At 42.4% G+C, this 461,373-nt stretch carries 426 protein-coding genes, 2 tRNA genes, 3 pseudogenes and 2 CRISPR repeat arrays (1 of these 433 only partly in view); of the genes and pseudogenes, 233 read left to right on the top strand and 198 right to left on the bottom strand.

Features of this window, described 5'->3' with window-relative positions:
- From acnD to L2096_RS02130, 4 genes are all read left to right on the top strand, one after another.
- Window positions 1-2,244 carry the 3' portion of a Fe/S-dependent 2-methylisocitrate dehydratase AcnD gene (gene acnD, locus L2096_RS02145; RefSeq protein WP_250364791.1) on the top strand. 390 nt of this gene lie to the left of the window's left edge, so the window shows 2,244 of its 2,634 coding nt (coding positions 391-2,634); its start codon lies off the left edge, out of view; its stop codon occupies window positions 2,242-2,244.
- Window positions 2,245-2,388: 144 nt separating this feature from the next.
- Entirely contained in the window at window positions 2,389-2,988 is a 600-nt protein-coding gene (locus L2096_RS02140) for a hypothetical protein (protein WP_250364790.1), read from the top strand.
- Window positions 2,985-4,049 (top strand): DUF262 domain-containing protein, encoded by a 1,065-nt coding sequence (locus tag L2096_RS02135; RefSeq protein ID WP_250364789.1) that lies wholly within the window; start codon window positions 2,985-2,987, stop codon window positions 4,047-4,049. Before L2096_RS02140 ends, L2096_RS02135 begins: the two co-directional genes overlap by 4 nt.
- A 343-nt stretch (window positions 4,050-4,392) precedes the next feature.
- Complete coding sequence (locus L2096_RS02130; protein ID WP_004939665.1) at window positions 4,393-4,536, top strand: zinc ribbon-containing protein; 144 nt, start codon at window positions 4,393-4,395, stop codon at window positions 4,534-4,536.
- Window positions 4,537-4,867: 331 nt separating this feature from the next.
- Here the strand turns inward: L2096_RS02130 and L2096_RS02125 are convergent, their stop codons facing one another.
- Entirely contained in the window at window positions 4,868-5,035 is a 168-nt protein-coding gene (locus L2096_RS02125) for a hypothetical protein (RefSeq protein WP_250364788.1), read from the bottom strand.
- A gap of 363 nt (window positions 5,036-5,398) precedes the next feature.
- Here L2096_RS02125 and L2096_RS02120 point away from each other — a divergent pair, with 363 nt between their 5' ends.
- Both L2096_RS02120 and L2096_RS02115 read left to right on the top strand, forming a co-directional pair.
- Window positions 5,399-6,277: an alpha/beta fold hydrolase gene (locus L2096_RS02120; RefSeq protein ID WP_025095028.1), complete on the top strand. Its 879-nt coding sequence runs from the start codon at window positions 5,399-5,401 to the stop codon at window positions 6,275-6,277.
- 202 nt (window positions 6,278-6,479) lie between these two features.
- Window positions 6,480-7,367 carry a DMT family transporter gene (locus tag L2096_RS02115; RefSeq protein ID WP_250364787.1) on the top strand — a complete coding sequence of 296 codons (888 nt, stop codon included), beginning with the start codon at window positions 6,480-6,482 and terminating at the stop codon, window positions 7,365-7,367.
- Window positions 7,368-7,442: 75 nt separating this feature from the next.
- Here L2096_RS02115 and L2096_RS02110 read toward each other — a convergent pair whose 3' ends face one another.
- Complete coding sequence (locus tag L2096_RS02110) at window positions 7,443-8,138, bottom strand: tetratricopeptide repeat protein (protein ID WP_250364786.1); 696 nt, start codon at window positions 8,136-8,138, stop codon at window positions 7,443-7,445.
- Between the two features lie 181 nt (window positions 8,139-8,319).
- The gene (locus tag L2096_RS02105; RefSeq protein ID WP_004939646.1) at window positions 8,320-8,958 is read right to left on the bottom strand and encodes a LysE family translocator; all 639 of its coding nucleotides are present in this window, start codon (window positions 8,956-8,958) and stop codon (window positions 8,320-8,322) included.
- 89 nt (window positions 8,959-9,047) lie between these two features.
- On the opposite strand from L2096_RS02105, the gene L2096_RS02100 reads away from it, so the two are divergent.
- The 9 genes from L2096_RS02100 (at window position 9,048) to L2096_RS02060 (ending at window position 17,233) form a co-directional block, all read left to right on the top strand.
- A complete protein-coding gene (locus L2096_RS02100) occupies window positions 9,048-9,971 on the top strand; it encodes a LysR family transcriptional regulator (RefSeq protein ID WP_250364785.1) in 924 nt (307 codons plus the stop codon).
- An 82-nt stretch (window positions 9,972-10,053) separates the two neighbouring features.
- Window positions 10,054-10,677: a TetR/AcrR family transcriptional regulator gene (locus L2096_RS02095; RefSeq protein ID WP_004939640.1), complete on the top strand. Its 624-nt coding sequence runs from the start codon at window positions 10,054-10,056 to the stop codon at window positions 10,675-10,677.
- Window positions 10,678-10,680: 3 nt separating this feature from the next.
- Window positions 10,681-11,370 (top strand): type 1 glutamine amidotransferase domain-containing protein, encoded by a 690-nt coding sequence (locus tag L2096_RS02090; RefSeq protein WP_055415493.1) that lies wholly within the window; start codon window positions 10,681-10,683, stop codon window positions 11,368-11,370.
- A 64-nt stretch (window positions 11,371-11,434) separates the two neighbouring features.
- Window positions 11,435-12,415, top strand: coding sequence for a zinc-binding dehydrogenase (locus L2096_RS02085; protein WP_004948832.1), 981 nt, complete (start codon window positions 11,435-11,437; stop codon window positions 12,413-12,415).
- Window positions 12,416-12,695: 280 nt separating this feature from the next.
- Entirely contained in the window at window positions 12,696-13,376 is a 681-nt protein-coding gene (locus tag L2096_RS02080) for a paraquat-inducible protein A (RefSeq protein ID WP_004939629.1), read from the top strand.
- Window positions 13,373-14,131 (top strand): paraquat-inducible protein A, encoded by a 759-nt coding sequence (locus L2096_RS02075; protein ID WP_250364784.1) that lies wholly within the window; start codon window positions 13,373-13,375, stop codon window positions 14,129-14,131. Before L2096_RS02080 ends, L2096_RS02075 begins: the two co-directional genes overlap by 4 nt.
- Before the next feature lie 36 nt (window positions 14,132-14,167).
- Entirely contained in the window at window positions 14,168-15,823 is a 1,656-nt protein-coding gene (locus L2096_RS02070; protein WP_162179346.1) for a PqiB family protein, read from the top strand.
- On the top strand, window positions 15,813-16,544 hold the full coding sequence (locus L2096_RS02065; protein ID WP_151796226.1) for a PqiC family protein: 732 nt from the start codon (window positions 15,813-15,815) through the stop codon (window positions 16,542-16,544). Before L2096_RS02070 ends, L2096_RS02065 begins: the two co-directional genes overlap by 11 nt.
- Window positions 16,545-16,786: 242 nt before the next feature.
- Window positions 16,787-17,233 carry a PaaI family thioesterase gene (locus tag L2096_RS02060; RefSeq protein ID WP_004939612.1) on the top strand — a complete coding sequence of 149 codons (447 nt, stop codon included), beginning with the start codon at window positions 16,787-16,789 and terminating at the stop codon, window positions 17,231-17,233.
- 142 nt (window positions 17,234-17,375) lie between these two features.
- Here the strand turns inward: L2096_RS02060 and L2096_RS02055 are convergent, their stop codons facing one another.
- The gene (locus L2096_RS02055; protein WP_004939609.1) at window positions 17,376-17,627 is read right to left on the bottom strand and encodes a hypothetical protein; all 252 of its coding nucleotides are present in this window, start codon (window positions 17,625-17,627) and stop codon (window positions 17,376-17,378) included.
- 144 nt (window positions 17,628-17,771) lie between these two features.
- On the opposite strand from L2096_RS02055, the gene L2096_RS02050 reads away from it, so the two are divergent.
- Window positions 17,772-18,383, top strand: a complete 612-nt coding sequence (locus L2096_RS02050; RefSeq protein WP_004939604.1) for a LexA family protein — start codon at window positions 17,772-17,774, stop codon at window positions 18,381-18,383.
- Window positions 18,384-18,387: 4 nt separating this feature from the next.
- A complete protein-coding gene (locus L2096_RS02045; protein WP_119690819.1) occupies window positions 18,388-19,680 on the top strand; it encodes a Y-family DNA polymerase in 1,293 nt (430 codons plus the stop codon).
- A 424-nt stretch (window positions 19,681-20,104) separates the two neighbouring features.
- Here L2096_RS02045 and L2096_RS02040 read toward each other — a convergent pair whose 3' ends face one another.
- Entirely contained in the window at window positions 20,105-20,278 is a 174-nt protein-coding gene (locus L2096_RS02040; protein ID WP_250364783.1) for a hypothetical protein, read from the bottom strand.
- A 48-nt stretch (window positions 20,279-20,326) separates the two neighbouring features.
- On the opposite strand from L2096_RS02040, the gene prpF reads away from it, so the two are divergent.
- A complete protein-coding gene (gene prpF / locus L2096_RS02035; protein ID WP_250364782.1) occupies window positions 20,327-21,508 on the top strand; it encodes a 2-methylaconitate cis-trans isomerase PrpF in 1,182 nt (393 codons plus the stop codon).
- A 17-nt stretch (window positions 21,509-21,525) separates the two neighbouring features.
- On the opposite strand, the gene L2096_RS02030 is transcribed toward prpF, so the two are convergent.
- The 6 genes from L2096_RS02030 to tssH are packed head-to-tail and all read right to left on the bottom strand — an operon-like array spanning window position 21,526 to window position 29,059.
- Window positions 21,526-22,488 (bottom strand): M15 family metallopeptidase, encoded by a 963-nt coding sequence (locus L2096_RS02030; RefSeq protein WP_250364781.1) that lies wholly within the window; start codon window positions 22,486-22,488, stop codon window positions 21,526-21,528.
- Window positions 22,489-22,497: 9 nt separating this feature from the next.
- Window positions 22,498-23,067 carry a hypothetical protein gene (locus L2096_RS02025; RefSeq protein WP_250364780.1) on the bottom strand — a complete coding sequence of 190 codons (570 nt, stop codon included), beginning with the start codon at window positions 23,065-23,067 and terminating at the stop codon, window positions 22,498-22,500.
- Between the two features lie 11 nt (window positions 23,068-23,078).
- Entirely contained in the window at window positions 23,079-23,882 is an 804-nt protein-coding gene (gene icmH, locus L2096_RS02020; protein WP_004939586.1) for a type IVB secretion system protein IcmH/DotU, read from the bottom strand.
- Window positions 23,883-23,893: 11 nt separating this feature from the next.
- Window positions 23,894-25,261, bottom strand: coding sequence for a type VI secretion system baseplate subunit TssK (gene tssK, locus L2096_RS02015; protein WP_048765789.1), 1,368 nt, complete (start codon window positions 25,259-25,261; stop codon window positions 23,894-23,896).
- Between the two features lie 16 nt (window positions 25,262-25,277).
- Window positions 25,278-26,378 carry a type VI secretion system protein TssA gene (gene tssA, locus L2096_RS02010; RefSeq protein ID WP_250364779.1) on the bottom strand — a complete coding sequence of 367 codons (1,101 nt, stop codon included), beginning with the start codon at window positions 26,376-26,378 and terminating at the stop codon, window positions 25,278-25,280.
- 17 nt (window positions 26,379-26,395) lie between these two features.
- Window positions 26,396-29,059: a type VI secretion system ATPase TssH gene (gene tssH / locus L2096_RS02005; protein ID WP_430383909.1), complete on the bottom strand. Its 2,664-nt coding sequence runs from the start codon at window positions 29,057-29,059 to the stop codon at window positions 26,396-26,398.
- Between the two features lie 389 nt (window positions 29,060-29,448).
- On the opposite strand from tssH, the gene L2096_RS02000 reads away from it, so the two are divergent.
- From L2096_RS02000 to L2096_RS01910, 19 genes are all read left to right on the top strand, one after another.
- Window positions 29,449-30,096 (top strand): hypothetical protein, encoded by a 648-nt coding sequence (locus L2096_RS02000; RefSeq protein WP_004939578.1) that lies wholly within the window; start codon window positions 29,449-29,451, stop codon window positions 30,094-30,096.
- A 21-nt stretch (window positions 30,097-30,117) separates the two neighbouring features.
- Window positions 30,118-30,621 (top strand): type VI secretion system contractile sheath small subunit, encoded by a 504-nt coding sequence (gene tssB, locus L2096_RS01995; protein ID WP_004939573.1) that lies wholly within the window; start codon window positions 30,118-30,120, stop codon window positions 30,619-30,621.
- Window positions 30,614-32,098 (top strand): type VI secretion system contractile sheath large subunit, encoded by a 1,485-nt coding sequence (gene tssC / locus L2096_RS01990; RefSeq protein WP_004939570.1) that lies wholly within the window; start codon window positions 30,614-30,616, stop codon window positions 32,096-32,098. The genes tssB and tssC overlap by 8 nt, the downstream gene beginning before the upstream one ends.
- Before the next feature lie 45 nt (window positions 32,099-32,143).
- Window positions 32,144-32,647: an Hcp family type VI secretion system effector gene (locus L2096_RS01985; RefSeq protein WP_004939568.1), complete on the top strand. Its 504-nt coding sequence runs from the start codon at window positions 32,144-32,146 to the stop codon at window positions 32,645-32,647.
- A gap of 69 nt (window positions 32,648-32,716) precedes the next feature.
- Window positions 32,717-33,190, top strand: coding sequence for a type VI secretion system baseplate subunit TssE (tssE, locus tag L2096_RS01980; RefSeq protein WP_250364777.1), 474 nt, complete (start codon window positions 32,717-32,719; stop codon window positions 33,188-33,190).
- Between the two features lie 11 nt (window positions 33,191-33,201).
- The gene (tssF, locus tag L2096_RS01975) at window positions 33,202-35,013 is read left to right on the top strand and encodes a type VI secretion system baseplate subunit TssF (RefSeq protein WP_250364776.1); all 1,812 of its coding nucleotides are present in this window, start codon (window positions 33,202-33,204) and stop codon (window positions 35,011-35,013) included.
- The gene (gene tssG, locus L2096_RS01970; RefSeq protein ID WP_250364775.1) at window positions 34,977-35,975 is read left to right on the top strand and encodes a type VI secretion system baseplate subunit TssG; all 999 of its coding nucleotides are present in this window, start codon (window positions 34,977-34,979) and stop codon (window positions 35,973-35,975) included. The genes tssF and tssG overlap by 37 nt, the downstream gene beginning before the upstream one ends.
- Window positions 35,972-37,369, top strand: a complete 1,398-nt coding sequence (locus L2096_RS01965) for a hypothetical protein (RefSeq protein WP_250364774.1) — start codon at window positions 35,972-35,974, stop codon at window positions 37,367-37,369. The genes tssG and L2096_RS01965 overlap by 4 nt, the downstream gene beginning before the upstream one ends.
- 39 nt (window positions 37,370-37,408) lie before the next feature.
- On the top strand, window positions 37,409-41,230 hold the full coding sequence (gene tssM / locus L2096_RS01960) for a type VI secretion system membrane subunit TssM (RefSeq protein WP_250364773.1): 3,822 nt from the start codon (window positions 37,409-37,411) through the stop codon (window positions 41,228-41,230).
- Window positions 41,231-41,264: 34 nt separating this feature from the next.
- Window positions 41,265-42,224, top strand: a complete 960-nt coding sequence (gene tagF / locus L2096_RS01955; RefSeq protein ID WP_250364772.1) for a type VI secretion system-associated protein TagF — start codon at window positions 41,265-41,267, stop codon at window positions 42,222-42,224.
- A gap of 2 nt (window positions 42,225-42,226) precedes the next feature.
- Complete coding sequence (locus L2096_RS01950) at window positions 42,227-42,991, top strand: OmpA family protein (protein ID WP_250364771.1); 765 nt, start codon at window positions 42,227-42,229, stop codon at window positions 42,989-42,991.
- A 23-nt stretch (window positions 42,992-43,014) separates the two neighbouring features.
- Window positions 43,015-43,281 carry a PAAR domain-containing protein gene (locus tag L2096_RS01945; protein ID WP_004939535.1) on the top strand — a complete coding sequence of 89 codons (267 nt, stop codon included), beginning with the start codon at window positions 43,015-43,017 and terminating at the stop codon, window positions 43,279-43,281.
- Window positions 43,282-43,418: 137 nt separating this feature from the next.
- The gene (locus L2096_RS01940; RefSeq protein WP_171063767.1) at window positions 43,419-44,693 is read left to right on the top strand and encodes a Glu/Leu/Phe/Val family dehydrogenase; all 1,275 of its coding nucleotides are present in this window, start codon (window positions 43,419-43,421) and stop codon (window positions 44,691-44,693) included.
- A 225-nt stretch (window positions 44,694-44,918) separates the two neighbouring features.
- Complete coding sequence (locus L2096_RS01935; protein ID WP_076031998.1) at window positions 44,919-45,896, top strand: AraC family transcriptional regulator; 978 nt, start codon at window positions 44,919-44,921, stop codon at window positions 45,894-45,896.
- Between the two features lie 258 nt (window positions 45,897-46,154).
- Complete coding sequence (locus L2096_RS01930; RefSeq protein WP_250364770.1) at window positions 46,155-47,402, top strand: dienelactone hydrolase family protein; 1,248 nt, start codon at window positions 46,155-46,157, stop codon at window positions 47,400-47,402.
- Between the two features lie 18 nt (window positions 47,403-47,420).
- Window positions 47,421-48,212, top strand: coding sequence for an SDR family oxidoreductase (locus L2096_RS01925; RefSeq protein WP_004939520.1), 792 nt, complete (start codon window positions 47,421-47,423; stop codon window positions 48,210-48,212).
- Window positions 48,213-48,260: 48 nt separating this feature from the next.
- A complete protein-coding gene (locus L2096_RS01920; protein WP_250364769.1) occupies window positions 48,261-49,499 on the top strand; it encodes a styrene monooxygenase/indole monooxygenase family protein in 1,239 nt (412 codons plus the stop codon).
- Window positions 49,500-49,522: 23 nt separating this feature from the next.
- Window positions 49,523-50,053 (top strand): flavin reductase family protein, encoded by a 531-nt coding sequence (locus tag L2096_RS01915; protein ID WP_004948786.1) that lies wholly within the window; start codon window positions 49,523-49,525, stop codon window positions 50,051-50,053.
- Between the two features lie 48 nt (window positions 50,054-50,101).
- Complete coding sequence (locus tag L2096_RS01910; protein WP_250364768.1) at window positions 50,102-51,049, top strand: SphA family protein; 948 nt, start codon at window positions 50,102-50,104, stop codon at window positions 51,047-51,049.
- Window positions 51,050-51,136: 87 nt separating this feature from the next.
- Here L2096_RS01910 and L2096_RS01905 read toward each other — a convergent pair whose 3' ends face one another.
- The 4 genes from L2096_RS01905 to antA form a co-directional block, all read right to left on the bottom strand.
- Window positions 51,137-52,195, bottom strand: coding sequence for an AraC family transcriptional regulator (locus L2096_RS01905; RefSeq protein WP_250364767.1), 1,059 nt, complete (start codon window positions 52,193-52,195; stop codon window positions 51,137-51,139).
- 459 nt (window positions 52,196-52,654) lie between these two features.
- On the bottom strand, window positions 52,655-53,686 hold the full coding sequence (gene antC, locus L2096_RS01900; RefSeq protein ID WP_250364766.1) for an anthranilate 1,2-dioxygenase electron transfer component AntC: 1,032 nt from the start codon (window positions 53,684-53,686) through the stop codon (window positions 52,655-52,657).
- 10 nt (window positions 53,687-53,696) lie between these two features.
- Entirely contained in the window at window positions 53,697-54,188 is a 492-nt protein-coding gene (gene antB / locus L2096_RS01895; RefSeq protein ID WP_250364765.1) for an anthranilate 1,2-dioxygenase small subunit, read from the bottom strand.
- Window positions 54,189-54,190: 2 nt separating this feature from the next.
- On the bottom strand, window positions 54,191-55,606 hold the full coding sequence (gene antA / locus L2096_RS01890) for an anthranilate 1,2-dioxygenase large subunit (protein ID WP_076032004.1): 1,416 nt from the start codon (window positions 55,604-55,606) through the stop codon (window positions 54,191-54,193).
- A 328-nt stretch (window positions 55,607-55,934) separates the two neighbouring features.
- Between antA and L2096_RS01885 the strand changes: the two genes are divergently transcribed.
- From L2096_RS01885 to epmA, 3 genes are all read left to right on the top strand, one after another.
- Window positions 55,935-56,219: a hypothetical protein gene (locus L2096_RS01885; RefSeq protein ID WP_502801281.1), complete on the top strand. Its 285-nt coding sequence runs from the start codon at window positions 55,935-55,937 to the stop codon at window positions 56,217-56,219.
- Between the two features lie 108 nt (window positions 56,220-56,327).
- Window positions 56,328-57,395, top strand: coding sequence for a 4-phosphoerythronate dehydrogenase (locus L2096_RS01880; protein WP_250364763.1), 1,068 nt, complete (start codon window positions 56,328-56,330; stop codon window positions 57,393-57,395).
- A complete protein-coding gene (gene epmA, locus L2096_RS01875; RefSeq protein WP_250364762.1) occupies window positions 57,392-58,381 on the top strand; it encodes an EF-P lysine aminoacylase EpmA in 990 nt (329 codons plus the stop codon). The genes L2096_RS01880 and epmA overlap by 4 nt, the downstream gene beginning before the upstream one ends.
- A gap of 37 nt (window positions 58,382-58,418) precedes the next feature.
- Here epmA and L2096_RS01870 read toward each other — a convergent pair whose 3' ends face one another.
- Both L2096_RS01870 and radA read right to left on the bottom strand, forming a co-directional pair.
- Entirely contained in the window at window positions 58,419-59,417 is a 999-nt protein-coding gene (locus L2096_RS01870; protein WP_004939497.1) for a Tim44 domain-containing protein, read from the bottom strand.
- A 144-nt stretch (window positions 59,418-59,561) separates the two neighbouring features.
- On the bottom strand, window positions 59,562-60,941 hold the full coding sequence (gene radA, locus L2096_RS01865; RefSeq protein ID WP_250364761.1) for a DNA repair protein RadA: 1,380 nt from the start codon (window positions 60,939-60,941) through the stop codon (window positions 59,562-59,564).
- Window positions 60,942-61,222: 281 nt separating this feature from the next.
- Here radA and L2096_RS01860 point away from each other — a divergent pair, with 281 nt between their 5' ends.
- From L2096_RS01860 to L2096_RS01840, 5 genes are all read left to right on the top strand, one after another.
- Window positions 61,223-62,635 carry an amino acid permease gene (locus L2096_RS01860; protein WP_250364760.1) on the top strand — a complete coding sequence of 471 codons (1,413 nt, stop codon included), beginning with the start codon at window positions 61,223-61,225 and terminating at the stop codon, window positions 62,633-62,635.
- Window positions 62,636-62,758: 123 nt separating this feature from the next.
- Window positions 62,759-62,977 (top strand): LPS translocon maturation chaperone LptM, encoded by a 219-nt coding sequence (gene lptM, locus L2096_RS01855; protein WP_004948757.1) that lies wholly within the window; start codon window positions 62,759-62,761, stop codon window positions 62,975-62,977.
- Between the two features lie 23 nt (window positions 62,978-63,000).
- Window positions 63,001-64,251 carry a diaminopimelate decarboxylase gene (lysA, locus tag L2096_RS01850; RefSeq protein ID WP_119689937.1) on the top strand — a complete coding sequence of 417 codons (1,251 nt, stop codon included), beginning with the start codon at window positions 63,001-63,003 and terminating at the stop codon, window positions 64,249-64,251.
- 3 nt (window positions 64,252-64,254) lie between these two features.
- Window positions 64,255-65,100: a diaminopimelate epimerase gene (dapF, locus tag L2096_RS01845; protein WP_004948754.1), complete on the top strand. Its 846-nt coding sequence runs from the start codon at window positions 64,255-64,257 to the stop codon at window positions 65,098-65,100.
- Between the two features lie 97 nt (window positions 65,101-65,197).
- A complete protein-coding gene (locus L2096_RS01840; protein WP_151764042.1) occupies window positions 65,198-65,806 on the top strand; it encodes an alpha/beta fold hydrolase in 609 nt (202 codons plus the stop codon).
- Here L2096_RS01840 and L2096_RS01835 read toward each other — a convergent pair.
- Window positions 65,803-66,429: a LysE family translocator gene (locus L2096_RS01835; RefSeq protein ID WP_250364759.1), complete on the bottom strand. Its 627-nt coding sequence runs from the start codon at window positions 66,427-66,429 to the stop codon at window positions 65,803-65,805. The genes L2096_RS01840 and L2096_RS01835 overlap by 4 nt on opposite strands.
- Window positions 66,430-66,605: 176 nt before the next feature.
- Between L2096_RS01835 and L2096_RS01830 the strand changes: the two genes are divergently transcribed.
- The 4 genes from L2096_RS01830 (at window position 66,606) to gyrA (ending at window position 72,736) form a co-directional block, all read left to right on the top strand.
- A complete protein-coding gene (locus L2096_RS01830; protein ID WP_162893946.1) occupies window positions 66,606-67,505 on the top strand; it encodes a tyrosine recombinase XerC in 900 nt (299 codons plus the stop codon).
- Window positions 67,506-67,920: 415 nt separating this feature from the next.
- The gene (locus tag L2096_RS01825) at window positions 67,921-68,670 is read left to right on the top strand and encodes an electron transfer flavoprotein subunit beta/FixA family protein (RefSeq protein WP_004939466.1); all 750 of its coding nucleotides are present in this window, start codon (window positions 67,921-67,923) and stop codon (window positions 68,668-68,670) included.
- A gap of 17 nt (window positions 68,671-68,687) precedes the next feature.
- Window positions 68,688-69,623, top strand: coding sequence for an FAD-binding protein (locus tag L2096_RS01820; RefSeq protein ID WP_004939462.1), 936 nt, complete (start codon window positions 68,688-68,690; stop codon window positions 69,621-69,623).
- A gap of 368 nt (window positions 69,624-69,991) precedes the next feature.
- Window positions 69,992-72,736: a DNA gyrase subunit A gene (gene gyrA / locus L2096_RS01815; RefSeq protein WP_151746878.1), complete on the top strand. Its 2,745-nt coding sequence runs from the start codon at window positions 69,992-69,994 to the stop codon at window positions 72,734-72,736.
- 42 nt (window positions 72,737-72,778) lie between these two features.
- On the opposite strand, the gene L2096_RS01810 is transcribed toward gyrA, so the two are convergent.
- From L2096_RS01810 to L2096_RS01795, 4 genes are read right to left on the bottom strand one after another with little or no spacing between them, the layout of a single operon-like run.
- The gene (locus L2096_RS01810) at window positions 72,779-73,885 is read right to left on the bottom strand and encodes an ABC transporter permease (protein ID WP_111811600.1); all 1,107 of its coding nucleotides are present in this window, start codon (window positions 73,883-73,885) and stop codon (window positions 72,779-72,781) included.
- Window positions 73,882-75,012, bottom strand: coding sequence for an ABC transporter permease (locus L2096_RS01805; protein WP_250364758.1), 1,131 nt, complete (start codon window positions 75,010-75,012; stop codon window positions 73,882-73,884). Before L2096_RS01805 ends, L2096_RS01810 begins: the two co-directional genes overlap by 4 nt.
- Window position 75,013: 1 nt before the next feature.
- Window positions 75,014-76,102: an HlyD family secretion protein gene (locus L2096_RS01800; RefSeq protein WP_025095000.1), complete on the bottom strand. Its 1,089-nt coding sequence runs from the start codon at window positions 76,100-76,102 to the stop codon at window positions 75,014-75,016.
- A gap of 13 nt (window positions 76,103-76,115) precedes the next feature.
- Window positions 76,116-77,540: a TolC family protein gene (locus L2096_RS01795; protein ID WP_081406517.1), complete on the bottom strand. Its 1,425-nt coding sequence runs from the start codon at window positions 77,538-77,540 to the stop codon at window positions 76,116-76,118.
- A 371-nt stretch (window positions 77,541-77,911) separates the two neighbouring features.
- Between L2096_RS01795 and serC the strand changes: the two genes are divergently transcribed.
- The gene (gene serC / locus L2096_RS01790) at window positions 77,912-78,991 is read left to right on the top strand and encodes a 3-phosphoserine/phosphohydroxythreonine transaminase (protein ID WP_151839705.1); all 1,080 of its coding nucleotides are present in this window, start codon (window positions 77,912-77,914) and stop codon (window positions 78,989-78,991) included.
- 56 nt (window positions 78,992-79,047) lie between these two features.
- On the opposite strand, the gene L2096_RS01785 is transcribed toward serC, so the two are convergent.
- Both L2096_RS01785 and L2096_RS01780 read right to left on the bottom strand, forming a co-directional pair.
- Window positions 79,048-79,194 carry a hypothetical protein gene (locus L2096_RS01785; protein WP_004939440.1) on the bottom strand — a complete coding sequence of 49 codons (147 nt, stop codon included), beginning with the start codon at window positions 79,192-79,194 and terminating at the stop codon, window positions 79,048-79,050.
- A 38-nt stretch (window positions 79,195-79,232) separates the two neighbouring features.
- Window positions 79,233-80,171: a hypothetical protein gene (locus L2096_RS01780; RefSeq protein WP_004948725.1), complete on the bottom strand. Its 939-nt coding sequence runs from the start codon at window positions 80,169-80,171 to the stop codon at window positions 79,233-79,235.
- Window positions 80,172-80,392: 221 nt separating this feature from the next.
- Between L2096_RS01780 and L2096_RS01775 the strand changes: the two genes are divergently transcribed.
- The 5 genes from L2096_RS01775 (at window position 80,393) to L2096_RS01755 (ending at window position 86,534) form a co-directional block, all read left to right on the top strand.
- Window positions 80,393-80,860: a YaiI/YqxD family protein gene (locus tag L2096_RS01775; RefSeq protein ID WP_004939433.1), complete on the top strand. Its 468-nt coding sequence runs from the start codon at window positions 80,393-80,395 to the stop codon at window positions 80,858-80,860.
- Window positions 80,861-80,868: 8 nt separating this feature from the next.
- Window positions 80,869-81,774, top strand: coding sequence for a DMT family transporter (locus L2096_RS01770; protein ID WP_004939432.1), 906 nt, complete (start codon window positions 80,869-80,871; stop codon window positions 81,772-81,774).
- A 341-nt stretch (window positions 81,775-82,115) separates the two neighbouring features.
- On the top strand, window positions 82,116-83,351 hold the full coding sequence (locus L2096_RS01765) for a lipoprotein-releasing ABC transporter permease subunit (protein WP_004939428.1): 1,236 nt from the start codon (window positions 82,116-82,118) through the stop codon (window positions 83,349-83,351).
- On the top strand, window positions 83,344-84,030 hold the full coding sequence (lolD, locus tag L2096_RS01760) for a lipoprotein-releasing ABC transporter ATP-binding protein LolD (protein WP_004939423.1): 687 nt from the start codon (window positions 83,344-83,346) through the stop codon (window positions 84,028-84,030). The genes L2096_RS01765 and lolD overlap by 8 nt, the downstream gene beginning before the upstream one ends.
- Before the next feature lie 77 nt (window positions 84,031-84,107).
- Window positions 84,108-86,534 carry a DNA internalization-related competence protein ComEC/Rec2 gene (locus L2096_RS01755; protein ID WP_250364757.1) on the top strand — a complete coding sequence of 809 codons (2,427 nt, stop codon included), beginning with the start codon at window positions 84,108-84,110 and terminating at the stop codon, window positions 86,532-86,534.
- Here the strand turns inward: L2096_RS01755 and L2096_RS01750 are convergent.
- Window positions 86,467-87,483, bottom strand: a complete 1,017-nt coding sequence (locus L2096_RS01750; RefSeq protein WP_216197641.1) for a lysophospholipid acyltransferase family protein — start codon at window positions 87,481-87,483, stop codon at window positions 86,467-86,469. The two genes, L2096_RS01755 and L2096_RS01750, sit on opposite strands and share 68 nt — an antisense overlap.
- Window positions 87,484-87,616: 133 nt before the next feature.
- Here L2096_RS01750 and sppA point away from each other — a divergent pair, with 133 nt between their 5' ends.
- Window positions 87,617-88,633, top strand: coding sequence for a signal peptide peptidase SppA (gene sppA, locus L2096_RS01745; RefSeq protein WP_250364756.1), 1,017 nt, complete (start codon window positions 87,617-87,619; stop codon window positions 88,631-88,633).
- 14 nt (window positions 88,634-88,647) lie between these two features.
- The gene (locus tag L2096_RS01740) at window positions 88,648-89,451 is read left to right on the top strand and encodes an alpha/beta fold hydrolase (RefSeq protein WP_004939412.1); all 804 of its coding nucleotides are present in this window, start codon (window positions 88,648-88,650) and stop codon (window positions 89,449-89,451) included.
- 59 nt (window positions 89,452-89,510) lie between these two features.
- Here the strand turns inward: L2096_RS01740 and purN are convergent, their stop codons facing one another.
- Both purN and purM read right to left on the bottom strand, forming a co-directional pair.
- Window positions 89,511-90,143 (bottom strand): phosphoribosylglycinamide formyltransferase, encoded by a 633-nt coding sequence (purN, locus tag L2096_RS01735; protein WP_048765810.1) that lies wholly within the window; start codon window positions 90,141-90,143, stop codon window positions 89,511-89,513.
- Entirely contained in the window at window positions 90,140-91,210 is a 1,071-nt protein-coding gene (gene purM, locus L2096_RS01730) for a phosphoribosylformylglycinamidine cyclo-ligase (RefSeq protein ID WP_151794499.1), read from the bottom strand. Before purM ends, purN begins: the two co-directional genes overlap by 4 nt.
- A gap of 134 nt (window positions 91,211-91,344) precedes the next feature.
- Between purM and cxpE the strand changes: the two genes are divergently transcribed.
- From cxpE to L2096_RS01710, 4 genes are all read left to right on the top strand, one after another.
- Window positions 91,345-92,535, top strand: a complete 1,191-nt coding sequence (gene cxpE, locus L2096_RS01725) for a chloramphenicol efflux transporter CxpE (RefSeq protein ID WP_004948710.1) — start codon at window positions 91,345-91,347, stop codon at window positions 92,533-92,535.
- Between the two features lie 20 nt (window positions 92,536-92,555).
- A complete protein-coding gene (hda, locus tag L2096_RS01720; protein WP_004939397.1) occupies window positions 92,556-93,263 on the top strand; it encodes a DnaA regulatory inactivator Hda in 708 nt (235 codons plus the stop codon).
- A gap of 114 nt (window positions 93,264-93,377) precedes the next feature.
- On the top strand, window positions 93,378-95,195 hold the full coding sequence (rbtA, locus tag L2096_RS01715; RefSeq protein ID WP_216197645.1) for a rhombotarget A: 1,818 nt from the start codon (window positions 93,378-93,380) through the stop codon (window positions 95,193-95,195).
- Between the two features lie 14 nt (window positions 95,196-95,209).
- The gene (locus L2096_RS01710; protein WP_250364755.1) at window positions 95,210-97,618 is read left to right on the top strand and encodes a CSLREA domain-containing protein; all 2,409 of its coding nucleotides are present in this window, start codon (window positions 95,210-95,212) and stop codon (window positions 97,616-97,618) included.
- A gap of 57 nt (window positions 97,619-97,675) precedes the next feature.
- On the opposite strand, the gene L2096_RS01705 is transcribed toward L2096_RS01710, so the two are convergent.
- The 5 genes from L2096_RS01705 to L2096_RS01685 all read right to left on the bottom strand — a co-directional run bounded on the left by L2096_RS01705 (window position 97,676) and on the right by L2096_RS01685 (window position 100,955).
- A complete protein-coding gene (locus tag L2096_RS01705) occupies window positions 97,676-98,077 on the bottom strand; it encodes a DUF3106 domain-containing protein (protein WP_004939388.1) in 402 nt (133 codons plus the stop codon).
- Complete coding sequence (locus tag L2096_RS01700) at window positions 98,067-98,387, bottom strand: hypothetical protein (protein ID WP_004939385.1); 321 nt, start codon at window positions 98,385-98,387, stop codon at window positions 98,067-98,069. Before L2096_RS01700 ends, L2096_RS01705 begins: the two co-directional genes overlap by 11 nt.
- Window positions 98,374-98,991 carry an RNA polymerase sigma factor gene (locus tag L2096_RS01695; RefSeq protein ID WP_048765816.1) on the bottom strand — a complete coding sequence of 206 codons (618 nt, stop codon included), beginning with the start codon at window positions 98,989-98,991 and terminating at the stop codon, window positions 98,374-98,376. The genes L2096_RS01700 and L2096_RS01695 overlap by 14 nt, the downstream gene beginning before the upstream one ends.
- Window positions 98,992-99,154: 163 nt before the next feature.
- The gene (locus L2096_RS01690) at window positions 99,155-99,931 is read right to left on the bottom strand and encodes a TrmH family RNA methyltransferase (protein ID WP_250364754.1); all 777 of its coding nucleotides are present in this window, start codon (window positions 99,929-99,931) and stop codon (window positions 99,155-99,157) included.
- Between the two features lie 49 nt (window positions 99,932-99,980).
- Window positions 99,981-100,955 (bottom strand): class 1 fructose-bisphosphatase, encoded by a 975-nt coding sequence (locus tag L2096_RS01685; protein WP_151815051.1) that lies wholly within the window; start codon window positions 100,953-100,955, stop codon window positions 99,981-99,983.
- A 178-nt stretch (window positions 100,956-101,133) separates the two neighbouring features.
- On the opposite strand from L2096_RS01685, the gene L2096_RS01680 reads away from it, so the two are divergent.
- A complete protein-coding gene (locus L2096_RS01680) occupies window positions 101,134-101,325 on the top strand; it encodes an NF038105 family protein (RefSeq protein WP_004939372.1) in 192 nt (63 codons plus the stop codon).
- 57 nt (window positions 101,326-101,382) lie between these two features.
- Here the strand turns inward: L2096_RS01680 and pal are convergent, their stop codons facing one another.
- The 10 genes from pal to L2096_RS01630 form a co-directional block, all read right to left on the bottom strand.
- A complete protein-coding gene (gene pal / locus L2096_RS01675) occupies window positions 101,383-101,952 on the bottom strand; it encodes a peptidoglycan-associated lipoprotein Pal (protein WP_004939367.1) in 570 nt (189 codons plus the stop codon).
- Between the two features lie 30 nt (window positions 101,953-101,982).
- A complete protein-coding gene (gene tolB, locus L2096_RS01670; RefSeq protein WP_004939365.1) occupies window positions 101,983-103,266 on the bottom strand; it encodes a Tol-Pal system beta propeller repeat protein TolB in 1,284 nt (427 codons plus the stop codon).
- A gap of 93 nt (window positions 103,267-103,359) precedes the next feature.
- Window positions 103,360-104,706, bottom strand: a complete 1,347-nt coding sequence (gene tolA / locus L2096_RS01665; protein WP_250364753.1) for a cell envelope integrity protein TolA — start codon at window positions 104,704-104,706, stop codon at window positions 103,360-103,362.
- A 3-nt stretch (window positions 104,707-104,709) separates the two neighbouring features.
- Entirely contained in the window at window positions 104,710-105,156 is a 447-nt protein-coding gene (tolR, locus tag L2096_RS01660) for a protein TolR (protein ID WP_004939356.1), read from the bottom strand.
- Window positions 105,156-105,854, bottom strand: a complete 699-nt coding sequence (tolQ, locus tag L2096_RS01655) for a protein TolQ (RefSeq protein WP_004939353.1) — start codon at window positions 105,852-105,854, stop codon at window positions 105,156-105,158. The genes tolR and tolQ overlap by 1 nt, the downstream gene beginning before the upstream one ends.
- A 26-nt stretch (window positions 105,855-105,880) precedes the next feature.
- Window positions 105,881-106,288: a tol-pal system-associated acyl-CoA thioesterase gene (gene ybgC, locus L2096_RS01650; protein WP_004939350.1), complete on the bottom strand. Its 408-nt coding sequence runs from the start codon at window positions 106,286-106,288 to the stop codon at window positions 105,881-105,883.
- 284 nt (window positions 106,289-106,572) lie between these two features.
- Window positions 106,573-107,931, bottom strand: a complete 1,359-nt coding sequence (locus L2096_RS01645; RefSeq protein WP_250364752.1) for an amidohydrolase — start codon at window positions 107,929-107,931, stop codon at window positions 106,573-106,575.
- A 218-nt stretch (window positions 107,932-108,149) separates the two neighbouring features.
- On the bottom strand, window positions 108,150-109,154 hold the full coding sequence (gene ruvB / locus L2096_RS01640) for a Holliday junction branch migration DNA helicase RuvB (protein WP_004939345.1): 1,005 nt from the start codon (window positions 109,152-109,154) through the stop codon (window positions 108,150-108,152).
- A gap of 7 nt (window positions 109,155-109,161) precedes the next feature.
- Window positions 109,162-109,767: a Holliday junction branch migration protein RuvA gene (ruvA, locus tag L2096_RS01635; RefSeq protein ID WP_076032031.1), complete on the bottom strand. Its 606-nt coding sequence runs from the start codon at window positions 109,765-109,767 to the stop codon at window positions 109,162-109,164.
- Between the two features lie 110 nt (window positions 109,768-109,877).
- Window positions 109,878-111,212, bottom strand: coding sequence for a deoxyguanosinetriphosphate triphosphohydrolase (locus L2096_RS01630; protein WP_076032032.1), 1,335 nt, complete (start codon window positions 111,210-111,212; stop codon window positions 109,878-109,880).
- A 254-nt stretch (window positions 111,213-111,466) separates the two neighbouring features.
- Between L2096_RS01630 and purL the strand changes: the two genes are divergently transcribed.
- Together purL and L2096_RS16035 are read left to right on the top strand one after the other, a co-directional pair.
- On the top strand, window positions 111,467-115,303 hold the full coding sequence (purL, locus tag L2096_RS01625) for a phosphoribosylformylglycinamidine synthase (protein ID WP_227264720.1): 3,837 nt from the start codon (window positions 111,467-111,469) through the stop codon (window positions 115,301-115,303).
- A gap of 121 nt (window positions 115,304-115,424) precedes the next feature.
- Window positions 115,425-115,544 carry a KGW motif small protein gene (locus tag L2096_RS16035; protein ID WP_004939335.1) on the top strand — a complete coding sequence of 40 codons (120 nt, stop codon included), beginning with the start codon at window positions 115,425-115,427 and terminating at the stop codon, window positions 115,542-115,544.
- Here the strand turns inward: L2096_RS16035 and L2096_RS01620 are convergent.
- Complete coding sequence (locus L2096_RS01620; RefSeq protein WP_151815468.1) at window positions 115,531-116,724, bottom strand: YbfB/YjiJ family MFS transporter; 1,194 nt, start codon at window positions 116,722-116,724, stop codon at window positions 115,531-115,533. The two genes, L2096_RS16035 and L2096_RS01620, sit on opposite strands and share 14 nt — an antisense overlap.
- Window positions 116,725-116,846: 122 nt before the next feature.
- Here L2096_RS01620 and L2096_RS01615 point away from each other — a divergent pair.
- Window positions 116,847-116,924: pseudogene (locus tag L2096_RS01615) on the top strand (NGG1p interacting factor NIF3); the annotation flags it as partial.
- 928 nt (window positions 116,925-117,852) lie between these two features.
- Complete coding sequence (locus tag L2096_RS01610) at window positions 117,853-118,185, top strand: YqfO family protein (RefSeq protein ID WP_151815469.1); 333 nt, start codon at window positions 117,853-117,855, stop codon at window positions 118,183-118,185.
- On the opposite strand, the gene L2096_RS01605 is transcribed toward L2096_RS01610, so the two are convergent.
- The gene (locus L2096_RS01605) at window positions 118,169-118,951 is read right to left on the bottom strand and encodes a nitroreductase family protein (protein ID WP_025094977.1); all 783 of its coding nucleotides are present in this window, start codon (window positions 118,949-118,951) and stop codon (window positions 118,169-118,171) included. The two genes, L2096_RS01610 and L2096_RS01605, sit on opposite strands and share 17 nt — an antisense overlap.
- Before the next feature lie 116 nt (window positions 118,952-119,067).
- Window positions 119,068-119,868: an enoyl-CoA hydratase-related protein gene (locus L2096_RS01600; protein ID WP_151791789.1), complete on the bottom strand. Its 801-nt coding sequence runs from the start codon at window positions 119,866-119,868 to the stop codon at window positions 119,068-119,070.
- Window positions 119,869-119,968: 100 nt separating this feature from the next.
- Here L2096_RS01600 and L2096_RS01595 point away from each other — a divergent pair, with 100 nt between their 5' ends.
- A complete protein-coding gene (locus tag L2096_RS01595) occupies window positions 119,969-120,532 on the top strand; it encodes a nicotinate-nicotinamide nucleotide adenylyltransferase (protein ID WP_151815470.1) in 564 nt (187 codons plus the stop codon).
- Between the two features lie 46 nt (window positions 120,533-120,578).
- Here L2096_RS01595 and L2096_RS01590 read toward each other — a convergent pair whose 3' ends face one another.
- The 5 genes from L2096_RS01590 to dapD form a co-directional block, all read right to left on the bottom strand.
- Window positions 120,579-121,043 carry a peroxiredoxin gene (locus tag L2096_RS01590; RefSeq protein WP_076032037.1) on the bottom strand — a complete coding sequence of 155 codons (465 nt, stop codon included), beginning with the start codon at window positions 121,041-121,043 and terminating at the stop codon, window positions 120,579-120,581.
- Window positions 121,044-121,103: 60 nt separating this feature from the next.
- Complete coding sequence (locus L2096_RS01585; RefSeq protein WP_151808278.1) at window positions 121,104-121,514, bottom strand: hypothetical protein; 411 nt, start codon at window positions 121,512-121,514, stop codon at window positions 121,104-121,106.
- Window positions 121,515-121,527: 13 nt separating this feature from the next.
- Window positions 121,528-122,199 carry a 7-cyano-7-deazaguanine synthase QueC gene (gene queC, locus L2096_RS01580; protein ID WP_004939302.1) on the bottom strand — a complete coding sequence of 224 codons (672 nt, stop codon included), beginning with the start codon at window positions 122,197-122,199 and terminating at the stop codon, window positions 121,528-121,530.
- A 24-nt stretch (window positions 122,200-122,223) separates the two neighbouring features.
- Window positions 122,224-122,934, bottom strand: coding sequence for a 7-carboxy-7-deazaguanine synthase QueE (gene queE / locus L2096_RS01575; RefSeq protein WP_004948660.1), 711 nt, complete (start codon window positions 122,932-122,934; stop codon window positions 122,224-122,226).
- A 112-nt stretch (window positions 122,935-123,046) separates the two neighbouring features.
- Window positions 123,047-123,868, bottom strand: coding sequence for a 2,3,4,5-tetrahydropyridine-2,6-dicarboxylate N-succinyltransferase (dapD, locus tag L2096_RS01570; RefSeq protein WP_004939296.1), 822 nt, complete (start codon window positions 123,866-123,868; stop codon window positions 123,047-123,049).
- A 302-nt stretch (window positions 123,869-124,170) separates the two neighbouring features.
- Between dapD and carO the strand changes: the two genes are divergently transcribed.
- Complete coding sequence (carO, locus tag L2096_RS01565; RefSeq protein WP_025094973.1) at window positions 124,171-124,902, top strand: ornithine uptake porin CarO; 732 nt, start codon at window positions 124,171-124,173, stop codon at window positions 124,900-124,902.
- 57 nt (window positions 124,903-124,959) lie between these two features.
- On the opposite strand, the gene L2096_RS01560 is transcribed toward carO, so the two are convergent.
- The 6 genes from L2096_RS01560 to L2096_RS01535 form a co-directional block, all read right to left on the bottom strand.
- Complete coding sequence (locus L2096_RS01560) at window positions 124,960-125,883, bottom strand: CysB family HTH-type transcriptional regulator (RefSeq protein ID WP_004948656.1); 924 nt, start codon at window positions 125,881-125,883, stop codon at window positions 124,960-124,962.
- Between the two features lie 52 nt (window positions 125,884-125,935).
- Window positions 125,936-126,997 (bottom strand): sulfate/molybdate ABC transporter ATP-binding protein, encoded by a 1,062-nt coding sequence (locus tag L2096_RS01555; RefSeq protein WP_004939291.1) that lies wholly within the window; start codon window positions 126,995-126,997, stop codon window positions 125,936-125,938.
- A gap of 10 nt (window positions 126,998-127,007) precedes the next feature.
- Window positions 127,008-127,898 carry a sulfate ABC transporter permease subunit CysW gene (gene cysW / locus L2096_RS01550; RefSeq protein WP_250364751.1) on the bottom strand — a complete coding sequence of 297 codons (891 nt, stop codon included), beginning with the start codon at window positions 127,896-127,898 and terminating at the stop codon, window positions 127,008-127,010.
- Window positions 127,895-128,728: a sulfate ABC transporter permease subunit CysT gene (cysT, locus tag L2096_RS01545; RefSeq protein ID WP_004939286.1), complete on the bottom strand. Its 834-nt coding sequence runs from the start codon at window positions 128,726-128,728 to the stop codon at window positions 127,895-127,897. The genes cysW and cysT overlap by 4 nt, the downstream gene beginning before the upstream one ends.
- A gap of 74 nt (window positions 128,729-128,802) precedes the next feature.
- Window positions 128,803-129,408 (bottom strand): alpha/beta hydrolase, encoded by a 606-nt coding sequence (locus L2096_RS01540; protein ID WP_055414515.1) that lies wholly within the window; start codon window positions 129,406-129,408, stop codon window positions 128,803-128,805.
- A gap of 22 nt (window positions 129,409-129,430) precedes the next feature.
- Window positions 129,431-130,432 (bottom strand): sulfate ABC transporter substrate-binding protein, encoded by a 1,002-nt coding sequence (locus tag L2096_RS01535; protein ID WP_004948643.1) that lies wholly within the window; start codon window positions 130,430-130,432, stop codon window positions 129,431-129,433.
- A 172-nt stretch (window positions 130,433-130,604) separates the two neighbouring features.
- Between L2096_RS01535 and pabC the strand changes: the two genes are divergently transcribed.
- The 3 genes from pabC to tmk are packed head-to-tail and all read left to right on the top strand — an operon-like array spanning window position 130,605 to window position 133,101.
- Window positions 130,605-131,417, top strand: a complete 813-nt coding sequence (gene pabC, locus L2096_RS01530; RefSeq protein WP_250364750.1) for an aminodeoxychorismate lyase — start codon at window positions 130,605-130,607, stop codon at window positions 131,415-131,417.
- A 1-nt stretch (window position 131,418) separates the two neighbouring features.
- On the top strand, window positions 131,419-132,483 hold the full coding sequence (mltG, locus tag L2096_RS01525; RefSeq protein WP_004948639.1) for an endolytic transglycosylase MltG: 1,065 nt from the start codon (window positions 131,419-131,421) through the stop codon (window positions 132,481-132,483).
- A 9-nt stretch (window positions 132,484-132,492) separates the two neighbouring features.
- Window positions 132,493-133,101, top strand: a complete 609-nt coding sequence (gene tmk / locus L2096_RS01520; RefSeq protein ID WP_004939272.1) for a dTMP kinase — start codon at window positions 132,493-132,495, stop codon at window positions 133,099-133,101.
- A gap of 21 nt (window positions 133,102-133,122) precedes the next feature.
- On the opposite strand, the gene nadB is transcribed toward tmk, so the two are convergent.
- Complete coding sequence (gene nadB / locus L2096_RS01515; protein WP_119025927.1) at window positions 133,123-134,763, bottom strand: L-aspartate oxidase; 1,641 nt, start codon at window positions 134,761-134,763, stop codon at window positions 133,123-133,125.
- A 223-nt stretch (window positions 134,764-134,986) separates the two neighbouring features.
- Here nadB and L2096_RS01510 point away from each other — a divergent pair, with 223 nt between their 5' ends.
- Entirely contained in the window at window positions 134,987-136,369 is a 1,383-nt protein-coding gene (locus tag L2096_RS01510; protein WP_151815474.1) for a Do family serine endopeptidase, read from the top strand.
- A gap of 83 nt (window positions 136,370-136,452) precedes the next feature.
- Here L2096_RS01510 and L2096_RS01505 read toward each other — a convergent pair whose 3' ends face one another.
- Window positions 136,453-137,859 carry a glutamine synthetase family protein gene (locus tag L2096_RS01505; protein ID WP_502801280.1) on the bottom strand — a complete coding sequence of 469 codons (1,407 nt, stop codon included), beginning with the start codon at window positions 137,857-137,859 and terminating at the stop codon, window positions 136,453-136,455.
- A 124-nt stretch (window positions 137,860-137,983) separates the two neighbouring features.
- On the opposite strand from L2096_RS01505, the gene L2096_RS01500 reads away from it, so the two are divergent.
- From L2096_RS01500 to L2096_RS01455, 10 genes are all read left to right on the top strand, one after another.
- Window positions 137,984-138,448, top strand: a complete 465-nt coding sequence (locus L2096_RS01500) for an acyl-CoA thioesterase (protein WP_004939260.1) — start codon at window positions 137,984-137,986, stop codon at window positions 138,446-138,448.
- Window positions 138,449-138,710: 262 nt separating this feature from the next.
- The gene (gene lepA, locus L2096_RS01495) at window positions 138,711-140,528 is read left to right on the top strand and encodes a translation elongation factor 4 (RefSeq protein WP_004939257.1); all 1,818 of its coding nucleotides are present in this window, start codon (window positions 138,711-138,713) and stop codon (window positions 140,526-140,528) included.
- A 16-nt stretch (window positions 140,529-140,544) separates the two neighbouring features.
- Entirely contained in the window at window positions 140,545-141,372 is an 828-nt protein-coding gene (gene lepB / locus L2096_RS01490) for a signal peptidase I (RefSeq protein WP_250364748.1), read from the top strand.
- A 24-nt stretch (window positions 141,373-141,396) separates the two neighbouring features.
- Window positions 141,397-141,771, top strand: a complete 375-nt coding sequence (locus tag L2096_RS01485; protein WP_004948629.1) for a DUF4845 domain-containing protein — start codon at window positions 141,397-141,399, stop codon at window positions 141,769-141,771.
- Window positions 141,743-142,435 carry a ribonuclease III gene (gene rnc, locus L2096_RS01480; protein ID WP_004939248.1) on the top strand — a complete coding sequence of 231 codons (693 nt, stop codon included), beginning with the start codon at window positions 141,743-141,745 and terminating at the stop codon, window positions 142,433-142,435. The genes L2096_RS01485 and rnc overlap by 29 nt, the downstream gene beginning before the upstream one ends.
- Window positions 142,436-142,446: 11 nt before the next feature.
- Window positions 142,447-143,475: a GTPase Era gene (era, locus tag L2096_RS01475; RefSeq protein ID WP_171063765.1), complete on the top strand. Its 1,029-nt coding sequence runs from the start codon at window positions 142,447-142,449 to the stop codon at window positions 143,473-143,475.
- A gap of 15 nt (window positions 143,476-143,490) precedes the next feature.
- Window positions 143,491-143,685 (top strand): NF038104 family lipoprotein, encoded by a 195-nt coding sequence (locus tag L2096_RS01470; RefSeq protein ID WP_004939242.1) that lies wholly within the window; start codon window positions 143,491-143,493, stop codon window positions 143,683-143,685.
- Between the two features lie 11 nt (window positions 143,686-143,696).
- Entirely contained in the window at window positions 143,697-144,407 is a 711-nt protein-coding gene (gene recO / locus L2096_RS01465; RefSeq protein WP_250364747.1) for a DNA repair protein RecO, read from the top strand.
- Window positions 144,408-144,420: 13 nt separating this feature from the next.
- Window positions 144,421-145,146, top strand: a complete 726-nt coding sequence (gene pdxJ, locus L2096_RS01460) for a pyridoxine 5'-phosphate synthase (protein WP_048764761.1) — start codon at window positions 144,421-144,423, stop codon at window positions 145,144-145,146.
- A 10-nt stretch (window positions 145,147-145,156) separates the two neighbouring features.
- Window positions 145,157-145,813, top strand: a complete 657-nt coding sequence (locus tag L2096_RS01455; RefSeq protein WP_004939234.1) for a MiaE family protein — start codon at window positions 145,157-145,159, stop codon at window positions 145,811-145,813.
- Between the two features lie 89 nt (window positions 145,814-145,902).
- Here L2096_RS01455 and L2096_RS01450 read toward each other — a convergent pair.
- Window positions 145,903-145,978: transfer RNA gene (locus tag L2096_RS01450), tRNA-Asn, on the bottom strand.
- A gap of 236 nt (window positions 145,979-146,214) precedes the next feature.
- Here L2096_RS01450 and L2096_RS01445 point away from each other — a divergent pair.
- Window positions 146,215-146,640 (top strand): hypothetical protein, encoded by a 426-nt coding sequence (locus tag L2096_RS01445; RefSeq protein ID WP_004939231.1) that lies wholly within the window; start codon window positions 146,215-146,217, stop codon window positions 146,638-146,640.
- 165 nt (window positions 146,641-146,805) lie between these two features.
- On the opposite strand, the gene L2096_RS01440 is transcribed toward L2096_RS01445, so the two are convergent.
- A complete protein-coding gene (locus tag L2096_RS01440) occupies window positions 146,806-148,038 on the bottom strand; it encodes a pyridoxal phosphate-dependent aminotransferase (RefSeq protein ID WP_004939227.1) in 1,233 nt (410 codons plus the stop codon).
- A 210-nt stretch (window positions 148,039-148,248) separates the two neighbouring features.
- Here L2096_RS01440 and L2096_RS01435 point away from each other — a divergent pair, with 210 nt between their 5' ends.
- Entirely contained in the window at window positions 148,249-148,431 is a 183-nt protein-coding gene (locus tag L2096_RS01435) for a hypothetical protein (protein WP_004939225.1), read from the top strand.
- Window positions 148,432-148,500: 69 nt separating this feature from the next.
- On the opposite strand, the gene L2096_RS01430 is transcribed toward L2096_RS01435, so the two are convergent.
- Together L2096_RS01430 and L2096_RS01425 are read right to left on the bottom strand one after the other, a co-directional pair.
- Window positions 148,501-149,928, bottom strand: a complete 1,428-nt coding sequence (locus L2096_RS01430; RefSeq protein ID WP_119689912.1) for a sensor domain-containing diguanylate cyclase — start codon at window positions 149,926-149,928, stop codon at window positions 148,501-148,503.
- Between the two features lie 130 nt (window positions 149,929-150,058).
- The gene (locus L2096_RS01425) at window positions 150,059-150,874 is read right to left on the bottom strand and encodes an A1S_2505 family phage non-structural protein (protein WP_250364816.1); all 816 of its coding nucleotides are present in this window, start codon (window positions 150,872-150,874) and stop codon (window positions 150,059-150,061) included.
- A 216-nt stretch (window positions 150,875-151,090) separates the two neighbouring features.
- Here L2096_RS01425 and L2096_RS01420 point away from each other — a divergent pair, with 216 nt between their 5' ends.
- From L2096_RS01420 to L2096_RS01375, 10 genes are all read left to right on the top strand, one after another.
- On the top strand, window positions 151,091-151,783 hold the full coding sequence (locus L2096_RS01420) for an SDR family NAD(P)-dependent oxidoreductase (protein ID WP_250364746.1): 693 nt from the start codon (window positions 151,091-151,093) through the stop codon (window positions 151,781-151,783).
- 74 nt (window positions 151,784-151,857) lie between these two features.
- Window positions 151,858-153,879, top strand: coding sequence for an excinuclease ABC subunit UvrB (uvrB, locus tag L2096_RS01415; protein WP_151794519.1), 2,022 nt, complete (start codon window positions 151,858-151,860; stop codon window positions 153,877-153,879).
- 119 nt (window positions 153,880-153,998) lie between these two features.
- Window positions 153,999-154,589 carry a lipocalin family protein gene (locus L2096_RS01410; RefSeq protein ID WP_119689911.1) on the top strand — a complete coding sequence of 197 codons (591 nt, stop codon included), beginning with the start codon at window positions 153,999-154,001 and terminating at the stop codon, window positions 154,587-154,589.
- Window positions 154,590-154,702: 113 nt separating this feature from the next.
- Window positions 154,703-155,635: an EamA family transporter RarD gene (gene rarD / locus L2096_RS01405; RefSeq protein WP_250364745.1), complete on the top strand. Its 933-nt coding sequence runs from the start codon at window positions 154,703-154,705 to the stop codon at window positions 155,633-155,635.
- 247 nt (window positions 155,636-155,882) lie between these two features.
- A complete protein-coding gene (locus tag L2096_RS01400) occupies window positions 155,883-157,340 on the top strand; it encodes a glyceraldehyde-3-phosphate dehydrogenase (protein WP_004939208.1) in 1,458 nt (485 codons plus the stop codon).
- Window positions 157,341-157,491: 151 nt separating this feature from the next.
- Entirely contained in the window at window positions 157,492-158,220 is a 729-nt protein-coding gene (locus tag L2096_RS01395; RefSeq protein WP_004948606.1) for a hypothetical protein, read from the top strand.
- Window positions 158,221-158,229: 9 nt separating this feature from the next.
- The gene (locus tag L2096_RS01390; protein ID WP_151745997.1) at window positions 158,230-158,910 is read left to right on the top strand and encodes a hypothetical protein; all 681 of its coding nucleotides are present in this window, start codon (window positions 158,230-158,232) and stop codon (window positions 158,908-158,910) included.
- 148 nt (window positions 158,911-159,058) lie between these two features.
- Complete coding sequence (gene cgtA / locus L2096_RS01385; RefSeq protein WP_004939203.1) at window positions 159,059-160,261, top strand: Obg family GTPase CgtA; 1,203 nt, start codon at window positions 159,059-159,061, stop codon at window positions 160,259-160,261.
- 18 nt (window positions 160,262-160,279) lie between these two features.
- Window positions 160,280-161,413, top strand: a complete 1,134-nt coding sequence (gene proB, locus L2096_RS01380) for a glutamate 5-kinase (protein WP_004939200.1) — start codon at window positions 160,280-160,282, stop codon at window positions 161,411-161,413.
- Between the two features lie 180 nt (window positions 161,414-161,593).
- Window positions 161,594-162,445, top strand: a complete 852-nt coding sequence (locus tag L2096_RS01375) for a transporter substrate-binding domain-containing protein (RefSeq protein WP_250364744.1) — start codon at window positions 161,594-161,596, stop codon at window positions 162,443-162,445.
- Between the two features lie 122 nt (window positions 162,446-162,567).
- Here L2096_RS01375 and L2096_RS01370 read toward each other — a convergent pair whose 3' ends face one another.
- Both L2096_RS01370 and L2096_RS01365 read right to left on the bottom strand, forming a co-directional pair.
- Entirely contained in the window at window positions 162,568-163,221 is a 654-nt protein-coding gene (locus tag L2096_RS01370) for an HAD family hydrolase (RefSeq protein ID WP_076032054.1), read from the bottom strand.
- Window positions 163,188-164,399: a DUF1615 domain-containing protein gene (locus L2096_RS01365; RefSeq protein WP_004939195.1), complete on the bottom strand. Its 1,212-nt coding sequence runs from the start codon at window positions 164,397-164,399 to the stop codon at window positions 163,188-163,190. Before L2096_RS01365 ends, L2096_RS01370 begins: the two co-directional genes overlap by 34 nt.
- 81 nt (window positions 164,400-164,480) lie before the next feature.
- On the opposite strand from L2096_RS01365, the gene dusB reads away from it, so the two are divergent.
- Window positions 164,481-165,506, top strand: coding sequence for a tRNA dihydrouridine synthase DusB (gene dusB / locus L2096_RS01360; protein WP_250364743.1), 1,026 nt, complete (start codon window positions 164,481-164,483; stop codon window positions 165,504-165,506).
- A gap of 274 nt (window positions 165,507-165,780) precedes the next feature.
- On the top strand, window positions 165,781-166,341 hold the full coding sequence (locus tag L2096_RS01355) for a TetR/AcrR family transcriptional regulator (RefSeq protein ID WP_250364742.1): 561 nt from the start codon (window positions 165,781-165,783) through the stop codon (window positions 166,339-166,341).
- Here L2096_RS01355 and L2096_RS01350 read toward each other — a convergent pair.
- Together L2096_RS01350 and L2096_RS01345 are read right to left on the bottom strand one after the other, a co-directional pair.
- Entirely contained in the window at window positions 166,325-167,395 is a 1,071-nt protein-coding gene (locus L2096_RS01350; protein ID WP_151796276.1) for an iron-containing redox enzyme family protein, read from the bottom strand. The genes L2096_RS01355 and L2096_RS01350 overlap by 17 nt on opposite strands.
- A 229-nt stretch (window positions 167,396-167,624) precedes the next feature.
- The gene (locus L2096_RS01345; RefSeq protein WP_250364741.1) at window positions 167,625-168,665 is read right to left on the bottom strand and encodes an NAD(P)H-dependent flavin oxidoreductase; all 1,041 of its coding nucleotides are present in this window, start codon (window positions 168,663-168,665) and stop codon (window positions 167,625-167,627) included.
- 360 nt (window positions 168,666-169,025) lie between these two features.
- Between L2096_RS01345 and L2096_RS01340 the strand changes: the two genes are divergently transcribed.
- The 7 genes from L2096_RS01340 (at window position 169,026) to L2096_RS01310 (ending at window position 176,485) form a co-directional block, all read left to right on the top strand.
- Window positions 169,026-169,259 (top strand): hypothetical protein, encoded by a 234-nt coding sequence (locus L2096_RS01340; RefSeq protein ID WP_004939183.1) that lies wholly within the window; start codon window positions 169,026-169,028, stop codon window positions 169,257-169,259.
- A 258-nt stretch (window positions 169,260-169,517) separates the two neighbouring features.
- Window positions 169,518-170,384: a formyltetrahydrofolate deformylase gene (gene purU, locus L2096_RS01335; RefSeq protein WP_004939180.1), complete on the top strand. Its 867-nt coding sequence runs from the start codon at window positions 169,518-169,520 to the stop codon at window positions 170,382-170,384.
- Entirely contained in the window at window positions 170,381-171,274 is an 894-nt protein-coding gene (gene folD, locus L2096_RS01330; RefSeq protein ID WP_212515724.1) for a bifunctional methylenetetrahydrofolate dehydrogenase/methenyltetrahydrofolate cyclohydrolase FolD, read from the top strand. Before purU ends, folD begins: the two co-directional genes overlap by 4 nt.
- A 41-nt stretch (window positions 171,275-171,315) precedes the next feature.
- Window positions 171,316-172,554 carry an FAD-dependent oxidoreductase gene (locus tag L2096_RS01325; RefSeq protein WP_250364740.1) on the top strand — a complete coding sequence of 413 codons (1,239 nt, stop codon included), beginning with the start codon at window positions 171,316-171,318 and terminating at the stop codon, window positions 172,552-172,554.
- A gap of 12 nt (window positions 172,555-172,566) precedes the next feature.
- Window positions 172,567-172,893, top strand: a complete 327-nt coding sequence (locus L2096_RS01320; protein ID WP_004939172.1) for a sarcosine oxidase subunit delta — start codon at window positions 172,567-172,569, stop codon at window positions 172,891-172,893.
- Entirely contained in the window at window positions 172,890-175,811 is a 2,922-nt protein-coding gene (locus L2096_RS01315; RefSeq protein WP_250364739.1) for an FAD-dependent oxidoreductase, read from the top strand. Before L2096_RS01320 ends, L2096_RS01315 begins: the two co-directional genes overlap by 4 nt.
- 2 nt (window positions 175,812-175,813) lie before the next feature.
- Complete coding sequence (locus tag L2096_RS01310) at window positions 175,814-176,485, top strand: sarcosine oxidase subunit gamma (RefSeq protein ID WP_250364738.1); 672 nt, start codon at window positions 175,814-175,816, stop codon at window positions 176,483-176,485.
- Window positions 176,486-176,610: 125 nt separating this feature from the next.
- On the opposite strand, the gene L2096_RS01305 is transcribed toward L2096_RS01310, so the two are convergent.
- On the bottom strand, window positions 176,611-176,904 hold the full coding sequence (locus L2096_RS01305) for a DUF1330 domain-containing protein (RefSeq protein ID WP_025094941.1): 294 nt from the start codon (window positions 176,902-176,904) through the stop codon (window positions 176,611-176,613).
- A 16-nt stretch (window positions 176,905-176,920) separates the two neighbouring features.
- Complete coding sequence (locus tag L2096_RS01300; RefSeq protein ID WP_228128002.1) at window positions 176,921-177,595, bottom strand: GntR family transcriptional regulator; 675 nt, start codon at window positions 177,593-177,595, stop codon at window positions 176,921-176,923.
- Window positions 177,596-177,746: 151 nt separating this feature from the next.
- Between L2096_RS01300 and L2096_RS01295 the strand changes: the two genes are divergently transcribed.
- From L2096_RS01295 to L2096_RS01255, 9 genes are all read left to right on the top strand, one after another.
- The gene (locus tag L2096_RS01295; RefSeq protein ID WP_004939161.1) at window positions 177,747-178,349 is read left to right on the top strand and encodes an amino acid synthesis family protein; all 603 of its coding nucleotides are present in this window, start codon (window positions 177,747-177,749) and stop codon (window positions 178,347-178,349) included.
- Window positions 178,318-179,109: a (E)-2-((N-methylformamido)methylene)succinate hydrolase gene (tgnD, locus tag L2096_RS01290; protein WP_004939158.1), complete on the top strand. Its 792-nt coding sequence runs from the start codon at window positions 178,318-178,320 to the stop codon at window positions 179,107-179,109. Before L2096_RS01295 ends, tgnD begins: the two co-directional genes overlap by 32 nt.
- A gap of 29 nt (window positions 179,110-179,138) precedes the next feature.
- Window positions 179,139-180,071, top strand: a complete 933-nt coding sequence (gene tgnA, locus L2096_RS01285) for a flavin-dependent trigonelline monooxygenase reductase component (protein ID WP_250364737.1) — start codon at window positions 179,139-179,141, stop codon at window positions 180,069-180,071.
- Window positions 180,072-180,073: 2 nt separating this feature from the next.
- The gene (gene tgnB, locus L2096_RS01280; protein ID WP_004939152.1) at window positions 180,074-181,156 is read left to right on the top strand and encodes a flavin-dependent trigonelline monooxygenase oxygenase component; all 1,083 of its coding nucleotides are present in this window, start codon (window positions 180,074-180,076) and stop codon (window positions 181,154-181,156) included.
- The gene (gene tgnC, locus L2096_RS01275) at window positions 181,131-182,597 is read left to right on the top strand and encodes a (Z)-2-((N-methylformamido)methylene)-5-hydroxybutyrolactone dehydrogenase (RefSeq protein WP_111811698.1); all 1,467 of its coding nucleotides are present in this window, start codon (window positions 181,131-181,133) and stop codon (window positions 182,595-182,597) included. The genes tgnB and tgnC overlap by 26 nt, the downstream gene beginning before the upstream one ends.
- A 366-nt stretch (window positions 182,598-182,963) precedes the next feature.
- Window positions 182,964-184,367 carry a purine-cytosine permease family protein gene (locus tag L2096_RS01270; RefSeq protein WP_025094937.1) on the top strand — a complete coding sequence of 468 codons (1,404 nt, stop codon included), beginning with the start codon at window positions 182,964-182,966 and terminating at the stop codon, window positions 184,365-184,367.
- A gap of 26 nt (window positions 184,368-184,393) precedes the next feature.
- Entirely contained in the window at window positions 184,394-185,557 is a 1,164-nt protein-coding gene (locus tag L2096_RS01265) for a TonB-dependent receptor (protein WP_250364736.1), read from the top strand.
- A gap of 151 nt (window positions 185,558-185,708) precedes the next feature.
- On the top strand, window positions 185,709-187,160 hold the full coding sequence (locus tag L2096_RS01260; protein ID WP_250364735.1) for an NAD-dependent succinate-semialdehyde dehydrogenase: 1,452 nt from the start codon (window positions 185,709-185,711) through the stop codon (window positions 187,158-187,160).
- On the top strand, window positions 187,160-187,552 hold the full coding sequence (locus tag L2096_RS01255; RefSeq protein ID WP_076032116.1) for a carboxymuconolactone decarboxylase family protein: 393 nt from the start codon (window positions 187,160-187,162) through the stop codon (window positions 187,550-187,552). The genes L2096_RS01260 and L2096_RS01255 overlap by 1 nt, the downstream gene beginning before the upstream one ends.
- A gap of 57 nt (window positions 187,553-187,609) precedes the next feature.
- On the opposite strand, the gene L2096_RS01250 is transcribed toward L2096_RS01255, so the two are convergent.
- Both L2096_RS01250 and L2096_RS01245 read right to left on the bottom strand, forming a co-directional pair.
- Window positions 187,610-188,920, bottom strand: coding sequence for an ammonium transporter (locus L2096_RS01250; protein WP_250364734.1), 1,311 nt, complete (start codon window positions 188,918-188,920; stop codon window positions 187,610-187,612).
- Window positions 188,921-189,102: 182 nt separating this feature from the next.
- Window positions 189,103-189,969, bottom strand: a complete 867-nt coding sequence (locus L2096_RS01245) for a LysR family transcriptional regulator (RefSeq protein ID WP_250364733.1) — start codon at window positions 189,967-189,969, stop codon at window positions 189,103-189,105.
- Window positions 189,970-190,067: 98 nt separating this feature from the next.
- On the opposite strand from L2096_RS01245, the gene L2096_RS01240 reads away from it, so the two are divergent.
- Window positions 190,068-191,219, top strand: a complete 1,152-nt coding sequence (locus tag L2096_RS01240) for an MFS transporter (RefSeq protein ID WP_250364732.1) — start codon at window positions 190,068-190,070, stop codon at window positions 191,217-191,219.
- Window positions 191,220-191,317: 98 nt separating this feature from the next.
- Here the strand turns inward: L2096_RS01240 and L2096_RS01235 are convergent, their stop codons facing one another.
- A complete protein-coding gene (locus L2096_RS01235) occupies window positions 191,318-191,914 on the bottom strand; it encodes a helix-turn-helix domain-containing protein (protein ID WP_004939122.1) in 597 nt (198 codons plus the stop codon).
- A 292-nt stretch (window positions 191,915-192,206) separates the two neighbouring features.
- On the opposite strand from L2096_RS01235, the gene glnT reads away from it, so the two are divergent.
- The 10 genes from glnT (at window position 192,207) to L2096_RS01185 (ending at window position 204,321) form a co-directional block, all read left to right on the top strand.
- Window positions 192,207-193,598 (top strand): type III glutamate--ammonia ligase, encoded by a 1,392-nt coding sequence (glnT, locus tag L2096_RS01230; RefSeq protein ID WP_004939119.1) that lies wholly within the window; start codon window positions 192,207-192,209, stop codon window positions 193,596-193,598.
- A gap of 47 nt (window positions 193,599-193,645) precedes the next feature.
- Complete coding sequence (locus L2096_RS01225; RefSeq protein ID WP_151796286.1) at window positions 193,646-194,569, top strand: class II glutamine amidotransferase; 924 nt, start codon at window positions 193,646-193,648, stop codon at window positions 194,567-194,569.
- A gap of 31 nt (window positions 194,570-194,600) precedes the next feature.
- On the top strand, window positions 194,601-195,329 hold the full coding sequence (locus L2096_RS01220) for a GltB/FmdC/FwdC-like GXGXG domain-containing protein (protein WP_004948533.1): 729 nt from the start codon (window positions 194,601-194,603) through the stop codon (window positions 195,327-195,329).
- A gap of 27 nt (window positions 195,330-195,356) precedes the next feature.
- The gene (locus tag L2096_RS01215) at window positions 195,357-196,691 is read left to right on the top strand and encodes an FMN-binding glutamate synthase family protein (protein WP_004939108.1); all 1,335 of its coding nucleotides are present in this window, start codon (window positions 195,357-195,359) and stop codon (window positions 196,689-196,691) included.
- 152 nt (window positions 196,692-196,843) lie between these two features.
- Window positions 196,844-197,773, top strand: coding sequence for a LysR family transcriptional regulator (locus tag L2096_RS01210; RefSeq protein ID WP_025094928.1), 930 nt, complete (start codon window positions 196,844-196,846; stop codon window positions 197,771-197,773).
- A gap of 379 nt (window positions 197,774-198,152) precedes the next feature.
- Entirely contained in the window at window positions 198,153-199,379 is a 1,227-nt protein-coding gene (locus tag L2096_RS01205; RefSeq protein ID WP_004939104.1) for an NRAMP family divalent metal transporter, read from the top strand.
- Window positions 199,380-199,390: 11 nt separating this feature from the next.
- Window positions 199,391-200,155, top strand: coding sequence for a LamB/YcsF family protein (locus L2096_RS01200; protein WP_250364731.1), 765 nt, complete (start codon window positions 199,391-199,393; stop codon window positions 200,153-200,155).
- Window positions 200,156-200,968 (top strand): putative hydro-lyase, encoded by an 813-nt coding sequence (locus tag L2096_RS01195; RefSeq protein WP_250364730.1) that lies wholly within the window; start codon window positions 200,156-200,158, stop codon window positions 200,966-200,968.
- Window positions 200,969-200,987: 19 nt separating this feature from the next.
- On the top strand, window positions 200,988-202,577 hold the full coding sequence (locus L2096_RS01190; RefSeq protein ID WP_250364729.1) for a 5-oxoprolinase subunit B/C family protein: 1,590 nt from the start codon (window positions 200,988-200,990) through the stop codon (window positions 202,575-202,577).
- Window positions 202,578-202,584: 7 nt separating this feature from the next.
- On the top strand, window positions 202,585-204,321 hold the full coding sequence (locus L2096_RS01185; RefSeq protein ID WP_250364728.1) for an acetyl/propionyl/methylcrotonyl-CoA carboxylase subunit alpha: 1,737 nt from the start codon (window positions 202,585-202,587) through the stop codon (window positions 204,319-204,321).
- A 77-nt stretch (window positions 204,322-204,398) separates the two neighbouring features.
- Here L2096_RS01185 and L2096_RS01180 read toward each other — a convergent pair whose 3' ends face one another.
- The 5 genes from L2096_RS01180 to L2096_RS01160 form a co-directional block, all read right to left on the bottom strand.
- Window positions 204,399-205,577 (bottom strand): thiolase family protein, encoded by a 1,179-nt coding sequence (locus L2096_RS01180; RefSeq protein WP_250364727.1) that lies wholly within the window; start codon window positions 205,575-205,577, stop codon window positions 204,399-204,401.
- A 55-nt stretch (window positions 205,578-205,632) separates the two neighbouring features.
- Entirely contained in the window at window positions 205,633-207,042 is a 1,410-nt protein-coding gene (locus tag L2096_RS01175) for a short-chain fatty acid transporter (protein ID WP_055415232.1), read from the bottom strand.
- 118 nt (window positions 207,043-207,160) lie between these two features.
- The gene (locus L2096_RS01170) at window positions 207,161-207,802 is read right to left on the bottom strand and encodes a 3-oxoacid CoA-transferase subunit B (RefSeq protein ID WP_119026389.1); all 642 of its coding nucleotides are present in this window, start codon (window positions 207,800-207,802) and stop codon (window positions 207,161-207,163) included.
- A gap of 2 nt (window positions 207,803-207,804) precedes the next feature.
- Window positions 207,805-208,509, bottom strand: coding sequence for a CoA transferase subunit A (locus tag L2096_RS01165; RefSeq protein ID WP_088459234.1), 705 nt, complete (start codon window positions 208,507-208,509; stop codon window positions 207,805-207,807).
- A 183-nt stretch (window positions 208,510-208,692) separates the two neighbouring features.
- Entirely contained in the window at window positions 208,693-209,595 is a 903-nt protein-coding gene (locus L2096_RS01160) for a LysR family transcriptional regulator (protein WP_025094920.1), read from the bottom strand.
- 484 nt (window positions 209,596-210,079) lie between these two features.
- Here L2096_RS01160 and L2096_RS01155 point away from each other — a divergent pair, with 484 nt between their 5' ends.
- Together L2096_RS01155 and L2096_RS01150 are read left to right on the top strand one after the other, a co-directional pair.
- Window positions 210,080-211,495 carry a GntP family permease gene (locus tag L2096_RS01155; RefSeq protein ID WP_004939072.1) on the top strand — a complete coding sequence of 472 codons (1,416 nt, stop codon included), beginning with the start codon at window positions 210,080-210,082 and terminating at the stop codon, window positions 211,493-211,495.
- A 75-nt stretch (window positions 211,496-211,570) separates the two neighbouring features.
- Entirely contained in the window at window positions 211,571-212,356 is a 786-nt protein-coding gene (locus L2096_RS01150) for a 3-hydroxybutyrate dehydrogenase (RefSeq protein ID WP_025094919.1), read from the top strand.
- A gap of 41 nt (window positions 212,357-212,397) precedes the next feature.
- Here the strand turns inward: L2096_RS01150 and L2096_RS01145 are convergent, their stop codons facing one another.
- The 7 genes from L2096_RS01145 to L2096_RS01120 all read right to left on the bottom strand — a co-directional run bounded on the left by L2096_RS01145 (window position 212,398) and on the right by L2096_RS01120 (window position 218,560).
- Complete coding sequence (locus L2096_RS01145) at window positions 212,398-213,468, bottom strand: dipeptidase (protein WP_250364726.1); 1,071 nt, start codon at window positions 213,466-213,468, stop codon at window positions 212,398-212,400.
- Window positions 213,465-214,622: a pyrroloquinoline quinone biosynthesis protein PqqE gene (gene pqqE / locus L2096_RS01140; RefSeq protein WP_250364725.1), complete on the bottom strand. Its 1,158-nt coding sequence runs from the start codon at window positions 214,620-214,622 to the stop codon at window positions 213,465-213,467. The genes L2096_RS01145 and pqqE overlap by 4 nt, the downstream gene beginning before the upstream one ends.
- Window positions 214,619-214,894 (bottom strand): pyrroloquinoline quinone biosynthesis peptide chaperone PqqD, encoded by a 276-nt coding sequence (pqqD, locus tag L2096_RS01135; protein ID WP_004948497.1) that lies wholly within the window; start codon window positions 214,892-214,894, stop codon window positions 214,619-214,621. The genes pqqE and pqqD overlap by 4 nt, the downstream gene beginning before the upstream one ends.
- Window positions 214,891-215,658 carry a pyrroloquinoline-quinone synthase PqqC gene (pqqC, locus tag L2096_RS01130; RefSeq protein ID WP_250364724.1) on the bottom strand — a complete coding sequence of 256 codons (768 nt, stop codon included), beginning with the start codon at window positions 215,656-215,658 and terminating at the stop codon, window positions 214,891-214,893. The genes pqqD and pqqC overlap by 4 nt, the downstream gene beginning before the upstream one ends.
- Window positions 215,648-216,562, bottom strand: coding sequence for a pyrroloquinoline quinone biosynthesis protein PqqB (gene pqqB / locus L2096_RS01125; RefSeq protein WP_004948490.1), 915 nt, complete (start codon window positions 216,560-216,562; stop codon window positions 215,648-215,650). Before pqqB ends, pqqC begins: the two co-directional genes overlap by 11 nt.
- 72 nt (window positions 216,563-216,634) lie before the next feature.
- Window positions 216,635-216,706, bottom strand: coding sequence for a pyrroloquinoline quinone precursor peptide PqqA (pqqA, locus tag L2096_RS16090; protein ID WP_011182532.1), 72 nt, complete (start codon window positions 216,704-216,706; stop codon window positions 216,635-216,637).
- A 237-nt stretch (window positions 216,707-216,943) separates the two neighbouring features.
- On the bottom strand, window positions 216,944-218,560 hold the full coding sequence (locus tag L2096_RS01120) for a purine-cytosine permease family protein (RefSeq protein WP_111811730.1): 1,617 nt from the start codon (window positions 218,558-218,560) through the stop codon (window positions 216,944-216,946).
- A gap of 189 nt (window positions 218,561-218,749) precedes the next feature.
- Between L2096_RS01120 and L2096_RS01115 the strand changes: the two genes are divergently transcribed.
- Window positions 218,750-222,208 (top strand): hybrid sensor histidine kinase/response regulator, encoded by a 3,459-nt coding sequence (locus L2096_RS01115; RefSeq protein WP_250364723.1) that lies wholly within the window; start codon window positions 218,750-218,752, stop codon window positions 222,206-222,208.
- Window positions 222,205-223,167: a response regulator transcription factor gene (locus tag L2096_RS01110; protein ID WP_250364722.1), complete on the top strand. Its 963-nt coding sequence runs from the start codon at window positions 222,205-222,207 to the stop codon at window positions 223,165-223,167. The genes L2096_RS01115 and L2096_RS01110 overlap by 4 nt, the downstream gene beginning before the upstream one ends.
- An 18-nt stretch (window positions 223,168-223,185) precedes the next feature.
- Window positions 223,186-228,068: a CRISPR direct-repeat array (repeat unit 28 nt; unit sequence TTTCTAAATCATCTATGCGATGACGAAC).
- Window positions 228,069-228,165: 97 nt separating this feature from the next.
- Here the strand turns inward: L2096_RS01110 and cas1f are convergent.
- The 5 genes from cas1f to L2096_RS01085 are packed head-to-tail and all read right to left on the bottom strand — an operon-like array spanning window position 228,166 to window position 232,883.
- On the bottom strand, window positions 228,166-229,119 hold the full coding sequence (gene cas1f / locus L2096_RS01105; RefSeq protein ID WP_250364721.1) for a type I-F CRISPR-associated endonuclease Cas1f: 954 nt from the start codon (window positions 229,117-229,119) through the stop codon (window positions 228,166-228,168).
- Between the two features lie 11 nt (window positions 229,120-229,130).
- Entirely contained in the window at window positions 229,131-229,742 is a 612-nt protein-coding gene (locus tag L2096_RS01100; RefSeq protein ID WP_250364720.1) for a type I-F CRISPR-associated endoribonuclease Cas6/Csy4, read from the bottom strand.
- Between the two features lie 2 nt (window positions 229,743-229,744).
- Window positions 229,745-230,806, bottom strand: a complete 1,062-nt coding sequence (csy3, locus tag L2096_RS01095; RefSeq protein WP_250364719.1) for a type I-F CRISPR-associated protein Csy3 — start codon at window positions 230,804-230,806, stop codon at window positions 229,745-229,747.
- Between the two features lie 29 nt (window positions 230,807-230,835).
- On the bottom strand, window positions 230,836-231,720 hold the full coding sequence (gene csy2 / locus L2096_RS01090; protein ID WP_250364718.1) for a type I-F CRISPR-associated protein Csy2: 885 nt from the start codon (window positions 231,718-231,720) through the stop codon (window positions 230,836-230,838).
- Window positions 231,717-232,883 carry a hypothetical protein gene (locus tag L2096_RS01085; protein ID WP_250364717.1) on the bottom strand — a complete coding sequence of 389 codons (1,167 nt, stop codon included), beginning with the start codon at window positions 232,881-232,883 and terminating at the stop codon, window positions 231,717-231,719. The genes csy2 and L2096_RS01085 overlap by 4 nt, the downstream gene beginning before the upstream one ends.
- A 1,068-nt stretch (window positions 232,884-233,951) precedes the next feature.
- Between L2096_RS01085 and cas3f the strand changes: the two genes are divergently transcribed.
- A complete protein-coding gene (cas3f, locus tag L2096_RS01080) occupies window positions 233,952-237,188 on the top strand; it encodes a type I-F CRISPR-associated helicase Cas3f (RefSeq protein ID WP_250364716.1) in 3,237 nt (1,078 codons plus the stop codon).
- 49 nt (window positions 237,189-237,237) lie between these two features.
- On the opposite strand, the gene L2096_RS01075 is transcribed toward cas3f, so the two are convergent.
- Both L2096_RS01075 and L2096_RS01070 read right to left on the bottom strand, forming a co-directional pair.
- Window positions 237,238-237,927, bottom strand: coding sequence for a pirin family protein (locus L2096_RS01075; RefSeq protein ID WP_208476609.1), 690 nt, complete (start codon window positions 237,925-237,927; stop codon window positions 237,238-237,240).
- A 205-nt stretch (window positions 237,928-238,132) separates the two neighbouring features.
- Window positions 238,133-239,470 carry a L,D-transpeptidase family protein gene (locus L2096_RS01070; protein ID WP_004939040.1) on the bottom strand — a complete coding sequence of 446 codons (1,338 nt, stop codon included), beginning with the start codon at window positions 239,468-239,470 and terminating at the stop codon, window positions 238,133-238,135.
- Between the two features lie 202 nt (window positions 239,471-239,672).
- Here L2096_RS01070 and hemE point away from each other — a divergent pair, with 202 nt between their 5' ends.
- On the top strand, window positions 239,673-240,746 hold the full coding sequence (gene hemE, locus L2096_RS01065) for a uroporphyrinogen decarboxylase (protein WP_250364715.1): 1,074 nt from the start codon (window positions 239,673-239,675) through the stop codon (window positions 240,744-240,746).
- Between the two features lie 7 nt (window positions 240,747-240,753).
- On the top strand, window positions 240,754-241,575 hold the full coding sequence (locus L2096_RS01060; RefSeq protein WP_250364714.1) for a DUF817 domain-containing protein: 822 nt from the start codon (window positions 240,754-240,756) through the stop codon (window positions 241,573-241,575).
- A gap of 42 nt (window positions 241,576-241,617) precedes the next feature.
- Here L2096_RS01060 and L2096_RS01055 read toward each other — a convergent pair whose 3' ends face one another.
- The gene (locus L2096_RS01055; RefSeq protein WP_004939027.1) at window positions 241,618-242,169 is read right to left on the bottom strand and encodes a VTT domain-containing protein; all 552 of its coding nucleotides are present in this window, start codon (window positions 242,167-242,169) and stop codon (window positions 241,618-241,620) included.
- Window positions 242,170-242,270: 101 nt separating this feature from the next.
- Complete coding sequence (gene folE / locus L2096_RS01050) at window positions 242,271-242,819, bottom strand: GTP cyclohydrolase I FolE (protein ID WP_206541105.1); 549 nt, start codon at window positions 242,817-242,819, stop codon at window positions 242,271-242,273.
- 401 nt (window positions 242,820-243,220) lie between these two features.
- On the opposite strand from folE, the gene xdhA reads away from it, so the two are divergent.
- The 3 genes from xdhA to xdhC are packed head-to-tail and all read left to right on the top strand — an operon-like array spanning window position 243,221 to window position 248,098.
- On the top strand, window positions 243,221-244,720 hold the full coding sequence (xdhA, locus tag L2096_RS01045) for a xanthine dehydrogenase small subunit (protein WP_250364713.1): 1,500 nt from the start codon (window positions 243,221-243,223) through the stop codon (window positions 244,718-244,720).
- 3 nt (window positions 244,721-244,723) lie between these two features.
- On the top strand, window positions 244,724-247,102 hold the full coding sequence (gene xdhB / locus L2096_RS01040) for a xanthine dehydrogenase molybdopterin binding subunit (protein ID WP_250364712.1): 2,379 nt from the start codon (window positions 244,724-244,726) through the stop codon (window positions 247,100-247,102).
- Window positions 247,103-247,105: 3 nt separating this feature from the next.
- The gene (gene xdhC, locus L2096_RS01035; RefSeq protein ID WP_250364711.1) at window positions 247,106-248,098 is read left to right on the top strand and encodes a xanthine dehydrogenase accessory protein XdhC; all 993 of its coding nucleotides are present in this window, start codon (window positions 247,106-247,108) and stop codon (window positions 248,096-248,098) included.
- A 10-nt stretch (window positions 248,099-248,108) separates the two neighbouring features.
- On the opposite strand, the gene L2096_RS01030 is transcribed toward xdhC, so the two are convergent.
- The 5 genes from L2096_RS01030 to L2096_RS01010 all read right to left on the bottom strand — a co-directional run bounded on the left by L2096_RS01030 (window position 248,109) and on the right by L2096_RS01010 (window position 251,638).
- Window positions 248,109-248,813, bottom strand: a complete 705-nt coding sequence (locus tag L2096_RS01030) for a Smr/MutS family protein (protein WP_250364710.1) — start codon at window positions 248,811-248,813, stop codon at window positions 248,109-248,111.
- 10 nt (window positions 248,814-248,823) lie between these two features.
- Window positions 248,824-249,630 carry an indole-3-glycerol phosphate synthase TrpC gene (gene trpC / locus L2096_RS01025; RefSeq protein WP_004948437.1) on the bottom strand — a complete coding sequence of 269 codons (807 nt, stop codon included), beginning with the start codon at window positions 249,628-249,630 and terminating at the stop codon, window positions 248,824-248,826.
- 11 nt (window positions 249,631-249,641) lie between these two features.
- Window positions 249,642-250,691 carry an anthranilate phosphoribosyltransferase gene (gene trpD, locus L2096_RS01020; RefSeq protein ID WP_004938992.1) on the bottom strand — a complete coding sequence of 350 codons (1,050 nt, stop codon included), beginning with the start codon at window positions 250,689-250,691 and terminating at the stop codon, window positions 249,642-249,644.
- Window positions 250,692-251,276 carry an anthranilate synthase component II gene (locus tag L2096_RS01015; protein ID WP_004938990.1) on the bottom strand — a complete coding sequence of 195 codons (585 nt, stop codon included), beginning with the start codon at window positions 251,274-251,276 and terminating at the stop codon, window positions 250,692-250,694.
- A 110-nt stretch (window positions 251,277-251,386) separates the two neighbouring features.
- Entirely contained in the window at window positions 251,387-251,638 is a 252-nt protein-coding gene (locus tag L2096_RS01010) for a hypothetical protein (RefSeq protein ID WP_040054004.1), read from the bottom strand.
- A 127-nt stretch (window positions 251,639-251,765) separates the two neighbouring features.
- Between L2096_RS01010 and L2096_RS01005 the strand changes: the two are divergent.
- Together L2096_RS01005 and L2096_RS01000 are read left to right on the top strand one after the other, a co-directional pair.
- Window positions 251,766-251,974: pseudogene (locus L2096_RS01005) on the top strand (hypothetical protein); the annotation flags it as partial.
- 138 nt (window positions 251,975-252,112) lie between these two features.
- A complete protein-coding gene (locus tag L2096_RS01000; protein WP_250364709.1) occupies window positions 252,113-252,748 on the top strand; it encodes a hypothetical protein in 636 nt (211 codons plus the stop codon).
- Between the two features lie 235 nt (window positions 252,749-252,983).
- Here the strand turns inward: L2096_RS01000 and yddG are convergent, their stop codons facing one another.
- Complete coding sequence (yddG, locus tag L2096_RS00995) at window positions 252,984-253,871, bottom strand: aromatic amino acid DMT transporter YddG (RefSeq protein ID WP_250364815.1); 888 nt, start codon at window positions 253,869-253,871, stop codon at window positions 252,984-252,986.
- Window positions 253,872-254,215: 344 nt separating this feature from the next.
- Here yddG and glnA point away from each other — a divergent pair, with 344 nt between their 5' ends.
- On the top strand, window positions 254,216-255,631 hold the full coding sequence (gene glnA, locus L2096_RS00990) for a type I glutamate--ammonia ligase (RefSeq protein ID WP_171063732.1): 1,416 nt from the start codon (window positions 254,216-254,218) through the stop codon (window positions 255,629-255,631).
- Window positions 255,632-255,722: 91 nt separating this feature from the next.
- On the opposite strand, the gene L2096_RS00985 is transcribed toward glnA, so the two are convergent.
- On the bottom strand, window positions 255,723-255,932 hold the full coding sequence (locus tag L2096_RS00985; protein ID WP_250364708.1) for a hypothetical protein: 210 nt from the start codon (window positions 255,930-255,932) through the stop codon (window positions 255,723-255,725).
- Between the two features lie 176 nt (window positions 255,933-256,108).
- On the opposite strand from L2096_RS00985, the gene L2096_RS00980 reads away from it, so the two are divergent.
- Window positions 256,109-256,606 (top strand): chorismate--pyruvate lyase family protein, encoded by a 498-nt coding sequence (locus L2096_RS00980; RefSeq protein WP_025094455.1) that lies wholly within the window; start codon window positions 256,109-256,111, stop codon window positions 256,604-256,606.
- Window positions 256,607-256,614: 8 nt separating this feature from the next.
- On the top strand, window positions 256,615-257,499 hold the full coding sequence (gene ubiA, locus L2096_RS00975) for a 4-hydroxybenzoate octaprenyltransferase (protein ID WP_151765284.1): 885 nt from the start codon (window positions 256,615-256,617) through the stop codon (window positions 257,497-257,499).
- A 421-nt stretch (window positions 257,500-257,920) separates the two neighbouring features.
- Here ubiA and L2096_RS00970 read toward each other — a convergent pair whose 3' ends face one another.
- The 12 genes from L2096_RS00970 to L2096_RS00915 form a co-directional block, all read right to left on the bottom strand.
- On the bottom strand, window positions 257,921-258,124 hold the full coding sequence (locus L2096_RS00970) for a hypothetical protein (RefSeq protein ID WP_004938963.1): 204 nt from the start codon (window positions 258,122-258,124) through the stop codon (window positions 257,921-257,923).
- 280 nt (window positions 258,125-258,404) lie between these two features.
- A complete protein-coding gene (gloB, locus tag L2096_RS00965) occupies window positions 258,405-259,136 on the bottom strand; it encodes a hydroxyacylglutathione hydrolase (protein ID WP_048764088.1) in 732 nt (243 codons plus the stop codon).
- 125 nt (window positions 259,137-259,261) lie between these two features.
- Window positions 259,262-259,957 (bottom strand): methionine ABC transporter permease, encoded by a 696-nt coding sequence (locus L2096_RS00960; protein ID WP_004938958.1) that lies wholly within the window; start codon window positions 259,955-259,957, stop codon window positions 259,262-259,264.
- The gene (locus L2096_RS00955; RefSeq protein ID WP_004938956.1) at window positions 259,954-260,979 is read right to left on the bottom strand and encodes a methionine ABC transporter ATP-binding protein; all 1,026 of its coding nucleotides are present in this window, start codon (window positions 260,977-260,979) and stop codon (window positions 259,954-259,956) included. Before L2096_RS00955 ends, L2096_RS00960 begins: the two co-directional genes overlap by 4 nt.
- Window positions 260,980-261,052: 73 nt before the next feature.
- Window positions 261,053-261,919 (bottom strand): MetQ/NlpA family ABC transporter substrate-binding protein, encoded by an 867-nt coding sequence (locus tag L2096_RS00950; RefSeq protein WP_004938954.1) that lies wholly within the window; start codon window positions 261,917-261,919, stop codon window positions 261,053-261,055.
- A 270-nt stretch (window positions 261,920-262,189) separates the two neighbouring features.
- Window positions 262,190-263,473, bottom strand: coding sequence for a phosphoribosylamine--glycine ligase (gene purD, locus L2096_RS00945; protein ID WP_076032142.1), 1,284 nt, complete (start codon window positions 263,471-263,473; stop codon window positions 262,190-262,192).
- Window positions 263,474-263,607: 134 nt separating this feature from the next.
- On the bottom strand, window positions 263,608-265,182 hold the full coding sequence (purH, locus tag L2096_RS00940) for a bifunctional phosphoribosylaminoimidazolecarboxamide formyltransferase/IMP cyclohydrolase (protein ID WP_004948285.1): 1,575 nt from the start codon (window positions 265,180-265,182) through the stop codon (window positions 263,608-263,610).
- A gap of 81 nt (window positions 265,183-265,263) precedes the next feature.
- Window positions 265,264-265,533, bottom strand: coding sequence for a DNA-binding transcriptional regulator Fis (gene fis, locus L2096_RS00935; RefSeq protein ID WP_001086304.1), 270 nt, complete (start codon window positions 265,531-265,533; stop codon window positions 265,264-265,266).
- A gap of 682 nt (window positions 265,534-266,215) precedes the next feature.
- Window positions 266,216-266,737 (bottom strand): MJ0042-type zinc finger domain-containing protein, encoded by a 522-nt coding sequence (locus L2096_RS00930; RefSeq protein WP_076032143.1) that lies wholly within the window; start codon window positions 266,735-266,737, stop codon window positions 266,216-266,218.
- A gap of 24 nt (window positions 266,738-266,761) precedes the next feature.
- On the bottom strand, window positions 266,762-267,667 hold the full coding sequence (gene prmA, locus L2096_RS00925) for a 50S ribosomal protein L11 methyltransferase (protein ID WP_004938938.1): 906 nt from the start codon (window positions 267,665-267,667) through the stop codon (window positions 266,762-266,764).
- Window positions 267,668-267,772: 105 nt separating this feature from the next.
- Window positions 267,773-268,663 (bottom strand): bile acid:sodium symporter family protein, encoded by an 891-nt coding sequence (locus L2096_RS00920; RefSeq protein WP_250364707.1) that lies wholly within the window; start codon window positions 268,661-268,663, stop codon window positions 267,773-267,775.
- 136 nt (window positions 268,664-268,799) lie between these two features.
- Complete coding sequence (locus L2096_RS00915) at window positions 268,800-269,027, bottom strand: hypothetical protein (RefSeq protein ID WP_004938933.1); 228 nt, start codon at window positions 269,025-269,027, stop codon at window positions 268,800-268,802.
- Window positions 269,028-269,262: 235 nt separating this feature from the next.
- Here L2096_RS00915 and mnmG point away from each other — a divergent pair, with 235 nt between their 5' ends.
- Entirely contained in the window at window positions 269,263-271,143 is a 1,881-nt protein-coding gene (mnmG, locus tag L2096_RS00910) for a tRNA uridine-5-carboxymethylaminomethyl(34) synthesis enzyme MnmG (protein WP_076032144.1), read from the top strand.
- A gap of 377 nt (window positions 271,144-271,520) precedes the next feature.
- Here the strand turns inward: mnmG and L2096_RS00905 are convergent, their stop codons facing one another.
- Window positions 271,521-272,519 (bottom strand): helix-turn-helix transcriptional regulator, encoded by a 999-nt coding sequence (locus L2096_RS00905; protein ID WP_004938928.1) that lies wholly within the window; start codon window positions 272,517-272,519, stop codon window positions 271,521-271,523.
- A gap of 223 nt (window positions 272,520-272,742) precedes the next feature.
- On the opposite strand from L2096_RS00905, the gene L2096_RS00900 reads away from it, so the two are divergent.
- Genes L2096_RS00900 through L2096_RS00885 form a run of 4 tightly spaced genes read left to right on the top strand, consistent with a single transcriptional unit; the run spans window position 272,743 to window position 276,442 of the window.
- Window positions 272,743-274,293, top strand: coding sequence for a circularly permuted type 2 ATP-grasp protein (locus L2096_RS00900; protein WP_250364706.1), 1,551 nt, complete (start codon window positions 272,743-272,745; stop codon window positions 274,291-274,293).
- 20 nt (window positions 274,294-274,313) lie between these two features.
- Window positions 274,314-274,916: an alpha-E domain-containing protein gene (locus L2096_RS00895; RefSeq protein WP_025094465.1), complete on the top strand. Its 603-nt coding sequence runs from the start codon at window positions 274,314-274,316 to the stop codon at window positions 274,914-274,916.
- Complete coding sequence (locus tag L2096_RS00890; protein WP_250364705.1) at window positions 274,913-275,692, top strand: transglutaminase family protein; 780 nt, start codon at window positions 274,913-274,915, stop codon at window positions 275,690-275,692. The genes L2096_RS00895 and L2096_RS00890 overlap by 4 nt, the downstream gene beginning before the upstream one ends.
- Before the next feature lie 15 nt (window positions 275,693-275,707).
- Window positions 275,708-276,442: a proteasome-type protease gene (locus L2096_RS00885; protein WP_004938914.1), complete on the top strand. Its 735-nt coding sequence runs from the start codon at window positions 275,708-275,710 to the stop codon at window positions 276,440-276,442.
- A gap of 39 nt (window positions 276,443-276,481) precedes the next feature.
- Here L2096_RS00885 and alr read toward each other — a convergent pair whose 3' ends face one another.
- The 13 genes from alr to ppsA form a co-directional block, all read right to left on the bottom strand.
- Window positions 276,482-277,555 (bottom strand): alanine racemase, encoded by a 1,074-nt coding sequence (gene alr, locus L2096_RS00880; protein WP_250364704.1) that lies wholly within the window; start codon window positions 277,553-277,555, stop codon window positions 276,482-276,484.
- Window positions 277,556-277,581: 26 nt separating this feature from the next.
- On the bottom strand, window positions 277,582-279,027 hold the full coding sequence (gene dnaB, locus L2096_RS00875) for a replicative DNA helicase (protein WP_004938909.1): 1,446 nt from the start codon (window positions 279,025-279,027) through the stop codon (window positions 277,582-277,584).
- A 266-nt stretch (window positions 279,028-279,293) separates the two neighbouring features.
- Window positions 279,294-279,593 carry a TM2 domain-containing protein gene (locus tag L2096_RS00870; protein WP_004938907.1) on the bottom strand — a complete coding sequence of 100 codons (300 nt, stop codon included), beginning with the start codon at window positions 279,591-279,593 and terminating at the stop codon, window positions 279,294-279,296.
- Window positions 279,594-279,687: 94 nt separating this feature from the next.
- Window positions 279,688-280,134, bottom strand: coding sequence for a 50S ribosomal protein L9 (rplI, locus tag L2096_RS00865; protein WP_004938905.1), 447 nt, complete (start codon window positions 280,132-280,134; stop codon window positions 279,688-279,690).
- An 8-nt stretch (window positions 280,135-280,142) separates the two neighbouring features.
- A complete protein-coding gene (gene rpsR, locus L2096_RS00860; RefSeq protein WP_004928375.1) occupies window positions 280,143-280,370 on the bottom strand; it encodes a 30S ribosomal protein S18 in 228 nt (75 codons plus the stop codon).
- 11 nt (window positions 280,371-280,381) lie between these two features.
- On the bottom strand, window positions 280,382-280,768 hold the full coding sequence (rpsF, locus tag L2096_RS00855) for a 30S ribosomal protein S6 (RefSeq protein WP_004938902.1): 387 nt from the start codon (window positions 280,766-280,768) through the stop codon (window positions 280,382-280,384).
- A gap of 185 nt (window positions 280,769-280,953) precedes the next feature.
- A complete protein-coding gene (cyoE, locus tag L2096_RS00850) occupies window positions 280,954-281,832 on the bottom strand; it encodes a heme o synthase (RefSeq protein ID WP_151745947.1) in 879 nt (292 codons plus the stop codon).
- A gap of 10 nt (window positions 281,833-281,842) precedes the next feature.
- Window positions 281,843-282,169, bottom strand: a complete 327-nt coding sequence (locus tag L2096_RS00845) for a cytochrome o ubiquinol oxidase subunit IV (RefSeq protein ID WP_004938898.1) — start codon at window positions 282,167-282,169, stop codon at window positions 281,843-281,845.
- A complete protein-coding gene (gene cyoC, locus L2096_RS00840) occupies window positions 282,169-282,789 on the bottom strand; it encodes a cytochrome o ubiquinol oxidase subunit III (protein ID WP_004938897.1) in 621 nt (206 codons plus the stop codon). Before cyoC ends, L2096_RS00845 begins: the two co-directional genes overlap by 1 nt.
- Before the next feature lie 4 nt (window positions 282,790-282,793).
- Window positions 282,794-284,785 carry a cytochrome o ubiquinol oxidase subunit I gene (gene cyoB / locus L2096_RS00835; RefSeq protein ID WP_004938895.1) on the bottom strand — a complete coding sequence of 664 codons (1,992 nt, stop codon included), beginning with the start codon at window positions 284,783-284,785 and terminating at the stop codon, window positions 282,794-282,796.
- A gap of 3 nt (window positions 284,786-284,788) precedes the next feature.
- The gene (cyoA, locus tag L2096_RS00830) at window positions 284,789-285,841 is read right to left on the bottom strand and encodes a ubiquinol oxidase subunit II (protein ID WP_004938892.1); all 1,053 of its coding nucleotides are present in this window, start codon (window positions 285,839-285,841) and stop codon (window positions 284,789-284,791) included.
- Window positions 285,842-286,137: 296 nt separating this feature from the next.
- Complete coding sequence (locus tag L2096_RS00825; RefSeq protein ID WP_004938891.1) at window positions 286,138-286,905, bottom strand: RDD family protein; 768 nt, start codon at window positions 286,903-286,905, stop codon at window positions 286,138-286,140.
- 64 nt (window positions 286,906-286,969) lie between these two features.
- Window positions 286,970-289,399, bottom strand: coding sequence for a phosphoenolpyruvate synthase (gene ppsA, locus L2096_RS00820; RefSeq protein WP_004938888.1), 2,430 nt, complete (start codon window positions 289,397-289,399; stop codon window positions 286,970-286,972).
- 104 nt (window positions 289,400-289,503) lie between these two features.
- Here ppsA and ppsR point away from each other — a divergent pair, with 104 nt between their 5' ends.
- Window positions 289,504-290,340 carry a posphoenolpyruvate synthetase regulatory kinase/phosphorylase PpsR gene (ppsR, locus tag L2096_RS00815; protein WP_004938884.1) on the top strand — a complete coding sequence of 279 codons (837 nt, stop codon included), beginning with the start codon at window positions 289,504-289,506 and terminating at the stop codon, window positions 290,338-290,340.
- A 213-nt stretch (window positions 290,341-290,553) separates the two neighbouring features.
- Window positions 290,554-291,996 (top strand): putative bifunctional diguanylate cyclase/phosphodiesterase, encoded by a 1,443-nt coding sequence (locus L2096_RS00810; protein WP_250364703.1) that lies wholly within the window; start codon window positions 290,554-290,556, stop codon window positions 291,994-291,996.
- Between the two features lie 46 nt (window positions 291,997-292,042).
- Here the strand turns inward: L2096_RS00810 and L2096_RS00805 are convergent, their stop codons facing one another.
- Window positions 292,043-293,044, bottom strand: a complete 1,002-nt coding sequence (locus tag L2096_RS00805) for an LLM class flavin-dependent oxidoreductase (RefSeq protein WP_025094470.1) — start codon at window positions 293,042-293,044, stop codon at window positions 292,043-292,045.
- Between the two features lie 150 nt (window positions 293,045-293,194).
- Window positions 293,195-293,641: a glycine zipper domain-containing protein gene (locus tag L2096_RS00800; protein WP_004938874.1), complete on the bottom strand. Its 447-nt coding sequence runs from the start codon at window positions 293,639-293,641 to the stop codon at window positions 293,195-293,197.
- Window positions 293,642-294,157: 516 nt separating this feature from the next.
- On the opposite strand from L2096_RS00800, the gene prfA reads away from it, so the two are divergent.
- Both prfA and prmC read left to right on the top strand, forming a co-directional pair.
- Window positions 294,158-295,246: a peptide chain release factor 1 gene (gene prfA / locus L2096_RS00795; protein ID WP_004938871.1), complete on the top strand. Its 1,089-nt coding sequence runs from the start codon at window positions 294,158-294,160 to the stop codon at window positions 295,244-295,246.
- A complete protein-coding gene (gene prmC / locus L2096_RS00790) occupies window positions 295,246-296,064 on the top strand; it encodes a peptide chain release factor N(5)-glutamine methyltransferase (protein ID WP_250364702.1) in 819 nt (272 codons plus the stop codon). The genes prfA and prmC overlap by 1 nt, the downstream gene beginning before the upstream one ends.
- Here prmC and L2096_RS00785 read toward each other — a convergent pair.
- A complete protein-coding gene (locus L2096_RS00785) occupies window positions 296,049-297,062 on the bottom strand; it encodes an AraC family transcriptional regulator (protein WP_171496964.1) in 1,014 nt (337 codons plus the stop codon). The genes prmC and L2096_RS00785 overlap by 16 nt on opposite strands.
- Window positions 297,063-297,228: 166 nt before the next feature.
- Between L2096_RS00785 and L2096_RS00780 the strand changes: the two genes are divergently transcribed.
- On the top strand, window positions 297,229-297,999 hold the full coding sequence (locus tag L2096_RS00780) for a 3-hydroxyacyl-CoA dehydrogenase (RefSeq protein ID WP_151840640.1): 771 nt from the start codon (window positions 297,229-297,231) through the stop codon (window positions 297,997-297,999).
- Between the two features lie 147 nt (window positions 298,000-298,146).
- Window positions 298,147-299,793, top strand: a complete 1,647-nt coding sequence (locus L2096_RS00775; protein ID WP_250364701.1) for an AMP-binding protein — start codon at window positions 298,147-298,149, stop codon at window positions 299,791-299,793.
- A gap of 47 nt (window positions 299,794-299,840) precedes the next feature.
- Here L2096_RS00775 and L2096_RS00770 read toward each other — a convergent pair whose 3' ends face one another.
- Both L2096_RS00770 and mprF read right to left on the bottom strand, forming a co-directional pair.
- The gene (locus L2096_RS00770) at window positions 299,841-300,422 is read right to left on the bottom strand and encodes a flavin reductase family protein (protein ID WP_004938858.1); all 582 of its coding nucleotides are present in this window, start codon (window positions 300,420-300,422) and stop codon (window positions 299,841-299,843) included.
- Between the two features lie 30 nt (window positions 300,423-300,452).
- Window positions 300,453-303,023, bottom strand: coding sequence for a bifunctional lysylphosphatidylglycerol flippase/synthetase MprF (mprF, locus tag L2096_RS00765; RefSeq protein WP_250364700.1), 2,571 nt, complete (start codon window positions 303,021-303,023; stop codon window positions 300,453-300,455).
- 174 nt (window positions 303,024-303,197) lie between these two features.
- On the opposite strand from mprF, the gene L2096_RS00760 reads away from it, so the two are divergent.
- The gene (locus L2096_RS00760) at window positions 303,198-304,898 is read left to right on the top strand and encodes an Hsp70 family protein (protein ID WP_250364699.1); all 1,701 of its coding nucleotides are present in this window, start codon (window positions 303,198-303,200) and stop codon (window positions 304,896-304,898) included.
- Window positions 304,899-305,008: 110 nt separating this feature from the next.
- On the opposite strand, the gene L2096_RS00755 is transcribed toward L2096_RS00760, so the two are convergent.
- Complete coding sequence (locus L2096_RS00755) at window positions 305,009-306,994, bottom strand: MFS transporter (RefSeq protein WP_250364698.1); 1,986 nt, start codon at window positions 306,992-306,994, stop codon at window positions 305,009-305,011.
- 120 nt (window positions 306,995-307,114) lie between these two features.
- Window positions 307,115-307,502: a CRISPR direct-repeat array (repeat unit 28 nt; unit sequence TTTCTAAGCTACCTGTGCGGTAGTGAAG).
- 276 nt (window positions 307,503-307,778) lie between these two features.
- Between L2096_RS00755 and L2096_RS00750 the strand changes: the two genes are divergently transcribed.
- Genes L2096_RS00750 through L2096_RS00735 form a run of 4 tightly spaced genes read left to right on the top strand, consistent with a single transcriptional unit; the run spans window position 307,779 to window position 310,681 of the window.
- Window positions 307,779-308,519: a HesA/MoeB/ThiF family protein gene (locus L2096_RS00750; RefSeq protein WP_250364814.1), complete on the top strand. Its 741-nt coding sequence runs from the start codon at window positions 307,779-307,781 to the stop codon at window positions 308,517-308,519.
- A 46-nt stretch (window positions 308,520-308,565) separates the two neighbouring features.
- Window positions 308,566-309,864 (top strand): ABC1 kinase family protein, encoded by a 1,299-nt coding sequence (locus L2096_RS00745; protein WP_151745940.1) that lies wholly within the window; start codon window positions 308,566-308,568, stop codon window positions 309,862-309,864.
- Window positions 309,865-309,882: 18 nt separating this feature from the next.
- Window positions 309,883-310,263 carry a dihydroneopterin aldolase gene (gene folB / locus L2096_RS00740; protein ID WP_004938848.1) on the top strand — a complete coding sequence of 127 codons (381 nt, stop codon included), beginning with the start codon at window positions 309,883-309,885 and terminating at the stop codon, window positions 310,261-310,263.
- Window positions 310,220-310,681: a 2-amino-4-hydroxy-6-hydroxymethyldihydropteridine diphosphokinase gene (locus L2096_RS00735; RefSeq protein ID WP_250364697.1), complete on the top strand. Its 462-nt coding sequence runs from the start codon at window positions 310,220-310,222 to the stop codon at window positions 310,679-310,681. Before folB ends, L2096_RS00735 begins: the two co-directional genes overlap by 44 nt.
- Before the next feature lie 138 nt (window positions 310,682-310,819).
- Here L2096_RS00735 and coq7 read toward each other — a convergent pair whose 3' ends face one another.
- Both coq7 and L2096_RS00725 read right to left on the bottom strand, forming a co-directional pair.
- The gene (gene coq7 / locus L2096_RS00730) at window positions 310,820-311,455 is read right to left on the bottom strand and encodes a 2-polyprenyl-3-methyl-6-methoxy-1,4-benzoquinone monooxygenase (protein WP_250364696.1); all 636 of its coding nucleotides are present in this window, start codon (window positions 311,453-311,455) and stop codon (window positions 310,820-310,822) included.
- Between the two features lie 4 nt (window positions 311,456-311,459).
- Window positions 311,460-312,782: an MFS transporter gene (locus tag L2096_RS00725; RefSeq protein ID WP_004938840.1), complete on the bottom strand. Its 1,323-nt coding sequence runs from the start codon at window positions 312,780-312,782 to the stop codon at window positions 311,460-311,462.
- A 169-nt stretch (window positions 312,783-312,951) separates the two neighbouring features.
- Between L2096_RS00725 and L2096_RS00720 the strand changes: the two genes are divergently transcribed.
- Both L2096_RS00720 and L2096_RS00715 read left to right on the top strand, forming a co-directional pair.
- Window positions 312,952-315,633: an autotransporter assembly complex protein TamA gene (locus tag L2096_RS00720; RefSeq protein ID WP_250364695.1), complete on the top strand. Its 2,682-nt coding sequence runs from the start codon at window positions 312,952-312,954 to the stop codon at window positions 315,631-315,633.
- 24 nt (window positions 315,634-315,657) lie between these two features.
- The gene (locus L2096_RS00715) at window positions 315,658-320,154 is read left to right on the top strand and encodes a translocation/assembly module TamB domain-containing protein (RefSeq protein ID WP_250364694.1); all 4,497 of its coding nucleotides are present in this window, start codon (window positions 315,658-315,660) and stop codon (window positions 320,152-320,154) included.
- Window positions 320,155-320,209: 55 nt separating this feature from the next.
- Here L2096_RS00715 and L2096_RS00710 read toward each other — a convergent pair whose 3' ends face one another.
- Together L2096_RS00710 and L2096_RS00705 are read right to left on the bottom strand one after the other, a co-directional pair.
- Window positions 320,210-320,422: a heavy-metal-associated domain-containing protein gene (locus L2096_RS00710; RefSeq protein WP_025095475.1), complete on the bottom strand. Its 213-nt coding sequence runs from the start codon at window positions 320,420-320,422 to the stop codon at window positions 320,210-320,212.
- A 7-nt stretch (window positions 320,423-320,429) separates the two neighbouring features.
- Window positions 320,430-322,823 (bottom strand): heavy metal translocating P-type ATPase, encoded by a 2,394-nt coding sequence (locus L2096_RS00705; protein WP_250364693.1) that lies wholly within the window; start codon window positions 322,821-322,823, stop codon window positions 320,430-320,432.
- Window positions 322,824-322,888: 65 nt separating this feature from the next.
- Between L2096_RS00705 and L2096_RS00700 the strand changes: the two genes are divergently transcribed.
- The 4 genes from L2096_RS00700 to L2096_RS00685 all read left to right on the top strand — a co-directional run bounded on the left by L2096_RS00700 (window position 322,889) and on the right by L2096_RS00685 (window position 329,180).
- Window positions 322,889-323,275: a metal-sensitive transcriptional regulator gene (locus L2096_RS00700; protein WP_151808341.1), complete on the top strand. Its 387-nt coding sequence runs from the start codon at window positions 322,889-322,891 to the stop codon at window positions 323,273-323,275.
- Window positions 323,276-323,367: 92 nt separating this feature from the next.
- Window positions 323,368-323,727: a hypothetical protein gene (locus L2096_RS00695; protein WP_004938825.1), complete on the top strand. Its 360-nt coding sequence runs from the start codon at window positions 323,368-323,370 to the stop codon at window positions 323,725-323,727.
- Window positions 323,728-324,306: 579 nt separating this feature from the next.
- The gene (locus tag L2096_RS00690; RefSeq protein ID WP_076032164.1) at window positions 324,307-326,946 is read left to right on the top strand and encodes a bifunctional aconitate hydratase 2/2-methylisocitrate dehydratase; all 2,640 of its coding nucleotides are present in this window, start codon (window positions 324,307-324,309) and stop codon (window positions 326,944-326,946) included.
- 71 nt (window positions 326,947-327,017) lie between these two features.
- Window positions 327,018-329,180, top strand: a complete 2,163-nt coding sequence (locus L2096_RS00685) for an AAA family ATPase (RefSeq protein WP_250364692.1) — start codon at window positions 327,018-327,020, stop codon at window positions 329,178-329,180.
- Between the two features lie 142 nt (window positions 329,181-329,322).
- On the opposite strand, the gene L2096_RS00680 is transcribed toward L2096_RS00685, so the two are convergent.
- On the bottom strand, window positions 329,323-329,808 hold the full coding sequence (locus tag L2096_RS00680) for an Lrp/AsnC family transcriptional regulator (protein ID WP_151868182.1): 486 nt from the start codon (window positions 329,806-329,808) through the stop codon (window positions 329,323-329,325).
- Window positions 329,809-330,081: 273 nt separating this feature from the next.
- Entirely contained in the window at window positions 330,082-331,011 is a 930-nt protein-coding gene (gene rbsK / locus L2096_RS00675) for a ribokinase (RefSeq protein WP_004938810.1), read from the bottom strand.
- Window positions 331,012-331,277: 266 nt separating this feature from the next.
- Here rbsK and L2096_RS00670 point away from each other — a divergent pair, with 266 nt between their 5' ends.
- From L2096_RS00670 to L2096_RS00655, 4 genes are all read left to right on the top strand, one after another.
- A complete protein-coding gene (locus L2096_RS00670) occupies window positions 331,278-331,625 on the top strand; it encodes a hypothetical protein (protein ID WP_004938807.1) in 348 nt (115 codons plus the stop codon).
- Between the two features lie 673 nt (window positions 331,626-332,298).
- The gene (locus L2096_RS00665; protein WP_004938801.1) at window positions 332,299-333,549 is read left to right on the top strand and encodes a NupC/NupG family nucleoside CNT transporter; all 1,251 of its coding nucleotides are present in this window, start codon (window positions 332,299-332,301) and stop codon (window positions 333,547-333,549) included.
- Window positions 333,550-333,673: 124 nt separating this feature from the next.
- Complete coding sequence (locus L2096_RS00660) at window positions 333,674-334,525, top strand: 2OG-Fe(II) oxygenase family protein (RefSeq protein ID WP_151868183.1); 852 nt, start codon at window positions 333,674-333,676, stop codon at window positions 334,523-334,525.
- Window positions 334,526-334,599: 74 nt separating this feature from the next.
- Window positions 334,600-335,547: a nucleoside hydrolase gene (locus L2096_RS00655; protein ID WP_055414807.1), complete on the top strand. Its 948-nt coding sequence runs from the start codon at window positions 334,600-334,602 to the stop codon at window positions 335,545-335,547.
- A gap of 31 nt (window positions 335,548-335,578) precedes the next feature.
- On the opposite strand, the gene L2096_RS00650 is transcribed toward L2096_RS00655, so the two are convergent.
- Window positions 335,579-336,784 (bottom strand): MFS transporter, encoded by a 1,206-nt coding sequence (locus L2096_RS00650; protein ID WP_004938790.1) that lies wholly within the window; start codon window positions 336,782-336,784, stop codon window positions 335,579-335,581.
- 423 nt (window positions 336,785-337,207) lie between these two features.
- Here L2096_RS00650 and L2096_RS00645 point away from each other — a divergent pair, with 423 nt between their 5' ends.
- Window positions 337,208-338,128: a LysR family transcriptional regulator gene (locus tag L2096_RS00645; RefSeq protein WP_004938788.1), complete on the top strand. Its 921-nt coding sequence runs from the start codon at window positions 337,208-337,210 to the stop codon at window positions 338,126-338,128.
- Window positions 338,129-338,243: 115 nt separating this feature from the next.
- Here the strand turns inward: L2096_RS00645 and L2096_RS00640 are convergent, their stop codons facing one another.
- A complete protein-coding gene (locus tag L2096_RS00640; protein ID WP_004948191.1) occupies window positions 338,244-338,696 on the bottom strand; it encodes a DUF441 domain-containing protein in 453 nt (150 codons plus the stop codon).
- Between the two features lie 203 nt (window positions 338,697-338,899).
- Between L2096_RS00640 and L2096_RS00635 the strand changes: the two genes are divergently transcribed.
- Window positions 338,900-339,604 carry a pseudouridine synthase gene (locus tag L2096_RS00635; RefSeq protein WP_004938780.1) on the top strand — a complete coding sequence of 235 codons (705 nt, stop codon included), beginning with the start codon at window positions 338,900-338,902 and terminating at the stop codon, window positions 339,602-339,604.
- Here L2096_RS00635 and L2096_RS00630 read toward each other — a convergent pair.
- The 3 genes from L2096_RS00630 to L2096_RS00620 all read right to left on the bottom strand — a co-directional run bounded on the left by L2096_RS00630 (window position 339,597) and on the right by L2096_RS00620 (window position 341,491).
- Entirely contained in the window at window positions 339,597-340,040 is a 444-nt protein-coding gene (locus L2096_RS00630; RefSeq protein WP_004938777.1) for a GNAT family N-acetyltransferase, read from the bottom strand. The two genes, L2096_RS00635 and L2096_RS00630, sit on opposite strands and share 8 nt — an antisense overlap.
- Window positions 340,041-340,133: 93 nt before the next feature.
- Window positions 340,134-340,463, bottom strand: coding sequence for a type II toxin-antitoxin system RelB/DinJ family antitoxin (locus L2096_RS00625; RefSeq protein ID WP_025095482.1), 330 nt, complete (start codon window positions 340,461-340,463; stop codon window positions 340,134-340,136).
- Window positions 340,464-340,537: 74 nt separating this feature from the next.
- Window positions 340,538-341,491 (bottom strand): pseudouridine synthase, encoded by a 954-nt coding sequence (locus tag L2096_RS00620; protein ID WP_104124053.1) that lies wholly within the window; start codon window positions 341,489-341,491, stop codon window positions 340,538-340,540.
- A gap of 121 nt (window positions 341,492-341,612) precedes the next feature.
- Between L2096_RS00620 and tsaE the strand changes: the two genes are divergently transcribed.
- The 4 genes from tsaE (at window position 341,613) to hfq (ending at window position 345,607) form a co-directional block, all read left to right on the top strand.
- The gene (gene tsaE / locus L2096_RS00615) at window positions 341,613-342,080 is read left to right on the top strand and encodes a tRNA (adenosine(37)-N6)-threonylcarbamoyltransferase complex ATPase subunit type 1 TsaE (protein WP_076033545.1); all 468 of its coding nucleotides are present in this window, start codon (window positions 341,613-341,615) and stop codon (window positions 342,078-342,080) included.
- Window position 342,081: 1 nt separating this feature from the next.
- Window positions 342,082-344,046: a DNA mismatch repair endonuclease MutL gene (mutL, locus tag L2096_RS00610; protein WP_250364691.1), complete on the top strand. Its 1,965-nt coding sequence runs from the start codon at window positions 342,082-342,084 to the stop codon at window positions 344,044-344,046.
- A gap of 6 nt (window positions 344,047-344,052) precedes the next feature.
- The gene (miaA, locus tag L2096_RS00605; RefSeq protein WP_250364690.1) at window positions 344,053-344,997 is read left to right on the top strand and encodes a tRNA (adenosine(37)-N6)-dimethylallyltransferase MiaA; all 945 of its coding nucleotides are present in this window, start codon (window positions 344,053-344,055) and stop codon (window positions 344,995-344,997) included.
- Window positions 344,998-345,088: 91 nt separating this feature from the next.
- Window positions 345,089-345,607 carry an RNA chaperone Hfq gene (gene hfq / locus L2096_RS00600; protein WP_004948171.1) on the top strand — a complete coding sequence of 173 codons (519 nt, stop codon included), beginning with the start codon at window positions 345,089-345,091 and terminating at the stop codon, window positions 345,605-345,607.
- A gap of 96 nt (window positions 345,608-345,703) precedes the next feature.
- Here the strand turns inward: hfq and L2096_RS00595 are convergent, their stop codons facing one another.
- Both L2096_RS00595 and L2096_RS00590 read right to left on the bottom strand, forming a co-directional pair.
- Window positions 345,704-347,044 carry a peptidylprolyl isomerase gene (locus L2096_RS00595; RefSeq protein ID WP_250364689.1) on the bottom strand — a complete coding sequence of 447 codons (1,341 nt, stop codon included), beginning with the start codon at window positions 347,042-347,044 and terminating at the stop codon, window positions 345,704-345,706.
- Entirely contained in the window at window positions 347,044-349,488 is a 2,445-nt protein-coding gene (locus L2096_RS00590; RefSeq protein WP_076032171.1) for an LPS-assembly protein LptD, read from the bottom strand. Before L2096_RS00590 ends, L2096_RS00595 begins: the two co-directional genes overlap by 1 nt.
- Before the next feature lie 120 nt (window positions 349,489-349,608).
- On the opposite strand from L2096_RS00590, the gene L2096_RS00585 reads away from it, so the two are divergent.
- The 25 genes from L2096_RS00585 (at window position 349,609) to L2096_RS00465 (ending at window position 369,909) form a co-directional block, all read left to right on the top strand.
- Complete coding sequence (locus tag L2096_RS00585) at window positions 349,609-350,625, top strand: aminoglycoside phosphotransferase family protein (RefSeq protein WP_004948165.1); 1,017 nt, start codon at window positions 349,609-349,611, stop codon at window positions 350,623-350,625.
- Window positions 350,622-351,326 carry an N-acetylmuramate alpha-1-phosphate uridylyltransferase MurU gene (gene murU, locus L2096_RS00580; RefSeq protein ID WP_076032172.1) on the top strand — a complete coding sequence of 235 codons (705 nt, stop codon included), beginning with the start codon at window positions 350,622-350,624 and terminating at the stop codon, window positions 351,324-351,326. The genes L2096_RS00585 and murU overlap by 4 nt, the downstream gene beginning before the upstream one ends.
- A 69-nt stretch (window positions 351,327-351,395) precedes the next feature.
- Complete coding sequence (rsmG, locus tag L2096_RS00575; RefSeq protein ID WP_151745926.1) at window positions 351,396-352,034, top strand: 16S rRNA (guanine(527)-N(7))-methyltransferase RsmG; 639 nt, start codon at window positions 351,396-351,398, stop codon at window positions 352,032-352,034.
- Window positions 352,035-352,047: 13 nt separating this feature from the next.
- Entirely contained in the window at window positions 352,048-352,830 is a 783-nt protein-coding gene (locus L2096_RS00570; protein WP_025095488.1) for a ParA family protein, read from the top strand.
- The gene (locus L2096_RS00565; RefSeq protein WP_004938745.1) at window positions 352,827-353,717 is read left to right on the top strand and encodes a ParB/RepB/Spo0J family partition protein; all 891 of its coding nucleotides are present in this window, start codon (window positions 352,827-352,829) and stop codon (window positions 353,715-353,717) included. The genes L2096_RS00570 and L2096_RS00565 overlap by 4 nt, the downstream gene beginning before the upstream one ends.
- A gap of 321 nt (window positions 353,718-354,038) precedes the next feature.
- The gene (gene msbA / locus L2096_RS00560) at window positions 354,039-355,763 is read left to right on the top strand and encodes a lipid A export permease/ATP-binding protein MsbA (protein ID WP_004938741.1); all 1,725 of its coding nucleotides are present in this window, start codon (window positions 354,039-354,041) and stop codon (window positions 355,761-355,763) included.
- Between the two features lie 6 nt (window positions 355,764-355,769).
- Window positions 355,770-356,777, top strand: a complete 1,008-nt coding sequence (gene lpxK / locus L2096_RS00555; protein ID WP_250364688.1) for a tetraacyldisaccharide 4'-kinase — start codon at window positions 355,770-355,772, stop codon at window positions 356,775-356,777.
- A gap of 9 nt (window positions 356,778-356,786) precedes the next feature.
- On the top strand, window positions 356,787-357,548 hold the full coding sequence (gene kdsB / locus L2096_RS00550; protein ID WP_025095489.1) for a 3-deoxy-manno-octulosonate cytidylyltransferase: 762 nt from the start codon (window positions 356,787-356,789) through the stop codon (window positions 357,546-357,548).
- Between the two features lie 14 nt (window positions 357,549-357,562).
- Entirely contained in the window at window positions 357,563-358,549 is a 987-nt protein-coding gene (locus L2096_RS00545; RefSeq protein ID WP_250364687.1) for a DNA polymerase III delta subunit-related protein, read from the top strand.
- 2 nt (window positions 358,550-358,551) lie between these two features.
- Complete coding sequence (locus L2096_RS00540; RefSeq protein WP_250364686.1) at window positions 358,552-358,896, top strand: PilZ domain-containing protein; 345 nt, start codon at window positions 358,552-358,554, stop codon at window positions 358,894-358,896.
- A gap of 15 nt (window positions 358,897-358,911) precedes the next feature.
- Window positions 358,912-359,685 carry a TatD family hydrolase gene (locus L2096_RS00535; RefSeq protein ID WP_250364685.1) on the top strand — a complete coding sequence of 258 codons (774 nt, stop codon included), beginning with the start codon at window positions 358,912-358,914 and terminating at the stop codon, window positions 359,683-359,685.
- 38 nt (window positions 359,686-359,723) lie between these two features.
- The gene (locus tag L2096_RS00530) at window positions 359,724-360,335 is read left to right on the top strand and encodes a TetR/AcrR family transcriptional regulator (RefSeq protein WP_004938726.1); all 612 of its coding nucleotides are present in this window, start codon (window positions 359,724-359,726) and stop codon (window positions 360,333-360,335) included.
- Window positions 360,336-360,344: 9 nt separating this feature from the next.
- The gene (gene gspH / locus L2096_RS00525; RefSeq protein WP_111811845.1) at window positions 360,345-360,890 is read left to right on the top strand and encodes a type II secretion system minor pseudopilin GspH; all 546 of its coding nucleotides are present in this window, start codon (window positions 360,345-360,347) and stop codon (window positions 360,888-360,890) included.
- Window positions 360,880-361,266: a type II secretion system minor pseudopilin GspI gene (gene gspI / locus L2096_RS00520; RefSeq protein WP_250364684.1), complete on the top strand. Its 387-nt coding sequence runs from the start codon at window positions 360,880-360,882 to the stop codon at window positions 361,264-361,266. The genes gspH and gspI overlap by 11 nt, the downstream gene beginning before the upstream one ends.
- Window positions 361,263-361,886 carry a type II secretion system minor pseudopilin GspJ gene (gene gspJ / locus L2096_RS00515; protein ID WP_235471456.1) on the top strand — a complete coding sequence of 208 codons (624 nt, stop codon included), beginning with the start codon at window positions 361,263-361,265 and terminating at the stop codon, window positions 361,884-361,886. Before gspI ends, gspJ begins: the two co-directional genes overlap by 4 nt.
- 16 nt (window positions 361,887-361,902) lie before the next feature.
- A complete protein-coding gene (gspK, locus tag L2096_RS00510) occupies window positions 361,903-362,871 on the top strand; it encodes a type II secretion system minor pseudopilin GspK (RefSeq protein WP_076032179.1) in 969 nt (322 codons plus the stop codon).
- A 164-nt stretch (window positions 362,872-363,035) separates the two neighbouring features.
- Window positions 363,036-363,632, top strand: coding sequence for a 6-pyruvoyl trahydropterin synthase family protein (locus tag L2096_RS00505; RefSeq protein WP_025095495.1), 597 nt, complete (start codon window positions 363,036-363,038; stop codon window positions 363,630-363,632).
- 54 nt (window positions 363,633-363,686) lie between these two features.
- Window positions 363,687-364,400: a uracil-DNA glycosylase gene (gene ung, locus L2096_RS00500; protein WP_004938711.1), complete on the top strand. Its 714-nt coding sequence runs from the start codon at window positions 363,687-363,689 to the stop codon at window positions 364,398-364,400.
- Window positions 364,397-365,521: an enoyl-CoA hydratase/isomerase family protein gene (locus tag L2096_RS00495; protein WP_004948124.1), complete on the top strand. Its 1,125-nt coding sequence runs from the start codon at window positions 364,397-364,399 to the stop codon at window positions 365,519-365,521. The genes ung and L2096_RS00495 overlap by 4 nt, the downstream gene beginning before the upstream one ends.
- Window positions 365,522-365,526: 5 nt before the next feature.
- Entirely contained in the window at window positions 365,527-366,039 is a 513-nt protein-coding gene (tadA, locus tag L2096_RS00490) for a tRNA adenosine(34) deaminase TadA (RefSeq protein WP_004938709.1), read from the top strand.
- A gap of 100 nt (window positions 366,040-366,139) precedes the next feature.
- Complete coding sequence (locus tag L2096_RS00485; protein ID WP_076032181.1) at window positions 366,140-366,574, top strand: SRPBCC family protein; 435 nt, start codon at window positions 366,140-366,142, stop codon at window positions 366,572-366,574.
- 10 nt (window positions 366,575-366,584) lie between these two features.
- Window positions 366,585-367,265 (top strand): (d)CMP kinase, encoded by a 681-nt coding sequence (gene cmk / locus L2096_RS00480; RefSeq protein ID WP_025095498.1) that lies wholly within the window; start codon window positions 366,585-366,587, stop codon window positions 367,263-367,265.
- Between the two features lie 113 nt (window positions 367,266-367,378).
- Entirely contained in the window at window positions 367,379-369,052 is a 1,674-nt protein-coding gene (gene rpsA / locus L2096_RS00475; RefSeq protein WP_004938702.1) for a 30S ribosomal protein S1, read from the top strand.
- A 157-nt stretch (window positions 369,053-369,209) separates the two neighbouring features.
- A complete protein-coding gene (locus L2096_RS00470; RefSeq protein ID WP_004938699.1) occupies window positions 369,210-369,515 on the top strand; it encodes an integration host factor subunit beta in 306 nt (101 codons plus the stop codon).
- Window positions 369,516-369,543: 28 nt separating this feature from the next.
- On the top strand, window positions 369,544-369,909 hold the full coding sequence (locus tag L2096_RS00465) for a lipopolysaccharide assembly protein LapA domain-containing protein (RefSeq protein WP_004938696.1): 366 nt from the start codon (window positions 369,544-369,546) through the stop codon (window positions 369,907-369,909).
- 73 nt (window positions 369,910-369,982) lie between these two features.
- Here L2096_RS00465 and L2096_RS00460 read toward each other — a convergent pair whose 3' ends face one another.
- A complete protein-coding gene (locus L2096_RS00460) occupies window positions 369,983-370,309 on the bottom strand; it encodes an AzlD domain-containing protein (RefSeq protein WP_025095499.1) in 327 nt (108 codons plus the stop codon).
- Complete coding sequence (locus L2096_RS00455) at window positions 370,306-370,962, bottom strand: AzlC family ABC transporter permease (protein ID WP_151745919.1); 657 nt, start codon at window positions 370,960-370,962, stop codon at window positions 370,306-370,308. The genes L2096_RS00460 and L2096_RS00455 overlap by 4 nt, the downstream gene beginning before the upstream one ends.
- An 88-nt stretch (window positions 370,963-371,050) precedes the next feature.
- Here L2096_RS00455 and L2096_RS00450 point away from each other — a divergent pair, with 88 nt between their 5' ends.
- Window positions 371,051-371,599, top strand: a complete 549-nt coding sequence (locus L2096_RS00450; protein ID WP_004948111.1) for a helix-turn-helix domain-containing protein — start codon at window positions 371,051-371,053, stop codon at window positions 371,597-371,599.
- Window positions 371,600-371,711: 112 nt separating this feature from the next.
- Window positions 371,712-372,395, top strand: coding sequence for an orotidine-5'-phosphate decarboxylase (gene pyrF / locus L2096_RS00445; protein WP_025095502.1), 684 nt, complete (start codon window positions 371,712-371,714; stop codon window positions 372,393-372,395).
- Here pyrF and L2096_RS00440 read toward each other — a convergent pair.
- Window positions 372,392-373,300 carry a LysO family transporter gene (locus L2096_RS00440; protein WP_250364683.1) on the bottom strand — a complete coding sequence of 303 codons (909 nt, stop codon included), beginning with the start codon at window positions 373,298-373,300 and terminating at the stop codon, window positions 372,392-372,394. The two genes, pyrF and L2096_RS00440, sit on opposite strands and share 4 nt — an antisense overlap.
- A gap of 46 nt (window positions 373,301-373,346) precedes the next feature.
- Complete coding sequence (locus L2096_RS00435) at window positions 373,347-374,858, bottom strand: flavin-containing monooxygenase (RefSeq protein WP_025095504.1); 1,512 nt, start codon at window positions 374,856-374,858, stop codon at window positions 373,347-373,349.
- 153 nt (window positions 374,859-375,011) lie between these two features.
- Here L2096_RS00435 and L2096_RS00430 point away from each other — a divergent pair, with 153 nt between their 5' ends.
- The 4 genes from L2096_RS00430 to L2096_RS00415 all read left to right on the top strand — a co-directional run bounded on the left by L2096_RS00430 (window position 375,012) and on the right by L2096_RS00415 (window position 380,555).
- On the top strand, window positions 375,012-376,022 hold the full coding sequence (locus L2096_RS00430; RefSeq protein WP_004938675.1) for an AraC family transcriptional regulator: 1,011 nt from the start codon (window positions 375,012-375,014) through the stop codon (window positions 376,020-376,022).
- Between the two features lie 88 nt (window positions 376,023-376,110).
- Entirely contained in the window at window positions 376,111-377,253 is a 1,143-nt protein-coding gene (gene zapE, locus L2096_RS00425; RefSeq protein ID WP_250364682.1) for a cell division protein ZapE, read from the top strand.
- Between the two features lie 346 nt (window positions 377,254-377,599).
- Window positions 377,600-379,762 carry a malate synthase G gene (locus tag L2096_RS00420; protein ID WP_250364681.1) on the top strand — a complete coding sequence of 721 codons (2,163 nt, stop codon included), beginning with the start codon at window positions 377,600-377,602 and terminating at the stop codon, window positions 379,760-379,762.
- Window positions 379,763-379,895: 133 nt separating this feature from the next.
- Window positions 379,896-380,555 (top strand): SOS response-associated peptidase, encoded by a 660-nt coding sequence (locus L2096_RS00415; RefSeq protein ID WP_151745913.1) that lies wholly within the window; start codon window positions 379,896-379,898, stop codon window positions 380,553-380,555.
- Here L2096_RS00415 and L2096_RS00410 read toward each other — a convergent pair.
- Window positions 380,552-381,016, bottom strand: a complete 465-nt coding sequence (locus tag L2096_RS00410; RefSeq protein ID WP_004938667.1) for a MarR family winged helix-turn-helix transcriptional regulator — start codon at window positions 381,014-381,016, stop codon at window positions 380,552-380,554. The genes L2096_RS00415 and L2096_RS00410 overlap by 4 nt on opposite strands.
- 754 nt (window positions 381,017-381,770) lie before the next feature.
- Between L2096_RS00410 and L2096_RS00405 the strand changes: the two genes are divergently transcribed.
- Window positions 381,771-383,300, top strand: coding sequence for a TerC family protein (locus L2096_RS00405; protein ID WP_104125149.1), 1,530 nt, complete (start codon window positions 381,771-381,773; stop codon window positions 383,298-383,300).
- Window positions 383,301-383,353: 53 nt separating this feature from the next.
- Here the strand turns inward: L2096_RS00405 and L2096_RS00400 are convergent, their stop codons facing one another.
- The 6 genes from L2096_RS00400 to L2096_RS00375 all read right to left on the bottom strand — a co-directional run bounded on the left by L2096_RS00400 (window position 383,354) and on the right by L2096_RS00375 (window position 389,913).
- The gene (locus L2096_RS00400; protein ID WP_004938664.1) at window positions 383,354-384,445 is read right to left on the bottom strand and encodes a 3-deoxy-7-phosphoheptulonate synthase; all 1,092 of its coding nucleotides are present in this window, start codon (window positions 384,443-384,445) and stop codon (window positions 383,354-383,356) included.
- A 122-nt stretch (window positions 384,446-384,567) separates the two neighbouring features.
- Window positions 384,568-385,443: a sulfite exporter TauE/SafE family protein gene (locus L2096_RS00395; protein WP_039910083.1), complete on the bottom strand. Its 876-nt coding sequence runs from the start codon at window positions 385,441-385,443 to the stop codon at window positions 384,568-384,570.
- 104 nt (window positions 385,444-385,547) lie between these two features.
- Complete coding sequence (locus L2096_RS00390) at window positions 385,548-385,832, bottom strand: hypothetical protein (protein ID WP_004938660.1); 285 nt, start codon at window positions 385,830-385,832, stop codon at window positions 385,548-385,550.
- Entirely contained in the window at window positions 385,829-387,391 is a 1,563-nt protein-coding gene (locus L2096_RS00385) for a PepSY-associated TM helix domain-containing protein (protein WP_250364680.1), read from the bottom strand. Before L2096_RS00385 ends, L2096_RS00390 begins: the two co-directional genes overlap by 4 nt.
- Window positions 387,392-387,394: 3 nt before the next feature.
- On the bottom strand, window positions 387,395-387,688 hold the full coding sequence (locus tag L2096_RS00380) for a hypothetical protein (RefSeq protein WP_119025796.1): 294 nt from the start codon (window positions 387,686-387,688) through the stop codon (window positions 387,395-387,397).
- 62 nt (window positions 387,689-387,750) lie between these two features.
- On the bottom strand, window positions 387,751-389,913 hold the full coding sequence (locus L2096_RS00375; RefSeq protein WP_250364679.1) for a TonB-dependent siderophore receptor: 2,163 nt from the start codon (window positions 389,911-389,913) through the stop codon (window positions 387,751-387,753).
- Window positions 389,914-390,145: 232 nt separating this feature from the next.
- Between L2096_RS00375 and lpxB the strand changes: the two genes are divergently transcribed.
- Window positions 390,146-391,321: a lipid-A-disaccharide synthase gene (lpxB, locus tag L2096_RS00370; protein WP_250364678.1), complete on the top strand. Its 1,176-nt coding sequence runs from the start codon at window positions 390,146-390,148 to the stop codon at window positions 391,319-391,321.
- A gap of 30 nt (window positions 391,322-391,351) precedes the next feature.
- Here lpxB and L2096_RS00365 read toward each other — a convergent pair whose 3' ends face one another.
- Complete coding sequence (locus L2096_RS00365) at window positions 391,352-392,221, bottom strand: DUF2797 domain-containing protein (protein ID WP_004938639.1); 870 nt, start codon at window positions 392,219-392,221, stop codon at window positions 391,352-391,354.
- 33 nt (window positions 392,222-392,254) lie between these two features.
- Here L2096_RS00365 and L2096_RS00360 point away from each other — a divergent pair, with 33 nt between their 5' ends.
- A complete protein-coding gene (locus tag L2096_RS00360; protein WP_250364677.1) occupies window positions 392,255-392,716 on the top strand; it encodes a DUF6231 family protein in 462 nt (153 codons plus the stop codon).
- Window positions 392,717-392,819: 103 nt separating this feature from the next.
- Window positions 392,820-393,446, top strand: coding sequence for a YidB family protein (locus L2096_RS00355; RefSeq protein ID WP_227264793.1), 627 nt, complete (start codon window positions 392,820-392,822; stop codon window positions 393,444-393,446).
- Window positions 393,447-393,485: 39 nt separating this feature from the next.
- Here L2096_RS00355 and L2096_RS00350 read toward each other — a convergent pair whose 3' ends face one another.
- From L2096_RS00350 to L2096_RS00340, 3 genes are all read right to left on the bottom strand, one after another.
- On the bottom strand, window positions 393,486-394,577 hold the full coding sequence (locus L2096_RS00350) for a porin (RefSeq protein ID WP_004938633.1): 1,092 nt from the start codon (window positions 394,575-394,577) through the stop codon (window positions 393,486-393,488).
- 241 nt (window positions 394,578-394,818) lie between these two features.
- Entirely contained in the window at window positions 394,819-395,232 is a 414-nt protein-coding gene (locus L2096_RS00345; RefSeq protein ID WP_025094803.1) for an HIT family protein, read from the bottom strand.
- Window positions 395,233-395,263: 31 nt separating this feature from the next.
- Window positions 395,264-395,533, bottom strand: a complete 270-nt coding sequence (locus L2096_RS00340; protein ID WP_004938629.1) for a YARHG domain-containing protein — start codon at window positions 395,531-395,533, stop codon at window positions 395,264-395,266.
- A 333-nt stretch (window positions 395,534-395,866) separates the two neighbouring features.
- Between L2096_RS00340 and L2096_RS00335 the strand changes: the two genes are divergently transcribed.
- On the top strand, window positions 395,867-396,412 hold the full coding sequence (locus tag L2096_RS00335) for a hotdog fold domain-containing protein (RefSeq protein ID WP_250364676.1): 546 nt from the start codon (window positions 395,867-395,869) through the stop codon (window positions 396,410-396,412).
- A gap of 54 nt (window positions 396,413-396,466) precedes the next feature.
- Here the strand turns inward: L2096_RS00335 and L2096_RS00330 are convergent, their stop codons facing one another.
- Both L2096_RS00330 and L2096_RS00325 read right to left on the bottom strand, forming a co-directional pair.
- A complete protein-coding gene (locus L2096_RS00330) occupies window positions 396,467-397,339 on the bottom strand; it encodes an NAD(P)-dependent oxidoreductase (protein WP_025094801.1) in 873 nt (290 codons plus the stop codon).
- Window positions 397,340-397,343: 4 nt separating this feature from the next.
- Entirely contained in the window at window positions 397,344-398,441 is a 1,098-nt protein-coding gene (locus L2096_RS00325; protein WP_228301589.1) for an alpha/beta fold hydrolase, read from the bottom strand.
- A 139-nt stretch (window positions 398,442-398,580) separates the two neighbouring features.
- Here L2096_RS00325 and L2096_RS00320 point away from each other — a divergent pair, with 139 nt between their 5' ends.
- From L2096_RS00320 to L2096_RS00285, 8 genes are all read left to right on the top strand, one after another.
- Window positions 398,581-399,771, top strand: coding sequence for an O-succinylhomoserine sulfhydrylase (locus tag L2096_RS00320; RefSeq protein WP_004948053.1), 1,191 nt, complete (start codon window positions 398,581-398,583; stop codon window positions 399,769-399,771).
- A gap of 44 nt (window positions 399,772-399,815) precedes the next feature.
- Window positions 399,816-400,145 (top strand): YbaB/EbfC family nucleoid-associated protein, encoded by a 330-nt coding sequence (locus L2096_RS00315; RefSeq protein ID WP_004938624.1) that lies wholly within the window; start codon window positions 399,816-399,818, stop codon window positions 400,143-400,145.
- A gap of 13 nt (window positions 400,146-400,158) precedes the next feature.
- Window positions 400,159-400,755: a recombination mediator RecR gene (gene recR / locus L2096_RS00310; protein ID WP_004938623.1), complete on the top strand. Its 597-nt coding sequence runs from the start codon at window positions 400,159-400,161 to the stop codon at window positions 400,753-400,755.
- A gap of 218 nt (window positions 400,756-400,973) precedes the next feature.
- Window positions 400,974-402,116 carry a ribonuclease D gene (locus tag L2096_RS00305; RefSeq protein WP_151764308.1) on the top strand — a complete coding sequence of 381 codons (1,143 nt, stop codon included), beginning with the start codon at window positions 400,974-400,976 and terminating at the stop codon, window positions 402,114-402,116.
- Window positions 402,117-402,206: 90 nt separating this feature from the next.
- Entirely contained in the window at window positions 402,207-402,512 is a 306-nt protein-coding gene (locus L2096_RS00300) for a YcgL domain-containing protein (RefSeq protein ID WP_004938621.1), read from the top strand.
- Entirely contained in the window at window positions 402,505-402,891 is a 387-nt protein-coding gene (locus L2096_RS00295) for a hypothetical protein (protein WP_025094797.1), read from the top strand. The genes L2096_RS00300 and L2096_RS00295 overlap by 8 nt, the downstream gene beginning before the upstream one ends.
- An 18-nt stretch (window positions 402,892-402,909) precedes the next feature.
- Entirely contained in the window at window positions 402,910-403,761 is an 852-nt protein-coding gene (locus L2096_RS00290) for an AAA family ATPase (protein WP_004938619.1), read from the top strand.
- A gap of 12 nt (window positions 403,762-403,773) precedes the next feature.
- Window positions 403,774-404,961, top strand: a complete 1,188-nt coding sequence (locus L2096_RS00285) for a vWA domain-containing protein (protein WP_250364675.1) — start codon at window positions 403,774-403,776, stop codon at window positions 404,959-404,961.
- A gap of 103 nt (window positions 404,962-405,064) precedes the next feature.
- On the opposite strand, the gene L2096_RS00280 is transcribed toward L2096_RS00285, so the two are convergent.
- The 3 genes from L2096_RS00280 to L2096_RS00270 form a co-directional block, all read right to left on the bottom strand.
- Window positions 405,065-405,496 carry a CBS domain-containing protein gene (locus L2096_RS00280; protein WP_004938616.1) on the bottom strand — a complete coding sequence of 144 codons (432 nt, stop codon included), beginning with the start codon at window positions 405,494-405,496 and terminating at the stop codon, window positions 405,065-405,067.
- 131 nt (window positions 405,497-405,627) lie between these two features.
- Window positions 405,628-406,002 carry a DUF2750 domain-containing protein gene (locus L2096_RS00275; RefSeq protein WP_250364674.1) on the bottom strand — a complete coding sequence of 125 codons (375 nt, stop codon included), beginning with the start codon at window positions 406,000-406,002 and terminating at the stop codon, window positions 405,628-405,630.
- 126 nt (window positions 406,003-406,128) lie between these two features.
- The gene (locus L2096_RS00270; protein ID WP_004938612.1) at window positions 406,129-406,362 is read right to left on the bottom strand and encodes an SEL1-like repeat protein; all 234 of its coding nucleotides are present in this window, start codon (window positions 406,360-406,362) and stop codon (window positions 406,129-406,131) included.
- 223 nt (window positions 406,363-406,585) lie between these two features.
- Between L2096_RS00270 and L2096_RS00265 the strand changes: the two genes are divergently transcribed.
- Both L2096_RS00265 and L2096_RS00260 read left to right on the top strand, forming a co-directional pair.
- A complete protein-coding gene (locus L2096_RS00265) occupies window positions 406,586-406,945 on the top strand; it encodes a hypothetical protein (RefSeq protein ID WP_250364673.1) in 360 nt (119 codons plus the stop codon).
- 85 nt (window positions 406,946-407,030) lie between these two features.
- Complete coding sequence (locus tag L2096_RS00260) at window positions 407,031-407,357, top strand: hypothetical protein (RefSeq protein ID WP_004938607.1); 327 nt, start codon at window positions 407,031-407,033, stop codon at window positions 407,355-407,357.
- A gap of 9 nt (window positions 407,358-407,366) precedes the next feature.
- On the opposite strand, the gene L2096_RS00255 is transcribed toward L2096_RS00260, so the two are convergent.
- On the bottom strand, window positions 407,367-408,878 hold the full coding sequence (locus L2096_RS00255; RefSeq protein ID WP_250364672.1) for a M16 family metallopeptidase: 1,512 nt from the start codon (window positions 408,876-408,878) through the stop codon (window positions 407,367-407,369).
- Window positions 408,879-408,881: 3 nt separating this feature from the next.
- A complete protein-coding gene (locus tag L2096_RS00250; protein ID WP_250364813.1) occupies window positions 408,882-410,225 on the bottom strand; it encodes a M16 family metallopeptidase in 1,344 nt (447 codons plus the stop codon).
- A gap of 231 nt (window positions 410,226-410,456) precedes the next feature.
- Here L2096_RS00250 and ftsY point away from each other — a divergent pair, with 231 nt between their 5' ends.
- The 4 genes from ftsY (at window position 410,457) to L2096_RS00230 (ending at window position 413,788) form a co-directional block, all read left to right on the top strand.
- Entirely contained in the window at window positions 410,457-411,578 is a 1,122-nt protein-coding gene (gene ftsY / locus L2096_RS00245; protein WP_004938599.1) for a signal recognition particle-docking protein FtsY, read from the top strand.
- A 194-nt stretch (window positions 411,579-411,772) separates the two neighbouring features.
- Window positions 411,773-412,369, top strand: a complete 597-nt coding sequence (locus L2096_RS00240) for a nitroreductase family protein (RefSeq protein WP_004948029.1) — start codon at window positions 411,773-411,775, stop codon at window positions 412,367-412,369.
- 163 nt (window positions 412,370-412,532) lie between these two features.
- Window positions 412,533-413,171 carry a DUF2057 family protein gene (locus L2096_RS00235; protein WP_250364671.1) on the top strand — a complete coding sequence of 213 codons (639 nt, stop codon included), beginning with the start codon at window positions 412,533-412,535 and terminating at the stop codon, window positions 413,169-413,171.
- An 80-nt stretch (window positions 413,172-413,251) separates the two neighbouring features.
- A complete protein-coding gene (locus tag L2096_RS00230) occupies window positions 413,252-413,788 on the top strand; it encodes a GNAT family N-acetyltransferase (protein ID WP_250364670.1) in 537 nt (178 codons plus the stop codon).
- A 38-nt stretch (window positions 413,789-413,826) separates the two neighbouring features.
- Here the strand turns inward: L2096_RS00230 and L2096_RS00225 are convergent, their stop codons facing one another.
- From L2096_RS00225 to ahcY, 10 genes are all read right to left on the bottom strand, one after another.
- Complete coding sequence (locus L2096_RS00225) at window positions 413,827-414,123, bottom strand: cyd operon YbgE family protein (RefSeq protein WP_119689606.1); 297 nt, start codon at window positions 414,121-414,123, stop codon at window positions 413,827-413,829.
- Window positions 414,124-414,126: 3 nt separating this feature from the next.
- Complete coding sequence (cydX, locus tag L2096_RS00220; protein WP_004938584.1) at window positions 414,127-414,228, bottom strand: cytochrome bd-I oxidase subunit CydX; 102 nt, start codon at window positions 414,226-414,228, stop codon at window positions 414,127-414,129.
- 14 nt (window positions 414,229-414,242) lie between these two features.
- Window positions 414,243-415,388 carry a cytochrome d ubiquinol oxidase subunit II gene (gene cydB, locus L2096_RS00215; protein WP_119689605.1) on the bottom strand — a complete coding sequence of 382 codons (1,146 nt, stop codon included), beginning with the start codon at window positions 415,386-415,388 and terminating at the stop codon, window positions 414,243-414,245.
- Complete coding sequence (locus tag L2096_RS00210; protein WP_218261816.1) at window positions 415,385-416,971, bottom strand: cytochrome ubiquinol oxidase subunit I; 1,587 nt, start codon at window positions 416,969-416,971, stop codon at window positions 415,385-415,387. Before L2096_RS00210 ends, cydB begins: the two co-directional genes overlap by 4 nt.
- Window positions 416,971-417,159, bottom strand: coding sequence for a cytochrome oxidase putative small subunit CydP (gene cydP / locus L2096_RS00205; protein WP_025094787.1), 189 nt, complete (start codon window positions 417,157-417,159; stop codon window positions 416,971-416,973). Before cydP ends, L2096_RS00210 begins: the two co-directional genes overlap by 1 nt.
- A 447-nt stretch (window positions 417,160-417,606) precedes the next feature.
- Entirely contained in the window at window positions 417,607-418,848 is a 1,242-nt protein-coding gene (locus L2096_RS00200) for a multifunctional CCA addition/repair protein (protein WP_004938575.1), read from the bottom strand.
- An 87-nt stretch (window positions 418,849-418,935) separates the two neighbouring features.
- Entirely contained in the window at window positions 418,936-421,206 is a 2,271-nt protein-coding gene (locus L2096_RS00195; protein WP_250364669.1) for an NADP-dependent malic enzyme, read from the bottom strand.
- A 270-nt stretch (window positions 421,207-421,476) separates the two neighbouring features.
- Window positions 421,477-422,196, bottom strand: coding sequence for a 16S rRNA (uracil(1498)-N(3))-methyltransferase (locus L2096_RS00190; RefSeq protein ID WP_004938569.1), 720 nt, complete (start codon window positions 422,194-422,196; stop codon window positions 421,477-421,479).
- 20 nt (window positions 422,197-422,216) lie between these two features.
- Window positions 422,217-423,053, bottom strand: a complete 837-nt coding sequence (gene metF, locus L2096_RS00185) for a methylenetetrahydrofolate reductase [NAD(P)H] (protein WP_250364668.1) — start codon at window positions 423,051-423,053, stop codon at window positions 422,217-422,219.
- 73 nt (window positions 423,054-423,126) lie between these two features.
- Window positions 423,127-424,509, bottom strand: a complete 1,383-nt coding sequence (gene ahcY / locus L2096_RS00180; protein ID WP_004948005.1) for an adenosylhomocysteinase — start codon at window positions 424,507-424,509, stop codon at window positions 423,127-423,129.
- Window positions 424,510-424,742: 233 nt separating this feature from the next.
- Here ahcY and L2096_RS00175 point away from each other — a divergent pair, with 233 nt between their 5' ends.
- Window positions 424,743-425,285 carry a cysteine peptidase family C39 domain-containing protein gene (locus L2096_RS00175; protein WP_250364667.1) on the top strand — a complete coding sequence of 181 codons (543 nt, stop codon included), beginning with the start codon at window positions 424,743-424,745 and terminating at the stop codon, window positions 425,283-425,285.
- Window positions 425,286-425,345: 60 nt separating this feature from the next.
- Here the strand turns inward: L2096_RS00175 and proP are convergent, their stop codons facing one another.
- On the bottom strand, window positions 425,346-426,827 hold the full coding sequence (proP, locus tag L2096_RS00170) for a glycine betaine/L-proline transporter ProP (RefSeq protein ID WP_004948001.1): 1,482 nt from the start codon (window positions 426,825-426,827) through the stop codon (window positions 425,346-425,348).
- A 508-nt stretch (window positions 426,828-427,335) separates the two neighbouring features.
- Between proP and L2096_RS00165 the strand changes: the two genes are divergently transcribed.
- Window positions 427,336-428,388, top strand: coding sequence for a GGDEF domain-containing protein (locus tag L2096_RS00165; RefSeq protein ID WP_104125271.1), 1,053 nt, complete (start codon window positions 427,336-427,338; stop codon window positions 428,386-428,388).
- On the opposite strand, the gene L2096_RS00160 is transcribed toward L2096_RS00165, so the two are convergent.
- The 3 genes from L2096_RS00160 to lipA form a co-directional block, all read right to left on the bottom strand.
- Window positions 428,385-428,777, bottom strand: coding sequence for a carboxymuconolactone decarboxylase family protein (locus L2096_RS00160; protein WP_151746926.1), 393 nt, complete (start codon window positions 428,775-428,777; stop codon window positions 428,385-428,387). The genes L2096_RS00165 and L2096_RS00160 overlap by 4 nt on opposite strands.
- A gap of 65 nt (window positions 428,778-428,842) precedes the next feature.
- Window positions 428,843-431,341, bottom strand: coding sequence for an acyl-CoA dehydrogenase (locus L2096_RS00155; protein WP_250364666.1), 2,499 nt, complete (start codon window positions 431,339-431,341; stop codon window positions 428,843-428,845).
- A 327-nt stretch (window positions 431,342-431,668) separates the two neighbouring features.
- Window positions 431,669-432,682 (bottom strand): lipoyl synthase, encoded by a 1,014-nt coding sequence (lipA, locus tag L2096_RS00150; RefSeq protein WP_004947995.1) that lies wholly within the window; start codon window positions 432,680-432,682, stop codon window positions 431,669-431,671.
- Window positions 432,683-432,881: 199 nt separating this feature from the next.
- On the opposite strand from lipA, the gene sthA reads away from it, so the two are divergent.
- Window positions 432,882-434,297, top strand: coding sequence for a Si-specific NAD(P)(+) transhydrogenase (gene sthA / locus L2096_RS00145; RefSeq protein WP_250364665.1), 1,416 nt, complete (start codon window positions 432,882-432,884; stop codon window positions 434,295-434,297).
- Between the two features lie 130 nt (window positions 434,298-434,427).
- On the opposite strand, the gene L2096_RS00140 is transcribed toward sthA, so the two are convergent.
- The 3 genes from L2096_RS00140 to map all read right to left on the bottom strand — a co-directional run bounded on the left by L2096_RS00140 (window position 434,428) and on the right by map (window position 437,787).
- A complete protein-coding gene (locus L2096_RS00140) occupies window positions 434,428-435,384 on the bottom strand; it encodes a TauD/TfdA dioxygenase family protein (RefSeq protein WP_250364664.1) in 957 nt (318 codons plus the stop codon).
- Window positions 435,385-435,633: 249 nt separating this feature from the next.
- The gene (locus tag L2096_RS00135) at window positions 435,634-436,758 is read right to left on the bottom strand and encodes an OmpW/AlkL family protein (protein WP_004938535.1); all 1,125 of its coding nucleotides are present in this window, start codon (window positions 436,756-436,758) and stop codon (window positions 435,634-435,636) included.
- 204 nt (window positions 436,759-436,962) lie between these two features.
- A complete protein-coding gene (gene map / locus L2096_RS00130; protein WP_250364663.1) occupies window positions 436,963-437,787 on the bottom strand; it encodes a type I methionyl aminopeptidase in 825 nt (274 codons plus the stop codon).
- Between the two features lie 208 nt (window positions 437,788-437,995).
- On the opposite strand from map, the gene rpsB reads away from it, so the two are divergent.
- The 3 genes from rpsB to L2096_RS00115 all read left to right on the top strand — a co-directional run bounded on the left by rpsB (window position 437,996) and on the right by L2096_RS00115 (window position 440,293).
- Window positions 437,996-438,745 carry a 30S ribosomal protein S2 gene (rpsB, locus tag L2096_RS00125; RefSeq protein WP_004938527.1) on the top strand — a complete coding sequence of 250 codons (750 nt, stop codon included), beginning with the start codon at window positions 437,996-437,998 and terminating at the stop codon, window positions 438,743-438,745.
- Window positions 438,746-438,883: 138 nt separating this feature from the next.
- On the top strand, window positions 438,884-439,759 hold the full coding sequence (tsf, locus tag L2096_RS00120; protein WP_004938524.1) for a translation elongation factor Ts: 876 nt from the start codon (window positions 438,884-438,886) through the stop codon (window positions 439,757-439,759).
- A gap of 69 nt (window positions 439,760-439,828) precedes the next feature.
- Window positions 439,829-440,293: a DUF3465 domain-containing protein gene (locus L2096_RS00115; protein ID WP_076032263.1), complete on the top strand. Its 465-nt coding sequence runs from the start codon at window positions 439,829-439,831 to the stop codon at window positions 440,291-440,293.
- Between the two features lie 30 nt (window positions 440,294-440,323).
- Here L2096_RS00115 and L2096_RS00110 read toward each other — a convergent pair whose 3' ends face one another.
- From L2096_RS00110 to L2096_RS00075, 8 genes are all read right to left on the bottom strand, one after another.
- Window positions 440,324-440,794 (bottom strand): Mpo1 family 2-hydroxy fatty acid dioxygenase, encoded by a 471-nt coding sequence (locus L2096_RS00110; RefSeq protein WP_250364662.1) that lies wholly within the window; start codon window positions 440,792-440,794, stop codon window positions 440,324-440,326.
- Between the two features lie 468 nt (window positions 440,795-441,262).
- The gene (locus L2096_RS00105) at window positions 441,263-441,877 is read right to left on the bottom strand and encodes a septal ring lytic transglycosylase RlpA family protein (protein ID WP_025094776.1); all 615 of its coding nucleotides are present in this window, start codon (window positions 441,875-441,877) and stop codon (window positions 441,263-441,265) included.
- Between the two features lie 281 nt (window positions 441,878-442,158).
- On the bottom strand, window positions 442,159-443,160 hold the full coding sequence (gene mltB, locus L2096_RS00100; protein ID WP_502801279.1) for a lytic murein transglycosylase B: 1,002 nt from the start codon (window positions 443,158-443,160) through the stop codon (window positions 442,159-442,161).
- 38 nt (window positions 443,161-443,198) lie between these two features.
- On the bottom strand, window positions 443,199-444,341 hold the full coding sequence (rodA, locus tag L2096_RS00095; protein ID WP_004938509.1) for a rod shape-determining protein RodA: 1,143 nt from the start codon (window positions 444,339-444,341) through the stop codon (window positions 443,199-443,201).
- Between the two features lie 123 nt (window positions 444,342-444,464).
- Window positions 444,465-445,118 (bottom strand): hypothetical protein, encoded by a 654-nt coding sequence (locus tag L2096_RS00090; protein ID WP_004947971.1) that lies wholly within the window; start codon window positions 445,116-445,118, stop codon window positions 444,465-444,467.
- A 22-nt stretch (window positions 445,119-445,140) separates the two neighbouring features.
- Window positions 445,141-445,956 carry an NADPH-dependent 7-cyano-7-deazaguanine reductase QueF gene (gene queF / locus L2096_RS00085; protein ID WP_151753638.1) on the bottom strand — a complete coding sequence of 272 codons (816 nt, stop codon included), beginning with the start codon at window positions 445,954-445,956 and terminating at the stop codon, window positions 445,141-445,143.
- Window positions 445,953-446,726 (bottom strand): ABC transporter permease, encoded by a 774-nt coding sequence (locus L2096_RS00080; RefSeq protein ID WP_004947963.1) that lies wholly within the window; start codon window positions 446,724-446,726, stop codon window positions 445,953-445,955. The genes queF and L2096_RS00080 overlap by 4 nt, the downstream gene beginning before the upstream one ends.
- Window positions 446,723-447,667, bottom strand: coding sequence for an ABC transporter ATP-binding protein (locus L2096_RS00075; protein ID WP_004938498.1), 945 nt, complete (start codon window positions 447,665-447,667; stop codon window positions 446,723-446,725). Before L2096_RS00075 ends, L2096_RS00080 begins: the two co-directional genes overlap by 4 nt.
- A gap of 703 nt (window positions 447,668-448,370) precedes the next feature.
- On the opposite strand from L2096_RS00075, the gene L2096_RS00070 reads away from it, so the two are divergent.
- Entirely contained in the window at window positions 448,371-448,853 is a 483-nt protein-coding gene (locus L2096_RS00070) for a pyridoxamine 5'-phosphate oxidase family protein (RefSeq protein WP_004947957.1), read from the top strand.
- 44 nt (window positions 448,854-448,897) lie between these two features.
- Here L2096_RS00070 and L2096_RS00065 read toward each other — a convergent pair whose 3' ends face one another.
- Together L2096_RS00065 and L2096_RS00060 are read right to left on the bottom strand one after the other, a co-directional pair.
- Window positions 448,898-449,365, bottom strand: a complete 468-nt coding sequence (locus tag L2096_RS00065; protein ID WP_250364661.1) for a BLUF domain-containing protein — start codon at window positions 449,363-449,365, stop codon at window positions 448,898-448,900.
- A 33-nt stretch (window positions 449,366-449,398) separates the two neighbouring features.
- On the bottom strand, window positions 449,399-449,851 hold the full coding sequence (locus L2096_RS00060) for a BLUF domain-containing protein (RefSeq protein WP_004938485.1): 453 nt from the start codon (window positions 449,849-449,851) through the stop codon (window positions 449,399-449,401).
- Window positions 449,852-451,013: 1,162 nt separating this feature from the next.
- On the opposite strand from L2096_RS00060, the pseudogene L2096_RS00055 reads away from it, so the two are divergent.
- Window positions 451,014-451,883 (top strand): annotated as a pseudogene (locus L2096_RS00055) (IS982 family transposase).
- 71 nt (window positions 451,884-451,954) lie between these two features.
- Here L2096_RS00055 and L2096_RS00050 read toward each other — a convergent pair.
- From L2096_RS00050 to L2096_RS00030, 5 genes are all read right to left on the bottom strand, one after another.
- Window positions 451,955-452,512, bottom strand: coding sequence for a cytochrome b (locus tag L2096_RS00050; protein ID WP_119025988.1), 558 nt, complete (start codon window positions 452,510-452,512; stop codon window positions 451,955-451,957).
- Between the two features lie 226 nt (window positions 452,513-452,738).
- Window positions 452,739-453,386: an SOS response-associated peptidase gene (locus L2096_RS00045; RefSeq protein ID WP_250364660.1), complete on the bottom strand. Its 648-nt coding sequence runs from the start codon at window positions 453,384-453,386 to the stop codon at window positions 452,739-452,741.
- Between the two features lies 1 nt (window position 453,387).
- Window positions 453,388-453,702: a hypothetical protein gene (locus tag L2096_RS00040; protein WP_213069569.1), complete on the bottom strand. Its 315-nt coding sequence runs from the start codon at window positions 453,700-453,702 to the stop codon at window positions 453,388-453,390.
- 361 nt (window positions 453,703-454,063) lie between these two features.
- Window positions 454,064-454,140 (bottom strand) — tRNA-Arg (locus tag L2096_RS00035).
- A gap of 533 nt (window positions 454,141-454,673) precedes the next feature.
- Entirely contained in the window at window positions 454,674-455,366 is a 693-nt protein-coding gene (locus L2096_RS00030) for an exonuclease domain-containing protein (protein WP_025094770.1), read from the bottom strand.
- A gap of 177 nt (window positions 455,367-455,543) precedes the next feature.
- Here L2096_RS00030 and L2096_RS00025 point away from each other — a divergent pair, with 177 nt between their 5' ends.
- From L2096_RS00025 to L2096_RS00005, 5 genes are all read left to right on the top strand, one after another.
- Window positions 455,544-456,767, top strand: coding sequence for an alpha/beta hydrolase (locus L2096_RS00025; RefSeq protein ID WP_250364659.1), 1,224 nt, complete (start codon window positions 455,544-455,546; stop codon window positions 456,765-456,767).
- 155 nt (window positions 456,768-456,922) lie between these two features.
- Window positions 456,923-458,176: a serine hydroxymethyltransferase gene (glyA, locus tag L2096_RS00020; protein ID WP_004938470.1), complete on the top strand. Its 1,254-nt coding sequence runs from the start codon at window positions 456,923-456,925 to the stop codon at window positions 458,174-458,176.
- Window positions 458,177-458,338: 162 nt separating this feature from the next.
- Window positions 458,339-459,130, top strand: a complete 792-nt coding sequence (locus tag L2096_RS00015) for a tellurium resistance protein (RefSeq protein WP_250364658.1) — start codon at window positions 458,339-458,341, stop codon at window positions 459,128-459,130.
- 32 nt (window positions 459,131-459,162) lie between these two features.
- Window positions 459,163-460,269: a toxic anion resistance protein gene (locus L2096_RS00010; protein ID WP_250364811.1), complete on the top strand. Its 1,107-nt coding sequence runs from the start codon at window positions 459,163-459,165 to the stop codon at window positions 460,267-460,269.
- A gap of 25 nt (window positions 460,270-460,294) precedes the next feature.
- Window positions 460,295-461,206 carry a hypothetical protein gene (locus L2096_RS00005; protein ID WP_104125264.1) on the top strand — a complete coding sequence of 304 codons (912 nt, stop codon included), beginning with the start codon at window positions 460,295-460,297 and terminating at the stop codon, window positions 461,204-461,206.
- Window positions 461,207-461,373 lie beyond the last annotated feature (167 nt).

Genomic DNA, 461,373 nt, shown 5'->3' with positions numbered 1-461,373 from the left:
TATGGCGGATTCGATCCTGATGCCTTTGAGAAAAATCGCGCGATTGAAGACCGTCGTAACGAAGACCGTTTTCATTTTATCGAATGGACCAAAACGGCATTTAAAAATGTCGATGTCATTCCTGCCGGAAACGGCATCATGCACCAGATCAATCTGGAAAAAATGTCGCCAGTGGTTCAGGCACGTGATGGTGTAGCTTATCCAGATACCTGTGTCGGCACCGATTCACATACTCCACATACCGATGCATTGGGTGTTATTTCGATAGGTGTCGGTGGCTTGGAAGCAGAAAACGTGATGCTGGGCCGTGCTTCTTGGATGCGTTTGCCCGATATTATTGGCGTCGAGCTGGTCGGGCAGCGTCAGGCCGGCATTACCGCGACCGATATCGTACTGGCACTCACTGAATTTTTACGAAAAGAACGCGTGGTTGGGGCATATCTGGAGTTTTTTGGCGAAGGAGCCGACAGCATGTCGGTGGGTGACCGTGCCACCATTTCAAACATGACACCAGAATATGGCGCCACCGCAGCCATGTTTTATATCGATCAGAACACCATTGACTATTTGCGCCTGACAGGCCGTGAAGATGCACAAGTGGCATTGGTTGAGCAATATGCAAAAGAAATCGGTCTTTGGGCATCTGAAATGACTCAAGCCGAGTACCCGCGCGTACTGCGTTTTGATTTATCTACTGTTACACGCAACATTGCAGGCCCATCTAATCCGCATGCCCGTGTTTCAACCGCCGACTTGGCAGCAAAAGGCATTGCAGGCAACTTAGATGCAGCCAAAGCACAAGAAGCAGAAGGCTTGATGCCAGATGGCGCCGTCATCATTGCGGCGATTACCTCTTGTACCAATACTTCAAACCCACGTAATACCGTGGCCGCAGGGTTACTCGCACGTAAGGCCAACGAGTTAGGTTTAGTTCGTAAGCCTTGGGTAAAATCTTCTTTTGCACCGGGGTCAAAAGCGGCAGCGCTTTATCTAGAAGAAGCGGGCGTACTCAAAGACTTAGAACAACTCGGTTTTGGTATTGTGGCTTATGCCTGTACCACGTGTAATGGGATGTCTGGCGCGCTTGATCCGGCCATTCAGCAAGAAATTATCGACCGTGATTTGTATGCAACGGCTGTACTTTCGGGCAACCGTAACTTCGACGGACGTATTCATCCATATGCAAAGCAGGCCTTTTTGGCATCTCCACCGCTCGTGGTGGCGTATGCGATTGCCGGCACCATTCGTTTTGATATCGAAAAAGATGCACTCGGCACCGACCAAAACGGCAACGCCATTTACCTTAAAGACATCTGGCCATCCGATGCCGAAATAGATGCACTGGTCAAAGAAGCGGTGAAGCCTGAACAGTTCCGTAAAGTGTATATTCCTATGTTTGATCTGGGTGAGGTTGAACAAGCCGAAAGCCCACTATACAACTGGCGCCCACAAAGTACCTATATTCGCCGTCCGCCATATTGGGAAGGCGCGCTGGCTGCACCACGCACTTTGACCAATATGCGTCCGCTGGCAATCTTGGGCGATAACATCACCACCGACCATTTATCGCCTTCAAATGCGATCATGATGGATTCGGCAGCAGGTGAATACTTGCATAAAATGGGCGTACCAGAAGAAGACTTCAACTCATACGCAACGCACCGTGGTGACCACTTGACTGCACAACGTGCTACTTTTGCTAACCCGAAATTGTTTAATGAAATGGTGGTACGCTCCGACGGTACCATTAAGCAAGGTTCAAAAGCGCGTGTCGAGCCGGAAGGCGAAGTGATGCGGATGTGGGAAGCCATTGAAACCTACATGAACCGTAAGCAACCGTTAATCATTGTTGCGGGTGCAGATTATGGTCAGGGGTCTAGCCGTGACTGGGCTGCAAAAGGTGTACGCCTTGCCGGTGTAGAAGCGATTGTAGCCGAAGGCTTTGAGCGTATTCACCGCACTAACCTTGTAGGTATGGGCGTGTTACCGCTTGAGTTTAAAGCAGGTGTGAACCGTAAAACCTTAAAACTTGATGGTACAGAGCTATATAGCGTGATTGGGAATATTGCACCGCGTTCGACGTTAACTCTGGTGATTGAGCGTGCTACAGCGGATGGTAAGGAAGAGATTCTGGAAGTGCCTGTAACGTGCCGTTTAGATACCGAAGAAGAAGTATCTGTATATGAAGCGGGCGGTGTATTACAGCGTTTTGCGCAAGACTTTTTAGAAGGGCAGATAGTATAATCTGATTTATAGTGTTTTTTTGATAATTTCTACCTCAGAAGCTAGCATAGTTTTATATGTTAGCTTTTTATTTTAAATGTTATAATAATCTACAGAATTCATAAATTATAATCAATTTAACTGATACGTTTCGGAGGAAATTCATTGAATGACTACAAGAGTGAGTTAAAAGAACAGATTTCACAAGGACGTAAGCGACATGAAATAATTAGAAATTTTTATATTCTTAGGCCAAGTTGTACTTTCACTCATAAATATGATTATGCAGAAAAAATAATGGAAGAAGTAGCCAAATATTTTTCAGTACCTCTAAGTTGTATTTTAGTTTGTGGCTCTGCACAATTAGGTTTTAGTTTATCAAAAAATACAATTTTTTTGCCAGGAGGATCTGATCTGGATCTAGCTATCATTGATTCAAATCTGTATATTAAATATTTTGATGAAATTTTGAATGTGACTAATAACTATAATAAAACAAATTTATTTGTATCAGATGAAATTAAAGTAAATTACTTGAATTTCGTTGGTAAAGGAGTTATTAATCCAAAATATATGCCAAATTGTAGTTTAAAAAGAGAGCTTAAAAATTTTTTTAGTAGTGTTTCTTCTAAATATAGAGATTATTATGCATCTGTAAGTGTTTGTTTTTATCTTTCTGAATATTCTTTTCAAAGAAAACAGCAGTCTGCACTTAGTACATGGATTAGCAATTATCAACAAAATCTTTTCGGAAGTGAAAAATGATTCCTTATCAAATTCGATCTGTTCAATTAATTAACTTAGTGCGTGATATTAAAAATGGAACTCTAATTCCTAATGCTTATTTTCAAAGAAATTTAGTTTGGCGTGATATACATAAGAAAGAACTTATAAAAACTATATTATTAGGCTATCCATTTCCTCTTATATTTATTTCTCAAGGCGGAATTGATGTAGAAAAAATGACAGCAACATCTTGTATTGTTGATGGTCAACAACGTTGTGATGCTATTGAGTCTTTTATAGATGGTGACTATAAAGTAGATGGTAGATTCTTTAGTGAATTTACTGAAGCAGAAAAAACAACATTTTTTAAATATGAAATACCAGTATGCGAGATTGATATTCTAAATACTGATACTCAAGTTTTAGACATGTTTAAAAGAATCAATAGAACATCTAATTCTTTAACTAATATTGAAAAAATGGCTTCTGAGTTCGGGGCAACATATTTTATGTTAGTTGCTAGATTATTAGCAGATCAAATTGAAATTAAAGAAGATATTTCAGAAGATGATTTAACAATTGATCCTAATATTCCATCCGATTTTATTGAATGGGCAAAATCCATAAAAATTAAATATGTTAATAAGTTATTAACAGATGAGCGAATTTTTAGTAAAAGAGATGTTTCAAGGAAAGTTAATATTCAATATACATTAAACTTGATGAGCACGTATATTGATGGTTTTTATAATAGAAATGATAAAATTGAGGATAATTTAAATACTTATGCTGATGAATTTGAGATAAAGGACATGTTAATTAATAATTTTGAGTTGACTTCTGAGGTTTTTTTAGGATTAAATCTTAATGATAAATCCCCTTGGTATAATAAAGCTAATTTCTTTTCTATTTTTATATATATTAGTAATCTGATTTCAAAAGATATAGAGATAAACTCAAAAATATTAAAGTCTAAATTAGAGAATTTTGATTTTTCACCAGAATATAAAATAGCAGCTAAAGAAGGGGTGAATAATTTAAAAGAGCGTCAACTACGCGATAGATTGATTCGAGATCAACTTAATGATCTGATCAGTTAAATAAAACATTAGTTATAGTTTAAGTTAACAAAAAAGCCCAACATCCTGTTGGGCTTTTTTCGTATTTGGTTGCTAGATATGACTCCTGTCGTATCTCACGATCCTGATGCTTAAACTTATTGTTGTTGTTTTATGTTTTGGAACGTCCTGTTCCTGTATGACTTTATGATAGAACTAGAGCAGCAGGCTGCCAATCCGCAAAATCCTTAAAATAATGTACGTCAAAACGTACACAATTGCACTTCGCTATTAAATCATGACCGTTTGTCAGAAAGGTCAATATATAATCAAAAGTATCACGCTATAGTATATATACCATTTCTAAAATATATGGAGAACAAAAATGGTTACAGCTGGCGAAAAACCTGGAACAGGCTTCTATTTTTGTGTCCAATGCGGACATCGCGTTTACTTAGAAATTGGTACAGATCGACTACCTCCGTGTACCAAATGCCTTGGCAAGCAATTTAGCAGTAAGCTTGCCTAAGCCGCATAATACAAAACAGCTATCCGCTATTTTGAAAAATCCCTGTCAACCGACGGGATTTTTTATTGATAAAACTCAGCCATCATTCAAATAAGCAAAAAAAAAGCCCAACATCCTGTTGGGCTTTTTTCGTATTTCGTTACTAGGTATAACTCCTGTCGTACCTCACGTCCTGATGCTTAAACTTATTGTTGTTGTTTTATGTTTTGGAACGTCCTGTTCCTGTATGACTTTAGAATAGACCTTTACCATTGGGCTGCCAATCCGCAAAATCCTTAAAATTTTGTACGCCAAAGCCTACAAAATTTTATTTCACCATTGGGCTTTTAGCTTAGAAGAATCGTTTAGTACGTTTGGGTTTGGTCGAGGCAATACTTTTACTGGTTTGCACAATTACTCTTATGCCGCCTTCAACAAATTCGTATTTAGACAGCTTGAAATGTAGGTTTTCATTTAAAAAAGTCCACATTGCCATGATAGAAGGAAGTTGTATGGTCATTTCAGTTTTCATGAGTGTACTGTTCTTATTTATGATATTGCCAATGTAGCATTGCTCAAAATATTTCAATAGTACAAAGCTGTTATACAAATAATGCACTCGCGCAACAAAACGTTGATTTTTCTTTTTATTTGTAATTTTATTTTAACTTAAGATATCAGGAGCATAGTGCTAAGGTGACGTTTTTTAAATAGTAACATCGGTATAAAATTTAATCTATTATCGGTACTGTTCTCCCGCACTCACCGAACGTGAACAAAGACTCACGTACTGTATAAAATCTACACATTAAACCCTCACCAGAAATGATCATTCAGCTTTAGATTGATAAACCAATGCATGCTCTTTACTTAAGGAAATCATATGTCACTTTACGAAAATCAATACAATATAAGCGCTGAAAACACTGCAAATAAAACCAACAAAGCAAAATTATATGTCAAAGACTGGGGCCAAGGAGAGCCTGTGGTACTGATTCATGGTTGGCCGTTGTCTTCAGACAGTTGGGACTGGATCGCGATTAAACTGGTCGAAGCTGGCTTTCGTGTGGTGAGTTATGACCGTCGTGGTTTTGGTCGTTCAGAGCAAACATGGTCGGGTTATGACTACGATACTTTTGCAGATGATTTACGCGGTGTAATTGAAGACAAACAGCTCACCAATGTCACTTTGGTGGGGTTCTCTATGGGAGGTGGCGAAATTGCACGTTACTTGAGTCGTCATCAAGCCAAAGATATTAAACAGGTGGCTTTGATTTCATCGGTCGTGCCGTTTTTATTAAAAACCGATAATCATCCTGAAGGTGTAGACGGCTCAGTCTTTCAAGGCATGATTGAAGGCATCTTAGATGAACGTCCAAAGTTTTTTAATCACTTTTTTAAAGATTTTTATGGTGTAGGTTTTCTAAGCCATGCGGTTAGTGATGAATTTATTAAATGGAATACTCAAGTGGCGATGCAAGCCAGTTTAAAAGCCACAGTCGATTGTGTAAGAGCCTTTGCTTATACAGATTTCAGACCCGATCTGGCTGCTTTTACCGTGCCAGTGCTGGTGATTCATGGCACAGCAGATAAAACCGTTCCGATTGGGATTACCGCACATGCGGTACAAAAAGCGTTGCCGAATGCCAAACTCATCGAGTATGTAGATGAGCCACATGGTGTGTTGGCAACGCAACAAGAACGCGTAGCGCAAGATTTACTCGATTTCTTGGGTGTACAGCATTCAGTCGACCGTTTTTAAGTAGGCAGTGTGAGCTTTTTTACTCATGCTATAAAACATCGAAAAAAACCTGCTCCTTAAAGCAGGTTTTTTTTATGAGGGCGATCAACTTCAGCAAAACAAACGTTATTTTAAAATTCGACTTAAAACGCTTAAACCATGCTCGAAACTTTGACCACAATCCAGTACATTACAGTGTTTTTTTGAATTGCATATGGGGCCTATGGCGATTGTCTGGATTTTATTTACGTTGATGGCGGCATTTATGCAGGCGTGGCGTAATGCATTTCAAAAGCAGCTCAGTGGCAGTGTCGATATCTATGGCACCACCTTGGCCCGATTTTTATTTTCGCCAGTATTTGCATTGAGTTATCTTGCTTTTTTATATCATCAGCAGCCTATCACTGCGCATGTCAGCTTTTCTCCAAAATTTTGGCTGTGTATTGTGATTGCTGGAGTGAGCCAGATTTATGCCACCGCCTTAATGGTTAAATTGTTTCAGCAAAAAAATTATGCCATTGGGGTGGGGCTTGCCAAAAGTGAAGCGATTTTGGCCGCTTTGGTGGGGGTATTGTTTCTACAAGAGCATCTAACCGCATGGGGCTGGGTGGGCGTATCGATTGGTGCAGTTGCGGTATTTCTACTCAGTAAAGGTCGGCAGCAGAGTGAATTGTCGTTAAAAACCCTCATGATTGGTTTGGGAAGTGGCCTGTGTTTTGCCATTACATCACTATTGGTACGTGAAGCCAGTTTAGAGCTCGACATGCTGCCATTTTTACATCGCGCTGCGTGGGTGCTATGTAGTCTGATCAGTTTTCAATGCATCATCATGCTGTTGTATCTGGGAATCTTTAGCCGACAAACGCTTTATCATATGTGGCAACGAATTGGACTAACCTTTAAGGTCAGCGTTTGCAGTTTTTTGGCGTCTTTGGGTTGGTTTAGTGCCATGAGCATGCAAACCGTTGCCATTGTTAAAACGTTAGGACAGGTCGAGATTTTATTTAGTCTGTTAATTTCAGCTTTCTTTTTTAAAGAAAAACTCGCCAGAACAGACCATATGGGTTTGTGGCTGGTGATTGTGGCCGCAATTATGGTGATTTGGGCTTAGCCGTAAATAAAACTTTGATCACTCCATTGCGTTTATTGCAAGGTATGCTCATTCCGATCATATATTACAGGATGTTTATTTGAGTCCTTGTAATACCTGCTTGGCATCTGAGTCGCCTGCATCGGCAGCGCGTTGTAGCCACTTTTTGGCAAGGGGCAGATTTTTTGCTGTGCCTTCTGCATTTAAATACATCATGCCTAAATTATACTGTGCATCTTTTTCACCGTTTTCGGCTGCTTGTGTGTACCAGTGCAATGCTTGTGTATCATTTTTCTGGACGCCTTTACCGTTAGAATACATTTGCCCCAAGCTATATTGTGCAGGCGGGTAGTGCTGCTGTGCAGATTGACTCATCCAGTTAAAGGCTTCTTGTGCATTTTGTGGGGTTCCTCGCCCTTCGCGATACATATGAGCGACTACATACTGCGCTTTGGCATGGCCAGACTTGGCTGCCCGTTTAAAATAATCGAGTGCGCGTGCTTCATCTTTTTTCACTCCCTGACCGACCAAATACAACATGCCAAGACTGTACTTGGCGCCTACGCTACCATTTTCATCGGCGCGAGTGAGCCACTTGAGTGCTTCGGCATTATTAAGCTGAACACCTTGTTCACCACTTAAATGCATCATACCGTAATGATACTGCGCGGTGGCTTTGCCAGCCTCCGCCTCTTTACGAATATCACTGGCGCTCGGTTCAGACCATGCTGCTACGCTAAGCGTAAAGGCGGCAATCAAAATAATAATTTTTCGGTGGACATAATTGCGCATATCAAAACATCTTCTTGTATTTATTTTGATAAAACTTTAACCAAAATTTGAATGAATCTGCAACAGATGACTGTGAAATGGTTGGTCGCATGGTTTGTAATGCGCCAAGGAATAAAAAAGAGAGATGGGTTGTCTCTCTTTAAATGTTTTATCGTTATGCTGATTAAGCGCGCGGTTAAATCTATACGCTGGTCATGATCAGTTTGATGGCCATACCCATTAGCACCACACCAATGCCGCGTTCTACCACGGTTTCACGTTTTAAAAATGCCTGACGGATGCTGGCACGTGAAAACAGTAAGCTAACCAAAATAAACCATAAGGCGGTCACCACACACATCCAAACACCATAAAAAATCTGGATATTGGTAGGGGTATTCGGGCTAACCAAGGTCGTAAAAATAGCCAAAAAGAAAATGGTGGCTTTGGGGTTGAGTGCATTGGTCATAAATCCGGTACTGATGGCCTGCCATTTACTCATTTTTGTATGCGCAGATGCAGGCTGCTCCAGATCAATCACACCGCTAGATTTACTGGTAATCAGTTTCCAGCCCAGATAGCACAGGTACAATGCACCCGCAGATTTAAACAGCAGCATGAGCCACTCATTTTTTTGGATAAAAAATCCAACCCCAACCAAGGTATAAAGTACATGCACCGAAATTCCCATGCCAATACCAATTGCGGTCAGGCAGCCAATAAGGTGGCCATAGCGTAAACTTTGACGCACACTGATCGCAAAATCGGGGCCGGGTAAAATCACCGCCAGCAGGTGAACAATCGCTAAACTTAAAAATTCAGGCCAATAGTGTGTCAGCATCGGAAAGGTCCCAAAAATTTGTTAAGTCTTAGTGTAAAAAAACATGTAGATGATGATAATCTAGTAAAAATTCAAATTATTTTTGCTTCATGAGCACAAATCAAAGTATTCATTATTTGCAGGAAATGGCCATTTTTGTGAAAGTGGTCGAAACGGGAAGTTTTTCTGAAACAGCCCGTCAGATGGGCGCTACACCGTCTGCGATTAGCCGTGCAATTTCTCGTCTGGAAAAAGTATTGGGCACGCGTTTGCTTCAGCGCACAACGCGCAAGTTACGTTTAAGTGAAAGTGGCCAGCAGATTTATGTCAATTGTCTCGACATGGTCAATGCTGCGCAGGCCGTAATGGAAAGTTCAGGGCAGTTTCATAGTGAGCCGCAAGGTACAGTACGTATGAGTGTACCCAAAGCGGTGGGGCATTTTATGCTGCATCCGTATATGCCAGAGTTTTTTCAGCGTTATCCAAAAATTGATGTCCAGATGCTGCTCGAAGATCGTTATGTCGATTTTATCGATGACGGTGTCGATCTAGCCATTCGTATCACCGATCACCCGCCGGGTGGGTTAATGGGGCGGCGCTTGATCGAAATTAATCATCTGCTCTGCGCCACGCCGCAATATTTAGCCGAGCACGGCACTCCCGGACAGCCTCAAGATTTAAAACAGCACTCGTGTATTTATTTGGGTGAACAGCCCAGCGATTCGAAATGGAAATTCCAGCAAGGGTCGAAAACCATCACGGTACAGGTGAGCGGACGTTACTCGGCCAATCATACAGGTATTCGTTTAGATGCTGCACTTAAGCATATTGGCATTGCCAGCTTGCCGTATTTTGTGGCACGACATGCCTTGCAAGACGGTCGGCTGATTCAGGTATTGCCAGACTGGTATTTTAAAACCTATTACAGTGGTGATGCATGGTTACTGTATCCACCCACACGACATTTGCCGCCAAAGCTTAGTGTATTTATTCAATTTTTGGCAGAAAAACTTGCTTTAGAACCAACACTTTAAATGACTCATTGAGTATCTGGCTTTACATAAAAGAAATCTGACGTATAATCATAGACGACTGGTCTATTTTATTGTGAAGGTCATGACAACACATCAAGCGCAAAAATCTGAAGCGAAACGGCAACATATCCTCGATACCGGATTTAGTTTGGTCTTACGTAAAGGATTTGTTGGCGTGGGTTTGCAAGAAATTTTAAAAACTAGCGGTGTTCCAAAGGGTTCTTTTTACCATTACTTCGATTCGAAGGAAGTCTTTGGTTGTGCTTTACTCAAGAACTACATATCCGATTATCAAATACGTTTAAATCAGTTGTGGGCCAGCGAGCAGTCTGCGCGGGACAAATTACTCACGTATTTTCAATGCTGGATTGAAGATCCTTCTACCCAAGACAGTTGGGCCGAATCTTGCCTGATTGTAAAAATGGCCGCAGAAGTTGCAGATTTATCTGAAGACATGCGACTGATTATGGATGAAGGTGTGAAGCGTTTGACCGCGCGTATGGCGGACTTGATTGTGCAAGGGCAAAAAGAGGGCTCGATTGCTTCTGTACAACCGGCACAGAGTCTTGCACAGGTCATTTATCAGATGTTTTTGGGTGCAGCATTGCTCAGCAAACTGCACAAAGAAAAGACCCCTCTTTATCAGGCGCTTGATGCCAGCAAAGCCCTTTTAACGGGATGTCAGCATAACCAACAGGAAAAATAATCAATGAAAATTTTAATCATTCTTACCTCACATAGTCAGCTTGGTTCTACAGGCAAAAAAACCGGTTTTTGGCTAGAAGAATTTACCTCGCCGTATTATGTATTTAAAGATGCAGGTGCCGAGCTGGTACTGGCATCTCCTAAAGGTGGACAACCACCGCTAGATCCAAAAAGTGACGATCCGGATGCTCAAACCGACTCAACCCGTCGTTTTAAAGAAGATCCAGATGCACAGCAACAGCTTGCCAATACCATTCCGCTGGCGCAAATCAATCCAGATGATTTCGATGCTGTATTTTACTCGGGTGGTCATGGCCCGCTATGGGATTTGACCAACGATCCGCATTCGATTCGTCTGATCGAGCAGGTCACTCAAGATCAAAAACCATTGGGTTTGGTATGCCATGCGCCGGCAGTGCTTAAAAATGTAAAAACGCCAGAAGGCGGCTCGTTTGTAAAAGGTAAGCATGTAACTGGTTTTTCAAACAGTGAAGAAGAGGGGGTACAACTGACTGATGTTGTACCATTTTTGATTGAAGATGAATTTAAGGCCCAAGGCGCACATTATGAAAAAGGTGCAGATTGGCAGTCCTTTACCGTAAAAGAAGGCTTATTGGTGACGGGTCAAAATCCGGCCAGTTCTGAAGCTGTGGCAGAGCATTTGCTCAAACTATTGAGTCAGCGTAGCGCCTAAGTGCGCTGCCGATACGGCCACGTTTCATCCTTCTTTAATTCTTGTTTAAACTTAGGAAATTTATATGCAAAGCGTACTTCATAAAACCTTTGGTGAACCTGTCGATGTACTGGAGCTGGGAGAGGCGCCTGTGCCTGAGCCAAAAGCGGGACAGGTACGTATCAAAACAATTCTCACCCCAATTCATAACCACGATGTCTGGACAGTACGCGGGCGCTATGGTTATAAGCCTGAACTTCCTGCAATTGGAGGCAGTGAGGCGGTCGGATTGATTGATGCGTTGGGTGAGGGCGTTGAGCATCTTCAAGTTGGACAACGTGTGTCGGTGGCCTCTGTACATAACACATGGGCAGAGTACTTTCTTGCACCAGCGGCAGGTGTGGTGCCATTGCCAGACGAAATTGATGACCAAACCGCGGCACAGTTGATTGGCATGCCGATCAGCGCGCTGATGTTACTCGATTTTATTGGCATTCAGCCAGGTCAATGGATGATTCAAAACACTGCCAACGGCGCAGTAGGTAAAACAGTGGCCATGATTGCCAAATCTCGTGGTATTGGTGTGATCAATCTGGTGCGTCGTCAAAGTGCGGTCGATGAAATGACGGCGCTCGGAATTGAGCATGTGGTTGCTACCGAACAAGATGACTGGAAAGCACAGGTTAAAACCCTGCTCGGTGAGCATACGTTGGTAGCAGGTGTCGATTCGATTGGTGGGCAGGCCAGTGCTGAAGTGCTGAGCTTATTAGGCGATGACAGTACCTTGGTGTCCTTTGGTAGCATGACTGGCGAACCGATGCAGCTACCTTCGGGTGATTTGATTTTTAAGCAGGCTGTGGTGAAAGGGTTTTGGGCCAGTGTCGTGAGCAAGAACATGGAGCCAGCACACAAACGTGAGCTACTGAGCGAACTAATTCAACTGGCGGCAAGTAAACAATTGCAACTTCCGGTCGAGGCGATTTTAAGCTTTGATCAGGTCGATGAAGCGGCACGACTTTCAACCCAAAGTGGCCGCAAAGGCAAGGTGTTGTTTAAACCTAACTAGGCCATCACTGTATATAAGTACAAGCACATGTCAGAAGAGTTCTGGCATGTGCTTTTTTGTGCCTTAAAAATAGAGGAAAATATAAAAGCCAAACATTAAGTAAGCTGTTATGCGACATCGTTTATGTTTTTTGTTCGAATGGTGTGCCAAGTCTTTGATCATCGGTTAAGATGGACAAGAAAAAGAAATATAAGTTTGTACAAGACGTCAGTCATCTACATATCAAAGCGACAACTTTTATTTCATAGCGCCTTTAATTTTATACTGGGTCACGTGCTCCATGAGTCGAGATGTTTCAGAGCAGTCATCAGCCTTACCATCAAGCCCGACAATTTTTATAGAGGGACAATCCTTTACGCCTTCAGAATTGGCAGGGTGTGAAGAATGCGATGCTATTTACCGCAAGGTCACGTTGGCTGCGGGTGAACGTGCTTACTGCAACTGTTGTGGTGCCGAATTATATCGACGAAGCAAGTCGCTCAGCACTTTGCTAGCGCTAGTGCTCACAGCGCTGATTGTATTTGCGATTGCCAATAGTTTTCCGATTGTAAAGGTCGAATTGCAGGGGAATTCCTCTCAGACTACGCTCATTGGTGCCGCGATGGCGATGTTTCATATTGATCGGGCATTTGTGGGGGTGCTCATTCTGATCACGACCTTTATTGTTCCTTTGCTGGATTTATTGTTACTCACTTACGTTCTGGCTTCGGTGAGTATATTTAAAACGCGTCCTTCTTATTTGTTGGTGGCGCTCAGAGCCCTGTTTCTTTTTCGAGAATGGGGCATGATTGAGGTATTCCTGATTGGTGTACTGGTGACACTGGTCAAGCTGATCGCAATGGTGGTGGTCATTCCGGGTATTGCACTTTGGGCATTTGCACTGTTGAGTGTGTTACTGGTTTATATTGCATCGTTTAAGATCAATGATCTGTGGGATGAAATTGACAGGAGGGTGCCATGAGTACTCAACATGAGTCACAGCAACAGCATGTGGTCAGTCCTGTTTCCGATGTGCATCCACCTCGAGCGCATGAACTTTCGCTCGTGCGTTGTCATTGTTGCGGGCTACTCAATCATGTCGACATCTCGCATACCGATGAGAGCATACCTAAGTGCGTCCGATGCCACAGTGCATTGCATGCGCGAAAACCCAGTAGTTTAAACCGGACTTTTGCACTGGCCGTGGCAGCAAGTATTTTGTACATACCCGCCAACGTATTGCCCATGACCATTACCAATTCATTATTGGGCAGTCAGCAAGACACCATCATGAGTGGGGTGATTTACTTCTGGAAAAGTGGTGATTATCTGGTGGCGACGGTCATTTTTATGGCCAGTATTTTTATTCCGCTGCTTAAACTGTTTATTCTATTTTTCCTGCTGATTGCAGTCCGCATGCAATCTTCATTACGCTGGCGTTTTTCGCCTGAGCATTGTTCGATTTTATACCGGATTGTTGAGTTTATTGGCCGTTGGTCCATGATTGATGTTTTTGTGGTGGCCTTACTCACCGCGCTGATTCAGATTCAATCACTGGCCACGATCTTGGCTGGACCGGGTGCTGTTGCATTTGGCGCCGTGGTAGTCCTGACCATGTTTGCATCCTTGAGTTTCGACCCCCGAATGATCTGGGATAACTATTATTCCGGACAGTCCAAACAGCAGTCCCAGACAGCTCAAGGCACAGCGACCACGATGATGGAGCAGCACCATTGAATTACATTTTCCCTTTAATGACCTTTAAAAAGAACGATAAGCATGTCTGAGCATACTCCAAACAGTGAACATCCCGTTCCAGATCCGAATCATACTTCGCGTGGCTTGCCTGAACCACAAAAGAGAAAAGGCAAGTGGCGGCCGGCACTGATCTGGCTCATTCCGCTTGTGGCGTTATTGATCGCGCTCTCGCTGGCGGTTAAGGCTATTTTAAACACCGGGCCCACAATCGATGTATCGTTCCGTACGGCCGAAGGCTTGGTGGCAGGCAAAACCACTGTGCGTTATAAACAGGTCGATATCGGACTGGTGCGTCAAATTGATTTAGCTGACGACGGCTCTCATGTCATTGCCAAAATTGAGCTACGCAAAGACGCCAGCCAGTTTGCCTCAAAAGATTCGCGTTTCTGGGTGGTGCGTCCACGAATTGGAACCAGTGGTGTATCGGGCATTGATACCTTATTGTCGGGTGCATACATCGAGGTCGATGGCGGCAAGTCCAAAGAGAAGCAAGAAGAATTTACCGGGCTTGAAGTGCCGCCTGTGGTGGCATCGGATGTACCCGGCAAAGTCTATTTTCTTAAAGCGCGTGATTTGGGTTCGCTGGATATTGGCTCACCGATTTATTATCGACGCATCAATGTCGGACAGATTACAGCGTATAAACTCTCGCAAGATGGCAAGAGCGTCGAGTTACAAACCTTTGTTCGCTCACCTTACGATAAATTTGTCACCACCGATGCGCGCTTTTGGCAAGCCAGCGGCGTTGATGTCACGCTCAATGCATCAGGCTTTAATTTAGACACCCAGTCGCTGGCCAGTATTGTGGCGGGCGGGATTGCCTTTGGTTATCCTGAATCATCTAATGCGGGGGTTGCGGCCAATCACAGTCGTTTTATTCTGGCAGATTCACGCACAGAAGCGCTTAAAGAACCAGACGGCCGACCAAAACAGATCATTATGTACTTTAATCATTCTATTCGTGGTCTAACTGCAGGCGCACCGATTGACTTTATGGGCTTAGAAATTGGGAATGTGAAATCGATTAATGTTGAATTCAACGCCAATTATACGCAGCTTCGTATGCGGGTTGAGGCGCTGATTTATCCGTCGCGTCTGGCCAACGGTAAAGAGCTCGATCCAGATGGTGATATTTTCAGATCATTTATCCAGCAAGGCTGGCGTGCTCAAATGCGCACAGGTAATTTGCTAACGGGCCAAAACTATATTGCCTTTGATAAGTTCCCGAAAGCCAAACCAGCAAATCTGATCATTCGACCAAATGGTGTTGTGGAAGTTCCGACCACGCCAACAGAACTCAGCGGCTTACAGGCTCAGGTTTCACAAATTGCCGACAAGCTCACCAAATTCCCACTGGTTGAAATTGGTCAAGATGTCCGCAAAACGCTGAAAAACATGAATACCGCTATTGAATCGACCGACAAGCTGGTTAAACAGTTAGATGGAAAGGTTGCACCAGATTTGCAAGCCACACTCACTGAAGTACGTAAAACTGTGAAATCAAGCGAATCAATTTTGTCGAGTGATGCACCAATGCAGCAAGATGTTCGCCGTGCGTTACAGCAAATGACGCGCGCCGCAGCATCCTTGCAATTGATGGCGGATTATATTGAACAACATCCAGAATCTTTGATTCGCGGCAAATTACCAGAGGATGATGATGATAAATAAGATTACACACCCAGTGTCACTGGGTCGTCGACTACTGGGATGTGTCACATTTGTGGCTTTACCGTGGCTTCTCAGTGCCTGTAGCAGTTCGCCAACACCGAACTATTATACGCTTTCACCTCAGGTAACGCCTTTGGCCAGCTCGAATGTTCGAGTCATTGAGGTGCTTCCTGTAGCGTTGCCCGACCGCCTCAACCGTATTCCGTTGGTCTTGCAGCAACCTTCGGGCGAATCCAAGGTACTCGATAATGATCGCTGGACCTCTACCTTTAGCTCTGAACTGCGTGATAGTCTGTCGGCTGGATTACAACGTAAGCTGGGCGCCGTCGATCGCTACAGCAGCGGTATGACTGGCGGGCAGGTCTCGTATCGTATTGCAACGGACTTTTCTCATTTCGATATCATCAGTGCGGGTAATGGTGAAAAGATGAAATCGAATACTCGTATGATTGATGTGGCGGTGGCCTGGATTATCAAACGACAAGAACCGATCAATGTACCTGTGAAAACCGCAGCGGCGGGAAGTGCGGAAATTGCCGATCGTCAAATGAGTTGTCGTGTGACCTTTCAGCAGCCAGTGGCATCTGGTGCAGGTGATATTCAGGCAACTGTGCGTGCTTCTAGTGTGGCAATGGAACGTGTGATTGATGCTGTGGCGCAGTCCGTAGTCGCCACCGAAGCCAAAATACGCCCTAACATTCAGGGCGTACGTTGTTCGTAAAACTTCAGCATCATTAAAAAAGCCTCACGCGTTGAGGCTTTTTTTATCGAGATGATCAAATCGCCTTAAAAAACTCGCTAGTCAAGAATTCTAGGGTTTTATAGATTGACTCTGTTGTGATACCGCTGTACGTTTTGTTTAGTTCTTTTTTGGAACTTAAAATTAGGTTTTATATTGATACGGCTGAAAAAATAAATAGATTCGGTTAACTACATGATGAAAGAATTTGCGAGGAAAATAACATGAACCCACATCAAATGACGGGGCTTGAAATGATGCAAGCATTTCAAAAAGGCTTGGTTCCAGCTCCTGGAATTTCAAAAACCATGGGAATGGGTGAGTTGGTCGAAGCCGAGTTTGGCCGAATTGTCATGCGTGCATTAGCTGATGAGCGTCATACCAATCCTTTAGGTGGCGTACATGGCGGATTTGCCGCAACTGTTTTGGATTCTGTCACTGGATGTTCAGCGCATTCGGTTCTGGCTGCTGGAGAAGGCTATGGGACCACCGATCTGGCCATAAAAATGTGCCGTCCAGTACCGTTTAATACGCCGCTCATAGCAGAAGGGAAAGTAATTAATATCGGGAAAAACCTGATTATTTCTGAAGGCTATTTGCGTGATGAAGAAGGAAAACTCTATGCGCATGCCACCGCAACCAATATGATTTTGCGTGCCAAATCAGCCTGAAAACAGCATTAAAATAATATTTAGATGCGTGACATCAATTTATTTTTTAAAAATGAAATAGAAAATTAGACTTTATCTCATCATCCGGTTCGCAAGTGTCGAACAGCAGAACCGGATTATTTGAGCATTTAAAGCTTGAACATTAACAGGCATGGCTAAAATGTGGTGCCAATAACTGTAGTCCACGGGTAATGTCGTGCAAAGACGAGCCATTCATCCAGAAGGATTTCTTTAATATCAAGGTTGTCATAATACTGTCGGCCTGATCTTCATCATTTAGGTTACATACAAGGCCGTAGCGATTTTCTAAAATCTTATTATTTTCAATAAACTGAATATAGTAAGCATGTAAATCCTGTGCATAGCCGAATACTGCATCACGTTGTTTTTTCATTGTTACGCTCCACCAGATATTGTTGATAATTTGATCTGCTCATGGCTATTGTTATGCAAAAGTAAAACGTCGTCAACTTGAATTTGTAACGAATTCAAGATAGATTAATAAAATACGATGAATGGTCAAGCGAGGAGGAGAATGATGGCTGAACAACATAAAAATGAGCACGGCGGTGCACGGGCCAATGCGGGTCGAAAGGCAAAATTTCAGGAACCCACTAAGGTGATTCGTGTGCCTGAGTCGCAAGTGGCATTTATCAAACAATGGCTGCTCGATAATTTAAAAACCAATAACCTGGTCGATTTTAAAACTTCGATCAAGGCACAGGCGATTCAGCCCAATACCGCCAAAATCTATCAGATTCCACTTGCCACTGAGCGTGTTGCGGCAGGTTTTCCGTCGCCAGCACAAGATCATGTCGAACAGGGACTCGATTTAAACGAATATCTGATTCGTAACGAAAGTGCGACGTTTATTGTGAAGGCCAATTCGCTTTCCATGCTCGATGCAGGTATTGATATCGACGATCCACTGATTGTTGACCGTAGCCTTCCTGCAAAATCGGGCGATATTGTGATCGCCATGGTCGACAATGAATTTACGGTCAAACGCTTGATGATCGATCATCATTTTCAGCCTCCAAAAATCTGGCTAAAAGCCGAAAATCCTGACTTTCAAGATATTTATATCGATGAAGGCCAAGAATTGGTGATTTGGGGTGTAGTGACTTACAACCTTAAACGAATGCGATAAGTCCATGAAACAGCGTATTTTTGCGCTCGTCGACGTCAATAATTGTTACGTCAGTTGTGAGCGAGTATTCGACCCCAAATTACATCAACGTCCAGTGGTCGTTTTGTCTAATAACGATGGCTGTGTCGTGTCACGCTCTAAAGAAGCCAAGGCATTGGGCATTAAAATGGCAGTTCCGCTTTTTCAGATTCAGCATTTGATTCGTCGGCATCACGTGGCTGTGCTTTCGAGCAACTATGCACTGTATGCCGAAATGTCCAGACGCTTTATGAATATTCTGGCTAACTTTGTCGGGCCGAACGATCAGGAAATCTATTCCATTGATGAATGTTTTTTGGAGCTGACCGACCATCAACACAGAGAAAACCTCAGTCAATATGCACGCCAGATTTTAAAAACCGTACAGACATGGTTAGGACTACCGTGCTGTATTGGTATTGGTTACTCAAAAACTCAAGCCAAAATGGCCAATCACCTCGCCAAAACCCATGCTGCATTTGATGGTGTCTGTAACATGGTCGATGAAGATCCCTGTGTGATTGAAGATTTGCTGGCACACACCGATGTAGGGGAGGTGTGGGGCGTCGGGCGCAAGCTACAAAAGCGTCTTGAACAAATGCAGATTTGCAGCGTGATGGATTTGGTTGAAGCTGATGATAAGCGACTCGGTCAACATTTTTCAGTGATGCTTGAAAATACAGTCCGTGAGCTTCGAGGGATATCTTGTATTGAACTTGAACATCAAGTGCCCGATAAGCAGCATATTATTAGTAGCCGTAGCTTTGGACAACCTGTTAAGGATTTGCAAAATCTGAGTGAAGCCTTAACGCAGTTTACCCAGCGGGCTGTAGAGCGGCTTTATGCACAGCGCCTGTTATGTAAATCGATCGGTGTTAGTATCCGTACCAACCGCTTTCAAGACGCTGAGTATTTTCATCCCTATACGATTGTCCATTTGAGAGATTACACCGACAATCTGCTGGAAATTAATAAAGCGGTTCAATATGGATTAAAGTGTATCTTTAAAGTAGGGCACAGCTACAAAAAAGCCGGTATTACGCTACTAGATGTAATTCCTCGGCAGCAATATGTACCAGATCTGTTTTTCGATGCACAGAGCACCATTAAAAATCAAAAATTACTGGATATATTGATTCAAATAAACAAAGAGCATGGCAAAGATCGAATTGTTTTGGCTCCTTTGACGAATAAGCAGCCTCGACCTTGGAAAATGAATCAGGCACATAAATCGCCCAGTTATCTTACTCAGTGGGCGGATGTGCTGAGGGTGCAATGATTAAATTTTAAGTATTGGTTTTGGTAAAAATAACCTTGTTTTTTGATTATAATGAAAGAATAAAAGTATATTTTTTCTTTAAATTGAAAAAATTGTCACTAATTTGGCTTTAAATGAAAAAAAATTTAAAAAATGAAATAAAAAAGTGATTTTAAGGGAAACAATCCCACCCTGATTTTCCTACACTATATCTCAAGGGTGTGATAGGGATCGAAAAGAGTAGCATGCACCAAAACGTATAACGTTAGTGTGTACTCACCCAAAAGGTCTCGATTCGGCTTAGGACGCTATAGATCAAGAGTTTATAGGCAAAAGGTTACAGCTTACAAAGCTTTAATTGTTGAAGTTAAACATATTGTTTTCCCTAAACACCCTCAAAATTTTAAAAGAATATAAAACATTATAAAAATCTAACATTCAGCATTTATATACTCTCTTCATCTTCATCTTCATCTTCATCTTCATCTTCATCTTCATCTTCATCTTCATCTTCATCTTCATCTTCATCTTGACGCAAAATAGAACAAATCAGCCCAAATTGATTTTGAACTTTAGTCGCGCAGATCTGATCAGTCACAACCACTGCCAGAAAAATCATTTAAACTCTAAGCATCGAATAAAAATGCGAAATGGATAAAGCAACATCATGAAATTTCCTCCTCAACAAAAAATTGCAGCAACTTATATGCGTGGTGGTACCAGTAAAGGTGTATTTTTTAATTTAAATGATTTGCCTGTTGAAGCTCAGGTTGCAGGAGCCGCTCGCGACCAGCTTTTGCTGCGTGTGATTGGAAGTCCCGATCCCTATGGCAAGCAAATTGACGGCATGGGCGGTGCAACATCAAGTACCAGTAAAACGGTCATTCTCGCCAAAAGTCAACAACCCGAGCATGATGTTGATTATTTGTTTGGACAGGTTTCGATTGACCAACCGTTTATCGACTGGAGCGGTAATTGCGGCAATTTAACCGCAGCAGTGGGTGCCTTTGCGATTCGTCAGGGATTGATTGACTCAGAGCGAGTTCCAGACAACGGGCACTGCACAGTACGCATCTGGCAAAAAAATATTCAAAAAACCATTATTGCCCACGTGCCGATCACACACGGTACGGTACAAGAAACTGGCGATTTTGAACTCGACGGAGTTACTTTTCCCGCCGCAGAAGTTCAGATCGAATTTTTAGATCCTGCCGAAGACGGGGAGGATGGCGGGGCAATGTTTCCAACGGGTCAAGTTGTCGATGATCTAGAAGTGCCTGGAGTTGGAACGTTTAAAGCCACATTCATCAATGCAGGCATTCCGACCATCTTTTTAAATGCAGCAGAACTGGGCTATACAGGTACCGAATTACAAGATCAGATTAATAATGATGTCGCTGCGCTGGCGCGTTTTGAAACCATTCGTGCCCATGGAGCAGTCAAAATGGGGCTTATCAAAGACATTTCAGAAGCAGCATCACGCCAGCACACACCGAAAATTGCGTTTGTTGCGCCGCCGCAGTCCTATCAGGCATCGAGCGGAAAAACGGTTGAGCTATCCGATATCGATTTACTGGTGCGCGCATTATCGATGGGTAAATTGCACCATGCCATGATGGGAACCGCCGCAGTCGCCATTGGTACTGCCGCTGCCGTACCGGGAACGTTGGTACACACAGCTGCTGGTGCCATACCACGTGAAGCGGTTCGATTTGGTCATCCATCGGGTACCTTACGTGTTGGTGCAGAAGCAGTACAAGACACCAGCGGACAATGGCAAGTGAAAAAAGCAATTATGAGTCGTAGCGCCCGTGTTCTGATGGAGGGTTTTGTTTATGTGCCTCAGTAATATGTATCAGGCTTAAACTAACTGTTGCTGTCTGACGCACTGAGTTGGCCTTCGGCAATCAGCTGTTCGGCCATCTCTTTCGTTTTTTTCAAGCCGGGCATTCGATATTCGGTATGCCCGTAATCTTGAATCGATTTCCAGCGGCCTCCCCACGTTAAGCCTACCGACTCTGCAACTTCACCATAAAGCTGATAGCCACGCATGGCCCACGGATCACGCTCCGAAATCACGACTTTGCCGTTACGTTTAAATGCCACATCGGCGGCTAGGCCAAATTGATGATAGCTTTGATAGCCCCGGGCACGCGTGGTATTGGGGTTGCCAGACAAGAAGTTCTGTCGCTCAGGGCTACGGTATCCTTCGAGTAATACCAATTCATAGCCATGGCGCTCTTTCATGATTTTAAACACCATCAACAAACGTTGTTTGTAACGTGGATTCATCTTGTCCCATTTACGATCAACAAACTGGGTATCCATAATCAGACTATGGTGCCCAATGGCTTCGGCCTCCGCTGTGATACTCGGTTCTGCAGGCCGGCTACTGGCATATTGCTGTTCGAGCTGATTGGCCTCAACAATTGCAGCTTCAATCAAGGATTGATCGACTTCAGGTGGAGGCGTGAGCATTTCACCATTTAAGAGCGTATAGATTTGTGGATCGACTTCTTTTAGATATTCGGCCTCAATTTTGCTCGAGCTGACTGGTCGTGTAAAAGCAAACACCAGCACACTACTAAACAATAGTAATCCTGCAATTAAAATCCACCATTGCTGCAAATGCCATTGCGACTGTAATTGCTGCGATGACGATGCTGCATGCATGCGCTGTACCATCGTTTTAGCATGCTGGATTTTATGTTTACTTTGGGGGAGAAGTGTCTGAAGCCATTGTTTCGCTTTAAAGCGCAGCTCATACGACATAAACAGTGTCAATGTCACTGCCACTGCAATAAAACCCAAAATAATCAGAATGATCATAGATGAGACTTAACTCGCCTCTGCAGGTTTTGCTGGCGCAGCAGTTGAAGGCTCGGCTGTAGAATCTGTTGTGGGCTTAGCAGCTGGTACGGCAGCATCATGATTAGTTTTAGGCTCTGCTGTATTGGCTTTTTTGGGTGTCGTTTGAGCCGCAGGTTTAGGAGATGTTGCTGTTTTCGGTGTCGCATGTAGCGATTGATCAAATGGCGAAACACGTTGAACCGGCGGGGCTGCGGGAGTATGCGAAAAAAGTTTGCTGAGCTCACTGTCTTTCGGCTGTGCGATTTCAGTATCGGCTTCATCGCCCGTTGTCGTGGTTACATGCGCGGTTTCTGAACGTGCAGGTGTTTCCACATCCTGACGTAAGCTAGGTGGATTCGGCGTAATTGGAACCACAACCTCGTCGGCTTGTGAATGTGCCGAAGATAAACCCATAGAAGGTTGTAAAACCAGAAAAAATCCCATTAAAGTGACGCCAACGCCGGTCATGAACCCCACAAGACCAAACATAAAAGGTGAAGCTGATTTTTTTTTAGATGTTTGTAATATACGTAATGAAGTCGGTTTTTCTTGTGCCATATCCGTGCCTTTTAAGGTAAGTAAATGGTGATATGTGCTTCTTCAGCAGGCGCGGAAACCACATTCTGATAAGGTGCAAGTGAGCTATTGGCCTGATGCCCCAACATATATTTGAGTCCGCCGAAACTCAAAAGTGCAAAAATCAGTAAAATAATTAAAATCCAAAAAAATGGCAGCTCACCATGAATCATATTTCGAATTTGATCGGGAATAGCCGCAAAAGGTGAGAAGGCTGCCTTTTTACCCTTTAAGTAGTCAATTTCATCTCCAACCCGTGCCACTAAATGATTCAGACTTTCAATCGATTCAATCCGATATTTGCCCTGAAATCCGAGCAATAAACAATAATGAAAGACTTCTAAAGACGCGAGACGCGCTTTGCCTTTACTGCGCAGTTGTTCCAGTATTTCAAAAAATTGATAGCCAGCAAGCTGTGAACCAAAGAGGCTTAATTGTAATGGACTGATCAGCCATGCATTTTGCAAGTGAAAGAAACTTGGATCTTGCTGAGTCACAATCGTTTCATCTATCAGCGCACAAAAAGCATATTTAGCATCGTGGATATCATCGGCTGAAAAATGCAGCTTTTTAGCTTGCTGTTCAAAGCGATTGAGTAAGTCGACAATTTTCTGGCGGAATTCTTGCACATCCGATGGGATATACTGATTTCGAATGAGGAAAACAATATAAAATCCATCATGTAACAAATCGACCAGATTGACACTTTGCTGCTGACTGTATTGATTGGGTGCTGAAAAATCACCGCCGATTTTGCCATCGTCAAATAGTGAAGGGGCACCAGTAGGTTGGCTCATCCAGATTCTCCTTAGGCGTTCATCACAGCAATCAATTCAATGCTAATATCTTGAAAACCCGATGGAACGTATAAACAGATCGATTCGGATTCCAGCATGCGTTGATACAGATCGTGATGTGGTTCAATTTCGAAATAACTTACCCCAGAGCGCACGGGAATAGCGGTCGGCACCTGCATCAGATGATGCAATGGTATGGCAGGTAGGGCTGCCACCACGCGTTGCTCGACATCTACTGTACTGCCCACTTTAAAGCGTAACGGCACGATCTGAACCAGTTCGTGGGTTTGCATCATGCTGCTCGACACTGCAATATACAGCCGTGTATCTCGGGTGATTTTGTCTGATTCAAGACTACCCAACCAGTAAGAAGGACGAATTTCCTTAAGCGCAATACTGATATATCGACTCGAAATAATCGTATCGAGCAAATCGCGTAAAATGACATCCAGCTCTTGAAAACTATGCTGTAATTGATGATGGCGATATGAAGGCAACTGATCGACTTCGTACGCGGTTGAAAACGTCAGTAAAGACCCTGTTAGGCGTAACAACTCAAAGAAAAGCCGCTCTGGATGAATTTGAGGATACTGCAAAAAATGGCTTAATGTGGCATGTGCTGTATTCAGTGCATTGACCAACCAGAACGAGACAATATCGCCAGAGCGAAATTCGATGAGTTTCTGTTCGTTTTCGCGATTGTTGGTCTGAATCGTTTTAATTTTGGCGCGAATGACATTCAGCGTACGTTTTAAATTAGAGGTTAAGGCCTCTGAAGCTTCGATATGGAGTAGCGGTGCAATAAACTTCTGATCCAGTTCGAAAGCGCCAGAGCTATGACGTTTGATGCGTCCAATCGGGAGGTATAAAAAACCCTCTAACTGGCTAATTGGATCTGCGACTGGATCGAGTAAGCGTAATACGGCACGACGTCGCAGTAAGGTGATGTCGGCAGGTTGAGCATCGGTAAACAAGTCATGGGTATGTGCAAGATGCGATGCATAACGCCCCGAATGCTGCTGTTCTTGATCATGACTCATGTTCTTTTTATTGGGCTGAACCACAGGTAGCGTCAGATAAATTGTCATCTCACCACGGAAATTCAGATCATCAAGTAACAAAGGTTCCGGCAATAAATCTGTACTCGGTGCGTGATAAATCTCGCCGTCTTGCCAAATCATTTCAATGTTTTCGAGTGCCAGCACGTGAGTACCGAGTTGTAACTCGTCAAAACGCAGTTGCCGAATACCATATGCAAATGGAATGGTTGACCGAATGGTTTGATTCAGGCGCTGCTCATGATAGCTGTCCTGAATTTGAAAATGCTGTGGACGTAAAAACAATCCTTCGCCCCAGAGGATTTTTTCTGCTTTAAACATATGTTTTTACCCACATTTATTCATATTCATTTTGGGTTTGAACACCCAATGCATCATGTATTTGTTGAAGCGGATGTTCATCCTTAATCACTTGGGCCAGCCATTCGTGTAGCGGCATCTGACTCCATTTAATGGTTTTTTGCAGCATATAACTGACAGGGCTATGCGGTTCATTGGTTTGAAAATAGTCCGAAATTTGCTGTAGTACGCGAATGGCCTGTTCGCGGTTTTCAATATGGCTTTGAGCAACTGGCTGAAACTGTGAGGATACAGGCTGTGCTACAGGGTGGTTAGTTTGCTCTAAAGCGACAAAATCATTGTGGTTTTGATCAGATATGGAGGAGGTTTGGCTTGGCGCAGTATCAAACGTATCGGCCTTATAAATTTTGCGCAGAGTCACATCAATTCCCTCCAGACTCGAATCAATTGCAGCATAGCTTGGCGCATCAAGCCCCATATGTGCATCAAGTACCTGTTTTAAGGTATGCCATTGCTCAAGAATTTCTTTAAATGACTGATAGTTTTGATATTGAAAACTTTTTGAAGTGTTAAACAGGGCTTGCTCAAATACTTCAAGTTCATTTGGTGCATCTGAATCGGAGTATTCATCGCTTTGCTTTCTACGAATATTCTGATGGTAAAGAAAACTTTCGTATTGCAGCAATGCATAATGAGGTGCTGTATTGATCAGAGGTACTTTTTTTACAAGCATTGGAAGCTGATTAATTAATCCCTGTAATAGCCCCAAACGCTGGTCTAAATCCTGATCTTCAATCACCGGATGAATCGAATCCCAGTAACGATCGAGGAGCAGATGACTCAGCTCTACGCCTTTGGCAATACCTTCAAATCCAGCCAGATTTGCCCAGCCTTCAATGAGCCAAGTGAGTAAACGAATATCTTTGGTGTGCTGTTGCAATAAATCTGTCGATGTCTCAATGACCAATTCCCAGTTGGCCTGTTTGGGTGCGGTAACCCAATCTCCCTGATCAAGCAGCAGATCATCTTGTGTTCTGGCCTGCTTGATCCGATGAAATTCATTAGAGAATGAATAATCCTCTCCACATGGCGAGTGTTCAGTAATTGGATTTAGCAATTCTGACAAATTTAGTTGCATAACATTACTCTATAGACTCACGCTTCAGACACTTTAGTCGTTTTGACGACACGTTTTTTACTCGATTTTTTTTCAACAGGATCAAGCTGGTAGACGATTTCATCGTCTTGGGTATCTATTACAATTCGTTTTGGTAGGTTTTGATCGGCCAACGCCATCAAAATATGGGTGGCAAGTGCTGGTAATACACTTGCATTTAAAATGTGATCAACATTACGCGCACCACTATCGACTTCGGTACAACGCATCAAAATGAGTTCAACCACATCATCTGAATACTCCACCTCTGTACTGTACTGGGCCGTCAAACGGTCAACAATTTTATCGAGTTTATGGCGAATAATCTGAATCAGTAACTCATCGTGCAATGGAAAATAGGGCACAATTCGCATACGTCCTAAAAATGCCGGTTTAAAGTGCTGATATAAACTTGGTTTAAGTTGTTCAATCAATTCAATCGCGCTTGGCCATTCCTCGACTGGACGGTTAATACACGTTTTCATGATGCTGCTTGAACCCGCATTTGAGGTCAGAATGAGGGTGGTATTTTTAAAGTCGATTAACCGGCCTTCACCATCCTCAAGCATGCCTTTATCAAACACCTGATAAAACAGCTCTTGAACATCGCTATGGGCTTTTTCAATTTCATCGAGTAATACCACGCTGTACGGATGACGACGCACAGCTTCGGTTAACACGCCACCTTGACCGTAACCGACATAGCCTGGAGGCGCACCTTTTAGAGATGAAACGGTATGTGCTTCTTGGTATTCAGACATATTGATGGTAATCAGGTGTTGTTCACCACCATAAAGCTCATTTGCAAGTGCAAGTGCAGTTTCTGTTTTACCGACACCACTTGGTCCTACCAGTAAAAATACGCCTTGTGGCTTATTGGGATCTTCCAAACGAGCTTTAGAGGTTTTAATTCCCTGCACGAGCTGTTCAAGCGCATAATCTTGTCCCATTACGCGCTGTTCTAATTTATCTTTGAGCGTCAGGATATGTTGAATTTCGTCATGCACCATATTACCTACTGGAATACCGGTCCAGTCGGAAATAATCTGGTTAATCATCTGTGCAGTTACACGTTCAAACACCAATGGCTCATTGCCCTGAAGCTGTTGTAAGCTATTACGCAATGGCAAAAGCTGAGCTGAATAATCCTCTAAATTTTCACTATTTTTTTGAATATCCTGAATTTTTTTAACCAGTTCAAGCTCTTGCTGCCAGCGTGCATGTACGGCTTGGATCTGATGATTTACAGCTTGAATATCCTGATTCAAGCTGTTTAAACGCTGCTCATGTGCCGCAGAGTGGCGATGCTCATGCGTTAATAAATCGTGTTCAAGTTGAAGATTATGCAGCTCGGCCTGTAGCTGATCGAGCATCACCGGCTGTGCATTTTGTGTCAGTGCGACACGCGCTGCGGCGGTATCGAGCACACTGATGGCTTTGTCTGGGAGCTGACGACCGCTGATGTAGCGATGCGAGGCCTGTACGGCTGTCACAATCGCCTCATCGTCGATATGTAAATTAAAATGCTGCTGCATGACTGGAATCATGGCGCGCAGCATGTCAACCGCAACTTCTTCAGACGGTTCTTCAACTTTAATGACCTGAAAGCGACGGCTGAGCGCAGCATCTTTTTCAAAATATTGTTTGTATTCTGCCCACGTGGTTGCTGCGATTGTTCGAAGCTCACCCCGCGCAAGGGCAGGCTTTAAAAGGTTGGCAGCATCATTTTGCCCGGCTTGTCCGCCTGCACCAATCAGGGTATGTGCCTCGTCAATGAACAAAATAATAGGATGCGTCGAAGATTGAACTTCTTGAATCACTTGTTTTAAACGATTTTCAAATTCACCTTTTACACTTGCGCCTGCTTGTAGCAGCCCCATATCCAAGGTATGCAAGTGTACATTGAGTAGGGCACTCGGTACCTGACCCTGTGCAATCTTGAGTGCAAGCCCTTCAACCACCGCGGTTTTTCCCACGCCAGGTTCACCAGTTAAAATCGGATTGTTCTGACGTCTACGCATCAAAATATCCAGCATTAAGCGAATTTCGTTTTCACGGCCAATTACAGGATCAATTGCACCATTTTTAGCTTTATCGGTTAGATTGATGGTGTATAAATCGAGTGCTGGCGTTTTTTGTTTGGTATCTGACGCTTTTGCAGGTGCAGGATTAACGTCTTCGTGATGAATATTTTCTGGGCTGTGTTCACACTCTTCGAGAAACTTATGTTTGAGTAATTCAACTGGAATATCCTCAAAACGTTCCGATGCACGAATCGCAATTTGATAAAGATCGGCTGCTGTTAATAGCGCGACCAATAAATGGCCACTTCGAATAATCGGGGTTTGATCTGCTGATGCAACTAACCAAGCCTGTTCCAATAATCGAACAATTGATTTTGAGAAAATTGGCGTGCGATTATTTCCCTTAGGCAGGGTGTTAAGTGATTGATTTAAATCATTTGAAAGTTCATCTAAATTAATTTTGTATTTATTTAGTAAAATTTTTAAATCGTTATTGCTGCTTTGATTTAAAAGCTCTAAAAACAGGTGTTCGATTTCAATTTCAAAGTTTTGTAACAAAATACATGAGTTTGCTGATTTTTCTAATGCTGTCCGAGAGTTACTCGATAATTTGGTAATTAGAATTTTTAAATTGCTCATCATAAATCTCAGGTCGTTTTATTAATATTTACTAGAATCTTGAATAAGAAAATTCACATCTTCTAAAAAATAAAACACCATTTTTTATGTATAATTTATTGATTTTAAATAAATTATACTTTTTTAGGTGCGTTTTGCTTTTTTATTCTACCGAAAAAAAACATTAATGGGTAGATGAAGTTGATTGTATTAAACTCTCTTGTATTGATTATTGATTGCGTGTTAAATAAAGTTTTAAAATAAATAGACAGATTAGTCTTGACGAGCTTGGTGTGTTTTTTGATAGAATCCGCACGTTCGAATTTTATAAAAATTGATGAGCAGATTTGTGATTGACAAAAAATTGTAATGTCTTTCCCTAAAAAATTTAAATGATTAAGAGGCATATTTTGAGAAAAAGTATTGTATTTTCAGTGATTTTAGTTGGCTTAACATTTTTAAATTCTGCTCATGCAAACGATGAAAATATTAAGCTGAAAAAGAGCTGTATACGTGATTATCCGCAGGCTGCAGGGCAAACAGATCAAGCCCTACTTTCACTTTATGCACAAGTATGTGATAAAAAAAATGCCGATCGTAAAAATGATTTATTGGCTCAGGCTGCGATGCGTTTTCATCAGATTGGACAAAATATGAATGCGCTGTATTTGGTCAATCAACTCAAGCAGCAGAATGTTCGCGGAAATCTCCTCACAGACGTCACTTTCTTATCGAGCGTTGCGATTGCCAATACAAGCTTAAAAGAGATGCGTAACACTGAAATGCGTTTTCTCACTGAAGATACGACTTATCCACCCGCGAAAGAACTTGCTGACGCGATTAAAAGTGCTGTTCCTGCGCCAGATACCTCAAACCTCAAACCCATCACCGATGAATCACTCAGAAATAAAGCACGTGCCCAACGTGTAGCTGCAACGTCCAGCACGAAGCGTTCTACAAAAAGTACGCCTAAACCAAAAGCGTCAAGCCCGGCTCCAGCCAAAGCCGCCGCTCCCGCATCGAAATCAAGTGCAAGTCCATTTGATTCTTTAAAGTAATTTGACACAGGAAAATTGACCATGGCGAAAAGAGAAAGCGTACAAAAGAAGCTTCAACGAATTCGACCACCACGTGTACAACTCACCTATGACGTTGAGATTGGTGATGGCAAAGAAGCAAAAGAGTTGCCATTTGTGGTAGGCGTAATGGGAGATTTTTCTGCGGCGTCAGAAGTTGAAAAAACCAAATTAAAAGATAAAAAATTTATTAACGTTGATTTAGACAATATTGACGATGTGATGCAATCCATGGCACCTCGTGCCGCGTTTGATGTAGGGAATACCTTAACTGAACAAGGCGGACGAATGCATGTGGATTTAACCTTTAATTCGATGGATGACTTTCGCCCAGAGCATGTGGCTCAACAAGTTGAGCCATTACGTAAGCTGGTCGAAGCACGTGAACGTCTGACCGATTTGCGTAATAAAATTTCGAATAATGAGCGACTTGAAGATTTACTCGATGAAGTGCTGAAAAATACTGATCAAGTGCGTAAATTAAGCAATGAGGTGGATCATGAGTAATTCACAACTGGCCAATACAGCGGCAGCAGTCGAGACTCAAAGTACACCTTTGCTCGATTCAATTGTCGAGCAAAGCCGCATTGCTCGTAATGATGAAGAGCATACACGTGCCAAAAGCCTCATTGGTGAATTGGCCAAAGAGGTGATGGCAGGTACCATTACCGTCTCTGAAAACATGACCTTGTCAATTGACAAACGAATTGCAGAGATTGATGCCTTGATTTCCCAGCAGCTTAGCGAAATTATGCATCATGAAAAGTTTCAAAAAATTGAATCGACTTGGCGTGGACTCTACTATTTCTGCCAAGAAACACCGTCAAATCCATTAATCAAAATCCGCATGCTCAATACCACAAAAAAAGAGCTGATCAAGGATTTTCAGGGTGCAACCGATTTCGATCAAAGTACCTTGTTTAAAAAGATTTATGAAGAAGAATATGGCTCTTTTGGGGGTGCACCTTATTCGGCGTTGATTGGTGATTTCGAGTTTGACCGCACGCCATCGGACATGTATCTGCTTGAGCAAATTTCACATGTAGCTGCTGCGGCTCATGCGCCGTTTATCTCGGCTGCCGATCCAAATATGTTTGGATTGGAGTCTTATACAGATATTGATCGTCCTCGTGATGTATCGAAAATTTTTGAAACGGCCGAATATGTACAATGGCGTTCGTTTCGAGACAGTGAAGACGCGCGCTATGTAGCGTTGACGATGCCACGTGTTTTGGGTCGTCTGCCGTATCATCCGAAAGAAGGTACAGCCACTGAAGGCTTTAACTTCGCAGAGGATGTGACAGGTCAAGATCACCACGATTATTTGTGGATGAATGCGGCTTATGCCTTTGGTACTCGACTCACCAATGCGTTTGATTTACACGGCTGGTGTGCCGCGATTCGTGGTGTTGAAGGCGGCGGATTGGTCGAAGGCCTGCCTGTACACACCTTTAAAACGCATGACGGCGAGGTGGCATTTAAATGCCCAACTGAAATTGCGATTACAGACCGTCGTGAAAAAGAGCTGAGCGATTTAGGCTTTATTCCGTTAGTACACTGTAAAAATACCGATTACGCTGCATTTTTTGGTGCGCAATCGACGCAAAAACCGAAAAAGTACGACAGTGATACTGCAAATGCCAATTCCGCATTGTCGAGTCAAATTCAATACATCATGGCCGTATCGCGTATTGCACATTACTTAAAAGCAATGATGCGCGATAAAGTCGGAAGTTTTGCTTCAGCAGGGAACGTAGAAGCCTTCTTGAATGAATGGCTGTCTCAGTATGTATTGCTTGATGATGGAGCTTCACAAGAAGCAAAAGCGCAATACCCACTTCGTGAGGCATCTGTAAAGGTTGTAGAAGATCCGGCACAACCGGGACACTACAAATCGGTGGTCTTTTTAAGACCCCACTTCCAGCTGGATGAGTTGTCAGTTTCTTTAAGACTAGTCACGGAACTTCCGCAGTCCTCAAATTAGAGAACAGCTCATAATAACTTTAAATTACAATAGGATAATTTTGAAATGAAAGATATATACGTTCAATTTCGTGGTAAATACAAGGTGGACGGCGAGTCACGTGATGCTGAGCACAAAGACTGGCTAGAAGTCAATTCATGGGCTCATAACATTCGTCAGCCAAAATCAGCAACTTCAAGTAGCGTCGGTGGTCATACAGCAGAACGTGTTGAACACTCAGACATGCTCTTTGTAAAAGATTTGGATGCAACAAGTCCAAAACTTTGGGAAGCATGTTCAGCGGGTTACACCTTCGACGAAGTACAGATCGACTTTTACCGTGCTAATGGCGACAAACGAATCAAGTACCTGCAGATTAAATTGAAGCATGTCTTGGTATCAAGCGTGACACCAACTGTAAATGAAGAAGGTGTACCGACTGAAACGTTTGGTCTTAAGTACGCAGCAGTAGAGTGGACTTACAACCAGCAAGACATCAATGGTACAGCGAAGGGTGCCGTTACCAAGAAATGGTCGTTGTCTAACAACACCGCGTCTTACGCAGCATAATCCATTAACTTCGAGCTGGATAGAGAACAATTTCGATTGTTCTCTATCTGGTTTTTCATGTTTGAGAAAATGAATCTAGATCACTTATATCCATTTGGATTTCGTTCGACACTGTTTGATCGACTTGCCTCTGAACAAGAAGACTTAAGCGGTTTGTCCGTACAACAATTGCGCGAATCTGTGGCACGTGATTTAGAAGATTTGCTCAACAGCCGCATTGCAAAAATGGACCATGTCATGGATCACTATCCATTGGCTCAAAAATCTATTTTGCAGTTTGGCATTATCGACTTTGTCGGTTTATCGACAGCCAATCCTATGGATCGGGAAAAAATCTGTCAATCGATCGAACAATCGATTGCCGCACATGAGCCTCGCTTAAAGCAGGTCAAGGTCGAGATGTTGCTTGATGGTCATAATATGGGCGCATTGTGTTTGAGTATTCAGGCCTATCTGAATATCCACCCATTATATGAACCAGTGGTATTTGATGCCTTGCTGAAACCAACCACACAACAATATGTAATTTCTGCTCAAAGCTAAGTGGAGCTGCTGTGATAGAAGAACTTTTACCCTATTATGAAAAACAGCTTCAAGAGTTTGGTCAGCAATCGCGTGAGTTTGCGCAGAAATATCCTAAAATTGCACAGCGTCTCGCGCTCAATCAAGAACAGATTGATGATCCGCATATCGAGCGCTTGATTCAGGCCTTTTCTTTAATTGCGGCGCGTATTGATAAAAAAATTACAGACAGCCACGACATTTTTACCCGCTCATTATTTGAGGTGATGTTTCCGCAATATTTGCGACACTTTCCAGCCTGTAGTGTGGTGAGTTTTGATGATCCTCAGAAACTCAAACAATTGACCGAGCCACATCTTATTCCGGCACAAACACGTTTGAAATCGCGCAGCTTTCGAGGCGTGCAGTGCGAATTTAACACCACCTATGATGTACGCTTATTGCCCATTCAACTGGCACGGGTTGAATTTAAAACATTAGACAGTGCTCGTGCACACTTGAGCCAAAATGCCAGTTTTAACTTTCATTTTGATCTTTTAAATCCGGCGCAGACATGGCTGCTTGATGAACAATTACCGATTTATCTGGACAGTATTTCTAATTTTCCGCTGCAAGTACTCGATCAGTTATTTAAAACAGAGACCCAGTTTTCGATTACTGTAAACCGCCAGACGCATAGTATTCCCAATCCATTTCAGATCATGGGCTTTGAAGAGGAGCAGGCCTTACTGCCGATTGATCACCATACCCATCATGCCTATCGGTTGTTGATGGAATATTTTTGCTTCCCAGAAAAATTCAATTATTTAAAGCTTAATCTTTCTATACTCAAGTCGTTCTTGTCGGGCCAGTCTGATTTTGAGCTATCAGTTCATCTTAAACTCAACTTGAATGATACAGCGAGCGTTCGTAATTACTCTGAACTTGACACTGAAAACTTCAAACTCTTTACCACACCGATTATCAATCTTTTTGAAAAACAGGCCGAACCACAAAAGATCAATCATCAGCAACTTGAATATTCATTGTTGACCGATGCTCATTATCCTGATGCCTATCAGGTGTATGCTATTCAAAATATGCAGATGATTCGCGAGAAAAGTAATCAGGAACAGATCACCACACCTGTTTTACCTTTTTTCGCCATGAGTCATTATCACCCTCAGACGGTTAAGTTTTTTTATGCATTGAATCAGCAAAAAATAAGCAGTTCGAGCCGGATGCAGACCCGATTTACAATTGTTTCAAAACAGCTGGAACCATTTAATACGTCTTCAGACTACGTGAGTACGCAATTGTTGTGTTCAAACTGGGACCTTCCACACGAGGTCTTGGGACAAACACACACCACGCTCAATCTAAACAACAGTACGCTGGCACGCCGTGCAACGGTTTTAAAACGACCTACCATGCCGTATCAGTTTGAACAAAATAAAAATGAGCAGTGGCGAATTATTTCGCATTTATCACTCAATACGCTGGCACTCATGAAAGGCGATAGCCTGTCGCATCTAAAGGAACTTTTAGCGCTCTACAATTTGCCACATTCTAAAGAAAATACATTACTGATTCATGCCATCAAACAAATCCAGTTTGAATTAACGCACAAGCTGGTCGAGGCCAAACCTTTTCCTATGTTTGTGCGAGGGATCAAAGCCAACGTTTATCTTGATCCTGCAGTTTTTCGTGGGCACAGCGTATATATTTTCAGTCAGTTGCTCAGTCATATCTTCAATTTAAAAGTTCAAATGAACAGTTTTGTCGATGTGGTGATTTGGGACAGTCAACGTCAACAGGAGTTATACCAATGCGTTCAGAACGTTGGTGGCAAAGCACTTCTGTAACAGAAAACCTGTTTCAGACACCTAAAAAATTCGAATTTATTCAGGCCATCCGTTTACTACGACATGTACCATTTCGCCTTAATCAGCGTCGCTGGGCATCGCATTTTTATTTTGGTACATCGTTAGAATTAGGTTTTCCTGCCACTGAAATTGAGCATCTGGCACAAGAAAATGATCGTATCGAACTGGTCAATCTGATTGTCGGCTTAACTGGAACGCAAGGCGCATTACCTTATACCTATACCAACAAAGTCAAGCGCAGTGCACGGCCTCAACGTAAAGAAACCCAAGCCTTTTTAGGCCTGTTTAACCACACTTTGTCTGCCCAGTATGTAGATGCCAGTCTGGTACATCATTTACCGCTTCGCTATGAAATTGAAGAAGAAAATCATTATTTAAAGATTTTGCATGCACTGAATGGCTATATTGCCGAGCAGCATCATCAGCCAGAGTTAGACGAATACTTCGCAGAATTTGCAGGCTTAATGCAGGGGCAAAATCATACGGCTTATGCACTCAGTACCATGCTACGTTGTATTTTTAAACAGCAAGTAAAAGTTCAAGAGTTTATTCGGGAAAAGTTTGCCTTAAACGATGCACAGAAAACTTCTTTAGGCGGACAAAACCCGAGCTTGTTGGGCGTGAATACCTTCTGTGGTGATCAAGTAGAGCAGATGGATGGCAAAATTGAGATCCAGATTGGTCCACTGCAACGTCAGGATTACTTGCGTTTTTTGCCGTCTGGTGAGCATAGCCAGCGATTAAAACAAATTTTACAAACATGGAGTAACCCGACGCTATTGGTCGATGTACGTCTGATTTTAAAACATGAAGATGTACAACCATTTCAATTGAGTTCAGTGCATGAGCAGGGGCTAGGACAAGGTGCTTTTTTGATGTCGGCAGCATCTGGGCAAGATCGTGATGACACCTGCTATGCCTTGATCGGGGTGGTTGCATGATTAAAAAAATAATATGGGTGTTGCTGGGTGTTTTGCTACTGGTTATCAGTGTAGAGATTCTTTACTGGAAGGACAGTCAGTTTGATCCAAGCAGTACCGATTTATGGCTGTATCTGTTTGTACTGCCTCTTGTATTGGGGCTTTTGATCTTAAGTCCATGGCTTCTTTATCGCGCCTATCGTGCATATCAAAATCGTCAGCAGCAAGCTTCAATGCAGCCGCAACATGCTCAGGAAATACCTGCTCAAGCCGTGCAGGCAGAAGTGCCCGAGTGGCTTAAGCTGAATGTTTTTGCCGCATCTGCCTATGCCGAAAGTGGTGAAAACACGGATATTCTTGAGGCGATTGTGGCTTATCAAAGTCCAAGTTTAGATAGTGAGCTGACCAATTCTTATGGTTTGCCTATTTTGTCATATCGCATTGCAGATTTGGTTTTGGCTGACGATGAATCGGAGCTTGCGCTTCGTCAGCAGCGAATTTATAGCTTGATTCAGCATCAACTCGAACAGCATCAATCGGTGTTTGAGTCGATTGCCGCGCATTTAAATCGTTCTGCATTATTTTATGACACACAGGAAAGTTATGACTATCGTGTTCATCCAGGTTGGAAAAATGAGCAAGCCGATACACGTGAGCTTGAATCCGCAATGTTCACGCCACCTGTACAGCAGCTCGATCGTTTAACGCTACAACTATTTTTGCCTGAAGACTTGTTACACATTTGGCAGGATGAGCATGCCAATTCGCTGATCTATGCACAGCTTACGCAGTACGGTTTAAATCCAGAGCAGCTCATGATTGAGTATCAATTTGTGAGTTCAGTTTCGGCTTATTCTAAATGGAACAGTTTACTTCGAGAAATTACAAGTAAACCAAATGAAGTGTATTGGGTGGCAGCAGTCGATTCGGAAATTGATCAGGATGTAATAGACGAGCGCTTCTGGCAAAAAGAAAATCACGTACCGGCCGAGTTTATCAGTAGCTGTTGTATAGCAGCAGAGACCGTGGTGATTGAAGGCTTAGAACCTATCAAGCATCTGAATGTCTGTAAAGCTGCTGCGCACGCTGCACTCTGTGATTTAAATCTGGAAACACATGCGCAGTATGAGGCGGAAGATCCTTTTGTGTATGTGCTTGAGCCAGCAACACAATTCAATTTGAGCAAAAAACTCGATCATTTTTTTCAACAAACTTCAATCGAGGCGCATCACTATCTCTATCCGTGCGCGCTCAGTGCCGATACTCAGCAGGTGGCAAAAATCTATGCCACGATGCTAGCGATGCAAGCAACTCTCCCGCCGCTTAATGTGGTGGTGAGTACAACAGATCACACATTAACGGTCATTCAAAATCCAGTGGCTGAGGTTGAAACCAAGGATGAGGCTGCTGCATGACCTTAACTTTTTTAATTTTAAATTTGAAATGAGAACACGATGTATACAATTTTAGGCTACTTGTGGCAGTACATCACTAATCCAAAAGCGATCATCGCACTGTCGTTGCTGGTGGCGCTAATTTCATCGTATTCATATATTCCCCAGACCATTTTCTGGATTTTGCTGGCTCTGTACGTGTTGATGTTGCTTGCATATGGCATCTACTGGTTAATTCAGCGTCGCCGACATGCCAAACAAGGAGAAGAACTGGCACAGGCGATTGAAAAAGAAATTGAAACAGAAACGCATTCACATAACAATAAAGACGAACTGCATTTGATGCAGCAACAAATGAAAGAGTCGGTTCAACTGATTCGTAAGTCTCGCCTTGGAGATAAGAAGGGCAACGCGGCATTGTATGAGCTACCGTGGTACATGGTGATCGGGAATCCTGCTGCGGGAAAAAGTTCTGCAATTTATAATTCTGGCTTAAAGTTTCCTTTTGAAGAGAACCATCAGAAAATGGTCTCTGCGGGACTCAGTGGAACGAGAAACTGCGACTGGTTTTTTTCGACTGACGGTATTTTACTGGATACCGCGGGGCGCTACTCGGTGTACTCAGAAGATCACTCTGAGTGGTTGGGCTTTTTAAGCCTATTGAAAAAAAATCGCCCGAAGGCACCTGTGAATGGACTAATTGTGATTGTGAGTATTGCAGAGCTCATTAGTCAAAGTCCTGAAAGTTCGCTCAAGCTTGCGAAAAACTTACGTGCGCGTATACAAGATCTGACCGAAAAACTTGAAGTAATTGTTCCGGTTTATCTGGTCTTTTCAAAGATGGATTTAATTGCAGGGTTCACCGAATTTTTCGATTGCTACGAGGCGCAAGAATACAATCAGGCTTGGGGCGCTACACTGCCGTATGAGCAAAACTCATCGCAAAATGCTGTGGATCTTTTTGATCATCATTACAATGTTTTGTATGAAGGGCTAAAAGGGGTCAGTACGACACATCTAAGCCGGCGTCATGCGCAAAATATTTCACCGAGCGTCATGACCTTCCCACTCGAGTTTAAAACACTTAAACCCGCATTAAGAAGCTTTGTTTCAACCCTATTTGAAGATAATCCGTACCAGTTCCAACCTGTATTTCGCGGCTTTTATTTTACCAGTGCGTTACAAGAGGGTGTGGTCGAAAGCCCGATGACCGAGCAGATTGCTCAAGAATTTCGCTTATCGGCCATTGAACATCCCGAACAGCCACACGCAACTCAATCGCAGATTCAAAATCACGGTTATTTCTTAAAAGGATTATTTTCCGATGTGATTTTGCGTGATAAAGAACTGGTCAAACAGCACATCAATCCAGCCAAAAAACGTCAGCGCCACGTTGCCTTTATTGGTTCGTTAGTGGGGGTTGCGTTAATTTTGGGGGTATGGGTCTGGTCATATCGCAATAATCAGCAATTGATTCAAGATGTGCAGGCTGATTTAAACAAAGTGGTGCAACTAGAAAAAACTTCCGGTCAGCAACTTTCAACCCAACTGGATGCACTGTTGATTTTACAAGAACGGTTGCAACAGCTTGATGAGTTTGATCAGCATCGCCCGCTCAAGTTTAGTTTTGGTTTGTATCAAGGTAATCGCTTGCGTGAGCAACTGCGTGCCGAGTATCTCAATGGTGTTCGCCAAATTGTATTGATACCTACGCAGCAAAATATTGCGCAGTATTTGCAACGTGTAAAAGGCAATGAAGAGTCGCTTAAAGGCAATCATTCAAATGTCGAGATCAAACAAGTCGCAAAAACACAGCAGTATCTCGAGCCATCAGACAGCAATCCGCAAGATGCCTATAATGCACTCAAAGCGTATCTGATGATGAGTAATCCGCAGTACCGCGAATCGAGCCATTTAAATGATCAGGTGACACGTTTCTGGCGCTCTTGGCTAGATGCCAATAAAGGTCAGATGCCGCGCGGTGAAATGATCCAAAAAGCTGAACAAATTTTATCTTACGCACTGACACTGACCACCGATTCAAATTTCCCGGTGTTACAAGCCGATAGCCAACTGGTCGATCAAACACGTCAGGTCTTATTGGCCGTAATTCGGGGAATGCCTGCGCGTGATCGTGTGTATAACGAAATTAAAATGCGTGCTGCTGTGCGTTATCCTGCATTAACTGTCTCGCAGATTGTGGGTGAAAACAGTAAAGGAATTATCCTAGGCAGTTATGCGCTCCCGGGAATGTTCACTCATAAGGCATGGACTGACTATATCGAAACCGCTATTGATGAAGTCGCCAATAAACCTACAGACACCAAAGACTGGGTGCTCAATAGTCGCCAATCGGATGACCTGACCTTTTCGGGAAGCCCAGAGCAGATTCGCAAACAATTGGTGGCGTTATATAAACAAGACTATATCGCAGAATGGCGTAAGTTTTTAAATGGTGTGCATTATGCCAAAGCCACTCAATTTAGCCAGCAAGTGAAAAATATTGATGTTTTAGGTGAACCGCAAAATTCACCGATTCGTACCTTTCTTGATCGGGTTGCAATAGAAACCAACTGGGATAACCCAGTGGTTCAGGCCGAACTGGCTGCACCGCAAAAAGGTTTTATTGCATGGTTTAAACGCAAAGTGCTTAATCGTGATGATGATAAGCTCAAGCAACAAGCCATGAGCAAAGCCCAAGGGCAGATCTCACAGCAGTATCAGATGTTTTATCAACTGGTGCGCAAACGCGATGATCAGCAAAACAAATCACTGTTAGATGAATATCTTGAAAATCTCGCGCAAGTGCGTAGTAAATTCAACGAGCTGAAAAATGCGGGTGAGATTGGCCCAAGTGCAATCACTTTGGTCAAACAAACCATCAACGATCAAACTTCGGTGTTTAATGTGACACAGAAATTGATTGATGAAAAAATCTCGGTCGGCGCAAATGAGCTGGATCAGCAGATGTTGCAACGGTTTTTAGTGACGCCGCTGACGCAGTCTTTTGACAGTCTGATTGTACCTGCACAAGACGAAATTAATAAATTATGGACCATGCAGGCCTATCAGCCATTTAGTACCAATTTAAGTCAGAAATATCCGTTTAATTCATCGGCTACCTTGCAGGCCACCAATGCTGAAATCGGGCAAATTTTTGGTGAAAGTGGCAGCATTGCGCGCTTTGTTAAAGAAAATCTGGATCCGCTGGTGATTCGACGTGGCTATACACTGACCTCAAAAACATGGAAAGACTTGGGCATTAGCTTAAATCCTCAGTTTGTGATGAATTTCCAGCGTTATGTTGCGCCGATTAATGGCATGGCAACAGGCGAATTAAATCAAACGCCTGCTGCTGCACCAGCGGCAGCTCAGTCTAACTTCCAATTTTATCCATTACCGAATAGCCAGTTCAGCTCGTATACGATTGATATCGATGGCCAGCGTATGACCTACGAGAACGGTATTCAACAGTGGGTCAATTTTGTTTGGCCAAATCAAGGTGCAATACCGGGTGCTCGTATTACAGCAGTCGATTTACAAGGAAAAACCCATACCATTTTTGATGAGCCGGGTGAGTATGGCATTAATCGACTGATCGACCGTGCACAGCGCAAAGAGCAAAATGGTAGTTTTGAGATGACGTGGAAAAGTAAAACCGATCCAAATCTGATGGTCAAAGTGAATTTCAGACTCATCAGCGGTAATCACTCTGGCAATATTGGCTCAAGCCGTGGTTATACGGGCTTACAACTGGTCGATAAAGTCACCACCACCAAGGCGGTTCGTGTAGTGGCTGCTCAGCAAGCACCCACTGTACCTTCAACCAACAATACACCAGCTGCTGGGGCACAGGCACCAGCGACGGGAGCACGCCCATAATGAGAAACAACCAGTCTGACATAGGGAGGAATGTATGCAGCACGTAAATACCACTCCCTTGTATTTTGGTAAAAGTCCAGCACGTGGCGACTTTCTAAAAAGTAAAGGACAGCCCTCACTGCTCCAATTGATTGATCAATGGATCACGGAGGCACTGGAAAATGCAATGCAATCGCCTGAATTCAAAGCTCGCTATGCCGATTTTCCAGCGCTGGACTTTTTTATTGCCAACCCACAGGAAAAGATGTTTCTGGCTGCCAATCTGATTACCAGTCAGGACAGTTCTGGACGTGCTTTTCCAATGGTGCTGGGTCAATTGATGGATGTTGAGCAGCCTTATCAGAATATCTTGTTTGCGCCGTATCGCTACAAAATGCTGCTGGTCGATTTGTATCAAAAAAACAAGGTGATCAAAACCATACGTGAGCCGGGCATGTTGCTGGACAAACTCAATCAACTGCCAGCACAGGCACAGGTTTTTACTGCTGAGGAGTATGCAGGATTTTATGAAAACCACACCATGCATTCATTTGCACAACTGATGAAAATGAATGTATATCAGCTGGCACAAAGCATGATTGGTTTGGGTTTGTTGCTGCAACCGATTTTAAAAAATGGAACCAAGCAGCTAAATAAGGTGTTGGTTCTGCCGCTCAATAATCCGATGTATTGCTATGAAATTGCCGCTTTTTGGGTCAGTTTAATTGGGCGTTTTCTAAAGCAAGACAACACCGAAGTGTTAATTGGATTGTTGCATCGTGAGCAGCCGGTACTTTTGTTTGGGTTTCAAGGTGCCGACATACTGGCACTAAGTGATCTGTTTGTGCAAAACATGCAAAGTTCACATTGGGTTTCGCTGGTTGAAGCCCAGTGGATTGACCGCTACCTTGAACAAAATGCGGGACTGGCCACCTTGGAGCAATCGCTGTGTCAGCGGCAATTGAGCCTGTCACAAGGCTTGAAGCTCTTTAGACAAACATTTTTAGATGAATAATCATGAAAAAATATAACTTACGCAGCCTGAAATTTGGATTATTGCTCAGTACGCTTGTCGCAGCTTCACCTGTCTTTGCAGAGCCGATTGTGGTTGAAGGCGTGGTGTCTAACGCCGCCTCAAAACAAGCCATTTTGCAAAAAATGCAGGCTGTTTATGGAGCTGATCAGGTGATCGATAAAATTCAGGTTCGTCCGGTCAATGCACCAAATGGCTGGAGCGATTCAGTCACTCAAGTGATCAGTCCCGATCTGAAAAAAGTCAAGCAGGGCAAACTCACTGTGCGCGGCACTCAAGTTGAATTGACGGGTAAAATGACCAATCCAAATGACATCCAACCCACTATTCAGCAGTATCAAAATTTGGTCCAGCCACCGTATCGATTCAACTCACAATTAACGGTAAATCAGGCTGAACAAAAAATTGTCGATGATGCGTTAAAAAATCGGATTATCGAATTTGAATCAGGAAGTGCAATTTTAACGGCTTCTGGTCAGCAAATCTTAGACGAAATGGCAGCAGCACTGAAAAAAGTGGGCGGTAAAAAAGTCAAGATTATCGGGCACACCGATAGCTCAGGCGATGCCGGTAAAAATCTGGTTTTAAGTCAAGAACGAGCGGGCGCAGTAAAAAACTATCTACTTACGAAAGGTTTATCCAGTGATAATTTAAGCACTGAAGGTTTAGGTTCAAGCAAACCGGTGGCAGATAATACGACAGCTGAAGGACGACGCAAAAACCGACGCATCGAGTTTGAGGTGCAATAAGAACAACACATACAGGAGGATTTATGGCACTACCATATATTACCATTGGCTCACCAACTACAGGCGGCGGTAAAGTGATCACCGCCAACGCAGGTTTTTTAATTGAGGGAAAGGCGGTTGCATGTGTCGGTGATAAAGCCACTTGCCCTAAACATAAAACAGTTGCGACCATTGTGGCTGGAGACAATCATATGCTGATGATGGGTAAAGCGATTGCCCAACATAATTCAGCGCTGTCTTGTGGATGTAAATGCATTGCCAATCAATCCTTAACCGTGGGAAATAACTAAAAATTAAATTTTCCAGCCCTTGCTTTTTAAATTAGAAGAATCATATTAACAATGAATGATGCTATTTTTTGTGAACTTAAAAATAGCATCGAAGTATTGGGTTACCGATTAAAAAATACAAAATAAAGGATAATGAAATTATGTCGCTTTCTTATGAAAATGAAAATAACGGTGCATGGCAAACCTATCTGGCTCAAGTAGACCGTGTGACGCCATATCTTGAAGACGCTTTGGTGCCCTATATTCATACATTGAAGCGCCCTAAACGCGCTCTGATTGTCGATGTGCCGATTGTTATGGATGATGGTTCCATTCAGCATTTTGAAGGTTATCGTGTACAACACAATTTATCGCGAGGGCCAGGCAAAGGCGGTATTCGTTATCATCCGGATGTTGAGCTCAATGAAGTCATGGCTTTGGCCGCTTGGATGACTATCAAAACCGCAGTATTGAATTTACCGTATGGTGGCGCCAAAGGCGGGATTCGGGTTGATCCTAAAAAACTGTCTAGCCGAGAGCTGGAACGCCTAACCCGACGTTTTACCAGTGAAATCAGCCCAATTATTGGGCCTCAAAATGATATTCCTGCGCCCGATGTAGGCACAAATGCCGATATTATGGGCTGGATGATGGATACCTATTCAAGCATCAAAGGACATACCGTCACAGGTGTTGTTACAGGCAAACCAGTTCATCTGGGTGGCTCGCTTGGGCGCGTAAGGGCTACGGGCCGCGGCGTATTTGTGACAGGGCTAGAGGTCGCCAAGAAAATTAATCTGCCAATCGAAAACAGTCGGGTCGCTGTACAAGGCTTTGGTAATGTAGGCAGCGAAGCAGCATATCTGTTTCATAAATCCAATGCACAGGTGGTATGTGTACAAGACCATACGGGCACCATCTATAACGAAAACGGACTCGACATCAAACAGCTACAAGAGCATGTGCTTAAAACCTCAGGCGTGGCTGGATTTCCTGGCTCAGAAAAAATCGACGATGACGCTTTTTGGCACATCGATATGGATATTTTGGTTCCAGCCGCATTAGAAGGGCAGATCACGGCAGAGCGTGCCCAGACCTTAAAAGCCAAGCTGGTACTTGAAGGCGCGAACGGACCGACTTATCCAGATGCAGATGATGTACTGGTGCAGCGCAATATTATTGTGGTGCCGGATGTACTTTGTAACGCTGGTGGTGTAACGGTCAGTTATTTCGAGTGGGTGCAGGATATGTCGAGTTACTTCTGGACAGAAGCCGAAATTAATGAGCGGCTCGACAAGCTGATGATTCAAGCCGTAGCAGATATCTGGCAAAAAGCGCAAGATAAGGTCTGTACTATGCGTACCGCCGCTTATATCTTAGCCTGTGAACGCATTTTAAAAGCACGTAAAGAGCGAGGAATTTTCCCCGGTTAAGCTGTTCAGTGGAGGCAGTGATTTATACTGCCTTCACTGTTTTGAGTGAAGTTCCAAATATCGATTTTTTGGGTTTTTTGTACACAGATTTGGAGTATACTCAAATTGAACTTGCCCAGTTTAGGGCAAGCAACCAGATGATGGATAATCTGGAACTGTATGCCATCTAAAACCATGGCACATAAATTGCTGTAAAACAATAAAGGTTAGCTAGGTGAAAAGGATATGCTGTCACTCAGCCAAGAGATGGATCTTAATCATTCTTCACACAAGGCGGAATTTGCCCATCATTTGATGTCGACCATTTGTGGCGAACATCGTCTCGACACCACGTGTAAAGATACGCTGAATTTTCATTATGAAGGGATGCGTTTGCCGTACCGTAAAATGGCGCTTGGTAAAATTAGCTATGGGGCCAATGTTGCAATCAATACCTCACAACTGCGTGCTTATAGCATCAGTTTACCTTTTGAAGGCAAGCAAACGTTAAATGTGCGCGGTGAAACCTATTTTTCAAATCGAGATAGCGGCTTAATTGTGTCTAATGCAGAACTGCAAGATTTGATGATCGATAAAAATTGTAAAAAATTTCAGGTGGTGATTCCAGAACAAAGCCTGAATTCCGTGCTGTCCGAACTGGTCAAACAGCCAATCGATAAGCCAGTATTGTTTAATCCCGATATGCATCTTGGAAACAACCCATATATTGCAGCGTGGTGGAAAAATATTGAAACATTTTTACAGCTTAAGTCGCAGTATGCGGGTTATGGTCTGCAACTTTGGTCTGAAGATTATGAAAACTTTTTGATTAAATCGTTGTTACTGTCACAGGAAAACAATTATAGCGAGCGGTTGCGGCAGCAATCCTATTTACAAGAACCCGATTATATTCGACGTGTTCGTCACTATCTGGTTGAACATGCGCATGAAGCGATTTCTACTGATGAATTACACCATTTAGCAGGCGTATCAAAATCGAAACTCTATGAAGAATTTCAACATTATTATGGTATGAGTCCGCTGGTGTATTTGCGCAAATATCGCCTGCAACAGGTCCGAAAAATTCTGACGGCTTCTGCGCATAAAAAAGTCTCGATTTCAAAACTGGCGTATGATTGGGGATTCAATCATTTGGGACGCTTTTCACAAGAATATCGTGATGAATTCGGTGAAAGCCCGAGCGAGACGCGAAGTAAACTTTAAAACAGATTCATTTAATTGATTTTACAAGCCCAGATTTTCTGGGTTTTTTATTGAAAATAAAGTCATGGTCTTATTTTTTATATTAGTTAATTCAACAGCGTAATTCGTATCTTTATAACGATTTCTAATGATCTGTTCGGTTTTCATTGACCAATGCATTCTCTCGCACTGGATGGATAGTACTCGCAATTTTTGGACAGACGACAACCCGTATTCAGCGACATGATAACTCCAATCACAGGGTCTGGAGTGAATCCGATGTCAGGTCAATACATTGAAGTAAAAACAGCAAAAGGACAATCATTTGCGGCCTACTTGGCCGTTGCAGAGGGTGGTAAAGGTCCGGGCATTGTACTTTGCCAAGAAATTTTCGGCTTGAATGCAGCCATGCGTGCCAAAGCTGACTTTTTGGCAGAAGAAGGATATACCGTTTTGGTACCAGATTTATTCTGGCGTACAGCACCACGAATTGAACTGGCATATACCGAACAAGATTTTGCAAAAGCCTTTGAGTTATACCAAGCCTATGATGAAAACTTGGGAATTGATGACATCCGCGATAGCTTGGCAACGCTTTCAACACTTGAGAGTTGTGATGCCACAGCAGGGCTCGGGGTCGTTGGCTATTGCCTGGGTGGAAAGCTCGCGTACTTAGCCGCTTGCCGATTACCTGAAGTGGCATGTGCTGTGGGCTATTACGGTGTCGGCATTGATCACGCCTTAGACGAGCTGAATAACTTAACAGGTCGATTGGTGCTTCATATTGCCGAGCTTGATAAATTTACTCCACCTGAAGCACGTCAAGCTATCTTAGATGCCACGGCTCAGCATCCACGTGCACAAGCCTATGTGTATGAAGGCGTGGATCATGCCTTTGCGCGCCCAAATAGTGAGCATTATCACAAACCATCGGCACGCTTTGCGCATGAACGTAGCGTGACTGCACTGCATCAGACCATTGGACCGGTTTACGATCTGGTGGCTTTATGGGAAGAGCATATTCGGCATGAGTTTGATACTCGGGATGTGCCTGCCACCATGGCGACAATGGTCAAAGAACCTTATGTCAATCATATTCCGACACTTACTGGTGGTGTAGGTCAGCGCCAACTTGCACGCTTTTATCAACATCATTTTGTTCACCAAAATCCAAAAGATATGAAAATCACCTCAATCTCACGCACGGTGGGATCGACGCAGGTGGTCGATGAATTCATCATGAGTTTTACCCACGACAGTGAAATTGACTGGTTACTGCCTGGTGTTGCGCCAACCGGAAAATATGTCGAGATTCCAATGCTGGGTGTGATCCAGTTCCGTGGTCCAAAGCTATGTCATGAACATATTTATTGGGATCAAGCATCTGTACTGGTACAGATCGGATTGCTTGATCCGACGGGTCTACCTGTTGCGGGCGTTGAAACGGCCCAGAAGCTGCTCGACGAAGAACTGCCGTCCAATACGCTGATGCCGTCATGGGCCTCAAGCGAGCATAAGCCAGTTTAAGCAGCACAGGAGAATGCTATGAAAATTGAAATGACAGACAAAATTGCCGTGGTGAGTGGTGGAGCCACCTTGATTGGTCGTGCCGTGGTGCAGGCACTGGTTGATGCTGGTGCCAAAGTTGCAATTCTCGATATCGATGCCAATGGTCAAGAGATCGCCAACAGCATGCACGGTCAGGCTGTTTTTATTCAGACCGACATTACCAGTGATACAGGGCTGCAACGTGCGCTTCAACAGATTCATCGTCAGTTAGGACGTGTCGACTTTTTGGTTAATCTGGCCTGTACCTACCTAGACGATGGCTTTAAGTCGACTCGTGGTGATTGGTTGCATGCACTGGATATCAACTTGGTGTCGGCGGTCGAGTTGACTCGCACGCTATATCCCGATCTGCAACACAACCGCGGAGCGATTGTAAATTTTAGCTCGATTTCGGCCAAGATTGCGCAAACGGGTCGCTGGCTGTATCCAGTCAGCAAAGCGGCAATGCGCCAACTGACCCAGTCCATGGCCATGGATTTTGCTGCCGATGGCATTCGGGTCAATTCGGTTTCACCGGGCTGGACATGGTCAAGAGTCATTGCCGAAGTCAGTGGCAATGACCGCAAAAAAGCCGATGCAGTGGCTGCCGATTATCATGTTTTGGGTCGCTTGGGCGAACCTGAAGAAGTTGCAAATGTTGTTGTTTTTTTACTCTCTCCAGCGGCGCGTTTTGTCACTGGTGCCGATTATGCCGTCGATGGCGGATATTCGGTTATGGGACCTGAAGGGAATCAACCGGCTATTCCACGTTTAGCCGATGAAGCGTAATCGCACACGCGTTAATTTACGAAAGACATAGAAAATGGGAGAACCATAATGCGTAATGTAGCAATTGTTGGTGCGGGTCAATCTGGCTTGCAACTCGGATTAAGTTTACTAGAAACTGGATATACCGTCACAATTGTGACCAACCGGACAGCAGATGAGATTCGTCAGGGGAAGGTCATGTCCAGTCAGTGTATGTTTCATACGGCCTTACAAACAGAACGTGATGTTGGCCTGAACTTTTGGGAAGAACAGTGCCCCGCAGTAGAAGGGATTGGCTTTACACTGGTTAACCCTGAAACTGGCGATGCTGCATTTAGCTGGAGTGCACGTTTGGAGCGCTATGCTCAGTCTGTAGATCAGCGTGTCAAGATGCCGTACTGGATAGAAGAATTTGAGCGCCGTGGTGGCAAACTCATCATTCAGGATGTTGGAATTGATGAGCTTGAGCAACTGACGGCCGAGTATGAGCTGGTGCTTTTGGCAGCGGGTAAGGGCGAAGTGGTCAAGCAGTTTGAACGTGACGCTCAGCGTAGCACCTTCGATAAGCCACAGCGTGCCTTGGCACTCACTTATGTCAAGGGAATGAAACCGATCTCACCTTATTCACGTGTAACATTTAACGTGATTCCGGGTGTTGGAGAATACTTTTGCTTTCCAGCGCTCACTGTGAATGGACCATGTGAAATCATGGTGTTTGAAGGTATTCCTGAAGCGCCAATGGATTGCTGGCAAGATGCCAAAACGCCTGAACAACATCTTCAAATGAGTAAGGACATCTTAAACACTTATTTACCTTGGGAAGCCGAGCGCTGTAGCGAGATTGAACTGACCGATGCAGGAGGATACTTGTCTGGACGTTTTGCACCTTCGGTACGTAAACCGATTCTAACCTTGCCATCTGGACGAAAAGTATTTGGTATGGCCGATGCACTGGTGGTCAATGATCCAATCACGGGTCAAGGATCGAATAACGCCGCCAAATGTAGCAAGATTTACTTCGATGCGATTTTGGCCCGTGATTCTCAAGAATTTAGTTCGGAGTGGATGCAACAAACTTTCGAAAGCTACTGGAACTACGCCGAAACCGTGGTGGCATGGACCAATAGCTTACTGGTACCGCCTGAGCCGCAAATGATTGACGTATTGGCGGCAGCGAGCCAAAACCAAGCGATTGCTTCGACCATTGCCAATAATTTTGACGATCCGCGCCAGTTTGCACCGTGGTGGTTCGATCAAAGTGCAGCGCAACGTTTTATTCAGTCGAAACAGTGTCAGAAAGTGGCGTAATACAAAGGGAATTGGTGAACGATATGAATACATCCATGCAACAAGGCTTAAAAGCAATTGACCCTGAAAACCCAAGAGAAATACGTAATTTGCTGGGACAGTTTGCCACAGGCGTGACCGTTATCACCACACGTGGACAAGATGGTCGAAAAATTGGAATGACCGCAAACTCGTTTTCGTCATTGTCGCTTGATCCGCCTCTGATCTTATGGAGTTTGTCAAAAACTGCGCCGAGCCTGCCAGATTTCACACAGGCAGCGTATTTTGCCATTCACATGCTGGCCCAAGAACACCATGTATTGTCTGGACATTTTGCCCGCGGTGCAGAAGATAAATTTGTCGGGATTGCACATCGTGAATGCGAGTATGGCGTACCGCTTCTTGATGATGTTTTGGCAACATTGGTCTGCAAAAATGTCAATCAATACGAAGGTGGCGATCATCTGATTTTTATTGGTCAGATTGAGCATTACCAGCAACGCATGGGTGAACCTTTGGTTTTTCATGCGGGACAATACCGGATTGCAGCAGCACATCCTGAACTTAGTGTTTAAACAACAAATCACGATCATCCAGATCGTGATTTTTTTTGGGGATTTAAAATGAAAAACAATGTGATTAAAAAGGGATTTCTAGCAGGGACAGTGGTTCTAGCGTCGGTTTCGACTTATGCCTACGACTTACCGACTGTCAACTTGGGTTTAACCAGCTTTATGGATGGTGGATTACCCGCAGGCCCGGGCTGGTATTCTCAAACTTACCTACAAAACTATGATGCTTCCAAACTCGTCGACAATAATGGCAATACACTTGGCTTACCTAAAACCGACTTAAGTTATCAGGCGATTATTGAGCAAGTCAGTTATATGTCGAATATACGTGTAGGACAGCATGCCGGGTTGGGTTTAAATTTTTTACTGCCATTTGTCAGTAAAATGGACATGGATGATGGCTTAAATAATGCGGCCATTAAAGCCCAAGGTGGATTTGGCGATTTAATGATTGGCCCGTTTATACAGTTCGATCCAGTGATGGGAGCTGCGGGGCCAAAATTTGTACAGCGTATCGAGTTTCAGGTGAATTTGCCAACGGGTGAATATGATCGAAATAAAGATATTAATCCGGGTAATAATGCGGTATCGCTTGATCCGTATTGGGCAGCCACCTACTGGCTAAATCCGAAATGGACAGCATCGACGCGTATTCATTACCTATATAATTTTAAAAATAATGAGCCAGGCTATGCGTTTGGTGCAGCAGATGACATACAAGCAGGGCAAGCCATACACGCCAACTTTGCAACCGACTATGCGGTAACGCCGCAGCTACGTCTGGGAATCAATGGATACTGGTTGAAGCAAGTGACCGACACAGAAGTCGATGGCGAGAAAGTCAAAGGTAGACGTGAACAAGTTTGGGCTATAGGCCCGGGGGCAATGTACAGTTTTTCCAAAAATGATCATTTGGTTGCCAATGCTTATTTCGAACAAGACGCGAAAAACCGTCCAGAAGGCACACGCGTTTCGTTCCGTTACATCCATCATTTTTAAAGCCATTAAGCGAAGTACTTGTGACCTATTTAATTTCGGTTAGATAGGTTGAAACTGTAGTATTCAAATACTATGGCTGAACACAGTTTAAGAAAAGTTACGTAAATACATTTCTGGATGTTCAAGGCTACCGCGTCGTGTTGAAGATGGTAACTCTCCATAACGACGTTTATATTCTTGAGAAAAACGTCCTAAATGGCTAAAGCCCCATTTAAAAGCCACATCGGTGACTGACGCTTGTTCGTTTTGCATCAGCTCAAGATGTGCCTGCTCAAAACGTAATTCTTTTAGGTAGGCCATAGGCGTTGTATTTAAAAAGCTTTTAAAGCCTGCAAATAAGGTACGCACACTTACACCAGCATGCTCGGCAAGCTGTTCGATACTCAGTGCCATATGCAGGTTTTCTCGCATATAAGCCTCGGTTCGCTTAATAAAATACGGAGAAACGACCTTCTCTTTGGCCTGATTCAAATGCTCAAGCAAGGTATTTGATTGACCGTATAAAAGGGCATTGAGCAGATTGGATTCAAATTGTTTAAACACCATAGGATGATGCAGTGGATGATTTTCACATGCCAGTGCTTCCATTAAGGTGGTCATCAGTTGTAAAAAATATCCGCCACTATGCGTTGAGAAATCCAGTTTGGTTTCAAAAATAGGCGTATGACGTGTGCTTTCAGGCAAATGCTGTCTGCAATGTTGTATTAAATCATCTTTGTCAATTTTTAAAATAAGCTGAGGAGAATGCGCATGCCAACGCATTTTCAAGGCTTGATCTGGTGATATGACTGAAGCAACTTGTGGATAGGAAATAAACTTTTGCTGGTCTACTTCAATTTCAGCATATCCTTGAGTAGGAATTTGGATAAGATAGAATTTTTCAAGATGATCGGGTTCAATATAAACATCGGTGCCGTATTCAAGACGGCTGATTGATAAACGGCCAGTTTTAAGATGGTGCATCGACGACTGAAATTCGCTCTTTTGTTGCACAATTTTGAGTAAGTGCGGTTTAAAAATCTGACCGACACTTTTGCAGGTTTCCCCAATATCCTGATGCTGAAAAATCAAGTTTTGCGATGAAAAAATCGAGCACTGTTGCAAGTGACGTCCATTCAGTTCTATATGGGAATTGGCCTGACTCATAACATATTCCTTTTGGGCTAACGTATTGAATTGAGCAGCATGACGACAAAACAGCAGCTCGACGAAATCAACACGACTTAAAATATTTAAGTGGCTTATCTGAATAAAGAATCAAGCAAAAAGTAGACCAGATCAGGAATTTTATCTACATGATCGTAGCAATCTGTATGTGATGAAGCTGAACATACAATAGGTCAGTCATGTAAGAATTTTGTTGAAAAACTGAGTGAAAACGGCCTGTAAGGGTTTACTTTTTCTAAACGCTTTATTCGATCTTAATCCTTAAGATCTGTATTCTTTTATAGCAAATTCATTTGGTCGTATCAATGTATTTACGTGAATTGCGACAGGTAGCACCTATATAAAAAATAAAGAATCTGCATGGTTGAACATGCAGATTCTTTGTCGTTCTTTTAGCATAAATAAAAGATTGAGCTGATTGAAATAAGCAGCCTCAGCTTAGCTACGTGCCGTATTGCTTTGCAGAAATTTTTCGCTATAAACATGGCACTGATCAATCGCATGCGTATCAAGCCAAGACTTAACTGCTTCAATCATTGGAGGAGGGCCACACAGATACATGTCAAAACTTCTCTCATCTAGCTGTTCTTTATTCAAGTGTTCATGAATGAAACCTGATTTACCAGTCCAGCTTTCAGATGCTTTGGTCACAATCGGGTGATAACTGAAGTCCTTAATACGCTCACCGTAGGCCATCAGACGCTGCTGCTCGCACAAGTCAGCTTCGGTATTGACGCCGTAATAGAGGTGAACAGGAGGCGGATTGGGTTGATCGGCAATATTATCGAGCATACCTAAAAATGCGGATAGGCCCGTTCCACCTGCAATAAACACCAGTGGACGCTCAACCTCGCGCAAATAAAAACTTCCCAGAGGCGCTTCCATCATTATAGTTTGACCAACCTGACAGCGCTCACGCAAATAGTTACTCATCACGCCATCTGGTAAAAGCCGAATCAGAAACTGTAGCTGATTCTGTGCGTTTGGTCGGTTGGCAAATGAGTAAGAGCGCCAATCCTCGGTTTGAGGAATGTGAAGCCGTGCATATTGACCAGGCAAGAAATCGAGTTGCTTGGTATGTTCACTTGCATCGAGATGTAAAATCGCCGTCGTTTCCGAAACCAGTTCAACGCCAGTAACTGTGGTGGCAATTTTTAAGGTTTCACCTGCATTACAAATGCTTGAGTGATGATCAAAATAAAACGCTGCATTAGATTTAACGCGTGTCTGGCAGGCAAGCATTTTTCGCTCTGCCAGATCACGTTCACTTAATGCGTCTTCATCGACATATTCTTGTTCATAAATCCCTGTTTCGCATTTTCCCTGACAGGTTCCACATACACCTTCACGACAATCTAGCGGCAAATTAATTCCCTGACGAACAGCAGCATCAAGCAGCAATTCGTCGGGTTGAACAGAAATAAAAAAGGTTTTGCCGTCGGCAAAGTTGAGTGCAACAGAATGACTCATATCGGCCTCCCTAAACGTGATAGAAATCCAGTACGGAATCTATTTTGTCGTTAAGTAAAATGCTGTGCTGACGGCGAATGCGAAAACTGTCTTCGGTTGGACGAAGCACGTAAGTTGCTCTGCCGTAGAAACAGCCTTCCAGTCCTTGACGGTTATACAGGGTACGCCAGCTTACTTTCGCCTCGACAAGGCCATCGTCACGTGTTTGCACCTGCACATTGTGAATATTATGCTGGGTACGAGGCAACGGGGTAGCAGAAGCTGCCTTGCCTGTACGGATACGAAATACCCGGTCTTCAAGACCAGAGCGGTCTGCGTAGTAAATATAAGAGAGTCCCTGATTTGGATCTTCTACATATGTGTGGTCATCAATCCACTGCGGAATATGATATTCACTGTCTTCATCGTAGAGTTCAAGGTAAGCATCCCAATCATAGTTGTCGCAGAGTTCCGCTTTTTTGTAGAGGAACTGGGAAACTGCATGGTGAAGTTCTAAAGACATGATTACACCTCATCCGTTACAGACTGATTGTCATAGGTTAGGTCATGCATCTTGAGTGCTTTATTGTTCAGTCCGTCAAGTAACAAGCGCTGCCAGTGACCATGTTGATTGACATAGAGTCCTTCGTGCGTAAATTCACGGCCTGTGATCACAGGCTCGATGCCTAGGTCTAGAGCATTTTGTGTTGGGCCATAGGTCCACTTATGATAGCCACGCGAGATATCACTCCAGCGTTCGATACGTCCCTGAAAACCTTTTTGCTGTTCACGGAATTCAACCAGATCATCGGGTGTACCTAAGCCCGATACATTAAAGAAATCTTCAAACTGGCGAATACGATTACGGCGTGCTTCAGCAGATTCGCCTTTCACTCCGATACACTGACTAATCACTTCGGTTTTATTCCACGCGACCGGACGAACAATTCGAAGTTGTGAACTGATTTGATCCATAAAAAACAGGCTTGGATACAAGTTGAGGTTACGCAAACGGTGCATCGCCCATTCGGCATGTTTGGCACCAAACTTTTCGACCATATAAGGCATAACGGTGTCGTAGCCGGGACGCACAGTAGGATTTGGCATATCACTGAACAATACGCTGTGTCCGTGTTTGAAACTAAACCAGCCATCATCGGTTTCTGCATCGCCTGCACCGAGTTTGCTGTAGTCGAGTGTATCGAGCTCTCCACCTTTGGCAGCATTCACTTGCTGACGATGCTGTACGGTCGAAACATAGTTGTAATGTACGGTACTGACATGATAGCCATCGAGGCCATTTTCATTTTGAAGTTTCCAGTTGCCAGCAAAGGTATAAGCCGATTTACCTTGCAATACTTCAAGTTCGCCTGTAGGCGATTGATCGACCATCAAATCGAGAAAAATTTTGGCATCGCCTAAAAAGTCTTCTAAAGAATCGGTGGCTTGAGTATCTAAACTGACAAAGACAAATCCACGATAACTGGCGATACGTCCTTGCTTTAGACCACGACTGGACTTGTCGAAGTCATCGCAGTATTCACCCGGTGCCTTCACCTTAACCAGACGACCGTCCGACTTGTAACACCATGCATGGAACGGGCAGGTAAATACCGACTGATTACCTTTGGCAACGCGTGTAAGCGTTGCACCGCGATGCTCGCAAGCATTGACCATGGCATGGAGTTCGCCTTTGCCATCACGGCTAATAATCATCGGTTGGCGTCCAATTTGAACGGTCAGGAAATCGTTGTTGTTTGGAATTTCACTTTCGTGGCAGGCATAAATCCAGACCTTTTCAAAAATGAGTTCCATTTCTAACTCAAACAGTTCCGGCTCGGTAAACATATCGCGAGCAATCCGATAGACACCATCATTTGGGCGAAAATCGATACAACCTTGTACAAAATTTTGCCATTCGGCGAGGTTACGTGCAGTCATGGGCTCATCCTCTATCCAATCAATGCGTTTTGTTGATTGAACCGCGATTTACTGCCGCACTCTATCCAGATTTTCCGGATCTTTATCCACTTTATGCAATTTATTGGTGGCTTAATCGGTCTGTTCGTTTTTCAAGATGAAGATGAGGTAAATGAAATAGACGACGATGTTGTCTGTTTGCAGCGACTGGTTACAGTATGTTGTTGAGACTGGTCAGCATGCACGTCTTGGATCACTATAGAGAATACAGCGTGGAATATAACGTGCAGGAGCAACCCCAATGATTCACATTCGTTCATTCAGATCTGGTGCATATGCACTTGGAAGCATGATACTACTTGCATTGAGTAGTATTTCATTTGCCAGTTCAAATGAAGCATGGAAACAGCACGATCAAGCCATGAAAACAGCCTGTGTTAAGGCCAGTCAGCTTAAAAAGGTTAAACTGGTGAGTAATATCATGCTGTTTGATGATCGTGCGGGATATTCGGCCGTGCTGATGCAGGGAACTTTTCCTCAGGCGCATATGAAAAATAAAACTGGTCAGGAACTCTGCCTATGGAATAAAACCACCAAAAAAGCGTATGTATCGGAATTTAATCGCACCAGCTAAGATGATGCCGACTCAATATTCTTCTTAAGAGCAGACCAGACTTTTTTCACGTGGTCACCGTACACGTGACGCGGTATCATAGCAGCGTTGACATGACGGGACGATATTATGAAGATTGTCGCAGATGAAAATCTTGCGTTTACAGATTATTTTTTTTCATCATTTGGAGAAATTCAGCATCGGGCAGGGCGCTTGCTCACTGCCGAAGATGTGCATGATGCACAGGCATTGATTGTTCGCTCCGTCACTAAAGTCAACGCCGCGCTTATTCAAGACAGTCAGTTACAGTTTGTTGGCAGCGCCACCATTGGGACAGATCATCTGGATACCGTAGCGCTTGATCGTCAGAATGTTACATGGCGCAATGCACCCGGCTGTAATGCGCAAGCAGTGGCTGAATATGTTATTACTGCGCTCTATCAGCTTGATAACACTGTACTCGATCAAGGTAAAAGCTTCCATTTAGGAATCGTGGGCTTAGGAAACGTAGGGCGCCGACTGGCATCGATGGCGCAGAAAATTGGCTGGACAGTGATGGGATATGATCCCTTTGTGCAACTCGACGGCATTCAAAACGTCAGTTTTGAGCAGTTGATTCAGCATAGTCACGCTATCTCTATTCATGTACCTTTAACCACGTCTGGAGCATATCCGACACAGCATCTGTTTAATCATGATGTATTTGCTCACATGCCACCAGATAGCATATTGATCAATAGTGCGCGGGGGCCGGTTGTTGAAGAAGCAGCATTAATTGCTGATCTTAAACGTACACAGCGCAAAGTTGTACTCGATGTGTTTGAGCATGAGCCTGAAATCTCAGAAGAGCTGCTTGATTTGGTGACATTGGTCACGCCTCATATTGCAGGCTATAGTCTAGAAGGCAAAGCCCGTGGTACACAAATGGTTTATGAGGCGTTTTGCAAGGTATTTGGCTTTGAAGCGACCAAGCGATTTGAAACCCAACTGCCTCAAGGCGATGCCTATTTCACAGAAAACACGCTGACTGATGCATTAAAAGCCCATCTTCATCAGATCTACGATATCCAGCGTGATGATCAAAATTTAAGGGCGTGTCTAAAGGCGGGGCGGGTAGACCAGCAAGCCTTTGACCGACTTCGAAAAGAATATCCACTACGCCGTGAATGGGCTGCACACGGAGGCCCTGTGGCATGAGTCAACGCTTTGAAAGTCAGACGGCTTTGCCTACTTGTTCAATTGAGGCACTTAAAGCACGCGCACAGCTCTACCGTACTATTCGAGAGTTTTTTGCCCAGCGTAATGTCATGGAAGTTGAAACGCCGATCGTATCTCAGGCAGGAGTTACTGATGTTCATTTGGCATCTGTGCAGGTGCAACGCCATATCGAAGGTCGTATGCAGCAACAGTATTTACAAACCTCACCTGAGTTTGCCATGAAACGCCTGCTGGCTGCGGGTAGTGGCCCGATTTATCAAATCTGTAAGGTTTTTCGAGACGACGAGCATGGTCGCAAACACAACAGTGAGTTTACTATGCTGGAGTGGTATCGCCCCGGTCTAGATTTACGCGAGTTGATGCATGAAACGGCGGCGCTATTAAACGTGTGTTTAGCGCATCGTTTTGATGAAATTCGCCCACTGGTTTTGAGCTACAAACATGCATTTCAAGATCGTTTAGATATTAATCCTTTACAGGCAACGCTGGCACAATTAAAACAGACTGCACAACGTGTAGGATTGACGCTAGATTTAGGCGATGATCGTTTAGCCTACATGGATTTATTATTTTCACATTTTGTCGAGCCAAGTTTGGGCTTCGATACACCAATTTTCCTCATCGATTTTCCACCTGAAATGGCTTCTTTGGCCAAAGTACGTCTAGATGAAGACGGCGAAGAAGTTGCCGCACGCTTTGAAGTGTATATCGAGGGTTTGGAACTGGCTAACGCCTACGATGAATTGCTTGATGCATCGGTGCTCCGCGCACGTTTTGAAGCAGATAACCAAGAGCGAGACAAATTAGGCTTACAGGTGATGCCACTCGATGAGAACTTACTGGCAGCCTTAGCACATATGCCAGAATGCTCAGGCATTGCTTTGGGTATTGACCGTTTGTTAATGGTGGCCACTCAGAAGCTCAACATAGAACAGGTGATTGCTTTCCCTGCATCTAGAGCGTAAAAAAAAGCCGCGTTATGCGGCTTTTTTTATTTATATATTATTGTTCTTGCTGAATACCCGCGACTTTCCAGTCTTCTGTTGAACCCGCAGGCTTAACAAAATGCCAGATCTCGGTAAACGGTTGTGGAAGACTGTTAAGATCTTCACTCACAGTACCTGTGAAGCGTACACTCACCACATATTGACCGTTTTCGGTCGCAGAATCGACGACCATTGCATTTAGGTTGCTAAACTCAGCAACGTCTTGGTCCTGATTGGCCAAAATGTCGTTGTACATCGATGCATACAATTCAGGCGTCAAGTAACGACGAATTTCTTCAACATTATTTGCAGAATTGACAGACTGAATATGGTTAAAACGTTGACGTGCAATACGCAAGAACGCTGCTGGTTCAGTACCATCCGGTAACTGACTACCGCTTTGTGTATAAGCACCACCAAACGGCGCTGCACTTGGTGCAGCTGAACCACCAACAGACTGACCAAAAATATTGGTGTTGTCACCGCCAGCTGCAGCGCGTGGAGCAGCAGGCGTAGAGCTGTTGTTAAACGGTGAAGAACCGCTGTTGTTTGGTGCGTAAGGATTATTATTACCTGCTAATTTTTTTTTAGCACCGAAACGACGGAAAATAAAGAAAGCAATTGCAGCGATCAGCACAATCCAGATCCAGCCTGGTAGGCCGCCTTTTTTCTCTTCTTGCTGCTGTTGCTGAGCCTGAGTCGCTTGCTGTTCTGGCGATGTTGTATGTTTGTCATCAGCCATTGCATTGGCGGCAAGCGCACCCACCGCAGCACCCGCTACACCTGCAGCAACCACTGTCCCCACACCTGGGCCAGAACGTTGAGGTGTTCCCGCTGGCGCAGTTTGAGGCGCTGGCGTAACCTGACGAGGCTGTTGGTAAGATTGAGTCGGTGCCGCAGAGCGAGACATGCCGTGGCTTTTACCACCGCCCGCACGCTTTGCTTCTGCAAGAGGAGCAACAACTAAAGCAGCCATCATGATGCCTGTAATCAGGCCACGCTGTCTTACTTTCATTTAAAATTCCTGTATAAAAAAATAAAAACAAAATAAAAAGAATCTAAGACTACATATATGCAGGCTTTTGAGGCGAATTTCAACACAAAAAAGATGTTTTTTATGTCGAAACATATTTGCGTCAAAAGATGCTCCAATTTTATCTTATTCGGATAGCTCCATCGCAGTTTGCAAGGCCTCGTGCAAACGTGATACCGCAATTACCTGTACGCCCTCAATTGCCTTTTGCGGAGCATTACCTTTAGGCAAAATGACATGAGTAAATCCATGTTTGACGGCTTCCTTTAAACGTTCCTGACCATTTGGAACCGGGCGGATTTCACCTGATAACCCGACCTCACCAAAAACGGCCAGTTGTTGTGGTAACGCCTTGGCTCTTAAGCTAGATGCACAGGCCAGCAACACAGCCAGATCCGAGCCTGTTTCGGTAATTTTTAATCCGCCGACCACATTCACATACACATCTTGCCCAGAGGTTTGCACACCGCCATGCCGATGCATCACTGCGAGCAGCATGTTTAAGCGGTTCTGCTCGAGGCCGAGTGCCACACGCCGCGGCTGACCTTGTGCATCATCGACCAGTGCCTGAACTTCCACCAAGAGGGGGCGCGTGCCTTCGCGACTAATCATCACAATCGACCCGGGAATCGCTTCATTATAACGGCTTAAAAAAATGGCAGAGGGATTGGCCACTTCTCGTAAGCCCTTATCGGTCATCCCAAAAACGCCAAGCTCATTTACCGCGCCAAATCGATTTTTTACCGCACGAATCATGCGATAACGTGAATCGGATTGGCCTTCAAAATACAGCACACAATCGACCATATGCTCAAGCACACGTGGGCCTGCCAGTGCGCCTTCTTTAGTGACATGACCCACAATAAATAATGCGGTTCCGCTGTTTTTGGCAAAGCGAGTGAGAAGAGCAGCCGACTCGCGAATTTGTGAAACCCCGCCCGGTGCCGATTGCAGTGTTTCGGTATATAAGGTTTGAATCGAATCTAAAATGGCCACCACTGGGCGCTCTTGTGCCAAAATCTCACAAATTCTCTCGACACAGGTTTCTGCCATGACTTTGAGCTGATCGGTAGGTAGATCTAAGCGTTGTGCCCGCAGTGCCACTTGCGACAGCGATTCTTCGCCAGTCACATAAAGTGCAGTACTGCTTTTGCTGGCCATGTGTGTTGCCGTTTGCAGCAAAATTGTGGATTTTCCGATCCCTGGGTCACCGCCAATTAAAACCACCGAACCCGTAACCAAACCGCCACCAAGTACCCGATCAAATTCACTAATACCGGTAGCAACACGCGGTACATTCGAAACCGAAATTTTATTGAGCGTGGTAACAGTAGAGATTTCTCCTGCATACCCACCGAGTTTGGGTTTGGCGCGATGATTAGTATTAGTTTCAAGCCGAACTTCAGTCAAACTGTTCCATTCTCCACACTCAGAACATTGTCCAGCCCATTTAGGGTGATCGGCTCCACATTGCTCACAGCGATAAACGGTTTTGACTTTGCTCATATTTGGTGCATATTTAGATGGCGTTGATGACGAAATGTAGCAATAGCGTGCCTGAAATACAAATTTTTAGCTTAACATCGCCTAATTTAAATTTGGCACGTAAACTGCTAACTCAGGGAACGATAAGAGCCTTTCAATATCACATGGAGAAATTGTGTTCAAACACTACACTTACGCATGTTTACTTCCAAGAATATTGAATAAATGCCGAAATAATCTTTTTTATTTTGAACATTTTGAGCTAATTTTTAAATACAAAATTTGAGAGTTGAAAAAAAACAATGTCAAATGAAATGCACGATCAACCTTCTGGAGAAGGTGAGCTTTCGAGAAGCTTATCCAATCGACATTTGCAACTGATTGCAATTGGCGGTGCAATTGGAACAGGTTTATTTATGGGCTCTGGTAAAACCATTAGTCTTGCCGGCCCATCGATCTTATTTATTTATCTGATCATTGGAGTGATGGTCTTTTTCGTCATGCGTGCGCTAGGCGAATTGTTGCTTTCCAATCTTCAATATAAGTCTTTTATCGACTTTACCACTGATTTGATTGGCCCTTGGGCCGGATATTTTGTAGGTTGGACCTACTGGTTGTGCTGGATTACCATCGGTATCGCCGACTTATCTGCGATTATTTATTATTTGCAGTTTTTTAATAATGGTCTTCCTTTTACACCAACCGAAGGCGCCATGATCAGTATTGCGGCGATTATTTTCATCATGGGGTTGAACCTCATGACCGTAAAACTGTTTGGTGAGCTTGAGTTCTGGTTTGCCATGATCAAAATTACCGCGATTGTGGTCCTGATTTTGGTCGGATTCTGGATGATCTTCACGGGCTTTACCTCGACCAGTGGTGAAGTGGCATCATTTACACATTTGTGGGCCAATGGTGGCTTCTTCCCAACGGGTATGCACGGTTTCTTGGCAGGCTTCCAGATTGCGATCTTTGCCTTTGTTGGGGTAGAGCTCGTGGGCACCACTGCGGCTGAAACCAAAAATCCGGAACGTAATTTGCCTAAGGCAGTCAATTCCATCCCGATTCGAATCATTATTTTCTATGTACTGGCACTCCTGATTGTGATGTCGGTGACACCATGGAATAAGATTGATCCAAACATCAGCCCGTTTGTAAATCTGTTTAGTCAGGCAGGCATTGCAGCAGCGGCAATTATCATGAACTTGGTGGTCTTGTCTTCGGTGATGTCATCGATGAACAGCGGTGTATTCTCTACCAGTCGCATGCTATTTGGTTTGTCTAAAGAACGTCAGGCACCTCAACCTTTTGGTACGCTCAATAAAGGTCGTGTTCCTGCAAATGCATTGTATTTTTCAACGGTGTGTTTGTTGCTCGGTGCAGCGCTGCAATATTTTGTACCCAATACCGTTGAAGCTTTTACACTGGCGACTACGCTATCGACCATTTTGTTTATTTGTGTGTGGCTGATGATTATCTGGAGCTACATGGTCTATTACAAAACCCGTCCAGAGTTACACGCCAAATCTATTTTCAAATTACCTGGCGGTTTGTTTACCTGCTGGGTGGTGATCATTTTCTTTATTGGAATGATTTATGTGCTGTCATTAGAGCCAGACACCATGAAAGCCTTGATGGTCAGCCCAATCTGGCTGGTTATTTTGGTGATTGGTTACTTTGGTTTTTACAAGCCTCGATTGAAATCCAAGAAATAATTAAAAAAACGCCAGTCAATGACTGGCGTTTTTTTTCGCTTCCTTTTAAGCTTGGTGCTTTTGTACTTTGGTCCTGTGCTGGATCACGGTATAATTATTCAAATTTTTTGAGTAGGTGATCAGATGCGCCGTTTCATTTGCTACACAAGTTTACTCACCATGAGTCTGGCTATGCTGGGCTGTGGTCAAACGGGTGCATTACATTTGCCATCCGATCCAAATTACGACAAACGTGCAAAATATTTGCTGTATTCACAGCCTCAGTCTGACAAAACCTCGAAAGACAAAACTTCGACTCCTGATCATTCAGCGTCTTCTCAGCCAGTTCCTTCTTCACCTTAAGCTTTAAAAATAAGGATGCATTCATGAGTTTCTCCCGCATTAATGGGATATTGCATGCCGAGCAATGTTCACTTCAGCAGCTCGCGCAACAATTTGGTACGCCACTTTATGTTTATTCAAAGACAGCCTTTGAAAAACATTATCAAGATCTGGATCGTGCCTTTGATTTTATTGATCATCAAATCTGTTTTGCGGTGAAATCAAACTCTAATTTGGCGGTATTGAATGTTTTGGCAAAACTGGGTTCAGGTTTTGATATTGTAACCGGTGGCGAACTCGCACGTGTATTGGCTGCGGGCGGTGATCCAAGCAAAATCGTATTTTCTGGTTTGGGTAAATCTGAGGCCGATATTCAAAAAGCACTTGAGGTCGGCATTGCGTGTTTTAATGTCGAGTCTTATGCCGAGCTCGACCGTATTCAAAAGGTTGCAGCGGGCCTCAACTTACGTGCACCCATTTCATTGCGCGTTAATCCCGATGTCGATGCCAAGACACATCCTTATATTTCAACCGGTTTAAAAGAAAACAAATTTGGTATTCCAAGTGATACCGTATTTGAAACGTATCAATATGCAGCCTCGTTGTCTCATTTAGATGTAGTTGGAATCGATTGTCATATTGGTTCACAGTTGACCGAAACCAAACCGTTTGTAGATGCTTTAGATCGCGTGATTGTGATGATCGAGCAGCTTAAATCGCTGGGAATTGAGATCAAGCACATCGATATCGGTGGTGGTTTGGGAGTCTGTTACAAAGACGAGACACCGCCAACCGCTGCAGAGTACGCTGCTGCACTCAAGCCTGCGCTACAAAAACTTGGGCTTAAAGTATATATGGAACCAGGTCGTAGCATTAGTGCCAATGCGGGTGTGTTATTGACCAAAGTTGATTTGCTCAAGCCAACCAATCACCGTAACTTTGCCATTATTGATGCAGCCATGAATGACTTGATTCGTCCGTCATTGTATGAAGCATGGATGGATATTCAGTCTGTTTCAGCATCATCGGATGCTGAAGAAAAAACTTGGGATATCGTTGGGGCAATTTGCGAAACAGGTGATTTTCTGGGTAAAGACCGAAGCCTTGCACTTAAAGAAAATGACGTGCTGGCGGTGATGGGTGCAGGCGCTTATGGCTTTGTGATGAGTTCAAACTACAACACCCGTGGCCGTGCCGCAGAAGTAATGGTGGCAGGTAATGCCGCACATTTGATTCGTGAGCGTGAAACCATCGAGTCGTTGTGGGAAAAAGAACGTTTGCTGCCAGAGGGTTAAGACATGTTACTTGAATTTACCAAAATGCATGGTCTGGGCAATGACTTTGTTGTGCTCGATTTAATTAGCCAACGTGCTTACTTAGACACCACCACCATCCAGCGTATGGCAGATCGTCATTTTGGTATTGGCTTTGATCAATTATTGATTGTCGAGCCACCGGATGATCCGCAAACCGATTTTAAATATCGCATTTTCAATGCAGATGGTTCGGAAGTGGAGCAGTGCGGAAATGGTGTGCGTTGTTTTGCCCGCTTTGTACATGAGCGACAACTCACCAAAAAAACCAAAATCAGAGTGCAAACCAAAGCGGGAATTGTTGAACCAGAACTTGGCCCTAATGGCTGGGTACGCGTCAATATGGGTTATCCTAAGTTTCATCCACAGGATATTCCATTTCTGACCGAAGAACTGGATGCCTTGTATACGCTTCCATTAGCCAATGAGCAAAGCTTAAAAATTGATGTCGTCAATATGGGAAATCCGCATGCGGTGACCATTGTGCCGGATATCTTGACAGCTGATGTTGCAGGCATGGGGCCACAAGTCGAAGCGCATGTGCAATTTCCACAGCGTGTCAATGCGGGTTTTATGCAGATTTTGGATGAAAAGCATGTGCGTTTGCGTGTGTTTGAGCGCGGTGTGGGCGAAACGCTCGCTTGCGGTACGGGTGCATGTGCGGCAGCCGTAAGTGGTATGCGTCGTGGTTTACTGGCAAATTCGGTAGAAGTCGAGCTGGCGGGTGGAAAACTTCAAATCGAGTGGCAAGAGGGTGATGTGGTCTGGATGACGGGGCCAACAGCCACAGTCTATGAAGGACGCCTTGATTTACGTTACTTTCAAACCTGATCTATAAAATACCAAGAAAGCACGCTTAGACTGGGCGTGCTTTTTTTATGCTGAAATATGGCATATTTTAAATTTAATCGATTGAATAACTGAAAAAATGACCACACAATTAATTTTTTTACCCGGTGCATCGGGCAGTACACAATTTTGGCAGCCTTTAATTCACTATTTAGGATCAAACGATACAAGCATAATAATTGCTTATCCGGGATTTGGCTGTGAACCGGCTCAAGACACGATCACTGATTTTGATACGCTAACTGAGTATGTGCTGGCGCAAATTGATACGCCGTCTATTATTATTGCTCAATCGATGGGAGGAATTTTCGCGGTTCAGGCCGCACTCGAAAAAGCGGAAATGGTCAAAGGATTGGTGTTGATTGCCACTTCGGGTGGTCTGGATTTGAGTGGTTTTGATGTTGAAGACTGGCGAAGTGCTTATCAGGAACATTATTTAAATTATCCAGACTGGTTTGTTCATACACGAGTCAATCATGAGCATCGTTTACATGACATTCAGCAACCCGTACTTCTGATCTGGGGAGATCAAGATCGTATCAGTCCGGTATCCGTCGGGGTACATTTACAGCACTTGCTGCCCGCTGCGAACCTACTTGTGGTACCAGAAGGTGATCATGCTCTGGCCGAGCAGCAAGCGAGTAAGATTGCTCCGCCGATTTTACAATTTATCAAGCAGTTGGATTAGCGTTTACTCAAAACGAGTTTGAGGGCAAATATCAGGAAGATACTGCCCGTAACACGATCTAAACCGCGCACAAATTTGGGTTGTTTTAAAAAGCGAGAAATAGGTTGCATTGCCCAAATCAACAGCATTGACCAGATGGTACCGATCAAAACATGCAACATCACCAGCCCCATAATCCATGAAAATGCAGCGGCTTCTGCGGGAATAAACTGAGGCAAAAAAGAAAGATAGAAAACCCCAATTTTGGGATTAAGTAAGTTGCCCAGAAAACCTTTAAAAAATGCATTCTTATGTAGTGCAAAACTAGGGGGAATGTTTGAAGTCACTTGCCCCAGATGATGGCGAGGTTTGAAGAGCATATTTAGCCCAAGCCAAGCTAAATAAGCCGCACCAACCCATTTCAATACACTAAAAGCCATTGCCGAAGCCATGAATAAAGCGCCTAATCCACAGGCAACTACGAGCCCCCACATGATACAGCCTGTACTAATCCCAAGCGCAGCATGAAAGGCGCTGGATTTTCCTTCTAGTGTTGCGGTACGAATAATCAATGTCGTATCCAACCCCGGCGTAATTGTAAGTATGCTAATGGCAACTAAATAAGAAACCAGCAGAGTCGTCATGGCAACAAAGTTTCTCTCACAGTGATCAATGAATTGTATACTAAGTTGCGTTGATCGATGAGTTGTTAGTGGTCGTTTTTAAGCGGTTTTATATTCGGCAGTTTCAGTCATCACCAAAGTTAAATTGATTAAAATTAAGGAAGACACGTTTGGCGTTTGAAAAGCAGTTACTGGGCATGTGGCTCAAGGAAAAACAACTTCAGAACCATTCTGAGCATACACTGCGTGCTTACCATCGTGATTTAACTCATTTCTTAGCGTTTTGCACAGAGAAAAAACTCAGTCTTGGCAATATCGAAGCGGCGGATTTAAGAGAATATCTTGCACATCGTGTTGAACATGATCATTTAAGTTCAGCGAGTTTACAGCGTCATCTCACCTCGATTCGCCAGTTTATGAAATGGGCGCAGCAGTCGAACCATTTAAGCCATAATCCTGTCGATGATTTTAAACTCAAACGCAAATCGCGACCGTTGCCGGGCTTGGTCGATATCGAAACTGTGCTGCAGATTTTAGATCAACCGGCACCAAGTGATGCGGTTGATCAGCAGCTATGGCTTAGAGATAAAGCCATGCTTGAATTGCTCTATTCAAGCGGCTTGCGTCTGGCCGAGTTGCAAGGACTTGAGCTCCGTGATCTCGATTTTCAACGTCAATTATTACGTGTGACCGGTAAAGGCAATAAAACACGCGTCGTCCCGTTTGGTCAAAAGGCAAAGGACAGTATCATGGCATGGCTGAAGGTATATCAGCTTTGGAAGGGGCACTTCGAGCCGCATGATCCACTTTTTGTGTCGCAAAAAGGGGGCGTGCTTTCACCGCGACAAATCGAAAATCGGGTGAAGTTTCAGGCCATTCGTGCAGGCGTCAATGTCGATTTACATCCCCATTTACTTCGGCATTGCTTTGCCAGTCATATGCTCTCGGCCAGTCGGGACTTGCGCTCGGTTCAAGAAATGCTGGGCCATTCTAACTTAAGTACCACTCAAATTTATACGCATGTCGATTTTGATCATTTGGCGCAGGTGTATGACCAGGCGCATCCTCGTGCGCAGAAGCCAGATAAATCGCGATAACTTGAAGAAAAATGACAATCCAAAATATGACTTCCGAGTCGCTTTAACACTCGCTTACTCGAATGACATCTTTGATCTAGGCAGTCAATCAATTTCAAAATGATGAAGAAGTGAGCTTTTTTACATAAATTAACCAAACTATCAGGCACGCTGATGAAACAAATCAAATAAAAACATAATATAAATCAATAAGTAAAAAATAATTAAAAATACTGTAAATTCAATAACAAAACATTTAGATTAGAAAAAATGAACTGTGGATTCCACAGTTTTATTGCAGATTTATCTTGGCGGCTGTAATTGTGACTTGACCGAAATGCCAAACACATAGCAAGATAAAGCACCTAAAAAATTTATATTGAAGCGTTACTATAATGCTTCTGAACATTTACTTGCTGAAACAGCCGAGGATTACATGAAGGCTCTTGTTGCTGTAAAACGTGTGGTTGATGCCAACGTTAAAGTTCGCGTTAAGCCGGACAATACTGGGGTTGACCTAACCAACGTAAAAATGTCAATTAACCCATTCTGTGAAATCGCAGTGGAAGAAGCGGTTCGTTTAAAAGAAAAGGGAACTGTATCTGAAATTATTGTGGTTTCAATTGGCCCGAAAGAAGCGCAAGAACAAATCCGTTCTTCAATGGCTTTGGGTGCAGACCGTGGTATCTTGGTTGAAACATCTGATGATATTGGCGCACTTGAAGTGGCTAAAATTCTTAAAGGTGTGGTAGACGCTGAAAAGCCAGAACTGATCTTATTGGGCAAACAAGCCATTGATGATGATTCAAACCAAGTGGGTCAGATGCTCGGTGCACTTTTGAATGCAGGTCAGGGTACCTTTGCATCAGAAGTGAAAGTAGACGCGGGTAAAGTTCAAGTTACACGCGAGATCGACGGTGGTTTGCAAACCGTTGAACTGACGCTACCTGCGATTGTGACTGCCGACCTTCGTTTGAATGAGCCACGTTATGCGGCGCTTCCAAACATTATGAAAGCACGTAAAAAACCGCTTGAAACCAAATCTCCAGCAGATTATGGCGTAACAGCGACCACTAAACTCAAAACCGTTAAAGTTGAAGCACCAGCAGAGCGTAAAGCAGGTGTTCAAGTGAAATCGGTAGATGAGCTTGTTGAAAAGTTAAAAAATGAAGCGAAAGTGATCTAATACGGAAGGATAAAATCATGAGTATTTTAGTTATCGCTGAGCACGACAATAAGACACTTAACGGTGCAACTTTGAATGTTGTGGCTGCAGCACAAAAAATCGGTGGTGATATTGCTGTATTGGTTGCAGGCGCTGGTGCTCAGGCTGTTGCAGACGCGGCAGCAAAAATTGCGGGTGTCAGCAAAGTTCTTCTTGCAGACAATGCCGTGTACGAACACCAATTGGCTGAAAACGTTGCACAGCTTGTGGCTGATGTAGCGAAATCAGGTTATAAGCATGTTTTGGCAGCATCAACGACTTCAGGTAAAAACATTCTGCCACGCGCAGCGGCTTTACTTGATGTCAGCATGATCTCCGACATTATTGCAGTTGAATCTGAAAATACGTTTAAGCGTCCAATCTACGCTGGTAATGCGATTGCAACAGTTCAATCTGAAGAATCAATTATCGTGGCGACCGTTCGTGGTACTGCATTTGATGCAGTGGCAAGCGAAGGTGGCTCTGCTGCAATCGAAGCAGTCGGTGAGGCAGCCAATGCAGGCGTTTCAACTTTTGTAAACGAAGAAATTGTGAAACTGGATCGTCCAGAGTTGACTGCAGCACGTATCGTGGTGTCAGGTGGCCGTGGTGTGGGTTCAGGTGAGAACTATCACAAGGTACTCGATCCATTGGCAGATAAACTAGGCGCGGCGCAAGGTGCTTCTCGTGCGGCTGTAGATGCCGGTTTTGTACCAAACGATTACCAAGTAGGTCAAACGGGTAAAATCGTAGCACCAGATCTTTATCTTGCTGTTGGTCTGTCAGGTGCGATTCAGCATTTGGCGGGTATGAAAGATTCTAAAGTCATTGTTGCAATCAACAAGGATGAAGAAGCGCCAATCAACAGTGTTGCTGACTACTGGTTAGTCGGTGACTTGAACACTGTTGTACCAGAATTGGTATCTAAGCTCTAATCAGCGCTTTGATTGGATCTGAAAACCTCAGCATTTGCTGGGGTTTTTTATTTGATCAATCCTGCCAAACTTAACGTGAGTTGTTTTAGAAAAAGCGTGACCATTTACTAAAAAAGTCATGTAAAAAACCAGACTGAGAATACGGTTGTCTATTTTTAAATCAGTATAAAATTAAATCTGTAAATAATCTGTAAATTATATAAATATAAAAGCCAGATCACGGCGAGATCGTACATTCAGAAGCAGAATTATGCTATCATTTGCCGCTGTATTTTTTATTTTTAGTTCAGCTTTTTTGAGCTGAATTTTATTGCAAGATCAAGACATATTGCAGCAAGTTTAGCGCTTGCTGTCTACAAGGAGTATGCATGAGCGTATCGGAAATCCGACCGATTGCCATTGAGGACGAACTCAAGCATTCATATCTAGATTATGCGATGAGCGTAATTGTATCGCGTGCATTGCCAGATGTACGTGATGGCCTTAAGCCAGTGCATCGTCGTGTGCTTTATGCCATGCACGAGCTCGGCAATGACTATAACAAAGCCTATAAAAAGTCAGCACGTGTTGTGGGTGATGTGATCGGTAAGTACCACCCGCACGGTGATACTGCTGTATACGACACAATCGTGCGTATGGCACAAGATTTTAGTCTACGTTATCTGTTGGTCGATGGTCAGGGTAACTTTGGCTCTGTGGACGGCGACAGTGCAGCAGCGATGCGTTATACGGAAGTGCGTATGACCAAGCTGACACATGAGCTTCTGGCAGATCTTGAAAAAGACACCGTGGACTGGGTGGATAACTACGACGGTTCAGAGCGTATTCCAGATGTGTTGCCAACGCGCATTCCAAACCTGCTCATCAATGGAGCAGCAGGGATTGCCGTCGGTATGGCGACCAATATGGCACCGCACCATCTAAATGAAGTGATTCATGCCTGTCTAGCTTATGCAGACAACCCGAATATCTCCATTGAAGGCTTGATGGAACATATCACCGGTCCAGACTTTCCGACAGGTGGTATCATCTATGGAAAATCAGGCATCGTCGATGCTTACCGAACAGGTAAGGGGCGTTTGCATATTCGCGGTAAATATCATTTTGAGGAAGATGAAAAAACCGGACGTACCACCATTGTCTTTACGGAAATTCCGTATCAGGTCAATAAGGCACGTGTGATTGAGCGTATTGCCGAATTAGTCAAAGAGAAAAAGCTTGAAGGTATTTCGGAGCTTCGCGACGAATCCGACAAAGAAGGCATGCGTATTGCGATTGACTTGAAACGCGGTGAAAACGCGGAAGTGATCGTCAATAACCTGTTTTTGAATACCCAGCTAGAAAACTCATTCAGCATCAATATGGTGTGTCTGGACAACGGACAACCGAAGTTGATGAACCTGAAGGACATCATTGCGGCATTTATCCGTCATCGTCAAGAAGTGGTAACACGCCGTACCATGTTTGAACTGCGTAAAGCGCGCGAACGTGGTCATATTTTGGAAGGCTTAACGGTTGCCTTAGCCAATATTGATAACATCATCGAAACCATTAAAACCTCGGCGAATCCGGCTGAAGCACGTGAACGCCTTTTGGCGGGCGAGTGGGCTGGTGGCGGTGTGATTGCCTTGCTCGAAAAAGCGGGTTCGGTTTCGGTTCGTCCAGATGAAATTGAGGGTGAAGATCCAGCGCGCCCATTTGGTTTATCTGACCAGATCTACCGCTTGTCACCAACGCAAGTGGGTGCAATTCTTGAGCTTCGCTTGCATCGTTTAACAGGCTTAGAGCAAGACAAACTCCACGCCGAATACAGCGAAATTTTGGCTCAAATTGCCGAGCTGACAGCAATTTTAAACGATTTTAATCTGTTGATGACAGTGATTCGTGAAGAGCTTGCGCTGATTTTACAACAGTATGGTGATGAACGTCGTACTCAGATTGTCGAATCACGTATTGATTTCTGTCGTGAAGATTTGATTCCAGAAGAGCAGGTGGTATTGACCGTTTCACAAACGGGTTATGCCAAAACACAGCCATTGTCAGACTATCAGGCGCAGCGCCGTGGTGGACGTGGTAAATCTGCAACGTCAATGAAAGATGACGATATAATCCAGCATTTGATTGTGGCGTCGAATCACGCGACCGTGCTGTGCTTTACCAATGTGGGTAAAGTGTACCGTTTGAAAGTGTTTGAAGTGCCGCAAGCATCGCGTGGTGCAAAAGGCCGTCCTATGGTCAATTTGTTGCCGTTAGATGCCAATGAAACCATCACTGCAATTTTGCCGCTGACTGAATTCCCAGAAGACCATTATGTCTTTATGGCAACAGCTTCAGGTACGGTAAAACGTGTAGAACTTGAGCAGTTTGCCAATATCCGCTCAAACGGCTTACGTGCCATCGAACTCAATGAAGAAGATACCTTGATTGGTGTAGCCATTACCGATGGTCAACAGCAAATCATGCTGTTTTCTAATGAAGGTAAGGCCATTCGTTTTGCAGAAACTGATGTGCGTGCCATGGGACGTACCGCAAAAGGTGTACGCGGTATGCGCGTGACGCTGGCTGCTGCTGTAGATAGTGAAGATGCAGAACTCGATACCGATGAAGCAGATGATTCAGATGATTCTAACGATTCAAATCTGGTAAGTCGCATTGTGTCATTGGTGGTTGTACCAGAGACTGGTGAAGTGCTGTGTGCCAGTGCCAACGGCTATGGTAAGCGTACACCAGTAAATGACTTCCCAACCAAAAAACGTGGCGGCAAGGGCGTGATTGCAATCAAGACCTCCGAGCGTAATGGTGAATTGGTAGGCGCTGTTTCAATTGATGAAACCAAAGAGCTGATGTTGATTTCAGATGGCGGAACCTTGGTACGTACCCGTGCCGCCGAAGTTGCAATGACAGGCCGTAATGCACAAGGTGTTCGCTTGATCCGTCTCAGCGATGCAGAAACCTTGGTGGGTGTGGTATCCATTGAGGCTGTAGAAGATGAAGATGATCTGATTGAAGATCTTGAGGCTCAAGCATCAGATGCAGTAGAGCAAGCAGATATCGAGTCTGATACAGCAAATCAAAGTGTTGCAAATGACTTAGAGAGCAATGATCAAGCTTAACCATCTTGATATGTAAAAAAAGGAAGCTTTGGCTTCCTTTTTTTATGAATGTCGATTGTGCGTGCGATGAACCCACCGATAGTAAGCCAATGCTAAAAAGATTACGGTCATGAGCATCAATATCATAAGTTTGGGCATGACAGCACTTAAATGAACCCCCATTTGATTGAGCTGTACAAATAGCTGTACTGCATGCGTAGATGGCAGCAACGCACTAAAAATCTGCATCCATTGAGGCATGGCCTGTATCGGCCAGGCGGTTCCAGTGAGTAAAAACAATGGAATAGAAGTAAAAACCAGAAAATGTCCGGCACGTTCGCTCATATCGAGTAAAGAACCAAAAAGCAGACCCAAGCTGACAATACAACTCACAAAGATTGGAACCGCAACCAGCATGCCCCAGAAATTTCCGCCATGCGGATAATCATTTTTCCAAAACACAAAGCCAAACATATACAGACAGCCTAGACAGCCAATGGTAAAAAAGCTGGCAAATATTCCCCAAAACTGACTCGATGTTGGCTGATACCGTTCTTCTTTATATCCTCCAAGTAACATACCTAAACCCAGTACAATGGTTTGATGAATAATCAGCGGTGCGACGGCGGGAAATACATAGCTCCCATAGCCTGAAAGCGTGTTGAAAAGCGGAATCTGATGAATTGAAAGCGCCGGTTTAAAATGTGTAATCTGACCAAATTTTTCGGCATATTCGGCAATCACTTGTTCGATAGAGAGCGCCAGTCCTAAACCAATTTCTTTGATTTTTAAAAAATATGCAGCACTGATATAAAGTCCTACACCGCCCATTTCACCACGTCGAACACTCATACTTAATTGATCAGGCAGATACAAAATACCATCTGCTTTCTGGTTTTTAACCATTTGCTCTGCTTCAAGAAAGTTTGTCGTGGTTGCAACAATCTTGATTTTAGGGCTATTTGCCACTTGACTAATGATGGTTGAGGTTAAAGCACTTTGTTCTTCATCCACAATCACAATGGGGAGTGATTCGGCGTGTTCTGCCTTATACGCAGTGGGGTAGAAGAAGCTGTAAAAAAACACTGACAACACAACAGTCGTCAAAATCGAGGAATTTTTTGCAATTTCTTTAAACGTGTGCAGATAATAAAACCAGAATTTTTTCATGAGAGCGCCTCCTGCACACGCTTTTTAAGCAAGCGACTCGACACCAAAAAATAAAAAACACAGTAAAACAGCAAGATCAGAAGTGGCCATAATGAAATAGAAACATCACTTCCAACCACCCATTGCTCGGTCTGAAGCTTTGCGTACGGTGTATATGGAATAATCATGGACCAAAATTGTGTAAAAATCGGTGCATTGTTCAGTGGTAAAGTAACGCCTGCAAAACTTAAGGATGATCCGCCATAAACGGCAATAAATCCAAAGGTTCGGCCCATATTTTGCGATGCAATCATAACGGTTGCGCTAATCATGGCATATGCGAAATAAAGTAAAAACTGTGCCATTAAAAGCAGGCTCAAACTGCCTGCAACAAACCAGCCACGAACCACAATCAGCCAGAACATCCATAGCCATGTCCAAGCACAAAAAATCACGACATAGAGTAAAGTTTTGGCAAGTAGCATTTTCATGGCATTGTCAGGTGCACTCCATTGCGTCAGCGTACCGCGTTTAAATTCCTGACCAATTGCAAATGCAACGCAGCAACACAGCAATAAATGCAAAATCGCGGGTACCATGAAAGGCTCGAGATAAAACTCATAGCTTAAGCTAGGGTTGTAAAGTGTTGAGACTTTGACATGCGGTGTGGGTAGGTCAATGGCAGGCAATAATGCTGAAAAATAGTGTTCACTACCAAACTCGCCCATGGCATTGAGTGTGCTGATGAGCATGGCACTTGAAATGGTGTTGCCAATACTAAAAAATGACTGATTAAACGCCACACTAATCTGTGCATCTTGTGCATTCACTAAACGCTGTTCTGCACCTTCTGGAATATGTACATATCCCCAAATTTGGGTTTTGTTTACGAGTTCCTCAGCCTCAGACGTATTGGTTAAAACGTATTTCAAATCTAGTGTGGGATTATGGCGTAAATCCTGTTCGATGATGCGACTCAGCTGGCTATGATCTTGATCAATGAGTGCAATGGGAAGATGATCGGGTTTTCCCTGATAAAACATACTTGCAAACAGCACCACAACACATAGGGGAGCGAGTGTAACCATCGCCAAATCCCATTTGTTTTTGAGCAGATAACTGCACTCACGCCAGAAACAGGCCCACATATCAATTGGCCTCAACTACATCAAAAATCACACTCATACCCACTTTTAAATCAGCTGCTGCTTCTGTGGGTTTAAGATGAAGCTTAAAGCTTCGGATATCGTAACCGCCAGTTTGTCGCGTGGTTTTAATGGTGGCAAACTCACCTTCGGCATCGATGTGTTGAATATTAAAATTGATCTTTTTATCAAGTGCGGGTACATATCCCTGAAGTGTTTTTTGCTGATAGACACTTCGATACTGATCTTCCCGGACATTTAAACTGACCCAGCGTTCGTCATCCTCTAACAAACTGACCACAGGCACTGCGGCAGCGACCAACTCCGAGGGTTTCCCATAAATTTTGGAAACAGTGCCGTTTATTGGGGAGTAGAGTTTGGTTTCAGTTTCTAACGATTCAGCTTCACCCAGCGCAGCACGTGCAATATCGACCTGTGCATCTGCCATCGATTTTTGTTGTGGCGTACTGCCACGCTTGGCACGTGCATACTGTTGATACGCGGCTTCGCTTAAAGCTCGGGCAGAGCGCTGTGCTGCAAACATTTCATCGCGACGCTGACGTGAAATGACGCCTTCTTTGTAGAGTGTTTCACCACGACGATACGTGGTTTCAGCCAGTTCCGCCTGAGCTTTTACACTTTGCCAGTTGGCATATAAAGTATCAATATTTTCTTCTTGAGAACCGCGCTCTGCTGTCGATTGAAGTGCTAAAGCCGATTGTAAAGCGGCTTGCGCTTGCTGCTTTTTGGCTTCTATCTCAGGACTAACCAAGCGAGCAAGTGCCTGACCTTTTTTAATATTCTGGCCTTCTTCGACAAAGATTTCCGCAATACGACTAGGCACTTTGGTGGTGACGTAAAGCGTTTCGGCTTCAACGCGACCTTGTAATGCTACGCTACGAGGCTGATACGCTTTCCATAAACCATAAATAATCAGTCCAATGATGAGCAATAAAATGATCAAACCAATGATTTTTACGGCGCGCTTAGGGCCATGTGGTGTCTGTTTTTGCTGGGGTCCGGTGGTCGTTGCCGACTCAGAGGCAGAGGGCACCGGATGTTCAGTGTCAGAAGACGATTGATCTGTCGGCATGATGTCCTCGTAATTAATAAATATATACTGTGTTAGGCTGATTTAAATACGTTTTAAACTGACTAATCGAGCCATGACTTTGGAGCAGCGTGGCCAGAGAGAGCACGTATTTATAAGCATTGATGGCCATTTCTGTATCAATCACTTGCACGGCATTTTGTGCATCAATCACTTGATTGGCCGTTCCCATGTTTTCTCTAAATGAAAGCTCTTGGATGCGTAAGTTTTCAAGTGCAGCGCGTTTATTGTCATTCAGCAGCGTTTGTGTTTGCTGCGAAGAACCCATTTCGCTATAAGATTTTTGAATAATATTTTCAATTTCCTGTTTGGTACGCTCGACTAAAAGCTGACTGCCATAGCGCTTGAGTTCGGCAGATTCGATACTTTTATTTTTATCTAGTCCACCAAACAGGTTGTAGCGTGCCACCACACCCACAATCCAGTTTTCGTTTTTGTCTAAGCTATATTCGGCAAAGGCAAATACAGTCGGCTTTTTGGCGGCGCGCTGTGCTTTCACATTTTCATCTGCCAGTTGGGTGTCTATTTGCATTTTTCGAATGAGATTAGACTGATTGGGATACGAGCTCAAAAATTGATTCAAAGGCAATGTTTGTTTTGTATTGACAAAAAGCGGTGTGGTGAGATTCCCGTTCGTTTGCTGATGTAATAGATGATTTAACTGAAACTGACTGCTGTTTAAGTTGCTTTGAGCATTTTGTAATAAGCGCAGGGCGTTGTTACGTGCCACTTCAAACTGCATTCGCTGGCCTTTGCTGATAAAGCCTTGCTGTTCGAGCTTGAAGGCGTTATTGACATGTTTTTGCATGGCATCCGCATTGAACTGGCTCGATTTCACCAATTGCGTTTGTAGCTGAGTATTAAAGTAAGCCTGAATAATTTCAAATCGTTGAATATCTTGCTGTTGTTCTGTACTGAGTTGTGCCCGCATGGCCTGTATGGTAGCAATTTGCTTAGCACTTTTAATCAGGCCGCCTGTGTAAATGGGCATGACTAGAGAAATGGTGGGTCTGATCACTTCATCTTCAATACTTAAATTTGCGTAATTGGGAAACTGATTAATTCCATCTGAAATGGCTGTATTCGCGCCCGTCTGAATCGTATTGAGTACATCTGGCGGCAACACGCCACCCACCTGAGACAATTGCTCGCTCAAGCGTTGACTCAAAGTATTTTCAAGATTTTGTTTAAAACTGTCTAAAGGGAGATCAACTTCGCTATGGAATTTATAAGCCCGTACATTAAGGTCAATACGTGGGCGTCCTAGGCCTTTAGTGGCTTGTGCATCAAGACGTGCTGCCTGTTCAAAGGCTTGACTGGCCTGAGAGCTGTAAGAGGATGTGAGCGCTTGTTGCTCTGCCTCTACATAACTGATGCCCTCAGCAAGTGCCACCTCACTGCATAAAAGCAAAGCGGCCATACAGCCAAACAAAAACTTGACTGGAGGAGGTGAGCTTGCGCACCTGAAATTCATTTTTATCATTCGCTGTTGTAATGTCATATCAAGTCACGTCGTGTTGTTCCTGAAAGTATAATCTTTATTGTAAAAGCATCAGTTATAGTCTTGTTTATTATACAAATGTATAGCACGTGGGGTCTTTAAAAAGCAATCAATATGCTTGGATTAATCTGACTGGATATTCTATTGTTTATCTGATTTGATCAATCGTAAATTCAGGCCAAAAGGCATCAAGTTATATAAAAAATATATGCTCAATGCTGCTGCATGCGCTGTCAAGATGTGGTTAAATGCGAACTTTAGTTTAGTTTCAATTATATAAAGGAACGATCATGCGCGCGTACAATTTCTGTGCTGGCCCAGCTGCATTACCGACTGCTGTTTTAGAAAAAGCTCAACGTGAACTGTTGGACTGGCAGGGTAAAGGGCTTTCCATCATGGAAATGAGTCACCGTAGCGCTGATTATGTTGCCGTTGCAGAAAAGGCTGAAGCCGATCTGCGCCAGTTGATGAACATTCCTGAAAACTATAAAGTCTTATTCTTGCAAGGCGGTGCATCGTTACAGTTTTCAGCAATTCCATTAAATTTACTTGGAAAAAACAGCAAGGCAGATTATATCCATACTGGAATCTGGTCTGAAAAAGCGCTAAAAGAAGCTCAGCGTTATGGCGATATCAATGTAATCGAAGCAGGCACTCAAATTGATGGCAAGCTTGGTATTAAGCCTCAGTCTGAATGGGCATTGTCTGAAGATGCAGCTTATGTGCATTATGCAGATAACGAAACCATCGGGGGCTTACAATTTGCAGGTATTCCTGAGGTTAATGCGCCGTTGGTATCGGATTTATCGTCTAGCATTTTGTCTGCACCGCTAGATGTGAGCAAGTTTGGTTTGATTTATGCTGGTGCGCAAAAAAATATTGGCCCCGCAGGTCTTACTTTGGTCATTGTTCGTGACGATTTGCTTGACCAATCACGTGCAGATATTCCGAGCCTGTTAAAATACTCTGCACAAGCTAAAAATGACTCTATGGTGAATACACCGGCAACTTATTCATGGTATTTGGCTGGTTTGGTATTTGAGTGGTTAAAAGAGCAAGGTGGTGTTGAGGCCATTCATCAAGCCAACCTTGAAAAAGCCAAATTACTCTATGGTTATATCGATTCGAGTGATTTTTATAACAACCCGATTGCGCCGGCCAATCGCTCGATTATGAATGTGCCATTCACTTTGGCAGATGAAGCATTGGAAAAACGTTTCTTAAAAGAAGCAGAGCAAAACAATCTATTGAACCTTGCTGGACATCGTTCAGTTGGTGGAATGCGTGCCAGCATTTACAATGCTGTGCCGCTTGAAGGCGTGCAAGCACTAATCAACTTTATGGACGCATTTGTCAAAGCCAACGGCTAATTGCAAAGGCAATAAAAAAAGCCCCTACATCATGTGGGGCTTTTTTAATGATTCATTTAAAGCGATAAGAAACCAAAATAATGGATCATCACTGCTGCTAAAAACATTCCGAGTGCAAAAAAGCATAATGCAACTGTATCGAATTTAATACGCTGTCCGCTCAATTGAATCAGATTGGTCGATTGTTCAGGTATAATTTTCATCAATACGCCTAATTTATTAATTATTCGTTGAAACGCTATTATTCAACTTTACTTTTAGCATAAATATTCGCCTGAATCCAGATATTACCTCGAATATACTGACCAATTTCAAAATTTTCGTGGGCATTATTTTTAGTGGCGAGACGAATTAATATTGCAGGTAGCTCGTCTTCTAGCACCAACACCACATCATAAAGGGTATAGGTTTCATCCATAAATGTCGTCGATGATTTACCTACGATATTGCCTTGAAACCAAGCTTCGTCTTCTTGGCCCATGGTTTCGCCAAATAAATAAGCCACCATTTTAGAAAAATCGACCGTTACAGGTTCCTGATCTTCAGGCGTTTTAGGTTGCCACGCATCAATCAATTCTTGCAGATTTTCAGGCGCAACACCGTTATTGGCCGATAAAATATCATTTAACGCACGATGATGTTTAATCGATGCCGGATCGTCGACTTCAATGGTTTCGTTGTCGGCAACGACTTCAAGTTCATAGGCCCAAGCATTTAACTGAACTTGATAGGCCTGATTTTTCTCATATTGATTGTGATTGACGCTATATAGATTATCGTAAGCGTAAATAGTGGTATTTTTATTTAAACTCAACCGTAAAACAGCCTGAGTATTTGATTCGCAGGCAATGATGCGATCAATCACAGCATTATATTTATATGGGCTTTCAAAACTTGGAAATGCAGTTTTCAGCGCGCGCGGTTTATTATTTTCGACCGCAATAATCTGGCTGACTTTAATCCCAGATTCAGACGGACCTTGAATCAACCATACGTCGGTATCCATATCCTGTTCAGTTTCACATAAACCCATTGGCATCATAGGAGCGTCGAGTGCCATACTGAGCCATTTAGGCACGACTTGTTCAGGTGTATCACTCAATAACGCCCAATGCTCGCCATGGTTGCCAAAACCTTGATCTTGAATAGTAACGATTTCTGGACTGTTTTGATTTTTCATATAACCCTGAAGAATTTTTAAAAGATTTAGATATATAAATCGAGCATATCTAAGTTTTTTCAAGTGTTGATATGCAATTATGTAAAAAATATTTTAATTTTCTTTTTGAATTTCATCGAGATGTCGGCGTATTAGATCTATGTAAAAATAACAAGCCTACAGGTCACCATCAAATCTTAAGTCTGTTAAAATAAATTCCTCTTTAAAAAGGTTGAAATTGCGTGTTGCCATTTAAACTTTGGGTCGATGCCGATGCATTGCCAAAGATTCTGCGAGAAGTCATTTTGCGTGCTTCTGATCGTTATCAGCTTGAAGTCATTTTTGTTGCAAATCAAAACGTGGGCATTACGCCATCTGTCCGGATCAAATCGATTCAGGTTATGAGTGGTGCCGATCAGGCCGATCGTGAAATTGTCGAGCGCATGCAGGCACATGATATTGTGATTACTCAGGATATTCCTTTAGCTGCACAAGTGATTGAAAAGGGCGGTATTGCGATTCATCCACGAGGCGAAATCTATACCGATGCCAATGTAAAAGCACGTTTGCATTTACGTGATTTTATGGACACCCTGCGGGGTGCTGGCGTACAAACTGGCGGACCACCGCCCATTTCTGAACGTGATAAACGCGAGTTTTCAAGTGCGCTTGATCAAACCATTTTAAAGCAAAAGCGTAAAACGCTTTGAGACCGGCTATGCCTTCAAAAAGCAATATCATACTGACCTATATTGTTTTGGTTTTGATCTGGGCATCGACTCCGCTGGCGATTGTCTGGAGCGTGGCGGATCTGCATGTACTTTGGGCCATGATGTTACGCTTCTTTTTGGCGCTGCCAATTGCTGTAGTGATATTACTGGTACTCAGAATTCGTTTTCCACTCAACCCAAACGCCATTCATAGCTATATTGCAGGCTCGTTTAGCTTAATTGGCGCGCAGGTGTTTACCTATATTGCCACGCAGTATCTAAGCTCTGGGGTGATTGCTCTAATGTTTGGGCTTGCACCTATCATTGCCGGTTTGATTGGCCGTTTTGCTTTTGCGCAGCAACTCAATCGCCTGCAATGGACGGGTATGGCCATTGCAATTGTCGGTTTGGCATTGATCTGCTTTGGCGGGTCATCACAGCATGTGCATCCGCTGGGCATCGGTCTGATGCTCATGAGTGTCTTTATCTACTGTAGCTCAATTTTTTGGGTAAAAAAGGTCAATGCCGATGTCGTGCCGATGGCACAAGCCACTGGGTCAATTCTGGTTTCTACCTTGGTGTCTTTGTGTGTACTGCCGTTTGTGTGGTCACATGCACCTACGCATCTGCCGGAAATGAAATCATTACTGGCCTTGTTGTACACCACGATCATGGCATCACTGATTGCAATGTTTTGCTATTTTAAACTGGTCAAAAACATTGAGCCGACCACATTATCGCTCACCAATGTGATGACGCCTTTACTGGCCTTGGTCATTGGCGCTTTATTTAATCATGAGCAGATTTCACTCATGATGATTTTAGGTACCTGTATTATTTTGAGTGGGTTATTTTTATATTTTTATCGTGATATTCAGGCCAATCGACGCTACAAACAACACATCAAATCTTGAGGATCACTGTAGCTTGCCTAATGTAATGCACAGACAGGTACGATTGAATTTGGCTTAAAACCGGGTAACATACGCTTCATAAAGTACATCAAAATGTTGATCTTTATGCCTTAATTGTTCGATTTCGTAGTAATCCGTACGATCAAATTGATCTACTGCGGTATCTGGTACAAAATAAGCCCGCTATATAATCTGAATCGTAAGGGTCATTCAATAATAAGAGTCTGCCGGGTGAAGTTTTATCGAGATTCTTTTGGTGTATCTGTGCGTAATCGATGTTAATCGCAGTATCTAAATAAATACTGTTTTTTCTTTTATGAAATGACCTTGGACTAAGTGGTATGTTTAAACCAATCTCGCTGTATATAGGGTTGCGATATACCCGCGCTCGGCGTAGTAATCACTTTATTTCGTTTATTGCCTTGGTTTCGATGATTGGTCTGACCTTGGGCGTTGCGGTACTGATTACCGTTTTGTCCGTGATGAACGGCTTTGATCGCGAGTTGAAAAATCGTGTACTTGGTATGGTACCGCAGGCCACGATTTCATCGAACCAGATTCTAACCGACTGGCCTCAACTTGCTAAAAAAATTGAGGGTCATCCTCATGTCACTGGTGTTGCACCATTTACACAATTACAAGGCATGCTTACCGCACAAGGCCAAGTTGCCGGTATTATGGTCAGCGGAATCGAACCAAGTTATGAAAAAAAGGTTTCGATCATCCAAAACCATATGGTGGCAGGTAGTATCGACAGCCTTAAAAAAGGCGAATACGGCATTGTACTCGGCAAGCAAATGACCGACGCACTCGGGCTTGGTCTAAACGACAGTGTGACGCTGGTTTTGCCTGAAGCGACGCCATCACCTGCTGGGGTGGTGCCACGATTTAAACGATTTAAAATTGTGGGCATCTTCAGTATTGGTGCCGAAGTAGATTCGATGATGGGTTATATTGCCTTGAATGATGCATCTACACTGTTGCGCTTACCCGATGGCGCCCAAGGAATTCGCCTTAAACTGGACAATATTTTTGCAGCACCTCAAGTGGCAGACGATATTGTGAAGACCTTACCATCCAATTTCTATGCGTCTAACTGGACCTATACTCACGGTAACTTGTTTAGCGCCATTCAAATGGAAAAAGCCATGGTGAGCTTACTATTGTTCCTGATTGTTTTGGTTGCAGCATTCAATATTGTATCTTCACTGGTCATGGTAGTGACCGATAAAAAATCAGACATCGCGATTTTAAGAACGCTAGGTGCATCACCAGCCACCATTACCAAAATCTTTATGGTTCAAGGTACAGTGATTGGTGTGATCGGTACGGTGGCGGGTGCTATTTTAGGAGTCGTGTTTGCTTCAAGCGTGAGTAATATCATTGACTGGTTCAATACCGCGCTTGGTTTACATTTATTCGATGCGTATTTCATTAATTACTTGCCGTCTTATCTACGCTGGCAAGATGTGGCTTTGATTGTGTCGGTTTCACTGTTATTGAGCTTTCTTGCCACGATTTATCCGGCATTGCGTGCAGCGAAAATTCAACCTGCGGAGGCATTGCGCTATGAGTAAGATTGTCCTTGAAGCCAAAGATATTCATAAGCATTTTACCGATGGAAAATCGACAGTTGATGTGATTAAAGGCTTATCGCTTCAGGTAAAAGCAGGGGAATTTGTTTCGATTGTTGGAGCAAGTGGTTCAGGTAAAAGCACTTTGCTGCATGTACTGGGCGGACTCGATACGCCGAGTCAGGGTCAGGTTTTTCTGGATGGTCAGCGTTTTGATAATCTGGGTGAAGCGCAACGCGGCTATAAACGAAATCATTATTTGGGTTTCGTCTATCAGTTTCACCATTTACTACCAGAGTTTTCGGCACTTGAAAATGTGGCCATGCCGCTGATGCTTCGTGCAGAGACTAATTATAAAGAGGTCAAACAACAGGCTGAACACTTACTGGATCGTGTTGGGTTGTCACATCGGTTGACGCATAAGCCTGGTGAATTATCTGGCGGAGAGCGCCAGCGTGTTGCATTGGCACGTGCACTGGTTGGGCGTCCGGCAGTGATGCTGGCAGATGAGCCAACAGGAAATCTAGACCGCAAAACGGCACTGGGTATTTTTGAGCTACTCACCGAGCTGAAAAAAGAATTCAATATGGCCATGCTGATCGTGACCCACGATGAACAGTTGGCACAATCTGCAGATTCAATTTTACATATGCAAGATGGCCTTTGGGTCGATCCAGTCTGATGTTGTGCGTATTGATAGCCCTTTCGGGGGCTTTCAATTTTTATAATGCAAGTAAATAAAATAGATTTTAAATAACAATGCTAAAGCTTATTTTTCTGGGGTGGATTGCAGGAATTGCAGCCATGGGGCATATATTTGATCCCATATCGGCTGTCACACTCGGTATCGCGATCGGTCTATATTTCCTATTTTTACTCATCTATCTACGTGTGGCCCAACAGTTCAACTCTTCGAAATTGTTAGGCGGCTTATTGGGCATCTTTTCGGTGTGTTTGTCGTTTAGCTGTGGCGTCTATTACGCCAATCAGGCACTCACCACGCGGCTTGAGCATCGTGTCACGACCTCTTCAGTCGACTCATACATCATCTACATCAACCGTATGGGGGAGCAGTCTCAAAACGGAATCAGACAGCCTGCACAGATTCTCAATGAAAATGATGCTCCCATTCACTGGGTACTTTCCATAGATGAAACAGTTATCCCTGCTGATACCATGGCGCATAGTTTAGCTGTTGGGCAGTATTATCGTGCCGTGATTCAGCGTCAACCTGTGCATGGTTACGCTACACAAGGTGCATTCGATGTAGAAAAATGGTTCGTACAACAAAACTGGCAAGGGCGTGGCAAAGTTGTACAACTCGAAATGCTTTCAAGTGAACAGGCGCTACGTGAAGGATATTATGATCATGTGAAACAGCAACAATCTTGGACTCGAAAATTTTTGCTTGCTGCCGAGCACTTAAGATTAAAATTTAGAGGCTATTTTCTTGCTTCTTCCTTACAACATCAAAGCTTACTTCTGGCCTTACTCACGGGCGATCGAAGTCTTCTTGATCCTGAGCTTGAGCAGCAGTTTCAACGCTTTGGTATTTCACATTTGCTGGCGATATCTGGCCCGCATGTGCTTATTTTTGCAGCGTTGATGACATGGTGTATTATCCAATTGATCAATCGATACTACGCCGCAATTTATTTGGTGATTCCACGCCAGCGACTGATGCTGATTCCATTTTTATTATGCGTACTCCTGTATTGCGCGTTGGTGGGGTTTGAAATTCCTGCTCTAAGAACGCTGCTGACCGTAACCATACTGAGTATTTTCATACTTTTAAAACGTCCTGTACATGCCAGTTTCTTGTTGCTGTTCAGTGCTTCTGTTCTATTATTTATCGATCCGTTTAGCATACTCTCGGCAGCATTCTGGCTATCTTATGGGGCCTGTTTTATTCTGATTCGTATTTATCAGGAAATTGTACAGGAGCAAAAGACTGGTCAATCTTGGCGTATTCGAATCGGATATGCTGCGCAGCTTCTCATCAAGACACAATGGAAAATCTTTCTCGCACTGTTACCCCTAACCTTATTGCTCTTTAAACAGTTTTCTTGGATGACTCCATTTGCCAATATCATTGCCATTCCAGTTCTGGGTGCCATCGTGGTGCCTTTAGATGTTATCGCTGCATGCTTCTGGCTCATCCTTCCTGCATTTGGACATTTGATTTTTCAACTCAATGATGGGGTATTACAGGCTGTTTTGGGTCTGTTTAATATGATGGATCATATCTTTGCACCGGAGTTACAATATTTTGCACTTCGTCCTTGGATGATCATCAGCATTTCATTTGGCATTTTAATTTTATTTTTGCCTAAAGGCACAGTGCCTAAATGCTGGTCAATCATATGCTGTGTGCCTGTTTTTCTACCTGCACAATTAAAATCACCTACCCAATTAGTGGTGTTAGATGTCGGTCAAGGACAGTCTGTGTTCATCCAAGATCAGACACAACGAATACTGCTCGATACTGGCGGCAATCACGACGAGCAAAAGTTTAGTGTAGGTAGGCAGGTGGTGGTGCCATTTTTGAAGGCACAGGGCGTAAAGCAGCTAGACCGAATTATACTGTCACATTTAGATCAAGATCATAGCGGGGCATTACCCGCGATTCTGGATGCAATATCGGTTACGCAGATTCAAGCCAATGAACCAATGCCTAAACTTCAATCTACTTTTGAGCTGTGCTATGCCGGACAGCGTTTTGAGACACCTGAAACCATTATACAAGTTTTATCACCAGCGCTTCAGGAGATCGGACGTGCTGATACGAATCGAAATGAATCGTCATGTGTTATGCATATCGAGTTTAAAAACAATCAACCCATACGACATTTTTTAATTATGGGAGATGCAGGTTGGGAAACCGAGTTTAAATTACTTCAACATTATCCGGATCTGCGCGTAGATGTTTTGGTTTTGGGGCATCACGGGAGTCGTCATAGTTCAGCCCATGATTTTTTACAGCATTATCGGCCTCAATATGCGATTGCATCGGCAGGTGCAACCAATCGTTATGGCCATCCTAGTATTGAAGTTCAGGCACGACTGGCAGCGTTACAAATTCCTTTACTCAGCACAGCCAAAGCAGGCAGTATTTCTTTTAGTTTTGATCAAGCGAATGAGCAGCCACGTTTTTATCGCCATCAATACCGCTGGTTAACACAATAGCCTTTTCGCGCTGATTGGCGTTACGTACCTGTTGCACTTTTTCGAGTGCTTCCTCTTCGCTTAAGGTGTAAAGATTGTCGAGTTCAGGGTTGGCTTTAAAGCGTTTATAACTCCAATGGTAATGATCTGGATACTTTTGAATTAAAGATTCAATTGCTCGATGGATCACCGCTGTGCCATCGCGATCTGTGCCTTCATAGATTTTTGTATCCATAGGTTCGATATACATATCAAACCCGTGATTTTCATTACGAATGGCGTATAGAAACAAGGCTTTGGCTTTGGTTTTCTGAATAAGCTTGGCACTTAAATTACTCGATGCCAAAGGGATACCAAAATACTCAACCAACTCGCCGCCCACGTTAGGCGTATGATCGGGCAGAATCACGGTAGTTCCGCCTTGTTTTAAGGCTTTAAAAATTTGACGGACACCACTTTCGTCAGTTGGAACCAGATTGGCTTGTTCGCGGCTACGTGCTTCGCGTACAAAGCGATCGGCATCTTCATTCTTGACTGGTTTATATAGAATGGTCATGTCGGTAAATTGAGCGCACCATGCGTTCATAATTTCCCATGTACCAAAATGTGGCACGATCAAAACCAGTCCCTTTTTTTCGGCGACCGCTTGGTGAAAGTATTCTGCACCTTGAATGCTATGAATTCGAGAAATATTTTTTTCGTTGGAAGATCCCCAAATACTAAAGAATTCCATATAAGACATCAGTTCATTTCGAATTGCGTTACGAATGATGTCATGACGCTGCTCGTCATTGAGATACGGCAAGGTAATTTTTAGGTTGAGTTGTATGGTCTTAGATGTTTTTGTAAGTTTCAAACCATTTACAAGGCTAGCAAGCATCCGTGCGAATAGACGAGAAAGCTGGATAGGCTGTCTGCTAATAAAATTAAGTAAGCGATACATTAAGCTACGTGAATCGGAAGTCGTCATTATAAAAGTGCTTAAAAACAAAAACGGAGGCTTGTCGGATAAAAATATTATAAGTTAAATCATAACGATTAAACAGTTTTTCCCGATTCAGTGTATATAATGGCAGTATTTTCAACTTTTTGGGTTATTTTTTATGTCTGATTGGCCGCCTAAACCACAAAATGAAGTGCAAAATAGCAACAATAAAACTGGTCAAGAATGGCAGATTTTAGAAAAAGCTGTTTTGGCCTCTGTCGAAGAGCAGCGTCGTAGTCGTCGTTGGGGGATCTTCTTTAAAACGCTTACTTTTTTATATGTACTGTTCGTGCTGGTTTTGCTGGGCCGTGGTTGTTCTGTCAGTGATGGGGCGAGCGGTACGTCAAGTAGTAGCCCACATTTGGCTGTGGTCAATATTATTGGAACCATCGATTCAAGCAGTAAATCGGTCAATAGTGAAGATACCAACAAAGCACTTACCCGAGCGTTTGAAGCTAAATCAAGTAAGGCCGTGGTCCTCAATATCAATTCGCCGGGTGGTTCGCCAGTTCAGTCAGATGAAATCTGGCAAGAAATCCGTTATTTGAAAAAACAGCACCCAGATAAAAAGATTTATGCCGTAATTGGTGATATGGGGGCTTCAGGCGCCTACTATATTGCTTCTGCTGCAGATGAAATTATTGTCAACCCTTCGAGTCTGGTGGGGTCAATTGGTGTGATTATGCCAAACTATGGCATTACCGGTCTGGCGCAAAAATTGGGCATTGAAGACCGTACACTTACATCCGGCGATAACAAAGATATTTTAAGCATGACCAAACCGGTTAATCCTGCACAACGTGCACATGTGCAATCGGTTTTAGATAACGTTCATGCACATTTTATCAATGCGGTTAAAGAGGGGCGGGGCAATCGCTTAAAATCGAATGATCCGGCGGTATTTTCGGGCTTGTTCTGGTCGGGTGAGCAAGCGGTCAAATTGGGTGTGGCTGACCGGACAGGTAATTTACAAACCTTGATGCGTGAGTTAAAAGTAGACAATAAAGTAGATTACACCATTGAGCGCAATCCATTTGAAACAATTCTAGGTCGAATGGGTTCAGAATTTGGTCAAGGTGTCGCTGCATCATTGAGCCAGCACCTGCAAACGGAACAGCAGACGAAACTCCAATAAATCTCGAGGATCACTTGAACAAGCCTTTAATTCATTTTGCCCATGCCAACGGTATACCTTCGAAGGTATACCAAAAACTGTTCGATCTATTGAGTGATCGTTACGACATTATTTATGTGCCGATGATTGGTCCAGATAAGCGCTATCCTGTCACCAATCACTGGTCACATCTGGTCGATCAAGTGATTGACAGCATTGTGCGTCAGGCAAATGGACGAAAAGTGATTGGTCTAGGACATTCCTTAGGTTCAGTTTTAACCATGATGGCCAGTTACAAGCGTCCTGAGCTTTTTTCGCAAGTGATCATGCTCGACCCGCCTTTAATTTTGGGTGCTTATTCTTTTGCCTTTCATTTGGCAAAAGTCTTTAGCCCAAAAACGGTTGATCGGATGACGCCCGCTGGGTTATCTGTCCACCGACGCGACCATTGGCCGTCACGAGAAGATGCTGCTTCACGCTTGCGTCCTAAAGGATTTTATCGAGATTTTGATCCAGACTGCTTTCAAGCCTATCTAGATTATGCCTTGACAGAAGATCCTGTTCGAGGTGGCGTGACCTTAAGTATTCCAAAAGCGGATGAAGTGGCGATTTTCAGAACTAATCCTTCATGGTGGTGGCTGACGCTTAATCGTAAACCATCCGTGCCGATTCAGTTGGTGGTGGGTGAGCAAAGTAACTTTTTTAAACGACGCTTGCCGCACAAAGCCAAGAAAAGTTTAGGTATTCCATTTACCACATTGCGTGGTGGTCATATGTTCCCTCTGGAGCATCCTGAAGAGACCGTTGCTCACATTAAAACGCTGATTTCCAAGAACTAAGAAATCTAGACACATAAAACCTAGTCATAAAAAACGCATCCGTGGATGCGTTTTTTGATTTATAAATCACAAAACTGAATAGGTTTATTCAGTGGTATGCCTTTGTACAAAATCTGACCATTTTCAAGATGTTTGAGTGTACCGTTACAAATCCACTCCACAGCTTGTGGATAAATTTTATGCTCAATGCTATGTACACGATGTGCCAAACTTTCAGGTGTTTGATGATGACCGACGGGTATCACTCCCTGTAAGAGCGTTGGCCCTGCGTCCAGCTCTGGGGTCACATAATGGACGGTACATCCATGATACACATCACCGGTATTTAATACACGTTGATGGGTATGCATCCCTTTGTACAAAGGCAACAAGGAAGGATGAATATTGATCATCTTTCCGTGCCAGTTTCGTACAAATTTTTCGCTCAAGATCCGCATGAAGCCTGCCAAGACCACCAAATCGACCTCCCACTCGGTAAGCTGTTGATGCAATGCTGCATCGAAGAGTTCCCGAGTAGGATACGCTTTATGTTCAATCACTTTGGTTTGAATATTGGCATCTGCAGCACGTTTTAGTGCATATGCATCTGCTTTGTTGGAAATGACACCGACTATTTCACCTGAAAGATTTGCATCAATCAGAGCTTGTAAGTTACTGCCATTTCCTGAAACGAGTACCGCAATTTTTATCATGCAAAGATCACACGAATTTTTTCGTCTGCGCCTTCAACGGATGCTGGATTATCTTGGATATGACCAATTTTCCATGCTTTTTCACCTTGTGCATTTAACACATCGATGGTCTTTTGTGCGTCCGCCGCATCAACCGCAATCACCATGCCTACGCCACAGTTGAAGGTACGATACATTTCAAACTGCTCAACACCGCCTTCACGCTGCAAAAGTTTGAACAATTCTGGCCATTCCCATGATGCTTCATCAATCACAGCTTGCGCACCATTTGGTAAAACACGCGGTAAGTTACCCGGTAAGCCGCCGCCAGTGATATGCGCCATAGCATGTACATCGACTTGCTTGCATAATTCAAGAACAGGCTTAACGTAAATACGGGTAGGTTCCATTGCAACATCTGCAAGTGAACGTCCATCGATTTGTTGATTTAAATCAACATTTTTAACATCTAAAATTTTGCGGAGCAGGGAGTAACCGTTAGAGTGTGCACCACTTGATGCTACTCCGATTAAAACGTCACCCGCTTTGACTTTTGAGCCATCAATGATTTTACTTTGTTCAACCACACCTACGGCAAATCCGGCAAGATCGTAATCTTCACCTTCATACATACCTGGCATTTCTGCTGTTTCACCACCAACGAGTGCACAACCAGCAAGCTCACAACCTTTACCAATTCCAGTCACAACGTCGGCTGCAACGTCTACATTTAAATGACCTGTTGCATAGTAATCAAGGAAAAATAGAGGTTCAGCGCCACACACCAAAAGGTCGTTTACACACATGGCAACCAAATCTTGGCCAATAGTGTCATGACGATTAAGATTGAGTGCCAAGCGTAGCTTTGTACCTACACCATCTGTACCTGAAACCAGTACTGGCTCTTCATAGCCTTTTGGAATTTTGCATAGTGCGCCGAAGCCACCAAGACCGCCCATTACTTCAGGACGAGTGGTGCGTTTAGCTACCGACTTGATTCGGTCGACTAATGCGTCGCCCGCTTCGATGTCGACACCCGCATCTTTATAGCTTAAACCAGTGTTAGGGGTAGAAGTTGAGTTGCTCATAGTGAAGTCTCCGCATTGGCGGCAGATTATAACCTGAATATACGAAACTCTTATGGTATTTATGATCGAAAATGCTATCTTTACTGAATTATTTTTGCATCTATAACGAATACATTAAAAAAAGGCTAGAATTTATGCAAGATCGTATGCTTAGACGCGTGTTCATCTTGGCAGGTATAGCACTTTTATTGTGGATCCTGTACTTACTTAAACCTGTCGTATTGCCTTTTATTGGCGCTTTTTTAATCGCTTATTTGTTTAGTCCATTGGTTGATAAACTTTGCAAGTTGCATCTGCCTCGCTGGCTTTCGATTAGTATTGTGTTTGTCGGCATTGGAGTATTACTTACTTGGGCGATGTGGTATGTGGTGCCGTTAGTTTGGCGTCAGCTCATTTATGCACGAGACAGTATTCCTTCGGGAATTCATTGGATTAATGCCACCTTCTTACCGTGGCTTTCGCACAACTTTAATGTTGAGCGGATGGAAATTGATACCGATCAGATTTCGACTGTGGTTATGGAGTACATTCAGACCAACTACAGCGCAGACAGTATTCAAAGCATGGCGCTACGTTTGGCACAATCTGGTTTGAGCTTTATTCAGGTGGGCGGCACCATTGTATTGATCCCGATCATTTCGTTTTATTTCTTGCTCGATTGGGAACGAATGCTGAATAGTTTGCGTCGATTAATTCCTCGTCCATATGAACACAGCACGTTAAAAATTGTACGTGAGTGCCACAGTGTTTTAGGTGCTTTTGTCAAAGGTCAGTTTTTGGTCATGCTACTTTTGGGGATTGTCTATGCTGTTGGCTTACAACTTATCGGTTTAGAGGTCGGTCTGATTATCGGAATGGTGGCCGGACTGGCGAGTATCATTCCGTATTTAGGTTTTGCAGTCGGAATTATTGCGGCCGTGATTGCGACCCTCTTTCAGTTTGGCGTCGACTGGATGCAACTGGCGCTTGTGGGTGTGGTCTTTATGATTGGGCAAGCTGTCGAAGGTTATATTCTTCAGCCGTTCTTGTTAGGCGATAAAATTGGCCTATCACCTGTTGCAGTGGTGTTTGCCGTATTGGCTGGTGCACAGTTAGCTGGTTTTCTAGGCATGTTGATTGCTTTGCCTGTGGCAGCAGTCATTGTGGTTCTGCTCAGGCACATTCGCGAAGCCTATGAACATACTGCTTTATATGGTGGATCAGCAGTGGTCGTTTCTACTGGAGACAGCGAGCGTATCAGTGTAGAAACTGAATCGGTTGATCTTGATATTGAGGTCAAAAAGCCGCAAGATACTGATACATCGATTGATGTTGATCGGAAGTAACACGAAGGTCTATTGGATTTATGCGTCAACTACAGTTGGATATAGAACCTCAGCTCGATGCCCGCATTAGCGATTTTTCCGGGCCGGGATGGGGACATGTGGTTGACGCCGTACGCCAGTTACATGCCGGATTAATGAACCGCTTTTATATTTATGGAGGGGCGGGTTCCGGTAAAAGCCATTTACTCTCGGCTATCTGTGATTCCTACCTCGAAATTGGAAAGTCGGCCATTAAAGTCTCTTTGTTAGAGCTTTTAGATGCGCCTATTGAAGCCATCACCTCGCTTGAACGTTACGATCTTGTGGCATTAGATGATATCGAATCGATCAGTGGTGTTCCGCATTGGCAAAAAGCTGTGTTTCACTTAATTAATTACAATAATGAAGTGGGCGGACAACTGGTGTTTTCTTCACGTGTTGCCCCGATTGAACTACGTCTGGAATTACCGGATTTACAATCGCGTCTTACGCAGGCAGTCAGTGTAAAATTACCCAATGGTAGTTTGTATGCCGATCGACAGGCACTCATTGTATCGACCATGACGCGTCGTGGTTTGCAATTTGATCCGCAAATTTTAGACTATTTGCTTTTGCACGGGCCTCATCAAGCGTCATTACTCTTGCAAACCATTGCCCAGCTTGAAAAATTATTAAAAGGCGAAAAGACAAAATTATCCAATGCGACCTTGCGTCAGATTTACGCATTGATAGATGAATATCGACACTAAAATTAGATCTTGAGTAATTACTCTAGCTGTGACAAAGTAGGCAAAGAATTCAAAGTTGTTGGGATAGAGCAACTTTAAAAAAATAATGAAAAATGGAATGTTAAGGAGAATAATATGCTCAAGCAGGGCTTAGGCATTGGCTTGTTGTGTATTGCGGGGCATGCGTACTGTGACAGTATTATAGTAAACACCACAGCGGATGAAGTGAAAGATGACCAATTGTGCTCACTACGTGAAGCTGTGGAGTACATTAATAAAGGGTCGCCTGAATCAGGCTACAATGGATGCGGGGGTAAAGACAGCAACCCGGTGATTTTGCTTGAAAAAAGTAAAACCTACGAATTAAAAAGCAAAATTGAAATTAAAAAAGCATTGCAAATTAAAACCACTTACGACACGACTATTACCAATCAGCTAGGTTTGAATAATGCCACCATCAAAATGACAGGGGCTGATCAAATTTTTCGAATCCGTGATGATAGCACCCAGAATGAGCAATATAATGTTCAGCTCACAGAAGTGAATCTGGATGGCTGTGCCAAAGATTGCGGCATTGCTCAGGGTGGTTTGATATACAACCAAGAGACACTCGTTTTAAGTTATGTGACGCTTAAAAACGGATATGCGAATTTGGGTGGCGCAATTTATAACGCACAAGCATCAACTACAGATAAATCCAGTGGATCAGTCACCATTATCAATAGTTTGATGCAAAATAATACTGCCAGCCAAGGCGCCGTGATTTACAGTGATCTTCCCCGATTTGTGATGACTCAATCGGTTGTGCGAGACAACACTGCAACGACTACAACGACACCGACATTATTTTTTAGCGCAGCAAAGTTTAGCGATGATCTTACAGCGGGTTTTTTTAATTCGGGGCTGTATGGTGTAAAAAATTCGACAATCCTTAAAAACACGGGCTATCTCATCAATTTACGTGATGGCCAGAGTTTGAATAACAACACATTGGTACGCAACTCTTTAGGTATCTATTTCGATGCGCCGCTTGGCAATGCCTATTTAGCCAATAGTATTGTGGTTGAAAACGGGATTGTTCAAAACGAAGTATTACAAACTGCCAAGAACTGTACCTTTACAAGCTCTGACAAAAGCTTGATTCAAAATAATCTGGTGAATTCTGACTGTGGATCGGGTTCAAGTAATGCACCCAATATTAATCTCGGTGCTGTAAAACTATTTGCAGGCTCGAGTGTAGAAGGAAAATGTACACTCGCACCGGCTGAAGGATTACTGTGTCCGTTTGCTACACCGAGTATGACCTTTTTAGGTTTTTTTAGACCGCGCTTATTGCTTAGCTACAACAGTTTAGATGACTCTTTGATTGTGAATCGCGGTCGTATTAGTGGCACGGGTGCATGCGAATCAGTCGATCAGCGTGGTAAATCTCGTAGTAGTAATCAATCATGTGACTTGGGTGCCATTGAACTCGTCATCGACACCTCATCAATCGCTACTGTGGGAAGTGATATTTTATATGGTGAACAGGCAAAATTTTCGATTGCAGAACAACTCACAGATGGGGAATTAGTCCCGGCGAGTGCGTGCGAGGCTATTTTAGGAAAACGTACAGACGGTAAAGCATGGCAAGTCGGTTGTTTGGACGTTATACAAACCAATACGCCGTCTAAGGGAGCGTTAACGCTCGATCAGGATGGAAATGTGGTTTACACACCCAATGGCAACTGGCAGGGAACAGATGAATTTAAAATCCGTGTTGTAACCACATTTAGCCGTTTTAGTTCGTCGAATAATAGTAGATATATCGATATTGCAGCAAAAGTAAAGCAAGACCCACCAAATACCTTCGAAAATAAAAAAGTCAGTACAGGTGGTGGTGGGAGTTTTGGCTGGGGAAGCTTGATCGTATTGGGTGGATTGATGATATGGCGTCGGAAACGTCAGCAGTAAGAAAAGGATGAATCATGCAGAATTATAAAAAAGGAATACTGACATTAATGATTTTATCAGCCATGTCACTCATGGCAGCAGAAGATAAAACCATATACGTGAATACCTTTGAAGATATCGACAGTGACTCAAGTGCCAAATGTTCACTACGCATGGCGCTTAAAGCCGCGGCAGCCAATAAAGCCTATGGTGGATGTTCGGCTGGAAATACCGTTGCATCTAGCACCGATACCATCCAGCTTGAAGCGGGAACGTATAATTTGAATTCCGAGCTGGTACCGACTTCACAGGTGATTATTAAAGGAAAAGAGGCGCTCGATTATACGCAAAAAGATGCCATCACCCAGCAGTATCCTGCACTGACCGCAGTGAGAACTGTGATTTCAGGACAAAATAATGTACGTATTTTAAATACCACCAATGCGAAATCTGCACTCACCTTGAATGATCTCGAGTTACGTCAGGGCCGTAGTTCGGATCGTGGGGGAGCGCTTTATTTAGGCGGATCGACCACGCTCAATCGGGTAAATATCCTCAACTCGAGCGCAGCCAATGGTGGCGCAATTTATCTTGAAAATGGCACCAGTGCCGTGACGATCAGTAATAGCCTTATTCAGGGAAATACAGCATCAACCAATGCAGTACTGGGCATGGCATGCCGTGACTTCGGTGTGCTTAATCCACGCACTCTCACGCTGACCAATAACAGCATTATACAAAATGGCAGTGCATCGAGTGACAGTGTACTGACCTTTTGTGGAACGCCCACAGCAACTTTAACTGCTAACACGATTGCACTCAACACTGCCAATCCGACTTCTGGCAGTATTATAAAATTCAGCAGTGATCAATCAAACTCGCAATCGAGTAATCTTGATGCCAGCTCCAATTTAACCCTTGAAAATAACACGATTGTTAAAAACACAGCATTTAGTACCTTTTTATACGATAAGACTGGTACCAAAAGACTAACCCTGAATGCTTTGTTTGCAAATACAGGAAAATCATGCCGTTATGCATACGGTGATGCCAAATCAGAAACTTCGACCGGTTTGAATTTATCTTATAATGCGCTGGTTTTGTCTGCTGCAAAAGAAGGGCAGTGTGATGTCGGTAATGAGGTTTTAGCTACACAGCACAATACCATCGATGTGAGTACCACCAGCTTCTCAAGCCTGTTCGAAGATTTACGTGCAGGTGATAAAAATACCAATTACTTACCTGTATATTTTCCAAGAAATAATCAAAATCAAAGCGATTTGGTTGATGTCGGCTCGACCAGTTGTAATGCCAAAAATGATCAACGTGGTATTCAGCGGATTACCGATGCGACGTTATTGCTGAATCCCGCTGCTGCCAATAGCTGTGATATCGGTTCAATTGAATTGTTAAAACTGACCGCAAGTGATTTAAAAAATCTAACCAATACATCATTGGTCGATTTATTCACAAATACTAATTCAGGTTATGAAACCTTAAGGGATTCGTATAAGAAACTGATTGAAGACAGTGCCACAGATCCGAAGTTTTTACCGTTATATCGCGATGAATTTCAAAAATACAGTGACTTGGTGACCAATACCAAAGCCAATTTAAAGTACCGTGCAATTTACGTCGATCCGTTTGCAAAAAGTTTTGCCAATGAAAACGCCGCGCATGAAATCCAGCCATTAAATCTGGAAAATTATAATGTAAGCGTGCAACGTTTTGGAATTGGTACATTGAATAACTCAAGCAGTACCGCAAGCGTAATCAAATTAAGAGACGACGCAAATTTACAGTGTGAATGGAATCCGACTTTAAAACGGATCATTATTTCACGTAAAGACGATACCATTACACAAGCCGATGAATACAACATTTGCCAATATACATTAACGTCAAAAACGGATTCGAGTAGTCAGTCATCTGGATTGTTATTTGCACAGTTTGTCAATATTAAACCAATTGCAAAAGATGATGAGTACAGTCTGCAATATGGCAGCAGTCAAGAAATTAGCGTTAATCTGCTGAGCAATGACAGTGATGATGGCGATGGGCCAAGTTCAACCTTAACGTCAAATCCAAATAAACCAAAATTTTATCGCAACGATGACGGGGCAGAGCTTGCAGTAAGTTTAATTGATGTCCCATCAGGTATTACCATTGCAGCAGACCGAACAGGTAACTGTCCGGGTGATGATATTGCTAATCTTTGTTATGGCGGTAATCTGCGTATACAGGTAAAAAACAACTTCAGCCCATTTAATTATTCCTTCAAATATGTGATTTACGATGCTGAAGGTCTAAAGTCTGAACAAGCGACTGTGAAACTGGTCAATACCGCAACAACAACCAATGACAGTCGCGGTGGGGGTGGCAGTCTTGGTGTATTCGGCGTAATTGGTCTTATGGGGCTTGCGCTATACAGACGCTTCAAATAGTCAACTTCTAAAAGTAAGAAAGAGGTCAATCGACCTCTTTTTTGTTATATCGCTGTATTATTGCGGGTCGGCGGTCGTCAGATACTTGTGAATGTATTCTTCACGAATTTGAGTACGCTCTTCCATACTGGCATTTTGCATACGTTTTCTTAAATCGTTGCGTTCTTGAGTACTCATTTTTTGCCAAGTATCTCGCATTTTTTGTTTTTCTTGCTCTGGAAGCTGAGTGAACCAGTCCATACGCTGCTGCAAATCAATTTTTTTATCTTTTGGTGCCTCTTTCAGCGATTGGTAGCGCTGTATGAGTGCACGTTGTTCGTCATCTGAAAGTGCATCCCAGGTTTCATTGACTTGCGTATTGGCATCTTTGGAAAAAAACCAAAAACGCTCGAATCCTGCAAAACTAGTTTGCAGAAAGCTTAAAGCACATAGGGCAATGGCAAGTCGTTTAGCTACCATGAGGCACCTTATCTTCGCCAAGTACACTTAGCATTTCAAAATCCTCCACCATTTGCGGTGAAAGTTTTGGTGTCACAATGACTTGATTTTGTGGTTTTTCAGTCAGATCAAACGAGCTTGGCAAAATCACAAAACCTGTGATTGCTGCGGCCAGTGCAAAACCTGACATTTTCCACACGCTATAGTATGACTTTGGTTCTTCTTTAATTTTTTCAAGAACATGGGTCATGACAACAGCTTTGTTTTTATGATGACGTGCGAGTCCATCAAGCTTAGACGTCACACGCTTTGTGAAATCATCTTGATTCATCTGATGAACCTCCCAAAGATGGATTTAAATGAGCTAACGAAGCGCGTAAACCCTGAATAGCGCGATGGTAATGCGTTTTTACGCTTCCCTCTGTGCAATTCATGATCTGAGCAGTGGTTTGAGTATCAAACCCTTCCCAAGCACGCAACATAAACGCCTGTTGTTGTCGAACAGGTAGTTTACTGATGGCGTCTTGAATCTCTTCAATGGTTACGGCTTGATCCAGAAAGTCAAAAGGATTAGGTGTTGTTTCATCAACAACATCAGTTATTTCGTCGTCGGAATCTAAACTGACTTTTTTAAAAAAAGAAAACGGATTAGACCTTCGGGCTTCCTTACGCCGCCAGTCCTGTAATTTATTATTCAGTATGGTGTAAAAAAGAGGATACCATTCATCGATACTCTTGTCTGCGTAAGACTTGTGAAGCGAAATAAACGCTTCTTGTACCAGATCCATGGCAATGCCTTGCTGACCTTGAGTGGCACTTTCCATCATGACAAGCGCACGGCCGCTCACATCTTGCATAAAAAACTTAAGACGTTGTTCGACAGTACCTTCATGGGTACTGCGTTCAGTTCGAGACTGTTTGGGCGCTAAATCCATAGAGATGGAAAATCCTGTCATTCGATCCCCATTCTTCCTATCTGGTTACATGTTCTATATAACGCTCAATAAGAAGAATAGGTTGACAACATCAACAGTTATTTACATACAGTCTAAATGATTTTATTCGATAAAAGAGAGACTTTAATATAAATTAACGTTTCTACAGTCGTTGGCGAACCATTTCAAAAAAACAGATAGAGCCTGCAATGGCCACATTTAAGGATTCCTGACCACCCGGCTGCGGAATGGTGACACTTTGCGCATGGGCAAGTGCATAATCTGACACACCCTGACCTTCATTCCCTAATATCCAGACACAAGGTTGGGTTAAATCTTGATCATAGATGCTGGTCGCCTCGTGCGAGCTGGTCACATAGACCGGAATTTCAAACTGATCAAGTACAACATCAAGCGCAATGTTTTCAAAGGTAAACAGACTAAAATGTGCACCCATCCCGGCTCGTAACACGCGAGGCGACCATAAAGATGCCGAACCTTTGGTGCAAATGACTTGCTTAATATTGGCCGCCGCTGCAGAGCGAAGCAACGTTCCGACATTGCCTGGATCCTGAATGTTTTCCAAAATAAGTGTATCTTGAGAAAAATCGATGGCCTGACTTGATTGAGGTAAGTCGATAATCGCCAAACATGCCAGTGAGGTACCAAGCGTACTTAAATCGCGATACAAACTTTCTGCTAAAATAAACACGTGGCCAGTATATTGCGCTGCGATGGCGTCAAAATCTGGATGTTTTAATGCGGCTTCAGTGGTAAAAATGCTGTTAATTTTGCGTTGTTGCTGTAACCAAGACAAACATAAATGTGTGCCTTCAAGTACAGTTTGACGGTTCTTTTTACGAAAAGCTTGCTGTTCGATCAGCCCGCGCAAATGTTTAATTTTGGGGTTATCTTTAGATTCAAGATAAATAATCGACATATATTAAAGTCCACTGTGATGCCAAAACTGACATCACAGTCTGATAAAATTACTGATGATAACCGGTCACAAGATCGACTTCATTTTTTGAGCCGATAATGACAGGAATGCGCTGATGAAGATCGTTTGGCTCGATTTCCATGATACGCACGCGACCCGTGGTTGCTGCACCGCCTGCTTGTTCAATAATAAAGCTCATTGGATTGGCTTCATACATGAGACGTAAACGTCCAGCTGAGCTTGGATCTTTCAAATCGTATGGATACATAAAGATACCAGTACGGCATAAAATACGATGAACATCTGCCACCATACATGCGATCCAGCGCATATTGAAATCTTTACCGCGAACCGACGTTTTTCCTGCAAGCAACTCATCGATATAACGTTTAACTGGTGCTTCCCAGTGACGTTGGTTTGAAGCGTTGATAGCGAATTCTTGAGTATCCGCATTAACTTTAACCGACGCAGTCGTCAAGATAAACTCACGGCTTTCGATATCGAAAGTGAAGAAGTCTACGCCTGCACCAAAGGTAAGCGCCATCATAGTTGAAGGCCCGTACATAACATAACCGGCAGCAACCTGAGCTGTACCAGGCTGCATGAAGTCAGCAGCTTGTGTCACTGCTTGTTTGGCAGGTAAAACCGAAAAAATAGTGCCGACGCACATATTGATATCAATGTTGCTTGATCCATCTAAAGGATCAAACAAAACCAAGTATTTGCCATCTTGATGACCTGGGGTAAAATCGTCCAGCTCTTCCGATGCAAGGCCACCTACCTGAGGGTGTGCTTGAAGGGCATCAAGCAAAAGATCATTTGATAACACATCGAGTTTTTTCTGCGTTTCACCCTGAACATTTTCGTTACCTGCGCTTCCAAGCAGATCGGCCAATGCTCCTTTTTGAATGGCTTGATCAATTTCTTTACAAGCATTTGTAATTGTTTCAATCACTTGTGCCAACTCAGGTGTCAAATTCCCATTTTTTTGTTGTAGGTATTGAGCCAAGGTGAGATTTGACATACAAAATAACTCCGAAGAAGATGAATAGTGGTGATCTGCAACTGGCGCATAGTTTAGATGAGATTGGACAAAAAGAAAAATTATCTTACTTTATTTCTGGTTATTTTTTGCTTGCAAGCTTGCCATAACATGTTATGTTTAGTGGCATAGGAGAAATCCGAGGGTAGGAGCAGCAAAAATGACGACCAAGAAGTTTGAGCCAAGTCCCACCCCGAGCGAAGCTTTGAGTTTGGATGAGATCTCCAAAGAAAGTATTGCTGCAGCTTGGGAAGGGTATCAAGCAAAACCTGAATATAAAGAGTTTAATAAACACGATTTGATCGAGTCGTTTCAGCACCAAGAAGCAGATTCAAACCATACTTCACAGTAAAAGACATTCATATAAAAAGCGCCTTTCAATGAAGGCGCTTTTTATATTTTTTATCTATTACTTCAACAAAGGAGGAACTGCTTCGTAATTGATTTCAACGCGACGGTTCTCTTTCCATGCTGCTTCATCATGACCCGCATTAATTGGCATTTCTTTGCCATAACTCACTGCTTCAAGCTGCTGTGGATTGACGCCATTGGTGATTAGGTAGCTTTGTACTGCTTTTGCACGACGCTCACCTAAGGCCATATTGTATTCACGTGTACCGCGTTCATCTGTATGACCTGTCAATGCAACACGAGAGTTTGCATTTGCCATTAGAAATTGAGCATGTGCTTGAAGTGTTTGATAGTCTTCAGTGGATAAATCACTGCTGTCGTAATCGAAATGGACCACGCGTTTTGCCAGAAAGGCACGATTTGCAGCAGTGACCCCTTTAGATGACGCACCAGTCAGATTTTTTGCATTTAATGCAGCATCTTCACTTAAACCTTCTGTGCTTACAGTGGTCGTGCCAGTTGGATTCGTTCCAGTGGTCACAGGTGCAGCAGGTTTGCGGCTTGCACATCCTGTCATGATTACCGCTGTTGCCAGCACAGGTAAAACAAATAATTTCACAGCGTTCATATTAATCTCCAGTAAGATTATGTCTAAGCGTTATTTCGGTGCCCACGCAGGTTCTCTCACTTCACCCTGTTCACTTGGTAAATTCATTCGGAAGCGGCCATCTGTCGACATAATAGACAATAAGCCACGACTTCCTTCATAGGTAGCATAGACCACCATCTGGCCATTCGGTGAAAAGCTTGGTGATTCATCAAGGCTGGTTGGGGTCAGAATATTCACGATACCAGTCGAAATATTCATGATGGCCACTTTGTAATTACTACCTGAAGGGCGATGTACCAATGCGATATTCTTACCGTCTGCACTGAGTGTGCCACGTGCATTAAAGGCACCACGGAAGGTCAAGCGCTTAACCGATGAATCATCGAAACTGTAGCGATAAATTTGAGGTGAGCCACCGCGATCTGAGGTAAAAATAAAGGATTTGCCATCTGGTGCATAACGTGCTTCTGTATCAATCGCGTTATCGTTGGTCATGCGCTGTAATTGGCGGGTGGTTAAATCCATTTGATAGACTTCTGGATTGCCGTTCATCGACGCTGTAAATAACATCGATTTGCCGTCTGGAGAAAAACTTGGCGCGCCGTTTAAGCCTTTAAAACTTGCCAAAACTTCGCGTTGCCCCGTTGCTAAATCTTGCAAATAAATAGCGGGTCGTTTGGTTTCAAAAGATACATAAGCAATCTTTTTAGCGTCGGGTGTCCATGCCGGTGATAGAATTGGATCACGAGACGATAAAACGGTTTTAGGTTGTTCGCCATCTGTGTCTGCGATCTGGAGTGTATAACGCTGATTTGGAGTAGCAGGATTACGAAGTACGTAGGCAATACGCCCGCTAAAGTCGCCCGGTATACCAGTGAGGGCTTGATAAATCGCATCACTGATCATATGCGCAGCCTGACGTACGCGCGAAGCTGGAACAGTTAAGACTTCATTTAAAAGATATTGCTGCTTTTGCACATCGTAAAGTTGGTAATGTACTTCAAGTGCATTATTGGCTGCAGGTTTAACATTACCTACCACGACATAGGGAATGCCGGCAGATTGCCATGCTGAAGCCTGCACCTGATCTACCGAAGCTGTAGCGGGTAAATTTTTGGATGAACTGCTAAAACGACCAGATCGATTCAAGTCGTTTTCCACAATCGGAAACAAGGATTGATCATTTGCAAAGGGCACAATCGCGATTTTAGGCGCTTCTTCAGGCGCCTTTGCAATTTCAAGATGCAATTGGGCAAACGTGTTTGAAGTCACGGTCATCCCGAGAGCCGCAATGAGTGCGAAAGAAAGTAAATGTTTACGCGTCATATCCATAATCGTGATAGAGGGTCAAATTGAATGGCTTGTGCTGTTTTAGCACGATTACATGCTTTGAATCCATTTAAAGCATGTAATCACAATCAAAAATTATTTTGCTGTAAACGACGAGGTAAACGTACGCGCTTCACGTCGTGCATCTGGGTCTGACGGCATTGGATAAGGGGCGGCTGATCGTACCGCAGCTTCGACACTCGCTTTGACATCTGCATCACTGGAATTCACCACCACCGAAAGTACAGAGCCGCTATCACTTAAAGTGACACGTGCAGTGGCTTTTTTACCAGCTGCACCCATAGGAATATTCCATGCGCGGTAAATTTTCTGCTCGAAATCTTTTTTGGCACTTGAAGCCACGCGTCTAGCTTCAGCTTTCTTCTGTGCCGCTTCTTGCTGTGCTTTTTCTGCCGCAGATTCACGGGCTTCAGCTTCAGCTTTTGCAGCAGCATCCGCTTTGGCTTTTGCAGCAGCATCCGCTTTGGCTTTTGCAGCAGCATCCGCTTTGGCTTTTGCAGCAGCATCCGCTTTAGCTTTTGCAGCGGCATCCGCTTTGGCTTTTGCGGCAGCATCCGCTTTGGCTTTTGCAGCGGCATCCGCTTTAGCTTTTGCAGCGGCATCCGCTTTGGCTTTTGCGGCAGCATCCGCTTTAGCTTTTGCAGCAGCGTCGGCTTTGGCCCTTTCTGTTGCTTCAGCTTTGGCTTTTGCAGCAGCGTCGGCTTTGGCCCTTTCTGTTGCTTCAGCTTTGGCTTTTGCAGCAGCGTCGGCTTTAGCTTTTGCAGCGGCTTCAGCTTTGGCTTTTGCAGCAGCGTCGGCTTTGGCTTTTGCAGCAGCATCCGCTTTGGCTTTTTGAGCGGCATCGGCTTTAGCTTTTGCAGCAGCGTCGGCTTTGGCCCTTTCTGCTGCTTCAGCTTTGGCTTTTGCAGCGGCATCTGCTTTAGCTTTTTGAGCGGCTTCAGCTTTGACCTTTTCGGCTGCATCGGCTTTAGTCTTTTCAGCAGCCTCTGCCTTGGCTTTTAATCTTTCTTGAGCTTCAGCTCGAGCTTTATCTTCTGCTTCACGCTTTGCTTCAGCTGCTGCTTTTTTTGCTTGTGTCAGCTCTTGAGCTTTTGCGGCAGCCGTTGCTGCTGCGAGTGCGGCGGCATTTGCCTCAGATTGAGATTGCTCTTGAGGACTTGCAGGAATAATGGGAGCTTCTTGATTGGGTGTTTGTGTTGACTGTATGTTCTGTGCGACTTGCGTACTCGTCGTATCTGCTTCTTGAACAGGTAAAGCCAAATCGGCAGGGTTCACCAGTACAGTGGTGATTTTTTTAGGCGTTTCAGGTGGTTTACTTAAGCCCAAATAAAGTAAGCCAACAATTGCCAGCGTATGCACACCAAGTGTAAATCCTAGTGCAATTGATCGTTCTTTAAAAGCGGGCTTTTGAAAATTTTTCATGGGTTACTTTAATGGTTCTGTAAGCAGACCAACTTGTGTTAAACCTGCTGCTTGTAAAGTAGACATGAGTGAAACCACATCGCCATAAGGTCTAGATTTTTCACCATTGACCAATACAGTCAGCTTCTGATTGCTTTGATCAGCCTGAGCTTGAGCCTCTCCTAATATATTTTTGAGCTGATCGAGTGAAACAGGTTCTTCTTTGTGATCTTTATATTGCAGAAAAATCTGGCCATCTTGTCCAAGGGTTACGATTGCGGGTTCTTTAGATTCAATTGGTGTGTTATTGGCTTGTGGTAGATCTACTTTAATACCACTGGTGATCATTGGAGCAGTCACCATAAAAATAACTAAGAGCACCAGCATGACATCAATATAGGGTACGACATTCATGTCACTTTTTAACGGCTTTTTAATGCGCTCAAAGCGCCCGGAACGCTGAATGGCCATTATACGTCTTCCTGAGTGGAACCTACAGATTGACGTTGCAGCAATGCGACCATTTCTTCTGCAAAAAGTGCGCGGTCAGAATAAAGCGCTTCACCCTTAGCCGTATAATGGTTAAAGGCGAGTACCGCTGGAATTGCAGCGAACAAACCGATTGCTGTGGCAATAAGTGCTTCTGCGATGCCCGGTGCAACAGTGGCCAAGGTAACTTGATCAACTGCTGACAAACCGATAAAGGCATTCATAATGCCCCATACGGTACCAAACAAGCCAATATAAGGTGCAACAGAACCAATACTGGCCAAGGCACCAAGTCCTTGTTCGAGGCGGCCTTGATCCCGACTTAAACCGACACGTAAAATTCGCTCAGTTCCTTCAATACTTTGAGAGGCGGGAGCATGGCGCTTTTTAAGTTTAAAAAACTCACCCAGTCCATGATAAAAGATATCTTCAAGACCTGTGCGTTTTGAGTTGAGCTGTGCATTGTTGTAAAGCGTATTCAGCTCTGCACCCGACCAGAACATTTTTTGAAAATGTTCATCCTGTTGTGCAGATTTTTTATAGCTCATATGTAACTTGGCAATCAGATACCAACTATAAATCGATGCGAAAAGTAAGATCAACATTACGGCCTGTACCACAGGACTTGCTTGTAAAATAAGATCAGAAATATGCAATGAAGATTGAGCTGGTGTTGCCATAGTTACGTGTGCCAAAGTTTGTTTTTTTAAGCTTGTTCCAATTCTTGAAGAATAAGACCACGAATTTCATCTGGTAAACGACGAGGGCGCAATTCAGCATTTAAACACGCCAGTTCCACTTCACCAGAAGCTAGCATGATTTCACCACGATATATATTTTGTTGCAATACAAATGACGAAGCTTTACATGAAACTACACTTGCTGTAACAGTGATCATATCGTCCATCATGATTGGGCGAATGTACTTCAGTGCAATTTTGTGCACAACAAAGTTATAGTCTTTTTGGTGCCAGTAGTGATCGATGCCAGAGGCACGAAGCCATTCTGTACGAGTTCTTTCAAGATAGCGAATATGGTTAGCATGATAGACGATACCGCCGGCATCAGTATCTTCAATATATACACGAATTTGGAATTCGAATTTATTCGCCATGAGAGTGTTCCGTCTTTTGATTCAATATTGTGTTTTGAGTTGGCGCTGTTCAAAATCTGTGGGGAAAGTTGAAAAATTTGCTCATGCGCCAAGGTTCTACCGCATTGAAGTTTATCAGCTTATCTGAAGCGTCCAATGGCACAACACTCCAATCATCATGATGATTTAAACGGAAAAAAAATTCTGGAATTTTTCATAAAAACCCAGAATAATTAAAATCTTAGCGATGCATAATTGTTTAATTTTAAGCAGAGTGCACTCATTTAAATTGCCATCAGTTTCAATTAAGATGGATTCTGATCTTTATTTAACCAAGCATCTTGTACTTTTTGCGCTACATTTGGATAGTCCAAAACAAACCGCACATGTGTTTCAATGCCTGTTTTTAAAGTTGCATCATCGACAATAAAATTAGGATTATGATTTGGTGCGGCTTTGTTAAGTTCAACTGTGCTTGGGGTTGCTCCAAGAAATACAAACAATGATGGCATGTATTGGCCATAGTATGAAAAGTCTTCACTCGCGCTGGCATTCGTATCTAGGCGATGTAGTTTTTGCACACCAACAACGGTGTTAAGTGTTGGCAGCATAGATTCAGTTAATATTTTATTATTTGAGGTGACCGGAGCATACTGTGCGATATCAACGTGGGTTTTCACATCATTTGCCAAGCCAATGTGCTCAACCATAACAGGTAAATCTTTTAAAATCGTTTGACGAATATCTTCATGATTAGAACGAATAGTCCCAACCATAGCAACTTGCTCAGGAATAATATTACCTGCCGTGCCTGCCTGAATATTTCCAATACTGACAACGCCCATTCCTTTAGATAAATCGGTACGACGACTTATCAAGGTCTGTAAATTATTGATAATCTCTGCTGAAGCGACAACAGGGTCGCGTCCATACCAAGGTGTTGAGCCGTGTACGGCTTGTCCCGTAACACGAATACGAAGCTGATCTGCACTGTTTAAAATCACACCATCTTTGTAATACAGCTCTCCACTTTTCATACCCGCGATCACATGAAGACCAAATATCACTTCAGGTTTTGGTTGATTTAATGCGCCATCTGCAATCATTTTACGTGATCCAATTTGATCACCCTGAGTAAAGTTATCAATATCTGCACCGCCTTCTTCAGCAGGCTGAAACAGAAACACCACTGTGCCCGCAATTTTATCTTTATGCTGAGCCAGAATTTTTGCAGCGCTCAGAAGCATCGCGGTGTGCGCGTCGTGACCACAAGCATGCATCACGTAACTTTCTTTACCTTGATAGATGGCTTTGGTTTGACTTGCGAAGGGAAGTCCTGTTTGCTCTTGCATAGGAAGTGCATCCATATCGGCACGTAATGCCATTACCGGACCTGGTTTTGCACCTTTTAATATGCCCACCACGCCTGTTTTAGCATAACCGGTTTTTACTTCAATACCATAAGATTTCAGCTCGGACTTGACCAGTTTTGAGGTTTGAAACTCCATATTCCCAAGTTCGGGATGCTGATGGATTTGATGACGTAACTGAATTGTTTGCGGTTCAACTTGTTGAGCTGACTGTTTCACCCAATCGGCATAACTCGCTGTGCAGACTGTAAAAAGTGACAGCGTGCATAGCAGTGCTTTTTTAAATTGTTTCAAGAGAAAATTCCTTTTTCAAAAATCGTTTTTTGTATTTTGATAACGTTATTTTGCCAATTTTATGGCGAAATTGCATGAGCGTATTAGGTATAAAAAAATACTTAATACGTATACTTATTCTTTGATTATTATAAAAATTACAGAAATGATATATGTAAAAAAGCCACGATTTAAATGTGCCAGAGATCAATTTTTTCTCGCTGGCACATTCTTAAAAATTAGCTTTTAGGCTCTGGCGGGGTTAAGCCAAATTGTAAATACGCCATGTTGGTGGCAATTCGGCCACGAGCGGTACGCATCACATAACCTTGTTGAATAAGATACGGCTCAATCACATCTTCAAGCGTTCCGCTATCTTCTGCCATAGCGGCAGCCAATGCTTCCACACCTGCCGGTCCGCCATCAAAACGTTCAAGCAGCATGCTTAAGTAACGTCGATCGAGTGTGTCTAGCCCGTCTTTGTCTACATTCAGCATATCAAGTGCACGTTGCGCCATTTCTTGTGTAATTTCACCAGTCCCTTTTACCTGCGCATAATCACGTACTCGTCGGAGCAAACGATTGGCGATACGCGGCGTACCTCGTGCACGACGTGCGATTTCGGCCGCACCCGAATGTGTGATCGGAACATCCATCAGATTTGCAGAGCGCGTCACGATATGGGTCAGATCCTCGACCGAGTAAAATTCAAGACGCTGGACAATACCGAATCGATCACGCAGCGGCGAGGTGAGTAGACCTGCTCGTGTTGTGGCGGCCACTAGGGTAAACGGTGGAAGATCAAGCTTGATCGAACGCGCAGCAGGCCCTTCACCAATCATGATATCCAGTTGATAATCTTCCATTGCTGGATACAGAATTTCTTCGATGACCGGCGATAAACGATGAATCTCATCGATAAACAGCACATCACCTTCTTCAAGGTTGGTCAGCATGGCGGCAAGGTCACCGGCACGCTCAAGCACCGGGCCTGAAGTTGACTTGAGGTTTCCACCCATTTCTCTGGCAATAATGTTGGCCAGTGTGGTTTTTCCTAAGCCAGGAGGACCAAAAATAAGCGTATGATCCAGTGCTTCACCTCGGCCACGTGCCGCACCAATAAAGATTTCCATTTGCTCACGAACCACGGGCTGACCAATATAGTCAGCGAGCGAGGTAGGACGAATGGCGCGATCAAAATGATCTTCTGGTTTTTCACTGCCACTGATTAAACGATCACTCATTGACGGCTCACTTCATCATCGATTTTAATGCAGCACGAATAATATCGGCTGCTTCGGTGTGGTTGGCTTTTGCTGCTGCCACTGCTTTTTGTGCTTCTGCTGGTTTATAGCCCAATGACTGTAAGGCGGCTTCTGCTTCTGCCACGGGGGAGTTAGCGCTAAACTGGATCTGTGCTGGCGCTATAGCGGAGCCTGTGCCACTCGGAGTAGATAAGGCTTTGAAGCGATCACGTAACTCTATCATTAAACGTTCGGCTGTTTTTTTACCTACCCCAGGAACTTTAATAAGAGTATTGATGTCATCATGCTCAATGGTATGGATCAGTAAATCAATGCTGAGGGTAGATAAAATGCCCAATGCCATTTTGGGACCAACACCGTTCACTTTGAGTAGGGTTCTAAAAACCAACTTTTCTTGTGCATCGATAAAACCAAACAGTTGCTGTGCATCTTCTCGAACCACCAGATGCGTCCATAATGTGACGCGTTGTCCTTTTTGCAACTGACAAAATGTTGATAGCGGCGTGTCGATTTCATAACCGACACCATTGACATTCAGCAATACGGTCGGCGCCTCAAGCGCAAAAACTTCACCAATTAAACAACCAATCATGCGATTCAATCACTCTTCAAATTCAAAAAATACAATAACAAAAATCTTGATACTCCACAGCAAATAACCGGCTGTTGTACAAGCAACTGATTTGATCTGGCGACTAAAATTTAAAACATGCTGACTTTATTGCCTTTGAGCTCTTGCGAAATGGCATAAGCCTGATGGTCGGAAAAACGACTAATAATATCTAAAATCTGCATGATGTTTTGATAGAGATCATCACTCATGATCATGCCAAGATTTTGCAAAATTACCATTAAACGCTGATCTTTAAAGCGTAGCCGCTGTTTTGGTTGAGCAAGCGGAATAAAAGCATCGAGTAAATGCTGCAAACTCGAGTGTGCCAGTAATTCAAGATCCGCTTTGTGTGGATGATCAAAAATTTTATCTCGAGTCAGGTTTTTTGCATTTTGAATACCAATATGAATATCACTTGGGCAATATTGCAATAAACCGCCATTGAGCTTACCCGCCAGTATTTCATCATGATGACGTGCAAAGGCGTTGGTTACTTCTGCAACCAGACGTTTCATTACTCGTCCACGTAAGGCCGCGACTTTCTGATGCCATGTGGCGTGCGGGAGGGTCAGTTCGTGTGGGGTGCCGTAGTCACCAATCAAATTCAGAAAATAAGGCTCAACTTCATCATATTCGAGCATATTCATGCTGATGCCATCTTCAAGATCAATCAGGGCATAACAAATATCATCGGCCGCTTCGAGTAAATAGGTTAAAGGATGGCGACAATAATGATAGTCGCCTAACTGGATGAGCCCGAGTTGTTCTGCAATTTGCACAAGTACTTCTTTTTCAGACTGATAGCAGCCAAACTTGGAGCGCAGATGCGTTGAGTCGATATGGTCAACCGGATGAGACAACCACGGATATTTTAAATAAGCACCCAGTGTAGCAAAAGTGAGTCGCATCCCACCGTCATTGGGGTGATAATCTAGACGCGTTAAAATACGTAAGCCTTGGGCATTGCCTTCAAACTGACATACATCGGCATGTTGTTCGGGGGTAAGGCCTTCAAGATAGCGCTGATTTTCAGCTTCATCGAACCAGTCACGAATCGCATATTCACCTGCATGACCAAAAGGTGGATTGCCAATGTCATGTGCAAGACACGCAGCCTGAATAATGGCACCGATGTCTGATGGAGAAATCCACGCGGGAAGTTCATTCTTGATTTTTTCAGCAGCTAACATTCCTAATGTGCGCCCAACACAAGATACTTCAAGTGAATGTGTGAGCCGTGTGTGAATGCCATCTTGCTGGGTGAGCGGGTGGACTTGAGTTTTGCGGTTTAGTTGCCGAAAACTCGGCGAGAAGATGATGCGATCATAATCTTTATGATATGGGCTACGGGCCAATTCAGTTTTACTTTTTTTACTACCTAAACGAACCGCTGAAAGCAGCTCTAACCAGCGCATTTGTTCCATTTATAACTTTTCTTGAGATCTCTGATTTCATGATGCCAAAAAAAAGAAAAAAGCACTAGATCAGTGCGACAGAAGTTGGCGCTTTTAGTGAAATTTAATTTCTTTTCGTGAATGTGATTATTTTGATGCAATTCATTTAGATAATACGGAATGTTCATCTAGCCGATTTTTGCTTTTCACAGTAGAATATGCGCTCTCTCTAAAGTCACATTGCGGTAAAGTTCATCAGACTTGCCCGTGGAGCCAAAATCAACATGTTTATCGTGGCCGGTGCACCAGCACATTCTTCTTTTAAGAAAGCTCAACTATTAACACGTTTATCGTCAATTAGTTCTGTACAATCTTTTGACAGCCAATGGGTTTATCTGTTTGATCAAGCGCTCAACGAGCAGCAGCATCAATCTGCATTACAACTATTAAATGATGGATCATCGTTTGAGCTGCGTCAGGCGGCAACAGATGAAATCCAAGTTTTGGTGACGCCACGTATCGGCACCATTTCGCCGTGGTCGTCTAAAGCCACCGATATTTTCAAAAACTGTAATACACCGATTCATCGTTTAGAGCGTGGTATTTTGTTTACCCTTAAAGGGATTAGCGAAATGACCCATGAAGTGAAACAAGCACTTCATGACCGCATGACTGAAACAGTTTTTGCAGAAATTGACAGTGCCAATGCATTGTTTTTGGAAACTTCGCCAAAACCGCTCAACTCGATTGATATTTTGGGTGAGGGTAAAGCGGCACTGGTTAAAGCCAACAATGAATTTGGTTTTGCATTGTCTGAGCAAGAAATTGACTACCTTACCGATGCCTTTACTCAATTGGGCCGTAACCCGAACGATATCGAGCTGATGATGTTTGCTCAGGCAAACTCAGAGCACTGCCGTCATAAAATCTTTGGTTCAGAATGGACGATTGATGGTGAAGTACAGCCGTTATCCTTGTTCCAGATGATTAAAAACACCTATAAAGAGTCACCAGACGAAGTGTTATCTGCCTATAAAGATAATGCGTCTGTGATTGTGGGCTACGATACTCAGCGTTTTTATCCAAAAAAAGACAACGACACCGGTCATTATATTTATAAATATAAAAGTCAGGCTGCACACATCCTGATGAAAGTTGAAACCCATAACCATCCAACTGCAATCTCGCCATTTGCGGGTGCTGCAACGGGTTCAGGCGGTGAAATCCGCGATGAAGGCGCAACAGGCCGTGGGGGTAAACCAAAAGCAGGCTTGACCGGCTTTACCGTTTCAAACCTCAATATTCCGGGCTTTGAACAGCCTTGGGAAGAAAACTACGGTAAACCGTCACGCATGGCATCTCCACTTCAAATCATGATTGAAGGTCCATTGGGTGGTGCAGCATTTAACAATGAATTTGGCCGTCCGGCATTAAATGGTTATTTCCGTACTTTTGAACAAAATGTCAACGGCGAAGTAAAAGGCTTCCATAAACCAATCATGATTGCGGGTGGTTATGGCAACATTCGTCCAGATCATGTCGAAAAAGATGCAATTCAACCAGGCGATTTACTGATTGTACTGGGCGGACCAGCCATGTTGATTGGTTTGGGTGGTGGAGCAGCATCTTCTGTAGACAGCGGTACCATGGGTGAGAGCCTTGATTTTGCTTCTGTACAACGTGAAAACCCAGAGATGGAGCGCCGTTGCCAAGAAGTGATTGATACCTGCTGGCGCCTAGAAGATTTCAACCCGATTGTGTCTGTTCATGACGTTGGTGCAGGTGGTCTTTCAAATGCGATGCCTGAACTGGTAAACGACCATGAGTTGGGTGCGATTTTAAATTTACGTAAAATTCCATCGCTTGAGCCTGGCATGAGCCCAATGGAAATCTGGTCAAACGAAGCACAAGAACGTTATGTGCTTGCGATTCGTCCAGAGTCTTTGGCTCAGTTTGAAGAAATCTGTGCGCGTGAGCGTTGTCCGTTTGCTGTGCTTGGTGAAGCAACTGAAGCGCGTCATTTAACGGTTGAAGATCCATTGTTTGAAAACAATGCGGTGGATATCCCGATGCAAGTCATGCTAGGTGGTACGCCTCGTATGCAACGTTCTTATGAAAGCATTGAACGTGAAGGTACAGCTTTTGATACGACACAGATCGATTTAAAAGATGCCATTTTCCGTGTACTTAAAAACCCAACTGTGGCATCTAAATCGTTCTTGATCACCATTGGTGACCGCTCGATTACGGGGATGGTGGCACGTGACCAAATGGTTGGCCCATGGCAGGTGCCTGTTGCCGATGCTGCGGTGACCACAACCAGCCTTCAAGGGTACACAGGTGAAGCTATGGCAATGGGTGAACGCCCGCCGGTGGCATTGTTAAACCCTGCGGCATCTGCACGCCTAGCGGTGGCTGAAGCGATTACCAATATTGCATCGGCCAATATCGAACAAATTGGTGACATCAAACTTTCTGCAAACTGGATGGCAGCTGCAGGTCAAAAAGGTGAAGATCAAGCTTTATTTGAAGGTGTAAAAGCCATTGGTATGGAAATGTGCCCTGCGCTGGGTATTGCGATTCCGGTCGGTAAAGACTCGCTTTCCATGCGTACCACGTGGAATGATAATGGTGAAGACAAAGCCGTGACTTCGCCAATGTCGGGTGTGATTACTGCATTTGCACCTGTGAGTGATGTGCGTAAAACCTTAACACCAGAGCTGAAAAAATTTGATGAATCTGTTCTGGTACGTATCGATTTATCGAAAGGCCAGTTCCGTCTCGGTGCTTCGATTCTCACTCAAGTATACAAGGCAATTGGAACGGTCACGCCAGATGTTGACAGTTTTGATGATTTAAAAGCATTTTTTGCGTTGGTACAAGACTGGAATAATCGCAGTTTAATTCAAGCCTATCACGATATCGGTGATGGTGGCTTGCTCGCTACGGTTGCCGAAATGATGTTTGCATCACGTTTAGGTGTTGCACTTGAACAGCAAAGCGTTGAAAGCCTGTTTGCAGAAGAAATTGGTGCAGTGGTTCAGTTAAAAGCTGCAGATTGGGACGCTGTACAAGCTGAAATTTCGGCTTCTAGCCTTAAAGATGCGATTTCGGTAGTTGGCCGTGTGAACAGTTCAGATCAATTAACGGTGAACGGTTTAACTTTTGAACGTGCCGAATTACAACGTGCATGGGCAGAAGTGTCTCATCAAATCCAGCGTTTACGTGACAACGTTGAAACTGCCGACCAAGAATTTGCCTTGATTTCAGATCAAGATCATAAAGGTTTGATTGCACAAGCTACTTTTGATTTAAACGAACCAGTTGAAGCGCCTTTCATTGCGACACGTCGTCCAAATATGGCGATTTTACGTGAGCAAGGTGTCAATGGGCACGTTGAAATGGCGGCGGCATTCGATAAAGTCGGATTCAACACCATTGATGTTCACATGAGTGACTTACTCGCCGGTCGTGTCGATCTTCAAGATTTTGAAGGTTTGGTGGCATGTGGTGGCTTCTCTTACGGTGATGTCATGGGTGCAGGTGGTGGCTGGGCCAAATCGGTACTGTTTAATCCGAAATTACGCGATCAGTTTGAGAGCTTCTTCCATCGTGACAGTACTTTTAGTCTGGGGATTTGTAACGGATGCCAAATGTTGTCACAGCTTGCACCGCTTATTCCGGGTGCCGATGCATGGCCACGTTTCCATCGTAACGTTTCGGAAGTGTTTGAGGCGCGTAGCGTAAACGTGCGTGTTGAAAAATCGGTGTCGGTATTGTTGCAAGATATGCAAGGTTCGATCTTGCCAATTGCAGTCGCTCACGGTGAAGGTCGTGTAGTGACAACCGATGCTCATTTGGCGAGCTTAAATGCCAATCAGCAAGTCACTTTACGTTATGTCGACAGCTTGGGTAACCCAACTCAGCATTATCCGCTGAATCCGAATGGCTCACCAGAAGCTGTTACAGGTGTGACCTCTAAAGATGGCCGTGCAACCATTATGATGCCGCATCCAGAGCGTAACTTCCGTGCCATTCAACACTCTTGGTCACCAGAAAACTGGACTGAAGATGGTGCATGGTTACGTATGTTCCGTAACGCACGTAAATTTATTGGCTAATTCAGCCGCATAAAAAAAACGCCACCTTGTGTGGCGTTTTTTTTATGGTGTTTATATTTTGTGCTGTGGTATGGCTTTTGCTTTAGATTTATCAGCACAATAAAAAAAGGATGTATCTGCAATGTATTCTAATAAGCACACAGTTCAACACAAACGCAGAGGGTGGTGGTTATTTGGCATGGTGATGAGTCTGGAAATGCTCTGGATTGTGGCAAATTATTTACGCCTTAATGTGTCGTAACGACATTCGCGGGATTCGGTGTACGCAGTGTCCAGAGCAGGCCCCAGATCAGAGCTGCCAAGCCCATGTAAAAGCTTTGCAGTAATGTCCCGCCATGATCAATCCAGAGTTTAGCCAGCCACGGTCCAATCAGTTGGGTGCCAGCATATAGGCTAATCAGCGCTGCGTACAGTTTAGGGCCTTGATGCGGTTGAAAGATTCGCGCAATTCGCTGAGAGCACACCACAGTCCCCATAAAACTCCCACCCATCAAAATCGCGCAGATCACGACACCGATTGCATTATGAAAGATCAATACAGCAATCAAGCTTAAAATTTGCACAATATAAGAACAAATCAGTGCAAAGCGGTCATTGGTACTTGCACCAAGCTTATTCCAGAAAGGTAACAAGATTAGGCAAGAAAGTGCCGTAATTAGCCAGATATTGGTCAGAATAAATGGCTGGTTACGAATTAACTCATGTGCTAGTGTAGGCAAAAATGTCATCGGTAAAATATAGCCTAAGCCAGCACCTGCATAGCCGATAAATAACGGAGTACTGTTTCGGTCTAGTAAGCGTGATGAACGAATGACGGCTGTAGGGCGAGAAGATAATGTAATTTTCTTAAGTTGCCAGACACTAAATAACGCCAGCGGCAGCGCCATCAACCCGATTGGAATCCAGCGCAATTGTCCGCTAAACCATGCCGATGACCAGTCGATTAATATACTGTCTAAAATGAGCCCAATCGACACGCCTGTAAACATCAGCCCGCTTAATTGTGTTTTATGATGCTCTGCCAACCATTCAAGAATCAGCGCAGGGACCAGCACAAACACCAGCCCGTTGGTGATACCATTGCATAAACGCAGCAGTAGAAAAAACGTATAATCTGTTGTGATAATTTGCAAAATAGTCAATCCTGCATTGACGAGTAATGCCCAGATCAGCACACTTTGCGTGCTGTTTCGTCCATGTAGAGAGACTGCCACCAGTGCACCGACCAAATAGCCAATATAATTCCAAGTTGCGAGATTAGCCCCTTGAGCAAGTGTGATCACATTATCTTGAATGAGATAAGGCAGTAAGGGGGTAAATGCAAATCGCCCTAGACCATGTGCCACAATTAAACTTGAAATGCCTGCGAACAGGATAAGTAACGTTTCGGCTGGGCGTGGCGAGGAGGCGGTGAGTGTCATCTTACTATAAGCTCCATCTATAGATCTGACAGCTGTATTTGGAACAGCTAAAATACCATGCTTTGGTTCGCTTCGAATATCATTAATCTATAACCACTATTTAAAATTATTAGGAATTTTATATGCTTAAACTAATTTATTACGTACCTGAATCTCATCTGGAATCGATCAAAGCTGCAATTTTTGCCGCTGTAGAAGGAGTTTGTTATGTATTTAATTTAGTCTGTAAATATTTTGATTTATAAAAAATTAATAAATTTTTCTCGTTAGATTTGATATTTCTAGACTTGAAAATATTATATGTTAAAATTAATTCTAAAGATGTAATGATTATAATTTCTAATGTTTTTATAAGAATTTATTGTAATTTTTATATTTTAATGAATAAGATTAAAAAGTTGTATATATATGAATTTAAGTAAGTATGATTATTTTATTAATCCTTCTTGTATAAAATTGATATTAGGTGAGATATTTTTATTAATATTTCTTTCTGCTGGTACATTATTCTTATTTCCGTCTGTTTTTGAATCGAACGCTTTACAAGTATGTTATTTTGATTTTAATATATCATTATATCATTATATTATTTATATCCAGTACTCTTAGGTTTTTTTTGTATTATTGCTATAATAATAAAGATTTTCAAAACTTATCGTTACACTGTGTTTAGCTTTTCTTTTAAGGAGAACTTAATAAAACTGAATATATGTTGGTTCTTAACTGTTACTGTTAAAGACTTTGAAGTTGTAGTTGGTGAATCCTATCGTATTCAGTATAGAAATGGTTTTAAAAAAGAGTTTTTCGATTGCGTGGGTATCAAAAGCTCTAAATCGATATATCTTATTCCAGTAGTGGCCGATAAAAAGAATGAATTAATAAAAATTTTATCAGATCATATTGAAGAAAATTTTATTAAGATAAACTGAATTATAAAAAACCTAAATATTTATTAATTCTTAATAGTTAAAGTGATTAAAATATAGAGTAGAATTATAATATTTCTTTCTTGATGATTCTTATAATAAGAAGATTTAAATTTTTTTATAATATATTTTGAGATAGCTTGTATTTTATTTATGATATTATGAAATAACTTGAACTACTTTGATTTTTGGCAGTAAGTTAATGCTTAAACTAATTTATTACGTACCTGAATCTCATCTGGAATCGACCAAAGCTGCAATTTTTGCCGCCGGGGCAGGCGGTGTTGGTCATTATGAGCAGTGCGCTTGGCAAGTAAAAGGTATTGGACAATTTAAACCAGTTAAAGATGCTCAACCTTTTTTAGGGCAACTAGACGCTCTAGAGCAGCTTGAAGAATGGCGTGTGGAAACGATTGTATCTGAACAAAAGGCCAAAGCAGTTGCCTTGGCCTTAAGTGCAATTCATCCGTATGAAGAACCCGCATTTGAATTTATTCAAATGGTAGATATTGATTCAATCAGATTTTCTGAATAAACAGCTTACGATCAAATCGGTACTGTGGATAAAACACACCATCTGTGGCACGTTCACCCGCCGCAATGACCATAATGGGAAATTGCTCGTCATTGAGTTTAAGCAGCTTATGAACCATTGGCTCGTCAAAGCCTTCCATCATGCAGCTATCAAATCCATAGGCTCGTAATGACAAGACCAGATTTTCACAGGCCAGTGCGGTACTCTTTGCAGCCCAAAGCTTTGCATCGGCTGGATTAAATGCCGTCACAGGCAGCTGGCGATCCAGTGTTCTGGCCACTTTAAAAGCCACTTTTTTTAAATTTCCCAGTGCGTTGAAATAGCCGGTTTTGTAGTTGAACGGAATAAAACGGTAATACTGTTTAACCATTTTAGGCGGTTCATTAAATGGAAATTCAGAAATATTTTTCTTGGCCATTTCATCAACACGATCGGTACGCGCAACACAGACGATCAGTTCTGACGCTGTTTTTGCAGCCAATTGCCCTAAGCAAGCCTTAACCAGCTGCTTTTTCTTGGCTGGATTTTGCACTACATAAAATGTCCATGGCTGAAGGTTTGACGAGTTTGGTGCCAGTAGGGCCAAATCCAGACAGGCATCTAAGACCTCAGTAGGAATGGCTTTATCGGTAAATTTGCGTACCGAGCGTCTGCTTTCAAGCACTTTACGAAAGTTATCGACATCGATATCTTGAGGTGCAGGCTCAAAATAGCGTTTTTTTTCAGTTGAATCTGAGGTTGCTGAATCGTGAGAAGTCGTGGTCATGATCTTTACTTAAGCGAGACAATAAAATGAGCATATCACTGCATCAATTTTGTGATGTTAAAAAAATGTATCACAAAACTGATGATTAAGTGATTGATTGTATTGAAGTATAATAATTAGGCAAACTGTGAGAAATCAGGTTGGCGTTTTTGCATAAAAGCTTGCACCGCTTCTTTCATTTCTGCCGATTGTACACGTTGCATAAAAATTTCGGCTTCTTTGTCAATGCAGTCGATAATCTCAGAGAGGTCTTGCTTCATCAGGGCTTTAGACTGCTTGATGGAAGCTAAAGGAAGGGCAGATAACTGTTGAGCCGTTTTGTTTGCTAATGTATAGACATCTTCTGAAATCTGGTTGATCAAACTGGCTTGTAGCGCTTTTTCGGCATTAAATTTTTGTGCAGTAAACAGTAATTCTGCCGCACGATGATATCCTGCTTGTTGCACCAACAGACGGCTTGCAGCTCCTTCAGGTGACAGTCCTAGGCTGACAAATGGAATCTGGAACAACGCCGTATTGTCGGCGTAAACAATATCTGCATGTAGCAAAATGGTCACTCCAATACCAATGGCGACACCGCGAACTGCAATAATAAGTGGCTTTGAAAAGCGCGCAGCCGATTTTAACAAGACAAAAGGTGGTTGATCGCCAGCTTTGCCTTCATGCGGTTTTTGAATAAATGACATAAAGTCTTTCATGTCATTGCCAGCCGAAAAATCTGCATCAACACCACGTAACACAACCACTCGAACCTCAGACGATGCATCAGCATCATCGAGCGCTTTTGCCAGCCAAAGATATAATTCGCCATAAAGTGCATTTTTTGCTTCTGCACGATTAAGCGCTAAGGTAAGCACCCCATTTTCTAAATTTGCTTGTAAATGTTGATGAGGTTGTTGAATACATTGTAGTGTCATCGTACTATCCTTGGTTATTTATAAAAGGCTATGCGGCTCATTATGTCCTAAAACTGCTTGAAAAAAGCAACTGATGAGTTCATTGAAGTTAAGTTGATATATGTATACGTTTGATTACCTTGTTTTTATTGGGCGTTTTCAGCCTTTTCATTTGGCTCATCTTGAAACGATTCAAATTGCATTACAGCAGAGTCGACAAGTGATTATTGCTTTGGGGTCGGCTCAGGTAGAGCGAAATATTAAAAATCCGTTTCTGGCGGCAGAGCGACAAGACATGATCTTGTCAAATTTTACACCCGAACAGCAAACACGTATTTTGTTTGCGCCCATTATTGATGTCTATGACGATAAAAAGTGGGTTGAGCAAGTTAAATCTGGTGTTTATGCGCTGGCTCCATCCACAAGTAAGATTGGTTTAATTGGCCATTTTAAGGATGAGTCATCCTACTACTTAAAGTTGTTTCCAGAGTGGCACATGGTTGAACTGGACAGCCTAAAGCAGTCTATGTCGGCCACGCCGCTGCGTGAAGCGTTCTATGAGGGTTGCATTGATGAGTCTGCTTTTCCACAAGGCACCATTGCATTTTTGAAGGCTTTTCAAAAAACTGATACCTATCGAGAGTTACAGCACAAATTTTCTTATCACGACAGCTCAAATCTTTAATATGTTGACAATAGACTTCGCTCTAAGCGAAGTCTATTGGACTAGATTAGTTGGCTTGAAGCGCCTGAATATCCTCAAGCACCTGTTCTGCATGCCCAGCTGCTTTCACTTTACGATAGCTTTTGACTAATTTTTTATTGTGAAAAATAAAGGTTGAGCGCTCAATCCCCATCACCATTTTACCGTACATATTTTTTTCTTTGATTACGTCAAAATGCTTACACAACACTTCTTCTTTATCGCTGATCAAATCGATGGTGAGTGCTTGCTTTGCTGTAAAGTTTTGATGTGATTTGACCGAGTCGCGTGATACACCAACAATTTTAACATTCAGAGCATCAAACTGATCTTTCAAGCAAGAAAAGCCAACTGCTTGTGTTGTACAACCCGGGGTGGAGTCTTTTGGGTAAAAATAGATCACCAACCATTCGTTATCTAAATCAGATAAATTAATTTCACCCGTTGTAGTTGGAAACACTTGATCCGGTAATTGAATTTCTACATTACTCATTGTTCTCTCCATAAAAAACAAGCCACATAATGTGGCTTGTAATGTCATTTTAAAATGAACTTAGTTTTTCGCTGCTGGTGCGGCTTTCATAGCTTCTTCACTTAAAGTTTTAAGTTTTGAAGTCAACTGAGGGCCTAAGCAAGTTTGAAGGCTTTTGTTTTGCTGTTGTACGAAAGCCAATGTGCTTGGGCTTTTCTTAGCATTAATCGCGCTTTGAATTTCCCATTTTTGTGCATTGGTCATTCTGCCGTCTGCTTCTACTGCACATGAACAATATTTGCCTACTTCTGCGCTGTTCAGTTTATTACCTTTAGCAGTCTCTTCTTTACACAGATTGATCAAAGCACCTTTTACATTTGTGCTTTTGTAGGCTTGCTGAAGTTTGTTGTCGTCTGCATGAGTTACAGATGCAAACAAAGCTGCAGATGCCATTACAGAAGAAAGTAAAAGTTTGGTATTCAAAAATTTCATAAATAGTACCTTATTATTGCGGTATGTAGCGTGTTGGATCTGCGACGCCAGCTTCAATAAAACCTTCTTTACGTAAGCGGCAGCTATCACATTTACCACAAGCACGGCCTTGCGTATCAGCCTGATAGCAAGAAACTGTTTGACTATAGTCTACGCCATGTTCAATACCAAGACGTATAATATTCGCTTTGGATAAATGTAACAAAGGTGTTTCAAATGTAAGAGGTTTTCCTTCTACACCCGCTTTTGTTGCCAAGCGTGCCATATTTGTAAACGCTTCGATATATTCTGGGCGACAATCTGGGTATCCAGAATAATCTACTGCATTTACGCCAATAACAATAGCCTCAGCGCCAAAAACTTCTGCTGCAGCAAGCGCATACGAGAGAAAAATTGTGTTACGAGCCGGTACATACGTCACCGGAATACCATCTTGTTGTTGTTCTGGAACATCAATGTTGTGATCGGTAAGGGCAGAGCCACCCAAATTACCTAAATCGATATTGATCACGCGATGTTCAACGCCAGCGCGTTGAGTCAGTGCTTTGGCTGCATCTAGCTCTGTAGATGAACGTTGACCATACATAAAGCTTAAGGCCATGCATTCATAGCGCGCTTGTGCCCAAGCTAAACAGGTTGTTGAGTCTAAGCCGCCTGACAATAAAACAATGGCACGAGGGCGCATATATCATTCTCCAATCAAATTAAATTAACGACCCGTTTCATCGTTCCATAAAATTTTATGGAGCTGTAACTGAAACCGCACGGGGAGATGGTCGTTTAGAATCCACTCTGCTAAATCACGAGCCAGTTGAGGCAGTTTGGCTGCATTTTTCTCAACGGCAAAAGCAGGCGAGAACCATACGGTACTCACTTTTTTCTCAAGTTGAAATTGTTCAACCTGAAGTTTGGACCATTCATAATCTTCACGATTACAAATCACAAATTTGATCTGATCGTGAGGAGTCAAATGATCAAGATTGCTCATCAGGTTACGCTTCTCTTCACCAGAGGTTGGCGTCTTGAGATCAAGCACTTTTGATACCCGAGCATCGACCATTGAAACATCGAGTGCACCACTGGTTTCCAGTGAAACGTCAAAACCTAAATCACACAGACGCGTTAATAATACCTGACAATTGGGCTGAGCCAGTGGCTCGCCACCTGTCACACAAATATAAGGCGTTTTGTAGGCACGTGCAGTTTCTATGATTTCATCAATTGAAAGTCGTTGCCCACCTTCAAATGAATAAGTGGTATCACAATATGTGCAGCGTAAAGGGCAACCCGTTAAGCGGATAAAAACTGTTGGTAAACCCGCAGTATTGGCTTCCCCTTGTAAAGAGTAGAAAATTTCCGTTATGCGTAGTCCCGCAGCCGGGTCCGTCACTGGAATTGTCGTAGAACGTAAAGAAGTCATTACAGCATTACCAAGAGTTGAAAAACAAAAATCTCTACGATCAGGCTTGACCGTAGAGACGAGAAGCGAATCAGGCTCCGAAGAGCATCAATATTTCGCTAATCTGTGAGAATTACTCAGCGCGAAGCAAATCGTTCAAGCTGGTTTTCGAGCGTGTTTGCGCATCTACTTTTTTCACAATAATTGCAGCATACAGACTGTACTTGCCGTCTTTAGACGGTAAGCTGCCCGGTACAACTACTGAACCCGCAGGTACACGGCCGTAATGAATTTCACCAGTTTCACGGTCGTAAATACGAGTCGACTGACCAATATATACGCCCATTGAAATGACAGAACCTTCTTCTACGATTACACCTTCAACAATTTCAGAACGCGCGCCAATAAAGCAGTTATCTTCAATAATCGTTGGATTGGCTTGAAGTGGTTCAAGTACACCACCAATACCTACACCGCCAGACAAGTGAACATTTTTACCGATCTGAGCACATGAACCTACAGTGGCCCAAGTATCAACCATGGTGTTTTCATCAACGTAAGCACCAATGTTGACATAAGATGGCATCAACACAACATTTTTTGCTTGGAAGCTACCACGGCGTGCAACAGCAGGAGGAACAACTCGAACACCAGCTTCTTTAAACTGCGCTTCAGTCCAGCCTGCAAATTTAGTGTCTACTTTATCGTAAAACGCTAAATCGCCAGATTCAACAGGTTTGTTGTCGTTAAGTTTGAACGATAATAAAACCGCTTTTTTAACCCACTGGTGAACAATCCATTCACCATCAATTTTTTCAGCAACACGTAAAGTGCCGTTGTCTAAACCAGCAATAACGTGTTCAACTGCTTCACGAATTTCTGTAGGGCAATCAGCAGCGGTAAAGTTGGCACGATTTTCAAACGCTTGCTCAATGATCGTTGAAAGCTCAGACATGGACGTCCTTCCAAAAAAAATTTTAAAGATTCTACACGAAAACGGCCAAAGAATCTTGGGTTGAATGATTGCCGTGATTAAAAAACAATCAAAATTTAGACATTGCGTTTTTGCAGCAGTAATTATATTTAAATTCAATAAAAATTGATTAAAAAACAAGCTAAAAGGCCAACTTGTATCAAAAATTAACAGAAAATAAGCAAATTTTGTATAAAAACAAATCACAATTTCATCTACTATGGGCTTACCAAAAGAAATCAGATTTATTAGAACAAGCCTTTACTCTTTTTGAGGAGACGAAAATGAAAGTATTAAAAGTATTCGCATTAGCAGGTGCACTTAGCGCTGTAGCAGGCGTTGCATCAGCTGATGATGCTGTGGTACATGACCGTTATGCATTTGACGCGCAGCAGCTCATTCCTGTAGGTGTTCGTGCTGAAGTAGGCACAACAGGTTACGGTGGTGCTTTGCTTTGGCAAGCAAACCCGTATGTAGGTCTAGCACTTGGTTACAATGGTGGCGACATTTCATGGCGCGATGATTTATCTGTGAACGGTACTAAATACGATGTTGATATGAATAACAACAACGTTTACCTGAATGCAGAAATTCGTCCTTGGGGTGCAAGCCAGAACCGTTGGGCTCAAGCTGTATATGTTGCGGCAGGTGCAGCATACCTAGATAACGATTACGATTTAAGTAAGCGCTCAACTGACGGAACAATTAAAGTAAATGGTAATAACTATAACTTTAATGGTGAAGTTCGCGGTAAGCTAGATTATAAAAACGATATCGCACCGTACGTTGGACTTGGTTTCTCACCTAAGTTGACTAAAAACTGGGGCGTTTTTGGTGAAATAGGTGCTTATTATGCAGGTAATCCACGTGTAAATCTTGACGCAAACGGTACATTCGTTAATGTGAACGGTGCAGATTTTGATCGTGATTTGGCGGCTGAAGAAAATAAAATCCGTAACGATGACAAATACAAATGGTTACCTGTTGGTAAAGTGGGCGTAAGCTACAACTGGTAATTGTTTGAACAAAAAAAACGGGAGAAATCCCGTTTTTTTTGTTTTATCAATTTGATTTTACTCGTCTGGGTAAGCCACTTTTTTAAGCTGCTTAATGTCCGCTTCTGGTGAGCATAAAGAAATAAACTCGTAACCATAACCACGAAGTAAGTGTCCTTTACGAACCGCGATCCATGTTGTATTTAAGCCAAAAATTCCGGTTTTGAGTTGGCTCAAGCGATAGTCTCGTTCTTTATCGTAGGCCACGTCATTCACAATTCCCACACCCATTCCGAGTTCTACGTAGGTTTTAATGACATCGGCGTCGAGTGCAGACATGACGATATCGACATCAATGCCGGCATCTTCAAAGGCTTTGTCGATTTTTGAACGCCCAGTAAAGCCGCCGTGATAGGTGATGATTGGAAAATTTGCGAGCTTCTCAAGAGTAATGTCGGTTTCTTTGGCAAGCGGATGATTTTGCGGCGTGATAATGCTGTGTTCCCATTGATAGTAAGGGACGCTGGCCAGATTATCTTCGGTGGTCAAAGACTCGGTGGCAATACCGATGTCCGCTTCACCAAGCAACAACATTTCTGAGATTTCGGTTGGGCTGGCCTGTTGCAAGATTAAATGTACCTTTGGAAACAGTTTCTTAAATTGATTGACAATCGGAGGCAGTACATAACGAGCTTGTGTGTGCGTGGTGGCAATAGTCAAGGTGCCTTCATCAACTTTGTTAAAGTCATCGGCCAGACGTTTAATATTTTCTGCATCGACCAACATACGTTCAACAATGCCAAGCAAGGATTGGCCGGGTTCTGTCAAACCTAACAATCGTTTTCCTTTGCGAACAAAAAGTTGTACACCCAACTCATCTTCTAAATCTTTAATATGCTTACTGACACCTGATTGTGAAGTGTAAAGTGCAGCAGAAGCTTCGGTCAGATTAAAATTCTGACGCACGGTTTCCCGAATAATGCGTAATTGTTGAAAATTCATGTTCTCTTGATCCTCTCAACGAGAATGGGGAACTTGCCCCCATTTTTTAATTCTAAGCAACCCGTTCTTCAAAAAGATGAAGTTGAGACACACTGATCCAAACCGTTTGGTTCGGTCTAAATTGATGAAGGCGTGCTTCATCGGGTGTCAGGGCAATTTCGATCAGTCTGCCATTACGATCTTGTAATTCAGCAACGACTTTTCCAGCAATCCAGACTTCTCTTAAAAAGGTAGCTTGAATGGTGTTATCTGTTGGTTGTGCATGAATATGTAGTTCATTTGGTCGAGCAAATGCTATCACTTTACCATGAGGTGTTTGCGAGGCATTCGGTAAAATAATTTTGTCATCGCCCAATTGAATGATGTTTTCATAATAATGTCCATCAAAGCGATTGGCTTGTCCTAAAAAGTCGAAAACAAACGGGGTCGCTGGCTTTTCGTATACTTCACGCGGTGAACCAATTTGCTCGACATTCCCTTTATTCATCACAATAATCTGATCGGCAACTTCAAGCGCCTCTTCTTGATCGTGTGTCACAAAAATCGAGGTAATATGTAGCTCGTCATGCAGTGTCCGTAACCAGCGTCGTAATTCCTTACGCACTTTGGCATCCAGCGCACCAAATGGTTCGTCAAGCAGTAGCACGCGCGGTTCAACTGCCAGTGCACGGGCCAATGCAATACGCTGGCGCTGACCACCCGAAAGTTGAGAAGGGTAGCGATCGGCTAAAAAACCGAGTTGAACCAGATCCAGCAAACGTGTTACGCGCTTTTTAATCTCTGCTTCCGATGGGCGCGTCCGCCGTGAGCGTACACGTAAACCAAAGGCAATATTGTCAAATACGGACATGTGGCGAAACAGCGCATAATGTTGAAATACGAATCCCACTTGACGCTCACGCACATGAATATCGGTGGCATCGGTGCCTTCAAGCAACACTTGTCCGCCATCTGCCGATTCTAGTCCGGCAATAATACGTAAAAGCGTTGTTTTTCCGCAGCCTGATGGTCCTAACAATGCCACCAGTTCACCTTCTGGAAAGTCTAATGAAATATTTTTTAATGCATGGAATGCACCAAAATGTTTTTCAATATTTTTAACTTGAATACTCATTTGTCATTCCTCAAGATGAAGTTGAATCATGTTGTTTGTTTTGTTTTTCCTGACGCACTTCCACCCATGTTTTTAAAATCAGGGTCACAATCGCCAGCAGCGCCAACAGTGAAGACACGGCAAAAGCGGCACTAAAGGTGTATTCGTTGTATAAAATCTCGACATGCAGTGGCAAAGTATTGGTTTCACCGCGGATATGTCCTGAAACCACAGAAACTGCACCAAACTCACCCATCGCGCGTGCATTACACAAGATCACACCGTAAATTAAGCCCCATTTGATGTTGGGTAAGGTCACTTTCCAAAAGGTCTGCCAGCCCGATGCACCCAAAACCATCGCCGCTTCTTCTTCTTCAGTGCCTTGCGCTTCCATTAAAGGAATCAGCTCACGTGCCACAAAAGGTACGGTAATAAAAACAGTAGCCAATACAATCGCAGGTACGGCATACAATATCTTGATGTCATGATCCATAAACCATGGCCCGAACCAGCCTTGCATACCAAAGATCAGGACCAGCATCAAACCTGCAATTACAGGTGAAACTGAAAACGGTAAATCGATTAAGGTCGTGAGTATCGATTTTCCGGCAAATTGAAATTTTGCCACAGCCCATGCTGCTGCCACACCAAAGATGACATTGAGTGGTACCGCAATTGCTGCCGTAAGCAAGGTTAGCTTGACTGCCGATAAAGTGTCTGGATTAATCAGTGCATTGATATATACCTCGACACCTTGTCGAAATGCTTCTACAAAGACCAAAATAAGGGGCAGAATCAGGCAGCTTAAAAAGAACAGTAACGCAATACTCAGCAGCGTATAACGAACCCACTTGGGCTCGCGTGTGGCATCACGGCTTTGAAGCTTTTCTGCCAGTAAATGGCTATCGGTGACTAAGCTCATTTGACTGTTCTCCCGGTACGGCGGCTCGCCCATGCTTGTAAAAGATTGATCGCAAACAAGATCACAAAGGAAATCACCAGCATCACGACCGCAATTGTGGTTGCAGCCTCATAGTCATATTCTTCGAGTCTGGAGATAATCATTAGTGGTGCGATTTCTGTTTTAAAAGGTTGGTTGCCAGCAATAAAAATTACTGAACCATATTCACCCACGCCACGTGCAAACGCTAAGGCAAAACCGGTGAGTAAGGCTGGAAATAAAATGGGCAAAATAATTTTGGTGATAATTTGAAAACGGTTGGCACCCAGAGCCGATGCAGCTTCCTCAAGTTCGGTTTCGATATCGCTTAAAACCGGCTGCACAGTACGTACTACAAAAGGTAATCCAATGAACACCAAAGCGAGGGTAATGCCAATCGGTGTATACGCAACCTTAATACCAAGCGGCTCAAGATACTGACCCACCCAGCCAGTCGAAGCGTATAGCGAGGTGAGGGCAATACCTGCAACCGCAGTAGGTAAGGCAAATGGTAAATCCACCAACGCATCGACAATACGTTTACCCGGAAAGCTATAGCGCACCAAGCACCATGCCAGAAGCAAGCCAAACACTACATTAATGAGCGCGGCAATCATGGCAGTCGTAAAACTGAGTTGCAAAGATTTAAGAATGCGCTCTGAACTCAGGATCTCCCAGAGTCCATCCCATCCCACACCCAGAGATTTGATAAAAACGGCAGATAATGGAATAAGCACGATTAAAGATAAATATGCAAGGGTAAAGCCCAGTGAAAGACCAAACCCTGGCAGCACTCGGGATCGCTGCGACATGGTAACTCCTGAAAAAGAGCAGGTTTGCTCAATCAAGCAAACGAAAAATAAAAAATCTTAATCCCAACATTGATTTACAGTGCAAAGCCAAAAAATCGATTGCTGTAACGCGCACGTACAGATCCAGTACGCTGTTTTTCTGGGAGAATGTAGTCAAATATTTCTGGAAAAGGACCGAAACCCGAAGCCACATTGATATGACCAACATGGCCTAGGCTGACGGCCTTTAACTTCCAGCAGTGTGCAAGATGCTGTGCATCTTGCACATGTAGCCACGGATCATTTTCACTCATCAACAACTGTGTTCGAACGATTGGTCTAAGTGATTCAAAATAGGCTAAATAATTGTTGGTGCTGTCTCTGGCGAATCCTGCATCTCCAAAACGCGCTGGATTCGCGGGTGCAACCAAGGTCAAATGCTTGATCTTGTGCGTCAGATCTGGATGCTCTTTCAAAGCCGCCAAACTGGTTAAACAGCCAAAACTATGCGCCACCAGTTGTACTGGTCCATGAATTGAGCGTACATGCTTCGCCAGTTGTTCTACCCATTCAGAAAGTACAGGTCGATGCCAATCGGCTTGTTCGACACGTGAGCATGACTGCAGTTGACGTTGTAACCATGACTGCCAATGATGTTGTTCACTACCACCAACACCCGGAACAATTACTGTATGAACCATTGTCATGCTCCTGAACGCTCAATTATTTTGCGCTATTTTCTTTGACAATTTGGTCAAAGACGCCGCCATTACTAAAGTGTGCCTTTTGTACTTTTTTCCAGCCGCCAAACTCTTGATCAATCGTGACCAGTTTGAGTGGCTTAAAGGTGCCGCTATAGCGTTTCAAAATATTTTGATCACGTGGGCGATAAAAGTTTTTCGCCGCGATATCTTGGCCTTTTGGTGAATACAAGAAGTTTAGATAAGCTTTCGCTAGGTTTTCGTTGCCATCTTTTTGAACATTCTTTTCTACAATTGCCACAGGTGGTTCAGCTAAAATTGAAAGCGAAGGCGTAATAATTTCAAACTTGCCGGGTTGTTCACGTACCGCCAGATAAGCTTCGTTTTCCCATGCCAATAACACATCGCCAATACCGCGCTCAGCAAAGGTTGTGGTCGCACCACGAGCACCTGAATCAAGCACTTTGGTCTGTTTGTAAATTTGGCGCACAAAATCGCGTGCTTTGGCGTCTGAACCATATTTATGTTTTGCCCATGCCCATGCCGCTAAGTAGTTCCAGCGTGCACCACCTGAGGTTTTTGGATTTGGCGTAATAATTTCGACACCAGGCTTGGTAATGTCGCTCCAGTCTTTAATACCTTTTGGGTTACCTTTACGGACTAGAAATACAATCGTTGAGGTATATGGTGTTGAGTTATTTGGAAATTTCTTTTGCCAGTCGGGTGGTAGTAGTTTTGCTTTATCGGCAATTTCATCGATATCAGCAGCCAAAGCAAGGGTAACCACATCGGCTTGCAACCCATCAATCACTGCACGTGCTTGTTTGCCAGAACCTCCGTGTGATTGTTTAAAGTTAATCTCTTGACCAGTACGTTGTTTCCAGTACGCACCGAACTCTTTATTGAAGTTTTCGTAGAGTTCACGTGTTGGGTCATAAGACACATTTAAAAAGTCTTTTGCTGCAAATGAAGAAACGGAGATTAATGCAGCCAGTACCCCAATTTTTAACTGTGCAAATCGCATATTCATATCCTTAAATAGGTTAGTTCTAAATCTAAAAAGGAGAATACAATGAGTTACTATCCATAAAAAATAATAAAAAATGAATTTTATATGAATAAAAAAGAAATAAGAAAATGCATCATTTTTATGGTTCGGTTTTACACTAAGCTGCCTAAAAATAGAGAAATTGCCTATGTGGTGCTTTAAAAATGCTCAACCCGTTGCGTCTGTTGCTTTACAGGATCGCGCATTTCAATATGGGGATGGGTGTTTTTCGACAGCACGCATTGTGAAAGGGCAGATTCAACTGGCCAATCGACATTATGAGCGCTTGAACTATGCCTGCCAGCAATTGGGATTAAATGTTGATTTAAAGCTGATTGAGCAAAGCCTACAGCAACTGACTCATCAGGAGATAGTGCTCACTGGAACGCTGAAACTTTTGATCAGTCGGGGTGAAGGCCCACGAGGCTATAGCGTTCCAGATCACAATGCGGATCTGTATGTATTTTTCTATCCGCAAGCCTATAGTGACACCGCACCGCAGCATGTAGAAGTCGGTCTTTTGCCACGCCGTATCGGATTGACCATGCCAGATATGGTCGGCGTTAAAACGCTCAATCGACTCGAACAAGTCTTGCTCAAGCAGCAGGCAGATCAATACGGCTGGGCAGAAGCATTGGTGGCAGATTTAAACGGGAATATTGTTGAAGGCGTAAGCAGTAACTGCTTTATTTACTTAAATAACGCATGGATTACGCCCGAACTTCGCTATAATGGCGTTCGCGGTTTAATGCGAACTGAAATTTTGGATCGGGCCCAACAGGCCGGTATCGATATTCTTGAACGTCAGATTCATCTCGATGAACTCGATCAGGTTCAGGCGCTATTTTTTTGTAATACGCTTCATCCGATGACCATTGCCTCGCGGATGCATTCGCGATCTTTAAGTACCGAGGCATGTTTGACACTTTTCCACACTCTTAAACTGAATCAGATTGATTGATATGTCGAAGCAGCCCACAAAGCCGAAATCTAAAAACACATCGCAAAAACTGCCTTCTTCGGGGTGGAAAAAACATCGTTTCACATGGGTACTATTGATCATCTTAGTGGCCATGTTTTGGGTGCTATGGAGTAATTTGTTTCGTGCCTACCCAATCGAAGGTAAAAAACAAATGCTGTCGATTGCTCCCGGTGATACCTACACGCGATTTATCGACCGTCTGGGTCGTGATGAAAAAGTCAGCTTGCCAATCGTTTTGAAAATTTATCAAAAGTTTTTTATTCATGACAGTTTAAAAGCAGGCGTGTATGAAATTCAGCAGGGCATGAGTATTCGACAAGTTCTGGCAATGCTCTCAAATGCCGATAATGCGCAAATGAACCGTATTTTGGTGATTGAAGGTACCACTTTTAAACAGTTGGTCGAGATTCTCAAAAAAGATCCTTTGGTTGAAAAAAGCGTGGTCAATTTACCGCAACAAGAAATGTTGAAGGCTCTGGATATTCCGTACGATCATCCTGAAGGACTATTTGCACCAAACACCTATTTTTTTGCCAAAGGTGAGTCGGATAAAAAAATCCTGACCGATTTGTATCGCTATCAAATGAAAACCTTAGATGAGGCATGGCAAAAGCGAGCACCGGGTCTGCCATATAAAAATAAATATGAGGCGTTGATTATGGCCTCGATTATTGAAAAAGAAACCAGTTTGGATTCAGAGTTACGTCAAGTTTCGGGCGTGTTTGTACGTCGTCAAAAATTGGGTATGCGATTGCAAACAGATCCGACTGTTATTTACGGTATGGGTGAGCGCTATACCGGCAATATTACCCGTCAGGATTTGCGAACACCTACTGCCTATAACACATACACCATGGCCGGATTACCACCAACCCCAATTGCATTGCCGGGTAAAAAAGCCATTGAGGCTGCCATGCATCCAGACAATTCTGACAATATTTATTTTGTTGCTACTGGCAACGGCGGGCATAAATTTAGTGCGACTTTGCAGGAGCACAATCAAGCGGTTCAACAGTATTTGTCCGTGTTAAGATCGAAAAATTAAGGTATTTGAATGTTTATTAGTTTTGAAGGCACGGAAGGTGTAGGAAAAACCACGCTAATTCGTAAGCTGTACGAATATTTTGAGGCAGCCGGTCAGCAGGTGGTACTTACCCGTGAACCGGGAGGGACACCGCTTGCAGAACAGATTCGCAGTTTACTGCTTGCTGTTAATCATAGCGAAAGTATGAGTTCAGACACTGAACTATTGCTAATGTACGCGGCGCGTGCGCAGCATATTCAAGAAGTCATTCAGCCTGCATTGAAACAGGGGAAACTGGTTCTGAGCGATCGTTTTACCGATGCCAGCTATGCTTATCAATGTGCTGGCCGTGGTTTAAGTAAAGACAAACTCTCGATTTTGAATCAAACCTTTGTCAATTGTATGCCTGAGCTGACCTTCTGGTTAGATGCACCGATTGAGCTGGGGATGTCGCGTGCGCGCGAGCGTGGAGAGCTGGATCGTTTTGAACAAGAAAAAATGACTTTTTTTAGTCGTGTTCGTGCAGGTTATGAAGAGTTGAGCCTGCAATATCCAGAACGCGTCAAGCGTCTGGATGCGACACAAGCGCCAGATCGAGTATTTGAAGCTGCGCTCGAGCATTTAGAAGCACGAATCTGACTTTAGATTCGTGCTAGGCCTTTATGCCAGATTGACGAGCGGTTGCTCCACTTCAAAATGAGGTGGAGTGAGCACCGTTTTTCGAAGTTCTGAGCCAAGCTCTGGATAGTCCAGTGTGTAATGTAAGCCGCGTGATTCTTTGCGCTGCATGGCACAGCGTACAATCATCTCGGACACCAATACCAAATTCCGTAGTTCAATCAAATTCTTGCTGACGCGGTAATCTTGATAATATTCGGTAATTTCACTTTTAAGCATTTCGATGCGATGCAGTGCACGCTGTAGACGCTTGGTTGTTCTAACAATCCCCACATAATTCCACATGGTTGAACGTAGCTCATCCCAGTTTTGTAAAATCACCACATCTTCATCGGCATTGGTCACTTGTGAGTCGTCCCATGCAGGCACATCTGGAAAATCAAACGGTTGAGTAAATTTTCGCTCAATATCAGATGCTGCGCCCATCCCATAAACAAAGCATTCAAGCAGTGAATTACTGGCCATACGGTTTGCACCATGCAATCCGGTGTACGATGTTTCACCAATCGCATATAGCCCTTCAAGATCGGTCTGACTGTTTTCGTCGACCACCACACCCCCACAGGTATAATGTGCAGCCGGTACGACTGGAATCATGTCCGTGGTAATATCGATGCCCAGTTCCAGTAAGCGCGCATACAGGGTGGGAAAATGCTCCTGAATAAATGCTGCCGGCTTATGGGTAATGTCGAGCCAGACGTGACGAATACCGAGTCGTTTAATCTCAAAATCGATCGCACGCGCCACAACGTCGCGTGGCGCCAATTCTGCACGTGAATCAAATCGAAGCATAAAACGTTCACCATCGGGTAAACGTAAGTAGGCACCTTCACCGCGCATGGCTTCAGTAATCAGAAATGAGCGTGCTTGTGGATGATACAAACAGGTGGGATGAAACTGGTTGAATTCCATATTGGCAACCCTGCAACCTGCACGATAGGCCATCGCAATCCCGTCACCCGTTGCAATATCCGGGTTAGACGTATACAGATAAGCCTTCATGGCACCACCGCAAGCCAATGCGGTAAAAGGCGCCAAAAATGTATGGATTCGATCTGTTGCTTCTTCAAGTGCGTATAAACCTACTGCACGATTGGGTTGATCTGTGTGTCCAAGCTTATGCAGGCTAATCACATCAATGGCGACGAAATTTTCAAAAATTGTGAGATTGGGTGCCTCTTGTGCACGCTGCACTAATGTGGTCGAAATGGCCTTTCCGGTTGCATCGGCTGCATGAATAATACGACGCTGCGAGTGTCCACCTTCACGGGTCAGGTGAAGCTGTGCATCTTCATCGAGAGTAAACTCAACCCCTTGTTTTAATAAGAAATCAACGGATGGACGTCCGCCTTCCACGGTTTGCTTGACCGCATCTAATTCACACAGGTGCGCACCAGCAACCATAGTGTCGTCGATGTGTTGTTGAATAGAGTCGGTTTTATCGAGTACAGCAGCTACGCCGCCTTGCGCATAAAATGTGCTGGCTTCAGTGAGAGAAGATTTGGCCAAAATCGCAATATTGAAATGGCTCGGAAGTGAAAGTGCGAGACTTAAGCCGGCTCCGCCACTGCCCACAATAATCACATCAAACTGATGCGTAGAATTTAAATTAGACATGTCCATCAGCTAATTTTAAAAAAGTCTGATAATAACAACGCTTTTTTGCAAAAAAGGCAAGACTTCGACCGGTTTGAGGTGAATAAAAATTTCAATCATATTTCATTTTTGTAACGGAAAACTAAGGTCTTGTTTTGCCACCACTAATTAAACATATTATTACGAAATGTCTAAAAATCTTATGATAAAAACAAAACGATTGAAGCGAATTGTGTAGGTGTAATTTGTGATGCGTAATAGTTATTTAAAAAAAGGATTGTATGCGGTGACGTTTACCGTGGCAGCTGCACAGGTAAATGCAGCAGCACCTGTGGACTTTTCCAATCTGGTCGAGCAAGTCAGTCCGGCGGTGGTCAGTGTCAGTGTCGTTAAGAAAATGACGCAAGAGGAGCTATTACAGCAGCAAGTTCCTGAAATCCTACGCCGTTTTTTTGGAAATCAGGTCATTATTCCACAGCAGCAGGCACCGCAAGAAAAAACGGGATACGGCAGTGCATTTTTTATCAGCAAGGATGGCTACTTGCTCACCAATCATCATGTGGTTGAGGATGCATCACGCATTACCATCACGTTAAATGATCGTCGTGAAATTGATGCCAAAGTGGTTGGAAGTGATGAACGTACCGATGTGGCTTTATTGAAAGTTGATGGTGCGAATTTTCCTGCATTAAAAATTGGTAATGTCGATCAGCTGAAAGTAGGACAGCCTGTTTTAGCAATTGGTTCGCCGTTTGGTTTTGATTATTCGGCATCTGCGGGGATTGTCAGTGCAAAATCACGCAATATGGTGGGCGAAACCTCAGTGCCCTTTATCCAGACCGATGTAGCATTAAATCCGGGCAACTCAGGCGGCCCACTATTTAATCAGCAAGGTGAAGTGGTCGGGGTCAATTCCAGAATTTTCAGCGGTACAGGCGGTTATATGGGGTTGTCGTTCTCCATTCCAATTGATGTGGCAATGGACGTTGCACAGCAATTAAAAACCAAGGGCAAAGTCACACGTTCGTATTTGGGTGTAATGCTACAAGATATTGACCGGAATCTTGCCGATGCCTACAACTTGCCAAAACCTGAGGGCTCGCTGATTAATCAGGTTACACCGGGTTCACCTGCGTCCAAGGTTGGTTTAAAGGCAGGGGACATTATTATGAAATATAATGGCAACCCGATTTCACGCACTTCTGAGCTACTGAATTATCTGAATCGAACCATGCCGAAACAGGTGATTCAATTGGAAATCCTTCGAGACGGTAAGCCAATGAATGTTGCGGCTACGCTCACCACAGCACCAGACGATACACCTGCAACTTCTGAAAAAGCGGCTGCACAAAACGGGCCGGTATTGGGTATGGCAATTCGTAACCTAACCACCGATGAACAAGCGCGTCTGGATATTTCGGGCGGTATTTTTGTGCAGGATGTGACCCGTGGCGGTTTGGCTTCGCGCTCAAACTTAATGCCGGGAGACGTGATTGTTCAAATCAATTCAACTCGAATTAACAATACCAGCGAGTTTGCCAGAGCGGTTGCTGCGCTTCCTAAAAATTCGGTTGCTCGCATTTCACTGATTCGTCAAGGGCAACGCGCCATGTTGGGTTTACGTATTAACTAATCGGCACAATGTTAAAACGTACTTAATTTGAAGCCAGAAGCATCTGCTTCTGGCTTTTTGTTGTTTTAAACGTGTTGTTATTATTATAAGTCCCATGCTTTTTCGGCACTGGTGATTTGCTGATAAACGTGTTGATGTTCGGCGTACTTTAAGGTGTGCCAGAGCTCGCAAAACTCTCGACCTAGATAGTGCTGGAGTGTTGTATTATTTTTAAACCGATCAAGTGCATCTAGTTGCTGCTGAGGTAAAAAAATATGTTCGTGAAGCTGCTTGATTTGGTGGGAAGGTTTAGGCATTTCCAGTGAGTGCTCTATACCATGTAAAATTCCCGTTAAAATCACCGCTACGGTTAAATAGGGATTACAGTCTGCACCAGCTACCCGATATTCGAGCCGTTGATTCTCTGCATCTGCACAGGGAATGCGGATGGCCACATTGCGGTTATTGATATTCCAGTTGGCTTCCATAGGCACATGCTGGCCGGGTTGAAAACGACGATAAGAATTGATGTTGGGTGCTAAAATTGCCATGGAAGCAGGCATTAAATCGACCAATCCACTAATGGCTTGTTGTAATGCATTGCAGGGTTGATCTGGCGAAGAGGTACGAAAGCGATTTTGCAAATTTGAATCGCAGATACTCAGATGAAAATGCATGCCACTTCCAGCCTGATGCAAATCGGGTTTTGCCAAGAAACAGGCCTGCATATGAAATTGTTTGGCGACCTGCTTAACAATACGTTTTAACGACAGGATCTGATCACACAAGGTCAGAATATCAGGACGATGTAGAATATTGATCTCATATTGGCTCATGGCAGATTCTGCGACTAGGCCTGTAATGGGAATCGACTGTAATTTCGCAATTCGTTCAATTTCTTGCAGCACCTGTAAATCTCGTTCAGGCATGTCCATATCAAAGCTTTGATTACTGAGCAGGGCATCATGTGAGCGGGCGGTGATATCAAACAAATAAAACTCAAGCTCGGCCGACATCACTGGATAATACTGCTCAGCATGTAGCTGATTGACAATTTTCTTGAGCACATTCCGAGGTTCATAGGGACAGTCTATTAGCGTGTCATCTTGCATTGAAACATACACCTGAGCATTGAATTCAGGTTGAATCGCTGCGGGTTTTAAACTCCCTAAAATAGGACGGCATAATCGGTCTGGCTCGCCAATATATTTACCTAAACCCGTCTCTTCATTGACTTTTCCATCTAGATTCATGGCATAGACCGATAGGGGGAAATAGCAGCCTTTATCGAGTTGTCGCAGGCTGTTGATATCGATGCGTTTGCCACGAATATGACCATTGAGATCGTGCAGGCATACATCAATATGTTGTGTATTTGGATAGCGTTTCAGGTATTCTTCGACTTCCTGCAAAAACGCAGAGCTGTTATTTTTAGAATGTGCGGTGGTAGGCGCTTCAAGGTCAATGGGCAATGAGCTCACTGAAAAGCGACGTGGGGTTTGCTTTGACATTGAAACGATCAGGCTACTCATGTTTTAAACCTATCTTTGTATCGTGCTCAAAAGCGTAGATGAAGCACAGCAAGATGTAACGTAAATTCTGCGTAACTTTTTCAATGACAATAACGGACAAAAGATGAGTGCAATTTTTGATTTGGCTCTGACGGTGAGCGCTGAACACATTGATCAACTGGGTCATGTGAACAATGTAGTTTATGTGCAGTGGATGCAAGATGTGGCCAGTAAGCATGTCAATGCACTGGGGCTTGGATTAAAACAGTATCAACAGCTTAATCATGCCATGGTGGCGGTGGAGCATCATGTCCAGTATCGTAAGGCCGCGTTTGAAGGAGATGAACTGATTTTACGCACATGGTTAGATGCACTCGATAGTTTGTACCTATCACGCCAGTACGTATTTTATCGCCCTAAAGATCAGACAATCTTGTTTGTAGCGAAAACCAAATGGGCCTGCATCGAGATGAGTTCAGGCCGACCTAAACGCATGTCTCCGACGTTTACTCAAGCGTATCAGCCTTTATCGAAGGACATTAATCCGATCGACTTTACGATGTGTTACGCAGTTCATCCGTCTCCATAACTGCGCGATTGATTGATCTGATGGGATATCAGTGCATGTTAAAGAGATGTCATAGAACAGCGGTTTAAGTGAATAAGGTAGGCGTGGCTCAAGATGCAACGCTCTTGACCCATTTCGATTACTTTGTGAAATGCGCCGGATCGCACTATATTTTTGGTGTCTGGTTGCTTATACTGTGCAGCAATTCAGGACAGTCCTTTTTACACCTTGCATGCTATGTTCAGTATTGCGCTTTAAGGTGTACTTTTTTTCAGAGTAATCTATGGCATCGGCTAAAAAATCCGTTGATATCAAAAATATTCGTAACTTCTCGATCATTGCACACATCGATCACGGCAAATCGACACTTGCTGACCGTTTTATTCAAATGTGCGGTGGCTTGCAAGATCGTGAAATGCAAGCTCAGGTATTGGATTCAATGGAACTTGAGCGGGAACGTGGAATTACCATTAAAGCGGCATCGGTAACCTTGTATTACACGCATCCGAATGGACAAGAATATCAACTCAACTTTATTGATACACCAGGACACGTCGACTTTTCATACGAAGTGTCACGTTCACTTGCAGCATGTGAAGGTGCACTTTTGGTGGTCGATGCAGCACAAGGTGTTGAGGCGCAATCTGTTGCCAACTGCTATACCGCAATTGAGCAGGGCTTAGAAGTTTTACCGATTCTCAACAAGATTGATTTGCCACAGGCCGAGCCAGAACGCGTTATTCACGAAATTGAAGAAATTATTGGTATTGAAGCCACTGAAGCACCGACTTGTTCAGCAAAAACTGGTCTTGGGGTTGAAGGTGTGCTTGAGCGCTTGGTCGATGTGATTCCAGCACCAGAAGGTGATCGTGACGCGCCACTACAAGCACTGATTATCGATTCATGGTTTGACAACTACTTAGGCGTTGTTTCCTTGGTACGTATCAAGCAAGGTCGTATCCGTAAGGGCGACAAAATGCTGGTTAAGTCGACCGGTCAGGTGCATCCAGTCACCTCTGTGGGTGTATTCAATCCAAAACATACCGAAACTGACATGCTTGAAGCGGGTGAAGTAGGCTTTGTGATTGCGGGGATTAAAGACATCTTTGGTGCGCCGGTAGGTGATACCATCACACTTTCTGCAACGCCAGAAGTTAAAACTTTGCCAGGGTTTAAAAAGGTTAAACCACAGGTCTATGCGGGATTATTTCCAATCGATTCAAGCGATTTTGAACCGTTCCGTGAAGCATTGCAGAAACTTCAAATTAATGACTCGGCATTATTTTTCGAGCCTGAAAGTTCTGATGCGCTTGGGTTTGGTTTCCGCTGTGGTTTCTTGGGCATGCTGCACATGGAAATCGTACAAGAGCGACTTGAGCGTGAATACGATTTAGACCTGATCAGCTCTGCACCAACCGTAGTGTATGAAGCACTGACCAAAAAAGGCGATACGATTTATATTGACAGCCCGTCTAAAATGCCAGATGCCAGCACGGTAGAAGACCTCCGCGAACCGATTGCAGAATGTCATATTCTGGTGCCTCAAGAATATCTGGGTAACGTTATGACGTTATGTATTGAGCGCCGTGGTGTACAAAAAGACATGAAATTCTTGGGCAACCAAGTGTCGGTGACGTTCGAAATTCCAATGGCTGAAGTGGTCATGGACTTTTTCGACCGCTTAAAATCTTGCTCACGTGGTTTCGCATCACTCGATTACAACTTTGTCCGTTTTGAAAGTTCATCTCTGGTTAAGGTAGACGTGTTAATTAATAGTGAAAAGGTCGATGCATTGGCCATGATCTGTCACCGTCAGGATGCGCGTCACCGTGGTATTGCACTGGTTGAAAAAATGAAAGACTTGATTCCTCGTCAGATGTTTGACGTGGCAATTCAAGCGGCCATTGGTGCTCAAATTATTGCGCGCTCAACCGTAAAAGCCATGCGTAAGAATGTATTGGCGAAGTGTTATGGTGGTGACGTTTCGCGTAAGAAGAAATTGCTTGCGAAACAAAAAGAAGGTAAGAAACGTATGAAGCAGGTGGGAAGTGTTGAAATCCCACAAGAAGCGTTTCTAGCTGTATTAAAAGTAGAGAGATAACCTTTAGGACTCGCCCATGGATTTTGATTTTAATTTAATTCTCGTTCCTGTCACGCTCATTTTTTTCTTGGTGTGGCTTCTCGACAAGTTGGTGTTTAAGCAACGTGTAACCAAAGGACGGGGAAGCGAAAATTTTATCATTACTTGGGCGTACGACTTCTGGCCAGTGCTGGCCGTGGTTTTAGTGCTTCGCTCGTTTATTATTGAACCGTTTAATATTCCGTCTGATTCAATGGTGCCTACCCTTGAAACTGGCGACTTTATTCTGGTCAATAAATACGACTATGGTGTTCGTCTTCCGATCGTAAACACCAAAATTCTTGATGTAGGTGAGCCAAAACGCGGTGATGTGATTGTATTTCGTTATCCACCACAACCGACCATCAGCTACATCAAGCGTGTGGTTGGTCTGCCGGGCGATCATATTGTCTACGACCATGGTCAGTTAAGCATTAATGGTCAGAAAGTACCTAAAGTTGCGACTCATTTTAGTCGTGAAAAAGACAGTTTAGACACTCCAACCTCGATTTATCATAAAGAGACCTTGGGTGAGCATACCTTTACCATGCGTGAGCTTGAAGGGGTAAACATTGCACGCCAAGCGCCGTTTATCAATTACATCGACAACGGTAAATATGCCGCTGAAGACGGAATGTACTGGGAAGTTACGGTACCAAAAGGGCATTACTTTGCCATGGGCGATAACCGTGATCAGAGTGCAGATAGTCGCTTTTGGGGATTTGTACCTGAAGAGAATCTGACTGGGCGTGCATTCTATATTTGGATGCATAAAGAACCTGGCTTTAAGATTCCATCCTTCAACCGAAATGGTACAATTGACTAAAATTAGAAATTAGGACAACAACAAATGCGCAAGTCTCAATGGGGTGCTTCGTATTTAGGTGTTTTTTTGGGGATTATTGTCTTTGCTTTAGTACTTAAAGCAGCAGTGGCAGTTGCTCCGGCTTATTGGGATGATCGAATCATCAATAACCAGATCGACGCCTTAATGCGTGAATCTCCTCGCAATATCGCGGTCGATAAATTTGTGACCCAGATGAATCAGCGTTTAGACATGAACAGTGTACGTGACGTTCGATTTAACGAGATTGCAAAGGTAACGAACAAAGGTGGTTTACGCGTTAGCAAACAATATGAAGTAAGAAGACCGTTCTTGTTTAATATTGATTTAGTTATAAAATTTGAGAAAAATTTTGAACAAAACGCAGTCCAAGCTCAGTGATCCAAGATTACAGAGTCGGATCGGATACGAGTTTAAGCAGTTGGAATTACTTCAGCTCGCACTCACGCATCGATCTGTTAGTCACAAGTACAACTACGAGCGCCTTGAGTTTTTGGGCGACTCGCTGTTGGGTATGATCATTGCCAATTATTTGTATCAGACTTATCCGCATGAAAATGAAGGTCGCTTAACGCGCATGCGTGCGACCTTGGTGCGTCAAGAAGCGCTTGGTAAAATCGCAAATGATTTGAAACTGAGTCGCTGTTTAATTTTAAGCACAGGTGAATTAAAATCGGGTGGGCATCATCGCGAATCAATTCTGGCCGATACGGTCGAAGCGATTATCGGTGCAATTTATGTCGATAGCGCCGATTTAAATTTGTTAAACAAAATTGTTTTAAACTGGTATGTACCCTATCTGGATCATATCGAACCGACAGATCAGTTAAAAGATCCGAAGTCGCGTTTACAAGAGTATTTACAAGCACGTAAAAAACCTCTCCCTGTTTACGAGGTTGTGGATATTCAAGGGGATGCCCCTCACCAGCACTTTAAAGTAGAATGTGTGGTAGCCGGGCTACCAAATGTTTTAGGTGAGGGCTCGAGCCGCCGTTTTGCTGAGCAAGCAGCTGCGGCAGAAATTTTAAAGTTATTGGAGCAGTAATTTGCATGTCGATGCATTCTGATCAAATTAATCCAGATTCACATGATAATGATGAAAATCAATCCCCAAATCTGATTGATCAATTTTTTAGTTCCGCCGGTGTCGAGATACCTTCCGACTTCCGTAGCGGCTTTGTTGCAATTGTTGGGCGTCCAAATGTGGGTAAATCCACATTAATGAACCATTTGTTGGGTCAAAAACTTTCGATTACTTCACGTAAACCGCAAACCACACGTCATAAAATTGTGGGAATCGATTCACGCGAGAAATCTCAAGCGGTGTATGTCGATACACCGGGTATGCATAAAAAAGAAGTGCGTGCGATCAACAAGATGATGAATCGTGCAGCGCACTCTGCACTGCGTGACGTGAACTTGGTGCTATTTGTGGTCGATGGTCACAAATGGACTCAAAATGACGATCTTGTGCTTGAAAAGCTCAAAAACGCAGATATGCCGGTCATTATGGTGATCAACAAAATTGATACCGTAGAAGAAAAACGCAGCTTGCTGCCTCTCATTCAAGAGCGCGCAAAGCTCATGAACTTTGCAGAAATTATTCCTGTTTCTGCGCTTCGTGGTGCAAATCTAGATCATTTACGTGACATCATTGAAAAATACCTGCCGTTTCAACCGCCATTGTATTCTTTTGATCAAGTGACCGACCGTTCAGAGCGTTTCTTGGCCAGCGAAATTATTCGCGAAAAAATCATGCGTCAGCTTGGTGAAGAATTGCCATACGATTTGACGGTGCAGATTGAATCATTTAAAACCGAAGAACCGGCGATAAGTGAAAAGACTGGCCGTATGAAGCCTGCTTGTACCTATATCGATGCGACCATTTTTGTTGAGCGTGCTGGACAAAAAGCCATTGTGATTGGTGACAAAGGCGCTAAACTCAAACGGATTGGTATGGAAGCACGTACAGACATGGAAAAAATGTTTGAACAAAAAATCATGCTCACGCTTTGGGTGAAAGTCAAAGGTGGCTGGTCTGATGATGAGCGTGCGCTGAAAAGCTTGGGCTATAGTGATATTTAAACAAGAGTAATGTCGATGACAGTCATGATTCGCTGTGTTGTTCTGCTGGGTTGCGTGTTGATGCTTCAAGGCTGTATTACCAAGATTGTGACTGTTCCTGTCAAGGTGGCCTACAAAACCACCAAAGGGGTGGTTAAAGGTACTGCTGCGGTGGTGGGTGCCGTGATTCCCGATGGGGATGACGATAAAGACTCAGCCAAGAAGGATTAGTTTGCGTTTTTATGCGAAACCAAGTCCTTCATGGTTATCTGATTCATCACCGGCGTTATCGTGAAAAAAGTCATATCGTGCATTTGTTTAGCGAAGAATACGGTCGTATCGATGGTATTCTTCGGCAAAATCCTCCTCCGCAGTATCAGCCTCTTACCTTGCAAGCCACAGGCAAAGGTGACTTAAAAAATTTTACCAAGCTCGAAATTTTAAACTTTCCGGTTTTCTTTCAGGGCGATGCATTTTTTGCCGGATTTTATCTCAACGAAGTTTTACTGCGTTTATGCCCGCTAGAAGAGCCTATGCCAGAAACTTTCCGGCACTATCAGCACACTTTGCTGCAATTACAACATTTGCATCAGCAACAGGCACCGAGTCATTACCTGAAACAGATTTTAAGGCAGTTTGAGCATGTGTTATTGCAAGAGCTGGGCTATGCCATCGATTTTGAAATCGATGCTAATCAGCAACCGATTAATCCGTTAGCGCACTATCAGTTTCAGTCTACAGAAGGCTTTATGCCTGTTTTACAGCACACCCAGTCGACCTTGTCTGGGCAATTGATTGGCTGCATGCAGAATTATCAAATCGGGAACGAATTTTCTCCCGACCAATTACAATTATTAGGTAAACTATACCGTAAGATGATTACATCCCTTTTGGGAGACCGACCATTAAAAAGTCGCCAATTGTGGATTCAAAATACTCAATCTCGTTCATAAATAGGATGTTTGTATGGCTGCTTTGCTTGGCGTCAATATCGATCATGTCGCAACTTTGAGACAGGCTAGAGGAACCGTTTATCCAGATCCTGTACAGGCTGCACTGGTGTGTGAGCAAGCAGGTGCCGAGGGCATTACACTGCATTTGCGTGAAGACCGCCGTCATATTCAAGATGACGACGTACGTCGTATGCGTCCAGTGCTTAAAACACGTATGAACCTTGAGCTTGCAGTGACAGATGAAATGATTGCATTTGCCAAGGAAATTCAACCTCAACATGTTTGCTTTGTTCCGGAGCGACGTCAGGAAGTCACCACAGAAGGTGGGCTAGATGTTCTGGGGAATTTTGAAAAAGTGAAAGCAGCGACAGCTGAATTAACTGCCATAGGGTGTGATGTGTCGTTATTTATCGATGCCGATGTTGCCCAGATTGATGCTGCCATTGCCTGTGGTGCGCCGACGATTGAACTGCATACAGGCGCCTATGCCGATGCAAGCAGTGAGCAACAACAGCGTGCCGAGCTAGAGCGGATTGTACGTGGTGCTGAATATGCTGCAAGCAAAGGGCTGGTGGTAAATGCAGGGCATGGCCTGAATTTAGAGAACATTACTCCGATCGCTGCGATCCCGCAGATTCATGAATTGAATATTGGTCATTCGATTATTGCAGATAGTGTCTTTGTTGGACTTGAGCAAGCTGTAAAGCAAATGAAGGCTGCGATTCAAGCGGCAGGATAAGTGAGTCAAGATGTCAAGTCCAAACTATGATGAACTGATGCAACCTGTAATTGAATTCTTGGGGTGTCAAACACCTCAAGCATGGTTGAACGAAGCGCTCAATAATCTTGAATTATTAATGCAAGATCACGCCAATTGTGAAAAAAAAGCAGCAGGAACAGCCATGAATTTGATGTTCCGCTACAGCTTTTTTACAGATTTACAGGTGAAGCTGGCGCAACTGGTGCGTGAAGAAATGTTGCACTACGAGCAAGTGCTCGAGTTGATGAAAAAACGTGGGCAGGAATGGAAGGCGGTCAGTGCAGGGCGCTATGCGGGTGAACTTCGCAAACAAATTAGAACCTATGAGCCAGAAGCACTCATTGATGTTTTAATCATTGGTGCTTTTGTTGAAGCGCGTTCGTGTGAGCGTTTTCATGCCTTGGCACCGCATGTCGATGACGAATTAGGGCGTTACTACCGATATCTACTCAAGTCTGAATCTCGGCATTTTGAGGACTATCTGGCACTGGCTTTAGAGGTTGCACAAACGGCAAAAATGAAGAACCCTGAAGAGGATATTCAACAGCGCATTGTGCAAATTCGTGAAGTAGAAAAAAACCTCATTCTCTCAGCAGATAAAGTGTTTCGTTTTCATAGTGGCGTACCAGAAGCACAGGCTGCTTAAAATAAAAAACCTCTTTGCATAAGAGGTTTTTTTATAGCGATTTTTAGGCAAAAAAAAGCCCGCTTTAATGCTGCGGGCTTTTTGATATTTGGCTCTCCCACCTGGGCTCGAACCAGGGACCTGCGGATTAACAGTCCGTCGCTCTACCGACTGAGCTATGGGAGAATCTGAATGCGATTATAAGGAGATTTTGACAGGGGTCAAGCCAAATTTGTCATCTTTGTTTCATTTTTAGTGTGTATGTTTCTTATTTGAGCAAACTGGCTCAAATTATCAATTTTGCTTGCACGGCACGAAAATCACTGTTATGTTTTATATAAGAGAACGTTCAGATGGTCATCTGAACAGTGTGGATTTAACCAACTTGCCAGCACTAAATGGCTAAACCGGAGGGCTATATCATGCCGACTCTTCAAATTGAACAAATCTTTTCTGATTTCGCTTTCTATCAAAAAAACTATCTCGACATTATTCGCGATCCTCAGCAGTATTATCAAAATGTCACCGACGCGCACATTCATTTTGCCGTTTTTAGTCAAGAAAAAATCTATTTAGGTGATTTATTGCAACTCTGGTTTGGCGATAAATGGACTGAGCATCAGGTTAAATTGCTACATGATTCAGCGGATCACTTGTGGGAACGTGCGTCTGAAAGCTGGGATAACTCATTGTTTTTGTTTTCTATTGAGCGTAGCGGTTTATTTTCTCCTGCTTATGCCTATGCATGGAGCACACAAGATCAGCAGGTAAAGCAGATCGAGATTGATCATACCTTTCCGTATTATTGTCATTATTTGACACTATCACGCCCTAAGCGTTATAGCTAAGCAAAATGCTGTATAAAGCTATATGATGAGCGGGATGCGGTGTATTTAAACGTATAAATATCTGTGCAAAAATAAAAATATATCAAGTGAAAAATAATGAACGATTCAGCCATAAAAAAAGCCTATCCGAAGACAGGCTTTTTTTATAAATCGGGAGCTTAGCAGTTAAGCTGTTTTTTCAGCTTGAATTGATGCAATGGCTGCATCGATACCGTCAATGGATTCTGCCGCTTTTTTAATACGGGCTAATGCATCAACCAATACTTCATCTGCGGTAGCGTATGAGATACGCATAAAGCCACCAAGACCGAATGCATCACCAGGTACAACTGCAACACCAGTTTCTTCTAATAACCACTCAGAAAACTCGGTGCACGATTTGAGGCCTTTGGCACGAATCAATGGGCGAATGTTGGCATAGGCATAAAATGCACCATCCGCAGGCAGGCAAGAAATACCATGAATGGCATTTAAGCCGTTTACAACCAAATCATGACGACGTTTGAATGCTTCAATCATTGGCTCTAACACATCTTGAGGGCCATTTAGTGCTGCTTCTGCTGCAACTTGTGAAATTGAGGTTGGGTTAGAAGTCGATTGCGACTGAATCTTCTTCATTGCGCCAATGATTTTTGCAGGACCCGCTGCATAGCCAATGCGCCAGCCAGTCATGGCATACGCTTTTGAAACACCATTTAATACAATGGTACGGTCGTATAAATCGGGTGCCACAGTCGCGATGTTGTAAAATTCATCTTCCCAACGAATCGGTTCATACATATCGTCAGATGCAATATATACTTGTGGGTGCTTACGAAGTACATCGGCAAGTGCTTCAAGCTCTGCTTTGGTGTAAATCATGCCTGTCGGATTTGATGGGCTGTTCAATACCAATAAGCGTGTATTTGGAGTAATGGCTGCTTCAAGCTGCTCTGGGGTAATTTTAAAGCGTTGCTCTTCACCGCATTTCACGATGACTGGCGTACCTTCGGCAATAATCACCATATCTGGGTAGCTCACCCAAAATGGTGCTGGGATGATTACTTCATCGCCTTTATTAAGCAACGCAAGTGCCAAATTGAAGAACGATTGTTTGCCACCACATGAAACCAAAATCTGGTTTGCTTGATAATCTAGATTATTGTCACGCTTGAATTTTGCAATAATTGCTTTTTTTAAGCCTGGCGTACCATCTACTGCGGTATATTTGGTGAAGCCATTGTGAATTGCTTCAATCGCAGCATCTTTGATGTGTTGCGGGGTATCGAAATCTGGTTCACCTGCACCTAAACCAATCACGTTTTTTCCTGCAGCTTTGAGTTCTGCTGCTTTGTTCGTAACGGCCAAAGTAGGGGACGGCTTGATGGCATTTACACGATCAGACAGACGTACGTCCACGGCAATATTCCTTCTTGTGGGATAAAAAATAAAAGCACACTATCTTAGCCCAAAAACCTCAGTTCGTGTTTTATTATCAAAACAAAAATAAAAAAACATTCAGAGACATCTGTAAATTCAGCTTGATCATCATCATTTACGATTTTTAAAAGCATCCTGAAGCAAAATCATTTAATATATGCGTTGTTCAAGAAAACTTGAGTACAGAACATGAGCCAAGCCAAGCCAAAAGCCAAAAAAGCTTTGGTTAAATTACCTTTTCCAATTGCAAATCCAGCAGATCAAAACGAAGAGGATGTCGCACACAATTATGTGCGTCCGAAACCTGAGCAGTATGCAGACCGCACCTGGATGCCACCGCGCGGAACACGTCGCTCGATGGGAAAACGCTAAGCAGCGTCATCAAACAATTAAAAAGCCCCTGCAACATCGTAGGGGCTTTTTTGTATGAGATAAAATGGTTTAAACGCGATCATGATGCATTTTTTTCTTTGTATACATCTCGGCATCTGCGCGCTTTAACATGCTTTCCATCGTTTCATGTTCGCGTGTTGTGGCATATCCCATAGAAATACTGATCGGCTGGCTCGAATAAAACTGATTATCCAAAGTGAGTAGGGCATCAATGGTTTGTAGCATCACGCTGACCGCCGTTTCGTCTGCTCCATGCATTAAAATTACAAATTCATCGCCGCCAATTCTAGACGCCGTATATGGAGTTTGCTGAATCGATTGCGTTAAGATCTGACCCACACGCCTGAGTACATCATCTCCCGCATCATGACCATGATAATCATTGATAGCTTTAAGCCCATTCATGTCTAAAAAAATACATGAGATAGGGCGCACTATACTTCGTTCTAAGCGATGAATTTCTTCGCTATAAAACGAGCGGTTATGAAGTTTGGTCAGCACATCGTGTTTACCTAAATACTCAAGGTAATTTTCTGCCTTTTTGCGTGCTGTAATATCGGTTAAGGCGACCTGCACAATGCCCCAGTTGTGCTCATAACCCGGAAATACGGTAAATTGCAGCAATACATTGCGAATACTGCCATCGAGTGCATAATTAATTGCTTCTCGCTGATGATGGATATTGCCTTTCCATAACTCGATAAGCTGTTCACGAAAGGTGCTGAGCATTTCTTTTGCAAATATTTTATGCGTATTTTTAAGCAGTGTTGCTTTATCGGGTGCTTGAAATAAATCGAGGGTCGCTTGATTGACATCTAAAATCAGGATGTCTTCCACACATTGATTGACAAACTCGGGATGGACATCAATAAAGGTTCTAAAGTCATCTATTCCCAGCTGTCTGAGCTGATCAAGCCGGAATTTGACACGACTGAAATCTTCAACCCATAACGAGGCCGGTGAATAGTGAAAACGAGATTCGGCCAGTCGACGATTTTTTTCTTCTAAGCGGCGTGCATGGTGAACTTGGGTGACATCTTCAGTGGTGACCAGTACACGCGCAAATGAATTTTCATAGCCCGGTAAAATGGTACCGTGCAATTGTATATCCAAGCGCCGACCACTGAGCGTGTAGTTGACGGCCATACTTGAAAATAGCGTTTTACCTTCCCATAAATCGACCAATTCATTCAAATGTGAATCGAGCATGTCTTGCTGAAAAATAACCGCCAGATTGTCGCAAAGCTGCTCAAACGATGCTGCTTCAAAAAGTTGTAAGGTTTTTTGATTGACACGAATCAGCTTGATTTTATGTGCGCATTGTCGAACACGTTCAAGATCTTCACGAAGAAAAGTTCGTAAATCTTGGATTCCTTGATCACGCCACTCATCAAACTGAATTTTGATCCCGCTGTAATCTTCGAGCCACATTGGAATAGGTGCAAGATCAAAAATTGAAGAATCTAGCGTAGGCATGGTGGCTCAACTTTCAAGGGCTATTTTTTCAGCAGTATAATCATAAGCCTTGTGTTTTTAAACAAAAAATAAGGCTGGCTAAAAAAAACATCCAGTTAGGTCATCTTTTTTTTACTGCTTAAAATGACCTTTAAGTGGTTTCGCTGATGGCTTGGCCTCGGTTTGCCGGATGAACAATTTCGATTTCGTTACGCCAGAGTTTGACGAAATCCTGTTCATCAATGTCATATAGTTCCATCAATGCAACAATCACGCTGACAAAAATCATGGCGCCTTCGGTATTGCCATGAAAATTAAAGATTTTACCGTTTAATTTTCCAAGAATGTCTTTTAGCTCGTGTTCACGACCACGTCCGTAACGATCTCGTGGATATAAATCTTCATTTAAGACAATTAATGCAATGGCTTTCTCGGTATCGCTCAATGATGTTTTTTGTAGTGCATCCTCGAAGGATTCACTGCCATGATCGAAGTAAAAAATCACCTCATCGGTAATAAATGCTTGCACCATACGCGAGGTGAGATTTGGAAACAGTGAAACCGCGTTCTCTTCGATATACGGTTTAAATGATTCTGGAAAGATAATATTGTTGCTCATACCACGAAATAGTGGCGCGATTTCCGATACTTTGTAGCCTGCTATTCCGCAGCCGAGTGCCGTTAAAAAATACGTCATTTTGCTATGATTTTGAGCATAAATTTTAAAATCATGGATATAGTGCGCAATCTGTGAAAGCGGCATTTGTTGTTGGTGTTCATTTAAGGTAGGAATTGCGAAGCTTTGGCCCGCCCAGCCACGTCCTACACCTTTTACAGCACCAAAATGCTGTGCGGCGATACGTGCAGCACCATGCGTATGTTGCCCAGCCATGTTGCTACCAAATACAAATACGGTATTTTCTGGTAGCTCAGTCACAATTGTTTCGTCGTGGTATTGAAAGCTCATCATGATCTTATTCTTGCTGTAATAAGTTCATGGTGCAATTGATTCAGTCACAAATCAAGCAAAAAATAGTACGCTTTTTTATTTTACAGGGCGTAGTAGCGTGACATGATTTTGAGTGAAACAGATCAAAAATAGCAAGATTATTTTTTCATGACATAAAATTCACACGCATTTTTTTATGCTGAATCTGTAGAAAATCATTATAAAGAGAAGATCATGAGCATACTTGTCGCAGGCGCCTCTACAGGCATTGGAAATGCATTGGTTGCAGCGCTAAGAGCGCGTTCAGACGAACCAGTTTACACCATTAGCCGTTCGGATTTGGGGCAGCATAATTTTCAGATCGACTTATCCGATGCCTCGAATATTTCGGCAGTACAGACTTTTCTTGCTTCAATTCAACCGACCCGCGTTTTTTGCTGTGCAGGTATGTTGCACGATGACACCCATATGCCAGAAAAAATGCTCAGCCAGATTCAGGATGACTGGGTGTTTGAATCTTTTTCAAAAAATGTGCTCACGCATATACATCTTGCACAAGCCTTGGCTCCTGTTTTGACCAAAACCTCTTCACTCAAATGGCTGTCTTTATCGGCTAAGGTGGGCAGTCTGGATGACAATGCATTGGGTGGCTGGTACAGCTATCGCATGAGCAAAACCGCTTTAAATATGTTTATTAAAAACCTGAGTATTGAGTGGGGGCGTAAATCGCCTGAAATTTATGTGGCGAGCTTACACCCGGGAACTACGGATTCTGAGCTGTCTAAACCTTTTCATAAAAATATTTCACCAGATCGATTGTACAGTGCAGAGCAGACTGCTACGCGTTTGATCGATGTTATGGATCATTTTGGTCAGGCAGAGCAGGGTAAATTATTAAATTGGGACGGCACTGTAATTGCCTACTAACGACCAGTCATCGGGCTTGAAAAGTTTCAGTTTGCCCTAATAGTTTGTATGACCCCTTATTTTTGAGCGTGCCAGTGAACGACAACCAGCCTTTTGATTTAGTGACAAGTTTCCAACCCGCAGGTGATCAGCCTCAAGCGATTGAAAAGTTGGTCAATGGCATTGAGCGCGGCTATCGTAACCAGCTATTACTTGGGGTTACGGGTTCGGGTAAAACCTACACCATGGCCAATGTGATCGCGCAAACACAGCGTCCGACCATCATTATGGCTCACAATAAAACGCTGGCCGCTCAGCTTTATGGTGAATTCAAGGCCTTTTTCCCGAATAATTCGGTTGAATACTTTGTAAGTTACTACGATTACTATCAACCAGAAGCATATGTGCCTTCGTCGGATACTTTTATTGAAAAAGATGCCGCGATTAACGACCACATCGACCAGATGCGTTTGTCGGCTACGCGTGCACTTTTAGAGCGACGCGACGCAATTATTGTGGCCTCGGTTTCGGCCATTTATGGTTTGGGTGACCCTGAAGCGTATATGAAAATGCTCTTGCATGTGGTGCAAGGCGATCATGTCAATCGTGACGATTTGATTCGCCGTCTGGTCGAGATGCAATATACCCGGAATGAGCTGGAATTTTTACGAGGTACTTACCGTATTCGCGGTGAAATTCTGGATGTGTTTCCTGCCGAATCCGATCAGTTCGCGATTCGCATCGAGCTGTTTGATGATGAAGTCGATTCAATTCGCTGGTTCGATCCGCTCACAGGTAAAATGCAGCGTAAAGTACCCCGCGTGACAATTTATCCAAAAAGCCATTATGTTACGCCTAAAGATAATCTCACCCGCGCCATCGGTACGATCAAAGATGAGCTGAAAGAACAACTGAAATTCTTTAAAGACCATGACAAGTTGCTTGAAGCACAGCGCATTGATCAGCGTACTCGCTATGATTTGGAAATGATGCAGCAGCTTGGATACACCAATGGTATTGAAAACTACTCACGACATCTTTCTGGGCGCCCGGCAGGCGAAGCACCGCCAACATTGTTTGATTATATTCCAGATGATGCCTTACTGATTATTGATGAGTCACATGTGACCGTGCCGCAAATTGGCGCCATGTACAAAGGTGACCGCTCTCGTAAAGAAAATCTGGTGAATTACGGTTTTCGTTTGCCAAGCGCATTGGACAACCGACCGATGAAATTTGAAGAGTGGGAGCGAATTGTTCCGTCGACAATTTTTGTCAGCGCGACACCAGCCAAGTATGAGCTAGAAAAGTCTGAGCAGATTGTGGAGCAGGTGGTGCGTCCAACTGGTTTGATTGACCCGGAAATCGAAATTCGACCAGTACTCACACAGGTCGATGACGTACTTTCCGAAATCAACCTGCGTAAAGAGATTGATGAGCGCGTGTTAATCACCACACTGACCAAACGTATGGCAGAAGATCTCACGTCTTACTTAAAAGAATATGGTATTAAGGTGGCCTATCTACACTCAGACATTGACACTGTAGAGCGGGTGAAAATTATTCATGAGCTGCGTACTGGTGTATATGATGTGCTGGTGGGTATTAACTTGCTGCGTGAAGGGCTCGATATGCCTGAGGTGTCTTTGGTCGCAATTTTAGACGCAGATAAAGAAGGCTTTTTACGCTCTGAGCGTTCTTTAATTCAGACCATTGGGCGTGCAGCGCGAAATATCAAAGGTAAAGCCATCTTATATGCCGACAAGATGACGGATTCAATGCAAAAAGCCATTGATGAAACTGACCGTCGTCGTACCAAGCAAATTGAGTTTAATGAACAGCATGGCATTACACCACGTAGTGCGGTGCGTCAGAAAATCAAAGAGATTGATACAGGCGAAGTCTTTAATGAAGATGAGATAGAGCTGTCTGAATCTGCTCAGGCAAAAGCACTGAGTGCAGATGAGCGACATATCTTGGCAGATCCTAAACTATTAGCGAAACATCTGGCCAAGCTTGAAAAAGAAATGCTCAAGGCTTCTAAAGAGTTGCAGTTTGAGCAAGCCGCTCGTATCCGTGATGAAATCTTGCGGCTTAAAGCGCAAATGATCCAGTAATACCAATAAATGTAGAGCTAAGTGCTACATATCTCTACATTAATTTCAAAAAAAAGCGCTACTCTAATGAACAATCCGTTGCAAACTATCATGATGAGCTAATATTTGAGGGAACTTGAATGCCATTGTATAAAAATATCCCACAAGGGAGCTGGCGTTTAGCAAAGATTGCATTGGGTGGCGCCGTATTGACAGGATTAGCGGTTGCAACCATGGCTTACGCACACAATAAACCACTCGCGCCTGTGGAGCGTGTAGAGTTAGACAAATACTTGGGGGTTTGGTACGAAGTGGTTCGTAAGCCCATGTATTTTGAAAATAAATGCGTCAAAAATATCACCGCAACCTATACTTTAAATGAAAACGGTAATATTACAGTCGATAACCAATGTATGGGCAGTGATGGTCAGCGCCATCAGTCGCTTGGTGAGGCCTTTGTGGTCAATCCTCCGTATAATTCCAAATTGAAAGTAAGTTTTTTACCAGAAATAGTACGATGGGTACCTGTTGCACGCGGCGACTACTGGATTTTAAAGCTGGACGAACACTATCAAACCGTTTTGGTGGGTGAGCCATCTCGCAAATATATGTGGATTTTATCGCGGACGCCTCATCCCTCAGAAGACGTCGTAAATGACTATCTGGCCTACGCGAAAAGCTTGGGTTATGAACTCAATGACATTATTCGGCCACAGCATACGGCCCAATAAGCGCTACATAGATGAAAAGAAAAACCATGCCTAGCGTGGTTTTTCTTTTATTAGATGTTTAAATTCAGTATTGTACAACGTCTTTTTGATTATTTGGTCAAGCGGGGGGAGATATGCTTCAGGGGATTGCGCTGTCGGTTTTGGCATCGGTTACGTTTGGGGTGTTGTACTTTTATAGTCAGCTTTTGACCGGAATAAACGCAGAGCAAACTTTTGGTTGGCGCATGATTTCAACCTTGCCTTTTTTAACCTTATTTATGTGGTTAATCGGGGATTTACATTTCATTAAACAGATTTATGAAAAAATAAAACTACAACCCGTTTTTCTACTGTATCTCTTGCTTTCATCTCTTTTAGTGTCGCTTCAGCTTTGGCTATTTATGTGGGGGCCAATGAATGGTCGGGGATTGCAGGTATCGCTCGGTTATTTTCTACTGCCCTTGGTTTTAGTATTGGTGGGCAGTCTTTTTTACAAGGAAAAACTCTCTAAGTTTCAGCAAGCGGCAGTTGCTCTCGCGATACTCGGCGTTGCACATGAAATTTGGCAACAAGGCACCATCGCATGGGAAACCTTATTGGTCGCCTTTGGTTATGCTGCGTATTTCTTTTTACGACGCAAACTTAAAACCGATCATTTAGGTGGCTTCTGGTGGGATATCGTCCTCAGCTTACCGGTTGCATTTTATTATGTGTCGTATTTGGGCACCGTACCTGACGGATGGAGCATATTAAATTTACTTTTGGTGGTGACTGGGCTTGGGTTATTCAGTGCCATTGGACTTGGAAGTTATATTTTGGCGAGCCGCTTTTTACCCATGGTATTGTTTGGATTGCTTAGCTATTTAGAGCCAATTTTACTCGCGCTTGCTTCGCTCATGATTGGAGAAACAATCAACCCAGAAGACTGGTGGACTTATATCCCAATTTGGGTGGCTGTGCTGTTATTGGTGGTGGAAGGTGCATTGCATTTATGGCGACAGCAACGTAACACGCGTATGTTGAAACGTAATGTCGCTCAATATAAAAAAAGGCAGGATGAAAATTGAACACGAAATGAAGCTTTTAATGAATAATGCTTGTTTTCTAAGCATATTTTGACGTTTAATAATTTCGTCACGAAATATTATAAATAAATTTTAAAAAATATTTTTAATCATTTTATAAATTTATAGTAATTATATGAAAAAATATAGGTGTAAGCGCTGGCGCCCGATTTAATCTTGGCGCCTTTTGATTTACAATTATCGCGTTTTGAAATTCACGCCTAGATAACATTAATTAGAGGACGTATCTGTGAGCAAAGAGACTATCATCGCACTGCATGCTGAACATCAAGGACGTTGGACAAATCGCGAAGAAATCGCGGAACATATGATCGCTTTGATTGGCAAGTTGTATCGCGAAAAAAATATCGTTGTTTCTGTTTATGGCCGTTCTTTAATTAACCGCTCTGTCATCCAGATCTTGAAATCACATCGTCGTACACGTGTTGTCGATGTCGAGCTTTCTGTTGTTAATACTTTCCCAATTTTGGAAGCCTTGGCAAAACTTGACAATATTGGTTCTGCCGAAGTAGATATTGGTAAGCTGGCAGTGGCCTACAAACAGCAAGGTGGCGATGTCGATGCTTTTGTTGCGCAAGCTGTTGAATCAATCAAGGGCAATGCAGCCTCTGAAGAGCCAAAAGATGTCGTTCTCTACGGTTTTGGTCGTATCGGTCGTATTTTGGCGCGTTTGATTATCAGCCAATCTGGTTTGGGTCGCGGTTTAAGCTTAAAAGCCATTGTGGTTCGTAAATCATCTGATGGCGACTTGGCAAAACGTGCATCTTTGCTACGTCGTGATTCAATTCACGGTTCATTCGACGGTACGATTTCAATTGATGAAGAAAACGAAGCAATTATTGCAAACGGTAAGTTCATCAAAGTGATTTATGCATCGAGTCCAGCAGAAGTAGACTACACTGCTTATGGTATCGACAATGCGCTTTTGATCGACAACACTGGTAAATGGCGTGATCTTGATGGCTTGAGCCAACATTTGAAGTGCCCAGGTGTTGCACGTGTAGTATTGACTGCACCAGGTAAAGGCGACATGAAAAATGTGGTATTTGGTGTAAACCAAGCCGACATTTTAGATGAAGATAAAATCATTTCTGCTGCAAGCTGTACAACGAATGCCATCACTGGTGTGCTTAAAGTAATCGATGATAAATACAAGATTTTAAATGGTCACGTGGAAACTGTTCACTCATTTACCAATGACCAAAACCTCATCGATAACTACCACAAGGCAGACCGTCGTGGCCGTGCTGCAACACTAAACATGGTGATTACCGAAACTGGTGCTGCAAAAGCGGTGGCCAAAGCATTACCTGCACTGAAAGGTAAACTCACAGGTAACTCGGTACGTGTACCAACACCAAACGTCTCATTGGCGATTTTGAATCTAACGCTTGAGAAAGAAGTTGATCGTGATGAAGTGAATGAATATATTCGTCAAATTTCAATCAACTCAAACCTTCAAGGTCAAATCGGGTATACCAATTCGACTGAAGTAGTTTCAAGCGACTTTATCGGCTCACGTACTGCAGGTGTATTTGATGCGCAAGCAACCATTACATCAGGTACACATTTGACAGCATATGTATGGTACGACAACGAAGTTGGCTATAGCTGTCAGGTACTTCGTATTGCAGAAAAAATGTGTGGCGTAAACTATCCGAAAGTGCCTGCACTTAGCGTGGCATAAGCCAGTTTAAAAAATATAAAAAGCTCAGTTTCGACTGGGCTTTTTTATGTATGATGTAATGACAGTTAAATTGGAAACCAAGCTGGATATTGGTGAGTGATTACCAAGCTGAAAGCCAAGTAAAATAAAAAAGTTGCAAAAGGAAAGTACGTTGCAGGTCAAGAAATTGCTCGGAGGGCTGGTGTTTATTGTGCTGGCCAGTATTGTCGGTGTTGCGATTGGTATCTGGGTATTTAAACATTTTAATGTGTATATCCCGCTTGAAAATCAGGCCGTGAATATTGATTTACAAGAACCACTTCAAGCCAAAGTTAAAATTCAGGATGCCTTGAATGTGGATGTGAGCGGACGCGTCAATGCGACCATTCCCATACACGAAAACCTGAATATCCCACTCACTCAAACGCTGACGCCGCGAGTGTACTTTGATAATCAGGTGCCGATTAAAACCATTATTCCGGTAAAAGAAGTGCTCAAGGTTCGTCAGGATTTACCGATTGATACCAAAGTACAGGTCAGAGTACTCGGACGTGATATCACGCTGCCGATTAAAGGCACCATTCCCATTAACCTAGACGTACCTCTAGACATTCAAGTCCCACTTGATCAAAACGTCCATCTAAAATTTGATGCGCCTGTGCGAACAGTGCTTCAAGAAAACTTAAATATACCGCTCAACACGACCTTGAAAACCAATATTCCAGTCGATGGGCATTTAAATGTACCAATCAAAACTGCACTTGCAGCAAGCGTAGAAGTGAAGAATACCTTGCCTATCAAAATTCAGAAAGGCGAATTAAAAATTCCGCTGTCTAGCGTGACGCTAAAGAAACAACCCGTTGCTGCTCCCTCAACTGCTGTCCAGTCGGGCGTGCAATAGGGGGTGACTATGTGGTTATTCGGATCATTGAAACGCACATTACTGAGCTTTGTTGCGGTGGTTGGTCTTGTGGCATTGCTATTTTGGCTTTACCTCAACATTCAGGCTTCCATGTATGTTTCAGCGCAGCATGCACAGGTGCAATTATCGGAGTATTTGCCTACACGCATCGAGGTAGGCAACCATTTGGAAACCCATTCTATGGGGAAGCTTAATACCGATATCCACATTAACCGACAGCTTTCCTTGCCCCTTAAAGGCAAATATCTGGCTCAGTTGGCCTTTGAAGTAGAAACACCTGTTTCTGTGAGTGTGGATTATTTAACCACTATAAAAATTGATGAACAGATGCCGGTCGAGAGCACGACAGATCTGATTTACCAAAATCAGCTGTTACCTAAATTTCCGCTAAAAATGAATATTCCGATTCGGCTGGATGTGCCATTTCGTTTGAATCGTACTTATCAGGTGCCCATCAAAATTGTATTTAATGGTCCGGTGTATTTTGAGTTTGACGAACCAATCAATCTGGCTGTGAAACATCAGTTTAAACCGACTTTGAATATTGATGATCCGATGACCATGCGAAAAGTCGCGACATTTAATGCCATTATGTATAACGAGGTAAGAGAAACACAGGCCAATCTGGATATGCACATCCAGTTACCACTACGAAATATACACCCCTAAACAGCTCAAATGAAGATGTTGTTCTTCATATACAGCAAGCCTCTGCATCGGCTTTCTCGCGTACAGGTGAAATAACTGATTTTATATTCGAGAAATCCTTTAAAATATGGCAGAATAGGCGGTTTTAGAGATTTTAGAGGATTGGCAAATGCGCTTTGTTGATGAAGCAGTCATTACCGTAGAGGCTGGCGACGGTGGCAATGGCGTGGCCAGTTTTCGCCGTGAAAAATTTGTACCTTTTGGTGGTCCAGACGGGGGTGACGGTGGTCGAGGCGGAAGCGTCTATATTCAGGCCGATGACGACACTGGTACACTGGTTGACTACCGTTATACCCGTAAATTCCGTGCAGAACGTGGTAAAAATGGCGCCGGCGCAAACTGTACAGGCCGTGGTGGCGAAGATGTTGTATTAAAAGTACCAGTAGGCACCACCATTGTGGATGTCGATTCTGGCGATATTATTGGTGATTTGGTTGAAGATGGTCAGCGTGTTTTGGTGGCTGGCGGTGGTGATGGCGGCTTAGGAAACACACACTTTAAGTCATCGACTAACCGTTCACCGCGTAAATTCACCACAGGGATTAAAGGCGAATTTCGTGAGATTCGTCTTGAGCTGAAAGTACTTGCAGATGTTGGTTTGCTCGGTATGCCAAATGCAGGTAAATCGACGTTTATTCGTGCAGTGAGTGCGGCGAAACCAAAAGTTGCAGACTATCCGTTTACGACGATGGTACCGAACCTAGGTGTGGTCGATGCCGACCGACATCGTTCATTTGTGATGGCCGATATTCCGGGATTGATCGAAGGCGCTGCGGAAGGTGCAGGTCTTGGTATTCGTTTCTTGAAACATCTGGCACGTACACGTATTTTGTTGCACATTGTGGATGTTCAACCGATTGATGGTTCTGATCCGGTGCACAATGCCAAAGCGATCATTGGCGAATTGAAAAAATTCTCTCCAACGCTGGCTCAGCTTCCTGTTGTACTGGTACTCAACAAACTCGATCAGATTGAAGAAGCCAGCCGCGAAGAATGGTGTAAACATATCTTGGATGAGCTAGAGTGGACTGGCCCGGTGTTTCGTACCTCAGGCTTACTCTTAGAAGGCACCAAAGAAGTGGTGTACTATTTGATGGATCAGATTGAACAGCAGCGCGAACTTGAAGCTGAAGATCCAGAATACGCACGACAAGTAAAAGCATTCCGTGAACAGCTTGAAGCTGAAACACGTGAACAAACGATCGCAGCAAAAGAAGCATACCGAGCCATGCGTAAAGCACAGCGTGAAGCAGGTCAGGGTGATGATTTTGACGACGATGATGACGAAGTAGAAGTGATTTACGTTCGTTAAGACGAACTCGAGGGAAAAATGATTGAAGTGATCGATGGGCAACGACAGCTCAAGGCGTGTAAACGTATCGTTGTTAAAATCGGATCATCTCTTCTTACCGCCAACGGACAAGGTCTAGATCTGGATGCAATTTCGCATTGGGCAACTCAAATTGCCGATCTACACACTGCCGGACACGAAATTATATTGGTGTCGTCTGGTGCGGTTGCAGAAGGTATGGTTCGCATGAAGCTTTCGAGCCGACCCACCGATCTACCCAGTCTTCAAGCCTGTGCGGCCATTGGTCAAATGGGCTTGATTCACACGTGGTCGAGTGTGCTCGATAAGCACTCGATTCAGACGGCTCAAGTCTTGCTGACCCATGATGATCTGGCAGATCGTCGACGTTATCTCAATTCATGTGATGCCTTGCAAAACCTGATTGAGTGGCGTGTGATTCCAGTGATCAATGAAAATGACACTGTTTCGACCGATGAAATTCGTTTTGGCGACAACGATACGCTGGCAGCGATGGTGGCGGGCCAAGTACATGCTGATTTGCTGATTATTTTGACCGATCAGCAAGGGATGTTTGACTCCGACCCACGCAATAATCCAGAAGCAAAACTGCTCACCATCGTCAATGCACTCGACGATCGTTTGTTTGAAATGGCCGGTGGTGGTGGAGTTTTAGGCCGCGGCGGTATGGTGACTAAGGTACGTGCAGCACGCTTAGCCGCGAAGTCTGGTTGTCCAACATTGATTGCCAGCGGTGAAAGTGACCGTGTTTTGTCTCGCTTAATGGCGGGTGAAATGCTCGGAACGCTCTTTAGTACCGATAAAGATCGCATGACTGCGCATCAGCAGTGGCTTGCCGCACATTTGCAAACGGCTGGCCGTTTAGTCATTGATGATGGTGCCGTCGATGCGATTAAACAGCGTCATCGTAGTTTATTGCCTGTAGGCGTTAAAGCGGTTGAAGGCCATTTTAATCGTGGTGATGTGGTTGAGTGTGTTGATCAATTGGGGCAGCGAATTGCGGTTGGGCGAGTGAATTTTAGTTCACGTTCGGCTGAGATCATTAAAGGCCTTGCTTCAGATAAAGTCTATCAGGTATTGGGTGAAGCTCGATCACTTGAAATGATTCATCGCAATCATATGGCGATTTATTAAGATCCAATGTGAACAAAAAAGCCCAGAATGAATGTCTGGGCTTTTTTACTTTTAAAGCATACCAATTCAATAGACAAGATGATCTTCTTTGCATAGCATCAAATGGGGCTGTCATCAGGATGATGCCGGCTGGCGTAAAAATTGCTAAGAATAACTTCAAAAATTTTTTATAGGAACGGTATGAAAGTGATTCACTCATTACGAAAAAATTTGTTTAAAAAATACTGGTCTTATTTACTCTTAAGTATGGTTTCAGGTGGTGTATTTGCCACAGCACCCGTACATTCCTCAATGTCAGAGCATTCAGCTTCGATAATGCATCGGGTTATCAATGCTGGCGTACTTAATGTTTGTACCACAGGGGATTACCAGCCATATAGCCATTTAAAAAGTGATGGTCATTATGAAGGTATTGATATCACTATGGCTGAGTCTTTGGCAAAAAGCTTGGGTGTGAAGACACAATATGTGCAATCAACTTGGAAGAGTATTATTCCGGATGTGGTTGCTGGTAAATGTGATATCGCAGTTGGGGGGATTTCTGTAACTCTACCGCGTCAGCAAAAAGTATTTTTTACGAATCGTATAGATGTGGATGGCAAAATTCCGTTGGTACGTTGTGCAGATACTAAAAAGTATCAAACAATTGAGGCCATTAATAAGCCCAATATTCGCGTGATTGAACCTGCAGGTGGTACCAATGAGGCATTTGCACGTAAGTTTTTGCCAAAAACTCAGTTGATTCTTTCAGATGATAATTTGGGTATTTTTCAGCAATTGGTAGATAAAAAAGCTGATGTGATGATCACAGAAGCCTCTGAAGCACTTTATCAGAAAAAGCATTATCCGGCGTTGTGTGCGGTGAATCCGACCCAGCCGATGCAATATGGTGAAAAAGCGTATGTACTTCCACTAGGTGATGTCATCTGGAAAGCATATGTCGATCAATGGTTGCATTTGTCGAAAGAAACAGGTGAATACGACACCATTCTCAAGACATGGTTAGGTAGCTCAACACAAGAATCAAAATGATAAAACAGGCAGTTTATACTGCCTTTTTTAAATGCGTGCCGATGTATTTAATCTAAAGGGTGATCACGCGATAACCTTGACGTTTGGTATCTATAAGCATGAAGTTGTGCCAGATCTAACAATTAAGCAAATTTCTTAAGTTGCTCAATGTGAGGTAATGTTTGATCTTCGCCAACCATATAGCTGGCATCGGCTAACGACATCATCTCTAAATCTTCATGGCTATTGCCATAAACATAAACCAGTTCAAAATGATCTAAATTATACTGCCTTAAAACACGCTGCTTTTTTTGCTCAGAACTACAGTCGGGCGTAGTATACGCACCAGTGATGATTTGATTGCGGATATCGACTTCGGTACAAATCAGTTCAACATCGAGTAGATCAGCCAATGGTTTGAGATATAAGTCTATTGAAGCCGAGACGATCACCACTTTATCGCCACGCAACTGATGTTGTTTGAGCTGAGCGTACAGTTTCGGATCAAGATGATTCATCAATTGCTGCGCATATTCTTTTGCGAGTTGCTGAATGGGGGGCAACGGAGTATCACGAAACATGCTGTCGAATAGTTTGATCCGCATGGACGGGGCGGGGTAAAGCTTTAAATAATATGCCTGAATCCAAGGCAAAATTTTAATGCCCTGACGCACAATATGTCGTTTAGACAAGGCATAAAAAATAAAATGCGTAAAACTGTCTCTCGTGCATAAAGTGCCATCAAAATCAAAAAGTGCAAGATTTACAGTTTGATCCGTTTCGCGCGTTGCATGCATGTCTGATATCTTCCGTTTACACGTGTGGCATACCAATTTGTATTGTAATCACGACTGAGCTTTGGCCCAGAAATGACGACCTGCGGCATGATGGCGTAAGGGGCATCTTTGCCCGTTTGTTTCTCGTACAATTTAATAATAGCAATATATGTCGGTGATTGCTCAAAACTTTGAGTTTTTTCAAGTTTTAAATCTGTACGAATCTGGTTAGGTGTAATCAGAATATTGTTTTGCGTAAACAGTTTGATCAGGGCTTTTTCCGAGCTACTCTTGGTCCCCAAAACGGAACCATCTTTGCTGTAAAGCAACATGTCTCCATCTTCGGTAAGTTGCTCACCGCTAAGCTTGTTGATCATATCCTGAACAGACGCATTGCGGCTCGAATACATACCAGAGTTGTAATCTGCAAATCGATAAAGCGGCTTACTGTAATCTGCCTTATAAAGCATCAAGCGATGAATGCCATAATACAGCCCGCCATATTGAGTATATAAATCATCGCGTAAATCATTGACACTTTGCAGTTTCACACGCTTGTGCTCTTTGGCATAAACGATATTGACCTGCATAGAACCCAGTGTGGTAATCGGATTCATCTTTTCTGCAATATCCTGACCGACAAGTTTAGCCGCACCAGTAATAGCGCTCACATGATAATGGCCAGCCATATAGTCAAACATTTCTCGATACAGCACATCTAGATCTTGTTCTGTGCGTACTTTGCGCATTTGACTCATGTAATTGTCTTCTTTAGACGGTTGGTTTTTGAGAACATCTTCAAAATAACCAGCCACTGGCCCGCCTATGGTTTTGCCCAGCTTATCTTCAAATTTCTCGTTTAAACGGGTGCTGACTTCTCGAACCGACTTTTCCCCTAAGCCAGCCACCACAGGGTTTGCCACAAAATTTGATTCCTGATCGACCACCGCAATGACGGTACAGACGTTATCTTTGGTTTTGGCAATACTAAGTTTTTGCATGATTTCATCAATGTCATTGGCCCACGATTGACGGTCATGTACACGTGATGGAATCAGTTTTTTAATTTGTTCGGCTTTGAGTTCGGGTTCATCATTGCTTGACCACCATGAACTATCACTGCACCCTGCCATTGTTAGCCCTAAAAGTGCAACAGACAACGTTTTAAGCAAACCACCAGAAAGAGTTGAATCGTTCATGCAAGCAAAACACCTTGAAAAAGGATGAGTCAAAAAAGCGGATGAAGTATACTATGTTGATCGTAAAATGTATGAATATATATGTATATTGGGTCTTATCAACTGTCAAATAATTTAATCGTTGCCCCTATGGCCGGAGTAACGGATCGTCCGTTTCGTACACTGTGCAAATACTTTGGCGCAGGTCATGCCGTAAGTGAAATGATGACGGCCGATAAGACCTTGAGAATGACGAAAAAAAGTCTTTATCGTGCAAACTTTGACGGTGAGTTGGCTCCAATTTCGGCACAAATTGCGGGTTCTGACCCAGAGCAACTGGCCGAGGCAGCACGTTATCAGGTGGCTAACGGTGCTCAAATTGTCGATATCAATATGGGATGTCCCGCAAAAAAAGTCTGTAACAAGCTTGCCGGTTCAGCACTTTTACAAGACGAAGATCTGGTGGCGCGTATTTTAGACGCTGTAGTTGCGGCCGTTGATGTGCCTGTAACACTTAAAACACGGCTTGGTTTTTTAAATGGTCAAGAAAATATTTTGCGCGTGGCCAATCAAGCCGAACAATCAGGTATTGCGGCCTTGGCGTTGCATGGCCGCACACGTGAAGACATGTATTTAAATACTGCACGTTACGAACTGATTAAGGAAGTGAAATCACGCCTTAAAATTCCCGTGATTGCCAATGGGGATATTGATAGCTCAGAAAAAGCCAAATATGTTCTCGATTATACTGGTGCAGATGCCATTATGATTGGACGTGCGGCACAGGGGCGCCCCTGGATTTTTAGAGAAATTTCTCATTATTTAGCTACGGGTACACATTTAGATGCACCGACTATTTTAGAGGTGAAAGAAGTATTGTTGGGGCATCTTGCTGAACTATATGCTTTTTACGGTGAATACTCTGGATGTCGAATCGCGCGTAAGCATATTGCGTGGTACACCAAAGGCTTACGTTCGAGCAATGAGTTTCGTCAAAATATGTATCAAGTCGATAGCACATTACAACAAGCGCAGGTCGTTGAAGCCTATTTTGATGCATTGTTGGCTCAGGGAGAACGTATGAGTGATGTTCAGACCGAGCAAGTTAATTTATTAGAGGTTAGTTAATTTCTTCTGATGAGAAAATGGTCATGAATCGTGGCCATTTTATCATAATTCCAAAAAATCACTTGAGTGATAATGGGTATATAGTTGATCTTTAAATAAAAATATCGATCTAAAGATATACTGGTTCTTAAATATACATCATGAGAAAAGATTGTATAAAAGCAGTTAAAAATGAACAGTTTGAATAAATTTGATCCACTCATTTCAGTGTAGTGTGCTAATATTCATAAAAATCGATATAACGCTCCTTAAGAATTCTGTTAACGGATTAAAGATGCAAAGAAACTTAAAACGATCACGGATCATGCAGGTCGCGACGGATCTCTTTAGCTCGTTTGGATACCATGCAGTTGGGGTGGATTGGATCATTAGAGATGCCGATATCTCAAAAAATACGTTATATAAGTATTTTTTCTCCAAAGAAAATCTCATTTTAGAAGTGCTTAAAGAACGTGACCGTGCTTGCCGGGAATCACTGAGTCAGGTGATTCCGAATGAACTTCCACCCATTCAAAAGCTTGAGCTGGTATTTGATTGGCACAATGAATGGTTTACCGCAAAGAACTTTACGGGCTGTTTATTTGCTAAAGCAATTAATGAGTTTCCTAGTAAAACAAATGAAATCAATAGAGTTGCTACACAGCAAAAAGAGCAGTTAATTCACAAGATCGAACAGATTTTAAGTGAACTCATGGATGATACTCAGGCAAAAAATGTAGCACCGATCATGATGATGTTGCTCGATGGCGCTACACTTTCGGCCCAGATTATTGGCAATCGGCATGCGGCCCTAGATGCTTGGAACGCAGCAAAACGCCTTATCCAACAGACTTAACATACTTGAGTAGGCTGTCGTAGTATTCCTGACAGGTTTTCAAGCGATAGACCACACCAAGTAAAATATCGCGGCTGACATCACGCTCTTTTAAGATCGGCGCGATGACGTAATTGAGCCAGCCTTGAGAATGTTCGATGTCGATCTCAGAATGTTCAGAGTAGTAACGATATAACCATTCAGTTAAGCCATGACGCTGGCATGCGACTTGAACTTTAAGGTAAGACTGTGGATCGATAATTTCGGTCGCAGCCATAATGCCGAGTAAAAGGTAATAATGCTTTCTGTTTAAGGATGCCAGCATAAACAGGTTATAGCCTGCCATTTTTTGCCAAGAATCATGCGCAGGAAATGACGCTTTATTATCCAGATTGAAATGCTCCATCAAGTCATTAAACATGTTGACGTGCGTTTCTTTGCGGTCGCCTTTACCAGATTCGTCCCAAAGATTTTTGATCATTTCCATGCGTGCAGTTGCAGGCGAATTTAAAAGCGTCAAAATGAGCAAATCGAAGAAGCGGATATTCAGCTCATAGTCACTATGGAAAAAAGCATACAGCTGACGATCGGTTGCCTCATGAGCCAGAAAATCAAACAAGGGATGAGCCGATAAATTCTTGCTCTCGCATAGCTGCATAATTGTGTCTGAAATATCACCAGCTGAATGGTCTAGCTGATAAATCGAATCCAGATTTAAATGATTTAACCAGTATTCTTCAATGGTGTTGCGTAGTGCATAAAAAAATGGCTGATGCTGATTCAGTGCTTCTGAAGAAAGCGGGTCTGAGATTTGCAGATTATACAATTGGTAAAGTGATGAGTGAATTTCGTAGGCGGCTTGATCATCTTTCGCAACAAAGGCTCTTTCAAGCGTAGATTCAACTAACTTTAGAAAATCTTGTTCAAAATCGGGATCTGATTGGAGAAATTGATTCATTTCGGTGCATTGAATCATATGCTGAAGACTAATATGCACTGGATATTTCAATAAACAAGCAACATCCGTGATGGACAACGCGGCTGAAGATTCTGCTGGTGTTAAAAGCTTTTCCATAATTCTACCAATACATTATTTATTAAACGGTTTGACACGTGAGCGTGCCCTAAACCGCAACAGAATATACAGGAATTCAATTCAAATATGGCTATTAAAAACAGCCAAAATCTTAAAAAATAAACTTAAAAAACTGACGCTAAATATAAAGAAAGATGATTTTTGTTAAAAATAAGCAATTGAAATAAATAAACTTATAGATACTATTTTAATATAGGCTCTAAAAAAATTAACTGCACATTTCTAGTAAAATTTGATTGATCAGATCGGTGGCTTCTAACTCACGGATTTGCGCAACATGACTGCCAGCCCAAAATGCACCGTATTCATGATGTCCGTGTGTAGCCGCCAGTTGATGCAATTGTTTGGCCAGATCATACGTATATGGATAAGCCGGTACATTTGGACGCTGAGGATGATCACATTCAGTATGCCAGCGATTGATAATACCGCGAGCAGGGCGTCCTGAAATACTGGCAGTAATTTGCGTGAGTGGTTGCTGTCGAAGTGCTTGTCGGTATGCCGCATTGGCGTTTGAAGTTTTACATTGAACAAATGCCGTACCAAGTTGTACCGCAGCCGCGCCCAGTCGCATCATGTATTTCGCTTGCTGACCCGTCATGATCCCACCTGCGGCGATGACTGGACATTGACAATGCTGGTGAATCAGTTGAACCAGATCGGCTGTATTAATGGCTGCATCAATAGTGGGATTAAAAATACCCCGATGTCCACCTGCTTCAATCCCTTGCGCAATGATGATGTCGATCCCCGCAGCCTCAATGGCTTTTGCTTCTGCCAGATTGGTTGCACTAACCAGTGTGACAATACCCGCCGCTTTTAAGGCCTGAATTTGATAGGCATGGGGAAGGCCAAAATGAAAGCTCACTGCTTGGGGCGCAGTAGCCAAGACCAATTCTAAAAAGTCGTCATTTTCTAAAAAACTAGGATAGATACGGTTTAAGGTGGATGGCGGCGTGGCATTAAAACGAGAAAATTCCGGGCTTAAAAAATCAATCCATGCACGGGCATGCTCAGCATTAAGTACTTCTGGCGTATGGCAAAAAAAGTTAAGTTGAAAAGGTTGATCGGTCAGTGTCTGTGTATGTTCGATTTGCTTTTTTGCATCATTTAGGGTGCTGGCACCTAAGCCTAAAGCGCCTAAACCACCTGCATTTGAAACCTCTGCTGCAAGTTCGGGGGTCGAAACTCCCGCCATCGGTGCAAGTAAGATGGGATGTTTAATCTTGAGCAACGATAATAATGACATCCTTTTTTATCCTTATGCGATGGTTCAAAAGCTTGCAATGATTTATGCAGCATATTTATGAGATGAATTATTATTCTACGTTAAATAAATTTTTGTGAAAGATAAAGCAGTTTCAGCACTTGAAATACTATTCAATAAAATGAGAAAGATCATGATGACAGGTTTAAAATGATGCAGGTTATGTTATGCATCAAAACATGACATAAACTACATTATTTTGTACTCAAATGATGCATAAAAAATTCTTATTAAGAATAATAAAACTTTTAAAACTCTAAAATATTGAAAATTTAAATAATTCATTCATGGCATGTTCTTTGCTCTAAAAAAATAACTGACAACTTTGCAGGAGATGAAGACATGAAAATCGACAGTGGATTCAAAATCAAGAATATACGTTTGATTGGTCAAACGACCTGTGAACTGTATATGGAAAATACTGAAACATCATGTGTGAAAGGCTGGATTATCAATTGTAATCACGTATTTGTGCATCAATTTCATGATCAGTTAAATCAATTATGCCAGTCTGCCAATCCATTCGATTCATTGTTGCAACTCAAACAATTTCATACCGTCGAAGTGTTGTGCTAATTCCACGCTTTATGTGGATAGTCCAAATCGGGATTATCCATGTTTTTGCACGTCTGTATATTTATAAGTAATTGATAATCATATATAAAAAATATTCCCCACAATAAAAAATTTTTCAAATTCACTAGACGAGAGATTTATTTTCTTATATAAATTACCAAAAGGAAACTTAATTTCCTGATAGTAAACTTACCGATGTTTGCCGATTGCATTGATTACATCGTTAAGTGTCTCGAATCTGTTAATTGGGGAAACATCATGGCCAACGATCTTGTCGATCAGTATGTTCTAAAAATCTCTTGTCCTGCTGCCTCGGGTATTGTGGCTGCTGTGTCGAATTGTTTAGCTGGAAATAATTGCTACATTAGCGAGATGGCACAATATGACGATGAAATTACAGGACGTTTTTTTAGCCGTATTGTATTTCGTTTTAACGAAGGGCAAGGAGATTTGGCATTACTCAAAGAAAAGTTTGCAGATGTCACAATGAAATTTGCAATGAAGGCAGATTTTTACGAAAAGAAAAATCCGATGAAAGTGTTGATCATGGTGAGTAAGTTTGATCACTGCTTGTTGAATTTGTTATATCGACATCATAAAGGTGAGCTGGATTTTCACATTACTGCCATTGTTTCCAATCATCTGGACTTACGTGCCATCGCCGAGCGTGAAGGGATTCGCTTCATTTATTTGCCAGTGACCAAAGAAACTAAACAGCAGCAAGAACAAGAACTATTAAAAATTGTCGATGAAACCAAAACTGAATTGGTCATTTTAGCGCGCTACATGCAGATCTTATCCAATAGCTTATGTACTCAATTATCTGGACGTGCAATTAATATTCATCATTCATTCTTACCGGGTTTTAAGGGTGCTCGGCCGTACCATCAGGCCTTTGAACGAGGCGTCAAGCTGATCGGCGCAACTGCACATTTTGTCACCAGTGATTTAGATGAAGGTCCGATTATTGAGCAGGAAGTACAACGTGTTGACCATGCGTATATGCCAAATGATTTGGTCTCTGTTGGACGCGATACTGAAACCGTCGCACTTTCTAAAGCAGTGAAATATTTTGTCGAGCATCGCGTTTTTATGAATGATGACCGTACGGTGGTGTTCAAATGAGTCTTGTCTTATTAAAACAGCACAGTCCCAAAATCATTGATGGTAAAGCCATTGCGCAAAGCGTACTTGATGAAGTCAAGTCAGACGTTGAGCGTTATACGGCTCAGGGTGTTGAGCCATGTCTAGCTGTTGTGCTGGTTGGAGAAGATCCAGCAAGTCAGGTGTATGTACGTAATAAAGTTCAAAAAGCGGCATATGTTGGGATTCGTTCATTGGAATTTCGCTTTGATGCTGACCTGAGTGAAGATGAACTGCTTACACAAATTGATCGGCTAAATGCAGATGGCAGCATACATGGCATTTTAGTGCAGTTACCTTTACCTAAACAAATCAATGAAACTCGCGTGCTTGAACGCATTCACCCACAAAAAGATGTGGATGGTTTTCATAGTGAAAATGTGGGGGGCTTAAGTCAAGGACGTGATGTTTTAACACCATGTACACCGACGGGCTGTATTCGTTTACTTAAAGACAGCTTAGGTGATGATTTAAGTGGTTTACATGCAGTTGTAATTGGGCGCTCCAACATTGTAGGCAAACCGATGGCGGCATTATTGCTCCGCGAAAGCTGTACGGTCACGGTTGTTCATTCCAAAACCCGCAACATTGAGCAGGTCTGTCAGCAGGCCGACATTGTAGTGGCGGCTGTGGGCAAAGCCAATATGGTTAATGCATCGTATCTAAAAGCCGATGCCGTGGTGATTGATGTGGGCATTAATCGAATTATGACACATGAAAAAACACGCTTGGTTGGGGACGTCGATTTTGAAGATGCCTTGCCGATGGTCAGTGCGATTACCCCTGTGCCTGGTGGTGTAGGCCCAATGACCATTGCGTATTTGATGAAAAACACCTTGCAGGCAGTACGTTTGCAGCATCCACAAATATAAATGATGAAAAGGCGTTATGACACGCCGCGGAGAAATACACCATGCCTTTGAGTCTGCTGAAGTATGGATTAAGTGATGAGTATCCTGTGGAAGTGGATTTGCCACCCCCTAAGGAACTTAAGTCTCATTATGACGTTGTGATTATGGGTGGAGGTGGACATGGTTTGGCGATAGCCTACTATTTATCGAGATATCACGGCATCAGTAATGTTGCGGTACTGGAAAAATCATATTTGGGCGGCGGTAATACGGCACGTAATACGGCAGTGATTCGTTCCAATTATTTGACTTCAGACGGTGTGAAGTTTTATGCCGAGTCGGTTCGGATGTTTAAAAATCTATCAAATGAATTTGATTTTAACATTATGTACTCCGAGCGTGGTCAATTGACCTTGGCGCATACAGATTCGACAGTTCGAGCATTTCGTCAGCGTGCAGAAGTCAACAAGCATTTTGGTGGGCGCACTGAAATGATTGATCGAAAGCAAATTAAGGAGCTGGTGCCATGTCTCAATCTAGATCCCGCACATTTACCTGTATTGGCTGGGTTATGGCATATCGATGGTGCGACAGCGCGTCATGATGCTGTCGCGTGGGGATATGCTAAAGAAGCTGCAAAGCGTGGTGTGGAAATTCATCAGCTCACTGAAGTGCAAGATTTTGTGGTGCAAGGCAATCAGGTCACGGCAGTTAAAACCAATCGCGGTATGGTGCAATGTGGCTGTGTGGTTCAGGCCATTGCGGGTGCGTCTTCAATCTTAATGAATAAGCTCAAGATCCGCGCGCCGATTCATACCTATCCTTTACAGGCCATGGTTTCACAACCTTTTAAGCCATTTATCAATCCGCTGGTAAGTTCTTCCGCGCTGCATTGTTATGTGCAGCAAACCAGTCGGGGAGAAATTGTATTTGGTGGGGGATCAGACCCGTATCCGTTGTACAACACGCGCTCCACCCTAGATTTAAAAGAAAGCCTGCTTGCCCATGCGATTGAAATGTTTCCGTTTATGGCCAATGTCAAGCTCATGCGTCAATGGGCGGGAATCACGGATATGACCCCAGACTATAGTCCGATCATGGGGAAATCGCCGTATGACAATTACTATCTGGATGCAGGTTGGGGCACTTGGGGCTTTAAATCGACGCCTATTTGCGGCAAAACCATGGCAGAGCTGGTCGCAACAGGGCGTACCCCCGACCTGATCAAGCCATTTGAGCTGTCGCGTTTTAGTCGTTTTCAACAAGTCAATGAAATGGGCGCGACTGCGGCGAGCCATTAAGGAGAATATGAAATGAAAATTATGCATTGTCCTTTAAATGGGCCACGAAATATCAGCGAATTTACCTACGGTGGTGAGTTTAAAGAAATGCCGGATCAGAATACGTGTAGTGATCTGGAGTGGGCAGATTATGTATTCAATACTGACAATATTGCAGGCGTGGTTTTGGAGTGGTGGATGCATACCCCGAGCAGTTACTGGTTCATTGCACAAAGACATACCGTGACCGATGAAATTTTAAGAACTTTTGATCCTAAAGAAATCTTTGATCGACGTGTTGAATTTTCTGCAGTCAAAACCAGCGCATCTGCTACACCTATGAAGGAGTCTTTGACATGAGTAATCTTGCTTTACAACGGCTTCCGCATCCGTACGGTCGTATGATCGATCGTACCCAAGTCGTAGCGTTTGAATTTGATCATCAAAAATATCAAGGCTTTGCAGGGGATAGCATTGCCAGCGCCTTAATTGCCAATCAGCGCTGGGTTATGTCGCGCTCTTTTAAATATCATCGTCCACGTGCACCATTGACCATGGCTGGACAAGATGCCAATACCTTGATTCAGCTTCCAGAAGAAGCGAATGTTTTGGCAGATACCACAGACATTCAACCGCTATTACGTGCCGCTGGGCAAAACTTTTCAGGTTCTTTATTGAAGGATTCTGATGCATTTTTAGGTAAGTTTTCTAAATTTATGCCTGTTGGCTTTTACTACCGTGCGTTTTACAAACCTAAGGGTGTGTGGAAACTCTGGGAACCATTCATTCGTAAAAAAGCAGGTTTGGGTGTTCTGGATTTAAACTTTGAACCAGAATACTACGACAAAGCCTATCTGTTTCACGATGTAGTCGTGGTCGGTGGTGGGCCAGCAGGTTTGCAGGCGGCATTGTCTGCTGCAGAGCAAGGCGCCAAGGTACTTTTGGTCGAGCAAGAGAAATTGTTGGGTGGCAGCCTGAATTATGCACGCTTTGATGTTGAAGGAGTGGTGGCCGATCAGCTACGTGAGCAACTGGTAAACGCCGTCACTGCACATGCCAACATTCAAGTCATGACGCAGGCAGTATGTAATGCATGGTTTACCGACCATTATTTGCCTGTGATTCAGGGTAAGCGCATGTATAAGGTGCGCGCCAAGCAATGCATTGTGGCTAGCGGTAGCTTTGATCAACCTGTAATCTTTAGAAATAATGATTTACCAGGGGTGATTCTGACCAGCGCAGTACAACGTCTTATTAAATTATACGCAATTAAACCTGGACAAAAAGTTGTCATTTTAACTGGTCATGATGATGGTTATTTGGCAGCACTGGACATGCTTGAAGCAGGTATAGACGTGGTTGCGGTGGTCGACTTGCGTGAAGTTCCACGTAATAAAGCCGCCTATGGTGCGGTCAAAGCCAAAAATGTGGCCTGTTATCTGGGCAGTACCGTATTTGAAGCTTTACATGACAAAACCATGCATCGCGTTCATGGTGTTGATATTCGAAAAATTGTATCTGAAGGTCAAGTCGCTCAAGAGATAAAAAAACTGGATTGCGACGTACTGTGTATGTCTTCTGGATACATGCCCGTGTACCAACTGCTCTGCCAAGCAGGTGGAAAGCTGAGTTATAACGATCAAAAAGCCGAGTTTCATCTTTCAGGCTTGCCTCAAGGTTTACATGTCACAGGCTCAGTCGAGGGTATACATGCCATTGAGCAGGTGGTGGAGCATGCAAAATATACGGGCACACTGGCTGCACAGTATGCTTTAGGACAGCCGCTTAATATTCAATGGCCTTCAAATACTGTATTAAAAAACAATCCAGTCAATTTTCCTTGGCCGATTTTTGCCCATCCTAAAGGCAAAGAGTTTGTCGATTTTGATGAAGATTTACAAATTCGAGATATCGTCAATGCCACCAAAAGTGGTTACCGCGATATCCAGTTGGTGAAGCGCTTTTCAACGGTTGGCATGGGGCCATCGCAAGGTCGTCATTCAGCACTGCCCACAGCTCGTTTGGTCGCTAAGTCGACTCAGCGCAGTGTAAGTGAAACAGGGGTGACCACAGCCCGACCTCCATTTACTGTGGAAAAACTGGCACATGTCGCAGGGCGTAGTTTTGATCCGTATCGCCAAACTCCGATGCATGCGCAACACCTTGAAGCAAACGCCACCATGATGCCGGCAGGAAATTGGCAACGACCAGCCTTTTATGGTGATGCGGCACACCGATTACAACATATTGAAAATGAAGTGAAGCATGTACGCAATCAAGTGGGCATGATTGACGTTTCTACGCTCGGCGGGCTTGAAATTCGTGGGCCAGATAGCGCTGAATTCATCAATCGGCTTTATACCTTTGGCTTTACAAAGTTGCCAGTGGGGAAAACCCGCTATGCCGTGATGTCGAATGAGCACGGTGTAGTGATTGATGACGGTGTTGCAGCGCGCTTGAGTGAGCATCACTTTTATGTGACCGCCACTACAAGTGGTGTCGATCGTATCTATCAACAAATGCTGAAATGGAATGCACAGTGGCGTTTGAATCTAGACATTACCAATGTGACCACCGCGTTAGCCGCGGTGAATATCGCAGGCCCACAGTCACGTGCGGTGATGCAAAAAGTGTGTCACGATGTTGATTTGTCAAATACGGCGTTTCCATATTTAGGTGTAAGGGAAGGACATATACAGGGCATTCCTGTACGTATCTTGCGAGTTGGCTTTGTAGGCGAGTTAGGCTATGAAATTCACTTTCCGGCACGCTATGGCGAGTTTATGTGGAATCACCTCATGCAGGCTGGTCAGGCATTTGATATCAAGCCATTTGGCGTAGAAAGCCAGCGTCTGTTACGTCTGGAAAAAGGTCATATCATCATTAGTCAGGATACCGATGGCATGACTCATCCTCAGGAGGTTGATCTAGGATGGGCCGTTGCCAGAAACAAGCCTTGGTTTGTGGGCAAGCGTTCAATTGCAATCCTTGAGCAACAACCCTTAAAACGTAAATTGGTGTCATTTGTACTCGATAAATCGCAGGAAAAACCCTTAGAAGGACATATTGTGCTTGAGGGTGAGAATATTTCTGGAAATATCACCTCATGTGAATATTCACCTACGCTCGATAAAATTATTGGAATGGCTTATGTCGGAATTGGGCAAAGTGAAGTTGGACAGCAATTTCCAATTCGTGTTGAGAAGGGCGCAATGGTGCATGCCACTGTGGTGAAAGCGCCATTTTATGATCCAGAAAATCAGCGTCAGGAGATTTAACCATGCAGTCACTTTATCAGGCAGAACGTAGTCCTATTGAAAAAGCTGGATCTCAAATTGCATATCAAAGCTTTGGTTTGGGAAAACGCTTTCTTCAGGATCAATCTTTTTCCGATGAAAAAACGATAGCCCAGTGCAGTATTGTAGATTTAACCAATCTATCCCGTGTAGGGTTTAGAGGACAAGATGCCGCTGCCTACTTGAGCAGTTATGGATTTCAATTACCACAGCAACCGAATCAGGCCATACAGCAAGAAGATGGATGCTGGGTGCTACGTTTATCCTTGACTGAATATTGTGTACTTGGGTCGCTTCAGGATTTTGGTGAGCGCGTGAGCCAGTTGGAGCAAGGTTGGCAAATGGATGAGTGTGCCAATTATTTACTCCCACGCCAAGATAGCCATGCATGGATTCAGTTATCTGGCGCGCCCGTAGCCGAGGTCATGGCAAAGTTATGTGCTGTGGATATGCGACTTGATGTATTTCAGGTGGGGCAGATTGCACAGACATCCGTCGCACGAATCAATGCAATAGTGGTAAATGTTAGTGATCCAAATACGCATAAGTTTAATATTCTGTGTGATCGTGCGGCAGCACTCTACTTGTGGGGTGTTTTGCAAGATGCGATACAGGAATTTGATGGAAGAATCTCTGGAATCAATGTGTTATTGTAATGCAGGAAGATCATTGCAAGCGTTCATCACTTCCCCATTAAAATGATGAACGCGATCGACTCGTTTTGGGACAAATATCTGCCCAATGTATTTGTCCTTTTTTTAAGGAGTATTTGGGTTTTGTCTTAGCTTGTTGGCAAGCCTTCTACGAAGCTAATCATCACATCTGCACATCCTTCACGCGCTAAACGCGCCTGTTTATATTCTTCTGAGTCATAACATTGCTGTGCAGTCGCCAGATCTGAAAACTCAATAATGACATGACGCTGATAAGCCTGTCCTTCTAAACAAACAGATTCACCACCACGCGCTAAGAATTTTGCACCGTATTTTTCAAAGGCAGCCGGCGCAAGTTTCATATATTCCTGATATTGCTGCATATCATGAATGGTGACATGTGCGATCCAGTAAGCACTCATATTTAATCCCTTTGATTTATTGTTCCTGTGTTTGTTTTTCAAGAATTTGCTTGGCGATTGTCGATGCCTCATGCAAATGTGCAGCAACGGCTGCTTTGGCTGCATCGGCATCTTTCATTAAAATTGCCTCGACAATCGTACAAATACGTTCATAACCCGATACCGCACGATGGGGTGAATTAATGGTCATGGCACGTAAACGGCTGATTCGTCCGTTGAGGCGTTCAACTACTTCCCAAGCAATATCATGATTGGCAATTTCAAAAATAAAACGATACAGATCTCTAGAAACACTGAGTAAATCCTGCATTTTTCCATCTTCAAATGCATCATGTAGCTTTTGTAGATGGCTTTGAAGTTTCTGACTACCTTGCTCGTCAAGCTTTTTAGTACAGTCAACTACGGCACTTTGTTCGAGCAATAAACGGATATCATAGATCTGCTGCGCAACATGCCAGTTTAATACCGATACAATCGGGCCTTTATTGGGTAGGGTTTCTACCAATCCTTCTGCTTCCAAATAACGAATCGCTTCACGTACCACCGTGCGGCTCACGCCTAATTCTTCACATAATACTCGCTCAACCAGACGTTTTCCTGCTGGGAAATAGCCTGTAATGATGGCATTACGCAGATTAGTTAGTGCCATTTCCCTCAACGTAATAGGGGGATGCTCGATTTTTAGATTCAAAGTCATACACTCACTCAAAATTTATTTGTGTAATTTTTGGTTACATTTATAGGCATCAATATTAGCAAAAAAAACGGTACTTGAGTAGTCTGTACTATTGTATACCATAATATTGTGTTTTATATTGATGTAAAACAAGGGAGGAAAATCCGTGAGCCTAATCCGAAAAACAGTACTGCACGTAGAAACAATTTATGTGGATGGTGGCAAAGAAGCGCCAACACCATTAAAGATGGTGGCTGCTGCTGCGGTACTTAAAAATCCATGGGCTGGACAGGGATATGTCGAAGATCTTGCACCAGAAATCCGTCGCATTGCGCCAGAGTTGAGCAAGCATTTAACCAAGATGATTATTGATGAAGTTGGTTCTGGTGAAGCCGTCGAGGCATTTGGTAAATCTGCTGTTGTCGGGCTCGATGGTGAGCTCGAACATGCTTCTGCACTCATTCATACCTTGCACTTTGGTAATACTTACCGCAGCGCTGTGGGTGCGAAATCTTATTTGGCATTTAACAATACACGTGGCCCAGCAAATGCACCGATTTTAGTGCCGATGATGGACAAAAATGATGAAGGTCGCCGTTCACATTATTTGACAGTTCAATTCGCGATTGCCGATGCACCCGCTGCAGATGAACTGGTGGTGGTGATTGCAGCCTCAACAGCAGGTCGCCCACATCACCGGATTGGTGATCGTTATAAAGATTTAGAAGAGTTAGGCCATGATCTCAAAAACCCTGCAGCTGTCAAATAATCGTACCGCTCATTATTTTGAGCAAGGTGAAGGAGAACCGCTGGTTCTCATTCACGGTGTAGGAATGCAGGCCGAGGCATGGTATCCACAAATTGATTATTTTTCAAAGCATTATCATGTTGTTTCTCTGGATATGCCAGGGCATGGTCAGAGTACTGCACTTGCAGCAGATGCACAGCTACAAGATTTTGTAGACTGGGCCATTGAGTGTATTTGTGCATTAAATCTGGGGCCTGTCAATCTGGCGGGACATTCGATGGGGTCACTCATCACTACAGGTGTAAGTGTGACCCGACCAGATCTAGTAAAGCGCATGGCAGTACTCAATGGCGTGTATAAGCGTACCGACGCGGCTCGAGAAGCTGTGATTCAGCGAGCCGAAGCGCTCAAACAAGGTCATCTGGATATCGATACACCTTTGCAGCGCTGGTTTGGCCAAAGCGAAATTGAAAAGACCGCATCCGAACGGGTTAAATCGTGGCTTGAAAACGTGAATATGTCTGGATATACCACCGCCTATCGTGCTTTTGCACAAGGGGACTTGGTGTATGCAGATGGCTGGGCGGATATCCAATGTCCAGCACTGGTATTAACTGGAACAGATGATCCGAACTCAACCGCAGAAATGACTATACAAATGGCAAATCAGGCCAAGCATGGCACTGCAATTGTGATTGAAAACGAACGGCATATGGTGAATCTCACCGCACCTGAGAAAGTCAATCAAGCGATGCAAGCGTGGTTGGAAACAGCCCCCTAATTTGTTTCAGAGATTGAAGGAGTATTGAAATGAGCGAAATGGATGCAGTGAATAAAATACGTGAGCTACGCGATGCCTTTGGATCATTTATGACAGGCGTGACGGTCGTGACCACGTGTAAAGATGACGGGACGCCGCTTGGTTTTACCGCAAACTCTTTTGCTTCGGTGTCTTTGGACCCAGCTTTGCTTTTAGTCAGCATTGCCAAGACATCAAGCAATTATCATAACTTTGCAGATGCATCACACTTTGCCATTAATATTTTGGCAGAAGAACAAAAAGATATATCTAATACCTTTGCCCGCCCAAGCGATGATCGATTTGCTCATTTAGCTTGGACAAAAAGTGAATATCAAAATCCATTAATTGACGGCGTCAGTGCTTGGTTCGACTGTACCACCTATCAGGTGGTCGATGCAGGTGACCATGCCATACTCATTGGTAAAGTAGAAAATTTTGCTTCGGCGGGTTTTGCAGGTCTTGGCTACTATCGCGGTGCCTATTTCACGCCAGCCAAATCCTCTACAGATGTCATTTCAAGCATGAAAGTCATGATGATGGCATTGATTGGGCACGAAAATAAAATCTTGCTCGAACAGACAGCCGATCATAAATGGGCCTTGCCGCATTTGATGGTCGAAAAAGACGGTGCAGAAAAAGCCTTGGAAAAGATCTTTGCAACCTATCAGCCAGAGGCATCACCCAGCTTTATCTATTCTGTGTATGACGATATCACCACTCAGCAGCAATACATTGCATTCTTGTGTAATACCCCTGTAGCGACTGCGCATAGAGGTCAGTTTGTCGATTTAAATGACCTTGAAAAACTTACGTTTGTCGACAGTGCTTTACAAAGCATGCTGATGCGTTATCGCAAAGAAAATTATCTGAAAACCTATGGTGTTTATTACGGTAATCATACCAGTGGCACAGTTCGTCAAATTGTTAAAGAGGGAGTTTAACCATGCGTTTTTCACTATTTGTACACATGGAACGTGTCTCGGATCAGCAAACACAAAAACAGCTTTATGATGAAATGATTGAGTTGTGTCAGATTGCCGACCGTGGTGGTATGCACGCAATCTGGACGGGTGAGCATCATGCCATGAATTTCACCATTGCGCCGAATCCGTTTTTGAATCTGGCCGACTTAGCCAACAAAACCCAAAATGTACGTTTGGGAACTGGTACCGTAGTGGCACCGTTTTGGCATCCGATCAAATTGGCTGGCGAAGCGGCTATGACCGACATTATTTGCAATGGCCGTCTGGATATCGGGATTGCCCGTGGTGCGTACTCTTTTGAATACGAGCGTATGGTACCCGGTATGGATGCATGGAGTGCTGGTCAGCGTTTACGCGAAATGATTCCCGCCGTTAAAAACCTATGGAAAGGGGATTATGAACATCACGGTGAGTTTTGGCAGTTTCCAAAAACCACATCGGCACCTCAGCCACTACAGCAACCTTATCCTCCAATTTGGGTGGCAGCACGTGATCCAAATAGTCATGAATTTGCTGTACAAAATGGCTGTAACGTACAGGTAACTCCGCTTCATCAGGGCGACGAAGAAGTCGAAAAGTTAATGGGACATTTCAATAGCGCCTGTGAAAAGTTTCAGGATATTGCACGCCCTGAAATCATGTTGCTACGCCATACTTATGTGGCCGATAGTGAAGAAGATGCGCAGCTTGCGGCTAATGAGATGAACGTGTTCTACAACTATTTCGGTGCATGGTTTAAAAATGAACGTGAAATCAATCAAGGTCTGATTGCACCATTATCAGATGAAGAAATTGCAGCGCATCCTTTTTATACACCTGAAGCGATGCGTAAAAATAATGTCATTGGTCAGGCACAAGAAGTGATTGAGCGTTTAAAAGCGTATGAAGCTATGGGATACGACGAGTATTCATTCTGGATTGATACCGGAATGAGTTTTGAACGTAAAAAAGCCTCTCTCGAACGTATGATTAATGAAGTTATGCCCGCATTTTCTGAATCAAAACTGGATCGCCGTCATGCAAAAATTTCAGCTGTATATTAACGGTCAGTTTGAGAATGGTGCTGCGCAATTTGACAGCATCAATCCGGCTACAGGTGAAATCTGGGCAAAAATGCCAGAAGCACGAACAGATGAAGTCAATCGTGCGGTAGATGCAGCCGAACAAGCATTTTATAACGCCAGTTGGGCGGGGTTGACGGCCACCCAGCGCGGCAAGTTACTTTATAAACTTGCCGACCTGGTCGAACAGGCGGCGCCACGACTTGCTGCTTTAGAAACCACAGATACCGGCAAGATTATTCGTGAAACCTCCAGCCAGATTGCTTACGTAGCAGAGTACTATCGCTATTATGCAGGGCTGGCAGATAAACTCGAAGGCAGTTTGATTCCTGTCGATAAACCCGATATGCAGGCATGGCTTGTACGTGAGCCAGTGGGTGTGGTTGCTGCGATTGTCCCGTGGAACAGTCAATTGTTTTTGTCTGCGGTTAAACTCGGACCAGCGCTTGCGGCAGGTTGTACAGTTATATTAAAAGCCTCTGAAGAGGCACCGGCACCCTTACTCGAATTTGCTAAATTGATTGATGAGGCTGGTTTTCCTGCTGGTGTGGTGAATGTAATTACTGGTTTTGGGCCAGAATGTGGTGCTGTATTAAGTGCACATCCTAAAGTGGCCCATATTGCATTTACCGGTGGCCCAGAAACAGCCAAACACATTGTCCGCAATAGTGCAGAAAATCTGGCAAAGGTTTCACTGGAACTCGGGGGTAAATCTCCGTTTATCGTATTTGCAGATACAGATATGAATAGCGCCTTGAATGCACAGATTGCAGCAATTTTTGCTGCAACAGGCCAAAGCTGTGTGGCGGGTTCGCGTCTTTTGATTGAAGCAAGTATCAAAGATGAATTTTTGCAGCGTTTATCCGAACGTATACAACGTATCAAGATGGGTTTACCCGATGATATGCAAACCGAATACGGCCCACTGTGCACGCTTAAGCAACGTGAAAAGATTCAGCAAGTGGTGCAGCGTTCAATTGAACAAGGTGCAAAACTGATTACTGGTGGTCAAGTGTGCGCAGGAGCGGGGTATTACTATCCGCCGACGATTCTGGATTGTACTGGCGTACCCGATGCACAAAGTATTCATACCGAACTGTTCGGTCCGGTGCTATCGGTCGATACGTTCAATACAGAAGCAGAAGCGATTCAAAAAGCCAACAGTACGCCTTACGGGCTGGCGTCTGGTGTGTTCACTAGCAATCTAAATCGGGCGCATCGTATGACCCGTGCCATTCGTGCGGGGATTGTATGGCTCAATACCTATCGGGTTGTTTCACCACTGGCACCGTTTGGTGGTTATGGACTATCAGGCCACGGTCGTGAAGGTGGTTTGAGTGCTGCACTTGAATACACCACCACAAAAACTGTCTGGCTTCGAATGTCAGATCAGCCAATTGATGATCCTTTTGTTATGAGGTAGTGAGTCAAATTAGGATGATTTTGATGTCGTAAATTTACTTGATTATTCAAGTAAATTAAAGAAAGGGATTAATGTTAGAAAATGGATTTTCTAAGGCTAAACCTGAAATTGGTATTGGTTTGGCTAAGTTTTATTTTAAATAAAAATATTTAAAAAACAAAACAATGAAAACTCCATTGAACTTAATCTCCATTTTTAGCTGTTGGAAAGGAAGCGTAAAGATGAACACTTTCATTCAAAGAAATTTTTAAAATCTGTATATAAAATGGTCTAAAAATTGCTTTGAATTAAAGGAATAAAAAATTCCTTTCAGGAATGATTGGAATTGTCATCTGGGTCAGTTGTCTTAAAAGTGAGACTAAGGAAATGAGTCAAAATGCAACATCAAACAAAGCGTTTGAAATAGAAAGCAACAGTATCGATTATGTGGATGCTTCTCAACGTAATGGTCACGTGAAAGATTTATTCACGCTCTGGTTTTGTACCAATATTGCACCTTTAGCTGTCATTACGGGTGCGATGTCAGTGCAAACATTTCATCTCAATATCATGAGTGCATTGACCGCAATTATTCTCGGTCATTTTTTTGGTGCCTCCATTTTGGCACTGACCTCTGCACAAGGGCCGCAGGTGGGTATTCCACAAATGATTCAAAGTCGGGCACAGTTTGGACGCTATGGTGCTTTACTGGTTGTGATTTTTACCACCTTTATCTATCTGGGTTTTTTTACGTCAAACATTATTTTATCTGGAAAAACGCTACATACCGTGATTCCTGCTATTCCGGTACCAACAGCAACTGTGATTGGTGCAATTACAGCAACGCTGATCGGGATTATTGGCTATCATTTTATTCATAAATTTAACAAAATCGGAACATGGTTTATGGGCGGCGCATTGCTGATTGGCTTTGCTCTCATGATTCCACATGTCACAGCAGACGTATTGGCAAAAGGCTCTTTTAATTTGAAAGGCTGGTTTGCAATGTTCTGTGTGTGTGCGATCTGGCAAATCAGTTTCTCGCCATATACCTCGGATTACTCGCGCTATTTGCCTAAAGAGATTGGGATTTTTAAGCCGTTTATTTATACCTATCTGGGTGCAGCTCTTGGTACTGTGGTGGCATTTTGTTTCGGTATGCTTGCGGTGAGTTTATTTACCATCAATGATGCTATGGAAGCGGTGAAAACTGCCACAGGCGGGTTTGGCGTGGTGCTCATGATTTTGTTCTTATGCAACATTATTGGTCACAATGCCATGAATCTTTATGGCGCTTCGCTTTCATTTATTACCGCAATTCAAACATTTGCAGGTAAATGGATTCCAACCAAATCGACACGAATCATTCTTTCGATTTTTGTCCTCATTCTTGCAACCAGTACGGCACTTTGGGCATCAAGCAGTTTTATCAGCTACTTTCTTAACTTTATTTTTGCCTTGCTTTTCATTTTAGTGCCTTGGGTGGTGATTAACCTGATGGACTTCTATTACATCAATAAAATGCAGTACGACATTGCTTCAATTTTTGATGAACATGGTGGTCAGTATGGCAAGTACAACATGAAAACTCTGGTGACGTATTTTGTTGGAATTGTGGTTCAAATTCCATTTCTTACCAATTCATTTTTCACAGGGCGCTGGGCCAATGTCATACAAGACGTTGATATCTCATGGATTGTAGGCATGATTGTAACCGCTGTTGTTTACTTTGTATTTAACCAGTCTAAAGTAACAGCACGTGATTACACTGTCTCGACCAAAAAATGCTAAGCCAAAATGAAAAGCGAGAAAAAGTGATGAAAAGACAATATTTGAGTAGTTGTGTGGGGTTGATCAGTATCTTAATGGCATTACCATGCTTTGCAGGCTTCACGTTTGGCGATGCAAAAACAGATACGGGTGCACTGACGATTTCGGGCTATGTACGCGCCAATTATCAGGATAAAAACTACGGATCGGATAACGATCATAAACTCCAGTTTAATGCGGCTAAATTGGCGCTAGATTATGATTCGCCTCAATGGTTTGGTCATGCCGAATACCGTTGTTATCAGTATAGTACCTTGTGTGATTTCTCGACATTGGTTGATGCTTATGCAGGATATCGTTTTACTGATAAGCAAACATTAACCTTAGGATTACAGCCTGTTCCATTTGGTATTGGTCGTTTTTGGGAAAGCTCACTCTACGGTGGGATTAATAACACCATGGGATTGGAAGATGCACATAATCTGGGTGCAAATTATCATCATGAAATCGGTTCGACCAAAATTGATTTAGGTTACTTTGCAACTGATGGTGGGCACTATACGGGCGATAGCCGTGATTCAGCACGTTATACTGCAAATTTTGTCAAAACCAGTGATCCAACCCAATCGACGTTAAATGAAAAAAATATGTGGATTGCGCGCGTAAGTCAGGATATTAAACTCTCACCTGACATGAGCATGAATGTGGGTGGTTCTTACTGGTACTCCGATATTGAAAATAAGACTTCTGGTTTAGATGGAAACCGTAAGACATGGGCGTTGTTTACAGGTCTGAATTACAAAAATCTAGCCTTAAGCTTCACTGGCGGCCAAAATGATGTCATCAATAAAGATGCGTTACATCCTGATTATTCGGTGATGGGATCTTATGATGGCGAATATTATGTGGCCAATAAAGGCCAGTTTTATACCGCAGATGCTCGCTACGTCTTTAAAGACGTTTATAAGGGTATCAATATTACGCCTTATGCTACCTATACCAGTTATATCAAGGATACAGACGGTTATAAAAATTCAACACGTCACTTTTTAGGTGCATCATTTGACTATAAGAAGGTGTCTTTGGTTGCTGAGTACATTATCAGTAAAAATGATCCATTCATTGGCGGTGATACGACCTCATTGGCACAAGGAGATAATGCCAACAAGTCGAACCGATTACTCAACTTGACTCTGTTTTATTATTTCTAAGCCTTTTGGTTAAGAGCAGCAGTGCTCAAATTTTTTTCTTAATTTAAATGGTATACCATATGTGTAAGATATGGTATCCATTACAGTGGTGGGCTATAAATCTCATTTATAGCCGTTTTAGACCTCAAAAGATTGAATGGGATTGGCAAACATGGATCTTCAAAAACAGCCTTTATTTCGACAAAAAGCACTTGTCGCAGGGCAATGGTGTGATGCCGATAATGGTCAGCAAACGCCAATTTACAACCCTGCAAACCAAGAATTGATTGGATATGTTCCGAATATGGGACGGGCTGAAACCGAGCGTGCAATTGAAGCAGCGTATGCTTCATGGAATATGTGGAAAACAAAAACCGCCAAGGAAAGATCAGTTTTACTCAAAAAATGGTATGAGCTGATTATCGCCAATCTTGATGTACTTGCAGAAATTTTGACGACCGAGCAGGGTAAACCTCTTAATGAAGCAAAAGGCGAAATTAGCTACGCGGCGAGCTTTATAGAATGGTTTGCAGAAGAAGCTAAAAGGATCTATGGCGATGTGATTCCAAGCCCTTATCCGGATGCACGAATTGTAGTAAACAAACAGCCGATTGGGGTGGTGGCTGCAATAACGCCATGGAATTTTCCGGCTGCCATGATTACCCGAAAAGTGGCCCCCGCATTGGCGGCAGGCTGTCCATGTATTGTCAAACCTGCACCTGAAACACCATTTACAGCCTTGGCACTGGCTGATCTAGCAATACAGGCAGGAATTCCTGCCGAAATGATCAGTGTGATTACAGGTGATGCTGTTCAGATTGGTGATGCCATTTTCGCCAGTGATCATGTACGTAAGTTTACTTTTACCGGCTCAACCCCGATTGGTAAACTCTTACTGGAAAAATCTGCAAAAACACTGAAAAAAGTCTCGCTCGAATTGGGCGGCAATGCACCGTTTATTGTCTTTGATGATGCTGATATTGAAGCAGCCGTTGAAGGTGCACTCATTGCAAAATTTAGAAATGCAGGACAAACCTGCGTATGTGTAAACCGTTTCTTGGTTCAATCTGGTGTTTATGAAAAATTCATTCAGGCATTTAAAATCAGAATCGAAAGTTTAAAAATTGGACATGGCCTAGAAGCAGGCAGTGAAATTGGGCCTTTGATCAATGCGCAAGCAGTAAAAAAAGTACAATCTCACATTCAAGATGCACTAAGTAAAGATGGTCAGCTAATTACTGGTGGACACGTCGACGCTACAGGCGAGCTATTTTTCGAACCGACCCTGATTGCCGATGCCAATTCCGAAATGATGGTTGCAACGCAGGAAACCTTTGGTCCCTTAGCTGTAATTTTCAAATTCGATACCGAGCAGCAAGCGATCCAGATGGCCAATGATACTGAGTTTGGCCTGGCGGCCTACTGCTATACACGTGATTTAGGACGTGCATGGCGGATGAGCGAACAGCTTGAATACGGTATGGTGGGCATCAATAAAGGACTGATTTCAAATGAAGTTGCACCTTTTGGAGGAATCAAGCATTCTGGTTTGGGGCGTGAAGGCTCAAAATACGGCATCGAAGATTATCTTGAAATTAAATACACACTGTTTGGAGGGTTATAATGAGTAATGACAGATTTGAAAAAGGCTTAAGTATTCGCAAACAGGTGTTGGGTGAAGAATACGTCAACAACTCGATCAATCATGCAGACGACTTCAATCTACCGCTACAAGAGTTGGTCACTGAGTATTGCTGGGGTGCAGTCTGGGGACGTGAGGAGCTGTCTAAACCAGAACGAAGTCTCATCAATTTAGCCATGATTTCTGCATTGAATCGACCTCATGAATTAAAACTGCATGTGAAAGGTGCGCTGCGTAATGGTGTGCCCAAAGAAAAAATTCGTGAAGTATTACTACAGGTGGCAATTTATTGCGGCGTACCTGCAGCAGTCGATAGCTTTCGTATTGCCAAAGAAGCCATTAAAGAATACGAAGCAGAACACCTTGCAAAATAATTTAAGGTCTAAGTTAAAAAAAGAGAGCCATAAGCTCTCTTTTTGTTGCTCAATGGATTAATTATAAGCACGCTCGTTGTGCTCACTCACATCGAGACCTTGTTGTTCCTGTTCGGATGTGGCGCGTAAACCGATGGTTTTATCGATGACTTTCATAATGATCCAAGTCAGTACGCCACAGTACACAACTGTTAGGCCAATACTGGCAATTTGCGCGATGAACTGTTTAAACAGATTTACATCCTGATTGCCGCCAAGGGCAGGGATACAAAATATTCCAGTCAGAATACAACCTACCATTCCTCCAATACCATGTAGTGAAAATACATCTAATGCGTCATCAAAGCCAAATTTACGTTTGAGCCCCGTCACCGCAAAGAAACAGCATATACTGGTTATCAAACCGACTGCAATTGCACCAAAAGGGCCAACATAAGCAGCTGCTGGTGTAATACCAACCAAACCTGCGATGACTCCAGATGCAAGACCCAATGAAGTCACATGTTTGGTCATTATTTTTTCAACCATCATCCAGCCCACAATTCCACCGCAGGTTGCAATGGTGGTGGTCATGAGTACTAGGCCCGCTGTAGTATTTGCTGCCAGTGCTGAACCAACATTGAAGCCATACCAGCCAGCCCACAGTAAAGCAGCGCCCATCATGGTAAATACCAGATTATGAGGAGGCATTGGGGTTGTTGGCCAGCCAAGACGTTTCCCAATAACGATTGCACCGACCAGAGCAGCAACACCTGAATTGATGTGTACAGCGGTTCCACCTGCAAAATCCAGTACACCCCAGTTATGCATAATTGCACCGGGGCCGCCCCATACCATATGTGCCAAAGGTCCATACACCAAAACCAGCCAGAGTGCACCGAACAATACCACAGCACCAAATTTCATTCGCTCTGCAAAGCCACCAATGGCAATACATGGTGTGATCATGGCAAAGGTCAAGCCAAAAATACATAAAACATATTCAGGCACACCTGCAACCAGCGTTTGATCGGTAATTCCTGCCATAAATGCTTTACCTAAACCTCCAACAAAACTATTGAGATTAAGGCTACCTTCACTCATGTGGGTAGTATCCGCCACGATGCTATATACAATGGCAATCCATAAAATGCCGACTACACCTGCAACTGCTAAAAACTGGGAAAAAATTGAAAGTACGTTTTTAGCTCTCAGCATTCCGCCATAAAACAGTGCCAGACCAGGAATGAACATAATGAGCACTAAAATTGCTGAAACCATGAGCCATACAGTGGAAGCAGCATCAAAAAGTGTATCGGCAGCAAATACATCGGCAGGCATCAGTATAAATAGACACAATCCTAATTTTTTGAGTATATCGGAGGGCATGGTAGAAACTCCTAATGCAAAGAGAAAATAAAAAAACTTTTTATTCCTAAAAGGAATATTAATTTCATTTTGTTAAAGCAATTCTTATACCACGATGGTTTTTTGCACTTAATTTTCTCAATGTCAGGCCTAATCAAGTTGCCTAAATCTTCGTTAGTAAATGCAATAAGGGTTTTGATTGACTACTGAAATGAAGGATGCTCTGTAAAAAGTTGGATCAGATGATCCATTACAGTTCTGATTCTTTTGGCCGTAATCAAATTACTATGCACCACTAACCAGATGGGTTGTTCAACTCGAGTATTTTCATTGATTTGAACAAGTCCTGATTGATTCGCAATAAAGTCTGGCAACAAACCAATGCCTAAGCCAGATTTCACAGCATCAATTTGTGTGGAAAGACTATTGGTTTCAATCTTAAAGTTTTGATTTCGTATAAAGTCTTTCATCCAGTGCGCAAGTGACAAATGTTGATGGGTATCGGCCCAGCCTACATAGTGATATTGATCAGGTTGAAGATCATTGTCTTGAATAAACTTCATGTAAGATGTAGCAGCATAGAGTCCAAAACGAAGTGTTCCCAAGCGTTTGATGGTGAGATTACCAGCGTCAGGTTGAATCGTTCTGATGGCTAAATCGGCATCTCGACGATGCAAGTTAGTGAGTTGCACACCACTATTAATTTCAATACGTAACTCGGGATGGCGAGAAAAAAGAGACTGTAAGGAAGGGATTACCAAACCATTGGCCAGATTTTCTGAAACAGCTAAACAAACCAGTCCCTGTGCTTGTGCATAATTTTGTCCACTTTCTGTCAGGCTGAGGGCTGCATTTTCGAATGCTTCTGCATTACCAAGTAAGGCTTCACCTTCGAGTGTAAGTTGATAACCTGTTTGATGTCGCGTAAACAGCGTCATGGCCATATCTTGCTCTAGGCGCTCCAAACGCCTCGATACGGTGGCAATACCCAAATTTAATTTTTCGGCAGCGGTGGTGAGTGTGCCTGTTCGGGCAACTGCAAGAAAAACTTTCACATCATCCCAATGCATATATTTTCCAAAAATGAAAAACTAGTTTCAATTATTATCTATATAAATTTCAATCATGGAAACAGATACTTCGGCTTTCACATGCTGAGGATATATAAATGTCTTTAAAATTATGGATAGCTTTGATTGTTTTAAGCTTGAGTAGCTTTGCCATTGTCACAACCGAATTAGCGCCGATAGGTTTACTTTCCGCCTTGTCACATGACCTGAATCAAAGCGAAGCCATAACTGGACTGATTGTGACAGGCTATGGTTGGGTGGCTGCTATCTCGGCGTTATGCTCGATCGTTTTGCTCATTCGGTTTCCACGAAAAATGGTCTTAATGATCATGCTGCTGATTTTGGCAATTTCCAATATCATCGTGGCCTATAGTTCATCATTTAATATGATTCTTTCTGCGCGTATTATCGGTGCAATTGCGCACGGTAGCTTTTGGGCCTTGATTGGAGCTGTCGCTTACAGTCTGGTTCCGAAACATAAATTGGGTTTGGCTACATCAATTATTTTTTCAGGTGTTTCAGTTGCGAGTATTTTGGGTGTACCTCTGGCGAGTTATCTGACTCAACTGAGTAGCTGGCGGCTGGCGTTTGAATTTCTGGGTCTTTTATCTTTCATTGTTTGTATTTTAATTCTGCTCTTTGTGCCCAAAATTCCAGATCAAGCCCCTTTAGCGTCTGGCTTTTTTAAAAAAGTGCTTCAGCATTCGACTTTAAATCGTTTATTTATTCTTACAGCACTGATCATTTCGTCACATTTTGCTGCATTTACATTTATTGAACCGTTTCTGAGCCAAATCGCACAGCTTGAATCGGGTCAGATCACATTACTTCTTCTTGTTTTTGGTTTGGCTGGTTTAATAGGCAATATCCTTGCTGGAAAGTTGATAGATCGACATTTACACACAATCATCTTGATCAGTTTAGTATTCATTTCGGGAAGTGTGTTTGCTTTTGGATATTTGGGGTATCAAGTTACTTTGAGCATCGCGATCGTATTTTTGGCGTTGTGGGGCGTTTCAATTGCAAGCATATTTGTAGGGTTACAAACTTGGGTTTTGAAGCAGGCAGATGATTTGGCAAGTGCAGCCTCGGCAATCTATGTTGCAGTTTTTAATGCCAGTATTGGCTTGGGAGCGCTAATCGGGAGCTTCATGCTGCAATATGTCACGCTTAATCGAGCATTTGAAATCATTACAATCTTTCTAATTTTTAGTCTTTATCTTCTGCAAAAATTTAACCGAACGCATTAATTAAAGATTGGATCGTATCTCTATTTCCAGTGTCATCTAAGTACAAGAAAAGTGGTGAAGAAATAGAAGATACGATTGCTTCAAGTCATGAAGAGCAATTACTCTTCGCTGCTTCCATAATTCATTACAGACAAGAGACGAATAGGCACCTGCACTAGTTTTTCTGGTCCATGAGGAATTTCACCTTCCAAAGTCAGACAATCTCCTGGTTGCATGTGAAAAACTTCTTGTCCATGTCGATAAATCAGCTCTCCCTCGACTAGATACAGCATTTCTGTGCCTGGATGAGCGAAGGTCGGGAATTCTTCACTGGCATCATCCATACTCACCAGATACGCCTCAAAGTTCTTTCTTGGGCCTCTAGAATGCGTTAATAAACGATAAGTATGGCCTTTTTCAGTGCCGCGGCGTACCACCTCCATACCATCTCCAGATTTAACCAGCATGGCATGACTTTCTTGCTGATCGTATTGACTAAATAAAGTCGACATTGGAATTCCGAGTACTTCGCACAGGCGGCTTAAGGTTTCCAAGCTCGTAGACACTTGTGCATTTTCAATCTTACTGAGCATGCCCTGACTAATCCCTGCAATCTGAGCTACTTCTGAGAGTTTGAGGCCTTGTTCCTGACGATGTCGTTTAATTTGAATACCAATATATTGTTCCAGCTTCACGCTGTTTTTGGTGTGTCTCATTATGGTTCAACTCTGCACTATTTTGATGACAATGAACTGAGAATTTTACTCAAAACAAAAAGTAGATGTAATACATTTAAAAAATCTTGTGGTGAAATATATATTCTTATTGGGAATATATAGCGTATATGATCGTTTATTACAAAAACAAAAGAAATTTTTAAAAGTTGGCAAGGGATTTGCTTTCTTTATAGGAAACAAAGTTTCTTGTATTGAAAGCTAAACAATTTAAGAAACGAACGTGCATTTTTTGAGCCAAATACAGTTTTGCCATATTAGGAGTATGTCAATTATGTTGCAGCAAGCCGTGAAGGAGATGTTTGATCACTATGAATTGACCAGTCAACCGATGTACCGTCCAGAAGTACAAAAGGTCATTGATCAGCATCATTTAAAATATGTTTTGGCGCAATTTGTTGATATTCATGGTGCTGCCAAAACCAAGTCGGTCCCGATTTCGGGCTTAAAAGCAATTGAGAAAGACGGTGTCGGATTTGCAGGTTTTGCTATTTCTGGTATGGGAATGCAACCCCATGGTCCTGACTTTATGGTGAAAGGCGATTTATCTACTTTAACTCCAGTCCCTTGGCAACCGGGTTACGGACGGGTGGTCTGTGAAGGGTATGTGAATGGAAAGCCGCATCCATATGATTCACGTTATGTACTGCGCCAGCAAGTCGAGCGTCTAAAAGCTCAAGGCTGGACATTAAACACTGGGCTTGAGCCGGAATTTAGCCTGTTTCGTCGTGGCGAAGACGGCAAACTCAAAATGGTAGACGACTCCGATAATCTGGATAAACCTTGTTATGACTATAAAGGCTTGTCTCGTTCACGCGAATTTTTAGAACGATTAACTGAAGCTCTCATTCCTGTGGGTTTTGATATTTATCAGATCGATCATGAAGATGCCAACGGTCAGTTTGAAATCAACTATACCTATGCAGATGCCATGAAGTCGGCAGATATGTTTACCTTTTTCCGTATGGCTGCGGGTGAAATTGCCAACGATTTAGGCATGATTTGTTCATTTATGCCAAAACCTGACCCGAAGCGTGCAGGCAACGGCATGCATTTTCATTTGTCGATCGGCAGTGAAAAAAATAGCAATCTTTTTCATGATGCCAGTGATCCAAGTGGAATGGGTCTATCGAAAATGGCCTACCACTTTATTGCAGGTCTGCTTGAACATGGTCCGGCACTCTGTGCTTTTTGCGCACCAACGGTAAATTCTTATAAACGCCTCGTGGTGGGTCGTTCACTCTCTGGCGCGACATGGGCACCAGCCTTTATTGCATATGGCGGCAACAACCGCTCAGCCATGGTGCGTATTCCGTATGGTCGTATTGAGCTGCGCTTGCCCGATGCAGGCTGTAATCCTTATCTGGTGTCGGCTGCCATTATTGCAGCAGGACTTGACGGAATCGAACGCGAACTGATGCCACCACCGGCCTGTAATGAAAACCTATATAGCCTTGGGCTTGAAGAAATTGCAGCACGTGGCATTCAAACCTTACCGCAGTCGCTTAAAGAAGCCATTGATGCACTCAAAGCAGATCCACTGTTTGCACAGAAAATGGGATCTGAAATTGTGAACGAATTTATCGAACAAAAAAGCATGGAGTGGGTGGAATACTGCCGCCATGTGTCCGACTGGGAAATTCAGCGCTATACAGAGTTTTTCTAAAGCCTTAAACAACAAACAGATTAAAAATTAAATTTTGGAGACATCCTATGTGTGGAATCGTTGGTTTATATCTTAAAAATCCTGCGCTTGAATCCCAACTTGGCAAATTGTTTGAGCCAATGCTGCAAGCCATGACCGGTCGTGGTCCCGATAGCGCAGGCTTTGCGATTTATGGTGATGAGGTTCAAGACGGCTGGGTCAAATTAACCTTGCAAACCACAGATGAAACGTTTAACTGGCAGGCATTTGCACAAAAGCTTCAAGCAAAATTATCTACAGGTTTTGACTGGTTTCAAAATGCAACTGCTGCCGTCGTAAAAGTTGAAGCAGATGAAGAAATAGTGCGTGCAGCAATCGATGAAATTGCCCCTGAACTAAAAATCATGAGTGTTGGACAAAGTATCGAAATTTTAAAAGGCATGGGCTTACCTGTCGAAATTTCTGAACGCTTTGGCCTTGCCAACATGAAAGGTAGCCACATTATCGGACATACCCGTATGGCCACTGAAAGTGCCGTAACCATGGAGGGAAGTCATCCATTTTCAACAGGTGCCGATTTATGTCTGGTTCACAACGGCTCGTTATCGAATCATGCACGTTTACGTCAAGAGTTAAAGCGTGAAGGTATTAGCTTTGAAACAGATAACGATACCGAAGTTGCAGCAGGGTATCTCACTTGGCGTTTACAGCAGGGCGATAATCTGGAGCAGGCGTTGAATCACGCACTCGATGATCTGGATGGTTTCTTTACCTTTGCGATTGGAACCCGTGATGGCTTTGCTGTTATTCGCGATCCGATTGCATGCAAACCTGCTGTACTGGCCGAAACCGAAGATTACGTTGCGATGGCCTCTGAGTATCAGGCATTGGCTTCTTTACCCAATATCGATCAAGCCAAAGTGTGGGAACCCGAACCAGCCACCTTGTATGTATGGGAGCGTTCGTCAGCCAAAACGAACGCAGCGGCATAAGTTAAACGGTTAAAAAATCAGGAGCAGCAATATGAACAGCACAGTATTGGCAGACAAAATTGAGCAAACACTTTTAAAAGATACTTACGATTTAAATCTAGATAGCGTACGCGATCTCAATCAGGCATTGCATAGCAAGGATCTGGTCAATGAAATTGCACATTGGACGGTTAAGAACCCTGCGGGTATACATAATATAGCGGTGGGGATTAAAGCTCCGATTTCGGTCACCATCGATGGTCATGCAGGATATTACTGTGCAGGCATGAATCAGGAAGCGGATATTGTCGTAAATGGTAACGTTGGGGTAGGCGTTGCAGAAAACATGATGTCCGGCTCTGTGCGTATCAAGGGCAATGCCTCTCAGGCTGCGGGTGCAACTGCACATGGAGGATTGCTGGTGATTGAAGGGGATGCAGGCGCACGCTGTGGTATTTCTATGAAAGGTGTAGATATTGTCGTGGGAGGCAATATCGGTCATATGAGCTGTTTTATGGGGCAAGCGGGCCGTTTGGTCGTCTGTGGTGATGCAGGTGATGCACTGGGCGATTCTCTTTATGAAACCCGTATTTATGTGAAAGGAGCCGTAAAATCTTTAGGTTCAGACTGCATTGAAAAAGAAATGCGTGCTGAACATCTTGCCGAATTGGCGGAGCTGCTGGCCAAAGCTGGTTTTAACGAATCCCCAACCTCGTTTAAACGCTATGGCTCAGCCCGCCAACTTTATAACTTCAAAGTAGACAATGCATCTGCTTACTAAGATCAAACGTAGATCGGAGAAATAACCATGACACAATCAGCTACTCAATTTGAACCAGTACTACGTGAATCGGCTACGTTTGATCGTTTGACCATTCAGGAAATTCAACGTGCTGCCGCGACCGGAATCTATGATATTCGCGGTGGTGGTACCAAACGTCATCTGCCACATTTTGATGATTTATTATTGCTGGGTGCGAGTATGTCTCGTTATCCGCTAGAAGGGTATCGAGAAAAATGTGGTACCGATGTGGTTTTAGGCACACGTTTTGCCAAAAAACCGATTCATCTGAAAATTCCTGTGACCATTGCAGGAATGAGCTTCGGTGCGTTATCTGCCAATGCCAAGGAATCTTTAGGTCGTGGCGCGAGTATGGTCGGTACGTCTACTACCACAGGTGATGGCGGGATGACCCCCGAAGAGCGTGGGCATTCCGAAACGCTAGTATATCAATACTTGCCATCGCGCTATGGTATGAACCCAGACGATTTACGTAAAGCCGATGCCATTGAGATTGTCTTGGGGCAAGGAGCCAAACCTGGGGGGGGCGGTATGCTGCTCGGAATGAAAGTGACAGAGCGTGTGGCGGGAATGCGCACTTTGCCTGTTGGCGTCGATCAACGAAGCGCCTGCCGACATCCAGACTGGACTGGGCCAGATGATTTGGCCATCAAAATTGCCGAAATCCGCGAGATCACAGACTGGGAAAAACCGATTTATGTCAAAATTGGAGCAAGTCGTCCTTATTATGATGTCAAGCTTGCAGTTAAGGCAGGAGCAGATGTGATTGTACTCGATGGCATGCAAGGCGGAACAGCCGCGACTCAAGAAGTGTTTATTGAGCATGTGGGAATTCCGATTTTATCTGCCATTCCCCAAGCGATTCAGGCTCTACAGGAAATGGGCATGCACCGTAAAGTACAACTGATTGTCTCTGGCGGTATCCGCACTGGTGCAGATGTGGCAAAAGCGATGGCACTCGGTGCCGATGCAGTCGCAATTGGTACTGCTGCCTTGATTGCTTTGGGGGATAACCATCCACGCCTTGATGATGAACTGAAAAAAATTGGTTCGGCATCAGGCTATTATGACGATTGGCAAAATGGCCGTGACCCTGCCGGAATTACCACCCAAGATCCAGAACTTGCCAATCGTCTAGATCCAATTGAGGGTGGTCGACATTTAGCCAACTATTTGCGCGTATTGGTTTTAGAAGCTCAAACCATGGCGCGTGCTTGTGGTAAATCACATCTACATAACCTCGATCCAGAAGATCTGGTTGCCCTAACAGTAGAAGCCGCTGCCATGGCACGTGTGCCATTGGCTGGAACCAACTGGGTACCGGGGCAACTCCAATATTAAGTATCGACCTTGTGAGCGTTATTTGAGCATAAAGCACCTAGAAAGGGGTGCTTTATGCGTTGGGTGTTAATTCATTTAAAAATAGAAAAGAACAGGATAATTCAGATATGATGCTAATCCTTAAGTCACATCGTGGTGTACGGGTTTAGCTAATGAACTTTAAAAGTATTGAAAATTTTTATTGGGTGGCCCGTTTAAATAGTTTTAATAAAGCCGCAGTTAAACTTAATACCACACAACCTGCGGTGTCTCAGCGTTTAAATACCTTTGAGCAAGAACTTGGAGTCAAGCTTTTAGAGCGGACATCACGCAGCTTGCAATTGACCGAAAAAGGCCAAATCGTTTACGCCTACGCAGAAAAATATATACAACTCAATCATGAGTTACTCAAAGCATTGTCTGAAAAAACGGCACTTCAGGCCACCATTCGCTTGGGGGTTGCAGAAACGATTGTACACACTTGGCTGGTCGATTTTATCGAGCAAGTGCAACAAGAGTATCCTGCTGTAACTTTCGATATTGTGATTAATATTACTCCCATGCTCAAACAAGCGGTTGAAGCGGGCGAACTGGATATGGCGTTTTTACTTGAATCAAGCTGTAATTTTGATTGTGTAGAAATACCACTATGTCAGTTTCAACACAGTTTTTTAATTGCACCACGTTTCCACAAACGCTTTTTAGAGCGTCAGCTTACTCTCAAGGATGTGTCCAATAGCACCATTTTGACTTATCCCAAAATGACCTATCCCTATATGGATTTAAAAAATCAGCTGATGCAGCACGGCTTAAAAGAACCTAAAACCATTACCAGTTACTCCTTAGCCACTTTAATTAAAATGACCGAAGAAGGTATGGGAATTGGGATTATTCCACATTTATCGGTGATTCACGAACTACGTGAAAAACGGTTACAGATTTTGCCCTCTGAGTTGGTATTAAAGCCATTTCGTTTTTCGTGTGTGTATATTGCGGGTAAAGATGATCTGGTCAAACAAAGTTTGTCGAAAATTGCGCAGCAGATTGCACAGCACTCACTGCGTAAGCTCAATAACCAGTTTGATGGCGATGATTATCGTTAAATACACGTTCAACCGCTCTGCATTTGATTAAGATAAGTTCTTAAATGAACTCATTTGGACGTGTCCAGATCAGCGCAAAAAAGTGCGTCATACAAGTGCAGTATGCACCATTAAAGTACTGATTTTTAATATTTAATTTTTTAGATATAACCATAGCTAATCGATATCGATAAGCAAAGATTATTAATTATTTTTAAATCAAAAAAACTATATAAATTAATAAGTTATTTTTTATCTTTCGTGTTGTGTAAATATTGTTCCAATCCTGTCTGCTGTGTTTAAGTAAATAAGCGCCAATATTAGTGAAGAAACTAAAATCTGTTTCTTGCTCAGGGCAACATGATTCCTCCTCAGGCTAAGCAAAGAGCGAATAAATTTTATGGACAAAAAGACATTTTTTAGTGAACGGCAGTGGGCGATTGTTGCCTCGATTTTCTTAATGGCAACGTCAGCCATGGGGCCGGGTTTTCTTACCCAAACTGCAACATTTACCGTCAAAATGGGCGCTGCATTCGGGTTTGGTATTTTACTCTCGATTATTATTGATTATGTGGTACAGCAAAATATCTGGCGCGTGGTCACACTAACACAAAAGCGTGCTCCAGACATTGCCAATATTGCGTTGCCCGGAAGTGGCTATGTACTTGCAGTGCTGGTTATTTTTGGAGGATTCTTTTTCAATATTGGTAATATTGCCGGGGCGGCGCTCGGATTAAATGCCTTGTTTGGACTCGATACCAAATGGGGCGGTGTCATTAGTGGTGCTATGGCAATTATGATTTTTGCATCGCGCAAAGCCAGTTTGGTGGTCGATAAGAGCATGATCATTCTGGGTATTTTAAAAATCGCGATTATTGTCGTGGTGGCTTTTATTGTGGCACCACCAATGGCCGATGCATTTCATCAAACGATTTTGCCAAGCCATGTCGACTTTGCCAGTATTACTACCATTGTAGGCGGAACAGTCGGGGGCTACATCTGCTATGCCGGTGCACATCGATTGCTCGATAAAGGTGCCGTGGGTCCTGAGCACATTGCAGAAGTCTCACGTGCTGCAACCAAAGGCATTGTGGTGGTTGGCGTAATGCGCTATGTACTGTTCTTGGCGATTTTAGGTGTAGTGGTCAGTGGCGCAACCATTGATTTGGCATCGCACAATGCCAACCCAGCTGCTCAAGCCTTTCAATATGCTGCCGGTGAATTCGGATTTAAACTGTTTGGCCTTATTTTTTGGGCAGCCGGTATCAGTAGTTCAATTGGTGCAGCTTACACTTCAGTTTCGTTCTTTACAGCATTTAAAAAAGACCTCGACCTCAAGCAGCGTAACTTTTGTACCATTATTTTTATTGCGCTTGCATTGTTGCTCTATGTCTTGATTGGCGCAACGCCAGCGAGCCTATTGGTATTTGTCGGCGGTTTAAATGGTCTGGTTCTACCGATTGGTCTGACTATCTTTGTATATGTTGCCGCATGCCGTAAAGATATGCTCGGCGGCTACAACTATCCAATGTGGCTGACCGTTTTAGGCGTACTGACCTGCTTGCTTACGTGGTACATGGGTTATGTATCGTTTAACACGATTTTTAATTACCTCAAAACTCTATAGGACATTCCCATATGCATATCGATTTGAATAGTGATTTAGGTGAAAGCTACGGATCTTGGAGCATGGGGAATGATGCACAGATTCTACCCATTGTCAGCAGCGCCAATATTGCCTGTGGTTTCCATGCCGGTGATCCGCTGGGTATTTTTAATACCTTGAAACAGGCAGCACAGTTACAGGTGACGGTCGGGGCACATGTGTCTTATCCAGATCTGGTCGGTTTCGGGCGCCGTAATATGCAACTTTCTTACGATGAACTCATGACTGATGTGATGTATCAGATTGCGGCCTTGCAAGGTTTAGCCAAAGCGGCAGGCACCGAAGTGAAATATGTAAAGCCACATGGCGCGCTGTACAACACCATTGCCACAGATTTGGAGCAGGCCAGAGCCGTAATTGATGCAATCAAAAAGATGGATTCAGACCTGACGTTGGTGGCACTTGCTGGTTCAAGCTTGATTAAATATGCCCAGCAGCAAGGCCTTCAGGTGGTGGCCGAAGCCTTTGCAGACCGTGCGTACAATGCTGATGGATCATTGGTATCGCGTCGGTTGCCTGGCGCGGTGCTGCATGATGCCGACTTTGTGGCACAACGTGTTGTGAGTATGCTCAAAGAAGGAGGTGTTGTCTCAATTGATGGTCAATTTACACCAATCGATGCACAGAGTATTTGCCTGCACGGCGATACCGAGGGTGCATTGGCGATGGCAGCAGCCATACGTGAGGCCTTGATTCAAGAGGGTATCGAGATCCGCTCATTTTGTGAGGGCACTTAAATGAATCAGCTACAATTTGCCCATGGCGAAGCGCTTTATGCTGCAAAGCAAGCACGCTATGACATTCGTAATGGCTTTGACCTCCCGACGGCTGGCTTGGCGGCGGGCCTAACGCAGGTCAACATGATTTCGGTTCCCAAAGCGTGGGCTTATGACTTTTTACTATATAGCCAACGCAATCCACAAAGCTGCCCTGTACTTGATGTAATTGAAGCTGGCCAGTTTCAAAGCAAACTCATTCAAGAATCTGGCCATGATATCCGCACCGACTTTCCGCGGTATCGAATTTGGGAACACGGTCAATGTACCGATGAAGTGACCGATGCCACATCCATCTGGAATCAGCACAATGACTTGGTGACGTTTTTAATTGGATGCAGTTTCTCCTTCGAAACAGCTCTGATGGAGGCTGGTATTGAAGTCCGTCATATTCAAGACCAACGAAATGTTCCGATGTACCTCACCGATATTGAATGTGTTCCCGCAGGACGAATTTCAGGTCGACTGGTCGTCTCTATGCGTCCAATTAAAGCATCACAAGTGAGTCAGGCCGTACAAATTACTGCAAAAATGCCCAATGTTCATGGGGCGCCAGTGCATATTGGCCACCCAGAAAGCTTGGGAATTTCAGATCTGAATTGTCCAGATTTTGGCGATGCACCTCGCATATTAAACGATGAAATTCCGGTCTTTTGGGCATGCGGCGTGACGCCACAAGCTGCTGTCATGCAATCAAAAATTCCGTTTGCGATCAGTCACGCGCCAGGACATATGCTGATCACCGATGTGCCAGATCGGGCATGGATGCGCTAAGGATAAGGAGAACTTCGAGATGCGATTTCTATCTGTAAATAGCGACAGTTTTCTAATCGAACTGGGTGATTTACAACACACCATGCAGTTGTATCGACATTTGCGAGACGCCGCGCATCCGCATATACGTGAAATGGTACCTGCCGCAGCGACCATTTTAGTGTATTTCAATTCGCTTCAAATCACTGCCAAAGCACTCATCCATTGGATTAAAGCACAAAAACCAAGTGCCGATATGCAGTCAAATCATCGTCATATCGAGATAGAAGTTTGCTATGACGGGCCTGATTTACCGCATGTCGCTGAACTACTCAACTTATCAGTCAAAGAGGTGATTGAGCGACATACTCAAGCGCCGTGGCAGGTGGCATTTATTGGTTTTGCACCTGGCTTTGGTTATTTAAGCCGTGCAGACCAGCCCTTTGGTAGCGTACCGCGACTGGATTCACCACGTAAAAAAATCCAATCCGGTTCGGTAGCACTGGCAGGTGAATATTCTGGGATTTATCCCAAAGATAGTCCCGGCGGTTGGCAACTCATTGGGCAAACCACCTGCAAAATGTGGGATCTGACACGCGAGCATCCGGCATTATTACTGCCCGGCGATCAGGTCCGGTTTATCGATGTGACGCATCGGCCAACCCGTGTGGCTATACATGATGTGGACCTTAAAACGGCTGATGTCGCACAGTCTGAGCTTTTGCCTGTTTTAGAGGTATTACAGACAGGCCTGCAAACCCTGATTCAAGACGAAGGCCGCAAGCACGTCGCCGCCATGGGCGTAGGCGCGGCAGGCGCCATGGACCGTGCTGCTTATCATTTGGCTAATCAGATTGTGGGTAATCGCCCAGATGTGGCGGCACTTGAGGTGCTCAACGGTGGAGTAAAATTCAAAGTATTAGCACCCACTGTTGTCGCTGTGACAGGGGCACAGAGCAATATTTGGGTGATTGATCGAAATGCGGTGCGTAGTCGTGTTTCTGGTTACACCGCATTGGCACTTGATCCAGAAGACATGCTTCAGATCGATCCACCACAGGCTGGAATACGCAACTATCTTGCCGTGCGTGGTGGCGTTGCCACTGCACACGTATTAGGAAGCGCAAGTTACGATACTTTGGCTGAGTTAGGGCCAGCTCCTTTACAGGTACATGACCTGATCTGTGTGGGTAACGCTGCTGTAAGTGCAGTTGAACTTTATGCGCAGGCACCAGATCAGCTAGCGAAAGTCGGTGAAGTTATCGAAATCGATGTGGTTTTAGGGCCACGCACTGACTGGTTTGAACCGGAAAGTATTCAGCAGTTTTTTAAGCAGCAGTGGCAGGTCACACACGAAAGCAACCGCGTGGGATTGCGTTTAAAGGCACCACATGGATTAAAGCGACAGATTCAGCAAGAGCTACCCAGCGAGGGAACCTGTACAGGTGCTTTACAAATCCCGCCCAATGGTCAGCCCGTTTTGTTTATGAATGATCACCCTTTGACTGGCGGTTATCCGGTATTGGCGGCTGTTGCCACACACGATCTGAATAAAGTTGCGCAAATTCCGCCGGGTGCTTTCATTCAGTTTCGCCAATTTACACATGTTTTAGATTTGGACGCCGAGTAAATAGATAATGGACAAACAACATAAAATTTTAATTGCCAACCGTGGTGAGATTGCAGTACGTGTCATTCAGGCATGTAAAGATTTAAACATTCCATCTATTGCGGTGTATGCCGATGATGATATTGACAGTTTGCATGTTCAATATGCCGATGAGGCATGGGCATTGTCTGGCGTTACCGCCAAAGAGACTTACCTGAATATTCCGCGTTTGATTGAAATTGCACAAAATGCGCAAGCCACCATGATCCATCCCGGCTATGGCTTTTTATCTGAGCGTGCCGAATTTGCGCAGGCTGTGTTAGATGCCGGCCTGATCTGGATTGGGCCTTCGCCAGAAAGTATTGAAAAGCTAGGCGACAAGATCGAAGCCAGAAAAATTGCGGCATCGGTGGGTGCTCCGTTGGTTCATGGTACAGCTCAGCCCTTAAACAATGCCCAAGAGGCACTTGAATTTGCTCAAACCTATGGCTTACCTATGGCCATTAAGGCCGCATTTGGTGGCGGTGGCCGTGGTTTGAAAGTGGCATGGCAGCTCGAAGAAGTTGAAGCGTTGTATGAGTCTGCGGTACGTGAAGCCATTACTGCATTTGGTCGTGGTGAATGTTTTGTCGAGCAATATCTGGATAAACCCCGTCATCTGGAAGCGCAGATTATCGCCGATCAGCATGGTCATGTCGTGGTGGTGGGAACCCGTGATTGTTCATTACAGCGACGCAATCAAAAATTGGTGGAGGAGGCACCTGCACCGTTTATCGATGAACATATACATCAACAAATTCTTAGCTCATCGACCAATATTTGCCGAGCTGCGCAATATGTGGGTGCGGGAACGGTCGAATATTTACTGAGTCGAGATGGCAAATTATCTTTCTTGGAAGTAAACACGCGCTTACAGGTTGAACATCCGGTCACGGAAATGACCTCAGGCATCGATCTGGTTTGTGAACAAATCCAGATTGCATTGGGTCGGCCTTTAAGTATTCAAGAGACACCACAACCTCAAGGTCATGCAATCGAGTTTCGAATTAATGCTGAAGATCCGGCGCGCGGCTTTATTCCAGCTTTTGGACGGATCAAAAAATTTACCGCACCTTTTGGTCTGGGGGTGCGTCTCGATACTGGTGTACTCTCGGGCAGTTTGGTGTCTAGTCATTTCGACTCGCTGATGGCCAAGCTGATTGTATACGGCCCAACCCGAGAGATTGCATTGCAGCGCGCCCGACGAGCACTTGCGACTTTTGAAATTGAAGGCGTTGCATCGGTATTGCCATTTCATCGAGCAGTACTGACACAACCGGATTTCACTGAAAATTTTCAGGTGCATACGCGCTGGATTGAACAGGACTTTCAGCATAACTTTGATGTTGCACCGCGTAGTTCGCTGAGCAGTCAAAGTGGTGTACAGCATTTTATGCTGGAAATTGACGGTAAGTTACACCGCGTGGGCTTACCAGTGGGTGTGTTTAGCGGCTTTGCAGCCCAGTCTCAACCGAGTCGTGAAAGTCTAGTTGAGCAAAACAGCAGCCCAAATGATGTGATTGCACCGATTAATGGGGTCATTACTACATGGAAAGTTGCAGAAGGTGCGCAGGTTGCAAAAGGTGAGGTGATTGCGATTATGGAAGCCATGAAAATGGAGATTCAAGTAATGGCACATCAAGCTGGTACACTGCAACATCTGGCTCAAACTGGAAAAACCTTGAAGGCAGATGAAAAGATCGCGGAAATCATCGCGGCTTCTTAAAACGCTGTCTTTTAAATAGTCGATGTTATTATTTAAACACTCGGGAGATGCGATAGGCAGCTCCCGAGTATCGAGATTTAGTCAATCAGTTCAATGGCAATAGCGGTGGCTTCTCCGCCACCAATACACAGCGCCGCAACACCTTTACGCTTGTTCAGACGTTTGAGTGTATGAATCAGCGTCACAATAATACGTGAGCCGGAAGATCCAAGTGGATGCCCCAAGGCGCAGGCACCACCATGAATATTGACTTTTTCAGGATCAAGCGCAAAGGCATCAATGGCTGCCATGGTGACCATCGCAAAAGCTTCATTGATCTCCCAAAGGTCGACTTCCTCAGCCGACCAACCGACTTTTTTCAGTAACTTTTCAATTGCACCCACTGGTGCGATCGTAAACTCTTCAGGGCGCTGTGAATTCGAGACGTAACCCTTAATTTCGGCCAATTGAGGCAACTGACGCGTTTTGGCTTCTTGTTCGGACACAATCAGCAGTGCAGAGGCGCCATCACTAATTGAACTAGAATTGGCGGCAGTCACTGTTCCATCTTTGGTAAAAGCTGGTTTTAAGCTTGGTATTTTGTCAATTTTGGCATTGCCCGGATTTTCATCATGTACAACGGTGATGTCACCTTTACGTGTTTGAACAGTCACAGGCGTAATTTCAGCGTCAAAATATCCTTCGGCAATGGCTGTTTGTGCTCGCGTTAAAGACCGAATGGCAAAGGCATCCATGGCTTCACGGGTGTAGTTTTTCTGATCGGCCATTTCCTGCGCATAAGAACCCATCGCGCGGCCAGTGTAGGCATCTTCAAGACCATCTAAAAACATATGATCGAGTACCTGACCATGGCCCATACGATAACCCGAACGCGCTTTAGGCAACAGATATGGCGCATTGGTCATCGATTCCATACCGCCCACTACCGCAATCGAAATACTGCCGGCTTGAATGGCGTCGGCTGCAAACATTGCAGCTTTCATACCTGAACCACAGACTTTATTAATGGTGGTTGCACCCACATGATCGGGCAGTCCGGCTTTACGCATCGCCTGTCGTGCAGGGCCTTGTTTTAAGCCGGCAGGTAGCACGCAGCCCATAATTACTTCATTAATATCATCGACTGGAAGCTGAGTCTGCTCAACCACGCGTCGAATAACCACGGCACCTAAATCGGGGGCCTGCAAATCGGAGAGACTGCCTTGAAAACTTCCCATCGGGGTTCGAGTGGCTGCTGCAATGATGACTTTTGACATGTTCAATTCCTTCTTTTGGGGTTTGACAGATCGCCATCAAACCCATCATGAAAATTTAAAATACGGGAGGGCTGTAGGTCAGGGTTTTGCCCAAGATCCAAAGTAAAAACATCACCAAAGGCAAATGTACCACCAGTTGAGTCACGGTAAATCCAATCACGTCTTTGGCTTTGAGTTTCAAGATTCCCAACATGGGCAGCATAAAAAATGGATTGATTAAGTTTGGTAAGGCCTCGGCTGCATTGTAGATTTGTACAGACCAACCCAAATGGTACTTTAAGTCGATCGCAGCCTGCATGACATACGGCGCTTCAATGATCCATTTGCCGCCACCAGAGGGTACAAAAAATCCCAAAATAGCCGAGTAGATTCCCATCACCACAGCAAAGGTGTCATGCGAGGCAATCGAGACAAAAAACTCGGCAATATAATGCGACAATGAAAAATCTTGCGCATTCACTGCTTGAGTCATAATAAAGGCAATACTGCCGTAAAGCGGAAATTGAATCAGTACACCCGAAACCGCAGGTACAGCTTTACTCACGGCATTTAAAAAGTTGCGTGGTGTGCGATGCAGAGCAAGGCCGAGCATCAGAAAAATAAAGTTGTAGGTGTTCAGGCTGGAAATGGCAATAATCGGATTGTTTTTAGAAAACTCAAGAGCCATCCAGATTAAGCCGAGTACTACCACCAAAATGGTTAAGATTGGAGAGTTTTCGAGCCAGTCTCCCGGACGATTAGACTTCTCCTCGACTTGTTCATCTTCGTCAAAATCAAGCTGGAAATCTTGCATCGTTTTGACGTTTTGCCCTTTTGGCGCCGACCAGTAGGCAATCACGATGGAAACAATCACCAGTACCAGTGTCATGACTAAAGATTGCCACAAAAAAATGGTTTCGGTAAATGGAATAACGCCGGTGAGATTATAAATCGATTCTGGCAGACTGGCCTTGTTGGCTTGAAGCTGTGCGGCAGATGAGCTAATTCCCAATGCCCATGTGGCGCCCATCCCAATGATTGCAGCCGCCGCAGCAGCGCGATAATCCATATTGAGTTCTTTACGCTTGGCCAGTGCAATCACCAGTAAGGCCGTCAAAATGGTACTGATCGCCCAGTTGACCAACGACACCAGTAAGCTCACTGTCGCGACCAGCACAATTGCACTACGGCCCGAATGTGGAATTCGGGCCATTTTATGAATCAGTTTTTTAACCGGTGCCGACACCGACACCACATAACCGACAATAATCAGCATGGTCATTTGCAGTGTAAAGGGAATCAGGCTCCAAAAACCGTTTCCAAAAGCACCAGCCACATCTTTAACTGGTGCACCAATAAAAATGGCAGCCACTGAGACAATAATCACGCCCAATAAGGCAAAAATGTAGGAATCGGGGAACCATTTTTCAGACCAGTTACTGACTTTTAGCGCAAAACGCTCCAATAAAGCGGGTTGTTTATCCATAATCAACATCCATTTTGTCGTTTTAGATAGATACACCGAATCGGCATAGGGCTGCCGATTCGGTTTTTTATTTTAAAATTCCGTCATGGAACCGGTTTTTTATCATCAGCAACATCGCTTAAGCGGGTGCTGTATTGCGTAATGTTACACCTGTTGCGGCCTGAATGTCCTCGAAGCGAACGCCGTCGGCCAGTTCAATCAGTTCAATCCCACCGTCGACTACATCCATTACACCCATATCGGTGATAATACGATGCACGACGCGCTGACCTGTGAGTGGCAAGTTGCAGGTTGGCACAATTTTAGGTGAACCATCTTTTGCGCAGTGCTCCATCAGCACCACAACACGCTGTACACCGACCACCAAATCCATGGCACCACCCATACCTTTGACTTTTTTGCCGGGAATCATCCAGTTGGCTAAATCGCCTTGCTCAGAAACTTCCATCGCACCCAGAATAGCGATATTCACATGACCACCTCGAATCATGCCGAAGGATTCACTGCTCGAAAAAAACGCTGCGCCGGATCGGGCAGTTACGGTTTGTTTACCTGCATTGATTAAATCGGCATCGACGCTGTCTTCTGTTGGAAATTCACCAATACCGAGTAATCCATTTTCCGATTGCAACCAGACTTCAACATCTTCTGGAATATAATTGGCCACCAAAGTGGGCAAACCAATGCCTAAATTTACATAAAATCCGTCTTGTAACTCTTTTGCGGCACGTTGTGCCATTTGCTCGCGGGTCCATGCCATGATTATGCTTCCTGTGCTTTTAGGGTTTTTTGTTCAATCCGCTTTTCCGGGGTCGCATTGAGCACCACGCGATTGACAAAAATACCGGCCAAATGAATGTCATCTGGATCTAATGTACCGGTCTCGACAATTTCCTCGACTTCAGCGACGGTGATTTTGCCAGCCATTGCACATTCGGGATTAAAGTTTCGAGCCGTTTTACGAAAGATTAGGTTGCCGGCTTTATCGGCCTTGTAGGCTTTCACCAGTGCGATATCGGCAGTGAGAGATGGCTCTAAAATATAGGTTTTGCCGTCAAATTCACGTTGCTCTTTACCTTCTGCAATGAGCGTACCGACGCCGGTTTGGGTATAAAATGCAGGAATACCTGAGCCACCGGCACGCAATTTTTCGGCCAGCGTGCCTTGAGGGGTGAGTTCGACCTCAAGTTCACCATTGAGATACTGACGTTCGAACTCTTTATTTTCACCCACATACGAAGAAATCATTTTTTTGATTTGACGGGTTTGCAGTAATAACCCTAAGCCAAAATCGTCGACACCCGCATTGTTGGAAATACAGGTGAGGTGCTTCACTTGCGTATCTTTGAGCGCATTAATTAATGCTTCTGGTATGCCACATAAACCAAAACCACCAACTGCAATGGTTTGATGATCTTTGACGATGTCCTGAAGTGCATCGGCTGCACTTGAATAAACTTTATTCATTGTCTTTACTCATAATCCCTTGTTTTTAGTTTTAGCATTTGCAACTTGCTTAAAGAAGTTGAAAATTTTAAAGGTTTAATGAGGAAAACTTATTAATGATGCTGATTTAACAATCAAAGACAACACGATAACGACAATCGCAAATCAAAGGACAAAGCTGAATCCATCATGAAAAGCCCATCATCAGGCGCTTTTTAAAATCGAGGCATAAGAAAAACGTGTGAGCGCTTCAATAAACTGTAACGAGACATTGGAGAGTTCACCATCTTTTTTATAGACAATCCCGACCGCCTGATGCACATCGCTGTTTTCGATTTCAAGCAAGACATTGTGTTCTTTATCGATAAAATTTTGAAAATGACGCGGAATGGCACTGACTCCTATATCGAGTGCGACCAAACTTGAGAGGGTACTGATTTGATGGCACTCAACTTTCAAATCTAAAATTAAGCCGTGTTGTTGTGCATTTTGTTCGAGCAGATGCCGCACAATCGATGGATGTTGTAGCGTCACAAACGGGCAGGCATATAATTCAGGCCACTGCACGCTATTTTGCTGAGCCAACGGATGATGCTTAGGCACAAGTGCCAAAAAGTCTTCATCGAAGAGTGGTTTAAATTCAAGCTGTTCGTTCATCACAGGCTCAAAACAAATACCCAGTTCGAATATACCATCCAGAACATTTTCAATAATTCGTTCGTTGGGAATATCGTGAATGGAAAAACTGAGATTCGGATGTTCACTGGAAAAAATCTTGATCACCTCAGGCAAAATAGCATGGGTCACAAAGGGCATAGAGGCGATGCTGAGTGTGCCACGGTGTAATTTAAAACGCTGTTTCACGTCTTTTTCCATGTCTTCCCAGTTGGCCAGCAATTTACGTGCAAATGGAATCAAGGAGAGGCCTTCTTGGGTCAGCTCGACACGTCGGGTATTGCGCTTAAACAGCTTTCCGCCCAGTTCTTCTTCGAGAGATTTAATGCTTAAGCTCAATGCAGACTGACTCAAATGTAGCTCAGTTGAGGCACTGGCGTAATTCAACGTTCTTGCGAGTACCAAAAATGCTTTCAGTTGCTTGAGGGTCATGCGAGGTCATCCTGATCGATTTTTTGATTTTTGTTATGTAATTATATGGAATTTATCAAGTTTTATGCGGTTATTTTTGTAAAACCAGCGTGTCGTGCTGATCCGTTTTAAGGGATCTAAAACGTTAAGATTTTTTTGAAATAGATTCATATTAAAATAATGCGACATTTATTTATTAAAATGATTAATGAGTTTTTTAAAATAAACAATTTGTTTTATAAATAAATAGGAGTATTGTTTTTTATAATATTAAAACCATGATTTTTAATGATATAAATTTATTCATTAATAAATTAAAATTAATCTTCTTGTATTTTTTCTTTTTGTTGATATTTTAAAAAATTAAAGCGGTTTTATATTTTAATGATTGCTTTTTATTTTAAGCAATTGTGTCGAGACAAGGATGAGGTCGGCCAAAACCCACGTTTAGGCAAGATATGGGGGCTGTACCTGAGATGTATTCTTGGTAATGGAGTAAAAGAATATGTGGGAATTATTTGTCATTTTGCTGTCGTTAGGACTGTTGATGTATACAGCCTATCGCGGCTTCTCAGTCATTTTAATGGCACCGCTATGTGCCTTATTAGCGGTGATGCTGATCAATCCAGCCAATGTTTTACCATTTTATTCGGGCGTATTTATGCCCAAAATGGTTAATTTTATTAAAGATTACTTTTTAGTATTTTTGCTTGGTGCAATTTTCGGAAAAGTGGTCGAAATGTCTGGTATTGCAGAGTCGATTGCCAAAACCATTGTGAACTTGATTGGGGCTAAAAAAGCCATTTTGACGGTGGTATTACTCGGTGCAATTCTGACCTACAGTGGTGTGAGCTTGTTTGTGGCAGTATTTGCGATTTATCCGTTTGCCAATCAGTTATTTCAGCAGGCCAATATTCCAAAGCGTCTGATTCCGGGGACCATTGCACTCGGTGCATTTACGTTTACCATGGATGCATTGCCTGGAACGCCCCAAATTCAAAACGTAATTCCAACCACATTTTTTGGAACCAATATTTATGCCGCGCCATTCTTGGGCATTATCGGGGCAATTTTTGTATTGTGCATGGGTTTAGCTTATCTGGAGTGGCGTCGCCGTGTGGCTGCAAAAGCAGGTGAAGGCTATGCCGGTTTTGATCAAGCAGATCTAGTGGCGGCGAGCACCGTGGTCGATGCTAAAAATAATGGCTCGGCTGGACGTCAATTATTGGCATTTGTCCCCCTGATTTTGGTTGCAGTCATGAACAAGTATTTGTCGGGTGCCATCAAAACATGGTATCCCAACGGATTCGATTTCAACGCGATTGGCCTTGCAAATTACACGGTCGATGTTGCAAAAACTGGTGCCATCTGGGCTGTTGGTCTGGCACTCATCGTCGGGATTATCGCGGCTGTTCTGTTTGATTATCAACGCGTAGTGAGTCAGTTTAAAGAGGGGGTTAATGCCAGTATCGGCGGGTCTTTACTTGCGGTCATGAATACCGCATCGGAGTACGGATTCGGTGCCATTATTGCAGCCTTGCCGGGTTTTGCATTAATTAGCCATGCCTTGAGTAATACCTTTACCAATCCATTGGTCAATGGCGCGATTACCACCACCACGCTGGCCGGGATTACCGGATCTGCATCGGGTGGTATGAGTATTGCGCTCAGTGCAATGGCCGAACAATACAACGCTGCGATCTTGGCTGCGGGCATACCGCCTGAAGTGATGCACCGCGTGGTAGCCATGGCATCGGGTGGTATGGATACGTTACCGCATAATGGCGCTGTCATTACCTTGTTGGCCGTGACGGGATTAACACATAAGCAATCGTATAAAGATATTTTTGCAGTCACGATAATCAAAACCATGGCCGTATTTGTGGTGATTGCCGCATTTACATGGTTCGGTATTGTCTAACTCATATTAAAGGTGTACACGCGTAATCGTTATGCGTTGTACACCACTTACCGCATGAAAAATAGGAGAGCGCAAGTGACTCAACAACTCGAAGCAAAAGTTGCGTTTATTACAGGTTCTGCCAGTGGTATAGGGCTGGAAATTGCCAAAAAATTTGCCCAAGAAGGCGCAAAAGTCGTTATATCAGATGTCAATGTACAAAAGTGTGATGAGGCTGTGCAACAGCTTAAAAATGAAGGATTTGAAGCACTGGCTGCACCTTGTGACGTTACCGACGAAGCCGCATTCCAAGCTGCGCTGCAACAGACCAAAAGCGAGTTTGGAACCATTGATATTTTGATTAACAATGCTGGCTTTCAGCATGTTGCGGCCATTGAAGACTTCCCAACCGATGTATTTCAAAAGCTGGTTGGTGTCATGCTGACGGGTGCTTTTATCGGAATCAAGCATGTTTTCCCGATCATGAAAGCGCAGCAATCGGGGCGCATTATCAATATGGCGTCTATTAATGGTGTGATTGGTTTTGCAGGTAAAGCGGGCTATAACAGTGCCAAACACGGCGTGATCGGACTGACGAAAGTCGCTGCGCTGGAAGCTGCCAAAGAGGGTATTACGGTAAATGCTTTATGCCCGGGCTATGTCGACACGCCACTGGTGCGAGGGCAAATTGCCGATCTGGCCAAAAACCGAAATGTAAGTGAATCCACTGCACTTGAAGATGTGATTTTGGCAATGGTGCCGCAAAAGCGCTTATTGTCTGTTGAAGAAATTGCCAATTACGCGATTTTCCTGTGTAGCGATAAAGCCGCAGGCGTGACGGGTCAGGCGGTGCTCATTGATGGTGGTTACACTGCACAATAATCACTTGCAATAAAAAAAGACGGTACTTGTACCGTCTTTTTTTATTGCGTTGATTTTAATTGAGAATTGCCACCATGCCAGACGCGATCGAGAGCATTAAGCCAGTTATCTAAACATAATTTATGTTGTAGTTCCTTTGAGTAACCACGCGTCTCGAAGGCCTGTTGTAAGGCAGCCAAGCCCCTAACATCTTGAAGCTGATCCGAAATAAATCCGCCATCGAAATCTGAACCTAAAGCCACATGGTTTTCGCCCAGATGTTGCATCAAATACTCAATATGATCCAGAATGATATCTAACGGTGTTGCCTTGTTACGCTGTCCGTCAGATCGTAAAAAAGCCGTATCAAAATTTACGCCCACACAGCCGCGGCTTGTTTTGATTGCATTAAGCTGATGGTCGGTCAGATTACGTGCTTGCGGACAGAGCTGATGTGCATTGGAATGCGTGGCAATCAGGGGTAACTGACTCAGCTTGGCGGTATCCCAAAAGGCCTGTTCGTTCATGTGCGATACGTCAATCAGGATTCGGCGTTCTGAGCAGTACTGAATCAGTGCTTGGCCCAGTTCGGTCAAGCCTGCGCCTGTATCGGGCGAATGTGGAAAGTTGGCCTGCAAACCATGCCCAAACTGATTGGGCGTGTTCCAGAGTGGCCCAAGGCTTCTTAAGCCACGCGCATAGAAGTAATTCAGCCGTTCGAAGTTGGCATCTAAAACATCAGCGCCTTCCATATGAATCACGACTGCCAATTGATTCTGCTCTAAGGCATTACGAATAGCAGGCACATCACCACAAATCTGAATTTGCCCTGAAGAGCGCGAGGCAAGCTGTTCAATGTAGCTCAGCTGAGTCTCTATAATGTCACTGATCTCTGTTGCATCAAAAGCCGTTTGCTGCGTATGTTTGAGCTTATCAGGATGATGCTTTTGTACGTAATCGAAAGGTGGTACAAACAGTGCAAACAGCCCACCTGCAAAAGGGCTGGCCTGACAGCGTTTAAGATCGAGATGTCCGGGTAATCCAGTCTCTAAAAATGCAGCAACAGGATCTGGCGCATTACTGAGCCACATACGGGCCAGTACATCGTTATGCCCATCAAATACCTTCATCATGGTGTATCCGATAGATTAACTGTTTTAAAAAACAGTTTAGAGTTTCTGCTGTTGCGTAATACCAAATCTTGGGTGGTTGGTTGCTGCTCATCGGCATCTGCACGAGCGGCCTCGATCTGATAATGCTCAGGTGATTTACTGCACACCGGATCGGTGGCATACATGTTTTGTGTCATCATGTATGCTTGACAGCGGCATCCACCCAAATCCTTTTCTTTGTCTGGGCATGAACGACATGGTTCTTGCATCCAGTCAGTGCCCCGAAAGGCATTAAAGGCGAAGGCTTCGTTCCAAATCGTTTTGAGGGACTGATCGGCAACATTGGGAAAGTCTAAAGGCAGATCTTTGGCGCTCTGACAGGGCAGTACCGTTCCGTCAGGGCTGACGGTAATAAAAATTTGTCCCCAGCCGCCAATACACTTTTTAGGACGCGTTTGATGAAAGTCGGGAGCAACCAGCATCAACTTGGTTTTTAAGCCCTGTTGATCGATCTGCGCTCGGTAGGCCTTTACTCTGGATTGTACATAAGCAATCTGTGTGGAAGTCGGCAAAAGAGCGGCCTGATTCAGTTTGGCCCAACCGTAAAACTGGCAAGTGGCCAGTTCAACATAATCGGCACCCAGTTCAAGGCTCAATTCAATCATCTGCTCGATCTGCTCGATATTAAAGCGATGAATCACAAAGTTGAGCACCATCGGATAGCGGTGCTTTTTTACCGCACGTGCGATTTGCTGCTTTTTTTCGAAGGCTTTACGTGACCCAGACAGCAGTTCACTCAGCACTGGATCACTGGCCTGAAAACTGATCTGGATATGATCCAGACCTGCCTCGCTAAACGCTGCAATTTTGTCTTCAGTCAGCCCGATTCCTGACGTAATCAGGTTGGTATAAAAGCCCAACCGATGGGCATGCTGAATCAGCTCGGGTAAATCTGGCCGCAGTAAAGGCTCTCCACCAGAAAATCCAAGTTGTACACTGCCCAAGGCGCGTGCCTGATCAAAAACCTGTTTCCATTGTGCCGTACTCAGTTCATTTTTTACTGCGGCGTAGTCCAATGGATTAGAACAATAGGCACATTGTAATGGACAACGATACGTCAGCTCGGCCAGCAACCACAATGGCGGCTTGATCTGCGGCACTACCGGAATATTCATGACAGATCAATCCACTGCCGCGATTCAGCCTGCTGTAAAAAGTCGATCACATCCTGATCGAGACCATCGGCATCTGGAAACTGTGCCTGCAAAAGCTGAATAATCTCCGTAACGCGACGTGAACCATCAATCTGCTTTAAAATCAGGGTGGCTGTATCATTTAAACGCACCAGACCTTCGGGATACAAGATCACATAACTTTGCTGTGCTTCTTCCCACTGAAAACGATAGCCTCGATTAAACACAGGGGTATGGTTGCTGATATCCTTCATGTTAATAATCCTTTTTGGTGCCATGCGATATCCTGAGTGACCGTATGATACGGCGCACGATGCAGTACATAGGCCATGGTCATGCCATCGAGCAGTGTCCATAAGATATCGAGCTTAAACTGTAAAATATTGAGCATACGCTGCTGACGCTCAATCGTCGTGCAATACTCAAGTGCCAGTGCCAGACCATGTTCAACATCACGATTGGCCTGACCCAAACGGCTTCTGAAATAAGCATAGCCTTCAGCATCAATCCAAGGATAATGATTTGGCCATGTATCTAGCCGTGACTGGTGAATCGCCGGTGCAAACATCTCGGTGAGCGAGCTACAGGCCGCTTCTTGCCAGCACGCACGGCGGGCAAAATTGACATAGGCATCCACTGCAAAGCGTACACTTGGCAACACCATTTTTTCAGACAAAATTGTGTCGCGGTCAAGCCCGACTGCTTCACCTAACCTTAACCATGCTTCAATACCGCCATGATCACCGTGCTGTCCATCATGATCCAAAATGCGCTGCACCCATTTTCGACGCGTTGCAGGGTCGGGACAGTTGGCCATAATGGCGGCATCTTTAAGCGGGATATTGACCTGATAATAAAACCGGTTGGCCACCCAGCCCTGAATCTGTTCTTTGGTGGCTTCACCTTGATTCATCATGATGTGATACGGATGATGAATATGATAGTAGCAGCCCTTATCACGCAGTGCCTGCTCAAACTCGGTTGGGCTTAAAAGTGATTCAGCCATATTAAACCTCAATCAGCATGCCGTCATAACTCACTTCGATCTCAAGCTGTTTGAGTGTTGCGTGTTCGACAGACTGTTCATTTAAAATTGGATTGGTGTTGTTGATGTGGATCAGCACTTTGCGCTGTTGCGGAAATTGCGCCAGCAAATGAATCAAGCCGCGTTCTTCTTGCAAAGCCAGATGACCCATATCCTGACCTGTATTGTGACCAACACCGAGTAAGGCCAGCTCTTGATCTTTCCATAGCGTACCATCAACCAGCAAACAGTTTGAGCGCTGCATGTAGCTTAAAATCTGCTCATCCATTTGTCCAAGACCAGGCGCATAAAACAATGAATGTCCAGTGCGGGTATCTTCGATCCAAAGCGCAATATTATGACCTGGTAGCGGTCGGTGACGATATGGCGAGTAAGGCGGTGCATTGCTTAAAATAGGCACTGGTGTAAAGCGAATAGACGGGCAAACAGCCACCTGAAACGGAGTCTGTATATCAATTGGATGATGTACCAATCCGCCATTCCAATGCTTGAGCATATTAAAAATTGGAAATCCGGTGCTGAGATCTTCGTGTACTTCAGGCGTGGCCCAGACCTGATGCGGACAACCCTCTCTTAGATTGAGCAAACCGGTGGTGTGATCAATTTGGCTGTCGGTCAAAATAATCGAACCGATCGAGGTACCGCGGCGAACCGATGCTGGCGCCTGCAATTCGGGATTGTGGGCAATTTGCTGTGCAATATCGGGTGATGCATTGCACAAGATCCAGTCTGTACCGTTATCGCTAATGGCAATAGAAGACTGGGTACGCGCACGTGCCTGAAGCGTTCCCTGTTTAAGACCAAGACAGTTTTCACAGTTACAGTTCCATTGTGGAAAACCGCCACCCGCGGCAGAACCTAAGATTTTTATCAGCATGAATGTTTAAAAATTGATAAGTTAAAATGAAAAACATCCACAAGGTTGTGGATGTTTCGACGCGCAATCAAATTACTCGACAGCAGCATACATTGTGATTTCAAAACCTAGACGAATGTCTTCAAAAGCTGGTTTGGTCCACATAGCAAAATCTCCATTTTAGAAATCATCTTGAACGCAGAAGCATATATTATTTTTATTTAACAAAAGCTATTTTTTGACATAAAACACATAAATTTTGTGCGCTCATCGTATCAATTGCTGCAGTTTTACTTAATAACTTACATTCGCCATACAAACCAAATCTTATTTATAGTAATTGAAATAGTAAATGGACGGTTTAATTTTTTAACCGCCCGAAACTTTTTTACACCACGAGATTTATTTATCTAGCGTTTTACACAATGAGCAAATGGTGCCGTGATGCTTGTGAGAGAACAGTACATCTGGGCGTTCATATGGCTGATCACACACGATGCACTCATAAATGGTTGCCACAGGCGTACCTTCGGCATCGAAACGAGGCTCTTGAATGCCGTCGTGCGCTTGCTTGATGTAGTATTTGCCTTTGGTCAAAATGCCCATCAATGGCGTCATTACAAACGCAACCACCAGCGCGATGATGGGTGAGTAAGCGGCCAAAAAGCTGCCAAATAATCCAAAGAATGCAGCAATTGAAAGTCCCGCTGCGGCCAAAAATGCCACCAAACCCACAGGATTAATATTGTGCAGCATATCGCGGCGATATTCTGGCTCTTTTGGAGAAAGCTTTAAGAGATATTTATTGATAGAAATATCGGTTGCAACCACCACCACCCAAGCGATGGCAAAGTTAGAATAAAAGCCCAGAATTTTGCCCAGCACTGCAAACATGTTGCCTTCCATCAGTGCCAGAGCAATGACCAGATTAACCATCACAAACACGATACGACCCGGATAATGTTTGGTCACGCGCGTATAGGCACTGGTCCATGCCAATGAGCCTGAGTAAGCATTGGTCACATTAATCTTGATTTGTGAGATCACCACTAAAATCACGGCCAGAGAGAGTGCCAACCAGCCCGGCAGCATGTCATGAAATGCGGCATTAAACTGTTGTACAGGTTCTGTCGAGTTAATGCCGGGTACTTTGGTCAGTAAGTAAAAACCCAAAAATGCCCCGATAATTTGTTTAATCGCACCCAAGATCACCCAGCCCGGACCCGCCGAAATCACGGCTGCCCACCATTGTTTGCTGTTTTGTTTGGTTTTGGCAGGCATAAAGCGTAAGTAATCAATCTGCTCACCGATTTGCATAATCAACGACAAACATACACCGGCACCCAGCATAATCGCGGCCATGTCCATCGGTGCGAAGCCTTCTGCACCGGTGTAACTGGCAAATTGACCCACCAGATTAGGCTCTTTGTGAATCAGATATGCCACAGGGCCAATCATCAGAATCAGCCAGATCGGTGTCGTCCAGACCTGTAAGGTACTTAGGGCTTTCATGCCATAAATCACCAGTGGAATCACCATCACCGTAGAGATGAGATAACCCAGCCATAACGGAATACCTAAGCCGAGCAACAGCCCTTGTGCCATGATCGAGCCTTCAAGGGCAAAGAAAATAAAGGTAAAGCTGGCAAAAATGATACTGGTCAGCACTGAACCAATATAGCCAAAACCGGCACCGCGGGTGATCAAATCCAGATCAATATTATAGCGCGCAGCGTAATAGGCCAGTGGAATACCGGTTAAAAAGATAATCAGCGCTGCAAATAAAATTGAAAAAACGGCGTTGGTGGTGCCATAGGCCATACCAATACTGGCACCAATTGAAAAGTCGGCCAGATAGGCAATGCCGCCCAATGCTGTAATGGCCACCACCTTAGGGCTCCAGCGGCGAAAACTGTGCGGTGCATAGCGCAGTGTGTAATCTTCGAGGGTTTCATTCACGGCTTTACGTGAATCGGCGTCGTCGACGGTACCAATAGTTGAATGCTCGGATGCGCGCATAAGCTGGATCTCCCCACAGAACGAATAACGGCAATATTGGATTGCTTGATGTAGAGGAGTCTGTCGGGTTAGGGCAAAATTGGAAATACGTTATTTTGCGTATACGTGCGCATGCAATAAGCATAGCAATCTGCGTCAAGATTTGGCAAAGTGGCCATATAGCCTAAGTCTGCCCAGCCATTGCTCGCCATGTCAAATTCTTCAAGAACTCCGCACGCACCACAACGTGTGATTAAAACACGTCGTGACTATAATCTTTGGGTGGCCGACCAGAGTATCGAAGATTTTGCGCTGCGCTATGCACCAGCGTCGGTACGCAAATGGTCGCCGTGGACAGTCACCAATACTGCCATCTCGACGGTCAGTTTTCTGGCCATGGAAGCCATTGGTGCCACTATGCTGTGGCAATACGGTTTTAGTAATGCCATTTGGGCGGCGATTGTGGTGTGTCTGATTATTTTTATGACCAGTTGGCCGATCAGTTACTATGCAGCGAAATATAATGTCGATGTCGATTTACTTACGCGAGGCGCAGGCTTTGGTTATATCGGCTCGACCATCACTTCACTGATTTACGCCAGCTTTACCTTTATTTTGCTGGCATTTGAAGCCGCCATTATGGCGATGGCGCTGGAACTGGCACTGAATATTCCGCTGAGTATTGGCTACTTAATTTCTGCACTGGTCATTTTGCCTTTGGTGGTGAAAGGCATAGGGTTTATCAATAAAGTACAAGCCTATACTCAGCCGCTATGGCTGATCTTGTTGGTGCTGCCGTGGGTCGTGGTGCTTTGGAAACAACCACATTTGCTCAGTGACAGCATTCATTTTGCGGGTGCAGTATCGGCCTCAAGCGATTTTAACCTGTATTATTTTGGCGCTGCCTGCACGCTGATTTTTGTTTTTGTGATTCAGATTGGCGAACAAGCCGACTACTTGCGCTTTTTGCCACAACAGCAACAAGCAAAGCGTTCGTGGCATCTTGCAGTATTTTTGGGTGGCCCATCATGGATTTTGGCGGGTTTTCTTAAAGTTTGCATGGGGATGTTGCTCATGCTATTGGCTTATCAATTACTGGTTCCGATTGCTGAATTAGATAACCCGACCTACCTCTATTGGATGGCTTATCAGCAGTTTATTCCATCGCCGCAAATCGCCTTGTTACTCACGCTGTTACTGGTTTGTCTGGCGCAAATCAAGATTAATGTCACCAATGCCTATGCGGGCTCGCTGGCGTGGTCAAACTTTTTTGCGCGTTTAACACATAGTCATCCCGGCCGAATTGTGTGGTTGATTTTTAATGTGCTGATTGCAGTGGTACTCATGGAGATGGGAATTATCCATGCGGTCGAGCGAATTTTAGGGCTATATAGCAATCTGGCGCTGGCATGGATTGGCGCCGTGGTGGCAGATCTAATGATTTGCAAACCGCTTGGACTAAGTCCCAAAGGGATTGAGTTTCGACGTGCTTACTTGTACGACATCAACCCTGTAGGCGTAGGTGCGCTGGTGATTGCATCATGTGTCTCAATGCTATGCTATTTGGGAGTGTTTGGCCTTACGGCAAAAGGCTTGGCCAGTTTTATTGCACTCGGTACGTCTATGCTCTGTGTGCCGCTCATTGCATTACTTACCCGTGGCAAATACTACCTTGCTCGCCCACCTGAACAGATTGCCTCAACTCCTGTAGCCACTTGCGTGGTGTGTGAGCGTGATTATGAAGTAGCCGATATGGCAGTATGTCCAGCCTATCAGCACTCAATTTGCTCACTCTGCTGCTCACTCGAAGCACGCTGTCATGATTTATGTAAGCCGCATGCCCGCTGGACAGTACAGCTTAAAACATGGATCGAGCGCTATTTACCCAAAGCATGGTCACAGCGATTAAATACTCGCCTGAGCCAATATTTACTGTTAATGCTCTCGCTCGGGCTTATTTTAGCGGTGTGTTTAAGCTTGGTGTATTTACAAGAAAAAACCTATTTGGAAGCAGTTAACGAGCAAGCTATCCAGCAATTATTTACTTTATTTTTAAAAATCTACACCATTTTATTTCTACTGATCAGTGTTGCGGCGTGGTGGTTGGTGCTTAATGATCAAAGCCGCCGTAAAGCTGAGCAGGAGACGCATCAACAAACCCGTTTGCTCATAGAAGAAATCGCAGCGCATGAGCAAACCTCACAGCATCTTTACGATGCCCGTATTCAGGCCGAGCGTGCCAATGAAGCCAAAAGTCGTTATGTGGTGGGCATTAGCCATGAACTCAGAACACCACTCAACAGTATTTTAGGTTATAGCCAGTTATTACAAAAACAGGAGCAGCTTTCGCCACAAGGCCAGACGGCACTGGGTGTGATTAGTCGAAGTGGCCAGCATCTGACCTCGCTCATCGATGGTTTACTGGATTTATCACGTATCGAAACCGGTAAGATCAGCCTGAATATGGTCGATGTACATTTTCCTCATTTTATCGAACAAATGATTCAGATGTTTCAGCCGCAAATCGAGCAGAAACGACTACATTTTATTTGTGAGGTGAGTGAGCATTTACCGGAATATGTCCGAACTGACAAAAAAAGACTGGAACAAATTTTAATCAATTTGCTGGGGAATGCGCTTAAATTTACCACCAAAGGTGAAATCCATTTGAAACTGGAATATCGTTTTCAAACGGCCTATTTTGAAATTCGAGACACCGGATGCGGTATTGCAGCGCAAGATCTTGAGCGGATTTTTAACCCATTCGAGCGTGGCAGTAATGTGGTGCAGGGCGGGTTTACCGGAACCGGGCTTGGACTACCGATTGTGAAATTACTGGTCGATTTGCTTGGTGGCCAGCTCTCGGTAACAAGCGAGCTAAATCAGGGCTCATGCTTTAAAGTTAAATTGTACTTGCCTTCTAAGGCGCTGGTACACCCTATTTCAAATGTACAATCGAATCAGATCACGGGCTATATCGGTGAACAAAAACGGATTTTAGTGGTCGATAATGAAGCCGTCGATCGAGGTTTGGTGGCGAATTTTTTACGCCCACTTGGTTTTATTATTCAGGAAGCAGAATCAGGTATCGATTGTTTAAGGCAGGTGCCAGTGTTTCAGCCCGATCTGATTTTAATGGATTTAAATATGCCCATGATGGGCGGCTGGGAAACGGCACATTTACTACGTCAAAATAATATTACCAACGTCCCGATCTTGATTATATCGGCGAATGTGAATGAGCGTGAGGGTAATCCGCAAGATGCCGTATTAAGTGAAGACTTTATGCTTAAACCGATCGATCTGAATTTACTTTTAAATAAAATTGGCGATAAATTGGGGCTTACGTGGATTGATCAGTCTATAACTTCAACCACACAAACCTCCCTAGCAGCGCCAACATCAAAACCGATTTCTGCTCAGCAATCGACGACCACAGCGGTCGTAAATGAGCCTCAACCTACTCATACACAGTCGATGACGTTTGATCAGGCTTTGAATCATCTAGAGCAACTGATTGCGCAGGGCTATATACGCGGTATTCAGCGCGCCGTGCAACAGTATCAACATGATTTTCCAGAATATAACGAACTATGGGGACAACTGAATCAATCTGTGCAAAAATTTGACTTAAAACACGCACGCCAATTACTTCAGGACGCACGATGAGTCAGGACATTGCTTCGATTTCTCCATTTCGCCCGCACGATCAGGCGGTGATTTTAATTGTGGATGATGTGCCTGAAAATCTGGGATTATTGCACGAAAGTTTGGATCAGGCGGGTTATCAGGTATTGGTCACCACAGATGGTTTAAGTGCGATTGAAATTGCGCACCGCTGTCAGCCAGATATGATTTTGCTCGATGGCAATATGCCACATATGGATGGTTTTGAAAGTTGCTTACAGCTCAAAGCCAGCCCAATTACGCAGTTTATTCCCGTCATTTTTATGACCGGATTGTCTGAAACTGAACATATTGTCCGTGGCTTTCAGGTGGGTGGCGTCGACTATGTCACCAAACCACTCAATATTGAAGAAGTTCTGGCGCGGGTAAAAACTCATCTGGCGCATGCGCAGCTTTTACGTCAGCAAAAGCAGGTAATTGATGCCACTGAAGTCGCGATTTTGGCACTCGATCAGCTCGGGAAAATTGCATGGACCACAGAGAAAGCCAATATTTTGCTGAACCAGTATTTGCAAGATCGTGAACGCTTTGAAACTGGTTTAACACAGTGGTTTGCCGAAATTAAATGCGATAAAGACAATAAAAAGAAAATGAGTTGCACCTATTCTAGTGCATCACATCAACTGCAACTTATTTTACTTACGCCATGGCACGATCAACCCGTGGGTCACGCCACTTATCTGGTGCAAATTAAAATGTCTGCTCCGGCCTTGGGCGTTGAGGAGATTTTAAAATATTGCCCGCAACTGACCCAACGAGAAGCGGAAGTTTCGCATTGGCTGGCACTGGGTAAAACCAATAAAGATATTGCCGAGATATTAGAGCTCAGCCCAAGAACCGTAAATAAGCATCTTGAGCATATTTTTGAAAAACTCTGTGTGGAAAACCGTACGGCGGCCGTGGCTTATATGAATAGTTTGGTGCAAGAAAATACGATGTGAGGAGGGGTATTTTTAGCCTTTCTAAATCATCTATGCGATGACGAACAGGTGAATCATGAGCAATTTGCAACCGTTTCTTTTCTAAATCATCTATGCGATGACGAACGGCATGAACGTCAACGTCTGCAATATTTTCTAAATCATCTATGCGATGACAAACTATATTTTCTGGCAAGTAATAGAGTATCGATATTTCTAAATCATCTATGCGATGACAAACTATATTTTCTGGCAAGTAATAGAGTATCGATATTTCTAAATCATCTATGCGATGACGAACTATATTGTGAAACAGGTAAAACGTAATCAGATTTTCTAAATCATCTATGCGATGACAGACGAAAGAGTCCACGAATACGAATCATGTAATGTTTTCTAAATCATCTATGCGATGACGAACGCAAAGTAAAAGCTTGCATCAGATGTAAACTTTTTCTAAATCATCTATGCGATGACGAACCGTACGTGATTACTACCGTGGCAAGCTACTACTTTCTAAATCATCTATGCGATGACGAACTCAAAAACCCACTCGAGTTCGCATTCCAGATTTTTCTAAATCATCTATGCGATGACGAACCCTCTATCTTTAAAATACTGGCCATTGTTTGTTTTCTAAATCATCTATGCGATGACGAACAATATAGTCGTAACGTCTTAATGCGAGTGAATTTTCTAAATCATCTATGCGATGACGAACTACCCCGCCAACTGTTGCAGCACGTTGGTAGATTTCTAAATCATCTATGCGATGACGAACGCTATCCTTTGGTTTTTGCATCGAATTGCATTTTTCTAAATCATCTATGCGATGACGAACTTGCAACAATAGAACCTGATGAAATTGCTACTTTTCTAAATCATCTATGCGATGACGAACTTCAACCAGTAGTTTTTTCGGCCATCTTTTTTTTTCTAAATCATCTATGCGATGACGAACTGGTCATTTTGCAAGTGTGCATATCGTTCAGTTTTCTAAATCATCTATGCGATGACGAACTTCAACCAGTAGTTTTTTCGGCCATCTTTTTTTTTCTAAATCATCTATGCGATGACGAACATAAGTCAACGTATAAATTAAATATTTATGCGTTTCTAAATCATCTATGCGATGACGAACTACTTAAGCCTACCTTTTCACACGGAGTGGTCTTTCTAAATCATCTATGCGATGACGAACGGCCTATCTTCAGATGCAACCCTATCGGGCTTTTTCTAAATCATCTATGCGATGACGAACTGATTGTTCTGACATGCCAACCTCCAGATCGTTTTCTAAATCATCTATGCGATGACGAACAGAGGTTTTGTGTCACGGATCTTACCTGATGATTTCTAAATCATCTATGCGATGACGAACGCATGTGATGATGCTCAGGATCGACTTTGATTTTTCTAAATCATCTATGCGATGACGAACAATTAAATTTGACATGATGACTCCCAAGTATTTTTCTAAATCATCTATGCGATGACGAACAATTAAATTTGACATGATGACCCCCAAGTATTTTTCTAAATCATCTATGCGATGACGAACTCTAGCTCAAACGATTTTATATATCGATCCGTTTTCTAAATCATCTATGCGATGACGAACGATTGGCGGGGCCGAAGTTGATACCAGTGTTGTTTCTAAATCATCTATGCGATGACGAACAACGGGTGGCACTTTGGCGGTGAGTGATGTCGTTTCTAAATCATCTATGCGATGACGAAATTAGCAAGCTGTTCTCGGAATTCATTTGTTTTTTTCTAAATCATCTATGCGATGACGAACATTTATCTCGACTCATCGACCAGCCACGGTTTTTTCTAAATCATCTATGCGATGACGAACACAATCTGCTAAATAATTATTTAACTCATTCATTTCTAAATCATCTATGCGATGACGAACTTTGAAGATCGAAAAGCAGAACTCGATGAAGATTTCTAAATCATCTATGCGATGACGAACTCTGAACTATGGAAATCTTGGTGCGCTCGGCGTTTCTAAATCATCTATGCGATGACGAACCGCACAAACGTTCCTTTCGGTTTGTACGGTTGTTTCTAAATCATCTATGCGATGACGAACATGTGAGGTTGTTCAATCGAGATGATGGAGATTTTCTAAATCATCTATGCGATGACGAACTTTTTGCATTAAGCTTTTTTGACACCGCCCTTTTTCTAAATCATCTATGCGATGACGAACTTTGCCAGATTTTTTATAGCTCCCTTATGACGTTTCTAAATCATCTATGCGATGACGAACATCTTCAGGAATCTGGTTTTTGATGTCTTGTGTTTCTAAATCATCTATGCGATGACGAACATCCAATTGAAGTTACTCAAAATCAACCGGTTTTTCTAAATCATCTATGCGATGACGAACTTCCCCAGTCGAATACACAGATCGTTCGGAAATTTCTAAATCATCTATGCGATGACGAACGAATAGTGAGTTTAATCAAAATATTTCGGGATTTTCTAAATCATCTATGCGATGACGAACTACAAGACAATCTCAAGCATAATCCCATCAATTTTCTAAATCATCTATGCGATGACGAACGATTATTTTTATTTTTGTTAGGGGGATTTATTTTTTCTAAATCATCTATGCGATGACGAACGGCTTGATAAAATATTTTTTGAAAAGGTTCAATTTCTAAATCATCTATGCGATGACGAACCGGTATTTAAAATATCTAATCATATTCATTATTTTCTAAATCATCTATGCGATGACGAACATTTTGTTGTGTCAGCTTGTCCATTACCGCGCTTTCTAAATCATCTATGCGATGACGAACCACAAGCTCTAGGCGCTTATCACGATCATGTATTTCTAAATCATCTATGCGATGACGAACAGCACCTATTTTTATTTTAAGGATACCAAAATTTTCTAAATCATCTATGCGATGACGAACGGTAATAAAGTAACTGAACTTGATGATTTGAATTTCTAAATCATCTATGCGATGACGAACAAAAAGTTATTTTCAATCGTCATGGCCAGAACTTTCTAAATCATCTATGCGATGACGAACATGTGACAATGCGAGGAAGTGCGAGAAGTGCATTTCTAAATCATCTATGCGATGACGAACAAGATGTATCAATTACCGTTTCAACTGAAGATTTTCTAAATCATCTATGCGATGACGAACGATCAATTCCTTAGAAAGAATCCAGGAATAGGTTTCTAAATCATCTATGCGATGACGAACTATATACTTGGCCCAGCGGACCAAAAATTAATTTTCTAAATCATCTATGCGATGACGAACTAAAGCTTCTTCAAGTGTGGGGAATCGTTCACTTTCTAAATCATCTATGCGATGACGAACATGGTAAGCCTGAGAGTGCAGATGTCATAAAATTTCTAAATCATCTATGCGATGACGAACGGGACCAGTTTTTTAACCGTATGATTGCTGAATTTCTAAATCATCTATGCGATGACGAACAACAGGACTTACACCCACCAAAGGGTGATAAATTTCTAAATCATCTATGCGATGACGAACGCTTAAACTTCAGGAGCTTGGCGTAACTAACTTTTCTAAATCATCTATGCGATGACGAACGTACTGTATTACATACAGTTGCAGAGTTTGTTTTTCTAAATCATCTATGCGATGACGAACGATTCTTCCTTGCGTATCAATATCGCCGGAAATTTCTAAATCATCTATGCGATGACGAACTACGGCACCATCAAAATCACTGATACTAAAAATTTCTAAATCATCTATGCGATGACGAACTGAATTGGCTGACAGGCTCTTCGTACCAGTCATTTCTAAATCATCTATGCGATGACGAACAAAGCCCACAGCAATACAGAGCTAACGATTGCTTTCTAAATCATCTATGCGATGACGAACGCCGCTAAAACGCGTCCACGCGTGATCATGCTTTTCTAAATCATCTATGCGATGACGAACGGCTTTGCGCTATCAAGGTTATCAAGTTGAGTTTTCTAAATCATCTATGCGATGACGAACAATAACATGAGACATATCCGACGATACAACAGTTTCTAAATCATCTATGCGATGACGAACAAAAACCCCGACTAGCGGGGTCAATTTTTACTTTTCTAAATCATCTATGCGATGACGAACGGATGCTCTACACGTACCCTATGCCGCTGGCATTTCTAAATCATCTATGCGATGACGAACTATAAAAATCTGACTCTAGAGCAGTTCAATGCTTTCTAAATCATCTATGCGATGACGAACACTATCAGGACATCCAAGATCTGTTTGCCAAATTTCTAAATCATCTATGCGATGACGAACGATATGTAGGCTGCTTAATTCCTGCTGCTTGGTTTCTAAATCATCTATGCGATGACGAACGCAAAATGATGAATGCGCATAAGTTTGTGGCATTTCTAAATCATCTATGCGATGACGAACATACGCGGTTTGGCTTGGGTTGCACTTCGTTGTTTCTAAATCATCTATGCGATGACGAACTGTTTACGTTGTCCTCAGCAGGTGCGTAATCATTTCTAAATCATCTATGCGATGACGAACTTGAATGGCGTGAATTAAAAGCTTGTGACTTTTTTCTAAATCATCTATGCGATGACGAACATCCTTGGCGTCTAAGAAAGCTAATCGTCTCTTTTCTAAATCATCTATGCGATGACGAACAATTGCTTAAACTTGAGTGTAATAGTTGTATTTTTCTAAATCATCTATGCGATGACGAACCTGTGTGATTTGACTTCACAATAAATGGATTTTTTCTAAATCATCTATGCGATGACGAACACAATGACCTGAAATCCGGTTTTCGTCATCATTTTCTAAATCATCTATGCGATGACGAACATCGAGCAAGGCGGGCAATACGATGCGGCAATTTTCTAAATCATCTATGCGATGACGAACTAGAGTTAAGTCAAAACAAAACCCTTAATATCAATTATATAAGCTTTTAATGAGTAAAAATACTTCGTTATGAACCACTTGACTTAATTGTATGATTTTATTTGATTTTACTACAAATGTCTGTAATGAAGCTAAACATGTAATCTAGAAGATCTTGGTCTTGGCATATTTCTATAAGTTGCATTCGGAATTCTTTTTGATTTAATCCTTTTGATGCGCATATAAAAGTAGTTGGCATCACAAATGCATCTTTCACTAAGTCGGCAAGATCAAATACTAAACCTCCGCGGCGTGTTTTGCCATGCAAGATAGGTAATGCAAAACTAATTCCCATACCATTTAAAGCAACTGCCGCATAGCCATAGGCAATATAATTTCCGTGATCTAAGTAGTTATTCGCGATATCGGTAAGAGTATCGTGTGAGTTTTTGCCTTCATCTCGTTTAAAGTCAAGATTAAATCCTTTGGCCAATTCTTTATACAGTGCTTTGGCCCAACGTCCTTCGGCTGCAAGTAATTCTTGTTGATTTTCGGATCGATCAATATCTTGTTTAAACGTATTTAAAGCGTTGTCATCAATATAAATACCGTGCTGAATCAAATCTAAATTCTTCTTCCATGATTGTGAAACGAGCACAATACGTTCAAGTAATAAAATTTTAGCCATAAGCAAGCGTGCATTGTCATCTAACCATGCCTTCATCCAAATTTGCATATATTCAGTGGGTCGGTATTCGCTTTGAGGTGCTAAAAATGTTAAATCTAATGATGAAAATAAAGGGGAACCACCAGAGCCACAAAACCCAACCATCACATTAGATTCTGCTAAACGTCTGGCAGCCGCATCTGTTAATGAACTACCTTTACCAAGGAGTAAAAAGGCAGTGTTTTTCTCTGGAATATTATAAAAATATTCCACAGGCTGAGAGTTATCCGTCAAGTAAACAATTCGATCATCTTTTAAAACGACACGAACTTTTTCCAGATAAAATACGCAAGCACGCTTTGATAGCATCACTGGGCGGCTGCGTTCTTGACGGAGTTGACTCATACTATATTTCCTTAAAAAACGGGAAGAGCAAAAGGGCTTTCCTTACGGGCAAGACCGTAGCTATCTGGCAGCCCGTATCCAGCGTTTTCACTTTCCTGAACATCAATGATGACTGTAAAACCTTGACCTGTACTTTGGCTTATCACCTGAAAAAAGGGCATTCCTTTGGCGGTTTTTAAACGTCTATCTCTCAAAGGTTCATTCTGATGAGAAAGTTTTGTACGTTCAGCTTTCTGAGTCGGAATACGAAACTTTCGATAACTTTTCCAGCCCGAAATTTTGGCAGTGGGAACAGGAATTGCCACACCTAAAACAGTATAGTCACGAATTTTCCAGTGCCCTTTAATTGCTTTTATTAATTCATCTAATTCATCGTGTTTTTCTGCAAAAATCCGCAAAATATCAAAGTTAGGTTTAGCTGAACGGCCATGTTTTTTTTCAAAAAATTCCTGTTTCGCTATCAATTTATCGGACATCTCCAACGCAAGAGCATAATGCGCAGGCAGTTTTCGAAATGCGCCATGAATGACACTGTAAATTTGATTACGAATATGACCCAGTTTTACATCCGTATCATCTGATGATTCAAGAACACGGATATCCAGATAGTAATTGGCATCCATGATTATTCACCCTCGGAGTACACGCCGCCACGAATTAAACACGCAATCAGGAACATACCTTTTTCACTGTTTACATCTAGTTCATCAATTTCTTTTAAAATATCAAATGCAGAAACTTTATCTTTGCCTACACGATAGAAAATCTGACCTTCTAGGTTGGCACCGTTAGGTTCTACAGCAATTGGCTTTTCATCATTTTCTCTGAACGATGGATACCAAGTATCAATTGTTCTTAGTGCATTTCCGATTTTTTGATCACGTAAAGCAGCTTGCCCTAGATATTGGTTGTCATTTGCTTTGTGATCTGGTTTTTTCGGTGTTAATTGATATAAAGATCGAGAGAAACCTTTTGGTTTCTCTTCTAAATAATTTTGAGAAGGGAAAACCTCTACACCGCCCATACCGAAGTCAACAATCGCCTCAATATGTAAGGCAGCACTTGTTGATTCGCCTGTAATTCCTTTTAACAAAATGTCTGCTAGTTTTTGTTCTTGTTCAGACAGTTCGGCAAAACTCTTAAGGTTGTAAGAAAGTGCATCAAAGTTAAATGTTTCGGGGTGGTCTTGAGCAGTCACTTGAATGGTAATACTTTCAGCGACAATACGGTTACGCCATAACCAACGACCATTCACGATATTACGTACATAACGGCGCACAACTTCTTTAAGTCCATCGCTTTCTTTGGCGCGATTTACAAAATTTAAGAAAGCTTGACGGAAGTTGTATTCTTCGGTTTTATCTGCACCCGCTTTAGACGCACTTGCAAATAGTACATAGCTCAGGTCAATAAAACGGAAGTCCCATTTCACTAAGAGTTTCGCTTTAGGCTGTAGTTTTGCAGATTCTGTCAACTGAATATTGGTGACTTCACGAGCCAGAGAATTACCTGTTGCTGCGCCTTTTTCTTTATTTCCTGCGACATTTTGAGTCCCTCGAATACCGTGATACATCACGTGTAAAGGTTCTTGTTTGCCATCTTCAAATAAATTAAAAAACGCCCCGTCACTCACTACTGTACCGCGTTGTAAAGAAAGGCTACCCGGTAATTTCTTAAAAATTGTCATGTAAAAAATTCCTTATGTTTAAAAATGAGTTATGCATGAATGCAATTTTGTTTTAAAAGAAAAATGTCGTCTTGTGGCCAGTGATAGGTCCACAATAATTTTTGCAAGTTATGCCAAGTGTCATCCTCAGCCTCAGTATTTTTTCTCAGAATTTCACCTAAAGAAAAATATTGAACGATACCTGTAAGTGGTTCTGCATAGGCATGTGCTGTCGTTTCTTGATCTTGTGCTTGGCGAATACCAGCTCGTTGGTCTGTGAGTGGCTCAAGTAGGGCATAACCCAAATTAGTTGCCGATATCCAACTTAAATTTTGATCATTAAAGAACGTTCTAAGCGCATCTGCTTTTAATGCCAACAGTTGGGTAAATGCCTGAACTCGATTAATTTGTTTACGTTGCTGATATTCAATAAGCAAATCTTGTCGATCTAAAATGGCAAATCCAGTTTTGATTTTCTTTAGGGCTGTTTCTAATTCATTTTCGGCATGTGTCGTAATTTCTAAAAACTCGATAATTTGTCCACCAGCAAAACGGCTACGTTTAAGTATGTTTGTTAGTTTTTCTGGACTAATCCGAGAGCTACTAAATTTAATCACAAGGCTAAACTCTAAATGACAAGATGCAGTTGGTTGTAAAGACAACGCATATTTATTTTTAGAAGAATAGTCCTTTTTACCAATAAACACGGCACCACGACGTTGAGCAGGCGTAAAGCGGCCATAGGCTTGCCCACCTAAACGCTGTTGGTCATGATGAATATAAATAATGCCTTGTTCTTGAGTGCCTAATTGTCTTGCCAAATGGTGTGCAAACATGTTGGCTGCAAATAAAGGTACACCGCCCAATAAAAGGCCATTACTTTGCATATTTGCATTTTGTACTCGCATACGAGGAATAACGACATAACGACTCATCGAATAATCTCCCGTAAACGACGGGCAATATAACCTTCAGCATTGCTATCTAGGCTAATTGATACAGTTTCATTATTTATTTCTATATCAAACGTTTCATTGGTAATTTTTCTAGCCAGATAATCTGAGAACTTTATTCTCCAGTGATCATCTCTTAGTTCTGGATCAATCAAACCTTGTAAAACAAACGAAAGGCTCGGATGAACCCAAAATGAAGGGCGCTCAATCTCTTCTATAGTTGGTAGAATTGCTTCAGCTTCTTCTAAAATATTTTTTTGAAAAGATGCCTGTCTTAATACATCTTTAGCAAGGATATTCAGGAAAATAACTTCCTGATCTCGAACATCCCGATTAGTAGAAGGAGCGAAAATCTCGAGGTCATGCCAATTTTGAATGGTATTCGTTGCAGTAATAACAAGTTGGCGATTTAAAATTTCTGACCATTCTTTAATCACTTCTTTTGCCCGTTTAGTTCCATTAAGCAGTTTTATCTTGCGGGATAGTCGTATCGTAAATCCGTTATAGAAAATAGCTAATGCTTGGCGTACTTTTTCACTTGCTTGAGGAGCGTCCACTGTTATAGGGCGTTGCATGGAACGAACGAGGCTTCCGACATTTTGTGGATTGGCTCCGCCTATACCAAAAATAGCAGTTTGAATGCGGTTAAATTCACTGTCTTTTTCCTTGCGTAATTCATTTACAGCATCAACTTCTTGATTCACGAGATAATTAACACCTGCAGCAGTAAGTGGGCTTACTGAGACATATTCCCCATTTTTTGGAATTAAAAGCTGACGCATACGTATATCAATGTTTTCTGTACCAGCTTGATAGGGCTCATTAAAAACAGATGAAATGGATGGCTTGAGTTGTTCAACTTGCTGTTGGAAGTCGAAATCTTCTTCACTAGTATCATGATTAATCATAGCTGCTTTTACGACTTTAAAAATAGAAGCCGTTTTACCTGCATTTGCCTGATAGTCAGTGGGAATAAGGAAGTCTTCATTTAATAAAGTTCGAGCACTGAGATAAGGTAAATCAAGTGCTTGTTGCTTACTTAAACGAATTCCACCTTTTTCAATATTGGAATTAATCGTCTTTAAACTAAAGTGTACCGATTCTTCTAAAGCGTTTATAAAAATATCAGTTTGTGGTTCAGGCATTATCTTCCCCGTTTTTGTTATCTAGCCAATTTTTAACACATTATTTGGAAAATGAAAGTGTTGAAGAAACACTTGGCGTCATAAATTGTCGCCAAGTGTTTTGAACATTAAAGTGACTGGTAATTAATTTAAGTAAAGCCGGCATTATTCATAAATATCGGCTTTAAATAGAGTTCTAGCTGGTATGACATGCATTACAGCAGTAATAACATCCGTTGATTCGAGCGTTAGGCCATCTTCTTCTTGCTGCCAAAACTGCGCTAAAGCAATTCAAATGTTCACCCAAATCTACTCTGTTTTGAGGATATGGCATGAAGGAGCAACCTGTTGTTAGGTTATGAACTTCATAATCGCCATTTGCTTGCACATTTTGATTGATAATGAATTTAGACATAGTTCTTACCCTCCCCAGATCATAAGGATTGAAGGTAGCTCTACGCTACGCTGTATAGCAGGATGAGACAAAATTTTGAAATGTTGTGCTATCATTTGGATAGTCCTTATTTAAGTAGTAATAGCTTTGAAAATGGACAAAAGCAGGTATGAAGTTTGGTCACGGAATACCTGCTTTTTTTTATGCCTTTTCATAAATTAAAATATATTTGTCCAAAATCCTTGTCAAACATTATTTTTATTTAAATAAAATTTTACTATCAATCATACCTAAGTATTAAGGGTAGTAATTTTTTAAATGAATATTAAGTATTCCTGATTAAGATTTGTTATGATACAGCTCTTACATAGTTTACTATCGAATAGATAGTTGAGAAATTAATGCTTAGCATTGATTGATATGTGATTTTGCCATCGCATAGATGGTTTAGAATATAGGGCTATTCTAATCTTAAGTTTTAATATTCGCTACTAACTAAAAGTTTCAGAAAGCCTTATTTTTTTCTTTAAAAGTAACTTTGAAAGTTGCTCATTATGTAGATAATTTATAAAACTCCATCCAATGCTTAAGGCGACATATTTTGTCGTTAGAAAACAGTATTAAGCTGATCAAAACTTTCTCTTTTTAAAACAAAAGATTATATTTTTACTATATTTAAAATTAAACCATAAACTATGCATGTCATTTTCATCTCGGCTTGTGAAAAAAGAGCTTTAAAGAAAACTCGAGCGATTTTGGATAGCTATGCTATTCGTACAGGACATTTGTCTTGGCAAGCACCAATGACAATGGACGGCTTAAAAGAAATTCGTAGCGCATTAAAAAAGGTAGCCACCCGACAAACTGCTGTAGCCGCTTACATTAATTTTGGTGTACGCAGAATGAAGCTTGCATGGGTTGTTGGAGCAAAACATAAATTTGCCCATGACGGTGCATATCCAGTTGCATCAACTAAAAAACAGCAAAAACTACTGATGCTAGATGAATGGGTCAAAGCAAGTAGCTTGTTGGCGGGTGCAGCAGGAGACATGCATGATATTGGTAAGGCATCCCAACATTTTCAGAAGAAATTAAGCCCAGAAATGGCAGGACAAAAAATTAGAGATGATATTCGACATGAATGGTTGTCTTTAAAACTATTACAACAACTCAGAAAAAATGGATGGGACTGGCAGCTTGCTTGGAAAAATTTAGATAAAGGTTTAGATAAATTTACTTTAGGTGATCGACAAGAAATAGAGCAGGGAATTCAAAACGAATTAGAAGCAGTGGATTATTTGGTTGTTACGCATCATGGTTTATTAGGAGTCGAAGAGGCTTTAAAAAATGATCCACTTGCATTACCCAATTATGAAAATCATGTTCGTACGTTAGTTCCAAGTTTAGAACAAATGAGCTGTGCAGGTGAGTTGCCAGACTCTATTTTTAAAAGTCATCAAAAACGTATGCAGCGTTTAACTGCATTAGTACCAAAACAAAAAATAGACCAGCTTTTATATTGGAAAGCTTTAGCACTGCATTCACGAGCAGCATTGATTCATGCTGATCATATTGTCTCTGCACAGCAGTATTCTGTACAAAAGCCTGAAAATATTACATTATTTGCAAATACAAAACTTAAAACTATAGACCATGATAGGAGAGCCAAATTACAAGATCAGCCACTAGAATGGCATTTACACCAAGTTGGAGATCGGGCTTCACGTATTGCAGTTCAAATGATGACTGATTTGAGTTTATCAGGGCTTTGTGAGCAAACAGTTGAATATATTTGTCAGCCCACCACTCATTCGCATTTTCAATGGCAGAACATTGCAGCAAATGCATTGCAAAAAAATATACAGAAGCACCCTGAAACACCAGCACTCATACTCAACATAGCAGGAACTGGAAGCGGTAAAACGCGTATGAATTTGCGTGCTGCTTGCACTTTACGGCCAGATGATACAAGACTAGCAATTGCGCTTAATTTGCGCTCTCTCACTTTACAGACTGGACACGCGCTTAAAACATCAATGAATCTGTCTGATGATGAAATTGCTGTGATTATTGGCGACACGATCACACAGACTTTATTTGATCAAAGTAAAGAAAAAATTGAGTTCGTTGATGAAGATGAAAATCGTCCTGAACCTATTTTCGACGCATGGGGTGAAGACTGTAATTTACCAGATTGGCTACATCCATTATTTACAATTGAAAAAAATGGACGCAAAGTTTTAGATCAAAAAGAAACAACCATTCTGGCTTCGCCATTACTGGTTTCAACCATTGATTATCTGATTGCAGCAGGTGAGCCGCATCAACAAGGACATCATGTTAAGGCATTACTTAGGATAATGACTAGTGATTTGATTTTAGATGAGGTAGATGGCTATGAGCCTAAAGCACTGATTGCAGTATTGCGCTTAGTTCAGCTCGCTGCATTCTACGGTCGGAACGTAATTTGTTCATCGGCAACCTTATCACTGACAGTTGCTAAAACAATTCATCGGGCGTTTGAGTCAGGGATGCAAATGCGTGCGGCTCTCTATGGAAATGAGAAGAAATCAATCATTGCAATTATTGATAACGAGCTTAAACCACAAGTTTGGTTAGAGCAGTCAAATCAAAACTCAGAATTTGAGACTCGCTACCAAAATCATTTGGATAGCTTGCAAATTCAATTACTTTATAAACCTACTTATCGATTGGCTCAGCTGTTTTCATTGCCTGAAACTACAGTGTTATCTTGGAAACAGTCGGTATTGGAAGGAGTAAAGCAACTTCATCAAGCGCATGCATGGCATTTTAAAAAGACCGAAAAGAAAATTTCTTTGGGGCTTATACGAGTAGCGAATATCAAACATGCAATTCGTCTTGCCCAATTTTTATCAGATCATTTATCTGAGGCAAAAATCGCTTGTTACCATGCAAATGACTGGCTTATCTCAAGATTTTATAAAGAGCAACGTCTAGATCAGCTTTTGACTCGTCATAAAGATGGAAAAAAAAGAAAAACTGGTAATGAGCAGATCGAGCAAGATGATGAAATTATTGATCTCATTCAAAAATCTAGTTCTTTAAATATTCCATTTATTGTGATTGCAACACCAGTGGAAGAAGTCGGGCGAGATCATGATTTTGATTGGGCTATTATTGATGCATCAAGCGTACAATCAATTGTACAAACGGCTGGTCGAGTGAATCGTCATCGATTAGAGAAAGTAAATCAGCCCAATATTATGATTCCTGAGTGGAATTATCGTTATTGCGAGCAACGTGATATCGAAAAACGAAAGCAGAAAAGCAAACAACGTCATCCAGTCTTTATATATCCTGGTTATGAAGGATATGGTGTATCTGCAACTTCAACGTATTCATCTCAAACTTTAAGCGAACTTTTACCGTGGGATCATCAATCTCAATTAATTATTAATGCTCGATTACGTTTTGATCAAGTGAGTTGTCTATTTGCTAAGTTAGATGATGAGCAAATCAAGAACTTTTGTAAAAACTATTTTAATGATCAAGGAGAACAGTTATTTTCTCGGTCAGATGTCGATGCAAGTATCATGACAGAAAACATTTATAAGATGACGCCTTTACGTGATCGTAATTATCAAGAAACTTATGTGTTTGAGTGGTCTGATTGCTTAATTTTAAAAAAGCAAGTGTATGGTTTTGATGAAAAAGCCACAAAAACTTTAAAGTATCCAAAATATGGTTTGGTATGGAACCAAGTGAAGTTTGAAGAAATTCCTCCAAAACCTCAAGCATGGTTATCACTTACGCCGCAACAAATGGAAGATTATTGTTTCAAGCATCAAATCACCAATGAACAAGGCTGCCGTATATCCTTAACACCTTATAGTAGAGATGATGTGACAACTTGGTCCTATGATTATGGTTTTGGCGTTTTTGCACATTAAGAAAAAACGCTGCTTCTTACGAAACAGCGTTTTTTAGTTCCAACTTCAATTAAGCGGGTAAATCAAACCAAATCATTTCACTGTCTTCAAGCGCATTAATCGCTGTTTTTTCATTAAACAGCAGCGCATCACCCGCTTTTACAATTTGGTCTTCAATCATAATTTGACCCGATACCACATGCACAAAATTATGTTTTTTGGTGGTCGCAATTTCAAGTGATTGTCCAGCCTCAAGCACCGCAGCTTTAACCTCAGCATTCTGACGAATAAACATCGGTGCAGTATCATCTGGGCCTACAATCAAATGCCACTGATTCGGTGTAGCATGCGGGTCAAGCTTGATTTGCTGATAACTCGGCTCGGCATTGCGAACATTTGGTTGAATCCAGATTTGAAACAAATGTACCGGTTCATCCGTGTTATTGATTTCACTGTGCTGAACACCCGTACCTGCACTCATCAATTGCCATTCACCCGCATGGATGTACTCTTCATTGCCCATACTGTCGCGATGCGTTAAACGGCCATGCGTCACATAAGTCAGAATTTCCATGTTGTCATGTGGGTGAGTACCAAATCCATTATTTGCGGCAATGGTATCGTCATTAATCACACGAAGTGGCCCAACTCCCATATATTTCGGGTTGTACCAGCTACCAAATGAAAAGCTGTGATAGGTATTTAGCCAACCAGCTTGAACATGGCCACGGTTTTCACTGCGATGTAGATAAGCATTCATGCGGTATCTCCCAAATATTGTCGTTCTTTCATGTGAGTAGATTAACAAGATTGAATATCGCCAAAAACCATAGAATCAGAACAAATTGTCCTAAATTTAGTACGGCACTATGCCAACGTATAAACATACATTAATTATAGGACAATTTATTTTTATCTCGAAAATAAAAAAAGCCTGCACGTGCAGGCTTTTTTAAGAAGCAAAATTATTCTAAGAAACGAACAGTTACACCACTACGCACCTTGTTACCCAAGTCGTTGGCATCCCAGTTGGTTAAACGGATACATCCGTGAGATGCAGTTTTAGAAATAGCAGATGGATTAGGTGTACCATGAATACCAAATGATTTCTTGCTCAAGCCAATCCAGATGTTGCCTACAGGGCCATTCGGGCCTGGTGGTAAAGAAAGTGGCTTTAAGTTATTGCCCTGAACAAAGTTACTTGGCGAGTAGCTATACCACGGATTACGTGCCACACCCACCACTTTGTAAGTACCTGCTGGTGACGGTGTATCGCTACTACCAATCGTTGCAGGGAAAGAGGCAATCATCTGGTTGCGGCTATTAAAGAGATACAACTGACGTGCGCCTTTGTGCGCAATAATCAAGTGAATGTCTTCTGGTAAATCGTTGCGCACATTCGCCACAATGATTTTCTCGCCGGCCTTTTTAAAGGTTGCCTTTGGATTTAACTTTTTCAAAAAGTCTTCATCCATATGGAATTTTTCACCCAGCATTTCTGTCACACGTACATAGTACAAACCTTTCATTTTGGCTTGTTGTGCGTAATCATGCGGAATAGACGCCGCATACGGACCTTTCAAGTCATCTTCAGTCAGGGTGTATTCAACATAAGCCGGTTTGTTTTGTTTGGCCAGTAACGCATCCCACGTTTCTTTGGTGAGTTCGCCTGTGGCTTTTAAACCGTTCATTTGTTGAAACGAAGACAATGCCTTTAATGTATTCATGCCGCTGGTACCATCAATAGCACCCGGAGAAGCATGAGTATTGTTTAGCATGACTTGCGCGCGTGCATAGACTGGGAACTGACCACGGCCAATATTTTCATACCAGTCGGCATTATTGAGGCTGTCTAGCGTCCAGGTCACTTTTGCGGGTGCCTGAGCAGTCTTGCTGCTTGCTGCTGTTTTTGCCGCTGGTGCGCTTGAAGGAGCTGCACCTGTGTCGGCTTGCTTATCTTCTGTGCTTTCAAGACGCTGTAGCGTTGCCGACGCTTGGTTCAGATCTTTTTCTTCTTGCGCTGTAATGGATGCGCTATCTGGAGCAGATGCCGCAACTGGTGCAGAAGCAGCAGCCGGGCTCGATGCCGCAGATGCATTACGCGCAGCAGTCACAGGCTTATAATTGACTGTGTTGCTAGATTTGGTCGATGCATCTACAGCAAGTGGATCAATCGGATCTTGAACTAAATCTGTACTACGAACGACTTTAGGATGCAACGGTTGCTCAACCGTTGAAGCCGCGAAAACTGTACCGCTAATGATGCAGCTTAGACTCAATGCGAGTAAAGAGCGAACAAACATGCACTTCAACCTTAAGAATTATTCATATTTCAGGGTATAAAACATTGCAAGTATTACAGAAATTAATTGGCGATGCAGTATTTGTTTTGTGTAAATCCTGCTTTCCCGAGTGTTTGTATAATTTCTCGGATTTTGCTCTTATTCATGGCCATTTCTTTTTGTTATTATGCGATCAAGATAAGTATTTAGATTGAGAAAGTAAATGACGGCTTTAAAAAATGATCGTTTTCTACGTGCTTTATTGCAGGAGCCCGTCGATACCACGCCAGTCTGGATGATGCGTCAGGCAGGTCGTTATTTACCAGAATATCGTCAAACACGCGCTCAAGCGGGTGACTTTTTATCGCTTTGCAAAAATACCGAATTTGCTTGTGAAGTGACTTTGCAACCTTTACGTCGCTACGATCTCGATGCCGCAATTTTATTCTCCGATATTCTTACCATTCCCGATGCGTTGGGGCTTGGGCTTTATTTCGAAGTGGGTGAAGGGCCAAAATTTAAAAAAACCATCCGCAGTGAACAAGATGTACTGGCATTGCCAAATTTCAATGCTGCATCCGATTTAGACTATGTCATGAATGCGGTATCAACTATCCGTTCGGCACTGGGCGGGCAATTGCCGTTGATTGGTTTTTCTGGTAGCCCTTGGACATTGGCAACCTATATGGTCGAAGGCGGATCAAGTAAGGATTTTCGTTACACCAAACACATGATGTATGCGCAGCCAGAAGTGTTGCATGCCTTACTCGACCGACTAGCCGTGGCAGTAATTGATTACTTAAATGCTCAAATCGATGCAGGTGCACAGGCAGTTCAGATTTTTGACAGTTGGGGCGGCGCTCTGGCACATCGTGAATACCATGAGTTTTCGCTCAATTACATGCGTAAAATCGTGGCTGGTCTAAAGCGTGAAAATGATGGTCGTCGTGTTCCGGTGATTATATTCACTAAAGGCGGCGGTCAGTGGCTTGAGCCGATGGTGGCATCTGGCGCAGATGCTTTAGGTCTCGACTGGACCACGCCATTAAATGTGGCGCGTCAAACCGTGGCAGGGCGGGTGGCTTTACAAGGTAATCTCGATCCGGCTGTACTGTATGGTGACGCCGAGAGTATTCAAAAATCGGTGAAAGCCATGCTCGATGATGCCTATGCCAACGGTGAAAAAACTGGCTATGTGGCCAATCTTGGTCATGGTATTACGCAATGGGTCAATCCAGATCAACCCAAAATCTTTGTCGATACCGTACATGAGTACAGCGCGAAATATTTAGGATAAGCCACTCGTGTACCCACTCAAACTCACGTGTTTATTTGGATTTAAGGCAGCTTCGGCTGCCTTGTTTGGTTTATTGCTCTTGATTGCATTTGCGCTCACTGCGCCCATGGGCAGTCGGGAGTACTACGGTTTTTTTCGTTATGACTATTTGCTGTTTTATGCGGTCATTATTCAGATGTGCCTGATTTACCTCAAGTTAGAGTCGTGGGCAGAAGTACGTGTGATTGCGTTATTTCATCTCATGGCGATGGTCATGGAGATATTTCTGACGCATCCTGCAATTGCTTCATGGCAGTATCCACAGCCCGCAGTATTCCGGCTCTGGACGGTTCCGCTGTTTGCGGGCTTTATGTACTCTGCGGTAGGGAGTTTTTTTGCACGTTCGCTACGCTTGTACTCGGTATCTTTCACAAGGTTGCCTACATTTGGCCTGATGATCGGTTTGGCGGTGTTGTCTTATTTGAATTTCATGACCAAATTTTTTGTGCCCGATATCCGCTACGTTCTTTTTGCGGTCAGTGTGGTCATGTTTTGGAAAACGCGTTTAAGCTTTCAGCTCGATCAAAAACGGTTTAATTTGCCGATGTTACCTGTCTTGATTTTGCTGGCCTTTCTCATTTGGATAGCAGAAAACATCAGTACATTTTATAAGATATGGCTTTACCCCAGTCAGGTCGATGCGTGGCATATGGTGGGCTGGGGCAAGCTCGGATCATGGTACTTATTACTCTTATTAAGTCTGGTGCTTGTGCTCAAGATCTTGGGTCAGCGCAGTGCCAACGGTTCGTGGCAGTTGCATACTCAGCATCAAACAAACGCAAATCGTTAAGCATGTTGCTGCACTATAAAGTACAAGTGCAGCAACCACTGATTAGTCAATATCACCAATCATCATCACGGTATGGCCCAGCAAATAACCTGCCGTCACCAAAATCGCAATCCAGATAAATGCACCAATCACGTTATAAATTGAAAACACGGTATAGTTCATACCGCTAGAACCCGCCGCAAAGGGTGCAAATGAACGTGCAAACGGAATAAAGCGCGCGATCAAAATGGTGATGGCGCCATGGCGACGAAAGTAATCGTGGGTCTTTAACAGATATTCATGTTTGATAAAGCGGGATTTGACTTCAAAAACACGTACGCCCATTCGGCGTCCAATATGATAATTGACGATATAGCCCAAGGTTGCCGCAAGAAATAACAAGAAAATAATAAAGCCCAGATTCATAATCGCTGTGGTGGCACACAAGGCACCTACCGCTAGCAACAGACTGTCACCGGGCAAAAAGAACATAAAAATAAAAGCAGTTTCTGCAAAAATAATCAAAAATAAGATGGCATAAATCCACAATCCATATTCTTGGATCAGGATAGGTAAATAATTTTCAAATCCAATCAAGAAATCAAAAAATTCCATTAATTATCTACCTTCACTACGTTTTTACCTCTTCGTTAATGTATTAACCCAAGATACCACTGACTCAGATAGACACTCAACGCACATCAAACGTCAGCTCATTAATAGCTTTCAGGTACTGCGCTTAAAAATTCGCGTCTTGCTTCCTTGTCAGTTTTAAAATCGCCAATAAAAGAAACGGTCCGTGTTGTCGATTCTTGCTTGCCTACACCTCGCATCATCATGCACATATGCGCTGAATCAATCATCACCGCCACACCACGTGCTTTGGTCACTTCTTCAACAGCCTGTGCGATTTGCTGGGTTAAATTCTCCTGAATTTGTAGACGTCGAGCAAACATTTCTGTAATGCGCGCAAATTTAGAAAGTCCGAGCACTTGGCCTTCAGGAAGATATGCAATGTGCACACGTCCATAGAATGGCAGTAAATGGTGTTCACATAAAGAATAGAATTCAATATTTTTAACCAAAACCATTTCATGGTTATCTGAAGGAAATACGGCGTTGTTGGTCACTTCTTCCAAACTTTTGCCATAGCCCGAGGTTAAAAACGAAAATGCCTTGGCAGCGCGGATTGGCGTATCTTTAAGCCCAGGACGATTTAAGTCTTCGCCCACTGCGGTCAGGATATTGGCATAGGATTGCTGCATTGACATAAGACGTTTTGACTTAACTTTACTAAACAAGCTCGGCATTGTATCAGAACATGCTCAGATGTTCATATCTTGTCGCGCTATATTTATACGCTTCTGGTGCTGATGCATAAAAGATGCTGCGTTTTCATGAAAAAAATGTGCAATTTAGAGCGCTTTACCTCGCTTTCGACTCGTTTTATCGGCTGCTTTGTGATACACCTGATCATAACAGTTTCTTTTTTTCTATCGAGATCGGGCCGTTTTGAGGCGTCATTTATTTGGATATTCAGTTTATATTCTAAATCAAATAATGATTATTCAAAGCCATTCAGATCAACAAGATAGCGTTTTAATGGCACTTAACTTGCTGTTTATCAGCATGCTTAAGGTCATGATGTAAAATTCAAGGATAAAACATGTCGGAACGTCCAATTACTTTCTTTTTTCGCGGACAAACGCAGCAGGTCCAAGGTGTTTCACCTGTCATGACGGTTTTGCAGTTTTTACGTGAACATGGATTGGCTCAACAGGGTCGTCAAACCGGCACCAAAGAAGGCTGTGCCGAGGGCGATTGTGGTGCATGTACGGTGGTCATTGGTGAGTTGGTCAATCAGCAGTTGCAGTTACGTAGCGTCAATGCCTGTATTCAGTTTTTACCTACACTAGACGGCAAAGCCTTATTTACCGTAGAAGATTTAAAACAGTTGTCGATGTCTGAAGATCAGTCCTTACATCCGGTTCAGCAGGCCATGGTCGAATTACATGGCTCACAGTGTGGCTTTTGTACGCCGGGCTTTATTATGTCGCTTTGGGCCATGTATGAAAATGAGCCGAATGCGCCATCTAAAGAGACTGTTCATGACTATTTATCTGGCAATTTGTGCCGTTGCACAGGCTATCGCCCAATTTTGGATGCTGCACAAAAAGCCTATGATTACCCAACCATCCGTTTAGCACGCCAAAACATTATCGAGGTGCTTAAACAGCTACAGCAGTTACCGGCACTTGAGTTTCGTCATGCGTCCGCGCAGTTTTTTGCACCGAAAAGCTTAGATGCATTTGCAGATCTGCGCGTGCAATATCCGCAGGCTCGTTTAGTGGCAGGCAGTACCGATGTGGGGCTATGGGTGACCAAACAAGGTCGTCAATTGGGCGATATGCTCTATATTGGGCAGGTTGAAGCACTAAAACATATCAATCTTCAAGAGGGTCAGCTCTGTATTGGTGCAAATGTCACCTTAACCGATGCCCTAACTCATATTTCTACTATTTATCCAGAACTGGCCGAATTACAGCGCCGCTTTGCTTCGATGCCTATTAAAAATGCGGGTACCCTAGGTGGAAATATTGCCAATGGCTCACCAATTGGCGATTCCATGCCTGTGCTAATGACTTTAAATACGCGTCTGCGCTTACGCTGTGGCCAGCAAACACGTGAAATAGCATTAGAAGACTTTTATCTGGATTATCAAAAAACTGACATTAAACAAGGCGAATTTGTAGAAGCCATCTTAGTGCCTTTACGTGCTAAAGATTCAACGCTTAAAGTGGCCACATATAAAATTTCCAAGCGTTTTGAGCAGGATATTTCTGCTGTATGTGCTGCACTCAGTTGCGAGCTCGATGAGTATCATGTGGTGCAATCCATCAAAATCGCTTTTGGTGGAATGGCGGCGATTCCAAAACGTGCTGTTCATACCGAAGCGGTTTTACTTGGTCAGCCTTTTGATATGGCTTTACTGCGTGAGGCACAAGTAGCCATGGAGCAAGACTACCAGCCATTGAATGACGGGCGTGCCAGCGCTGCGTATCGTTTGCAAGTGGCAAAGAACTGTTTAGAACGTTTTTTTGTTGAACATATTCATCCACAATCGATCACGCGTATCGATAATCTGATTACGATGGTGGAGGCATAAAAGATGAATCATTCAATTGACCTGAATCCTCGTCAGCGTTCTGCCAAAGCAGGACAGTCTATTGCGCATGAAAGTGCTCATTTGCACGTGACGGGTGAGGCGGTGTATATCGATGATATGCCCGAACTTGCAAATACCTTGCACTTGGCCGTCGGCTTTTCAAAATGTGCCAAAGGCAAGATCACAGCATTTGACCTAGAGGCTGTACGCGCTGCACAGGGCGTATACGCAGTGTATACCGCAGCAGACATCCAGATCGAAAACAACTGGGGGCCAATTGTCAAAGATGATCCTATTTTTGCCGATGGAGAAGTGGAGTTTTATGGTCAAGCCTTGTTTGTGGTGGCTGCCGATACCTATCAGCATGCTCGCCAAGCAGTACGTTTAGCCAAAATTGAGTACGCCGCAGAAACCCCTATTTTAAGTATTCAAGATGCAATCGAGCAGCAATCTTGGGTGTTGCCACCCGTCGAGTTTTCGCATGGTGAGGTCGATGCCGCGTTTGAGCATGCACCTCATCAATTAAGTGGTTCAATCGATTTGGGTGGGCAAGAGCATTTTTATCTCGAGGGGCAGATCTCTTATGCAGTGCCTTTGGAAGATCAGAGCTTAAAAGTTTATTGCTCCACACAGCATCCGACCGAAATGCAACTGTTGATTTGCCATGCACTGGGCCTACATATGCATCAGGTCAGTGTTGAAGCACGCCGTATGGGTGGTGGTTTTGGTGGTAAAGAATCGCAGTCGGCGCAGTGGGCCTGCATTGCCTCCTTGGCAGCGCAGCACTCGGGCCGTCCGTGTAAGCTACGTTTAGACCGTGACGACGACATGACGTCAACCGGCAAACGTCATGGTTTTGCCTATGAGTGGTCGGTGGCCTTCGATCAGGACGGTTTGTTGCATGGTCTTAAAGTTCAATTGGCATCCAATTGTGGCTTTTCTGCCGATTTATCTGGCCCAGTCAACGAGCGAGCCATTTGTCATCTTGGAAATGCCTATTATTTAAATGCGGTGCAAATTCGTAACCTACGCTGCAAAACCAATACCGTTTCAAATACGGCGTATCGTGGCTTTGGTGGCCCGCAGGGCATGTTTGTGATTGAAAATATCCTTGATGATATTGCCCGCTATTTAAACTGCGATCCGGTACATATTCGGCAAAAGAATTTTTTTGCGGAAAAACCGGGGCAAGGCCGTGACCGTATGCATTACGGTGCCGAAGTGCGAGACAATGTCGCACCAAAAATTGTCGAAGAGCTACTGGTTTCAAGTCGTTATTTCGAGCGAAAAGCCGAAATTGAGCAGTTCAATCGTGACAACAGCATCATCAAACGCGGTCTGGCATTGACTCCGCTGATGTTTGGTATTTCATTTAATGCGGTGCATTACAATCAGGCGGGTGCCTTGGTTTATGTGTACATGGATGGAACAGTGGCCATTACCCATGGCGGTACTGAGATGGGGCAAGGCTTATATACCAAAGTACGTCAGGTCGCTGCACATGAGCTTGGACTATCGATTGAAAAAGTGCGTTTAATTGCCACCGATACGTCGCGTGTACCAAATACCTCAGCCACTGCTGCATCGAGTGGTGCAGACCTAAACGGTAAAGCTGTGCAAAATGCCTGTATCAAGATTCGTGAGCGCTTAAGCCAGTTAGCTGCCGAAATCAGCCAGACAGAAGCATCGACTGTACATTTTGAAAATAATACCGTGAGCACGCAAAGCGGTTTGTCTTGGCCATTTGATGAACTGGTGCATCGTGCTTATATGGCCCGCGTACAACTCTGGGACAGTGGATTTTATAAAACGCCTGAAATCCACTATGATCAGGTCAATCATTTAGGCCGGCCATTCTTTTATTATGCCTACGGGGCAGCGGCGAGCGAAGTTGCGATTGATACTTTAACTGGCGAAATGAAAGTACTTCGTGCAGATATTTTGCATGATGTCGGCCGTTCGATTAATCCTGCAATCGATATTGGTCAAATTGAAGGTGGCTTTATACAAGGTATGGGCTGGCTGACCACAGAAGAGCTGTGCTGGCAACCTCAAGGGCCGCATGCAGGCCGTTTGTTCACGCATGCACCGTCAACCTATAAAATCCCGACCAGTCTGGATATACCGCCGGTATTTCATGTGAAACTGTTTGATAACAGCAACGAGGCCGATACCATTTACCGTTCAAAAGCGGTCGGTGAGCCGCCGTTTATGCTCGGGCTTTCAGTGTTTTCTGCCATTCGGCAAGCTGTGCAGTCGGCCATTCCAAAGGATGCGCCACTGGTACTTAATGCGCCGGCCACAGCCGAAGAAATCTTACGCGCAATTGCAATTGGTCGCGGTCAAGCGCTTGCAGAACGTCCTCAACCGCGTTTGAAATAAGCCATGCAACAACATTTACAGTGGTGGCATGATTTGGCACACGTTTCACTACATGGTTGTGCTGAATCATCGCCCGTGGTTTTGGTGACCGTGGTTCGTGCTGACGGATCCACTCCGCGTGAAGTGGGTGCAACGATGCTGCTCGGCTTGCGCGACGATCAGGTTTACCAGTCCGATACCATCGGTGGTGGGCATCTTGAGTTTCAAGCTTTCGATATTGCGCAGGCCATGCTGAAAGGTACCGATAAGCGAACGCTTTTTGTCGAACGTTTCAATTTAAGTGCACGGCTGGGGCAGTGTTGTGGCGGTGTGATGTGGTTGCTGTTTGAAAAACTCCAGCCACGAGAGCATGCTTCAATGCTGGCATCTGCTTATGCTGCGTGGCAATCAGGGCAACCTATCGAGCGGCAAGTACATGAAAATGGGCATTCGAACTGGCAAGTGACTCCAACACAGATGCCATCTACCGCTATTTTTGAAACAGGTGAAACCGGTTGGCGCTGGCAGCAGTATGTTCAACCCTATGCCATGAAGGTTTTGTTATTTGGTGCAGGACATGTCGGGGAGGCGATCGTACGGTGTTTACAACCAATCGGGGTGCAAGTGACATGGGTCGATAGCCGTGACAATATTTTTCCGCCAGATTTACTCAAACAGGTCAATTGTGTTTGTACTGATGTACCAGAGGCGGAAATTGCGCGGTTTGATCCGCAAGGTGCAATTCTGATTTTGACTCATGATCATCAGCAAGATTTGCAGTTGTGCATGGAGGCGCTTAAATCTTCACAATCACGCTTTGCTTATGTCGGAATGATTGGCTCTAAAAGTAAACGTGCCATTTTTGAAAAACGTATGCAGGCGAGGGGCTATGAGCAGGCCCAATTAGAGCGTTTGGTCTGTCCAATTGGTATTACAGGCATTAGTTCGAAGCAACCTGCCATCATCGCCGTTTCGGTGGTGGCAGAGCTACTTCAAATCTTCGATCAAAAGAAATGATGCTGTCGCATCATTTCTTGGTTTCATATTTTGGATTTTTCTCAGCACGTTTGAGCAAGACCAAAACAGCGCCTGTACCCCCCTGATTTTCTGGGGCACTCACAAAAGCCAGAACATCACGGTGCTGGCGCAGCCAACCATTCACGTAAGTCTTCAAAATGGCTTCTGGCCCTTTACCATGCACGATCTTAATCACGTTTTGGTTTTCGGCCTTAGCCATCTCAATAATTTGCAAGACCGCAGCACGCGCTTGTTCAACAGTACAGCCGTGCAGATCGACGGCTTCAAACCAGCGCATTTTTCCAGCTTTTAGGTCTTCAAAGACTTTATGCTGTAGCGTCGCAATGCGATAACTCAAACTGGCTTGGCTTGCGACAGGATTTAATGCCGCCTGCGTATCCGAAAGCTCAGCGAGTTCACTTTCGATCGCACCTTCAGCCGCCGCCCGTTTTGCTAAAATCTGAGCATCTACTTTTTTGCTGCGCTTGGGTTTGATATCTGCAACATTGCCATGATCAATCGGCTTGACACCTTGCAGCGCTTTTTTAAACAAATCTAGCTCTTCAGCCTTAAGATCCACTGGCTGATCGGCATTGTTTGTTGCATGCTCACTACGATTTTCAATGGCGTGTGAATGCGGCTGACTGATCTGCTTTTTAAACTGCTTTAATAATTTTTGCTGTTCTTTAGACAGCGCAGAATCTTTATTACTCATAGGACTCGTTTTAAATCGTAGCAGGGTGGCCAAACAATGCAGTAAAGGCCTGATCAGGTCGAGGTTGTTTCATAAAACTTTCACCCACCAAGAACGCATGAATATCATGTTCTTGCATCATTGCAATATCGGTTGGAGTGGCGATCCCACTTTCGGTTACCAATAAACGTGACGGATCAAGTAAACGCTTCAAGCGTAAACTGGTGTTTAAGTCTACATCGAAGGTTTTCAAATTACGATTATTGACACCAAGAATACATTTTTCGGAAAGTCTGAGCGCACGCTCAAGTTCTTCTTCGTCATGTACTTCAACCAATACATCCAGATTGTACTCAAATGCCGTTTTTGACATCTCTTCGAGTTGCTGATCAGACAAGCATGCCACAATCAGCAAAATACAGTCGGCATGGAGGGCACGTGCTTCAATCACATTATATGGATCGACCAAAAAGTCTTTACGCAGTGCAGGTAGCTGACAATTGTTGCGCGCAATCGCGATATTGTCATCATGACCTTGAAAGAAATCGACATCGGTCAATACCGACAAGCACGCTGCACCCGCCTGCTCATATTGCGCTGCAATTTCAGCAGGGTTAAAGTCGGCTCGAATCACACCTTTGGAGGGTGATGCTTTTTTAATTTCAGCAATCACGCCAGGGCGCTTAGCATTTAATGCACGTGCAAAGCCACGCACAGGTGAGGCCGCTTGTGCCAGCGCTTCGATATCTTGAAGGCTACGTTGCTGTAAACGCGCCGCAAGTTCTTCATGTTTGCGATCGACAATTTTACCCAAGATGGTATTTTGAATTTGAATCATTTTGGATAACCTCACGTGTTCGAATAGTGTTTGAGTGCTTTGGTAAACTCAGACAAAATACTCATTTTTTCGAGGGCCTGACCCCCATAAATAATATCATGTGCCAAGGCCACACCTTGCTTGTAACTGGTACTTAAGCCAGAAACATAGATGCCAGCACCTGCGTTTAATGCAATCATATTGGCTGCTTTTTCGCCGAGGTCAGATTTGTTACGCCCAAGTGCGTCTTTAATCAGCTTGAGGCTTTCACTCGAATCGGCCACAATCAAACCCGATAGCGTTTGTGAGGGAATTCCCACATCTTCGGGGTTTAAAACCCATTCGGTGATTTCATTATTTTTAAGTTCAGCCACATGAGTTGCCGAGGCCAGGCTGATTTCATCTAGGCCATCTTTAGAATGCACCACCATCACATGCTCGGCACCGAGTTGTCTCATCACCTCGGCAATCGGACGGCACAATTCATCTGAAAATACCCCAAGCACAAAGCGCTTTACCCCAGCCGGATTCGTAAGCGGGCCAAGAAGGTTAAAAATACTTCGTATGCCCAATTCACGTCGAGGCGCAACTGCGTATTTCATGGCTTTATGATGATTGGGAGCAAATAGAAAACCCACACCCATTTCACGGATACATCGCTCTGTTTGCTGCATATCTAAATCAAGATTAATTCCAGCCTGTTCAAGCAAATCTGAAGAGCCAGATTTGCTTGATACACCACGGTTACCATGTTTGGCAATGGTTGCGCCTGCTGCTGCAATGACGAAGCTTGAAGCAGTCGAGACATTAAACAGATTTTGACCATCTCCACCTGTTCCCACGATATCGACCAAATGTGGGATATCACTGACATCAATTTTAATGGCCAGTTCACGCATGACGCGTGCAGCGGCAGTAATTTCATCAATGCTTTCACCTTTCATACGAAGGCCCATCATCAGCGCACCAATTTGTGCGTCTGTCGCTTCACCTTGCATGATGCTGCGCATCACATCTTCCATTTGCGGCTGAGTCAAATGAATGTTTTTGGTAATGTGGTTTAATGCTTGTTGAATATTCATTTATGCATAAATCTCTAAAAAATTCTTGAAGATTTGGTGTCCGTGCTGGCTCAAAATCGATTCTGGGTGAAACTGCACACCTTCTACAGGCAGTGTCTTATGCTTTACACCCATGATTTCTTCGATTGAACCATCGTTCTGATTGGTCCAGCAGGTCACTTCCAGACACTCAGGCAAGGTCTCCTGTTCGATCACCAAAGAGTGATAGCGTGTCGCAGAAAATGGTGAAGGCAGGTTGCTAAAGATTCCCTTATCAGAATGATACATATCCGACAAACGACCATGCATCACGGTTTTCGCGCGAATCACCTGTCCACCAAAGGCTTGTCCAATTGCTTGATGCCCCAAACACACACCGAGCAATGGAATTTTGCCGGCAAAGTGATGAATGGCAGGAATTGAAATTCCTGCTTCAGTTGGAGAACAAGGGCCAGGACCCACCACCAAATACTTCGGCTGCCATCGTTCAATGTCCTCAAGAGTGACTTGGTCATTGCGAACCACTTTAACGTCTTGATTTAACTCGCCAAAATATTGGACGATGTTATACGTAAAGGAGTCGTAATTGTCGATCATGAGAAGCATTTTGTAAGCAACCTATTGATTCATAGATAAATATTAAACAAGCGATTTTATGTTACTCACAATGTTACTCACATATCGTAAAGTGTTGAATTGTGAATAGAAAAAAGTCGCTATGTGTTAGCGGCTACTTTATCAGAATTTATTGTCTTTGTGACAACCTTGTTCACATACGAATTTAAGTAGTAACTATAACGACCATCTTTGAGCGGAGGGTCTATTTCTCCTTTCTTAATTCTGTCGTAAAAAGTTACTTCAGTCATTTTCATGCGTTGAGCGAACTCTTTAATCGAAACTCGGCGCTCATCAGTTATGGAAACTTGACGTTTGATCTGCTGAAGTTCATCAAGAATTCTATCAAGCATATATTGTTCAATGATTATTTTGCTTATATTAATCTCCAGCTTATCTAATTGGCATCAAAACGCCGTTAAGATCATCTGTCAGTTCGACGTAAGCCGAGCTTTTCGCACTAGTTGGATAAAAGTATGTGTAAGCGAGTGGGCAAGGGGGGGGGAATCCCAAACTACGACAACGGCGATGCATTCACAATGCTTTGGCAGATCAAGACGGGGGTAGATCGATACCCGCGTGTTGGTGAAGAACTTTCGTATAAGTACAGGATCTGTCAGCAGGACTTTTTAGACATGCTCGATGATGTGATAGAGCAGCTGGATTGGGAGATTGAAAAAATAAAATAATAAAAGACGTACACCAAAGTTATGCTTTGATTATTGATCATGATGTATAAGCTATTCATTTTGATTTTGCTATTGATAGTTATCATGAATATGATAACCAGATAATTATTAATGTAATGCAAAGCATAAGGAGGAGAAGTGATTCTTGATCATATAAAAAAAACATCATTGATAGATCTATTAGCACTAATTACACCATGTCTGATTTTAATTGGTTTCAGTCAAAAAATAGGTTTTTATTCATCAGAAAATATAAATGCTTATTGGATGATTTCCTTATTTTCTCCAATAGATTTAATGATATCTAGCCTTGAAATCTATATGTATTATCTTCTTGCGTTAATATATTTAGAAAAAGTAATTGTCGGTAAAGAATCCTTAAAAATGGGTCTAATTAACTCAAATCTGGTCTTGTTTGGTAGTTTTGTTGGAATATTTTTTGTTACTGATTATGCCTTTAAATATTACTTATATGCAGCATCTAGTTTAAATCTGTTTGCTTTAGCATTTTTTGGCAATTATTCAGGTAAATTTGTAGGGCTTTTAGGTTTAATGTTAGCAGCACCTGCTTTTGCAGGTTTATTAGATGCAGGAGAAATTGCGATTCAGAAAAAGCCGCTTGTTGAGTTGGATGCATCTTTAGAGAATAAGAATTGGTATTTGTTGGATAAATATTCAGATAAAGCAATTTTGGTTAGCAGGCATAAGGGCACTAATTATTTCAAGATTGTAGAAATGAAAGATATAAAATTTATTGAGAGTGCAGCCAAATAATCACACAGCAAACCTGAACACTGACCAACGAACACTAACTCTATTCACTTGAGTAGGGTTTTTTTATGGCACGTAGATTCAAAACACCTGGTGCAGCTACAACGTCAGAACCAACGGTCGAAGACGTTAAGACACCTGAAGCGAATCAAACTGTTGAGCATCAGCCAGCAGACACCACCACACCAGAGCAAACGGCGGCTGAATCTACTACGTCAGAACCAACCGTCGATATTGATTACAGCGTTTTTTTTGAGGTACTAAACTTCCAACTTAACATTGCACCGAAGCTAACACCGAGCGTTCCGAGCCAGAAGCTCCAGCTAGGTAAGGTATGCAAGATAAGACTGCTCATTAAACTCGACAAAATAGGCGTAAAATAAGAAGCCAATAACAACAATTGGATATTTCCAAACTGTAAGCTCTGATTCCAGTTTTTATAAGCAATTCCAACCAAAGCGCCAATCACAATAATCATGAGGCTCATGCCTACATTTGGCGTTTGCCAAGGCTGATCACTCAGGCAAAATAACAGCCATAAGGCCACACTGGTCAGGCAAAAAAATAAGGCGATTCCATTTTTACCTTGGGCATAACGTGGCGTGAAAACACAATACAAGGACCATAAAATTGCACCACAAAAGGCCAGTGTATAAGCCAGTGGATTATTTGAAAGTGTTTGAATGAAGCCCTCAGCCGAAACAATGCTCGGATTGACAATCAAGAGCAGCCCTAAAATAGAAAGGATCAAACCGGCAAAGGCTGGCGCTTTAAAGTTGAGCTGTCCGAGTAGATAGGACAAAAACAAGGTGAAACATGGCCATAAATAATTGATCATGGCCAGAATAAGCGCTTCCTCACGTGTTTTGGATAAACCGATTGAGCACAAAAATAAAACTTCATAAAGTACGAAGCAACTGCCACAGATCAGCAGGTAACGTCGAGGCAATGTTTGCCATAGGTATTTCCTATCTATAAACGCCACGCACAACGCACTGATGCTATAAATTAGTGCAACACCCAAAATAGCACCCAACTGTTCAGTGATCATTTTCACGCCACTGACCATACATGCCCAGATCATGATAGAGGTAATACCGATAAGATTGGCTTTGCTGCGGGTCATGATGTCAAAATTATTGAATAAATCTGGCGTAGTGTATAAAAAGTGCATCGACATCACCACTGCATCGCGCAAATTATGCACTGGATTAAGCCAATTATTTAAAATTGCACTATTTTGATGCTATTTGTGGATTTTGTGAAAAGCATGCCTCAAAAATGTTTGAATATGGTGCAATTCAAAACGCAAACAGTATAATGGTTCAAACAGGTAGCTGGACGCGTATCTAATTTGAATTAAAATTCAAACAATTAGATGTGTTTTTTAAAGTTGGTACGAGATTTGCTTAATAACTGCCAACGACTAACACGCACTTCACAAGTGCAATAATACTTCATTGGAGCAAAATGAGCATGGCGAACAAGGTCCTTAAACTCATACAAGAAAGTGGCGCAAAATGGGTCGATTTTCGCTTTACGGATACAAAAGGGAAAGAGCAGCACGTTACTTACCCAGCTGATTCAATTGATGAAGATACATTTGAAGACGGTAAAATGTTCGACGGTTCTTCAATTGCAGGTTGGAAAGGCATTGAAGCATCAGACATGATCTTACGTCCAGATGCAGAAACTGGTTTTATCGATCCGTTCTTTGCCGAACCAACTGTTGTTGTAACTTGTGACGTTATTGAGCCATCTACTGGTCAAGGTTACGAGCGTGATCCACGTTCGATTGCTCGTCGTGCAGAAGAATATTTAAAATCAACTGGTATCGGTGATACTGCATTCTTTGGTCCAGAACCTGAATTCTTCGTTTTTGACGAAGTAAAATGGGAAATCGACATGTCTGGCGCGCGCCATACATTGATTGCTGAAGAAGCTGCATGGTCAACTGGTAAAGATTACGAGTCTGGTAACTCTGGCCACCGTCCACGTGTAAAAGGCGGTTACTTCCCAGTTCCTCCAGTAGATTCTTCGCATGATATGCGTGCTGAGATGTGTAACAAAATCGAAGAAATCATGGGGCCTGGTCGTGTAGAAGTACACCACCACGAAGTTGCATCTTGCCAGTTAGAAATTGGTGTAAGCTTCAACACTATGGTTCGTAAAGCAGACGAAGTACAACAGTTTAAATATGCTGTTCACAACGTTGCGCACCAATACGCTAAAACTGCAACCTTTATGCCTAAACCAATGGTTGGCGATAACGGTTCTGGTATGCACGTTCACATGTCAATCTCTAAAGATGGCAAGAACTTGTTTGCTGGTGATGAATATGCAGGCCTTTCAGAAATGGCGTTGTACTTCATCGGTGGTATCATCAAGCATGCGCGTGCTTTGAATGCAATCACAAACCCATCTACAAACTCTTATAAGCGTTTGGTTCCACACTATGAAGCACCGATTATGCTTGCTTACTCAGCGCGTAACCGTTCTGCTTCTATCCGTATTCCTTACGTTTCTAGTCCGAAAGGCAAGCGTATCGAAGCACGTTTCCCAGATCCAATGATGAACCCGTACCTCGGTTTCGCTGCATTGTTGATGGCGGGTATCGACGGTATTCAAAACAAGATCCATCCGGGCGAAGCTGCTGATAAGAACTTGTACGATCTTCCTCCTGAAGAAGAAGCAAAAATTCCTACAGTTGCACACAGCCTAGATATGGCACTTGAAGCGCTTCAAGCTGACCATGAGTTCTTGTTAAAAGGCGGCGTGTTTACTAAAGAAATGCTTGATGCATATATCGAACTTAAAACTGAAGATGTACGTCGTCTTAACACGACCACTCACCCAGTTGAATTTGATATGTACTACAGCTTGTAATACGTCTCATATAAAAAGCCTGCAAGTCGCAGGCTTTTTTATTGGCGATTTGTTGAGTTATCAACAATCCAAATGAATTCGTTTATACGTATTAAGAAATGCTTTTTTCAATGCCGCGATATACGCAGATACCCCAGATCAAACCTGCCACAAAGCACAAGCTGATATATAGTCCGATCAGGCTTGCTTCAGGTAAAGTTGAATCAATAAAAATATAACGATGAATCAGCGTCAGAAAAGTAAAGCCACTGCCCCAGAAAATACCACCGTAGAGCAGAATAAATTTTAATTTATCGTTCATCATGCCTAACCATAATCGGTCTAATCACTAAACGGCATCTATGATAACTCAAAATAGCGACAATGAAAAAGAATTAATAAACATAGAACAACAAAGCCGAATCGCACCCTTGCTCAAAGCGTTTAACTTTGCCCGATTTCGGTTACACTATAGTTTGTGAATGTAGTGGATTGCACATGCAGAAAAACCAATTAAATCAGAGATACAATGATGATTTAACGCCAGAATTAAAAAAATGGTTATGTGCATCAGGCTCACTGACCCAGCAATTGACCGATCTTGCACATGGTGCCTTTTCAGTGAAACCTATATCGGAGCGTTATCGGCAGATGTCTCGTATAGACAGTCAATGGATGAAAATGCCAGCGGCACATATTGCTTGGGTGCGTGAAAGCTTACTCTATGGATGTGAAGCACAGCCATGGGTTCAGGCCAAAAGTATATTCCCCATTTTAAGCTTGCAAAAAAAAGCCCGTATTTTTAAACATATTGGTAAACAACCGATCGGCCGATTTTTATTTCAGCGAACCACGCCTGAGTGTGAGCGGCGGATCATACGTTTAAATGAGGGGTGGACTCGGCAAAGCTGTTATACGTGGCACGGTTGCAAATTTATTGTCCAAGAAACTTTTCTGCCTTCGTTTGAAGCGTACTTACAACATCATCGCATTTAAGGATAGATATGGCATCCGTACAATCGATCACCTGGCGAGAACGACTTACAGCATATTATTATCTGTGCCGTTTTGATAAGCCTATTGGGACTGAGCTGGTATTTTGGCCTACCATGTGGGCACTATGGATTGCAAGTGCAGGGGTACCCAATTTAAAAATCCTGCTTTTAATGTCTTTAGGTGTATTGTTTATGCGCGCAGCAGGCTGTGCAATTAATGATTTTGCCGACCGTAAAGTAGATGGACACGTGGCCAGAACCAAAACGCGTCCGCTGGCAACGGGTGTGATTCAGCCGATAGAAGCCATTTGGGTGTTTTTAGTTTTGGTCGCTGCAAGTGCCTGCCTATTGCTGTTTTTGCCATTAAATACGTTTTACTGGTCGTTTGGCGCATTGTTTCTCGCGTTCATTTATCCTTTTATGAAGCGCTATACACACTTACCGCAAGTGTTTTTAGGAGCAGCCTTTTCGTGGTCTATTCCGATGGCTTACACTGCTGCAGGCCAAACACCAGATCTGGTTTGTTGGTTATTGTATTTTGGTAATTTGGCATGGACGGTTGCCTACGATACACAATATGCGATTACCGATCGCGAATATGATCTGAAAATTGGTGTCAAATCGACCGCGATTCTATTTGGTCGATACGATATCGTCATTATTTCTTTATTACAGATCAGTAGTTTGGTTTTGATTGGTCTGGCTTTATTCATGAAAGACCTACTTTTTCCGTGGGGCATCATTGGATTGCTGATTGTCGCTGCCGATTTTATTTATCAATGGACCAAAACCAGAACCAAAGATCCACAATGGTGCTTCTGGGCATTTCGACACAATCGCTGGGTCGGGCTAATGATTTTTATCGCGATTTTTATGGGATTGATGACTCAATAAAAATAGACCGCCAATGCATTGACAGCATATTGAATCAAATTAAAAAACCGATCATAAATGATCGGTTTTTTAATCGTTCGTTTTCAGCTTTATAGCGGATTATTTGTAAGCCAGTTGCCCAAACAAATAAACCATAATAATCAACGTAAATACGGTAGATGAAACTAAAGCAAATTCTAATGTTCTCATGTGCCCCCACCTTTATATTGTAATTTATTGTATTGAGTATTTTTTATACACCATGCTAATAAATAATACAAGAGATCCCTTAGTATATTCTCAGCATATATTCAGCACAATTATAGATAAAACACATATAAAACAAGAAAGCCCCATGTGCGCGTTACGGCACATGGAGCTTAGAATTCTTCAAAACTATAAAATGATTAGAAAAAATTTATAGAATCAACACATCTGTCATTTACGCTTTTAGATGATCCTCGAACTCTTCACCGAGCTGAACTGCCAAAGAGTTACCCGATAAATCACAAGTCACTAGCCCATATTCCTTTTTAAAGCTAAATGTAAAACCTTTGCCATCGGCTAGGTTTTTAACCGAATAACCTAACTTTTCTAACCAAATACGAAATGCAATTAAATTTTTTGCTTTAACAACTTTCTTCACTTCAAAATTCCTTCTCATGTAACGCTGATATCTAAATTAATAAGGGTTTTGATTAAGTTTTTAAAGGGCTAAACTGTTTAAATATTTTTCAACTGATTAATATTGTTTATTTAATCAGCAGTAGATCATTTAAATTGACTCAATAAATTGGTTTTAAGTCTTAGTTTTTATCTTAATCTATTGAATTTAAAGATAATATTTAAAATAATCCGTTTTTTAAAAGTTACATATTGTGTTTATGATGAGTTGTAAATAAATATGTAACTTTAGTCGTAGTGTGTCAAAAATTATCTTTAAGCGTACGAATTCGAGCAAACTCTTCAACGCTTTCGGTACGTAAAAATGGATTGGTCGCCAGTTCAATTTCAATACTGGATGGTAAGGTGATGATATTTTGTTCTCGCAACTGCTTTACCTGTTCATAACGCTCTTGTAGTGCAAGATTGTCGGGTTCGATGGTCAGGGCAAATTCGGCATTAGACAAGGTGTATTCATGGGTACAATACACTTGGGTATCTGTTGGCAGTGCAGCTAGTCGGTTAAGTGAATGATACATCTGTTCAAAGGTGCCTTCAAATACACGTCCACAGCCCATCGCAAACAAGGTATCACCGCAAAATACACTACGTAATGCTTCAACAAAATAGACAATATGCCCTAAGGTATGACCAGGCGTTGCAACAACTTCTACATGTAGGTCATGAAACTTGAATTGATCATCATGTTGTAGTGCATTTGAAATCAAATGAATTTTACTGAGCTCTTCACGCGGGCCAAATACAGGAATTTGGGTACCTTCGATCAAGTCTGGCACACCGCCAATATGATCTTTATGCCAATGTGTTAGCCAGATTTGCGCAAGCTTGAGCTGATGTAATTGGCAATAGTCCTGAACAGGTTTTGCTTCCGTTGGGTCGATGACCACAATTTCTGAAGTATGGGTGTCTCGAATAATCCAGATATAATTTTTAAGGCTGTTTTTTACATCAATATAATCAATTTGATAACGCATGACGGATAACCTGATCAAATGGTATGTACTGTTTTTATTTAATCACGATCTGCGTAGTGCAGCACCAGTAGATACGAAAAAATACAGCTTCAGATATAAAAAAACCCTCCGGAGAGGGCAGCAATCTAGCGAAGTTTAGAGAGCCAGTCGCCCAGCATTTGAATAAACTGCACCAGCAATAATAAGATGATGACCGTGAGAATCACCACACTGGTATCGAAGCGTTGGTAACCGTATGAAATCGCCAAGTCACCAATTCCGCCGGCACCTACTGCACCGGCCATTGCCGTTGCACCAATTAGACTAATAGTGGCTGTGGTTAAGTTTAAAATGAGTGAGCTACGTGCTTCTGGTAAAATAAACTTGAAAATGATTTGAAACGGAGAGGCGCCCATGGCTTGCGCAGACTCAATAATACCTTCGTTGACTTCAAGCAAGGAGGTTTCAATCAATCGGCCCATATAAGGACCAATATAAATAGTCAAGGGAACAATTGCGGCCCATGTTCCAATTGAACTTCCCACTAAGAATTTAGTCAAAGGAATCACGGCAATCAACAAAATGATAAATGGCAGTGAGCGCAGGGCGTTTACAATTGGGTTAAGCAAGTGATAAATAAATCGGTTAGGTAAAATACCGTTTGGTCGTGTCACCAACAGCACAATTCCTTGGATAAATCCCCAGATGCCACCAAACAGCAGCGAGAAGCACACCATGTGAAAGGTTTCTTGAAGCGCTGTGACAAACTGATCAATCGAAAGTGAACTGTTCCAAAACGGTTGTGTCAATTCGGTCAGCCATTGCACAATTACGTCTCTCATACTTGTTCTCCACTTTGATTGACACTGACACCATGACGCTCTAAAAACTCGATCGCTTGCTGGATAAGGGTGTCGTCACCAAGTAATTGAACAAACATTTGCCCAATCACCGTGCCATCAATTTCGGTCATATTGGCAAACAAGATATTCAGACTGATATCAAACTGCTTGATCATCGATTGAATCACAGGTTCTTGGGCTGATTTGCCTAAAAACTGTAGTCGATAAATACTGTGATGATGCTGATGTTCGAGCTTATTTAAAATATTGACCGGTAAATGTTGTTGCAACACGGTCTGGATAAAGGTTTTTGTCGTTGGGTGCTGTGGACGGCTGAAAATTTCCACGGTCGGCCCGGTTTCAATCACATGACCAGATTCCATTACAGCCACATGGTCACAAATAGATTCAATCACGTCCATTTCGTGAGTGACCATCACAATTGTGATGCCTTGCTCCTGATTGATCTTTTTGAGCAATGCCAGTACGGATTTGGTGGTCTGTGGATCGAGCGCGGAGGTGGCTTCGTCACAAAGTAAAATTTTAGGGTGATTGGCCAGCGCACGTGCAATACCGACACGTTGTTTTTGACCACCCGATAGCTCATCTGGAAAGGCATCTTTTTTATGTGCCAGATCGATGAACTCAAGTAGCTCCATCAAACGTTTTTCGCGCTCGGCTTTGCTATAACCCAAGAGCTTCATTGGCATTTCAATGTTTGCAGCCACAGTTTTGGTTTGCAATAAATTAAAATGCTGAAAGATCATACCTATATTTGCACGTTCCTGACGTAATGATGCTGCATTCAGGGCGGTAAAATCTTTTTGATTGATAATGACCTGTCCCTGTGTTGGGCGTTCGAGCAAATTAATCAAACGAATTAAGGTACTTTTACCTGCACCACTATAGCCAATAATGCCAAAGATACTGCCCGCCGGAATATCCAGATTAATCTGGTCCAGTGCGCGAATCGTTTGGCCTTTCAGCTCGTAGTGTTTAGAAATGTTTTTAAATTGGATCATGTCGTCAGAAACTATACATAAAAGAAAAAACAGGCAAGTCAACCTTGCCTGTTTCAATTACACCATTATATTACTATTTTGATTCAGTAAGGTAGCTAATCGGCTTATTAACATCCACCTTCGTACCACCAAACTTCTCATCAATGAATTTTTTCACTGCTTCTGTATGGTAAAGCGTACCTAATTTTTGCAATACAGGATCGTTTTGACGTCCTTCAGCAGTCACCAAAAGGTTGACATACAGTTTAGTCGACTGATCTGCTGGCTCATAAAATACGGCATCTTTAAGAACGTTCAAGCCGCCTTCCATAGCTAAAGTGTTGCCTAGCACAATTCCGTCAACATCGCTTTTTACACGAACAGCTGTTGCCATTGGAATGGTTTTAAGCTGAATCTGTTTCGGATTTTCAATGACGTCGTTGGTTGTGCCCTGAATTGGGTTAAAGTCTGCTTTTAATTTGATTAAACCAGCAGTTTGCAACAATGAAAGTGCACGTGCTTCATTTGCAGCATCGTTTGGAATTGCAATGGTTGCTTTTGCTGGGAACTGATCAATTTTTTTGTATTTGTCAGAATAAAGTCCCATTGGTTCGATATAAGTTGTCGAAACGGGTGCAACTTTATCTTTGCTTTCGGTGTTGTAAGCGACCATGTAGTTATACGACTGGAATGCATTGACATCGATTTCTTTGTTTGCCGTCGCTTTGTTCATTGCCACGTAGTCAGTGAAGTTTTTCACTTCAAGATTAATACCTGCTTGTTTGGTTTCAGGTAGTGTCGCAATAAATTTCCAAACGTCGGTATCAGAACCTGTAGACGCCAGCACGATCTTTTTAGTCTGATCTGCAGCAGCTGCATTACCTTGCTCAGGCTCTTTTTTGCTACAACCAGCCGCAAGCAATATGCTTGAGGTAAGAACAACACTCAATACTTTTTTCATCAGGTTTTTCCCAGTTACAGCGTTTTAATATCGTCCGGATATCATACTGTGTGTACATGATGATGTGTAGATGACAGTCATCCCAATCCAACGTTAAACGCAATAAAGTCAGTTAATCTTAAAAGTAGGCGAGTATAGTGTTTTTTGATCAGAACGCAAAACAATATAAACAAAAATATATATGAGTTTTTCTGAAAAGAGTTATTAGCCTGAGAGGCATCATAACAATAAAAAAACGCGCAAAAATGCGCGTTTTTTTAAGCTTTAAAATTAGGCTTGTTCGCGTGCAATCGCGCGGTATCCAATATCGCTACGATATTGCATGCCTGCAAAAGTCACCTGACCGCATACCTCAAGCGCATTGATTTGTGCTTCAAGTACGGTATCGCCAAGCGCAGTTACGCATAATACGCGTCCACCCGCAGTGATGATATGACCATCGGCTGTCGTGTCTGTGCCAGCATGGAAGATTTTAGTATCTTCTGGCGACTGGCCAAGACCTGAAATCACATCGCCTTTACGTACAGTTTCAGGGTAACCTTCTGCTGCAAGCACGATACCAATCGATTTACGCTCGTCCCACTCGGCTTCACTTGGCAACTGACCCTCAAGACCTGCTTGCACAAGATCCACCAATGATGATTTAAGGCGCATCATGATTGGCTGAGTTTCAGGGTCGCCAAAGCGGCAGTTGAACTCAATCACACGTGGTTGACCTTGCTCATCAATCATGAGGCCAGCATATAAGAAACCAGTATAAACATGACCGTCTTTGGCCATACCATCAACCGTTGGTCGCATAATGTCTTTCATGACACGATCAAACACGTCTGGAGTAACCACAGGCGCAGGGGAATACGCACCCATACCACCAGTATTTGGACCCTGATCACCTTCAAAAATACGCTTATGATCTTGAGAAGTGGCCATTGGTAAAATATTTTGACCGTCGATCATACAAATGAAACTGGCTTCTTCGCCTGCGAGAAACTCTTCAATCACGACACGTGAACCCGCATCACCAAATTTATTGCCTGCCAGCATGTCATCAATGGCTGCAAAGGCTTCCTCATTGGTCATTGCGACGATAACGCCTTTGCCAGCTGCAAGACCGTCAGCTTTAATTACAATCGGCGCGCCGTGCTGCGTTACATATGCTTTTGCAGCATCTACTTCAGTAAACACATCATAAAATGCTGTTGGAATCTGATGCTTTTTCAGAAAGTCTTTGGCAAACGCCTTAGAGCCTTCAAGCTGTGCGGCATATTGTGTTGGGCCCCAAATTTTTAAACCAGCTTCACGGCATGCATTGACCACGCCATTGACCAATGGTGCTTCTGGACCAACAATAATCAACTCAACCTGATTGTCCTTTGCAAACGCAATGATGGCTGGGTTATTTAAAATATCCAGTTCAACATTTTTGCATTTGTCTTCGGTTGCAGTGCCTGCATTACCGGGTGCAACAAACACTTGAGTGACTTGCGGATCTTGAGCGATCTTCCATGCCAACGCATGCTCACGACCACCGCTACCGAGAACGAGAATATTCATTGGGTTCATACTCCATGAGTCGAGAACCAAATCCTTCACTTTACCTTGCTGCTTGAGTACAAGACCCTCTCACATGGAGAGGGTAAGTCAAGATAAAGAACCGGAAAGTTTCTTATGCTTTAAATGAGTTTTAATTAGTGGCGGAAGTGGCGCATACCTGTAAAGACCATGGCAATACCATGTTCGTTTGCAGCAGCAATAACTTCTTCATCACGCATTGAACCGCCAGGTTGAATAATACACTTAATTCCAGCTTTTGCTGCATTATCGATGCCGTCACGGAATGGGAAGAATGCATCCGATGCCATCACAGCGCCTTCAACCACAAGGCCTGCATGTTCTGCTTTAATTGCCGCAATACGTGCAGAGTTGACACGGCTCATCTGACCTGCACCAATACCAATGGTTTGACGGCCTTTTGCATACACGATCGCATTTGATTTCACATACTTGGCAACTTTCCAAGCAAAAATCAGATCATCGATTTCTTGTTCTGTTGGTGCGCGCTCAGTTACTACTTTAAGGTCGGCTGCCTTGATCATGCCAAGATCTTGATCTTGTACCAGTAGGCCGCCATTTACACGCTTGTAGTCGAGTTGTGCTGCACGTTCATCAATTGCTGGAAGTTCGCCACATACCAATACGCGAACATTTTTCTTCGCACCGGTAACCTCAAGTACGCCATCAGCAATACTAGGTGCAATAATTACTTCAACAAATTGACGCTCTACAATCGCTTTTGCTGTTTCAATATCAAGTTCGCGGTTAAAAGCAATGATGCCACCAAATGCAGATTCTGTATCGGTTGCATATGCCAAATCGTAAGCAGCTTTAATGCCATCTAAAGATACGGCTACGCCACATGGGTTAGCATGTTTAACAATCACACAGGCAGGCTTTGCAAATGACTTAACACATTCAAGTGCAGCGTCTGTATCGGCGATGTTGTTGTAAGAAAGCTCTTTACCCTGAAGTTGCTTCGACGTAGAAACAGAGGCTTCAGTGGCTTGCGGGTCGATATAAAATGCAGCTGACTGATGCGGGTTTTCACCGTAACGTAAGTCTTGCGCTTTTTGAAGCTGTGTATTAAAGGTACGTGCAAATGAATCTGCCTGACCTTCTTCTTTACCCACACGTGCGCCAAGGTAAGACGCGATCATACCGTCGTATTGAGCGGTATGTTCAAATGCTTTAACTGCAAGATCAAAACGTGTCTCGTATGATAATGCGCCGCTTTGCTCAAGTTCTGCAATCACTGTCGCGTAGTCGCTGGCATTGACCACGATACCAACAGACGCGTGATTTTTTGCTGCAGCGCGAACCATTGTTGGGCCGCCAATATCAATATTCTCAATGGCATCTGCAAGAGAACAGTTTGGCTTCGCCACGGTTGCAGCAAACGGGTAGAGGTTGACCACAACAAGATCAATCGGATCGATGTTGTGTTCTTGCATTACGGCTTCGTCCAGACCACGACGAGCCAAAATACCACCATGAATTTTAGGGTGAAGTGTTTTTACACGGCCATCCATCATTTCTGGAAAGCCAGTGTGTTCTGAAACTTCAACTACAGCAATGTTATTGTCTTTGAGTAGCTTGTAAGTTCCACCAGTAGATAAAAGCTCTACCCCAAGTTTCGCAAGATTCTGAGCAAATTCAACAATTCCTGTTTTGTCAGAAACAGAAATCAAAGCGCGTTTAATAGTCATGATAAAGTCAACGGTTTAAGTCAAACAGATTAAAACAAATAGGCATAAAAAATGCCCACGAGAACGTGAGCATTTTATCAATTATTCACTCATCAAACCGTGAGCTTTTAACTTTTTACGTAAAGTCCCACGGTTGAGCCCTAAAATTTCAGCAGCGCGGGTTTGGTTACCACGCGTATATTCTAGAACAACAGATAAAAGAGGTTTCTCCATTTCTGCCAGCACCATGTCGTAAACTTGTGATGGTTGCTCACCTTGCAGTTGTGCAAAGTAATGGCGAACTGCGCGATCCACATGGATGCGTAGAGCAACATCAGATTGTGCAGTAAAAATAGGAGATTTGCTATTCATGCGAGTTAATCCGAAAATCAAATACCGCTTGGGTAAAGCAGTATATAAAAGTGGTCTAAAAATTACTGAACCCCGTTTTAGATCCTAAAACAGTGGTTCTAAAACTTGGAAACAATTAGCTTGCCACAACTCCTCACATTTGTATGAAAAATAAGCGTAACAATAATTTAATATTTGTTACCGCTGCGATTTAAAAAACAAAAAAGCCACGCTACGCACTATCTTCTGATAAAGCACGCATGACAATAATGATTATTGTGAGTAAATCGCGAGGACGATGTAGGGCTAAGCTTTCGTGGCGCGTATCATACCATTGTCTAAACAAAAGTGAGCAAATTAACTGCATTTTTTTTAAATTTTTTGTATTTTTTTTGAATATCTAGGCCTTATAAAACCTAACTTAGAGCGAATAAAACGATTTTAAAATTTGCCAATCGTAAATTCTAATTAAAATATCGGGTTTGGATAGATTTATTTAATCGTACTCAAGCTGATATGATTTTTTATATTGAATAAACTCGATATAAAAAGTGTCATTATCGTCTTCGAATTTATTAAGTCATTGTATAAGCATCACGATTGAACAGGTGAATTGATGAAATATGATGCGCAGAGGCAGGTAAATGAGTCATCACCCGACATGCTGTCGGCAAGCGGACTGAGTCTTTAAAGAAACCAGCAATTAATATAATGCGCGTAGTTGACGCAAGATTTCATAATGCGCCGCAAGCTCTGGATTAAACCATACAATCTGCAACAATAATAAGCCAAATAAAATTAAGTTAATCACACACCAGATAAGATAGTATTTCCAGTGTTTACTTTTCCGTTGTTTTATTTGCTGCTGACGCAAGTTGTCACGGTCACTCGATAAATACAGCAATGGAGAATTTAAGCTGTCTATACTTTGAAAATATTTTAAATTGTTGAGATAGGTTAATAAGTCAATATTGGAGTTTTCAATTTTCTGCTGAAAAATCTCAAGCACATTGGGTTTTTCATTGTCATGCTGTATGGCGGATGTAACATGATGCAGCTCATCAAATTTATCAACTAGCGTTACTGGTACATACAAATGTGTGATGGCATTAAAAGTGAAATTACACTTTGCGCAACAAACCATACCCTGAGCCAGCGTAAGCTGTTTTTGCGTTACGTGGTAAATCGTTTTGCACTGAGGGCAGCGGGTTTGTTTGGCGCTCATGTATAGACCAGCCTCGTCTAAAGCTTACGCGTGGCGTTTTCCAGAAATACGACACCAGTTTTCTTCGCGTTTCTCGATTTGCAAGATATCAAAATACTGCGTGTAAACGGCAGAGACATCTTCAACCTGTTCTTCGATCACGCCTGCAAGTGCAAATTCGCCTTCGGGTTTTAGTAGCGTTGCAAATTCTGGTGCCAGCATCATGAGTGGACTAGCCAAAATGTTTGCCACTAATACATCAGCTTGAGATTCTTTTGATTTAAATTCTGCATCGAACTCTTCAGGCAAACCTACATACAGACGATCAAGTACGCCATTGAGTTCGGCATTTTGCTTGGTTGCAAGTACCGCTTGCGGATCGATATCGGTGGCATATACCTTTTTAGCACCCAATAAAAGCGCTGCAACGGCTAAAATGCCTGAACCACAACCAAAATCAATCACCGTCTTGTCTTTTAGATCGGTTTGCCCCAACCATTGCAGACATAAGAATGTACTGGCATGATTACCGGTTCCAAAAGCTAGGCCCGGATCAAGCTTAATATTGACTGCATCTGCATCGGGTGCTTCTAGCCACTCAGGTACAATCCAGAACTTCTCGCTAATTTGGATCGGATCATAGTAATCCATCCATGCGCGTTCCCAGACTTGATCTTCAAGTTGTTCATGACGCATTGGTGCATTAGGCAATTGCGCACTTAAAAACGCTTCAAGTTTGGCAACATCGATTGGATCTTGCTCATCTTCCTGATAAATTCCAGTCACAATCACTTTATTCCAAAGCGGTGTTTCGCCTGGAAGCGGTTCAAGTAATGCCTGATCTTCTGCATCATCTAAAGTGACACTGACTGCTCCGAGTGACAAAAGCAATGTTTCAGTGAAATCAACGTGTTCTTGATCGACAGTAATGTGTATTTGTAACCACTTCACGGGAATGAGACCTAAATTTTCTTCTAAAGCGGTATTGTAACGGATAAATGCAAAGCCAGAACATTAATTTCTTAAGCCATACGATTTATCCGTATTTATGGCGCTTTACTCGGTTTTTATAGCCATCTTATTTTTAGTCGTTATGGGTGAATAACGCTTCAACATACTGCCGAAGAGGGCAGCAAAAATGTACATGAAGATTGAGTAAATAGCGGCTGGCATGGCGATGGTGGTACTCGATAAAATCGTGAGCGCAATGGTCATGGCCAATGTACTGTTATGAATCCCAATCTCAAACGCACAGGCGCGAGCTTGCGTACTATTAATACCGAAGTAGCGTGGTACAAAGTAACCAATGAACAGGCTTGCAAAACAAAAAAGTGCAGTTGCCAGTCCGACTTGAGTAATGTACTCCATAATATTATGTCGCTCTCTGGTAAGCGCTGCCAAAATAATAAACACCAAAAAGACCACAGCAAAGGTGCGTACGGGCTTATGCAAGCGGTCTGCCAGACGAGGCAAAGTATGCCGTATAATCATGCCCAAGCAGACTGGAACCAAGATGATTAAAAACACTTGAATCACTTTACTAAACTGTAATCCGAGCTGCTGACCGTCATTAATAAAGTGTTGAATTGCAAGATTGACAATAAAAGGTAAGGTAAACGCGGCGATGACCGAGTTGATTGCAGTAAGCGTAATATTGAGTGCAATATCACCTTGATATAAATAACTGAATAAATTTGCTGTGGGCCCACCCGGTGATGCGGCGAGCAACATCAAGCCAACGGCAAGAAGGGGTGAAAGACTTAACAGTTTGCAGATGAAAAAAGCAATTCCAACCAGAATGACCAATTGACATACTAATGCCAGTAAAACTGCCTTAGGGTGCTTAGCAACGCGTGTGAAATCCTGAGGGCGAAGTTCCAGACCAAGCCCAGCCATGATAATGGCAAGCGCAATGGGGAGGAATACCGTAATAATACCTAAATCCATTTTTTAAATCCTGAATGAGCTGTTGTTTTAATTCTGTCGTGACTTTTATGTTATTTCATAGATCATTGATACATAGAAAAACACAGGTTATTAAAACCTGTGTTTTTAATGGGCGAAATAATTTGAATCGTTTGGGTTATGGCGCAGGTGCTTTGAACTGCAGTTTGCCATCGGCGTTTGGCTGACAGGTACCATTGAATGTGACACCTTTGTAGCCATAAGAGGCCCAGTCACCTTGCTTTTTCTTCATACACGCTTTTATCTGAGCATTGGTTTCTGCTTTGGTCATTTCAGCATTTGCCATACTCATTGCTGCTAAGCTGACAATTGCCACAGAAAAAGTTTTTAACATGATGTTTTTCATTTTGCATACCTATTATATAAATTTGATTTTGAAAGTGATTCATAAGTGGTGGTACATTTTTTATTCTAAAATTGATTTTAAAAAAGTCTATTGCTTTCTATTTTAATACTGAAACAAATTGTCAAAACCTGTGTGCGACTATGAATTTTGTATCAATAATTTTGTAATAACATGCATGATCCTAGGGTGAACTTTGCTATAATGTTCCGTCTTTTTTTTCTGGTGATTTTTTGCCATGCATTATCCTAAAGTTTATGATGTTATCGTGATCGGTGGCGGGCACGCAGGTACCGAGGCGGCATTGGCTGCTGCACGTATGGGACGACAGACTTTGCTCTTGACTCACAACATTGAGACTTTAGGGCAGATGAGCTGTAATCCGGCCATTGGTGGTATTGGTAAATCGCATTTGGTTCGCGAAATTGATGCCTTGGGCGGTGCTATGGCGCTGGCAGCAGATAAAGGGGGGATTCAATTTCGAATTCTCAATTCAAGAAAGGGTGCAGCCGTTCGTGCTACGCGTGCACAGGCAGACCGTGTACGCTATAAAGCGGCTATTCGTGATTCACTTGAAAACCAGCCAAATCTAGATATTTTTCAGCAAGCAGCCGATGATCTGATTGTAGAAGGTGATACCGTCAAAGGTGTTGTCACCCAGATGGGCATTCGTTTTGACACCAAAACAGTGGTTTTGACCACAGGTACGTTTTTGGGCGGTGTGATTCATATTGGCTTAGAAAAGTCGAGCGGTGGTCGTGCCGGTGATCCGCCTTCTATTGCTTTGGCTGATCGTTTACGTGAGTTAAAACTTCCGGTGGGACGTCTTAAAACAGGTACGCCACCACGTATTGATGCACGCTCGGTTGATTTTTCTGTCATGACGGCTCAGCCAGGTGATTTTCCATCTCCTGTGATGTCGTTTATGGGTGATGTATCCATGCATCCAGAGCAGGTAAGCTGCTATATCACACACACCAACGAGAAAACTCATGACATTATCCGTGGTGGACTGGATCGTTCACCAATGTATACGGGCGTGATTGAAGGGGTTGGTCCACGTTATTGCCCATCTATTGAAGACAAGATTCATCGTTTTGCCGATAAAGATTCACATCAGGTATTTTTGGAGCCTGAAGGGCTAGATACGCACGAACTTTATCCGAACGGGATTTCAACATCATTGCCGTTTGATGTTCAGTTTGAATTGGTTCGTTCAATTCGCGGGATGGAAAATGCCCATATTTTGCGTCCAGGCTATGCCATTGAATACGATTATTTTAATCCGCAAGCATTAAAATTTACTCTAGAAACTAAAGCGATCCAGAACTTGTACTTTGCAGGTCAGATCAATGGCACAACCGGTTATGAAGAAGCTGGTGCGCAGGGTCTATTGGCGGGTCTAAATGCAGCACGTCGTGCATGGGATCAGGAACAATGGACGCCTAAACGTGATGAAGCATATATGGGTGTGCTGGTCGATGACTTAATTACCTTGGGTACGAAAGAACCCTACCGTATGTTTACCTCACGTGCCGAGTATCGCTTAATGCTACGTGAAGATAATGCAGATCAGCGTTTGACCCCGATCGGACGTGAACTTGGATTGGTCGATGATATCCGCTGGGCAGCTTACTGTGAAAAAATGGAAGCAGTTGAAACTGAAACGGCACGCTTGGCGCACCTTTGGGCTGCACCAAACAACCCAATGGGTAAAAAGTTTGTCGAAATGACTGGTGCCGACTTAAGTAAAGAGTGCAGTGCAATCGATTTGCTTAAACGCCCAAACATTAACTTTACCCAAATTGCTGAGCTTACAGGTTCAGATGTTGCTGTACATGTGGGTGAGCAAATTGAGATTGCAGTCAAGTATGAAGGCTATATCAATCGTCAGCACGAAGATGTCGCACAGCTCAAGCGTCTTGAAGAAACAAAAATTCCAACAGATTTTGATTATGACGCTGTATCTGGTTTATCAAGAGAAATTACGCAGAAGCTCAAAACCGTTCGTCCTGATACGCTAGCTCAAGCGCATCGCATTCCGGGTGTAACTCCTGCAGCCGTTCAGCTCATTATGATTACTATCCGAAAAAATGCGCAATTAAAGAAAACAGCATAGTTTAAGCCTTATGCTGAACAAAAAGCCCAATTTTGATTGGGCTTTTTTTATGAACGTAAAGACGAAAGCAGAAATACTGTTAAACATTTAAATGCATATTCTGTGCGTTTTTTCTTATTTTTCATCTGATCAAATTTTTTCTATAGTGTCTTTACATTCTAAAGCAAGAGGTAATGTTTATGACCATGAAATCCATTCGTTACAACGGTTATGACCTTGCATGCTGTTTTTCATGTATGGCTTAACACGTATTACGGGTGTCACACTGAAGAGCGGGGCTTCATGTGGCAAGTTCTGTACAATAAAAACTGACAGCGCAAAACTAAGAACAGCAATAAAAACGATTTTCAAGAGAGCATAGTTGCTCTCTTTTTTTTTTATTCTTCTATTTCATTGACGGCTTGATGAAGTTCGGCTGGTTCAATATGAATGAGTTTTTTACCAAAACTTCTGAGCCACCATACCAATTGTGATGTAAACGGCACTTCAGCGCTCACTTCATACAGATTTTCATCGATCATCTGAATATGCTGTTCTTTGGTAAGCTGGCTTTCGTAAAAGCTCTGCGCCGTACTTTCATTAACGGTGAGTTTGAGCTGAATCATCTCGGTCGGTTTACTGTAATCAAAACGGAAACCAAGGGCACCCGACTCAATGTAGTCATCGATATCGAAATCGACGGGGTGCAAAGCGCGCGAATTCAGTACAGTTGCTGATTTAAAACGGTGCAAGGCAAAGGTTTGCACTTCACTTTTACCATGACGAGTACAGATCAAATAAATAATTGCACCTTTTTGAACCAATGCAAGTGGATTTAAAATATAGGTTTTTTCATCTGCCTGAATATTGCGTGGTGTGTAAATACATTCGATTTGCTTGTCTTGCAATAAACCTTCGTAAATTGCCTGCTGAGCCTGCTTGTCGACAGTGGGTGGAATCAGAGGTTGGCTAGCAGGTACAATCCGAACGCGATTGATCCACTGTCTGACGTTATTTTGAGTAGACAGGCTTCGACGAGCCAGATCAAACCATGGGTTCATTTCGTCGATCAAACTGGGTGGAAGTAAATGTTTGAGATGCTGTTCCACCATCATAAACGTAACGGCCTGAGAGCTGGTCATGTGCGGTAAACTTTGTAGCGGTGCATCTGCTCGCCAGCGCCATCCCTGAGGAACGGTTTTATTGCTTTCGATTGGAAATCGTTGTGCAATCTGGTTTAAATCTCGCTGTATGGTACGCAAACTGATTTCAATGCCTTCACGCTCTAAAATTTCTTGCAATTCACGTGTGCCCATCCATTTTCCGGTCGAGAGTCGTGATAAGATGTGCCACTGGCGAAAGAGGCTATTCGATGTTTCTTTTTCTTGTGAAGACATAAGCGACTAAATCAAACAAAATACTTTAATTACCTACACCTTAAAAAAACTATTTTGGTTTGGCAAGAATGTAAGAACAATATTGCCTATATTTTGATACAGGTTAATAGATGAAATACATCACAACTCGGTTCATTATGTAAGACAAGAAACACAAAGAGACAGCGAAATGGCATCATATTTGCTAGTCATAAAATAAGTAAACGAGAAAGGCGAGGTCTGTATGTTAGAAGAAGAGAAAGACTTGCATACGATAAGTGAGCATTATATGAAAGAAAAATTGACCAACGTTTTATCAACCCAGCCTTCGTTTCTGAACCAGCTTAGCGTAAGCACAAATCTTTTTGATCAACTTAAATCTAAGTTTTTTAACGAGATGCTGGATGATGTAACGTCTAATGGAGAAGCATCAAAAAAAATTGAACAATGGCTATCGACTCATTCATTGGAGGAGTTAAAACAGTTAAACACTCATGCGAAGCAGCATTTTTTGTATGAGGGAATTACGTTTACGGTTTATGGCGATCAGGAAGGAACAGAGCGAACTATCCCATTTGATCTTATTCCACGAATTATTGAAACAAAACAATGGGAAAAAATTTCTACAGGTTGTGAACAGCGGGTTAAGGCACTTAATTTATTTTTAGACGATATTTATCACCATCAAAATATACTCAAAGAAGGTATTGTACCGCATACACAAATTATGACCCACGAAGCTTTTCAGCCACATATGCTGAACCACAGTTTAAAAGGGCAGGTTTATTCACAAATTAGCGGTATCGATATTATTCGAGATGGAAAAGGTGAGTTTTTTGTTTTAGAAGATAATCTACGTACACCTTCTGGTGTTTCATATATGCTGGAAAGCAGAAAAATCAGTAAAAAACTGATGCCAGAACTTTGTGTTGCAAACAAGCTACATGAAATCGAACAATATCCAACAGTGCTCAAGGCGATTCTGGCCGAAAATGCACATGTGGATAATCCTTTAATTGTGATATTGACACCGGGTCGATTCAATAGTGCTTACTATGAACATGCCTTTCTCGCCCGAGAAATGGACGTTCCTTTAGTCACTAGTCGCGATTTGTATGTTGAAAACGATACGGTTTATGTCAAGACGATACGTGGTCGTCAACGTGTCGATGTGATTTATCGTCGTATCGATGATGCATTTTTAGATCCGCTTACATTTAGACCTGACAGTAGCTTAGGTGTACCAGGTTTGATGTCTGCATATTTAAAAAATCGTGTGGTGATTGCCAATGCACCGGGAACGGGTGTGGCCGATGACAAATCGATTTATCCGTATGTCGATGACATGATTAACTTTTATCTGAATGAAACTCCAATCTTAAAGAATGTCCCGACTTACCAGTGCCGCCTGGATGAACATCTAGACTATGTACTTGGTAATCTTGAGCGTCTGGTGGTTAAAGAGGCTCAGGGCTCGGGAGGATACGGAATGTTGATTGGGCCAAAAGCTGAATCTGCTGAAATTTCCGAATTTAGAAAAAAAATCCTTGCGCATCCGCATTTATATATTGCTCAACCTACACTCGATCTATCGGTTGCTCCGACATTAACTCAGGATGGTATTGCTGAACGTCATATCGATTTACGACCATTTGTACTGACTTCACCTGATCGCACTGAAATTGTTCCTGGTGGTTTAACCCGAGTTGCCATGAAAGAAGGCTCTCTTGTGGTTAATTCTTCACAGGGTGGCGGAATTAAAGATACGTGGGTTGTTGATGCACTGCATTCCTAACTAAATCAGGAAGGAACTTTATGATTTTACTTAGTTCAAACGCGAATAATATTTTTTGGTTAGGGCGCTATTTAACGCGCATCCAGTACTTTTGCAATAAACTCCCTTTTACGGACGATCAAAAGGCAATTGATTTTAGTCATGCGTTTTGTTTGCCAGCTTATGATGCTGCATCACTCAACACCTTGGCACTTGATCCTGAACAGCAATTTTCATTAATGAGCCAGTTTGCAGTGGCACGCGATAATATTCATGAACTGCGCGCCGTATTGAGTGCAAATACATACGCTGAAATGATTCAACTAGTGAAAAATGCCAGTAGTCAGCCGGGTTATATATGCGATGTTGTTTCGGAATGTAATGAGCTGCTGGAGTCTGAATCTGAAGATGTCTTTTTGTTTTTTAGTTTGGGTCAAAAGCTTGAACTGCTAGACAGTCTGATACGGTTTAAACAAGACCCATCAGCGGTATTAAATGAAATCGATGTGATTGTAGGGCTATTAAATGAATTGGGATGGACTGCACTTGATGATGCTTGGATTTCATTGAAGCAGTCTCCAGACACCATGTCACTTTATCACTTTGGCGATCAATTGCAGTTAATGTTTGAGGGAACTGCATGAAGTTAATGGTGAACCATCAAACTCATTACCATTACAGTGAAATGGCGTGTAACAGTATCCAGTATATCAAGATGGTTCCCCAAAGTTCAGCGCATCAAACTGTACATAACTGGGACATCAGTGTCCCAGGTGTACATGATGTTCAGCGCGATATCTTTGATAATATTTGGATGACTTCGTCGCAACGTTTTAATTATCTGAATCTCACCATTATGGCGCAGGGTATAATTGAGTTGTCTCCTCAAAGTGGTGTAAACCATGCACTGCACCTACCTGTGGAATTGTTTTTGCAACATACACCTGCGACACAATGCTCGGTTGAGATGCTGGACTTTGCGATGTCTATTATGAGTAATAAAACGCTCAATAGTTTGCGTGTTTTGAGTGAACGTATCTTAAGTCACGTCTCGTATTTGCCTGAATCGACAACAGTGCAAACCACTGCGGAGCATGCGTTTGAGTTAAAAAATGGTGTGTGTCAGGATCATGCCCACATTATGGTGGCAATGTGTAGGGCGCTTGGATTACCTGCGCGCTATATTTCTGGTTATTTGTATGATAATAATTCGCCGCACTTGGCCAGCCATGCATGGGCGGAAGTGTATTTTGACGAAAAATGGCATTGTTTCGATGTCAGTAATCAGATTTTTGAGCCAAACACGTTAATTTATGTTGCAATAGGACGTGATTATTTTGATGCCGCTCCTGTACGGGGGATTCGTGAAAAGGGGGGTATTGAAAAGATGATATCAACGGTGCAAGTGTTGGCGTGTTAGATGGAAGTGGAATATATGACCTATTGTTGTGCATTACGTTTAAAAGATGGTTTAGTGTTTATAAGTGATACACGAACAAATGCAGGTGTGGATCAAATCTCGGTTTTTCGCAAACTTTATACTTTTGGTAAAGAAGGGGATCGTATTATTGCGATTCAAACTGCCGGAAATTTAGCAACGACTCAGGCGGTGATTGGACATTTGCGTAATCAGTTAACGTTGCAAGAAGAGCCAAATATTTATACGCTCAATACCATGTTTGAGGTGGCGCAGCATGTTGGGCGTACTTTACGTAAAATCATTGCAGATGTGACCGATGATACCCAAGAACAAAGTAATTATTATTGTAACTTGTTGGTAGGCGGACAAATTGGTAATACTGAAATGCAGTTATATCATATTTATCCTCAAGGGAATTTTATCTGTGCCACTAAAGATACGCCATTTTTTCAAATTGGCGAAAGTAAATATGGTAAGCCGATTCTAGACCGTGCGCTTACCTACGATATGCCACTCGATGAAGCTGTACGCTGTAGCTTAATTTCGTTTGACTCGACGCTCAGATCAAATGTATCTGTGGGTATGCCACTCGATTTGCTGGTTTATCGTGCGGATACATTGAAAATGCCAAGAGGGAAACGAATCACTCAACAAGATGAGTATTTTCAAAAGATCAGCCGACAATGGTCTGAGACTTTGCGCCGTGGTCTACATGAAATTCCTAAACCTGAAGAAGACTATCTGGAATAAAGACTTAAATTTATTCCAGATAAATGCAGTCAGCTCAATTTAAATTTTTTGACGCTGTGGACGTTGCGTAAGACGACACAGCAGTTCATAGCCGATCGTTCCATTGGCTTTAGCTACATCATCGACCAAGCGTTTTTCGCCCCACAATTCGACTTCTGCTCCAAGTTCAATCTGTTCATCTGTGATATCAATAGCCAGCATATCCATACTCACGCGACCAATCAGTGGCTTTAATTGGCCATTTATTGAAACATAATTTTGTTCAATAAAGGCACGCGGGTAGCCATCACCATAGCCAATCGAAACGATGGCAATGTCCATTGCATGGGGTGCAGTAAATAGTGAACCGTAACCAACACGATCACCCGTATTAAGATGATTAATTGCCATCACACTGGCAGTTAAACGCATAACCGGTTTCAGGCCTAATTCTTCTACACTTCGATCTGCAAATGGGCTTGCACCATAAAGCATAATACCTGGGCGGACATAATCAAAATGCAACTCTGGCCAGTTATAGATCGCGGCTGAATTACAGCACGAGAGCTCAATAGGTGCGCATTGAGATTGAATGCTCAGCAGGGTGTCGATCTGCTGCCGATTCATAGGATGATCAGGCTCATCTGCATTGGCAAAATGCATAGTTAAAACACAGTGAAAACCTTCAGATTGTAGTAATTTAATTACATCTATAATCACTTCTGGTTTAAAACCCAAGCGGTTCATGCCGCTATTGAGTTTGACCCAGACCTTAAGTCCTTGCGCAATATATTGTGTTTTGTGAGCAAGCAGCCAGTTTAACTGCTCAGCATGATGAACCACGCATTCGAATCGGTGCTGAAGTACAACAGGCATTTCTTGTTCTGAAAATACGCCCTCTATGAGTGTCACAGGGTGTTGATAGCCAGCTTGTCGGATTTCTAAGGCTTCACTCAAGCACGCCACCCCAAATGAATCTGTGGCATTTAAGGCATCTAAACAGTCTTTGACACCATGCCCATAAGCATTGGCCTTGACCATACTCACCACCTTGGCATTTGGTGCCAGCGCTTTAACACGATTAAAATTATGCTGAAGTGCTGTTTGGTCGATGTAGACTGTCGCTTGACGCACCCTGATTACTCCCTTGCAAATCTAACTTACTCTTCGTCATCGTATTGGCTGTAATACTCTGGCGAGAGATTACTAAAACGTGTGTACTGTCCCTCAAAAGCCAATCGCACAGTACCAATTGGGCCGTTACGTTGCTTACCAATGATAATTTCGGCGGTGCCTGCTTCTTTAGATTCTTTGTTATAGACTTCATCACGATAAATAAACATGATTAAGTCGGCATCCTGCTCAATCGCACCCGATTCACGCAAATCAGACATGACCGGACGTTTATTGGGTCTATTTTCTAAACTACGGTTGAGCTGAGATAGTGCAATCACAGGACATTCCATCTCTTTGGCAAGTGCTTTTAAACTTCGTGAAATTTCACCAATCTCACCTACACGGTTGTCACCCATGCCCGGAACTTTCATGAGCTGTAAATAATCGATCATGATACAGCCGAGTTTGCCACCATGTTGTTTGGCAATACGTCGAGCCCGTGCACGAACTTCTGTGGGTGGAAGTGCAGAGGAGTCATCGATGTACAAATGCTTTTCTTGAAGTTGTAAAATTGTACCTGTGACTTTCGACCATTCATCGCCGTCGAGCTTGCCCGAACGTAAATGCCCTTGATGCACTTTGCCATAAGATGAAATCAGACGCATGGCAATCGAATCTGCGGGCATTTCCATCGAAAATACCAACGCAGGTAAATTACAGTTGAAAAGTACACTTTCGACCAAATTCATGGCAAAAGTAGTTTTACCCATTGATGGACGTGCGGCCACGATAATCATATCGCCAGACTGCATTCCGTAAGTTTTATTATCAAGCTCAAGAAAACCAGTAGATAGCCCGGTAATATTGCCATCAAGTTTCGATAGTTCATCGAGTTTGGTGATGACATCTGCGGTTACCGAGCTAATCGATTTTGGGCCTGCATCTTTTTTGTTGTTATTGTGCTGTTCGGCCAGCGAAAAAATATTGGTTTCAGCTAAATCCAAAATTTCGCTGACCGGGCGACCTTTGGTGTCATAGGCATTTTGTAAAATGTCACTGCTGACCTTGATCATGCTTCGAAGTGTTGAAAATTCTTTAATTTTATTGGCATAGGTTTCAAGATTGTAAAAACTCGATGGCGAATCTGCCATTAGTTGCATTAAATATTCTTCACCGCCAATGGCATCGAGTAGATTTTGTTTGAGTAACCAGTCATTGACCAATACAGCATCGTACGGAGAGTTCTCAAGGGCTAATTTTTCAATAGCACGATAGATATATTTATGGCGTGTCGCATAAAAATCATTTTCTTTGAGTAAGTCACCCACTTGTTCAAAAGATTCGGCAACGGTCATTAAGGCTGCCAAAACAGCTTGTTCAATAGCTAAATTATGCGGTGGGGTACGAAATTCTTTTAACTGACCTGAGTCACTCACTTTACTCTCTGTGTTTGGAGAATTTTTTGTAAAATTGGCATTCGCCTGTGACATAGCAAGACCTAATAAAAAGATGAACCAAAAACCAAGTGCCTATCTTAATGCAAATGCAGCGGAACAGGACAAATAAATTCATTGAAAATTGTGTAAGCAGTACTATAGTCTATTCAATCAACACTTTGATGATAAGCACACAAAACACTGAGGTAGATTGTACAGTGGTATTAAGGGAAAAGATGATTGAAGGTGATCTCTATTCGATCATTCATGAAGAGATGAGATATTCAATCTCTTCATGCTTATTTTGAGTAAAATAAAATTTAAGGCTTGGCAAACCAGTCTTTTTCAAACTTGCCATGTTTTAATCGATAAAGCGAAAGCCCATAACGAAGATTATTATGAGCTGCATCTTTGACAAATCCAGTATCTTTCCCAAGAGAATAAAGAAATGCATCGATCAGCAGTAGAGTGAAGTCGATAAACCACCAAAACCCCAGCCCACCTAGCGTAATTAATTTTAAAAAACCACTCAGTTTTTTTCCAAGATAGAAGCGATCTAGGCCTAGAATTCCAAAGAACATGGCAAGAATAAGAGCAACAATTCGATTTTTCTTTTTCATCGTTATGACCATCTATAAATCATCGTGTATAAATTCATCATTTTAATAATAAAAAAAGCATGCTAAAAAGCATGCTTTTTTTGTGAAGCAAAAATTACTCAGATACGATTGTAACGAGAACTTCTGCAACAACATCATGGTGCAATTGGATTGCGATGTTGAATTCACCAGTGTGACGAAGCGCACCGTTTGGTAGGCGTACTTCAGCACGGTCAACTGCAAGACCAGCATTTGTTAATGCGTCTGCAATATCACGAGTACCGATTGAACCGAATAGTTTACCTTCGTCACCAGCTTTCGCAGTGATTACGATGTTAACTTCGTTCAATTGATCAGCACGTGCTTGAGCAGAAGACAAAACTTCAGCTTCTTGTTTTTCAAGTTCGGCACGACGAGCTTCAAAAGCAGCAGTGTTTGCTTCGGTTGCAGCAACAGCTTTACCCTGAGGGATCAAGAAGTTACGGCCATAACCAGCTTTAACTGATACTTTGTCACCAAGTTTACCTAGGTTTTTAATGCGTTGTAATAAGATAACGTCCACAGCTCACCTCACTTATGGTTGTCAGTGTACGGAATCAAAGCCAAGTAACGAGCTTGTTTGATCGCAAGCGCGAGTTGACGTTGATAACGAGCTTTAGTACCAGTGATACGGCTAGGAACGATCTTGCCGTTTTCAGTGATGTACTGTTTTAAAGTGTCGATATCTTTGTAGTCGATGTACGCAACATTCTCAGCTGTAAAGCGGCAGAACTTGCGACGACGGTAAAAACGTGCCATTGATGTTCTCCTTAAGCTTCAGCAGATTCTTGAGCTTGTTGTGCTTCTTCACGTTGAGCTTTACGCGCACGTTTTTCTTCAGCACTTTTAGCAAGTAAAGATTCTTCAGTGATTGCGTTTTCACGACGGATAATGATGTTACGAATAATTGCATCGTTATAACGGAACAATTCTTCAAGCTCATCAAGAGTCGTTTGACCACATTCAACATTCATTAGAATGTAGTGTGCTTTATGAATCTTGTTAATTGGGTAAGCCAATTGACGACGGCCCCAATCTTCTAGACGGTGAATTTGACCTTCAGCTTCTTTAATTTGTGAGATATAGCGTTCAACCATACCCACAACTTGATCGCTTTGGTCTGGATGTACCAAGAGTACGATTTCGTAGTGACGCATTGTCAGCTCCTTACGGTTTAAACAGCCCCTAACCATATTGTGGTCAGAAGCAAGGAGTCATAGCTTAAAAAGCCATGTCGCAAAATAGCGAGGCTAGATTATAAAGAATAACGGTATTGAAAACAAATGAATTAGCAAAAACGACGTGATTTATTTCTGATGATATATAAAATAATCCTCTCTTATTAAAAGAGAGGAAGATTTGGAGCAGGGGACTGATAACTAAAACTAAAGCTTAAGCTCAATAACGTAATCAAAATTACAGAAAAGAGAAACAAACGCTTTGCCCAGAGTTGATCATTTTCTGCCTTGAAACCAATAATCGACAAATATAACCAGTATGCACTGAGTGCATTGAAGGTGATCAGGAAGAAAATATTGGTATAGCCAAAACAGTACAGTCCATTTAGAACCGCCGCAAAAAGTACAATGTAAATTAAACATTCCACTTTGGTTCGAAAGACGCTACGTGCAACAGGAAGAATAGGAATCCCAGCATTTTTGTAGTCATCAAATCGATAAATCGCAATGGCCCAAGAATGAGGCATTTGCCACAGCGCATAAGCCAAAAATACAAGCAATGCCGCAACATCAAATTGCTGACTCACTGCCGTGTAACCAATAACCGGCGGACATGCTCCAGAGACACTGCCAATGATAGTCTGATGAATAGATGTGCGCTTCGTCCAAAGACTATAAAGCACCACATAAACAACAAAACCAATAAAAGCAAATGCAAATGAATACGGATTTACCCAAAACCATAAAATACCAAACCCAATTAAACCTAAAGCCAAGGCAAAAATGAGTGCAGTAGTAGGAGAAATGGTTTTTTTCACTAAGGCACGATTTTGTGTACGCTCCATTTTCTGGTCGATATCTTGATCAATCACATTATTGACCACACAACCAGAGGCGACAACAAAAGTGGTTCCTAGAAGAGTAAGGATAAGTAAAAGGAAATCTACATGGCCTTGGGCGGCTAAAAAGAAGCCGCCCAAGGTGGTAATGAAATTACCAAACAGAATTCCTGGTTTTGTCAGGAATAAATACTTTTTCAGCATGACAATCAGTTTAGATCATCATGTTGAAATGAAGGTAATTCATGATCCATACCGAACCGACTAGCAAGATAGCAATCGTTAAAATGGTATAGATAAATGCAATAAGATTCCAGCGTTGTTCAGATGAGGTATTCATGTGTAAAAAGAACACAAGTTGAACCAATACCTGAGCAACGGCAGTAATACCGATTACAGTCATGAGTAGGCCACGACCAAACCCTCCAGCCATAACCATTCCAAACGGAATAATGGTTAACACGACTGATAGGATGAATCCAATCGTGTATTGCTTGAAGTTACCATGTGAAGCGCCAGAAGCATTATGATCATGACTCATTAGAGAACTCCCATTAGGTAAACGATACTGAATACACAGATCCATACGATATCAAGGAAGTGCCAGAACAAGCTTAGACAAGCAAGACGACGGGTGTTTGGTAAAGTGAGGCCTTGAGTCTTGATTTGATACATCAAAACAAGCATCCATACCAAGCCAGAAGTTACGTGAATACCGTGCGTACCTACTAAGGTAAAGAACGCAGATAAGAACGCACTTGTGCTTGGACCATGTCCAGCGTGAACTAAATGATGAAATTCATAAAGTTCCATACCAATGAACGATGCACCAAAAATGAAGGTGACAAAAAGCCATACAATCACTTGGTTGACGTTCTTTTTGTATGATGCAAGAACCGCAAAACCAAACGTTACAGATGAGATCAAGAGGGCAAATGTTTCAGTTAAAACAAAGCCTAATGATTCACTGAACAAATCGTGTGCTGTTGGTGTGCCTGGTGGAACATGGCTGCTCAATACAGCGAACGCGATGAAGAGTGTACCGAATAAAATCAAGTCACTCATCAAGTATGTCCAAAAACCAAAGACCGTTAAGTCCGTATCATCATGTTCATGATGATCGTCGTGTCCATGGTTTTCGTGATGAAGTACTTCAGCCATTTACTTAGTCCTTCTTCAAGTGTTTTTCAAGTAACGCGTAACGTTCGTTTTCGATACGCTCAACTTCAGCAGCAGGTACGTAGTAATCCACTTCTTTTGTGAATGAACTGCGAATCAGGCTTACAACTGAAGCAATAAACGTTACTGCTACTAGCCACCAGATGTGCCAGATAAGTGCAAAGCCCATAGCGCTGATAAACATCGCCATAACAAAGCCAGCTGCACGGTCTGTTGGCATATGAATGTCTTCATATTTAGTCGGGCGTGCATACGCTACACCGTTTTCTTTGTCAGTCCAGAACGTGTCAATACCACGGATTTCAGGAATTTTAGCAAAGTTATAAAACGGAGCAGGAGAAGAGGTAGACCACTCGAGCACACGACTATCCCATGGATCGCCTGTATGGTCCATGTTTTGATGACGTTGTAGGAAACCTACAATAATTTGCATCAAGAAACATGCAATACCGATTGCAACAAGCACGGCACCAAAGAGTGCAATAGCCAAGTACGGGTCCCATTCAGGGTTGTCATATGTATTCAAACGACGAGTCATACCCATGAAACCAAGGATATAAAGCGGCATGAATGCAAAATAGAAACCAAAGAACCAGAACCAGAACGCTGCTTTGCCCCAAGCTTCATTAAGCTTCCAGCCAAACATTTTTGGCCAGTAGAAAATGATACCTGCAAACATACCAAATACCACACCACCAATAATAACGTTATGGAAGTGAGCAATAAGGAACAGGGAGTTATGAACCAAGAAGTCTGCTGGCGGTACAGCCATAAGAACACCGGTCAGACCACCAATACCAAAGGTAACCAAGAAGCCGATTGTCCAAAGCATTGGCGTTTCGAAAGTGATACGACCTTTATACATGGTAAATAACCATGAGAAGATTTTCACACCAGTCGGAATTGCAATGACCATGGTCATGATACCGAAGAATGCGTTAACGTTGGCACCAGCACCCATAGTAAAGAAGTGGTGTAACCAAACGACGAACGCAAGCACAGTAATTGCAATTGTTGCATACACCATTGATTTGTAACCAAAAAGTGTCTTGCGGGAGAACGTTGCAACAATTTCTGAATACAAACCAAATGCTGGAAGTACCAAGATATATACTTCAGGGTGACCCCATGTCCAGATCAAGTTCACATACAGCATTGGGCTACCGCCAAGCTCGTTTGTGAAGAAATGGAAGCCAAAGTAACGGTCAAGCGTTAGCATAGCTAGAGTTGCTGTTAGCACAGGGAATGCAGCAATAATCAGTACCGCAGTACACAAAGATGTCCAGGTAAAGATTGGCATGTCCATAAGTTTCATGCCTGGTGCACGCATTTTAATGATGGTAACAAAGAAGTTAACACCAGATAAAAGTGTACCTAAACCAGAAACCTGAAGCGCCCAGATATAGTAATCAACACCCACGCCTGGTGAATACTGAATACCAGATAGAGGCGGGTAAGCCATCCAACCTGTTGCAGCAAACTCACCAAGTACAAGCGAAGCCATCATCAGGCCAGCCGCACCAGCAAATAACCAGAAGCTTAAAGAGTTAAGCAAAGGGAATGCTACGTCACGTGCACCAATCTGTAGTGGAACAGAAATGTTCATCATACCCACTACAAGACCCATCGCCACGAAGAAAATCATGATCACACCGTGTGCGGTAAAGATCTGATCGTAGTGGTCTGGATGCAAGTAACCTTCACCACCGCCACGGGCGAGGAAAAGTTGAAGACGCATCATGATCGCATCTGCGAAACCACGCAAAAGCATGATCACGGATACGATGATATACATGATACCAATCTTTTTATGGTCTACAGTTTTAAACCATACATTCCAGAGGTATCCCCACTTTTTAAAGTAAGTGATCCCGCCAAAAACAGCAATTGCACCAATTGCCATAATGACCATGGTAACGAGTACAATCGGCTCTGTTGGAATAGAATCCCAACCCAGTTTGCCAAAAATCATATCCATGTCTTATTCCCCTTGAGCAGCGTGTGGAGCTGCAGCATGAGTGTCTGCCGTTGCATGTCCAGCAGAGTGATCAGCACCATGATAGTTACTCATGTAACGATTGATAACTGTTTCAAACAATTTAGGTTCAACCGAAGAGTAATATGTCACAGGGTGTGGTTTGTTCGGGAACGGCTTCATCGCTTCAGCTTTCGCAAGAGCTTCTTCATCACCAGCAGCTTTGGCACGATTGACTAAAGCTTCGATCTGGTGTTTAGAGCGGTCACCGTCTTTAAGCGCAGCAAGTTCTGGTTGATCAAGAAGACCTTTTTGAACAGCGGCAGGATTAATTGTATTACCCTTACCAGCTTTTACTGCTTCAACCCATTGAGCAAATTCAGCGTCAGTTACACTGTGCGCTTTAAAACGCATTTGTGAGAAACCGTAACCTGAGTAGTTTGATGATATACCGCGGAATACACCAGTTTCATCAGCTTGCAAATGCAAATGAGTTTGCATGCCCGCCATTGCATAAATCTGTCCGCCTAACTGTGGAATGAAGAACGAGTTCATCGTAAAGTTAGAGGTGATTTTGAAGCTTAATGGAGTTTTTTCTGGGAAACGTACTTCATTAACCGTTGCAATATTTTGTTCAGGATAGATAAAAATCCACTTAAACTGTTCAGCAATAACCTGAATAGTCAAAGGTGCTTTATCTGAATCCAGAGGGCGGTATGGGTCATACTTGTGGGAACCCCACCAAGTTAACCAAGCTAGAATACCAATAATAATGACTGGAACACCCCATACTACAATCTCGATTGCAGTTGAATGTGCCCATGTAGGTTTATAGTCTGCATCTTTATTCGACGCGCGATATTTCCAACTAAACCACAGTGCCATGATAATTGATGGGATAACCACCAATAACATTAGGTAGATCGCAGTCATCATGAGGTCGCCTTGACCCTGACCCACTGGACCTTTTGAATTTAGAAGTACCATATCACCACCACACCCTGTTAAAAGTGCGGCAATCGTAGATAAAGACAATACAGCTAAAATCGTTTGTCTCATTTTACAACCTCGGTGAAGAGTCCCATTCCCGTTTGAAAAAACGGGATAGCGATAAAAGTGTCGCATGATTGAGAAGAATAATTTCTATGTAAAATAGAACATATTTCTCGATCATGAGACACTGCTACGTTGTAGGGCATTATGCCTGATAACGACAAACTAAGCTATACAAAAGTCGCTTTATATGCCTGTTGATAAACCTGAGTTTTTCACTCGGTTTAGCTTATTCTAGCGGTTTGACAGCAGGCACATCAAGCTCAAGAAATGAACTGCGCAGTGTAAATTTTAAGCGATAATTATTTAGAAATATCAATCACTTTTGTTTTTGCAAGACGGTCATGTAAGCTGTTGTTTCCTTTTGAGAAAAACAAAACGAGATCGGCAATAAACACGATGGCGATTAACGGAAATAGGCTCACGAATTGTGAAAGAATAATGAACAAGAAAGAGCGAATAAAAAATCCACGGAATTGGCCCACTAACTTGTTGGTTGTGGCGTCGACAATTTGTAATTTGAAAAGTTTCTTGCCGATCGATTGACCGCTTTTTGAGATCAAAAAGTTTTGAACAAACAGCAACCCGAGGGTGTAGGCGAGTAAGACCATCGGAACCCAAGATGGCATATTGTTGGACATGGCTTCTGCGATTTTGATCTGTTCGTTCACATCAAAACTTTGTGCTTGCTGGATCAGGTCACGAGGTAAAAAAGCCAGTGTCACTAAAATCTGTGGCAACGTAAAAAGTAAGAGATCAACCAACTTCGCAGAAATACGCTTTCCTACTTTGGCTGGCGTGATGATCGCTTTGTTATTCACTTGAACGTGTTTGATCACATCATTGTGATGAATTTCTGCTGACGGTAATTCATACGCTTGAGTTTGTGGCATTTGTGGCTGATAAAAAAGTTTACCTTGCGTTAACTCACCTAAGGCTTTCCATTCGGTCATACCTTCATGCCAAGCCAAATCGGTCAAGAGCACCTGTTGACTCGCCAACATCTGATTCAGTTGTTCTAAGGTGTATGGGCCAGCTTGTTGATTATTGCGCGCCAAATAAATTTGCATAAGTCTTTAATCTCAACATCCAATGATGAAAAAAGACCCACGAATGGGCCTTTTTTACGAATAATTAGGCTTGCTTGATTTTTTCTTCTGCTAAGAAGAACCATGTATCAAGAACAGAATCTGGGTTTAATGAAACAGACTCAATACCTTGCTCCATAAGCCATTTAGCTAGATCTGGATGGTCAGATGGGCCTTGTCCACAAATACCCACATATTTGCCTGCCTTACGACACGCATGAATAGCCATTGATAACAATGCCTTAACTGCTGGATCGCGCTCATCAAACAGATGAGAAACAATACCAGAGTCACGATCGAGTCCGAGCGTTAATTGAGTTAAATCGTTTGAACCAATCGAGAAACCATCAAAGTGCTCCAAGAATTGCTCGGCAAGTAGGGCATTGGTTGGCAATTCGCACATCATGATCACTTTAAGACCATTTTCACCACGCTTAAGACCATTCATTGCCAAGAGTTCGATCACTCGTTTTGCTTCTGCAACAGTACGAACAAACGGAATCATAATCTGGATGTTGGTAAGACCCATTTCATCACGTGCTTTTTTCAATGCACGGCATTCAAGCTCGAAGCAGTCGCGGAAGTTGTCCGATACATAACGGCTTGCACCACGGAAGCCCAGCATTGGGTTTTCTTCTTCTGGCTCGTAAAGCTTTCCGCCAATAAGGTTGGCATATTCGTTCGATTTAAAATCTGACATACGCACAATGACTGGCTTTTCAGCAAATGCAGCTGCCAAAGTAGAAATACCTTCAACCAGTTTTTCGACATAAAAATCGATTGGTGAGGTGTAACCCGCAGTACGCGCCAGCACAGCAGCACGTGTTTCACGTGGCAAGCTGTCGATATTCAGTAACGCTTTCGGGTGAACACCAATCATACGGTTGATGATGAATTCAAGACGTGCAAGACCAATACCTTCGTTTGGAATTTGAGCAAAGTCAAATGCGCGGTCTGGGTTCCCCACGTTCATCATGATTTTAAACGGTAGTTTTGGCATTGACTCAATTGAGTTGCGCTGTACTTCAAAGTCCAGTGCGCCTTCATAGATAAAGCCTGTGTCGCCTTCAGCACATGAAACAGTCACTTCCTGACCATCGTTCAAGACTTCGGTCGCATTACCACAACCCACGATTGCAGGTACACCCAACTCGCGTGCAATAATTGCTGCGTGACATGTACGACCACCACGGTTGGTGATAATCGCCGCTGCGCGTTTCATCACTGGTTCCCAGTCTGGATCTGTCATGTCTGAAACCAGAACATCACCGTCTTGGACTTTATCCATTTCTTTGATCGACGTCACAATGCGAACTTTACCTGCGCCAATACGCTGACCAATCGAGCGACCTTCGCATACAACTGTTCCGCGTTGTTTGAGTAAGTAACGCTCCATTGTGCCTACATTTTGACGGCTTTTAACCGTTTCAGGACGCGCTTGAACGATATAAATCTGACCGTCATCTCCATCTTTGGCCCATTCAATATCCATTGGTGCGCCATAGTGAGATTCAATAATAAGTGCTTGTTTGGCTAATTCTTGTAGTTCGTGATCATTCAGTGCAAATTGCTGACGTTCTTGTTTCTCGACGTCAACCACAACTACAGACTTGCCTGCAGCGCCTTCGTCACCATAAATCATCTTTTGGTGTTTAGAACCAAGATTACGGCGTAATACAGCATGTTTGCCGTTACGTATTAATGGTTTAGAAAGATAAAATTCGTCTGGGTTGACAGCACCTTGTACAACCATTTCACCTAAGCCATATGAGGCTGTGATGAATACGACATCTCTGAATCCAGATTCTGTGTCTAGGGTAAACATTACGCCTGCAGCGCCAGTTTCTGAGCGAACCATGCGCTGAATACCAGCAGATAATGCCACAACATCGTGATCAAAACCTTGGTGAACACGATAGGCAATTGCACGGTCATTGTACAATGAAGCAAAAACTTCTTTGATGGCAATCAGAACATTGTCAATGCCACGGATATTCAGGAAGGTTTCTTGTTGGCCTGCAAAAGAAGCGTCAGGCAAGTCTTCAGCTGTAGCTGAAGAACGAACGGCAACCGCGATTTCCGGGTTGCCGTTTGACAAAGCACTAAATGCTTCGCGGACTTCTTTTTCAAATTCTGGCGTCAGAGGAGTTTCAATAATCCACTGACGAATTTTAGCACCTGACTGCGCTAGGGCATTCACGTCTTCTACATTTAACTGGGCAAGTTCTGCTTGAATTTTAGCGTTGAGTCCACTTTGATCGAGGAATTCACGATAAGCGCCAGCCGTTGTCGCGAAGCCACCTGGTACTGATACGCCAGCATTGGATAAGTGGCTGATCATTTCACCCAGAGATGAGTTTTTCCCACCTACAAGTTCGACGTCGTGCTTCCCTAATTTTTCTAGACCGATTACGCGCGCTTCCAATGTTTCTACTCCACATTTCCAGTATTTAGTACTATCTTGGCATGAAGACATGATTAAATGTCCTTAGGTTTTGATTTTACTAAGCGACAGTTATATAAGATCAGTTTACTATAAAGATTATATAGCACTAAGACAAATCTGTGAGGAGAATTTTGATGTCTGAAGGAAAACAAATTAAGCGCAGTGTGTTCTTTATTTCGGACGGAACTGCCATTACAGCAGAAACTCTCGGACATTCATTGCTTGCACAATTTCCTAACGTAGACTTTGATATTCATATCATGCCGTATATTGCAACAGAAGAAGCGGCTATGAACATTGTAGAGTCGATTAATCAGTGCCAGTCGCGTGATGGAACCCTACCATTGGTATTTGATACTTTAGTCGATCCCAATGTACGTGAAATTATTAATACGGCCAAAGCCGTCAATCTAGATGTTTTTGAAGGGCTGATCAGTAAGCTTGAGCAAGAACTTGGAACGTCACCTACCACTTTAGTGGGTCAGACGCATGCAGTCACTGACTCGGAATATTATAAGGCACGTATCGATGCAGTGCATTTTGCACTAGACAATGATGATGGCGCATTGACACGACATTATGATAAAGCAGATATTATTTTAATCGGGGTATCGCGATCAGGTAAAACGCCTACATCGATCTACTTATCTTTGCAATTTGGTATTCGAGTTGCCAACTATCCATTGACAGAAGAAGATCTCGACGATAACCGTTTACCTAAAGTATTGAAAGAGCACAAGAACAAGCTATTTGGTTTAATGATTGATGCGGAACGTTTGGTCGCCATCCGAACAGAACGTAAAGCCAATAGTCGCTATGCCAGCTATAGTCAGTGTCAGATGGAGCTGCGTGCGGTGGAGGGAATTTTCATTTCGGAAGGCATTCCGTATTTAGATGTTTCTGAAATGTCGATTGAGGAAATTTCAACTCGCATTCTTCAAACGACGGGTTTAAAACGCCGAATTGGCTAATTTATTTTGATTTAAAAAGAGAAATACAAAAAATGTATTTCTCTTTATCGTTGTTTTGTTTGACTTTACTCATTGAGTACTAAAATTAAAACTTGAAAAATTATGACAATAAGTGTACAAACCAAATGTAAATTGCGTCACATTTTAGTTTTATAATCTATCAAGGGTGGCAGTTACATTGACTTTTTTCATTCGTAAGTAGGAGAGATGCGTATGAATCTTATGACTCCACGTCATCTTGGCTGTTATGAACTTGATTCGAAAGTTGATCGTATTCGCTTACACAAGACCGCTCATCACCTTGCGGTTCATCCCTTGTCAGAAAATATCTCACACCAGCACAATGTTCATATTGAAGACGTCGCAGAACACAGCACTGAAATAGATGCCTTAACCGGTTTGCCAGATCAATCGGGATTTAATAAGAAACTTAATCTGATGATGAGAGAGTGTCAGATCAAACTTGATGAGTCGTTTGGATTAATTTTGTTTGATTTCGATTATTTTAATCAAATTAATAGTAATCATGGACATTTGGTTGGCGATCAAATCTTAAAAACGCTTGCAGAGCGAGTTCAACGCGTTTTACCGCAAGAAGTTTTCTTCACACGATTGGGTAGTGATGAGTTTGCATTACTTATTCCTCATATTCATTCTGATGCTTACCTCATTGAAGCCTATGCACTGATTCATCAAGAAATTTCGAGACCAATTGAATATTTAGATCAGATTATAGAAAGCAATATTAGTGCAGGATGCGCCATTTATCCTCGTGATGTGACAGATACCATGAACGTTGTACAAGCTGCCAATATCGCATTGTGTCGCTTAAAACTTTCAGGGCGTGGTGGATACTGTATTTTTAAACGTGAAATGCAAATTGAGCAAAATGTGATTGCACAACAATTCAATTGTGCCCGTTATATCTTAAGGCACAATCTAATTTGTCCTTTTTATCAGCCAAAATTTAATTTAAAAAATGGTCAACTCACCGGTTTTGAAGCATTGCTGCGCTGGTATGATCAGCATGATCAGCTTCAACTCCCCAGACGCATTAAAAATGCTTTTGAAGACTATAACCTTGCTAGCCGCTTGAGTGAAATCATGCAGCTACGTGTTTTTCGGGATATGGCCGAATGGATTGATCAAGGTTTAGATATGGTGCCTGTCTCGATTAATGCCGCACCCGTGGAATTTTTAAAAGATAATTATGCTGAACTTTTGCTTGATCGGTTAGATCGTTTCAATATTCCGCATTCTTTGGTCGAAATTGAAATTACTGAGCATCTTTTAGATGAACATGGCAAAGCCTATATTTCGCGTGCATTGAACAAGCTCAAACACGAGGGAATACGAATCGCATTAGACGATTTTGGTACAGGGCATTCATCTCTGACGCGTTTGGCAAATTTACCTGTGGATTGCCTTAAAATAGACTGTGATTTCGTGCATCGTATGGAGCAAGAAAAACTCATTTTTGCGATTGTTCAATCGATCATCAGTATGAGCTCAAATTTGGGGATCGATGTGGTTGCCGAAGGCATTGAAAATGTTCACCAGCTAGAATTACTCAAACAACAAGGCTGTGAAATCGGGCAGGGCTTTTTGTTTAGCCATGCTTTGGCTCCTGCTGAAGCCAAAGCACTTTTATCATAATATAATTTAAGCTGCTTATTTGGCGCGTTAAGCCATGCACATTAGGCTACGCGTTTTTGATGTCCATTAGATAACTGAAATTATCCAAGCGTTTTTGCGTATCGTAAATATCGCAGGTAAAAATAAACTCATCCACGGCGTATTGATCGACAAGTTGTTCAAGACCAGCTTTAACTCGTTCGACCGAACCAATTTGAGCCATACCAAAAAAGTTTTCTACAGAGAGTTTTTCTGCCGGCCCCCAAAGTAAATCCATTGAATCTACAGGTGGTTTAAGGCGCAGACTTTGACCTCGCATCAGTCCTAATATACGTTGATAAGCACTGGTGGCAAGATAGTTTGCTTCTTCATCCGTTTCTGCCACAACAGTTGGCACACCCATCGATACATACGGTTGGTCTAAATATTTTGAAGGCTGAAAATTATCACGATACAGTTGGATCGCCTGCCCGAGCATACGCGGTGCAAAGTGGGATGCAAATGAATACGGTAAGCCTAATTTTGCAGCCAATTGAGCACTAAATAAACTCGATCCGAGCAGCCAGACGGGAACATGGGTACTGTGCCCGGGTGTAGCAATAATGGATTGGTCTGGTTTTGGCGTATCAAAGTAGCGAAGAATCTCTGCAACATCTTGTGGAAATTGCTCTTCAGTTTCCTTATGCCCGCGGCGCAGCGCACGCATGGTCATTTGGTCGGTACCGGGAGCGCGGCCAAGTCCGAGTTCAATTCTGTCTGGATAAAGTGTTGCCAAGGTTCCAAACTGCTCTGCAACAACCAAAGGAGCATGATTGGGGAGCATAATACCGCCCGAACCGAGTCGAAGAGATTGTGTGTTTGCTGCGATATAGCCAATCATGACGGCCGTTGCTGAGCTAGCAATACCATCCATATTGTGATGTTCGGCAAGCCAAAAACGACGATAACCCAGCTGTTCTGCATGTTGTGCAAGTTGCAGGGCATGCTGCAAAGTAAACTGAATGCTTTTATCGTCACGCACAGAAGCTAATTCGAGAATGGAAAACTGTGTATCTTTAAGCGACGTGATAGACATATCTACTCTCATATATCGATGTTTTTCGATATTATACGATATTTTATATCGATAAAAAACGATAAATAAAATTGACTTTGTAAATTTTTACAAACAAAAAAAGGCAGCATGTGAAATGCTGCCTTCGGTATCAGTAAAGATAAATTAGTAGCGACGGTGGTGACGGTGATGTTTTTTCCAGCCGCGATGATTACCATTGTCGTAATAACGCTCTTCGGCACGATCTTTAGAAATCTTGTTACCTAAAGCTGAACCACCTGCTGCACCTAAAGCTGCACCAATGTAACCGCCATTTGTACCACCGACATTACGACCTACGGTATAACCACCAACACCACCTAAACCACCACCAATAGCAGAAGAGGTACGGTCACGACGGTTACTTGCGACAGCAGCACCACCAGCGCCACCCAATGCAGAACCAATCATGGCACCAGACTGACCGCCCATTTGTTTACCCAATGCAGTACCCACGACACTACCCAAAGCAGATGTTGCAGCGACACGTGTGGTATTGTCTGCATGTGCTGAAATGGCCATCATTGATGAACTCGCGATCACGGCACTCATTAACCAAGTTTTAATTTTCATTTTTAACTCCATGCCCCGTGTGTGGATACAGGACCTTCTATATTTCGTTGAAGTAAATGTAACAAGAGATGAGTCAAAAAGTGTGAAGACGATCATCCAGACTATTGCGATTTGGTGTGCAGATTGTGATGTTTTGTGTCATTACCCCAAAATATGAAGAACTTATTTATTTTATTTGATGGAAATATACGCAATAAAGAAGCATTTTTTGTTTCAAGAAATTGATTTATATAAATTTAATCATTTTGTTCATAGTTTGATTAATTTTTCATTAATAAGAAATTAAAGTTTTGAGGGGTTGTTTTTCGTTTTTGGCTTATTTAAATCCCTCGACATTCCTTTATCAGCTTTGTGAATCATTAAAAAAACAACTAGGTTTTTTCCTTACTGCGCAATCGCTATGTCTTTTGCATAGGAGAGTCTGTAAACTATGCGCAATTTTTTATTCTTAGATGGTTTGTCAAGTCTTAGTCAGATTAAAGCTAACCAACCAGATTTATTGAGATTGTTCTTCTTATGAAAGAATCGCTACGTTTACGTTTAGATCAATTGTGTGATCGTCATGAAGAGCTGAATGCATTGTTGGCCGACGCCGAAGTTATTTCAGACAATAAACGCTTTCGAAAATTATCGCGTGAGCACAGTGACTTAAATGAGATTGTGCAAGTTTGGGGACAGTATCGTCAGGCTGAAGAAGACATCAAAACAGCAGAAGAAATGCTGGAAGATCCTGATTTTAAGGATATGGCACAAGAGGAGATCAAAGAAAACCGTGCTTTGATTGAAACGCTCGAGGGCCAGTTAAATATTTTGATGATCCCTAAAGATCCAAACGATGCCAATGCGGCTTATCTCGAAATTCGTGCAGGCACGGGTGGTGATGAAGCTGCGATTTTCTCTGGCGACTTATTCCGTATGTACAGCAAATATGCCGAGACTCAAGGCTGGCGTATTGAAGTGTTATCTGAAAATGAAGGCGAACATGGCGGCTATAAGGAAGTGATTTGCCGTGTCGATGGCGATAGCGTATATGGCCGTTTAAAATTTGAAAGTGGTGCGCATCGCGTACAACGTGTTCCGGCAACTGAATCTCAAGGCCGTGTGCATACCTCTGCCTGTACAGTTGCGATTTTGCCTGAAGTCGATGTAGATACTACCGTCGAAATTAATGCGGCCGATTTACGTATCGATACCTACCGTGCGTCGGGTGCCGGTGGTCAGCACGTCAACAAAACCGATTCGGCAGTGCGTATTACGCATATTCCAACGGGTGTTGTGGTTGAGTGTCAAGAAGAACGTTCACAGCATAAAAACAAGGCCAAGGCGTTAGCACTATTGGCATCTCGTTTAGAAAATGCAAAACGTGCTGCGCAAGAAAGTGCGACCTCGGAAATGCGACGTGATTTGGTGGGATCGGGCGACCGTTCAGAACGTATTCGTACCTATAACTATCCGCAAGGTCGAATGACGGATCATCGTATCAATTTAACGCTTTATAAATTGGATGCCATTATGGAAGGTGATTTGACTGAATTACTCGATAGTTTGCATCGTGAATATCAGGCTGATCAATTGGCCATGTTGGCACAAGAGAATGGTGGTTGATGAATATTGCGCAAGCACTAAATTTGCGTGGTGAGCCTGACAGCTATGAACGGCAAGAGGCAATCTGGCTGCTGGAACATATTGTTCATCTTAATGCGCTAGAGCTTAGAATGCGTTCGTTACAAGTATTGAGTTCAGAGCAAGAGCAAGCTTACCTTGAAGGCTTAGTCCGCTTGGCACAAGGTGAGCCATTGGCCTACATCACGGGTTCGCAGCCATTTTGGAGTCTGGATCTGATCGTGACTAAAGATACGCTAGTACCACGACCAGACACCGAAATCTTGATTGAAACGGTACTCGAATTGACCTTGCCCAAGCACAGTAACGTGGTTGATTTAGGTACAGGAACTGGCGCGATTGCGCTGTCTCTGGCAAAAGAGCGTCCAGACTGGCGCGTATTGGCGACAGATATTTATCAACCTACACTAGATATTGCCGCAAAAAATGCCCAGAAGCATCAGCTAGATCGGGTGGAGTTTGTGTGCGGTGCATGGTATGAGGCAATTCCCGCACAGCGATTTGATTTGATTGTATCTAATCCGCCCTATATCGATGCCGATGATATGCACATGCAGCACTTGGCTACAGAACCACGTCGTGCCTTGGTTGCAGATCATCAGGGTTTGTCTGATCTTGAGCATATTATCAAGCAGGCACCTGAGTGGCTCAATGTTGATGGATGGTTGGTGCTCGAACATGGCTATGATCAAGGTAATGCGGTGCGGCAGATTTTTAATGCAGCAGGGTTTGCGCAGGTGCAAACAGTAAAAGATTATGGTGGAAATGACCGTATCAGTTTGGGTCAGATGAAGGGTTGAGTCTGCTGCCGATAGGCTCCTGGGCTCACACCAGTCCATTTTTTGAATGCACGATGAAATGCACTGGCTTCATGGAAGTTGAGTGCATCACTAATTTCTTGAATGCTTTGTTGTGTATGGGTCAATCGATCAATCGCAATATCGCAGCGGATATCATTTTTCAGCTGCTGATAGCTGGTATTTTCATTTTTTAATCGCCGTTGAATGGTGGCTTCTGATAAGCATAGCTGCTGTGCCAGTATTTTGAGTTCAGGCCAGCTCGACGGGTGTAGATGTATCAATTGCCTGCGAATAATAACACTCAGCGCATTTTCATTTTTATATTTGACCAGCAAATTATGCGGTACCTGTTCTAAAAAGGCATGTGCAGCTTTTTTATCTTTTTTTACTTTTAGCGTTAAATAACTCAGATCAATTTCAATGCAGTTGACCGTATCATCAAATACGATATTTTCACAGAATCGCACATAATAATCTTGAGGATATTCAGGTTGAGCGCATTTCACACGGATCTGATGAATCGGAATACGCTGATCTGAAATCCAACACAGCAAGCCATGAACCAACATGATATAGGTGGCATAGGTAAACATCCGTTTGATGTGTGTCTGGTCATCGAGATAAATATAAGCCTTGTGCTGGTCTATCTCGAGTCGTGCGCGAGTATCATCAAGAAGTAAATTAAAATAATCCAAAATAGTATGAAGCGCCATTTCTGTTGTGTCTGTCGAGATGATGAGGTAGCAAAGAAGTTTGTAACTTCCATAACGCATTGGATGTGAGTCCATGCCAAAAAATTCATCATTCAGACATTTGGCAATTTCAATCCAGAGCTGCGCATAAGCCGATACTGAAATACGCGCCTTAGGATATGCCAGCAATTCAGGTGAAATACCTGCACGCAGGGCAATTTGATCGATAAAAATGCCACGTGCGAGGGCGACACTCAGGGCTTCATTGACGAGTGCGATTGAAATAGTACCTTTGGTGTGTTGCATCGTCACGTTTTGAATATCCCATATCTGAAAAAGCCACATTGAACGTTCTAATTCACTGGCCAAATACCTCAGTAGAATTGAGGTGTTTTGAAATTGTACTTCGGTTCGTTCGATTTTAACCTGTAAGTGTGAATTCGCAATAAGCATTCAGTAGGTAAAAATAGCAATGAAAATTAAGGATAAGCATTTTATTGTGACGGGTGCGGCTTCTGGTTTGGGTGCTGCAACGGCAGAGTATTTAATTGCTCAGCAAGCCCATGTGAGTTTGATTGATATGAATCTCGAGGCCGGACAGGCCACAGCAGCCCGTCTGGGTAAAGGTGCTCAGTTTTTTCAGCTCGATGTAACGAGTGAAAATGAAGTACAACGTTTTTTTGAGGAGTATCTTCACCAGCATGCCGCGCTATATGGCCTGATCAATTGCGCAGGGATTGGCCCTTCAGCCAAAGTGGTGGGAAAAGACGGCCTGCATGATCTCGCATTATTTCAAAAAGTGATGAATATTAATGTCACAGGTTCATTCAATATGTTGCGCTTTGCGGCAGATGCCATGCTGAAACAGACCGATCCGCTGCATGATGAAGATCGTGGCGTAATTATTAATACAGCGTCTGTTGCTGCATTTGATGGTCAAATTGGACAAGCTGCTTATGCGGCATCAAAAGGTGCAATTGTTGCCATGACCTTGCCGATTGCACGTGAACTGGCACGACATGCAATACGTGTAGTCACGATTGCTCCCGGCATTATGGAAACACCCATGCTAAAAGCAATGCCTCAGCAGGTACAGGATGCGCTGGGCCAGATGGTACCGTATCCCTCAAGACTCGGGCGGCCAGAGGAATTTGCAGCACTGGCTGGTCATATTATAGAAAATAGCTATATCAATGGTGAAGTGATTCGACTCGATGGCGCGATTCGAATGGCTCCAAAGTAGAGCCTAAACTAGGTAGGAAACGATTTAGTGGGTGAGTGAAGAGGAAGATGGGGTCATACACGTCTTAACCACGACAACAAAAACAAAAAAACCGTATGGAAAACAGATTGATATCTGTCAGCAAAATGGAAGAGCGAGACGATAAAAATGAAAACATTAGCACAGGCATATGCAGAATTTGATCTAGATCAACTGATAGAGCAACAGCTTCATGGCTCGGCACAATACATCAATGCCTTTGATGAATGTTGTGGCCGATATATTGGACAACACAAAACAGCGCTGATTTGGGAAGGAAAACATGGCCAAGTTGAACACTATACCTTTGAGCAGCTCGATCTACGTTCAGCACAATTGGCCAATTTTTTTAAAAGTCAAAATATTCGTGTTGGTGACAGTATTGCAGGGTTATTGCCTCGAACGCCCGAGCTTTTAATCACAATTTTGGCCACATGGCGAATTGGTGCGATTTATCAGCCCTTATTTACTGCGTTTGAATCTAAAGCCATACAGCATCGTATCGAAACTGCAAATACTCAGCTAATCGTTACACATGCCGAACATCTGCATAAATTGAATCAGCTTAATTTGGACTCGATATTAGTGGTCGATTCAAGTGATGAGTCAAATCAAAATCTGCCAGATTTCTGGACAACCCTGAATCGCTTTGAGTCGGTCTGTCCGGTTGAATATCGAACATTTGAAGATGACTTTTTACTCATGTTCACTTCGGGAACCACAGGGCTAGCCAAATCGGTTCCTGTACCACTTAAAGCCATTTTGGCATTTAAAGGTTATTTGCAACATGCTGTAGATTTAAGAGCGGAAGATGCATTTTGGAATTTAGCAGATCCAGGCTGGGCTTACGGATTGTATTATGGAATTACGGGCCCGTTGAGTATGGGACATCGCATCCTCTTGGATGAACAGCCGTTTAGTGTCGATCGTGCAGTAACATTACTTCAGAAATATCAGGTTAACAATTTAACAGGCTCTCCTACAGCATTTCGGATGTTCTTTGGTTTTAAAGAAAAATTTGATGCACAAATTGCTCAACATTTAAGAGTGGTAAGTAGTGCAGGAGAGCCGCTGACGCCTGAAGTGATTCACTGGTTTAAAGAATATCTTCAGGTCGATATCTATGACCAATATGGGCAAACTGAATTGGGTATGGTGATTGGTAATCATCATGCACTTCAACATGAAGTCAAGATCGGATCGGCTGGTTTTGCAATACCTGGGCATCGTTTTGCTGTTTTAAATGAACAATTGCAAGAACTTGAAAAGGCTGGTGTTGGCATATTGGCGATTGACTGGACACAATCGCCACTCATGTGGTTTAAAGGTTATGCAGGTACAAATCGAAAATCATTTAAAGGTAATTATTATTTAACTGGAGATACTGTTCAACTCAATGAGTTGGGAGGAATCGATTTTGTAGGGCGTGCAGACGATGTCATTACAACGTCGGGTTATCGTGTTGGTCCATTTGATGTCGAAAGTACCTTGCTCGAATGTGAAGAAGTGCTTGAGTCTGCAGTGATTGGTAAGCCTGATGCTGCACGCACTGAAATTGTGAAAGCGTTTGTGGTGCTTAAACCACAGCACCTTGCTTCAGATGCTTTGAAAGAAAAGCTTCAGATGTATGTTCGTGGTCGATTATCAAAGCATGCCTATCCTAAAGAGATTGAATTCATGGCAGCTTTGCCCAAAACCGTTAGCGGAAAAATTCAACGTGGCGTGCTCAAACAGCAAGAAATCGACAAAATGAAGATGCATGCTTTAATCAGTTAGGTTTAAAAAAAGCAGGTTGCTCCGTGGCTCAACCTGCTTTGAAGTATTTATTTATCGGTTTTTACTTCATCGCCAATGGTGTAAAACGTTCCACCAGCGATGTAATGCAAACTTTTCAGTTGTGGATCGGCATCATCAAAATACCAATGTCCATCGCGAAATACACGATCATCTGCCCATGCACCTACCACTGAGCCAATGAATAGATCATGTTCTTGCTGGTTGTGGGGTTCTGGAATAAGTTTACACACTAACCAGGCGATACAACCTTCAACAAGTGGTACATCTAGCCCATCCTGATAAAAAAGTTTGGTTCCACATTGCTCGAGTTTATTGGGTTCATTAAATAAGCTTAATGTTCCCAGTTCTTTGGTCATATCAATTTGAGCAAGACAAGGAACCTGTAAGGCAAAATAACCGCTTTCCTCAACCAGTTGACGCGTTCGTGTACTTTTATCTAAGACTACGGTCACTTTTGCGGGTGAAAATTCAAGTGCACAGGCCCATGAGGCAGCCATGACATTTTCTGTATCTCCCGACTTTGCAGACACCAATACGGTTGGACCATGATTAAGCAAGCGATATGATTTAGGTAATTCAACCGATTGAATGTGTGTATTATGATGCATAAAAAATTTTACCTTTTAATGGAGATGTGGCTATTTTTTGATAATTCCTTTCCATCCGCCTGCAATTAAACGCGTGATGGTTAACAGGGTAAAGGGAGCAGACAAGCCAGCGGGTGTTGCTAAATAACGTGATTGCCACACCGGATTGAATTTAGCTTTATATTCATAAAGACCTTCAAAATTGTAAAATTCTTCACCAAGATCAAAAATCGTGGTGCCAATTTTGTGCCAAAGTGGCGCAAGAGGATGCCGCTCTAAACCAGACAATGGAGCTACACCTAAGTTGAACCAGACATATTGCTGCGTTTTTCCCCATAGCATTAGCTCCGCAAATATAAAATCCATCACACCATTTGGAGCCAATGGGTCATAACGCATTAAATCTATAGAAAGCTCTTCATGTGAAAAAGTTTCCCACAGATTGGCAAAAGCCATAATTTGACCTTCAGGTGATCGTGCAACTGCCACCCGCGTTCGGCAGATATAGGCTTCACTAAAAAAACCTAACGAAAATCGTTTTTCACGAACCTGTTTTTGTGTCAGCCAAGCGTCAGAAATTTCTTTCAGTCGATTAATATTGGCCACCACGGCATCTCGTTCAAGTACTTCAAAGTAATAGTTTTGTTTAATTAATTTATTTCGACCTCTGCGCAGGTTATCTCGTTTTTTTCCTTCCAGTCCAAATTGTGATAATTCAACGCGAGCTTCTTGGCCTAATTTGAGTAAACTTAGTCCAAGATCAAGATAAATCGGTAAATATTCTTCACTAATTTGATAAAAAACAATTTTGGCACCAAACCGATCGGCCTGTTCTTTGAATTTCCAAAGGAGTTCGCCAAATGCCGACGAAGTGCCTACCGGATCTCCCATTGCAATCCAGTATTTTTTGGTCGTAGCGTAGGCAATAAATGCGGATCGATCCTCTGACCAGAAGATTTTTTTATCTCCCAGTAATGCTAAAAAGCCTTGGGTATCATGAGTCTGATGGAGAATATTTTCTATATCGTTAAGTTCGGATTCATCAAGTTGTTCAATATGTTCAGGTCGGGAAATTCCAAATAATTGCCAGATAAATATTGCAACTAGAAGTACTGCAATTACGATAGATGAACGTAAAAATCGTGAAACATCATTTTTATAGGAAAACTGCCACCATAGATCATCAGAGTAGATAACATGATGATAGGCAAAAAAGCCTAGCCATGTACTGCCTGCGACTACAAGAACGATACTGATGAGCCAAAAAGGCTCTGGTGATAGCTCAAACAGTGATGATTTTCGATAAAAATAACGATGAGAAATTAAAATACAAACAAAAATAATGAGTAATGCAACAACTTTAACCCAGCCACTTGCTGTCAGAACTGAGCTTAAAATTGCCAATGCCAAAAGAATTAATGCGCCGTACCATGCTGCATCTAGTTTGAGATAAATACCCCGTGCTAGAAATAGCAATAATACCCCAACGAGTGAGCCCATTAAGTGGGATAGTTCCAGTACTGGCAGTGGGATGAAGTTGCTCAGCCAGTGCAGATTATTGGGTAAAGTGGGTAAAGCCCCTGAAACCAATAGATAAGCACCGCTTAAAAATAAAAATAAGGCAAAAATTTGCGGCACTACAGAAGGAATTATTCGTGTTGCGAGTTTTTCTGCCTGAATAAGTTTACTTCGATGCTGATAAAAATCTTTTAAAACCAGTAAAGTTCCAGCAATGAATAAAGGTAAAAAGTAATAAATCACCCGATACAAAACCAATGCAATTGCAATCGCGGGTTGGCTTGTTGCCAATACATTGCTGGAAAGCCACAAAAAAGAACCTTCAAAAACGCCAATACCACCGGGTACTTGAGAAACTAAACCTAGAAGCTGAGCCAAGATAAAAATAACGATAAAGCTTTCAAAGTTGATGCCTGGAATATCTTTTAGCAATATCCAGAGCACAGTAGAGGCCAAGATAAGATCTGAACAAGCCAGTAAAGTTTGTAAAAAAGCAGTTTTGGGGGAAGGAAGATCGATACTAAGGTTTTTAACTCTTATTGGCTTTTTAACAAGAACAACGATGCTCCAATACATGATCAAAAATCCTGCACTCAACAAGATTAAAATATAAAAGAGATGTAACTGATTTAGATGATCGAGTACATTTGCTGGGGCAAGCACAATTGAAATTAGTCCAAGCGTCATCAGACCAATAAAAAAAGTCAGACTTAAAAAAGCCGAGATTTTTGCAATATCCCAGCCCTGAACGCCCATTTTTTGATAAAAACGATAGCGAATTGAACCCCCAGAGGCCCATGCATGCCCAGTGTTGTTACTGATAGCAAAGCTGACAAACGAAGTGAATAGAATATATCTATATTTGGTGTTGCGATATCCTAATGACCTTAGAGCCAAAACATCATAAAGTGTAAGGAGTAGATAGCTGGCTAATGTCAAACCACATGCCATTAGCGCGATTGACCAAGGAATATTGTTCCAGTGTTTAAGTAAGCCTGAAAACTCATGGGTCTCTAGTTCTTTATGTATGATAAATAATGCTATGCAAAATAAAATGACTGGCGCATATTGAATTATCTTTTTGAGGAAGGGCTGTTTGAGCATAAGAAAAAAGTGCCAAAATCTAAACTATTGTTGTTGATTTAAGTATATGCATTTTTAATCAAATACCTACCTGAATATTGATGATTTTGAGTCGTCAAACATATTTTTCTTGGCTAGAATGTGAATAGCTAAACCTACTCTTTTCTCAACGAAACTTTTAATATTTGATAAAAAATGAAAGAAATAAAACCTTTAATTGGCATTGATCTTGGAACAAGTAACTCGCTTGTAGGTGTATTTGAAAATGGTCAACCCAGACTCATTGAAAATGCTTATGGAAGCAAATTGACACCTTCGGCAATTGCGATGGATGAAGATCAGCAAATTTTGATTGGGCAAGCCGCTTTAGAGCTACGCGCTTCTGGTCGGGATGTCTTGACGAGTTTCAAACGTTTGATGGGTACATCTAAACCATTAAAATTAGGAGATCGTAGTTTTTCAGCGATTGAGCTTTCATCACTGATTTTACGTTCTCTTAAACAGGATGCTGAGCATGCTTTGCAATCTGAAGTTGATGAAGCAGTGATTACTGTGCCCGCTTATTTTAATGATATACAACGTCAAGCCACAATTTCTGCCGCCGAACTGGCTGGCTTGAAAGTAAGTCGCCTTATAAATGAACCAACTGCTGCGGCTTTAGCTTATGGACTTGGTCAGAATGAGGATAGTTGCTTTCTTATTTTTGATTTAGGCGGCGGTACGTTTGATGTTTCAATTGTCGAGTTATTTGATGGTGTTATTGAAGTACGAGCCAGTGCAGGAGATAATTACTTAGGTGGAGACGACTTTGTACAGTTAATCATGAAGCAATACTGGAAAAAGAATGCTTCTCTATTTGGATATAATGAAACTACGATTCCTTATGATGTTGAAATTGCATTAAAAGCCAAAGCTCAATATTGTCTACATGTACTGAGTAAGCAGACATCTACCCAGCTTAATTTTAAATGGAATGATAATGAAGCAACACTCGAAATTTCTCAAGATGATTTGACCAACTGGGCAGAGCCGTTGCTATTAAGATTACGCCGTCCGCTTGAACGAGCCCTGCGGGATGCCCGAATTTTACCAAAGCAAGTAGACCAGATTATTATGGTAGGCGGAGCAACGCGCATACCTGCTGTACGCAAATTGGTTACCAAATTGTTTGGACGTTTTCCTTCAACCAGTATTCAGCCAGATGAGGCAATTGTTCGAGGCGCATGTATTCAGGCTGGTTTAAAAGCAAAAGATCAATCTTTAAAAGAAGTGGTTCTAACTGATGTTTGCCCATTTAGTTTAGGAATTGCTGTAGGTGATGAAGATCAGTTTTCACCTATTCTGGAGCGTAATATTGTCATTCCAGCCAGTAAGGTAAATACCTATACTGCAATGAAGAAAGGCCAGCGAGAGATTGTGGTGCAGATTTATCAGGGTGAACACCGATTATGTCGAGAAAATGTCTCTCTAGGCTCTTTAACTGTACCATTACCCCCAAATGACGATTACTTATCCATCGATGTTAGATTTTCATATAATCCTAACGGAATTCTGGATGTGGATGTGGATGTTCCAGCAACAGGTGAGCGATTACAAAAGGTTGTGGTGAATCATCAAAGTGTCATGTCTGTTGATGAGATTGAAAAAGCTCGGTTACAACTCCAATCACTTAAAATTCATCCACGAGATAACCTGATTAATAAGAGTTTACTATTACGAGCCGAGCGTCTGTATAGTGAACGAACGGGTGATCTTCGTTATCAAATTGGCGATCGTACAGAACGCTTTAATCAAATTCTCAATCAACAGGATGAACGACAAATTCGTGAAGCCAGACAATATTTTGAGGCTTTCTTGAATGAGGTTGAAGATTTGAGTTTGTTCGAAGAATATTAAATAGTTTTGAATGACTAACAATGACCATGAAAAACCTTTCATGACGTAAACATAACTTTGTTGAACGAGTGCCTGTCAGAAATTTCATGCACTCGATCTTTACAACGCAATTAACTCAACTGTTTTTTTATTTTTATGCTTTGATAAAGATAAAAAGCAGTGATAAGGCCTAAGATAAGGATATAAACTCCAACAATTATAGTAGCGATATAAGAGATATATTTGATAAAAGAAGAAAATTTTTTGGTATTGAATATCGTAAAAAATAATCCTACGAAAGTTAAGCAGGCGGCATAAATATAGTGCTGAGAATTTTCAGATATAACAAAATAGCCAACCGATCCAACAAAAGCAATTCGAAGCAAAATAATGATGATTGCTTTGCGTGTAACTTGTTGTTCGGTTAAATCATCCGTATTTTTCTTGGCACCAAACACGTAAAACAGCGGTCGAAATGAATCTGGAAATAATAAACAACTGATCGGAATTAAACTAAAGCTGATGAGCCAAGGTCGATACGGTTGACCCAAAGTATAAAAAATAAAACCAAATCCAAGACACAAAATTGCTATACCTATTCCTATCATCAGATAATCATATTTAATATAAGCGCTTTGAAAGATACGATTCATATTTTTATGGGCATCTAGTTTAAGGCAGCCCAACAGAATAATTGTAAAAATTACCCATAGATAACTCAGTGAAGAATACAGAATCGTTGGTAGAGCTGAAGCGGCAATGCACATAAGAAAGCCGCTGATAAACCAGATTTTCTGATAGCGAAGTAACTGCTCATCACGATTTGGAAAAGCCAAAATTTTTGCATGAGTTATAGGTTGAACAATAAATGTAAATACGATGAAAACGCCAATTGAAATTAAAATCAGACTTTTCTGTGTAAGTAAATTTGATAAAAACTGATTCAATACGAAGAAAGTAGCTACAGAAAGTACTAAATTGAATAAAACAAAGTGTTTTATATGATTGATGCTTTTAAGAAAGTTGTAGTTGATATTGGATGCGGTATCGTTTATCTCAAATTGATCAATAACATCCATGACGTTCTGTTCTGGATGATGGTGTCCAAGCTGTTTTTGAAGATGCAGCATCTTAAATGGATGAAAGCTTTGTGAACTTGAAAGGTGCTCGAAGATAGAATAATCCTCATGCGATAATGATTTATATAAATCACGTTTCTGCAAAAAATCATGCAAGCGTTGCTGTAGTATACGACGATAATAATGATCGTTATATTCATGCAGATCATCTGGATATACATCATTCCAACGCTCAAGAAACCTGAAATATTGTGGGCTCATCGTATCTACTCTTAGCTCTGCCACAGCACTCATGAGTTGGTCTTTAATCTCAATTTGCTGCTCAAGTGGTAGATCAAACTGTTGATTGAGTAGTAAGCTAAATCTTTCAAAAACGTCATCACTAATATTATCTTCCCACAGTAACTGTTTGACTTGATAAAGCTCATCAGTGACAGGATCAATTCCCTGAGTAATATTTTGATCAGATTGTTCATCATTAAGGTCAATAACCATTTCTGAATGATTGTAAAACTCATCAGTTTGGTCAGATGTTATAGTTAAGTGTTCTGTCGATTCTGCTAAATAGCCGATAAAGTCTTCAAGATCGTGATCACGTAACAAGTGATCCATGCGTTCAATGTAAGATAATCGCGTTACCTCTTCATTCACTGTATTGAGATGATCACCAAATTCGTGCAATGCTTCTCGAATATTAAAGTGAATGTCTTGCTCGATGATACGCTGCTGAATTGCAAGATAAATTTCTTCAAGTTCGTTAACTGATGATTGATTAATTTCGATTTCTTGAACAGATTCAGTTTGCTCAATTAAATGGTATGTATGTTGTTCATGATTAAAAATAGAATCATTAATCTCTTCTTGATCAAACAATTCATACTGCGCTTCATATTGGGCAGTTTGAAGGGCCTCTCTCAATGAAATAAACTGATCTGGCTGAGTGTCTTGATCAATTTGTTTGAGCTTTATAGCGTATGCTTTCTTAATTGCTCTTAAATTTGTAGTAGGTTCTATTCCAAGTTGTTGCCATGCAGTCATTTCTTTTACTCAAAATTTTCTTATCTATCGTCAGTAAAAGCTGATATGAATCAGCAAAGTAATATTTGATTGATAGTTTGAGTGACTATTTTAATATGCTTCAAATGATTGATCAAAATATATTAAAGCTACCTGTGCGGTAGTGAAGAGAACACCGTACGCGCCGCAGATTTACAGATCTTTCTAAGCTACCTGTGCGGTAGTGAAGGCTATTACAACAGTTAATACTGTTGAAGAGCTTTTCTAAGCTACCTGTGCGGTAGTGAAGGAAAGCGTTAGCGCTAGGAACTTTTACCAGACTTTCTAAGCTACCTGTGCGGTAGTGAAGCACCATTTGTCTTGATATTTCCAAATCAGTTCTTTCTAAGCTACCTGTGCGGTAGTGAAGGAAATGTGAGTCTAAAAAATAGCCACATTATCTTTCTAAGCTACCTGTGCGGTAGTGAAGCGACATCGAAAGCGATAATCAACAAATTGACTTTTCTAAGCTACCTGTGCGGTAGTGAAGAGTAATAAAATATAAAAATATATATTAAAAACAATATACTAAAGCAAATAAAATAAAAATACCTATTTTATTTTAGCTCTAACTAAGTATTTGATTTTATTTAACTATTAAAGAGTAAGTAAAATATTGGGGTAAAAGTTCACTTTTGTCAAAATAAAACATCTCACAACACAAGCTTGTCTTTATAATCATGACGATGAATTTGGTATTGATAAATTGGGATAATCACGAGTGAACAATCAGGACAATCTGGATTTAGAGCTAAATGATGCCGAAATGCATTTATATAGCAGACAAATTTTACTCGATGGATGGGATTTAGATGCTCAAGAAAAACTAAAGTTCGCCAATGTTTTGATAGTAGGCGCGGGTGGAATCGGTTGTGCAACAGCAGAGCTGCTGGCTCGAGCAGGCGTAGGCAAAATCACGCTGATTGATGCCGACACCATTGAAACCAGTAATTTGCAACGTCAAATCGCATTTACACCTGCCGATATCGGGCAGTTTAAATCCGATACTTTGGCAAAACGTCTGATGCAAATCAATCCGCATATCCGTGTAGAGTTTTATGTGGGTAAGCTTGACCAAAGCAATGCCGATGAGTTCGTTCGACAGCAAGATTTGGTATTAGACGGTTGTGATAATTTTACAACGCGTTATGTGGTGAATGCAGCATGTAAAAAAAATGCAATACCATTAATTAGTGCATCTGCGATTGGATTTCAAGGTCAACTCTTTATGGTCGATGCGGATTCGGCCTGTTACGAATGCTTGTTTCCAAAAGAGCAAATGACAGATGAAGGCTTACGCTGCGCAGATTCAGGAGTGCTCGCCACCACACCCGTAGTCATGGCCTCACTTCAGGCGCATCATGCGCTGCTATATCTGGGGTTAGACAAAAGCCCACTCAAAGAAAAGTTATTGCTTTGGGATGGACTCAGCATGAAACAGCGTATTTTACATTTTGAAAAAGATACAAATTGTTCCACTTGTCAGGCAAGTTTGTCTGTAAACTAAACTCAGTTTGATACACTGTCCAATGAGTTAAATAACATTGAATCATATGAAAAAAAATATTCTGTTTGATGGACTGCGCTCGGTTGCACGAATTGGCGAAACCGCTTTTTTTGCAGCCAAAGCTGGCTATAAATATGCAGTTGAAAAGCCGAGTAATGCAAAATTGATGCGTGAAACCTTTGAATCACTAGGGTCGACGTATATTAAATTAGGTCAGTTTATTGCCAGTACGCCATCGTTATTTCCTCGTGAGTATGTCGAAGAGTTTCAAGGGTGCCTAGATCAAACGCCAACGCTCCCTTTTAGTTATATTCAAAGTGTACTCGACAGCGAGTTTGAGGGACGCGATTTAGGGCAAATTTTTGCATCGATTGATGAAAAACCGCTGGCTTCGGCATCTATTGCGCAGGTTCATGCTGCCAAGCTGATCACTGGTGAAGATGTGGTCATAAAGGTACAAAAGCCGGGTGTTGAAACCATCTTGTATACCGATCTCAATGTGGTGCATTGGGCGACACGTATGTTTGAACGTGCAATTCCTAAGGTGAAGTTTGCATCGCTATCTGACATTGTTGAAGAAATCAAAATTCGAATGATTCGTGAAGTCGATTTTATCGAAGAAGCGCAAAACCTAGATGACTTTACTGCTTATCTCAAACTCACCAACAATCAAGCCGCAACTGCCCCAAAAGTTTATCATCAATTCTCGACGCGTCGCGTGTTGACTATGGAGCGCTTATACGGCGTTTCACTTACGGATTTTGATGTTGTAAAACAATACTCTAAAGATCCTTCGCAAGTGCTGATTACTGCCATGAACACGTGGTTTGGTAGCTTGATGCTGTGCAAAAGCTTTCATGCCGATTTACATGCAGGGAATTTGATGCTGCTTGAAGACGGACGTATCGGGTTTATCGATTTTGGTATTGTAGGTCAACTCAACCCACAAGTCTGGACAGCATGTCTGGCTTTTATGGATGCCTTACAAAAAACCGACTATACGGCCATGGCTGAAAATATGCTCAAAATGGGCATGACCGATACTCAAGTCGATACGACGGTGCTCGCGCAAGATCTTGAACGACTATTTAGTGGTGTATTACTTGCCGATCCACAAGATATTCTCGCGTCGAAACCCTCTGATTTAAACGACATCATGCTGGATGTGGTGGCGGTGGGTGAGCGTCACGGCATTAAATTTCCGCGTGACTTTGCGCTTCTATTTAAACAAATGCTGTATTTTGATCGGTTTATGCGCATCCTTGCACCTTATACCGATATTTATGCAGACCAGCGTTTGAAAATGGTTCAAACTATGGAGCCACAATCGTTGTTAAAGCATTAAATGTCGAGTTTGTTCGTTATGGATGCCATTGTTATTGAAGGCCTAAAGGTCAATACCGTCGTGGGCTGTTTTAATTGGGAGCGTCAAATCAAGCAACCTTTGTTACTCGATTTAACCATTCATAACGATCTGCAACGGGCAGCACAATCTGATGAGCTAGATGATACGCTTAACTATGCATTGATTTGTGAATTAGCTGCACATGCAATCGAGCATGCTCAGCCTAAACTGATTGAGCATGCCGCCCATCTGGTCTTAAAAAAATTGTTTGAGACTTTTCCCACGATTGAATCTATCATAATTACCATTCGTAAACCTGCGATTATTGCAGAAGCTCAGTCGGTAGGAATTCGCCTTGAACGCCAACGAAAACATTTTTGCGCTCGCACTGGCGAGTAATCATCTGCCAGAGCAGCATTTCGCGCAGGCTTATCGGGTGATTCAGTCGTGGGGTGAGGTACAGTTTTCAGATGTTTATCTCATTCCATGCCGAGATGATGTCGGTCAAGATTATTGGAATTCGGCCTGTTTGCTCATCTCAAACAAGACATCTGCCGAGATTGAAGTCGAGCTTAAGCATTTAGAGGCACAAGCGGGGCGTATCCGACCTTCACACCAGATCAGTTTAGATATCGACTTAATCGCATGGGGTAAGCAGCTCGATCAAATGCAGTTTAATCATAAAAAAATGCCGTTGGCACTTGATGTGAAAATTCCACTTTCTACGCTGTGGCAAAATCCTGCCCTTGCGGTTGAAGTGTATAATTTTCCAGTGGTTGATTTTAAAACTGATCATTTTTACGCATCGACGCATTGATCGATTTTTTAGTTGTTATTTATCTTCAAACATCTATTTAAATATAAAAAATCAAGCTTGATAAATATCGATTCCCTTTAGCATCGCACGAATGAATACGAACTAAAGGGGCGTTTAATCGATTGCTTGATATGCAAATTAAATATAATAACTGGTTGTCGTCATGAGTTTGGAAATCGCAGTCATGGTAATTTTGACTGCAAATGGCAATTCAACACCGCCAGCCTCAAGTGCCGATTCGCGATGATGTAGTTCATCCTGATTCATTTGCTCTAAAATTCGTTTAGATCGATCATCGTGAGCAGGTAGCTGGTCTAGATGACTTTGTAAATGCAGACTTACCTGACGTTCTGTTTCGGCAACAAAGCCCAAGCTATATTTGTCGCCTGCAATTCCTGCAAAAGCACCCATACCAAATGAAAGACCATACCAAACTGGGTTTAATAAACTTGGCAGACTGTCTAGTTCTTTAAGCCGGTCTTCACACCAAGCCAAATGATCCTGTTCTTCTAGCGCAGCTTGTTTCATTTCATCACGGACATTTGGCAATTTTGCGGTCAGTGCCTGCCCATGATACAGCGCTTGCGCGCAGACCTCACCAGTATGGTTAACTCGCATCAAACCTGCGACATGGCGTGCATCGCTGACACTTAAATGGGTCGATGCGTTCTCTGCCGGATTGCTGCGCTGGGCGGCTGTTGCGCCTGGTACTAAGCTGCGCAACGCCTGATCAAAAGATTGAATGAGTCGATCAACACCATTGTACTGACGCATAGAATTAGTCCTCTAAAGTATCTTGAGCATTATGCAGCATGGGTGGAAGTTTACGTAAGAGCCAGAATGTGAATACTGCACTGAATATGGCTGTAATTATAAATAATATTTTAATGTCTATTTTTAAAATACTTAAGATGACAATCGAAAAAATGGCAGAACTCACCATAAATGCGGCATTTAAAATATTATTGGCTGCCACTACGCGTGCGCGGTGAGAGCGAGGAGAATAGGCTTGCATCATGGCATAGAGCGGTACAATATAAAATCCACCGCTAATTCCCAGTAAAGTGACAGCCAGCATGACATGATAATACACTTGTCCGGAGGTGAATATCTCTTTTAGGCTAAGCAGGGCGCCGGTTCGTTCTGGAACAAACGACAAACTTGCGGCCAGATAAAAGGCAAATACAGTCAGGCCAACCGCACCAATCGGAACCATCTTGATGTTGAGCTCAGACCCACCAATTTTACGGCACAGCAATGATCCCACCCCAATGCCTACCGAAAAAAAGGTGAGCAAAAGACTCACAACATTTTCAGAAGCATGCAGGTTTTGTTGGGTCATTTGGGGAATCTGGGTAAGATAGGTCGCACCGTAAAACCAGTACCATGAGTTTCCAAGCAAAATGGTGAAAATCAGCGGTAAACTTTTGGCATAACGAATGGTTTGCAAACTGGTTCTAAAAAAATTCCAGTCGATTTTAATATCAGGCGCAGATACTTTTTGTTTAAGTACGAAGCGACTGCAAATGTACCCAATCAGGGCAATGCCGACCACCATTAGGCTGATCCATAGTAAATTGCCATCTGACGACGCAATCACTGCACCGCCCAAAATCATACCGAGTAAAATTGCAATTGAAGTGCCCGACTGAAACAGCGCATTTCCAGACATGAGTTCATTGGGTTTTAAAATCTCTGGTAATATTGCGTATTTGATCGGCCCAAAAAAAGTGGAGTGAATGCCCATCATAAAAAGCGCAATCATCAGTAAATACAAATGACCAGTTAAGAAGCCTGCCATACCGATTAGCATGATCACAATTTCAAGAATCTTAATGGCTCTAACCAACTGAGCGCGCTCATATTTATCTGCAATTTGCCCAGCCGTTGCAGAAAAAATAAAGTAAGGCAAAATAAACAATAACGCAGCAAGATTGTTTAAGGTACTCACACTGGCATTTTGTTGGCTGATCCAGCCATAGGTAATGACCAGCAACAAGGATTGTTTGTACACATTGTCATTCAATGCGCCAAAAAACTGGGTGAGAAACATCGGCAAAAAACGACGAGTGCTCAGGAGATGTTCATTGTTTTTCATCATGTGTATATTTCATTGCGTTTTATTAAGAAGTGTCATTGCCTTGTTAAGTTTGCTTCAAAATCATGTATGATACTTCGGTAGTTGATCGAGTGAAAAATCAATTGATTTATCAGTATTATCGGTACATTTGTGCAGTCCATTAATAAAATAAGTTTAGAGTTCATTGTACATGCTTGCGACCAAAAAATTTAAACAGTCCGCGCTTGCCCAGTCTGTACGTTTTATATTAAATGTACATGACCTGAACAAACTCATCTACACGAGCATGTTATTGGGTTTGACGGTGTCGACCAGTTACGCTCAAGAAATAAACCCATCTGTTGCTGCATCGAGTTCATCGCAGACTCAGCCTACAATCGACTCTAATGATCTTAATAATAACGTTGCCACGAGTGTATCAACAACAGCACCTAACCAGCAGGATAGTTTGGCAATCTTGCAACAACAAGCGCAATCTTCAAAAACAATTGCAGAATTCAAACCGATAGAGTTTGAAGATCTTGAAAATTTACCATCGACTGCCGTAGATTCGGCAATGGCCAACGAAATTTACCGTGTTGCAGAGCAAGCCAAAGCAGAAGCTCAGGCCACTGCATCAAGAGCACCGACTACAGCGACATCTGCCACGACCAATCCATCGCAAGATCTGGCACAGATTAATCAGGCTCCCGTTAATGTTGATAATCTGATGCAGCAAATCCGCTCGGATAGCCAGATTAATGTTCAGGCCAATACCACTGGTCAAACGCTTGAACGAACCAGTCTGCAACAAGCCAGCCAACCCGAAGAAAAAAAGGGATTCTTTAAACGAATTATCGATAAAATTAAGCCAAAGCGAGACCTTGGCGGACAATCCATTCCTCGTATTACGGCAGAGGTAAAAGGTGCTCCAACTGAGCTGGCTGCAAATATTAAGGCGAAGTTATCGAGTTATTCTCAAGAAGCTTTTCAAGATTTTAATAGCTCATTACCTCAACTTCGTAACTTATCGAATCAGGCTGCGCAGGCGGTGGGATATTACAACGCCGAGTTTAAATTTGAAAAGTTGAGCGACTCCAAAGTTCGTGTCAATGTTATACCGCATGAGCCAGTTAAAATTGAAGAGCAAAATATCGACTTCACTGGCCCAGGTGCATCGCTGCCTCAATTCCAAGTGATTCGGCTTGTTCCTGAACAAGACGTGGGCGATATTTTAAATCACGGAAAATACGAAGAAACAAAATCACGTATTGCGACAGTGGCCTCAGATAACGGATTTTTTGATAGTTATTGGCGCTTGCATGATGTGCGTGTTAATCAACCTCAAAATACAGCCGACATCAATTTAAAGTATGAAACAGGCGAGCGTTATCAGTTGGGTAATGTTGAATTTCGAATGAGTGATCCTTCGAAGAAAATTCCCCTCGATATGGATGTATTGCTCAGCATGACACCTTGGAAAGAAGGAGACGACTACACTTTCTGGCGTGTCAATGCACTGGCCAACAACTTGACCAACTCCCGTTACTTTAACTACACCTTGGTCGATACAATTAAACCAGACCCGATTCAAAAGCCATTAGAGTTGCCGCCAGATTTACAGGCCTTGGTGGATCAAGATAATCAATCACAAACGTTACAACAAAGCCCTCAACAGGGTAAAAAAGTTGTGTCTGCAAATGAAGTGACGCAAAATGTTGTAGATGAAGCAGAGTTTGCTGGCACACAAGCGTCTGACAATCAAGAACGAGCATTACGATTACAGCGTAGCGAGCAAAAAGAACAAGAATCTGAGCGTAATCAGCTTGAAAATAAAGCGCGTGAAGAAAAGAAAATTCCTGTGATTGTGACACTCAATGCAGATCGTTTAAACAGTATCGAAACTGGTTTTGGTTATGGAACCGATACGGGATTTCGAGTGCGTGGTCAGTATCGCCGTGCGATCGTAAATAGCCGTGGCCACTCATTCGATGCCAACATGGAAGTCTCGCAAATTCGTCAAGCGGTCGATGTGCGTTATAACATTCCCTATAAACATCCGCTCAATGATTACATCAGTATTGTGGGTGGGTTTGAGCGTGAACTTGACAATGATATTGGACCAAACGTCACCCTTGAAACTCAGACTGCTGTGATTGGTGCAGAGCGTATTATCAAAAATCCACTGGGCGGTTGGCAACAAACCTATGGCGTTCGCTATCGCGTTGATTCACTTAACCAGCGCGGTACGGTTGATGAATCTAGTCTACCAGATGCATTTAAGGTACCTGGTTCCGATCCAAATCAACAGGCTTTGCTATTTGGCTATTCAGTTTCTAAAACCAGTAGCAATAACAATATCAATCCGACCAAGGGTTTTAAGCAAACCTATAAGCTTCAGGTGGCAAGTGATGCCCTGATTTCAGATGCCAATATTATTATGCCAGCTGCCGCTTGGCGTGCTATTTATTCAGTAGGTGAAAATGACGATCACCAATTTGTCGGACGAGCAGATTTAGGCTATATCTTCACCAATGACTTCGAGAAAGTACCATACAATTTGCGCTACTTTGCCGGTGGAGATGAAAGCATACGCGGCTTCGATTATAAGAGCCTTGCACCACTCGAATTTGGCTATAAGGTGGGTGGGCAAGCCTTGGCTGTTGGATCACTTGAATATAATTATCAGTTCAAAGAGGGTTGGCGAGCTGCGGTATTCTCTGACTTTGGTAATGCTTACGATAAAGATTTTAATACACCAACAGAATATGGTGTAGGGGTGGGGATTCGCTGGAAATCACCTGTTGGACCAATTCGTATCGATGTGGCATCGGGGATTTCCGATCCAAACCATCCGATTCGTTTACATTTCTTTATTGGCCCACAACTTTAAAACAAAATTTGTACTAGGATCATTATGGGTGAATTCGAACAGCAACCAGCTCAAAAACCAGAAAAAAAACGCCGTATTTTAAGAAGTGTTTTATTTACGTTCGGCATTATTCTGCTGTTTTTAGTGTCTGCCTTGACTATCATGGTATCGACGGACCGTGGGAGTAAATTTTTGCTTGATCGGGTGATGGAACGCCAGCAAATTATTCGCTACGAATACGAAGGTGGAAATCTGCTCAACGGTATTATTCTGCGTAATATCTTAGTCAAACTCAAAGAACTCGATATAAAAATAGATCATGCCGATATTGGGCTGGGTTGGCGTGCACTGATCAATAAAGAGGTGCATTTAAGCCATGCTGATGTGGAAAATTTGCAGATTATCAGCTATGCCAAGCCTACCGGAGAACCATTTAAGTTTAGCGAAATCAAACTGCCGTTTATTTTGCGTGTGAATGAAGCCAATGTGGATCACTTGCGCATTCAAACCAGCGGAACTCATGTTGATTTTAATGATATCTATCTCAAAGATGCATTATGGTCGGGCACAGAGTTAAAGTTTGAAGATTCAGAATTCGATATGGGCTATCTGGCGGTAAAAAATGCCACAGGCCAAATGACCTTTAGCGGGAAATATCCGCTGTCGCTTACAGGTGATCTAAGTTTACCGTCCTTAAATAGCCTGAATATTAAAACCATTAAAGTGGCGGCTAAAGGGACTTTAGACACGATTCAGGCAGGTGTTGCAACCAATACACCAGATTTACTTACAGGATGGGTCGTGGTGCATCCTGTGCGTGATCATGTGCCAATGTTTGGTGAACTTCAGTTTAAGAACTATCATCTTCCATTGTTGGCCGAGCAAAAGCTTTTTGCCAAAAACGGCGTTGCAAAATTTAAAGGGGATGTCCAGTCATTAGCCCTTACGCTTGATACAGACTTAAAGGGCGAAAACATCCCAGAAGGGCAATATACTGCCAATATGCAAACGGATCTGGTCAAAGGATTAACCATTCAGGATTTCAATGGTCAGCTCATGAAAGGATCTGTCAATTTAGCCGGTTATGTGGGATGGCATGATCGTGTGACATGGGATGTGAATGGTCGTCTGAATCGATTAAATCCTAAAGATGAAGTGATTCCGCAAGCGATTCAAGATTTTCTACCGCCTTCACTCGATGCCAATATTAGCTCGAAAGGAACGCTTGAAAATGGAATGGCACTCACTGCCAATCTTGATTTTGACAAATATGAAGCGTGGTCGGTTAAGCTGAATCAGGCAGAAGCCAAGGCAAAACCACAGCCGTTATTGCTGGATATCTCATGGAGTAAAATTGATCGTGCCATGCCATACATTGGTTGGCTCAGTAGTGATTCCGGGCAAGTTAATCTGGCGTTAGTTGACAATAAACAAGACATTCATGTTGCGACAGTCATTAAAGCACATGAACAGGCAACGTTGCCTCCCGGTCAATACGATGCACGACTAGATTTAAAAGACAATATTTTAAATATACCGGCATTTACTTACAAAGCCACGCAAACTGGTAGTTTAAGTGGACAAGCGAAAGTTGAGTTGCCAACTGAAAAGCGTCAGCTTAAATGGAATGCATTTCTAACGGCAAAAGACTTCAATCCGCAATCGATCTCGACTGCTGCGCCTGTCGATCGTTTGAATGGACAAGTCAAAGCCAATGGCTATGCCAAACCCAACCAGCAGATTATTCAGCTTAATGCGATTGATTTAAAAGGACATTTGGCAAATTCTGGGCCAAATGATGTGATTGAACTGACGGGTACCAGTACGGCTGCCATGGTTTTTCACGATGAAAAATCAGGTGGTGGTTTTAAAGGCTTCGCTGTTCAATATGACGGCGGTTTAAATGCGCTGAATCAAGGCAAAGGGTTACTCAAATTTAATATTTCAGGTACGCCTGAATTGATCAAAATCGCACAGCTTCAGCACGATGGTGTCGCAGGCAAAATTTTTGCCAGCGGGCTGGTGAATCTAAAAAATGCAATTGCTTGGGATATCAATGCTTCTCTGGTGCGATTCAAGCCACAGTATTTTGTTTCGAGCGTTCGTGGTGAAGTATCTGGTAATCTAAAGACGCAAGGGCTGTGGTCTGAGCAAAGCAAACGTATCAATCTGGAAAAACTCAATCTCGCGGGCTATATCAACAATAAACTGGTTCGTGGAATGGGGAATCTTGCGTTGGTGATCAATGCAAATCAGAAAGGCTTATTACCGCAGCAGTTTGAAGCCAATAATCTCTTTTTAGCCTATGGGAAGAACCAAGTTCAAGCCTCAGGAAATGCACAAAATTTACGTTTAAAAGTAAATGCACCTGCACTCAATGAGATTTATGCACCGCTGCGTGGTCGTGCTTACGGTTATTTAAATCTACAGGCGCAGCCACGGCTTAAAGCGACGGCGAATCTGGCTGTAGATAATTTTGGTCTGAACACCATCAGCATCAAAAAAATTCTGATTCAAGGTGAATTACCAACATCTGAGAGCGTTCCAACATCACTCAAAGCCACATTAAATGATTTACAAAGTGGCACGCGTCAAATCCAGTATGCAGGCATTACCTTGTCTGGTACGCGTAAGGCACATCTGGTTCAACTTCAAGGCTGGAATTACTATTCTAAGTTTTATGTACAACTGGCGGGTGGCTTTAATGCCTCAAATGACTGGCTTGGCCAGATTCAGCAAGGTGTATTTGATTCTCGTCGTGCGGTATTAAAGCAGCAGCAAAATGCGGCTGTAATCTTTAATCGCGCTCGCCAAGAGTTATTTGTGGGGCAGCATTGCTGGGCCAGCCAGCAAAGCCAGCTATGTTTTGATCAGCCGCTACGGGTGAGTCAGCAGCGTGGTAATGTATCCTTTGCAACTCGTAACTTAGACTTAAATGACTTTGCCGCATTTATGCCAGAGGGGCTGGCCATTACTGGTAAGCTCAATGGTTACGCCAAGGCCAACTGGGCCAACGGCGGCAAGCCCCAAGTCGATGCACAGCTGGTTACGCGTAATGGTGAAATTGGTTTGGCAGCGTCTGATCCGCAAGATCCAGCATCGACGTTGAGCTATAACCAGTTAAGTGTGATTGCTAAAAGTGTTCCGCAAGGTTTGCTAATGCGTTTAGATGTACAAACAGATGCAATCGGTACAGGCTATGCCAAAGTTGTCATTAATCCGTATCAGACACCAATGCCGATGTCAGGTGAGGTCGCATTTAACAATGTGCAACTCAAAGTACTCAAACCATTTATTAGTGATGTGCGCTCAATGGCAGGCACCTTGTCGTTGGCGGGTAAAGTTAATGGAACACTGACGCAGCCACAAATAACTGGAGAAATGCGACTAAAAGACGGTGCAATCAGCATGATTTCGCTACCTGTCAATCTCACTAACATTCAGTTGTATTCATCTATTCGCCAAGATTCTGCAAGTATTAACGGTGCGTTTAACAGTGGTCGTGGTGCGGGCACCCTTACCGGAGATATCGACTGGAAAGGTGATCCGCGTATCAAGTTAAATCTTAAAGGTGAAAATTTACTGGTTCGTCAGGCGCCATTAATTACGGCACTGGTGACACCGGACATCTCGATGGAAGCGTATCCTGTAAGTAAGCGCTTAACGGTGCAAGGAAAAGTCGATGTACCACGTGCATTAATTTCGATGCCTGAAGCGACTGAACCTGTGGTTGGTGTTTCTTCTGATGTTCGCGTGGTGCGTGAAGGCCAAGACCAGCTGGCGATTTTGCGTGCGGCAAAACCATGGCAAATTCGTGCGGATATTGGCGTTTCGATTGGCAATCAAGTCATTTTCCAAGGTTTTAATAGTCGTATTCCATTGGTCGGTCGTTTGAACCTTACCCAGCGCGGTTTAGATACTGCAATGAATGCCTCAGGGGCAATTGGGGTGAGTCAGAAAGTTAAAATTGAAGCCTATGGGCAGAGTCTAGATTTAAATCGTGCAATTGCCCGTTTTAATGGACCGGTTTCAAACCCAACCCTTGATGTCGATGCTAATAAGAGCGTGCAGGGCAGTACGGTCGGTGTACGTGTTACGGGAACAGCTTCGGTACCGAATATTCAGATTTACAATGATGCAGGGTTGTCTGAACAAGAGGCACTCAATGCCTTGGTGACAGGCCGAATCAATGAAGGAAGCAGTAGTTTAAGCAATACGGCCGGCTTTAAATCGGATGTGAACAATACCATTGCAGCAGCAGGGATCAGTATGGGCTTGGGTGGAACGCGTGCACTGACGAATCAGATTGGTCGGACCTTCGGTTTGAGCGGTTTGGCTCTAGACGCACAAGGCACAGGTGATGATACCCAAGTCAGCCTGACGGGCTACATCACACCAGATTTATTTATTCGATATGGTGTAGGCGTATTTACACCAGTCAATAAACTGACCTTGCGTTATCAGGTGAATAAGCGCTTATACCTTGAAGCGAGTCAGGCACTGGAACGATCGCTCGATATTTTCTACAACTGGCGCTTCTAATGCCAGAATAAAAAAAGGGCAATCCAATGGATTGCCCTTTTTTATTGAGATGCATTTAGCTCACCACATCAAAACCCAAGTCTTCTATTGTACTTACAAGGGTATCTCGATTGAGTTCTTGTGCAGCATCGCTATACACCTTAACTTCAGCCGAAGCGAGATCGACCTCAACATTTTGAACGTGCTCAAGTGCAGAGAGAGCAGACTTGATCTTACTTGAACATCCACCACAGGACATTCCTTCAACATGAAAAATATAATGCGACATGATCACTTCACTCCGAAGAAAAAGGGCGTGGTTTCCAGCGACGTAAAAGCAGAGAATTCGATAATACCGAAACCGAACTGAGAGCCATCGCAGCGCCTGCCAGCACTGGATTTAGTAAACCCAGTGCTGCCAGAGGAATACCAAGCGAGTTGTAAATAAAGGCAAAGAAAAGATTCTGTTTAACCTTAGATAAGGTGGCTTGCGACAAGTCAATTGCGTGAATCAAGCCGCTGAGTTGATTGCGCATCAGCACCACATCGGCCGCTTCAATTGCAATCTCTGAACCTGCACCAATTGCAAAAGCAACATCTGCTGTAGCAAGTGCTGGTGCGTCATTAATTCCGTCACCAACCATTGCAATCCATTTATCTGGTTGCTTCAAACGCTCGATTTCACTGAGTTTATCTTGAGGTAAAACGCCTGCGATATAATGTTGAATCTCAAGTTGCTCAGCAACCACTTGTGCAACACGTGCGGTATCACCAGTCAGCATAATGACGTCAATACCACGGGCCTTCAGTGCGGCAATTGTTGATTTTGCATCTGGACGAATTGAATCGTGTAATCCGACATACCCCTGAATCTGGCCGTTTATGGCAAGACCAATTACAGTTTGCCCTTGCGCTTCAAATTTTTCGATCAATGCTTGATCAAGCTGAACATCATGATGAGCTAGTAAGCGAGGCGATCCGAGTAGAACACGCTGTGAATCAAGTTCAGCTTGGATACCATGACCCGGTAAAATTTTAATATTTTGCACAGGATTTGATTCGATATTCAGCTGCTGGGCATGATCAACCAATGCGCGAGCAATTGGATGTTCGGAATGGCTTTCAAGCGCGCTGATAACTGACCAAAACACTTTGGCTGTAATAGACGCTTGTATGGTGGTGCTGGCGACCACTGGCGTACCTTGCGTGAGTGTACCTGTTTTATCGAGCACGAGCGTGGTGATGCGCTGAGCATGCTCAAGTGCCTGTGCATTACGGAATAAGATACCTGATTGCGCCCCGCGCCCTGTCCCCACCATAATCGCTGTGGGTGTTGCGAGTCCGAGTGCGCAAGGGCAGGCAATCACCAAAACAGCAACTGCACTGATCAGACTGGCTGTAAATGTATCTGTAAACCACCATGTAAAGCCAAAGGTGAGTACACTGATAGTAAGAACAGCAGGAACAAAAATTGAAGAAATTTGATCGGCAAGGCGCTGGATTTCTGCTTTGGAACCTTGAGCCTGCTCCACCATGTGCACAATTCGGGCAATCATGGTGTGTTGACCAATACCAGTGGCACGAACTTTCAGTACGCCATGGTGGTTTACTGTTCCTGCAAAAAGCGAATCATCGGGCTGCTTGGAAACCGGCATGCTTTCACCCGTGAGCATTGCTTCATTTACTTCAGAATTGCCCTCAATAATTATTCCATCTACCGGAATGCTTTCTCCAGCACGAACAATAAAAATATCATTAAGCGCAAGCTGATCGACATCCACATCAATAATTTGACCATTGATCTCTTGATGTGCCTGTTTTGGCTGTAAATTTAACAGCTGCTCAATGGCTGCTCCAGTTTTGGCTTTGGCACGTGCTTCAAGTAATTTACCTAATAACACAAGGGTAATAATACTGGCACTGGCTTCGAAATAGACATGCTCTGATAAGTTGAAAAATAAAACAACACTACTAAACAAATACGCGGCACTGGTACCTAAAACCACCAATACATCCATATTGGCAGAACCGCCTCGTACTGCATTCAAGGCATGCTTATAAAAAAAACGACCACACCAAAACTGTACGGGAGTAGCCAGTAGCCACTGTATACCTCGCGGAATAATTTCATGGTAGCCCAGCATCATCGCCAGCATTTCAATGAATAACGGAAGAGTAAATAATGCAGCAGTTAAAAATAGCCATTTTTGTTGTTTAAACTGGGCAGATCGATTGGCACTTTCGATGTCAACATCTGTCTTTTTTTGCTGAGCTGAAAATCCTGCTTTCTCAATGGTCGAGATAATCTCTTGTGGCGTAATCAAGCCCTCTACATAACGCACGGATGCCGTTTCGGTGGCAAAATTAACCTGAGCATCCAATATTGGCTGGCGTTTGAGAACTTTCTCGATACGTTGACTGCAAGCCGTACAACTCATGCCCTCAATCTTTAATTCAAGCGTGTTTTCATGAAGGGCAAAACCCGCCTTTTGAATCCCCTGAATCACGTCTTCTATCGAACTGGCGCTGCCTTGCAAACGTACTTGTGCACGCTCATTAGCGAAGCTGACCTCGGCGTGAACATCTGGTAAGCGATTCAGGACTTTTTCAATCCGCATGGCACAAGCTGTACACGACATACCGTGAACAGGAAGATTAAAGTGACGCACTTGATGTGTATGTACTGACATTTTAATTTCCTGTAAAATAAAATCAATAATACCCCAATGGGGTATATTTGTGAAGGACTCTCAATATGTCAAAACCTCAATCCGGCACCTCGAAGCACAACACATCAGAGGCTGATTCAAGTACTCATCCTTCAGCTTGTATGCAATGTGAGACATCTGAAACTCAAACTGGCCAAAGTCCGAAGCAGGTGATTCAACCGCATAAAAAAGCATTGCTGAATCGATTGAGTCGAGTACAGGGGCAAGTCAATGGCGTCAGCCAAATGATTGAAAATGATCGTTATTGTGTCGATATCATCACTCAAATTTCTGCCATCCGATCTGCGCTTGACGCAGTGTCTAGGCAATTACTTGACGATCACGTTAAAGGCTGTGTGCGCCGTGCGGTGTTAGATGACAATACAGACGAGGTCATGGATGAGCTTTTAACGCTCATTAAAAAAATGCGCTAGAAAATTGATCGTATCGCTATGAAAACCTTAACCAAGTTCTAGTTGGGAAAATAACTAAATTTCAGTATCATGATTTGCAAAGGAGAGCGTTCATGAAAAAATTTCTACCGTTGACTGTCTTGGTTGCACTGGTTGGCTGTGGCGAAAAAAAACCACTTACCCCTGAAGAACAGTGGCATGGCTACTGTACCAGCATGGGCAATGCGGCGCGTTCAATTTTGCTCGATCGTCAAAATGGCATTCAGAAAACACAAGCCGTTGAACATGCCAATAAAATTGAAGAGCCGTTCACCAAAACTTTTATTTTAAGTATTGTTGAACAGGTGTATGCACTGCCACAACAGCAAGTGACGGATAAGCCAGATGCAATCCGTGAGCAGATCCGAACTGAAGTGACGCAAAAATGTTTGGTAACTCCACACGATAAAGTGCCAAATTACAAGCAGTTCTAATTTTAAGAGATAAGCTTAATTACTTTATAAAATAATGCCATATGATTGATTCGCCCATGTTGGCGAATCGTCTTTGAATAAAATCAAGCAACCACATGATCGATTGGAATTCTGATTAATTCAGATCACTGGGCCTGACAATTCTACAGTTTAAAACAATTTTGATTATTGCATCATATCTAACACGGCTTTCCTCATATTTGACATTGTGTTTGCTAAAAATTCACTCTTTTTATTGGCACACTCGTGTAGATAAATAGATGATTTCTTTTAAAGGATCTGCAAGGTGGATATCGCATTTCATGATTAAATCATGCATGATGCATCTGCATTTTGATGAATGCAAAAGGGAGCAAAAAATCAGGAAGCAATTGCAAGAACTACAGGTATTTTGAATGGTTTTTAGCGCTGTTTAGGGTGTACTACTATTTCGCTATAAAATAACGAGAATCACGGAGAAATACGGTCCTTGCATTAACTTTTCACTTGATTTTTAGTAAAATTTTGCTGTCCATATTACTTGTGAAGCTTTAATAAGCAGGAATTCACAAGTAAATTTTTAAAAAGAGGAATAACACTGTGCTAGAAGCTTACCGCCAACACGTTGAAGAGCGTGCCGCACTCGGTGTACCACCGAAGCCACTTGATGATGCTCAAACTGCTGACTTAGTCGAATTACTTAAAAACCCGCCAGCAGGTGAAGAAGCATTCCTCGTCGACTTGCTTGAAAATCGCGTTCCAGCAGGTGTCGACCAAGCGGCATATGTTAAAGCTGCTTTCTTGGCAGCCTTGGCAAAAGGCGAAGCGACCTCTCCACTCGTTTCGAAAGAACGTGCAGTGTATTTACTTGGCACCATGCTTGGTGGTTACAACGTTGCACCATTGGTTGAGCTACTGGATGATGCCCAACTCGGTGCTTTAGCAGCAGATGCACTGAAAAAAACACTTCTTGTATTTGATGCATTCCATGATGTGGCAGACAAAGCAAAAGCGGGTAACACTAACGCGAAAGCAGTTTTGCAGTCTTGGGCAGATGCTGAGTGGTTTACCAGCCGCAAAGACGTACCAGAAGAAATCAAATTAACCGTATTTAAAGTGACGGGTGAAACCAACACTGACGACTTGTCTCCAGCGCAAGATGCTTGGAGCCGTCCGGATATCCCATTACACGCAAATGCAATGTTGAAAAACGAGCGTGATGGCATCAACCCTGAAAAACAAGGTGAAATTGGTCCACTAAGCCAAATTAAAGAACTTATTGCGAAAGGCAATCAAGTTGCTTATGTTGGTGATGTTGTGGGTACAGGTTCATCTCGTAAATCTGCAACAAACTCTGTGCTTTGGTTCTTCGGTGACGAAATCGCGCACATTCCAAACAAGAAAGACGGTGGTTACTGCTTAGGTTCTAAAATTGCGCCGATTTTCTTCAACACTATGGAAGATGCTGGTGCGTTACCTGTAGAGATTGATGTTGCCAACATGAACATGGGCGACGAAATCGTTCTTAAGATTGACCACGCAGCAGCGAAAGTCACTGCGTTCAAAAACGGCGAGCAAATTGCTGAATCTGAACTTAAAACGCCAGTACTTCTAGACGAAGTACGTGCGGGTGGTCGTATTAACTTGATCGTAGGTCGTGGTTTAACTGCGAAAGCGCGTGAAGCTTTAGGTCTTGAGCCATCTACATTATTCCGTACGCCAGTACAACCTGCTGCAACAGGCAAAGGTTTTACTTTGGCTCAGAAAATGGTGGGTCGCGCTTGTGGTCTTCCAGAAGGTCAAGGCGTTATTCCGGGTACTTACTGTGAACCTAAGATGACGACAGTTGGTTCTCAAGATACCACTGGTCCAATGACACGTGACGAGTTAAAAGATTTGGCTTGCTTGGGCTTCTCTGCTGACTTGGTTATGCAATCGTTCTGTCACACTGCTGCTTATCCAAAGCCAGTCGACGTACAAATGCAACATACATTGCCAGACTTCATCATGAACCGTGGTGGTGTGTCGCTTCGTCCAGGTGACGGTATTATCCACTCTTGGTTAAACCGTATGTTGCTTCCAGATACAGTCGGTACTGGTGGTGACTCACATACACGTTTCCCAATTGGTATTTCGTTCCCAGCAGGTTCTGGCCTTGTTGCGTTCGCGGCAGCGACTGGTGTTATGCCACTCGATATGCCTGAATCTGTACTTGTGAAGTTTAAAGGTAAAATGCAGCCTGGTATCACGCTACGTGACCTTGTACATGCAATTCCTTACTACGCAATCAAAGAAGGCGATTTGACTGTCGAGAAGAAAGGTAAGAAGAACATCTTCTCTGGTCGTATCTTAGAAATCGACTTGTCGGAAATGGAAACTGACTTGACCGTTGAGCAAGCATTTGAATTGTCTGATGCGTCTGCTGAACGTTCGGCAGCGGGTTGTGCAATCACGCTTTCTGAAGAGAAAGTGGCTGAATACTTGCGTTCAAACATTACCATGTTGAAGTGGATGATTTCACAAGGCTATGGAGATGCACGTACAATGGCGCGCCGTGTTGAAAACATGGAAAAATGGTTAGAAAACCCAAGCCTACTTAAAGCCGATGCGGATGCTGAATACACCAAAGTGTATGAAATTGATCTTGCAGACATCAAAGAGCCGATTCTTTGCTGCCCGAACGACCCAGACGATGCGAAACTTCTTTCTGACGTTCAAGGCGACAAAATTGATGAAGTGTTCATCGGCTCTTGTATGACCAACATTGGTCACTTCCGTGCAGCGGGTCAGTTGCTTGAGAAAGTACCAAGTGGTTCATTAACAACTCGTTTATGGTTGGCACCACCAACACGTATGGACGAACACCAGTTAATGGAAGAAGGTTTTTACAATACTTATGGTCGTGCTGGTGCGCGTACTGAAATGCCGGGTTGCTCATTATGTATGGGTAACCAAGCACGTGTTGCACCAAATACTACAGTTGTATCGACTTCTACACGTAACTTCCCGAACCGTTTGGGTCAAGGCTCTAACGTATACTTGGCATCTGCCGAGCTTGCATCTGTTGCTGCTGTACTTGGTAAATTACCAACGCCAGAAGAGTACCAACAATATGCAGCACAAATCGACAGCATGTCTGCCGATATCTACAAGTATTTGAATTTCGACCAAATGGGCGAATATACTAATGCTGCTGATCAAGTAGATACTAAGAAAATTGCTGCGGCTCAGTTGACTTAATAATTTGATTATTAGGAATAAATGAGTAAAGATAAGGGTCGAGTAATCGGCCCTTATATTTGAGTATAAAAATGAATAGAATTTTAAATGTAAAATTAGAAAACTGTTTTGGTATAGGTAAATTAGAGAAAGAGTTTAAATTCACACCTAAAGAAAGAGCTCAATTAATATATGCGCCAAATGGTACAATGAAGTCATCATTTGCTAATGTTTTTGAATATTTATCTAAAGATCAAAGTAGTCAAATCAAAGATAGAATTTTTTCTGAAAAAGCAACGATATGTGACATCAAATTTAATAATCAAAATCTCAATAAAGATATGATTTTAGTTATTAATGCTGAGACAAAAATATCTGAAAATTCTATAACGAAATTTATAGCGAAAGCAGAATTAAAGAGCCGATATGATGAAATATTTGCAGAATTATCAGGTGAAAAAGCTAAATTTATAGTAGCATTGAGAAAGCAATCAAGAAGTACAGATTGTGAGCATGAGTTAGAAGCTGTATTCAGGCATGGTGAAAATTTTTTTGAATATTTATTGAGAATAGAAAGCCAATTGTCAGATAAACATGAAAGTTATAATTTTAAATATAATGATATTTTTGATAAGGGTAATAAAGTAAAAAAATTTTTAGAGTCTAATGTGAATTTATTAGATGAATATTTAAGCCGCTATACTGATTTATTAAGCAAGTCTAAGTTTTTTAGTAAATCAAATAATTCTTTTGGAACAACTCAGGCTACCAATTTACTAGATTCATTAAGTGATAATTCTTTTTTTGAGGCTGGACATAAAATTAGTATAAATGCAAAAGATTTTATTAATTCAAAAGATGAACTTGAGAGTCTGATACAGGCTGAAAAAGATCAAATTTTAAATGATAAACAGTTATTAAGTAGCTTTGATAAAGTAGATAAAGCATTAGCGAAAAACGCAGAGTTAAAAAGTTTTAAAAAATTGTTAGAGTCGAACTCAAGTTTGCTTATAGAGCTAATAGACTTTGAAAACTTTAGACAAAAAATATGGTTGAGTCATATCTCTGTAATTAAATCTGAGGCAGATCAAATTTTAAGTATTTATAAAGATCGAAAAAATGAGTTACAACAAATAATTAATAGTGCGAATGATGAAGTTGAAAAATGGAAAGGAACGATAGAGCTATTCAATTCAAGATTTTATGTTCCTTTTACTATAAAGCTAGAAAATCAATCTGATGTAATACTTAAAAGTGATATTCCTAAGTTGAAGTTTGTATATAGAGATAGAGAAGTTCCTGAAAATAATGAAGATGTTCTATTGAATGTGTTGAGTAGAGGAGAAAGCCGAGCATATTATATTCTTAGATTTTTGTTTGAGATTGAGTCTAGGTTGAGTTCAAATGAAGATTTGCTTATGATTTTTGATGATGTTGCAGATTCATTTGATTATAAAAATAAATATGCAATTATAGAATATATTAAAGATTTGCTGGAGAGACCTAATGTAAATGCCATAATTTTGACACATAATTTTGATTTTTACAGAACGGTAGCTAAAAGGCTATTTTTAAAGAAATCTAGTCATATTGCAACCAAATGTAGTCAAGGTATTGTGGAGGTTAAACAGGGGGAATATTTTGAAGATGTCTTTAAAAGTATATTTGTAAAAAATTATCATATAAGAAAGAATTTTATTGGGGTCATTCCATTTGTTAGAAATTTATTTGAATATCTTAATAAAGATGATGAATATATTTTTCTTACAAATTGTTTACATATTAAAAGTAATACTTTGAATTTGACAGTGCAAGAGGTTCATAATGTTCTAATTCGTGCAATTCCTGAGAAAACAAATATTACGTTAGAATTTGCCGATCAAAAAATCATTAATCTAATTTTTAATGAAGCTGATTCACTGAAGGTTGGATTAAATGAGCATTCATCAGATTTAGAGGATAAGCTACTTATAGCAATTGCCTGTCGATTAAAAGCTGAAATTTATATGATTTCACAATTAACCGATGATGAAAAAAAAGAGTTAAATCAGATTTATGAGAATCAAACACAGAATTTATATCAGAAATGTAAAGGTAAACAAATTGATGTTAATACTCTTAAAGTTTTGAATAGAGTGAATTTAATGACACCCGAACACATTCATATTAATTCTTTTATGTTCGAGCCATTAGTTGATATGTCTATGAATCATCTTATTGACTTATATGAAGAACTAAAAGCTTTAAGAGCCTAATTACTCAGTAAATATAATAAAAAGCCCCGCATATTAGCGGGGCTAGTCGTATACGAATCGAGTCGTATACTGTATGAGGCTCATCTCAAACTGCGCGTATTAAATCATATTTAGCTGTCAGTTGCATCAATTATCTTCAACATTATTCAATCAGCATAAAATCTGCGGTATGCGCCAATTTTAATGGACGTAGTGCAAAAGTCGAACGTGTATGCCGAATGCCTTTAATGGAATAAAGTTTCTTTCTTAAAAACCGCTCATAGTGTTCTGAATCCTTCACCGCAACTTTTACAAGATAATCATATTCTCCTGTAACCAAATGCGCCTCAATCACTTCTGGAATTTCTGCAAGTGCTTCGCTAAAGTTTTCGAGCATTTCATCGTCATGCCGTTCGAGTGTAATTTCAATAAAAAATAATTCATTAATTCCAATGGCTCTGGGATTAATGTTAGCAGTATAACCATCGATAATTTTAAGTGATTCAAGCCGCTTTAGTCGTGTCCAGCAGGGTGAGGATGATAAACCGACCTCTTCAGAGAGTTGTGCAATCGTAAGTCGGCCATTACCACGAAGGGCAGATAAAATTTTCCGATCTGTACGGTCTAATGTGTATTCTGTGCTGTTCAAAATTTAAACCAAAGAAAATTATGCTGTATATTTTCAATATACATAAATTTTATGCTGTTAAAACTAAAAAAAATTGAATATTCGGTAAAATTTTTGAGAGCGTTCAAGTTAAGATGTTTTTATTCAATCAAAGTCATATGGGTAGTGATTTTGATGTGTAGCGAGTCTATTGAAAAGAAGGGTGCTTTTCAATAGGCTTACTTCACGCGCTGAAATACTAAAATAAGCATAAAAAAACGCAGAAATATCTGCGTTTTTTTATGCAAAATACATTTATCGAGATGCCAAAAAGTCATCAATTTCTTGACGCCATGGCACAGACGGCTGGGCACCAGATCGGGTAACGGCAATTGCGGCGGCTGCATTGGCAAAGCGTGCAGCGTCTTGTGCGGTTTTTCCTTCAAGAAGTGCCGTCACAAATGCACCGTTAAAGGTATCGCCTGCGGCAATGGTATCGATTGCATTTACTTTAAACCCTTCAATCAGTTTGCCCTGACCGTATTCACTCAGCCAAACACCACGAGAGCCCATAGTAATGACTACAGTTTTAATGCCTTTTTGATGCAACACATTTGCCGCTTCGGCAGCGTCGTGATCATCATGCACAATCACATTAGTAAGGCTCAAAGCTTCAGTTTCGTTGGGCGTAATAATATCGACCAAACGTAGTAATTCTTCTGGCAACTCACAAGCTGGCGCCGGATTTAAAATCACTTTTACGCCAGCAGCTTTGGCAAGCTTTGCAGCGTGCAAGATAGTCGCCAACGGTGTTTCAAGCTGTAAAAGAATTGCGCTTGAGCGTTGAATTAGCTCTGCATGCTGATCGATATAAGCAATATCGAGCGCAGCATTGGCACCGGCATGAATACCAATAAAATTCTCTGCATGCTGATTAACAAAAATCAGTGCGACACCTGTGGTGAAACCTTCAACGGCACGTACTGCCTGAGTATCAATGTGGTCTTTGATGAGCTGGTGACGAATTTGTTCGCCCACGGCATCGCCACCTACACAGGCAATAAAACTGGTATTGGCGCCACTTCGGCCTGCTGCTACTGCCTGATTTGCACCTTTGCCACCAAACGCGACTTGATACTCCTGACCATTCAGGGTTTGTCCCGGATGAGGGAAGTGTTCAAGAGAAAGGATATGGTCAACATTGATGCTGCCAATTACAGTAAGCAAAGGACGGGTTGAACTCATTAGAAACTCTAAATTAAAAAAGCGGCGTATTATGCCTTTAATTTTAAGCGATGTATAATTTAACAAACAAGCGCTTAAAAAAAGTGGCCCATATTGCTGATTAGTTATTCAGCTTTTTTAAGCAAAGTAACAAAAATTAATAATGTTATCGTATTGTGAGAATGATATGCATAAGGAGGTGTTTTAAGACTAATTTAAGATAGAAATCCTAAAACGAATGAGTGGCATACAAACAATGATATTCTAGACTGTTGAAGGAGTCAGAGATGAATCTGCATTATACTCATAAGCCGAACTACTATTTCTTTGCACACAAACTTGTTTTGTTCCTAGAAAACTACATCAAGCATCATCCAAATCATGTGCAAGAAACCTTCAACCTAAATACGATTTATGATCTCTTTGATCATGACTTCGCTTCGAGCAGTACCAACTTAGAAGGTATTCTCAATATCGTGGACGAATACGTGATTGAAACCAATAATGGAAACGAACCATTGGTGAAATCTTACCATATCAGCCATGACAACCATATTTTAACTATCGATTTTAACAGTAACGCAATTGCGCATCTGGCACAGGGTAAAGTGATTACCTATCCAAAGGCGGCATAACAAATGAATTCTCCATAAAACAAGCACATTTCGTGCTTGTTTTTTTTTGAATCTCATTGCTGTATTTCACTAAGTTCATAAAATTAAATGTATTAAAACGATTCAATACGCACTGTTTTTTTACCGTTAGTTCAAAAAAGGCAACGTCTTAGACCATCACTGGTATTCATAAGCAGAATTTTGTAATGCTATAAATTTTTATTATGAGTTTGATATAATTAAGTCACGATTATAAAAAGAAAAAAATAAAAAAATGCGATACTGCTTTTTAATTTGATCAAAATTGATCGGGCAGTCTAAAAAAAACATTCGAAATCTCTGCAAAATTTTGTTAAATTTACCGCCCGATAAATAGCCCAATTAAATATTTGTTTAAAAACAAATGCTTATTTTTAGGCTTTTTGCATTATTTGCCCCTTGTATAAAGCTGGCAAAATCATGATTGGTAAGATAATTTTCAGATTCATGCTGTTTTTTGAGATGGCATGATCTTTGTATTGTCTCCAATTCCTCATTTTACAAATCAGTGATTATGAAGCATCACTGAATGGCGCGATAAGGTAATTCGAGTACAGGGCGATCAGTAACGACATCTTGGTTTGTTTATACAGCAGGTACAACGATGTTGACATGAGTTGCTGGAATGGGGTGTGCTCAGGTTACGGAGATGAAAATGTTTGAATATCGTGGATTGATCGGTATTTTTATTCTTTTGTTGATTGGATATATTTTTTCCAATAACCGAAGCATGATTAAAGTGAGAACGATTTTACCGGCTTTGGGCTTGCAGTTCCTGCTTGGAATTATCATTTTGTATGTTCCATTAGGAAAATACATTTTTGAACAGCTTGCCAATGGCGTAAACCATGTGATTGGTTATGCAGATTCAGGTAGCGCTTTCTTGTTCGGTGCCTTGGTCGGCGATCAGATGAACACGGTATTTAATGGCGCAGGTTTTATCTTTGCACTGAAAGTACTGCCAACCATTATTTTTGTTACTGCCCTGATTTCGATTTTGTATTATTTAAAAATCATGACGGTATTTATTAAAGTACTGGGTGGTTTGTTTCAAAAAGCGCTGGGTATCAGTAAGGTTGAGTCCTTTGCTGCTGTGACGACCATCTTTATTGGTCAAAACGAATTGCCAGCCGCGTTGCGTCCATTTTTGTTACGTATGAATAAAAATGAACTGTTTACCGTCATGTGTAGTGGTATGGCTGCTGTTTCTGGTTCGGTATTGGTTGGCTATGCCGGATTAGGCGTACCCATGGAATACTTATTGGCGGCTTCGCTGATGGCGATTCCTGGCGGTATTCTGTTTGCACGTTTATTGAGTCCAGCCACTGAGCCTTCAACTGTTGAAGTATCGGATCTAGAATTTGGCGAACAACGTCCATCCAATATCATTGAGGCCGCTGCGAATGGCGCCATGATGGGGCTTAAAATTGCAGCAGGTGTCGGAACCGTGATTATGGTTTTTGTTGGCCTGCTAAGTCTGGTGAACGGTATCTTCGGTTTCGTGGGTGGATGGTTTGGCTATTCAGGCTTGAGTCTAGATGCCATTTTTGGTTATGTCCTTTCTCCTTTAGCTTATGTGATGGGCGTAGACTGGAATGAAGCGCAGTTAGCAGGTTCTTTGCTTGGGCAAAAGCTGGTCATCAATGAGTTTGTTGCTTACCTAAACTTAGCGCCGCATCTGGCAGATCAGACCATTTCGGCACATACCGCAGCCATCATTTCTTTTGGGTTGTGTGGTTTTGCCAACTTCAGCTCGATTGGTGTAGTACTCGGTGCTTTTGGTATGGTAGAACCAAAACTGACGCCCGTATTATCTAAGCTTGCCATCCGTGCGTTGTTGGCCGCGACTTTGTCAAACTTGATGAGCGCGACAATTGCCGGTATTTGTCTAGGCTTTGCACTCTAATTGCGTTGTCGCAGATAGTTTTAATGCATTCAGTTTTGACCAAATACTGACAAAAATAGCCGTATTTCATTCTATAAATACGGCTTATTTTTTGCTTCCATAAACACAATAACATGGAGTTCTTATGCACATTGCAACCATTGATTATACGCATCCCGAAGCAGGGGCGGCATTTGCACAGTCGTTACGTGAAACTGGTTTTGCCGTGATTATCAATCATCCGCTGGACTGGTCATTAATCCAGTCGATCTACACCGAGTGGCTGACATTTTTTAAATCTGAGTATAAAAACAATTACCGTGTTCGCCCCGAACAAAAAGGCGGATTTTTTCCAACCGACTTATCCGAAACAGCCAAAGGTGAAACGGTCAAAGATTTAAAAGAATTTTTTCATATTTTCCCTTCTGGTGTATTTCCCTCCGAATTATCAGCGCTGAGTTTAAATTATTATCAACAAGCATTCGGCTTGGCTAAACATCTTTTACAATGGATTCAAGAATTTACACCCGAGCATATTCGCGCTGCCTATAGTGAGCCGTTACCCAGTATGATTGAGGGCGCGGAGGGTTTATTACGCGTATTACGTTATACACCTGTAGTGACAGATCAAGATTATGTTCGTGCTGCTGCGCATGAAGATATTAATCTCATTACCATTTTGCCTGCTGCGACAGCACCGGGGCTTCAGGTAAAAAATGCAGCAGGTGAGTGGTACGATGTGCCTGTCGAGCCGAATTCACTGGTTATTAATATTGGCGATATGCTTCAAGAAGCGTCCCAGTTCTTTTACCCGTCGACCACCCATCGTGTGGTGAAATTCAAAGATCAAGATGCACAGCAAGAACGAATTTCGATGCCATTCTTTTTACAACCACGCGGTGATGTGGTGCTCTCGTCACGCTATACCGCCGGTGAATATCATGCAGAACGAATGCGCGAACTCAAAGTAATCCAAGATGGCAAAATTTTGCTATAACGTTTAGATCGATTTATATATTGCGTTTAGGCTTGAGCACGAGTTCAGGCTGTTTTTAAAAAAAAGGTAGTGGAATGACTAATACACCTCGTCAAATTATTATTGATACAGATCCAGGGCAAGACGATGCAGTTGCGATCTTACTGGCGCTGGCCAGCCCGGAACTTGATGTTTTGGCAATTACGACAGTTGCTGGAAATGTACCTTTAAGTTTGACCAGCGTAAATGCCAGAAAAGTGTGTGAATTGGCTGGTCGTCCAGACATTCCTGTATTTGCAGGATGTGATCGTCCGCTCAAACGTCCATTAATTACTGCAGAAAATGTGCATGGCAAAACGGGTTTAGATGGAATTGAATTACCTGAACCCAAAATGCCGCTTCGTCCTGAGCATTCAGTCGACTTTCTAATTGAAACCTTTCGCCGTGCACCAGAAAAATCGATTACGATTTGCTCGTTAGGCCCAATGACCAACACGGCTCAGGCACTGCTCAAAGCCCCTGATATCGCCACGCGTATTGAGCGAATTGTCCTCATGGGTGGTGGTTTCTTTGAAGGCGGAAATATTACACCATCAGCTGAATTTAATATGTTTGTCGATCCTGATGCAGCAAAAGTTGTGTTTGCAGCGGGCATTCCACTTACCGTCATTCCATTAGATGTGACTCATCAGGCATTAACCTCAAAAGCGTGGGTGGATGGTCTGCGTAAAATGAACAATAAGGTTGGACCGGCTGTTGCAGCATGGACTGACTTCTTTGAGCGTTACGATATGGAAAAATATGGCTCGGAAGGTGCGCCATTACATGATCCATGTGTGATTGGCTACATGATTAATCCAGCGTTATTTACAGGCCGTTGGATTAACGTTGAAATTGAAACAGATAGCCCGCTGACTGTGGGTGCAACGGTTGCCGATTGGTGGAATGTGACTGGGCGTAAGGCCAATGCCGAGTTTTTACGTAGCATTGACCGAGATGCCTTCTTTCAATTACTGTCAGAGCGACTGGCGACTTACGCGTAATTGAAGTTGTATCAGCTATGATTAAACCCGATCAGTGTACTGCTCGGGTTTTTTTCTCGACTGCAAAGGCAATCAATAAAATAATCAGCCCACCTAGGCTGAGTACAAATCCTACCCAGATCGGTGCAATCCAGCCCATATTATGGCTCAATACCCAACCACCCAAATAGGCACCTAGTGCATTGGCTATATTGAAGGCAGAGTGATTCAGCGATGCTGCCAAGCCTTGCGCATCTCCGGCTACATCCATCAGGCGCATTTGTAATCCACCACCCAAGCCCATCACTGTAATACCAATCATAAACAAGCCAGCAATGGCGGTGTATACGTTATGCATCATGAAGCTGGCAGCAATAAAAGCCAGTGACGCACTGATGAGAACGCCAATAATGGTTCTATTGAGATTTTTATCGGCCAGCCAACCTGCCACCAAGCCGCCAATCACCATACCGATGCCCCAGATTGCCAAGGCAATCGGCACAATCTGAATACTGACTTTGGTATATTCAGTCAAAATTGGCGATACATAGCTATATACCGAAAACATGCCGCCAAAGCCAATTGCACCAACTGCAAGGGTCAGCCACATGTTGATATTTTTTAAACCGGATAGCTCACTTCGTATACTGGCCGTGCTACGGACTTGTATTTGAGGTACAAAAACTGCAACAGACACTAAGGTAACAAGGGCAATGAGCGCTGAAAATTCGAATCCTGAGCGCCAGCCAAACTGCTGGCCTACCCAAGTTGCCAGCGGTACGCCAAGTACGGTTGCAACGGTTAAGCCCATCATCATTTGCGCCACTGCAGATGCACGACGATTTGGCCCTGCCAGTTCTGCCGCCACTAAAGCGCCCACACCAAAGTAGGCGCCGTGCGGAAAGCCTGCGATAAATCGCGAGACTAAAATCATATCCGGTGTTTTTGCCAGTGCAGTCAGTGCATTTGCAATGCCGTAAAATAGCATCAGGCCAAGCAGTAAAGTTTTACGTGGTACACGTGCACCCAAAATTGCAATGACTGGTGCACCAATTACCACACCAAGTGCGTAAGCACTAATAAAATGACCCGCTTGTGGCACAGTAATCTGTAGATCAGACGCTATTTCCTGTATCAGACCCATCGCGACAAATTCAGTGGTTCCAATACAAAAACCCCCACTGGCTAAAGCGAGAATGACCCAGAATAATGAAAATTGTCGGGCTGATCGAACAGAAGTGTTCGGTTTTAAAGACATAATAAAAAGACAAAATGGGAGAAAAAACAGTGAAAATTATAATGGAAAAAGAACATAAAAGCGAAGCGAACTCGGGCAAGAGGCTAGTGCGAATATCAACTTAAATTTAAGCATGATGTGTTTGATTGACTTTATTGTGCGTGCAAATACGCTTGCTGAATTGAGGTCGGTTCAAGCCATCCATGATAAGATGAGTATTATTCATAATTCGGGTTTTTTATTGCCTTCGCGTTGTTCGATTTTGTTGCATTAAATAATGCTGGATGTATAAATCAAAATACATTTAAAATTAGCTGTTTAGAATTAAAGAATCATCATGGGCTGTTTGTCATCCAAACGGTTTCATTTCGATGAGATGCTGAGTCGGGAGCTAACGTTCACAAGATGTTTTCCCTTACGGTTGGTCATATATAGGTTATTTTCATGCTCGAAATTCGACATCTTAAAACTTTGTTAGCACTACGTGAGCATGGGTCATTGGTTGCTGCTGCAAATGATTTATGTTTGACACCATCTGCTATTTCTCATCAATTAAAAGAACTCGATCATTGGTATGGGGTCGAGGTGGTTAATCGGCGCAGTCGTCCAGTCACCTTTTCAAATGTTGGACAGCGTTTGCTGAAACTTGCAGATGATATTCTGCCGCAAATTCAGATTGCACAAAGTGATATCACCCGTATTGTGCATGGACAAACCGGTCGGATTATTTTTTCTTCTGAGTGTCATAGTTGTTTTGATTGGTTGATGCCATTACTGAATCAGTATCGCCAGCAATATCCTGATGTTGATCTGGATTTTGCCTCGGGCTTTGAAGCCAATCCACATGAGCTATTGCAAAATGCCGAATTTGATTTGCTCATTACCGCAGATCCGATTGCTCTCAAAGGGGTTGAGTATTTTCCTATTTTTGAATATGAGTCACGTTTGGTCTTGTCAAATACACACCATCTGGTGCGTGCTGAAAAAGTCACTGTGCAGGATTTAGCAGAGGAAACACTGATTACCTATCCGGTCGATAAGCATCGACTTGATATTATGGCGCATCTGTTTCTGCCTGCAAATATTCAACCTAAAGAAATCCGTACCACCGATCTGACTCAAATGCTGATTCAGTTGGTTGCAAGTGGTCGGGGTATTTCGGCACTACCAGACTGGGTGGTGAATGAGTACGAGCAAAAGGGCTGGGTGACGAGTCGACGTCTGGAATGTGTGGCAGAGCAAGGGTTGCGCCGTACCTTGTATGCAGGCTTTAGAACTGAGGAAAAAGAAAAAAGTTATTTTGAAGGGTTTTTAAAGCAGTTAGCTAAATTTTCGCAAAAACGCACCAATTATTATGCTGCCTAAATACTCAAGTGCTAGATAGAATTTATTGAATCATCATGGATTTTTGTATAAGGCCATGATGATTCAATATGTCATATATAGATGTATTTGCAGCAAGTTTTACTGCCAAGCCTTATTAATTCCACAACACTAATGAGAGTAATCCTGCCGCAATCAGTGGACCCACCGGAACGCCTCTTAGCAGCGCTACACCTGCAATGGTACCAATTAATAACCCTGCAATAATATCGGGCTGGCTACTCATGAGCTTGACGCCTCGACCGCCTAGCCATGCCACCAGTAAGCCGACGCCGATGGCGAGCAAAGATTTATAGCTAAAAAAGGACTTTAAAATACTTTCGCCACTCAGCTGACCGCTTGCAATTGGAGTCAGTACACCAATGGTCAAAATAATAATGCCAATGTTTAATCCATGTTGCTGTAAATAGGGGAAGAAAGTATTAAGCGGGGTGAGTTTAAATAAAATTAAAACGCCTACAGCAATGGTCACAGCTGTATTTTGGCTAAAAATTCCACAGGCTAGCAATACCAGTAATACAATTAAATTGACATCAAGCTGAGACAACATCATCAACATCTTTTTATGTAAGCGGGAGCTATAGTGTAGCGCGCTTTGATCATAAGATAAAAATAAACGCTTGATTTAAAAAAGCTGGTGTACTTAAAACAGACCTTAACGTCTGCATTTTGAGTGATAACCTCATTCAAGGCATTCACTTTTTTAGCTAATCCGTTAGACTATGCCGAAAATATATCAGGTAAATTTCGGCAATGCTTCTAGAAAAAATGTTGCAATCACAAGGCTTCGGTTCACGTAAACATTGCCAGCAGCTAATTAAAAATGGGCATGTGTCTATAGGAGAGGATACCGTTACCGATTTAAAGTTGCGCGTTCAGACCGAGCACTTGCAGTTCCGTGTATTTGGTGAATCGTATATCTATCGTGAAAAGGTGTATATCGCGCTCAATAAACCACAAGGTTTTGAATGTTCGCATCAACCTCAGCATCATCAGAGTGTATTCAGTTTGCTGCCAGATATTCTGATCGATCGTGGAATAGCAGCAGTTGGACGACTCGATCAAGATACCACTGGACTACTGCTGTTGACCGATGACGGGCAATTTCTGCATGCCTTAACCCATCCTAAAAAACATGTCCCTAAGGTATATCATGTACACACGGCAGATCCGATTACTGAAGTTCAGCTGAGTCAGCTTGAGCAAGGGGTGGAACTACGTAATGAAACAGGGCTTTTCGCTGCGACCGCGGTTCAACAGCTTGATGAATATCATTTAAGCTTGACGATTCATCAAGGGGTATATCATCAGGTCAAACGCATGATCGCTGCGGTTGGAAATAAAGTTGAATCGCTGCACCGTCAGCAAATCGGGCAGTTGGTTTTACCTGAATTAGCACAAGGGGATTGGATCTATTTGTCTGATGCACAGATTCATTTAGCCAGGCAGTCTACCTAAGAAAACAGTGATAGGTTTGAAATTCCTGATCCAGCACAAAACCCATTTTTTGATATAAACGCATTGATTCGATATTGTTTTTTTGGGTTTCCAACGAGATTCTGAGCGCATTTTCATGGCGTGCAAACAAAATGGCAGTATCGATGAGTTGCTTTGCAGAGCCTTGACGGCGATAAAGTGGCGTAACGTACACATCATCTAAAATATAATAGGTCGAGCAGGCGACAGATGAAAAGCCCAAATAAAGCAGAATAAAACCAGTAAAAACATCATTTTTGACATGAATAAAAATGACACTCTGTTTGTTTTCAAAGCGTTGTTTTAAAAAATCATAGGATTGCGTTAAGTTGGATGATGCGCCATAAAACTGACGGTATTCATCAAACAATACCGCGAGTTGATTTAAATCTTCTACAGTGGCTCGTCGAACGATCATGCGATTCTCCAGCTTTATTATTATGTGTCATAGAGAAGAAGCATAACCAAAATCAAATACGAAGAACGTTAAAACTTGTTTAAAACTGCAACATTATGGCGCTTGATCACTCTCACCGAGTAAGGCATTCAGCTCATCAAAAAGTGCTTCATGATCATCCATGAGTAGATCGCTATCGGCTTGATCATTTTCACGTGGCGTAACAGCGGCAGATTGCGACTTGATTTTACGCAATTTGAGGAGCTGCTCCATATCGATGTTTTGATTTTCAATTGCAAAGGGGATGGATTTGGTTAAAACCACCTGCTTGAAAAAAAGACGCACGGCTTGTGCCGGTGTAATCCCCAATTGTTTGAAAACAGCAAAGGCCTGCTTCTTTTCGTGTGAATCAAGTCGAACCTGATAAACTTCTGTTTTTCGCATGAATAAAAACCAAACGATTTTTTAATTTTTAATGGCTTATTCTAAAGCAAGAATTTGTAATTTCAATCTTAAAACTAAAAAATAGCGTGGTTGTCATTACGATCAAATGACAAAGAAAGTGACTGTCTTGAGCAAAAGTACATTTCAGTTTGTGTAATGGGGTCGACAAACTGTAATTCTTTTGCCAAAAGCTGTAAGGGGTTGGAAAAGTCATCGTCGGCTTTGTGTGCCAAAAATGGATAAAGCGGATCGTTCTGGATAGCAAGCCCCAAGTGAGCCAAATGCACACGAAGTTGATGCTGTTTTCCGGTTTTGGGGCTTAAACGATATTTTGCCCAATGATTTGAATACTCTAGGCATTCAATCCAGGTTTCACTATTTGGCTCGGCGTCTGGATTGACTTTCATGGTGTAAAACGGCTCACCTTTGCTCATGTTGAGTCGAACTGTGCGAGGAAACTGAAGCGTGTGATGATAAGGGGCGATGGCATGATAGGTTTTTTGCACATCGCGCGCTGCAAATAAAGATTGATACACACCGCGGGATTCAGGTTTTTTACAAAACATCACCACACCCGCCGTTTCACGATCAAGACGATGGATTGGAGTTAGATCGGGAGTTTGGCCACTTTGTTTTAAGCGAACCAGCAGTGTTTCTTGTACATACTTGCCGGTGGGTGTCATGGTTAAAAAATGTGGTTTATCGACCACCAGTAGATGTTCATTTTCAAATAAAATCTCATGCTGAAATGGCACTGCAACTTCATGCGATAAAAAACGATAATAAAAAATATGCTGGTTGGATAAATAGGGGCTAGCTACACTCAGCGTTTGGCCTTGAGCATCGATAATTAGTCCATCATCGAAGCGCTGTTGCCATTCTGAGGCTAATATATGAGGAAAATGCGCACACAGGTAAGCAAAAGTTGTTTCAGGTGGTTTGCCATGCATGGTGGGTAAAAATACTTTGCTGGCACTTACGCCTTGACGAGTAGGAGGGATAAATTCGTGTGCGGTCATGTTGGCCATTTTGGAGATATCGCTAGAGAGTCAGGCTGTTTGAAAAGCAAGCAGCTTTTTACTTGATCATAGGCTTTTAAACATTCAGGATGGTATTATACACAGTCCGATTGAATCATGTATGAGCGTAATGCAGTATTCCCTTCGTTTAACCCTAGCGGATGAACTCGACACACAAAAACTGGCAACAACACTCTCTGGTGTGATCCAAGAAGGTGTGGTGTATTTAATTGGCGATTTAGGCGCAGGCAAAACCACGTTTACTCGTCATTTTCTGCAAGCACTGGGTCATCAGGGGGCGGTAAAAAGTCCAACCTATACCTTGGTCGAGCCGTATCGTATCCAGCAAAAAGAGATATTTCATTTCGATTTGTATCGCCTTAACGATCCCTATGAGCTTGAATTAATGGGAATTCGGGATTATCTGGATGTTCCGCATGCTTTGTTTTTGTTTGAATGGCCATCGAAGGGAGAAAACGAGATTCCAGAGCCAGATATCATTATTCAAATTGAAAAATCTGAAGATGATCTTGAACGATATGTGACGATTGAATTGAATGATGCTCAGCAATACGCACAATTAAAGGACCTCATTTAACATGCTGCAAGAATCCCGCGATCTGCAACGTATTCATACTCTCGATCCTGCGCTGGCCAACCAGATTGCGGCAGGTGAAGTAATTGAGCGGCCTGCATCGGTTGTGAAGGAGTTGCTTGAAAATGCAATTGATGCAGGCGCAACCGAATTGATCATTCGCGTCGAGCAAGGTGGCGCTACGCTCATTGAAATCATCGACAACGGTCAGGGGATTCATAGTGACGATTTACCGCTGGCGGTAATGCGTCATGCCACAAGTAAGATCAAGACTTCCGACGATTTGCATGCCATCGTAAGTTTGGGATTTCGAGGCGAAGCCTTGGCATCGATTGCCGCCGTATCTCGCTTAACGCTAATGAGTAGTCAATCTGACGATGGCGTCGGGTATCAGGTTGAAGTCAATGGTACAGCCTTTGATCATCAAGCGATTCTACCTGTTGCGCTCAGAAAGGGCACACACATTCGTGTACAGGACTTATTTTTTAATGTTCCTGCGCGGCGTAAATTTTTAAAAAAAACCAGCACCGAATTTGGACATATCGAAGAAATTGTTAGACGTCTGGCACTGACACATTTTGATATTCGATTTATGTTAGAACACAACAATCAGGTTCGTTTGAATTTACCTGTAGCAGACAGCGGACAACTGCGTTTTCAGCGTGTTCAGCAACTGCTTGGGCATCAGTTTACTCAAAATGCCTATTGGCTCGATACGCAAAGTATTTCCATGCGATTGTCGGGCTGGTTGGGTCATCCCTCCGACGCGCGCCCACAGGCCGATTTGCAATATGTCTATGTGAATGGCCGTATAGTCAAAGATAAAACCATTTCACATGCACTGCGCATGGCTTACGATGGAATTTTGCATGGTCATCAGTATTCGGCTTATTTACTGTTTTTAGAGGTCGATCCAGAACAAATTGATGTCAATGTACATCCCACCAAGCATGAGATTCGCTTTTTAAACCAGCGTGAAGTGCATGAGTTTGTACGGCATTATGCCAAAGAAACACTCTCACAATTTCAGACCGCAGCGGCCGAGTTGTCTCAGGCCATGAAACCTGAACAATTGTCTATTGAGCGTATGCCGCAGCCGAGCTATCAAGAACAATTTAGTTTGCACCGCGCTGAAACAGCATCAACTCAAGCACTGCATGAGGCCGATCAAACACATGCGGCAACTACAGCCGTATCAACAGAGCTGTTAACCGAATTTAATGCCAGTCGGCCCAATTCTGTTGATTATTCGCGACGTCCACAACCTGTGAGTGATCCAGAGCGGCTCAACAATGCCCTTAAAAGTTATCTAGCTCCTTTGCGTGAGCAAACAGAAGCGGTAGAAAATACGGCAGAACGTCAAGCAGAGTCCGAAGTAGATGAGTTTCCGCTGGGAATTGCCATAGCACAATTGCACGGTATTTATATTCTGGCGCAAAATACCGAAGGCCTGATTATTGTTGATATGCATGCTGCACATGAGCGTATTTTATTACAACAGATGAAATCTGCTTGGGATAAGCCCGAGTTTTGGATTTCACAGCAATTGCTCATTCCTAAAGTGGTTTCAATTACACGTATGCAAGCGGCACGGATTGAAGATCTGAAAGATCAGCTGGCGCGATTGGGTCTGGATATTGATCAATATGGTGATGATCAAGCGATTGTGCGTGGAGTTCCGGCCATTTTGCATAAAGCTAATTTTGAGAAACTGATTCCTGAGCTTTTGCATGATCTGGATCCAAATGATCAGGCACAGGCGCTTATGCATAAGCGTGATGCCATTTTGGCTGGCATGGCATGTCACGGTGCAGTTCGTGCACATCGCATGCTGAGTCTGTCTGAAATGAATGCTTTGTTACGTCAAATGGAGCAGACAGAATTCGCCAGTCAGTGTAATCATGGCCGTCCAACATGGCGCGCCTTTCCACTTCATCAACTTGACAAGCTTTTTGCTCGAGGAGAATAGTTTTTCATGTCAACTTCTTTGCCCGTAATCAATTTGATGGGGCCGACCGCAAGCGGTAAAACAGCCTTGGCATGTGAACTGTATGAACAGGGTCAATTTGAACTGATTTCTGTAGATTCTGCATTGATTTATCAAGATATGGATATCGGTACAGCAAAGCCCACCAAAGAAGAGCAGGCACAATATCCGCATCATTTAATTGATATTATTACGCCGCTAGAAGTGTATTCTGCTGCGCAATTTGTCGATGATGCCACGCGCTTGATCGACCAGTGCCACCAGCAAGGCAAAACTCCTATTTTAGTTGGTGGAACCATGCTGTACTTCAAGGCCTTACTTGAAGGACTGTCAAGCAATCTTCCAAGTGCAAATGCTGATATTCGGGCAGAAATTGAACAGCAGGCTGCACTTGAAGGGTGGGAAGCTGTGCATGAACAATTGCGCAAAGTGGATCCGATCGCAGGTGAAAAGTTTAATGTATCTGATCGCCAGCGTATTATTCGCGCGCTAGAAGTCTATCGCTTGACTGGTATACCGATTACGCAATTACAAATGGAGCAACCGAAAAATTTACCATATCGTTACACATTTCATAACTATGCTTTGCTGCCAGATCGGGTAGAATTACATCAGCGAATTGAGCAAAGATTGTTCAAAATGTGGGATATCGGTTTTTTAAATGAGGTGGAAGCTTTAATTAAAAAATACGATTTGAATGAAAATTTACCTTCAATGCGGTCTGTCGGGTATCGTCAAGCACTCGATTTTCTGTTAAAAAGTGATAAAAGTCACATAAATAGGAGGGAAATGGAAGATAAGGCATTATTCGCGACACGACAACTTGCGAAACGTCAATACACTTGGTTACGTTCGTTGCAAGAAAAGCACTATTTTAAAACTTATTTAACTATAAAGCAGGCTCAACAAGACTTGCGAAACTCTTATGGATAAAGCAAAATTTACATACTATCTTTTTTATAAATTTTAATTGAAAAATAAAGATGGTTTTTTGCGCTGATTTTAATTTTTTTGGAGTTATAAAATGTCTAAAGGTCAAACATTACAAGATCCGTTCTTAAATTCTCTCCGTAAAGAACGTATTCCTGTGTCAATCTTTCTTGTGAATGGTATTAAATTACAAGGTCACATTGAATCTTTCGACCAATACGTAGTGTTGCTAAAAAATACGGTAAGCCAAATGGTTTACAAGCATGCAATTTCAACTGTAGTTCCTGCACGTAACCCACGTCCAGCAGGCGCTCCAGCTGGTGCACCACAAGGTGGTTTTGGTGGTCAGGGTGGTGGCTTCGGCGGTCAAGGTAGCGGCTTCGGCGGTCAAGGCGGTGGCTTCGGTGGTCAAGGTGGCTTCGGTGGTCAAGGTGGCTTCGGTGGTCAAGGCGGCGGCTTCGGCGGTCAAGGCGGCTTCGGTGGTCAAGGTGGCTTTGGTGGTCAAGGCGGCGGCTTCGGTGGTCAAGGTGGCTTCGGCGGTCAAGGCGCTTCTGGCTTTGACAACGATACAAAATTCGAAGATGGACAGGACGACGATTCTAACAATCGTTAATCTGTTTCAATAAAAAAACCTCAGTCAATATGACTGAGGTTTTTTTTATCTAAAATATAAAAAAAGAACCAGCATTTGGCTGGTTCTATTAAATGATTACTGTGCTGCTATGGCTTTTGCTCGCTGCAATTTTGTATCAAGTTCCGGATCCTTGATTTGTACATACGCATGGGCACGTACTTCACGCAACCAGCTATCCAGTTCACTATCAAACTGTCGCTCACCCAAGATCTGGCGTGCCATACGCTCTTGATATTCTTGAGTCATGTCTTTTTCACGAACGCCAGTGACTTCAAGAATATGCCATCCATATTGAGTCTGGAATGGCTGGCTAATTTGTCCGACTGGTGTATTTTTCATTTTCTCTTCGAACTGTGGCACCATACTGCCCGGCGTTACCCAGCCCAAACTTCCGCCATCACGTGCTGAGCCTGTATCAGAGGAGTAGGTTGCGGCGAGTGTGGTAAAGTCTTCACCCGACTTTAAACGATTATAAATGCTATCAATAGTTTGTTTGGCCATATCCGGACTGATGACTTCAGACGGCTGAATTAAAATATGGCGCGTCTGGTATTGGGTCACCATGGCTTTTTGATCGCCACTTTTTCGTTCGATCAATTTCAAAACATGAATGCCATCACGAACATTAATCAGCTCGGTAGTTTGACCTTGCTGAAGTGGACTAACACGCGCAGCTAATTCGGAAGGCAGGTCGGCAAGATCACGGTATCCCATGTCCGCACCTTCGACCTTAACGTCTTTGGTTGAGAATTTTTTACCAATCGCCGCAATGTCATTACTTTCATTCAAGGCTTGTTTTACATCTTGCGCAACTTTGGCAAGCTGCTGCGGATCTACTCCTTGTTGGGCAGAGATACGCGCATGAATAACATGAACCTGACTACCAAGCATTGCCTGACCTTGAGGTGACTTCAAAAAGTTTTCAACGTCTTGATCACTAATTTTGATACGTGACATGACTTGCTGCTGACGTAAGCGATTGATTGCCAAATCTTGACTGATACGAGCACGCAGTGCTGCATAAGTTCCCGGTGCTATACCATCGAGTTTCTGTTGAAAGGCAGGGAGTGATTTAATACCTGACTGACCAGCTACTTTGAGTACAGCATCATTGAGTGTGTTTTCATCAATCTTGATGTTATAACGTTTCACCATTTCAAGTTGGGCTTCACGTAAAATCAACTGATCAAGCACCTGACGTTGCAAGAAGTTTTGTGGTGGAAGCCCTTTTTTTTGTGCTTCAAGCTGGTGTGTTGCTTCAGTGACACCTTGATCTAAATCGCTTTTAAGAATGACGCTATTGTCCACAATTGCAACGACTTCGTCTGTTGGCGCTGCAAAACTTTGCATTGATGAAGAAACAACCAGAGCCAGCGCGGTTGTTTTAAATAACTGTTTCAAATACTTTGTCTTCATTAACGTTGTGTCCAAGATTGATTAATTTCTTTAAAGCCTAAAACGCGATTTTCCAATAAAGAAGCTAACTTGTTGTTTAAGCCGCCTAATCCTTTAAATGTGATTTCTGCCATCACCGCGCGCTTAACGTTGACGTTCGGATCTTTCGGATCGTCTAGATCGTTGTAGTAAGAACGGCCGTAAACAGAAACCGCATAACAACATGATTCATAATTTACGCCAAGCAGGTATTCACGTGCGACGTTGTTTCTGAAGTCATATTGAACATGGCCCATAATACGCCAGTTGTTCTTGATTGGTTGTACAAATGATGCAACAGCCGCATCGTACGCCACTTGACGATCTACAATTTCCTTGCGGTTAAAGTAACCAACGTTATAAAGATTTCCGTTGTCACCTGTGAAATAGGCTTGGAAATCGTGCTGAGAATTATTGCCATTAGACATCCATGCCGAGTTGGCACTTACTGTAAACTTGTTTGTCAGCTGGCTCGAGATACTGACAATCGGCCCTGATGTTTTAGACGTATCTTCAGTGTCAGTGCTGTTTGTTAGCGTCACACGGCGATCAGAGAAATAAAAACTTTGGCCAACACCTGCACGAATTCGTTCAAGGCCTTCGGTATCAAACAAGCTATAGCTAACGCCCAGAGAAAGGAAGTTGTTGTCTTCTAAACGGTCATGACCATAAAAACGATACGGGCTAAACAGCTGATCGTAGCTGATTGAAGCAGATGTGGTATCAAAGTTGGCATAGCCATTTTGATTTTCATACGGCGCGTATGCATAAAATGCACGTGGTGTAATGGTTTGAAGGTACTTACCATCACGCTGGAAAATCAAACCTGAATCGAGGGTAAACTGCGGTACAACTACCGACTTAGTTTCCGAGCTGGCATCTAGGTTTTGTGAGGCAATACTGTCTTTATCATAGAAAGTATTGATGCTTCGAACAGAAGCTTCTGGAATCACAAAGGCCCAAGGGGTGCGGTAGTTATAACGCACTGCAAACTGGTTATACAAACGCGTACCACTGCTTTCTTGTGCAGAGTTGTCATTAATCGATTTTTTGAAATATGCGGTGTCGTTGTTATATTCATATTGCAAACCAAGCGGATTGCCCGTCACATAGTTGAGCAAGAACTGCGGCAAGCGTGCATAAGGCTTGTCTGCATCCAAAATGGTTTTATCTAAAGTTTGATAGTCTTCAACTTTTAACTGCGCAGTCAGGCCAGGAATTTGATTTTTATACTTTAGAGTGACCGCACGACGTAGATTCAAATCGGTTTTAGAATCTGGATTGGTATCTAAGTCGGTGATGTAATCTTTATCAGAGGCGTAGTGATATTCTGCATCTGCCGTTAAATAATCGTTAATTTGCCATTTGTGCAAAAGGTTAAAATCTTTACGATCTTGATTATTGTATCGATCATCACTTGGTAAGTAGCCACCCCAGATTTTACCTTGACCATAATTCTCGGTGAGGTATCTAAATTCGCCTTGCATCATCATGCCACGATCTGAAATATATCGCGGAGTAACCGTTGCATCGTAATTTGGCGCAAGATTCAAATAAACCGGTACGGTGAGTTCAAGCCCACCATCGTTTGAGAAACCCAGGTTTGGGTTGAGAATCCCGGTAGTTCGGCGGTCATCAATGGGGAAATTAAAATACGGTACTGCCAAAACAGGGACATCTTTTACATATAACTTGGTACCTTTGGTTACACCACGCCCGGTTTCCTGATTTAGTTCAATTTCTTTGGCTTGAATTTTCCAAGTTGGCTTTTGCTCGGGTGGGCAAGTGGTATAGGTGGCATTGTGCAGCACCAGTACATCCGGTGAGGTACGCTGAATCAGGTCTGCACGGCCATGCGCATGTTGCTGCTCAGAAATGTAATAGCTATTTTTTAAATCACCTTGCTGGGTTTTCAGGTTGTAATTAACCTGATCGCTTTTGGCCAGCAATCCAGCTTGTGCAAGCTGCACATTCCCTTGCGCGTTGGCATAGGTTTGGCTTTTATCGATCGTGACTTTATCGGCACGCACAGATCGGCCTTGCTGATCAATCAGGACATTGCCTTCAAGTTCTGAATCGCCATTCGGATTGTAATGTGCATAGTCTGCTGTGACTGTAGATGTGGCCTCTTTAGGGTCAACAGCTTGTGTGGTCGGACTGATCGGGGTAATCCAGGTGCCGCTACAAAAAGCGGAACTCAATGATTTGGTATCACGCACCTGAGCTTCTGGAGATGATTTCTCGACATAATACTGCTCAAAAAACTCTTGTCCCGGATAGGCTTTTTGAATGCTGTCCTTGAGTCTTTTATTGTCCACAGTCGAAGCTGTATCGTTGGCTTCAGCATAGCTTGATTGTATGGTGCTACCACACAAAAGTGTAAAAATAGCAGCTGCTAACGGATTAAATTTAAACTGATACTTCATTTGTGTCATTAACCAAGTATGCTAAAACGCAATTAATTATTGTCGCATCATAGAGAAAAAGTTTATAAGTGGCTACACTTAGAACTTCAAAATCTCAGCCCGTTTTAGATTTTATTGCAAATGAATACACAACGTGAACAATTGATACATATCTGGCTTACTTCGATTCTAAATTCAAGCGATTTTAGAATTCAATTTCTTGCCGGAGACGCAAGTTTTCGCCGTTATGCGCGAGTCGAATACAAAAATAATACCTATATGTTAATGGATGCGCCACCAGAAAAAGAAGATTGTGTGCCATTTGTTCAAATTGACGAGTTTTTTGATCGGCATGGTGTTCGTGTTCCGCATATTGTGGCCAAAGATCTAGCTCAAGGTTTTTTATTGCTTGAAGATTTTGGCGATGTGTTGCTTTCGACTTTACTTAATGAGCAGACAGTTGATGCCTACTATTTACAGTCGTTTAAGCAGCTCATTCACTTGCAATCGATACCGCCGCAAGATCAATTTCCAGTATATAGCTACGAAAAATTGATGGCAGAAATGCATTTACTCACCGAGTGGATGCTGCCTGCGCTGGAGATTCAGCCTGATTCAGATGAGCAACAATTGATTCAGCAGACCTTTGATTTGCTCGCCAAAAATGCACTGGCTCAGCCACAAGTCATTGTGCATCGAGATTTTCACAGCCGTAACCTCATGAAACTGGGCAATGAAGAGACACTCGGTGTGATTGACTTTCAGGATGCAGTAATTGGTGCCGACACGTATGATTTGATCTCGATCACACGTGATGCTTACGTACAGTGGGACCCAAGCCGTGTTTACCAATGGTTTGAAACTTTTTATACGTTGTTGCCAGCTCAAGTAAAAGTAGCGCGTAGTTTTGAAACCTTTAAGCGTGATGCTGACTGGATGGCCATTCAGCGACACATCAAAATTTTAGGGATTTTTGTGCGCTTATTTGTACGTGACGGTAAATCAGGATATTTGAAAGATCTTCCACGAGTCATGTGGTATTTGCTGGAAGAAAGTCAGCCTTACCCAGAACTTGCCGAATTTAGACGTTATATGATGGAACAAGTTTTACCTAAGTTTGAAGAAACTTACGGCACCTTTGAGAGTGTTGCAGCATGAAGGCGATGATTTTGGCCGCTGGACTCGGCAATCGCATGCGTCCATTGACCCTGCACACGCCTAAACCGCTACTTCAAGTTGGCGGCAAACCGTTAATCGTATGGCATATTGAAAAGCTCAAAAAAGTCGGTATTACTGATATTGTCATCAATACGGCATGGCTTGCAGATAAACTGGTCGAGGCGCTTGGAGATGGTGCTGCTCTGGGGGTAAATATCCTCTGGTCGCATGAAGGTGAAGGGCTTGAAACGGCAGGTGGAATTATTCGAGCATTACCGCTTTTGGGGCAAGATCCCTTTTTGCTGGTTAATGGCGATGTCTGGACCACCATGGCGTTTAATGAACTTACTGAAATTGAACTGCATGATAATTTGGTGCATCTGGTTTTGGTCGATAATCCTGTGCAGCATCCAAGAGGTGACTTTATACTGGCCAAACAGCGCGCCTTTACCTTTGAGCAGGCAGTAGCGGGTGAGGCATTAACCTATAGTGGTTTGGCAGTAATATCGCCTCAACTGTTTGCGGGTTTAAGTGACGGCAAAAGACCTTTGGCACCTTTATTGCAAAAAGCCATGCTTGATGGACGCGCAAGCGCACAGAAAATGCAGGCAGATTGGGTTGATGTAGGTACCCCAGAGCGATTAAGCCTGTTAGATCAACAAATTAAGCAAGGTTTCTACAGTCAACTGTGTATTCACTAAGCGGTAGAGACTAGGCGTAGACCGAGAAATCGGTATACTTCCCCTAAATTTTTAAGATGTGAAGCGGATATGCATCCATTTTTCCAAGAGTTAAAACAGGGCAGTCAGTCCCTTGGGTTGAATCTAAGCGATGATGCTTTAGGATTGTTATTAAAGTATCAAGATGCCTTGGTATTATGGAACAAGGCATATAACCTGACCGCAATTCGAGATCCAAAAGAAATGCTGGTCAAGCACTTGCTTGATAGTTTAAGCATTTTAAAAGATTTACCAGCGGGGCGTCTTTTAGACGTTGGTACAGGCGGCGGAATGCCCGGCATGATTGTTGCCTTGTGTCAGCCTGAGCGTGATTGTGTATTGCTCGATTCGAACGGTAAAAAAATTCGTTTTCTCAAGCAATTTATTGCAGATTTAAAATTAAAAAATGTCATTGCAGTACAAACCCGCGTTGAAAACGAAGACTCGATCCAAGATTTGGGTAAATTTGATGTGGTGACCAGTCGTGCTTTTGCGTCGCTGTCAGATTTTGTTGCGGCAGCACGTCCGTATATGCACGATTCAACCGTGATTGCAGCAATGAAAGGCTTGGTACCGACCGAAGAGGCCAAACAGTTAAAAACTGAATTTTCATGTCAAGTGATCGAACTGCGTGTTCCACGTTTGGACGAGCAGCGTCATTTGCTTTTATTGCAACAATTAAAAAATTAAGTTTGGGGTTCTCATGGCTCAGATTATTGCGATTGCAAACCAGAAGGGTGGCGTAGGTAAAACCACGACAGCTGTAAATCTGGCGGCCTCTTTAGCGGTATTGAAAAAACGGGTATTGCTGGTGGATATGGATTCACAGGGTAATGCCACAATGGGGTCGGGTGTTCAAAAAAATGACCTGTTGTATTCAGTAACCGATGTTTTACTGGGTGAAGTTCCGATTGAAACCGCTATTACCAAGGCTGAGGTCGGCTACAAAGTTTTAGGTTCTAACCGTGACTTGGCAGGCGTCGAATTGGCAATTGCAGAGCAGGATGGTCGCGAGTTTATTCTAAAAAAAGCGCTAGATACCATTCGTGATAAGTTTGATTACATTGTGATCGACTGTGCGCCAAGTTTGAGTCTCATTACAGTCAATGCGCTTGCTGCGGTCGATAGTGTGATCATTCCGATGCAGTGCGAATATTATGCGCTAGAAGGTCTGGCTGACTTAACCCAGACTATTGATCGTATTCAGCAGGCGCTCAATCCGAATTTGCAGATCACTGGTGTCTTGCGTACCATGTATGATGCTCGAAACGCATTGACGCGTGATGTATCGGCAGAGCTTGAGCAGTTCTTTGGTAAAAAGCTTTACGATACGGTTATTCCGCGTAATGTTCGATTGGCCGAGGCGCCTGCACACGGCTTGCCGATTATTTACTTTGAAAAAAGTTCTAAAGGCGCGATAGCGTATTTAAACTTGGCTGCCGAAATGTTGAAGAAAAGCAAAGTGAAAAAAGGAACCAGCGCATGACCACAAAAAAACGAGGTTTGGCAAAAGGTCGCGGACTCGATGCATTACTTGGTTCGATTCAAAAAGAAAAACTCCAGCTTGAAGCACAGGCAATTGATCATGGTCAGCTAAAACAAGTTGATGTTGATCTGTTAAAGCGTGGTGAGTATCAACCACGCCGATTTATTCAAGAACAAGATTTAAAAGAGCTTGCAGCATCAATTGAAAAACATGGTGTGATGCAGCCGATCGTGATTCGTCCGATTCAAGATGATCAGTTTAGTTATGAAATTATCGCGGGTGAGCGTCGCTGGCGTGCAGCACAGTTGGCTGGATTGAAACAGGTTCCTGCAATTGTTCGTGATTTAAACGATCAGGTTGCCATTGCATTGGCTCTGATTGAAAATATCCAGCGTCAAGATCTCAATCCAATTGATCAAGCCTTGGCATTGCAACGCTTTCATGACGAATTTGGTCTGAGTCATCAAGAAATTGCCGAAACGGTAGGCAAGGCAAGAACAACAGTCAGCAATCTTCTGCGTTTACTCAGTCTCGATGATGTGATTAAAGACTTCATGCAAGAAGGGCAACTCGATATGGGTCATGCCCGTGCCATTCTGGCCTTGAAGGCAAAAGATCAAATTGCGATTGCAAAAGTCATCATTGATAAAAACCTCTCGGTTCGTCAAACCGAACAGTTGGTTCGCGAGTGGAATCAACCGAAACAGTCAAAGCCTAAAGAGGCAACACCACCAGATATTGAGCAATTAACCCAGCGTTTATCTGAGCGTTTTGGTGCTCAGGTTAAAATTGATCACAACAAACAAGGTAAAGGTAAGTTGGTGATTCAGTACCATTCACTTGATGAGCTAGATGGTATTCTCACCCTGTGTTTGCCAGATGCGTAATTATTTGGTTTAAATACGCGGACTGATTTGCTATAGCTTTTATGTATGAAATAAGGCGTCGATATGAACGGTATTGATGCCTTATTTTTATTGAAAATTCATACTTTTTTAAGCTTAAGACAACAACATCTGCCACCAAAACCATACGGTGCAAGTATTGAAGTATGTTAAACTCCAGCTCGCATCTAGTATGTTTATTTGTTCAAGGTGAATGTTGGTGGTTTACACTGCTGTTGTTGGCTCATTGAGATGAGTGAAGCAAGCTAAGGAACGCTAAGCACTACTTGATATTATGCTAGTGCCGAATTAGAGGTTGATTGAGTGAAGCAAGATTTTAAGGTTTATATACGTCTAATATCCTATTTAAAACCTTATTGGGGTATCGCTTTGTTGGTGCTGATTGGTTTTGGTTTAAATGCCGCAACCGAAGTATCAGTCGCAAAACTCTTAAAATATATTATTGATGCCATTCAACTCGGTAGTCGAGAAGATTTAGACTGGTTTCCTTTGCTAATTGTATTACTGGTCTTCTTCCGTGGTCTTGGCTTATTTATGGGTGGATACTACACTGCGGTGATTTCGCGTCGACTCATTTTTAGTATTCGACAAGAAGTTTATGCCAAACTTATGCGTCTGCCCTCGCAGTACTACCTCGACAATTCCTCTGGGCATATCTCTGCCAAGATCATGTACAACGTCGAGCAACTCACGGCAGCTTCCTCTGAATCATTAAAAATTATGGTGAAAGATGGTTTGGTGACCATGGGGTTATTGGGTTATCTGCTCTACACTAACTGGCGTCTTACGCTATGTATCTTTATTTTTATGCCGATTATTGGCTTTTTGGTGCGTAAAGCATCGAAGCGCATGCGAAAACTGTCTATACAGGTGCAAAACACCATGGGCGATGTGAACCATGTGGTTCAAGAAAGTATCGCGGGTCAGGCCGTGGTCAAAAGCTTTGCAGGTGAAGCTTCAGAACAAAAACGTTTTTATACGTCATCTGAAGACAACTTAAAGCGCGGCTTGAAAATGGTGATCGTGCAAAATCTAAACAGTCCGCTGGTTCAGTTGGTCATGGCGATGGCGATGAGCTTGATTGTATGGTTGGCACTTCGTCCACAAATTTTAGGCGATACCTCTGCGGGTGAGTTTGTGGCATATATTACCGCAGCGGGACTTTTGGCTAAGCCTGTAAAGAACTTGACCGATGTCAATGAAAAACTTCAGCGCGGTATTGCGGCGGCGTATTCGGTATTTGAAGTGCTCGATTTGCCGACAGAAGAAAATAAAGGTGTATTAACGCCAAAACTTGAAGGCGGTGTACGCTTTGATCATGTGACACTTGAATATGCAGCCGGTGTAAAGGCCATTCAAGATTTTACATTGGATATTCAGGCGGGCCAAACCATTGCTTTGGTTGGTCGTTCGGGGGCAGGTAAAACCTCTTTGGTGAATTTGTTGGTTCGCTTTCAGGAAACTACTTCGGGTGGACTATATCTTGATGGTATTCCAATTCGTGATATTGAGCTCTCGGTGTTGCGTCAGCAAGTGGCGATGGTGAATCAGCAGGTGGTGTTGTTCAACCGTTCAGTGCGTGAAAACATTGCTTATGGCCAGCTTGAAGGTGCGGCAGATGAAGATATCATCGCGGCAGCAAAAGCCGCCTATGCGCACGAATTTATTATGAATTTACCTCAAGGCTACGACACGGTACTCGGTGCTCAAGGCCTGAATCTTTCTGGCGGTCAGCGCCAGCGTATTGCCATTGCACGTGCGATTTTAAAAAATGCGCCAATCTTGATTTTGGATGAAGCAACCAGTGCGCTAGATAATGAATCCGAGCATTTCATTCAAAAAGCTTTCGATGAAGCGATGCAAAATCGAACCACACTGGTGATTGCGCATCGTCTGTCCACCATTGAAAATGCCGACATGATTGTGGTGATGGATAAAGGACAGATTGTTGAAAAAGGTACACATCAAGAGCTGTTAGATAAACAGGGCGCTTACTTCCAGTTGCATCAGCGTAATTTTGAGGAATAAAGATTCATGTCTCTGGCACAGATCATTCAAGATGCATGGAACCGTCAAGCCAAATGGTTGGTGTTGCTGCGTCCACTGTCTTGGTTGTATTGTGCCGGTTCAAAGCTAAATAAATCTTTATTCGATACAAAACTGAAGTCGGTGTATCGTGCGCCGCTACCTGTACTGGTGATTGGGAATATTACGGTAGGAGGAAGCGGCAAGACGCCATTACTGATTCGGTTGGTCAACTATTTGCAGCTCAAGGGCGTCCGCGTGGGTGTAATTAGTCGGGGTTATGGTGCTGAAGGCCCGTTTCCGGCGCTGGTTACTCAAACCTCGACACCCGAACAAGTGGGTGATGAACCTTGTTTAATTGTTCAGTCTACCCATGTGCCGATGGCTGTCGGCCCGAATCGTCAAGCATCAATCGAATTACTCATCAAACATCATCAGCTTGATCTCATTATTAGTGATGATGGATTACAGCACTGGGCGCTGGCACGTGATCTGGAGTGGATTGTGCTGGATTTAAACCGCGGTTTGGGCAATAAAAAATTATTGCCCGAAGGATTTCTACGGGAGTCCAAACAGCGCTTGGTTGGCGCGACAGTAATCGAGCATGGTCATGCGTCTAAGTCGCCGTTGAATATGTTTTTACAGCCAAGTGAACCTTATTTGATGTCGCCTACCCATGATGTCTCTCTTTTTAATCCTCATGAGAGTTTTTATGCAGTGGTGGGGATCGGTTTTCCGCAGCGGTTTTATACCACTTTAGAGTCGATGGGAATCCATGATTTTCAATGTCATGAATTTCCAGACCATCACGACTACCAGTTGGCGGATCTTGAATTTGACGATCGGCACGCCATTATTACCACTGAAAAAGATGCTGTAAAATTACTGCCCCTGCTAAAACAGCACCCGGAATTTAGTCGAAAAATTTGGGTGGTTCCCGTCGAGGCAGTTTTATCCGACGCCTGCTACACTTTGCTCGAAGAGCAGCTTACAACACTTGGAATTCGCTTTTCTTAGGACATTCATATGAAACATATTGTCATCCCGGCTCGATTTTCCAGTACTCGTTTGCCTGGAAAGCCATTGCTTGAGATTCATGGGCGTCCGATGATCTTGCGTGTGGTTGATCAGGCCAAAAAAGTAGAGGGTTTTGATGATCTATGCGTTGCAACCGATGATGAGCGAATTGCCGAAGTCTGTCGTGCAGAGCAAATCGATGTGGTCATGACCAATCCTGCTCATCCATCAGGAACAGATCGATTAAGTGAAGTAGCACGTATTAAGGGCTGGGGCAAAGACGATATTATTGTCAATGTTCAAGGGGACGAGCCGCTTTTACCTGCAGCACTGGTGCAACAGGTCGCATCACTGTTGGTGGCTAAGCCAGATTGCTCGATGTCGACTTTATGTGAGTCGATTCATTCTTTAGATGAGTTCGCGCGTGACAGTATTGTCAAAGTGGTGATGAACAATGTGCAAGAAGCCCTGTATTTTAGTCGTGCCACAATACCGTATGACCGTGATGCAGCTCAGAAACAGGTTTCATCAAGTTTTGATCATGCTTACCGCCACTTGGGTTTGTATGCGTATCGCGTAAGCCTGTTACAAGAATATGTGAAATGGTCGCAAGGTGTGCTTGAGAAACTTGAGAGTTTGGAGCAGCTTCGTGTACTCGAAAATGGACATCGTATTGCCATTGCTGTTGCAGACAGTGCACTTCCACCGGGTGTGGATACACCTGAAGATCTGGCGCGTTTAAACGCATTGCCTGTTTCATATTTTGATTAATTGGAAATGATGGCGTGAAACAGCATCAAGCAAAGGTTTATCCTTGGCAAGCTACAGTGTGGAAATCGCTCACAGGACGTTTCCCTCAATTGGGTCATGGTCTGTTATTTTATGGAAAGTCGGGCAGTGGCAAACACGCTTTTGCATTACATTTTTTAAGCTGGGTGCTGTGCACGCAAAAAAAACCAGAAGGTGCGTGCGGTGAATGCATCAGTTGTCAGTGGCTTAAATCGGATACTCATCCAAACTATGTGTATATCACTACCGATGACGACAATAAAAAACAGAATGCCAAGATTAAGATTGAAAAAATCCGCGATCTGCTGCCGTTTGTGCAGCAAACCGTCGATGGCTGGCGCGTTATTGTGATTGAGCCAGCAGAGGCTTTAAATATCGCGTCTGCAAATGCACTACTGAAAACGCTTGAAGAACCCGGCGAGAAAGTATTGATTATCTTGATTGCCGATCATTATCTGAAGCTTCCAGCAACGATTCGAAGTCGCCTTCAGCATTTTTCACTGGATCGAATGACCTTTGATCAGGCACAGGACTATTTAAGCGAACAACTACCAACGCTCGATCCAGCAGACATTCAGCTTCTGTTAAATTTGAGCAATGACATGCCGCTCAAGGCGGTAGAGATTGCAGAAGCTGACTGGTTTAATAAGCGCCGTGATTTTGTATCTGACTGGATCAAACTGGTCAAACAGAAAAATATGCCCTTGATGATTGCATCGAAGTGGCAAAAAGAGCTAGCGGCGGCAGATTGGCTGATCATGTTTGAATACTTGTTGGGTGATTTAATTTGTGTCAAGCTAAATCAGGATCCTAAGAATATTGATTTGGACTTTAAGGAACTGTCGAGTGAGTATGCACTTGAACAACTCTTTGATCTATATGCGCAGATCCAGCATTCAAAACAATTGATCGGACAGAATGTTCAAACCAATCTTGTGATCGATCAATTGTTTATTCAGCTCATGAACGTCAATGGGAGTTGAACATGGAATCGAGAATTAGTGGCGGCCTGATTCATGTGCACATTCCGGATCGGGCAACCTTGCAAGCCAGTTACATGCATTTTGTACAAGGTGGCGGCTTGTTTATTCCTTCTAGAGAGGCAGTCACGTTAGGCGAGGAGATATTTGTTCTTGCAACCTTGCCTGAACAAACACTGAAAATTCCACTTACGGGAAAAGTCATCTGGATTTCTCGTAAGCAAGCTGGAATCAAACCACAAGGGTTTGCCATACAGCTCTCTGGAGAGCGAGGTATATACTATAAAACTGAAGCCGAAAAAATTTTGGCAGGTAGTATGTCCTCAGATCGCTCAAATTTTACCATGTAGTTTTAGGAAAGAATTGTGTTTGTAGATACGCATTGTCATTTAACCATGCTCGACTTAACGCCATATGGTGGCGATTTGGATCAGGCACTAAACGAAGCGCGCGCGGCAGGTGTATCTAAATTTATGAGCATCTCTGTCGATCTTGATGATCATATCGCGTTATCAGCGATTGCAGCGCGTCATGAAGATGTCGGGTATACGGTAGGGGTGCATCCGTGTGAAGATGTTGAAGTCATGGCACGAGCAACGACAGAGTATCTGGTCGAGTTGGCTCAACCCGAAAAAGTTTGGGCGCTTGGTGAAACAGGGCTTGACTATTATCACAGTGCGGAATTCGTCGATCAGCAAAAGGCCTGTTTTGCGCGACATTTGCAGGCATCCAAACAGGTCGGAAAGCCTGTGGTGGTGCATACACGCTCTGCCAAGACCGATACTATTGATATCATTCGTGCAGAGCAATCGACACACGGTATTTTGCACTGTTTTACCGAAGACTGGGAAACCGCTAAAGCTGCTTTGGACTGCGGTTATTATATTTCGTTCTCGGGAATTGTATCGTTTAAAAATGCGCAAGATTTACGCGATGTTGCCAAACAAGTGCCGCTTGATCGTCTGCTCATTGAAACCGATAGTCCATATCTTGCGCCAGTACCGTATCGCGGTAAATCAAATGAACCAAAATACGTGCCATATGTAGCCAAAGCGTTGAGTGATGTATATGATAAATCACTCGAGGAGATTGCATTGATTACACGTCAAAATTTTAAAAATCTCCTTGCAAACACATAACTTTAAAATGACATAGATAAGCGAGTGACGGCGTGAAGATGGATCGACAAGCTCAGTTCAGGGCAAGAGAAGCATTAATATTTGAAGTGGCAGAGCAACTTCTTCTCGACAATGGAGAAGCCGGTATGACACTTGATGCCTTGGCTGCTGAACTGGATCTTGCCAAAGGAACGCTGTACAAGCATTTTCAGAGTAAAGATGAATTGTATATGCTGCTTATTGTTCGTAATGAGCGCATGTTGCTAGAAATGGTACAAGACAAAGAAAAAACCTTTCCAGAGCATCTGGCATTCTTTATGTTGCATCATTTACATCATCCCGAACGTACAGTGTTATTTCATCAAATCGAAGAACGCTTATCGACTACTGGTCAGGGAATTTATCATCTGTTTCAAGAGTTGTATCAGGTGCGCAAACAGCGCTTGAGAATCATCATCAACATGACTGAAAAATATCTTGAAGAAATTCATAGTACCATGCCGGTGCGCGACTATTTGGCTGCAATTTGGTCGCTGACCCATGGCGCAGCGGCTATTTTAAATTCGAGCTTTTATCAGCGCTATTTAGGATCTCGCGATACTTTACGCGTGGCCTATATTGATCAGGCATTGGCGCTTCCAAAACATCTTCAAGAACCTCATTTTGTTTAGAGTATCCACATGAACAATAAACCACTGCGGCAGTCCGGTTTTACCTTGGTCGAGCTGATGGTGGTCATTGTAATTGTTGGAATTTTAGCGTCACTGATTGTGTTGAATATAAGTGGTGTAGATCAGCGTAAAGCCATGCAGGCGCGCGAGTTCTTTCTCTTGGATTTACAGCGTATTAATCGCGAAGCTACAGATCAGGGGCGAATTCTAGCGCTGGCAACACTTCCACAAACCGATGTACGCCCATTTGGCTACCAGATACTTGAATACATAGAACCGTCTGCTCAAACCGTCATTCAGACCAATAACAAATGGCAAGTCTACAAAGACCTTCCAGTACGCTCATTGCCTGCCAATGTCAGCTTTCAAATTCGGCCTGTAGATTACGATTATCGTGCCGCATCGAATCAGGATCTGGTGGGGCAACAGGCGCCTCAGTTGGTCTGGTTAGGAAATGGCGAAGTTAAACCTGTTCGCATCCAGTTTTATTCTGCCCAGACACCAGTCGGTGCAGAAATTGAAGTAGATCACTTGGGTAAAATAAATGAAAACTAAAGGGTTTACATTATTAGAAGTGATGGTGGCGCTCGCGATTTTTGCAACCGCTGCGGTGGCCTTGACCAAGCTCGGTATGCAGTATACACAATCTACAGCCAATGCCTTATTAAGAACCAAAGCACAATTCGTGGCAATGAACGAAGCCGCCATGATGCAAATTAATCGTGAATGGATGCAAGGCACATCCTCAAAGCAAGTGACGTCTCAGGGTGAAACGTGGCAAGTCGATAAAACTGCACAGGCAACGATTAGCCCAAACGTACAGCGGATTGAAATTCAGATCAGCCGCTTTGATCCTCAGCAAAACAAAGTTGAAGCGGGAATTACGCATATGGTGTTTTTCAATTATCCGCCAAAAGAAAACGTCTCATGAAAAAAAGATCGGGATTTACGCTGGTTGAGCTCTTGGTGGCGATTGCGATTTTTGCGGTTCTTTCTGCATTGGGCTGGAAAATTTTTGACTATCTGATTAAGACCAAGGAACGCAACCAGCAACATGAGCTTCAGATTTTTGAGTTGCAAGACGCCTATCAAATTATACTTCGAGATTCACTGCAGCTCATCCCGATGACGGCGAATATCAACGGACAAATCCGGCCTGCACTCAGCCTGAGTGATACCAGTTTGCAATTTAGCAAGGCAGGAGTGAGCGATCCGCTCAAAGAGGGACTCGCGCCATACGAACGTATTGAATATCGTTATGTACCCAGTGAAAAGATGGTATATCGGTTGAAATACCGTAGCCTGAATATCACCAACAACGAGCAGCCAGAATCGAGTGTACTGCTTAAAAATGTAGATCAATTTCGAATAACCGTGTTGAATCCGCAGATACTCAACCAGTGGCCTGAGGCGGGTGCAGATTTAAGTCAGCCTACCAGCATGCAGCGCCTGCCGCGAGGGCTTAAGATTGATATACAGCGTTCAGATGTAAACTATGAATGGATTTTTCCGCTTTTAGATACTCAATTTATGAGTGTAAACGGATCATAGGCCAAAGGATAAACCGATGAAACGACAGCAAGGCGTTGCGTTAATCACGATTCTGGTAATGGTGGCTTTGGCAACGATTTTGGCAGCATCTATTGTAAAACATCAGAGCAATACGGCACAAAATACAGGATATCTAATCCGTCAAAACCAATCCCTGTTATATGCAAAAAGTGCCGAAGCATTTTTTTCAGAATTACTGGTGCAAGATGCACAAAATGCGGCTGAAGCAGATCATCCAGCAGAAATCTGGGCTCAGCCCATGCCGCCGTTTCCGGTTGAAGATGGTTTTGTCTCTGGCGTATTAAAAGACGAATCGGGAAAGTTTAATCTGAATAATCTGGTCGATGCGCAAGATAAAGTCGATGAAAATGCCAAAGCATGGTTTGAGCAGTTACTGGTACGTGTGGGATTGTCACCACAGTTAAGTGAAGCAGTGATTGACTGGCAAGATCGTAATGATGAAGTGTCGGGTTCTGCTGGCGCAGAAAGTAGCTATTATCAAGGTTTGAGCCGTCCTTATTTGGCAGCCAACACAAAATTTCATAGTGTGGATGAGCTGCGTATGGTTCGCGGATTTGAGGGTAAAAATTTTGATTTAATACGTCCTTATGTCACAGCATTACCTTCAAATGCACCGACCAAAGTCAATATCAATACGGCATCTACGCTACTCTTGACCAGCTTGGATACCAGTTTAAATCCGGCAGCCGTTCAAAACGCGCTACAAGAAAAAATGTCCAATATGGGATACTTTAAAAGTGTAGATGAATTGTGGACGCTTGATGCCTTTAAGGGGGTCAGTGCGGAAAACCGGAACAAATTTAAAAATTTGCTCGATGTTCGCTCAGATTATTTCAGAGCTTACATTGAGGTGTTGTTAAGTGAACGTAAACGTCAGTTTACGAGCGATCTGGTACGTATCAATAAAAAAGTTTATGTGTATTCTCGTAGTTTAGCATCTGTGCCCAAAGCTGCTATGGACTAATTTTTAGTAGAGCAATCATGAATTTTGAGGTATTTGAAGAAGAAAAATACGTAATTGAGTTGAATTAAGACGTTTTGCTAATTGTCAGTAACGTTAAAAGAAATGTAATGCCTGACGAATTGATCTATAATGTACGATCTAGTTGTCGAAGTTTGATCGGACGCATGTTAATTCGTAAGTTATTCAAATTTGAAAATGCGCATATTGTGCGTAACTGTACCTCAGATCGTTGCAAACGTTCAATCCACGGTCACAGCTATAAAGTTGAATTGCTACTTAAAGCCAATAAACTCGATCATGGTCAGATGGTTTACGATTTTGGGTTGCTTAAAGGTGTGATTAAAGAGCTGTATGACAGTTTTGATCATGCGATCTGTTTCTGGCAAGACGACAGTCCTGAATATATTCAGGCGTGCAAACAGTTTAGTGCGCGTTGGGTATCATTGCCAGTGTCGCCATCTGCGGAGCAATTTTCACGTATTTTCTTTTATCTAGCGCAACAGGTGCTTAACTCAACCATCACGCAAAATGGTGAAGGGGATGTCGAGGTATATTCTGTGATTGTGCATGAAACAGATACAGGATATGCGCAAAGCTTTATTGAAGATATTGAAAACCCGCAAATGGGACAACTTCATTTGCAAGATATTATTTTCTCAGAACAAGTGCAAACTGAATGGACAGATGCACTAATGTATGAGAAGTTAAAGCAAGGTAATCGATTTAAAAATCCACAGGTTGAGTTACAGGTTCAGGTTTAACTCAACCTATCACTCATCATTACATGGTATGAAATAAGCGTTTAGGATGAAAAAATGCAGTTGACTGAGCAACAACATGAAAAACTCAGTAAAGTTCAGTTGGATGAAAGTTGGAAATATTCTTTAGCGGAATTTTTGTTAAGTTCACGCATGGATGACTTGCGTGAATTCTTGATGCAGCAAAAAAATCAAGACAAGATCATCTATCCGCCAAGTAAGCAAATCTTCAATGCGCTTAATACAACACCGTTGGCTGATGTCAAAGTGGTGATTTTAGGACAAGATCCCTATCACGGGCCCAACCAAGCCAATGGGCTAAGCTTCTCTGTGCAAAAAGGCATTACACTGCCACCCTCACTTCGAAATATTTTTCACGAGCTCAATACTGACTTAGGCATACCATTGTCCAAGCATGGTGATTTAACCAAGTGGGCAGATCAAGGTGTATTATTGCTGAACAGTGTTTTAACCGTTGAGGCAGGACAGCCGACTTCACATCAGGGTAAAGGGTGGGAGCAGTTTACCGATGCCGTGATTGATGTATTAAATGAGCAGTGTGAACATATTGTTTTTATTTTATGGGGTGCTTACGCACAACGTAAAGGTCAGCGTATTGATCGTGAAAAACATTTGGTATTAAAAGCAGCGCATCCATCTCCACTTGCCGCAAATCGTGGTGGATTTTTTGGATGTAAAGTATTCTCCAAAGCAAATAATTATCTGAAACAACATGGCATTGAGCCAATAGACTGGCAGCTGGACGCATGAGTAATTCTTCCGACGTAACACGTTATCATCCGGATTTAATTGTTGAAGAAGCAAGTAATGGTTGGCGTATTATTCGTCTTAACCGTCCGAAATCCCTACACGCACTTGATGAGTCGATTGTCACCGCGCTGTTGCAGGTGTTTGAAGAGTTTCATGAAGATGACGAAGTAAAAGCCATTTGGTTGGATTCCACTACGCCAAAAGCATTTTGTGCAGGTGGAGATGTACGCAAATTAAGACAACTGGTGATTAATCAGGAAGTCGACAGTGCAAATCGTTTCTTTGAAAAAGAATATGCGCTTGATTTGCTGCTACATAACTATGCCAAACCCATCATTGTTTGGGGTGAGGGTTATGTAATGGGTGGTGGTCTTGGTCTATTTATGGCTGCACCGTTCAGACTGGTTACCCCGTACTCACGCTTGGCAATGCCAGAAATCAATATCGGCCTTTATCCTGATGTAGGAGCCAGTCGTTTTCTGGCCGACCGTGGGCCTGTAGGGTTGTTTACCGGATTAACGGGTTCCATCATGACCGCGGCAGGGGCCTATAGTATCGGCTGGGCGACCCACATTTGCGATGCACAGCGTGACAATGTACTTAAAAAAGTACTGGATATCGACTGGACTCATTATCCAGCAGGAAATTTTAGAGCCATTGATGACACGTTAAATAGTTTGCATCGTCCTGTTGCAGCGGGTCCGCTACAAAATTCACTCGATGTGATTCATAGTGTATGTAAGGGTCAAAACTTCGAACAGGATTATCAGTCGATTGTCGGGTTAATCGATGCTCGAAGCGACTGGCTACGTCAGGCCAGTGAAAACTTGCAAAAAGGCTCTCCAAGCACTGCTGCAATCACTTGGTTGTTGTGGCAATGGGGCAGAAAAGTACATGCATGGGACGAAGTGTTTAAGCTTGAAGCGCAAATCTCAGACTGGAAAATTCGCCATCCTGACTTTGTAGAAGGAGTGCGTGCGCGTCTGGTCGATAAGGATTTGTCTCCTGCATGGAAAAATACCCAAGATTTAAGTTTGAAAGGGATTTTAGGTGACCATCCGCCAGTAACGGATATTGCAAGCTGGAATGAGCTATTGAAGCATTACGGCATTATGAATTAAGCAAAATGTCTGATCAAAAAGAAACAGATGAACAGTGGATGCGGCTTGCTTTCGAGCAAGCCGCTGTTGCTGGTGCATGTAACGAGGTGCCAGTGGGTGCCATTATTGTGAGCCAAAATAAGATCATTGGCTCAGGTTATAATGCGCCAATCAGCTTGCATGATCCTACTGCACATGCTGAAATCCGTGCCATCCGAATGGCATGCGAGTCAATTCAAAATTATCGACTCCCTGAAGATGCGACCCTTTATGTCACTTTAGAGCCATGCACAATGTGCGTGGGGGCTTTGGTACATGCGCGCATACATCGCGTCGTGTTTGCCACTACTGAGCCAAAAGCTGGTTCGCTTGTGAGTGCGCGTCAACTTTTAAACTTGGGTTATTTCAACCATAAATTTATTTATGAGTATGGGTGTTTGCAAGAAGAATGTTCGACTCAACTGAGTGACTTTTTTAAAAAGCGCCGTGAACAAAAGCGATTACTCCGATTGCAATATAGTGCGCAAAGCTCAGATTAAATTGACCTGAATGCATACATCTTCTGAAAATGATGGCCTTGAGTAATTGCGTTAAATTGAGTATGTTGATTCGACAATTCGAATTGTCAAAGGAAAGCATATGAACGCAATAACGGTAAAAAAAGAATTTAATGCGTCTATCGATCAGGTTTTTGATGTTTTGTCTAAACACTCTGCCTATAACAAGCTATTTGCTCCTATACAGGTTGTGCGTGTGAAAGACTCATCTGATCCGGCACGGCCAGATGGAGTTGGATCAATTCGAAGAATGGGGTTTGGTCCAGTTAAACCCATACAAGAAGAAATCACTTATTTAGAAGAAAATAAGCGTATTGAATATAAATTGATCCATAATCCATTAATTAAGCATCATATTGGGATTATCGAGTTTGAAGCACTCTCAGATACACGTACGCGAGTGATTTATACGATTGAATTAACAGCAAAAGTACCCTTTGTAAGTAAATTAATTCTTGCACAACTCAAGTCAGCCATTACACTAGGTTTTTCAAAATTAGCAAAATTGATAGGTTAGCCATAATTCAATGACAGCGCATATCATCACAATCGATGGTCCAAGTGGATCAGGTAAGGGAACGCTTGCGGCAAAGCTTGCATCACATTACGGATTTCATCTTCTAGACTCGGGCGCATTGTATCGTTTGCTGGGGCTGTCATTGCACAACAAACAGCTACTCGATCAGCTTTCAGATCAGCTAGATGAATGTGTGAAGATTGCACAGCATTTGGATATTCAATTTAATACTCAATCTGGTGGAATATCGATCGATCTGGAAGGGCAAGATGTCACCAAAACGATTCGAACAGAGCATGTGGGTGAATACGCATCGAAGGTGGCTGCTGTGCCAGAGCTTCGTCAAGCATTGTTTGATCGCCAGCGCGCATTTATTCAAGCACCTGGTTTGGTCGCCGATGGTCGTGATATGGCCACTGCGATTTTTCCGGAAGCACAAGCGAAAATTTACCTCACTGCATCGGCAGAATCTCGCGCAGAGCGCCGTGTAAAACAGTTGCAGGGTATGGGGCTTGATGTTAAAATAAACGACATTTTGGCCAATATACAGGCACGTGATAAGCGTGATATGGAACGAGAGGTTGCCCCTCTGCGTCCTGCACCCGATGCCTATATTATCGACAGTTCGGCGTTATCTATCGACGATGTTTTTCAGTTAATGACAGATTACATCGATCTTCGTTTGGCCTAAAACAAATTAACAATCAGTTGAAGCATAGCTTGATCAGTTTTACACGGACTATGTAGAGACTTAACTAAACCGGCCTTGTCTGATCCAAGACCGCTGACTTTATCAGGTATATCATGACCGAATCTTTTGCAGCCCTCTTTGAAGAAAGTGAATTAAACCTCAATGTAGAAAAGGGTGCAGTCATCCAAGGTGTTGTTGTTAGCATCGATAGTGACTGGGTAACTGTTGACACTGGCCTTAAATCTGAAGGCGTTGTTGACCGTACTGAATTTTTAAATGATCAACGTGAACTTGAAGTTCAAGTTGGTGATACTGTTGACGTTGTTGTTGAAGCGCTTGACAACGGTATGGGTCAAACAGTTTTGTCACGTGAAAAAGCTAAACGTGCTGAAACTTGGACTAAACTTGAAAAAATCTTTGAAGACGGCGAAATCGTTACTGGTGTTATCTCTGGTAAAGTAAAAGGCGGTTTCACTGTTGACATCGGTCCAGTTCGTGCGTTCCTACCAGGTTCATTGGTTGACACTCGTCCTATCCGTGACACGACTCACCTTGAAGGTAAAGAGCTCGAGTTTAAAGTAATCAAGCTTGATGCAAAACGCAACAACGTTGTTGTTTCTCGTCGTGCGGTAATGGAAGCTGAATCTTCAGCTGACCGTGAAGCGCTTCTTGCTCAGCTTGAAGAAGGTCAAACTGTTACTGGTACCATCAAAAACCTTACTGATTACGGCGCGTTCGTTGATCTTGGCGGTATTGATGGTCTTCTTCACATTACAGACATGGCTTGGAAACGTATCAAGCATCCATCTGAAGTGGTTGAAGTGGGTCAAGAAGTTACTGTTAAAGTACTTAAATTTGACCGCGAGCGTAACCGTGTATCACTAGGTCTTAAACAACTTGGTGAAGATCCATGGTTAGCGATCATGAGCCGTTACCCTAAAGGTTCTATCGTTAAAGCACGTGTAACTAACTTGACTGACTACGGTTGCTTCGCAGAAATCGCTGAAGGCGTTGAAGGTCTTGTTCATGTATCTGAAATGGACCACACTAACAAAAACATCCACCCATCTAAAGTTGTTCAGATTGGTGACGAAGTTGATGTTATGGTTCTTGAAGTGGACGAAGAGCGTCGTCGTATTTCTCTTGGTATCAAACAAACTCGTGCTAACCCATGGGAAGAGTTTGCTAAAGCACACGAGAAAGGCGAAAAAGTTTCTGGTACGATCAAGTCAATCACTGACTTCGGTATCTTCATCGGTTTACCAGGTGGTATCGACGGTCTAGTACACTTGTCTGATATTTCTTGGAACGAACAAGGCGAAGAAGCTATCCGTCGTTACAAGAAAGGTGACACTGTTGAAGCGGTTATCTTGTCTGTAGACGCTGAAGGCAACCGTATCAGCCTTGGTATCAAGCAATTGAACAGCGATCCATTCAACGATTTCTTAGCTGCGAACGAACGTGGTGCGTTGGTTAAAGGTACTGTAACTGCTGTAGACGCTAAAGGCGCTACTGTTAAGTTAGGTGACGAAATCGAAGCGACACTAAAAGCATCTGAAATCAACCGTGATCGCGTTGAAGATGCAACTAAGTTCCTAGAAGTTGGTCAAGAAGTTGAAGCGAAAATCATCAACGTAGATCGTAAATCTCGCTCTATCAACTTGTCTATCAAAGCGAAAGACGAAGCTGAAGAGAAAGAAGCGGTTGCGAACCTTCGTACAGCTTCTGTATCTCAAGACAATGGTCCTAAGACTATTGGTGACTTGATTAAAGCGCAAATGAAATAAGTACTGTTAAAAAAATACGGTTAGTGTAACTAATTGGTACTTTTTATACAATTACTGTAAACGGTAGCGTAGTATTAGTGTACTGCGCTACCGTTTTGTATTTAAACAGGTTATTATAAACCTTAATTCAAAGCAGCAATAATTAAAGAGGTCATCGATGACTACTGAAGCACTTAACAAGTCTGACTTAATAGAACGTATTGCTTTAAAAAATCCACATTTGGCTGAACCTTTGGTTGAAGAAGCAGTCAGAATCATGATCGACCAAATGATCGATGCATTATCAAATGATAATCGTATCGAGATTCGTGGTTTTGGGAGCTTTGCGTTGCATCATAGAGAACCTCGTGTAGGCCGTAACCCTAAAACAGGCAGATCGGTTGAAGTTGCTGCAAAAGCTGTTCCTCATTTTAAGCCCGGTAAAGCACTTCGTGATGCCGTGAATGAGGCAATTACTAAATAAATTATAAACTCAATAAAATGAGGTCTTTATGCGTTATATACTTGTCGCATTACTCGTTATTTTGTTCGGATATTCATTAGCATTGGTACTTCAAAATCCAACAGAATTACCGGTCGACTTATTGTTTACTCAAGTTCCTGCTATGCGATTGGGCTTGTTACTCTTACTGACTTTGGTGCTCGGCGTTGTCATCGGCCTATTGTTAGGGGTGTTAGTCTTTAAGGTAATCCAGAAAAGCTGGGAAATTAAAAGACTACGTAAAGATATTGAATACTTACGTAAAGAGCAGATTCAAACTGCTCAGATCGCTGCTGCCGAGGCCGCAGCCAGTGTAAGACATGAAAAAACCGTATTAGATGTACAACCTGAACCTCAAAACCGTAATCCACTTTAAATAGCATACAGACTAGTTTTTTAAGTTGTGATGATTACAAATAAAATGGCTCTCTTATCTAAGGGCCATTTTTTTATTTAATTCCGAGAAAGCGTAAAATTGCAGTGGTGCCTACGGCTGAAAGAATGACAAATACCAAAGAGCCATTTTTCCAAGCAATACCGATTGCCACGAGCACACCGATTAGCTTACTCATTCCACTAAACTGATCTTGTTCAAATAACGTGTTAAAAACGGCTAACGTGAATAACAATACGCATGCAGCATCAGACATGAGTTGTTTGTGTTTTTCTTGAAATGAAATTTGGTGGGCAAGGTAGAAGCCAGTATAGCGAATCAGATAAGTACCCGCCGAAAGCACGATTATTCCAATAAAAATAATGATTTCATTAGTATTCATTTCGATTTTCTTCCGAGTAAAAGGCCCAACATTGAAACTAAAACAGGCAATCCTGTTGCAAGAAACGGGATTGAGGTCAGCGAAAGTCCTGCACCAAGAAAAGCGCGTTTCCGGGTGGTCTTGTTTTTTAACATCGGCATAATGAGCGCAAATAAAATTGCTGGAAAAGCGGCATCGATACCAAACGCATAAATATCTGGAATAAATCGACCCAAAATATAGCCTAAGATAACGCCTAAAGGCCAAAAAATTGCAATGCAAATACCGCAGAACCAGTAGGCCTTAGCTTTGAGTACCAGATCCGATTGACTTAAACCGAACATGACACTTTCGTCATTCATAATATGGCAGGCCAAAAATTTTAAACGATTATTTTGGATAAATTCTGCGACTGATAAGCCAAAAGGCAAGTGACGTAAATTAATCAGGATACCTGTACATGCTGCAAAAATTGGATGTGCACCAGAAGCAACCATACCAATAAAAGTAAATTCTGCCGCGCCCGCTAAAACACTCACAGATAACAGTACTGGAATCCACATAGGAAGCCCAAAGCTGGCAGCGACCGAGCCAAGTGATAGACCAACGATACCAATCGCAATGGAAATCAATATGATGGCTTTAGCGAGAGAAATGTATGTTTTGGTTGACATGATTGTTTTTTATATCAAACGAACGTACGTTATAATAGTTTATTCTACATCGTTCGTCAAAACGAACAATCGTTTTTTATGGTGAGATATGTCGTTGCCCATTGAAATTGTCTCTAAAAATTTACAGCGAGAAAGACAAAAAGCTGGTTTGTCACTGGCAGAAGTAGCACGGCGCGCTGGAGTTGCAAAATCTACCTTATCGCAACTTGAAGCTGCTCAAGGTAATCCAAGCCTTGAGACATTATGGGCGCTGTGTGTTGCACTGGATATTCCTTTTGCAAAATTAATGGAAAGTCATAGCCCCCAGACTCAAATTATTCGATTTGGCGAGGGGCCATCGGTTTCATCCGAAGTAGCGCACTATCAGGCCATCCTTCTTGCGGTATGTCCGACGGGTGCTCGTCGAGACCTATATATTTTAACCACGCAACCGGGAGAACCAAGATTAAGTCATCCACATCCGATTGGAAGTGTTGAGCACATTGTCATTATGAAAGGGCGAGCCAGAGTGGGGCTGACATCTGAGCCTAAGATTCTGAACGAGGGTGATTACATTTGTTATCCGGCCGATCAGGAACACATTTTTGAGGCGCTTGAAGCAGATACGCGTGCAATACTGATTTCTGAACAAAGATAAGGTCGATTGGACTTGTCTTAGACGCTTTTTTTGATAAAAACCACATTCATGCTTTGTGCAAAGCATGAATACATCTATAATTACCCGAATTTTAAGCTGTGGAATTAGATTCGTGAGTATTATTGTTGCCTTAGACGCAAAGAGCCAATATGACGCTTTGAGCATTGTAGATCAGCTCGATCCATCACTTTGTCGTGTCAAAGTAGGCAAGGAGCTATTTACTCACGATGGGCCGCAAACAGTCAGAATTTTGCAAGATCGCGGTTTTGAACTATTCCTCGATTTGAAATTTCATGACATTCCAAACACCACAGCACAAGCCGTATGTGCGGCAGCAGATTTGGGGGTGTGGATGGTGAACGTTCATGCCTCGGGTGGTCGTAAAATGATGGAAACCTGCGTTGAACGTCTTAAAGCAGGAAACTATCAGACACAACTGATTGCCGTGACTGTATTAACCTCGATGGGTCGTGAAGATTTACGTGATATTGGTCTAGATATTGAGCCGTCTGAACAGGTAAAACGCTTAGCTCAACTTACTAAAGAAAGCGGTCTTGATGGTGTGGTATGTTCGGCGCAAGAAGCAAAGATGTTGCGTGATCTTTTAGGTCAAGATTTTGCGTTGGTAACCCCAGGTATTCGACCTGAAGGCGCCAATGCTGATGATCAAAAGCGCATCGTGACACCGAAACAGGCCATGCTGGATGGCTCGACGCACTTGGTGATTGGTCGCCCAATCACGCGTGCAGAAAATCCAAATGAAATGCTCAAAAGTATTTTATCTAGCCTTGCTTAAAGCATAAGCACCAAACTCATCAGAATTGGTGCAAGCAATGACAGAATAATGCCGCTGACCATCGCATACGGCACATAATGTGTGCCGCATGACTGCTTGACCATGGCCAGCGTAGCATCCATCGATGTAGCACCTGCGCTAGAAATTGCCGAGCGAGGGAATCGCCAGCCAAAACAATACATCAACAATATTGCAAAAATTTCGCGAAACAAATCGGTCAAGAGCGCCATTCCACCGAGTTCACTAGAATGTAGCTGTGTCAGTAAAATACCAGACATCGAGTACCAGCCGTACCCTTGGGAGAGCGCGAAGGTCTCTTTAAGTGAAAGGTCATGTAGAAAGTAATGACATCCCAACGCTGCCAAGCAAGACCCTAAAATTGCAGCACATGGCACCACCAGTATTTTCCAGCTGAGCCATGATCTGTCTAAGCGTGTAAAAGCCAGTTCAATCCCAATGAGGAAAATAAACAATAACAATAAATACCAGCTATTAAAGTGCGGATCCCAGTTTTGCCATAAACAGATGGCGCCAATAGCTCCCCCTAGCATTAAGGCCAGACAGGCATGACTGATATTTTTAATTGCGTTTAAAAATAGTGAAAATGAAATTTTACCTTGCACGCTATCACGATCTAAAAGCTGATAGGCAAGCATACACACTACAAACGAAGCACATGTGGTCGAGAAAGCCAGAATCAGCGCAGTTGGCAAAATTTGTTGTGGATTTTTGAGCTGATGAAATGCAAAGCTAAATTCAAAAGCGACCGCCATAAGCAGTAAATAAGAAAAATAAGGCAGTACTTTAAATACAAGCTTCTGCAATGTTTGAGATAAACGAGGCCCCAAAAAATAACCCAGAGTACCTACAATTAAAATTTGTGTAATAAGAAGAAGAGATTGCATGAAATAAGTAAGCTGTAGACAACTTACTTATTATGACGATCATCAATTATACTGCAATCTTTTTTGCATACCGATTTGACCAGAGATGATAATCCGCGATATCAACTTTACGGGTTTGAAGCCAGTATTGCCAAGTATACGTTGGCCAGAGTGAAAAGTTTTTTCCTTCTTGGGTTTGATACCAACTGACACATCCTCCTGCTTGCCATACGGTACCTTGCAATTGCTGTTGAATTTTTTGATTGAATCGATCTTGTTGTTCTTGTTTAACTTCAATGGCGCTGCATTGTGACAGATCGACTTTTCTAATTAACTGTAAAATATACTCGACTTGTGATTCAATCATGAAAATCACTGAATTGTGACCCAATACGGTATTGGGGCCGAGTAACTGAAACAGATTTGGAAAGCCTGCCGTACAAATACCATAATAGCTTTCTGGACCATTTTTCCACGCTGTTTTGAGTTCAATATTTTGCTTGCCATAGCATTCAAACTTTTTTAGATAAATGCGCGGATCGGTTACAAAGCCCGTGCCATAGATCAAACAGTCAATGGGGCGTTCTTTACCGTCATTGGTCACTATGCTATGTGCTTTTAATTCCCGAATGCCGTCTGTAACAAGTTCTACATTTTCTCGATTAAACGTCGGGAAGTATTTGTTCGATATTAGAATTCGCTTACACCCCATGACAAAATCGGGTGTAAGTTTTTGGGCAAGTTGCTTATCTTTTACCTGATAACGAATAAATGCTTCTGCCAGTTTTTGCCCGTATTTCATAATGGTGGGTTTAACAATCGGTACAACCCGCGATTCATTACTCCAGTACAGTCGAGTACGATGCAGCTTGCGATACGCTTCAGAGTGTTTAAATAATGCTTGATCCAGCTTTGAATAACGTCGTTCATCGCGCGGAATTACCCATGCTGCGGTGCGCTGCATCACGTAAAGCTGTTTGACTTGAGGTGCAATTTCGGGGATATATTGAATTGCACTACCACCTGTGCCAATCGATGCAACATGTTTATTACTTAGATCGTAGCTGTGATCCCATTGAGATGAGTGAAACACTTTTCCTTTGAATGTTTCAATGCCTTGAATATGCGGGATTTGCGGAACATGCAAAGGCCCCGAAGCAAAAATTAAGAATTGGGCTTGAAGTGGTGCTTGGTCTTTAATGTCGATATGCCAATAACATCCATCTTCATCATATTTTGCGCAAATGACTTCATGTTCAAAACGACAAAATTCTTTGAATTGATAACGCGCTGCTAGATCTTGCATATATCCAAAAATTTCATCGGCTTCTGCATAGCGTTTAGACCAGTCAGTTTTGGGAGCGAATGAAAGGGAATACATATGCGACTGAACATCGCAGGCTGCCCCCGGATACTGATTGTCTCGCCATGTTCCACCTAAATCTGCTGCTTTTTCTAACACGACAAAATCACGAATATTGTTTTGGAGTAGTCGAATGGCCATGGCTAAACCACCAAAACCTGCTCCAATAATGGCAATCTTTATTGTTTGAATCTTTTGATAGGATGCATGCTGCATGATTTATTCCTTGGTTAAACCTTAAGCATGAGATTAAAGACTGCTATCTGTAAATTCCATGATTGCACTGCCATTAAAATTGATAGATTCGGCAATTAAAATTAATTGGTATTTATAGTAAAACATTTTGGTAGTTTTAATATAGTTGAAAGAATGAAGCGCTCCATCCTCGGACTTATGTATCTTATCCAAGGTATGCGAAATGCGGGTATCGACGTAGATACACGCTTGGCATCCATTGGAATTAAGCTCGATGCAATCGATCCGAACTCGATCATTCATGACTCACTTGAGTGGGACATCCAGTATGTGATTGGAAAAGATGTTGCGCCTGAAAACGGACTGTTTATTGGGCAGCATTATGCATTGGCAGGTTATGGCCCTCTATTGATGCTGCTTGTTACGAGTGACAGTATCCGCACAGCGATTTGTAAAGGCATTGAATATCAAAAACTGACTCATCTTTCAGGTGAACTAGACCTAATCACGACCACAGCAAAAACTTCTTTGGTATACCGACCATCAGATTTAAACTCTTCAATAGGTTTGCTCAGAGCACAGTGTGAAGTCTCAGGCACTTATAAGTTTATTCAAGATATTTATAAAATGATGGGGCTCATGGCGCCAGAGATTCGGGTTGAATTGCCATTTTCAGCACCTCAGGACCCTCAAATACTGCATCAATATTACGATTATTATGGTCTTAATCTGCATTTTGGCCATACGTGTGCGGCTTTTAGTCTTGATGCGGATGTGCTGGATGTAAAAATTCCATCTGCCGATGCAATTACGCATCGTGTATATGAGGTGAAATGCCAGACAGAAATTGATCGCTTAAATGCCGAGCAAAAAAAGCAACCACTGCTCGTGCAGCAAGTGCATGATTATCTGGAGTTACAACAAGGTGTTATTCCAACGATGGCAGAAACGGCTTTTGCACTGAATATACCTGAGCGAACGCTTCGACACCAATTACAGCAACACGATACCAGCTATAAAAAAATACGTGAACAGTTGATTAAGGATAAAGCACTCAAACTTATGGAATATAAAGAATACTCAATTGAAATGATTGCAGAATTGCTTGGTTACTCTGAACCTGCTGCATTTAATCATGCATTTAAGCGATGGTTTGGACAAAGCCCCCGGCGCTATGGTAAATAAGTTGTGTTGCATTATGCAGCTAAAGTTCTATATGTATTCAACCAACATCTAATATACTTTTCATCAGACCCAGATAGCACAGAACGATATGTCAAATAGTAGCGCTTCGCACAATACCGCTTTTACGCCCTTATCGCCAGCAGAACGCTATGCACAAGCGCTAGCGTCCGGACAATTCATGCCAGATGAAGCTCAAGCCCAAGCGGTCAGTGAGCTTGAGCGTGTTTGGCAAGAACTGTTAAATCGTTATAAGGCATCTAAAAAGGCTTTTCGCCGTTTTCGCCGTCAAACTTCACCAAAAGGTTTATATATGTGGGGCGGTGTTGGACGTGGCAAAACTTGGCTGATGGATCAATTTTTTGAGTCAATTCCATTTCGTCGTAAAACACGCATGCATTTTCATCATTTCATGCAGCATGTACATCGTGAGCTCAACAAGCTTTCGGGGCAGCGCAATCCTCTCGATCAAGTTGCAGACAAAATTTATAAAGATGCCGTGATTATCTGCTTTGATGAGTTTTTTGTATCGAATGTCACCGATGCTATGATCTTAAGTGACCTGTTTCAAAAGCTGTTTGCGCGTGGCGTGACTTTGGTGGCTACCTCCAATATTGCACCGGAAGGGTTATATAAAAACGGTATTCACCGTGATCGCTTTTTACCTACCATCGATTTATTGCAAAAAAACTGTACTATTTTAAATGTCGATGCAGGTGTGGATTATCGACTTCGTGTTCTCAAGCAGGCACAGCTGTTTAAATATCCGTTAAGTGCCGATGCAAGTGAGTGGATGACACAGCGTTTTGAGGCAATTACCCGTTCACAAACGGTTTCTCAAGAGCCGATTACCATTAATAACCGGATTGTCGAAACCTTAGGCCATACCGAAGATGTACTGTGGTGTGAATTTTCAGAATTGTGTGTTAAGCCACGTAGTCCAGCCGATTTTATTGAGATTGCCAATATCTACAATACAGTCTTGGTAAGCAATGTTCCGCATCTTAATGATTACCTCTCCGAAGGCACACGTCGTTTTATTTATCTGGTTGATGAATTTTACGATCGCGGCGTAAAGCTCCTACTTACTTCGCAAGATTCAATTATTGAGTTATACGAAGGCGAGAAACTGGCGTTTGAAATTGAGCGAACCCGTTCGCGTTTGCTTGAAATGCAGTCGGACGATTATTTACACGCAGCTCACCGACAAATTGATGACGCAAAAACATCATAGTTAAAGATAAGGCATTCATTTTGAATGCCTTATTATATTTAAATCCACATAAAAATTATTTTTCAAATCTGTTTAATAATCTAAAAATTTTGCTATAACTAATCATGTTGTTTTGGATATGTTGAATAAACCAGCCAATTTTGGCTATTTTTTAACATGGATCATACTTTATATACTTTAAACCAAGAATTCAGTTTCTGAGATTGCAAGACACAACGAAGTAAATTGGGTGCTTAATTTTACTGTGAAATGTTTGTTATTTCACAATGTGATTCTGCTATTCAGGATGGTATAAATGGTTATACTAGAATCTCTTGTATAAAAAGTAGCAATATCAGGAAAGACGATGACGGCACGTATTCAAAAAGGCAAGCTCGCGATTGCGAAAGAACTTTACGATTTTATAGAAAATGAAGCGTTAACTGCTTCGGGGTTAGACAGTGAAACCTACTGGAAAAACTTTGAGCAGGTCGTTGTCGATCTGAGCCCAAAAAATAAGGCACTTTTGGCGAAGCGAGATGATTTACAATCTCAAATTGATGAATGGCATCGCAATAACACATTTGAACTAGGTGCTTATAAAGCCTTTCTCAAAGAAATTGGTTACTTATTACCTGAAGTCGAAGATTTTCAAATTACCACAGAGAATGTGGATGAAGAAATTGCACTGCTGGCTGGACCACAATTGGTGGTTCCTGTGCGTAATGCACGCTATTCACTGAATGCTGCCAACGCGCGTTGGGGATCACTCTATGATGCGCTATATGGCTTTGATGTGATCTCTGAAGAAGGAGGAGCTGAGAAAGGCAAGGGATACAATCCTGCGCGTGGTGCCAAAGTGATTGCATTTGCAAAAAACTTTCTAGACGAAACATTCCCATTGGCACAAGGCTCTCATTCAGATGCAGTAAAATATAGCGTTGAGCACAATACACTGGTGATTCAACTAAAATCTGGTGAAAGCACCACCTTGAAACATGAAGCCTTATTTGTTGGTTTTAATGGCGATGAACAAGCACCAACTGAAATCGTGCTTAAAAATAATGGCTTACATGTCATTATCGAAATTGATGCGACCAGTCCAATTGGTCAAACAGATGCAGCAGGGGTGAAAGATCTTGTGCTTGAAGCTGCGATCACGACCATTCAGGATTTAGAAGATTCAGTCGCTGCGGTAGATGCAGAGGAAAAAGTCGAAGGTTATCGTAACTGGCTAGGGCTCATGCAAGGCACATTGCAAGAGTCAATTGAAAAAAATGGCAAAACTATCACACGTAAACTCAGTGAAGATCGTACATGTAAAAACTTGATTGGTGGAACCACAACTTTACATGGCCGTTCGTTGATGCTGCTACGTAATGTGGGTCACCTGATGACTAACCCTGCAATTTTGGTTGATGGTGAAGAAATTTACGAAGGTATTATGGATGCCTTGATTACGCCACTGCTTTCCGTGGTGGATATTAAAGGTCAAAATACCATTAAGAACTCGCGCAAAGGGTCGATGTATATTGTTAAACCAAAAATGCATGGCCCAGAGGAGGTTGCATTTACGGTTGAGCTGTTTGAGCGCGTTGAAAAGGCGCTTGGCTTACCTGAAAAATCGCTCAAAGTCGGTATTATGGATGAAGAGCGTCGTACTTCGGTCAACCTGAAAAACTGTATTGCCCAGGCCAAAGATCGTACCATCTTTATTAATACAGGCTTCATGGACCGTACTGGTGATGAGATTCATACTTTCATGGAAGCCGGTCCTTTTGTTCGTAAGGGTGAGATCAAAGGACAAAAATGGTTCCCAGCTTATGAAAACCGCAATGTTATGATTGGTTTGCAAGCAGGTTTACGTGGAAAAGCACAAATTGGTAAGGGCATGTGGCCAAAACCAGACATGCTGCTAGACATGTATAACACCAAGATTGAGCATCCTGAAGCAGGTGCATCATGTGCTTGGGTGCCTTCACCATCTGGTGCGGTGATCCATGCCATCCATTACCATCAGTGCAATGTCACAGAGCGTCAACAAGAGCTGTTAAGTACACAGCCGATTTCACTTGATGACTTGCTGACACCACCATTAGCCACAGAAACTAACTGGTCTGCCGATGAAATTACCAAAGAGCTAGAAAATAACTGTCAAGGTATTCTTGGTTATGTTGTGCGCTGGGTTGATTTAGGTGTGGGTTGTTCGAAAGTGCCAGACATTAATAACGTTGGCCTAATGGAAGATCGCGCGACTTTACGTATTTCCTCACAGCACGTTGCAAACTGGCTGCGTCACGGTATCGTGACAAAAGCACAGGTTGAAGAGGTGCTTAAGCGTATGGCGAAAGTAGTGGATGAACAAAATGCCAATGATCCAGAGTACACGCCGATGTCGCCTGGGTTTGAAGGAATTGCATTCCAAGCTGCTTCAGATTTGATTTTCAAAGGTGGTGAACAACCTTCAGGTTATACCGAACCTCTACTACATGCTGCACGTTTAAAACTTAAAGGTTACACAGGTGATTAAGTAAACCGTGTGTCGCGAAAAGCCGCAACATATGTTGCGGCTTTTTTATCGATTTATGTGTAATCAATTGACCCTCAATCCGTCTCGGTTTTACACTAAGACACCAATCAAAATAGGTCATCAGACAACATTAATGTGTGCCAATTTTAAACCGTTGACATTGGAGCAATTGAAACAACAGCAGTTGCCCATGATTGATTTTGAATATGTGGATGAGATTTATCCGGGCTATAGCTTGCCATTAATGTTTAAAAAAGACGGTGAATATCAATGGCGCGAGGTCATGTTTGGTCTGGTACCTAAATGGGCAACAGATCTTACGATCGCCAAGAAAACTTATAATGCCAGAAGTGAAACGCTACTACAGAAAGCAAGTTTTTTTGAGCCAACCACCAAATGTCAATTTGGCGTGATTCCGGTCACTGAGTTTTATGAAGCCAAATATATTCAAGGCAAACCACAGCGTTGGTGTGTAAGGCGTAAGGATAAAAAAGCGTTTTTTATTGCGGCACTTTATGAGATTTGCAAGATTGATGACCAAGTGATTCGTTCAGCGACCATGATTACTATGGATGCGATTGATCATCCTATGATGAGAGAGTTCCATGAGCCGGGCGATGTAAAGCGCTCTGTGGTGGTGATTCCCGAAGAGCGCCTAGATCAGTGGCTTAGTTTGACCATTCCAGATATTGAATCTTTTATTGAAGGTTTTCCAGTTGAAGAGTTTGAATGTGCCTATGTTCCTAAGCTCAATCGCACTAAGCAAACCAATCAACTGAATTTTTTTGATTAATTGGAAAGGTTTCTAAACAGGATTTTTAGGCCATCGATCATCTTTTCAATTTGCAAAGGCGTTAGACCTTCGAAAGACTGCTCCAGTACAGCGCCAGTCAAATCATTAATCTTGTGTATCATTTGCATACCATGATCGGTAAGCACTACACGTGTAATTCGAGCATCACCATCGCAAGAGTAGGTATTTACATAGCCTTCATCTTTAAGTCGATAGACAATTTTGGTGGTCGTCGACATTTTTGAGATGACCATTTCAGACAGCTCTGAAACACTGGCATTAGGTCTTGAATAAAGTGCCAGCAAGATGCGGCGTCGTGAATTATCGAGACCGTATTTTTTCAGCACATTATCGATATTAATGACATATTGGGCATGAACTTGACTGATCCAGTAATAAGGAAAGTTATTTACGTCGAAGGACTTCTCTGATGGCAAGAAGCGATCATATTTTTTAGTCATAGCTGCATCCTCAACAGTTTTAATTTTCATCCCTTAATGTAATCTTATTTTAAATATTGAATTATAAGCAACGTATTTTTTTCAATTTGCGCTTAAAATATATAACCTAACTGGTCATTCTTTAAAGAAATTATTTAAGTTTGCCTTAAATAAAAATTGTAAAAGTAGAGTAATTTTCTTGCTATAAAAATTACACAAAATATATAGATAAATTAAATAATAATTTAACTCATGATAAAATTCCCACAATTTATTTCATTAAAATTCCCATATTTATCATATTGATATATTGTTTATTATTTAATCATTATCGGATTTTATAATTTATGAATTCTACTTTTTATTTGATGCTTAAAACATTATTTTGTAACTTTGAGAGATTGATCATGTTTTTTGATATTTTAACAACTTCATATGTCAAGTAATTGATTAGAAAAACTGATCAATAAGCTGACTTAAAATCATCTTGAGTGTATTTACATGAATAAAATTTGTGAAATAAATGGTGATTTAAAGACTTGAACGACTCAATAATGATTGTTTTGTCAGTTTTACAAAGAAATACGATAAGTTGTTTTTAATTAAAAAATTGAACGTAAAAAAATATTTAAAAATCACAAAAAAATTAAAAAAACCTTAAAAAATTATGCATAATGATTTTAAGTTTTTCAAAAGTAGAGGTTATCCATATGGATCCGTCGCCGTGTAGGTTATTGTGTTACTCATCCTTAAATAAGAAGATGGAGATCTAAAGATGGAGTTTCTTTTAGATCCAGGAATATGGGTGGGGCTGCTTACTTTAATTGTATTGGAAATTGTTTTAGGGATTGATAATCTCGTTTTTATTGCCATTTTGGCCGACAAATTACCTCCTGAACAACGTGATAAAGCACGCGTGATTGGCCTTTCATTGGCTTTGGTCATGCGCTTGGCATTATTGTCTGTCATTTCATGGCTTGTCACTTTAACCAAACCTTTGGTTTTTATCTTCGATTACAGTTTTTCCGGTCGCGACTTAATTCTGCTTTTTGGTGGATTATTTTTGGTGTACAAGGCTGTTACAGAACTGCATGAAAAAATGGAAGGCAAGCCTGAAATCAAAACAAATTCTTCAGTGGCCTATGCCAGTTTCTGGGCAGTGGTAACGCAGATTATTGTACTTGATGCAGTCTTCTCTTTAGATTCTGTCATTACCGCGATCGGTATGGTCGATAACATTTATGTCATGATGACAGCCGTTGTTGTTGCCGTCATTGTCATGCTCATCGCATCTAAACCATTGACTAACTTTGTTAACCGACATCCAACTGTGGTAATCTTGTGCTTAAGCTTCTTGTTACTGATCGGCATTAGCTTGATTGCAGAAGGTTTTGGTTTCCATATTCCAAAAGGGTATATCTATTCGGGTATTGGCGTTGCAATTTTGATTGAAGCCTTTAATCAGTTTTCGCAGCGTAATGTGGAAAAACATCAAGCCAAAATTCCATTGCGTCATCGGACTGCGAATGCAATTTTTAAACTGATGGGTGAAAAAGACGAAATCAGTACGCCAATTGATAAAAAAGATACGGATGGCCTTTTTGTGAGTGAAGAGCGTTATATGATTGGAGGTGTATTGACACTTGCAGAACGCTCGGTGGCCTCGATCATGACGCCTCGCACGCAAATTTCATGGATCAACATCGATGAGGATCATGACATTATCCGCGAACAAATTCTCTCAGTGCCACATAGTCTGTTTCCGGTATGTCGAGGAAGTCTGGATAAAGTCATTACAATTGCACGTGCTAAGGATTTGATTGATGCCTTAGATGATCCAGATGAACTTTCGAATGTACTCAAACGTCAGCGACCTATTTTCATTTTTGAAAAAATGAAAGTGATTGATGCAATTAATACACTCAGAACGTCAAAAGGTTCATTGGTCTTGGTCAGTGATGAATTTGGTGTGGTACAAGGTTTGATTTCACCGCTAGACGTTTTTGAAGCGATTGCGGGTGAGTTTCCAGATGCCGATGAACAACTGGATTTGATTAAAGTCGATGAGCGTACGTGGCATGCCAATGGTTTATTAGATCTTTACCAGCTTGAGCTAGAGTTAGGCATGATTGAGCTGATGCCAGATCATGCTGACTATATCAGTGTGGCAGGTTTGATCTTAGACAAGACCCAAACAGAAGTGCAGGTGGGTACCTCGATTGTGTACGAAACAATTTACTTCGAAGTGATTGAAATGGACGGCAATCGAATCAAATTAGTGAAAATTATATATCCAACTGATTAATTTGAAATGTAAAAAAAAGCTCTCATTCATGAGAGCTTTTTTTATATAAGGAATTAACGCGAAGGCAAAACGGTTTTGAGCGTTTCGTGCATTTCGAGTAACACTTGTTCAGTGGTGTCCCAATCGATACAGCCGTCTGTAACAGATTTGCCGTACTCTAAATCACACAGATTTTCAGGAATATCCTGACGTCCACCTTTTAAGTGACTTTCAACCATCAGGCCAACAATCGATTTGTTGCCTTCTAAAATCTGTTCGGTCACATTTTTTAGAACTAGAGGCTGTAAGTACGGGTCTTTGTTTGAGTTCGCATGGCTGGCATCGATCATGATTTTATTGCTAACCTTCGCTTTAGCCAAGGCGTTTTCTGCTTCAGCGACTGAGCCAGCATCATAGTTTGGTTTACCATTACCACCACGCAGTACCACATGTGCATACGGGTTTCCGCTGGTATGAATAACCGAAACCTGACCATTTTCATTGAGGCCCAAAAAGCTGTGGCCGTGTTTAACCGATTGCATCGCGTTGGTCGCAACCGTCAAACCGCCGTCGGTACCATTTTTAAAACCTACTGGCGATGAAAGACCTGACGACATTTCACGGTGGGTTTGGCTTTCAGTTGTCCGCGCGCCGATCGCTGACCATGAAATTAAATCTTGATAATACTGCGGTGAGTTTGGATCGAGAGCTTCAGTTGCGCAAGGTAAGCCTTTTTCATTCAACTCAAGTAAAAGTTTGCGTCCGATACGTAACCCTTTTTCAATGTTGAAAGAATCGTCCATATCTGGATCGTTAATCAAACCTTTCCAACCCACTGTGGTACGTGGTTTTTCAAAATAAACGCGCATGACGATGTAAAGCGTATCTTTTACTTTTTCGCTGAGAACTTTCAAACGATCTGCATATTCATGAGCAGCTTTTGGATCATGAATAGAACATGGGCCAATCACAACAAAGACACGTTTGTCCGAACCATCAAGAATATTACGAATGGTTTCACGACCATGTAATACGGTTTGATAGGCACTTTCTGTCAATGGCAACTCTGCTTTTAGCTCGGCAGGGGTTACAAGAGGTTGAATGCTTTTGATGTTAACATCATCGATATCTGGCTGTGAAACTGGATTGGACTGTAAAGTATTCATTGCTGTCACTGACTGGATCTTACTGGTTTTCTGTTTACTGAATATACCATGAAACGAGAATGATAAAGCTATAGTTGGCACGGATTAATCGTTTAAAAAAATCGATTAACCCGTTCTATCCTTTAAACTTTAGTGGTTTTTTCAGGTGTGTGCTGTTCTACAACAGCAGGTTTTTGTACTGGTTTTGCCTTCACTGGATTGATCATAAAATTGACACCTAAAGCAAACAAGGTGATACCCAAAATTTTACGAATCAGTTTTTCTGGCATTTTTGAGCTGATTAAAGTGCCAATAATGATGGCAGGAATAGACCCAACCAATAACCACATCAGGAGTACGAAATCGACATTACCTGCACTCATATGGCTTAAACCTGCGACCGAGGTGAGCAAGACGGCATGTACCACATCAGAACCAATAATACGAATCATGGGTAAGTTTGGAAACATGATAATCAAGGCCATGATTCCAAAGGCACCAGCACCTACCGAAGATAAGGTCACAAACACACCTAGCACGATACCCATGATCACTACATAAATGCGTTTATTGGTGGTGAGGTTTTCAGCATTGATTTGAGTGGTATCTGGCTTACGAAAGCGCATGAAAAACTTTTCAATGCGTGAGCGGAAAATAATAGAAATACCCGTAAGCGTGAGCATAAAGCCCAATACCATAGTTAAGACTGCTTTATAATGTGTAGATTGACTCAAATAATGCTCAAGTACCCAAGAGGTCGCAAAAGACGCGGGAATACTTCCCACCGCTAACCAAAGCACGATTGGCCATACAATATTGAGCTTTTTAGCATGGACCATTGATCCACAAAATTTTGAAATCGCGGCATAGAGTAAATCTGTACCAATCGCGATATGCGGTTCAATTCTAAACAAACTAATTAGAATAGGTGTCATCAGTGAGCCGCCACCAACACCTGTTATACCGACGCAAAACCCTACCAACACACCAGCCAAAATAAACTCAAAAGGACCAAACATTTCACTAATCAGCCAAATACACAAAACATGCATATCTTATGACTTTTTGAGATAAATGGTTGTGATGAAAAATGATTTGCTTATGCAAAAAAACGCTAAAGCAGTCATTTAGCTTTTGCTTTGAGATCGTTTACTGTGCAAATCAATAAAAAAACCAACGGCGTTGCAAAAATAAACCAGCTCACAATTCCAATGCTGTTACCGTAAATATAAGTAAGTGATCCGCACGCAGCAAGAAAACATAACCAAGCGATACATCTGGTGATGGATGCCGATCGGGTGAGTAGATGAAATCTTGATTTTTTGGTTTTTTCTATCTGTTTTGTACTCACAGCGTAAAGCAAGAACATACCGAGTAAGATCAATAAAAAGGCAATGAGATCAATCATGAGGCATTGACCTCAGTGTTTTTGGCAGAATGAATTTTTTTACTTAATTTCTTGTGTGCATGCGTTTGAATGGGATGAATATTTTTTAAAAGAAACAAAGCCAGTCCGGCAAATATAATCAGCAGCAGATCAATACGTAAAAAAATCCAATAGCTTGAGAGATGATGAACATAGTCGTGTTGAAGAAGATACATCAAATTAAAACATGCGAGAGAGATCGAACAAAAAATAAAAACGCTCAGTTGTGATTTCCACAGTAATTGTCTTGGCGTAACAAGCGCCAGCAAAAAACTACTGAGCCAGACAGTAAAGAAACTGATAATTTCATAGTTTGCTGTAGAAGCCTGTACATCGATTAAACGGTTTGCAAATAAATAACTCAGCATAGCAATCGGTAAGCCCACAAATGACGCCACATTGAGCCGATCTACCAAATAATGCCCGAAATGAAAACGCTGCTGTTTATTTTGTAATTGACGTTTTAAGCTCCATAGTAATAATCCTGAGGCAATCATAAAACACCCCAAAATACCCGAGAAAAAGAAGGCAAGGCGAAGCAGCGGTTGTGCAAAAGTTGCCATGTGCAAGCCATATACGCCAAAACTCAATGTTGCAATAGCACTGTCATTTCGGGTGTTGGCTATCACTTCACCAGTTTGAGCATTTAAGGTCAGTGTTGGACGATTTTGGGTAATTGTTTCATCTTTGCTTTGCGTGAACGTAATTTGACTGTGTGTAGTGTTCGGGTTTTGCGCGCTTACAGAATCGAATGTTGTATCGCCCCATTCTTTATGTACTGTAGCAAGCAGTGTGTTGATTGGTAAATCTTGGCGTGTACTCGGTACAACAGTTTGCTCGGTAGCTTTAGCACGAATTTCTTTAAAATACTGAAAGGGGTCGTCAGGATAGAGTTTTTGCATCCCCCAAGGCAGGTAAATATAAAAGAAAATGGCCAGTCCGGTAAATGTAATGGTCAGAAAAAAAGGTAAAGCCAGTACAGAAGATACATTGTGAAAATCAAGCCAAGAGCGCTGCGATTTAAATGTTCTTAAAGTAAAAAAGTCGGTGAAGATTTTTTTATGCGTGATAATGCCCGAAACCAAAGCAATTAACATGATAAAGGCAGCAATACACACAATGATGCGGCCAACCAGATAGGGTACGCCAAAAAGCTGGAAGTGAAACTCATAAAAGAAATCACCGCCTTTGGTCGCAGATAATTGCAGCTCTTGACCTGTGACTGGATTTAAAGTTTTGCGTTCAAATCCACCATCTGCTTTTTGCCAATACACATTATTCACAGGTGATTTTTCAGATGCTACACCGATATACCATGATTTAGCATCATGAGCATGCACATCTAGATATTGATAGGATGTTTTGAGGGCTGTTTCTTGAGCGACATTGTACTGAGCTAATTCGGGTTGCATCCACATGGTGATTTCGTGACGGTAATACGACATCGAACCCATCAAAAAGATCGCAAAGAGTAGCCAGCCCAGTAAAAGACCTGTCCAAGAATGTAACCATGCCATGGATTGACGAATATTTTTTTGCATGGCTCAGGCTACTCCTACAATGAGCAGGTAGAAAAATAAGCAAACTAAGCCACTGAATAGACTTAATTTGACAAGTGAATGAATACAAAAAGAGAAGATCACAAAAAATACATAAAATAATATTGAAAGAAAGCCTGCGAGATAAATCGACTCTGCTTTGGGTTGTACTAAATTTAAAATAGAGCTGAGGGCAACTGAAAGCAGTGCTGTCGCAACAAAACCCACTATAAAAGCAAGGATAAATCGATAGATTACAGCCATGGTATATGTGTAATCGAGACGTGCAGTTTTTTTCATGGTAACCAGTTTCCCAAAACAACCATTGGCTATGCAGCATGCTGCTTCATAGCCATAAAGTCTTAGTATTTAAACTTTACACTGACGGTATAATTTGCAGGCTCGCCATAATAGGCCTGACCGTCTGGAAAGCTGTTTAAATATTTTTTGTTGGTCACATTCTTACCATTGGCTTGTATGCTCAGATGTTCATTCACATCGTAACTTGCCATCAGGTCGATCAATGTATAGGCATCTTGTTTAATCAGGTACGAGGTGCCTAAACCTACATCGGATTGTTTTGTGGCATCTTGCCAACGCAAACCTGCACCGAGCTTAAGTTTTGGCAATGCAGGCACTGTATAGGTCGCCAAAAGGTTGATGGTTTGATTTGGATTATAGGTACGTGCTTGTCCACCATTGACTTTATCTTTCAGGCTAACTTGTGTGTAGCCAAATGCTATATTGGTATGATCAGTGATTTGGCCTGCTAGGGTGACTTCAACACCTTGAGATTCCAGATCACTTGTTAGCGTTTTCCTATTCAGTGGATTTCCGTCTGAAGATTTCAGTGGATAATTATTCTGCTCGGTTTTAAATACGGCTAAACTTCCAACCAATGCATTATCTAACCATGTACTTTTCACGCCCAACTCGTAACTTTTACCATCGATTGGCTTAAGTGCTTGATTGGTCGCCTGATCAATTCCTGTTTGCGGTCTGAAAATTGAAGTATAGCTGGCATAGCCCATGTATTCAGGCGTAAAGCTATAAGTAATGCCTGCGTATGGTGACACCTTATCGTCTTTAAACGACATATCTGAACCGTAACTTATTCCCTTACTCTCAGCCTTAATGTAATTACCACCTAAAATAAATTTGAGCTTTTCAGATAAATGCAGGCGCGTCGCTGCATAGATTGAATCGACGTTTTGCTCATAATTAGCAGATTCGGCAAAATCTGACCATGTGACCGATTGAGGCGTCCAACTGGCCCAATTGGTGGTAAGTTGTCTTAAATAACCTTGTGAGTAGTCATTATTCACATTGCTGTCATTAATAAAGCCAGTCGATTGCTGATCTTTTTGTTTGCTGTTGACATGACTATAGCCAACGCTAGCTTCGTGGTTTTTGCCCCAGAGCGTATATTCGCCACTAAAGTCAAAGTTATATTGATTACGACGATTTACTTCCTTATAACCTCCTGCATAAAGTGAGACATTTGAGCCATCAGCATTCGGATAGCCGTAGTAATACAGTAGTCGACTGTCTTTTTTATTTTTTTCATAATTATAGGTCAGCTTGGCAGTCCATGTATCGCCAAGTTTTTGTTTGAGTTCAGCAAATGCGTTTTGGATTTTACCGTCCCAGTATGCCCAATTTGGTGCAGGGTTATAACTACGGCTGTAACTGATTTGTTGACCTTGACCATCTAAGAGTGGCAAAGCTCCCCAATTATTGGCATTTGGTAAATGATTTTGCTCGCTATAACCCACTGTAAATGTGGTGCTGTCTGTCAAATCAGCATCTAAAATTCCTGCAAAACCATTCTTCTCCAGTGAATATTTATCGAGATAACTGTCACCGGTTTGCTCGTAACCCATGACTCGACCGCGGACACTTCCATCTGAAGTCAGTGATCCAGACATATCGGCTTCGTAACGCTGGGTATTCCAAGAGCCATAGCTTATGCCTGCACTCGCCTGAAAATCTTTAGTTGGACGCTTGCGAATATTATTGATGGTTGCACCAGGGTCTCCAAAAGCACTATTGAGTGCATCTGCACCTTTTACGACTTCCACACGGTCATAAAAATAGGTATCTGGGTTGGTATTGTTGTAATTGTAATTGGTTAATGGAAAGCCAACGCCATCGGTAAGGATATTTGAAATTTCATAGCCACGTGACATATATGTCGTTCGTTCGGTTTCCTGATTCAGTACAGTTACGCCAGGCGTATGAGCCAAAACATCTCGCGTCGAATTTAACTTAAAATCATCAATTTGCTGGCGTGTAACTACATTGATCGTTTGGGGTGTTTCCTGCGCATCGATGTTGAGTTTGGTGGCACTGCTGCTTTTTTTTATGATGTATGCTTTGGTCTGCTCAGAACTTTGCTCGGCATTTGATTCTGCTTGCAATTTGATGACTGGCAATGTGGCATCTTCAGCATAACTCAATTGCACTTGAGAAATTGCCAGCGCAACGACAGAAAGTTTAAACAGGTGGGAGCGTGGTGCGTTCATATCCATATTTACGAATGAAAATAATTATCATTAATTTTATTGTTTGTTTGTGTAACTCACAATCATTTATTTATCGTTAATTTGGATTGTAAAATAATGAATCAACGTTATTTTGAATTCATGATTTAATTTTTTGCTACCCTCAAGGCACTCATGAATAGAAAAATTATTTTCCAAATTTGAGTATGTTACTATCAAAGCGTGTTTGTGAATTCGTTAAAAGGTTCGTCATTTGTCTATCCAAAAATTAAAAATCGGAATTGTGGTTGGTGAGGTATCTGGCGATACGCTGGGCGTTGAGTTAATGCGCAGCTTTAAAGCACAAGGCATTGATGCAGAATTTGAAGGCATTGGTGGCCCACAAATGATCGCCGAAGGATTTAAAAGCTATTATCCGATGGAAACCTTATCGGTGATGGGTATCGTTGAAGTACTTAAAGACTTAAAAAAACTTTTTGCGGTCCGAGATGGCTTGGTACAAAAGTGGACAGAGAACCCGGTAGATGTATTTGTAGGCATCGATGCACCAGATTTTAATTTACGTCTTTCTAAAACATTAAAAGAAAATAATCTTCCGATTAAAACCGTTCAATATGTGAGTCCGTCTGTTTGGGCCTGGCGGCAAGGTCGGGTACATGGCATTAAAAAAACGATTGATTTGGTGCTGTGCCTATTTCCATTCGAGAAAAATTTTTATACGCAGCATCAGGTAAATGCTGCTTTTGTGGGACATCCTCTGGCCAAGCAGTTACCATTAAAAAATCCTTTAGTTGAAGCGAAACAGGCCTTAAATCTTGATCCTGAAAAAACTTATATTGCGCTTTTACCGGGAAGTCGTAAGGGCGAAGTCGAACGATTAATGCCGCTTTTAATGGGAGCAGCCGAGCGTCTTTCGAATCAACATCCTGAACTTGAATTTTTAATGCCCGCCATTAATGAGCAACGTAAAGCTCAGATCCAAGCCCATTTGCAAAGTAAGCCAAGTTCATGGGCGAAAAAAATCCATGTGCTCGAAAATCAGGACAAAGAATCTAAGATTGGTCGTCAGGTGATGAATGCCAGTGATGTTGTCGCCTTGGCATCAGGCACGGCAACCTTAGAGGCGATGTTATTACATCGTCCAATGGTCACTTTTTATAAGTTAAATACCATCACTTATATCATTGCCAAACTTCTGGTCAAAATTCAGTATTATTCTTTACCCAACATTATAGCCGGCAAGAAAGTCATCGAAGAACTGATTCAGTCTGATGCGACTCCCGAGCGTTTAGCCAATGAAATAGAGAGGCTCATGCATACGGAAACGGCTCAACTGCAAGCCTTGCAGCACTTGAGTATGCATAAACAACTTATTTCAGGTGATACAGAAAACCCTGTAGATGCAATTTTGAAATTGATTCAGACCTAAAAAAGGAGCGATTAGCTCCTTTAACTGAATTTAAGTACGGATAATCAGTTCATAACCTGAATACTTTCGAACATTGATCACGCCTTGTTCAAAAATCAGATATTGACCTTTGATCCCGTGTAAAACACCACGAATGGTAGGGGTTTTATCCAGATTCAATGATTTAATTTTTTCTGGATATTGCTCTACCGGATAAATAAATTCGCGTGGTTTTTCATTTTCAAGCAATTCAATCGTTTCATTAAATTCAAGGTTTTGTCCAAACTCATCCCGAATCGCCTGAATTTTAGGTGCAAATTCTTGCACAAGCTGATCGCGTTGCTCTATAAGGTCTAGCGGCTCTGCTTCACCTTTCAGTAGCTTACGCCAGTCAGTTTTATCTGCAACCTGAGAGCCAAATAAAGTTTCGATATGACCCGATAAACGACGCGAACCAACACGAAAAATAGGTAAGGCTTGTGTCGCACCTTGATCAAGCCATCGGGTTGGCATGTGGCTGATACGAGTGATTCCCACTTTTAATGCACTTGAATTCGCCAAGTAAACGATATGCGGCTGAAAGCACACATTGTGTGCAAACTCATTTTCACGGCAGGTACCCAAATGATAATGACAGGTTTCGGGCTTCATAATACATAGGTCACATTCTGCTTTGGTTTTAAAGCATTTAAAGCAGTGACCCTGTGCATATGATTTAGGTGTTTTAGCACCACATGAGGTGCAGTAAATATTACCTGTCCATTCAATTTCGACTTCTTGGCCTGGTACAAATGGAAGATCAACTTCTGAACGATTTAGAACAAATTTGTATTCAACATTTGCCTTGCTTGTGTGTGGATCAGTTACACTACAGTCTTTGGCAGCTGCGTGCATTTTATGGCAAATGCCTTGTAGTTCCATGAATTTAAACTCTCATCAAGAAAGGTTGCAGTTATGGCTGAACAGAATGTCATCACTTCTATGCTAGACGATTTATCAAGTGAACAGCCCATACATACTGCACTTTGTATAGGTCAGAATATTGACCAAAATAGCGCAATTCAGTGGCATTATTTTAGCGTAAATGCGTTTTTAAGTCTTCCTTTTACGCAGCGTTATGATTTGGGTTTTGTTGTTTTTGATACCACTGAAATGCAAAACATTTCAGAGACAGAAAAAGCGCAAGTACTGGTCCGTTTGCGTGATTTAATGGCTAAACGGATTGTGGTGGTCAGTAAAAGACAAGACGAGAAATTATTGCGCTCATTAGGATTTACCCAGTTAATTGATAAAACCATTCACGATGCAGATTTTGCGTTATGGCAATTTAACATTTTGACCTATAAACATGTACCAGATTGGTTTAACTCCAAATTTTGGGCCAACCCTGAAAACTGGGATAAATTTCGTTGGTAATACACCATTGTTAAGTAAAAAATACAAATTGTATTTTGAATCCACTCTCTGCTTTTTCTATGCTGTCTAAGACGATAGAAAAAATGATGGCAGGATTCAAACAATGACAGATTTAAAAAATATTGTTGAAACGCTCGCAAAGCAGGCGCTTGGCAATAATGCTCAATCTTCGCAAAATAGTGGATTGGGTGGGATTTTAGGTAGTGTACTTGGGCAACTCAGTGGCCAAACGCAGCAGCAACAAGCGAATCCGCAGCAAAATACCAATACCGGATTAGGCGGGATTTTAAGCTCAGTGCTCAATCAGTTTGGAAACAGCTCAAATACTTCGGCAACGGGAGCAGGCAAAAGTACAGCGCAAACGTTACTGATTGCAGTTGTACCACTTATTTTGGCATGGATTCAAAAGCAAGGTGGTTTGCAAGGCGCGCTCGATAAGCTTAAAAATGCAGGTCTGGGTACTCAGGTGCAAAGCTGGGTGGATCCTCAGCAAACCCATAACCACGATGTGGCTAAGGAGCAGGTTGAGCAGCTTTTTGATGATCAAGAGGTCGAGCAGGTGGCACAGCAAACTCAAGCACCTAAGCAGGATGTATATAGTGCTATTTCGTCAGTTTTGCCACAAATTATCAACTCGTTAACGCCTCAAGGCGATAAGACCAACTCACAAGAAGCCAATCAAGATATTCAAAATGTGCTTAATTTGGTTTCGGGTTTCTTAAAAAAATAAAAGGGCATTAGCCCTTTTATTTTATGTAAGCTGTAAGGCTTAGAAATTGTATTCCATACCTAAACCAATCACGGTACGCTTATCATCGCTAGCTAACCAATCACGTTTTTGTTGAGCCAATACGCCGTACAAGCGGGCTTGCTTATTGAGGTTGTAATCTACCCCAAGGCCATATTGTGAAATCTTGCGATCTGAACGCGTATCTACAGACGTATCTGAGGCAATATATTCAGCTTTGAGTTTCCATGGTGTTGATGGGAACGCATACGCTGCAGTAATACCATAAGCATCTTCTTCAAGGCCACGGTATGAGGTCACAACAGAGCTTGCAGTGGTCGATACAGTATCGTCAGTTGGTTTGGCATTTTGCCATAACGCACCTACCACAAAACCATCTAGCCCATAAGTTGCAAAATCAACTGAACCGGTCAGACGGATTGCATCTGAGTAAATGCCAGAAAGGTTGTAGGCATTGTATTTACCAGCCACACCAAAGTTACCTGCAATAGCAGCAGCCAAACCATAATTTTTGTTTTCGTAGCTGAGTGAGGTTGAAATACTGTCACCAAAGCCATTACGTTTGCCTTCTTGGCCCAAAGCAGTATTGTCACCAGTATTTTGTTCGCCTTGCTGCGCCATGATATTGAACTGCAAACCCGGAATGATCAGATTTTTATCAGTTTCAAAGCCAATCACGTTGTTTAGACGCTCTTCACCATGTAATACAGAGGTCATATCCAAAATGGTGTGATCGTTAAAGATGTCTTGGTTGTTACCCGCCGCAGTTTTAAAGTAAGAATCGTATTTACCTGCTTTAAGGCTACCGATATCCTTGAATTTTAAGCCCAAGTAACGGTTACGCGCATTCAAGTCACCGTCAGAGCCAGAACCATCAGTCGAAATTGCCCATTCTGCCAAATATAGTACAGAAAGTTTATCGGTTAATTTTTCTTCGCCTTTGATCCCGATACGTGAAGCATTTGAGTTAAGCGCTGTCACGTTGTTGCCTGCAAAGTCGAAATTGTCAGCCTGATCCAAAGTCACGTTCAACTTACCATATAGTGTAGGTGCAGCTTGAACAGTACTAAACCCCAACGTTGAAACAGCAGCAACAAGAAGCAATTTTTTCATTAAATATCTCCACGATTTTTTGTAACTGGCAGAAGATCCAATTCACTTTTATAAGTTTGCTTCTGTACAAAAAGTTACATAAGCTCACCAACTTGCTAAGCAGTATCTGCAAACTTTGTTACAAAGGGGTGAAGACTAAGTGACAATTTAATGACGAGTTATGGAAAACTTATTTTTATTCTCTATGCTTAAATTGACCAATAAAAAAAGGAGCCGAAGCTCCTTTTAATTTATATAACGACTAAAGTGCAGCTTTAATTTTTTCTGCAAACCCAGCAATTTTCTCTTGATCACCCATTTGGGCTGCATGGCGGCCGAGTTCATGAATAGAACTTGGAATTAGATGAAAGTGTACGTGTGGAACCGTTTGACCTGCCGCCGCACCAGATAATTGCATTAATACAATGCCTTTGGCATCGAGTGCTTTCTCGATTGCCTGCGCAACTTTTTGCACAATTTGAATGGTGTAGGCTGCTGCATCAGCTGGTAAATCCAGCAGAGTTTCAGCAGGAGTTTTTGGTATCACAAGTGTATGACCATCGGCCTGAGGCATGATATCCATAAATGCAAGCACGTGATCATCTTCATACACTTTTATAGCCGGAAGTTCACCACGTAAAATACGCGCAAAAATGTTTTGGTCATCGTAAGCCATGTTTATTCCTTATCAACATCAACAGCAGGGATTATTTACAGTTCAATTCTTTCTGACGATCTTTGATCTGGTCAAGTCGTTGCTGCTCTTTGTCTGAAAACTTTGGCTTGGTGGTAAAGCAGTTGTCATTACCATATTTGGCTTTCGCTTCCGGATCTTTAAAGCAGAAGCCTTTCGCTGCATAAATGAGGTTGTAATCATCTTGCAGTTTTTTACACTCTTGTTCAGGTGTTGCAGCGAACACTGAGGCACCACTTAAGGTAATGAGTCCAGTAAAAAATGCAACAGCAAGCTTATTCATGCGCTTTTCCTCTTGTATCGTCGACTTAATTGTAACGACCTATTTCCCAATATAAGGGGTTTCAAAAATAATTCAATGCTGAATAATTACTCAAGTGTAATTTCGCTTCATATTTCATCCATATCTTGTAAAAAAGCGCCGATACTTCCTGTAATACTTCATGAAGCGATAAAAATAGCTTAGTTTTTATGGTTTTAAACGAGTGGTTCAGTTTTTATTGTTATCAAAAGTGCATCTGGGTGATACCCTCAATTTCAGTTTAGTGCGTGATTTGAGTACGGCAATTAAGATCACCCCAGTGTAATGCAATCAAATTCTCAAAAGAGCAAAGACATGAGTCATTATATTTCAAGTTTAAAAGCAAAATTTTTAAAGCAGTCGCATCCACATGAAAATGATGTATTGGCGCTATTTAAATCACTCCGCCACATACCGGGTGGTTTAACGGTTTTATCTAAAGTAGTGAGCCGGGTCGCACCTTATTTTAAAACAGTTGATCCTGTGATTGAGCATTTAGATACGCAAAGCTGTATCGCCCATATCAAGAAAAAAAGATCTTTAGAAAATCATATTGGTACAGTGCACGTGATTGCCATTTGTAATGGACTTGAATTTGTAATGGGCGTATTAGCAGAAGCATCTGTTCCAAAACATTTACGTTGGTTACCCAAAGGAATGCAAGTCAGTTATTTGGCGAAGGCCGACTCAGATATTAAGCTGACCGCTTCGATTGCACAAGATTGGCATATGGGTGATTTTGAAATTCAGGTTCAGGCACACACAGCCGATGGCGTGTTGGTGGTCGATGGTGTCATTACCCTTTGGGTGACAGAAAAGAATAAAAAAGGTAAAAGAACACTAGATGATTCTCTTACCTAAAAATGACTTGTATGAATAGCTTATAGTAAAAGCATGCGACTTTTAGAATTTTGGCTATTCAAGTGTGATTTTGCTCAAAGATTCATAAAACTTTACAGCCGCAGAAAAATCACTATTTTCGTCGGCTGTTGCGCTTGCGGCCTGAATCAGGCTTTGCGTTAATCCTATCACTGGTGCAGGAAGTTTTGCAGATTGCAGTAAATCTAATGCAATTCCAGTGTCTTTTGCTAAGAGCGGAAGTGCAAATGTGACCGGAAAGCTTCGATTTAACACACGCTGAGGCAACACGGTTTCAGTCACGCCACTTTTTCCGCTTGAGGCATTGATGCAGTCTAGCGCTTCATTTAAATTAACGCCGTGGGCTTTGAGTGCAGTAAATCCTTCTGCCACCGACCACAGGTTAACTGCAAGCAACATGTTGTTGACGGCCTTCACGGCAAAGCCCGCACCAGATGTACCTACATGTTTGATCAATTTGCCAATCGCTTGCATCGCCGGATAGGCACGCTCAAAGGCAGCGGCATCACCACCGACCATCACGGTAAGTGTTGCATTTTCGGCGCCAATGGTCTGACCACTCACTGGTGCATCGAGATAATCTACATTTTGGGCTTTAAGTGTTTCAGACAAGGTGCGCGCCGAGTCTGGCACGCCACTGGTACAATCTACCCAGATGGTGCCAGGTTTAAGTTGTAACGATTCAATCAGGTTTTCGACATCTGTACTGGTAGGTAAACATGAAAAAATAACATCGGCTTGTACAGCCTGTTCAAGTTCAACTGCCTGAGTACCATACTCATTGGCGTGTTGTTTGGCTTTTTCAAAGTTTCGATTCCATACATAGACCGTGTCAAAATGCTTCGGTAAATGCGACGCCATACGATATCCCATAGCGCCTAAACCGATAAATGCAACTGATTGAATCATAGATTTACTCTTTCTTTATTTGCGTTGAACGTTGTATTAACCAATCTTTAAACTGCGGCCAAAACTCTTCGGAACTGGCTTGGCTCGACATCAAACCCAGATGTCCACCCGGAATAAGAGTAAACGTGACATCTGTACTGTTTGTCAATTTAATTAATGGTTTTACCGCGTCTGCTGTGACGAGCTGATCGGAACGACCTGCACCCACCAAAAGTGCGCAATCAATATTCTTTAGATCGACTATGGTATTTTTAAGCTGAATTTTGCCATCTTTTAATGGATTTTGTAGCCAAACATTAAATAGCATGTCCTGATTGATTCCCCCCGGATAATCAATCATGTTATTTAAAAAGTGACTCAGTGTGGCATGCTCCTGAACCAGTTTTTTGCTTTCAAGATTTTTAAGTAACTGTACGTGACCATCAATCCAGCCTTTAGGATCTAAAATTTTAAATCCCAACGCATTTAACACGCCCGGCGTATGAATCAGTTTTTTGGGTAAACCCGCATAAATGCGACGTTCAAGAGACGGATTTTTTTGGATGGTGTTATGGACAAAACGATACAGCTTGCCAATTCTTCCCGAGGCATAACTATCGATAGGGCTTCCCAGTACAATCAGGTTTTTTACATGCTTCGCATGATGCAAGGCGGTATAGAGCATGACAAAAATCCCAGCCATACTCCAGCCATGCAACGACACCTGATCACTTTTGGCGTGTGCGCAAATCATCTTTAAATAACGCGGTAGGGCGTCATCGATGAACGATAAAAAATTCAGATGTCGATCACGATAGCTTAAACGGCCCCAGTCAATCAGGTAGATATCAAATCCGTTTTCTTGAAAGTAACGAATTAAAGAGCGATACGGATAAAGATCGTAAATGGCCATGTTGATGGCAAGCGGTGCAACAAAAACCAGAGGTTCTTTATATCGTTTAGTGCTTGCTGCATAATAGCGGATGCGTGTTTGCCCAAACTCACCAATTACCTGATAAGGCGTAGTTTGAGAAATAACGAGAGATTCTTCCCTAAAGAGTCGAGCCGAAAGATGTTTAAGCTTGATCTGCTGGTTGTGAATAAGGGATTTGAGTGAATCCATTCTTTGCATTTTCCAAAATCCGAAAGGGTTTGGATGCAGTCTAAGCGATTAATTGATCTTTTACCTTGACCTTAAATACATGACACGCTCAAAATGTTGGCATTTTTATATGAGCGGTCTTAAGACTGAGAGCACAGCAATGCATAGCCATGACGATGAATTAGAATATCAAGTAGACACATTATCCATTCGAACCGGTCATAACCGCAGCTTTGAAGGTGAACATGCCGAGCCGATTTATTTGACGTCATCTTTTGTTTATAAAAATGCAGCTGAAGCGGCATCAAAATTTTCAGGTGAAGTGTCGGGCAATATTTATTCTCGTTTTACCAATCCAACGGTGGCCATGTTTGAAAAGCGTCTAGCGGCAATGGATGGTGCAGAACGTGCGATTGCGACTAGCTCGGGAATGGGCGCAATTTTGTCAGTTTGTATGGCATTTTTAAAAGCGGGCGATCATGTCATTTGTTCGCGTGCCGTTTTTGGTTCGATTGTGGCTTTGTTTGAAAAGTACATCGCAAAATTCGGTGTAGAGGTTACCTTTGTCGATTTAAACGACATGGATGCATGGAAAAATGCCTTGCGTCCTGAAACGAAAATCTTATTTGCAGAGTCGCCATCGAATCCGTTAGCTGAAGTTGCTGATATTCCCGCATTGTCAGAAATTGCTCATTCACAAAATGCCATGCTGGTGATCGATAACTGCTTTTGTACACCTGTATTGCAACAGCCCCTCAAATTAGGGGCAGATTTGGTGATCTACTCTGCAACCAAATACATCGATGGGCAAGGCCGTGCATTAGGTGGTGCAGTCACAGGTAGCCATAAGTTGCTTGAGGAAGTCTTTGGCGTGGTACGTACATTAGGGCCATCGATGAGTCCTTTTAACGCATGGATTTTCCTTAAAGGGCTTGAAACGCTGAAACTCAGAATGAGAGTGCATTGTGAAAATGCACAAAAAATCGCGGAATGGCTCAACCAACATGAGAAAGTGGAAAAAGTCTATTATGCGGGTTTACCAGAGCATATTGGTCATGAACGTGCAGCCAAGCAGCAAAAAGGTTTTGGTGGCATTGTTTCTTTTGTGGTGAAAGGTGGCCGTGAAGGTGCGTGGAAAGTAATCGATAACACTCGATTTATTTCAATTACAGGTAACTTTGGTGATGCCAAATCGACGATTACGCATCCTGCAACCACAACCCATGGTAAATTATCGCCTGAAGCGAAACAGGCCGCCGGTATTCAAGAAGGTTTGATTCGTTTATCTGCGGGCTTGGAAGATGTATCTGATATCATCCGTGATATCGAACGCGGACTTGATCTGATCTAATTTATATAGAGTCAAACAAATTTACTGTTTTTGGAGGAATCCCGATGAACATTAATATGCTTATGCAGCAAGCACAGCGCATGCAAAAAGATATGGAAGCCAATACCAAAAAGGCCAAAGAAGAGCTTGCAAAAACCGAAGTACAGGCAGAAGCGGGTGGTGGTTTAGTTAAAGTGACCATGACAGGCCGTTTTGTTGTCAAACGTATCGAGATTAGTCCGGATCTGCTACAAGATGAACCTGACATGATTGAAGACTTAATCGCTGCTGCAGTAAACGACGCGGTACGTCAAGCTGAAGCAGTTGCAGAAGAAAAAATGAAAGGTGCAAATGCAGGCATGGGCTTACCGCCTGGCCTATCTGGTTTATTTTAAGGACCCATAAAGCGTGTTTAGCGATCGATTTGAACAACTTGTTCAAGCACTGCGAATTTTACCAAGTGTTGGGCCGAAATCGGCTCAGCGCATGGCTTTGCATCTGCTCATGAAAAATAGAGAAGGCGCGTTTGCGCTGTCTCATGCGCTACATGAAGCTTCAAGTCATATTCATGCCTGTCGTATTTGCAATTCACTGACTGAAAATGAGGTCTGTGATATTTGCTTATCTAATGAACGTGATGGGCAGGTACTCTGTGTGGTGGAATCACCCGCAGATGTCATGGCCATAGAGCAAAGCGGAAGCTTTCGCGGTAAATATCATGTATTGGGTGGACATCTGTCGCCTCTAGATGGTATTGGGCCTGAAGAAATCGGTATTCCGCAACTGATTCACCGTTTGAGTCAGGGTGAAATTGAAGAAGTGATTCTAGCAACCAATGCAACGGTAGAAGGTCAGGCAACTGCGCACTATTTGCTCGAAGCCACCAAGCATTTACCGATCCATATGACACGCATTGCACAAGGTGTACCTCAAGGCGGTGAGCTTGAATATGTCGATAGCCATACCTTGAGTCAGGCTGTGCATAATCGAATGCAAATGAAATAGTCTTTTTGAATGATTTTTATCATTTGGTCTATTTGAACCTGCATATTTTAGAATGTGCAGGTCACTATAAAATGAAGAATGTGCTTATAAAATAAGCGATTTTGTGGGTTTGTCTAAAAAATAAAATATTAGGAATAGTTTGTCTGGCAAAAGTTGCAATTGAAGTGGTATATATATGCCAGAATATTAAATGCACCTTGTGGCTAAATCGGGAAAAAATGTTTCAGTTTATCCAGCAGCAAGATCAACTTGCTGATGTTTTATCAATCATGAACCAATGTTCAGTGTATGGGCTGGATACAGAGTTCATCAAAGTGGATACGCTTTGGCCTAAATTAGGTGTTTTTCAAATCAATTTAAATGGTACTGTCTTTTTACTCGATGGGGCCACACTCGATTTAAGTGAATTTTGGAATAAGCTTTTTGCAGCAGAGCAAAACGTTTTTCACGCCTGCGGCGAAGATATTGATCTGATTTATCACTATGCGCAGCGTAAATATCTAGACAATGTATTTGATACCCAAGTGGGATTGTCTTTTTTAGGCCATGGTTTGCAAGTGAGCTATCAGGCCGCGCTCAAACTCATTTTAAATATTGATATCGAAAAAGATCAAACCCGATCTGACTGGCTCGCAAGACCACTCAGTGAAGAGCAGCTCCAATACGCCGCCAATGACGTGCTTTATATTTTACAATTGTCTGATGAAATCAAAGCGCAATTACAGGCCAAACAATTGTGCGATTTCGTGATCGAAGATTGCCGGCATCTGACCAAAGAAATTGGAACCGAAACACCCCAGCATTTACTGTATACCGATGTTGCGAATTATCGCCATTCTCGGCGTCAACTGATGCAGTTACAGCAACTCACTGTGTGGCGCGAACAACTGATTAAGGCGATCAACCAGCCACGCAGTTTTATCTTAAAAAATGCGACCATGATTGATCTGGTCGAAAAAAATCCAAAAAATACCTTTCAGTTGTCGCAAGTTAAGGATATCCGTCCCAATATCGTGCGAGAACATGGCAAAACTATTCTAGATTTACTTAAATTTTTACCTGAGCAGCACGAATGGCCACTACGTATGGCCAGACCAATCCGACATTCATCTCAAGAAGTTACAAGTAAAATGAATCAATTGATTGACAATGTCGTGAATGAGACACAGGTACCCAAAGAAGTCTTGCTGCGTAAAAAATGGTTAAATGCGTTGTATCAACATGTGGTGTTTCATCGCCACGAAGATGAATTACCCGAATATCTGCTTGGCTGGCGCTATCGTCTTTTGACCGAGCCTTTGATTGCGATTTTGCAACAAGATGAACAGTATCTATCGACGCAAATGAAGATAGAAATTTAAAATGTGGTACGACTGGTGCGTTGAAAAACATTCATGTATCTGTTGATTTTTTTAATGTATGCTTTTTTAGAGTTTTGAGAGTTGTGATTTATGCACTGTGATATTTACAGATCGAGTAAGAAAGATGAGATGTACGTTTATATAGCTCGTCCAGATTACCCAAATGATGATGTAGAAGGCAAAGATCCTTTAGAAATCTTACCTGAAACATTGCGTACGGCATTTGGTCGTCCGACATTTGTTATGCATCTTGAGCTTTCTCAAACACGCAAACTTGCACGTGTCAATGTTTTGCATGTCCTCGATTCACTTGAAACAAAAGGCTTTTTTATCCAAATGCCGCCAGAAGGGTTTATCAACTTATCTGATGAGCCAGAGGGATTACGTGGTGCTTGAACAACTTGCAGGAATTTGGAGCGGCTTACTTTCAGTGCTGGATTCAGTTCCTGAAGACAGCATTGCCATAACCGCTTATGTGGGCGGAACCCTAATTGTTTTGTGGTGCTGGTACAGTATCGCAAAACGCTTGCCGCGACTGATTGGTGGCGTAACGTGGATTGTACTGTTTGCCGTACTGGCCACGCCCACAATTTCTGAAGGAGTGAATGCCGGAATTGCACCTGCTATTTTTGGTGTGATTTTTGGTGTACTCACCAAAGAGCAACCGCTTATTTGGGCAAATTTGTCTTTAATTTTATTTGTAACAGGACTTGGGTTATTGATTGGCTATTTATGGTCAAATTATAGCGCAAACAAGGACACATCCTCTGTTTAATAAAAATAAAGGTAAAACATGACTGTCGACGCACAACAATTTACGGGTACAGATCAGTATATTGCAACTGAAGGTCTTAAACTGGCAGTAAAAGCAGCGCGCGCTTTGCAAAAGCCGCTGTTGATTAAGGGTGAACCGGGCACTGGTAAAACCTTGCTGGCAGAAGAAGTCGCGCAAAGTTTAGGCATGAAGCTCATTACGTGGCACATCAAATCTACCACGAAGGCACAGCAAGGCCTCTACGAGTATGATGCCGTTTCTCGCTTGCGTGACAGTCAGTTAGGCGATGATCGTGTTTATGATATAAAAAACTATATTAAACCGGGCAAATTATGGGAAGCTTTTCGTAGCGAGGAGCGATGTGTGTTGTTGATTGATGAAATTGACAAAGCCGACATCGAGTTTCCAAATGACCTACTGCACGAACTAGATAAAATGTCTTTCTACGTGTACGAAACTGGTGAAACGATTAGTGCAATTCAACGTCCGATCGTGATTATTACCTCGAATAACGAAAAAGAATTACCCGATGCATTTTTGCGCCGCTGCTTCTTTCATTATATTGAATTTCCAGATGAAGCGACTATGCGCGAAATTATTGATGTGCATTTTCCGCAGATCTCAAATACCTTGGTCAATGAAGCACTTCAGATTTTCTTTAAACTCAGACAAGTGCCTAATTTAAAGAAGCCACCTTCTACCTCAGAACTGATCGACTGGCTCAGCTTGCTTATGGCCGATGATATGCCTGAAGATATCTTACGCAATCATGATCGTACCAAGGCCATACCTCCGTTATATGGCGCATTGATTAAAAATGAACAGGATGTACAGTTACTCGAACGACTAGCATTTATGACACGTCGTTAAGGATGGTGCGCCATGTTCGTTCGATTGTTTTATACGCTACGCAAGTATGGTGTTCCGGTCACAACACGTGAGCTGATTGATCTTAATCAGGCGATTGCTCAAGGCGTTGTCTTTGCGGATCAAGAGGAATTTTATGAATTGGCCAAAACTATTTTGGTCAAAGACGAACGTTTCTTCGATAAATTTGATCGTGCCATTAAAGACTATTTTGATGGTATCGAAACCTATGATCTTGATGAGCTGCTTAAACAGGTTCAAAAACTCCCCAAAGACTGGTTTGATCTAGAACTACTAGAAAAGCATTTATCGTCTGAAGAACGAGAGGCACTTGAAAAGGCAGGCTCGATCGAGGCACTAATGAAAATGCTCGAAGAACGTCTTCAAGAGCAGCATAAGAAGCATCAAGGTGGCAATCGGATGATTGGCACAGGGGGTACTTCACCATTTGGTGCATTTGGCGATCATCCCGAGGGTGTTCGCATTGGTGGGCCGGGGCGAAAAAAATCTGCGGTTAAGGTTTGGGAACAACGCAAATATCAAAATCTGGATGATGAGCAAGTTTTAAGTACTCGGCAAATGCAGCTCGCATTAAGGCGATTACGTAAATTTGCGCGTCAAGGTGCTGCCGAAGAGCTAGATGTCGACAAAACTATTCATGAAACAGCCAAGCAAGGCATTTTAGATGTGCAAATGGTTCCAGAGCGACGCAATCGCATTAAGGTATTGATGTTATTTGATGTTGGTGGCTCGATGGATGCCCATGTGGCGCAATGTGAAAAATTATTTAGCGCTGCAAAGACTGAATTTAAGACACTTGAATACTTTTATTTCCATAATTGTTTATATGATTACGTCTGGAAGGATAATTATCGACGTACCTCAAGTCGCTTAAACACTTGGGACTTGTTGCATACTTATGGCCGTGATTATCGTGTGATCTTTGTTGGTGATGCCAGTATGGCGCCATATGAATTAAGATCGGTTGGTGGCTCGGTAGAATATATGAATGATGAGTCAGGTGAAGTGTGGTTACGCCGTTTGCGTCAGCACTTTGATAAGACTGCGTGGTTAAATCCAGAAGAAGAAGGGTATTGGAAATACACACAAACCATTGCACAGATTGATGAAATTTTTGAGAAGCATATGTATCCCATGACCCTCAAAGGGGTTGAGGACATGACACGTTATTTATCTCGATAATGATTGATGAAGGTGCTTTTATTTATTGATGTTGTGACTAAAACACACGCTTAGCCACCTTCAACGATGTGCTAGGCGCGTGTACGGCTTTAAACTTATAGCCTTAACCCGAGATATATTGCTTAAGCTGTACGATCAACTGACGTTGATCTTCCATAGCAGCCTTGACCAAGTCACCAATTGAAATAAGCCCTTGAAGTTTACCGTTTTCGACCACTGGAAGGTGACGTAAATGTCGGTCTGTCATCAGCTGTAAGCAATCTTCTACACTAAATGATTTATCAACTGTAAAAACTTTTGCAGTCATGATTTCGCTGACCAACGTGTTGTCTGAGGAACGTTCCATCAGCGTGATCTTGCGCATATAATCGCGTTCAGACAATATTCCCGCTACTGCATCATTTTCAACCACAACCAGCGCACCAATGCCTTTGTCTGCCATGAGGGTAATGGCCTCAAGTACTGTTGCGTCCGGTGAAATGGTATACACGGTGTGTTCACGTTTTTCATGTAAAACTTGGGCGACATTGGTCATATTCGGGTCCCTCTGGATGTTTTTGTTGTTCCCATTAAACTTAACTTGAATTAAGCAAAATTCAAATATGGGCTGATCAACAATTATGCAAAAAAATCACTTCCTACAAAAAAACTTATGACGAGATGGATTTACATTACATTCAACTGAGTTTGCGCAAAAAAGAAATGACTCATTTGCGTAGTTGAGAGTTTAAATTTGCACTGCGATGAACTAAACAAGGCAGGCGTTACGTTTAACCGCTTTAAGGTGGGTAATAAAGCGGTTTGAAAATCCTGCGGCTTGATTTTTTTTGGAACATAATTAGGCCAATGCTTTTTGGCATAACGATGAGCTTGTACACCATTTAACCAAAAGGGAAAAATGAAGCTGTCTTCGTCGGATTTAATTGCCCAGCCTTGATGGTAAAGACCCCAAAGTGTACCGCAGTACATCATTGTTTTAAGAATTGAAATTTTGAGAATTAAATCTTTAGAAGCTGGGGGAAGGTGAGTAATGCGTCTCATGATATAAATGTTCTAAAAATGCTTTTGTATTATAAAAAAGAAAGATTTAAGTTTCGTTTAAGTCTTGAATAAAATCGTAATTTTTTTTAACCGGACATTAAAAAACGCCACCTAGGTGACGTTTCATTATGCTTGCATTGTGGCCATCTTTTGCCAGTACTGGGCTTTCATCGAATCACGTTCTACGCGAAAACCTTGATAATAAAGTTCTGCCAAGAACAATGCCGCTTTACCATGGCCGGCACGGGCCGCTTCTTCGAGCTGTGTTACTGCGTCTTGAAAATTCATTTGTGATTGAATTGTGTTGACTGCAGTTGCATATACATGCTCTAACTCATGATGAGAGATTTGCTGAATCATAGTTAAAAACTCCTTATAGTTGTAGTTATGATTACATTTTTAGACTTATCTCAGTCTTGCGAACCAATTTAACAGTTCATTGTTAAACTAATATTACATTTTAGTGGATAAGTCAAACAATAAGTGGGGTAACTTTATTGTATTTCAAGTTTACATGATTAAACAATGAACTGAAATATTTTTTATTAAAATCAATTGAAGAATTATATCAAAGGAGAAAAACATGATAACCACGATTGATGGCTTTAACTTTGGCATCCCTTTTGATCGTAATGACATTATTGCCTTGGCTCAATATCATCGTCAACAGCTTGACGAGGCGGTATTTCACCAAGAAATTCACTTAGGGGACTACTGCTTAGCACAGCGTAAACGCGTGTATGATTATACTCGCCAGCTTGATCCAGAGCTTAAAGCTGAGTTTTATCGTATTTACGATGGAGAGCTGCTTCGTTTGGCCGACGAAGATGATTTGCATCCCGCAGATGCCGAAGGGGGACTAAGTTATTTTGCAATTGGCATTACGCTTTTGTTAATTGCATTTATTTTGTATTTTGCTTTTGTGCGCGCATTAACCAGTTAATGTGCTCAAAAATGCGTTTCATTTCACACGATTACTTGTGAAAAGTCTCAATGAGTCATACACTACTTCAGATTCGAGGTAGGGTATGCTCATATCTAAACAAAACATTTTAAAACTTAAGTCAGAATTTAAAATTGAACGAATCTATAATGCCGTCGTTATTCTGATTATTTCTGCAATTCTTTTCTTTGGTTTTCAGTCTCTTCATAAGCCGATTAAGACTCAATATTATCGTCATATCGTGGCACTTTCGCAGCAGGCCAATAATCCAAAAACGCAAATTATGGCCAAGCGCATATTGCAGCAATCTGAGATTGATTTGGGTGATTATTTAAAATTGATGCATGCGTATCAATTTGAAAAATCTCAAGCGCGTTATTATCCAGCAATTTCTTTAGACGACCCACAATAGACAATTGAGCTATTTTTGTACAGACTTTGCCGAGCTTGATAAGTTGTGCAGATTCTCTTTTAAAAGCGTTTCAATCTGTTCTGAACTGATATCTTGACCTGCCACAATCACGGTAAGGCGGTCGGGGTGAAGGTGACGATGAATGGCGTGCTGAATATCTTCTGCTTTAAGCGCATTCAATGCTTTGGGATATTCTGTCAAATAGTCCGATGGCAACCTGTAAAAGCCAATTGCTCCGAGTTGGGCATTAATACTGGCATTGCTACTAAAGCTCATTGGAAATGCACGTAGCATGCCTATTTTGGTTTCTTGAAGTTGCTTTGAATCAATTGGTGTGTTTACAAAGTTGATTAAGGTTTGATGCGCCACGCGTATGCTTTCAAGAAGTTGTTTTTGCTGAGTGGAATAATTAAGCTGGAAAAGTCCTGAAGATTGGGTGAAGCTAAACGAACTGTATGCGCCGTAGGTATAGCCGCGTTTAACACGTAATTCTTTCATGAGTGCCGAGTTAAAGCCATTGCCTCCGAGCATTTGATTGGCTACTTCAAGCGCCAGAACGTCAGGATCGCTACGTTTCAAGCTTAGGTGCCCCATACTGACATGCGCCTGTGTGGCTGCATAAGGCAGAATTCGGACATCAAATCCCTGTTGCTCAAGTGCATCAGGTAGTGGTGCTGCAAGTTGCCCTTGAGGAAGGCGTTCAAAAATACGTGATGATAATTGCTTGGCTTCTAGTGCATTGAGCTGTCCTGTTATAGCGAGGTTCATATTTTGTGCCACTAAAAATGTATCGCGAAATTGTTTTAATAAGACGGGTGTGAGTTTTTTTGTACTGACTACGGTGCCACTAGTTGGCTCTGCATAGGGATGATAGCCATAAATTGCACGGTACAAGGCAATATTGCTTAAACGTTCCGGATTTTCCTGAAGCTGTTTTTGTCCCACACTGGTATTGCTCAGTATCAAATTGAGTCCCGAAGGCTCAAAGCTTGAATGTTGAATCAGATCAAGCATTAAATCGACAGCCGGATTAAGCTTCTGGGGATCAGACAATACACGTAAGCGAATCACAAACATATCGCGGTAAGCTTGTACGTTCAGCTTCGCTCCTAATTGCTCAAAACGATTTGCAATTTGAGCTGCACTTAAATCGGGTGTTCCGTCATCAAGCAGTTTGGCCGTCATATTCGCAATACCATATAGCCCCTTGCCAAGTGATTCGTCTCTGGCAGAGCCGGTGTTAAAGGTCAATTGAATGTCGACCATTGGCAGCGCTTGCGACTCTACAAATAGTGAGCGAATGCCTTGTGGAGCGGGCAGTTCGACCACATACGGTGCGCTACTGGTCAAATCGTCTGATATGCTTTTTAGGCTTCTGAGCTGTTGAAGTGATTTAAGTTGTCCGCTTTCAGTTTCTGCCATCACATTTGCCGATTCGGTTATTTCGGCGTAGACCGTGGTACATAAAAAACTTGATAGCAGCAGTAATTGAAATGGTTTTAGGCAGAGGACTTTGTTCATGGGTTAATCTGTCTGTGTATCTTTAGAAGCGGGTTGCAAGTACAGTGTGGTCAGGTTGTCTCGAATAAAATAAGCATTTGCAACGCGCTGAATATCTTGTGGCTGAACGCTTTCATAGTGGCTTGGCAGTTCGTCAATCAGACGAAAACTTAATCCGTTCACTTCGAGATTTCCAATCATGTGCGCTTGTCCTGCAATATCGTCTTGGCTAAACACCAACTGTGAAACGAACCTTGATTTTACTCGTTGTAGTTCATTGTTATCTAAAGGCTGAGTTTTAAGTTGGTCTAGCTCTTCTTGAATAGCGTACTGTGCATCACGAAGTGATATGCCAGGCGCAGGCAGTGCGGTAATGGTAAACAAGCTATCGCCACGATTGTATGGTTCATAACTGACATTGATCGATGTTAAAATTTTCTTTTTGCGGATCAGCTCAGTTTGTAAGCGTGAAGAAACACCACCATTGAGTATGGATTGAATAATACTCAACGCATAGGCATCCTGCGGATTTTTAGCGGTGACTAAAGATTTAACATTCCATGCCATATAAAGGTTAGGGACCTGTACACCTAAACTGGATTCCATATGTCGGTAGCCAACACGTTCAAATTCAAGCAAATCGTTACGTGCGGGTAAGGGAGACGATGTGATTGAAGCAAAGTAGGTGTGAACTTGTTTGAGTGTTTGCTCTGCATCTACATCTCCAATAATCACCAATGTTGCATTGTTTGGTGTATACCAAGTCTTATACCAGTCTTTGAGCTGATCAAGCTTGAGATTTTGAAGATTTTTCATATATCCAGCGACAGGCTGTCGATAGGTACTGGTGGGATAGGTAAGCCATTGAAAGCGTTCAAATCCTAAAGCAGTCGGTTTATCTTCAATTCGCTGGCGACGCTCTTCCATCACCACCTGAATTTCGGTATCGAAATCTTGCTGTCTCATGCGCAGATTTTTCATTCGGTCGGCCTCGAGTTCGAGTGCCAATGGTAAATAGGCTTTAGGATACAACTGATAGTAATAGGTGTAATTACTCGCAGTTGCAGCATTGACACGGCCGCCGTAAATTCGGCTTAAGCGAGTGAACTCATTGTCTGGTACTTTGGTGGTGCCTTTAAACATCATGTGCTCTAAAGCATGCGAAATTCCCATAAGATGGCCGGGTTCGTCGGCACTTCCCACACCATACCAGAGTTGTACCACTGCAATCGGGGCACGGTGATCCTCACGGATAATGACTTTCAGACCGTTTGGAAGTGTACTTTCTACAATGCTACGCGATAACTGACTCTCAGCCGCTTGTAGCGTCGTTACTTTACATACAACTAAAACACTTAAACCACACAAAAAGGAATGAACGCCTTTACGTAAAAATGTCTTATATTTCGCTTTTAACACAATCCAATCCGTGACAAGGCGCTTGATCTTGAGTTCTATTGTTGAAAAAACATTTTTTGAAAACAATGTTTTCCTGTTGTGATTTAGTTATGCCGCTTCCTGTGCCAGATATTCACAGGCATGGCGCTGAAACTGTGTTAAACTCTCGCTTTTAACCCGCTGCTTTTCAAGGGAATCGGCATGCAACAGCAATCCAATATGCACAATAAATTCTTGATAGATGCTGATATCGGTGATGACGATGTCACATTACCTAATTTACCAGCAGTTGATGTGCCTATTGTTGAATCTCATACAACAAATTTCACCGCAGCCCCTACACCTGCGGTACAAGAACAAAAAATAGAAACTGAACAGACTGAAGAGACATCAGCAAAAGGTGGTTTTTTCAGTCGAATGAAAGAAGGTTTAACCAAAACCCGTCGGAACCTTGCCGACGGAATGGTAAATATTCTGATTGGTGGTAAAGAAATTGATGATGAGTTGCTCGAAGAGGTTGAAGAGCAATTACTGGTGGCCGATATTGGTGTCGAAGCAACCAAAACCATTATTACCAACTTGACCGAACGAACTGCGCGTGGCGATTTGATTTATTCGCACTCGTTATATAAGGCTTTGCAAGAAGAACTTGTAGCACTGCTTGCACCACGCGTTAAACCGTTGCATATCGATCCGAATAAGGCGCCGTATGTGATTTTAATGGTAGGTGTCAACGGTGTGGGGAAAACCACCACCATCGGTAAACTTGCAAAACGTTTACAGGGCGAAGGAAAGAAAGTCATGCTGGCTGCTGGCGATACTTTCCGTGCTGCTGCCACTGAGCAATTACAAATCTGGGGTGAACGCAACAATATTCCAGTTGTAGCACAAGGCCATGGCGCAGACAGTGCGTCGGTTATTTTCGATGCCTTCGAAAGTGCGCGTGCTAAAGGAATAGATGTTCTGATTGCAGATACGGCTGGACGTTTACACAACAAGAGCAATTTGATGGAAGAGCTCAAAAAAGTAAAACGTGTCATGCAAAAGATTGATGCAACTGCACCGCATGAAATCATGTTAGTGGTTGATGCCGGAACAGGTCAAAATGCGATTAATCAAGTGCAAGAGTTTGATCAGGCCGTTGGATTAACAGGACTGACCATCACGAAGCTGGATGGAACTGCAAAAGGTGGCGTACTTTTCAATATTGCAAGTCGTACTCACGTACCCATTCGCTTTATTGGTGTGGGTGAGAAAATTGACGATTTGCGTCCTTTTTCCGCTAAATCATTTGTTGCAGCGTTATTTGAAACTGAGAAGTAACAAATCGCTTAGTTTGATTTCAAAACTCCACATTATGTGGAGTTTTTGTTTCAATCTGCTTAATAATATAAAACTGTCCTATAAATAAAACGATATGTCGTACATTTAATACTGATTTCAACATATGACCTCGATAAACTTAACTCATTCAAAGACAACTGGCCTGCGTGCCTTAAATCGATAGGACACAAAAAATGGTTTCATTTTTAGACAAAATTAAAGAACGCCGCTCAATCTATGCCATTGGTAAAAATGTTGCCCTAGAGCAACACCAGATCGAAGACATCATTAAAGATGCCGTAAAACATAGCCCGTCTTCATTTAACTCACAGTCATCACGCGTCGTGATTTTATTTGGTGAGTCACACCATCAGTTCTGGAATATCGTACGTGAAACACTGCGTAAAATCGTACCAGCAGATGCGTTTGAAGGGACCAATGCCAAGATTGATAGCTTTGCTGCAGGTTTTGGTACAGCATTGTTTTATGAAGATCAGGCTGTGATTAAAGGGTTACAAGAGCAATTCGCTGCTTACGCTGATAATTTCCCAGTATGGTCTGAACATTCGTCTGCAATTGCACAATTTGCGACATGGACTGCGCTTGCAGACCATAACATTGGCGCATCTTTACAGCACTACAATCCAATTATTGATGAAGAAGTTGCACAAACTTTTGACGTTCCAGCGAACTGGAAGCTTCGTGCACAACTGGTATTTGGTTCAATTGAAGCACCAGCGGGTGAAAAAACATTTATGAATGACGAAGAGCGTTTTAAAACCTTTAACTAATTCATATTGAACATAAAAAAAGAGCATCTTAGATGCTCTTTTTTTATAAAGAGATTTATTGAACTAATCATCAGTTAATTCGCATAAGTGTCATAAAATTGTCATGCTCTCGTTGCATAGTGCCTGCACTGAATCGAAAAAATGATCCAAAAGAAGGTAGGCCATGACATTTAGATTAACTACTGCTGTACTGGGATTGATGCTAAGCAGCTCTGTGTTCGCAGCTGCAACATTGACCACACCAGAAGAAATTGTAATTCTTGCTGTCAATGATCAAGAAGTGAATAGCGGACTATTTCGTGGCACTAAAAATGTGTTTAAAGTCGATTCAGGTGAAAATAGCCTAAGTGTTCGTTATCAAGGCTACTTTGGTCATAATGATGGTGAGCATGACATTTTAAAATCAGGTGTAATTACATTGAAAACACCTGCACTACAAGACAATCAAACCTATCGCCTTGCATTGATCAATGCACCTCAAGAGTTTGAGGCTGCCAAAAAATATGCCGAACAACCGACCATTGGTTTGTATAACAGTGCCAATCAATTGCTTGTTCAGCAAACAGGTGCCAATACACAATCTAAGCCTTGGTTAAGTAGTGGTATTTTTGGTAAAGCCTATGATCTTACGCAAAAAAAGACAACAGCGATTCAGCAGCCTGCACCTGTCTACACAACGGTTCATACAGCAAATACGGCTTCGGTTGCTGCTAATGGCCAGAGTTTAGTTGATGTCTGGAAAAAGTCCTCCAACGCTGAACGTCAAAAATTTATGGCGTGGTTGGCAGAGCAAGCACAGTAAATATATAACTGACTGAATTTTGTTGGAATTAAAGTGCATTTAGAGTAGTTTGAGGGTATGAATTTTTGTGTAAATAGCGCATGCATAACCTCACTATTCGAGAAGCACAACCTGACGACCTAACAACTTTAGTCGAGATCATTAATCAATCGTATCGAGCTGGCGGACAGCGTAGCTGGACCTCAGAGCAAGGGCTGGTACAAGGGCAGCGTATTGATTTCGATCAGTTGAAGCAGCTCTTTTACAAGAGCAACGTAACGCTTTTGGTTGGAGAAATTTTCACTGCAAGCCAGCATAGTCCTGTTAGTGTTGCTTGTCTGGCCTTAAGCTCTAACAAAGATCGGGTTGAAATTGGCACTTATTGCGTAGCACCAGCATATCAAAATTTAGGATTAGGACGACAAGTACTATCTTTGGCTGAAGCCTATGCGCTTCAGAAGTATCCAAATCTGAAAATTTTTGAAATGTATGTACTAGATGTCAGGACTGAGCTTATCGCATTTTATTTGCGTGCAGGCTATATCAAAAGCGGCCATACAGAACCTTATCCGGTTGATGCAGATGTCGGCGTACCATGTGTGCCGATTGAGTTGATTCATCTATATAAATCTATTTAAATTATCCACCCTCCCTAAGCAGGGTGGATAAATAAGTTCTAGGGTATATACCACAGTACGTAGCCCAACAGCATGAGTGGCCAAGAAATTAACGGGCTAAAGAGCAGTTTCCAAAGCCAAAATTTTGGAATAAATCCCACGCCATGAACAAATCCACCGCAAATCCCAAACATGATCAGTGTTAAAGCACCGTGACTATAATTTCCATATTGATCAAGCATGAGATTCGGATAGACCATCATGATTGCGGCCAGTGGTAAAGCCATTAAAAATGAGATCGGTCTAGTCCAGCTTATGAACCGATGATGTAAAGGAGTGGATATATCGACTGACATGATCTAATCCTCATCGAGATTCTGATGATGTTCAATATAAAGTGCCCCTAATACACTGGCAAAACAGGCCATCAATATTCCTAAAATCCATGCAAAGTACCACATAAGCGTTCTCCGTCTTAATACAAATGATGTGAATGAGATTCAACATGTTGATTGGTGATGACGCCCCACATTTTGTAATACGACCACGCGGTATACAGCAAAATGAGTGGTACAAAGATACAGGCTGCAATGGTCATAACGCCCAATGTTTTTTGGCTAGAGACAGCATCCCAAAGCGTTAAACTCGAATTTGGTTGAACACTCGATGGCAGTAAAAAAGGAAAGAGCGCAAAGCCAGCAGTTAGAATGCATCCGATAATACTCAGGCTGGTTCCGGTAAAACTTAAACCTGCTTTATTTATTACGCTGCCACCAGTCGCCAGCAATGCACCTAAAATGGCGATGAGAGGAGCAAGCAATGTGACCGGATAAGTATGGTAGTTATTCATCCAGCCAGGATTTGCAGTGGTCACTACAACTTTTGCAAGAGGATTTAAAGCGGCGTTAGTGTTTATATGGCTTGCGAAGCTGTATCCGTTAATATGACCCATAAACAGCCAAACGCCTGCAACAACAAAACCCATCAGAAAAACGATAGACATATAACGTGTTGCCCGCGCTGCGCGCTTATACAGATCACCCTCTGTACGAAGCATCAGCCATGATCCACCATGTGCACATAGCATAGAGAGGCTAACCACACCACACAGCAGCGCAAATGGATTTAATAAACCAAAAAAGCTACCGCTATATGTGGAGCGTAAGGTATCGTCAAGATTAAATGGAATTCCCAAAAAGAGATTGCCAAATGCAATACCAAAAACTAAAGCAGGTACTGCACCTCCAATACAAAGCGCCCAGTCCCACGCATTACGCCATGTCGTATTTTCGAGCTTAGAACGATAATCGAACCCCACCGGTCTTAAAAAAAGCGCAAATAAGACCAAGAGTAATGCCCAGTATAGACCTGAAAATGCGACAGCGTAGACCATAGGCCAAGCAGCAAATAATGCGCCCCCTGCAGTAATAAACCAGACCTGATTGCCATCCCAATGCGGGGCAATTGTATTGATTGCGCTACGTCTTTCAGTATCCGTTTTACCAACGAAAGGCATAATGGCCATAGCCCCCATATCAAAGCCATCTGTCAGTGCAAATCCGATGAGTAATACGCCAACCAAAACCCACCAAATGATTTTTAATAGTTCGTATTCCATTATGATTTTACCTCACCAGTCGAGAACGTTTGCGGCTGTGGCTGTTCAAAGTGATATTTGCCTGTGTGCAAAGCACTTGGACCTAGTCGTGCAAATTTGATCATTAAATACATCTCAATAATCAGTAAAACGGTATAAAACGTTGCAAGCGCTAGGATTGATCCCCATACATCATGTGAAGTTAAAGTTGAAGCTGATAAATGGGTTGGTAATACTTCACCAATTGTCCAAGGTTGACGGCCGCCTTCTGCGACATACCAGCCTGTTTGTGCAGCAATCCAAGGTAAAGGAAGAGCGAAAAGCGCAAATTTGAGTAGCCAAGGTTTGTTTTCTGCATTGCGTTTTGCAACGGCCCAAGCGGCTAAAATAAACAGCAGCAACATCAGCATGCCTGCTGCAACCATGGCACGAAATGAGAAAAACAAGGCTTTTACATTTGGAATTGAATCTTTAACCGCCATTTTGATTTCGGCTTCAGAGGCATCAACAACATTGGGTGCATATTTTTTCAGTAACAGACCATAACCGAGATCTTTTTGGTTTTTCTCAAAAGAGGTCAATACTTTTAATGAACGTTCGCCAGCGCGCAACTGCTCTAAATCTCGATAAGCATGCATACCATTTCGAATCCGAATTTCATGCTGGCGCATTAAGTCCTGGATGCCGGTCACTTGCTCTGTGGTTGATCGTGTTGCAATCAAACCTAATGCATAAGGTATTTTGATTGCATAATCGGTTCGCATTTCTGTCTGATTTGGAATACCAAAGAGCGTAAAACTTGCTGGAGCCGCTTGAGTTTCCCATTCAGATTCAATTGCAGCAAGTTTGGTTTTTTGTACATCACCTAGTTCATAGCCTGACTCGTCTCCAAGCAATATGACCGACAAAATTGAGGCCATGCCAAAAATGGCAGCAATTGCAAAAGAACGGCGTGCAAAGGGAAGGTCGCGTTTTTTTAGTAAATAATAGCTTGAAATGGCCAGCACAAATACGGCGCCTGTGACATAACCAGCAGACACCGTATGAACAAACTTGACCTGTGCAACAGGGTTGAAAATTAATGCTGAGAAATCGACGAGCTCCATGCGCATTGTTTGATAATTAAATGCTGCACCCACAGGATTTTGCATCCAGCCATTGGCGACTAAAATCCACAATGCTGACATATTGGAACCAATCGCGACGAGCCACGTGACAGCAAGGTGTTGAACTTTAGATAATCTGTCCCACCCAAAGAAAAACAGGCCAATAAAGGTTGATTCAAGGAAAAAAGCCATTAAACCTTCGATTGCCAAAGGTGCGCCAAAAATGTCTCCAACATAATGAGAATAGTATGCCCAATTGGTTCCGAACTGAAACTCCATTGTTAGACCTGTGGTAACACCGAGCGCAAAATTAATCCCGAAAAGTTTTCCCCAAAACTGGGTCATATCCTTATAGATTTGTTTGCCAGAAATCACATAAGTGGTTTCCATAATCGCCAGCAGAAATGCTAGACCAAGCGTCAATGGTACAAATAAAAAATGATACATCGCAGTCATGGCAAACTGGAACCGCGAAAGATCGACAACGCTTTCTGAAATCATCAACGTGTCTCCTTGCTTGAGGATAAACTGCCAGCAATATGCTCAGCAGCGTGATGGTCAAAGTTTTTGGGAGTTGTAGGATGATCAAACCAAATAAGTTTGATTGATATTAGAAGAATTAACTTTAAGATTAATATTAAAGTTAATTCTCGAATTAGCTTTTTATCTAAATTCTGATTTGATTTCATTATTTAATCAAATAGATTGAGTTGTTATTTTTATTATTAAATAAAAAAAATTTAAAATAAATATAATTTAATAATTTATTTTAAAAAATTTAATATTAATATATAAATCAAAAACTTAAATAATAAAAAATTAATTCATATTAAAATAGTTGGAATTATATTTTAATCCTATTTAAATGGTTGGAATTAATATAATTCTGATAAAATTAGTAAGATTAATGAAGTTAATTCTGAGTGAATTAATCAGAATTAACTATATTTGTATGATATTTTAAACCAAGTATTTTGGTTGGATTAAATTGTGGATAAAATTGAATTAAATAGATAAAGATTAAAAAATAAAAAATTAGGAATGAATTGAATACATATTAAAGTATGATGTATTAATCAGAAGAAGTGACTGTCTTGATTAAAAAAGCCCCGAGTGCGAACACTCGAGGCTTTTTTTTATGAGCTATGTTCAGATCGCTCATGGCGTTGTTTAAGTGAAGCAAGCGCATCAATACGATACTGAATCAACATTTCGCCAATTTCCGGCCCCTTAATGTCAGCTGGTAAATCTTGTGCCTTGATTGAGCGGACCACTTGTATCGCCTCATATAAAAATGATGCTTGAGGATAAGGACGATTTTCGAGTCCTAAGCGTCCACGTGCATCACATTCACAGGCTTGTATAAAGGCTTCTACACGTTCAGGTCGACGTAACACATCTAAGCGTTGTAATAAACGCCATAACGTGCCGGGCTTGAGCGACATCGCTTGATGGCATTTTAAGTGTTCTTTACATACTGCAAGCGCAAGCTGTTTGGTTTGTGTTGATACTTTTAATCGATCAGACAATGCCTCGACAGGTGGGATTCCTCGCTCTTCGTGCATGATGTGCCGCGGTAGCATCTCTTTGGGGGTGAGGGCCTTACCTAAATCATGAACCAGTACCGCATAACGCACATCGAGTGAATAGTTCGCTTTACACGCTTGTCTTAAAGACATCAACGTATGAATACCACAGTCAATTTCGGGGTGATATTCTGGCCGCTGCGGTACACCAAACAGCGCATCAATTTCTGGAAAAAGTACTTTGAGTGCATCACAATCGCGTAAAACCTGAAAGTAAACATCTGCGTGCTCTTCCATCAGTGCTCGCGATGTTTCTTTCCAGACACGTTCCGCTGTTAAACATTCAAGTTCACCAGATGCACTGATCCGCTGCATAAGTTGTAAGGTTTCATCGGCAATTTGAAAGCCATATTTTGTATAGCGGGCTGCAAAACGAGCTACACGTAATACTCGTAGAGGATCTTCGACAAATGCCTCGGATACATGACGTAATATCCGGTTATTTAAATCATCTTGGCCACCATAGGGATCATAAACATTTCCAGCATCGTCCATGGCCATGGCATTGATGGTTAAATCCCGACGGATCAGATCGTCTTCTAAGCTGACTTCTGGCGCGGTGAAAAAATTGAAACCATGATAACCCGTTCCCGATTTACGTTCGGTACGGGCGAGTGCGTATTCTTCTTTTGTTTTTGGATGTAGAAAAACGGGGAAATCTTTCCCCACGGGGGTAAAACCTTGATCGAGTAATTGTTGTGGGGTTGCACCCACCACCACGTAATCTTTTTCGTGATAGGAATGACCTAAAAGCTGATCTCGAACGGCGCCGCCGACTAAATACACGTGCATGAAAAAACCTCTGTTCCTTAAGCAATCATGCTACAGAACAGAGGTTTTCACAAGTCACAAAAATGTGCTTTTCAATAAAGCAAAGGCTTATGCTTCACTTTGCTGAATTTCTGCTACAGTCAAGGCGGTCATGTTTAACACTCGACGTGTTGTTGCTGTTGGCGTCAAGATATGTACAGGTTTTGCAGCACCAAGCAAAATTGGGCCAATCGTCACGTTGTTACCAGACGTTGCTTTTAACAGGTTAAACGAAATGTTTGCCGCATCAAGATTTGGCATGATCAACAGGTTTGCAGAACCTTTAAAGCTTGAGCTTGGGAATGCAGAATGACGAATGCTCTCATCAAGTGCTGCATCACCGTGCATTTCGCCTTCAACTTCAAGCTCAGGCGCACGTTCACTGAGTAAACGATGCACTTCACGCATTTTTTGCGCGCTTGGATCATGCTGATTGCTACCAAAGCTTGAATGTGAAAGGAGTGCAACACGTGGTGTAATACCAAAACGACGCACTTCTTCAGCTGCCAGAATAGTCATTTCGACCAGTTGTTCTGCGCTTGGATTGGTATTGACATAAGTATCTGCAATAAACAAGTTACGATCTTCAAGCATCAAGGCATTGAGAGTGAAGAGCGTATTTGAACCTTCTTTAAGCCCAATAATGTTGCTAACAAAGTCTAAATGAATATCGTAGCTACTATAAGTACCGCAAAGCATACCGTCTGCTTTACCAAACTTCACCAGCATCGCTGCAATTAAGGTCGAGCGGCGACGAGCTTCACGTTGAGCATATTCAACAGTCACGCCTTTACGCTGCATAATCTGGTAGTAATCTTTCCAGAACTCTTCATAAAGCGGATTATTTTCTTGGTCAACAATTTCAACGTTTACGCCATTCTCCAAGCGAAGACCCAATTTTTTGATATTGGCTTCAATGACAGCAGTACGACCAACCAAAACAGGGAAGGCAATACCGTCATCCACTGCAATTTGTGCTGTACGTAACACGCGGTAATCTTCACCTTCAGCATATGCGATACGTTTAGGATCGGTTTTTGCCTGAGAGAAAATAGGCTTCATAATAAACGCTGAGTTATATACAAACTCAGACAGTTTTTGGCGATACGCAGAAAAATCTTCGATTGGACGAGTCGCTACGCCAGAATCCATTGCTGCTTTTGCTACGGCAGGTGCAATTTCAAGAATCAAACGTTGATCAAGCGGGCGTGGAATAAGGTAATCACGACCAAAAGATGCTGATTTCTCACCGTAAGTTGCAGCATCGGCTTCAATGTGCGCCATACGCGCAATCGCGTGAACACAAGCAATCTTCATATCTTCATTGATTGTGGTTGCGCCCACATCCAATGCGCCACGGAAAATGTACGGGAAGCACAGTGCGTTGTTTACTTGGTTTGGATAGTCTGAACGACCAGTTGCCATAATGACATCTGGACGCACAGCATGCGCATCTTCAGGTAAAATTTCAGGATCTGGGTTGGCCAAAGCAAAGATGATTGGGTTTTCAGCCATCACCTTCACCATTTCTTTGGTGAGAATACCCGCAGCTGAAAGGCCAAGGAACATATCTGCTCCCGCCATCACTTCGTGAAGTTGAGTGGCAGCAATGTCTTGAACATAACGCTTTTTAGAATCGTCCAAGCCGTCACGAGAAGTTGTGATTAGGCCGCGTGAGTCCGCAACGATGATATTTTCTTTATTTACGCCAATAGCACAAAGTAAATCTAAGCAAGAAAGTGCCGCTGCACCTGCGCCTGATGCCACAATTTTAATGTCTTCAATCTTTTTGTTGACGATTTGAAGTGCATTTAATAGGGCAGAACCGACAATAATACTTGTTCCGTGCTGATCGTCATGAAACACAGGAATGTTCATGCGTTCACGAAGTTTTTTCTCGATATAAAAACATTCTGGCGCTTTGATGTCTTCAAGGTTGATCCCACCAAAAGTAGGTTCTAACGCTGCAACAATATCCACGATTTTGTCTGGATCATTTTCATCAATTTCGATGTCAAATACATCTACACCAGCGAATTTTTTAAATAAAACGCCTTTACCTTCCATCACTGGCTTAGATGCCAAAGGTCCGATATTGCCTAGACCTAAAACAGCAGTACCATTACTGACAACGGCGACCAAGTTACCACGTGCCGTATATTTTGCAGCAGCTGAAGGATCACGTTCAATCTCTAAACATGGAGCCGCAACGCCAGGTGAGTATGCAAGTGCTAAGTCATGCTGATTGACAAGCTGCTTACTCGGCGTAACGCTGATTTTCCCCGGAGTTGGGTTTTCGTGGTAATACAAAGCAGCCTGTTTTAATGATTGATCGTCCATCTGAGTCTCGGTTGTTACAAGTGTTTAACTAGTCAAATACAGGGGGTGTAATGGGCTAAATTCAATCGAATATATCATTAGTTCGATACTTCTCACAGTCAAAAAATATCAAAATTCAATAAAGTTCGCCTTTACCTGTATAGCGAGGTCAGACCACACTGACCAGATTTTTTTTGAAAAAAACCCTGCGTGATCTAACTTATAGATTTTAGCGATTAATAGCGCATCGCTTGTTGAATATGAAGTTGAGGTGATTAGATCACCAAAATGTTAAGCACTAAAGTGATAGTTCAAAATTGATAAAGCAACTACAGGTGCGGTTTCCGTGCGTAGTACACGCTCACCAATACACCAGTTGATGAAGCCTGCTTGATTGGCCGCACTGATTTCAGATTCGCTCAAGCCACCCTCGGGGCCAATCAGTAAAGCCAGTGCCTGATTTGCATGTTGCAAAACGGGGGATTGCTCTTTTTCGGGGGCCAGTACCAATTTGGTCGCTGGAAGTGAATCAGACTGCAACCATTCATGAAGTGCAATGGGTGCTAAAATTTGAGGCACACGATTTAAACCGCATTGTTCACATGCCGCGATTGCTACACTTTGCCAATGATCCAGCTTCTTTTGATCACGATCGTATTTTAGACGCATCTCACAGCGTTCACTGGTAAGAAGTTGAATCTGATCGACTCCTAGTTCAGTGGCTTTCTGAATTGCATAATCCATACGATCGCCTTTACTCATGACCTGCCCAAGCAAGGCTTTAAAGCGTGGGCTACGATCCGTTGCATCAAATGCCTCGACTTGTACAGTGGCATTTTTTTTATTGATTTCAATAAGGCGGACATGATATTCACCGCCCTGACCATTAAAAAAAACAGCCTGATCATTCAATTGTGCGCGCAACACACGAACCCAATGATGAAATACAGACTCGGTTAACAAGAGTTGCGTGTCGACATGAAGATCTGCTTCGATAAAAAAACGGTTCATTGGGATGTGACTCAAAAAAGTTAGTTCAAACCTAAATTAACAACGAGTTGGCGAGTAGGTTCTGTGGTGTTCATGGTGTAAAAATGCAAACTTGGTGCGCCGCCATCGATGAGGCGCTCACAGAGTTTCAGGATCACTTCATGACCAAATGCTCTGATACTGCGGCTATCATCGCCGTATGCTTGTAGTTGTTTGCGAATCCAGCGCGGTATTTCTGCACCAGTACCGTCAGCAAAACGTATCAAATTACTGGCATTGGTAATCGGCATAATTCCCGGAGCGACCGGAATGGTAATGCCTTGCTTTTGAAGGCGATCTAAAAAGTAAAAATACGCATCTGGATTAAAGAAAAACTGTGTAATCGCAGAATTTGCGCCTGCATTGACTTTTTCAGTAAAACGCTGAATATCTTGATCGAATGTTTCTGCCTGAGGATGCATTTCAGGATAGGCAGCAACTTCAATATGAAAATGATCACCAGAATGCTCGCGTATAAATCTAACCAGATCTTGAGCATACGGCAGTTCGCCTAAACCCACCTGACCTGAAGGTAGATCACCACGTAATGCCACAATTTTGTTAATCCCTTGCGCAACATATAAATCAAGCAATTCGGCAATTCTGGCTTTATCATCGCCAATACACGACAAATGTGGTGCAACAGGCGTGCCTTTACCATTGAATTCTTTGATTGCTGCAAGGGTACGCTCACGTGTTGAACCGCCTGCACCATATGTAATCGAAAAAAACTCTGGCTGAAGCTGCTGTAGCTCTTGGTGTACTGTAATTAACTTTTCAGCACCAATGTCTGTTTTAGGTGGGAAAAACTCAAATGAAATTGGAACACGTTTGGTCATCATCAAATCCTTTTAACTCACTGAAACGATACCAGAAAAAAGGGCAGTCCGTTAAACGTCTGCCCTATATTTCTTAGTACTTATAAGCGTCAGACTTGTATGGACCTTCAACTGGTACACCCAGATAGTCGGCCTGAACATTTGTCAGTTGTGTAAGCACACCACCAAAGCCAACCACCATTGCAGCAGCAACTTCTTCGTCAAGTTTCTTCGGTAGTACTTCTACACGAATTTTTGCCGCTTTTTCTTCAGCAGGAAGATCAGCAAATTTTTCTTGGAACAAATGCATTTGACCCAATACTTGGTTTGCAAATGAACCATCCATCACACGTGAAGGGTGACCAGTCGCGTTGCCTAAGTTAACCAGACGGCCTTCAGAAAGCAAGATCAAGTAATCTTGGTCGTTTTCTGTGCGGTAAACTTGGTGAACTTGTGGCTTCACTTCAACCCACTTGTAACCGCGTAAGTAGTTGGTATCAATTTCGGTATCAAAGTGACCGATGTTACATACCACTGCGCCTGCTTTTAAAGTATCAAGCATTGCAGCATCACAAACATGGTAGTTACCAGTTGTGGTTACAATCAAATCGGTGTTTTGAAGAAGATCAAGGTTGATGTCTTCTTTTTTACCCGTTTGAATACCGTTTTTGTACGGTGAAACGACTTCGTAACCGTCCATGCAGGCTTGCATAGCACAAATCGGGTCGACTTCAGTCACACGTACAATCATGCCTTCTTGACGAAGTGATTGAGCAGAACCTTTACCTACATCACCATAGCCAATCACTAATGCACGGCGACCAGATAAAAACATATCGGTTGCACGTTTGATCGCATCGTTTAGAGAGTGGCGGCAACCGTATTTATTGTCATTTTTTGACTTGGTCACAGAATCATTGACGTTGATTGCAGGTACTTTCAGGCTGCCATCTTTCCACATTTCGAGCAGACGCTGAACACCAGTCGTGGTTTCTTCTGTAATCCCGTGAATACGGTCTAAAAGCGCAGGGTAGTTGGTGTGAACAAGTGCAGTTAAGTCACCGCCATCGTCCAGAATCATGTTGGCATCCCATGGTTTGCCGTTCACATTGATCTGCTGTTCAAGACACCAGTTGTATTCTTCTTCCGTCTCGCCTTTCCATGCAAATACAGGAATACCACGCGCCGCAATTGCTGCTGCTGCATGATCTTGTGTCGAGAAAATATTGCATGATGTCCAACGTACTTCTGCACCAAGTTCAACCAAAGTCTCGATAAGTACAGCAGTCTGGATGGTCATGTGAATACAACCCAGAATTTTTGCACCTGCAAGTGGTTTGTCTGCTGCATAACGCTTACGCAAACCAATCAAAGCTGGCATTTCAGCTTCTGCAAGTTTAATTTCTTTACGGCCGTATTCTGCTAAAGAGATGTCAGCAACTTTGTAATCAGTAAATGAAGCATTAACCGCGTTCATCACGATCTCCTATTAAAAAAACAAATATTGATCATTCAGTTCGCGGATGCCGTTGTTGGTCAGTTGGTGCAAGCACTTTCAATTGACCGATCGTCGAGCCTGGCGAATTGATTTTTAGTGCCAATCAATCGTCGCAGCATCCCTCGACTAGTGAAGTATTGTACTTGGAAATCACTATAGTGCCAACGCTGTTTTGTGTATGATTCGCATAAATAAACAGCGAGCTCAATTCGATGGCTTTAAATATTCCTGAATCATTACTTCATCTTGAGGCCAATTGTGGGGTTTTTTCTTTATGGATGCTGTTTCAACATCACGGTATTGAAGTGGATGTTGGCGAAATTGCAAGATTATGTCAGCACGATCCGGAGCAGGGTACTTTTACCATTGCATTGGCAGTGGCACTCGATACGCTTGGCTTTCAGGTGGCTTTTTATACCGATGAAGATCCGCATATCGATGCCAGTGAACGCAAGCTTTATCAGGAAGCACGTACGCGTGATATTGCTATAGAACCTGCAATCTCCTACGAGGCGATTCAAACAGCAATCGAACAGGGCAAAATGGCCATTGTGTCGTATGACACGCTGGATGGAGTAGGAAATCAGTCTTTGGTATATAGTATTGACGATCAAGAGATCTGTTTTTTTGATAGTTTTGACCCAATGCCAAAGCTCGTATTTGAGCATCAGCGCAAGGCCGATGGCATTTGCCGACAAGTGATCCTGATCGATGATCGTCGGGTTCAACTGATGCATTCGGGCAAGTTAAACTAAAATATTCTTTTAAATCGCATTAAAAAAGTGGGCAATATTGCCCACTTTTTTTTATATAACTTAATCGATATCTGGATGTTGTTTAGCAAGTTTGTCGCGTTTTTTTTGCAACTCATCAATTTGCTCATCAATTTGCTCGATTTTTTGTTCAATATTACCGTGATATTGCTCAAGTAACTCTTCCGCTTCATCGCTATCCACTGCCATTGGCGTTGCGCCTTTTAATGGTAAATTGGCCGTTTCTTTCAGATAAATTGCGGTGATAATTCCAAATACACCACAGACCATCAGATAATAAGCTGGAATCATAATATTGTGTGTGGTTTCAACCAAAGTGGCTGTAATGGTTGGCGTCAAACCGGCAATGACAACAGAAATATTAAAGGCAATTGCAAGCGCGCTATAGCGGATTTCGGTTGGAAATAATGCAGGCAGGGTAGATGCCATTACACCAATCAACATATTTAATGACAGCGCTAAAATTAATAAGCCTAAAAAGATCAATAGGGTGTTGTTGGTGTCGAGTAATACAAATGCAGGATAAGCAAACAACACAAGCGCAATACTGCCCGCAAATACAAATGGTCTACGTCCGATTTTATCGCTCAGCATACCCACAAACGGCTGTACAAATAACATACCCACCATAACTGCGATAATGATCAGCACGCCATGATCTTCTGAATAGCCTAAGTTATGCGAAAAGTAGCTAGGCAAGTACGTAAGTAGCATGTAGTAGGTGACATTGGTACAAATAACCAGACCCACGCACACCATTAAACTACGTTTATGCTGACGCAAGATTTGCATAAATCCAATTTTTTTCGGTTTTTTTAATTGGCTTTGAGTTTCAGTATGGGCTTGAAATGTAGGTGTTTCATCTAAGCTATGGCGTAAATACAATCCAATCAGACCCAAAGGCAGCGCAAGATAAAACGGAATTCTCCAGCCCCATTCCATAAAGGCATTTTCGCCTACGGCGAAGCTAATGACTGAAACAACACCTGCACCGACCACAAAACCCAAAATAGAGCCAAAATCTAACCAGCTCCCCATGAAGCCGCGTTTACGATCTGGAGAATACTCGGCCACAAAGATTGCGGCGCCTGCATACTCACCGCCTACGGAAAAGCCCTGCGCAATTTTCACAATTAACAGTAAAATTGGTGCCCATATTCCAATGCTTTCATAAGAGGGAATTAAGCCAATACCAAAAGTACTCACAGACATGATGATAATGGTGATCGCTAAAACTTTTTGCCGGCCATATTTATCGCCTAAACGACCAAAAAAAAGCCCCCCAAGAGGCCTGAAAATAAAAGGAATAGAGAAAGTGGCCAGTGCTGCAATCATTTGAACACTGGGTGAAGCATTTGGAAAAAATACTTTACCTAAGATATAGGCGACGTAGCCGTATACACCAAAATCAAACCATTCGATTGCATTCCCCAGAGCTGCAGCCTTAATGGCTTTTTTGGTCTTGTCGTAGTCGACAATCTCGACATCATCAATACCGAGTGGTGTTGTTGTTTTTCTAGACATGAATCAACGGTTCCTTGTGGTTAAACTCACTTTAACTTTTTAACAAAGTAAAGTGATGTTTAGAGAACATAAGCATAAAATCGAACCAATAATCAGTTTGTTGCGCAATCAAAATGGCAAATTTGGCTGTTTTAACTGTGCTTAAACTAATTAAATATCAATTGATTATAAGTTTAAGACGAACACGCGATCTGATGTGTTGCATGATCATGAACAATCTGTACATGCTGTACGTGTTTTATGTAAAAAAATTTAAATTACTTTGGTATTAAGCAAAATGATAAATATTTATCGTAATTTTTTAGTTTGGCTGTAGGATTCAATCTCATTGAATAATATGTGATATATATCAGGTTTTTGGATATCGCATATTAAAAAAAAGGAATTATGAAGTAAAGCTATTATATTTCTCTAAAAAGACAGTTAGAATTAATAATGACAAAAGTGATGGATTTACTTTTTCAGAACGTATAGGCAGTTACTTTCAATTTTTATATAGCAGCCGATCATGCCATACATAAAAACGGACAACACAATTTTAATGACGCGTCGAAAACGTTATGTTTTTCGAATCTTTGTAATGCGTCAAGTTGGCTCATTGCTGTGCTTCATGTCAATCGCATCGGTTCTGTATTTTTTAAATTATCAATACGAGTTTTATGTGTTATTGGCTTTTAATGCATTAATTTGGCCTTTAACTGCCTATGTAATTGCGATGAATTCCTCAAATGTGGTGCGCTTAACCAATATCAGTTTGATTATTGACGGTGCATTGGGTGGCTTCTGGATCGCAATGATGCAATTGAGTCCTTTTCCCTCGTTGATATTATTGGCAATTTTAATTTCAGATCGATATGCAGCGGGTGGATGGAAGATTCTAAGACCTTCGCTCATCGCACTATTTATTACACTGATTATGGTGTGGGGATTGGCTGGCTTTAAGCTAAATCTCGCGTTGAGCCCCCAAATGGTGTGGTGGTCATTACCATTGGCGACGATCTATTTGATGTCGCTAAGTGTGCTCACCCGTAATCTGGCAATCCAATTAATTGATAAAAACCATGAATATGAGCGTATTGCGTTAATAGATCCCCGACTACAAATTCCCAATCGAAGGTTGTTTGAGCAACGTTTAGCAACGACTTTTGCTCAGACGCAAAATAGTAGCGTGACCGCACATTTACTGCTTCTGGATGTAGATTATTTCAAACACATCAACGATAACTATGGTCACGATGAAGGTGATTACTTTTTAAGTCAGATGTCAGACCTTTTACGACAAATGAGTGGACCTGAAGATACACCGGCTCGGTTTGGTGGGGATGAACTGGCGATTATTGTTATGAATCGATCTGATGAGGATGTTATTCAGTTGGCACAAAACATTCAATCTGCTGTACAGCAGATTAGATTGTCGACAGATTCAGCTTTTTTTACCACAGTCAGTATCGGGATTGCCTCATCTGAGAGTGCACAGTCTGTCTCAGACTGGTTTGGTGTCGCAGATAAGGCGCTATATCTGGTCAAACGACATGGAAGAAACGGTATCCAGTTGTTTTAATCAGATTGCTTGAGTTGATACTCCTCAATTACTTCAAGCGCCGCACGAAACGCTTCTTGTGCTGCTGGTGCGCCGCAATATGGCAATGAGTGCAGCAAGGTTTCCTGAATTTCTTCTACAGTGCATCCATTGTTCAATGCACCGCGAACATGACCTTTGAGTTCAGTGGGAGCTTTGAGTGCTGTCAGCATCGCTAGAGTAATCAATGAGCGGTATTTGCGTGGTAAAACACCGTCACGTTGCCATGTCGAGCCCCATGCATGTTCGTTAATCCAATCCTGCAATGGTGCTGTAAAAGGTACGGTATTGTCTTGGGCACGTTTAACAAAGTGCTCGCCCATGACTTCGGTGCGTACTTTCAGTCCATTGTTATAGTCGTCTCGTGACATTTCGATTTTCCTCTCAATAAAATAAAAGCGTCCGAAGACGCTTTTACCATAATCTATCGATTGAGTTAAATACGATCAAGATCGAAGGTTGCTTCGCCTGTTCGTGGAAGATGAGGATTATCCAGCTCTAAATCTTCCTTAAGTTGCATATCAAACACATCGGTGAGCATGCTGTCGAAGCGTTTTGCATTATAGACAATCAGGCTTTGTGCTTCAGATTCAGTAATAAAACCCTGACTCACCGCATTTGTAATGTGCTCTTCAAAAGTAAGACCTTTAAACTGATCTTTAGATTCAGCTTTTTTAAACTTATGCCAGAGTGGTTCAATTTGCAGGAGCATCTGGAACGTAGACTCAAGTCGACCTGTCACATCATATGGATCTTGTGTATAGAACACATGCTTTTTAAGCTCGGCACGGAAAGGATTTTCTTTAATCATCAAATCCGCTACAGCTTGTTTAAGATCATCACTTGGTTCGGAGAGTGGACGACCAAGCGGGAAGCACACGAATTTGACCAAAGCTGCACCCAGTTTGACCGGAAAGTTTTCAAATAACCCAAAAAATGCTTCTTGAACGGTATAAAGTGATTTTTCCAGTGCTAATTTTGCATGCAGTTGTTCTGCTTCCGATTTTGTACCATAAGCGTAGTATTTCAAAATCGCACTGGCAATGAAGATATGCGCGTGGATATCGGCCAAACGACCCGAAAGCATTTCTTTACGTTTAATATCACCTGCCAGTAGTCCCAAAGACATATCCGCAGTCAGTGCAAGATTGGCGCTAAAGCGATTGATGATCTTGTAATAAGGCTGGGTAAAGTCATCCGAAATGACGGGTGAATCGCTTGATCCCCCGGTAAACCCATAAGCAAATGAGCGCGCCCCACGATTAAAGGTATATCCAAGATGCTTAAACAAAATCTCATGAAACTGCTTGATCGCAGATTGCTTGTCGTTCGATTGAAGCAGTTGTAGTTCATCAAACAAGTAGGGATGACAGCGCATCGAACCCTGCCCAAAGATCATCAAGGAGCGGGTAAGAATATTGGCGCCTTCAACTGTAATTGCAACTGGAATGGCTTGATAAGACAGAGCCAAAAAGTTACGTGGTCCAAGCTGAATCGCACGTCCGCCGACAACATCCATACCATGGTTGATAACTTTACGCATAGTTTCAGTGGCGTAATATTTCGCCATGGCGGTCATGACAGCAGGTTTGCCGCCTTCATTTAGACCACAGGTCACAAAGTAGCGAAATGCCTCAAGCATATACGTATCGCTGGCAATATCACTGGTGGCTTCTTGTACACCTTCAAACTTACCTACAGAGAGTTTGAACTGTTCGCGTACTTTAGCAAATGCACCCACCGTCAAATAGCTCATTTCGCCTGCAGACGTTGCAAGTGCAGGAAGTGAAATACCACGGCCAACACCGAGACACTCCATGAGCATACGCCAGCCACGCCCAGCATTTTTAGGGCCACCGATAATCCAGTCGATTGGAATAAAAACATCACGGCCTTCTACAGTACCATTCATAAATGGCGAGCCAGGATAGTGCCGCGCACCAATCTGAATTCCGTGATGTGTGGCAGGAATTAAGGCACAGGTAATGCCATATTCATTTTTAGACGTATCGCCAAGCAATCCATCCGGATCATAAAGTTTAAATGCCAGACCCACCACAGTCGCAACTGGTGCGAGGGTAATCCAACGTTTAGAGAAATTCATACGTAAGCCAAGAACTTCCTGACCTTCGTATTCGCCGTAACACACTACACCTGTGTCGGGAATTGCACCAGCATCTGAACCGGCCTCTGGACTTGTTAGACCAAAACATGGAATTTCTGTACCAGCAGCCAAACCCGGCAAGTAGCGTTGCTTTTGTTCGTCTGTGCCGTAGTGCATCAAAAGCTCACCTGGTCCCAATGAGTTTGGCACCATACAACTTACAGCAGCGGTGAGGGAGCGAGAAGCAATTTTACTCATGATGCGGCTTTGCGCAAATGAACTAAATTCTTTACCGCCGTAAGATTTAGGAATAATTAAACTTAAAAAACCTTTATCTTTAATGAATTGCCATACATGCTCGGGTAAATCTTTACCTTTATGATGAATTTCCCATTCATCTAACATGCTACAAAGCTGTTCAACTTCAGTGTCCAGATAGGCTTGCTCTTCTTCAGATAATTGTGGAAAAGTATAGGCATTGAATGTATTCCAATCAGGTGCGCCTGTAAAAAGTTCTTTTTCCCACCAGCTGGTGCCTGCTTCAAGCGCTTCTTGTTCTGTTGTGCTGATGCTTGGCATTGAGTTGGCTAGAGTTTTATAGGCAGGTTTAGTGATCAGACCAAAGCGTAATGGATCGACCAGCAAGATGACGCTGAGCAGAATAAGTGGAATACCTAACAAGAGTGACCATGCAGTAAATACAAAAGCACAGGCCAAGGCCACAATAATGGTCACAATACTTCCGACACTTCTGGAAATGCTGAAATAAAATACAGCCCAAACAGTGAAGATTTGTACCAGTAGAGCAACGATAAACAGGAAAAAAGTCATACTTACTCCTTGGGTTGTTGCATTTAGAATTAAAATTAATGCGCTAACAGGTAACTAAAACAGGAACTTCTTTATTTGAATCAATGACGCGATTTGTCGTTTTTAGGGGCAATCTGATTAATCATGAATTAATTTTGTATTTCCCTTTATATTGATCAAGATAAACAAGTTATTTTTGTACTTTCAATGACTATTGTATATTAAAATGTAAAAAATGTGAGCTATGTTGTTGATTTGTCACAAAACGTTAAACTAATTTGGCGTTTTTTCAACAAAAAAAGCCTCTCAAAGTGAGAGGCTTTTTTCGACTTTGAAGCTAAACTAAATTTAGGCTTCGATAGTTTGTACATTAATTTTTTTGGCTGGATCTGCTTTACGACGAACAGCAGGGACTGGCTCACCATGATACTGACGATCTGCAAAGTAGCTTGAACGTACCATTGGTGCCGACCAGATATTACGAAAACCGAGTTTACGACCATGCTCTGCATAGCGCTCAAACTCTTCTGGGCTAACAAATCGATCGATCGGTGCGTGCTGTTTAGAGGGTTGTAGATATTGCCCGATCGTGACGTAATCGACATCATGCGCACGCAGATCATCAAGTAGAGCAATCACTTCTTCTTCAGTTTCGCCAATCCCCACCATCAAGCCACATTTGGTTGGAATATCTGGGCAATATTCTTTAAACATCTTAAGTAATGTTAAAGAATGCTGATAATCAGAACCTGGACGCATTGCTTTGTATAAGCGTGGAACCGTTTCGATATTATGGTTAAACACATCTGGCGGACATTCAGTCATGATTCGAAGCGCAATATCCATACGACCACGGAAATCTGGTACCAGAATTTCAAGTAAGGTGGTCGGGCTTAATGCGCGCGCTTCTTTAATACAGTCGACAAAGTGCTGTGCACCGCCGTCTAGAAGATCATCACGGTCAACAGAGGTAATCACCGCGTATTTAAGCTTTAAATTGGCAATGGTTTCTGCCATGTGGCGAGGTTCATCTGCATCTAGTGCATTTGGTCGACCGTGTGCAACATCACAAAACGGACAGCGGCGCGTACAGATATCGCCCATGATCATGAAGGTTGCTGTGCCACCACCAAAACATTCAGGCAGATTCGGACAAGCAGCTTCTTCACATACCGTGTGAAGTTTTTGTGCACGTAAAGTGGTCTTAATTCGTTGCACCTCTTCTGGTGCCGTCATTTTGACGCGAATCCAGTCTGGCTTGCGCGGTACTTCAACCGTAGGAACAACTTTTACAGGAATTCGGGCTACTTTTTCCGCACCACGTAGTTTTACACCCTGTTCAGGTTTACGGTTTTCAGACATAGTTAACAATTCCAATGTTATTCGCGAGAATTTTAATTGACATTATTATAACGGACTTAGTCTAAAATGGGGCAAATTCATTATTCATATAAAAAATGTCGTTATTGCATAATATAGGCTTGAGAAATACATTATTGGGCAGCATAGTGCCCCTATTTATTATAAAATGTTTCAACTGATCGGATTGAAGGAGCTTTAAATGCCACGTAAGAAAGAGGTCGTTAATGGGAATTTCATCAGATATGATGCGTTAGTTCTCGGTTCAGGACCTGCGGGCGAAGGCGCGGCAATGAAGCTTGCAAAAGCAGGTAAGCGTGTTGCAATTGTAGATATTCGTGAACAGATGGGTGGAAACTGTACCCATGTCGGAACGATTCCGAGTAAGGCATTGCGTCAGACAGTATCAAGTATTATTCGTTATCAACGTGATCCAATGTTTCAAAAAGTGGGTGAATGGAAAAAATTCACCATGAAACAGGTACTCAGTAATGCCCATCGCGTGATTCAGCAACAAGTATCTACACATACTCGTTTTTACGATCGAAACAATATTGATGTGTTCAATGGTCGTGCATACATTCAAGATCAAAATACGGTGTTGGTGTTTACGCCTGAAGGAATCAAAGAAACCATTATTTTTGATCAACTTGTGATTGCGACCGGTAGCCGTCCTTATCAACCCAAAGGTCTAGACTTTAATCATAAACGTGTGTTTGATTCAGACAAGATTCTAGATCTCGACTACACCATTCATAAAATTATTATCTACGGCGCAGGCGTAATTGGCTGTGAATATGCATCAATTTTTATTGGTTTGAATCACAAAGTCGATTTGATTAACACGCAACATAAGCTTCTGAGCTATCTCGATGATGAAATTGCCGATGCATTGTCATATCACTTACGTGAACAAGGCGTGCTGATTCGTCATAATGAACAAATTGATTATCTGGAAACGCACGATGATTATGTGGTGTTACATTTACAAAGTGGTAAAAAAATCAAAGCCGATGCGATTTTGTGGTGTAACGGACGCTCAGGTAATACCGATGGTTTGGGCTTAGAAAATGTTGGCCTGAAACCAAATGGCCGTGGCCAGCTGGCAGTGAACGAGAAATATCAGACTGAAGTTGAAAATATCTATGCCGCGGGCGATGTCGTAGGTTGGCCATCTCTAGCATCAGCAGCTTATGACCAAGGGCGCTGTGCCGGTGCAAATATGAGTGGCGAAGAAAACGTAAAACCTGTAACCGATATTCCAACTGGTATTTATACCATTCCAGAAATTTCGTGTTTTGGTAAAACTGAGCAAGAGCTGACAGAAGAAAAAATTCCTTACGAAGTAGGACAATCATCGTTTCGTCATTTGGCGCGCGCACAAATTACGGGTGATACTGTGGGCGAGCTTAAAATCTTGTTCCACCGCGATAGCTTGGAAATTTTAGGGATTCATTGTTTTGGTAATAATGCGTCTGAAATTATTCACATTGGTCAGGCTGTAATGCAAAGTCCAAATAATACATTAAAGTATTTTATGGAAACGACCTTTAACTATCCGACCATGGCTGAAGCCTACCGTGTTGCAGCATTGAATGGTCTAAATCGTTTATTTTAAGATTTAAACTTGAGTATGATGTAGCTAAAAATGAAGCCCGTCGTTTGACGGGCTTTTGCGTTGATAAGTTGAACATTATTTTTGTTTTTTATTTTTATTAGATCAAAAAAATTTGATACTTTTATGACAATTAGAACGGACGACCACCAGCCAGACTAATACGTTTTAATAAGCGTCGCTGCTCTGAAGGAAAGGGCTCACGCGCATGTAAGGTAACTTGATTGTCCCAAAACACGATATCTCCGACTTCCCAATCATGCGTATAGCGAAATTCAGGTTGAGCCAAATGTTCTCGTAAGTGTGCAATTAATTCTGCCCCGGCAATATCATTGTAATTTACCAGTTCAACTTCATTTTTTGCACTGAGCCAAAGAGCTGATCTGCCAGATTCTGCATGTGTCCGAATCAGTGGGTGAGGATAAGCATGACCCACGACAGGCTGATCATCAAAACGATACAATGGAGTATGCCCATTAGCTTTTGAACCGTTGTTGCTTTGAGCGCGTACAAATGGATTGTAAGTAATCAATTGCAGTGAACGAATATGTTGTTTGAGATCGTCGTCGAGTGCTTCATAGGCTGCAATGGTATTGATCCATGATGTTTTTCCACCCGCTTTGGGTAATTCAATTGCATACAGCAATGAACCAAAAGAGGGTAGAGGTGTCCATTGGTGATCGGCATGGGGTGCCAGTTCGCCGTGCCCTGTATAGTCGCCTTGCCCCACGGCATTAGATACGGGTACAACGTCGGGTGGTACGCCTGTTTCCAGATCATATCCCAAGACGGGATTGTCTTTGCTTGGCCGGAAAATTGAGCCAAAATAACTGGCAAATGCTAAAAACTGTAAATCATCGAGTTGCTGTTTTTTAAAAATAAGTACCAGATGCTGGGCCAAAGCCTGTTTTAACTTAAAGATGGTTTCGCCAGTTTGCGCTTTTTTTGCATCGAGTCCAGTCACAATAGCACCCAAAGCAGCATGCTCAAGTGGTTGAATCTGAATTTCTTCACTAGGTTGAAGATGTTTAGGTTCATGCCAGCGCGGCGCATTATGGATCGCTTGTGAGAGTGGTGTGAGACTGCTCATGTAAATCTACTCGTATTCTAATTTGGCTGGTTTTGAGCATATGAAATCCCATGCAAACAATGAAATGATAAAAAGTGCATAGATTATGAAAAGCTGGAATCTTAGTGCAGTCTCTTGTTTTTTTATCTATTTATTATTATCAGATAACAATAGTCACACTCGGCACTCTTTCTTTTTAATCTCGCTTATGTGAAAAAAAAGCAACCGAAGTTGCTTTTAATTTGTATTTAAAACAGCTTAATCTTGCATTTAGAAGCGATAACCGACACCGACATAAGTAATGATTGGATCAATATCGATTTTTGTTTTTGAGTTGATTAGCTCTGCGCCAGTATTACCATCGGTAACCGTAATTTTTGCTTCACTGTTAAGTTTGGCATAAGACACAGAACCCACTGCGAACCAGCTATCATTAAAGTCGTAGGTCGCACCCACTGTGGCAATCGGTGCGAATGCATCAGCTGCATCTACTTTTACCACTGGATTGGCGCTTGATGTTTTTTTATCTAATGCTGCGCCCGCTTTGTTGTCCTGAATATTCCGGATCATATTACCTGCGGTGATCAGATCAGATTCAATCCCAGGGTTTAGCTTAATGTCATTAAAATAGGCATACATCACGCCCACTCCCACATAGGGTCTGAATTTATTTACACCAGATTTACCAAACTGGTACTGTAGTTCTGCTGCAGGTAACCATGCTCGTACAGATGAAGCACGCTTTCCTTGAGATAAATCTGTAATTTTGATGTCTTGTTTTAGTGGGATATTACCACCTGCTGAACCAATAATATTACCCAAGGCATTACCCAGCAACGAACCGTCTTTTAGGGGAGTGGCAGCGCCAGAGAGGGGTGCATAAATTGTACCTTTACCTAAAATATCGACCTTAGGCGGGATACCACCTTTAATCTCAAGCGATAAATTATCGGTAAAATTATAGTTAAACAGTAGGCCAAGAGTATCGACATCATCGGCTTCAAGGCCTGAATTTGGTGCTTCCCATTGTGACAAGCCGTTGATGGTTGCAGTACCAGATAATGCCGCAGGTAAGGTATTACCTCCAAGTAAGCCCTTATAGCCTGAATTAAGTAGGGTATACCATGCCTTACCCGAAACAGTGCTTTGGTCAATGGCATTGAGTACGCTATCCGTCGAGACATCACCTACTTTAGACTGTGTACCTTCGGCAATTGGGGTATTGATTCTAACGGGGTTGGCTTTCCCTTGTGGCATGGCATGTAACCAGCCCGCAGAAACGGAAAAGCGTTTAAATCCATCGCCATCTTTTAAGCTAAAGTAAGGTGAGGCAGCATGGCTATGCGCAGAAATGAATAAGAGGCTTGTCATTAAGCCAGCAAAAGATTTGTTCATCTGAAGGGACTCCATGTCCAGTTTTTGTGATCATTTTTCTAAAAAACATCTTAAATGTTAAAACGAGCAGATCCTGTAAAATAAAATATTTCATATGTAGCAAAAAAGAAATGAAGTTTGGAATTATGAAGGAAATATGAATGAACGCTAAAGTCAATAAAAAAGGCCATCTTGATGGCCTTTTAAACACGCAAATTTTAAGTTTTACATAAAACGAGACAAATCTTCTTCAGGACGAGCAGTGAGCACTTCGAGTCCGGTTTCAGTCACCAAAATCGTGTGTTCAAACTGTGCAGAGAGCTTGTGGTCTTTGGTGACCACAGTCCATTTGTCGCCAAGCAATTTGGTTTGCCAAACACCAGCGTTGACCATTGGCTCAATGGTAAAAGTCATGCCTGCTTCGAGTTGCATGCCGGTGCCTTTCTGACCGTAGTGTAAAACTTGTGGCTCATCATGGAATACAGTCCCGATACCATGACCACAATATTCACGCACCACACTGAAACGCTCAGATTCGACATACTTTTGAATGGCATGACCAATGTCGCCAATAAATGAGCCGGCACGAACCGTTTGCATGCCGCGGTACATGGCTTCTTGTGCCACATTGCATAAACGATTTGCTAGAATTGAAGTTTCTCCACCTACCACATACATCATGTTGGTGTCGCCATGGTAACCATCTTTAATCACAGTTACGTCGATATTTAAAATATCGCCTTTTTTGAGAATCTTTTCAGCAGATGGAATCCCGTGACACACCACGTGGTTAACAGAGGTACAAATGGTGTGCTGAAACGCTGGACGACCTGGCGCTGCGCCATAGCCCAGACATGCCGGAATGGCCTGTTGAACATTGACGATATGATCATGACAGATTCGATCCAGCTCAAGCGTGCTCACGCCTGGCTGAATATACGGTTTAATCATGTCAAGAACTTCAGCCGCCAGTCGTCCTGCGATACGCATTTTTTCAATTTCTTCAGGAGTTTTAATCAGTCGACTTGGAGCCGTGTGCGTACTATTCATGATACTTAAAAACTTTTGGTAATTTCAAAGCAGTTATGGTATAAATACCCGCCCATTTTATCAAATGCTTTTCGTGAATATATTTTATGAATTGCGTAGATGAAATAGGAAAAAATCCGCACATATGTCGTCACATTACTCTGGGTGCCTAGCAATAGGTGGAGAATGCGGACATATGGAGGCCTAACCCAACTTTAAGGTAAAGAAAATGGCAGATTACAACGTAAGCATGCGCGACCTTCTTCAAGCAGGCGCGCACTTTGGTCACCAAACTCGTTTCTGGAACCCAAAAATGCGTCAATACATTTTTGGCGCACGCAACAAAATTCACATCATCAACCTTGAGCACACTGTTCCTGCGTTAAATGATGCTTTGAACTTCGCTAACCAATTAGCAAGCAAAAAGAACAAAGTTTTGTTCGTTGGTACTAAACGTGCTGCTTCTAACATCATCCGTGAACAAGCTCAACGCGCTGGTCAACCATATGTAGATCACCGTTGGTTAGGTGGTATGTTGACGAACTGGAAAACACTTCGCCAATCTATCAGCCGTTTGAAAGATCTTCAAACTCAATCTCAAGATGGTACTTTTGCTAAGCTGACTAAGCGTGAAGCATTAGAGCGTAGCCGTGAGATGGAGAAACTTGAGCGTTCTTTAGGCGGTGTTAAAAACATGGGTGGTTTACCTGACGCATTATTTGTAATCGACGTTGATCACGAAGCGATTGCAATTAAAGAAGCTAAAAACCTTGGTATTCCTGTAATTGGTATCGTTGATACAAACTCTAACCCAGACAACGTAGACTACGTTATCCCGGGTAACGATGATGCGATTCGTGCAGTAACTTTATATGCTTCAGCTATGGCTGATGCAATTCTTGCTGGTAAAGAATACGCGCAATCTCAAGCGAATGCTCAAGCTAAAGGCGAAGAAGCAGCAGCTGCTTCTGAGGCTTAATGCGTTTGACGCCTGATTGTCATTTTTGCGACATGTAAGGGTGGCAAATTAAGCGTCGAAAAAAAGCAAACGGCCCAGAGTTTCCTTGGGCCGTTTTTGTTCAAAGATTTACTTTTTCTACCTATTTAGGAGAACAACATGACTGCAATTTCTGCAAGCATGGTAAAAGAATTACGTGACCGTACTGGTCTTGCAATGATGGAATGCAAAAAAGCATTAACAGAAGCGAATGGCGATATCGAGCTTGCGATTGATAACCTTCGTAAATCTGGTCAAGCAAAAGCAGCGAAAAAAGCAGGTAACATTGCAGCTGATGGCGCGATCACAATCGTTCAAGACGGTAACAAAGCAGCATTGGTAGAAGTAAACTGTCAAACTGACTTCGTTGCAAAAGACGAAAACTTCTCTAACTTCTCTAATGCGGTTGCAAAAGCAATTCTTGCTTCAGGTGTAACTGAAGCTGAAAAAATTGCTGAACTTAAATTGGAAGACGGTCAATCAGTTGAAGAAGCGCGTATTGCTCTTGTTCAAAAAATTGGTGAAAACATCCAAGTTCGTCGTGCGAAAATTGTTGAAGGTCAAAACCTTGCAGTTTACAAACACGGTCTTCGTATCGGTGTTGTTGTATCATTTACAGGTAGCGCAGAAACTGGTAAAGGTATTGCAATGCACGTTGCAGCGTTCAATCCAGTTGCGGTAAGTGCTGATGCAGTACCAGCAGATCTAGTTGCAAAAGAGAAAGAAATTGCTGAAGCAAAAGCAATTGAATCTGGCAAACCTGCAAATATCGTAGAAAAAATGGTATCTGGTTCAGTAGATAAATACTTGAACGAAGTTGCACTTGATCGTCAAATGTATGTAATCGACAATGACAAGAAAGTTGCTGATGTACTTAAAGCAACTGAAACGACTATTGTTGAATTTGTACGTTTCGAAGTGGGTGAAGGTATTGAGAAAAAAGCAGAAATGAGCTTCGCTGAAGAAGTTGCTGCTGCTCAAGCCGCTGCAAAATAATTACTTATTTTGTAAAAAAAAGCCCCTAAATTAGGGGCTTTTTTTTAGACAAAAATGGATATTTCAAAAATGAAAAAAATAAATACCTACATCGTTGTGGCTGTTATCGCCTTTTTGCTGGTGTATTTTTTTGTTTTAAACCAACGTGAGCCTCATGTTGCATCACAAATTCAAACATCGCAAGTCACTACTCAAGATTTTAACAACGATGCAATCAAATTGGCTTTCGAGCAGAAAAAAAGCAATGTTCAGGTACAAGGAGCAGGGCAGGTCAAAGCCGTTTTGCCTGACGATAATCAAGGGTCACGGCACCAGAAATTTATCTTAAGATTGGAAAATGGACAAACGGTACTTATTGCACATAACATCGACTTATCGCCGCGTTTACAGGGCTTGCAAAAAGGTGATCGTGTAGAGTTTTATGGTGAATATGAGTACACGCCAAAAGGCGGTGTTATACACTGGACGCATCGTGACCCGAAAGGCAGGCACTTAAATGGCTGGCTAAAATTTAATGGAAGCATCTATCAGTAATGAAGAGATGCTTCCAGCGAAACATTTAAGTCATTCATTAAATGCCGAGAGTGTGTGTTGATTTAATTGTTGTTTACTTTTCCAGCTGGGTAAAATTTTAGCCAAGTAGGCATCCATGCACCAGAGCGGACCAATCAACAGAAATTGTACATCTTTTAAAAAGGAAGGTTTTTTGCCTTCAACCTTATGGCCGTAGAATTGCCCAATCCATGCCACAATAAAAACACCAACATAAAACCCCATGCCAACAGGCAATACATAGATCAGCCATGCCATGACAGCAACCAGAGCCGCCATTGCCACGGCAAGGACTAAGTCTAGTCGAGCATAAAATATCAGTGAAAGTACAATCAGGAGTGCGGTCAGTAATGCACTAAAATGGTAAATCAAACCAATAATTGAAAACAAAATTGCAGGTACGCACACCCAATGAATTTTTTTATTGGTTTGGTTTTGATGGCTTTGGCTGTATTCGTCAAACCATTCCGTAATGGTTTTCATGTGGATCATCCTTGTTTTATTTATTCCTTTATTTAACGAATATAAAACACAATATGCATGCGGTCAAAACAGATTTTTGACTCGGGCGGACAAATCTAAAAAATGTAAAATTCATCGCCAAAAACGTTTAAAACAATTGGAAAAACCATTTTGAGCAAAAGTGACCTTAAAACTTTCTCGAATTTGCCTTATAAGCTCGCGTTAAACCGCATCTTTAAACATTTTTGCTACTAGGGTAGCTTTGGAGGGGTTTTGTTGTATAGCACGCGAATCAGAGCAAATTAAGACCAAGCTACAATTTGGTTAGTTTTTGTGTTTAAAAAGTGATCGTTTCGTAAAATTGCATTGTGAACCACGGCTAATCATTTTAACTTAAACATTCACACATCAGAACAAGAATGTATCGAACAAAAATAAAGAAACCACCGAATGGTGGCCTCTTTATTGCAAAAGTGAAGGAGCTAAAGCTTATGAATTTGGACCATCAACACGCTCAATACTTACTTTGCCTGTACCCGCATTCGCGAGTCCAATGCGTTTAGCTGCTGCGTAAGATAAATCTACGACTCGATTGCCATGAAATGGACCTCGATCGTTGACTTTAACCACGACACTTTTGCCGTTGTCTTTATTGGTCACGCGAATGTAGCAATTCAGCGGCAGACTACGGTGTGCTGCAGTAAGCTCATTCATGTCAAAAGTTTCACCGTTAGCCGTTTTACGACCATGAAACTGACGACCATACCAAGATGCGATACCAGTCTGGCTAAATTTACGAACAGTGTTCGATGCTACAGAATTTAATTTTTCAATCACTGAAGGCTCTTCTTCAGGGATCTCGATTTTAGCCGCGATAGTTTGACGACGGATTTTGTCACCCGAACTTTCGGTGATTGAAAGACTATTTAAATTAGAGAAATGGGAATTGAAGTTGTTCTGCGAATCTTTATTCAAGACGCGAGCAGCCAAACTTGAACCGTCTGCATCGCCATTAAGAGATGATGCGGGAACCATTTCTGCTTGTGACTGGATAACTGCCAGTCCAATACTGAGTGCTAAAGCGTACTTTAACGTTAACTGCATTACTTAAACTCCTAGAGACAATTCACAAGGCTTAGCAAGTAGCCAAAATAATGTGAACAGCCTAATTTATTCACTTTTGCAATTGCTTTATGGAGGGGGATGATATTCATCGGCTTTGCAGAGTGTCTAGTGTTTGAAGTAAAAAAGTTACAAAAAGGACAAAATCTCACAAAAAATGAGCAAAAAATAACCTAAATTGTAACATTAAGTTTAAAATGGCTATTTAGTGCTCTTTTTAACAAAAATATTTATTGACTTTTATATATTTTTAAAAAATTCCATCATCTACTGGCGACTTCGGTACCCAATAACCAAACCGCTGTGGCATACATTCTGCTGCGGTTATAGGTCGTAATGACTTGAAAATTTGGATAGGTAATATAGTACATAGGACCATAATTTTCTTGTAATTGTATAACGTTGACCAAGTCAAGATCATCGATTTTCACAATCGGATTTAGCGGCGTAACACCTTGCGTTTTGAGTGCGCCATAAGGGGTAGGCTGGGTCAGATCCTTTGCAATAATTGTATCTGGCGTATTACCTGTATAACGTGCGGCAAATCCAATAGGTTGATTTCGTTGCCAGCCATTTTGAGCAAGGTAATTTGCAATTGATGCAATTGCATCTTCAGCAGAATTGCGTAGGTCAATATGTCCGCTTGCATCGTAATCAACACCAAACTTGGTAATGTTGCTTGGCATAAATTGAGGATAACCAATTGCACCCGCATAAGAACCCAAGATACTGTTGGTTGGGTAGCCTTCTTTATATGTCCAAGCGATCAAAGCACCTAATTCATCACTAAAATAATCTGCTCGGCGAGGGTAACCAAAAGCTAGAGTCGCAAGTGCGTCACGCGTGATAAACGAGCCTTTGTTTGCGCCATAGCCTGTTTCGACCCCTAAGATACCTAAGATAATCGATTGCGGCACACCAAATTGCTGTTCTGCGCGGTTTAAAACATCTGCATACTGATTTTTAAAACGCACGCCACGCTGAATAGTACCTTCGCTCAAAAACATGGCTTTATAGTCATACCATGGCTTACTTTCACCAGGACGTGTCATGATGTTTAAAATATTGGGAAGATTTTTGGCGCCTGACATCGCATTGTCGACTTGCTCTGCAGTCAGACCATAAGTGGCCATGGTTTTTTGCTTAAAGCTTGGATAATTTGGATCAGTGATAAAGTCGTTCGCCTGAGAGCAGCTGGCAGTAAGAAAAAAACTGCCGAGAAGTAAAAAACGTCTAAATGGTTGCTTCACTACCATGTTCAACATAGTATTATAAATTCCTGAATTAAAATAAAAAAATATAATTATCGATGGGTGTGGATCGACATAACCAGTCCAAAAGTCGCCATCAGGGTAATAATTGCGGTGCCGCCATAGCTCATAAACGGAAGCGGTACACCCACTACGGGTAAAATACCACTAACCATGCCAGCATTTACAAATACATAAACAAAAAAGGACAAACCTAACGACCCTGCAACAAGGCGGCCGTAGTTATGAAAGCACTGTAATCCAATTTGGAATGTTCTAAAAATAATTGCAAAATACAGCAGCACTAAAATGGTGACACCAATCAAACCAAATTCTTCGGAGTAGGCTGCAATAATAAAATCGGTATGACCCTCAGGTAAAAAGTGTAAATGTGATTGTGTACCTTCTAAAAAGCCTTTACCTGAAAATCCACCTGAACCAATAGCTGTTTTTGATTGAATAATATTCCAGCCTGTACCGAGTGCATCTGCCTCGGGGTTCAAGAGTGTGAGTACACGTTGTCGCTGATAATCATGTAATAAAAATTCCCACGCAATTGGGATTAAAAGTCCTGCGCCAGCAACAGCAGCACCAATGAGTTTCCAAGAGAGCCCGCTTAAAAACAACACAAATAACCCACTGGCCAATACCAGTAAAGATGTACCCAAGTCAGGTTGTTCTGCAATTAAAAGAAATGGAATTCCAACCAAAAGCATGGTGATCATGACATTGGGAACGCTCGGCGGAAGCGGTTTACGCGATAAAAACCACGCCACCATCATTGGCATACCGATTTTCATGAACTCACTGGGTTGTACACTTCCGAAACCGGGAATATCAATCCAGCGCTGTGCACCCATGCGAATTTCACCAAATACCATTACAGCAATCAGTGAAAAGAGGCCAAACAGATAAAAATAAGGAGAAAATGCTTGATAAACCTTCGGTGGAATTTGTGCGAGCGTCAACATGACAATAAAGCCAATTCCAAAGCTCATGGCTTGCTTAGAGACTAACCCGATATCTTGTGCAGAGGCACTATATAAGACAGTCAGCCCAAGACAGGCATTTAAAATCAGAAAAGAACATAACCAAGGATCAATATGTAATCTTTGCCATTTGGATGGAAGCATTGCTGTGCTTAAGCCATCGCGCGGCGCCTGGCGTAGAAATTTGTATTGAGAGCTTGGAGACATAAGGTTTTACAAAGGAATAATCAATGCATGGCGCATGCTAACATATCCCTTAATTTAGGCAATCTATATCCATATTTTGCAATAAAAAAACCTGGAAAAATCCAGGTTTTTTTGCGCTATGTTTTAGTTGCTAAAAAATAACGTATCATGATACTCAGCGAGCGCTTTTAACTCTAAACGATTTAGATTTGGAATCAGCTTATCGATGGCGATATGAACGGCTTTGGTCACTGCGGCAGCGCCAATATCTGCAGCCTTGCGTTTGATCATGCCTAAATCCAGTGTTTTATTAAATTCAATCATAAAATGACGGATCGTGGCATCTGCAAATTGCTTATAAAGTTCAGCCAGTGCTTGCTTGTCGACAGCATTACCTGCTTGAATTTCGGCAAAACTATGCTTCAGATTTGTGACCAAACCTGGATCAAGCGACTCACCGACTTTATATTCTCCTTCAGCAGTTTTAAATAAACTACGTTCGGAAAACTCGATGGACTGTTTTACAACATCATTGGGCGCTTTGCTTAAAAGTTGTTTGAGCAAAACGGCAACGGTTGATTTGACATAGCCTGCCAATTTTTCAGCGGTTTCACGCTTATCGCTCTCTGGAAAGCGACGAACAAGTTCGATTAAAAGCGCATCAATAATTTCATCATTGATTTGTAGGGCTACCTGATCGCGTAATGGATACAGTGGCTCACTTGAGTTCTTTTTTTCGATACCTGTCTGAATATTTTTAAGCAATGCTTCAGATGGAGTAAAACCAAAAAATGGCATGTCTGATCCTCAATTATTGATTTTATTGTCGGGCCAATCGAATAGGGCTTGGCATCCATGACAAGTCAGATACACGACACGGATTAATGTCTAAACCACCGCGTCGCGTATAGGTTGCGTACACCATCAGTTTTTCAGGCTTTAAGTTTTGCCATATGTCGGCGTACATCTGCTCGACGCATTGCTCATGAAAGCCATTGTGCTGACGATAAGAAATAATATACGCGAGAATACTGTTATAACAAGGCTTAATACCTTGATAACGAATGAAAACTGTTCCCCAATCCGGCTGTCCAGTCACAGGACAATTACTGCGTAATAGATGTGAATATAAATTCACTTCGATTTGTGACTGGTCATCAGCATCTAGCGCAAGCAAGCTTGCATCCGGATGTGACTCCAAGCGTGCTGGTTTGAATTGATCGATACAGATTCCAGACGGTTGGCTGATCTCGAGCGCATCTACATCAAACAACTCAAAGCCGACCTTTGCATTGGCAGCTTGACTCAAATCTTTTTCAACAAGGTCAATCAGTGCTGCTTTAGACACAAAATGATGAAAGTTTAGACTATTAAAGTATAACTTTAATGATTTTGACTCGATCAGATTTTCAGAGGTTGCGGGAAGGGTAATCCGTCCAATTGCAACTTGTGGAATCCCGTCTTGATTGAGCCAAGAAAGCTCAAAAACATGCCACCAATCTTTGCCCTGAGAAACACCAGTAATGTTTGCATATTGTTCACGTGAAGATGAACGTGAAATAGGAAACAAAATGCCGGGTTCATAAGTTGTTGGATATTCTGTTTCTTTACCTAAAAGAGATTTTTCTACACTCATTCACGCATTCCTGAACCACGAGAAAGTAAATAATACGCTACGCCATATAAAAGAACGCAGCACACGGTCACCACAATCAGTGACAATGAAACGTTGACATCGCTCTGACCCAAAATGCCATAGCGAAATGCATTGACCATATACACAATTGGATTGATCAACGATAATTTTTGCCAAAATGGCCCCAAAGCACTAATGGCGTAGAATACGCCACCTAAATACGTTAAAGGGGTAAGAACAAAAGTGGGAATAATCGAGATATCATCAAACGATTTGGCATATACGGCATTGATGAATCCACCCAAAGCGAACAAAAAGGATGTGACCAAGACGGTATAAATAGTCACAAACCAGTTATGTATATAAAGGTCGGTAAAAAATAGGCTCATCATGGTCACAATAATGCCCACCAAAACCCCACGAAACACGCCTCCAACCACATAGCCCCACAAAATGAGGTGTAAAGGTACCGGGCTCATGATCAGTTCTTCAATGCTTTTTTGAAACTTAGCACTAAAAAAGCTTGACGAAACATTTGCATAACTGTTGGTAATGATAGCCATCATGATCAGACCCGGCACAATAAACTGCATGTAGCTGAATCCACCCATTTGACCGACACGAGAACCGACCAGATTACCAAAGATAATAAAGTACAGGCTCATTGTGATGGCAGGTGGGAGCAGTGTTTGAGGCCAAATCCGCATGAAACGACGAATTTCTTTACGTACTAAGGTACCGAAGGCTGTACAGAGCTGACTAAAATTCATTGTGCCGCTCCTTGTTGCTCTAGATTTTTTTCGACCATACGTACAAATAATTCTTCGAGTCGGTTGGACTTATTACGCATACTGCGGACTTGAATGCCTTGTGCTTCTAAAAGCTGAAACAAATCATTCATGCTGTGTGCTTTATCTAGTGTCACTTCAAGTGTCAGCGGATCGATCAAATTAAAGCGCACCCCAATAATGTTAAGGTCATTCGATAGCTCAACTGGTTCTGCCAGATCAAAAATAAAAGACTCTTCACTTAACTGATTTAAGAAGCTTTTCATCGTGGTGTCTTCTTTAATCACGCCCCGATCAATAATTGCAATGCGGCGACATAACATTTCGGCTTCTTCAAGATAATGCGTGGTTAAAATGATTGAAGTACCGGCGTTATTCATCTCGACTAGAAAATCCCACATCGAACGGCGCAACTCGATATCGACACCTGCGGTAGGTTCATCGAGGATCAGTAACTTTGGTTCGTGCATCATGGCTCTAGCAATCATTAGTCGACGCTTCATACCGCCAGAAAGCATTCTGGCTTGCATGTTGCGCTTTTCCCAAAGCCCTAATTTTTCGAGATACAATTCTGCGCGCTGCTCGGCAAGTTTTTTAGGGATGCCGTAATAACCAGCCTGTGTCACCAGAATATCGAAGGTCTTTTCAAAATGGCCAAAATTAAACTCTTGTGGCACAACACCTAAGCATTGTTTTGCACGGGAAGGTTGCTTGTCTAAATCATGGCCAAAAATATTGACCTCACCAGCACTTTTTTTTGTTAAGGAACTGATGATACTGATGGTGGTCGATTTTCCAGCACCGTTTGGACCTAGAAGCGCATAAAATTCACCTTCCGGAACAGTTAGGTTGATTCCTTTTAAGGCTTGAAATCCATTACGATAAGTTTTGGACAAATCACGTAATATCAAGGCATCAGTCATGAAACGCTCACACTTAATTTAATAGTACTATTTTGAGTGATATCGAAAAATAAACCAAGTGATAAGATGGGATTGAGCGGAACGAAATATAGAACGCTGAAAAAACAGACATACTATGTGATGTGTAATATAGTTATTTAGCATGATGCTTTTTAAAATTGTTAAGTAAAACGAAACAATAAGCATAAAATAGGATACATTATGTATTATAAGAAATATAAAAAAACACTTATGATATATTGGAACGTGTGATCTAGAAGCACTTTGGCATAAACTATTAGATGACAAAAGGCTTAAGTTGATAAATTAAGATAGAGTTATGAATAATCGACACGTTACTTTACAGGATAAATATTCGAACATTCACCATCTTATGCGAGTGAAAGACCTTATTGTAGATCCAATCAAGAAAACTGAAACGTGTCAGTGGTTATGGATTTATAAAACAACATCGGAGTTTTTTCCTTTCGAGTTATGGACCCAACTTGATCGTGTTCAAGTGAATGAAAAATTAGTTTATAAGGATCTTACCTTTAAGGTTATTCACATTGACGATGAAGATCATCCGCTATTCTCTTGAACTGATGCGAAATTAACATGAACTGAAGATTGTGTATCGAAATACAACACACCATGAACAGGATGAAATTTAAATATCTGAATAAATAGGCCATATTGATATTTTTACATTGAAGAAAATATCATGGATAACACTTTAAACGATTACGAAAAAATTGAAAAACTGATCCAGCATAGTCGAATCGTGATGGTTACTTTTACCAATCATGACGGACACTTACATAGTGCGCCTATGACCAGACAAAATAAAACATTTGACGGTAATGTATTTTTCATCGGAGCCAAACACTCTGAATTAGTTCAAAGTATTACATCACAGCCAGAAGTTAACCTTGCTTATTCGGGTAGTGATTCTTTTGTATCCATCAGTGGTAAGGCGCAGTGTATTAATGATCCACAGTTGCTTGAAGAACTCTGGTCGCCTGCTTATCAAATCTTCTTTAAAGAAGGTTTACACGATCCTGATATTCAACTGATTCAAGTCACATGCCATGGTGCGCAATATTGGGAAGGGGATGGAAAACTTGTGACGTTATTTAAGCTTGCCAAAGCTTCAGTTACGGGAGAGCAAGACAATCTGGGTGAATCGAAATCTATGCGATTATAAGCCATTGATCTGTTAATTGTATAAGCGCCGTAGAGATGGGCTTTTTACAGGTAAGGGTTAATTCCTCGCTGATGAAGCCCCACCTTGCGGCGCAGCTTAGTTTGCTCTTCTTGCAGCAACTCATTCACAAATTGGGGTAGAACATCCTCATTCAACATGGAGGGGTGAAAACCATCTGCATTGAGCTGTTGGAAAAAAAGGTCAATTTTAGAGCTTTTTTGAACATATTTCATCGACCATTTTTTAAAATAAATTCTTTTAATTTCAATGGCTTCAAACACATTAATTTCATGGTGACGAGGGTCTTGCATTATGCGTTGCATAAGATCGTTTAAGATTTCCTCTTCACCTTCAAGGCACTGGAAAAATGCATTATTGGCATAATACAGTACACCATAAATTTGGTGCTTTGCATTGAAATCACGAGCCTTACTTAAAATATCATTCAGATCTTCAATCAAATCGCCAGCATCCACTGGTCGTATGCTGGAGTAGCACAGTCTTATTTTCATTAACTACGTCCTGCTATTGAGAATAAATCGAAATCAAATTTTAGGATGATGATACTGGTTTGCCAACGTGTGCGGTTCTTCACTTAAAAGCTGGATGAATGACGGTATTGTTGAGTCAGACAAAAGATAAGGGTTAAATTCATCTAGATGGGTCTGTTGGAAAAAATCAGCTAACCGTTTATTTACAGGTGCAAACTTCATGCTCCAATGTTTAAAAAGGCGCTGTTGCATCGATTCACGATATAGAATTTCACAATTTTGATGTCGGGAATCTTTGAGAATATGTTGATAAAAAAGCGTATCGATTTTCGATTGTTCACCTTCTAGGCACTGCACAAAGTAACCATATCCGTAATATAGTACACCTGTTATTTCATTTCTAGAATTAAAATCAACAGCAGTGTTTAAAATATCAATCAGATCTTGCTTTAATTCTGGGTGTAGATGACTTGCTTTACTTGCGTACAAGATTCTAACCATTTCCATGACATTTTCCAAAGCTAACAATAAGGTTTTTAGTGGGTAATGGCACTGGTACTTCGCCCACGTGTGGTAAAACAAGAAATGTAAGGTGTGCATTGGTCTTTATGTGATAAGCCGCACACAATACATAGTTTTAATCGACAAAGCCACTTCTTTCATAAGGAATTTTCCGATTCATGTATATTATAAACTAAATCACTGTTTTATAAGTAAAAAAATATAAAATAAAATGTTTCTAATTACAGGTGGTTTTATATGTTTTTGTAAATATATAATGAAAAATTTACCAAATGGTATACATAAGATTTTGAATTTATTGAAATATAATTTATTTTTAAAAATTGATGTTGTATAAAAAATAGACAAATGTAAGCTATTTCTCACAATCATGTAAGCTATGGATTATTTTAAGTTTGCGTAAGTTATCTATACTCAGTTCGTACATTATCTTGTTCATTTTTTCCATAGAAAAATGAATAATAACTTAAACACCTTTATAATAATTTTATAAAGAATAAAAGAATAAGATTAGGGGACTTACGAGTTAGATAATGTATAGCGTGTTTCCTCCTCCTTAGCATACACCTTCCTAAGGAGGAGGAAATTTTTATTTTCATTCGAAAAGGTCATCAAAATGCAGATTGTTAAAAATATCTTTATATCATTTGTGTATATGATGATTGTTTCTATTTTAATTGTAATATTTTACCGAATTGGTATTCATAAATATGTCAATATTACCGTAAGTGCCATTATCTTTGGTTTACTAACTTTCTTCTATTTTAAGACTATTGTTTCATCATTGCTTTGTCATTTATTTTATTATGGTATGTTGTTTTACTTGAGTCAGACGCTTGATGTTTTAATGATGCTTTTAATTTCTATAAGTACAATGATCGTCATGAAAATATATTTAATCGGGTGGAGTAAGTTTGATACTTATATTAAAGAAAATCAGATATATAGAAATTAAATTAATCTATATAAATAAGGAATGAAAATAGAATTTAGATTATGGTCTTTATGTTTTATATTTTTTCTATAAAATATTTTATATAGCTATAATTTTATCTAACCCGAATCTCGGATAAGCAATTGACTTGAAAAAGAGAAGGACTAGAGCCATCAGTTGAGTTACCACACCAAACTTAAAGCTCTAGTCCTTATGATTGATAGTACCGAATTATTCTGCATAATTGATGATTTCTTTCTAAAATTTGAATCAATCTATTGGAATTTCTTAAAGCAGAACTTTCGATGCTTAAGAGTTCGCCCTGCTCAGCTCAGTATTTCTGAAATTACCTTTATTGCAATTTGGTATAAGTGCTCTCATTTCAATAATTTCAAAGCATTCTTTACAGCGTTAAAATATAACAATAGCCATCTATTTAAACATCTATCGTGTTATCAACGCATGATTCATCTGATGAATACACATCAACTGGCTTTACATGCCCTACATTTTGCTTTGATGAAAGATCAGCAAAGCAATTATTTATGGATTGATTCAACCATATTACCTGTCTGAAAAAATCAGCGAATACAACGTCATAAGTCTTTATCGGCTATTGCAACACGTTGAAAAAGCTCAATGGGTTGGTTCTTTGGCTGTAAGCTGTATTTGCTAATGAATCAATCAGGTGGGATAGTAAATACGATTTTATCTAATGGGCATACAGCAGATATCAAAATGGTGGAGCAACTAGTCAAAGGAATGACTGCCAAATTGTATGCTGATCGCGGCTATATTAGTCATAAGCTTAAGAGCAGGCTTAAAGATCAAGATATTGATTTGATGACCTATCATCGTAAAAACATGCAAGCGATTAAATTATCAAAAGCGGATAACTACCAATTAAAACAACGTAATAAAATAGAAACATTATTCAGCTTGCTAAAAGGGACATACAACTTAGTCACGAGCAAAGCACGGAGTATTACAGGTTATTTGACAGGCGTTTATGCGTCTTTGTGCGCTTATCAACTTTGTCATCAAAATAAGCCAATGATTCGTATTATGGAAACATCGGCTTAAACATGATTCGGGTTAAGTAAAACTATCTCGCTAATTTTATTTTGATTTAACAAGAGTCTGAAAATAATATTTTAGTCATTTGGCTGACTTGTCATACTTCTCAACACATCATCTTTGTCAATAAAGTGATGTTTAAGTGCTGCTAATATGTGACCTACAATAAGTAAACTCGCAAACCAAGAAACGTAAACATGAATAGTATGTGCAAACTCACTCAATTCAGGATTCGGTTGAACTAGACGCGGAATTTCAAAAAGATATAGAACTGGCGCCGGATGTCCTGCTGTCCAACTATATAAACAACCCGTAATAGGTAAAGCAATAAGCATTAAATATAAAGCTAAATGTGCAAAATGAGCAAAACGTTTCATTGCAAATGACATTGTATCTGGAAGTTTTGGTGTTGGGTGAGTGAATCGCCAGCAAATACGTATTACAATTAAGAAAATAAGAGTTGTTGCAATATTTTTATGCAAATCAATCATATTTCCTCTTAAGTCTCCTTTAGTTTCCCAACTCAAAAAGTTACCACTATAAAAACCGATGATCCATGCAGAGATAAAAATAAGGGCCATAATCCAATGAAGCCATTGTGCTGTCCTAGTATAATATTTTTTTTGGGATTCCATAGGAAAAGTCCAACCAAATTAAGGATTGATCATAGTATTTTCTTGAGAAAATAACAGCTCAAATATATAACACAGTGTTCTTAATTTGCATCAATCAAAAAAATGTAACTTTAGAATGCCACACTAACTCGAATTGTGATTAAACAATGAAATTTAAAATTAAAGAGCTAGAGTAATAATAAGATCATACGCACTAGGCACATTCGTGAGGATTAATTTTTGTCACTCAAAGGATGTGCGGTCGGAAATTCTTCATATCAGATTTAGGCATTGCATCGAATTCATCGATAGGCATATCAAAAAAGAATTCTTTGGCATCTTGGTGATCGCAGTTTAGCCATGATTCTCTAAGATCAGGCGGGATAATGATTACAGATCGCTTTTCATCCTCAGGCTTGTGAAATTGTTTCATGAATGGATGATGATCCGCATTAATCGTAAGCATAGACATTGATCGCACTTGCTTTCCATCGATCAAAGCATTCTCGTAAATGGCCGCAACGGTAAAAGGTTGATGATCTTTCCGGTAAATTCCCCAACGCTCAGCCTTGCCATCATCTGTATAGCGTGGTTCAAAAATGGTTTGTACAGGAATCAATGCAAACTGACTTTTGGCCCATGCATTTCTAAATGATGGTTTTTCATGAACAGTCTCTGTACGGGCATTGTATGTGTTACGACAGATTTTTAGATCCTTCGCCCATTTCGGCACAAGACCAAACTTTACTTCACGCCATTCAATAGTATCGCCAGTACTAAAGATGAGAGGGCAGTCATAACCCGGATAGATATCCGCTTTGTAATCGAAAGTCGGTTCAAACAATCCGAGCTGGATTGCTTGAGAGCGTTTTATAGGTTCATAGTTTGCGCACATACTATCCATTTACATCGCATTTTGAGTTATGATTTTTGAAGTTATCTAAGTATTCTCGAGATTTAAGAAAAAGGGTTTTAGCATCTGGTTGTTGTAATAATTTTGGATATCGAGATGAATATACAGCAATAAGCTTAGTAGCATCAGCAAGAAAGTCACATTGAGCTTGAAGTTGATCAGTTAATCTTTGCTCAAATTTAAGTTTATCAGAATGATAGGAGTTTAAAATAGCAACTTGAGTCTTCATTCTTTTATCAAACACCTCATTTGAAGTTTTTCTATAATCATTATTATCATCAAATGATACATAGTCCATATCAAAGCCTTCCCAGCCCAAGTGATTTTTGGGTGTATATATAGTTACTTGAGCATATGCTGAAACTACAAAAGCATACTAAAGAAAAAAATATTAGATATTTAATAACTTTAGTCATTAATAATTCCAGCTATGTCTGAAAAAACTTAGTCTAATCTACATCATATTTAATGATTTAAGTTAATTTCAAAATGATGCTTGAGCGGTAAAAATATGATGTGTAATACTTTTACCGCTATTTTTACTGTATTGTTTGCGGTAATTCATGAGGAAAGATGAGACTTAGTGAGGCGTTTAATTTTTTAGATGTTATATTTATCAAGGCTTTTGAGACTTCTTGATACTCGGTGATACTTAAATCTGGTGCGCTCGGCGGGGATCGAACCCACGACCCCAGGCTTCGGAAACCTGTACTCTATCCAACTGAGCTACGAGCGCATGCGAAGCACATCATAGGCAAAAAAAGGCCTGGGGTAAAGTGACTCATACACAGAAGTTTTTCTTATGTTTATTAAATCATCAATTGTAAGCAATTGATCTTTATTGGCGTATAAATAAAAAGAGCCCATCGAGATGGGCTAAAGGGCTAAATCTTGCATATCCATAAGAATTATAAATATGCATATTTTGAAAATTCATAGCATCATACTAAGAATTTCATTAAATGTTTCTTCGTCTTTAGTCGTAGTTCGATTATTTTTTAGACGTGCCAGTCGTCATCTAATAGCTTGGTTTTAATTTTTAAAATAAAAATCATAAAAAACAATATCTTAAAATTATACTAAAATTAAAATTGTTGAGTGGCTTTAGTACATCTATGCAAAAATAGCATAGATGTACTTAGACAAACCGCATCTAAATCAAACTCAAGATCGAGTTTTTAAAACTTATATAGTTATAAGGTCTATCAGTTATCAGTAATAGACCTTAAATATATAACTTGTTTTTTATAAAATCTGGCAGGATTTCACTTATGAAATGGCCTTGGTTTCCAAGGCTTTTTTAAGATAAGGATCGAGTTCATCCTGACGTAGTAGCCATTGCACATAATCGTGTGGTAAATCCTTGATTGCAGTGCCACGGTGTTTACCAAAGTTAATTTGTTCAGGAATCCGTGCCTCTTCCGAGGCGACATAAAGGGCGTCGATATTTGAAATATTTAAATGATGTACGATATGCATCAGTATATTGGCTGTCAGAATAATATCTGCATCGGCACGATGGGCACCTTTAAGCATTTCTCGTGCTTTTATACTGCCTTTTGAGATTAGATAAATCAACGCAGAGATATTGTGTGCCTCAGCTTGTGGCCACACTTTACGCGCAAGTGCCAATGTGCAAATTGCCTTAATCTGTGAGGTATCGACACCACATCTCGCAATTGCATTGATATCGTAATCGACATTATGTCCAATAATGTATTGTGTTTGCTTAGGTAAAGAAAAGGTCGTGAAATGCGGTTGATGTTCTAGATCAGATTCTAGAATATGATGAACGGCCATTGAAGCATATGAAATCGGTTCATCTACACTATAAAGTTGATCAAATAGCTCACTCTTGTCGAGCGTTAATTTACCTTCAAAGATTTCTACAGGCGCATAAGCAATTTCAATTGGATTACCATTTAACTGATGCGTTTCGGTATCTAAAATAATGGCGTTCATATTGCTCAGTAAGCTGACAGGTGATTTGTCAATTTATCATTCTCTTGTAATCAGGCAAAGCCTTTAAAAGGTGGTTTGATCAACCTGCAAGCGATGCTTGTGAACCGCTAACTTTTCCGCTATGTTTAAACAGAAAATAAATACAATCAGCAAAGAAGCTTAAAGGACAAAGCAACAATGAAAAAACATCTCATGGTTTTAACCACACTCAGTGCCTGTATTTTTCTAGGCGCCTGTAATGATAGTAGTGACTCCGATTCATCAAGCTCATCAAGTAATGTGCCTGAAAATAATATTCAGAATCCTGTTGTAGGAATACCTGCAGCATATACTCAATCTGGTATGGATCAGGTTGCTGGTGAAAGTGTGGTCATGACTTACAAAATGCTCGGAATAAGTGGGCAAGAAGTATTGGCAACATCACTGGTTTTCACACCAAAAGGTACACCACCAAGTGCAGGTTGGCCAATTGTGGCTTGGGCACATGGAACGACAGGTGTGGCTGATATTTGTGCGCCAAGTCGTAATGTTATGGATGAAAATGTAAAAACCATGATCACTCAGTTGTTGGCGCAGGGTTATGTTGTTGTAGCACCAGATTATGAAGGATTGGGAGAGCCGAATGGTAAAGAAATTCATCCTTTCTTAAATGTAAAAAGTGAAGCGTATTCAATTACCGATGCGGTTGTAGCAGCAAAAAGCTATTTGGGAGCAAAAGCTGCCACAAGATGGGTCGCAGTGGGGCACTCGCAAGGTGGACAGGCCGCGCTCGGGGCAGCACAATATGCGTCGCGTGCAAAGCTGACCTATAAAGGTACAATCGCTGTAGCACCAGCATCAAATCTGGATCTTATTTTAAACGCCGGGGAGCTTTCAGCTGCAAACCAGCCTGTAGCTGTCCAAATTCCAACATATACCAATTTAGATACTTACACAGCCTTAATTACTGCCGGACTGCGCAATCCAAATCCGTCCTTGCAATACAGTCAAATTTTTAAAAGCCCTTCAGATAAAATTGCCGCTCAAGCAGAAAGTGTCTGTGCGCCAGCCTTGGCACAATCATTTGCAGTAGGATTAACTGAGTATTCCAATAAGAATAACAATACGCTAGTCGGCTATGGTCGTACTCAGGATGGTTTCCTTAATTTGCCTGTAGTGAAAAATTTTACCAGTACAGATGGGCAACCACTAACAGTTAAAGTTTCAACGCCTATTAAGATTTATCAGGGGCAGGCCGATACTACGGTGCCATTTATTGCAACCAACAAGCTTGTTACGGAAGCAAAATTAGCCGGTACGAATATCAACTTTATTACCAATCCGACTTGGACACACGGCAGTGCGTATAGCTTGAATATCTCCAATATTGTCACCGACGTAAATACTTTGTTTACCCAGTAAGTTAATCTTTTTATGGCAAAATGGCTGATCCGCGCAGGATGAGCCATTTTTATGCATAACTGAGCAACTTCGCCCTGCTTAAACTCAAACTTCATGATACAATAGCGTCCAATCTTAGCACGGCTTAAAAGCCCTACTACATAGGACCCTCGCTAATGTTTGCCAACATTTCTCTTTCTGAATTTGATCCAGAATTGGCCAAAGCAATTGAAGCTGAAGATGCGCGCCAGGAAGCGCATATTGAGTTAATTGCATCTGAAAACTATTGCTCTCCTGCGGTGATGGAAGCGCAAGGATCAAAGCTTACCAATAAATATGCAGAAGGTTATCCGGGCAAACGCTATTACGGCGGCTGCGAATATGTAGATGTAATCGAACAACTTGCAATTGACCGTGCAAAAGCGCTTTTTGGTGCTGACTATGCAAACGTTCAACCGCATGCTGGTTCACAAGCAAATGCTGCGGTATATCTTGCACTTTTAAATGCAGGCGATACGGTTTTGGGTATGAGCCTTGCACACGGTGGTCACTTGACTCACGGTGCAAAAGTTAACTTCTCTGGTAAAACTTACAATGCTGTACAGTACGGTTTAAATCCAGAAACTGGTGAAATCGATTACGACGAAGTTGAGCGTTTGGCACTTGAGCACAAGCCACGTATGATCGTTGCTGGTTTCTCTGCTTATAGCCGTATTGTCGACTGGCAGCGTTTCCGTGATATCGCGGATCAAGTGGGTGCATATCTATTTGTTGATATGGCACACATCGCTGGTTTGGTTGCAGCTGGTGTGTATCCAAACCCAGTTCAAATTGCGGACGTTACTACAACAACGACTCACAAAACACTTCGTGGCCCACGTTCTGGCTTGATCTTGGCGAAAGCAAATGAAGAAATCGAGAAGAAACTTCAGTCTGCTGTATTCCCAGGCAATCAAGGCGGTCCGCTTGTACACGCTATTGCTGCAAAAGCAATCTGCTTTAAAGAAGCAATGACGCCTGAATTTAAAACGTATCAACAACAAGTTGTGAAAAACGCGCAAGCTATGGCAGATGTCTTAATTGCGCGCGGTTACGACATCGTATCGGGTGGTACAAACAACCACTTGTTCTTGTTGTCACTTATCAAACAAGACATCACTGGTAAAGAAGCTGATGCATGGTTAGGCGCTGCCAACATCACCGTTAACAAAAACGCTGTACCAAACGATCCGCGTTCACCATTTGTGACTTCTGGTATCCGTATTGGTACTCCAGCGGTAACTACGCGTGGTTTTGGTGAGTCTGAAACGCGTGAATTGGCGGGCTGGATTGCTGATGTACTTGATAGCAAAGGCGACGAAAGCGTGATCGCTGAAGTAAAAGCAAAAGTTGAAGCAGTGTGTGCGAAGTTCCCAGTTTATGCGAACTAAGTCATACTGAAAAAAAGACCTCCCATCCGGGAGGTTTTTTTATATCGGTTTTTGGAGTGTGTAAAAAATGTTTAACATAAATCCATCATCTTGCTAAGTTTATCATCTAGGTGTTTACTTAAAATCATCCTATGATGGTATTCATCAGTTCAATTCATGGTTATGGCTCAGTTGAATGCATTAATTCCGCTTGATCAGATTGATACAGACCCAAAACAGGTCTTGGCGATCAAACGTATGGATCTTGTGCCACTACTCGACAATCCGTACCGACTAAATCACTATGCCGATCAGCTGATTCAAGCTCAGGCTGTATTGCTGAACCAAATCTCGCCTGAACTTACGCATGATTTAAGTCGTGTGATTTCTCATTTGATTGATAAATTATCTAAATCTGACAAGGTCATTAAGAAAAAATCTTTTAATCGTTTACAAAAATGGTTTGGCGTAGACATCGAGCATGATCAGACACAACTCAATTATTTGCATGGATTAGATGCATTAATCGAGCAGGCGGATCGATTGAGTCAGCAGCTTGCAGTCGAAATTCAAAAATCACAATCACGAATTCAACAGTTACTTGGTCTGCGCGAACAAATGGCACTTTATATCGTGGCTGCACAAGAATTTTTGGGTGAATATCCTGCTTTTGTCCGCCATCAGCATCCACTCGATCACTTTTCAGAGCGGCTATCAAAAAAAATCAATAGTTTGCAAACACTACAAGCCAGTAATGATCTTGCCATCACGCAAATGTTTTTAACCCAACAGCTCTCGTTTGGTTTGCTTGATCGTTTTAAAGAAGCTCAGCAGGTACTGATTCCGGCTTGGCAATATCATTTGAAACAAAGTATGCAAAACAGCTCGGCACTTGAATTGCAAAAACTTGATCATAGCCGCGAAAGTTTATTAACTATTTTAAGACAATCATTAGAAAAGAGGGTAGAACCATGACGCAGTTCGAGTCAGACCAACAGCCGAATGTGATGAAATCCGACACTGCTCTCACGCAGCATGAATTTGATGGATTGGATTTAAAAGCGCTAGGTTTACAGCCAGAGGATTTTATTCATGTGCAGGATGCTCATCGTGAGCTTGCAGATTTAAATCACGCTACTGTAGCCGAATATGGTAAAGACATTGCCAGCGTAACCTCTGCATATACGGACGAGCTTTTACACTTGGTGCGTAGTAAGGATCTCGATGAAACGGGTAAGAAATTGAACGAAGTGGTACACGTGGCCAAACAGCTCAACACTTCAAGTATTTTAAATAAACCTAAAACCTCGACCATTCCATTGATTGGCGGACTTCTAAATCGTATGAAGGGCGCAAAACAAAGCTTTGATCAAAACTTTGTCAATACCAAAGAGCAGATTGATGGTTTGGTTAAAGAGATCGAGACCACGCAAATCGGCTTAAAAACTCGAGTGAATACTCTCGATAAAATGTTTACAGCTGTACAAGATGAACACAAACAACTCGGGGTTTTGGTTGCAGCAGGAAAAATCAAGCAGCAACAATTACAAGCACAAATTCAGAAATTAACCGAAGATTCCAATGCTCAGCAGCATACTCAGGCCATTTACGATTTAAATCATTTATCCAATAATCTTGAAAAGCGTGTGAGTGATTTACAAGTATTGCAGCAATCCGCCATGCAGACATTGCCTATGATCCGGATTATTCAATCGAATAACTTAATGCTAGTGGATAAATTTTATGCCATAAAAAACATTACATTACCCGCTTGGAAAAATCAGATTAGCTTGGCAATTTCCTTGCAAGAGCAACAAAACAGTGTGCAGCTTGCCAAACATATTGATGATGCCACCAATGAACTTTTACGACGTAATGCAGAATTACTACATCAAAATTCAATTGACACCGCGAAGGCCAATCAACGGTCTGTTATTGATATTGAAACACTTGAGCACGTTCAAAATACGCTGATTAAAACGGTCAATGATGTGATTCAGATTCAAAAAGAGGGCATGCAAAAGCGCGATGAAGCTACCGTTCGTTTACGTGCATTACAAGATAATTTGCAGCAACTGGTGATTGATTCAAGTCGCACCAAAACAGAAACTTGATTGAAATACGCTTTGGGAGAAAACATTGCCATCGGTCAAACATTACCCCATTCACCCCGAAGATATCCAAGCTCGTCTTGTCAATTTGAAAAAAAGACAGCGAGGCTTAAGTGTATTCGGGATTGCTGCACTCAGTGTATGTGCACTTGCGGTATTGTTTTCATTTACACTTCAGCCCGTCATTTATGGCTTTTTTGATTTGAGTACACAAATCAAGCAGCTTCATATTCCAGCGGGATTTGAGGGACAATTGTTTGTCGATGAGCAACCCGATTATTTAATAACCTTATTGTCATGGTTGGGGTGGTTGATACTCAAACTTACGGTGAGTTTTTTTGGTGCTTTTATTTTTGTACGCCTACTTAAAAAATTCCGTTTTTTTAAAGTCCGATTTAAATCTTTGATTTTACGCTTTGTGGCATGGCTTATTGGATGGATTTTGATTTGGTCTGGCTTAACCTTTCTCCAATATCATCAGCAAAGTGATGAGGCGCAAGCGTATGCTGAGTTGGTTCAATATGATCAGCGCATTCAGACCAGTCCGATTTTTCAATATTTACAACAAGCCCATTCTCCTCAACCCGTCAAAGATTATTTACTTGCGCAAACTGCGCTTTTACATCGTCCCATAGACAAGGATGCTGCTGTATCCTACACCAGTAGTCTGATTCGTGCCGAACGCACTGATCCACATTTTTTTGAATACGGCCTCAAACGCGAGCAATTGTGGACCATTCAGCATCAAGTTTACGGAAAAAGCATCACACCGATGGCGCAAAGTATCGATGCGCAAGCACGTCAAGCAGCACGTATCAGTGAGGTCACTCAGCGATTGAGCTGGGGATTAAGCTTTGTGGCGTTTTTGGCTGGGGCAATACTTTATGGCTTAAATGTAAACCTTAAAGCTCGTATTCGGCGGATTGAAGCTCGATTTTAGTCTTTATTCAAAAAACCGATTGTATTGATAAAAACATACCGTTTCACCTATCAATGCATTTATCTTATTCTTCTCAACAAGTTAAATTATTTACTCCTTTGGAGCTGTTAGGCATGTTAGACCAAAATATCAAGACTCAACTTAAAACTTACCTAGAACGCTTAGAA

This window comes from Acinetobacter sp. ACZLY 512 (genome assembly GCF_023614015.1).
GTDB classification, from domain to species: Bacteria; Pseudomonadota; Gammaproteobacteria; order Pseudomonadales; family Moraxellaceae; genus Acinetobacter; species Acinetobacter soli.
The sequence above is the reverse complement of the archived record's forward strand: the minus strand, read 5'-3'. Positions and strand labels throughout refer to the sequence as shown.

What these genes read in the sequence shown, in the direction of transcription:
- L2096_RS01785 (WP_004939440.1), bottom strand. Translation starts at nt 79,194, where the DNA reads ATGAAAATTATACCTGAACAATCGACCAATCTGATTCAATTGAGCGGA.
- L2096_RS00715 (WP_250364694.1), top strand. Translation starts at nt 315,658, where the DNA reads ATGGGTGAATTCGAACAGCAACCAGCTCAAAAACCAGAAAAAAAACGC.
- cas1f (WP_250364721.1), bottom strand. Translation starts at nt 229,119, where the DNA reads ATGAGTCAACTCCGTCAAGAACGCAGCCGCCCAGTGATGCTATCAAAG.
- gspI (WP_250364684.1), top strand. Translation starts at nt 360,880, where the DNA reads ATGAAAACTAAAGGGTTTACATTATTAGAAGTGATGGTGGCGCTCGCG.
- tssH (WP_430383909.1), bottom strand. Translation starts at nt 29,059, where the DNA reads ATGAGCAATTTAAAAATTCTAATTACCAAATTATCGAGTAACTCTCGG.
- L2096_RS01620 (WP_151815468.1), bottom strand. Translation starts at nt 116,724, where the DNA reads ATGACACTCACCGCCTCCTCGCCACGCCCAGCCGAAACGTTACTTATC.
- L2096_RS01770 (WP_004939432.1), top strand. Translation starts at nt 80,869, where the DNA reads ATGCCTTCAAAAAGCAATATCATACTGACCTATATTGTTTTGGTTTTG.
- tsaE (WP_076033545.1), top strand. Translation starts at nt 341,613, where the DNA reads ATGCAGTATTCCCTTCGTTTAACCCTAGCGGATGAACTCGACACACAA.
- lipA (WP_004947995.1), bottom strand. Translation starts at nt 432,682, where the DNA reads ATGTCTGAAAACCGTAAACCTGAACAGGGTGTAAAACTACGTGGTGCG.
- L2096_RS00365 (WP_004938639.1), bottom strand. Translation starts at nt 392,221, where the DNA reads ATGGAACTACAAGGCATTTGCCATAAAATGCACGCAGCTGCCAAAGAC.
- L2096_RS00595 (WP_250364689.1), bottom strand. Translation starts at nt 347,044, where the DNA reads ATGAAGACAAAGTATTTGAAACAGTTATTTAAAACAACCGCGCTGGCT.
- cyoC (WP_004938897.1), bottom strand. Translation starts at nt 282,789, where the DNA reads ATGGCTGAAGTACTTCATCACGAAAACCATGGACACGACGATCATCAT.
- pal (WP_004939367.1), bottom strand. Translation starts at nt 101,952, where the DNA reads ATGAACGCTGTGAAATTATTTGTTTTACCTGTGCTGGCAACAGCGGTA.
- L2096_RS01240 (WP_250364732.1), top strand. Translation starts at nt 190,068, where the DNA reads ATGTCTTTAAAATTATGGATAGCTTTGATTGTTTTAAGCTTGAGTAGC.
- L2096_RS02100 (WP_250364785.1), top strand. Translation starts at nt 9,048, where the DNA reads ATGAGCACAAATCAAAGTATTCATTATTTGCAGGAAATGGCCATTTTT.
- L2096_RS00585 (WP_004948165.1), top strand. Translation starts at nt 349,609, where the DNA reads ATGAATACACAACGTGAACAATTGATACATATCTGGCTTACTTCGATT.
- L2096_RS00355 (WP_227264793.1), top strand. Translation starts at nt 392,820, where the DNA reads ATGACAGATTTAAAAAATATTGTTGAAACGCTCGCAAAGCAGGCGCTT.
- L2096_RS01780 (WP_004948725.1), bottom strand. Translation starts at nt 80,171, where the DNA reads ATGAAAAATCAAAACAGTCCAGAAATCGTTACTATTCAAGATCAAGGT.
- L2096_RS01765 (WP_004939428.1), top strand. Translation starts at nt 82,116, where the DNA reads ATGTTTAAACCAATCTCGCTGTATATAGGGTTGCGATATACCCGCGCT.
- cyoA (WP_004938892.1), bottom strand. Translation starts at nt 285,841, where the DNA reads ATGAGACAAACGATTTTAGCTGTATTGTCTTTATCTACGATTGCCGCA.
- L2096_RS00300 (WP_004938621.1), top strand. Translation starts at nt 402,207, where the DNA reads ATGCACTGTGATATTTACAGATCGAGTAAGAAAGATGAGATGTACGTT.
- L2096_RS01410 (WP_119689911.1), top strand. Translation starts at nt 153,999, where the DNA reads ATGCCATTGTATAAAAATATCCCACAAGGGAGCTGGCGTTTAGCAAAG.
- recO (WP_250364747.1), top strand. Translation starts at nt 143,697, where the DNA reads ATGCGAAACCAAGTCCTTCATGGTTATCTGATTCATCACCGGCGTTAT.
- L2096_RS01690 (WP_250364754.1), bottom strand. Translation starts at nt 99,931, where the DNA reads ATGTCGATTATTTATCTTGAATCTAAAGATAACCCCAAAATTAAACAT.
- L2096_RS01945 (WP_004939535.1), top strand. Translation starts at nt 43,015, where the DNA reads ATGGCACTACCATATATTACCATTGGCTCACCAACTACAGGCGGCGGT.
- L2096_RS01015 (WP_004938990.1), bottom strand. Translation starts at nt 251,276, where the DNA reads ATGCTTCTCATGATCGACAATTACGACTCCTTTACGTATAACATCGTC.
- tsf (WP_004938524.1), top strand. Translation starts at nt 438,884, where the DNA reads ATGACTGCAATTTCTGCAAGCATGGTAAAAGAATTACGTGACCGTACT.
- rpsA (WP_004938702.1), top strand. Translation starts at nt 367,379, where the DNA reads ATGACCGAATCTTTTGCAGCCCTCTTTGAAGAAAGTGAATTAAACCTC.
- lysA (WP_119689937.1), top strand. Translation starts at nt 63,001, where the DNA reads ATGAGTTTCTCCCGCATTAATGGGATATTGCATGCCGAGCAATGTTCA.
- L2096_RS00915 (WP_004938933.1), bottom strand. Translation starts at nt 269,027, where the DNA reads ATGAAAAACATCATGTTAAAAACTTTTTCTGTGGCAATTGTCAGCTTA.
- L2096_RS00540 (WP_250364686.1), top strand. Translation starts at nt 358,552, where the DNA reads ATGGAATCGAGAATTAGTGGCGGCCTGATTCATGTGCACATTCCGGAT.
- L2096_RS01010 (WP_040054004.1), bottom strand. Translation starts at nt 251,638, where the DNA reads ATGCTTGATAGAATTCTTGATGAACTTCAGCAGATCAAACGTCAAGTT.
- L2096_RS00015 (WP_250364658.1), top strand. Translation starts at nt 458,339, where the DNA reads ATGGCTCAGTTGAATGCATTAATTCCGCTTGATCAGATTGATACAGAC.
- L2096_RS01455 (WP_004939234.1), top strand. Translation starts at nt 145,157, where the DNA reads ATGTCAAGTCCAAACTATGATGAACTGATGCAACCTGTAATTGAATTC.
- L2096_RS02125 (WP_250364788.1), bottom strand. Translation starts at nt 5,035, where the DNA reads ATGACCATACAACTTCCTTCTATCATGGCAATGTGGACTTTTTTAAAT.
- L2096_RS00285 (WP_250364675.1), top strand. Translation starts at nt 403,774, where the DNA reads ATGTTCGTTCGATTGTTTTATACGCTACGCAAGTATGGTGTTCCGGTC.
- trpD (WP_004938992.1), bottom strand. Translation starts at nt 250,691, where the DNA reads ATGAATATTCAACAAGCATTAAACCACATTACCAAAAACATTCATTTG.
- L2096_RS01255 (WP_076032116.1), top strand. Translation starts at nt 187,160, where the DNA reads ATGAGTAATGACAGATTTGAAAAAGGCTTAAGTATTCGCAAACAGGTG.
- L2096_RS00290 (WP_004938619.1), top strand. Translation starts at nt 402,910, where the DNA reads ATGACTGTCGACGCACAACAATTTACGGGTACAGATCAGTATATTGCA.
- rbtA (WP_216197645.1), top strand. Translation starts at nt 93,378, where the DNA reads ATGCTCAAGCAGGGCTTAGGCATTGGCTTGTTGTGTATTGCGGGGCAT.
- rpsB (WP_004938527.1), top strand. Translation starts at nt 437,996, where the DNA reads ATGGCAGATTACAACGTAAGCATGCGCGACCTTCTTCAAGCAGGCGCG.
- L2096_RS01830 (WP_162893946.1), top strand. Translation starts at nt 66,606, where the DNA reads ATGTGGCTCAAGGAAAAACAACTTCAGAACCATTCTGAGCATACACTG.
- L2096_RS01500 (WP_004939260.1), top strand. Translation starts at nt 137,984, where the DNA reads ATGAGTGCAATTTTTGATTTGGCTCTGACGGTGAGCGCTGAACACATT.
- L2096_RS01325 (WP_250364740.1), top strand. Translation starts at nt 171,316, where the DNA reads ATGCCTTTGAGTCTGCTGAAGTATGGATTAAGTGATGAGTATCCTGTG.
- cmk (WP_025095498.1), top strand. Translation starts at nt 366,585, where the DNA reads ATGACAGCGCATATCATCACAATCGATGGTCCAAGTGGATCAGGTAAG.
- pqqE (WP_250364725.1), bottom strand. Translation starts at nt 214,622, where the DNA reads ATGAATATTCCGGTAGTGCCGCAGATCAAGCCGCCATTGTGGTTGCTG.
- tssM (WP_250364773.1), top strand. Translation starts at nt 37,409, where the DNA reads ATGTATACAATTTTAGGCTACTTGTGGCAGTACATCACTAATCCAAAA.
- ybgC (WP_004939350.1), bottom strand. Translation starts at nt 106,288, where the DNA reads ATGGCGAATAAATTCGAATTCCAAATTCGTGTATATATTGAAGATACT.
- L2096_RS00705 (WP_250364693.1), bottom strand. Translation starts at nt 322,823, where the DNA reads ATGTCAGTACATACACATCAAGTGCGTCACTTTAATCTTCCTGTTCAC.
- L2096_RS02055 (WP_004939609.1), bottom strand. Translation starts at nt 17,627, where the DNA reads ATGAAAAAACAACGTGATGCAGTATTCGGCTATGCACAGGATTTACAT.
- lpxK (WP_250364688.1), top strand. Translation starts at nt 355,770, where the DNA reads ATGTCTCTGGCACAGATCATTCAAGATGCATGGAACCGTCAAGCCAAA.
- L2096_RS00785 (WP_171496964.1), bottom strand. Translation starts at nt 297,062, where the DNA reads ATGCAACACACCAAAGGTACTATTTCAATCGCACTCGTCAATGAAGCC.
- dnaB (WP_004938909.1), bottom strand. Translation starts at nt 279,027, where the DNA reads ATGTCACAGGCGAATGCCAATTTTACAAAAAATTCTCCAAACACAGAG.
- L2096_RS01710 (WP_250364755.1), top strand. Translation starts at nt 95,210, where the DNA reads ATGCAGAATTATAAAAAAGGAATACTGACATTAATGATTTTATCAGCC.
- L2096_RS01155 (WP_004939072.1), top strand. Translation starts at nt 210,080, where the DNA reads ATGTGGGAATTATTTGTCATTTTGCTGTCGTTAGGACTGTTGATGTAT.
- antB (WP_250364765.1), bottom strand. Translation starts at nt 54,188, where the DNA reads ATGTCTTTAGAACTTCACCATGCAGTTTCCCAGTTCCTCTACAAAAAA.
- L2096_RS01310 (WP_250364738.1), top strand. Translation starts at nt 175,814, where the DNA reads ATGCAGTCACTTTATCAGGCAGAACGTAGTCCTATTGAAAAAGCTGGA.
- L2096_RS00565 (WP_004938745.1), top strand. Translation starts at nt 352,827, where the DNA reads ATGACCACAAAAAAACGAGGTTTGGCAAAAGGTCGCGGACTCGATGCA.
- L2096_RS01425 (WP_250364816.1), bottom strand. Translation starts at nt 150,874, where the DNA reads ATGAGCTTTCAATACCACGACGAAACAATTGTGACTGAGCTACCAGAA.
- L2096_RS01075 (WP_208476609.1), bottom strand. Translation starts at nt 237,927, where the DNA reads ATGAATGCTTATCTACATCGCAGTGAAAACCGTGGCCATGTTCAAGCT.
- queE (WP_004948660.1), bottom strand. Translation starts at nt 122,934, where the DNA reads ATGACTTCTTTACGTTCTACGACAATTCCAGTGACGGACCCGGCTGCG.
- cydX (WP_004938584.1), bottom strand. Translation starts at nt 414,228, where the DNA reads ATGTGGTACTTTGCATGGATTTTAGGAATATTGATGGCCTGTTTTGCC.
- L2096_RS00140 (WP_250364664.1), bottom strand. Translation starts at nt 435,384, where the DNA reads ATGAGCAGTCTCACACCACTCTCACAAGCGATCCATAATGCGCCGCGC.
- lepA (WP_004939257.1), top strand. Translation starts at nt 138,711, where the DNA reads ATGGCATCGGCTAAAAAATCCGTTGATATCAAAAATATTCGTAACTTC.
- tssE (WP_250364777.1), top strand. Translation starts at nt 32,717, where the DNA reads ATGAATCTAGATCACTTATATCCATTTGGATTTCGTTCGACACTGTTT.
- L2096_RS01950 (WP_250364771.1), top strand. Translation starts at nt 42,227, where the DNA reads ATGAAAAAATATAACTTACGCAGCCTGAAATTTGGATTATTGCTCAGT.
- L2096_RS01795 (WP_081406517.1), bottom strand. Translation starts at nt 77,540, where the DNA reads ATGGCCGCTTTGCTTTTATGCAGTGAGGTGGCACTTGCTGAGGGCATC.
- L2096_RS00190 (WP_004938569.1), bottom strand. Translation starts at nt 422,196, where the DNA reads ATGAACCGTTTTTTTATCGAAGCAGATCTTCATGTCGACACGCAACTC.
- L2096_RS00385 (WP_250364680.1), bottom strand. Translation starts at nt 387,391, where the DNA reads ATGCAAAAAAATATTCGTCAATCCATGGCATGGTTACATTCTTGGACA.
- L2096_RS01965 (WP_250364774.1), top strand. Translation starts at nt 35,972, where the DNA reads ATGATTAAAAAAATAATATGGGTGTTGCTGGGTGTTTTGCTACTGGTT.
- L2096_RS00280 (WP_004938616.1), bottom strand. Translation starts at nt 405,496, where the DNA reads ATGACCAATGTCGCCCAAGTTTTACATGAAAAACGTGAACACACCGTG.
- tssA (WP_250364779.1), bottom strand. Translation starts at nt 26,378, where the DNA reads ATGCAACTAAATTTGTCAGAATTGCTAAATCCAATTACTGAACACTCG.
- L2096_RS00775 (WP_250364701.1), top strand. Translation starts at nt 298,147, where the DNA reads ATGAAAACATTAGCACAGGCATATGCAGAATTTGATCTAGATCAACTG.
- purN (WP_048765810.1), bottom strand. Translation starts at nt 90,143, where the DNA reads ATGATAAAAATTGCGGTACTCGTTTCAGGAAATGGCAGTAACTTACAA.
- mutL (WP_250364691.1), top strand. Translation starts at nt 342,082, where the DNA reads ATGCTGCAAGAATCCCGCGATCTGCAACGTATTCATACTCTCGATCCT.
- serC (WP_151839705.1), top strand. Translation starts at nt 77,912, where the DNA reads ATGCGCGCGTACAATTTCTGTGCTGGCCCAGCTGCATTACCGACTGCT.
- L2096_RS01750 (WP_216197641.1), bottom strand. Translation starts at nt 87,483, where the DNA reads ATGACGACTTCCGATTCACGTAGCTTAATGTATCGCTTACTTAATTTT.
- icmH (WP_004939586.1), bottom strand. Translation starts at nt 23,882, where the DNA reads ATGAGCCAACCTACTGGTGCCCCTTCACTATTTGACGATGGCAAAATC.
- L2096_RS00375 (WP_250364679.1), bottom strand. Translation starts at nt 389,913, where the DNA reads ATGAACGCACCACGCTCCCACCTGTTTAAACTTTCTGTCGTTGCGCTG.
- L2096_RS00315 (WP_004938624.1), top strand. Translation starts at nt 399,816, where the DNA reads ATGAACATTAATATGCTTATGCAGCAAGCACAGCGCATGCAAAAAGAT.
- proB (WP_004939200.1), top strand. Translation starts at nt 160,280, where the DNA reads ATGATTGAAGTGATCGATGGGCAACGACAGCTCAAGGCGTGTAAACGT.
- L2096_RS00345 (WP_025094803.1), bottom strand. Translation starts at nt 395,232, where the DNA reads ATGGCTTACGATGACCAAAACATTTTTGCGCGTATTTTACGTGGTGAA.
- L2096_RS02135 (WP_250364789.1), top strand. Translation starts at nt 2,985, where the DNA reads ATGATTCCTTATCAAATTCGATCTGTTCAATTAATTAACTTAGTGCGT.
- L2096_RS00265 (WP_250364673.1), top strand. Translation starts at nt 406,586, where the DNA reads ATGATAACCACGATTGATGGCTTTAACTTTGGCATCCCTTTTGATCGT.
- L2096_RS00050 (WP_119025988.1), bottom strand. Translation starts at nt 452,512, where the DNA reads ATGGAATCCCAAAAAAAATATTATACTAGGACAGCACAATGGCTTCAT.
- mltB (WP_502801279.1), bottom strand. Translation starts at nt 443,160, where the DNA reads ATGTTGAACATGGTAGTGAAGCAACCATTTAGACGTTTTTTACTTCTC.
- L2096_RS01355 (WP_250364742.1), top strand. Translation starts at nt 165,781, where the DNA reads ATGCAAAGAAACTTAAAACGATCACGGATCATGCAGGTCGCGACGGAT.
- queC (WP_004939302.1), bottom strand. Translation starts at nt 122,199, where the DNA reads ATGCGCCCTCGTGCCATTGTTTTATTGTCAGGCGGCTTAGACTCAACA.
- L2096_RS16035 (WP_004939335.1), top strand. Translation starts at nt 115,425, where the DNA reads ATGTATTCTAATAAGCACACAGTTCAACACAAACGCAGAGGGTGGTGG.
- cyoE (WP_151745947.1), bottom strand. Translation starts at nt 281,832, where the DNA reads ATGCTGAAAAAGTATTTATTCCTGACAAAACCAGGAATTCTGTTTGGT.
- folD (WP_212515724.1), top strand. Translation starts at nt 170,381, where the DNA reads ATGAGTCTTGTCTTATTAAAACAGCACAGTCCCAAAATCATTGATGGT.
- L2096_RS00405 (WP_104125149.1), top strand. Translation starts at nt 381,771, where the DNA reads ATGGAGTTTCTTTTAGATCCAGGAATATGGGTGGGGCTGCTTACTTTA.
- L2096_RS00655 (WP_055414807.1), top strand. Translation starts at nt 334,600, where the DNA reads ATGACTAATACACCTCGTCAAATTATTATTGATACAGATCCAGGGCAA.
- L2096_RS01160 (WP_025094920.1), bottom strand. Translation starts at nt 209,595, where the DNA reads ATGACCCTCAAGCAACTGAAAGCATTTTTGGTACTCGCAAGAACGTTG.
- L2096_RS00090 (WP_004947971.1), bottom strand. Translation starts at nt 445,118, where the DNA reads ATGCCATTTTTTGGTTTTACTCCATCTGAAGCATTGCTTAAAAATATT.
- L2096_RS01210 (WP_025094928.1), top strand. Translation starts at nt 196,844, where the DNA reads ATGAACTTTAAAAGTATTGAAAATTTTTATTGGGTGGCCCGTTTAAAT.
- gspK (WP_076032179.1), top strand. Translation starts at nt 361,903, where the DNA reads ATGAAACGACAGCAAGGCGTTGCGTTAATCACGATTCTGGTAATGGTG.
- prfA (WP_004938871.1), top strand. Translation starts at nt 294,158, where the DNA reads ATGAAAGAATCGCTACGTTTACGTTTAGATCAATTGTGTGATCGTCAT.
- L2096_RS01225 (WP_151796286.1), top strand. Translation starts at nt 193,646, where the DNA reads ATGTGTGGAATCGTTGGTTTATATCTTAAAAATCCTGCGCTTGAATCC.
- cydP (WP_025094787.1), bottom strand. Translation starts at nt 417,159, where the DNA reads ATGAAATCAAATCAGAATTTAGATAAAAAGCTAATTCGAGAATTAACT.
- queF (WP_151753638.1), bottom strand. Translation starts at nt 445,956, where the DNA reads ATGAGTGTAGAAAAATCTCTTTTAGGTAAAGAAACAGAATATCCAACA.
- L2096_RS00225 (WP_119689606.1), bottom strand. Translation starts at nt 414,123, where the DNA reads ATGTCAGTCGATATATCCACTCCTTTACATCATCGGTTCATAAGCTGG.
- tolR (WP_004939356.1), bottom strand. Translation starts at nt 105,156, where the DNA reads ATGGCCATTCAGCGTTCCGGGCGCTTTGAGCGCATTAAAAAGCCGTTA.
- L2096_RS00700 (WP_151808341.1), top strand. Translation starts at nt 322,889, where the DNA reads ATGTCAAAACCTCAATCCGGCACCTCGAAGCACAACACATCAGAGGCT.
- L2096_RS01930 (WP_250364770.1), top strand. Translation starts at nt 46,155, where the DNA reads ATGTCAGGTCAATACATTGAAGTAAAAACAGCAAAAGGACAATCATTT.
- rodA (WP_004938509.1), bottom strand. Translation starts at nt 444,341, where the DNA reads ATGTCTCCAAGCTCTCAATACAAATTTCTACGCCAGGCGCCGCGCGAT.
- L2096_RS00780 (WP_151840640.1), top strand. Translation starts at nt 297,229, where the DNA reads ATGAAAATTAAGGATAAGCATTTTATTGTGACGGGTGCGGCTTCTGGT.
- L2096_RS01110 (WP_250364722.1), top strand. Translation starts at nt 222,205, where the DNA reads ATGAGTCAGGACATTGCTTCGATTTCTCCATTTCGCCCGCACGATCAG.
- L2096_RS01195 (WP_250364730.1), top strand. Translation starts at nt 200,156, where the DNA reads ATGAATCAGCTACAATTTGCCCATGGCGAAGCGCTTTATGCTGCAAAG.
- L2096_RS00400 (WP_004938664.1), bottom strand. Translation starts at nt 384,445, where the DNA reads ATGAATACTTTACAGTCCAATCCAGTTTCACAGCCAGATATCGATGAT.
- L2096_RS01055 (WP_004939027.1), bottom strand. Translation starts at nt 242,169, where the DNA reads ATGGAATTTTTTGATTTCTTGATTGGATTTGAAAATTATTTACCTATC.
- glyA (WP_004938470.1), top strand. Translation starts at nt 456,923, where the DNA reads ATGTTTGCCAACATTTCTCTTTCTGAATTTGATCCAGAATTGGCCAAA.
- L2096_RS01755 (WP_250364757.1), top strand. Translation starts at nt 84,108, where the DNA reads ATGCTAAAGCTTATTTTTCTGGGGTGGATTGCAGGAATTGCAGCCATG.
- tadA (WP_004938709.1), top strand. Translation starts at nt 365,527, where the DNA reads ATGTCTGATCAAAAAGAAACAGATGAACAGTGGATGCGGCTTGCTTTC.
- L2096_RS02085 (WP_004948832.1), top strand. Translation starts at nt 11,435, where the DNA reads ATGCAAAGCGTACTTCATAAAACCTTTGGTGAACCTGTCGATGTACTG.
- L2096_RS02115 (WP_250364787.1), top strand. Translation starts at nt 6,480, where the DNA reads ATGGCGATTGTCTGGATTTTATTTACGTTGATGGCGGCATTTATGCAG.
- L2096_RS02065 (WP_151796226.1), top strand. Translation starts at nt 15,813, where the DNA reads ATGATAAATAAGATTACACACCCAGTGTCACTGGGTCGTCGACTACTG.
- gspH (WP_111811845.1), top strand. Translation starts at nt 360,345, where the DNA reads ATGAACAATAAACCACTGCGGCAGTCCGGTTTTACCTTGGTCGAGCTG.
- purL (WP_227264720.1), top strand. Translation starts at nt 111,467, where the DNA reads ATGTTTATCGTGGCCGGTGCACCAGCACATTCTTCTTTTAAGAAAGCT.
- L2096_RS00645 (WP_004938788.1), top strand. Translation starts at nt 337,208, where the DNA reads ATGCTCGAAATTCGACATCTTAAAACTTTGTTAGCACTACGTGAGCAT.
- L2096_RS01595 (WP_151815470.1), top strand. Translation starts at nt 119,969, where the DNA reads ATGTATACGTTTGATTACCTTGTTTTTATTGGGCGTTTTCAGCCTTTT.
- ubiA (WP_151765284.1), top strand. Translation starts at nt 256,615, where the DNA reads ATGGCATCCGTACAATCGATCACCTGGCGAGAACGACTTACAGCATAT.
- prpF (WP_250364782.1), top strand. Translation starts at nt 20,327, where the DNA reads ATGAAATTTCCTCCTCAACAAAAAATTGCAGCAACTTATATGCGTGGT.
- L2096_RS00080 (WP_004947963.1), bottom strand. Translation starts at nt 446,726, where the DNA reads ATGAATTTTAGTCAGCTCTGTACAGCCTTCGGTACCTTAGTACGTAAA.
- yddG (WP_250364815.1), bottom strand. Translation starts at nt 253,871, where the DNA reads ATGACCCGCAGCAAAGCCAATCTTATCGGTATTACCTCTATCATGATC.
- tgnD (WP_004939158.1), top strand. Translation starts at nt 178,318, where the DNA reads ATGATCTCAAAAACCCTGCAGCTGTCAAATAATCGTACCGCTCATTAT.
- L2096_RS00885 (WP_004938914.1), top strand. Translation starts at nt 275,708, where the DNA reads ATGACCTATTGTTGTGCATTACGTTTAAAAGATGGTTTAGTGTTTATA.
- L2096_RS01350 (WP_151796276.1), bottom strand. Translation starts at nt 167,395, where the DNA reads ATGGAAAAGCTTTTAACACCAGCAGAATCTTCAGCCGCGTTGTCCATC.
- mprF (WP_250364700.1), bottom strand. Translation starts at nt 303,023, where the DNA reads ATGCTCAAACAGCCCTTCCTCAAAAAGATAATTCAATATGCGCCAGTC.
- L2096_RS00350 (WP_004938633.1), bottom strand. Translation starts at nt 394,577, where the DNA reads ATGAAAAAATTGCTTCTTGTTGCTGCTGTTTCAACGTTGGGGTTTAGT.
- L2096_RS01390 (WP_151745997.1), top strand. Translation starts at nt 158,230, where the DNA reads ATGTGGTTATTCGGATCATTGAAACGCACATTACTGAGCTTTGTTGCG.
- L2096_RS00485 (WP_076032181.1), top strand. Translation starts at nt 366,140, where the DNA reads ATGAACGCAATAACGGTAAAAAAAGAATTTAATGCGTCTATCGATCAG.
- L2096_RS00325 (WP_228301589.1), bottom strand. Translation starts at nt 398,441, where the DNA reads ATGGATTCACTCAAATCCCTTATTCACAACCAGCAGATCAAGCTTAAA.
- L2096_RS00155 (WP_250364666.1), bottom strand. Translation starts at nt 431,341, where the DNA reads ATGACTTTTTTCCTGTTTATCGTTGCTCTACTGGTACAAATCTTCACT.
- radA (WP_250364761.1), bottom strand. Translation starts at nt 60,941, where the DNA reads ATGAGCAAAGTCAAAACCGTTTATCGCTGTGAGCAATGTGGAGCCGAT.
- L2096_RS01115 (WP_250364723.1), top strand. Translation starts at nt 218,750, where the DNA reads ATGTCAAATTCTTCAAGAACTCCGCACGCACCACAACGTGTGATTAAA.
- L2096_RS00380 (WP_119025796.1), bottom strand. Translation starts at nt 387,688, where the DNA reads ATGAAAAAAACTGCACGTCTCGATTACACATATACCATGGCTGTAATC.
- L2096_RS00870 (WP_004938907.1), bottom strand. Translation starts at nt 279,593, where the DNA reads ATGAAAAAGAAAAATCGAATTGTTGCTCTTATTCTTGCCATGTTCTTT.
- L2096_RS00895 (WP_025094465.1), top strand. Translation starts at nt 274,314, where the DNA reads ATGATTTTACTTAGTTCAAACGCGAATAATATTTTTTGGTTAGGGCGC.
- L2096_RS01700 (WP_004939385.1), bottom strand. Translation starts at nt 98,387, where the DNA reads ATGAATCAAGATGATTTCACAAAGCGTGTGACGTCTAAGCTTGATGGA.
- L2096_RS01610 (WP_151815469.1), top strand. Translation starts at nt 117,853, where the DNA reads ATGCTTAAACTAATTTATTACGTACCTGAATCTCATCTGGAATCGACC.
- L2096_RS00235 (WP_250364671.1), top strand. Translation starts at nt 412,533, where the DNA reads ATGACATTTAGATTAACTACTGCTGTACTGGGATTGATGCTAAGCAGC.
- L2096_RS01905 (WP_250364767.1), bottom strand. Translation starts at nt 52,195, where the DNA reads ATGAGTCAGGCCAATTCCCATATAGAACTGAATGGACGTCACTTGCAA.
- L2096_RS01030 (WP_250364710.1), bottom strand. Translation starts at nt 248,813, where the DNA reads ATGAGTAATAAAGATTCTGCGCTGTCTAAAGAACAGCAAAAATTATTA.
- nadB (WP_119025927.1), bottom strand. Translation starts at nt 134,763, where the DNA reads ATGGACATGTCTAATTTAAATTCTACGCATCAGTTTGATGTGATTATT.
- L2096_RS01870 (WP_004939497.1), bottom strand. Translation starts at nt 59,417, where the DNA reads ATGAAAGTAAGACAGCGTGGCCTGATTACAGGCATCATGATGGCTGCT.
- L2096_RS01510 (WP_151815474.1), top strand. Translation starts at nt 134,987, where the DNA reads ATGCGTAATAGTTATTTAAAAAAAGGATTGTATGCGGTGACGTTTACC.
- L2096_RS00890 (WP_250364705.1), top strand. Translation starts at nt 274,913, where the DNA reads ATGAAGTTAATGGTGAACCATCAAACTCATTACCATTACAGTGAAATG.
- L2096_RS00985 (WP_250364708.1), bottom strand. Translation starts at nt 255,932, where the DNA reads ATGAACGATAAATTAAAATTTATTCTGCTCTACGGTGGTATTTTCTGG.
- L2096_RS00305 (WP_151764308.1), top strand. Translation starts at nt 400,974, where the DNA reads ATGTTTCAGTTTATCCAGCAGCAAGATCAACTTGCTGATGTTTTATCA.
- L2096_RS02130 (WP_004939665.1), top strand. Translation starts at nt 4,393, where the DNA reads ATGGTTACAGCTGGCGAAAAACCTGGAACAGGCTTCTATTTTTGTGTC.
- gloB (WP_048764088.1), bottom strand. Translation starts at nt 259,136, where the DNA reads ATGCGTTATCAAATTGATTATATTGATGTAAAAAACAGCCTTAAAAAT.
- ruvA (WP_076032031.1), bottom strand. Translation starts at nt 109,767, where the DNA reads ATGATTGGTTGTTTAATTGGTGAAGTTTTTGCGCTTGAGGCGCCGACC.
- cysT (WP_004939286.1), bottom strand. Translation starts at nt 128,728, where the DNA reads ATGTCGCAGCGATCCCGAGTGCTGCCAGGGTTTGGTCTTTCACTGGGC.
- L2096_RS00810 (WP_250364703.1), top strand. Translation starts at nt 290,554, where the DNA reads ATGAATCTTATGACTCCACGTCATCTTGGCTGTTATGAACTTGATTCG.
- L2096_RS00530 (WP_004938726.1), top strand. Translation starts at nt 359,724, where the DNA reads ATGGATCGACAAGCTCAGTTCAGGGCAAGAGAAGCATTAATATTTGAA.
- L2096_RS00670 (WP_004938807.1), top strand. Translation starts at nt 331,278, where the DNA reads ATGAATCTGCATTATACTCATAAGCCGAACTACTATTTCTTTGCACAC.
- purM (WP_151794499.1), bottom strand. Translation starts at nt 91,210, where the DNA reads ATGAGCAACTCAACTTCTACCCCTAACACTGGTTTAAGCTATAAAGAT.
- L2096_RS01245 (WP_250364733.1), bottom strand. Translation starts at nt 189,969, where the DNA reads ATGCATTGGGATGATGTGAAAGTTTTTCTTGCAGTTGCCCGAACAGGC.
- hfq (WP_004948171.1), top strand. Translation starts at nt 345,089, where the DNA reads ATGTCTAAAGGTCAAACATTACAAGATCCGTTCTTAAATTCTCTCCGT.
- L2096_RS00760 (WP_250364699.1), top strand. Translation starts at nt 303,198, where the DNA reads ATGAAAGAAATAAAACCTTTAATTGGCATTGATCTTGGAACAAGTAAC.
- L2096_RS00710 (WP_025095475.1), bottom strand. Translation starts at nt 320,422, where the DNA reads ATGTCGCATTATATTTTTCATGTTGAAGGAATGTCCTGTGGTGGATGT.
- hda (WP_004939397.1), top strand. Translation starts at nt 92,556, where the DNA reads ATGCGTCAACTACAGTTGGATATAGAACCTCAGCTCGATGCCCGCATT.
- tolA (WP_250364753.1), bottom strand. Translation starts at nt 104,706, where the DNA reads ATGAAAAATTTTCAAAAGCCCGCTTTTAAAGAACGATCAATTGCACTA.
- L2096_RS01175 (WP_055415232.1), bottom strand. Translation starts at nt 207,042, where the DNA reads ATGGATAAACAACCCGCTTTATTGGAGCGTTTTGCGCTAAAAGTCAGT.
- L2096_RS00060 (WP_004938485.1), bottom strand. Translation starts at nt 449,851, where the DNA reads ATGGAAATGGTTAGAATCTTGTACGCAAGTAAAGCAAGTCATCTACAC.
- epmA (WP_250364762.1), top strand. Translation starts at nt 57,392, where the DNA reads ATGAGTCAACGCTTTGAAAGTCAGACGGCTTTGCCTACTTGTTCAATT.
- xdhC (WP_250364711.1), top strand. Translation starts at nt 247,106, where the DNA reads ATGCAACAACATTTACAGTGGTGGCATGATTTGGCACACGTTTCACTA.
- L2096_RS01375 (WP_250364744.1), top strand. Translation starts at nt 161,594, where the DNA reads ATGAAAGTGATTCACTCATTACGAAAAAATTTGTTTAAAAAATACTGG.
- L2096_RS01265 (WP_250364736.1), top strand. Translation starts at nt 184,394, where the DNA reads ATGAAAAGACAATATTTGAGTAGTTGTGTGGGGTTGATCAGTATCTTA.
- L2096_RS00200 (WP_004938575.1), bottom strand. Translation starts at nt 418,848, where the DNA reads ATGCACGTGTATTTAGTCGGCGGCGCCGTTCGAGATCAGCTTTTAGGT.
- L2096_RS01705 (WP_004939388.1), bottom strand. Translation starts at nt 98,077, where the DNA reads ATGGTAGCTAAACGACTTGCCATTGCCCTATGTGCTTTAAGCTTTCTG.
- L2096_RS00800 (WP_004938874.1), bottom strand. Translation starts at nt 293,641, where the DNA reads ATGAAAATTAAAACTTGGTTAATGAGTGCCGTGATCGCGAGTTCATCA.
- L2096_RS00165 (WP_104125271.1), top strand. Translation starts at nt 427,336, where the DNA reads ATGCCATACATAAAAACGGACAACACAATTTTAATGACGCGTCGAAAA.
- rarD (WP_250364745.1), top strand. Translation starts at nt 154,703, where the DNA reads ATGCTTCAGGGGATTGCGCTGTCGGTTTTGGCATCGGTTACGTTTGGG.
- L2096_RS01315 (WP_250364739.1), top strand. Translation starts at nt 172,890, where the DNA reads ATGAGTAATCTTGCTTTACAACGGCTTCCGCATCCGTACGGTCGTATG.
- L2096_RS01695 (WP_048765816.1), bottom strand. Translation starts at nt 98,991, where the DNA reads ATGGATTTAGCGCCCAAACAGTCTCGAACTGAACGCAGTACCCATGAA.
- L2096_RS02120 (WP_025095028.1), top strand. Translation starts at nt 5,399, where the DNA reads ATGTCACTTTACGAAAATCAATACAATATAAGCGCTGAAAACACTGCA.
- L2096_RS02025 (WP_250364780.1), bottom strand. Translation starts at nt 23,067, where the DNA reads ATGGCACAAGAAAAACCGACTTCATTACGTATATTACAAACATCTAAA.
- ahcY (WP_004948005.1), bottom strand. Translation starts at nt 424,509, where the DNA reads ATGAACGCGGTTAATGCTTCATTTACTGATTACAAAGTTGCTGACATC.
- L2096_RS01235 (WP_004939122.1), bottom strand. Translation starts at nt 191,914, where the DNA reads ATGAGACACACCAAAAACAGCGTGAAGCTGGAACAATATATTGGTATT.
- kdsB (WP_025095489.1), top strand. Translation starts at nt 356,787, where the DNA reads ATGAAACATATTGTCATCCCGGCTCGATTTTCCAGTACTCGTTTGCCT.
- L2096_RS01585 (WP_151808278.1), bottom strand. Translation starts at nt 121,514, where the DNA reads ATGAAATTTTTGAATACCAAACTTTTACTTTCTTCTGTAATGGCATCT.
- tolB (WP_004939365.1), bottom strand. Translation starts at nt 103,266, where the DNA reads ATGGATATGACGCGTAAACATTTACTTTCTTTCGCACTCATTGCGGCT.
- L2096_RS00725 (WP_004938840.1), bottom strand. Translation starts at nt 312,782, where the DNA reads ATGATGAAAAACAATGAACATCTCCTGAGCACTCGTCGTTTTTTGCCG.
- ung (WP_004938711.1), top strand. Translation starts at nt 363,687, where the DNA reads ATGCAGTTGACTGAGCAACAACATGAAAAACTCAGTAAAGTTCAGTTG.
- L2096_RS00275 (WP_250364674.1), bottom strand. Translation starts at nt 406,002, where the DNA reads ATGAGACGCATTACTCACCTTCCCCCAGCTTCTAAAGATTTAATTCTC.
- L2096_RS00340 (WP_004938629.1), bottom strand. Translation starts at nt 395,533, where the DNA reads ATGAATAAGCTTGCTGTTGCATTTTTTACTGGACTCATTACCTTAAGT.
- ruvB (WP_004939345.1), bottom strand. Translation starts at nt 109,154, where the DNA reads ATGAGTGATCGTTTAATCAGTGGCAGTGAAAAACCAGAAGATCATTTT.
- L2096_RS01555 (WP_004939291.1), bottom strand. Translation starts at nt 126,997, where the DNA reads ATGAGTATTCAAGTTAAAAATATTGAAAAACATTTTGGTGCATTCCAT.
- L2096_RS00010 (WP_250364811.1), top strand. Translation starts at nt 459,163, where the DNA reads ATGAAATCCGACACTGCTCTCACGCAGCATGAATTTGATGGATTGGAT.
- L2096_RS01820 (WP_004939462.1), top strand. Translation starts at nt 68,688, where the DNA reads ATGAGTATTTTAGTTATCGCTGAGCACGACAATAAGACACTTAACGGT.
- L2096_RS00160 (WP_151746926.1), bottom strand. Translation starts at nt 428,777, where the DNA reads ATGTCACGAGACGACTATAACAATGGACTGAAAGTACGCACCGAAGTC.
- L2096_RS00360 (WP_250364677.1), top strand. Translation starts at nt 392,255, where the DNA reads ATGGCTGAACAGAATGTCATCACTTCTATGCTAGACGATTTATCAAGT.
- glnT (WP_004939119.1), top strand. Translation starts at nt 192,207, where the DNA reads ATGTTGCAGCAAGCCGTGAAGGAGATGTTTGATCACTATGAATTGACC.
- prmC (WP_250364702.1), top strand. Translation starts at nt 295,246, where the DNA reads ATGAATATTGCGCAAGCACTAAATTTGCGTGGTGAGCCTGACAGCTAT.
- folB (WP_004938848.1), top strand. Translation starts at nt 309,883, where the DNA reads ATGGATGCCATTGTTATTGAAGGCCTAAAGGTCAATACCGTCGTGGGC.
- gyrA (WP_151746878.1), top strand. Translation starts at nt 69,992, where the DNA reads ATGAGCGTATCGGAAATCCGACCGATTGCCATTGAGGACGAACTCAAG.
- tssC (WP_004939570.1), top strand. Translation starts at nt 30,614, where the DNA reads ATGAGTAATTCACAACTGGCCAATACAGCGGCAGCAGTCGAGACTCAA.
- L2096_RS01185 (WP_250364728.1), top strand. Translation starts at nt 202,585, where the DNA reads ATGGACAAACAACATAAAATTTTAATTGCCAACCGTGGTGAGATTGCA.
- L2096_RS00640 (WP_004948191.1), bottom strand. Translation starts at nt 338,696, where the DNA reads ATGTTGTCTCAGCTTGATGTCAATTTAATTGTATTACTGGTATTGCTA.
- L2096_RS01505 (WP_502801280.1), bottom strand. Translation starts at nt 137,859, where the DNA reads ATGTCAAAGCAAACCCCACGTCGCTTTTCAGTGAGCTCATTGCCCATT.
- L2096_RS00950 (WP_004938954.1), bottom strand. Translation starts at nt 261,919, where the DNA reads ATGAAAAAAGTATTGAGTGTTGTTCTTACCTCAAGCATATTGCTTGCG.
- L2096_RS02080 (WP_004939629.1), top strand. Translation starts at nt 12,696, where the DNA reads ATGAGTCGAGATGTTTCAGAGCAGTCATCAGCCTTACCATCAAGCCCG.
- tgnB (WP_004939152.1), top strand. Translation starts at nt 180,074, where the DNA reads ATGCGTTTTTCACTATTTGTACACATGGAACGTGTCTCGGATCAGCAA.
- L2096_RS00905 (WP_004938928.1), bottom strand. Translation starts at nt 272,519, where the DNA reads ATGTCTTCACAAGAAAAAGAAACATCGAATAGCCTCTTTCGCCAGTGG.
- L2096_RS00240 (WP_004948029.1), top strand. Translation starts at nt 411,773, where the DNA reads ATGGTTTCATTTTTAGACAAAATTAAAGAACGCCGCTCAATCTATGCC.
- L2096_RS01825 (WP_004939466.1), top strand. Translation starts at nt 67,921, where the DNA reads ATGAAGGCTCTTGTTGCTGTAAAACGTGTGGTTGATGCCAACGTTAAA.
- L2096_RS01910 (WP_250364768.1), top strand. Translation starts at nt 50,102, where the DNA reads ATGAAAAACAATGTGATTAAAAAGGGATTTCTAGCAGGGACAGTGGTT.
- L2096_RS01560 (WP_004948656.1), bottom strand. Translation starts at nt 125,883, where the DNA reads ATGAATTTTCAACAATTACGCATTATTCGGGAAACCGTGCGTCAGAAT.
- L2096_RS01100 (WP_250364720.1), bottom strand. Translation starts at nt 229,742, where the DNA reads ATGGATGCCAATTACTATCTGGATATCCGTGTTCTTGAATCATCAGAT.
- rpsR (WP_004928375.1), bottom strand. Translation starts at nt 280,370, where the DNA reads ATGGCACGTTTTTACCGTCGTCGCAAGTTCTGCCGCTTTACAGCTGAG.
- ppsA (WP_004938888.1), bottom strand. Translation starts at nt 289,399, where the DNA reads ATGTCTTCATGCCAAGATAGTACTAAATACTGGAAATGTGGAGTAGAA.
- L2096_RS01220 (WP_004948533.1), top strand. Translation starts at nt 194,601, where the DNA reads ATGAACAGCACAGTATTGGCAGACAAAATTGAGCAAACACTTTTAAAA.
- L2096_RS01260 (WP_250364735.1), top strand. Translation starts at nt 185,709, where the DNA reads ATGGATCTTCAAAAACAGCCTTTATTTCGACAAAAAGCACTTGTCGCA.
- L2096_RS01190 (WP_250364729.1), top strand. Translation starts at nt 200,988, where the DNA reads ATGCGATTTCTATCTGTAAATAGCGACAGTTTTCTAATCGAACTGGGT.
- L2096_RS00175 (WP_250364667.1), top strand. Translation starts at nt 424,743, where the DNA reads ATGGCTTTAAATATTCCTGAATCATTACTTCATCTTGAGGCCAATTGT.
- L2096_RS00825 (WP_004938891.1), bottom strand. Translation starts at nt 286,905, where the DNA reads ATGCAAATTTATTTGGCGCGCAATAATCAACAAGCTGGCCCATACACC.
- cas3f (WP_250364716.1), top strand. Translation starts at nt 233,952, where the DNA reads ATGCATGTCATTTTCATCTCGGCTTGTGAAAAAAGAGCTTTAAAGAAA.
- L2096_RS02045 (WP_119690819.1), top strand. Translation starts at nt 18,388, where the DNA reads ATGAAACAGCGTATTTTTGCGCTCGTCGACGTCAATAATTGTTACGTC.
- dapD (WP_004939296.1), bottom strand. Translation starts at nt 123,868, where the DNA reads ATGTCTGAGCTTTCAACGATCATTGAGCAAGCGTTTGAAAATCGTGCC.
- pabC (WP_250364750.1), top strand. Translation starts at nt 130,605, where the DNA reads ATGTGGTGCTTTAAAAATGCTCAACCCGTTGCGTCTGTTGCTTTACAG.
- L2096_RS01470 (WP_004939242.1), top strand. Translation starts at nt 143,491, where the DNA reads ATGACAGTCATGATTCGCTGTGTTGTTCTGCTGGGTTGCGTGTTGATG.
- tmk (WP_004939272.1), top strand. Translation starts at nt 132,493, where the DNA reads ATGTTTATTAGTTTTGAAGGCACGGAAGGTGTAGGAAAAACCACGCTA.
- L2096_RS00650 (WP_004938790.1), bottom strand. Translation starts at nt 336,784, where the DNA reads ATGTCTTTAAAACCGAACACTTCTGTTCGATCAGCCCGACAATTTTCA.
- rbsK (WP_004938810.1), bottom strand. Translation starts at nt 331,011, where the DNA reads ATGAGTTCAACCCGTCCTTTGCTTACTGTAATTGGCAGCATCAATGTT.
- L2096_RS00230 (WP_250364670.1), top strand. Translation starts at nt 413,252, where the DNA reads ATGCATAACCTCACTATTCGAGAAGCACAACCTGACGACCTAACAACT.
- antC (WP_250364766.1), bottom strand. Translation starts at nt 53,686, where the DNA reads ATGAGTCATTCTGTTGCACTCAACTTTGCCGACGGCAAAACCTTTTTT.
- L2096_RS01985 (WP_004939568.1), top strand. Translation starts at nt 32,144, where the DNA reads ATGAAAGATATATACGTTCAATTTCGTGGTAAATACAAGGTGGACGGC.
- xdhA (WP_250364713.1), top strand. Translation starts at nt 243,221, where the DNA reads ATGTCGGAACGTCCAATTACTTTCTTTTTTCGCGGACAAACGCAGCAG.
- L2096_RS01200 (WP_250364731.1), top strand. Translation starts at nt 199,391, where the DNA reads ATGCATATCGATTTGAATAGTGATTTAGGTGAAAGCTACGGATCTTGG.
- L2096_RS00685 (WP_250364692.1), top strand. Translation starts at nt 327,018, where the DNA reads ATGAATAGAATTTTAAATGTAAAATTAGAAAACTGTTTTGGTATAGGT.
- mnmG (WP_076032144.1), top strand. Translation starts at nt 269,263, where the DNA reads ATGCATTATCCTAAAGTTTATGATGTTATCGTGATCGGTGGCGGGCAC.
- L2096_RS00450 (WP_004948111.1), top strand. Translation starts at nt 371,051, where the DNA reads ATGTCGTTGCCCATTGAAATTGTCTCTAAAAATTTACAGCGAGAAAGA.
- L2096_RS01680 (WP_004939372.1), top strand. Translation starts at nt 101,134, where the DNA reads ATGACGACCAAGAAGTTTGAGCCAAGTCCCACCCCGAGCGAAGCTTTG.
- L2096_RS02095 (WP_004939640.1), top strand. Translation starts at nt 10,054, where the DNA reads ATGACAACACATCAAGCGCAAAAATCTGAAGCGAAACGGCAACATATC.
- ftsY (WP_004938599.1), top strand. Translation starts at nt 410,457, where the DNA reads ATGCAACAGCAATCCAATATGCACAATAAATTCTTGATAGATGCTGAT.
- L2096_RS00110 (WP_250364662.1), bottom strand. Translation starts at nt 440,794, where the DNA reads ATGAAAACCATTACGGAATGGTTTGACGAATACAGCCAAAGCCATCAA.
- tssG (WP_250364775.1), top strand. Translation starts at nt 34,977, where the DNA reads ATGCGTTCAGAACGTTGGTGGCAAAGCACTTCTGTAACAGAAAACCTG.
- L2096_RS01630 (WP_076032032.1), bottom strand. Translation starts at nt 111,212, where the DNA reads ATGGAACAAATGCGCTGGTTAGAGCTGCTTTCAGCGGTTCGTTTAGGT.
- L2096_RS02030 (WP_250364781.1), bottom strand. Translation starts at nt 22,488, where the DNA reads ATGATCATTCTGATTATTTTGGGTTTTATTGCAGTGGCAGTGACATTG.
- L2096_RS00070 (WP_004947957.1), top strand. Translation starts at nt 448,371, where the DNA reads ATGGATAACACTTTAAACGATTACGAAAAAATTGAAAAACTGATCCAG.
- L2096_RS00625 (WP_025095482.1), bottom strand. Translation starts at nt 340,463, where the DNA reads ATGCGAAAAACAGAAGTTTATCAGGTTCGACTTGATTCACACGAAAAG.
- L2096_RS00420 (WP_250364681.1), top strand. Translation starts at nt 377,600, where the DNA reads ATGACGGCACGTATTCAAAAAGGCAAGCTCGCGATTGCGAAAGAACTT.
- L2096_RS00590 (WP_076032171.1), bottom strand. Translation starts at nt 349,488, where the DNA reads ATGAAGTATCAGTTTAAATTTAATCCGTTAGCAGCTGCTATTTTTACA.
- L2096_RS01860 (WP_250364760.1), top strand. Translation starts at nt 61,223, where the DNA reads ATGTCAAATGAAATGCACGATCAACCTTCTGGAGAAGGTGAGCTTTCG.
- L2096_RS01885 (WP_502801281.1), top strand. Translation starts at nt 55,935, where the DNA reads ATGATACTACTTGCATTGAGTAGTATTTCATTTGCCAGTTCAAATGAA.
- tgnC (WP_111811698.1), top strand. Translation starts at nt 181,131, where the DNA reads ATGCAAAAATTTCAGCTGTATATTAACGGTCAGTTTGAGAATGGTGCT.
- cysW (WP_250364751.1), bottom strand. Translation starts at nt 127,898, where the DNA reads ATGAGCTTAGTCACCGATAGCCATTTACTGGCAGAAAAGCTTCAAAGC.
- L2096_RS02105 (WP_004939646.1), bottom strand. Translation starts at nt 8,958, where the DNA reads ATGCTGACACACTATTGGCCTGAATTTTTAAGTTTAGCGATTGTTCAC.
- L2096_RS01685 (WP_151815051.1), bottom strand. Translation starts at nt 100,955, where the DNA reads ATGTCAAATCTCACCTTGGCTCAATACCTACAACAAAAAAATGGGAAT.
- lolD (WP_004939423.1), top strand. Translation starts at nt 83,344, where the DNA reads ATGAGTAAGATTGTCCTTGAAGCCAAAGATATTCATAAGCATTTTACC.
- tssB (WP_004939573.1), top strand. Translation starts at nt 30,118, where the DNA reads ATGGCGAAAAGAGAAAGCGTACAAAAGAAGCTTCAACGAATTCGACCA.
- L2096_RS00410 (WP_004938667.1), bottom strand. Translation starts at nt 381,016, where the DNA reads ATGACTAAAAAATATGATCGCTTCTTGCCATCAGAGAAGTCCTTCGAC.
- L2096_RS00030 (WP_025094770.1), bottom strand. Translation starts at nt 455,366, where the DNA reads ATGAACGCCATTATTTTAGATACCGAAACGCATCAGTTAAATGGTAAT.
- L2096_RS00750 (WP_250364814.1), top strand. Translation starts at nt 307,779, where the DNA reads ATGCATTTATATAGCAGACAAATTTTACTCGATGGATGGGATTTAGAT.
- pqqD (WP_004948497.1), bottom strand. Translation starts at nt 214,894, where the DNA reads ATGAAGGATATCAGCAACCATACCCCTGTGTTTAATCGAGGCTATCGT.
- L2096_RS01925 (WP_004939520.1), top strand. Translation starts at nt 47,421, where the DNA reads ATGAAAATTGAAATGACAGACAAAATTGCCGTGGTGAGTGGTGGAGCC.
- L2096_RS00930 (WP_076032143.1), bottom strand. Translation starts at nt 266,737, where the DNA reads ATGAGCGCCAAACAAACCCGCTGCCCTCAGTGCAAAACGATTTACCAC.
- L2096_RS02090 (WP_055415493.1), top strand. Translation starts at nt 10,681, where the DNA reads ATGAAAATTTTAATCATTCTTACCTCACATAGTCAGCTTGGTTCTACA.
- L2096_RS00960 (WP_004938958.1), bottom strand. Translation starts at nt 259,957, where the DNA reads ATGAGAGACGTAATTGTGCAATGGCTGACCGAATTGACACAACCGTTT.
- L2096_RS00695 (WP_004938825.1), top strand. Translation starts at nt 323,368, where the DNA reads ATGAAAAAATTTCTACCGTTGACTGTCTTGGTTGCACTGGTTGGCTGT.
- L2096_RS01485 (WP_004948629.1), top strand. Translation starts at nt 141,397, where the DNA reads ATGCGCAAGTCTCAATGGGGTGCTTCGTATTTAGGTGTTTTTTTGGGG.
- purU (WP_004939180.1), top strand. Translation starts at nt 169,518, where the DNA reads ATGGCCAACGATCTTGTCGATCAGTATGTTCTAAAAATCTCTTGTCCT.
- L2096_RS00390 (WP_004938660.1), bottom strand. Translation starts at nt 385,832, where the DNA reads ATGATTGATCTCATTGCCTTTTTATTGATCTTACTCGGTATGTTCTTG.
- L2096_RS02110 (WP_250364786.1), bottom strand. Translation starts at nt 8,138, where the DNA reads ATGCGCAATTATGTCCACCGAAAAATTATTATTTTGATTGCCGCCTTT.
- L2096_RS01810 (WP_111811600.1), bottom strand. Translation starts at nt 73,885, where the DNA reads ATGAAAAAATTCTGGTTTTATTATCTGCACACGTTTAAAGAAATTGCA.
- L2096_RS02040 (WP_250364783.1), bottom strand. Translation starts at nt 20,278, where the DNA reads ATGATTTTTCTGGCAGTGGTTGTGACTGATCAGATCTGCGCGACTAAA.
- L2096_RS01935 (WP_076031998.1), top strand. Translation starts at nt 44,919, where the DNA reads ATGCTGTCACTCAGCCAAGAGATGGATCTTAATCATTCTTCACACAAG.
- zapE (WP_250364682.1), top strand. Translation starts at nt 376,111, where the DNA reads ATGTCAAATAGTAGCGCTTCGCACAATACCGCTTTTACGCCCTTATCG.
- L2096_RS00720 (WP_250364695.1), top strand. Translation starts at nt 312,952, where the DNA reads ATGCTTGCGACCAAAAAATTTAAACAGTCCGCGCTTGCCCAGTCTGTA.
- L2096_RS01805 (WP_250364758.1), bottom strand. Translation starts at nt 75,012, where the DNA reads ATGTGGGCCTGTTTCTGGCGTGAGTGCAGTTATCTGCTCAAAAACAAA.
- sthA (WP_250364665.1), top strand. Translation starts at nt 432,882, where the DNA reads ATGCCACGTAAGAAAGAGGTCGTTAATGGGAATTTCATCAGATATGAT.
- L2096_RS02075 (WP_250364784.1), top strand. Translation starts at nt 13,373, where the DNA reads ATGAGTACTCAACATGAGTCACAGCAACAGCATGTGGTCAGTCCTGTT.
- sppA (WP_250364756.1), top strand. Translation starts at nt 87,617, where the DNA reads ATGTCTGATTGGCCGCCTAAACCACAAAATGAAGTGCAAAATAGCAAC.
- L2096_RS01165 (WP_088459234.1), bottom strand. Translation starts at nt 208,509, where the DNA reads ATGAATAAAGTTTATTCAAGTGCAGCCGATGCACTTCAGGACATCGTC.
- L2096_RS00470 (WP_004938699.1), top strand. Translation starts at nt 369,210, where the DNA reads ATGACTACTGAAGCACTTAACAAGTCTGACTTAATAGAACGTATTGCT.
- L2096_RS00665 (WP_004938801.1), top strand. Translation starts at nt 332,299, where the DNA reads ATGTTTGAATATCGTGGATTGATCGGTATTTTTATTCTTTTGTTGATT.
- L2096_RS00495 (WP_004948124.1), top strand. Translation starts at nt 364,397, where the DNA reads ATGAGTAATTCTTCCGACGTAACACGTTATCATCCGGATTTAATTGTT.
- folE (WP_206541105.1), bottom strand. Translation starts at nt 242,819, where the DNA reads ATGCAGCAATCCTATGCCAATATCCTGACCGCAGTGGGCGAAGACTTA.
- L2096_RS01540 (WP_055414515.1), bottom strand. Translation starts at nt 129,408, where the DNA reads ATGGTTCATACAGTAATTGTTCCGGGTGTTGGTGGTAGTGAACAACAT.
- L2096_RS01215 (WP_004939108.1), top strand. Translation starts at nt 195,357, where the DNA reads ATGACACAATCAGCTACTCAATTTGAACCAGTACTACGTGAATCGGCT.
- ppsR (WP_004938884.1), top strand. Translation starts at nt 289,504, where the DNA reads ATGTCTGAAGGAAAACAAATTAAGCGCAGTGTGTTCTTTATTTCGGAC.
- L2096_RS00845 (WP_004938898.1), bottom strand. Translation starts at nt 282,169, where the DNA reads ATGAGTCATGATCATAATGCTTCTGGCGCTTCACATGGTAACTTCAAG.
- murU (WP_076032172.1), top strand. Translation starts at nt 350,622, where the DNA reads ATGAAGGCGATGATTTTGGCCGCTGGACTCGGCAATCGCATGCGTCCA.
- L2096_RS01250 (WP_250364734.1), bottom strand. Translation starts at nt 188,920, where the DNA reads ATGCCCTCCGATATACTCAAAAAATTAGGATTGTGTCTATTTATACTG.
- L2096_RS00455 (WP_151745919.1), bottom strand. Translation starts at nt 370,962, where the DNA reads ATGTCAACCAAAACATACATTTCTCTCGCTAAAGCCATCATATTGATT.
- L2096_RS01920 (WP_250364769.1), top strand. Translation starts at nt 48,261, where the DNA reads ATGCGTAATGTAGCAATTGTTGGTGCGGGTCAATCTGGCTTGCAACTC.
- L2096_RS01445 (WP_004939231.1), top strand. Translation starts at nt 146,215, where the DNA reads ATGCCGACTCTTCAAATTGAACAAATCTTTTCTGATTTCGCTTTCTAT.
- L2096_RS00430 (WP_004938675.1), top strand. Translation starts at nt 375,012, where the DNA reads ATGAAGCGCTCCATCCTCGGACTTATGTATCTTATCCAAGGTATGCGA.
- L2096_RS00755 (WP_250364698.1), bottom strand. Translation starts at nt 306,994, where the DNA reads ATGACTGCATGGCAACAACTTGGAATAGAACCTACTACAAATTTAAGA.
- L2096_RS00075 (WP_004938498.1), bottom strand. Translation starts at nt 447,667, where the DNA reads ATGACTGATGCCTTGATATTACGTGATTTGTCCAAAACTTATCGTAAT.
- rpsF (WP_004938902.1), bottom strand. Translation starts at nt 280,768, where the DNA reads ATGCGTCACTACGAAATCGTACTCTTGGTACATCCAGACCAAAGCGAT.
- L2096_RS00955 (WP_004938956.1), bottom strand. Translation starts at nt 260,979, where the DNA reads ATGATCCAATTTAAAAACATTTCTAAACACTACGAGCTGAAAGGCCAA.
- proP (WP_004948001.1), bottom strand. Translation starts at nt 426,827, where the DNA reads ATGTCTAGAAAAACAACAACACCACTCGGTATTGATGATGTCGAGATT.
- L2096_RS00195 (WP_250364669.1), bottom strand. Translation starts at nt 421,206, where the DNA reads ATGGACGATCAATCATTAAAACAGGCTGCTTTGTATTACCACGAAAAC.
- L2096_RS00460 (WP_025095499.1), bottom strand. Translation starts at nt 370,309, where the DNA reads ATGAATACTAATGAAATCATTATTTTTATTGGAATAATCGTGCTTTCG.
- L2096_RS00105 (WP_025094776.1), bottom strand. Translation starts at nt 441,877, where the DNA reads ATGCAGTTAACGTTAAAGTACGCTTTAGCACTCAGTATTGGACTGGCA.
- tagF (WP_250364772.1), top strand. Translation starts at nt 41,265, where the DNA reads ATGCAGCACGTAAATACCACTCCCTTGTATTTTGGTAAAAGTCCAGCA.
- fis (WP_001086304.1), bottom strand. Translation starts at nt 265,533, where the DNA reads ATGAATAGCAAATCTCCTATTTTTACTGCACAATCTGATGTTGCTCTA.
- L2096_RS01320 (WP_004939172.1), top strand. Translation starts at nt 172,567, where the DNA reads ATGAAAATTATGCATTGTCCTTTAAATGGGCCACGAAATATCAGCGAA.
- miaA (WP_250364690.1), top strand. Translation starts at nt 344,053, where the DNA reads ATGTCAACTTCTTTGCCCGTAATCAATTTGATGGGGCCGACCGCAAGC.
- dusB (WP_250364743.1), top strand. Translation starts at nt 164,481, where the DNA reads ATGTATATTGGGTCTTATCAACTGTCAAATAATTTAATCGTTGCCCCT.
- L2096_RS00980 (WP_025094455.1), top strand. Translation starts at nt 256,109, where the DNA reads ATGCAGAAAAACCAATTAAATCAGAGATACAATGATGATTTAACGCCA.
- lptM (WP_004948757.1), top strand. Translation starts at nt 62,759, where the DNA reads ATGCGCCGTTTCATTTGCTACACAAGTTTACTCACCATGAGTCTGGCT.
- L2096_RS00745 (WP_151745940.1), top strand. Translation starts at nt 308,566, where the DNA reads ATGAAAAAAAATATTCTGTTTGATGGACTGCGCTCGGTTGCACGAATT.
- L2096_RS01270 (WP_025094937.1), top strand. Translation starts at nt 182,964, where the DNA reads ATGAGTCAAAATGCAACATCAAACAAAGCGTTTGAAATAGAAAGCAAC.
- metF (WP_250364668.1), bottom strand. Translation starts at nt 423,053, where the DNA reads ATGACCAAACGTGTTCCAATTTCATTTGAGTTTTTCCCACCTAAAACA.
- L2096_RS00630 (WP_004938777.1), bottom strand. Translation starts at nt 340,040, where the DNA reads ATGATCGTTCGACGAGCCACTGTAGAAGATTTAAATCAACTCGCGGTA.
- L2096_RS00255 (WP_250364672.1), bottom strand. Translation starts at nt 408,878, where the DNA reads ATGAACAAAGTCCTCTGCCTAAAACCATTTCAATTACTGCTGCTATCA.
- L2096_RS01430 (WP_119689912.1), bottom strand. Translation starts at nt 149,928, where the DNA reads ATGCCTACGCTAGATTCTTCAATTTTTGATCTTGCACCTATTCCAATG.
- L2096_RS01170 (WP_119026389.1), bottom strand. Translation starts at nt 207,802, where the DNA reads ATGGCATGGACCCGCGAGCAAATGGCACAACGTGCCGCAAAAGAGTTA.
- hemE (WP_250364715.1), top strand. Translation starts at nt 239,673, where the DNA reads ATGACGGCTTTAAAAAATGATCGTTTTCTACGTGCTTTATTGCAGGAG.
- L2096_RS00570 (WP_025095488.1), top strand. Translation starts at nt 352,048, where the DNA reads ATGGCTCAGATTATTGCGATTGCAAACCAGAAGGGTGGCGTAGGTAAA.
- carO (WP_025094973.1), top strand. Translation starts at nt 124,171, where the DNA reads ATGAAAGTATTAAAAGTATTCGCATTAGCAGGTGCACTTAGCGCTGTA.
- L2096_RS01435 (WP_004939225.1), top strand. Translation starts at nt 148,249, where the DNA reads ATGAGCCAAGCCAAGCCAAAAGCCAAAAAAGCTTTGGTTAAATTACCT.
- L2096_RS01835 (WP_250364759.1), bottom strand. Translation starts at nt 66,429, where the DNA reads ATGACGACTCTGCTGGTTTCTTATTTAGTTGCCATTAGCATACTTACA.
- xdhB (WP_250364712.1), top strand. Translation starts at nt 244,724, where the DNA reads ATGAATCATTCAATTGACCTGAATCCTCGTCAGCGTTCTGCCAAAGCA.
- L2096_RS01880 (WP_250364763.1), top strand. Translation starts at nt 56,328, where the DNA reads ATGAAGATTGTCGCAGATGAAAATCTTGCGTTTACAGATTATTTTTTT.
- cxpE (WP_004948710.1), top strand. Translation starts at nt 91,345, where the DNA reads ATGCAAGATCGTATGCTTAGACGCGTGTTCATCTTGGCAGGTATAGCA.
- purD (WP_076032142.1), bottom strand. Translation starts at nt 263,473, where the DNA reads ATGAATATTCTCGTTCTCGGTAGCGGTGGTCGTGAGCATGCGTTGGCA.
- L2096_RS01085 (WP_250364717.1), bottom strand. Translation starts at nt 232,883, where the DNA reads ATGCCTGAACCACAAACTGATATTTTTATAAACGCTTTAGAAGAATCG.
- L2096_RS00415 (WP_151745913.1), top strand. Translation starts at nt 379,896, where the DNA reads ATGTGTGCCAATTTTAAACCGTTGACATTGGAGCAATTGAAACAACAG.
- L2096_RS01365 (WP_004939195.1), bottom strand. Translation starts at nt 164,399, where the DNA reads ATGAACGATTCAACTCTTTCTGGTGGTTTGCTTAAAACGTTGTCTGTT.
- L2096_RS01070 (WP_004939040.1), bottom strand. Translation starts at nt 239,470, where the DNA reads ATGTTTGTTCGCTCTTTACTCGCATTGAGTCTAAGCTGCATCATTAGC.
- L2096_RS01840 (WP_151764042.1), top strand. Translation starts at nt 65,198, where the DNA reads ATGACCACACAATTAATTTTTTTACCCGGTGCATCGGGCAGTACACAA.
- L2096_RS00660 (WP_151868183.1), top strand. Translation starts at nt 333,674, where the DNA reads ATGCACATTGCAACCATTGATTATACGCATCCCGAAGCAGGGGCGGCA.
- L2096_RS00435 (WP_025095504.1), bottom strand. Translation starts at nt 374,858, where the DNA reads ATGCAGCATGCATCCTATCAAAAGATTCAAACAATAAAGATTGCCATT.
- pdxJ (WP_048764761.1), top strand. Translation starts at nt 144,421, where the DNA reads ATGGCTGCTTTGCTTGGCGTCAATATCGATCATGTCGCAACTTTGAGA.
- L2096_RS00065 (WP_250364661.1), bottom strand. Translation starts at nt 449,365, where the DNA reads ATGAAAATAAGACTGTGCTACTCCAGCATACGACCAGTGGATGCTGGC.
- tssK (WP_048765789.1), bottom strand. Translation starts at nt 25,261, where the DNA reads ATGTTTAAAGCAGAAAAAATCCTCTGGGGCGAAGGATTGTTTTTACGT.
- L2096_RS00635 (WP_004938780.1), top strand. Translation starts at nt 338,900, where the DNA reads ATGCTTCTAGAAAAAATGTTGCAATCACAAGGCTTCGGTTCACGTAAA.
- L2096_RS01600 (WP_151791789.1), bottom strand. Translation starts at nt 119,868, where the DNA reads ATGACACTACAATGTATTCAACAACCTCATCAACATTTACAAGCAAAT.
- L2096_RS02060 (WP_004939612.1), top strand. Translation starts at nt 16,787, where the DNA reads ATGAACCCACATCAAATGACGGGGCTTGAAATGATGCAAGCATTTCAA.
- csy2 (WP_250364718.1), bottom strand. Translation starts at nt 231,720, where the DNA reads ATGAGTCGTTATGTCGTTATTCCTCGTATGCGAGTACAAAATGCAAAT.
- L2096_RS00045 (WP_250364660.1), bottom strand. Translation starts at nt 453,386, where the DNA reads ATGTGCGCAAACTATGAACCTATAAAACGCTCTCAAGCAATCCAGCTC.
- L2096_RS00270 (WP_004938612.1), bottom strand. Translation starts at nt 406,362, where the DNA reads ATGATTCAGCAAATCTCTCATCATGAGTTAGAGCATGTATATGCAACT.
- L2096_RS01345 (WP_250364741.1), bottom strand. Translation starts at nt 168,665, where the DNA reads ATGTCATTATTATCGTTGCTCAAGATTAAACATCCCATCTTACTTGCA.
- L2096_RS02050 (WP_004939604.1), top strand. Translation starts at nt 17,772, where the DNA reads ATGGCTGAACAACATAAAAATGAGCACGGCGGTGCACGGGCCAATGCG.
- coq7 (WP_250364696.1), bottom strand. Translation starts at nt 311,455, where the DNA reads ATGCGTCAGTACAATGGTGTTGATCGACTCATTCAATCTTTTGATCAG.
- L2096_RS00260 (WP_004938607.1), top strand. Translation starts at nt 407,031, where the DNA reads ATGCTCATATCTAAACAAAACATTTTAAAACTTAAGTCAGAATTTAAA.
- L2096_RS00900 (WP_250364706.1), top strand. Translation starts at nt 272,743, where the DNA reads ATGTTAGAAGAAGAGAAAGACTTGCATACGATAAGTGAGCATTATATG.
- L2096_RS00505 (WP_025095495.1), top strand. Translation starts at nt 363,036, where the DNA reads ATGTTAATTCGTAAGTTATTCAAATTTGAAAATGCGCATATTGTGCGT.
- tolQ (WP_004939353.1), bottom strand. Translation starts at nt 105,854, where the DNA reads ATGGCAACACCAGCTCAATCTTCATTGCATATTTCTGATCTTATTTTA.
- L2096_RS00465 (WP_004938696.1), top strand. Translation starts at nt 369,544, where the DNA reads ATGCGTTATATACTTGTCGCATTACTCGTTATTTTGTTCGGATATTCA.
- L2096_RS01370 (WP_076032054.1), bottom strand. Translation starts at nt 163,221, where the DNA reads ATGCATGCAACGCGCGAAACGGATCAAACTGTAAATCTTGCACTTTTT.
- L2096_RS00620 (WP_104124053.1), bottom strand. Translation starts at nt 341,491, where the DNA reads ATGGCCAACATGACCGCACACGAATTTATCCCTCCTACTCGTCAAGGC.
- L2096_RS01915 (WP_004948786.1), top strand. Translation starts at nt 49,523, where the DNA reads ATGAATACATCCATGCAACAAGGCTTAAAAGCAATTGACCCTGAAAAC.
- L2096_RS00920 (WP_250364707.1), bottom strand. Translation starts at nt 268,663, where the DNA reads ATGGATTTAGGTATTATTACGGTATTCCTCCCCATTGCGCTTGCCATT.
- cgtA (WP_004939203.1), top strand. Translation starts at nt 159,059, where the DNA reads ATGCGCTTTGTTGATGAAGCAGTCATTACCGTAGAGGCTGGCGACGGT.
- dapF (WP_004948754.1), top strand. Translation starts at nt 64,255, where the DNA reads ATGTTACTTGAATTTACCAAAATGCATGGTCTGGGCAATGACTTTGTT.
- L2096_RS01535 (WP_004948643.1), bottom strand. Translation starts at nt 130,432, where the DNA reads ATGCGATTTGCACAGTTAAAAATTGGGGTACTGGCTGCATTAATCTCC.
- L2096_RS00440 (WP_250364683.1), bottom strand. Translation starts at nt 373,300, where the DNA reads ATGCAATCTCTTCTTCTTATTACACAAATTTTAATTGTAGGTACTCTG.
- L2096_RS01305 (WP_025094941.1), bottom strand. Translation starts at nt 176,904, where the DNA reads ATGAGTGCTTACTGGATCGCACATGTCACCATTCATGATATGCAGCAA.
- L2096_RS00770 (WP_004938858.1), bottom strand. Translation starts at nt 300,422, where the DNA reads ATGCATCATAATACACACATTCAATCGGTTGAATTACCTAAATCATAT.
- cyoB (WP_004938895.1), bottom strand. Translation starts at nt 284,785, where the DNA reads ATGGATATGATTTTTGGCAAACTGGGTTGGGATTCTATTCCAACAGAG.
- L2096_RS00210 (WP_218261816.1), bottom strand. Translation starts at nt 416,971, where the DNA reads ATGATTTCAGAAAGCGTTGTCGATCTTTCGCGGTTCCAGTTTGCCATG.
- glnA (WP_171063732.1), top strand. Translation starts at nt 254,216, where the DNA reads ATGAGCATGGCGAACAAGGTCCTTAAACTCATACAAGAAAGTGGCGCA.
- L2096_RS00320 (WP_004948053.1), top strand. Translation starts at nt 398,581, where the DNA reads ATGCATAGCCATGACGATGAATTAGAATATCAAGTAGACACATTATCC.
- L2096_RS00395 (WP_039910083.1), bottom strand. Translation starts at nt 385,443, where the DNA reads ATGTTTGGTCCTTTTGAGTTTATTTTGGCTGGTGTGTTGGTAGGGTTT.
- lepB (WP_250364748.1), top strand. Translation starts at nt 140,545, where the DNA reads ATGGATTTTGATTTTAATTTAATTCTCGTTCCTGTCACGCTCATTTTT.
- tgnA (WP_250364737.1), top strand. Translation starts at nt 179,139, where the DNA reads ATGAGCGAAATGGATGCAGTGAATAAAATACGTGAGCTACGCGATGCC.
- map (WP_250364663.1), bottom strand. Translation starts at nt 437,787, where the DNA reads ATGAATAGTACGCACACGGCTCCAAGTCGACTGATTAAAACTCCTGAA.
- L2096_RS01180 (WP_250364727.1), bottom strand. Translation starts at nt 205,577, where the DNA reads ATGTCAAAAGTCATCATTGCAGCAGCCACTCGAACCCCGATGGGAAGT.
- L2096_RS00115 (WP_076032263.1), top strand. Translation starts at nt 439,829, where the DNA reads ATGAAAAAAATAAATACCTACATCGTTGTGGCTGTTATCGCCTTTTTG.
- gspJ (WP_235471456.1), top strand. Translation starts at nt 361,263, where the DNA reads ATGAAAAAAAGATCGGGATTTACGCTGGTTGAGCTCTTGGTGGCGATT.
- purH (WP_004948285.1), bottom strand. Translation starts at nt 265,182, where the DNA reads ATGACTATTAAACGCGCTTTGATTTCTGTTTCTGACAAAACAGGAATT.
- L2096_RS01145 (WP_250364726.1), bottom strand. Translation starts at nt 213,468, where the DNA reads ATGATGAAGGTATTTGATGGGCATAACGATGTACTGGCCCGTATGTGG.
- mltG (WP_004948639.1), top strand. Translation starts at nt 131,419, where the DNA reads ATGTCGAAGCAGCCCACAAAGCCGAAATCTAAAAACACATCGCAAAAA.
- L2096_RS00335 (WP_250364676.1), top strand. Translation starts at nt 395,867, where the DNA reads ATGAGTCATTATATTTCAAGTTTAAAAGCAAAATTTTTAAAGCAGTCG.
- era (WP_171063765.1), top strand. Translation starts at nt 142,447, where the DNA reads ATGCATTCTGATCAAATTAATCCAGATTCACATGATAATGATGAAAAT.
- pqqB (WP_004948490.1), bottom strand. Translation starts at nt 216,562, where the DNA reads ATGCTGATAAAAATCTTAGGTTCTGCCGCGGGTGGCGGTTTTCCACAA.
- L2096_RS01205 (WP_004939104.1), top strand. Translation starts at nt 198,153, where the DNA reads ATGGACAAAAAGACATTTTTTAGTGAACGGCAGTGGGCGATTGTTGCC.
- L2096_RS00135 (WP_004938535.1), bottom strand. Translation starts at nt 436,758, where the DNA reads ATGAACAAATCTTTTGCTGGCTTAATGACAAGCCTCTTATTCATTTCT.
- L2096_RS01605 (WP_025094977.1), bottom strand. Translation starts at nt 118,951, where the DNA reads ATGACCACGACTTCTCACGATTCAGCAACCTCAGATTCAACTGAAAAA.
- csy3 (WP_250364719.1), bottom strand. Translation starts at nt 230,806, where the DNA reads ATGACAATTTTTAAGAAATTACCGGGTAGCCTTTCTTTACAACGCGGT.
- L2096_RS01340 (WP_004939183.1), top strand. Translation starts at nt 169,026, where the DNA reads ATGAAAATCGACAGTGGATTCAAAATCAAGAATATACGTTTGATTGGT.
- L2096_RS01120 (WP_111811730.1), bottom strand. Translation starts at nt 218,560, where the DNA reads ATGCGCGCATCCGAGCATTCAACTATTGGTACCGTCGACGACGCCGAT.
- L2096_RS00025 (WP_250364659.1), top strand. Translation starts at nt 455,544, where the DNA reads ATGAAAAAACATCTCATGGTTTTAACCACACTCAGTGCCTGTATTTTT.
- antA (WP_076032004.1), bottom strand. Translation starts at nt 55,606, where the DNA reads ATGACTGCACGTAACCTCGCCGAATGGCAAAATTTTGTACAAGGTTGT.
- L2096_RS01590 (WP_076032037.1), bottom strand. Translation starts at nt 121,043, where the DNA reads ATGAGTAATGTAGAAATTCAATTACCGGATCAAGTGTTTCCAACTACA.
- rsmG (WP_151745926.1), top strand. Translation starts at nt 351,396, where the DNA reads ATGCATCCATTTTTCCAAGAGTTAAAACAGGGCAGTCAGTCCCTTGGG.
- L2096_RS01800 (WP_025095000.1), bottom strand. Translation starts at nt 76,102, where the DNA reads ATGCCGACAGATCAATCGTCTTCTGACACTGAACATCCGGTGCCCTCT.
- L2096_RS00330 (WP_025094801.1), bottom strand. Translation starts at nt 397,339, where the DNA reads ATGATTCAATCAGTTGCATTTATCGGTTTAGGCGCTATGGGATATCGT.
- trpC (WP_004948437.1), bottom strand. Translation starts at nt 249,630, where the DNA reads ATGATTCAAATTCAAAATACCATCTTGGGTAAAATTGTCGATCGCAAA.
- L2096_RS01420 (WP_250364746.1), top strand. Translation starts at nt 151,091, where the DNA reads ATGAGCATACTTGTCGCAGGCGCCTCTACAGGCATTGGAAATGCATTG.
- L2096_RS00040 (WP_213069569.1), bottom strand. Translation starts at nt 453,702, where the DNA reads ATGGACTATGTATCATTTGATGATAATAATGATTATAGAAAAACTTCA.